Consider the following 439,706-nt stretch of genomic DNA (forward strand, 5'->3'; position numbering starts at 1 on the left):
GTTACGGCGGTTATGGCGGGAAGGAAACACCCGGTTACATTCCGAACCCGGAAGTTAAGCTTCTCTGCGCCGATGGTACTGCACTCGGGAGGGTGTGGGAGAGTAGGTCACCGCCGGACAATCTTTGAAGGAAAGGGCCCCCGACGCCAAGCGCGTCGGGGCCCTTTCCGTATGTGCGACTCAGGGCAGTTGCGGGCGGGCCACGAAAACACCCCAGCCTAGATACTGGCGTCCGTACTCAAGGTGCGAGCGGCGCGAGCGGGTGAGGAAGTCGCGCATGGCGGGAGCGTCGACATCGTCGGGGTTCTCGCGTAGCCAGTCGCTGATGGTCCACCATTGGCTGGCCACATACCTGTCCCAGCCGTCCTGGTCGGCGAGCGCCATTTCCAGAAGTTCGAAACCTGCATTCTCGAAACGGTCCGCCGTGCCGGCCAATGACGTGAACAGGCCGTCCGCTATGCCGAGTGCCTCGTATGCCTCCTGCGGCGGCGGCGTTGTCCAAAAACACTCACCGACCAGAGCGATGCCGTTCGGACGGAGATGCCGGCGCATCAATGACAGCGTGCCCTCAAGACCATCGCCGATCCAGGTCGCACCGATACAGGACACGATGTCGAACGACTCCGGCGTGTCTTCGTATGTGGCCGCGTCGGCCTCCACCAGATTGAGCTGACCGGCGACGCCGAGTTCGTCGGCGCGGGCTCTGGCCGCTTCCAGAAAGACCTTGCTGATGTCCACGCCGACGCCCTGAACTCCATAATCGGCCGCCCACCGAGCGAGCAGCTCGCCTTTTCCGCAGGCGAGGTCGAGTTGGCGGGATCCGGGAGCGATGCGGCAGATCCGGCCCAGAAGATCCAGCTTTTCATTGGTCAGAGGATTGAGCGTGCGGTGGTTGGACTCGGCTATTTCGTGGAAGCGAAGTGACATGCGGACCAGTCTTGCCGATTGGTCGATTTCCGGTCCAACGATTAAACCGGTTGCCGACAGGCTCATGGACGTGTCAGGGCTTGCTACCCTGGAAGGACCGGGCCACCCCACAGGTGGCCTTCGTCGCGTCAGGCCCGAGGGCGGGCGGCGACCAGCCCCGGCAGACCGTTGTTGTGAGTCCGCCGGGTGAGCCAACGAAATGGACCAGAAGTGAACAGAGATAACGGATCGGACGGCGGACAGCGCGGCCGCGGAGACAACGAGGACCGGCACTCCGGCGGAGGCGGCCGAAGCGGCGGCTACGGCTCGCGCGGGCGCGACTCTGGCGGCGACCGTCCGTTCCGTTCCGACGACAGGTCGCGCCGGGGCAACCGAGGAGACAGAGAACCGCGACGGGACGAGGGCCACTGGGAGCCGCGCGGTCCGCGGCGTGAGGGTGACGGTCGTCGGTCGTTCCGGGATCGCGATGATCGGGGTCCGCGTCGCGAGGGTGGTTACGGTTCTCGTCGTGAGGGCGAGCGTGGTTCGCGGCGTGAGGGTGGGTTCGACCGTGGTCCCCGTCGTGAGGGTGGCTATGGGGAGCGGCGTGAGGGCGGTTACGGTCCCCGTCGTGACAGTGATCGTGGCCCGCGGCGTGAGGGTGGATACGATCGCGGTCCCCGTCGTGATGATGACGGTCGTCGGTCATTCCGAGACAGGGATGACCGTGGTCCGCGTCGCGAGGGCGGTTACGGTTCTCGCCGTGAGGGTGGATACGACCGTGGTCCCCGTCGTGACGATGACGGTCGTCGGCCGTTCCGGGAGCGGGACGATCGCGGCCCCCGTCGCGGCGGTTATGGGGAACGGCGTGAGGGCGGCTACGGCGCTCGCGGCGACAGCAGCTCTCGCGGTGACCGGCCGTTCTCCCGCGACGACCGTGAGGAGCGCACCGGATCCCGAGCCAGGTACGGCAGGTCCGATCGCGAGGCCGAGGCGCCACAGCGCGAGCGGTTGCCCGAGGTCGCGCCCGACATCACCGCGGACGAACTCGACAAGGAAGTCCTGGAAGAGCTTCGTTCGCTGCCCGGTGACCTCGCCGACCTCGTCGGCCGGCACCTGGTGGCGGCCGAACGCGCGCTCGAGGACGACGACCCCGACCGGGCGCATGAGCACACGAAGGTCGCGCGCAGGTTCGCGGCGCGCATCGGTGTCGTACGCGAGGCCGCAGGCATCGTCGCCTATCGCGCGGGCCATTTCTCCGAGGCGCTGAGCGATCTGCGGGCGGCCAGGCGGATGACGGGCTCGGATGTGTACCTCGCGGTCATGGCCGACTGCGAGCGGGGCCTCGGCCGTCCGGAAAGGGCCATCGACCTCGTACGCTCGCCGGAAGCCGAACGTCTCGACAGGGCCGGACGCATCGAGCTGACCATCGTCGAATCCGGAGCCCGGCGCGACCTGGGCCAGCACGACGCCGCCGTGATCACCCTGCAGCGCCTGCCCGAACTGCGCGACCCGCAGCCCAAGCCGTGGTCGGCCCGGCTGGCCTTCGCCTATGCGGACGCACTGGCCGATGCCGGCCATCAGGAGGCGGCCACCGACTGGTTCGGGAGGGCGATGGCGTTCGACGAGGACGGGGAGACGGACGCGGCGGAGCGGTACGCGGAGCTGACCGGGTCCGTTATCGAGGACCTCGAGGAGGACTTCGACGAAGAAGTGTCCGACGACGGCGGGAGCGAGGCCGGCGACCTCGCTGCGGGGAGTCTCCTGAAGAGGGAGGCGGAGCAGGTCAGGGCCGTCGACGTGCCCGACGCGGAGCAGGCGGACGTACCTGATGAAAAGGGCGCGGCCGCTGAGGAGGAGCCCAGGACGGAGCGAGCTCCGGCAGGCGTTCAGGGCGTCGAGGCCCGGGAGGCGGAGGTCGAGGCTCCCGAGGCTCGTGACGCCGGCGTTCGGGACGTCGAGGTCCGGAAGGACGATGCGGATCCCGAGGTTCGTGACGTCGATGTGGCGGACGCGGCGGGTCGGGACGAGGACCGAGACGTTCGGGACGCGAAGCCGGCAGCTGAGGGCGAAGGGCCGGAGCAGGGCGAGAAGTCACCGGGTCGCGCTGCTGACCGGCAGCATGCTCCTGCGGCCAAGGACGAGGATGGCGAGACCCCGGCTATCACACCGGCGTTCATCGAGCCTGACTTCGGCGACGTACTTGATGAGCCCGCCTCGGACCGGCCCAAGACGGACGACTGACACCGGACACCCCGCCGCTACCCGATCCGGGGCGGCGGGGTGTCGCGTCCCCAAGGCTGCTGTCGGCCCTGCGTCACGCGCGATGATCACCCGTCACGGTGAGACGCGGTCGAGCCAGTGGAGAATCCCCGCCACGTTCGAGGGTGCTCCGCTCAGCAACTCGAAGTGCTCGGCCGTCGGGTCGTCGGCCTTGAGCGCGGTGTAGCGCTCCTTGGTGCGGTCTCTGACCATGGCGACGGCGTGGTCCAGGTCCATGCCTTCGGAATGGGCCTGCCGGGTGAGGTCGACCCAGACGCGGAGCTCTTCGGCGGACCGCTCGAGAGTCTCCTGAACGGCGTCGACCGGCCCGTAGTGGCTGAAAAGCAGACGTTGTGGCCCAAGCGCCTCGAACAGCGCGATCGAGTCGAGCGCCGTCCGCAGGTCGAAGTCCGGCGGGGGCGTCGCGGGGCGTAGGTCGCCCGTCTCGGGCAAGTAGACGCCTGCGGCGTCGCCGACGTACAGATCTCCGGTGGCGGAGTCGACCAGCCCCACGTGGTGTTTGGCGTGTCCGGGCGAGTAGTGGCTGCTCAGCGTGCGCCCGTTGCCCAGGTCGATGGCGCCGGTGTCCCCGAGGGCGACGATGCGCTCGGACTCGGTGGGGGACAGCTCGCCGAAGAGCGTGTCGAGACGGTCACCCCAGACCATGCGCGCACTGGCCATCAACCGGGCCGGATCCGCGAGGTGCCGGGCCCCTTTCTCGTGGACGACGACCTGGGCGGAAGGGAAGAATCTGGCGATGTCCCCCACGCCTCCGGCGTGATCCAGATGAATGTGGGTCACCACGACGGTGGCCAGGTCCTCCGGCCCGACGCCGAGTGACGCGAGCGCGTCACGGACTACGGGAGCGGACGTCGAGGTGCCCGTCTCCACCAGGCACGGTCGATCGCCCAGAATCAGATAGCCGGCCGTGATGCCCGAGTATCCCGCCATTTTGGTGTCGATCTCATAGACGTCGCCGCCCAGAGCGGTGATGTTGTCCACAGGCACTCCCGCGCGTTCAGCCGTTATCCCCAGAACAGCATTCCAGCCGGTCCGGCTTTCTCCTCATCGTAGAGAGTGATCTCCACCAGAGCACCGACAGGGAGGATGACAAGTGGACCGCAACGAGGTCTTGCTGGTGGGGAGGCTGTCAGCGGCGGCCGAGGGGCACGCGCTGCCGAGCGGCGACACCGTGACGAAGTGGCGCGTCATCGTGCGCCGCCGACGGCACAGGCGCGGCGCCGCCCTGACGGACAGCATTCCGTGTGTCACCTTCAACCCGGAGGTCGCCGCCATCGTGCGCACTCTCAAACCACGCGACTTCATCGAGGTGACAGGGGCATTCCGCTGCCGGGTCTTCGGCCCTTCTGCGGCCAAGATCTGGAGGTACGAGGTGGAGGTGAGCTCCGCCAAACCGTTCGAGGCCGAGCTCACCGAACCCGCCGACCCGGCCGCCGATCCGCCCTCCGGCTCCGAGGGGACCGTCACCGCTCTGATCCCCAGGCAGGTGGCCTACCTGGCGCGCGCCAGCTGACCTCGGCCACTCACCCTGGTCCGCCCTGCCTCGCGCCTGCACACCGCGCAGGGCCCGTACGACAGCGCGCACAACCCGCAGGGTCGCAGGGCTGCGCGTCCGCGCGATTCCGTACGGGGCTTCGAGGGAGGCGGGGCCTCAGTCGATCGCGAACGTGCGCAGGACCAGACCGGTCCTGGGTTTCGGGCCGAAGGAGGTGCTCTTGCGGGGCACCCGTTCGCCGCCGGCAGCGACGGCAAGCACCTCTTCGGCCTTGAGGGGGTTGAGGATCACGGCGGTGCCGCCAGAGCGGGCAGCCAGCCGCGCCGCTGCCCGCGCGTCGTGATGCACGATGCGCACGGTTCGCTCGTTGTCGCGCATTCCCCACACCTTGGGCATGACGAACTCGGAAAGGACGGAAGTGTTGAGGGAGTTCCAGCGGCCGGAGCGGTCGGGCGGCATCGCGTGGGCGAGTTGCACCGGGTCGGGATCGGTGAGCAGGTGCGCACCGATCTCCCCGGCGAGCAGGAACGCCGGCTCCGCCGCCTCCTCGAGCGCCGCCAGCCCCCGTGCAAGGTCGTCATAGTCGTGCACGCGCCACGATCCCTTCGCCCTGGCGGCCGCCTCGTCCAGCGGAAGCCCGGGGATCACGCGGTGGATGGCCTGCAAGTCGGGTGGGTACGCGGAGGTGTCGACGAGCAGGGCCAGCCCGAAGTCCCACGGCCCGGCCGTCGAGCGGCCAGCGTCCGCGGGGCCGTCCTCACCGGCCGGGGCGCCATCGACCTGGGCAGAAGGGTCGTGCCGCCGAGCCCCGGCGCTGTCGACCCGTTGCGACGCCTGATCGATCGGCTCCGGCACCGGACGGATCGGTCCGGCTGCGGGCCCGGTCCGTTCCGGCGCCGGGCCGGTCGGTGGCGGCGTGGGCTCGTCACCGTCGGGGGCCGGCTCGCCGGCCGGGTCGGCCTGAAGGTGGGATTCGTGCTCCTGGCGCTGGAGGACGCGGTACGTCGCATACCTGTGGTGTCCGTCGGCGATCAGCGCCTGCCGGTCATGGAGGTCGGCATTGATGGCGGCGATCTCTTCCGGGTCCGTGATGGCCCAGAGGCGGTGTGTGAGGCCGTCCTCTGTGCGGGCCGACACCTGGGGCTGCCGATCCGAGGCCACCGCGTCGACCAGGCGGGTGGCGGTGCCGTTGGCGCCGTCGTAGAGGAGGAAGATGGGCTCGAGGTTGGCCTGAGTGGTGCTCATGAGAGCGAGCCGGTCGGCGACGGGGCCCGGCATGACATCCTCGTGCGGGAGGATGATGCGCTGCTCGGGGTCGGTCAGGCCCACGTCGCCGATGAGGCCGCGCTGCAGCACGCCTGCCCCGCTCTGCTCGTAGACGTAGAGCGCCGGCACGTCGTCGGCCACCAGCACGCCGGAGTCCAGCCACGCCTTCAGCGTGTCCCTCGCCTCGATGTACCGCGATTCGAGCGGCGCCTGGGCCGGCAGGGGAGTCACGGTGTCGGGTTGCCCTCCGAGCGGCGCCTGGGCTTGCGGGGAAGGCCCGGCGCCGGGGCGCTTCTCGGGCGCCGTGCCCGTGCGCGAGCCCTCGGGTCCTGTGCCGGGGCGGGGGCTCGCGGGGCCTGTGCCCGGGTGGGAGTTCTCCCTTCCTGCCTCCGGGGAGGAAGGAGCGCCGTCGACGGGCCGGGGCTCGGTGTCTTGCCCGGGGACGGGAGCGGAGGACGAATCGCCGGCGGGCGAGCAGGGAAGGATGAGCCGGACGACGTTGTTGGGGTGGGAGCTGAGGAGGGCTTCCACGTTGGCGTCGGAGATCAGGTCGTACGGCGGGGAGGTCACCTTGGCTGGATCTTCGACAGCGAAACGCACACCACGGAAGGGCCGTAGCACCAGTCCATCAGGCACCGGCAGTTCAGGAGTCCCCATACCGGGCATGCTCCCATAAATGTCTACGCTGTCCGGAAGTCGCCCCGGGGTTGCAGTCGGTCCCGTTCCGCGCCAGGACGAACGGGGATCATCATTCAGAGATGAAGGAGTCCTCACGCATGGATCAGAGTGGCAACGTTCACGATGAGAGCTCGGGAGCTCCTGAGGGCGGTGTTTACGACTGGTACCAGCGTGGGGTGCGGTTGCTGAAAGACGGCAGCCCGGCGGCGGCCGCGGCGCTGCTGGAGAGGGCTGCCGCGGCTGAGCCTGAGTCACGCAGCATCTTGGAGGCGCTGGCCAGGGCGCAGTTCAACTCCCGGCAGTACGCCGAGGCGGCGGCCAGTTTCCGCCAGATCGTGGACGCCAATCCGGCAGAGGATTACGCCTATTTCGGGCTCGGATTGTCGTTGTGGCGGACCGGGGACGTGAAGGGCGCGCAGGAACCGCTGGCCATCGCGGTCGCGATGCGGCCGGACGAGCGGCATTACGTGTCCGCGTTGAAGAGCGTCCGCGCGACCCTGCGGGCACGCCGGGAGATGTAGGCGTCCGGCCTACCCAGGCTGTCGCGGGACGTACGCGGCGGCTGGCCGGATCGGTGACGTGCGTGAACGATGGCGATCCGGCCATGCGGGCGTCGATGCCGGCCGCCTCGGCCATGAAGCGTTTCCAGCCCTCCTTCGTGAACGACGCGGTGCGCCGTCGCGCGTCCGCGCCAAGACCCGGGTGTTCCGGAGCCGCTCGGCCTCGGCCGGCGTGCTCGTCCCGGGGGAAATCACCGAACAGTTCGGCGCGTTCCTCGGTAGTGAGGTCCGGTTCCGCGGACATGGTCGTCCCTTCTGCGGTTCGCGTACGGGGGCGACGCTAAAGTCTCACGCGACGTGGGAGTCGAAGAGGAAGAGGCGCTGTGCTGATCGACGGCTATGACACCCTGCTGCTCGACCTCGATGGCGTGGTCTACCTCGGCGGTTACGCGGTGCCCGGGGCTCCGGCGGCGCTGGAGGAGGCGCGGCGGAAGGGGGTGCGGCTGGCGTACGTGACCAACAACGCCTCCCGGACGCCGGCGGCCATCGCGGCGCACCTGCGTGAGCTCGGGGCGCCCGCCACGGCCTCCGACGTGGTCACGTCGGCTCAGGCCGCCGCCCGGCTGGTCGCGGAGCGGGTTCCGCCGGGGTCGAATGTGCTGGTGGTCGGCGGGTCCGGGCTGCGGCTGGCCGTACGGGATCGAGGGTTGCGGCCCGTCTCGGCCGCCGCCGAGTCTCCTGCCGCCGTGGTGCAGGGGATCGCGCCAGGCCTGTCGTACGAGCTGCTGGCGGAGGGGACGCTCGCGGTGCGGCAGGGGGCGCTTTTCGTGGCCTCCAACGGCGACAGCACGATGCCCACGCGCCGGGGCGAGTTGCCGGGCAACGGGTCGATGGTTCGGGTGATCGCCTCTGCCACGGGGGTCGAGCCGGTGTACGCGGGCAAGCCCGATCCGCCGCTGCACCGGGAGTCGATGCTGCGTACGGGGGCCCGGCGGCCGCTGGTGGTGGGCGACCGGCTCGACACCGACATCGAGGGGGCCTCCAACGCCGGGGTCGAGAGCCTGCTGGTCCTGACGGGGGTGGCCACGCCGGTCGAGGTGCTGACGGCGGCGCCCCGGCACCGGCCCACGTACGTGGGGGAGGACCTCGGGACGTTGCTGCGGCCCTATCCCGAGGTACGCGACGGCTCGTGCGGCGGCTGGCGGGCCAGGTGGCGCGACGGCGTGTTGTGCCTCGACGGTGATGGCAGGCGGATCGACGGGCTGCGCGCCGCCTGCGACGCCGCCTGGTCCGCGGCCGGCGACGGGCAGATCGACGAGGGCGCCGTCAAGCCCGTGCTGGATCGTGTGGGGTGATGCCGGGCGGGCGGTTCACGGTCATGCGATCCGTTCGCTGGTCTGGCGGGCGAACTGCCAGGCGCCGACGGCGAGGAGCAGGACGCAGGCTATGACCAGCAGCGCGAGGGACAGCGGCACACCGCCGCCCCAGCCCCGCAGCACCAGCAGCCGGATGGCCTCGATGGCGTAGGTGAGCGGGTTGGCCCTGGCCACGGCCTCCATCCACGCCGGCATGGCCGACAGGGGCACGAACGCGTTGCTCATGAACAGCAGCGGCAGCGAGACGAACCCCGTGACCGCGAAGAACGTGCCGTGCGAGGGCACCGCGCAGGCCAGGGCCATCGCCGCGGACGTGAGCGCCAGCGTCAGCAGGGCCGTGGCCACCAGGATCGCCGGCACCCCCAGCGGCCCGGACTCCAGACGAAGCCCAGGGCCAGCGCGACCACCAGGATCACCAGCGTCTGAGCCGCGTTCATGCCCGTCTGGAACAGGAACCGCGAAAGGATCAGCGAGCTGCGCCTGATCGGCATGCTGAGCAACTTGTCCAGATATCCCGTCTCCTTGTCGAACAGCAGCGGCATCGCCGCCGTCACCCCGTTGCCCACCACGGTGAAGGCGATGACACCCGGCACAGCGAACGCGATGTAGTCGCCCGTCCCCACCACCCGGGGATCGACCGCGCCCCCGAGCGCACCGGCGAAGAAGACCAGCCACACGGCCGGCTGCAGCACGCTGAACAGCAGGCTGAGCCGTTCGCGCAGCGCCACGAGCAGCCATCGCCTGGACAGCGCCAGCACCTCCTGCGTCACCATCATGCGACCTCCTCCCGCAGCGCGTGCCCGGTGTGCCGGAGGAAGACCTCGTCGAGTGACGGCGCTCCGATGGCCGCCTTGAGCTCGGCCGGTGTGCCACCGGCCACCTGTCGCCCGCTGTCGATGATCGACAGCCGGTCACAGAGCCGGTCCGCCTCGTCCATGTAGTTGGTGGCCAGCAGAACGCTCATGCCCTCGTCGCAGAGCGATCGGACGTGCTCCCACATGTGATGGCGCGACTGCACGTCGAGACCGAGCGTCGGCTCGTCGAGGATCAGCAGCTCGGGCCGGTGCAGCAGGCCGCAGGCCAGGTCGAGGCGTTTCTGCATGCCCCCCGAATATCCCGCCACGAGACGGTCGGCGCTGTCCGACAACCCCACCAGCTGCAGGACCTCGCGGGCCCTGGCCTTCACCTGCCGTCGCGGCACGTGGTAGAGGGACGCCTCGATCTCGGCCTTCTCCCTGCCGGTCAGCAGGTAGTGGCCCATGGGAGAGACCTGCTGCATCACGTAGCCGATGCGGCGGCGTACGGCTCCCGCCTCCGTCACCACGTCGAACCCGCACACCCGCGCGGCGCCCGCGCTCGGCGGGAGCAGCGTGGACAACATCCTGATCGTGGTGGTCTTGCCCGCGCCGTTGGGGCCGAGGAGGCCGAAGATCTCGCCGGGCGCGACCGCCAGGCTCAGCTCCTCGACGGCGTGGTGGTCGCCGAAGGCGCGGCAGAGGCCCTCGGTCTCGATGATCCAGCGCATTGCTGAACAGTATCGCCCAATAGTTAACTTGTCCATTAATTAATCAGGCGATGGTGCGGGTCAACGGCCCCTCAGATCAGCCTGCGCAGCCGCAGCAGGTCGCCGAAGCTGGCCTCGACCTTCACCCGCCCCCCAAGCAGCGCGCGGGCCAGATCGAGCTCCCCGTCGACCAGCGCGATCAGGTCGTCGCTCACGATCGTGAGCTTGACGTCGGCGGGCTTGCCGTCACCCGGCGGCGTCTCGGCGAACGGGTCGAGCCCTCCGTGGGTCAGGCGGACGTAGAAGGTCACGTCGAGGTCGGAGACTCGGCAGCTGACCGTGCGCTCGACGACGTGCTTGGCACGATCTGCCTCGTCGATCTCGTCGAACTGGTCGACGAGCCTGGCCAGTGCCGCCCGGCACTCCTCGACGCTTGCCATGATGCGCATCCCTTCTTTCTTTCGCGGACGGTAGCGTTCCACATCAGTAGCACCCCGTACGAGCTACAACGACCGACGGGCCTGCCAAGGTCCCGGACGCTCGCGGGAGGCGTTAACGTCAAGACATGAGTGAGCTGCCGGAAGGGACCGGCGACGAGCGGGTCGACGCCATCGTGACCGGCCTGGGCCGTCTGGGCGAGCAGCCGGTGAGCGAGCACGTGGCGATCTTCGACGAGGCGTTCTCCGGGCTGGAGAGCGCGCTGGCGGTCGTGGACGAGCCGGGCGGGCAGGCCGCGGGCGGGCAGGGCGCCGGCGAGCGGCCCGCGGGAGAGCGGTGAGCCGCAGGATCCGCCTCGACAGCGAGCTGGTGCGCCGAGGGCTGGCCAGGTCGCGCGAACAGGCCACCCAGCTCATCGAGGCCGGCCGGGTCAGCGTCGGAGGCCGGCGGGCCGGCAAACCGGCCACCCAGGTCGACACCGCCTCCGCCATCGTCGTGGCCGACTCGCAGGACGGGCCCGACTACGTCTCGCGCGGAGCGCACAAGCTGCTCGGCGCGCTGGAAGCGTTCGGGAGCCTGGCGGTCGAGGGCCGCCGCTGCCTCGACGCGGGCGCCTCCACCGGCGGGTTCACCGACGTGCTGCTGCGCCGCGGGGCCGCGCACGTGCTGGCCGTCGACGTCGGATACGGCCAGCTGGCCTGGTCCCTGCGCACCGACGAGCGGGTGACGGTGATGGAGCGCGTCAATGTGCGCGACCTCACCCCCGGCATGGTCGGCGAGCCGCCCACGCTGGTCGTGGGCGACCTGTCGTTCATCTCGCTCCGGCTCGTGCTGCCCGCCCTGGCCGAGGCGGCCGCGGCGCGAGCCGATTTCGTGATGCTGGTCAAACCGCAGTTCGAAGTGGGTAAGGACCGTGTCGGGGCGGGTGGCGTGGTGCGCGATCCCGGGTTACGGGCGAGTGCCGTGCGCGACGCCGCCGCCAAGGCTCAGGACCTGGGGCTGACCGTACGCGGCGTGACCGCGAGCCCGTTGCCGGGGCCGTCGGGAAACGTGGAATATCTCCTATGGCTGGGCAAAGGGGAAGGCGAGCCGCCGGTCGCCGACCTCGACGCAGAGATCCAGCGGGCCGTCGAGGAAGGGCCGCAATGAACCGGACCGTGCTGGTCGCCGTACACACCGGGCGTGACGCCGCGGTCGAGAGCGCGCGCCTCGTCGTCGACCGGCTGATCGACGCCGGCATCACCGTCAGGGTGCTCGATTCCGAGGCCGGCGAGATCGGCAGCGACCGGGTCGAGGCCGTGCCGGGAGATCCGGGCGCGGTCAAGGACACCGAGGTCATGATCGTGCTCGGCGGCGACGGGACGTTGCTGCGCGCGGCCGAACTGGCCAGGCCGGCCGGCACACCGCTGCTGGGGGTCAACCTCGGGCACGTCGGGTTCCTGGCGGAGGCAGAGGTCGCCGACCTGGCCACGGCCGTCGACAGCGTCGTGGCGGGGCGCTACGACGTCGAGGAGCGCATGACGGTCGACGTCGTCGCCAGGCTGAACGGGCAGGTACTGGCCGACACCTGGGCGCTCAACGAGGTCACCGTCGAAAAGCAGGAGCGCCTGCTCGAGGTCGTCGCGGAGATCGACGGCCGGCCGCTGTCCAGGTGGGGCTGCGACGGCGTGATCTGCGCCACCCCGACGGGCTCGACCGCCTACGCCTTCTCCGCCGGCGGCCCCGTCGTGTGGCCCGAGGTCGAGGCGCTGCTCATGGTGCCCATCAGCGCCCACGCGCTGTTCGCCAAACCGCTGGTCATCTCGCCGCGCTCCACGCTGGCCGTCGAGATCCTGCCCGACACGCCGTGCGGGGTCCTGTGGTGCGACGGGCGCCGCAGGTTCGAGTTGCCGCCCGGCACGCGCGTGGAGGTCCGCAGGGGCTCCGAGCCCGTACGCCTGGCGCGCCTGCACGGTGTGGAGAGCACCGGCGCACCCTTCACCGACAGGCTGGTGGCCAAGTTCGAGCTGCCCGTGCAGGGATGGCGCGGAAGGGTGCGACCCTGAATGAATGGAGGGCAGAGCGCGTAGGATCACGTGGGCGTACACGTGGGCATGGTGGGCCGCCCCCAGCGGTCCAGCGCCGGCAGCGGCGACCGCGGCTGCGGGCTTCCGGAGGCGATCCGGGTGACCATCAGACAGGGCAGTGAACGGGAGTGGGCAGTGCGACCAAGGGTCGAGGAGGTCCGCATCCAGGGGCTCGGCGTCATCGATGAGGCCGTTCTCGAGCTCTCGCCGGGCTTCAACGTGGTCACCGGCGAGACCGGCGCGGGCAAGACGATGGTCGTCACCGGGCTCGGCCTGCTGTTCGGCGGCCGGGCCGATCCCTCGCGCATCCGGCCGGGCGCCGACAAGGCGACCGTCGAGGGCACGCTCGTGGTCCAATCGGCCGGTCACGTCGCCCAGCAGGTCGAGGACATCGGTGGCGAGGTCGAGGACGGCACGCTGATCATCTCGCGCGTCGTCTCCGCTGAAGGCAGGTCCAGGGCCTGGCTCGGCGGGCGCACGGTGCCCGTCGGCACCCTGACCTACCTCGCCGACGACCTGGTGGCGGTGCACGGGCAGATGGACCAGCAGCGGCTGCTCCAGGCGACCCGGCAGCGCGCGGCGCTCGATCGCTACGCCGGCGACGAGCTGGTCAAGCCGCTGCGGGCCTACACGCAGGCGTACAAACGGCACAAGGATGTCACCGCGCTGCTCGAGGAGCTGACCACGAGGGCCAGGGAGCGGGCGCAGGAGGCCGACATGCTCCGCTTCGGGCTGGAGGAGATCGAGAAGGTCGACCCCAAACCTGGCGAGGACGCCGAGCTGCGCGGCGAGGAGGAGCGGCTCTCGCACGCCGACGCGCTGCGCAGCGCCGCCACCACGGCGCACACGGCGCTGCTCGGCGATCCGATGGAGGCCGCGGGCGGCCCGCACGACGTGGTCTCGCTGCTCGGCGAGGCGAAGTCGGCGGTGGAAGCGGTGCGCGACTTCGACGCCCAGCTCGCCGGGGTGGCCGACCGGCTGGCCGAGGCCGGCTACCTGATCTCCGACGTGGCCACCGACCTGGCGGCGTACGCGGAGTCGATCGAGGCGGATCCCGCTCGGCTGGCGGCGGTGCAGGAACGCCGGTCGGTGCTGTCCGGCCTGGTCCGCAAGTACGGCGAGGACAGCGCCGGGGTGCTGGCCTGGGCTCAGCGGGCCGCCGCCCGCCTGTCCGAGCTCGAAGGCGACGACGAGCGCATCGACGAGCTGACCCGCGAGTGCGACGAGCTGACCGACCGGCTCACCGAGCTGGCGGCCGAGCTCACCAAGGTGCGCCAGGCCGCCGCCGAGCGGTTCGGCCAGGCCGTGACCGATGAGCTGACGGCGCTGGCCATGCCGCACGCCAAGGTCGTCGTCCAGCTCGGCCAGAGCGAGGAGTTCGGCCCCGAGGGCCGCGACGAGGTGGAGTTGCGGATGGCCGCCCATCCGGCCGCGCCGCCGCTGCCGCTCAACAAGGGAGCGTCCGGCGGCGAGCTGAGCCGGGTGATGCTCGCGATCGAAGTGGTGTTCGCCGGTGCGGATCCGGTGCCGACGTTCGTGTTCGACGAGGTCGACGCGGGCGTCGGAGGCAAGGCCGCGGTCGAGATCGGGCGCCGCCTCGCCCGGCTGGCCCGCACCGCGCAGGTGATCGTGGTCACCCACCTGCCTCAGGTGGCGGCCTTCGCCGACCAGCATCTGGTGGTCGAGAAGGCGAGCGACGGCAGCGTCGTGCGCAGCGGGGTCGTGGCGCTCGACCACGAGGGGCGGGTGCGTGAGCTCTCCCGCATGCTGGCCGGTCTGGAGGACTCCGAACTGGGCCGCGCGCACGCTGAGGAACTGCTGGGGCTCGCCGCGGCCGACAGGTGATCCTGGGTGACATAGTGGACACGCCGCGTCATGCGTGGCCCCTGCACGGTTTCTCTCTGGCAGGATGGTCATGATGAAGGTTCCGGGGAGCAGGATGCCGGGCCTCCGCGGTTGGAAGGCCGAGAGCCTTCCCGGTGTAACGGCAGTGGCGAGAATCGACCGGCGAACCAAGAGGCTCACCAAACGCCTCCAGCCGGGGGAAATTGCGATCATCGACCATGTCGACGTAGACCGGGTCAGCGCGGAGGCTCTTGTAGCGTGCGAGGCTGCGGCCGTGGTCAACACCGCCGCCGGCATCAGCGGCCGCTATCCCAACCTGGGGCCGCAGATCCTGCTGGAAGCGGGCGTTCCGTTCATCGACAACGCCAACCAGGAGCTGTTCGAGCGGGTCAAGGACGGCGACGTCGTCCGGGTCTGCGACGGCGTCGTCTACCTCGACGACGACATCGTCGGCAAGGGCGACGAGCAGAGCGTCGAGACGGTCGAGGCCGCCATGGCCGAGGCGCGCGCGGGGCTGGCCGTCCAGATCGAGGCGTTCGCCGTCAACACCATGGAATACGTACGCGGTGAGGGCAGGCTCCTCATCGAAGGCGTCGGCGTGCCCGAGATCCGCACCTCCATGGAGGGCAGGCACGTCCTCATCGTGGTGCGCGGCTACCACTACAGAGAAGACATCGCCACGCTGCGGCCCTACATCCGCGAATACCGTCCGGTGCTCGTCGGCGTCGACGGCGGCGCCGACGCGCTGCTGGACGCCGGCTACCAGCCCGACGTGATCGTCGGCGACTTCGACTCGGTCTCCAGCAAGGCCCTGACCTGCGGCGCCGAGCTCGTCGTGCACGCCTACCGCGACGGCCGGGCCCCCGGGCTCGAGCGTGTCCACCAGCTCGGCCGCGAAGCCGTGATCTTCCCCGCCACCGGCACCAGCGAGGACATCGCGATGCTCCTGGCCGACGACAAGGGCGCCGAGCTGATCGTCGCGGTCGGCACCCACGGCACGCTGGAGGAGTTCCTCGACAAGGGCCGTCCCGGCATGGCCAGCACCTTCCTCACCCGCTTGATCATCGGCAGCAAGCTCATCGACGCCAAAGGCGTGAGCAGGCTCTACCGCAGCCGCATCACCACCCCGCAGCTCCTCCTGCTGGTGATCACCGCGCTGATCACCATGGGGGTCGCGCTCTTCCTCTCGCCGATCGGCCAGACCTGGCTGAACGGCCTGCAAGACGCCTGGAACGCGTTCATCTTCTGGCTGGTCGGACTCTTCTCGTGATCGATTTTCGTTACCACCTCGTCTCCATCGTCGCCGTCTTCCTGGCCCTGGCGGTGGGAATCGTGCTGGGCACCACGCTGTTGCAGGAGCCCGCGGTCAAGTCGGCGCAGGAGATGACGGCCGCGCTCACCAAGACGAAGGAGGAGCTGCGCGGGCAGATCGACACGCTGCAGGGCCGTGAGGCGGCCAACGACACGCTCATCACCTCCATGACGCCCGACATCGTGGCGGGCGACCTGGCCGGGCAGAGCGTGCTCCTCGTCGAGACGCCCGGCTCCAGCACCACGATCCGCGAGGCGGCGCAGCAGGTGCTCGGCCAGGCGGGCGCGGAGATCTCCGGGCGCGTCACGCTGTCGGAGAAGTTCCTCGATCCCAAGGGCACCGGCGTGCTCGACGGCCTGGTCAACCAGCTCAAACCGGCCAACATGATCTTCCCCGAGACCGCCACCGCCTGGGACCGCGCCGCCACGTTGCTCTCCGCCGCCCTGGTCACCTCCGACCCCGCCCAGGTCGGCACCCCCAACGCCGCCACCACCGAGGTGCTGAGCGCCTTCGAGACGGGAGGGCTGCTCAGCATCGACGGCGACCCCGGAAAGCGGGCCACGCTCGTCGTGGTGCTCGCGCCGGAGAAGCCGTTCGAAGGGGAGAACGCGGAGACCCAGGCGGGGGCGATCGCCTCGATGGCCGACGGGCTCGACGTGGGCGGCAACGGCACGGTGCTCGCCGGAGGCCCGGCCGCCGCCACCGCCGTACCCGGCGACCCGATCGGCCACGCCCGCGACGACAGCGACATCGCCAAGCGCGTCACCACCGTCGACGCGGGCGACATGCCGCTGGGCCGCGTCGTGATCGTCCAGGCTCTCCAGGAACAGCTGGCCGGGCGCTCCGGTCACTACGGCGTGGGCATCGGGGCGTCGGCCCCCATGCCGGCGGTGCCGTCCGCCACTCCATCCCCCACCAGCGAGTCAGGGAGCTGACATGCCTGCGAGCCGGGCCCGTGGCCTGCTCTACGCCCTAGCAGGAGCCGCGATCGGCGCCGTCGCCGCCCGCGCCGCCTACACCGCGTTCACCCGCAACCGGCCGGCCGAGCTGAGCGGTAGGTGGACGCGCAAGAACCATCGCGGTGAGCCCATCACCCTGCTGGAAGGCCCCGCGTTCGTCGCCGGCGCGAGCGCCGCCGCCGCGCTCGCGCCCGGCATCCCCGGCCGCGTACGCGCCGCCGCGCTGCTCGCGGGCGCCGGCAGCGGCGCGCTCGGCGCCTACGACGACCTCTACGGCACCACGGCCTCCAAGGGCTTCAAGGGGCACCTGACCGCGCTCGCCCGCGGCGAGGTCACCAGCGGAGCCGTCAAGATCCTCGGCATCGGCGCCACCGGCCTCGGCGCCGCCGCCCTCGTCTCCGACGGTCCCGCCGACACCCTGGTCAACGGCGCGGCCATCGCGGGAGCAGCCAACCTCGCCAACCTCTTCGACCTGCGCCCGGGCCGCGCCATCAAGGTCGGCCTGCTCGCCGGCGGGCCGCTGCTCGCCGCCTCGGTCCTGCGCGACTCGCCCGCCGCCGCGGCGCTCGCCGCCGTCCCGCTCGGGGCCGCGGCCGCGCTGCTGCCCGACGACCTCGGCGAGCGCGCCATGCTCGGCGACGCCGGCGCCAACTCCCTGGGCGCGCTGCTCGGGCTCGCCGCGGTGACCAAGCTCGGCAGGCCCGGCCGCTACGTCCTGCTCGGCACCGTCGTGGCCCTGACCGCAGCCGCGGAGAAGATCAGCTTCACCAAGGTCATCGCCGGCAACCCGGTACTCAATCGCCTCGACATGATGGGCCGCCGTCCCGTCGGCCCCGCGTGACCCGCCTTCTGTCGGTACGAACTGCCAGGATGTCTGCGTAAGCATGATCGTGCGCGGGGAGGCGGCGTGCGGGTGGTGACGGCGCGGGGCGTTGCCGGGGGTGCCCTGCTCATCGGGGCGCTCACGGTGCTGGCACGCGTCGCCGGCTTCGCCAAGCAATATGCCTTCGCACAGACGGTCGGCACCAACTGCCTGTCCACCGCCTACATGACGGCCAACCAGATTCCCAACATCGTGTTCGAGGTGGTCGTCGGCGGCGCCCTGGCGGGAATGGTCGTTCCCGTCCTCGCGGGGGCGTCCGGGCGCGGCGCGGACGCGGCTGACGACGGCGGGCCCGGCGAGCGGGCAGGCTGGATCAGCTCCGCTCTGCTGACGTGGGTGGTCGTCGTGCTCGTCCCGCTGGGCGTGCTCACCGCGCTGCTCGCAGAGCCGATCACCGGGCTGTTCTTCGGCGACGTCATCGACAACTGCCGCGACGCCGGCGCTGTGACGGCCGTCGCCACCCGGATGCTGGTCGTCTTCGCCCCCCAGATCCCCCTGTACGGCGTCGCCGTCGTGCTCTACGGCGTGCTGCAGTCGCACAAGCGCTTCGCCGGGCCCGCGGTCGCCCCCCTGGTGTCCAGCATCGTGGTCATCGTGGCCTACCTGCTGTTCGTGCCGTTCAGCACCGGGATCCGCGATCCCGCCGAGGTGCCGCGGGCGGCCGAGCTGGCGCTGTCGATCGGCACGAGCCTCGGCGTGCTGTCCCTGGTGCTGGCCGTGGCGGGCCCCGTGGCCCGCCTGGGCCTGCGGTGGCGGCCCACCTTACGTTTCCCCACCGGCGTGGCCGTGCAGGTGCGCAGGCTCGCCCTGGCCGGCATGGCGGCCCTCCTCGCCCAGCAGGCTGCCATGATCGTGGTGCTGCTGCTGTCGAACAACGCGATCGGCAACGGCGCCATCACCATCTACAACTACGCGTGGGCGATCTACCTGATGCCGTACGCCGTGCTGGCCGTGCCCATCGCCACCAGCGCGTTCCCCCGGCTGTCCGCGCAGGCCGGCGATCCGGAGGCGTTCTCGGCGCTCGCCGCGCGCACGACGCGGGCCGTGGTGCTGGTGTCAGGGCTGGCCGCCGGGGTGCTGGCCGCCGCCTCGGGACCGGGGGCCGTGGTGTTCCTCGGGGCCAGGAGCGAGGTGCCCGCGCCCGAGCTGGCCGCGGCGATCGCGCTGTTCGCGCCCGGTCTGGTGGGATACGGGCTCATCGCGCACGCGAGCCGGGTGCTGTACGCGGCCGGCCGTGGCCGGGCGGCCGCCACCGGCACCGTGGCGGGGTGGATGGTGGTGATGGCCGCGCAGGTCGTCTTCGTGCTGCTGCTTCCCGACGGGTGGAAGGTCGGCGGGATGGCGCTCGGCATGAGCGTGGGCATGAGCGTGGGCGGGGCGCTGCTGCTCGTTTCGGTCGTGCAGGCCCGGGGGCGCGGCGCCGTGGCGGGGCTCGCCAGGGCCGTCGGCGCCGCCGCTGCCGGGGGGGTTCTGGGTTACCTGGCGGGGGCGTCCGTGGCTGGGTGGCTGGGCTGGGGCGGCGGCTGGGCAGGCCTGATGGCCGCGGTGGTGGCGGCGGCCGTGGCGCTGGCCGTGGGCGTCGGTGTCGTGGCCCTGGCGGACCGGCCCGACGCCGCGGCCGTCGCCGAACTGCTGCGGCGCAGGCGGACGTGACCGGCGGGCATGGTGTGATAGTGCGCCGGTTGCCCGCGGCGCGGTGCTCTGCGGGACGGATGCCCGGCGGTCGTGAGCGGGCACCTAGGGCGCACGGGCGCGCGTGCCGCGAACGGGCGTGTGCGGTGAGTGGACGTGCGGTGGGCGGGCGTGTGCGGTGAGCGGCTGGTGCCGGCGGGTCCGGTGAGGAAGGAGAGGGTCGTGCGGGTGGCTTTCGTACTGGGCACCACGTCCGGAGGCACCGGGCGGCATGTCCTGATGTTGGTCGAGGGGCTGGTGCGGCGGGGGCACCGGGTGCTCGTGCTCGGGCCACGCAGCGTGGAGGAGCAGTTCTCGTACGCCGGGGCGGGTGCGCGTTTCGTGGAGGTCGCCGTCGCCGATCGGCCGCATCCGGTCAACGACCTGCGCGCGGTGCTGGCGATCAGGCGGCTGACGCGCGACGCGGACGTGGTGCACGCCCACGGGCTGCGGGCCGGGGCACTCGCCGCCCTGGCCAGACCGGGCACCCTGGTCAGGCGAGGCAGGGCGGCGGGCCCGGATGCGGTGGCGGCGCCGGGTGCGCCCACCGCTTCCGGCGGGAGCTCTGGACCGGATGCGGCCGCAGGTCTGGGCGGGAGCTCTGGGACGGGGGTGGAGCCGGGCGGGGCGGACCGTCCGGGCTCGCGGGGAGCGCGGCACGCGGGGAAGGCCGGTGGGCGGGGGAGGGGCGCGCCCAGGCTGGTGGTCACGCTGCACAACGCGCTGACCGCCGGAGGGCTCGTCGGGGCCGTCTACGGGGTGCTGGAGCGGCTCGTGGCCAGGGGCGCCGGGCAGGTGGTCGTGGTGTCGCCCGACCTCGGCACGCGGATGGCGCGGCTCGGTGCCAGGGAGGTGCGGGCCGCGGTGGTGCCCGCGCCCGTGCCGAGGCCGGCCAGGCGCACACCCCAGGAGGTCAGGGACGAACTGGACGCCGGCGAACGGCCGATCCTGCTGACCGTCGCCAGGCTCGCCCAGCAGAAGGGCCTCGAGACGCTGCTCGACGTCGCAGCCGGGCCGTGGGAGGATCGCGCGCCTGAGCCGCCGCCTACGTCCGCGGCTGGGCCTGCTTCCGAGCTTCGATCCGCCCGTGGGGCTGAGCCCTCTCACGAGCCTGCCTCCGCGTCCGAGCCTGCGCTCGGGGCCGGGCTTGGCGATGGAGTGGGGCCGGGGGCGGGTGGCGTACGCGCCGGCGCGAGGATGCCCCTGTTCGTGGTGGCGGGTGACGGGCCCCTGCGCGTGGAACTGCAGCGGAGGATCGACGCTGAACGCCTTCCCGTGAGGTTGCTGGGACACCGGGAGGATGTGCCCGACCTGTTGCGGGCCGCCGTCGCCCTGGTGATGCCGAGCCGCTGGGAAGGGCAGCCGCTGACCTTGCGGGAGTCGCTGATGACGGGCACACCGGCGATCGCGTCCGATGTCGGTGGAATTCCAGAGATCTTGGGTAATGCTGGAATCCTGGTCCCCTATGGGGACGTGGAGGGGTTGCGGAGGGCCGTAAGGAAGCTGCTCGCAGAACCGGGAACTGCGCAGACCCTCGCCGCGGAGGCCGGGCGGCGTGGGCGGGAGATGCCCGGCGAGGACGACGCCGTGCGGAGCGTGCTGACCGTCTATGCCGGGGAAGATCCCAAGGATGATTAGGCGGGCTCAGGGCGTTCTCGTATACTGCCTGGGTTAGGGAGGGGAGTATCCCTTCGCGACAGCCTCGTCATCACGGTGCAGCCCCGCTCCACGGGGCCCCCGGGGCTGCCGGTCCGCGGGTGGTGCGGGCGGGAGAGACCTCCGGCAATGGTTCGTGTATGCCGGAGGCGTTGAGTGAGCGTACCCGTGTGGGCTTGGATCGCCGTGATCGGCGGTCTTCTCGTCGTGCTGGCCGTTGATCTGTGGATCGTCGACCGCGGCGAAGCCCGTGAGTTCTCCATGCGGCAGGCCGGCTACTGGGTGACCTTCTACGTCGCTCTGGCCGCGGCGTTCGGTGTCGTGTTGTGGACCACGTACGGCGGTGACAAGGCGGGTGAGTTCTTCGCCGGCTACATCACCGAATACAGCCTCAGCGTCGACAACCTTTTCGTCTTCTTCATCATCATGGGCAGGTTCGCCGTGCCGCGGGCCTACCAGCACAAGGTTCTGCTCGTCGGCATCGTCCTCGCACTCGTCATGCGCGGCATCTTCATCGCGCTCGGCGCCGCCGCGCTCCAGCGGTTCAGCTGGCTCTTCTACGTGTTCGGCGCCTTCCTCATCTACACCGCGGTCAACATCGTCCGTGACCACCTCAAGGGCAAAGAGGAAGAGGTCAAGGAGAACGTCCTGCTCCGGTGGGTGCGCGGGGCGTTCCCCACGACCGAGGGGTACGTCGGGTCGAAGGTCACCGTCAAGATCGACGGTAAGCGCATGGTGACGCCGATGCTCATCGTGATGGTCGCGATCGGGAGCACCGACCTGTTGTTCGCCCTCGACTCGATCCCCGCCATCTTCGGGCTCACCAAGGATCCGTTCATCGTCTTCACGGCCAACGCGTTCGCCCTGATGGGGCTGCGTCAGCTGTACTTCCTCCTTGGTGGGCTTCTGCAGCGGCTCGTCTACATCAGCTATGGTTTGGCGTTCATCCTCGGGTTCATCGGGGTTAAGCTGGTTATGGAGGCCTTGCATGCCAGCCATGTCTCCTGGGCGCCCGAAATTCCTATCTGGGTGTCGCTCTCGGTCATTGGTGCCACCATGGTCATCACCACCGTGGCGAGCCTGGTCAAGGCCCGTATAGACACGCGCAAGGGCGAGGCGGCTCATTCAGAGCAGGTCTAGCTGCTGGGCTTCGTGGCGCTTTGCTTGTGTAGTTGCGCTGTGTCATAGTTGCTAGCTTTGTAACGTCACAGCAAAGCGCCCAGTCCAGTCCACCACCAAAGGTTGTACGTGTCCGATTCTGCCAAGTCGAGCCGCGCAAAATCTGTCAGGCTCGCACGCGGGGTCTCCCCGTGGCTCTTCCCCACAGCGGCCGCGGCGGCCGCCACCGCGTTGTTGACGCGCAGAGACCGGCGATGGGCGCTCGCGGCGGTGCCGCTGGGCGTGCTCACCGGGGGCATGCTCTGGTTCTTCCGCGATCCTGACCGCACGCCGGGCCAGGGACGCATCCTGTCGCCCGCCGACGGCGTGGTGCAGAGCATCGACCCGTGGCCGGACGGCCGCACCCGGATCGCGGTCTTCATGAGCCCGCTGAACGTTCACGTCAATCGAGCCCCCCTTGCGGGAAATGTCACATCCGTGCAGCATGTGCCAGGTGGGTTCTTGCCGGCGTTCAACAAGGACAGCGACCAGAACGAGCGCGTGGTGTGGCATTTCGCGACCGCGCTGGGCGACATCGAGATGGTGCAGATCGCGGGCGCGGTGGCGCGCAGGATCGTGCCGTACCTGAGCGCGGGCGCGAAGGTCACGCCGGGCGAGCGAATCGGGCTCATCCGGTTCGGTTCGCGGGTCGACATCTACCTTCCCGAAGGGATCACTCCTGCGGTGTCCGTGGGGGAGAAGACAGTTGCGGGGGTGACCAGAATTGACCGCGGCTGACGCCGGTAGCTGGCAGGCGGATGAGGAAGAGCCTCGTGGCCCCGTCGGCAAGGCGTTCCGCCTGTCCGCCGCCGACTCCCTCTCGCTGGGCAACGCGGTCTGCGGGTTCATGGCGGTGTGCGTCCTGGCCTACTCCGCGATCATGCAGCTCCAGATGGCCGGCGGCCCGTTCGTGCCCAATCCGAGCTATTTCGCCACCGCCATCGTGCTGCTCCTCATCGGGGCGACGTGTGACCTGTTCGACGGCCTCGTCGCGCGGCGCTTCCGCGCGTCGGCGATGGGCGCCGAGCTCGACAACCTGGCCGACGTGATCAGCTTCGGGTTCGCGCCCGCGTTCATGGTCGTGATCTGGGGCGGGTTCACCGATCAGGTGCCGTTCACCGCGGTGCTGGTCGCGGCGGCGTCCGTGCTGGTCGCCGGGGTCGTGCGGCTGGCCAGGTTCGCCTGTGTGAAGACCAAGAGCGGCGACTTCATGGGCCTGCCGATCCCGATGGGCGCCATGACGGTGATCTCGATCGTGCTGCTGTTCCAGCCGAGCATCTACGCGCTGCTGGGCGTGCTCGGCGTGGCATGGCTGATGGTCAGCCGGATCGAATATCCCAAGCCGAAGGGCCAGCTCGCGGCGGTCGTGCTCGGCTGGATCATGGTGAACGTGGCGTTCCTCACGTTCTGGGTCGCCTGGCCGGAAGGGGGCGACCTGCCCATCAAGATCGGCGCGAGCATGCAGATCGCGCTCGTGGCGGCGATCCCGCTGCGGATGCTCTTCTACAAGCGCGAACTCCGTAAAGAAGCCGAACGCATCGGCAACTGATGGGATTTTCCGCCCGCCGTCGGATGTGATGGAACCATGCCGGCCCAGCCGCGCGAGCACACGCGCACGTACTTCCTCGCCAAGCTGGCCGAGGAACTGGAGCAGCGCGGGCTGACCGCCACCCTTCGGTCCCATCCGCCGGCGTTGCGGATCAGCGATCCTGACACGATCCTGCTGGCCGAGACCGTCGACTGCGTACCCCTCTCGGAGGGATGGTTCTACCGGTGGTCGTGGGGCGAGCTCGTCGGCCTGGCCGACGATCCCGCCCTCGCGGCCGAGCGGATCGTGCACGTGCTCGCCGCCCGGCACTGACCCTGCCCGCGGGCGCGACTACCAGCCGCGAGCCTTCCACTCGGGCAGCGCGGGGCGCTCGGCCCTGAGCGTCGTGTCCTTGCCGTGGCCCGGATAGACCCAGGTCTCGTCGGGGAGGCGGTCGAAGACGCGCTCCACCACGTCGTTGTAGAGCTGGGTGAAACGCTCGGGATCCTTCCGCGTGTTGCCGACACCGCCGGGGAACAGGGAATCCCCGGTGAAAAGGTGATGGCCGGCCTCGCCGCCGTCGTAGAGCAGCGCGATCGACCCTGGCGTGTGCCCCCGCAGGTGGATGACCTCAAGGCTGAGCGCGCCGGCGGCGATCGTGTCGCCGTGCTCGACCGTGCGGTTGACCGGTACGGGCAGCTCGGGCGCGTCGAGCGGATGGGCGATCGCCTGAGCCCCGGTCACCCGGATCACCTGCTCCAGCGCCTGCCAGTGGTCGGGGTGCTGGTGCGTGGTGATGACCGCGCGGATCGGCTGGTCGGCGATCAGCGCCAGCAGACGGTCGGAGTCGGCGGCCGCGTCGATGAGCAGGCCCTCGCCCGTCTCCGTGCAGCGCAGCAGATAGGCGTTGTTGTCGTAAGGGCCGACGGCGAGCTTGGAGATCGTGAGCGCGGGCAGCTCTCGCACGTCGGCGGGGCCACCGACCTGGACGTCACCTGTATAGGTCATGGGTAGTCCTCCGGGGGCGTCGCGGGCAGATCAGCGGGGGCCGTAGCCGTCAGCCACGGCGGAGGCGCAGGAAGCGCCACCGGGTCTGGTGTCGGCAACCGCCCCACGGGCACCAGCGTAACGCCCTCGCCGCCCGACCTGCCGGTGAGCCAGGCCAGCACGGCCGCGGGGGCACCTTCGACGGTGGGGCCGGGGCCGAGCCGCGGCCACCTGGAGACGATCCCGCCCGCCTGGCTCCTGAGGACGATTTCGCCCACCGGTTCGCCCACCGGTTCGCCCACCGTTTCGCTCACCGTGCCGCCGTCGCGGGGCCAGCACGCCCGGCAGTCGTGGAGCTCCCGGGCGACGAACTGCTCCGGCCAGTCGGCCGGGCCGTATCCGGCGTCGAGGTCCACGTGGTGGAATCCGACCTCGCGCAGGCGGCGTACGAGGAGGTACCAGGCGGGATGCGGGGGCGGGCGCATGCCCTCCACGTGCGCCGACCAGTACTCGACCGGCATGTCGCGGATCGCGGCGGCCACGCGGGAGGCGCCCTCCTCGAGGTCGGCCAGGTGACGGGCGACCGAGTGGGTGGCCGCGGCCTCGATCGCCGTGGCCCTGGCCCGGAGCGAGGCGTACTGCGGGGTTCGTACGCCGGTCCTCGCCCAGGCCAGGAGGTTGAGGTGGGAGCCGGCGTTCTGGGCGACGTGGGCGAGCACGTGGCCCCTCGTCCAGCCCGGCAGGAGGGAAGGGGCGGCCAGGTCGGCGTCACTGAGCGACGCGGCCGTGGCCAGCAGCCGATCGGTCGCGGCGGAGAGTTCGGCTTGGAGCGCGGGTAGGACCACCATGTCTGGATTTTTCATCATTCCTGGGTGTCCCCACTGGATCGGGGATGAAAGCGGCAGGTCAGGAGGTTGAGCGGTGAAGGGCTCCTGCGAGGTGGGAGATGGCCGTAACCTGTGATGGACGCGTTTCGGGGGCCGGTCACTCGCACGTGAGTCCGCGCCGCCGAAATTGTCGGAGCCCCCGTCTACCATCCGCCGTGGACCTATCCGCCTTTCGACCTCCGGGATCGCCGTGGCAGACCGCCTGATCGTGCGTGGTGCACGAGAACACAACCTCAAAGACGTCTCGCTCGACCTGCCGCGAGACTCGCTGATCGTCTTCACCGGCCTGTCCGGCTCCGGGAAGTCGAGCCTGGCCTTCGACACGATCTTCGCTGAAGGCCAGCGGCGCTATGTCGAGTCGTTGTCGGCCTATGCCCGCCAGTTCCTCGGTCAGATGGACAAGCCCGACGTCGACTTCATCGAGGGCCTGTCGCCCGCGGTGTCGATCGACCAGAAGGCGACCAGCAAGAACCCCCGCTCGACGGTCGGCACGATCACCGAGGTCTACGACTACCTCAGGCTGCTGTGGGCGCGCATCGGCAAGCCCCACTGCCCCGTGTGCACCCGCCCGATCGCCAGGCAGACCCCGCAGCAGATCGTCGACCGGGTGATGGACCTCGAGGAGGGCACCCGTTTCCAGGTGCTCGCCCCGGTCATCAGGGGCCGCAAGGGCGAATACGCCGAGTTGTTCCGCGAGTTGCAGACCAAGGGCTTCGCCCGGGCCAGGGTCGACGGCACCGTCGTGCGCCTGGAGGAGCCGCCCACCCTGAAGAAGTACGAGAAGCACGACATCGAGGTCATCGTCGACCGCCTGTCGGTCAAGGAGTCGGCCCGGCGCAGGCTGACCGACTCGGTCGAGACGGCGTTGCAGTTGTCCGGCGGCACCATCACGCTCGAGTTCGTCGATCTTCCCGAAGACGACCCCAACCGCGAGCGCTTCTACTCCGAGCACCTCTACTGCCCCTACGACGACCTGTCGTTCGAGGAGTTGGAGCCGCGCTCGTTCTCGTTCAACTCTCCATTCGGCGCCTGCCCCGAGTGCACGGGCCTGGGCACCAAGATGGAGGTCGACCCCGACCTGGTCGTGCCCGACCCCGAGCGCACACTGCGCGACGGCGCGCTGCACCCGTGGTCAGGCGGCCACACCAGCGAATACTTCAGCAGGCTGGTCGAGGCGCTCGGCCACACGGTCGGATTCACCCTTGACACGTCGTGGGAGAAACTGCCCAAGAAGGCCCAGAAGTCACTGCTGTACGGCCACGACGAGCAGGTGCACGTCCGCTACAGCAACCGCTACGGCAGGCAGCGCTCCTACTACACGACCTACGACGGCGTCATCCCATGGGTGCAGCGCAGGCACGCGGAGGCGGAGAGCGACACGGCCCGCGAGCGGTTCGAGGGCTACATGCGGGAGATCCCGTGCCCCACCTGCAAGGGGGCCAGGCTCAAGCCGGTCACCCTCGCCGTGACGGTGGCAGGGAGGTCGATCGCCGAGGTGGCGGCGATGTCGATCGGCGAGTGCGCGAAGTTCCTGGCCGCGCTCAAGCTGTCCGACCGCGACATGCAGATCGCCGAGCGGGTGGTCAAGGAGATCAACGCCCGCATGGGCTTCCTGCTCGACGTCGGCCTCGACTATCTCACCATGGACCGCGCCGCCGCGACCCTCGCGGGCGGAGAGGCCCAGCGCATCAGGCTGGCCACCCAGATCGGCTCCGGCCTGGTCGGGGTCCTTTACGTGCTCGACGAGCCGTCCATCGGCCTGCACCAGCGTGACAACATGCGCCTGCTCGACACGCTGGTCAGGCTGCGCGACATGGGCAACACGCTGATCGTCGTCGAGCACGACGAGGACACGATCGCGGCGGCCGACTGGGTCGTCGACATCGGGCCGGGCGCCGGCGAGCACGGCGGCCAGGTGGTCGTCTCCGGCACGGTGCAGGACCTGCTCACCAGCGAGGAGTCGCTCACCGGGCAATACTTGTCGGGGCGCAGGAGCATCCCGATTCCCGCCAACCGCCGAAAGCGCGACAAGAAGCGGCAGATCACCGTCAAGGGCGCGCGCGAGCACAACCTCCAGGGCGTCGACATCGAGTTCCCTCTGGGCGTGTTCACGGCGGTGACCGGCGTGTCGGGCTCAGGCAAGTCGACGCTGGTCAACGACATCCTCTACAATGCGCTGGCCAAGGAGCTCAACGGCGCCCGCACGGTGCCGGGGCGGCACTCGCGGATCAACGGCATGGACCAGGTCGACAAGGTCGTTCACGTCGACCAGTCGCCCATCGGGCGCACGCCACGCTCCAACCCGGCCACCTACACCGGCGTGTTCGACCACGTGCGGAAACTGTTCGCGGCCACGTCCGAGGCCAAGGTGCGCGGCTACCAGCCGGGGCGCTTCAGCTTCAACGTCAAGGGCGGCCGCTGCGAGGCGTGCGCGGGCGACGGCACCATCAAGATCGAGATGAACTTCCTGCCCGACGTCTACGTCCCCTGCGAGGTCTGCCACGGCGCCCGCTACAACCGGGAGACGCTGGAGGTCCACTACAAGGGCAAGACGATCGCCGAGGTGCTCGACATGCCGATCGAGGAGGCCCTCGGCTTCTTCGACGCGATCCCCGCGATCAAGCGCCACCTGCAGACGCTCAACGACGTGGGCCTGGGCTACGTGCGTCTCGGACAGCCGGCCACGACCCTGTCCGGCGGCGAGGCGCAGCGTGTCAAGCTCGCCTCCGAGCTGCAGCGACGGCAGACCGGCCGGACGATCTACGTGCTCGACGAGCCCACCACCGGCCTGCACTTCGAGGACATCCGGCGGCTGCTCGGCGTGCTCGGGCGGCTGGTCGACGGCGGCAACACGGTGATCGTCATCGAGCACAACCTCGACGTCATCAAGACCGCCGACTGGATCGTCGACATGGGGCCCGAGGGCGGGTCGCGCGGCGGCACGCTCGTCGCCAGCGGCACACCGGAGCAGGTCGCCCTCGTGGACGAGAGCCACACGGGGCGCTTCCTGCGCAAGATCCTGACGCACTGACCTCCGTACGCGCGGCGCAGCGCCGGGCTCGGGTTCCGGGGCTCGGGCGGATCAGCCCTGCGGCGTGCGAAGGTCCGCGGCCACCGGCGTCGTCGCCGCGTGTCCGCGGGCGAGGCGGCGGCGCTTGGCGGCGTCGCCTCGCTCCAGCCACCACTCAGCCAGCAGGAGCGGCAGCACCCAGCCCAGCCAGGCGGTCATCGCCGCCACCGTGTTCCCCATGACGGCCTCGTCGCCGCCGAACGTCGTTTCGAGCTGCGGTATGAACAGGATGGTCAGCGCCACGCCATAGAGGCGGTTCGTGATGATGGACATGGTCAGGGCGAAACTGCGCACCATCCACCTGCGGTGATCGACGAACCTGCGCTGCCTGGCCATCCGCCATCCGGCGAACGTGCAGCCCAGCCAGAGCAGCGCCAGCAGCACGTTGCTGACCATGGTCACCGGGCCCCACGGGGTGGCCACCCCGACCACCAGGCCCATGGTTGCGCTGGGAAGACAGCCGCCGAAGACGTACACGCGGCCGATCCATCGGTGCGCCCGCGGATGGCGCGCGCGGAACCAGGGCCAGACCTGCAGGCAGCACGTGATCATCGCCACCGAGCCGAACACGACGTGCGCTGAGAGGACCGCGAAGTGCGGCGGGAAGAAGTCCGGTGCGGGAACGCGCGACTGGCTCGGGTCCAGGGACAGGTACGGCGGGAGCGAGAACGCCAGGAACGCCGCCGCCACCACCATCAGCGGCGCCACCCAGGGACGCCGCCACCATCGGGGCCTGGCGGGCGCGGCGGGCGGCTGTGTCGAGGAAAGGGTCATGACCGCAGGTTCGGCGCCGCCGCTGACCGGACGCCTACCACCCGCTGACCGGACCGAGGGGGCAGGCCCATAAAGTTGACATTGACAGCGGCCTGACCTGCAGGGGGTCAGTGGCGACGCGAAGGGTCGGCAGAACAATGACAGTTACGGAGACGGGCGGAGCCATGCCCGGAAACGGGCACGAGCCGGCGGCCGGGCAGGGGTACGCTCCGCCGGCGGGGCGCGGGTGCGCGCCGGGGACCAGCGGGCCCGGGCGGCGTGCGGTGCTGGGAGCGGCAGGGGTGGCGGCGTGCGGGGCGGCGCTCGCCGGATGCGGGGCGGGCGGCGCCGAGGCCAAGCCGAGCCTCAAGGGCAGGGTTCTCGCCAAGACGGCCGACGTGCCCGTGGGCGGGGGCACGCTGGTCGAAGATCTGAAGATCGTGGTCACGCAGCCGACGCAGGGCGTCTACAAGGCGTTCAGCGCGCTGTGCCCCCACAAGGGCTGCGTCGTCAGCACGCCTGAGGACAACGTCATCGCGTGCGCCTGCCACGGCAGCGAGTTCGCCGCCGACAGCGGGAAAGCCACCAAGGGCCCCGCCACCGGCGCGCTGGCCTCGTACCAGGTCAAAGTTGAGGGCGACGGCATCGTGGTCGCCTGACCTGGCGCGCGAAGCGGTGGGCCGAACAGGTAAATGTGCGTGGTTACCAGGGATTGGGCTCAGGCACGCTGAACCGGCGCGGGAGCGCTGCCGTACCTGAAGTGGAACCGATCTGGGAGGACGCACCATGACGGAAACGACACGCCGGAATGTGGTGCTCGGCGCCGGAGGCGCCGGGCTCGCGGCGATTCTGACGGCCTGCGCGAGCTACGGTTCGCCGACGACGGAAGCGGTCGCGGAGCCACCGGCGGAGGAGCCGTCGTCTGACGCGCCGGAGAAGAAGCCGGAGAAGAAGCCGGAGAAGAACAAGGCGGCGGCCGGCGGAGGAAAGGCCCTGGCCGACACCAGCGACATCCCCGAGGGTGGCGGGAAGGTCTTCGAGAGCGAGAAGGTCGTCGTCACGCAGCCGACCGCGGGCGATTTCAAGGCGTTCAGCGCGGTGTGCACCCACGCGGGGTGCACCGTCGCCACGGTCTCGAACAACACGATCAACTGCCCCTGCCACGGCAGCAAGTTCAGCATCGAGGACGGCTCGGTGGCGGACGGCCCGGCCGGCGGGCCGCTCGAGGAGAAGAAGATCAGCGTGGACGGCGATAAGATCAGACTCGCCTAAACCTCGTCTCATGATTTTCTCACCTGGGTGCGTTTGGGTGAGGCGCATGGGAAACGACCTTCAGAGCCGCCGGGCGATGATCGCGGGTGTCGGGGCCAGTGGCCTCGCGCTGGCGGTCACCGCGTGTGGCGGCGGCACGGACACCGCACAGGACGCCGGCACTGCCGCGGAGTCGAGCGCACCTCAGTCGAGCGCACCCGAGTCCGGCGCGCCGCAGGCCGGCGGGGCCCTGGCCAAGACCGCTGACATCCCCGTCGGCGGCGGCACGATCTTCAAAGACCAGAAGATCGTGGTCACCCAGCCCACCGAGGGCGACTTCAAGGCGTTCAGCGCGCTGTGCACGCACAAGGGTTGCCCGGTCGCCAGCGTCGAGGGCGGTTCGATCGTCTGCCCCTGCCACGGCAGCAAGTTCGCGATCGCCGACGGCGCGGTGACCGACGGCCCTGCCGAGAAGCCGCTGGCGGCGCAGGAGATCAAGGTCGACGGCGACCAGATCACCCTGGCGTAGCGGGCGCGGCCGGCCGGTCCCGCCGTGGCGCGGGCGCGGCGGGCCGGGCAACCTTGTCGGTCGGGGCTACTAGTCTTTGAAACGTGGCGAGATCAGCGGGCAGCCCTTTGAGTTTCCGGCCCAAACCAGGTGCGATCCCCGATTCCCCGGGGGTCTACCGGTTCAGGGACGCGCACGGCCGGGTGATCTACGTCGGCAAGGCCAAGAGCCTGCGCCAGCGGCTCAACTCCTACTTCGCCGACTTCTCCGCGCTCCACCCGCGCACCCAGTCGATGCTGACCACGGCGGCCGACGTCGACTGGACGGTGGTGGGCACCGAGGTCGAGGCGCTGCAGCTCGAATACTCCTGGATCAAGGAGTTCGACCCGCGCTTCAACGTGAAATACCGCGACGACAAGTCCTACCCCTACCTCGCGGTCACCATGGCCGACGACTTTCCGCGCGTGCAGGTCATGCGCGGGGCCAAGCGCAAGGGCACACGTTACTTCGGCCCCTACTCCCACGCGTGGGCCATTCGCGAGACGGTCGACCTGCTGCTGCGGGTCTTCCCTGTGCGCACGTGCAGCGCCGGCGTGTTCAAGCGGGCCGGGCAGATCGGCCGGCCGTGTCTGCTCGGCTACATCGACAAGTGCTCGGCGCCGTGCGTCGGCCGGGTCACCCCGGAGGAGCACCGCGAGCTCGCCGAAGACTTCTGCGACTTCATGGCGGGCAACACCAGCCGCTTCATCAAGCGGCTGGAGAAGGAGATGCGCGAGGCGGCCGCCGAGCAGGAGTACGAACGTGCCGCGCGGCTGCGCGACGACGTCCAGGCGCTCCAGCGCGCCCTCGAGAAGCAGGCGGTCGTGCTCGGCGAGGGCACCGACGCCGACGTGATCGCGCTTGCCGAGGACCCGCTCGAGGCCGCCGTGCAGGTCTTCTACGTGCGCGGCGGCCGCATCCGCGGCCAGCGCGGCTGGGTGATCGACAAGGTTGAGGAGATCACGCCGGGCGAGCTGGTCGAGCAGTTCCTGCTGCAGATGTACGCCGAGGCGAGCCCCGACGCGATGCCCCGCGAAGTGCTCGTGCCCGCGCTGCCGCCCGACCACGAGGCGGTCGCCGAGCTGCTGACCGAGCAGCGGCGCGCCCGCGTCGAGGTGCGCGTGCCGCAGCGCGGCGACAAGAGGTCGCTGATGGAGACGGTCGAGCGCAACGCCAAGGAGTCGCTCGCCCAGCACAAGGTCCGCCGGGCCGGCGATCTGACCACGCGCAGCAAGGCCCTGCAGGAGATCGCCGACGCGCTCGACCTTGACCAGGCGCCGCTGCGGATCGAGTGCTACGACGTCTCCCACCTTCAGGGGGAGAACGTCGTGGCGTCGATGGTGGTGTTCGAGGACGGCCTGGCGCGCAAGAGCGAATATCGCCGCTTCGCCGTCAAGACCAAGGAGGGCGACGTCGCCTCGATCCACGAGGTGATCATGAGACGCTTCCGCCGCTACCTCGAAGAACGCTCCGCCACCGGTGAGCTGGCCCCCGACACCGAGGACGGCCACGGCCCGATCGATCCCGAGACGGGCAAGCCCCGCAAGTTCGCCTATCCACCCAACCTGGTGGTGGTCGACGGCGCGGGGCCCCAGGCGGCCGCCGCGCAGCGGGCGCTCGACGAGCTCGGCATCGACGACGTGGCCGTGTGCGGCCTGGCCAAGCGGCTGGAGGAGGTCTGGTTGCCCGGCGACGACCAGCCTGTGATCATGCCTCGTTCAAGCGAGGGCCTTTATCTGTTGCAGCGTGTGCGTGACGAGGCGCATCGGTTCGCCATCACTTACCATCGTTCCAAGAGGTCCAAGACGGTGAAGGAGAGCGCGCTCGACGGCGTTCCAGGTCTCGGGCCGGCGCGCAGGCAAGCGCTTCTCAAGCACTTCGGCTCCGTGAAGAAGCTCCGCGCGGCCACGGCCGCCGAGATCTGCGAGGTTCCCGGCATCGGCCCGTCCATCGCCGAGGTGATCGTGTCGACGCTGAAGGGAGATTCGCCTTGATCTCGCGAGGATGTCAGGACGTTCACGCCGCCGGCCGCCCGCTTGCCCGCCTCCGCTATGGTGATGGGGCCGGGAGGGCCGCTGACATGGACATTCGTGAGGCCGAGCCGGCGGACGGAGTGAGACAATGAGCACCGAGCCGGCGTTCGTCATCGTCACCGGCATGTCGGGCGCGGGGCGCAGCACGGCGGCCAAAGCGCTTGAAGACCTGGGTTGGTTCGTCATCGACAACCTGCCGCCCGGGTTGCTGTTCGCGATGGCCGAGGAGGCGGGCAAGGTCAAGCTGGCCGCCGACAAGGTGGCGGCCGTCGTCGACGTGCGCAGCCTGGCCTTCACCACTGACCTCAACGCCGCCATCGAGGAGCTCGAAGGGCGCGGCGTACGCGTGCGGGTGGTGTTCCTGGAAGCCAGCGACGAAGAGCTGGTGCGCCGGTTCGAAAACGTCCGCAGGCCGCATCCGCTGCAGGGCGAGGGGCGCCTGGTCGACGGCATCGCCAGGGAGCGGGGCATCCTGCGTGAGGTCAGGGCCAACGCCGACCTCGTGATCGACACGTCGTCGCACAACGTGCACGAGCTGCGTCACAAGATCGTCTCCTTCTTCGGCGGGGAGGACCGTCCGGGACTGCGGGTCAACGTCGTGTCGTTCGGGTTCAAGTACGGGCTCCCGGTCGACGCCGACCTCGTGGTCGACTGCCGTTTCCTGCCCAACCCGCACTGGGTGCCCGACCTGCGGCCGTTGAACGGGCTCGACGCCCCGGTCCGCGACTACGTGCTCGGGCAGCCAGGGGCCAAGGAGTTCCTCGACGCCTACGAGGAGGTCCTGCAGGTGGTCGCTGCCGGCTACGCGCGCGAGGGCAAGAGCTACGCCACGCTCGCGGTCGGCTGCACGGGCGGCAAGCACCGCAGCGTCGCCATGACCGAGCAGGTCGCCGCCCGCCTGCGCGACCGCGGGATGGAGGTCCAGGTGAGCCATCGGGATGTGGGTCGGGAGTGACCGACGAGGGCGTCCAAGCCGCCTCGCCGCATCCGGTAGCCGGCGGGGCGCGAGCTCCCCGCAGTGGTGCGGGGGAGGCCACCGAGGGCCCGGCGGAGAGCGGCCCGGGTGAAGGTGTCGGGGGTTCCTCGGGGAGTGGCCCGGGTGAAGGTGTGGGGGGTTTCCCGGGGAGTGGTGCCGGCGGGCTGGCCGTGCGTCCGTCGGAAAGTGGCTCGGATGCCGTCGTTGCGGGCTCGCCGGCCAGCGGCGCGGGTGTTGGCGTAAGGGCGCCGAGCGGGGGTGCGGGCCTCCCGGGCGGTGGCGTGGCGCCCCTCGGTGATGGCGCGCGAGCGATGGGCGACGTCGCGGATGAGGGTGTGCGGTCCCTGAATGCGGACGCTGCCGACGGTGCGGACCCCTCGTGCCGTACCGCCGGGTCGCTGACTGCCGGCCCGGATGGGCGCGGGGCCCGGGGCGGGATCGCACCGAACGTGGTGGCGCTCGGAGGCGGGCACGGGCTCTACGCCTCCCTGTCAGCCTTACGGATGGTCACCGACCAGCTGACCGCCGTGGTGACCGTCGCCGACGACGGCGGATCGAGCGGCCGGTTGCGCCGCGAGCTCGGCGTGCTGCCGCCCGGCGACCTGCGGATGGCGCTGGCCGCTCTGTGCGGCGACGACGAGTGGGGCAGCACGTGGAGCGAGGTCGTGCAGCACCGCTTCCGCAGCGAGGGCGAGCTGCACGGGCACGCCGTGGGCAACCTGCTGATCGTCGCGCTGTGGGAACTGCTCGGCGACTCCGTGGCCGGGCTCGACTGGGTCGGCCGGCTGCTCGGCGCGCACGGCCGGGTGTTGCCGATGGCGTCGGTGCCACTCGACATCGTGGCCGAGGTGGAGCTGGACGGCGTCATCTCGACCGTACGCGGGCAGGTGGCGTGTGCGCTGACGCCCGGCAGGGTGCAGGCGATCTCGCTCGTGCCCGAAGACCCGCCGGCGCGGCCCGAGGCCGTCGCGGCCGTGCTCGACGCCGACTGGGTGGTGTTCGGGCCGGGGTCGTGGTTCACCAGCGTGTTGCCGCACCTCAAGGTGCCCGAGCTGGCCAGGGCCCTGCACGCGACCAAAGCCAGGCGGCTCGTCACGCTCAACCTGGCGCCCCAGCCGGGCGAGACCGACGACTTCTCCCCCCAGCAACATCTGGAGGTGCTCCGACAGCACGCTCCCGACCTGTCGATCGACGTCGTGCTCGCCGACACCGGGATCGTCGACGATCCCGGCGCGCTGGAGAAATCCGCCGCCGCCCTCGACGCCCGGCTGGTGATGGCCGACGTGGCGGCCGCCGACGGCTCTCCCCGGCATGACCCACGACGTCTTGCCTTCGTCCTGGACGAGATTTTCCTCCAGAAGCGTTGATCCTGGTCGGCGTGGCGCCAAGGTGCGAGAGACTGACGGGAGCCGGTCTGAATGGGGGAGGACTAACGCTTATGGCGATGACAGGTGTGGTGAAAGACGAGCTGAGCCGCCTGCCGGTGCTGAAGCCGTGCTGCCGCAAGGCGGAGGTTTCGACGCTGCTGCGGTTCGCCAGCGGCCTGCACCTGGTGGGCGGGCGGATCGTGATCGAGGCCGAGCTCGACACCAACGCCACGGCGCGGCGGCTGATCAAGGACATCGGCGAGGTGTTCGGGCACAAGGCGGAGGTCCTCGTGCTCGCGCCCGCCGGGCTGCGCAAGGGCTCGCGCTACGTGGTCCGCGTCTACCGCGACGGCGAGGCGCTCGCCCGCCAGACGGGCCTCATCGACAACCACGGCCGGCCGGTTCGCGGCCTGCCCCGCCAGGTGGTGGCGGGAGCGGCCTGCGACGCCGAGGCCGCCTGGCGCGGGGCCTTCCTCGCCCACGGCTCGCTGACCGAGCCGGGCCGCTCGATGTCGCTCGAGGTCACCTGCCCCGGCCCGGAGGCCGCCCTCGCGCTGGTGGGCTCGGCACGGCGGCTGAAGATCCACGCCAAGGCGCGCGAGGTGCGCGGCGTCGACCGCGTCGTGGTGCGCGACGGCGACGCGATCAGCGCCCTGCTCACCCGGCTCGGGGCGCACGACAGCGTGCTCGCCTGGGAGGAGCGGCGCATGCGCCGCGAGGTTCGGGCCACCGCCAACCGGCTGGCCAACTTCGACGACGCCAACCTGCGGCGCTCGGCACGGGCCGCGGTTGCGGCCGGAGCGCGGGTGCAGCGGGCGCTCGAGATCCTCGGCGACGAGGCGCCCGAACACCTGGTCGTGGCCGGACGGCTGCGGGTCGAGCACAAGCAGGCGTCCCTGGAGGAGCTGGGGCAGATCGCCGACCCGCCGCTGACGAAGGACGCGATCGCCGGCCGCATCCGGCGACTGCTCGCCATGGCCGACAAGCGCGCCTCCGACCTGGGCATCCCCAACACCGAGGCCAATCTCACCGTCGACATGCTCGCCCCCTGACCGTCGTTGCGGTGCTTCCCCCCGCACCGACCTCTCTGCCATCTCTTACGGCACAGCACAGTGCACCGCACGCGCCGACGTGCGTTGCCGTCCGTCCTGGCCGGTCGTGAAGGCTCACGGGGTGCTCGCCGTGACGAGCGCGCTGCCGGCCGGGTTCCGTGGTTCGGAGGGTGGCCGGGTGCGCCCGGCAGATGTGCCTGACGGGATCGGCGCGTTCGGTGCGGGCACTGGCTCGGTGGGGCTTCATGGGCTCTGCGCTGGGCGGTCACAGGTCGGCCCGTGCAACAGCGCGGGTTCGGTCTGCCCGCCTGGTCATGGGTGGAGTTGTGCTGAGTGGTCAAGGGGCCGCCTGGTCACGGGTTGAGCTGTGCTGGGCTTCCTGGCCGCGGCCGCACCGTGGTGGGGCGGTGGCGGTCAGTCGCGGGCCGGTTTGCGGGGGGTGAACAGGTCCGTGGTGGGCTTCGGCGCCGGGGCCTGGGCGGGCTCGAACGGCGCCCGGTACTCCGGCTCGCGAGGCTCCTCGATCTCCTCCGCCTGGGCTTCCTGGGCCCGCTGCGAGCGGCGTACGCGGGTGACCCGGAGGGTGACCAGGACGAGGGCGGCCAGAGCGGCGACGGCGATGTAGAGCCAGGCGGGCCAGGTCTCCGCCAGCGGGTCACGGTAGAGGGCCAGCGCCTCGGGCAGGCCTTCGGCGAAGGAGGGCAGGGTGATGTCGGACAGACCGGTGGGGGTCTGCCTGCCGGGTGCGCGCTGGGCGGAGCCGATCATGATGGCCAGCCCCGCGATCTGTCCCGTGGCCACGGCGCCGCCCGCGTACAGCGTGGCGATGGGCACCAGGACGAAGGTGCGCGGGCGCACCGAGCCCATGGCGAAGGAGACCACCAGAGCGATGACGAGAGACAGGGCCAAGGGGAGAGGAAGCCCGTTGCCGAACGTCGTGATGTCGCCGGGCAGGCTCTCCTGCAAGAGCACGGCCGCCCCCAGCCCTGCCGCGCAGAACAGCCCCGCCAGCAGGCCGACGATCAGTCCGGACAGCAGGCCGGACCGCTTGTGTGACATCTCAGCCCCCCGAGAATCACGAATTTACTCCGACGAGTCGGGCACTTTACTCGAACCTCGCAAAACGCGCCCACAGAACGACGATTCACAGCGGGGCACCTGAAGTGGTCTAAACCAATTTGAGTCCGATAAGGTTCGTGGTTGAGGTACCAGCCCGCCATCATTTGTTCGAGGAGATCGGTTCCCGTGAGCATCCGAGTAGGCGTCAACGGCTTCGGCCGCATCGGTCGCAACTTCTGGCGCGCTGTCGCCGCCAGCGGCAAGGACATCGAGATCGTCGCGGTCAATGACCTGACCGACAACGCGACGCTCGCTCACCTGCTGAAGTACGACAGCATCCTCGGCCGGCTGCCCTACGAGGTGAAGGCCACCAGCGACGAGATCACCGTCGACGGCAAGGCGATCAAGGTCTTCGAGGAGCGTGACCCGGCCAAGCTGCCCTGGGGTGACCTCGGCGTCGACGTCGTGCTCGAGTCCACGGGCCTGTTCACCGACGCCACCAAGGCCAAGGTGCACGCCGACAACGGCGCGAAGAAGGTCATCATCTCCGCGCCCGCGAAGAACGAGGACGTCACGATCGTCCTGGGCGTCAACGACGGCGCCTACGACCCGGCCAAGCACACCATCGTCTCCAACGCCTCCTGCACCACCAACTGCCTGGCGCCGATGGCCAAGGTCCTGCACGACACCTTCACCATCGAGAAGGGTCTGATGACCACCATCCACGCCTACACGCAGGACCAGAACCTGCAGGACGGCCCGCACAAGGACCTGCGCCGCGCCCGCGCCGCCGCGCTCAACGTGGTGCCGACCTCGACCGGCGCCGCCAAGGCCATCGGCCTGGTCCTGCCCGAGCTCAAGGGCAAGCTCGACGGTTTCGCCATGCGCGTGCCGATCCCCACCGGCTCGGCCACCGACCTCACCGTCGACGTCAGCCGCGAGGTCAGCGTCGACGAGGTCAACGCCGCCGTCAAGGCCGCCGCCGAGGGCCCGCTCAAGGGCATCATCAGCTACACCGAGGACGCGATCGTCTCCTCCGACATCGTCACCGACCCGGCCTCCTGCATCTTCGACGCCGGCCTCACCAAGGTCATCGGCAACCAGGTCAAGGTCGTCGGCTGGTACGACAACGAGTGGGGCTACTCCAACCGCCTCGCCGACCTGATCGAGCTGGTCGGCCGCGGCCTGTGATCCTGCGAGGGAGTGCCGTCGCCTGGAGGAGCGGCGGGAGTGAAGCGACCAGAGTGGGGGCCAGATTGGGGAAGGCGGCGGCATATGGCGACCGGGCCCGCCTCACGGAGTGAGGCCATGAGCATGCGCACGCTCGACGATCTCGACGTGAAGGGCCGGCGCGTGCTCGTGCGCGCCGACCTCAACGTCCCCCTCGACGGGGAGAAGATCACCGACGACGGCCGCATCCGGGCGTCCGTGCCGACGATCAGCGCGCTGGCCGGCGCGGGCGCCAAGGTCGTGGTCTGCGCCCACCTGGGCCGGCCCAAGGGCCAGGTCACGCCGAAATACTCGCTGCGGCCGGTGGCCGGGCGGCTCGGCGAGCTGCTCGGCCAGGACGTGGCCTTCGCCTCCGACGTGGTCGGCGACAGCGCCCGCGGTTGTGTCGAGTCGCTCCAGGACGGTCAGGTCGTCCTGCTGGAGAACCTGCGCTTCGAGCCCGGCGAGGAGTCGAAGGACGACGCCACACGGCGCGCCTTCGCTGAGCGGCTGGCCGGGCTGGCCGAGCTCTACGTCGGGGACGGCTTCGGCGCGGTGCACCGCAGGCACGCCAGCGTCTACGACGTCCCCCAGCTGCTGCCGCACGCGGCGGGCGGGCTGGTCGTGGCCGAGGTCGAGGTGCTCAAGAAGCTGACGCAGGAGCCCGAGCGGCCCTACGCGGTCGTGCTGGGCGGCGCCAAGGTCTCCGACAAGCTGGATGTCATCGCCAACCTGCTGACCAAAGTCGACCGGCTGCTCGTCGGCGGCGGCATGGCCTACACCTTCCTCAAGGCGCAGGGCCACGAGGTGGGCAGGTCGCTGCTCCAGGAAGACCAGCTCGACCAGGTCCGCGGCTTCCTCGACGAGGCCGCCGAGCGGGGCGTCGAGCTCGTCCTGCCGGTCGACGTCCTGGCCGCCGTCACCTTCGCCGCCGACGCAGAGCACGAAGTGGTCGACGCCACAGCGATTCCGGCCGATCGGGAGGGTCTCGACATCGGGCCCAGAACGCGCGAACTGTTCGCGAGCAAGCTGGCCGACGCCAAGACCGTGTTCTGGAACGGCCCGATGGGTGTGTTCGAGTTCGACGCGTTCGCGGGTGGCACGAGGGCCGTGGCCGAGGCCCTGATCGCCAGGACCGGCGAGGGCGCCTTCACCGTGGTGGGCGGCGGTGACTCGGCGGCGGCCGTGCGCAGGCTGGGGCTGCCGGAGGACGGGTTCTCGCACATCTCCACAGGTGGCGGTGCCAGTCTCGAATATCTTGAGGGCAAGACCCTTCCCGGACTCGCGGCTCTGGAGGCGTGACGTGACCACTCGCAAGCCGCTCATCGCCGGCAACTGGAAGATGAACCTCAACCACCTCGAGGCCATCGCGCTGGTCCAGAAGCTGGCCTTCGGGCTCAGCGACAAGGACTTCGACAAGGTCGAGGTCGCCGTCCTGCCGCCGTTCACCGACCTGCGCAGCGTCCAGACCCTGGTCGACGGCGACAAACTGCGCATCGTCTACGGCGCCCAAGATCTCTCCGAGCATGACGGCGGTGCCTACACCGGCGAGGTGTCGGGCGCCATGCTGGCCAAGCTGGGCTGCACGTACGTCACGATCGGACACTCCGAGCGGCGGCAGTACCACGACGAGGACGACGACCTCGTCAACGCCAAGGTGCAGGCCGCCTACCGGCACTCGCTCACGCCCATCCTGTGCGTGGGCGAAGGGCTGGAGGTGCGTCAAGAGGGCGGCCACATCGCGCACAGTCTTGGCCAACTCGACGGTGCGCTGCGCAAAATCACGGCCGAGCAGGCAAAATCGATAGTGGTGGCCTACGAACCGGTGTGGGCGATCGGCACCGGCGAGGTGGCCACCCCGGAGGACGCTCAGGAGGTCTGCGGAGCTTTGCGAGTGAGACTCGCTGAGCTCTACGACTCCGAAGTGGCCTCCGCGGTCCGTATCCTTTACGGTGGCTCGGTCAAGTCAGGCAATATCGCAGGGATCATGGCTCAGCCCGATGTCGATGGCGCGCTCGTTGGTGGCGCGAGCATCGACGCCGGGGAGTACACGAAGCTCTGCCGTTTCTCCGATATGCCCGGCTAACTGAGCCGTTCTGGGGGTGCGACTTGACATCAGGCCGTACCCTCAAGAGGCAAGTCTGAATCGTCACGCGTAACAGAGCATTGAAGGAACAGGCATACCGTGGAACTCGGAATCTCTATCGCCCTCATCCTGGCGAGCCTTCTCATGATCCTGCTCGTCCTGATGCACAAGGGTAAGGGCGGCGGCTTGTCCGACATGTTCGGCGGCGGGTTCTCGTCGAACTTCGGTGGTTCCTCGGTGGTGGAGCGCAACCTCGACCGGCTGACCGTCATCACCGGCATCATCTGGTTGGTCTGCATCATCGCTCTCGGCCTGCTTGTGCGGCCCTGAGCAAGCAAGTCAACGCGTGACAGTGATTCTCCCCCCCGTGTCTGCGCGCGGGGCGATCGAGCGAGGAGTTCATCCGTGGGTAGTGGCAACGCGATCCGTGGCAGCCGAGTCGGCGCCGGCCCTATGGGGGAGGCCGAGCGCGGCGAGGCAGCTCCGAGAGTGCGGGTCTCGTTCTGGTGCGCCAACATGCACGAGACGCGCCCCAGTTTCGCCAGTGACGCGGCGGTCCCCGAGCTGTGGGACTGCCCGCGGTGCGGCCTCCCAGCCGGACAGGACGAGGAGGCGCCGCCTGCCCCGCCCAAGAACGAGCCGTACAAGACGCACCTGGCCTACGTGAAGGAGCGCAGGAGCGACAAGGACGGCAAGGCGATCCTCGAGGAAGCACTGGAGCGCCTGCGCAGCAACAAGTCCCCCTGGTAGGCGTGTCAGCGGAAGGGCCCCGGGCGTCGTGCGGGGGCCCTTCCGCCGTTCACGGCCCCGGGCTCGTCAGCCCCGTTCGTGGACCGGCTCGCCGTCCACGAACGTCATGCGCACCCGCGTCGTCCAGAGGTCGCCGGGCGGCAGTTCGAACGGGTCCCGGTCCAGGACCACCAGGTCGGCGGGGCGCCCCGGTTCGACGACGCCCGCCGGGGAGCGGTTGATCCAGGCCGAGCCCGCCGTGTAGGCGGTCATGGCCGTCGCCAGGTCGAGGCGCTGGCCGGGCAGGAACGGGGTCTGCGCGGTGGGGTAGCCGGCGTGCACCGAGCCGCCCGGCTCCGTACGGTTCACCGCGACGTGCATGCCCTGGAGCGGGTCGGCGTCCGACACCGGCCAGTCGCTGCCCGCGCAGCACCGGGCGCCGTGCGCGACCAGGTCGGCGAAGGGATACTGCCACGACGCGCGCGGTTCGCCCAGGAACGGCAGTGTCAGCTCGTCCATCTGCGCGTGGTGGGTGGCCCAGAGCGGCTGCAGGTTGGCCGTGACGCCCAGGGCGGCGAAGCGCGGCACGTCGGAGGGCTCGATGATCTGCAGGTGGGCGATGTGGTGGCGGTTGGCGGGGTCGGTGCCCTCGAAGCCGTCGAGGGCCTCGCGTACCGCCCGCTCCCCGATGGCGTGGACGTGCACCTGGAAGCCGTGCCTGTCCAGCTCGGCCACGTAGCGCTTGAGCTCGACCGGGTCCACGTAGGACAGGCCCGTGCCGCCGCACAGGCAGTACGGCTCCAGCGTGGCCGCGGTGAAGTTCTCTGTGATCCCGTCCTGCATGATCTTGACTGAGGTGGCGCGGAACCGGTCGAGTCCGCCGGCTGCGGCCCGCCGCTCGATCAGGCCGGGGATCTGGTCCAGGCCGCGCGTCCTGTCCCACCACAGGGCACCCACCACGCGGGCCCGCAACAGGCCGGAGCCGGCCGCCGCCACATAGGTGGGCAGCTGGTCGTCGGAGCCCGCGTAGGAGCCCACGATGGCGTCCTGCCAGCCGGTGATGCCCAGCGAGAACAGGTGTTCCTGTGCCCGTGCCAGCGCGTCGAGCAGATCCTGGGCGGACGGGCGCGGGGTGAGCAGGCCGACGAGCTCCATCGCGCCCTCGTGCAGGACCCCGGTGGGCACGCCCCCGGCGTCGCGCTCGATCCGGCCGTCGGGCGGGTCGGGGGTGGCGGCGGTGATGCCGGCCAGTTCGAGTGCCCGGCCGTTGACCCAGGCGGCGTGGTGGTCGCGCTGGATGAGGTACGCGGGCCGGTCGAGGAAGTCGAGCTGGTCGCGGTGGGGGAGCCCGTTCGGAAATGCCGACATATCCCAGCCGCCGCCATCAATCCACGCTTTATCCGGATTTGTCGCAGCATAAGCGGCGATCATTTCGACATACGCATCAAGTCCGAATACCTCGGACAGATCGCACTTCGCGCGTTCGAGGCCCGCCTGCACCGGATGCATGTGCGCGTCGATGAACCCCGGCGTCAGCAGCCCGCCGTCCAGGTCCACGGTCTCGTGGGGCAGACGTGCCAGGTCGCGCTCGGGGCCCACCGCGGCGATCACGCCGTCGCGTACGAGCACCGCCTCCGCCACAACGCCGTGGGGCGTGAAGACGCGGCCCCCTCGGAAGAGGACGTTCATGGGGTCTTCCTCTCTCGGCAGGTCGTCCGCCGCCCGTCGTGCCGCCGGGCGGCGTACCCCGATGAGCGCAGGTGCCGCTAGATAACGTGATAAACCGACACATATCCCGATGAAACACTTCGTTAGCGGTGGTGTAACAGCCACCAGGCATGCTCGTCGCATGGGATTCTTGCGCATCCGGACCACGGTGGACGAGCGACCCGGACGGCTGGCGTCACTGGCGGCGGCCCTGGCTGACAGGGGCGGCAACATCCTCGGGCTGAGCGTCCAGCCCGACACCGACGGCACCGTCGACGAGTTCGTCGCCGACATCCCCGCCCACCCCGAGACCGTGCGCCAGGCTCTGGAGGCGGCCGGTGGCCGCCGGGTCCAGGTGGTCCCCGCCACGGCCCACGAGCTCACCGACGAGCCCACCAGGGCCCTGCTGCTGGCCTCCCGGCTACGCTCGATGCCGTGGCGGCTGCCCGAGCTGCTGGCCGACCTGCTGCGCGCGGACGACGCCCGGTGGATCTATGGTGAACCCGTGCCTGATCTTCCCGACCCCACCCTGCTCGTCGTGCCCGTGGCCGCCCGGCGCGCGGTCAGGTTGCGCCGCGGCGAGTTGCCCTTCACCTCGACCGAGGCGGCGAGGGCGGCCGCGTTCGCCCGGCTCGCCCAGCCGGCGGCCGAGCGGGAGGGCGCCGAGCGCGGGATCAAAGTCGCCGACGGGGTGGAGGTCACGGTCCGCCCGCTCACCTCGATCTACCGCGAGGCCGTACGCGACCTGCATGACCGGTGCTCGCCGGAGTCGCGCAGGTTCCGCTACTTCACCGCACTGCCGGTGCTGCCCGAGCGCGTGTTCGACCGGATGTGCGACAGGAATCGGGGGCATTCGCTGGTCGCCGGGCACGACGGGCAGGTCGTGGGGCTGGCGAACCTCATGTTCACCGCCGATCCCGGGAGCGCCGAGATGGCCGTCCTGGTCGAAGACCGCTGGCAGGGGCGCGGTCTGGGCGCGGTGATGGCCAGGATGCTGGTGCACGCGGCCCGCGACCTCGGATACGCCGAGGTCAGGGCCACCATGCTGGCCGACAACGCCAGGATGCGCAGGCTCCTGATCTCTCTGGGCGCCACGCTCGGCTACACCGAGGACCCGGGCGTCGTGGCCGCCCGGCTGCCCGTGGGCGCGATGGCCTCAGCCTAGGCCCTCTTCGTCCTGCGGCCTCGGGGCCGGCGGCTGGACGCCCTGGATGCCCAGGTGGCGTTCGATGCGCTCCAGGCTCTCCTGGATCTGCGCGAGCCGTTCGTTGAGGGCGGCGCCGCCGGAGTGGAACATCTCGCCGGGGCGTTCCCTGGAGCCGCGGCCCACCCGGTCCAGCAGGCGCTGGCGTACGTCGGCCAGGTCCGCGCCGGCGTCCACGAGCGCCTGGGCGGCCAGCCCTTCGCCCTCCCTGATCAGCCCGAGCAGGATGTGCTCGGTGCCGATGTAGTTGTGGCGCAGCTGCAGCGCCTCGCGCAGCGACAACTCCAGCACCTTCTTGGCGCGCGGCGTGAACGGGATGTGCCCGCCCGGCGACTTCGCGCCGCGGCCCCGCACGCGCTCGACGAAGGCGCGTACGGGGTCCAGCTCCACGCCGCAGCCGTCGAGCACCAGGGCGGCCAGCCCTTCGCCCTCGTGGATGAGCCCGAGCAGGATGTGCTCGGTGCCGATGCGGTCGTGGTCCAGCCTCCGCGCCTCCTCCTGAGCGAGGACGATGACCCTGCGCGCACGGTCGGTGAAGCGCTCGAACACCGGATGTCTCCGTTCGACTCGGGGCTGTTTCCACTATGCGCTAGAAACCCGCGGATGTGGGGTATTTGTCCTGTGTGGATCTTGACGAGGTGGCCGGCCGGCTCTACGCCCTGCCGCCGTCCGAGTTCACCGCCGCCCGCGCGGACGAGGCCCGCGCGGCCAAGGACGCGGGTGACGTGCGCCTGTCGCGCGAGATCGCCAAGCTGCGCAAGCCGACCGTGTCCGCCTCGGCGGTGAACAGGGTCGCCCGCGAGCACCCCGGCGAGCTGGGCGAACTGCTGGAGGTGGGGGAGCGGCTGCGGGCGGCCTGGGAGGAGCAGGACGCCGCCGCGCTGGCCGAGCTCACTCGCCGCCGCGGCGAGGTGACGCGTACGGTGGGCAGGCTCGTCAGGCAGGCCGGGGACCTGTCGGCGGCGGCGTCCGCCGAGGTGGACCAGACCCTGGACGCCGCGATGGTCGACGCCGGCGCGGCCGCGCAGGTGCGGCGCGGTACCCTGGCGAAGCCGCTCAGCTACAGCGGTTTCGCCCCCGCTCCGGTCCCGCGCGAGCGGCCGGCGGGCCGCAGGAAGCCGTCGCCCGACGAGCAGGCCGCCCGGGCGAGGGAGCGCGAGGAGGCCGAGGCGAAGAAGGCCAGGGAACGCCAGGAGGCCGAGGCCGCGCACCGCGAGTGGCGCGAGGCGCTCGATGCGGCCGCGAAGGAGCACGACGAGCGCGCGGAGAAGGTCGCGTCGCTGGAGCGCAAGCTGGCCAAGGCACGCGGAAGGCTGGCCGACAGCCGGCAGCGGCTCGAGGTCGCCCAGCGCGAGGAACGGCACGCGCGCCAGCGGCTGGAGCGCTGACCTGCCGGAAGGCTCCGCGGGCCGGCGGCTGAGGCGCTGAGCGGCGAGGAGGGCCCCGAGTGGAGCGCCGGCCTGCGGGGCGGACGTTCCTGGGCGGCTTGTAGCGTGGAGAAAACGCTGCGCACCACCCAGGAGTGGCGATGAGCTGGACTCCCGCCTCGATGCCCGCCCTCGCGGGCACGACGGCCATCGTGACCGGCGCCAACACCGGCATCGGCAAGCCCACCGCCCTTGAACTGGCCAGGCACGGCGCCCACGTGGTCGTGGCGGCGCGCGACCCGGACAGGGGGGCCGCGGCCGTCGCGGAGATCCGGCGGGCCGCCCCCGGCGCGCACGTCGGGTACGGGCGGCTCGACCTGGCCGACCTGGCCTCCGTCCGGGAGTTCGTCAAGGAGTTCGCCACCGGGGTCGAGCGGCTCGACCTGCTGGTGAACAACGCGGGTGTCGGCATGGTCCCCAGGCGGGAGACCAGGGACGGGTTCGAGCTGCAGCTCGGCACCAACCACCTGGGCCACTTCGCGCTCACCGGGTTGTTGCTGCCGCTCCTGCTAGCCGCCCCCGCCGCCCGCGTGGTGACCGTTGCCAGCGACGCGCACGTCGCGGGCAGGATCGACCTGGACGACCTGGGCATGCGGCACGATTACGGCAGGATGGCGGCCTATGCCCGCTCCAAGCTGGCCAACATGCTCTTCGCCCTCGAGCTCCAGCGCCGCGCCGAGCGGGCCGGCGCGGGTCTGATCAGCGTCGCCACCCATCCGGGCATGACCGCCACGGGCATCTTCGGCACCGGGCTGGTCAAGCCTGTCGTGAACCTGCTGATGAAGCGGCCCGAGCGCGGCGCCGTGTCCTCGCTCTACGCCGCGGCCTCGCCGGACGTCCGCGGCGGCGAGTACATCGGCCCCACGCTCAGGCGGCTCACGCCCTCCGCGACGGCCAGGTCGCGGGAGCTCGCCCGGCGGCTCTGGGAGGCTTCCACGGAGCTGACGGGCGTGCGTTTCGAGGAGCTCGCCCCCGGCTGACGTCAGCGGGCGGCTCGGGCCAGGTGGGCGCAGACGGGAAACCCCTCCAGCGCGTACGGGGCCGCGAGCCGGGCGTAGTGGGCCTTGACGCGCTCGACGGTCTCCCGCGGTTGCCGGGAGATCACCGCGAAGCGCGGGCCGCCCGCCTGGACGATGTCGTCCCACCAGGAGCCGGGGTCGGCGCGGTGCCGCCACCGCAGGGTGTCGACGGCCGTCTTCCTGAAGCCCGCCGCCCGCAGCAGCGCGGTGAAGCGCGGCGGCGTGTCGTGGGCCGTGAAGGGGCGTGGCGGAGGGTCGTACGGGACGCCGGCGGCGGCGATGGCGTCGGCGAGGACGCTCGTGGCGGTCATCTCGTCGGACTTCCACCAGGACAGGGCGATCGTGCCGCCCGGACGCAGCACGCGGTGCAGCTCGCCGAGCGCCGCCGCGGTGTCGGGCACATGATTGATGACGAAATTTCCCGCTATGGCGTCGAATGCTTCGTCCGCGAACGGCAGGTCGGGCAGCGCGGCCGCCCGTACCGTCGCGTGCGGGTGGCGGCGGGCGACCAGCTCCAGCATGCCGGGATCGGGGTCGACGGCGGTGACCTCGATGCCCAGCGCGAGCGCCGCCGCCGTCACCACGCCGGTGCCGCAGCCGACGTCCAGCAGCCGCGGCGCCCTGGTCTCTCGGGCCTGAGCGAGCAGGGGCGCGACGGTGTGCGCGCTGAGGCGGGCGAAGCCGCGCTCGTACGCTTCGGCGTTGCTCACGGATCTCACCCTAACGCGGAAAACTAACATTCTGATGTGAAATTTCGTGCCAAAGTCTGTTTTCCCCTGTGAAGCCGCTCGTACTGTCGTCGTCATGACCATCGACGCCTTCATCGACGCCCTGCCCAAGGTCGAACTCCACGTGCACCTGATCGGCTCGGCCTCCGTCGCGACCGTGCTGGAGCTCTCGCGCCGCCACCCCGGCGGCGAGGTCCCCGCTACGGAGGAGGAACTGCGCCGCTTCTACGCATTCCGCGACTTCCCCCACTTCGCCCAGGTGTACGGCGCCGTCAACTCGCTCGTACGCGAGCCGGAGGACGTGGCCACGCTCGTGCTCGGCCTGGCCCGCGACCTCGCAACCCAGGGAGCCCGCTACGTCGAGCTGCAGGTCACGCCCTACGCCCACCACGTCGTCGGCATGCCCAGGCGCGAGGTGACCGAGGCCCTGGACCTGGCCGCCCGCCGGTCGCCGGCCGAGTACGGCGTGGAGGTGGCCTACATCTTCGACATCCCCGGCGAGTACGGGGAGGAGGCCGCCAGGGTCACCGTCGAGCACGCCCTGCAAGAACCTCCCGCCGCGCTGGTAGGTTTCGGCATCGGCGGGATCGAGCAGGAGCGCCCGAAATATCGTGACGCCTACCGTTCGGCCTTCTCGGCGGCGCGCGCGGCCGGACTGCACAGCGTCCCGCACGGCGGCGAGATGAGCGGGCCGGAGACGATCTGGGAGGTCATCGAGGGCTACGGCGCCGAACGCATCGGCCACGGCATCACCTGCCTGGCCGACGACCGCCTGGTCGCCCACCTGCGCGACACGCAGATCCCCTTGGACGTCTGCCCCACCTCCAACCTCCGCACCGGCCAGGTCGCCCGCATAGAGGACCACCCGCTGCCACGGATGCTGGAGGAAGGCCTGTACGTCACGCTCAACAGCGACGACCCGCCCATGTTCGCCACCACCCTGGCCGAGGAGTACCGGCTCGCCGCCGACGTCTTCGGACTCGGCGCTCCCGAACTGGCCCACCTCGCCCGCAACGGCGTCCGGGCCTCCTACCTGGCCGAGGAGCGCAAGCAGGCCCTGGTGGCGGAGATCGACGCGCTCGTCGCGGCCGGCTGACCGGACGGCGACCGCCCGGCCCACGGCGAGCGCCGCCGGCTCACGGGAGGAGGCCGGTGGCAGGGCCCGCGGCTCACGGCGCGGTCGCCGGCGGAACTGCTGGGCTACGGCGAGGCCATACGGCCGAGCCCCGGCGGGATCTTGCCGGCCGCCGCCCGGTCCAGGAGGAACAGGGTGCGCCCCCGGCCCCTGGCGCCCGCCGCCGGCACCTGCACGTGCCCCGAGTCGGACAGGGCCAGGCGTACCGCCCCCGACTTCTCCTCTCCGGCGGCCACCACCCACACCTCGCGCGCGGCCTGGATGGCGGGCAGCGTCAGGGAGATGCGCGTGGGCGGCGGTTTCGGCGAGCCGTGCACGGCCACCACCGGGCGCGTGTCGTAGAGCGCGGGCATGCCGGGGAACAGGGAGGCCACATGGGAGTCGGGGCCCATGCCGAGCAGCATCACGTCGAAGCTCGGCACCGGCCCGTGATCCTCCGGCCTGGCGGCCTTGCGCAGTTCGGCGGCGTAGGACTCGGCGGACTCCTCGGCCGTCATGCCCGCGTCGGGGCCGCGCATGACGTGCACCCGCTCCGGGTCGACGTCGACGTGGTCGAGCAGCGCCTCGCGGGCGCCAGTCTCGTTGCGTTCCCTGTCGCCCGCGGGCACGAACCGCTCGTCGCCCCACCAGACGTCCAGGCGCCGCCAGTCGACCGCGTCGCGCGCGGGCGTCGCGGCGATGGCGGCCAGCGTGGCGATGCCGACCGTGCCACCGGTCAGCACGATGGACGCCGCCCCCTTGGCCGACTGCACGTCGACCAGCCGGCTGATGATCCGCGCCGCCACGGCCTTGGCCAGGACGTCGGCGTTGCGGTGTACGACAACATTGGGCACGCTCACGAGCACTACTCTCTCACCAGGATCAGCAGGAAACCCCGGACGGCCGGAGCCGCCCGGGGAGGCAGGGTCATCCCTTGTACGTGCGGGCGAAGTGCTTGACCGCGGCCTCGTAGACCTCGTCGCTGTCGAGCCTGCGCAGCTCCTCGGCCAGCAGCTCGGAGGTGTGGCGCCGGGCCAGCGCCACGTTCCTGTCGGGCTGCCCCGGGCGCGACAGCGTGGCCAGGCGGGCGTCGCTCCGGCAGATGGACAGCTCGCCGTCGTCCAGACGCAGCCGCACGGACGTCAGGCCGGGGCCGCCCGAGTCGGCCACCTCGATCGGCGCGCCGAGGCGCTCCGACAGCCAGGAGGCCAGCAGCGGCGCGCTCGGGTGACCCTTCGCGCTCTCCACGACCCCCTCGTGCACCCGGCCCACCGGCTGGTCGAACGCGGCGGCCAGCAGGCTGCGCCACGGCGTCACCCTGGCCCACGACAGGTCGGTGTCGCCGCGGGCGTACCCCTTGGCCCTGGTCACCAGCGACTGGATGCCGCCCTCGTCCAGGCCCTTGGCGTCGGTGATGCGCCGCTGCGCCAGAGCCCCGATGGAGTCCTTCGACGGCACCTCGGGCGCCGCGCCCGGCCACCACACCACGACCGGGGTGTCGGGCAGCAGCAGCGGGCTGACCACGGAGTCGGCGTGCTCGGTGAGCTCGCCGTACAGGCGCAGCACCACGACCTCGCCGGGCGTGGACTCGCCGATGCGCAGCTCGGCGTCGAGCCTGATCGGCTCGTCCTCCTCACGCTTGATCACGACGATGATGCGGGAGGGGTGTTCGCGGGCCGCCTCGGTGGCGGCGCGCAGGGCGTCGTACTGGTGGCGCTCCTCGCAGACGACCACGAGCGTCAGCACCATGCCGATGGCGGGCGCGCCCATCTGGTGGCGCAGGTGCATGAACTGCGCCGAGATCTTGCCCGCCGTGGTGTCGGACAACATGAAGGTCGTCACGGGCGCTCCTCCGTCGGTCTCGCGGCGACAGCCGTACCGGATGTGTCAACGCGTCCGCTCACTAGAGCCTCCTCCAGACGCGGCCGTCGCGGGCCATCATCGCATCGGCCGACTCCGGCCCCCACGAACCCGACTCGTAGCCCTCCGGCTGGCCCTGCGTGGCCCAGAACTCCTCGATCGGGTCGAGGATCTTCCACGACAGCTCGACCTCCCGCTGGTGCGGGAAGAGCGGGGGATCGCCGATCATCACGTCGAGCAGCAGCCGCTCGTACGCCTCGGGGGACGACTCGAGGAACGACTCGCCGTAGGCGAAGTCCATGGAGACGTCGCGCACCTCCATGGCCGTGCCCGGCACCTTGCTGCCGAACCTGACGGTGATGCCCTCGTCCGGCTGGACCCTGATGACGAGCGCGTTGTGGCCGAGTATTTCGGTGTCGTCGGCGCTGAAGGGCAGGTGCGGCGCCCGCTGGAACACCACCGCGACCTCCGTCACCCGGCGGCCCAGGCGCTTGCCGGTGCGCAGGTAGAACGGCACGCCCGCCCACCGCCGGTTGGCGATCTCCAGCTTGATGGCGGCGTACGTCTCCGTGGTGGACGCCGACGAGATGCCGTCCTCCTGGAGGTAGCCGACGACCTTCTCGCCGCCCTGCCAGCCCGCTTTGTACTGCCCGCGCGCGGTGTTGAGCCCGAGGTTGGCCGGCAGCCGCACGGCCTTGAGCACCTTCTCCTTCTCCCGGCGCAGCGCGGAGGCGTCGAACGAGGTCGGGTCCTCCATCGCGACCAGCGCGAGCAGCTGGAGCAGGTGGTTCTGGATCACGTCGCGGGCGGCGCCGATGCCGTCGTAGTAGCCGGCCCGCCCCCCGATGCCGATGTCCTCGGCCATCGTGATCTGCACGTGGTCGACGAAGCTGCGGTTCCAGATCGGCTCATAGAGGTTGTTGGCGAACCGCAGCGCCATGATGTTCTGGACGGTCTCCTTGCCCAGGTAGTGGTCGATCCTGAAGATCGAGCTCTCCGGGAAGGCGGAGGTGGTGATCTCGTTCAGCTCGTGCGCCGAGCGCAGGTCGTGACCGAACGGCTTCTCGATGACCACCCGCCGCCACGAATCCTCGGGCGCGTCGGCCAGCCCTGTCCGCTTGAGCTGCTCGACCACCACGGGGAAGAACTTCGGCGGCACCGAGAGGTAGAACGCGTAGTTTCCGCCGGTGCCCCGTGTCTCGTCGATCTCGTTCAAGGCCATGGCCAGCGCGTCGAACGCCCCGTCGTCGTTGAACTCGCCGGGCACGAAGTGGATGCCCTCACGCAGTTGCTTCCATACCTCTTCGCGGAAGGGCGTCCTGGCGTGTGCCTTGACGGCGTCGTGCGTCAGCTGGGCGAAATCCTGGTCCTTCCAGTCGCGCCTGGCGAACCCGACCAGCGAGAAGCCGGGCGGCAGCAGCCCTCGGTTCCCCAGGTCGTAGATCGCCGGCAGCAGCTTGCGCTTGGCCAGGTCGCCTGTCACGCCGAACAACACCATCACGCACGGTCCGGCCACCCGGGGCAGCCGCTTGTCACGCGGGTCGCGCAGCGGGTTGGCCGCCAGGACTTCCATGGTGGTGGAGGTGCCCGCGGCCGAGGTGGCCACCGTGGCGGCCTCCTCCGCGGGTGCTGCCGGGTCTGTCATCTCAAGCCTCCTGTGCGGCTGCGAGCAGGTGCGCGACTCCCGCCGCGCGGTCGGTCAGATGCAGGCGTACGGCGGGACGCCCGCGGGTCTCCACGGCGCCGAGGTCACCGAGAGCCTGCGCCAGCTGGAGCCGGCCCAGGGTGTACGGCCGCCCGGGGACCGGGACGTCCTCGGCCACCGCACCTGTGATCATCAGGAACACGCCGTTCGGGGGGCCGCCCTTGTGATACTGGCCGGTCGCGTGCAGACAGCGCGGGCCCCAGCCGAAGGTCACCGGCCGGTCGGTACGCAGCGCGAGCAGCGCCCGCAGCGTCGCCGCGTCGGCCATCATCCAGGCGTCGGTCATCTGCTCGAAGTCGGCCCCGTCGGGCACCGGAGCGTCGAACGCGGCCAGCCGGTCGAGGTAGGCCATGATCGACAGATATCCGCCGGCCGGAACGGTGTGCAGCAGCTCGGCGAACAGCCCGGGCAGGTCCTTGGCCGTGACCCCGCCGTACACCTCGACGGGGCCGTCGGTGAACGCGGGAGCGCCGGTCGGCAGGTCGGGCAGGGCCAGCAGCGCGAGGGTGCCGTCGCGCGCGCCGGCCTCGTCGGGCCGGTCGAACGGGTCGACGTCCAGCGCCAGGCCGGCGACGGCGGCGGCATATTCCCACACCGGGAACTGCGCGCCGAGGGGCCCGTCGACGCGCACGTCGCCGACGTCGGACTCGATGGCGACGACGAGTTCGTCGCCACTGCGCCGGGGGTCGGCGCCGACGACGGGGAGGATGCCCCTGCCCCGCTTGCCGGTGGACCCCGCGACGAGCTCCTCGATCCAGCCGGGCAGCCCGGCGATGGCCGAGAGCTGGTCTTCGAGCAGCAGCTTGTCGCGCCCGCCCAGCGCCGCGCCGCCGAGCGCCGCCCCCAGGTCGAGCCCGGGGTTGCCGGAGTCGAGGGACAGCAGCGGCAGCGCCTGCTCGGCGTCGTCGAGCAGCCGCTCCACGCGGGCGCCCGCCAGCGCGCAGGCCACCAGCGTGTACGCCGACAGCGCCGGAGCACGGCCGCCCGCGACCGGGGCGGCCGGCACCACCTGGTGGCCGCTCTCACGCGCGCGCCGCTCCAGCGGCGAGCCAGGGCCGGTGACCACCACGATGCGCCCGGCCGGCGCGATGCCCGCGTCGGTGAAGTGACGTTCGTAGATCCGCAGCAGGCAGTCGGTCTCCAGGGCCGAGCCGCCCGCGTCGGCGACGACCACGATCGTGGCGTCCGGCGGCTCGGCGAGCGCGCGGCGCACCTGCCCGGGGTCGGTCGTGTCGAGAACGGTGAGCGGCACGTCGTCGGTGTCGCAGATCACCTCGGCGGCGGCGGGCGAGCCGCCCGCCCCCGCCAGCACCACGTTCGTCAGTCCCTGCGCGCGTGCTCGCTCGGCGAGCCTGCCCAGCTCGGGCAGCAGCTCGCGCGAGGCGCGGGACGGCGTTCGCGGGCGCGCAGGGCGGCCCCGACCGGCCTGCGCGCCCGCATCGGCGTCCTCACCCCACAGCGTGGGGTCGCCGGCGGCGAGCCGCGCGGGCACGCCGCCGGCGACGAGGCGCCCCGCGAGGGAGGCGGCGGCGGACGCCACCTCCTCATCGCGGCAGGAGACCTTCATCACGGGACCAGGTTCTTGGTGACGCTCTCGAGCAGCTCGTTCCAGGACGCCTCGAACTTGTCGACGCCCTCGTCCTCCAGGACCTTCACCACGTCGTCGTAGTCGACGCCGGCCTCCTTGAGCGCGGCCATGGTGTTCCAGGCCTGCTCGTAGAAGGGGCGCACGGTGTCGCCCGAGACGTTGGCGTGGTCGGCCGTGGCGTCGAGCGTCTTCTCCGGCATCGTGTTGACGGTGCCGGGGACGACGAGCTGGTCGACGTAGAGGGTGTCGGAGTATTCGGGGTTCTTCACGCCGGTCGAGGCCCACAGCGGCCGCTGCGGGCGGGCGCCCGCGGCGCGCAGCCGCTGCCAGCGCTCGGAGTTCATCACGTCCTCGAACGCCGCGTACGCCAGGCGCGCGTTGGCCACGCCCGCCTTGCCTTTCAGCTCGGGCTTGCCGAGCTTGTCGAGCCGCTTGTCGATCTCGGTGTCGACCCGGCTGACGAAGAACGACGCCACCGAATCGATCTTGCCGAGGTCGAGGCCCTTGGCCTGCGCCGCCTCGAGACCGGCCAGCCAGGCGTCCATGACCGCGCGGTAACGCTCGAGGGAGAAGATCAGCGTGACGTTGACGCTGATGCCCTCCGCCAGCGCCTGCGTGATCGCCGGCAGCCCCTCGACCGTCGCCGGGATCTTGATGAACAGGTTGGGCCGGTCGACCAGCCACCACAGCGCCCGCGCCTCGGCCACGGTCTTCTCGCTCTCGCGGGCCAGGCGCGGGTCGACCTCGAGCGACACCCGGCCGTCCACGCCGCCGGTGGCGTCGTAGACGGGGCGCAGCACGTCCGCGGCCCAGCGGATGTCGTAGGTGGTGATGGCGCGTACGGCCTCGCCCACGTCGACGCCGCGTACGGCGAGGTCGTGCAGCTGGGCGTTGTACGCGTCGCCCTTGCTGAGCGCGTTGGCGAAGATCGTGGGGTTGGAGGTCACCCCGACGACGTTCTTCTCGCGGATCAGCTGCTCGAGGTTGCCGGTGCGCAGGCGCTCACGGCTGATGTCGTCGAGCCAGATGGCGACGCCCTGGCCGGACAGCTTGTTCAGGATCTCACTCATGTTCGTTCAGTTTCCCGTCGTCTCGCCCTTTTCCCGGCCAAGCTTGGCCAGGCTCGCATGCGCCGCCGCGGCCACGCGCTCCGCCGTCAGCCCGAACTGCTCGTACACGGTCCTGTACGGGGCCGACGCGCCGAAGTGTTCGAGGCCGACGACCTCGCCGCACTCGCCGACGAACTGGTGCCAGCCGAGAGCGACGCCCGCCTCGACCGCGACCCGAGCCCGGATCGACGCAGGCAGGACCGTCTGCCTGTATGCGATGTCCTGCCCGTTGAACCATTCGACACACGGCATCGACACCACGCGCGTCGGGATGCCCTGCGCCTCCAGCAGGTCGCGGGCGTTCACCGCGATCTCCACCTCGCTGCCCGTGGCGATGAGCAGGACCTGGGGCTGGCCGTCGGAGGCCTCGCGCAGGACGTAGCCGCCCTTGGCCACGCCCTCGGCGCTGGTGCCCTCGAAGACGGGCAGGTTCTGCCTGGTCAGAGCCAGGGCCGCGGGCCGGTCGGTGTGCTGGAGCACCGCCTTCCACGCGTACGCGGTCTCGTTGGCGTCGGCCGGGCGGACGACGTCGAGGCCGGGGATCGCGCGCAGCGCCCACAGGTGCTCGATCGGCTGGTGCGTGGGGCCGTCCTCGCCCAGGCCGATGGAGTCGTGCGTCCACACGTAGGTGACCGGCAGCTTCATCAGCGCGGCCAGGCGCACCGCCGGTCGCATGTAGTCGGAGAAGACCAGGAACGTGCCGCCGTAGGGGCGGGTGCCGCCGTGCAGGGCGATGCCGTTGAGAATGGCGCCCATGGCGTGCTCGCGGATGCCGAAGTGCAGCGTGCGGCCGTAGCGGTTTCCGGGGAATTCCTTGGTCTGGTATTCCTCGGGGACGAAGGACGGCTCGCCCTTCATGGTGGTGTTGTTCGACTCCGCCAGGTCGGCCGAGCCGCCCCAGAGCTCGGGCAGCACCGGCGCCAGCGCGTTGAGCACCTCGCCGGAGGCCTTGCGGGTGGCCATCGAGGCGCCCGCCTCGAACGACGGCAGCGCCCCTGCCCAGCCGTTGGGCAGTTGCCGCTGGGAGATGCGGTCGAGCTCCTCGGCCCGCTCGGTGTCGGCCGCGCGCCACTTCGCGTAGCCCTTCTCCCACTCCGCGTGCTCGGCGCGGCCTCGCTGGGCGACGGCGCGGGCGTGCTTGAGCACCTCGTCCGGCACGTCGAAGCTCTTGGAGGGGTCCATGCCGAGGACTTCCTTGGTGGCGGCGACCTCCGCCTCGCCCAGGGCCGAGCCGTGGATCTTGCCGGTGTTCCGCTTGTTGGGCGCGGGCCAGCCGATGATGGTGCGCAGCCGGATGAACGACGGCCGGCCGGTCTCGGACCTGGCCGCCTGCAGCGCGTCGTAGAGCGCCTGGACGTCCTCGGCGTAGTCGCCGTTCTCGGTCCAGTCGACGCTCTGGGTGTGCCAGCCGTAGGCGTCGTAGCGGGCGACGACGTCCTCCGACTTGGCGATGAGCGTGTCGTCCTCGATGGAGATCTGGTTGTCGTCCCAGATGACGATGAGGTTGCCCAGCTTCTGGTGGCCGGCGAGCGAGCTGGCCTCGTGGCTGATGCCCTCCTCGATGTCGCCGTCGCTGACGAGGCACCAGATGTGGTGGTCGAACGGCGAGGCGCCCGGCTCGGCGCCGGGGTCGAACAGGCCGCGCTCGCGGCGGGCCGCCATCGCCATGCCGACCGCGTTGCCCAGACCCTGGCCGAGCGGACCCGTCGTGGTCTCGACGCCGGCCGTGTGGCCGTGCTCGGGGTGACCGGGCGTGAGGCTGTCCCACTGGCGCAGCCGCCTGAGGTCGTCGAGCGACAGGCCGTAGCCGGAAAGGAAGAGCTGGATGTAGAGCGTCAGGCTGGTGTGGCCGCATGACAGCACGAAGCGGTCGCGTCCGATCCATCCGGGATCGGTCGGGTCGTGGCGCATCACGCGCTGGAAAAGCAGGTAGGCGGCGGGGGCGAGGCTCATGGCGGTGCCGGGATGACCCGAGCCCGCCTTCTCCACTGCGTCCATCGCCAGGGCTCGAACGACGTCGACCGCCTTCTTGTCGAGGTCGGTCCATTCGAGGGCTGGCACGAGTTCGGTGCTCAAGTGCTCGATCTCCGGAATCTAGTTGTCATTGGTCACGCCGGTTTGGCTATCCCGCCCACAGGGACCCTAACCGAGTGGAGGTGACGATCAATTCCCGTTCCACCCCGGCGTCCCACGTGGGGCGCAAGCCCCCCCATTGGCCGGACCGGCCGACCCTGCGACTACAGTTTGGTTGTTCGCAGAGGCGTCACGGCGCCCACCCATGGATCCGCTCTAATCAGAGGTTACGCGTTGACCCCGCACAGGCTGGAAGCGCCTTGACGGTGCTCACCAACAGGCAGGCGACGGCCCCGTCCCCGAAGGTGGGCGAGCCGCGTTCGATCGGCATGATCGTCAAGGCCTACATCGCGCTCACCAAGCCGCGGATCATCGAGCTGCTGCTGATCACGACGTTGCCCGTGATGTTCCTCGCGGCGGGCGGGTTGCCGCCGCTGTGGACGTCCGTCGCCGTCATGGTGTTCGGCACCCTGTCGGCCGGCAGCGCCAACGCGCTCAACTGCTACGTCGACCGTGACATCGACCAGAAGATGCGCCGCACCCGCCGCAGGCCGCTGGCCAGGCACCAGGTGTCGCCGCGCGCGGCGCTCGTCTTCGGCATCGTGCTCGGCGTGCTCTCCACCGTGGGCCTGTGGCTCACCACCAACGCGCTGGCCGCCCTGCTGGCCACCGGCGCGATCCTGTTCTACGTGCTGGTCTACTCGATGATCCTCAAGCGGCGCACCGCCCAGAACATCGTGTGGGGCGGCATCGCGGGCTGCATGCCGGTGATGATCGGCTGGGCGGGCATCACCGACCGGCTCGCCTGGGCGCCGCTGGTGCTGTTCGGGGTGGTGTTCTTCTGGACGCCGCCGCACACCTGGACGCTGGCCATGCGCTACAAGGAGGACTACGCGGCGGCCAAGGTGCCGATGCTGCCCGTGGTGGCCACCGAGCGGCGGGTCGTCCTGGAGTCCATCGCCTACACGTGGGCGACCGTGCTGTGCTCGCTGGCGCTGTGGCCGGTGGCCGGCACCACGTTGTTCTACCCCGTCGTGGCGGCCGTGCTCGGCGCCGTGTGCCTGTGGGAGGTGCACCGCCTGCTGGGCCGGCTCAACGCCGGCAAGAGCGGTGTCGCCCTGCGCCCGATGCGGTTCTTCCACTGGTCCAACGCCTACCTGGCGCTGCTTTTCCTCGCGGTCGCGATCGATCCGCTGCTCGCCTGAACGCTCCGCCCGGCCGTTGCGCCGGGCCCTTCCCGGTCTTTATAGTGCACATATGAATAGCTCTTCAGGTGTTATCACGGGTCTGGACGGCTGCACGGTGCAGGAGCCGGACGCCGCCAGGGTCGCGGCCACCCGCGACCGGCTCGTGACGCCGGAAGAGGCCACCCGGCTGGCCGAGCTGTTCCGCCTGCTCGGAGACCCGACCCGGGCCCGGTTGCTCTACGCCCTGCTGGAGGCGGGGGAGTTGTGCGTGTGCGACCTGGCCGACGCCGTCGAGGTGACCGACACGGCCGTCTCCCACGCGCTGCGCCTGCTGCGTACGGCGGGGATCGTGGCCAGCCGCAGAGCCGGACGGATGATCTACTACCGGCTGGCCGACGCCCATGTCCGCATGCTGCTCGACCTGAGCCGGGAGCATCTGAAGGAGACCGGATGAGCGGAGATCATCACGGTCGGGGGCCCGGTCATGGGCACGGGCCCGGACATGGGCACGGCCACGCGTTGAGCGCGAACGCCGACCGGCGTTATCTGGCCGGGGCGCTCGCGCTCATCGTCGGCTACATGGTCGTCGAGGTGATCGCCGGTGTGATCGCCAACTCGATCGCGCTGATCTCCGACGCCGCCCACATGCTGACCGACGCGACCGCCATCGCGCTGGCCCTGCTCGCCATGCGCATCGCCGCCAGGCCGGCCAGGGGCGCCTACACGTTCGGCTGGAAGCGGGCCGAGATCCTCTCCGCGCAGGTCAACGGCGTGACGCTGCTTCTGCTCGTGGCCTACTTCGTCTACGAGGGCGTGCGCCGGCTCATGGAGCCGCCCGAGGTGTCGGGGCCCGTCGTCGTGTTCACCGCGCTGGCGGGCATCGCCGTCAACGCGCTGGCCGTCTGGCTGCTGTCCAGGGCCGACCGGCGCAGCCTCAACGTCGAGGGCGCCTTCCAGCACGTGCTCAACGACATGTACGCCTTCATCGCCACGGCGGTGGCGGGTGTCGTGGTCTGGCTGACCGGCTTCCGCCAGGCCGACACGATCGCCGCCCTGGTGGTGGCCGCCCTCATGCTCAAGGCCGGCTGGGGGCTGCTGCGCGACTCCGGCCGGGTGCTGCTGCAGGCGGCGCCGAGCGGGCTGGACCCCGACGAGATCGGCGGTGTGCTGGCCGCCGACCCCGACGTCGAGGAGGTGCACGACCTGCATGTCTGGGCCGTGACGAGCGGCTATCCCACGCTGTCGGCCCACGTGATCGTGGCGGAGGGCTCCGACTGCCACGACGTACGCACGCGCCTCGCCCGCCTGCTGCACGAGCGCTTCGAGATCGGCCACACCACGCTCCAGGTCGACCACGGCACGCCCGGCCTTGACCCGCACTGCTCCGACCCGCACGGACCCCGGCACTCTGATCCGTTAAGGTCACCCTATGGCGACCCGTGATCCACGCTGGGTGTTCAAGGACCGCCCATCGTTCGCGTTGATCATCGGGCTGGTGCTCACCGGCATCTGCGCCCTCGTCTCGTTCTCGTTCGACGTGGTGTTCAACGGCGCGCCGGTGCAGTTCTTCATCGCCCTCATGCTGGCGCTGGCGCCGGTGCCGCTGCTGCTGGCCGCGGTGCTGGCGCTCGACCGGATGGAGCCGGAGCCGCGCAGCAACCTGATCTTCGCGTTCGCGTGGGGCGCGGGCATCGCGGTGCTGGTCGCCGGCGTGGTCAACTCGCTCAACCTGCACTACATCATCGACACCGCCCGCCTGTCGGAGGCCAGTGCCCGCAACATCGCGGCCACGTTCGGCGCGCCCGTGGTGGAGGAGACGATGAAGGGCCTGGTGCTGCTGGGCCTGCTCAGGTTCCGCAGGGCCGAGCTCGACGGGCCGACCGACGGCGTCATCTACGCGAGCATGGTCGGCCTCGGCTTCGCCATGAGCGAGAACGTCAGCTACTACATCGCCGCGCTGTCCGGTTCGGGCGTCAAAGGGCTGGCGGTCACGGTGGTGCTGCGAGGCATCCTGTCGCCGCTCGCGCACCCGCTGTTCAGCTCCATGATCGGCGTCGCGGTCGCCTACGCGGCCCAGCGCGGCGGCGGCGATCGGATCTTCCCCGTCCTGGCCGGCTGGTCGGCCGCGATGATCCTGCACGGCCTGTGGAACGGCCTGGCCTCCTACGGCGGCTTCCCCGGGCTCGTGGTGGCCTACCTGACGCTGCTGGTCGTGCTGGTCGTGCTCATCGGCGTGGTGTTCAGGGACCGGCGGCGCATCGTCGCCCTCATCCAGCGCTATCTCCCGCCGTACGAGCCGACCAAGCTGGTCACCCAGGCCGACATCTACATGTTGTCGGCGTTCACCCGGCGGCGGCAGGCCAGGCAGTGGGCCAAGGCCCACGGCGGCAGGCGGGGGCTGCGCGCGATGCGCGACTACCAGCTGGCCGCCACCGAGCTGGGCCTGCTGCATGAGCGGGCGGCCCGCCACGTGGTCGACGAGCAGACCTTCCACGAGGAGCAGCGGGCGCTGCTGGAGTGCATGAGCACCGCCAGGGCGGACTTCCCGGCGCGGTCGATGCCCGCCGGCTCGGTCGCCAGGGGCTCACCGCCGCCGGGCTACGCTCCCGGCGCTCCCGGCTGAGGCGACGTCGCGGAGCGGTGGTGTGCGGAGCGCGGCGGACGTTTCCGTGCAAATCACGCGCGCGTCGGGGCGGGGGAGTGGCGGACCTAACGCCCCAAACCCGGGCTCATCCCCTCAGACGGCGGCGTGCGCCGCGGTGGGGGAGGGGCCCGCGGAGGCGGCCTCATGGGAACGGGTGCGCAGCGCGGTGACCACCCTCAGCGCGGCGATCCAGACCAGGGTCGAGCCGAGGACGTGCAGCAGGACCAGCATGGCGGGCACGGCGAGGAAATACTGGGTGTAGCCGATCACGCCCTGGGCCAGCTCCACCGCGAAGAGCACCAGCGCCGCCCGGCGCGCGGGGCGCGGGGCGTTGTTCACGTGCAGCGCGAACGCCAGCGCGAACGTCAGCCCCACCACGACGTAGGCGATGTCGGCGTGGATGCGCGCCACGGCCTCGATGTCCAGGTCGAAGCGGGAGGCCATGGCGTCGCCCGAGTGCGGCCCCGTGCCGCTCACCACCACACCGGCCACCAGCAGCACGAACACCGCCGTGAGCAGCACGTGCCCGAGCCGCCTGATGTCGCGGTGCGTCACCCGGCGCGCGGGGGCGTCGCCCTCGCCCGCGCGGGCGTACAACACCCAGCAGGCGGCGATCAGGCCGCTGGAGATGAGGAAGTGCATGCCGACCGTGAACGGGTTGAGCATGGTGTTGACCACCAGCCCGCCCCACAGCGCCTGGGCCACGATGCCGACCGGCTGGAGCCAGGCCAGCAGCACCAGCGAGCGCCTGCGCGGCTTCATCCGCAGCGCGGACAGCACGCACGCGACCCCCACGGCCAGCACCAGGAAGGTGAGCAGCCGGTTGCCGAACTCCACGGCCATGTTGAGCGGTGAGACCTCGGGGTGCGCGACCGGGATGAAGCTGTCTGGCGTGCACCTGGGCCAGGTCGGGCAGCCCAGCCCGGAGCCGGTGACCCGCACTCCCGCGCCCGTCACCGTGATGCCCGCGTTGACCACCACGGAGGCCATGGCCCAGCCGCGCATCGACCTCTCGGTGGGCGCCCAGAAGGAGAACAGGCGGCGCACAAGGGGGTGGGGATGGTCCGTGGGTAGCTTCACGTATCGATGGTAAGGGCCCGGAGGGCCGGTCCCTGAACGGGGCGGAAGGGGCTTCTCAAGGTTATTGGCTATGTGACATATTACTGAGGGGAGGTGGTGGCGTTTGTCCGACGTGATCGTCGTGGGCGCCGGCGTGGTGGGAGCGGCCTGCGCCTACTACGCCGCACGGGCGGGACTCGACGTGACCGTGATCGACCGCGGCCCCGTGGCGGGCGGCACGACCGGCTCGGGCGAGGGCAACGTCCTGGTGTCCGACAAGGAACCAGGGCCCGAGCTGGAGCTGGCCGTCCTGTCGAACCGGCTGTGGCGCTCGCTGGCGGAGCGGCACGGCGGGGACGGCGGGTTCGAGTTCGAGGCCAAGGGCGGGCTCGTCGTCGCCGAGACCCCCGAGGTCCAGGAGCGGCTCGCTCACCTCGCCGCCGGACAGGCCGCCGCTCATGACGTCGAGCACACCCTGGTGCCCGCCGGGTCGCTGCGCGACTACGAGCCGCACCTCGCCGGCGACCTGGCAGGCGGGGTGCACTACCCGCAGGACGCCCAGGTGCAGCCCATGCTGGCCGCCGCCGCCCTGCTCAGGCACGGGGCGCGCGGCTTCGGCCGCGGCACGTTGCGCCTGCGGCTGGGCGCCGCGGTGACCGGGGTCGCGCGTTCCGGCGGCCGGGTGACGGGCGTGCGCACCTCGCGGGGCGACGTCCGCGGCGGCGCGGTGATCAACGCGGCGGGCACCTGGGGCGGCGAGGTGGCCGCGCTGGCGGGCGTCGACCTGCCGATCCTGCCCAGGCGCGGGTTCGTCCTCGTCACAGAACCCCTGCGCGAGCCGCTGATCAGGCACAAGGTCTACACCGCCGCCTACGTCACGAACGTCGCCAGCGACTCGGCGGGGCTGGAGACGTCCGCCGTCGTCGAGGGCACCCCCGCGGGGACAGTGCTCGTCGGGGCCAGCAGGGAACGGGTCGGCTTCGACCGTACGACGTCGGTGCCGGTGCTCGCGCGGCTGGCCGGGCAGGCGGTCGCGCTCTTCCCCGCGCTGCGCGAGGTGCGGGCCATCAGGTCCTACTGCGGGTTCCGGCCGTACTGCCCCGACCACCTGCCCGTCATCGGCGCCGACCCGCGCGTGGCCGGGCTGTACCACGCGTGCGGGCACGAAGGGGCGGGGATCGGGCTCGCCCCCGCGACCGGGCACCTGCTCGCCCAGCTCATCACCGGTCAGAAGCCCGACCTCGACCTGAGCCCCTTCCGGCCCGGACGTTTCTCCGAGGAGGACCAGTGACGTTCCACATCACGGTCGACGGCCGGCCCGTGCCGGTCGTCCCCGGGCAGACGATCGGCGCGGCCCTGCACGCGGCCGGCGTGCGGTCGTGGCGCAGCACCCGCTTCGGCGGCCGGCCCAGAGGGCTGTTCTGCGGGATCGGCGTCTGCTTCGACTGCCTCATCTCCGTCAACGGGCGGGCGCCCGAGCGGGCCTGCCTCCTGGAGGCCGCGCCCGGGGACGAGGTGGCGACGTCGTGACGTACGACCTCGTGGTGATCGGAGGCGGGCCCGCGGGGGTCGCGGGCGCGCTCACGGCGGCGCGGGCGGGCCTGCGGGTGGCGCTCGTGGACTCCGGGGCGAGGCTCGGCGGCCAGTACTTCCGCCACTCCGCCGTCCCGGGCGCGGAGCCCGGGCTCGGCCGGTTCCTGCGCCAGGGCCGGGCCCTCGGCGAGCGTGCCGACGTGCTGCTGCGGCACCAGGCGTGGAGCGCCGCCCGCGAACCGGACGGGACCCTGGTCGTGCACTGCGTCACACGGTCATCGCCGGCTCAGGACGGAAGGGAGGCCGAGCTCCCGGTCGCTCTCCGGGCGCGGCGGCTGCTCATCGCCACCGGCGCGCACGACCGGCCGCTGCCCTTTCCCGGATGGGACCTGCCCGGCGTGCTCACCGCGGGCGGCGCGCAGGCGCTGCTCAAGGGCAGCGGCGTCGTGGCCGGCCGGCGGATCGTCGTCTCCGGCACCGGGCCGTTCCTGCTCCCCGTGGCCGTCGGGCTGGCCGGGGCGGGGGCGCGCGTGCTGGGCGTGTTCGAGGCCGGCAGCGGGCTCGGGCTGGCCAGGCGGCCGCTCCTCGCCCTGGACAAGGCGGGCGAAGCGGCACGGTACGCGGTGGGCCTGGCCCGGCACCGGGTGCCGTACCGCACGCGCCAGGCGGTGGTCGCGGCGCACGGCGAGCGCGAGGTGGAGGCCGTCACCGTGGCCCGCCTCGACGAGGGGTGGAACATCCTCGCCACCCGCGTCGTCGAGTGCGACACCGTGGCCGCCGGATACGGCTTCGTGCCGCAGATCGAGCTGGGCACGCAACTCGGCTGCCGGACCCGGCACGACGTGGACGGCAGCCCGGTGCTCACCGTGGACGCCGCCCAGCGCACCACCGTCCCGGGTGTCTGGGCGGCGGGCGAGCCCACGGGGGTCGGCGGGTGGCGGCTGTCCGAACTGGAGGGCCGCATCGCCGGCCTGGCCGTCGTGGCCGATTCCCGGACGCGGCCCGGGGTGCCCGGGGTGCTCGCCCGGTGGCGGGCCCGCCGGCTAGCGCGGTGGCGGGCGTTCGGGGAGGCGCTGCAGCGGGCCTACCCCGTCAGGCCGGGCTGGCAGGGGTGGCTGCGCGACGACACGCTGGTGTGCCGGTGCGAGGAGGTCCCGCTGGCCCGCGTACGCGAGGCGCAGGACCTCGGCGCGACCGACGCGCGCTCCATCAAGTTGCTGGCCAGGCCGGGCATGGGATGGTGCCAGGGCCGCATCTGCGGATACGCCGTCTCGTGCCTGGCGGGGGAGCCGCCGCAGCCGCCCCGCCGCCCCATCGCCCAGCCGGTCACCCTCGGCGCGCTCAGCGAGGGCGGAGAGGCGACCGATCCGGCCCTCGCGGACGATCCACCCCCTCACCCGAAACCCCGGAGGACCCCGTGACGGAAGGACTGCGATGAGGACCAAGCGCGTTTTCCACGCCGTCGACTCCCACACCGAGGGCATGCCCACGCGCGTGATCACCGGCGGCGTGGGCGTGATCCCCGGCGCGAGCATGGCCGAGCGGCGCGTCTACTTCCGCGACCACCTCGACCACGTCCGCACGCTGCTGATGACCGAGCCGCGCGGCCACTCGGCGATGAGCGGCGCCATCCTGCAGCCGCCCACCCGGCCGGACGCCGACTGGGGCGTGCTGTTCATCGAGGTGTCAGGGCTGTTGCCGATGTGCGGGCACGGCACCATCGGCGTGGCCACCGTGCTCGTCGAGACCGGCATGGTGGAGGTCACCGAACCGGTCACCACCGTGCGGCTGGAGGTCCCCGCCGGGCTGGTGGCCGTGGACGTGGCCGTCGAGGACGGCATGGCCACGTCGGTGACGCTGCGCAACGTGCCCTCCTACTGCGACCGGCTGGACGCCGCCGTGACCGTGCCGGGGTTCGGGACGATCCCGTACGACCTGGCCTACGGCGGCAACTTCTACGCGATCGTCGACCTCGGCTCCTACGGCCTGCCGTTCGACCGCAAGGCCAAGAACGAGATCATCGCGGCCGGTCTGGCCACCATGGAGGCCGTCAACGCCGCCGACGAGCCCGTGCACCGGGAGGACGACCGCATCCGCGGCTGCCACCACGTCTATTTCGCCGCGCCCGGCTCCGACGCCCAGCATTCGCGGCACGCCATGGCCATCCACCCCGGTTGGTTCGACCGCTCGCCGTGCGGCACCGGCACCAGCGCCCGCATGGCCCAGCTGCACGCCCGCGGCGAGCTGCCGCTCGGGCGGGACTTCGTGAACGAGTCGTTCATCGGCACCCGGTTCATCGGCCGGCTGGTGGAGGAGACCGTCGTGGGCGGCGGCGCCGCGGTGGTGCCGTCGATCACCGGCCGCGCCTGGATCACCGGCACCGCCCAGTACTTCCTCGACCCCCGCGACCCCTTCCCCGCCGGATTCGAGCTGTGAGCGGAGAGCGCGTGATCACGACGGTCGACTACCACACGGGTGGCGAGCCGTTCAGGATCGTGACCGGCGGCGTGCCCGGGATCCCCGGCTCCAGCGTCCTCGACCGCCGCTCCACGGCGATGGCGGACTTCGACCACGTGCGGCGGCTGCTGTGCCACGAGCCGCGGGGCCACGCCGACATGTACGGGTGCTTCCTGGTCCCGCCCGACGACTCCGGCGCGCGGTTCGGCGCGCTGTTCTGGCACAAGGACGGCTTCTCCACCGCCTGCGGCCACGGCACGATCGCGCTGGGCGTGCACGCGGTGCGCGAGGGCCTGGCCGACGCGGCTCCCGACGGCGAGACGGACGTGGTCGTGGACGTGCCGTCGGGGCGGGTCACGGCGCGGGTGCGCTGCTCCGGGGGCCAGGTGAGGGGGGTGACGTTCGTCAGCGTGCCGTCGTTCGTGATCGCCCGCGGCGTGCCGGCCGGAGGGGTGACGGTCGACGTCTCCTACGGCGGCGCCATCTACGCCTCCCTGCCCGCCGCGGCGGTGGGGCTGTCGGTGGAGCCGCGGCACCTGCCCGCGCTCATCGAGCGCGCCCGGCGCGTCAAGGCCGGCCTGGCCGGCCATCCCGCCTCCCGGCATCCCTCCGACGAGCGGCTCTCCGGCGTCTACGGCGTGATCTTCTACGACGAGCTGCCCGACGTGGACGGCGTGGCGCACCAGCGCAACGTGGCGGTGTTCGCCGACGGGGAGGTGGACCGCTCGCCCTGCGGGTCGGGCACCGCCGCCCGGCTGGCGCTGCTGCACGACTCGGGGCTGCGCGGCCCGCTGATCCACACGAGCGTCGTCGGCAGCACCTTCCGCGCCCGGGTGGCCGGCGTCGCCGAGGGCGCGGTGGTCCCGGAGATCGAGGGCATGGCGTACCGGACCGGGCGGCACTCCTTCGAGCTCGATCCCGACGATCCGATGGGAACGGGGTTCACCCTGCGATGAGCACACTGCCGTATCTCGACGCCGCCACGCTGGAGCGGCTGGTGCCGCCCGCGCGGGCCGTACAGGTTCTCGAGGACGCGCTCAGGGCCGGGCTCGACCCTGAGGACACGCCGCAACGGTCGGTCGTGGACGTGCCCGCCGGGCAACTGCTGCTGATGCCCGCCGCGGCCGGGCGGTACGCGGGGGTGAAGGCCGCCACCGTCGCGCCGGCCAACCCCGGGCGGGGGCTGCCCCGGATCCAGGGGACGTACCTGCTGCTGGACGGCGAGACGCTGGCCCCGCTCGCGGCCATGGACGGGATCGCGCTCACCTCGCTGCGCACGCCCGCCGTCTCGGCGCTGGCCGTCCGCCATCTGGCCGAGCCGGGAGCGCGGCGGCTGGTGGTGTACGGCAGCGGGCCGCAGGCGTGGGGGCACGTGGCGGCGTTGCGCGAGGTGGCGCCCGTCGCGGAGGTGACGGTCGTCGGGCGCGATCCCGGACGCGCGGAGGCGCTCGCCGTGCACTGCCGCACGCTCGGGCTGGACGCGCGGGCGCTGACCTCGGCCGAGGACGGCGGGAGCCATGAGGCGCTGGCGGGGGCCGACCTCGTGGCCTGCTGCACCACCGCCAGGGAACCCCTGTTCCCCGGTAAGCTCGCCCGCGACGGCGCCACCGTCGTCGCCGTAGGGTCGCACGAGCCCGGCGCCCGCGAGCTCGACGGCGATCTCGTCGCGCGTGCCACCGTGGTCGTCGAGGCCAGGGCGGCCGCCATGGAAGAGGCGGGTGACCTGATCGTCCCGATCCGCCAAGGTACGATCACCACTGGTCATCTCGCCGGCAACCTCGCGGACCTGATCGCCGGAAGAGTGCTCGTGGGGCCGGGGCCGCGCGTGTTCAAAGGCACGGGCATGGCGTGGGAGGACCTCGTGGTGGCGGCTGCCGCTTACGAGGCCTGGACGTAGGAGGGGGGTGGCGGGATGGTCGCCGACGACCGGCTCGACCTGCCGATGGTGGGGGAGCGGCAGAGCCTGCGGGAGCAGGTCGCTCATGCGCTGCGCGCCGCGCTGATCACCGGTGAGATGCGGCCGGGAGTGGTCTACTCCGCGCCGGTGCTGGCCGCCCAGTTCGGCGTGTCGGCCACGCCCGTCCGCGAGGCCATGCTCGACCTGGCGAAAGAGGGCCTGGTCGAGGCGGTGCGCAACAAGGGTTTCCGGGTGACCGAGCTCTCCGACCGCGATCTCGACGAGCTCACCGAGATCCGCCAGCTCATCGAGGTGCCCACGGTGGCCAGGCTGGCCGACAGCACGCGGGCCGAGGAGTTCGAGCGGCTCAGGCCCACCGCGGAGGAGATCGTCTCGGCCAGCGAGCGGGGCGACCTGCTGGCGTACGTCGACGCCGACCTGCGTTTCCACGTCGAGCTGCTGGCCCTGTGCGGCAACGCCCACCTGGTCTCCGTGGTGCGCGACCTGCGCACCCGGGCCAGGCTCTACGGGCTGTCCCAGCTCTCCGAGCGGGGCTCCCTGGCCGATTCTGCCAGGGAGCACCTGGCGCTGCTCGACGCGCTCAAGAGCGGCGACGCCGCCGCCGTCACCCAGATCATGGAAGAGCACATCGGTCATGTACGCGGCATCTGGGCCGAGCACTGAGCCCGACAATCCGGGTTAACCCGTGATCCGAGCGGTAAGTTCCGACATTTAGGGATCGTGTGCTCCCCGATCGGGGTAACCTCGATGCGGGCCGGCTGAGCGGCGCCTAAGCGCGGGCGCCCGGCTGTCCCGTCGTCCCGGTCCATCGGACCGCCGGACCACGCCATCCCCGCTGCCGGGCGGTGGCGTCAGCCTGGTCACGCGGACTCCCGCACTCCGCTGACCTTCACCGGGCTCGGCACACCCGCCCACCGAGGCCGAGCCCCCCGCCGCGCGCCCGAGACCCCATCCCACGGGCGCGCGGCGGCCCGTCTTGCGATCCCGCCGTGTGAGGGCCGCCGCTATTTCGCGCGGCCGGCCATCCGCGTCGAGCCGAGGCTCGCGGCCACGATGCAGATGATCGCCGCCCACTGCTGCACGTGCAGGAACTCGCTCAGCAGCAGCACCCCGATCAGCGCCGCCGCGGCCGGCTCCATGCTCATCAGGATGCCGAACACCTGCTTGGGCATGCGCCGCAGCGCCCGCAGCTCCAGCGAGTAGGGGATCACCGACGACAGCAGCCCCACGCCGAGCCCGATCAGCAGCAGCTCGGGCTGGAGCAGGTCCGCCCCGCCGGTCGTGATCCCGACGGGCGCGATCACCACGGCCGACACGATCATCGCGAACGACAGCCCGCTCGTGCCGGGAAAACGTTGCCCGGCCGCCGCCGACAGCAGGATGTACCCGGCCCAGCAGGCCCCCGCCAGCATCGCGAAGGCGATCCCCGCCCAGCTCGCCGAGGCCGACTCTCCCCACGGCGCGAGCAGCACCACGCCCGCGCCGGCCAGGCCCACCCACAGCAGGTCGATCCTGCGCCGGGAGGCCGCCACCGCCACGCCCAGCGGCCCGAGGAACTCGATGGCCACGGCGATCCCCATCGGCAGCCGCGACAGGGCCTCGTAGAAGGTCAGGTTCATCACCGCGAGCGTCACGCCGAAGCCGATGCCCAGCGCCCAGTCACGTCCGGCCAGCCCTTTGAGCCGCGGCCTGACGAACGCGCCCAGGATGAGCGCCCCCGCCGCGATGCGCAGGAACACCACCGCGCTCGGCGGCAGCGCCGCGAACAGCTCCTTGGCGAATCCGGCGCCGAGCTGCACGCTGAAGATCCCCAGCAGGACGAGGCTGGAGGGCGGTATTGAGTCGGCGGCGGCGCGCAGCACGCTGCCCGCCCGCGACAGGCCGGGGCGGCGATCGAACGGTTCGTCGAGGGCGAAGGCGGACACGGGATTCCTCACCTGTGAAAAGGGCAACCCCAAGAGCCTACTGACGCCCTTCGACATTTGCCCACTTAGAGTGGTACTCGATCATTTAGTTAGACAAACGAACTATGGACGTATGAGACCCCCAGACCTCCCCGTGAGCATCGAGCGGCCGCCGGCGGCCCTGTCCGTGTCGTCGTTCGTCAGCAGCTTCGACCGCTTCGCCGTCACCCCCATGCTCGTGCTGATCGCCAAGGACCTGGACGTGTCCCTGTCGGCGTCCGTCACCGCCGCCAGCGGCTACTACCTGGCCTACGGGTTGTCCCAGCCGCTGTGGGGGCTGCTGTCCGACCGGTTCGGCAGGGTGCGGGTGATGCGCGGAGCGCTGCTCGGCGCGGCGCTGGCAGGGCTGGTCTCCGCGCTCATGCCCGTGCTCGGGGCGCTGGTGGCGGCCAGGATCGTCGCAGGGGCCTGCTTCGGCGCGGTGATCCCCACCAGCCTGACGTACGTGGGCGACACGGTCCGGGCGCCGGTCCGGCAGCGCGCGCTCACGGACCTGATGGCCGCCGCCTCCCTCGGCACCGCCCTGGCCACCGGCCTCGGCGGAGTGCTCGCCGGCCTGCTGAACTGGCGGGTGGCCTTCGTGGTGCCCGCCGCCTGCGCGCTGGCCTGCGCGTACGCGCTCCGCTCGCTGCCCGAGCCGCCCCGAGCCGGGCCCGCGGGCGCCGCGCGGGGCGTGGGCCGCTACCTGGGTGCGGTGCTCGGGCACGGATGGGCGCTGCTGGTGTTCGGGCTGGCGTTCGTCGAAGGGGCGATCCTGCTCGGCGTCATGCCCTTCCTGGCCACCGCGCTGGAGCACGCCGGGTTCGCCGCCGCCGTGGCCGGGCTCGCCATCACCGCGTACGGGCTGGGTCTGTGGGCGTTGTCCAAGCTCGTCAAGCGGCTGGTGGGACGCTGGCCCGCGCCGGTGCTCATGACGGTGGGCGGCGCGCAGCTGTGCGCCGGCTTCGCGATCGTGACCGTGCACGTGAGTCTGCCGACCGTGACCGTGACGGCGCTGCTGCTGGGCGGCGGCTGGTCGTTCCTGCACTCGTCGCTGCAGACGTGGGCCACCTCGGTGGTGCCGGAGGCCAGGGGGACGACGATCGCGTTCTTCGCCTCGGCGCTGTTCGTGGGCAGCGCCGCCGCCTCCTGGGCGGCCGGGCCGCTGGCCGACCAGGGGAGGTACGCGCTGCTGTTCGGCCTGGCGGCGGTCGCGGCGGCCCCGCTGACCGTGGTGGCCGCGCTGGCCAGGCGCCGCTACGGAGCCCTCGGCGCCGAAGCGCCCCAGCCGTAACCCGAATGAGGCCCGGGTGGGTGCCTCGCGGTCACCGCCGCCCGGGGCTCCCCTTCACTCCCAGCGGAAGGTGCGCGAGACCAGCCCCAGCGACAGCACCGCCCACGCCGCCAGCACGGCCAGCGGGACGATCGGCAGCGCCGCGCCCTGCGCGAGCACCGAGCGCAGCCCGCCGGTCAGCGCAGAGATCGGCAGGATCTCCAGCACCGGCCTCATCCCCTCGGGGAACTTCGACAGCGGGAAGACCACCCCGCCAGCGCCCAGCAGCACCAGGTAGACGAGGTTGGCGGCGGCCAGCGTCGCCTCGGCGCGCAGCGTGCCCGCCATGAGCAGCCCCAGGCCGCTGAACGCCGCCGTGCCGACGACGATGAGTAGCGCGGCGCTCAGGAACGACCCGTGCGGCCGCCACCCCAGCGCCAGTCCCACGGCCACGATCACGACGGCCTGGATGACCTCCACGGCCACGACGGCGGCCGTCTTGGCGAGCATGAGACCGGCTCGGGACAGCGGGGTCGCGCCCAGCCGCTTCAGCACGCCGTAGCGGCGCTCGAACCCGGTCGCGATGGCCTGGCCGGTGAACGCCGTGGACATGACGGCCAGGGCCAGCACGCCGGGCGTCAGGAAGTCGACCCGGCTGCCGCCGACGTCGATCAGCGGCATCATCGAGAACCCCGCCAGCAGCAACACCGGGAGGACCAGGGTGAGCGCCAGCTGCTCGCCGTTGCGGAGGGTCGCGCGGACCTCGGCGCGCGCCTGCGCGAACACCATGCGCGGGAACGGCCCCGCGCCGGGCGCGGGGGTGAAGTCCAGTGTGGTCATCGCGCCTCCAGCGGGTGCGGGCCGAGCGGTCATCGCAGTTCCCTGCCGGTGAGCTCCAGGAACACGTCTTCGAGGGTGCGGCGCTCGATGCGCAGGTCGTCGGCCGTGACGCCCTCGGAGGCGCACCAGGCCGTCACCGTGCCCAGCAGCTCGGGCCCGACCAGGCCCTCGATGATGTAGTGCCCGGCGGGCGACTCCTTGGCCGCGCTGCCCGTGGGCAGCGCGTTGAGCAGCTCTTCCAGCGCCAGCCCCGGCCGCGCCCTGAACCGCAGCTGGCGCTCGGCGCCCGTGAGCGAGGCGGGGCTGCCCTCGGCCACGACCCGCCCCCTGTCGATGATCGCCACGTGGTCGGCCAGCCGCTCGGCCTCGTCCATGTGGTGGGTGGTCAGCACCACGGACACGCCCGCGCCGCGCAGCTCGCCCACCAGATCCCAGCAGGCGTGCCTGGCCTGCGGGTCGAGCCCGGCCGTCGGCTCGTCGAGGAAGACCAGCTCCGGCCGCCCGACGACGGCCGCGGCCAGTGACAGTCGCTGCTGTTGCCCGCCCGACAGCCGCCGGTAGGGGGTGCGTACGTGCTCCGTCAGCCCCAGCCGGGCGAGCAGCGCGCCGGTGTCGAGGGGACGGGCGTAGAAGCGGGAGACCAGGCGCAGCCACTCGGCGCAGCGCATCGCCGGCGGCACGCCGCCCGCCTGCAGCATGACTCCCACGCGCGGCCGCAGCTCGGGCAGCGCGGGCGCCAGGCCGAGCACTCTGACGGTGCCCGCGTCGGCCTCGCGGAAGCCCTCGCAGATCTCCACCGTGGACGTCTTGCCCGCACCGTTGGGGCCGAGGACCGCGGTGACCGCCCCGCGTTCGGCGCGGAGCGTGAGGCCGTCGACGGCGGTGGTGCCGCCGTAACGTTTGACCAGGTCGATGATCTCGACGGCTGGGGAGTCCATGCCACGAGTTTAGGGACTGCGGCGGGCGGTCCCGGCCGCAGGTGAGCCCGGCCGGATCGCGTGTTCCTCGTCCGGGTCATGGAATCCCCAAGAAATATCTGATGACCGGGAATTAGGAGAAGCCGGTACTGGTTTGATCCTTCGGCCCTCGTGGGCCACCGGTCCGCGAGGGAGAGGGGCATCCATGTCCGTGGCAGAGGCCACGTCCGCCGCCGTCGTTCATGAGCGAAGGAGCCGCCGCGGGCTGCTGCTGCTGATTCTCGGGGCGCTGTCGGCGATCGGGCCGCTCTCCATCGACATGTATCTTCCCGCGCTGCCCGCCATCACCTCCGAGATGCTCAGCGCCCCCGCGCAGGTGCAGCTCACCCTCACCGCCTGCCTCATCGGCGTCTCCGTCGGCCAGGTGATCGCCGGGCCGGTCAGCGACGTGCGCGGCAGGAGGGTGCCGCTGATGGTGGGCGTGGCCGGATTCATGGCGGCCTCGCTGTTGTGCGCGTTCGCGCCGTCGGTGCCCATGCTCATCGCGTTCCGGCTGCTGCAGGGCATGCTGGGCGGCGCGGCGCTGGTCATCGTGCGGGCTGTCGTGCGCGACCTGTACGACGGCGCCGCCATCGCCCGCATCTTCGCCACGCTCATGCTGGTGAGCGGTCTGGCTCCCATCCTGGCGCCGATCGCGGGCGCCCAGTTGCTGGCGTTCACGTCGTGGCGGGGCGTGTTCGTGGTGCTCAGCCTCATCGGCCTGGTGCTGCTGCTGGCCATGCTGGCGGGCGTGCGCGAGACGCTGCCCGCGGCCGAGCGCGAGAGCGGCGGCCTCAAACACACCGTGCGCACGTTCTGGCGGCTGCTGCGTGACCGCCCGTTCATGGGCTCCGCCCTGACGGCCGGGCTCGCGTTCGGGGCGATGTTCAGCTACATCTCCGGCTCGCCGTTCGTGCTCCAGGAGGTGTACGGCGCCACGCCCCAGCAGTACTCCCTCATCTTCGGGCTCAACGCGCTGGCCCTCACCGCCACGGCCCAGCTGGGCGGCCGGCTGTCGGGGCGGGTGCCGCCGGCCCGGCTGGTGCTCATCGGGCTGGCCATCGGCCTGACCGGAGCCGCGCTGCTGTTGTCGGCCGCGCTGGCCGGGCTCGGCCTGTGGTACATCGTCGGCGGGTTGTTCGTCATCATGCTCGGCCAGGGCCTGGTGCTGCCGGGCACCGGCGCGCTGGCGCTGGCCTCGCAGCCCGCCCAGGTGGCGGGCAGCGCCTCCGCGCTGCTCGGCGTGCTGCAGTTCGCGCTCGGCGCGGTCGCGGCCCCGCTGGTCGGGCTGGTCGGATCCGCCAGTGCCGTGCCCATGGCCTGTGTCATGCTGGCGCTCATCCTCGGCTCGGCCCTGACCTTCGCCGCCCTGGGCCGCCCGCAAGTTAGGTAAGCCTACCCTGCGTGAGAAATTGCATTCGCCCCGTTTCCGGATCCGTTTGTGAAGCGGGAAGGAATTACGGCACACTGATGTTGTGAAAAACATGCACCTGAGCGAGCCCGGTAACGAGCGCGGCACCCGCGCCCGTGTGGCCAGGCTGATTCTGGAGCATGGTCCCGTCACGGCCGGAGCGCTCGGCGAGCGGCTCGGGCTCACGCCCGCCGCCGTCCGCAGGCACCTGGACGCGCTGCTGGCCGACGGGATGATCGAGCCTCGCATGGCGCGCCCGCGCGGCCAGCGCGGTCGCGGGCGGCCGGCCAAGCTGTTCGCCATCACCGACGCGGGGCGCAGTGCTTTCGAGCACGCCTATGACGACCTGGCCGGGAGCGCGCTGCGTTTCCTGGCCGAGCGCATGGGAGAGGAAGCGGTGGCCGACTTCGCCCGCTCGCAGGTCTCGAGCCTGCTGAGGCGGCTGGAGCCGGCCATGCGGACGGTGCCGGCGGACCAGCGCGTGCAGGTGCTGGCGCAGGCGCTGTCGGCGGAGGGGTACGCCGCCTCGGCCAGCAAGGCCAAGTCGGGGGGCGACCAGCTCTGCCAGCATCACTGCCCGGTGGCACACGCGGCGGCGGAGTTCCCGCAGCTGTGTGAGGCCGAGACGGAGGCGTTCGCGCAGCTGCTCGGCGTCCCGGTGCAGCGCCTGGCCACGATCGCTCACGGCGACGGGGTCTGCACGACACACGTGAGCCCGCAGACGCTGGGCGAATCCGCACATAGAGACAAGAGCAAGGAGACCGGAAGGTGACTGTCACCGACCGCCCGGAGCTGGAAGGCCTCGGGAATTACAAGTTCGGCTGGTCCGACTCGGATGCCGCCGGTTCGACGGCCAGGCGTGGCCTGTCCGAGGAGGTCGTCCGCAACATCTCCGCGCTCAAGAACGAGCCGGAGTGGATGCTCGACCTTCGCCTGAAGGGCCTCCGCCTGTTCGACAAGAAGCCGCTGCCGACCTGGGGCTCCGACCTCACGGACATCGACTTCGACAACATCAAATACTTCGTACGCTCGACCGAGAAGCAGGCCACGTCCTGGGATGAGCTGCCCGCCGACATCAAGAACACCTACGACAAGCTCGGCATCCCCGAGGCGGAGAAGCAGCGCCTCATCGCCGGCGTCGCCGCCCAGTACGAGTCCGAGGTCGTCTACCACAAGATCCGTGAGGACCTCGAGGAGAAGGGCGTCGTCTTCGTCGACACCGACACGGGCCTGAAGGAGCACGAAGAGCTCTTCAAGGAATACTTCGGCTCGGTCATCCCGGTGGGCGACAACAAGTTCGCCGCGCTCAACACGGCCGTGTGGTCGGGTGGCTCGTTCATCTACGTGCCGCCGAACGTCGAGGTCGAGATCCCGCTGCAGGCCTATTTCCGGATCAACACCGAGAACATGGGCCAGTTCGAGCGGACCCTGATCATCGTCGACGAGAACAGCTACGTCCACTACGTCGAGGGCTGCACCGCGCCGATCTACTCCTCCGACTCGCTGCACAGCGCGGTCGTCGAGATCATCGTCAAGAAGAACGCCCGCTGCCGTTACACGACCATCCAGAACTGGTCCAACAACGTCTACAACCTGGTCACCAAGCGCGCCGTGGCGTACGAGGGCGCGACCATGGAGTGGATCGACGGCAACATCGGCTCCAAGGTCACGATGAAATACCCGGCCGTCTACCTCATGGGCGAGCACGCCAAGGGCGAGACGCTGAGCGTCGCGTTCGCCGGCGAGGGCCAGCACCAGGACGCCGGCTCCAAGATGGTGCACCTGGCGCCCCACACGAGCTCCAGCGTCATCTCCAAGTCGGTGGCGCGCGGCGGCGGCCGCACCTCCTACCGCGGTCTCGTGCAGATCGAGGAGGGCGCCCACGGCAGCGCCAGCACCGTCAAGTGCGACGCGCTGCTGGTCGACCAGATCAGCCGCTCCGACACCTACCCGTACGTCGACGTCCGCGAGGACGACGTGTCGATGGGGCACGAGGCCACGGTCTCCAAGGTCAGCGAGGACCAGCTCTTCTACCTCATGAGCCGCGGGCTCGACGAGGACGAGGCGATGGCCATGATCGTGCGCGGCTTCGTGGAGCCGATCGCGCGCGAGCTGCCCATGGAATACGCCCTCGAGCTCAACCGGCTGATCGAGCTGCAGATGGAAGGAGCCGTCGGCTGATGGGCCTGAACGAGAAGCCCCTGTCGACCCTGCACGAGAAGGCGTCCTACGACCTGGCCGACTTCGCCGTCCCGACCGGGCGCGAGGAGGCGTGGCGGTTCACGCCGCTCTCGCGCCTGAAGGGGTTGCACAACGGCAAGGCAGAGATCACGGGTCAGGCGCTCACCCAGGTCTCCACCCCGGCCGGCGTCACCGCCGAGTGGGTGGGACGCGGCGACCCCCGCATCGGCCAGGCCTACGTGCCGGCCGACCGGGTCAGCGCGCAGGCCTACTCCGCCTTCGAGAAGGCGCTGGTCGTGACCGTGCCCAAGGAGGCCACGCCGGACGAGCCGATCCGCGTCGAGGTGCGCGGCGGCGGCCTCGACGGCGCCACGTTCGGCCACATCGTGGTCAAGGTGGAGCCGCTCGCCGAGGCCGTGGTGGTCATCGAGCACCAGGGGCACGCGATCTACGCCGACAACGTCGAGTTCGTCGTCGGCGACGGCGCCACGCTCAAGGTCGTCAGCCTGCAGGACTGGGAGGACGACGCCGTCCACGTCTCCCACCACCACGCCCAGCTCGCCAAGGACGCGACCTTCCGCAGCTTCGTGGCGACGCTCGGCGGCGACCTCGTACGCCTGTCGCCCAGCGTGTCCTACACCGCTCCCGGCGGCGACGCCGACCTGTCGGGCGTCTACTTCGTCGACGCCGGCCAGCACCTGGAGCACCGCCTGCTCGTCGACCACTCGCAGCCCAACTGCAAGAGCAACGTCGACTACCGCGGCGCCCTGCAGGGCGAGGAGGCGCACGCCGTCTGGATCGGCGACGTGATCATCAGGGTGGAGGCCGAGGGCACCGACACCTACGAGCTCAACCGCAACCTCATCCTCACCGACGGCGCCCGCGCCGACTCGGTGCCCAACCTGGAGATCCTCACCGGCGAGGTCGCGGGAGCGGGGCACGCCTCCGCGTCCGGCCGCCTCGACGACGAGCACATCTTCTACCTCCAGGCCCGCGGCATCCCCTACGACGAGGCCCGCCGCCTGGTCATCAGGGGCTTCCTCGGTCAGCTCATCGAGAAGATCCAGGTCGAGGAGATCCGCGAGCGCGTGCTCGGCGCGGTGGAGGCGGAGCTGGCCCGATGACCGCATTCGAGAAGGTGTGCGCGCTCGACGACATCCCCGACGGCGGGGTGCTCGGCGTCGAGGTGGGGGAGACCCCCGTCGCGCTCGTGCGCAGGGGCGGCGAGGTCTTCGCCCTGCACGACGTCTGCTCCCACGCCGAGGTGAAGCTCAGCGAGGGCGAGGTCTACGACGGCACGCTGGAGTGCTGGCTGCACGGCTCGTGCTTCGACGTCCGTACGGGCAAGCCCACGGGCCCGCCCGCGACCCGGCCGGTGAACGTATACACAGTCAAGATCGACGGCGATGACGTCCTCGTCTCGCTCTCGAAGGAGTCATAGAAGACATGTCCACCCTAGAGATCCGTGACCTGAAGGTCGCCGTCGAGGACAAGGAAATCCTGCGCGGCGTCAACCTGACCGTGAAGTCCGGCCAGACCCACGCCATCATGGGCCCCAACGGCTCGGGCAAGTCGACGCTCGCCTACGCGATCGCCGGTCACCCGAAATACACCATCACCGGCGGTGAGGTGCTGCTCGACGGCGTCGACCTGCTGGAGCTGTCGGTCGACGAGCGGGCCCGCGCCGGCCTGTTCCTGGCCATGCAGTACCCCGTCGAGGTCCCCGGCGTGTCGGTCTCCAACTTCCTGCGCTCGGCGGTCACCGCCGTCCAGGGCGAGGCCCCCAAGCTGCGCCAGTTCGCCAAGGACCTGAAGAACGGCATGGACGCGCTGGCCATCGACGCCGCCTTCGCCCAGCGCAACCTCAACGAGGGCTTCTCCGGCGGCGAGAAGAAGCGCCACGAGATCCTCCAGCTCGAGCTGCTCAAGCCGAAGATCGCGGTGCTCGACGAGACCGACTCCGGTCTCGACGTCGACGCGCTGCGCGTGGTGTCGGAGGGCATCAACCGCTTCCGCGCCACCGGCGAGACCGGCGTGCTGTTGATCACCCACTACACGCGCATCCTGCGGTACGTGAAGCCCGACTTCGTGCACGTCTTCGCGGGCGGCAGGATCGTCGAGGAGGGTGGCCCCGAGCTGGCCGACAAGCTCGAGTCGGAGGGCTACGAGCAGTACACGAAGGCGTCTGCATGACATACGACGGCTTGGACGTGGAGAAGATCAGGAAGGACTTCCCGGTCTTCTCCCGCGAGCTGCCCGACGGGCGACCGCTCGTCTACCTCGACTCGGGCAACTCCTCGCAGAAGCCCAACCAGGTCATCGAGACCATGCGCGACCACCTGGCGCTCCACTACAGCAACGTCGGCCGGGCGATGCACGTGCTGGGCGCGGAGTCGACCGACGCCTACGAGAGCGCCCGTGACAAGGTCGCGGGCTTCATCGGGGCGCCCTCGCGCGACGAGGTGGTCTTCACCAAGAACGCCTCAGAGGCGCTCAACCTCGTCGCCTACTCCTTCGGCAACCCCGCCGCCACCGATCCGCGGTTCACGCTCGGCCCCGGCGACGAGATCGTCATCTCCGAGATGGAACACCACTCCAACATCGTGCCGTGGCAGCTGCTCGTGCAGCGCACCGGCGCGACGCTGAAGTGGTTCGGGGTCACCGGCGACGGGCGGCTCGACTACGACCCCGGCCTCATCACCGAGCGGACGAAGATCGTCTCGATCGCCCACCAGTCCAACGTGCTCGGCACCGTCAACCCGGTCGCCGCCGTGGCCGCGCGGGCCCACGAGGTGGGTGCGCTCGTCCTGCTCGACGCCTCCCAGTCCGTGCCGCACCACCCGGTGGACGTGGCCGGGCTCGGCGCCGACCTCGTGGCCTTCACCGGTCACAAGATGGTCGGCCCCTCGGGCATCGGCGTGTTGTGGGGCAGGGCCGAGGTGCTCGACGCGATGCCGCCGTTCCTGGGCGGCGGCGAGATGATCGAGGCGGTCTGGATGGACCGCTCGACGTACGCGCCCATCCCGCACAAGTTCGAGGCGGGCACGCCGCCGATCGTCGAGGCCATCGGGCTTGGCGCGGCCGTCGACTACCTCACCGGCGTCGGCATGGAGGCCGTGGAGGCCCACGAGCGCGCGCTGACGGCCCACGCGCTCGACGCCCTGCGCGAGGTGCCCGGCCTGCGTCTCATCGGTCCTGACACGCTTGAGGAGCGCGGCGGCACGCTGGCGTTCACGCTGGAGGGCATCCACCCGCACGACGTGGGTCAGATTCTCGACGACCAGTTCGGCGTCGCCGTCCGCGTGGGGCACCACTGCGCGCGCCCCCTGCATCTACGCTTCGGAATACCGGCGACCACGCGGGCGTCGTTCTATCTGTACAACACCACGGGCGAGATCGACGCCCTGGTGCGTGGCCTCCATCACGTTCAGAAGGTGTTCGCATAGCCATGATCGGCGAGTCGATGTACCAGGAGCTGATCCTGGAACACTACAAGCATCCGCAGGGGCGGGGGCTGCGCGAGCCGTACGACGCCGAGGTTCACCACGTGAACCCGACGTGCGGCGACGAGATCACGCTCAGGGTCAAGGTGGGCGACGCCGGTAAGATTCTCGATGTCTCCTACGACGGCCAGGGCTGTTCGATCAGCCAGGCGGCCGCGTCCGTGCTGCACGAGCTGGCCACCGGCTCGACGGTCGAGGAGACGCTCTCCGTGGTCGACGAGTTCACCCGGCTCATGCAGGGCAGGGGCAAGGTGGAGGCCGACGAGGAGGTGCTCGGCGACGCGGTCGCGTTCGCGGGCGTCGCCAAATTCCCGGCACGGGTGAAATGTGCGTTGCTTTCCTGGATGGCCTACAAAGACGCTGTAGTGAGGAGCGCTGCCACGTGAGTGAGCGCGACGAAGGCATGATGCGACCCGGCGGTTCACTCACGACGGCGAAGGAGATGTCATGAGCAAGCCAGTGGAGACCCCGACCGGCTTCGACGGTGACACGAGCGTCGACGAGGTCATGGAGGCGCTGAAGGACGTCGTCGACCCCGAGCTCGGCATCAACGTGGTCGATCTGGGCCTCATCTACGGGCTCAACCTCGACCCGTCCGACGGCGGGCAGCCGGTGGCGACCATCGACATGACGCTGACCAGCGCGGCCTGCCCCCTGACCGACGTCATCGAGGACCAGGCCCACTCCGCGCTGGACGGCATGGTCTCCGATGTCAAGATCAACTGGGTCTGGTTGCCGCCATGGGGGCCTGACAAGATCACCGACGAGGGTCGCGAGCAACTGCGTATGCTAGGCTTTAACGTCTGATCTTTGCTGCTGTCACGGCTGGCGTAAAGCGTCGGCCGTTTCAGTGTGTGCCAGAGCGGGTTCTGGAAGGTCCGGACCCATCCGGGGAATATCCGATAACATCCCGGCGTTGGCACCAGACGCACCCGACGTCTCATTGCGCGTCTAGCGCCGCCTGCGGCCGGTGCCCCGGTGTGTCCCCCTCATTCTCGACCCGCCCCGACGGCGGGTGCCCTTGAACATGTACGGCCAGCGCCGTACGTCCCGGCTCGTCCTTTCGCAGAAGTGACGCGCCACTTCGACGGAAAGGCACGACTTTCGTGACCATGCTTGACGCTGTCATGCCCGAGCTCGGCGAGACCACTCCCGAGCCTGGCCCTTCCGAGTTCGAGCTGCTCGGCCTGCCGAAGCCGCTCGTCACCGGGCTGGCCAAGCTGGGCTTCGACAGCCCCTTCCCCATCCAGAGCGCGACCATCCCCGACGTGCTCGCCGGCCACGACGTGCTCGGCCGGGGCCAGACCGGCTCCGGCAAGACGCTCGCCTTCGGCCTGCCCACCATGGCCCGCATCGCGGGCGTGCGGCCCGCCCCCGGCCGCCCCAAGGCCATGATCCTCGTGCCGACCCGAGAGCTCGCGCTCCAGGTGCACGACGCTCTCGAGCCTCTCGGCCGCGGCCTCGGGCTGCGCATGAAGGTCGTCGTCGGCGGCATGTCCATGGGCAAGCAGATCGAGGCGCTGCGGCGCGGCGTCGACGTCGTCATCGCCACCCCCGGCCGCCTCGGCGACCTGATCAGGCAGGGCGAGTGCTCCCTGTCCGACGTCGAGGTCAGCGTCCTCGACGAGGCCGACCACATGTGCGACCTCGGCTTCTTCCCCGTCGTCACCGAGCTGCTCGCGCAGACGCCGGCCGACGGGCAGCGGCTGCTGTTCTCCGCCACGCTCGACGGCGACGTCGACAAGCTCGTACGGCGCTTCCTGAAGGACCCGATCACCCACTCCGTGGCCCCCGCGACCTCTCCGGTCGACACCATGGAGCACCACGTGCTGCAGGTCACGCGCGACGACAAGTTCGACGTCACGGCCGCGATCGCCAACCGCGAGGGCCGTACGATCATCTTCGTCCGCACCCAGCACGGCGTCGACCGGCTCTGCAAGCAGCTGGCCAGGGTCGGCGTCAAGGCGGGCGGCCTGCACGGCGGCAAGCGCCAGAACCAGCGCACCCGCATCCTCGCCGAGTTCCGCGAGGGCTCCATCGGCGTGCTCGTCTGCACCGACGTCGCGGCGCGCGGCATCCACGTCGACAACATCAGCCTCGTGCTGCACGTCGACCCGCCGCAGGACCACAAGAGCTACCTGCACCGGGGCGGCCGCACGGCCCGCGCCGGCGAGAAGGGCACCGTGGTCACGCTGGTGCTGCCCAACGAGCGGCGCTCGACCGACGCCCTCACCCGGCGCGCCGGCATCCACCCGTTCCGCCTGAAGGTCACGCCGGGCCACCCCAGGCTCGCCGAGGTCACCGGGGCCCGCACGCCGAGCGGTGAGGCCGTCCCCGTCTGGGAGCCCGACGTGCGCAAGCCGCTGCGGCCCCGCCGCGACGGCGGCCACAACGGCTCCGAGCGCCGCGGTCGCCGCCCGCGCCGCGACTTCGACGGCGACCGGCGTCCGCGCCGCCACGACGAGGGCGGCGAGCGGCCGTTCGCGTCGGCTGACGACCGCCGTCCGCGCAGGGAGTTCGACGGTGACCGGCGTCCGCGCAGGCACGCCGAGGGCGAGCGTCCCTTCAGCCGGGGCCAGGAGCCTCGTGACGGCAGGCCGCGCGGCGGCTACCGTTCCGACGACCGCCCCTACCGCCAGGACGACCGCGGCCAGCGGGGCGGGTTCCGCTCCGACGACCGTGCCGGCACGGGGCCGCGCTACTCCTCCGACCGCGGCCGCCCGTTCTCGGCCGACCGCGAGCGCGGCTACCGCACCGACGAGCGCGGGCCGCGCGACGGCTACCGCTCCGGCGGCGGGCGCCCGGACGACCGGGGGCCGCGTGACGGCTACCGCCCGGGGGAGCGCGGCAAGGGCGGCTACCGCCGCAACTCCGGTCGCTACGAGCGCTGACGCCTGTGACCACGCGCTGCCCGCCGCACCTCACCAGGTGCGGCGGGCAGCGCCGTTTCAGCCCTTGGGAGCGCTGAGGGCGATGCCGCGGGTGAAGCACCGCTGGAGACGACGTCGACGGCCTCGAACGCCTGGAAGGCGCCCGTGGGGGAGCGCGCCGAGCCCGGCGACGTACAGCACCGTGCCGTGCCCGCATCGGCATCGGCACCCGGATGTTCACTGCTTGCCTGTCCGCGGCCGGGCCGGGGCCTTCGCGGGCCGATATCGAGGTTGAGGTACAGTGCGATGAATCGTCCGATGTGTCCTTCTCGTCGGCGCAGGCGTCCCGCGTGGCGGACACCGGGCCGCGCCAGTGCCTGGCGCAGACTAGGCTTGACAGGCACGTCAGCCAATCGACGAGAGAGACCATGAAGACCTTCGAAGAGCTGTTCGCCGAGCTGTCAGAGAAAGCCGCCACCCGGCCCGCGGGCTCGGGCACCGTGGCCGCGCTCGACGCCGGCGTCCATGCCATCGGCAAGAAGGTCGTCGAGGAGGCCGCCGAGAGCTGGATGGCCGCCGAGCACGAGTCGGACGACAGAGCCGCCGAGGAGATCTCACAACTGCTCTACCACGTGCAGGTGCTCATGATCGCCAAGGGCATCGGGCTCGACCAGGTCTACAAGCATCTCTAGGGCGCGACGCGCCCGTCACCGGCAAGCCCTGGAGAAGCGACAGAGACGACTAAGGACCTGACATGCTGCGTCTGGCAGTACCCAACAAGGGCGCCCTCAGCGAGGCCGCCCAAGCCATGCTCAAAGAGGCCGGCTACCGGCCGCGCAGGGACAACAAGGAGCTCGTCGTGGTCGACGAGGCCAGCGGCTGCGAGCTGTTCTTCCTGCGCCCCCGTGACATCGCCGTCTACGTCGGCGAGGGCACTCTCGACGCCGGCATCACCGGCCGCGACATGCTGATCGACTCGGGCGCGCCGGTCGAGGAGATCATGCCGCTCGGTTTCGGCGGCTCCACCTTCCGGCTGGCCGCCATGGCGGGCACGATGGCGTCGGTCCAAGACCTCGACGGCCGGCGCATCGCCACCTCCTATGCGGGGCTGCTCGACAAATACCTCTCCGACCAGGGCGTCGACGCACGCGTGATCAAGCTCGACGGCGCCGTCGAGACCGCGATCCGCCTGGGCGTGGCCGACGCCGTCGCCGACGTCGTGGAGACCGGCACCACGCTGCGCAACGTCGGCCTCGAGGTGTTCGGGGAGCCGATCATGCGCTCGGAGGGCGTGCTGATCAAGCGGCAGAGCGCGCCGGAGGCGCAGGGCCTCGACCAGCTCGTACGCCGCCTCCAGGGCGTCGTGCACGCCCGCGACTTCGTCATGATGGACTACGACATCCGCGCCGAGCGCATCGAGGAGGCCATCGCCCTCACCCCCGGCATGGAAGGGCCGACGGTCTCCCCGCTGCACCGCGAGGGGTGGGTGGCCGTGCGGGCGATGGTCCGGCGCAAGGGCCACCAGCAGGTGATGGACCAGCTCTGGGACATCGGCGCGCGGGCCATCCTGGTCACCGACATCTACGCCTGCCGCCTCTGACGCTCGCCGGGGAGACCCTGACGCCGCGGGGCCGCGTCGTCAGCTTCTGGTCGACGTGACCTGCCTGATCAGGTCGGGGACGCGGACGATGCCCGGGCGGCGATTGAGTTCCTCCCGCCCGTGGGCGCGCCGCCCGGCCATGATGGTGTCGGCTAACCTTCGGATCATGAGCGCGCGTCCGGCCAGCGGCGGCGGCCGGTGGGTGACCGTGCCGCCGGAGCGCCTGCATCCATGGATCGACGGGTTCGCCGGCCGCCACGGACCCTTCTCCCCTTCGGGGGACGACCGGGTGGTCCGGCTGCTCGCCGACGACGGCGCGCTGGCCGAGCTGCACGTGCCCTTCCCGCCCATGTCGCCCCCTGGGCCGCCGCACGTCACCCGGCTGGTCGCCCACGCGTCGGCGGAGCGGCGGGTGGGGGTGTTCCTGGTGCGGCTCGGCGGGTACGCCGCCGGCGTCTTCCACGGCTCCGCGCTGGTCGCGTCGAAGGTGGGGTCACGGCTGGTGCAGGGACGCACGGCGGCCGGGGGATGGTCCCAGCAGCGCTACGCCCGGAGGCGGCGTAAGCAGGCGGCCGAGGCGTTTGACGACGCCGTGTCGACGGCGGTGCGGGTGCTCTCGCCGCACCTGGCGGAACTGGACGCGGTGGTGCTCGGCGGGGACCGGCGGGCGGTCGGCGCCCTGCGGCACGACCGGCGGCTCGCGCCCCTGCTGGCCCTGGAGACCGAGCCGTTCCTGGTGGTGCCCGACCCGAAACTGGCGGTGCTGAAGGACACTCCGGCCACGTTCCGCGCTGTCCGCGTCCGCGTGGTCGACCCGCCCTGATCGTCGTGCTTGCATCGTGCAGGTCCGTCCGTTTCGCGCGGTGGGTATCCGGGTGGTTGCCCGCTTCGGTCTGTCGTGTTCGCAGCGTGCGGGACCGCCGTTCCGCGCGGCCGGCGTCTGCGGATTCTGCTCGCCCCGACCCACGGCGCGTCAAGCGTACGGGTACGCGCTCGGTGCGAGGGCGTCGGGGTGACGGTTCGTCACACCATCGTCGAGGGAGGTGCCGAGCGCCACGATGCGGGCCCCGGCGCTGACCCGGCGGTGGGAAGGGGAGGGGGTCAGGCCATGTCGAAGGCGTGGGCGTGCTCGGAGAGGAAGGTGGACAGGGCGCGGGGCGGGCGGCCGGAGAGGTCCTCGACCCTCGTCGTTGTCGTCGCCCAGCGGCCGTCGCCCGTCTCGGCCATCAGCGCGGCCAGGTCGCCGGCCAGCGGCTGGGCCAGGCCCTGACGCTCCAGATGCGCGGTCATCTCCGGGACCGGCAGGTCCACATAGCGGACCGGGCGCCCGAGGACGGCGCTGATCAGATCGGCGATCCGGTCGTGCGACAGCGACTCCGGGCCGGTGAGGACGTGGTCGCCGTCCGCCCCCACCGGGCGGGTCAGCAGGGCGGCCGCCACCTCGGCGATGTCCCTCGTGTCGATGTAGTTGACCGGACCGGGTCCGTACGAGCCGTAGAAGCGGCCGTCGCGGACCTCGCGCGGCAGGTTCTGCATGAAGCCGGTCGGCTGGAGGATGGACCAGGGCACGCCCGATGCCCTCAGGTGGGCGTCGACCTCCCCGTGCATGCCGCCGCCCAGCTTCGCGCCGGGTGCGGCGCCCCGTACGGACACGGTCACCACCTGCGCCACGCCCGCGCGGGCGGCCAGGTCGATCACCGCTCGGTGGGCGCCGGTGAAGCCCGGCCAGAGCGAGCTGTTGAGGAACAGGCGGTCGCCCGGTGCGAGCAGCCGGCCGATCGTCCCCGGCTCGTCGAAGTCGCCGAGCGCATGGTCGCAGCCCAGGTGGGGGGAGGGCCGCCGGACCACGGCGCGCACGTCGTGCCCGCCTGAGCTCGTCAGCCGCTCGATGAGCGCCCGTCCGATGGAACCGGTGGCCCCGGTCACCACGATCACCATGACCTCCGCTAAGTGGAATAGAGAATTCCGGTTAAGGGACGGTACACTATCCGGAATCGCATCGTCCACTTAAGGGAGTGCGTGTGCGCGCGGACGCCAGGCGGAATCTGGACAAGATCGTCGTTGCCGCGGCCGAGGTCATGGCCGAGCACGGCGTCGGTGTCCCCATGGAGGCCGTGGCCAGGCGCGCCGGGGTCGGTGTCGGCACGCTCTACCGCCGTTTCCCCGATCGCAACGCCCTGATCGTGGCCGTGGGCGATCACTACGTGCACACGATGGCGCAGGCGCTGGACGAGGCCGCGCGGCGTACACGGGACGCGTGGAGCGCGGTCCGCGAGTTCGTCTCCTGGGCGTCGGAGCCCGGCCGGGCCGCGCTGGCCACGGCGCTGGCCGAGCTGCCGCAGGAGGCGATCGCAGACCGTGCGGAGTTCGCGCGGGCGCGCGAGCAGTGGGTACGGCAACTCGGTGACCTCGTGGGCAGGGCGCAGGCCGAGGGCTCGATGCGTACGGACGTCGGCGTCGGCGACCTGATCCACCTGCTCAACGTCTTCACCTGCCATCCCGGCACGCTGCCGGAGCCGGTCGCCGCCGACCCCGGGAGATACCTGCGCCTGATGCTCGACGGGATGACGGCCGCCGCGGCCACGTATGCCCTGCCCGGTTGAGACGATTCAATTCAATCTTGATTGCCGCTATGATGGCCGGGTTCACGGTGGGCGGTGTCCGGCCGCCCCCGCCGGCAGGCAGCGGTTTCTGCAGGTGGCCGCGTCCGCGGACCCCGTCCGGGTTGCGGCTCATGCACTTACAGCGGCACGGCCTCGTGAGGATCGATGGCGACCAGGAACATCAAGGAGGTCGCGCAGCTGGCGCGCGTCTCGGTGGGCACGGTGAGCAATGTGCTCAACCGTCCGGAGATCGTGTCGCCCGCCACCCGCGAACGCGTCTTCGAAGCGATCAAGAAGCTGGGGTTCGTCCGCAACGAGGTGGCCCGCCACCTGCGGGTGGGCCGCAGCCGCACGGTCGGGCTCGTCGTGCTCGACGTGGCCAACCCGTTCTTCGTGGACGTGGCCCAGGGCGCCGAGTCGGTGGCCGACGACCACGACACGATGGTGGTGTTGTGCAACAGCGCCGGTGACGCCGGTCGCGAGCGCCGCCACCTCGACCAGCTCGAACAGCAGCGGGTGATGGGCATCCTGATCACCCCCGTCGAGGCGGAGACGCCCTGGCTGGAGGAGCTGGCCGACCGGGGCACTCCCGTGGTGCTGGTCGACAGCCCGGCCACCGGGCTGCAGTGCTCGGTGGCGGTCGACGACCGGCTGGGCGGGCAGATCGCCGGCGCGCACCTCGTCGAGCGCGGGCACCGGCGCATCATGTTCGTCGGCGGGCCGATGTCGGTCAAACAGGTGGCCGACCGGCACGCGGGCGTGGCCGGGGCGGTGGCCGCGGCCGGAGGCGACGTCGAGCTGCTCACCGCCACCGCCCCCACGCTGACCGTCTCAGAGGGCCGGGCGATCGGCGAGCGCCTGGCGGAGCTGCCGGCCGCCGAGCGGCCCACGGCGGCCTTCTGCGCCAACGACATGATGGCGCTCGGCCTGCTCCAGGCGATGGCCACGCACGGCCTGCGCGTGCCCGACGACCTGGCCATCATCGGCTATGACGACATCGACTTCGCCGCGGCGGCCGCGGTGCCGCTGTCGTCGGTGCGGCAGCCGCGCGAGCTGCTGGGGCGCACGGCCATCGACTTGCTGCTCGAAGAGGTGGCCGAGCCCGAGCAGCACCGGCACCGGCAGGTCATCTTCCAGCCCGACCTGGTGATCCGCGAGTCCAGCGCGCCCTATCGCCTCCATCCCTGAACCGTTTCATCCGGCGGGGCCCCACGACCGAGGGCTCCGCACGCGCCCTGGGGCGCCGCGACTCTGAGAGGAGCCCTCTTGACCGAGCTCTACCGCAACGCCCTGGCCTGCCCGGAAGACCTGGCGGGCTTCCGCATGGAGGGTGACGGGGTCACGTCCTTCCCCCAGGGCCGCATGCGCCTGGAGAGCCGCAGGCCGCGGTCCGACGGCCAGGCGGCCAACGTCGTGCTGTGGTGTCCCGCGGACCTTCCCGCCGACGTGCGGATCGAGTGGGACTTCCTGCCGATCAGGGAGCCGGGCCTGGCCATCATGTTCTTCCACGCCAGGGGCAGGAACGGCGCCGACCTCTTCGACCCCGGCCTGGCCGCCCGCACCGGCCCTTACGAGCAGTACCACCACGGCGACATCGACGCCTATCACGTCTCCTACTTCCGCCGCATGTGGGCGTCGGAGCGCGCCCTGCACACCTGCAACCTGCGCAAGAGCCACGGGTTCCACCTGGTCGCGCAGGGGGCCGACCCGCTGCCCTCGGTGCTCGACGCCGACGGCCCGTACACGATGCGCATCGACGTACGCGGTGGTGAGGTCACGTTCTCGGTCAACGATTTGGTCTCGTTCCGGTGGACGGACGACGGTTCTGTGGGCGGGCCTGCCCTGGCTGGAGGCCAGATCGGGTTCCGGCAGATGGCCCCGCTCATCGGCGAGTACGGAAATCTCCGGATTTCGCGTCATTGACTTTGAGTCGATTCAACACTAATTTCGCAACACCACCGGGGTTCACCCTCCTGTAACGGCGGGGGAACCCCGGAGCAACACTCCGCCCCCGTGTCCGCGCACACGCCGTCAGAAGGTGCTGCGGGATGAGCCATCCAGCCATGTCAATGAAGGTGCAAGCGGTCTGCTCAGAGCTCTTCTGGGCGGCCAGGCTGAACCTGATGTGGATCGCCTTCACGCTGCTCGGCGGCGTGGTCCTCGGAATCGGGCCCGCCACCATGGCCGCGTACACCGTCGCACGTCGCCACGCGCGCGGTGAATCGATTCATTGGGCGGACTTCTGGAGTGTCTACCGGCGTGAGTTCGTCCGCGCCTCGTTGCTGATCCTTCCCGTCGCGGTGCTCGCCACCGTGCTGATCGGCAACTACCTGTACCTGTCCGCCGCCGGGCCGAGCATGGGGGCGTTGCGGATCGCGACCTTCGTGGCGCTCATCGCGCTGGCCGGTGTGGGGGCTTACGTCGGGCCGCTCTACGTGCACTACGACCTTCCGCTGTGGGCCTACTGGCCCAAAGCGACACAGCTAGCGCTCATGCGTCCGGCTTCGTCCGTGCTGTTGCTGCTAGTGCTCTCGTCCATCGCCTACGCGACCGCGGTGCTGCCCGTCCTGGCGCCGGTGGTCGGCTTCGGCGCGTGGATCTACCTCAACACGTGGCTCTGCCAGCGCTTCTTCGAGGAGAACGAGGCGCGACTGCATTCGAAAGGGAACTCATGAGCGCATCCCGTCGCCGGCGCCTCCTTGCCGGTGTGTTAACGCTAACGGTCGCCCTCACCGCCTCCGCCTGCTCCGGCGGGGACGCGCCCCAGGCGGACCCCGGCACGATCACCTTCATGTCGAAGCTGTTCGGCACCGCGCCGGACCCCAAGGGCGAGATGCATCAGGCGGTCGAGAAGTTCCTCGGCAAGAAGCTCAAGATCACCTGGGTGCCCAACGCCGAGTACACCGAGAAGCTGAACGTCACGCTCGCCTCGGACGACATCCCGCAGGTCATGGTCGTGGACCCGCACCTGCCGGCGTTCGTCAAGGCCGCCCAGGCCGGAGCGTTCTGGGATCTGACCGACAAGCTGGACAAGTACCCGAACCTCAAGCCCGCCGACGCGCAGACGGCGCTCAACGCCTCCATCAACGGCAAGACCTACGGCCTCTACCGGATGCGGCCGCTGCTGCGCTCGGCGGTCGTCATCCGCAAGGACTGGCTGGAGAAGGTCGGCCTCGACGAGCCCGAGACGGTCGACGACCTCTACGAGATCGCCAAGGCGTTCACGGAGAAGGACCCGGACGGCAACGGCAAAAAGGACACCTACGGCCTCGTCATCCCGAAATGGCCGGGCAACTACGCCAGCTCCAGCCCGTACGACGTGATCGAGACCTGGTTCGGCGCCCCGAACGGCTGGGGCGAGCGCGACGGCAAGATCGTGCCGGGCTTCGACACCCCCGAGTTCCTCGAGGCGAACCGGTGGCTGAAGAAGATGGTCGACGGCGGCATGGTCAACCCCGACTTCGCCACCCTCGACGCCGCCAAGTGGAACGACCCCGTCCAGCAGAACAGGGGCGGCATCATCATCGACGTCAACATCCGCTCCAGGCAGTGGCTCGACCTGTTCTACGAGCAGGACAAGGAGACCTACGGCGACAAGGTCACCATGGTCGGCAACCTCAAGCGCTCCGACGGGAAGAAGTTCTCCTACCCGTTCACCGGCTACCTCGACACCCTGGCCATCTCCAAGCAGAGCGTGCGGACCGAGGCGGAGCTCGACAACGTGCTGAAGACCCTCGACAAGCTGGCGACCAAGGAGGGCCAGGTCCTGCTCACCAACGGCATCGAGGGCCGCAACTTCGAGGTCGAGAACGGCGACACCGCCGCGCTGATCAACGAGGACGACCCCGCGGTCAAGACCGTCCAGAACGACGTGGACGACGCCTTCATCCAGCTCAGCACCAAGGGTGACGTGTCCATCGGCGGGATCGCCTACCAGCGTGTGCCGTCAGGGGAGCCGTACCAGGAGATGCTCAAGCTCCAGCAGGAACTGGTGGAGGAGGACCTCAAGACGGCCGTGCACAACGTGGCACTGCCCGTGATCTCGCCCACCGCCGTCGCTAAGGGCGCGCAGATCGACACGATCGTCTCGGACGCCCGGATCAAGTACTTGTCGGGCACCTTCACCGAGGAGCAGCTCAAGGCCGAGATCAAGCGCTGGTACGACAGCGGCGGCACGCAGGTGGCCGCCGAGATCAACGACCTGGTGTCCAAGCTCGGGCAGTAGCCGTCGCGCTGAGAGGCCCGGGGCCGCGCGTCCCGGGCCACTCACATGAAAGGAGGCCGCTGTGGCCACCGACCTGGCGCCGCCTCCCCCGAAGGCGGCCACCAAGGCGAAGAGGCGGAGGGCCGGCAAGGTGCCGCTCCGCGCGGCGCTGGCGCGCTATCGCTGGCTCTACCTGATGCTCATCCCGGGTGTCGCCTATTTTGTGATCTTCAAGTATCTGCCGATGTACGGCGTGACGATCGCGTTCCAGGATTTCCTGCCCTTCCTCGGCTACTCGGGCAGCCCTTGGGTCGGCTTCAAGCACTTCGAGGATCTCTTCTCCGGTCCCGACTTCGGCCGGCTGCTGTTCAACACGCTGTTCCTGGCGTTGCTGCACATCGTCATCGTCTTCCCGGCGCCGATCATCGTCGCGCTGATGCTCAACGAGCTGCGGGTCAGCCTCGTCAAGCGGTCGGTGCAGTCGCTGATCTACATCCCGCACTTCCTGTCCTGGACGATCGTCGCGTCGCTGACGTACCTGCTGTTCGCGGCGGACTTCGGCGTGATCTCCGGGTGGATCCGCGACGTGCTGGGCGACACCGCGAAGGTCGACTACATGGCGCAGGAGGAGTGGTTCCGGCCGCTGATCATCCTGCAGCAGCTGTGGAAGCAGACCGGCTGGGGCACGATCATCTACCTCGCCGCGCTGGCGGGCGTGGACCCCAACCTGTACGAAGCCGCCCGCATGGACGGCGCGGGACGTTTCCGGCAGCTCTGGCACGTCACCCTGCCCGCGATCCGCCCCACGGTCGTCGTGATGGCGATCCTCGCGTCCGGCAACCTGCTCGACTCCGGTTTCGAGCAGATCTGGCTCATGACCACCTCGCTGAACCGCTCGGTGGCCGACGTGTTCGACACCTACGTCTACTACGCCGGCATCCAGCAGGGCGCCATCAGCTACTCCACCGCCGTCGGCCTGTTCAAGGGCGTGGCGGGCGTCATCCTGATCTTCGGCTCGAACTGGCTGGCCAAGCGCCTCGGCCAGCGTGGACTGTTCTAAGGAGCCCCGGCATGCCGACCATGACCGAGACCAAGGCCACGCAGCCGGTCGACAACCACGGCTCGCTCGCCAGCCGCACGTTCGACACCCTCAACGTCGTCGTGCTCGTCGGGCTGGCGCTCATCACGGTGCTGCCGCTGCTCTACGTGCTGGCCGGATCGTTCGCGGGCGAGGCGGAGATCTCCTCGCGCCCGTTCTTCCTGTGGCCGGAGAAGTTTGTCACCGAGTCCTACGCCTACATCTTCGCCACCGACACGTTCGTCCGCGCCCTGCTCACGACCGTCGTCGTGACGGCGGTCGGCACGGTGGTCCAGCTGCTGCTGACCTTCACCATGGCCTACCCGCTGGCCAAGCGGTACCTCCCGGGCAGGACGCTGGTCCTGAACCTGGTCATCTTCACGATGGTCTTCTCCGGCGGGATGATCCCCACCTACCTGGTGGTGCGCGACCTGGGTTTGCTCGACAGCTACTGGGCGCTGATCCTGCCGCTGGCGATCAACCCGTTCTACCTGATCATCGTCAAGAGCTTCTTCCAGGAGCTGCCCCAGGCGCTGGAGGAGGCCGCGCGCATCGACGGCTGCAACGAGATGGGCGTGTTCTTCAAGATCGTCCTGCCGCTGTCCAAGCCGGTCATCGCGACCTTCTCGCTGTTCTACGCGGTGGCCATCTGGAACGACTACATGTCGCCGCTGCTGTACATCAGCGACCCTGACAAGTGGACGCTGCAGGTCCTGGTGCGGCAGCTGACCAGCACCGACGCCGCCACCGCCCTGTCGCAGATGGACCGGACCTGGGTGCCGCCGGAGCAGGGCCTGAAGTTCGCCGTCGTCGTCATCGCGACCCTGCCCATTCTGTTCTTCTACCCGTTCCTGCAGAAGCACTTCGCCAAGGGCGTGCTGATCGGGTCGGTCAAGGAATGAGGCAGGGCCCGCAGCCCCCCGACTGAAGGAGATCACATGACCGAGCTTCGCTGGCTGGACCGACCGGGTGAGGAGGGGACGACCTGGGGGGTCCCGTGGCCGCGCGGCACGGTGGCGCGGGACGCGCCGTTCGCCCTGGCCGACGACGCGGGCCGCGAGGTGCCCGTGCAGAGCTGGGTGACCGCCACCTGGCCGGACGGCTCGGTCAAGTGGTCGGCCCACGCCATCGGGGCGCAGCGGGACGTCGCGCGGGCGTACCGGCTCGAACCGGGCCGCGAGCCCGCCGCGCCCGGGACGGCCGTCACGGTCGCCCGCGAGCGCGGCGGGCTGGTCGTCAGCACGGGCGTGGTCACCTGGGAGTTCGGTGGCGGGACGGTCGCCCGCTCGATCTCGCGCGGGAGCCGCGAGATCGCCAGGAACGTCCGCCTGGTCAGCCTCCGACAGGGTGAGCCCACCCCCGACGAGGGCGGCGCCGTGGTCCGCGAGCAGGGCGAGGGCGTCGTGGAGAGCGTCACCGTCGAGCAGGACGGCCCCCTGCGCGCCGTCGTGCGGCTGGAGGGCCGGCACGGCGACTGGCTGCCGTTCACCGTGCGCCTCTACTTCCACGCCGGCGCCGAGCAGGTGCGGATCATGCACACGTTCGTCTACGACGGCGATCCGGAGCGGGACTTCCTGGCCGGGCTCGGCCTGCGCGCCGACGTGGTCATGCACGATCAGCTCCACGACAGGCACGTACGGCTGGCCGGTGCGGAAGGCTTCCTCACCGAGGCGGTACGCGGCCTGACCGGCCTGCGCCGAGACCCCGGCGAGCACGTACGCAGGGCGCAGGTCGAGGGCAGGCCCGCCGGGGAGATCGCCCCCGACGTCGCGAGCCGGCTGCACCTCATCCCCGCCTGGAACGACTACACCCTCGACCAGAGCTCGGCCGACGGCTACACGCTGCGCAAGCGCACCGCGGAGGGCCACGCGTGGGTGACGATCCCCTCGGGGACGCGCTCGGGCGGCTACGGCTACGTCGGCGGCGTCAGCGGCGGCCTCGGGTTCGGGCTGCGCGACTTCTGGCGCCTGCACCCCACCCGCCTCGACGTCAGGAACGCCGCCACCGGCCTGGCCACCGCCACCGTCTGGTTGTGGTCGCCGTCCGCGCTGGCCATGGACCTGCGCTTCTACCACGACGGGATGGGCCAGGACACGTTCGCCGAGCAGCTCGAGGGCCTGGAGATCACGTACGAGGACTACGAGCCGGGCTTCGGCGACGCCCACGGCGTGGCGCGTACGCACGAGCTGACCCTGCGCGCCTGCGACGCCACGCCCTCGGCCGCGGACCTCGCCGCGCACGCCGCCGCCATGAACGAGCCCGGCCTGCTGCGCGTCTCCCCGGAGCGGATCAGGCAGGCCGGCGTGTTCGGCGTGTGGGGACTGCCCGACCGTTCCACGCCGGCGCGCGCCCTGATCGAGGACCGCCTGGACTTCCTGTTCGACCTGTACGTGCGCGAGCGCGAGCAGCGCAGGTGGTACGGCTTCTGGGACTACGGCGACGTCATGCACACCTACGACCCCGACCGGCACACCTGGCGTTACGACGTGGGCGGCTACGCGTGGGACAACTCGGAGCTGTCGCCCGACCTGTGGCTCTGGCTGCAGTACCTGCGCACGGGACGCGCGGACGTCTTCCGGTTCGCCGAGGCCATGACCCGCCACACGGGCGAGGTCGACGTCTACCATCTCGGCAGGTGGAAGGGCCTGGGCAGCCGGCACAACGTGCAGCACTGGGGTTGCAGCTGCAAGCAGTTGCGCATCTCCAACGCCGCCTACCGCCGCTTCCACCACTACCTGACCGCCGACGAGCGCACCGGCGACCTCATGGACGAGCTGAGCACGCCGGAGGAGACGTTCCTGGCGATCGACCCCACGCGCAAGGTGCGCGAGGACGTCTACACCCCCGACCCGGCCGGGCTGTCGGTCGGCCTGGGCACGGACTGGGGATCGCTGGCGGCGGCGTGGCTGACCCGGTGGGAGCGGCACGGCGACGAGCGGGCCAGGGACCGGCTGCTGGGCACGATGGCCGACATCGGGGCGATGCCGCGCCGGTTCCTGACGGGTGAGGGCCGGCTGAACCTGGAGACGGGCCGTTTCGACACCTCGCGGGACCAGATCTCCGTCTCGCACCTGTCGTCGTTGTTCGGGTTGCCGGAGATGTGCGCGGAGCTCATCGCGCTCGATCTCGGCGTGCCGGGCTTCGAGGAGGCGTGGCTGGAGTACTGCCGCCTCTATCTCGCCACCCCCGAGCAGCAGGAGGCCGAGGTGGGCCGGCGGCTGAGCGGGATCTCGCTGATCCAGGCGCACAGCAGGCTCACCGCGTACGCGGCGGCGCGCACCGGCGACGCCGGGCTGGCCGCGTGGGCGTGGCGCAAGTTCCGCCTCGGCGAGGGCGACCAGCTCAACCGCAACCCGCTGCAGCACCAGGAGAAGTGGGAGCTGACGCTGGTCGACGGCCCCGAGGTGCCGTCGCCGGTGCGCGAGGCGCCGTTCGTGTCGACCAACAGCGCGGCGCAGTACGGCCTGGCAGCGATCTGCAACCTGGCACTGATCGCGGAGCACCTGGCGGAGGATTAACCAGGGGTGGGGCCCCTCCGGGGGCCCTACACTGATCGGTATGCATACTCCCGATTGATCGGCGTCGCACGCCCCAACCCTCGTTTCCTAGCTCGGGAGTGTTCCGCCATCATGATCATCGCCAGTGATATCGAGCTGCGCGCGGGCGCGCGCCTGCTCATCGAGAAAGCCACGTTCCGGGTCAATCCCGGCGACAAGATCGGGCTCGTCGGCCGCAACGGCGCGGGCAAGACGACCCTGACCAAGGTGCTTGCGGGCGAGGGGTTGCCCGCGTCCGGCGCCGTCACCAGGTCCGGCAGCGTCGGCTACCTCCCTCAGGACCCGCGCACCGGCGACCTGCAGGTGCTGGCCCGCGACCGCATCCTGTCGGCGCGCGGGCTCGACGAGGTGCTCCGCAAGCTGCGCGAGGCCGAGCTCGGCATGTCCTCCGCCGACGACCGCACGCGCGAGCGGGCGGTGAAGCAGTACGGCCGCCTCGAGGACCAGATGCACGTGCTGGGCGGCTACGCGGCCGAGTCGGAGGCCGCCTCCATCGCCTCCAGTCTCGGCCTGCCCGACAGGGTGCTCACGCAGCCGCTGCAAACGCTTTCCGGCGGCCAGCGCCGGCGCGTGGAATTGGCGAGAATTCTTTTCAGCGGAGCGGAAACTCTCCTTCTCGACGAGCCGACAAACCACCTAGATGCCGACTCAATCGGGTGGCTTCGTGATTTTTTGCGATCCCATCAAGGCGGCTTGGTGATCATCAGCCACGACGTCGGCCTTCTTGAAGCCACGGTCAACAAGGTCCTGCACCTCGACGCCAACCGCTCGGTGATCGACCACTACAACGTGGGCTGGAAGGCCTACCTCGCCCAGCGCGAGACCGACGAGAAGCGCAGGAAGCGGGAGCGGGCCAACGCGGAGAAGCAGGCGGGCGCGCTGCTGGCGCAGGCCGACAAGATGCGCGCCAAGGCCACCAAGGCCAAGGCCGCCCAGGACATGATGCGGCGCGCGCACCGGCTGCTGGCGGGCACGGAGGAGGAGCGCCAGAGCGACAAGGTGGCCAAACTGCGCTTTCCCGAGCCCCAGCCGTGCGGGCGCACCCCGCTCACGGCGGAAGGGCTGTCGAAGTCGTACGGCTCGCTCGAGGTGTTCACCGACGTCGACGTGGCCATCGACCGCGGCCACAGGGTCGTCATCCTGGGCCTCAACGGCGCCGGCAAGACCACGCTGCTCCGCCTGCTCGGCGGCATGGAGAAGCCCGACACCGGCGAGGTCAGGCCCGGTCACGGCCTCAAGATCGGCTATTACGCCCAGGAGCACGAGACCCTCGACAACGATCGCACGCTCCTGGAGAACATGCGCTCGGCCGGTGGCCAGTTCACCGACACCGAGTTGCGCAAGGTGCTCGGCTCGTTCCTGTTCACGGGAGAGGACGCCGACAAGCCGGCCGGAGTGCTCTCCGGCGGCGAGAAGACCCGGCTCGCCCTGGCCATCCTGGTGCTTTCGAGCGCCAATGTGCTCCTTCTCGACGAGCCGACGAACAACCTCGACCCCGTCAGCCGCGAGCAGGTTCTCAATGCTCTACGGTCCTATTCAGGGGCAATCGTCCTAGTGACACATGACGAGGGTGCCGTTGACGCCCTGTCACCGGATAGGGTGATCTTGCTACCTGACGGAACTGAAGACGCATGGAGCGACGAATTTTCCGATCTTGTGGCACTTGCCTGATCTTAATTTGAGTGGGTACGGATCTTTTCCCGTGGAGTAGGTAGCCGATCCCGCTGAAATGACTGATCATGGCGGAGTAACGCTGCGGAAGTCCGGCACTACAGGAGGTACTCGTGGCCGAGACACTGAAGAAGGGCACCCGGGTCACCGGGGCCGACCGGGAAAAACTGGCCGGCGATCTCAAGAAGCGCTACGCGCAGGGCGAGAGCATCCGCGCCCTGGCCGCTTCTACCGGCCGGTCCTACGGGTTCATCCACCGCATCCTTAGCGAGTCCGGCGTGACTCTGCGCGGGCGCGGCGGGGCGACCCGGGGCAAGTCCAAGCGCTGACGGCCGCCTCGGAACGTGCGACCGCAGCCGCTCGTCCCTTGACAGCCGACGTCGCGCCCGGGCCAGAACGACATTCTGTAGGCTCGGGCGCGACGGTCAGCACTCCGCGGCGCACCCTGTGCGCGGCCGGGACACGAGGAGCGGGCGATGGCGGAAGCGCGGGCGCAACAGCGCGGGGGGTATGCGGAGGACGCCTCAGCCGGGAATCCGGCGGACGGCGGGCTCCGATTCGAGGTGGACGGTGAGATAGCGACGATCACGCTGGCCTGGCCGGAAAAGCGCAACGCCATGACGTTCGCGACATGGTCGGCACTGGCTCGCATCGGCGAGAACCTGCCCGAGCAGGTGCGCGTCGTCGTCGTGAAAGGTGAGGGACCGTCCTTCTCGGCAGGAATCGACCTGCGAATGTTCACACCAGAGGGGGTGCCCGGACAGGGCTCGTTCAGCTCGGCGGCCGCTGCTGACGCCGCCACCTTCGAGCAGCGCTTGCAGCAGGCTCAGGCGGGATACCTGTGGCTGCGCCGCCCGGAGATCGTTTCCATCGCCGCCGTGCGGGGGCACGCGATCGGCGCTGGATTCCAACTGGCGCTCGCCTGCGACCTGCGGATCGTCGCCGACGACGTCGCGTTCTGCATGAAGGAGGCCGCGCTGGGCCTCGTGCCCGACCTGACCGGCACCAAGCCCCTGGTCGAGCTGGTGGGCCTGGCCAAGGCGAAGGACCTGTGCCTGACGGCCAGGGTGGTGCACGCGGACGAGGCCGTGCGGATCGGCCTCGCGGAGAACGTGGTCGCAGGGAGCGACCTCGACCAGGCCGTACATGACAAGATCGCGGAGCTGCTCGCCGTCAACCGGGACGCGGCCGCCGCGACCAAGCGACTTCTCCAGGGGGCGCAGGGCCGTTCCCTGGAGGAGCAGTGCGCAGCCGAGGGGGCCGAGCAGGCCGCCCGGCTCAAAGCCCTCTTCGGCTGAGGCGGGTGCACAGGGGCAGGAGGGCGGGGCGGATACTGGAAGGCCCCGGGATTTCGCGGTGAGCTGACTCGGGAATCCTCGTACGTCATTGCGGCGCTGTGCCGGGAGGAGGATCCCGAATGGCGATGATGGGCGGGGGCTTCGGCCCCGGTGTGATGGCGTCCCTGCGGCGCGACGACTCGGTGACCAGGCAGCGGCTGCGTCCCGGCATCGTGCGGCGCATCGCGCGCTACGCCAGGCCCTACACCAGGCAGATCGTGGCGTTCCTCGTGCTCGTCGTGCTGGGCGCGGTGATCGTGGTCGCCAACCCGCTGCTGATGAAGGCGATCATCGACGACGGCATCCTGCCCAAGCGGACCGGCGTCGTGGTCGGGCTGGCCGTGGCGATCGCCGTGCTGGCGGTGGTCGACGCCGGTCTGACGCTGGTGCAGCGGTGGTTCTCGGCGCGCATCGGCGAGGGCCTGATCTTCGACCTGCGCACCGAGGTGTTCGACCACGTGCAGCGCATGCCGGTGGCGTTCTTCATGCGGGCCCAGACCGGCGCGCTGGTCAGCAGGCTCAACACCGACGTGATCGGCGCCCAGCGGGCGCTGACGAGCACGCTGTCGTCCGTGGTCTCCAACGTGGTCAGCCTGGTCCTGGTGCTGGGCGCGATGCTGGCCCTGTCGTGGCAGGTCACCCTGGTCGCGCTGGTGCTGCTGCCGATCTTCATCGTCCCCGCCAAGTTCGTGGGCCGCCGCATGTCCGCGCTGACCCGGGAGCAGATGCAGCTCGACGCCGAGATGAGCTCGGTCACCACCGAGCGGTTCAACGTGGCGGGCGCGACGGTCGCCAAGCTCTACGGCCGGCCGGAGGACGACGCCGAGATGTTCGGCAGCCGGGCCGCCAGGGTCCGCGACGTGGGCGTGACCGTCGGCATGTACGGCACCGTGTTCAGGGTCGCCCTCGGGCTCGTGGCCGCGCTGGCCACCGCCCTCGTGTACGGCATCGGCGGCGTGCTGTCCGTCTCCGACGTCTTCGAGCTGGGCACGCTGGTGGCCCTGGCCGCCCTGCTGATGCGCCTGTACGGCCCGCTCACGTCGCTGTCCAACGTGCACGTGGACGTGATGACGGCCCTCGTGAGCTTCGACCGGGTCTTCGAGATCCTCGACCTCGAGCCCATGGTGGCGCAGCGCCCCGGCGCCGTTCCGGTGCCCGAGGGGCCGGTGACGATCGAGTTCGACGACGTTCGCTTCCGCTATCCCGCCGCCGAGGAGGTCTCGCTGGCCTCGCTGGAGTCGGTGGCCCGGCAGGACACCGGCCCGTCCCATCCGGTGCTGAAGGGCGTCTCGTTCCGGGCCGAGCCGGGGCAGCTGATCGCCCTCGTCGGCCACTCGGGCGCCGGCAAGACGACGATGACGTCGCTGGTCTCCCGCCTCTACGACGTCAACGAGGGCGCGGTCAGGATCAACGGGCTCGACGTGCGCGACGCCACGCTCGACTCCCTGCGCGACACCGTGGGGGTGGTCATGCAGGACGCTCATCTCTTCCATGACACGATCGCGGCCAACCTCCGCTATGCCAGGCCAGGCGCGGGCGACGAGGAGATCTGGGACGCTCTCAGGGCCGCGCAGATAGGTGACCTCGTGGAGGGCCTGCCCGACGGGCTGGAGACGGTCGTGGGCGATCGCGGCTACCGGCTGTCCGGCGGCGAGAAGCAGCGCCTCGCGCTGGCCAGGCTGCTGCTCAAGGCGCCGCGGGTGGTGGTGCTCGACGAGGCCACCGCCCACCTCGACTCCGAGTCGGAGGCGGCGGTGCAGGTGGCGCTGAAGACCGCGCTGGCAGGCCGCACGTCGCTGGTCATCGCGCACCGGCTGTCGACGATCAGGGAGGCCGACGAGATCCTCGTCGTCCACGACGGCCGCATCGCCGAACGCGGCCGGCACGACGAGCTGCTGGCGCGCGACGGGCTCTACGCCGAGCTCTACCGCACCCAGTTCACCTCTTCTTCAGGTAGCCCAGCCGCTTGAGCTCCTCGCGGGCGACCTTCTCCACCAGCTTGACGTCGTCGCGCCCGAGCCGGGAGGTGTGGGCGCCCGGCTTGGGGACGCCGGGGTCGTACAGGACGACCTTGGACACCCGCGTCTCCAGGAACTCCGCGAGCGTGGCCACCGTCTGCTGCGGCCTGAGCACGAGGTCCTCGTAGCGCAGCGTCAGCAGCTGCTCCTCGGGCAGTGTCCTGCGCAGCTCGGCGCTGACCCGTACGGCGCTGCGCCAGCGCAGCGCGCTCTTGCCCGCGTCCGGCATGTCGCGCCACCGGTCGAGGTGCTCGTCCTTGCTGACGCCGAAGAACGCGTTGGGGAACTCGGTCTGGCCTGTCAGCATCGCCGGCTTGAACCAGGCCAGGCACGCCGGATCGGCCAGCATGCCGGCCACGGCGTCCCTGCCGTCGCGGATGAGCTGCACGAACCGGGCGTCGGGGAAGGCCTGGAGCAGCACGGGAACGCTGTAGAGCAGGTCGGGGCTGCCGTCGCCGAACCGGGTGACGTCGCCGGTGCTCACGCAGGGGCCGGTGCCGGTGACACCGCCGGCCTCCCTGCACGGTTCGGCGCACTGGCCGCACGACCGGGGCAGCACCTGCCACGACTCGGCGAGGGCGTCACGCATGACGCGTACGGCGCCGGACGTGGCGGCGAGCGACGGTTTGCGGGCGAAGGCGTACACCACGTGCGCCACGCTCGCGCGGCCCATCGTCACGTGGAAGCCAGGGGATCGTTTCAGGGCGCGGGCGAGCAGATCCGTACCGGAATGCGGGGCTCCGAGCAGGAAGACCGGCCGGCGGACCTTGACGCCGTTGACCACGAGGATGTGGGGCGGAAGTCGCATACGACAGGTAAGTGTGGCACCGTTTGGCACGTGGAAAAGCCAGTGCCGCATCGGTGCTCACCGGAGCAGGCATGGAAGGAGTTGGTCGATGCAGCCGGGTGACACCGTCGCGATCGTCTCGCCGTCAGGCCCGCCCAACGCCGTGATGCTCAGGCGCGGCGTCGAGCGTCTGGAGAGCCTGGGGCTGAAGGTGGTGCTCGGCGCGCACGCGCTCGACCGCCAGGAGCTCGACTACCTCGCGGGCAGCGACGCGGCCAGGGCCGCCGACCTGCAGGCGGCCTGGTGCGACCCGGCCGTCTCCGCGGTGTTCTGCTGCAGGGGCGGCTACGGCGCCGCGCGGCTGCTCGACCGGCTCGACTGGAACGCCATGCGGGCGGCGGGCCGCAAGGTCCTCGTCGGGTCCAGCGACATCACGGCGCTGCACAACGCGTTCGCCGTCGAGCTGGGCGTGCCGACCTTGCACGGGCCGATGCCCGCCTCCCGGATCATGGCCGACGAGAAGCAGCCGGAGCCGCAGAGCTGGGAGAGCCTGCGGGCGGCGCTGTTCGGCGCGGACGGCCCCGCCCACGACTACCGGGTGCACGGTGACCGGGTGCTGGCGCCGGGGCGGGCCGAGGGCGTGCTGTCCGGCGGTAACCTGTCGCTGCTGGCCTCCATGTGCGGCACCCGGTGGCAACCGTCGTTCCAGGGCAAGATCGCTTTTCTGGAGGACGTGACCGAGGAGCCCTACCGGATCGACCGCATGCTGACGCAGCTGTTGCAGGCGGGGGTGTTCGAGGGCGTGCGGGGCGTCGCGCTCGGCTCGTGGGTCGACTGCGGCGATCCCTATCCGGTGCTGCGCGACCGCCTGGCGCCGCTGGGGGTGCCGGTGGTGGCGGGGTTGCCGGTGGGTCACGGGTCGCCTCAGATGAGCGTGTGGCTGGGAGCGCTTGGTGTTATCGATACCGAATCGTGCTCCCTGGCTGGTCGGATCGGCGATGAGGAGCAGGCAAGGTAGGAGGGACGAAACCGACAGAAGGGACACGGCGCGTGAATTTGTTCGGGCGCGACCGCGAACCCTCACGCCGGCCGGTCGAGGACGTCGACCTCGATTCCCTGCTCGCGCTCGTCGCGGAGTCCCTCGGATACACCTTCGCGTTCGCCCGCGACGGAGGCTCCGTGAGGTTGACGAGCGCCACGGAAGCGGGCGAGCCGCTGGTCGTCCGGCTCACCGGGCTGCGGCGCGAGGCCGCGCGCAGAGCCAGGGAAGACTGGCCGATGCTGGTCTCCGAGCACCTCGCGCACGCCGTCGCCACCGCCGGTGACCGGCTCGACGTCTGCGACCTGGAGCAGGCCAAGCCGCTGATGCGCACCCGGGTGGAGTCCGTCGACGAGGTGAGCGACCTGACCCGCGTGGTGGGCCGCCACCTCAACGCCGACCTCGTGGAGCTGCTCACCATCGGCACGCGGGCCGTGCGCCCCGAGGAGGCGGGCTGCTGGCCCGTCCCGCCGGCGCGGGCCCTCGACCTGGCCGTGGCCAACGTGCGGCGCGAGGAGCGGCTGCTGGCCGAGAGGATCGAACTGTCGGGCACGCCGGTGACCCGCCTGACCGCGGCCACCCCCGCCGCGGCCACGCATCTACGGTGGCTGGGCTCCTACCTGCCCGTGCCCGCCGACGGGGCGCTCGTGGTGCTGCCCGACCCGTACACCCTGCTCGTCCATCCGGTCGACGGGATCGGGGTGGTGCGGGCCATCGAGCGGCTGCGGGTGCACGCGGCCCGCACCGACGGGCTCAGCGCGCAGGTCTACTGGTGGCACCGGGGAGTGCTGACGCTCATCAAGGCCGACATCGTGCTGCAGAGCGGCCACGCCCGCCTCGTCGTGGCGCCGCCGCCGGAGTTCGCCGAGGTCCTGGCCCGCCTGGCCGTCTGACACCCCCTCCTGGCCCTCCGTCGCGATCGGAGCGGCCGCCCGCCGTTCAGAGCCCGAACGCCGCCGACACCCGGTCGGTCAGGTCGTCCTCGGTCATCGTGCCGTCGACCTCGATGACGGGCAGCCCGAGACCGAGCGCCTCCCCGGCGAGGCGCTCGGTGAACATCCGGTCGCGTTCGAGCAGGTTGCGCAGCGCCCTGTCCGGATCGCCCGTCCTCCCGGCGATCTGCCAGAGCGAACCCCGGCTGCGGAAGGCCTCCCGGCGGAACCCGGGCGACGGAATCAGCCAGACGGCCCGGTCCGGCGTGGCCAGCAGGGGCTTCACCAGGTGCGGCAGCAGCCGGAAGCCCTCGGCGACCACGGGAGGTCCGGCGGGAAGCCGCAGGAGGTCCTCGACGATCAGGCCGAAGCCCTCGCCCCGGAACCAGTGGAACGTCTCCAGCATGGTCTCGGGAGACCGGTTCACCCACCGCTCGTCCATGTCCATGGCCATGAACGCGTGCAGGTGCGGGCACTTGCCGGGCGTGCTCCTGGCGGCGTGATCCGGCATCACGTCGTCGGTGGCGTACAGGCGCAGGCCGTGCCGGTCCGCGAGGCGGCGGGCGACGGTCGACTTGCCCGCGCCGCTTCCGCCGCCGATCCAGTAGACGTGCCGGAGCCGGGCACGCAGGTCCGCCGCGCGGGCTTCGCCCGGCCGGTCAGGCCGCATGCTTCCCCCTTACGGGCGCTATGGACGGCTCACGTAGTCGCGCAGATGCAGCGCGGTGAGCGAGGATCCGGTGGCGACCAGCTCGTCAGGGGTGCCGGAGAACACGACCTGGCCGCCGTCGTGACCGGCTCCCGGGCCCAGGTCGACGATCCAGTCGGCGTGGGCCATGACGGCCTGGTGGTGCTCGATCACGATGACCGTGTTGCCGTCGTCCACCAGGCGGTCGAGCAGGGCGAGAAGCTGGTCGACGTCCGCCAGGTGCAGCCCCGTGGTGGGCTCGTCCAGCACGTACGTGGTGCCGTTCTTCGCCATGTTGATGGCCAGCTTGAGCCGCTGCCGCTCGCCGCCCGACAGCGTGGTCAGCGGCTGCCCGAGCCCGATGTAGCCGAGGCCGACCGAGGCCAGCCGGTCGAGGATCGTGCGGGCCTGGCCGGTGGTGAAGAAGTCGCGGGCCTCGGCCACCGGCATGGCGAGCACCTCGCTGATGTTCTTGCCCCGCAGCGTGTACGTCAGCACCTCCGGCGTGAACCGCTTGCCCTCGCACTCCTCGCACACCGACGCCACCTCGGCCATCATCGCGAGGTCGGTGTAGATGAGCCCGATGCCCTTGCACTTCGGGCAGGCGCCCGCCGAGTTGGCGCTGAACAGGCCCGGCTTGACGCCGTTGGCCTTGGCGAAGGCCGCGCGGATCGGGTCGAGCACCCCGGTGTAGGTGGCCGGGTTGCTCCTGCGCGAGCCGCGGATCGGCGACTGGTCGGCCACCACGACGCCGTCGCGGCCCGCGACGTAGCCGTGGATCAGCGAGCTCTTGCCCGACCCGGCCACGCCGGTGACCACGGTCAGCACGCCCAGCGGGATGTCGACGCTCACGCCGCGCAGGTTGTGCAGGGTGGCGTTCCTGACCGGCAGCTGCCCGGACGGGCTGCGGACCTCCTCGCGCAGGCGTACCCGGTGGTCGAGGTAGCGGCCGGTCAGCGTGCCGGAGGCGCGCAGCCCGTCGAGGTCGCCGTCGTAGCAGAGCTGACCGCCGGCCGCGCCGGCGCCGGGGCCGAGGTCGACGACGTGGTCGGCGATGGCGATGGTCTCCGGCTTGTGCTCGACGACGAGCACCGTGTTGCCCTTGTCGCGCAGCTGGAGCAGCAGGGTGTTCATCCGCTGGATGTCGTGCGGGTGCAGGCCGGCCGTCGGCTCGTCGAAGACGTAGGTGACGTCGGTCAGGCTGGAGTTGAGGTGGCGCACCATCTTGACCCGCTGCGCCTCGCCGCCGGACAGCGTGGACGACTCGCGGTCGAGGCTGAGATAGCCGAGACCGATCTCGACCAGCGAGTCGAGGGTGGAGAGCAGGCCGTCCAGCACCGGGCCGACGGCCTGGCTGCCGATGCCGCGGACGAAGGCGGCCAGGTCGTTGACCTGCATGGCCGAGCAGTCGGCGATGTTCCTGCCGTCGATCCGGCAGGCGAGCGCGGCCTCGTTGAGCCGGGAGCCCGCGCAGGACGGGCAGCGGGTCAGCTTGACCGCCCGGTCGGCGAACGCCCGCGCCGACGGCTGCATCGACTCGCGGTCCTTGGCGAGGTAGGCGCGCCTGACCCGGGTGACGAGCCCTTCGTAGGTGAAGTTGTTGGAGCCGTACTTGAGCTTGGTGGGCGGCTTGTGGAGGAGGTCGTCCCACTGCTCGGGGGTGAAGTCCTTGAGCTTGACGGCGGGGTCGAACAGGCCTGACCCGGCCACGACCTGCCACGGCCAGCTGTCGACCGGGTAGCCGGGGATCTTGATGGCGCCGTCGTTCAGCGACAGCTCCCTGTCGACCAGCTCGTCCACGTCGATGTCGGACGCCTTGCCCAGCCCCTCGCACTCGGGGCACATGCCCTCGGCCATGTTGAAGCTGAACGCGCCGGCCGAGCCGGCGTGCGGCTCACCGAGCCGGCTGAAGAGGATGCGCAGCATGGTGTGCGCGTCGGTGGCCGTGCCCACGGTCGAGCGGGCGTTGGCGCCCATGCGCTCCTGGTCGACGATGATCGCCGCGCTCAGGTTGTGCAGCGCGTCGACGTCGGGGCGGGCCAGGCTCGGCATGAAGGCCTGGATGAACGCGGTGTACGTCTCGTCGATCATCCGGCGGGACTCGGCGGCGATCGTGTCGAAGACGAGCGAGGACTTGCCGGAGCCGGACACTCCGGTGAAGACGGTGAGACGTCGCTTGGGGATGTCGAGGGAGACGCCCTTGAGGTTGTTCTCCCTGGCGCCACGGACCTGGATGCGGTCGTGGCTGTCAGCGGCAGTGTGATCGTGAGGCTGGACGGCGCTTGCCTGCTGGCTGGAGAGCACGGAACCCTTCCGTCGTCGGCCGACTGTTTATGCCGTAAGGCGATAGCTGGGACAGCTTACAACGGCGGCCGGCCGCTCGCGCCCGCCGTAGGAGGCGGGCGCTCGCGGGTCAGGCGGACAGCGGGTTGACGTGCCGGTGGTGGAGCCCGATGACCGGGATCTCGTGCAGGCTTCCCGAGTACAGGAACTGCGTCATGCCGATCAGCAGCCGCCGCACGTCCTCCTGCGGCCGCACGACCAGGCGCAGGAACTGGCTGGTGGTGCCGAGCTTGTTGCCGCACTCCCTGACGTACACGCCGTGCTCGGTGAGCAGGTGGTCGCGCAGCGGCACCCCGTCGTGGCCCGGCGGCAGCTTCACCAGCAGGAAGTTGCCCTGCGACGCGAACACCGACAGCCCCGGCATCGTGCTGAGCTGCTGGAACATCGCCCGCCTGTCGTTGCCGAGCCGCCTGAGGCTGTCCTGGTACTCCGGCCAGAACTGCCGCATCATGAACACCACGACCTCGGCGAACGAGTTGAGGTTCCACTTGGGCAGCGCGTCGCGCACCCGCCCGGCCAGCGCCGGATTGGCGACCATGTAGCCGAAGCGGATGCCGTGCAGGCCGAAGTTCTTGCCCAGGCTGCGCAGCACGATCACGTTCGGCCGGACCGCGGCCTCGGCGGCCACCCCCGGGTACGGCTCGGCGTCCACGAACTCGCCGAACGACTCGTCCACGATCACCAGGTCCAGGTCGATCAGCTCGTCGAGGAGCCGCAGCACCTCGTGTTTGGGCAGGTAGCCGCCGTCGGGATTGTTGGGGTTGCAGATCACCGCCACCCGGGAGCCGCGCGTACGGATGAACGAGACGTAGTCGCTCACGTCGAGCGCGAAGTTGCGGCTCTCCAGCAGCGGATACATGTCCACCCGCTTGCCCGTCTCCAGCGGCTGGTCCGTCCAGCGGCCGAACGTGGGGATCGGCACGGCCAGGCTCTCGCGCACCAGGAGGTGGTCGATCCAGGTGATCAGCTCCGTCGACCCGTTGCCCATGGCGACCGTCTTGGGGTGGAGGCCGAGGGTGGAGCAGAGCTCCTCGGCGATGGTGTTCGCGTCACTCGGATAGAACTTGAGAATCGTCTCCAGGTTCCTCCCGAGATGCTCGAAGATCTCGGGCGTCGGGAAATACGGGTTGCACGGGATGCAGAAGTCCACCGGCGCGCGCTCCCCGGCCGAGCCGCGCATGAGGGAGAAGTACGACGGGCTGTGCGCCTGTGCCCGCAAGAGGCTGAGCTCCACGACACCTCCATGGAACACGTGTCCGATGTGTGGAGGTACGCGCCGATCGCCGGGCCGGTTCACCCGCCGGCGGGCGCCGTTGCCCGCGCCGCTACCCGGGCCGTCCTGCGCAGGGTGAGGATGGCGACGTCGTCGCGCGGCGTCCCGCCGGTGAACTTCCGCAGGTCCGCGCCCACCGCCTGCGCGAGCCTGGCGGGCGGGTCGGCGGCCCACGCGCGCAGGCGCCGCCCGAGCGGGTAGAACGTGCCGCCGGAGTCGCGCGCCTCGGTGACGCCGTCCGTGCACAGCAGCAGCGTCGCACCCGGCGGGAACGCGAAGCGCGCCACCGCCCGCGGCTCGGCCGTCAGCGCGGCCAGGCCCAGGGGCACGGCGGGCTCGCCGAGAGGCACCTGGCCGGCGTCGCCGTCGCGGATGACGTACGGGGCCAGGTGCCCGCAGTTGATCGCCTCGACCTCCGTGTCGCGGCCGATGTCGAGCACCAGCGCGGTGACGAACCGCTCGCGTTCCCCGGTCTGGGTGGCGAACGTGTTCTGCCTGACCACGGACTTCTCCAGCGCGTCCACGACGCCGGCGAGCGTGGCCTCGCGGTAGGCGGCCTCCCTGAACGAGCCGAGCACGACCAGCGCCGTCCCGATCGCCGGCAGGCCCTTGCCCTGCACGTCGGCGATCAGCACCCGCATGCCGTCACGGGTCGCGGCCACTTCGTACATGTCGCCGCCGACCAGCGTGTCCTCCGTCGCCGGCTGGTAGAGGCCGTCGACCTCCACGTCGGCGGTGCGCAGCGGCAGCGGGCGCACGATCAGGCGTTGCAGGGCGGAGGCGGACGAACGCAGCCGGTCGACCTCCTCCTCGCGCCGCACCCGATAACGGCACCCGACCACGCTCAGCACCCCGAACAGCGCCGTGAACCCGGCCGCGATCAGGTTGTCGTCCAGCTCCGCGCCCAGGAAGTAGGTGGTGCCCGCCACCACCAGCAGCACCCACGCCGAGGCGGCGGCCGTCTGGCGCACCGTGCCGAGACCCGAGACGATCGCCGGCAGGAAGATCAGCAACGGGAACAGCCGGACCGCCGTGCCGGTGACGAGGTCCAGCCCGATGACCACGGCCGTGACGAGCAGCACGCCCGCCGCGAACGCCGGCGTCGGGATCCTGGGCCGGCCCGGCCGCCGCCGTTCACGCGCCACGACCGTCCCTCATGGGCCTCCGACGTCGTGCGTCGCGGGGCGGGAACGCGGAACGGCGTCGTGCATCGCGGGGAGGGAACAAGGAACGGCCAGGCACTGTCGTCTCCCGAGGTCGTCGATGGCGATCGGTAGCATACCGTGCATCTAACGTTACCGTCTGATATCGCCGCCGGTTGGGGTGCGAGCGTGAGCGGACCGGACCCGGCAGGTGGAACAGCGGTCCCGCCGGAAGCCAGGGCGGGTGAGGCACGGTGCGGGGTCGGGCACCATGGATGGTGTGACGACGACGACCGCGGAGCTCGCGGAGCTGGCCGGGCTGGTCGCCCGGGGCGGGGTGGCGGTGCTCAGCGGCGCCGGCCTGTCCACGGAGTCGGGCATCCCCGACTACCGGGGGCCGACGGGGCGCTCGCGCCGCGCCGAGCCGATGACGTACCAGAAGTTCGTCGGCAGCGCGGAGGCGCGGCGGCGCTACTGGGCGCGCAGCCACGTCGGCTGGCGGCAGATCGGCGACGCGCGGCCCAACGCCGGGCATCGGGCCGTGGCCGAGCTGGAGCGGCGCGGACTGCTCGCCGGCATCGTCACCCAGAACGTCGACGGGCTGCACCAGGCGGCGGGCGCGCTGCGGGTGATCGAGTTGCACGGCGGGCTCGACCGGGTCGCCTGCTTGTCGTGCCGGGAGCGCACCTCCCGGGCCGAGCTGGAACGCCGGCTGCGCGAGGCCAACACCGGGTGGGCCGCCTCGGGCTCGATCAACCCCGACGGCGACGCCGTGCTCACCGACGCGCAGGTGGCCGGGTTCCGGGTCGTCGACTGCGCGGGGTGCGGCGGGCTGCTCAAGCCCGACGTCGTGTTCTTCGGCGAGAACGTGCCCAGGCCCCGCGTCGACGAATGCTTCGCCATGGTGGCGGGGGCGCGGGCGCTGCTCGTGCTCGGCTCCTCGCTCAAGGTCAGGTCGGGGCTGCGGTTCGTCACCAGGGCCGCCGAGCTCGGCATCCCGATCGCCATCGTCAACCAGGGCCCGACCGGCGGCGACGCGGACGCGATCCTCACCGTGGACGCCCCGCTGGGCCTCACGCTGTCCGGCCTCACCGCACAACTCGGTGAGATCACTCGGGCGGGGTAGCGGCGCGGTTCGACGGCGGCGGCGGGGCGGCTCGGCGAGGGCACGCGGGCGGCACAATGGAGCGCATGGCTCCTCGTTCCTGCCCCTGCGGCCTGCCCACCCCCTACCAGGACTGCTGCGGCAGGTTCCACCGGGGCGAGGCGGCCGCCGCCACCGCCGAGCAGCTCATGCGGTCGAGGTTCAGCGCGTTCGCGACGGGCGACGAGGCCTACCTGCTGCGCACCTGGCATCCCTCCACCCGCCCGGCCCGCCTCGGGCTCGACAGGAAGATGCGCTGGGTGCGGCTGGAGGTGCTGGAGAGCACCGGCGGCAGCGTCGTGCACACCGAGGGCACCGTACGCTTCCGCGCCCACTACGTCGAACGCGGGCGGGCGGGGGAGCAGGAGGAGCACAGCAGGTTCGTCCGCCTGGACGGACGCTGGGTCTACGCGGGCGCTTCGTGAACCGTCACGAACGATTCAATGGAGTCCTGAAGTGATCGAAGAAATGCGAACGTCACCGGAGAACGTCGAGTCGTGTGGTCCATGGGCGAGAGCCGGGCATCCTCGGGGCGCGCCAAGCCTTGACGGAAGGCGGTCAGAGGCCGGGGTGGTTGCCGCTGGGTGTCCTTTTCTGCGGGAAAAGCGGCCTTTGAGTGTGGGGGTGGGCTGCGCTCGCGCCGGTAGAGTCGCGAGAGGCGATCTCGTCCTGGGCTCGGGTGCCCGGGCACGCCTCACGCCAGTCGACGCGAAGGATGCTCCCCGTATGACCGGACTCGCCGTCAGAGTCACCGCCGGCGTCGTGCTGCGCGATGCCGATGGTCGCATCCTGCTCATGCGGCGCGCGGAGGACGCCACGTGGGGCATCCCGGGCGGCGGTCTGGAGCCGGGGGAGTCGTGGAGCGAGGCCGCGCTCCGCGAGTGCAGGGAGGAGACCGGGTGGGAGGCGCGCATCGACGGCCTGCTCGGCATCTACAGCGACCCGGCGACGCAGGTCCACCGCTATCCCGGCGGTTCGCTGCGGCACTTCGTCGGAGCCGTCTTCCTGGGCACGGCCCTGGCCCGGACGGGAAGCGGTGACGGGGAAGCCGCCGAGCTGCGCTGGTGCGCCCCCGGCGCCCTGCCCGAGCCGCTGTTCGCCCCTGACGTGCCGGTGCTCCGGGACGCGCTGGCCGCCGGCCTGCGCCTTCCCGTGATCGGGTGAGCCGTCAGGGTTTGCGGGCCACCGCTCCGACGAAGGTGTGGTACGTGATGCCGGGCTCCGCCTGGTCGCCGGGGCCCGGCCGCCATTCCGGCACGGGCACGAGGCCGGGTTCCAGGAGGTCCAGCCCGTCGAAGAAGGCGAGGATCTCCTCCCGGGTGCGCCACCGCCCGGAGCCCAGGCGCTCGTGGAAGAGCCGCTCCGCGGTGTACGCCTGCCTGGACACCTCAGGGCGCGCCTGGCCGGGGTTGCAGAAGTGGGAGACGGCCAGGTGGCTGCCGGGCGCCAGGCGGGAGACGATCCTCGAGACGATCCCCGCGGGGTTCGCCGCGTCCGGCAGGTGGTGGAGGATCGCGAACATCAGCAGCCCCACGGGCTCGCCGAAGTCGATGAGCTTGCCGACCTCGGGGTGGCCGAGGATCTCCTCGGGCTCGCGGAGGTCGGCCTCGACGACCGTGGTGGTGTCGTCCACGGCGAGCAGCGCGCGGCCGTGCACGAGGACGATCGGGTCGTGGTCGACGTACACCACGCGCGTGCCGGGGGCGCAGGCCTGGGCGATCTCGTGCACGTTGCCCTGGGCCGGCAGGCCGGAGCCGAGGTCCAGGAACTGGCGGATGCCGGCTTCGGCGGCCAGACAGCGGACCACGCGCTTGAGGAACTCCCTGTTGGCCCGCGCCGCCTCGGGCGCGTCGGGGGCGACATCGAGGGCCAGCCGGGCGAGCTCGCGGTCGGACGCGTAGTTGTCCTTGCCGCCGAGCATGACGTCGTAGACGCGGGAGACGCTGGGTCTCGTGGTGTCCACCTTTCGCGGCGGGCGCTCCGGCTCGCTTTCGGCCAATCGTCGGCTCCTTCGGGAACGTCGCGAAGACGACTGGCGCGATCATACTGCTGAATTGGCGGTATTTACGGATTTTCGAGGATTCGGGTAAAGGTTTGTCAGCAATGGTGTCAGGAGGGGTCAGACCGACTCGCGGATGACGAGTTCGGTGGGCAGGATCACCGGCTCGAGCTGCCCGGCCCCGTCGATGAGCGCCAGCAGCAGGCGGATGGTCTCCTGCGCCATTTCGGTCAGCGGCTGGCGGATCGTGGTCAGCGGCGGATGCGTGGAGACGGCCACCGAGGAGTCGTCGAACCCGCCCACCGCCACGTCGTCCGGCACGCCGCGCCCGGCCGCCCGCAGCGCCGCCAGCGCGCCCGCCGCCATCAGGTCGGAGGCGACGAACACGGCGTCGATGTCGGGGGCGCGCTCCAGCAGCCCGGCCATCGCCCGCTCGCCGCTGGCCTGGGTCCAGTCGCCGTGGGCGATCAGCTTCGAGGTGGCCTTGCGGCCCAGCACCTCGGCGAACCCCTCGAGCCGCTGGATGCCGCCCGGCGTGTCCATCGGCCCGGTGATCATGGCGATGCGCCTGCGGCCCTGGGCGACGAAGTATTCGGTCATCTGCCGGGCGCCGAGCCGCTCGTCCGCGGCGGCGTACGGGATGACGTTCTCGTGGCCGATGACCGCGCCGCAGGAGACGGCGGGCGGCCCGGAGCCGAGCGCCTCCACGAGGGGGTCGCCCGCGTGCGTCGAGACCAGCAACACGCCGTCCGCGTGGCCGCCGCGCACGAAGCGCACCACCCGCTCGCGCTCGGCCGCGTCGCCGGCCAGCATCATGACCAGCGACAGGTCCCGCTCGGCCAGCATCTTGATGGCGACCCGGATGAGCGTGCTGTAGTTGGGGTCCTCGAACAACTTCTCGTACGGCTCCGAGAGCACCATCACGACGGATCCGGTGCGCTGGGTGACCAGGCTGCGGGCGGCCCGGTTGACGACGTAGCCCGTCTCGGAGATGGCCCTCTCGATGGCCACGCGTGCCGCCGGGCTCACGTACTTGTCGCCGTTGAGCAGGCGGGACACCGTGCCGCGGGACACGCCCGCGGCGGCGGCGACATCGTGGATCGTGGGGCGTTTCACTTGACGGCTCCGGAGGACAGGTCGGTCTTCCAGTATCGCTGCATCGTGAGGAACAGCGCGATCAAGGGCACGATCGACAGCAGCGCGCCGGTGAGGATCAGGTTGTAGAGGGCCGGCTGGTTGGCCCCGGCCGCCAGCAGCGTGTAGAGGCCGACGGTGAGCGGGAACTTGCCGTCGTCACCGAGCATGATGAACGGCAGCAGGAAGTTGTTCCAGATCGCCACGAACTGGAACAGGAAGATCGTCACCATGCCCGGCACCATCAGCGGCAGCGCCACCCGCGTCATCAGGTGTCCCTCGCCGGCCCCGTCGATCCGCCCGGCCTCCAGCAGAGAGTCGGGGATCGCCGCGGCCGCGTAGACGCGGGCCAGGTAGATGCCGTACGGGTGCAGGATCTGCGGCAGCAGCACGGCCCAGTGGCTGTCGGCCAGGCCGATCTCGGAGAACAGCAGGTACTGCGGGATGGCCAGCACCACCGCGGGCACGAGGATGCCGCCGATGAGCAGGTTGAAGATCGCGTTCCTGCCGGGGAAGCGGTATTTCGCCAGCGCGTACCCCGAGACGGCCGAGACGGCGGTCGACAGCAGCGCGCCGCCGCCCGCGTAGATCAGCGTGTTGGCCGCCCAGAGCCAGAACACGCCCTCGCGGTAGGCGAACAGCTCCGCGACGTTGTCGAAGAAGCCGGTGCCGAAGGAGAGCGTCGAGGTGCTGAACAGCTCGCCGGGCGACTTGGTGGCCGCGATCAGCACCCAGAACACCGGGAACAGGCAGTAGATCGCGCCGAGGAGGAGCAGCGCGGTGGGCGCCACCCCCCACGGCCCGCGCGCGGACGCGCCGCGCGCGCGGCGGCGGTGTGCGGTGGCGGCGGTGACCCCGGCCATCAACCCTCCCTGAAGGCGCGGTCGCGGACCACGCGCAGGAACCCGAACGACAGGACGAGAGAGATCGCCGCGATGACGATCGAGGTGGCGGCGGCCGAGTACAGGTCGCCGGTGACGAACGCGTCGCGGTAGACCTTCATGAGCGGGCTCCACGTGGAGCTGATCGTGTTCGTCAGCGGCCGGAGCGCGGTGGGCTCGGTGAACACCTGGATGGTCGCGATGATCGAGAACACCGTGGTGAGGACGATCGCGGGCGCCAGCATCGGGATCTTGACCCGGAGGGCGATCTGCACCTCGGAGGCGCCGTCGAGGCGCGCGGCCTCGTACAGGTCGCGGGGGATCGCCCGGAGCGCGGTGTAGAGCACGAGCATGTTGAAGCCGGTCCCGCCCCACACCGCCACGTTCGCCATGGAGTACGTGACCGTGGTCGCGCCCAGGTAGTCGACGTCGAGGACGGTCCTGAGCGGGCTGAGCGAGGGCAGGTAGAGGAAGCCCCACAGCAGGGTGGCCGCCACCCCCGGCACCGCGTACGGCAGGAAGATCGCGATCCGGGAGAAGCGGGCCAGCCGCACCCGCGCCGAGTCCAGCAGCAGGGCGAACAGCAGCGCCAGGCCGAGCATCACGACCAGCACCAGCGCGCCGTAGCCGAGCACCCGCAGCCAGCCCTGCCACAACTCGGCGTCGGCCAGGGCGGCGGCGAAGTTGTCGAACCCGACGAAGACCTCGCGCCGCGCGCCCTTGCCGAGCCCCAGCCCCGACACCTTGGTCCGGCGCATCGCGAGGTGGACGGTGTAGGCGATGGGCACCGCGAGGAAGAGCGTGAACAGCACGATCGCGGGGGTCAGGAACAGGTACGGCCACGCTCCCCTGCCCGGCCGCTTCATGACGCGATCTGGAAGCCGGACTTGCGCATGTCGGCGACCGTGGCGTCCTGCATGGCCTGCACGGCCGCGGAGAACGGCGTGCCGTCCTGCAGCGCCTTGTCGAAGCCGTCCTTGAAGGCGTTGTACGTCACGCCGACGTTCGGCCCGAAGGTGAAGCCGCGCGCCCCCGCGGACACGGCGGCGGCCTGCTGCCAGAAGTCGGGCTGGTTGGAGAAGTAGCCGGGCGCCTCACCGAGGGCCGACTGCGCCTTGGTCGCCGCCGGGTAGATCGCGGCCTCCTTGACGAGCAGGTCGATGGCCTTCTGGTCGGTGTTGAGCCACGTGGCGAACTTCGCGGCGGCGGCCTGGTGCGGCGTCCTGGCCGACACGGCGGTGGACGAGCCACCCCAGAAGCCGCTGAAGCTCTCGCCGGCGTTCCACTGGGGGAGCGGCGCGACGGCCCACTTGCCCTTGGCCTTGGGCGCGTTGCTCGACAACACGCCCGGCGCCCACACGGCCGACGGCCAGGTCAGCAGCTTGCCGTCGTTGAGCGCCTTGTTCCATTCGGGGGTGAAGTACGGCATGTCGTCGATGGCGCCCTCCTCGACCAGACCGCCCCAGTAGTCGGCGACCTTCCTGGTGGGCTCGTCGGCGACGTCGACCTTCCACGACTCGCCACTGATCGACCACCACTGGGCGCCGGCCTGCTGGGCGAGCCCTGTGAACGCTCCCGGGTCCTTGCTGGAGAACGTGGCGAGGTACGCGTCGGGGTCCTTCTTGCGCACCGTGCGGGCCGCCTCGGCGTACTCCTGCCAGGTCTTCGGGACCTCGATGCCGTGCTCGTCGAAGAGGTCCTCGCGGTAGAAGAGCATCATCGGGCCGCTGTCCTGCGGGATGCCGTAGACCGCGTCGGTGCCGAGGGTGACGAGGTTCCACAGGCCCTCGGAGAACTCGCCCTTGATGAGGGCGGCCGCGGCCTTGAGATCGGCCACGGCGTCGGCGGCGATGAACGACGGCAGGTGCTGGTATTCGGCCTGCACCAGGTCGGGCGGGTTGCCGGCCTTGGCGGCCGTGAGGTATTTGGCGGCCGCGTCGTCGCCGCCGGCCTGCTTGCTGACCGTCACCTGGATGTCGGGGTTGGCGTCGTTCCAGACCTTGACGATCTTGTCCATGTTCGGGGCCCAGGTCCAGTACGTGAGCTTGACGGGCCCCCGGGGAGCGGCCGTGGCAGGCGCCGCCTCGGGGCTCTCGGCGGGCTCGCCGGACCCGCAGCTCGCGAGGGCAGCCGTGAGGGCGACGGCCAGGGCTGCTCCAAGGCGGTTGGCGCGCATGCGTACCTCCAGAATGTCTGTGAACGTGCACAGAGTGGAGGAGCGCAGAAATCGCCGTCAAGAGGTTGTTACGCTCTCGTTAATCTCCCGCGTTTGCAGGAATTTGCAAGGGGGCCGTTTCCCTCTTTCGGGATCTGCCTTACTGTGCACGTTCACAGAGACTTTCGAGGGGGATGGATGTATCCGGAGCGTCCTGCCGGTATCGCCTTTGGCGGGGACTACAACCCAGAGCAGTGGCCGCGCGAGACTCTCGACGAGGACGTGGCCCTGATGCGCGAGGCCGGGGTCAACCTGGTCAGCCTGGGCATGTTCTCGTGGGCGTTGACGGAGCCCGAGGAGGGGCGCTACACGTTCGGCTGGCTGGACGAGGTCATCGACCGGCTGCACGAGGCCGGCGTCGCGGTCGACCTGGCCACGCCGACCGCCGCGCCGCCCGCCTGGTTCGTCGCCCGCCATCCCGACGTGCTGCCGGTGACCAGGGAGGGGACGCGGATCGGGTTCGGCGGCAGGCAGAGCGCCTGCTCCAGCGCTCCGGCCTTCCGCGCGGCGACCGCGCGCCTGGTGCGCGCGCTGGGGGAGCACTACCGCGGCCATCCCGCCGTGGTGATGTGGCACGTGCACAACGAGTACGGCGCTCCGCTGGGCGAGTGTTACTGCGAGCACAGCGTGGCGGCCTGGCGCGGCTGGCTCCGCCAGACGTACCGCGACATATCCGCACTGAACGATGCCTGGGGCGCCACGTTCTGGGGGCAGACCTACACCGACTGGTCCGAGATCGATGCCCCGCGCGCCAACCACACGGTGCTCAACCCGGCCCAGCGGCTCGACTACGCCCGCTTCAGCGACGGCCAGCACCGCGAGCACTACGTGCTCCAGCGCGACATCCTGCGCGAGCTCACCCCGGGCGTCCCGGTGACGACGAACTTCGCCGGCACCGTCAACTGCAAGTCCACCGACCTGTGGCGGTGGGCCCGCGAGGTCGACGTGATCGCCAACGACCACTACCTGAAGGCCGAGCTGCCCGACAACCACATCGACCTGGCGATGTCCGCCGACCTGGCCCGCTCGGTGGCCGGCGGCGAGCCGTGGATGCTCATGGAGCACTCGGCGGGCGCGGTCAACTGGCAGCCGCGCAACCTCGCCAAGCGGCCGGGGGAGCTGCGCCGCAACAGCCTCGCGCACGTCGCCCGGGGCTCGGACAGCGTGCTGTTCTTCCAGTGGAGGGCCTCGCGGTTCGGGGCGGAGAAGTTCCACTCCGGCCTGGTCCCGCACGCCGGGACCGATTCCGCGCAGTGGCGCGACGTGGTGCGGCTGGGCGCCGACCTGCGCGCGCTCGCCGGGGTCAGGGGCGGCCGGGTGCGGGCCGAGGTGGCGATCGTCTGGGACTGGGAGTCGTACTGGGCGCTGGAGCTGGACTGGCGGCCGTCGGTGGACCTGGCGTTCCGGGAGCGCATGGACGCCTTCTACGAGGCGTTGTGGCGGGAGCATGTCACGGTGGACTTCGTCCACCCTTCTGCTGATATTTCGGGATATCGGGTGGTGGTCGCGCCCAGCTCGTACCTCCTCACCGAGGCCTCCGCCAAGAACCTGCACCGGTACGTCGAAGCGGGCGGCAACCTGCTCGTGTCGTACTTCTCCGGCATCGTCGACGAGCATGACACCCTCCACCCGGGCGCCTACCCCGGCGCGCTGCGCGAGCTGCTCGGCCTGTCGATCGAGGAGTTCCACCCGCTGCGCGAGGACGAGACCGTCGAGCTGGCCGGCCGGGAAGGCATCACCGCCCGCGTCTGGTCGGAGCGGGTCCGTCCGGCCGGCGCGGTCACCGTACGCGCCTTCGCCGGCGGGCCCGACGCGGGACACCCCGCCCTCACCCGCCACGACCTCGGCGGCGGAACGGCCTGGTACCTCGCCACCGCTCCCGTCACCGGCCTGCGCCGGCTGCTCGCGCACGTGCTCGACCACGCGGACGTGTCCCGGCCGCGCGGCCTCCCCGACACCCTGGAGCTGGTGCGCAGGGGCGGCCACGTCTTCCTGATCAACCACGGCGACGAGCCCGTGACGGTCGAGGGGGTGAGCGGCGTCAGCGTGTTCGACGGCGTGCGGCACGACGGCGCGGTCACCGTCGCGCCCGGCGCGGTCACCGTCGTCGTGGAAACCCCCCACCCCTGAGGAGACCCGATGAAACGGATACTCGCCGCACTGCTGTTACTCGCCGCCCCCATCGTCCAGCTCGCCGTCGTCCAGCCCGCGCATGCCGGCACCTCCAGGGCGGCGCTGCAGATCAGGGGCGCCGACGTCTCCAGCCTGGCCAAGTCGGAGGCGCTCGGCGGCGTCTACCGCGACGCCCGCGGCCGCAGGGGCGACGCGCTGGGCATCCTGTCGCGGGCCGGGCTCAACCACGTCAGGCTCAAGGTCTGGGTGAACCCGGCCGACGGCTACAACACCAAGACCCAGGTGCTCGACCTCGCCAGGCGGGTCAAGGCCCAGGGCATGAAACTCCTGGTCGACTTCCACTACTCCGACACGTGGGCCGACCCGGGCAAGCAGTTCAAGCCCGCCGCCTGGGAGTCGCTGCCGTTCGACCGGCTCAGGCAGGCCGTCCACGACCACACGTACGACGTGCTCGACGCGCTGCGCCGCCAGGGCACCACGGCGGACATGGTGCAGATCGGCAACGAGATCAACGGGGGCCTGCTCTGGCCCGACGGCTCCACCTCCACCTGGCCGAACACGGCGGCGCTGCTGAACGCCGGGTACGACGCGGTCAAGCGGGTGTCGGGCTCGACCAAGGTCGTGCTGCACCTGGCCGACGGCGGCGACAACGGCCTCTACCGGTGGTGGTTCGACAACGCGAACGCGAACGGCGTGCGCTACGACGTGATCGGCATGTCGTACTACGCCTACTGGCACGGCACGCTGGAGACGTTCAGGGCCAACATCAACGACGTGGCCGTCAGGTACGGCAAGCCGGTCGTCGTGGTCGAGACCGCGTACCCGTTCACGACGGCCGACGACGACGGCTGGGCCAACATCATCACCGCCGGCGAGCCCTACCCGGGTTACCGGGCGACCCCGGAGGGGCAGGCGGCGATGCTGGCCGCCGTGGCCGACATCGTCCGCCGGGTGCCGGGCGGCCTGGGTCTCGGGCTGTTCACCTGGGAGGCCACGTGGACCGGCGTGCGCGGCAACGGCTGGGACCCGGCCGACCCGTCGTCGGGCAACGCCTGGGAGAACCAGGCCCTGTTCGGCTATGACGACCGGGCGCTGCCCGCGATGGAGACGCTCGGCCGCCTGTGAAGGGCAGATCCGGGTCCAAGGGGTCCTCCGGATCACGCGGCCAGGTTGACATGATGGCCGTATGACGATCACACCGCTGAGCCCGGACGCGCTGCTCACCACCACCCGCAGCGTGCGCAAGCGCCTCGACCTGACCCGTCCCGTGCCGCCGGACCTGGTGCGCGAGTGCCTGGAGATCGCGCTCCAGGCGCCCAGCGGCAGCAACCGGCAGGGCTGGCACTGGCTGGTGGTGACGGATCCGGAGCTCCGCGCGGCGATCGGCGGCTACTACCGGCGCTCGTTCGGCGCGTACCGGACCTCGGACGGCTCGGCCGGGTCGTTGTTCAAGGACGACCCGGCGCGGGCCGCCACCCAGCGGCGGGTCTCCGAGAGCGCCGACTACCTGAGCGAGCGCATGGGCGACGTGCCGGTGCTGGTGCTCGGGTGCATCCACACGCCCGGCGGGCTGCCCGAGGGCAACCAGGCGGGGTTGTGGGGTTCGCTGCTGCCCGCCGCGTGGAGCTACATGCTGGCCGCCCGCGCCCGCGGCCTCGGCACCGCCTGGACCTCGCTGCACCTGGCGTACGAGAGCGAGATCGCCGAGCTGCTCGGCATCCCCGCCGACGTACGCCAGGGCGTGCTCATCCCCACCGCCTACTACACGGGCGAGACGTTCAGGCCCGCGCAGCGGCAGCCGCTGGACGAGGTGCTTCACCTCGATCGCTGGTAGGAGCACAGCCGGGAGGAGCACAGTGGAAGGCATCACCTACGTGAAGGAGGGCCCGTGACCCCCCTGCCCACGCTGCCGACGTCGCTGGTCGGAAGCTACGCCCAGCCCGAATGGCTGATCGACCGCGCCAGGCTGGCCGAGCGGTTCCCGCCGCGGGTGCGGGCCAAGGAGTTGTGGCGCGTCCCGCCCGACCTGCTCGCCCAGGCCCAGGACGACGCGACCGAGCTGGCGATCAGGGCCCAGGAGCGCGCCGGGCTGGACATCCTCACCGACGGCGAGATCCGGCGCGAGAGCTACTCCAACCACTTCGCCACCGCCCTCGACGGCATCGACCTCGACAACCCCGGCACGGCGCTCGACCGCAGCGGCCACCCCAACCCGGTGCCGCGCATCGTCGGCCCGATCCGCCGCGCCCGCCCGATCGAGGTGGACGACCTGCGTTTCCTGCGCGCCCACACCGGCCGCACGATCAAGATGACGGTGCCGGGGCCGTTCACGATGAGCCAGCAGGCCCAGAACGACCACTATCCCGACGCCGAGGCGGCCGCGATGGACTACGCGGCGGCGGTCAACGCCGAGATCCGCGACCTGTTCGCGGCGGGCGCGGACATCGTCCAGATCGACGAGCCGTACATGCAGGCCCGGCCCGAGCAGGCGCGCTCCTACGGGCTGGCCGCGCTGAACGCCGCCCTCGACGGCGTCACCGGCACGACGGCGGTGCACATCTGCTTCGGCTACGCGGCGATCATCCACGAGCGGCCCGAGGCGTACTCGTTCCTGCCCGAGCTGGCCGGCTGCCCCGTCGAGCAGGTGTCGATCGAGACCGCCCAGTCGGGTCTCGACCTGGGGGTGCTGTCCGACCTGAAGGACAAGACGGTCATCCTCGGGGTGATCGACCTGTCCACGCCGGACGTCGAGCCGGTCGAGGTGGTGGCGGATCGGGTGCGCAGGGCGTTCGACCGGGTGCCGCCCGAGCGCGTCGTCATCGCCACGGACTGCGGGATGAAATATCTGCCCAGGGAATCGGCGGCGGGCAAGATGCGCGCCATGGCCGGCGCGGCGCGCCTGCTGCGCGGCGAGCTCGGGCTCTCATGACCGCCGCCGGCGCGGCTCCTGCATCATGATCGTATGAACCGCACCGCTCACCCGGGCAACCAGGGCGTCCAGGTGGACCACGCCTACCCCTTCGACCCGACCCACGGCTACGACCTGGACGCCCTGCTCGCCGTCCCCGTCCCCGAGGAGCCGGACGATTTCGCCGCGTTCTGGCAGGGACTGCGCGCCCGTGCGGCGGCGGTGGACGTGGACGCCTGGGCGGGCCCTCCGGAGGCGGAGGCGGACGGCGTGGTCGTGCGTCCCGTGCGCTACGCCTCGCTCGGCGGGGTCCGCCTGGGCGGCTGGCTCACCGTTCCCGCGGACGGCCGGGTCACGCGGGGCTGCGTGGTCGGCCACGGCTACGGCGGGCGCGACCGTGTCGGCCCGCTGCCGCTCACCCGGGGCACGGCGGCGATCTGGCCGTGCGCGCGTGGCCTCGGCGCCCGCGGCACGCAGCCCGGCATCCCCTCCGACGCCGCGCGGCACGTCCTGCACGGCATCGAGGCCAGGGAGTCCTACGTGCACGGCGGCTGCGCGGCCGACCTGTGGTGCGCGGCGACCGCCCTGCTGGATCTCGTGCCCGAGGCCGCGGGCAGGCTCGACTACCTCGGCGCCAGTTTCGGGGGCGGCATCGGCGCGCTGGCGCTGCCCTGGGACGACCGTTTCACCGCCGCCGCCCTCGTCGTCCCCAGCTTCGGCGCCCATCCCCTGCGCCTCACCCTGCCCTGCACCGGCAGCGGGGAGGCCGTCCGCGCCAGGCACGCGAGCCACCCGGAGACGGCCGAGGTGCTGAGGTACTTCGACGCGGCCACGGCCGCCGCCCGGATCACGATCCCGGTGCACGTGGCGGCCGCGCTCTTCGACCCCGCGGTGCCGCCGCCCGGCCAGTTCGCCGTCCACAACGCGCTGGCCGGACCCAGGGAGCTGCACGTGCTGGAGACCGGCCACCACGACCACCCCGGTGTGCCGGCGGCGGAGAGGAGCCTGGCGGCGTCCCAGCGGGCTTTCCTTTGCTCATGAAATGTCTGCACATAGCGGGGTGCCGATTTAGGATCATGGGCCTGACCCCCCCATGACCATCCGAGGAGCCGGCAGTGTCCGAGAGCGAGCAGGAAAGCGCCCCGCCCGGTATCGACACCAGCAAGCCCAGCGTCTCCCGCGTCTACGACCACATGCTCGGCGGCAAGGACAACTACGAGGTAGACCGCCAGATGACCGCCCTGGTGCTCAAGGTCGCGCCCGACGCGCCCGAGGCGGCCAGGGCCAACAGGGAGTTCCTCCGCCGCACCGTACGCCACCTGACCGCGCAGGCCGGCATCCGCCAGTTCATCGACCTCGGCTCGGGCCTGCCGACGCAGGGCAACGTGCACGAGATCGCCCAGGCCGTCGCCCCGCGAACCCGCGTCGTCTACGTCGACCACGACCCGATCGTGCTCGTGCACGGCCGCGCGCTGTTGGCCGTCGACCAGACCACCACGATCATCGAGGCCGACGCCCGCGACCCGGAGGCCATCCTCGCCGACCGGAAGGCGCGCGGCCTCATCGACTTCTCCGAGCCGGTCGGGCTGCTCATGTTCGGGATCCTGCACCACCTCGGTGACGACGAGGACCCGGCCGGCATCGTGGACCGGCTGGTCCGGCCGCTCGCCCCGGGCAGCCACCTGGTGATCTCGCACTTCTGCAACCCGGGGGAGGCCATGCCCGAGGTGTCGCGGCAGGCGTACGCGGCGGAGAAGATCTTCAACGAGCACCTGGGCACCGGGCGCTGGCGCGCCCGCGAGGAGATCCTCGCCTTTTTCGACGGGCTGGAGCTGCTGGAGCCCGGCCTGGTGCCGCTGCCCGAGTGGCGGCCCGGCGCCGACGACCACGCGACGCCGGGCATCACGTACCACACCTTCGTCGGAGGCGTGGCCCGCAAACCCTAGGAGGGCAGCTTGCCGGTGGCGACCACCTCGCGATACCAGTGGGCGCTGTCCTTCCAGGTGCGCTCCATGGTGTCGCGGTCAACCCGCACGATGCCGAACCGCTTGGCGTACCCGTGCGCCCACTCGAAGTTGTCCATCAGCGACCACACGAAGTAGCCGCGCACGTCCGCGCCGGCCGCGATCGCCTCGGTCACGGCCGTCAGGTGGCGGTGCAGGTAGTCGACGCGGCGCTCGTCACGGACGCGCCCGTCGGCGTCCACGACATCGGCGAACGCGGCCCCGTTCTCGGTGATCATCAGCGGCAGGCCGGGGTGGTCGCGGTGCAGCCGCAGCAGCAGCTCGGTCAGGCCGGTCTCGTCGATGTTCCAGCCCATCTCGGTGTACGGCCCCGGCTGGCGGACGAACTCGACGTCCTCGCACGCGATCCACGGCGAGGCCGCTCCGTCCTGGTGCCCGTCGGCGGTCTCCCGCTGCGTGGAGCCGTCCCACTGGCGTACCAGGGTGGGGTTGTAGTAGTTGACCCCGAGCACGTCCAGCGGCTGGCACGCGGCCGCCTCGTCGCCGTCACGCACGAACGACCAGTCGGTCACCGAGGCGGTGTCGGCGATGAGGTCGCGCGGGTAGGCGCCCTCCAGCATGGGGCCGAGGAACGCCCGGTTGGCCAGCGCGTCCGCGCGCCGTACGGCGTCGGCGTCGCGCTCGGACACGCCGCGCACGTGGTGCAGGTTGAGCGTGACCGACATCTGCGCCGACGCGGCGGCGGTCGTGCGCAGCGCCTGGACGGCCAGGCCGTGGCCGAGGTTCAGGTGGTGCAGGGCGGCCAGCGCGGCGGCGGGCTCGGTCCTGGCCGGGGCGTGCACGCCGGAGGCGTAGCCGAGGTAGGCCGAGCACCACGGCTCGTTCAGCGTGATCCAGGTGCGCACGCGGTCGCCGAGCGCGTCGCCCATGAGCCGGGCGTACTCGGCGAAGCGCATGGCCGTGTCGCGGTGCGGCCAGCCGCCGGCGTCCTCCAGTTCCTGCGGCAGGTCCCAGTGGTAGAGCGTGGCCACGGGCGCGATGTTCCTGGCGAGCAGGCCGTCGACCAGCCGGGAGTAGAAGTCCATGCCGGGCGCGTTGACCGGGCCGCTGCCGCCGGGCTGTACGCGCGGCCAGGAGATGGAGAACCGGTACGCGCCGACGCCGAGCGCGCCCAGGAGGTCGAGGTCCTCCTCGAGCCGGTGGTAGTGGTCGCAGGCCACGTCGCCGGTGTCGCCGCCCGCGACGAGCCCGGGCGTGTGGGAGAAGGTGTCCCAGATCGACGGGCCTCTGCCGTCCTCGTTCCAGGCGCCCTCCACCTGGTAGGCGGCGGTGGCGGTGCCCCACAGGAAGTTCTCGGGAAAGGTGGTCATTCTGCTCCTCGGAGGATGATCTCGATGTCGTCGGTGTCTGGCCCGGCGGCCACCCGCACGCCGCCGGGCGTGGTCTCGAGGTCGGGGTGCCGGGCCTCGCGCACCCCGGCGAGCAGCAGGTTCCAGGGCATGGGCGCGCCCTGGACGCGGCGGGCGCGGATCCGCTCGCCCGCGCGCGCGACCTCGAACACCGCCGCGTCGCCGCCGTCCGCCGCGGGCACGGTGACCGTACGGCTCCGGCCGTCGGCGAGCTGGTGGACCTGCAGGGTGACTCCGTCGGCGTAGTCGTAGTCGGGCCGGTCGTCGCGGGCTCCGATCGGCAGCACCGCGCCGGGCCGCACGAGCAGCGGCAGGCTGTCGAACCCGTGCCGCTCGGTACGCCAGCCGGGCCCGGTGACGGTCTCGCCGTCGAGCAGGCGGGTCCACACCCCGTCAGGGACGTAATACGAAATGTCGCCGTCAACGGACATCACCGGCGCCACCAGCAGATCCGGCCCCAGCATGTACTGGGCGTCCAGGTGGTCGCAGGCCCGGTCACCGGGGAACTCCAGCTGCATCGCCCGCATCACCGGCACGCCCTCGCGAGTGGCCTGGACGGCGGCGCCGTACAGGTAGGGCATCAGCCGGGCCTTGAGCCGGGTGAACGCGCGCAGCACGTCGACCGACTCCTCGTCGAACAACCACGGCACCCGGTAGGACCCGCTGCCGTGCAGCCGGCTGTGCGACGACAGCAGCCCGAAGGCCACCCACCGCTTGAACACCGCCGGATCGGGCCGCCCCTCGAACCCGCCGATGTCGTGGCTCCAGAACCCGAACCCGGCCAGGCCGAGCGACAGGCCGCCCCGCAGCGACTCGGCCATCGCCTCGAACGTCGACTCGCAGTCGCCGCCCCAGTGCACCGGCATCCGCTGCCCGCCCACGGTGGCCGACCTGGCGAACACCACGGGCGCGCCCCGCTCGGCCAGCACCCGGTGCACGGTCTCGTTGTAGACGAGGCTGTAGTAGTTGTGCATCCGCTCGGGGTCGGAGCCGTCGGCGTAGACGACGTCGGTCGGGACGCGCTCGCCGAAGTCGGTCTTGAACGCGTCCACCCCCATGTCGAGCAGCCCGCGCAGCCTGCCCGCATACCATTCCCTGGCGGCGGGCGAGGTGAAGTCCACCAGCGCCCGGCCGGCCTGCCAGTGGTCATCCTGCCAGACGGTCCCGTCAGGGCGGCGCAGCAGGTGCCCGGCGGCCGCGCCCTCGTCGAACAGCGCCGACGCCTGCCCGATGTACGGGTTGATCCACACGCACACGCGCAGCCCGCGCTCCTTGAGCCGGCGCAGCATGCCCTCCGGGTCGGGGAACACCTCCGGGTCCCACTCGAAGTCGCACCACCGGTAGCGCCGCATCCAGAAACAGTCGAAGTGGAAGACGCTCAGCGGCAGGTCCCGCTCCGCCATCCCGTCCACGAACGACGTCACCGTGGCCTCGTCGTAGTCGGTGGTGAAGGACGTCGACAACCAGAGCCCGAACGACCACGCGGGCGGCAGCGCGGGGCGGCCGGTCAGCGCCGTGTAGCGGCGCAGGATGTCGGCCGGCTCCGGCCCGTGGATGACCAGGTATTCCAGGTCGTGGCCCTCGGCGCTGAACTGCACCCGCGACACCGACTCCGAGCCCACCTCGAACGACACCCGGCCGGGATGGTTGACGAACACGCCGTAGCCGCGGTTGGTGAGGTAGAAGGGCACGTTCTTGTAGGCCATCTCGCTGCTGGTGCCGCCGTCGTCGTTCCAGACGTCCACGGACTGCCCGTTGCGCACCAGAGGGCCGAAGCGCTCGCCGAGCCCGTACACGAGTTCTCCCGCGCTCAGGCGCAGCTGCTCGACCATGAAGTGCCGGTCATCGGCGTCGTGCATCACGCCCAGGCTCTTCCCGGCGCTGCGGGTCAGCTCGCGGCCGCCGGCGCTGAACGTCATCTCCCACGGCGCGTCCCTGCGCACCCGCACGGTGAGGGCGCCGCTGGTCAGGCTCGCGCTCTCGCCGTCCACGGCGACCCGCACGTCCGGGCGCTCGTCACGCACGTCGAAGGCCGGCGCGTCCGGCACCGATCCGGCGAAGTGCACCGTACGGACCCTGATCACGTCCGGCATGGGGGACGACAGGTCCAGCCGCAGCACCGGGCCGTCGAGGGTGTGGCCGCGGCGGGTGATCTCCCTCGTCGGGGCGAGCACCCGCAGCGAGCCGGCGTCCTCGGTCACGTCGTGGGCCGAGGCGGCGTAGTCGCCGCGCACCCCGGGGCGCATCCGCCAGTAGCCGTCTTTGAACTTCATCGGGATCGTGGCGCGGCGTCCACCGCCGGCAGGACCGGCGGTAGGCGCCGCCCCTCCTTTCGCAGAACAGTGGGCCGCAACGGTGAGCAGGGGTCATTCCGCGTGGGGGCGCAGCGCGACGACGTCGCGGGGAGCCAGCGTGACCTCGCCGCCCGCGACGGCTCCGGTCAGCAGGTCCTCCGCCTGCCAGGGGATGGGCACGACGGCCGTCTCGGCGCCGTGGTTGAGCAGGAACAGCACGTCGCCGCGGCGTACCGCCTCGACACCGGGCGGCAGCCGTGGCAGCGCGCCGGCCACGCCGGCGTCGGCCAGCGCCCGCTCGATGATCTCGCCGAGCGCGGCGGCCTCGGGCATGGTCGCCACGTACCAGGCGACGCCGTCGCCGGCGCGATGCCGCAGCACGGCGGGGCTGCCCGCGAGGTCGCCGCCGGCGAACTCCGCCACCGCCTGCGCGCCCTCGGCCGCCACCAGCTCCGTCCAGGTGTGCGCGGTGAAGGCGGCGCCGCCGGCCCACCGGCAGCGCACCGGCACGTCGTCGGGCGCCGGCCGCCACTCCTCGCCGGACGCGCCCAGCACCTCACGCAGCGGCGCGGGGAACCTGCCCGTACGCACGTGCGAGCGTTCGTCCACCACCCCGGAGAACGGCCCGACCACCAGCACGCCGCCGCCGCGCGCGTAGGCGGTCAGCGCCGCCGCGTCCCGGTCGCCGACGAGGAACAGGTTCGGGACCACCACCAGCGCGTAGCCGGACAGGCCGGCGGAGGGCGGCACCACGTCCACGCTCACGCCGCGCTCCCACAGCGGCAGGTAGTAGCTGAGCAGCTGGTCGGTCGCGTCGAGCCGGTCGCTGGGCCGGCCGCGCTCCTCCAGCGCCCACCAGCTCGCCCAGTCGAACACCATCGCCACCCGCGCGGGAACCGGCGTGCCCGCCACGGAGGCGAGCCCGCGCAGCTCCCGGCCGTGGGCGCGGACCGCCGCGTGCAGCCGCGTGTCCGGCCCTGCGTGCGGCACCATCGCGGCGTGGAAACGCTCGGCGCCGAACCTGGAGGCCCGCCACTGGAAGTAGCAGAGCCCGTCCGCGCCGCGGGCCAGCGCCTGCAGTGACTCCAGCCGGAACTGGCCGGGCGGTTTGGGCAGGTTGTGCGGGCGCCAGTTGACGGCGCTCGTGGCCTGCTCCATCAGCAGCCACGGCCGGCCCCCCGCGAGCCCGCGCATCAGGTCGTGGGTGAGCGCCGTGCGCGCCGGGGCCAGCGGGTCGCCCGGCTCCGGATACCAGTCGTTGGAGACGACGTCCTCCTCGCCCGCCCACGACCAGTAGTCGACCGGCTTGAACAGCCCCATGAAGTTCGTGGTCACCGGCGTGCCGGGGGTGTGCTCCCGCAGGAGGTCACGTTCGGCCCGGTAGTGCTCCAGCAGCGCGTCGGAGCAGAAGCGCCGCCAGTCGAGGCGCTGCGACGGGTTGATGATGTACGGGGCCAGCCGCGGGGGGACGATCTCGGCCCAGTCGCCGTAGCGCTGGCTCCAGAACGTGGTGCCCCACGCCTCGTTGAGCGTCTCCAGGTCGCCGTAGCGCTCGCGCAGCCAGGCGCGGAACGCGGCCGCCGACTCGTCGCAGTGGCAGACCTGGCCGTACTCGTTGCCGACGTGCCACAGGGCCAGCGCCGGGTGGCCGGCGTACCGGGAGGCCAGGGCGGAGACGATCGACAGGGCGCGCTCGCGGTAGACGGGCGAGGAGGGGCAGAACTGGTTGCGCGCGCCGTACCAGAGCCGGTGCCCCGACTCGTCGACCGGCAGCGTCTGCGGCCAGCGGTGCCCCAGCCACGGCGGCGGCGAGGCGGTGGGGGTGGCCAGGTCCACCGCGACGCCGTTCTCGCCCATGAGGTCGAGCACCCGGTCCAGCCAGCCGAAGTCACGCACGTCCGGCTCGGGTTCGAGCCTGGCCCAGCTGAACACGCCGACGGTGACCAGGTTGACCCCGGCCGCGCGCATCAGCTCGGCGTCCTGCGCCCACACCTCCTCCGGCCACTGCTCGGGGTTGTAGTCGCCGCCGAACAGCAGCCCGCGGCCCGCGGTGAGCGTGTGCATCCCCAGCCGTGCGGTCATGCCCGCCTCCTCCCTTCCCGCCCGGTCGTCCGTGGGGGCGCGGAGCTGTCGCCGGCCACCAGCCGGCAGGGCACCAGCCGCTGCTGGGGCGGCCCGTCGCCGCGCAGCCGGTCGACGAGCATGCGCGCGCCGAGCCTGCCGAGCTCCGTGCCGGGCGGCTCCAGCGTCGTCAGCCTGGGGTGGAACATCTCCGCGACCCGGGCCGACGACAACACCAGCATCAGGGTCAGGTCCTCGGGGATCCGCCATCCGCGCGCCGCCACGGCCGCGATCACCCCGACCGCTGCGTGGTCGTCCATCACGGCCAGCGCGGTCACGCCGGGGTGCGCGTCCACGAGCCGCTCGAACGCCTCGCGGCCCTCCTCCGCAGACCCCGGGCGGTAGCCGTCCACATAGCCGATCCCGGCCGCCCGCGCGGCGGCCGCGAACTCCTCGCCGGCGCGGACCGCGGGGCCGTATCCGGCGGCGTGCGCGTCGGCGGAGAGGTTGAAGAAGGCGAGCGCGCGATGGCCGAGCGCGGCCACGTGCGCCACGGCGGACCTGGCCGTGGCCGCGAAGTCGATGTCGGCGTAGTCGATCGAGCCGGGGTCCCTGGTGCGCCCGATCATGCTGAACGGCACGCCCGCCGCCGACAGGAAGGACGCCCGCTCGTCGTCGAGGCCGACCTCCATGAGCAGCACCCCCTCGACCAGCCCGACGCCGGTGAGGTGGCGCAGCTCCTCGATCGGGTCGGCGTGCTCGGGGGAGAGCAGCAGGTGGTGGTCCAGCTCGCGGGCCGCCTCGGCGGCGCCGGTGGCGAACTCCATCTCCGTCAGGCCGAAGCCGCTGCGCGGGGCGGGGTACAGCAGCGCGAGGATGCGGGTGCGCTTGCTCTGCAGGCCCCTGGCCAGCAGGTTGGGGCGGTAGCCGAGCTCGGCCGCGGCCTGCTCGATGCGCCGCCTGGTGTCGGCCGCGACCGGCCGGGTCCCGTTGAGCGCGGCCGACACGGTGCTGATCGCGACCTGCGCGCGCTCGGCCACGTCTCGTAATGAGGACATCCTGCTCCCGACCCTGGGCACGCTCGGCCGGAGGGGCCGATACGGTTGTCGAAACGTTTCGCACAACGTAGGGTCCGTTTTGTGTGGATGTCAATGGTCCTGATTCGGATGTCCAGAAAGGCGGCCCCGGCCGCGCCGGCGTGACCGGGGCGCGCCCGCGGGCTCTAATGCACGTACGGCCAGCCGCCGGAATCCCAGCCGAGGAGGTTGATCCCGAGCTTGGGCGTGCCGTTTTCCGCGCCGTCGTAATAGTGGTAGACGAGCAGGTCGCCGTCGACGTCCCGCATGATGCTCTGCCCGCCGGGGCCGACGAACCGGCCGTGCGTCTCCAGGACCGGCGTGCCGCCGCCGCCCAGCATGGGCCGCCCCGAGCGGTCGACGTACGGGCCGGTCGGCCTGGTGGAGCGGCCGACCTTGACCTTGTACGTGCTGCTCGTGCCGGCGCAGCACCGGTCGTAGGAGGCGAACAGGTAGTAGTGGTCGCCGTGCCTGACGATGTGGGGCGCCTCGACGGCGCGGGGCGCGTCGGGGCGGGTGGCGAGGTGGTGGAGCGTGCCGTCGCCGGGAAGCCGCTTGCCCGTCGAGGGGTCCAGCCGGATCATCCGGATGCCGCTCCAGTGGGAGCCGAAGCTCAGCCACCACCGGCCGGAGGCGTCCACGAGCAGGTTCGGGTCGATGGCGTTGTGGTCGGAGCTGGTCGTGGTCGCATAGACGACGCCCTGGTCGGTCCACGAGCCGGGCTGCCCGGTCGAGCTGGTGGCCAGGCCGATCGCGGAGTGGTTGGAGCCGAAGCCGGACACCGCGTAATAGAGCAGATAGCGCCCGCCGTGCTGGGAGATGTCGGGCGCCCACGGATCGTTGCCCGAGGAGTAGGCGCGCCACCACGACGGCGGCGTGCGGAAGGCGGATCCGGCGCGGGAGAAGGCGATGCGGTCGGTGGAGGTGCGCGCCTCCAGGTAGCCGTGGGTGGAATAGAGCACATATCCGGTCGAGGTGCGGATCATCGTGGGGTCGTGGACGACGACGTCCCCGGTGACGTGGCCGGGGTCGGGGTAGGCGAAGGCCGTGCTCGCGAGGAGCGCGAGCGCGGCCGACGAGGTGCCGATCAGACGTGCGAGGCGACGCACAGGGGTCCTCCTTCGGGGGCGGCCGTGCCGCCGTTCGTGGTCCGCCTGCCTGACGCTGCGCCGCACGACATGTAAACCCCGCCTCTGACGGACGTCAACCGCCGCGTGAAACTTTCACGGCCGTCCGGGCGCGCTCCGCGGGGACCGGCCCCGGGCCTTGACAGGGACGCCGGCCAAGCCTACGTTCGAGCTGCTTCGCCCCTTCTGTTAGCGCTAACAGTGCCTGCCGCGCTGCGCCACAGCGACAACCCGGCACCCGCGCGTCACCCGGGCGGCGGCGCGGTGGACCGGCGCTGGATGAGCTCCACGGGCCCGGCCAGCACCTCGGCCACCTTGTCGTCGGGCCTGAGCCCGGCGAGCAGGGTGACGCCGCGGCGGCCCAGCTCCGCCAGCGGCATCCGCACCGTGGTCAGGGCGGGGAACAGGTAACTGGCCAGCTCCAGGTCGTGCACGGCCACGATCGACACGTCCCGCGGGATCTCCAAACCGGCCGAGCGCGCCCCCTCCATCGCGCCGATCGCCGAGGCCACGTTCGCCACGAACACCGCCGTCGGCCGCTCGGGGCCGCCGAGCAGCCGGGCCATCGCCGCCGCGCCGCCGGCCGGCGTGTACCCCGCCGCCACGATCGGGCCCTCCGGCAGCCGCGCCTCGCGCATCGCCGCCGAGTAGCCCGCCGACCTGCGGCCGGCCGTGTCGGCGGCGGCCGGTCCCGCCAGGTGGGCGATGCGGCGGTGACCGAGGCGTACGAGATGCTCCACCGCGAGCGCGGCGGCCCGCTCGTCGTCGAGGATGACGTACCGCTCGACGCTCCTGCTGCGGTTGTTGAGCATGATCCACGGGATGGCGGCCCGGTCGAGGTGCTCCACGAGCCCGGCCTCGTCGCCCGCCCCGGCCAGCAGCAGGCCGTCGATGCGGCCCTGCCCGATCCGGTCCATGTACTCGCCGAGCCCGGCGCCGATGGCGCTGCCGGTGACCAGGACGTACCCCTGGGAGGCCGCCTCGGACTCCGCGCCCTTGATGATCTCCGCGTAGACGGGGTTGGCGAAGTCGGGGATGAACAGCCCGAACATGTGCGCACGCGCGGTGCGCAGGCTCCGCGCGGCCACGTTGGGCCGGTAGCCGAGCCTGTCGATCGCGGTCAGCACCCGCTCCCGCGTCTCCTGGCGGATGTTGAGCGTGGGGTCCTTGTTGATCACGCGGGAGACAACGGCCCTGTCGACCCTCGCCATCGCGGCGACGTCGGCGAGCGTGACCCGTGAACGCTTCATGCCGACGATCCTGGACGCACGCTCTCGCCCTTGTCCATCGAGCGGTAGAGGGCGTGGATCAGGCGCAGCGTGCCGAGGTTGTCGGCCCCGGACGTCTCCGGCTCGCCGCCCTCGGCGATCGCCCGCAGCAGCGAGCCCATCGGCCCGGCCACCGCGTCCGGCAGCCACCGCGTGGTCACCGGGTACGGCAGCCAGCCGTCGGTCGGCAACGAGCGGCTGTTGACGGCCAGGGTGTCGGGGCGGCCGTGCGGATAGTCGTAGAGCAGGCCGAGCGTGCCCTTGATCGCGCCTTCCGTCCCGTCGATGCGGAACGACGCCTCCTGGTCGCCGGTGCGGTTCTCGTGCGTGGCGTGGACGAGCGCCCGCACGTCGCCCGGGTAGACCAGCGTGCTCATCGTCCTGGTCTCGCCCTTGGCGACCTGGCCCGGCGTGCGGCTGCCGGTGCAGAAGACGAGCTCGGGGTCCCCGAGGACCGAGCGGATCGCGTCGAGATAGTGGATGGAGTGGTAGACGATCTCCAGCCGCTCGGAGCTGACGAGCCAGTCCCAGGCGCTCCAGTCGGTGTGGATGTTCACCGTGAACGTCATGGCCGTCGGCTCGCCGATCCAGCCCGCGCGGACCATGGCGCGGGCGGCGGCGACGCCCTCGTCGAAGCGGAGCTGCTGGTTGACCGCGACCTTCAGCCCGCGGGCCGCCGCCAGCTCGACGATCTCCTGCCCGGTCGCGACGTCGGGCGCGAACGGCTTCTGGCACAGCAGGTGCTTGCCGGCCGCCAGCGCCGCTCGCGCGATGGCGGGCTGCGCCCCCGGCGCGACCGCGATGTCGACCACGGCGGCCCGCTCGTCGGCCAGCAGCTCCTCCAGCGACCCGTACGTCCTGGGCACCCCGTGCCGGCCGGCCACCTCGGCGGCCCGCCCGGCGTCGAGGTCGAACAGCCCGGCCACCTCCAGCCCGGCCTGCCGGTAGGCGGGCAGGTGCGCGACGTCGACGATCGCCCCCGCGCCGACCACCGCGATCGGCAGCCGGTGTCCGGCGGGGACGGCCAGGCCGGCCGCGGCGGCGATGGGCGCGAAAACGTCGATCATGCCGGCTCCTCCATGCCGTAGAAGCGGGTCGCGGTGCCGCCCAGCACGGCCGCGCGATCGGCCGGCGACAGCCCGGACAGCGCCGCGCCCGTCTCCCGCCACACCTTCGCGTAGTCGCCGGCCAGCAGCGCCACCGGCCAGTCGCTGCCGAACATGAGCCGCTCGGGCCCGAACGACTCCAGCGCGTGCTCCACGTACGGCCGCAGGTCGGCGGCCGTCCAGGCCGCGGCGTCGGCCGCGGTGTTCAGCCCGGACACCTTGGCGTACACCTGCGGGCACTCGGCCGCGCGGGCGAGCAGCGACGCCCACGGCTCCCAGCCCTTCTCCCTGATCGGCGGCTTGGCGAGGTGGTCGATGACCATCCGCAGGCCCGGCACCCGCTCGGCCAGCACCGGCACGTGCTCCAGGTGCCGGGGCAGCACGGCCACCACGTCGAACGGCAGCCCGGCCGCCGCCAGCAGCCGCAGCCCCTCGATCACGGAGTCCTGCAGCACCCAGTCGGGGTCGGGCTCGTCGTGGATGAGGTGGCGCACCCCGGCGAACTTCGGATGGCGCCGGTAGCGCTCCAGCGCCCCGGCCGCCTCGTCCGGCCGCCGCAGCGGCACCCAGCCCACCACCGCGCCGATCACGTCGTGGGCGTCGGCCTGCGCGAGCATGGCGTCGGTGTCGGCGTAGGAGTCCATCGCCTGCACCAGGACCGTGCGCTCGACTCCGGCGGCGGCGAGCTGGGGGAGAAGCTCGTCCGGCTCGAACGTGCGGAAGATCGGCCCCGACTCCGGAGTCAGCCACGGGTAGGAGCCGGTCTCGAGGTTCCAGAAGTGCTGGTGGGCGTCTACGACGGTCATCCGGCCTCCTCGCCAGATCGTCCGAGCGGGTTCGCGGGGGGTTGGACCAGCTCCAGTGTGATCGCGTCGGGGTCGAGGAAGTAGCAGGCGTAGCCGCCCTTGTTGACGCCCGCGGTGATCTCTGCGGGCGGGTTGACGAAGCTCACGCCGGCCGCCGACAGCCGGGCGTGCTCCGCGCGGGCGTCCTCGACCGTGAGCGCCAGGTGGGCGGCGCCGGGCAGGTGGCGGGCGGGGTCGCGCGGCCGGCCCCTGGGCCGTACGTACTCGACCAGTTCCAGGTCGTGGGTGGAGACGCCGCGGGGCTGGCCGGGCACGGCGAGCTGGGCGACGCGCAGCACCGCGTCGGGGTAGCCGACGAGCCCGCGGGTGTAGGCGTTGTCCTGCTCCTGCCGGTGCACGAGGGCGAATCCGAGCAGGTCGCGGTAGAAGGCCACGGACCTGTCGAGGTCGGCGACCGTGAACGAGAAGTGCCAGACGCCTCTCATCGCGGAGCCTCCCGCCGGGCCAGGGCGCGGAGCTCGTCCGCGACGCGATCGGCGCCGGGCACCAGGGCCCGCGCCAGCGCCGGCGCGGCCGGCATCCGCACGTCCGGCGTCCCGATCCTGACGGGCGGCGCGAGCAGCGGCACCCCGGCGCCGGCCACGCGGGCGACGACCTCAGCGCCGAAGCCGCCGGTGACGTTCGCCTCGTGCACGACCGCCAGCCTGCGGGTGCGGCGGGTGCTCGCCAGCACCGCCCCGGTGTCGAACGGGTTGAGCCACGGCGTCTCCAGCACCTCGGCGTCGATCCCCTCGCCGGCCAGCGCCTCGGCCGCCTCCAGCACCCGGTGCGTCATGGCGCCCCAGGTGACGACCGTGACGTCGGAGCCGGGACGGCGGGTGCGCGCCCCGCCCATCGGCTCGACCGGGCCGCCGACCCGGACCTGCTCCTTCGCGCCGAAGTACAGCGTGCGGTTCTCGATCACCAGCACCGGGTCGTCGCAGTGCACGGCCGTCACCAGCAGGTCGTAGGCGTCCTGCGGCGTGCTCGGCATGCACACCCGCAGCCCCGGCACGTGCAGGAACAGCGCCTCCAGGCACTGGGAGTGCTGGGCGCACGCGCCCGGCGCGTTGCCCTGCTGGGTGCGGATCGTCAGCGGGGCGCTCAGCCGCCCGCCCGAGACGTAGCGCACGTTGGCCGCCTGGTTGACGATCTGGTCGAGCGCCACCAGGGAGAAGTCGGCCCACATGATCTCGACGATCGGGCGGCGGCCCATCATCGCCGCGCCCACCGCGCTGCCGAGGATGGCCGACTCGCTGATCGGCGTGTCGAACGCCCGGTCGCCGTGCTGCTTGCGCAGGCCCCTGGTGACGCCGAACACGCCGCCCGGCACGGCGACGTCCTCGCCGTAGACGAGTGTCTCCGGCAGTTCCTCCATGAGCCGGTGCAGGGCCGCGTTCACGGCCTCGCCGTAGGTGAGATCGCGCTCATGCATACAGGTGCTCCCTCGCGGTCGCGGGGTCGGCGAGCGGCGCGTCGAGCGCCGCCGCGGCGGCGGACTCCATCTCCGCCCGCGCCCGGCGCTCCACCGCGTCGACGTCGTCGGCGGGGACCCCGTCGGCGAGCAGGCCCTCGCGCAGCCTCGCGATCGGCTCCCTGCGCCTGATCCGCTCCAGCTCGCCGGGCTGACGGTACGCCTCGGCGTCGCCGATGTAGTGGCCCACCAGCCGTTCGGTCATGCACTCGAGCAGGGTCGGCCCGCCACCCTCGCGGGCGATTTCCAGGGCGTCGCGCATGTGGAAGCGCACGGCCTCGGCGTCGTTGCCGTCGATCCGGTGCCCGGGCATCCCGTACGCGGCCGCCCGGTCGGCCAGGCGCGGCGCGCGCACCATGTCGGCGATCGGCGTCAGCTCCGAGTAACGGTTGTTCTCGCAGACGAAGACGACCGGCAGGGAGAAGGCGGCGGCGAAGTTCATCGCCTCGTGCACCGCGCCCTGGTTCATCGCGCCGTCCCCGAAGACGCTCACGGCGGCCCGGCCCGAGCCGTCGAACCTGCCCGCAAGCGCGGCCCCGCACGCGATCGGCGCGCCGGCGCCCACGATCGAGTTCTCGCCGTGGAAGCCGTGCTCGGCGGCCGTGAAGTAGGCCGAGCCGCCCCGGCCGCCGTTCACCCCCGTCGCCCGGCCCATCAGCTCGGCGAACAGCGGCTCCGCCGGCACGCCCCTGGCCAGCGCCCAGCCGTGACCGCGGTAGGTGGCGAACAGCGCGTCCCGCGGCTCCAGCACGTCGCACGCGCCGGCCGGGATGGCCTCCTGGCCGACGCACAGGTGCACAGACCCCACGATCGGGCCCTCGGCGCGCAGGTCGCGCACCTTCTCCTCGAACGCGCGGATCCGCCACATGGCCAGCAGGTCCGCGAGCCGTCTCTCACTCATCGCTCTTTCTCCAGGCGTCCAGGGCCGCGGCGCAGATCGCCCCGGCGTCGCCGATGTAGGACTCGGGCGGGATGGGCAGCGTGCCCAGGCTCGCCAGGTCGTCGGGGCCGGCGACGTCGCGCAGGGCGTCGGCCAGCGCGCGCCCGCGCTCGCGCGCCTCGTGGGCAGCCTGGTAGACCAGGTCGTGCGCCTTCTCCCGGCCCAGCACGGGCGCCAGGCGCATCATGTACGCCTCCGCCATGATCAGGCCGCCCTCCGCACCCAGGTTGGCCCGCATGGCGGCGGGATAGACGCGCAGCCCGGCGGCGACGTCGGCGGCCGTGGCCAGCGCGCCCGCGGCCAGCTCGGCCAGCAGCGGCACGACGTACCACTCGACCTGCCACTCGCCGGCCGCCCGCTCGTGGCCGGCCTCCATCGCGCGGAACAGGCCGGAGCTGAGCGCCCCCGCCGTGCCGGACATGCCGATGACGGCTTCGCAGCCGATGGGGTTGGCCTTCTGCGGCATCGTGGAGGACGCCCCCCGGTGGTGGCCGCCGGCCTCGCGCACCTCGCCGACCTCGGTCCTGGACAGGTCCACGACCTCGCGGGCGAAGCGGGCGGCCGTGGCCGCCAGGCTCGCGCAGGTCACGCCGAACTCGGCGACGCCGTCCCTGGCCACGTGCCACGGCACGTCCGTGGTGCGCAGGCCGAGCCGCCCGGCCACGCCCTCGCGCACCTGGCGGGCGCGCTCGCCCATCGCCGCGGACGTGCCGCCGGCGCCGAACAGCGACACGACCCGCACCTGGCGTGCGGCGGCGGCGACCCGCTCGCGCTGCCGCGCCGCCTCCGCCAGCAGCACCGCCATCTTCGCGCCGAACGTCGTGGGCACCGCCTGCTGGGCGTGCGTGCGCGCGGCGATGACGGTGCCCGCGTGCCCGGCCACGAGACGGGCGAGCGCGTCGCCGAAGGAGCCGAGCAGCGTGGCCAGGTGGTCGAGCGCCTCGCCCATCTGCAGGGCGAGGCCGGTGTCCATGATGTCCTGCGTGGTGGCGCCGTAGTGGACCCGGCCGTCGGGCCCGTCCGGGAGGGCCGCCGCGATCATCCGGACGAGGGGGAGGATCGGGTAGCCCACGTTCGCCGCCTCGTCCCAGAGGCGGTCGAGGTCGATGGTGCCCGGGACGCAGGCCGCGGCGATGGCCTCCGCGTCGGCCTCGGTGATGATCCCCGCCTCGGCCTGGGCCCGGGAGAGCGCGGCCTCGGTGCGCAGCCAGGCGAGCACGGTGCGCTCGGCGGAGAAGATCCCGGCCATCGCGCGGTCGGCGAACAGCTCGGGCAGCAGCTTGAACGTCTGCGCGGAGGAGGCGGCCACGGTCAGTTCATCTCCAGTCCGCCGTCGACGTTCAGCGCCTGGCCCGTGACGAACGAGGCCAGATCGCTGGCCAGGAACAACACCGCGGAGGCGACCTCCTCGGGCCGGCCGGGACGGCCCAGCGGCGTACGCTCGCCGACCTCCTTGAGGTGGGCGGCGCCCGCGCCGGGGCCGAAGCGGCGGTCGCGGTCGGCGATGATCTCGTCCCACATGGGGGTGAGGAAGACACCGGGGCAGACCGCGTTGACCCGTACGGGGGCGAGCGCCTCGGCCGCCGACTTCGTCAGGGAGAGCAGCGCCGTCTTGGTGGCCGAGTAGTGGGCCGCGTTCGGGCGGCCCGAGCGGGCGGCGACGGAGGCGAGGGTGATGATCGAGCCGCCGCCCTGCTCGGCCATCCGCCGGCCGACGGCCTGGGTGAGCCAGAAGGCGGCGTTGAGGTTGGTGTCCACGATCCGCAGCCATTCGTCCGGCTCGATGTCCAGCAGCGGCGTGGTGCGCATGACGCCGGCGCAGTTCACCAGCACGTCGAGCCGGCCGGGATGGGCGGCCAGGGCCTGGGCCTGGGACCGGTCGGTGAGGTCGGCCGGCCGTGCGGTGACGCCCAGCGCGGCCGCCGCCTCGGCGAGCCTCGGGCTCTCCAGGTCGGAGAGCACGACGTCCGCTCCTGCCTCGGCCAGCGCGCGGGCGCACGCCGGCCCGAGGCCGCCCGCACCGCCCGTGACGAGCGCTGTGCGCCCGCTCAGGTCGATCGTGACAGCCATCCCCGATGGTCTCCCTCTCGTCAGTCAAACGATTGACCTGACCCTAACAGCGGCCTCGCGAACCGAACAAGAGGGAGATCAATTGTTCTATCGGGAAATGTCCTGCCAGCCGAGTTCCGCGCAGAACGCCGCGCTCGCCCGCGCGAACGCGGCGCGGTCGAGCACCGCGCCCTTGTGGCGGCCCTCCGTGATCGGCTCGTCGTGCATCCGGGCGGGCAGCCCGCCGGGAGCGCCGCCCTCCCTGGCCGCGTACGCGCGCATCTCGTCGAGCCGGAGCTGCCCGGCCGCCAGCAGGTCCTCCAGCGTGAACGCGTCGCCGAGCACGGCGGTGACCAGCGCCGTCAGGCGGTCGACGGTCAGCGGGCGCGTGGGGGAGGAGGCGAAGACGCACAGGTTGAGCGCGTCGAGACCGCTCCAGAGCCGCAGCAGCCGGGCGGTGCGCCGCCCGCGCTCCTCGTCCAGCACCCCGGCGGGGGCGGGCTCGGCGCCGATCCGCCGCGCCTCGGGGAAGCTGTAGCCCAGCCCCGAGACGGGATCGAAGTCGAGGTCGTGCTCCAGGGCGTCGTAGCGCGGGCCGCCCGGCGCGAGCGCGTACCCGAGCCCGACACCGGGCTGGATCCGGGGATCGAAACACGGCAGCTCCGCACCCCGGGCGGTCATCGCGTACGCCGCCGCCCCCGGCCCCACCCGCGCCGCCGCCCTGGCCGACCCCTCCGCCAGCAGGTCGCCCAGCGCGCCGGCACGGGCGGCCACGTCCCTGATCAGCCCCGGCAGCGCCGCCACGTCGCCGAACGCCGGCCCGCCGGGCAGCAGGCCGCGCGCCGCGCACTCCATCGCGAAGGCGAGCGTCCCGCCGAGCGAGACGGGATCGAGGCCGAGGTCGTTGCAGAGGGCGTTCGCGGCGAGCACGGCGTCGAGGTCGTCGATCCCCAGGTTCCACCCGAGCGACAGGAACGCCTCCTGCCCCAGCCCGCCGGAGCGCCGCTCGCTCAGTCCGGGCGGGGCGTACACCTTGAGGCAGTCGTTCGGGCACCCCGGGCACGCGCCCGTGGTCGCCACCGCCCGCCCGTCGTAGTCGCGGACGGCCGGAACGCGCAGCCCGCCCGCCCCCGGCACCGAGAAGTTCCGCACGGACGCGTAGCCGGGGTCGAGAGGGTCGCCCGCCCACCCGGCGAACCCCGGCTCGCCCGCCTGCAGCGCCGCCAGCGGGTTCGTGGCCAGCGACTCCCGGTAGAAGGCCGTCAGCGCGGCGATGGTGCCCGGGTCGGCGACCGGCGCGGGAGCGTCGCCCGCGCACACGACCGCCTTGAGGTTCTTGGCGCCGAAGACCGCGCCCAGGCCGTACCGCCCGGCGGGGTGGGCGTGGCCGGTGACCACGCTCGCGTACCTGACGAGGTTCTCCCCGGCGGGCCCGATGGCCGCCACCTGGGCCGCCGCGCCGTGCCTGGCCCGCAGGGCGTCCGTGGTCGCGGCGACGCCGAGCCCCCACAGGTCGCCGGCGTCGCGGCACACGACCTCGCCGCCCTCGACCAGCAGGTACGACGGCCGCTCCGCCCGCCCGAGCACGGCCAGCGCCTTCGCCCCCGCCCCGCGCATCCCGGCCGCGAACGGCCCCAACGCGTGCGTCTCCCCGGCCACCCCCGTCAGCGGCGACTTGGCCAGGAAGACGGCCTTGGCCAGGCCGGGCGCCGCCGTCCCGCCCAGCATGCCCGCGGCCACGTACAGCAGGGCGCGGGGGTCGTACGGATCCAGCCCGGCGGGCGTGCGCTCGGCCATCAGCCGCAGCCCGAGGATGGACCCGCCGTAGTGTCCCCTCTCGGCCGAGCGGTCTTCGCGTTCGACGCTCCCGCTGGTCAGATCGACAATGAACGGCAACAAAGCCTCCTTGAGTCGAAGGAGGCGGCCGGCCCCGGGCAGGCCCGTCGCCGTCCGCCAGACCTCAGGAGCGGCACACCATCACATATCACGCGTACGGCGCAACCCGGCCTGCTTCCATCCTTGATGGGCGAAAAGAGCGCGGACGGCGGCCGACACGGATTTTCCTCCGCCGCCCGGGCAGGAGATCTCGTCCTCGCCCTGGGCGGTGGCGCCGCGCTGCTGGCCGCCTTCCTGCCCCAGGTGATCTCCGCAGACCCCTGTCCTTACCCCTCGTCTACCTGCTGGGCGGCATGGCGCTCTTCGCCCTGCCGATCGGCCTGCCGGAGCCCGACCCGGTCGCCCACCGCGTGGCGCTCGAGCACATCACCGAACTGTGCGTCGTCGTCTCCCTCATGGGGGCGGGTCTCGCGATCAACCGGCGGGCCGGAATGCGCGCCTGGTCGACGACGTGGCGGCTGCTCGGCCTGGCGATGCCGCTCACCGTGGCGGGCGTGGCCGTCGCCGCCGCCCTCCTGCTCGGCTGGCCCGCCGGGGCGGCGCTGCTGCTCGGGGCGGTGCTGGCGCCCACGGACCCGGTGCTCGCCTCCGACGTGCACGTCGGCGAGCCCGTAGACGCCGAGAACGCCGACGACGAGGTGCGCTTCGCCCTCACCTCGGAGGCCGGGCTCAACGACGGGCTGGCCTTCCCCATCGTGTACGCCGCCGCCGTCGCGGTCGCCGGCGGGACCGGCTGGCTGGGGGAGTGGGCGCTGATGGACGTGCTCTACCGCACCGCCGCCGGCATCGTCTCGGGCCTGCTGATCGGCTGGCTGCTCGGCCGCCTGTTCTTCCGCGCACCGTCCAGCGGGCTGCGCCTGTCGGAGCGCCGCGACGGCTTCGTCGCCCTGGCCGCCACGTTCCTGTCGTACGGGGTGACGGAGCTCGTGCACGGGTACGGCTTCATCGCGGTGTTCGTCACCGCGTGCGCCATCAGGCGGGCCGAGCACGGGCACGGCTACAACAACGTCCTGCACGGCTTCGTGGAGCAGATCGAGCGGCTGTTCACGGCCTGGCTGCTGCTCCTGCTCGGCGGTTTCGTCGCCGTCGGCGGCCTGTCAGGGCTCACGTGGCGCGGCGCGGCCGTCGCGCTTCTCCTCCTGCTCGTCATCCGGCCGCTGACGGGCTGGCTCGCGCAGCTGCGCGGCCCGGCCGGGCCCAGGGAACGCCTGGTGATCTCGTTCTTCGGCATCCGGGGGATCGGGTCGCTGTTCTACCTGACGTACGCGCTGGGCCAGGCCGGCTTCGGCGTACCCGCCGAGGAGCTGTGGGCGGTGACGGGATTCACCGTGGTGGCCTCGGTCGTCCTGCACGGCCTCACGGCCACCCCGGTCATGAGGCGCGTCGACGCACTCCGCGACCGCGCCGAGACCAGCTCACCGGCCGCCCAGCCCGCCCCCTGACCACCCACCGTCCTCATGCCGGTCGTGACCGGGGCGGGTCAGGCCGGGCCGAGACTCCAGACCTGCGCCTTCCCGTACTCGCCCGCGCCCGCGATCACCGGCCTGCCGTCGAGCTCGGCCAGGGTGAGGGCGTGGACGGCGCCGCCGTCCGCGGGACGCAGCGCGCCGATGACCCGGGCCTCGTCGAGGTCCCAGATCCGGACGATGACCTCACCGCCCACGGGAGCGTGGGTCACGGCCGCGATGGGGAGGCCGCCGAGCCGCCCGGCCACGAGCGCGGTGGTGCCCCGGTCATCGGGGCTTCTGCCGCTGAAGTTCCACATCTTCCTGCGCTTGCCCGTCACCAGGTCGTGCACGCGGAGGGTGGCGTTCTGGTGCGTCGAGACGACCACGGGCCGGCCCTCGATCTCGCCGCAGGCCAGCAACTCGATCCCGCTGTACCTCCCCATGCCGAACGAGTGCCGCGGCTTTCCCGTCGACAGGCGCCACACCCGGACGCGCCCGCGGCCGTCCCCCGTGACGAGCACGTCGTCGGTGCCGAGCCGGCCGAACGCCAGGCCGTGGACGCCCTGGTAGTGGTCGCGGATCGCCGGGCCGATCTGCTTGCCGGTGGCGATGTCCCACAGCCGTACGACGCTGCGCAGGTCTTGGACGAGGTCGTACTTCTGCGACACGGCGATCGCCCTGCCCCCGTCAGTGTCCTCGTCCGTGCCCCCGCGTGTGCCCCCGCGTGTGCCCCCGCGTGTGCCCCCGCGTGTGCCCCCGCGTGTGATCGTGACTGCGATGACCGGGTCGCCGGCCCGGTGGTCGGCCAGGCTCTCGCCCGTCAGGGTCCACAGCCGCATCCTGCCGTCGGCGTGCCCGGAAGCCACCACCGGGCGGCCGTCCACCCGGCCGGCGGCCACCGAGGTGGCCGTGCCTCCGCCGTCGCCGAGCGCGGTGACAGCCGCCGCGCCGTCGCCCGCCGCGTTCACGTCCCAGGCGAGCACGAGTCCCGTTGTGGTTGCGCACACGACCGCCGTCTCCGAGGCGGCCATGGACACCGGATCGCCGGACTTCGAGGGCAGCGGCACGGGCCCCCTGACCGGCGTGCCGAACGGCTCGGCCGAAGCGGCCGGTGTGGGTGCCGGTGTGGGTGCCCGTGTGGTCGCCGGGGTGCCGGTGCCGGTTGTTCGGGGGGAGGCCGACGAGGAGACCTCCTGGCCGGCACGGTTCGTGTGATCGACGCCTGGCGGGAGCGGTGTGCGGCCGGGATCGAGGAAGGCGCGGTCGGGCCGTAACACGGCGAGGGCGGACACCCCTGCCGCGGCCGCCGCGGCCACTCCGCCGATCACCAGCCGGCGGCTGAGCGACCTGGCCGGGTGCGGCGACCGTCCTTCCCGTGGGCCCGGCGTCGTGGGGTGCGGCCCGCCCGCGGGGTTCGTCCGCCGGATGATGTCCTGCAGCAGGTCGGTGGGGGTGGGCCGGGAGGCGGGGTCTTTGGACAGGCACGTCTCGATCAGCGGCAGCAGGTGTCCCGGCACTCCAGAAAGATCCGGTACGCCGTTGATAACGCTGTTCACGACGGCGGCCACCGTCGTGCCCGCGAAGGGAGCGCGTCCCGTGGCCGCGAAGACGATCGTGCCCGCCCAGCTGAACACGTCCGACGCAGGCCCCACCCGCTCGGACCCGAACTGCTCGGGCGACATGTACGCAGGAGTCCCGACCAGCCCGGATGTGTGCGTCGACGCGTCGAGTGCCTTGGCGATCCCGAAGTCGATGACGATCGGCCCGTCGGGGCCCATCAGGACGTTGCCCGGCTTGAAGTCCCGGTGCACGATCCCGGCCTGGTGGATGGCTGTCAGCGCGGTCAGCGTGGAGATCGCGAGCCGGTCGAGCGCCCCGCCGGCGCGCGGCCCCTGGGAGCGGACGACCGCCTGCAGCGTGTCGCCGGGGACGTACTCGCTCACGATGTACGGCCGATCGCCCAGCATGCCGACGTCCAGCACCGCCGCCGTGCAGAACGCGGCCACCCGCCGCGCCGCCTCCACCTCCCGCATGAAGTCGGCGGTGGCGCCGCCGTCGTGGCTCAGGTGGCTGTGCAGCACCTTGATGGCGACGTCAGGCCCCGGGTCACCGGCGCCCTGGTAGACCACTCCCTGCCCGCCGGTGCCGAGCACGCCGAGCAGCCGGTGGCCGCCGATGTGCTGCGGATCGTCCGGCCGGAGCGGGCGTATCTCCGGCATCCCGCCCCTTTGCTCGATCTCTTTGAACGATCCACACAATATGGCCATAACCGCGCCTGGACGAAGACCCGGTGCTCGACTACGACGTGTCCCGCGCCGCCGGTCGCGACCGCCCCGGATGCCCGTCCCGCCGCAGGCGTGGGGAGCAGGGCGATCGGGACGGCGCGGGGCGCCCCTCGATACCGGCGCCCTTGGAAGTACGGCGATGGCGTAGGTTCCGGCACATGGAGTCGATCGAATTACTGCCGACCCTGCACCTTCTCCGGTTCGGCGTCGGCCAGGCATACCTGTGGCGCGATGCTGACGGGCTCACCCTCATCGACACCGGCGAGCCCGGCTCGGGCCCCGACCTGCTCGCCGCCGTCGAAAGCCTCGGGCACGCGCCCGGCGACCTGCGCGCCGTCGTCGTCACCCACGGCCACGACGACCACTGGGGAGCCCTCTCCGAGCTCGGCACGGACGCCACCGTCATGGCGCACGCCGCCGACGCCCCCGTCCTGCGCGGCGAGCGCGGCCAGCAGCTTCCCGACCTCACCGCCGGCTCGTTCCGCCGCCTGGCGGAGCTCGACGTGTCGCTCGTCTGCGTCGGCCACGGCGACCCGCTGACCGGCGACACCTCCGCCCGCCTGCGCGCCGTACCGCTCTGAACGCCACCTCCGCCCGCGGGGCCGCACAGGTCTGGGCGGCGTGTCGCCCCGCGCGCCGCACTGGCCCGGAGCGAGAAGGTCGGATCGCGCGTGGTGCGGGTCCGGACGGCGGGCCGGGGGCGCGTGACGCGGGACGTATGCCGGATCGCCCGTGGGGCCGGTGCGCGCGGGCCGGAACCGGGTAGGTTGGCGGCCCATGGAGGAACGCCAGAAGCACCCACGACTCACCGGCCGGGGTCGCGCGCTCGCCGCGCTGGCGGCCGCGGCCCTCACGGGGACGGCGGCCTGCGGAACCCCGGCGCCCGTGCAGAACGCCCCCGCGCGCCAGCCGCTGGCGGCCCCCACCGGCACCGCGACACCCGCGCCGAGCCGGACGCTCCCCGACCCCGACGAGAAGATCCCCGCGAACGCCGCGAAGCTCGCCTCAGCCCTGAAGGAAACCACCTCCGCGCTCAACGACGCCATCGACGCCTGGAAGGGCAAGAAGGGCAAGCCGCCGGAGGACGTCGAGCTCCTGGCCCTCCACCACCAGCGCATCTACCGTTACGCGGCCCGCCATCCCAAGCTCGCCTCCCGGGCCTTCGCCCGCCTGCCGAAGGGCCTTGCCGCCCAGGCCAAGGACAACACGCGCGCCATCCGCGAGCTCCTGGCCCTGGCCCACCCGATCAAGCCGTCGACGCCGTTCAAGGTCCAGTCGGCCCGCCCGGCCGCCGAACTGCTCGGGTTCTTCAAGAAGGCCGAGCGCCGGTTCGGGGTGGAGTGGGAGGTGCTGGCGGCGGTGATGCTCTCGGAGACGAAGTTCGGCCGGGTGAAGTCGGCCAGCCACGTGGGCGCCCAGGGGCCGATGCAGTTCATGCCGGCGACCTGGAAGGCGTACGGGATGGGCGGCGACGTGCACGACCCGCGCGACGCCGTGATGGCCGCGGCCAACTACCTCAAGGCCAGCGGCGCGCCGCGCGACTATCAGCGGGCGCTGCACGCCTACAACCCGTCGCAGGCGTACGTGAACGCCATCCTCCTGCACGCCCGCCAGATCAAGCGCGATCCGCGGAACTACTACGTGTACTACAACTGGCAGGTGTACGTCATCACCACCGCCGGCGAGCGCCGCCTGACCGGCCCTTAACCGTCGCGAACGCCGGTCGGGCGGCGCGCCTCCGTGCGGCCGGCGCAGCACGGGGCGGACCCCGGGCGCCTATGCCAGGGCGCGGGCGGCGTGGACCAGGGGCACGTGGCTGAACGCCTGCGGGAAGTTGCCCACCAGGCGGTGGTAGCGGGGGTCGTACTCCTCCGCGAGCAGGCCCACGTCGTTGCGGAGCGACAGCAGGCGCTCGAACAGGTTCTTCGCCTCGTCCTTCCTGCCCTGCATCGCCATCACCTCCACCAGCCAGAAACTGCAGGCCAGGAACGCGCCCTCGCCGCCGGGCAGGCCGTCGACGTCGTTGTCGTCGGCCAGCGGATAACGCAGCACGAAGCCCTCGGACATGAGCTCCTTCTCGATCGCCGCCACCGTGCCCGCCATGCGCGGATCGTCGATCGGCAGGAACCCGACCATCGGCAGCATCAGCAGGGCCGCGTCCAGCTCCACCGACCCGTACGACTGGGTGAAGGTGTTGCGCGTCTCGTCGAAGCCCTTCTCGCAGATCTCGGCGTGAATGTTGTCGCGCAGGGCCCGCCACTTCTCCACGGGACCCGTACGGCCGAACCGCTCGACGTATTTGACGGCCCGGTCGAGCGCCACCCAGCACATCACCTTGGAGTGCACGAAGTGCCGGCGCGGCCCGCGCACCTCCCACAACCCCTCGTCGGGCTCGTCCCAGTGCTCGGTCACGTAGTCGAGCAGCTGCCGCTGGATGGCCCACGCCCGCTCGTCGGGGGACAGGCCGCGCTCGCGGGCGACGAACAGGGAGTTCATCACCTCGCCGTACACGTCGAGCTGCAGCTGCTTGACCGCCTCGTTGCCGATGCGCACAGGGCGGGAGTCCTCGTAGCCGTCGAGCCAGTCGAGGCGCAGCTCGGGCAGCCGCCGCTCGCCCGCGACGCCGTACATGATCTGCAGGTCCTGCGGTCGCCCGGCGATGGCGCGCAGCAGCCAGGCACGCCAGTCGGCGGCCTCTTCCAGGAAGCCGGACGAGATGAGCGCGTCGAGCGTCAGCGTCGCGTCGCGCAGCCAGCAGAACCGGTAGTCCCAGTTGCGCACCCCGCCCAGGTCCTCGGGCAGCGACGTGGTGGGCGCGGCGACGATGCCGCCCGTCGGCGCGTAGGTGAGCGCCTTCAATGTGATCAGCGACCGCGTCACGGCCTCGCGGTAGGGGCCGTCGTAGGTGCAGCGCGCCACCCACTCCGCCCAGAACGTCTCACTTTCGGCGAGTTGTTCCTCGCAGGCGATCTGCGGCGGCATCGGCTCGTGCGAGGGGTGCCAGGTGAACACGAACGGCAGCCGCTGGCCCTCCTCGACGGTGAACGTCGCCCGGTGGGCGTAGTCGCCGCCCTTCAGCGGCACGGGGGCGTGCAGCCACACGGAGTCGGGACCGCCGACGGCCTGCAGGTGACCGTCGGTCCTGCGCACCCACGGCACGATCCTGCCGTAGTCGAAACGCACCCTGACCACCGTGGACATCTCCACGGTGCCGGAGACGCCCTCGACGATGCGCACGACGTCGGGGTTCCTGTCGCGGGGAGGCATGAAGTCGATCACCCGGACGGTGCCCGTCGGAGTGTCCCACTCGCTCTCCAGGATGAGCGTGTCGGGACGGTAACGGCGCCTGGTCGCCGGTTTCCTGCCGGTGGGCCCGAGCCACCAGTGGCCGTGGCGCTCGCTGCCCAGCAGCGCAGCGAAACACGCCGGCGAGTCGAACCTGGGCAGGCACAACCAGTCGATGGAGCCGTCCCTGGCCACCAGCGCGGCCGACTGCATGTCTCCGATCAGGGCATAATCCTCGATCCGCATGCCTAGACGCTACCGGAACCGTCCGTGGTGGTCCGGCTTCCTGCCGTGCGGGTGATTCCGTGACCGGGCCGGGTCATGTCGCGTCATGCCCGGACCGGTCACGGGATCACGTCAGCGGGAACCAGCGGGTGAACAGCTGCGTCATCGGCCCGATGGCCAGCGCGAACACCAGCGTTCCCACGCCCACGGTGCCGCCGAGCAGCCACCCGGCGGTCAGCACGGTGACCTCGATGAGGAAACGGCCGAGCCGTACGGACAGGCCGAGCCGCATCAGCCCGGTCATGATGCCGTCACGCGGGCCGGGGCCCATTTGCGCCCCGATGTACAGGACCGTGGCCAGGGCGATGGAGACGACCCCGAGCGCGAGGTACGACGCCTGGGCCGCGACGTGCTCCGGCGAGGGCAGCAGGAAGATCGCGGCATCGGCGAACAGCCCCAGGAACACCACGTTGCTGATGGTCCCGAAGCCCGGCTTCTGCTTCAGCGGGATCCACAGCAGCATGACCAGGGCGCCGACGATGATGATCATGGTGCCGATGGTAGTCCCCGTCCTGATCGCCAGGCCCTGGTGGAAGACGTCCCACGGGTCGTTGCCCAGGCTGGACTCCACCTGGAGCCCGATGCCCAGCCCGTACAGGGCCAGCCCGCCGTAGAGGCGGAGCACTCGTGCGGGAAGGGAAGCCACGCGAGGGGCGGTCGTGTCACTCATAGTGGACCCAGAGTGGCAGGCCACTGGCTTGCCAAAACAGAACCAATCACGAAAAGTGGCCTTATGCGTTATGTATCGGCCACCCAGGCGGCCAGGCTCCTCATGATCGACCCCGCCACGCGGCCGTACTACCGGGCCCTGGCCGCCGGCGTGCGGGCTCTGATCATGGACGGCCGGCTTGCCGTGCGGGTCCGCATGCCCGCCGAGCGCCACCTCGCCGAGACCCTCAAGGTCAGCCGCACCACCGTGACCGCCGCCTACGACCTGCTGCGCGAACAAGGTTACCTGGAGAGCCGCCAGGGCTCGGGCAGCTGGACGGCCCTGCCCGATCCGGCCACCACCGCGGACAACCCGTGGCTCGGAACCGACGGCGACGGCCTGATCCAGCTCCAGACCGCCGCCCCGGCCGCGCCCACGGCGCTGCGCGAGGCCATGGCGGAGGCGCTGGAAGACCTGCCGAGGTACGGCATGGGCATCGGCTACGACCCCATGGGCCTGCCGGTGCTCAGGGAGCGCATCGCCGTCGCCTACACCGCCAGAGGCCTGGCGACCAGGCCCGAGCAGATCGTCGTCACCACCGGCTCCCAGCACGCCATCCAGCTCGTGATGGGGCTCCTCGTCGGCCCGGGCGACCCGGTGCTCGTGGAGTCGCCGACGTACCCGCACGCCATCGACGCGGCCCGCCGCGGCGGCGCCAGGATCGTGCCGGTCGGGATCTCGCACGAAGGCTGGCAGGACGACCTGCTGACCTGCGCCATGCGCCAGTCGGCGAGCCGTCTCGCCTACCTCATGCCCGACTTCCAGAACCCGACGGGTGCCCTCATGGACGACGCCACCCGCGCCGCCGTCGTGGCCGCCGCCCGGCGCGTGGACACGCTGCTGCTGGTGGACGAGACCTGGTCGGAGCTGGCGCTCGACGAGGTGCCGCGCACGTCGCCGATGGGCTCGTTCGACACCGACAGCCGCGTGATCAGCATCGGCTCCGCGTCGAAGTTGTGGTGGGGCGGGCTGCGCATCGGCTGGATCCGCGCCACGGCCGCGATGGCCCGGCGGCTGGCCACGTACCGCTCGGCTGCGGACATCGCCAGCCCGGTGATGGAGCAGCTCGCGGTGGCGCGGCTGTTCGACCGGCTGGAGGAGACGCGGGCCGAGCGCCGCCGCGCGTTGCGCGCCTCCCGCGACGCGCTGGTGTCCGGGCTGCGCGAGCACCTGCCGGAGTGGACGTTCACCGTGCCGCGCGGCGGGGGCACGCTCTGGGTGCGCCTCGACCGGGGCGGCTCCACCCCGCTCGCCGAGGCGGCGGCCTGCCACGGCGTACGCCTCGCGCCCGGCCCCTGGTTCGGCCTGGAAGGGACGCTTGAGAGTCACCTGCGGCTGCCGTACACCCAGCCGCCCTCGATCCTGCAGGACGCGCTCGTCCGGATCCGCGCCGCCCGCGACCACGGCGCCGCCGGCGGTTCCCGCCCGCTCGAGTCCCTCATCGCGATGGTGTGAGGGGCGCTCACTCGCCGGCCCCGCGGGCCAGCGGCGCCTGCCACTTGCGGCGCATCGCCACGATGCGCAGGCCGAACGCCAGCACGGCCGCCGCCAGCGTCACGGGCCAGCCGTGCAGGCCGTAGGAGGACAGCGCGGCCATCGTCGCCGCCCCCACCAGGGCGGGCACGGCGTAGAGCTGCCGGTCGTGGAGCAGCGTCGGGATCTGCCCGGCCAGCACGTCGCGCAGCATGCCGCCGCCCACGGCCGTGGTGATCCCCAGCACGGTGGCGTGCAGAGGGCTGAGGCCGTACTCCATGGCCTTGGCCGTGCCGACCGAGCAGAACAGGCCGAGCCCCGCCGCGTCCAGCACGAGGATGACCGGCATCACCTTCGCGACGTGCGGATGCCAGTAGAAGACGATCACCGTCGCCGCCAGCGGCACCAGCACGTAGCCGACGCTCTGGAAGGCGGCGGGCCGGACGTTGAGGATCAGGTCGCGTACGACGCCCCCACCCAGGGCGGTGATCTCGGCGAGCATCGTCATCCCGACCACGTCGAGCCGCTTGCGCACCCCCATCAACGCCCCCGTCAACGCGAAGACGAAGATGCCTGCCAGGTCGAGAATCTCGGACACGTTGACAGTGTCCACCGCATGGCGGGTCTACCGCACGGCGGGCTCATGGTGCTCGGCCATCATCACCCGCAGTCGCCGGGTGAACATGAACAGCGCGAGTCCCGCCACGATCGCCACCAGCGCCAGCACCAGGTAGTACATCGGGTCGGACAGCACGGCGGTGAGCCGGCCCGTCTGCCCGCCGACCGCGTCGCCCACCGACACCGCGATGAACCAGACGCCGAGCATCTGCCCCTTGAACGCCTCCGGCGCCAGCTTGGCCGTCACCGACAGCCCGACCGGGCTCAGCGACAGCTCGCCGAACACCTGGATCAGGTAGACCAGCACCAGCCACCACACCGACACCCTGCCCGGCCCGGCCAGCGCCGCCGCGACCGCCATGACGACGAAGCTCGCCCCCACCATGACCAGCGCGAAGCCGAACTTCTGCGGGGTGCTCACCCGCGTGCCCAGCCGCAGCCACAACGCCGCGAACACCGGTGCGAAGATCATGATGAAGAGGGGGTTGAACGACTGCGTCGTGGCCGGCTGGATCGGGATCCCGAACAGCGACAGCTCGGTGTGGTCCTGGGCGAAGAAGAGCAGCTTGCTGGGCGCCAGATCGAAGATCATCCAGAAGATGGCCGCGGCCACGAACAGCCAGATGTACGCCTTCATCCTGATCCGCTCGTCCTGCGTGAGATTGTGGCTGCCCAGGAGGATGTAGCCGAAGTACGCGACGGGCACGAGCAGGATGATGACCGTGACCACCACGGTGAACCGGTCGACCGTGAACGTGCCGGTCGCCGCCCACCCGGCCAGCAGGGCCGCCGTCGCACCCACCGCCAGGACGAACAGGCGGCCGAACCTCCGGCGTTCCCGCGGCGACAGGCGAAGGCCCGGCTGCTCGCCCACGCCTCTGAGGGCCTTGCCGCCCCAGACGTACTGGATCAGGCCGAGCGCCATGCCGACCGCGGCGGCGCTGAAACCGAGGTGCCAGCGGTCGCCCGCGGCCAGCCAGCCGACGACGAGGGGCGCGAAGAAGGCGCCCAGGTTGATGCCGAAGTAGAACAAGGAGAACGCCGCGTCGCGTCGTGCGTCGTCGCTGTCGGCGTAGAGGCGGCCGACCATGACGGAGATGTTCGGCTTGAGCAGGCCGGTGCCGGAGATGATGAGCAGCAGGCCGAGCCAGACGAAGAACGCCGACGTCGCCGGGATCGCCATGCTGATGTGCCCCAGCATGATGACGAACCCGCCCCAGAACACCGACCTGCGCGCCCCGAGGATGCGGTCGGCGATCCACCCGCCGGGCAGTGCCACCAGGTAGATGAGCGCCGCGTAGACGCCCACGACCGCCTGGGCGGTCACGGGCGACATGCCGAGGCCCTGGTGAGCGGGCGATGCGGCCAGGAACGTGGCCAGGATCGCGCGCAGGCCGTACCAGCTGAAGCGCTCCCACATCTCGGTGCCGAACAGCGTGGCCAGGCCCCATGGGTGCCCGAAGAACGTCCTGCCGCCGCCGGTCATGCCCAGCCCTCTCCCACGGCACCGAACGTAACTGAAATATCGCTCCAGGTGAGGGACGCGGGTGTTTCCCCGCGAGCTCTTGCCGCTACCCCCGTGGTGTGGTGCGATGCATGCCATTCATGCAAGTGAATACTGACGGGAGGCGCGCGCCATGGCCGAAGTCCTCGACGTGCGGGCGGAGATCCAGCGGCAGATCGCCGGCATGACCGTCTGCCGGCAGCTCGCTCAGGCCGCCGAGCAGCACCCCGACGCACCCGCCTACTCCGATCCCGACGGCGACGGCTGGCGCACGCTGACCTACGCGCAGGCCAGGGAGCGGGTCCTGGAGATCGCCGCCGCATTCGCCGCGCTCGGGCTCCAGACCGGTGACACCGTGGCGTTCATGATGGTCAACCGCAGCGAGCACGTGCTCGCCGACCTGGGCGCCGTGCACGCGGGCGGCGCCGGCTGCACGATCTACTCGACGTTCGCGCCCGACCAGATCGCGTTCGTGGCCGGCGACGTCGGGGCGAAATACGCGGTGCTCGGCGGACCGGCCGACCTGGCCCGCTGGCAGCCCGTGCTCGACCGGCTCGACGGCCTGCGCACGATCATCATGCTGGAGGGGGCGCCCGACGGCGAGCGTTTCCTGGCGTGGACGGACTTCCTCCGGCTCGGCCGCGAACGCCTGGCCGCCGACCCCGGCCACATCGAGACGCGCTGGCGCGCGGTCACCCCCGACGACGTGGCCACCGTGTTATACACCTCCGGCACCACCGGCATGCCCAAGGGCGTGCCCCTGACGCACACGAACATCTTCTACGAGGTCGCCTCCACCGACCGGATGGCCTCGCTGCCCACCGAGGGCACCCAGATCTCCTACCTGACCTACGCGCACATCGCCGAGCGGGTGCTCAGCCTCTACCTGCCGCTGGTCAAGGCCTCCCACGTCTACTTCTGCACCGACCTGGCCAACCTGGGCGGCACGCTGGGGCAGGTCAGGCCGATGATGTTCTTCGGGGTGCCCCGGGTGTGGGAGAAGATGATGGCCCGCCTGTCAGCCGTGCTCGCCACCCAGCCGGAGGAGCAGCAGGCGGCCGTGCGCGCGGCCATGAAGGCCGGCGTCGCCTACATCGAGGCCGGCCAGCACGGCCACACCGTCACCCGCGAGATCCAGTCCGCCTACGACCAGGCCGACGCCTCCCTCCTGTCGGTCATCCGCGGCATGATCGGGTTCGACCGCGCCGTGTGGACCGCCACCGGTGCCGCGCCCCTGCCCGCCGAGGTGCAGCGCTTCTACGCCGGGCTCGGCCTCAAGGTCATCGACGTGTACGGCATGACGGAGACGACCGGCGCGTTCACCGGCAACAGCCCCACCTGCTACCGCCTGGGCAGCGTCGGCAGGGCCGAGCCCGGCGTCGAGATCCGCATCGCCGAGGACGGCGAGATCCTCACCCGCAGCCCGCTCAACACCCGCGGCTACCTCAACCGCGCGGAGGCCACCTCCGAACTCGTCGACGACGGCGGCTGGCTGCACACCGGCGACATCGGCACGGTCGACGACGACGGCTTCTACCGGGTCGTCGACCGCAAGAAGGAGCTGATCATCACCGCGGGCGGCGAGAACATCTCCCCGGCGGCGATCGAGAACCATCTCAAGGAGCACGCCCTGATCGGCCAGGCGCTCGCCTACGGCGACAACCGCCCGCACCCGGTGGCCGTGCTGACCCTCGACGGCGAGGTCGCGCCGGGCTGGGCGCGGGCGCGCGGCATCACGTTCTCCTCGCTCGCCGAGCTGGCCGGGCATCCCGAGGTGCTCAAGGAGGTGGAGGCCGCGGTCGAGGCCGCCAACGCCAAGCTCGCGCAGGTGCAGCAGGTGAAGAAGTGGGCCCTGCTCGGGGTCGAGTGGACCGCCGAGACCGAGGAGCTCACCCCGAGCCTCAAGCTCAAGCGGCGCGTCGTGCACCAGAAGTACGCCGACGTCATCGAAGGGCTCTACACCGGTCCCCGCTGAGCGGGCGGCGGCACGCACCCGGCGGACGGGCCGCTCCGAGCGGTTTTGCCAATCGGGGCGTGTGTTGTGGTCCTGGTCATGACCGGCGGGTTCCTACCGTCTCGCTCATGACCAGAAGCCTTCTTCTCGTCTCGCTAGCGGCGGGATCGCTCACAGCGGGGTCGCTCATGGCGCCCGCGCCCGCGACCTCCGCCGCGACCGAGCTCGCCATCCGATCCATCACCGTACGTCCAGCGGAGCCCGTGGTCGGCCCGAAGGGCTCCGTCCGCCTGGTGATCGAGGTGATCGCCCGGGGGACACGGGGTAAGCACGGCGTCTCCGTCAAGGTCGAACCCGGCTCCCCGCCGGCCCCGGTGCTCAGCTCGAAGACCCCGGCCGAGGACACGCCGGCGGCCACGCCGTCGCCGAGGGTCTCCGGGGCCCCGCGGCTCGCCTCCGGCGGCGAGCCCGCCGCGGAGCTCCCGGCGATGATGGCGTGGCGGGTGGGCTCGCCCGCCAGGTCCGCCACGCCGGCCTCGGCGGCGGAGGGCTGGGAGACGTGGCGTTTCCTGCCCGACAAGAGGCTGAACCGCTACTACCCCACGGGCACCTGGACGATCGCCGCCACCGCGACGGGCCGGGGGGGCACGACGGTCACCGAGTACGAGTCGTTCCAGTTCAGGCGTAACACGAAGCTCGCCTCCGTGCGGGTGGACGGGACGGCGGGCGGAAAGGTGCGGCTGCGGGGTTCGCTGACCAGGGTCGATCCGCGCGGTCTCACCGACTACGGGCCGTTCTCCAGGCAGAAGCTGGACATCCTCTGGCGTGCCGACGAATCCTCGGACTGGGAGCGCATCGGGGAGGTGCGTACCGACGCCGCCGGTTCGTTCGCCACGACGGTCTCGGGCCGTACCGGCGGATTCTGGCGCGTCCGCTATCCCGGAACGGGACATTACGCCGCAGATATCTCCAAAGTTCAACAAATCACGCAATAGCGCAGCAAACATAATTAAATCCGCGCATGGCCTAAACCGCTGTTGCCGAATCGTGATCAACTGCGTCGCAACTTTTCTTTACCCTTACGCGTCATTGGCCAATGACGTGCCCCGTCCCGGGGTGCGTTCTCAGACGGGGAAGGAATTTTGATTGTGAAGATGCGACGTCTCGCCGCCGGCCTGGCGGCGGCCGCCCTGGGCGCGACGATGGTGGCCACCGCCGCCTCGCCCGCGCTCGCCGACCCGGGCATCGACCCGGTCGCGGGCGGGCACACGAGCCTGAAGTTCGACGCGAACCCTGAGCCCGCCTGGCGGGGCCGCCCCATCACCCTTGAGGGCAAGCTCTCCGTCGAGTGCGACAAGGACTACATCAGCGGTCTGGTCTCGGTGCACCACGCCGACCACTGCAAGAGCACCGAGCGCTGGCACCGCCTGGCCTGGAAGCGGATCACGATCCTCTTCCAGCCGGCCGGCAGCGGCAAGTGGGAATACGTCGAGACGGTCAGGACCAGCCGCAGCGGCTACTTCCACACGAAGGTGCCGGCTCGCACGTCGGGCACCTGGCGCGCGGTCTTCAAGGGCGCCAGGTGGCTGGACGGCTCCGAGGGCACGGACTGGGTCCGGGTCATCGGCCACCGCCACCACCACCGCCACTAGTCACACCTCGGACGCCCGGCCTCACCAGGCCGGGCGTCCGGCATGTGCAACCGGCGATCGCCGGCCGGGCTCAGTACGACACGGCCACCTGGACGCGGTGGTGGCGGGGCGTCTCGGCCTCGTCCACCAGGGCGGCCGCGAGGTCGGCGTACGCGAACGCCGGATCGCCCTCGGCGGACGCCGGCACCTGCCCGCCCCCGATCCGGTAACGGCCCGTCCTCGCCGCGTGCTCGTCCAGGAAGACCGGCGGCGGCGCCAGCACCACCCAGTCCAGTGCCGACTCCTCGAACACCGCCAGCTCCGCCGCGTGCCCCAGCGAGAACGCGCGGGCGTCGGCGGGGAAGCCGGGCGTGTCCACGAGCCGGACCCCGGGTGAGACCTCCAGCAGGCTGCCGATGCCCAGCGCGACCAGGCGCGACACCCCGGCCCGCGCCAGCCCGTCCACCAGGGCGTGCGAGGCCGCCGTGTAGAACTCCTCCGACGGCATGTCCAGCCTGGCTGTGACCTGGATCGCCACGTCGTGATCCGCCGCCACCGCCGCCACCCGGTCGGCGTCGGTGACGTCCCCGGCGACCACCCGTACGTTCTCACCCGACAGATTCGGATATTTGGCGGGATCCCGTACTACGGCCGTCACGTCATGCCCGCGCCCGGCCGCCTCCGCCGCCACCCGCGTCCCGGCCCGTCCGCCGGCTCCGAACAGCACGAACCTGCTCATCGTCCACGCTCCGTTCTCCCGGCGACCGGACTCCCCGGCCGCCGGGAGAACGGTAGAGGGCGGGACCTCGCTTTCCGCAACGATAGTTACCTACGATGACGGGCATGGCCGAGCCTCTCGATCCGGACATGTTCTACGGATGCCCTCCTACCGCCGCGCCCATCCGCGTCGGCGACAAGTGGACCGCCAAGATCATCCGCTGTCTCGAACTGGGCCCGCGGCGTTTCACGGAGCTCCAGCGGCCGCTGCGCGGCATCACCCCCAAGGTGCTCACCGAGTCCCTGCGCGCGATGGAACGCGACGGCCTGCTCACCAGGACCGCCTACGACGAGATCCCGCCGCGCGTCGAATACGAGCTGACCGCCCTCGGCCGCAGCCTCCTCGAGCCGATGAACGCCGGCTGCGAGTGGTCCAGGAAACACCTGGCCGAGCTGATGCGCGCCCGCGAGACCTGGCACGCGGGAACGCCCTAGCCCGCCCGGGCGGGGGACAGATCGGGCAGGGTGGGAGCATGAGAGTCCTGATGCTGGGCGGTACGTGGTTCCTGGGGCGGCGCGTAGCCGAACGTCTCGCGGCCCGCGGCGACCAGATCCTCCTCGTCCACCGAGGTTCCGGCCGCTCCGCACCCGGCGTGCCGGGCGTCCACCTGCACACCGACCGTCACGACCTGGCGCGTCACGCCTCCCAGATCAAGGACTTCGCGCCGCAGGCCGTGGTCGACACCCACGCGCTCACCGGCGCAGACGTGGACACCGTCCTGCCGCTGCTGCCGCACGTGCCCACGGTGGTGCTGTCCAGCCAGGACGTGTACGAAGCGTTCACCGGCCTGCAGACGGGACGCTGCCTGGCGCCCGTGCCGATCACCGAGGACTCGGAGTTGCGCCGCGAACGCCATCCCCACCGGGGCAAAGGCTTTCCCGGCGTGCCGGACGACTACGAGAAGCTCGACGTGGAGGAGCGGTGGCTCGCCCGCGGCGCCGTCGTCCTGCGGCTGCCGCTGATCTACGGCCCGCACGACTGGCAGCGCAGGGAGGAGCCGATCCTGCGCCGCGTCCGCGCCGGCCGCGACCGCATTCCGGTCGGCGCCGCCAACCTGCTCTGGACGAAGGGCTACGCCGACGACCTGGCGACCGGCGTCCTGTCCGCCCTCGACCACCGCTCCGCCGACGGCCTGGCCGTCAACCTGGGGGAGACGGCCACGGTGACGATGGGCGCCTGGTTCGAGCAGATCCTCGGCGCCGCCGGTTCGCGGGCCCGGCTGGAACGGGTGCCGGACGACCGCATCCCGTCCGACCTGGCGCTGTCAGGTGCGCCCGCCCAGCATCTGGTGGTGTCCGTGGCCCGTGCCCGGGCACTGCTCGGGTGGGAGCCGGGCGACCCCGCCGCGCACGTCGCCGAGTCGGTGCGCTGGCATCTGGCCCACCCGCCGCAGGACGCCTGGACGGACGAGGACACCGCAGCGGATGACGCCGCCCTCGCCGGCTGAGACGGGGCCCGGTTCGCGTACCAAGGAGGAATCGATCAAGATGGGAATGTGTTGTCGTGGCAGAGAGGGGCGATGGGAAGCGCCTCCCGGCATGCGTCATAGTCTGGTCCCCTGGCGAACGAACAGGAGGTGACGCCCCATGTTGCGAGACTCGTTCGGACGGGTGGCGACTGATCTGCGGGTGTCCCTCACGGACAAGTGCAATCTGCGCTGCACCTACTGCATGCCGCCGGAAGGGCTCGACTGGCTCCCCAACCCGCAACTGCTCACCGCCGACGAGATCGTCCGCCTGGTGACGATCGGCGTCGAGCGGCTGGGCATCACCGAGGTGCGCTACACCGGCGGCGAGCCCCTTCTCAGGCGCGAGCTGGCCGACGTCGTCGCCCGCACCACCGCGCTCACCCCCAGGCCGCAGGTGTCGCTCACCACCAACGGCATCGGCCTGGCCCGCCTGGCCGGCGCGCTGGCCGGCGCGGGGCTCGACCGGGTCAACGTCTCGCTCGACACGCTCGACCCGGGCACGTTCAAGCGGCTCGCGCACCGTGACCGGCACGCCGACGTGATCGCCGGGCTGGCCGCGGCCGACGGGGCGGGCCTGCGGCCCGTGAAGGTCAACGCGGTCCTCATGCGCGGCGTCAACGACCACGAGGCGGTGCCGCTGCTGCGCTGGTGTCTCGACCAGGGCTACGAGCTGCGCTTCATCGAGCAGATGCCGCTCGACGCGCAGCACGGCTGGAGCCGCGAGGGCATGGTCACCGCCGACGAGATCCTCGACCTGCTGTCCGCGTCGTTCGACCTGAAGGCCGACGACCTGGAGGAGCGCGGCAGCGCGCCCGCCGAACGGTTCCTCGTGGACGGCGGGCCGGCGCGGGTGGGCGTGATCGGCTCGGTGACGCGCCCGTTCTGCGGCTCCTGCGACCGGGTCAGGCTCACCGCCGACGGCCAGGTGCGCAACTGCCTGTTCGCCACCGAGGAGTCCGACCTCAAGACCGCCATGCGCGCGGGCGCGTCCGACGACGAACTGGCCGAGAGGTGGGTGGCGGCGGTCGCGCGCAAGCGCGCCGGGCACGGCATCGACGACCCGTCCTTCCTCCAGCCCGCCCGCCCCATGTCCGCCATCGGCGGCTAGCCCCCGGCGACGCGACCGGTGGCGGTTGTCCATGGACACCGGAACGCGAGCCGCCGCGACACGGCATCCGGCCCTCGGGACGTGAGCCGCCGCGACACGGCATCCGCCCGTCCCGGCCGCGGCACGTGCTTGAGGGGCTCCTGGGCCGCCTCTTCGAGGCGGGTGGTGCCCGTACCCCCGGTGGGGTGCGGGCGGAGGAAGTGGTGACGTGCGGGACGGTTTCGAGCTGGGGGTGAGGGCGTGGACTTCGACGCGGTGATCCTGGCCGGGGGAGCGGCGCGCAGGCTGGGCGGAGCGGACAAACCCGGCCTGACCGTGGGCGGACGTACCCTGGTCGAGCACGTGGTCGCGGCCGCCGCGGGCGCGAGGAAGACGATCGTGGCCGGCCCCGAGCGTCCGATCCCGGGCGTCGTGTTCGTCAGGGAGGATCCCCCGCGCGGCGGCCCCGTGCCCGCGCTCGCCGCCGGCCTGAACGAGGTCACCGCGCCGCGGGTGGTGCTGCTCGCCGGTGACCTGCCCTTCATGACGGCGGCCCACGTGGCGGCCATGCTCAGGGCCGCCGGGCCGACGGGCGGGGCCGTGCTGGTGGACGCGGGAGGGCGCGAGCAGTGGCTGGCCGGCGCGTGGCCGGCCGCCGAGCTGAAGGCGGCTCTCGCGGACTATCGGGGACGCTCGCTCAAGGGCCTGCTGGCCCCGCTCGTGACGGTGCGCCTGGCGCTGCGCGGGCGGCCGTGGTTCGACTGCGACACAATGGACGACCTGGAGGAGGCTCGTATGAACGTGCTCAACGAATGGACCGCCCTGGCCTGCAAGGAACTCGGCATCGACCCGGCCACCGTGGACCGTGACCTGATTCTCGACCTGACCAAGGAGGTCGCCCACGGGGTCGCCAGGCCGGCCGCGCCCCTGACCGCCTATCTGCTCGGGCTCGCCCAGGGCGCCGGCACCGCACCCGAGGACGCGGTCACCAAACTGATCACATTGGCGAAAAACTGGTCGCAGGCGACCACCGAGACGTTGACCGACGACTGACACTCGAACGAACTGTTGAAGTCAATCCCCCTGCCCCCCTGAAAGTTTCCTGTGAAATGTGGGGCAGGAGGGGTGTAAACGATTTCGGGAAAGCAGTCCTATCCGACTCGCCCGACGGCGTCGCGCTGATCAAAAACTTCCGGAAAGGGGCGACGCCGGGTGGTTACGGGGGCAAACCACCCGGCGTCGCTTCATCGGCGTTCCGACGGGGGCCCGGAACGCCGGCACCAGCACTCCGACGGGGGACCGGAGCGCTTGGCTAAAGCGTACACCTACAACCCATGGGATGCGTCAAGACTTAGTCACGACCCGATCTCGCGTCGATGCAGCGGTATCTCGGTTTGGTTAGCCTCCGGCGACTGAAAGGTAGGAGGCGGGACGGCCTGGCCCCTCTCATTGGCCCCGATTACGGCTATGTATGGCAAAAAGACCGCGCCGGCGATGAACAGCAGCCGGTACGGCCACGGAAGCGGGACCACGACCGCCAGGATCAGGCAGATCGTCCGGAGGCCCATCTTGATGAGGTAGCTGACCTCACGTTTGCGGATGTCCGCGGTCAGCGACGGCCTGGCGTCGGTGACGGCGTGGACGTCCGGCTTCTTGCGCCACCCCTTCATACCTTCCACGGTAGACCTCGGATGAGCAGGGCGCGACGGCGCCCCCGGACACGGACGCGGGTCATGCGACCATGGCCTTCGAGTAAGGAGGATGGGGAGATGACGGACCGTACGTACCGGGTCACCGAGATCGTCGGCACCTCCGGGGAGAGCGTCGACGAGGCGATCCGCAACGGCCTCAGGAGGGCCGCACAGACGCTGCGCCATCTCGACTGGTTCGAGGTGACGGAGATCCGCGGCCACCTCGACGCCGGCGAGGTCGCGCACTTCCAGGTCGGCATGAAGGTGGGCTTCCGCCTGGAAGACGCCTGAGCGCCGGGCGCCACCGGCTAGATTGGCCCACGTGAACGGTGAGTTCCGCATCCTGCTCGTGTGCACGGCGAACATCTGCCGTTCCGCCATGGCGGAGGTGATCACCAGGGCGATGCTCGCCGGCACGGGCCTGCCCGCCGCCACGGGGAGCGCGGGGGTGCACGCCCTGACCGGCCATCCGATGGCGCCGCACGCGCTCGCCACGCTCGCCCGGCTGGGCCTCGACGGCCGGGCGCACCGGGCCAGGCAGCTCGACCCCGAGCTCGTCAGGTCGGCCGACCTGCTGCTGACGATGGAGGCCGGGCACGCCGCCGTCGCGGTCGGGCTCGACCCGGCCGCCACGCCGAAGACGTTCACGCTGCCCGAGTTCGCCGCGCTCGCGGCGGGCACGGAGCAGCGCCACCACCGATCCGACACCGCGCAGCGCGCGCGGGCGATCGTCGAGTCGGCCGCCGGACGGCGCCGCCGGCGGCCCGCGCCCGACGTGCGCGACCCCTACGGAGGCCCGCCCGAGGGCTACGACACGTGCGCGAAGGCGCTCGGCGAGTCGCTCAGCCACACCCTGGGCGCCCTCCTGGGCCCCCGCTGAGCCCGCCCGTCCCCGGCAGGCGGCGGGCGGGCGGCGCGGGTCAGCTCGCCTGGCTCACCGTGGACATGTTGAAGTCGGGCACCCACACCGGCGGCATGACCGTGTTCTGGAAGTAGTCGCCCCACTCCCTCGGCAGCGTGCGCTCGCTCGCGCCCACCTCAGCAAGCCTTCCCAGCAGGTCGACGGGGCTCTCGTTGAAGCGGAAGTTGTTCACCTCGCCCACGATCTCGCCGTGCTCGACCAGGTAGACGCCGTCACGGGTCAGCCCGGTCAGCAGGAGCGTCTGGGGGTCGACCTCGCGGATGTACCACAGGCACGTGACCAGGAGCCCGCGCCTGGTGGAGGCGATCATCTCGTCCAGCGACCTGCCGTCACCGGGACCCGACAAGATCAGGTTGTCGATCCCCGGCGTCGCCGGGAGCCCGCTCAGCCCTGCCGAGTAGCGGGTCTGCAGCAGCGCGTCGAGGCGGCCGTCGGTGATCCAGCCGGTCGGCCCCAGCGGCAGCCCGTTGTCGAAGACCGAGCTGTCCCTGTCGGAGGCGTGGGCCGCCACGAACGGCGCACACCCGATGCCCGGCGCCCCCGGGTCGCTCGACAGAGAGACGGGCAGCGTGGCCAGTTGCTCGCCCACCCGGGTGCCCCCGCCGCGCCTGGCGAACACCGAACGCCCGTCCAGCGCGTCGCGCGCGCCCGACGACCAGTACATGTAGATCATCAGGTCGGCCACCGCGCTCGGCGGCAGCAGCGTCTCGTAGCGGCCCGCGGGCAGGTCGACCCGTGTCCTGGCCCACTCCAGCCGCTGCGCCAGCGTGGACCCGAGCGCCGCCACGTCGACGTCGGTGAAGTCGGGTGTGGACACGCCGGTCCACGCGGAACGCTTCATGTCGGCGGACTTGGCGTTGAGCTCGACCTTGCCGGCCGGCTGGTCGTGGCGCAGCCGCAGGCCCGTGGACGAGCCGAGGAAGGTCGTGGTCACCTTGTGCTGGGCGAACCCGTACAGCTTGCCTCCGGCCGCCTCCGCGTCGGCGAACGCGTCGCCGAGCGCGGGGGCGAACGCCCCGAACACCCCGATGTCGGTCGGTCGTACCGGCTCGCTCCAGTCAGGCGAGGCGGGGACGCCCGCCACGAGGTCGCGGGCGTCCTCGGCGGGCTGGGCCTCGCGAGCCGCCGCGTCGGCCGCCGCCACCACACCGGCGAGCTGGTCCTCGCGTACGGCGGACCGCGACACCACTCCCACGCCCTGCCCCGCGATCGAGATCACGGTGAGCCGCGACGAGCGGGCGACGCCGTTCGTGGTCAGCGTGTTGCCCGCGAAGCGCAGGTTGGCCGTGGAGCCCTCGTCCACCAGCACCACGCAGCCGTCATTGCGGGAGAGCTCCAGCGCCCTCTCCACCATCTCCTGAGGGGATATGAGGCTCTCCACCGGCCCGCGCCCGCCGGTCAGCTCGCCGTGCTCGTTCACTTGCCGCCCTCCTGCACCGTGTTGAGGATCCGCACGGCCCTGAAGAGCGCCGCCGGGCAGCCGTGGCTGACCGGCGCGACCTGCCCCGGCTGGCCCTTGCCGCAGTTGAACGCACCGCCGAGCACGTACGTCTGCGGCCCGCCCACGGCCTCCATCGACTGCCAGAAGTCGGTTGTCGTCGCCTGGTAGGCGAAGTCTCTGACCTGACCGGCCAGCTTCCCGTGCGAGATCTTGTACGCCCGCTGCCCCGTGAACTGGAAGTTGTAGCGCTGCATGTCGATCGACCAGCTCTTGTCGCCGACGATGTAGAGGCCCCGTTCGACGCCCGCGATGAGCTCGTCGGTGGAGGGCCCGCCGGGCGCCGGCACCAGCGACACGTTGGCCATGCGCTGGATCGGCATGTGACCGGGGGAGTCGGCGAACGCGCAGCCGTTGGACCGCCCGAACCCCTTCATCAGCGCCATCCGCCGGTCGAGCTGGTAGCCGACCAGGATGCCGTCCCTGACGATGTCGAAACTCTGCCCCTGCACGCCCTCGTCGTCGTAGCCGATCGTGGCCAGGCCGTGCGTGACCGTGCGGTCGCCGGTCACGTTCATCAGCGGTGAACCGTAGACCAGCTCGCCCAGCTGGTCGAACGTGGCGAAGCTGGTGCCGGCGTAGGCCGCCTCGTAGCCGAGCGCCCGGTCGAGCTCGGTCGCGTGGCCGATCGACTCGTGGATCGTCAGCCACAGGTTGGACGCGTCGATCACCAGGTCGTAGTCCTCGGCCTCGACCGAGGGCGCGGCCAGCTTCTCCGCCAGCAGCTCGGGCAGCCTGGCCAGCTCGCCCCGCCAGTCCCAGCCCGTGCCCGTCAGATATTCGTAGCCCCTGCCGACCGGCGGCGCGAGGGTCGACATGTCGTCGAACCCGCCCTCGGCCGCCTTCATCGCGTTGAGCCTGGGATGCACCCGCACCCGCTGCTGCGTGGTCACCGTGCCGGCCGTGTCGGCGTAGAACTTCTGCTCCTTGACCTGCAGCAGCCGCGCCGAGACGTGGTCGGCCCCCTTCAGCAGCCCGGCCGACCAGTCGGCCAGCAGGCCCACCTTGTCGGCCGGCGCCACCTCGAACGGGTCGACGTCGTACGCCGACACCCACACGGTGTCGGCGTGCACCGGCTCCGGGGCCAGCTCGATGGGCTCCCTGTTGATCGGGGCGCTCACCTCCGCCACCCGCACCGCCTGCTCGGCCACCGCCGCGGCGGCCTCGGGGGTCAGGTGGATGCCGGCGGCGAACCCCCACGTGCCGCCCTTGACGACGCGCACGGCGTAGCCCAGGTCGTCGGCGTCCATGGAGCCTTCGAGCCGGGCGTCATAGAGGCTCAGCGTCTCGGCCCTGACGCGTTCGAGCCGGAAGTCGGCGTGCTCGGCGCCGAGGTCGCGGGCACGTTGCAGGGCGGCGTCCGCGAGCTGCCGCAGCGGCAGCTCCAGGAAGTCGGGATCGATCTGGCGCATGTCCACGATCCTAACCCTGCGATCTTGTACCACCCGGACAAGCGCATACCCGCCGGTAGGAGATAGCGTCAGGTGTCATGGCACGCTCTGTACTCGTCACCGGAGGCAATCGCGGCATAGGCCTCGCGATCGCCCGTGAACTCTCCGCGGCAGGCGACGCCGTCGCGGTCACCTACCGCTCAGGGGAGCCGCCCGAGGGCCTGTTCGGCGTGCGCTGCGACGTCACCAGCATGGCCGACGTCGAGGCCGCCTTCGACAAGGTGGAGGCCGAGCACGGCCCGGTCGAGGTCGTGGTCTCCAACGCCGGCATCACCAAGGACACCTTGCTGGCGATGATGCAGGAGGAGACCTTCACCGACGTCATCGACGCCAACCTCACCGGGGCCTACCGCGTCGCCAAGCGGGCCATCAGGCCCATGATGCGGCTCAAGCGCGGCCGGATCGTCCTCATCTCCTCGGTCATCGGCATGAGCGGCCAGGCCGGGCAGGCCAACTACGCCGCCTCCAAGGCCGGCCTCATCGGCTTCGCCCGCTCCATGGCCCGCGAATACGGCTCGCGCAACATCACGGTCAACGTCGTCTCGCCCGGCTTCGTCGCCACCGACATGACGGCAGACCTCGACCAGGAGCAGATCGTGGCGCGCATCCCGCTCGGGCGCCAGGCCAGCCCCGAGGAGGTCGCGCGCGTCGTGCGCTTCGTGGCCAGCGACGACGCCTCCTACATCACCGGGGCCGTGATCCCCGTCGACGGCGGACTCGGGATGGGGCACTGACATGGGCATTCTCGAAGGCAAGCGGATTCTCGTGACGGGCGTGCTCACCGACGCCTCGATCGCGTTCAACGTCGCCAAGCTGGCGCAGGAGGAAGGCGCCACGGTGGTGCTCACCGGGTTCGGCCGGCTGAGCCTGGTCGAGCGCATCGCCAGGCGCCTGCCGTCGCCGGCCCCCGTGCTGGAGCTCGACGTCCAGGACACCGAGCACCTCGACACGCTCGCGGCCCGGGTCGGGGAGCACGTCGACGGTCTCGACGGCGTGGTCCACTCGATCGCCTTCGCCCCGCAGAGCGCTCTGGGCGGCAACTTCCTCAACACCTCGTGGGACGACGTCGCGACCGCCGTGCAGGTGTCGACCTACTCGTACAAATCGCTGGCGGTCGCCTGCCTGCCGCTCATGAAGGAGGGCGGCTCCCTCGTCGGCCTCGACTTCGACGCCTCCAAGGCGTGGCCGGTCTACGACTGGATGGGCGTGGCCAAGGCGGGCCTGGAGTCCTGCAACCGCTACCTCGCCCGCGACCTGGGCAAGCACAACATCCGCGTCAACCTGGTGGCGGCCGGTCCGCTGCGCACGATGGCCGCCAGGTCGATCCCGGGCTTCAAGGAGTTCGAGGACAGCTGGCCGGAGAAGGCCCCGCTGGGCTGGGACCTGTCCGACACGGTCCCGGCGGCCAGGGCGTGCGTGGCGCTCATGTCCGACTGGTTCCCGGCGACGACGGGCGAGATCGTCCACGTGGACGGCGGCGTCCACGCCATCGGCGGCTGAACCACCCGCCGGCGCTCAGGCGCGACGGCGGCGCTCACGGAGACGGCCGCCATCGCCGCGGGTCGGTCGAGGCCGACGCCGGCGGTGGGGCCTGGGGGTGCTGCTCAGGCCGTGCGGTGGCGGCCGTTGCCGGCGCGGGCCGGCTCGAAGGGGATCGACTCGGCGGGTTCGTTGCGGCTGCGGCGCTGCTGGACGATGCGGGCGGCGAGCACCGCCGACCCCAGCAGCGCGATGGTCAGCGCCGTGCCCAGCACGTCGGAGGCTGGCGGGCTGGGCCGCACGACCCGCTGTTGCTGCATCGGCACGGTCAGCTCGTGCGCGAACGGGTTGGGCCACAACAGGTCGACCCGCGGCTCCTCCGGGTCGGCCCGCTTCTTGTCGGCCAGCGGCCGGCGCGTGTCCATGAGCTGCGGCCGGCTCTCGGGCCTGCGCGTCCTCGACGTGCTGGGCACGGACGAGGAGTCCTTCTGTCCCGCGCGCGGCCGCGCCGGGCGCCTGGCCGAGGACGTGCGCGGTGGCGACAGAGTGCTGTGGACCTCGCCGTCCGCGCAGGCCGGCTCCGGCAGGCATCCGTCATCGGAGGGCTCCCGCTCCTGCTCACTCGCCCTGGGCGACGGCGACGGGGGCGGCTCGATCGTCCTGGTGGTCTTCGGCCTGGCGGTCGGCACGACCGTGCCCACCCTGCCGAGCACCTCGTCGGTGGTCTTGTCGAGGCCGTCGGTCACCTTGCCGGTGACCCCGCCTGTCAGGGTGTCGACCGTGCCGGTCACCGCACCCACGACGTCGCACAGCGTGTTGGTCACCCCTGAAAGCAGGCCGCCGCCCCGCGTGCAGTCCTGGGTGGCGGCCGCCGCGGCCGGTGCCGCCACCGGAACGGCCCCCAACGCCACCGCGAGAACTCCAGCCGAGATCGCGGTCCTGCTCCCCATCCGTCCCCTCCTGCGTTGCCTCAGGGAGAAATCCTGATGGACATCCCCGGTCGGACGCAGGCGTTTGACGGGTAAAGTTGCGATTCGGTATCGACTAGTGATACACGAGAGAGTCTCTCGTTCCCGGTCAGTCGAGTGACGACACGTCATCGAGGGCCTCTCGGATCTCTATGGGCAGCACCACGTCTTCGGCGGGCAGGATGCCCTTGAGCTGCGCGTGTGTACGCGCTCCGACGATGGCGGAGGCGACGCCGGGCTGGTCGCGCACCCACGACAGCGCCACCGCCAGGGGCGAGACGCCGAGCCCATCGGCGGCGGTCATGACCGATTCGACCACGCGCCGGCTGCGCTCGTCGAGATAAGGGCGGACGAAGTCGGCGAAGTGCGGGGTGGCGGCGCGCGAGTCGCCGGGGACACCGGCGCGGTATTTGCCCGTCAGCACCCCCCTGCCCAGCGGCGACCAGGCCAGCATGCCCACGCCGAGGTGTCTTGCGGCGGGCAGCAACTCGCGCTCGGGCTCGCGGGCCAGCAGCGAGTATTCGGCCTGCGCCGAGGTGATCGGGATGCGGCCGGGGATCATCTTCTGGGTGACCGCGGCTGCGGCCAGTTGCCAGCCGGCGTAGTCGCAGACGCCGGCGTAGACGGCGCGGCCGGAGGAGACGATCGCGTCGAGCGCGGCCAGCGTCTCCTCCAGCGGCACCTCGGCGTCGTAGGTGTGCAGCTGCCAGAGGTCGACGTAGTCGAGCCCGAGCCGGTTGAGCGAGTCGTCGACGGCGGCGATCAGGTGGCGCCGTGAGGCGTCGCGGGGCCGCCGGCCCGTGGGGGTGACCACGGCCTTGGTGGAGATCACCAGCTCGGAGCGCGGCACCGAGTCGCGCAACATGCGCCCCAGCAGCCGCTCGGAGTCGCCGCCGGTATAGACGTCGGCCGTGTCGACGAGGTTGCCGCCCGCGTCGAGGAACGTGCGGAGCTGGGCGGCCGCCTCGTCCGCGTCGGTGTCACGCCCCCAGGTCATCGTGCCGAGCCCCAGCCTGGACACCGACAGTCCGCTGTGGCCGACATAGCGCTGCTCCATGATCCCGCCAGATTACCAACAAGAAACCTGCTCAGCAGGCTGCCGCTCCGCTGTTGTCGGTGGTCAGGGCTGTAGCGGCGGCCCGCCATGCCGTTTTCTCATCGGCCGGCCGGAGATCTGCTGGGCGGGTTGTGGTCCGCGGCCCGTAGGGGGAGGGGCGGCCCCGCGTGCGGCCGGGCGGCGGCGCCGCGGGCGCCGGCCCGGGGCGGGGGCCCGGGGCGGGGGCCCGGGGCGGAGGCGCAGCCGTTGTGATCGACTGTGGACGGCGCCTGCGACACTGGCAGGGTGACCACGTTGCTTCTCGCCCGGCACGGGCTGACGGATCTCACAGGGCCGGTGCTGGCCGGCCGTACTCCGGGGGTGCACCTGAGCGAGGCGGGCAGAGCGCAGGCCGCGGCGCTCGCCGGGCGCATCGCGGGCGTCGGTCTCGACGCCATCGTCTCCAGCCCGCTCGAACGGTGCCGGGAGACTGCCCAGGCGGTCGCCGACGGGCGCGCGGCGGAGGTGGTGATCGACGAGCGGTTCATCGAGTGCGGTTATGGCGAGTGGACCGGGCGGCCGCTGAAAGAGCTCGCCCGCGAGCCGCTGTGGCAGGTCGTCCAGGCGCATCCGAGCGCGGTGGCCTTCCCCGGCGGGGAGGCGCTGACGGCGATGCAGCATCGGGCGGTCGCGGCGGTCAGGGAGTGGAACGAGCGGGTCGGGGAGAAGGGTGTCTACCTGGTCTGCAGCCACGGCGACGTGATCAAGGCGATCGTCGCGGACGCTCTGGGCCTCCACCTCGATCACTTTCAGCGGATAACAGCCGATCCTGGAGCGCTCACCGTCATTCGCTATGCGCCGCTACGTCCCTTTGTGCTCAGGCTTAACGATATGGGGGAATTGAGGCTTCCCGAGGATTCGGAGGAGAAAGACGGGGGAGAAAACATCACCGGGAGCGATGCTGCCGTCGGCGGCGGACCCGGAACCACGTAAGGTCAGGCTATGCCGGTCTTCGACTACGACCCACCAGAGAGGTTCGTCGCCGGTGCCTTGGGGCAGCCGGGCGCGCGGGTCTTTTTTCTGCAGGCCAGGGCCGAGGGCAGACTGACCACGGTGGCGCTGGAGAAGTTGCAGGTCGCCGCGCTGGCGGGCAGGCTCGACGAGCTGCTCGACGAGGTGTTGCGCCTCAGCGGGGGCGCCGCGCACGTGCCCGCGCTGGCGCCCGCCGACCTGGCCGACGACGCGCCCCTGGACGTGCCGGTCGCGGAGGATTTCCGGGTGGGGACCATGGCGCTCGCCTGGGACTCGGACAGGTCGCAGGTGGTGATCGAGGCGCAGGAGGCCGTCGACGAGGACGACCTCGACGGCCCCGACCCCGCGGTGCTGCGCGTGCGCATCAGCGCCGGGGCCGCCCGGGCCTTCACCCAGCGAGCGCTGCAGATCGTCGCGGCGGGCCGCCCGCCGTGTCCCCTGTGCAGCCAGCCGCTCGACGCGGCCGGTCACGTGTGCGTCCGTCTGAACGGCTACCGCGGGGGTGAGGCGGCTTCATGACCGCTCCTGAGAGCGAACCGGCCGTCAAGTCGTCCCAGCCGCCGCCCCTGCACGAGGACGAGGCGCACGCGCTCCTGCGTGACGGCCGCCTGGAGGTGGCCGGCCGTCTGGTCGAGGCGACCAACATGACGCTCTACTGCTCGGTCAAACTGGGCTCCCGCACGGCGGCCTGCGTCTACAAGCCCGTACGCGGTGAGCGCCCGCTGTGGGACTTCCCCGACGGCACCCTGGCCGCCCGAGAGGTGGCCGCCTACGAGGTGTCCCAGGCGACCGGCTGGCGCGTCGTGCCGCCCACGGTCTACCGCGACGGCCCTTTCGGGCCGGGCATGTGCCAGCTCTGGATCGACACCGAGCGGGAGATCGACCTCATGCGGCTGGTCAAGAGCCGCAACCCGGTCGTGCGCCGGATGGCGGTGTTCGACGCCGTGGTCAACAACGCCGACCGCAAGGGCGGTCACCTGCTGCCGCTGCCCACCGGCCACGTCTACGGCGTCGACCACGGGGTCTGCTTCTCCGTCGAGGACAAACTGCGTACGGTGCTGTGGCAGTGGCGCGGCAAGCCGCTGGCCCGCGAGGCGGTGGCGGTGCTGGCCAAGCTGGAGCGCGACCTCGAGTCGGGATCCCTCGGGCGCAGGCTGCGCGAGCTGCTCACACCGGCGGAGGTGGAGGCCACCTGGCAGCGCGTCAGGCGGCTGCTCGACACCGGCGTGCACCCCTACCCGCCGGAGGGCTGGCCAGCCATCCCCTGGCCGCCGATCTGACCCGACCCCGGGCGTCACGCGACTTGGGGCGTTGATTACCCTTTGCCCATGTGCACGCTGATCGTGAGAACCGGGCGGCCGCTGACGCTCATGGGCGTGAGAGACGAGTTCACCGACCGTCCGTGGGAGGGCCCGGGCGAGCACTGGCCCGAATACCCTGGCGTGATCGGCGGGCGCGACCTCAAGGCCGGCGGCACCTGGCTGGCCGTCAGCCCGGCGGCCCGCCGCGCCGCCGCCCTGCTCAACGGCCGCGGCCGGGCCGCGCGGGAGACCACGAAGATCTCCCGGGGCGACCTGGCGCTTCGGGCCGCGTACGGCGGCGACTTCCCCGATGCCGACCTGACCCGCTACGACCCCTTCCATCTGGTGCTGGCCGACCTGTCGCGGGTGCGGCTGGTCAGCTGGGACGGCGAGCGGCGCACTGAAGGCGAGCTGCCCGAGGGCACCAGCATGGTGGTCAACGCGGGCCTGGATCCGGAAGACGAGCGGGTGCTGGCCTACCTACCCAGATTCGCGGAGACGAGCGCCTGGCGCGAGCTGGCCGCGGCGGAGCCGTCCTCCGACCCGGGCGCGCTCATCGTCCGGCACGAGCTGGCCGACGGCCGCGTCCTCGCCTCCCTTTCGGTGATGGAGGTCAAGATCGATGCCGGCGGCGTGACGTACGACTTCACCGACCTGACCGCAGATCGGGACGGATAGGCTCGAAGACATGCGATCGTGGTCTGCCCCGAACATACCCAAGCTCCCTGGTGAGAGCATCCCGCTGCGTCTCCACGACACCTCCGCGAAGCAGGTCAGGCAGACCGATCCGGGGCCGACCGCCAGGATGTACGTCTGCGGCATCACCCCCTACGACGCCACCCATCTCGGCCACGCCAACACCTACCTCGCCTTCGACCTCGTCGGCCGGTTGTGGCGCGACGCGGGCCACGAGGTGCACTACACGCAGAACGCGACCGACGTGGACGATCCGCTGCTGGAACGGGCCACGCAGACCGGCGTCTCCTGGCGCGAGCTGGCGGAGCGGGAGATCGAGCTGTTCCGCGGCGACATGGAGGCGCTGCGGATCGTGCCGCCCCGCGAGTACGTCGGCGTGACCGAGGTCGTCGACCAGGTGGCGGGTCTGATCGCCAGGCTCTCCGCCAAGGGCGTCACCTACGACCTCGACGGCGACGTCTACTTCAGCGTGGCCGACGCGCCCAAGTTCGGACAGGTGTCCGGCTACGACGAGGACGAGATGCTGGCGCTGTTCGCCGAGCGCGGCGGCGACCCCGACCGGCAGGGCAAGCGGCACCCGCTCGACTGGCTGTTGTGGCGCGCCGAGCGGCCCGGCGAGCCCGCCTGGGACTCGCCTCTCGGCAGGGGCCGGCCCGGCTGGCACATCGAGTGCACCGCGATCGCCCTCGACAGCCTGGGCGCGGGCTACGACGTGGCCGGCGGCGGCTCCGACCTGATCTTCCCGCACCACGAGTGCGGCGCCTCGGAGGGCCACGCGGCCACGGGGGAGTGGCCCTTCGCCAAGTTCTACACGCACGCGGGCATGGTGGCGCTCGACGGCGAGAAGATGTCGAAGTCGAAGGGCAACCTGGTCTTCGTCTCCAAGCTGCGCGAGCAGCACGACCCGATGGCGGTCCGGCTCGTGCTGCTGGCCCACCACTACCGCGCTGACTGGGAATACGTGCCCGAGCTGATGGCCGAGGCCGAGCGCAGGCTGGAGCTGTGGCGCCGGGCCACGGCGCTGCCGTCGGGACCGCGCGCCGAGGAGCTTTTGGCCACGGTGCGCGAGCGGCTGGCCGACGACCTCGACGCGCCGGGCGCGCTGGCCGCCGTCGACGCCTGGGCATCCGGGGCGCTGGCCGGCGAAGGCCCGGACACCGGCGCGCCGGGCCTGGTCAGGGACCTGGTGGACGCCCTGCTCGGGGTGCAGCTCTAGCAGGCGCCTCGCGGGTGCCTCGCTAGGTGAGGCAGCCCCTGGCGGGGGTGACCTCGGCCGACATGTTGCGCTCCATCATGCGCAGCGCCGCCAGCCCGAGGTCGCGGTGGATGGCCGCCACGCAGTCCGGCGGCACCATGATCGAGTAGTGCCTGATGTACGCGTCCAGCGCGCTGTACAGGATGCACTGCTCGGTCACCTGGCCCGCCAGCAGGACCGTGTCCGTCCCCAGCTGCCCGAGCAGGTACTCCAGCGGTGTCCCGAAGAACGCGCTGTGCCGCACCTTCGGCAGGAAGGAGCAGTCCGCCGGGGGCACGATCGGCTCGACCAGGTCCGGCCGGTGACCGCCGAGCGCCCGCGCCACCAGGTCCTCCCGGGTCGCGGTGAAGTCGCCGTAGTTGTCGTTGACGTAGATCAGGTCCACGTCGTCGCGCGATCGTGCCCGGCCGACGAGCTCGACCAGCGGGGGCAGGATCGGCTGGACGGCGCGCTCCAGCTGCTCGGCGTCCGCGTGCTCGTACGGGTTGAGCATGTCGACGACGACCATCGCGGTCCTGGCCATGATCAGACCTGGAGCTGTTCGAGCTGGTCCATCGAGGCCAGCTCGGCGGTGAACCACTCGATCGTGCGCCTGAGCCCTTCGGCCGCCGGCACCCGCGCCCGCCAGCCGAGCTGCTCGGCAGCCAGCGACGTGTCGGGCCGCCTGACCCGGGGATCGTCGGCGGGACGGTCGATGAAGACGATCTCCGACGACGACCCGGCCAGCTCCTTGATCATCGTGGCCAGCTCCAGCATGGTCAGCTCGTCCGGGTTGCCGATGTTGACCGGGCCGCCGAAGTGGCTGCGGGCCATCGCGAGGATGCCCGACACGGTGTCGTCCACGTAGCAGACCGAGCGCGTCTGGGAGCCGTCCCCGGTGATCGTGATCGGCTCGCCCTTCAGCGCCTGCCTAATGAACGTCGGGATGGCCCGGCCGTCGAACGGGCGCATGCGGGGCCCGTAGGTGTTGAAGATGCGCACGATCCCGGTGTCGGTGCCGCGCGAGTGGCGGTAGGCGGTGGTCAGCGACTCGGCGAAGCGCTTGGCCTCGTCGTAGACGCTGCGCGGGCCGACCGGGTTCACGTTGCCCCAGTACGTCTCGCGCTGCGGATGCTCCAGCGGGTCGCCGTACACCTCGCTGGTGGAGGCCAGCACGAACCTGGCGCCCTTCTCCCTGGCAAGCCCCAGCGCGTGCAGCGTGCCGGCGCTGCCCACCCGCAGGGTCTCGATCGGGTAGCGCAGGTAGTCGGCCGGCGAGGCGGCCGAGGCGAAGTGCAGCACGAGGTCCAGCCGGTCGGGCACGTGCACGTATCCGGTCAGGTCGCACTCGATCAGCCGGAACTCCGGCCGGTCCATCAGATGCTCGACATTGCGCGGCCCGCCGGTGAGGAAGCTGTCCATGCAGACCACCTCCGCACCCTCGTCCAGCAGCCGCTCGCACAGGTACGAACCGAGGAAGCCTGCGCCCCCCGTGACCAGAGCCCTCATGACGTGACCTCCAAGGCAGCGTCGACGACTTCGGAAACTTCGATCTTCAACAGGCCGGGATCCGGCCGCTCGCCGTGCGGGTCCCCGTTCCGCCCGGCCCACAGGGCCACGTGGCGCCAGCCGGGCGGCGGCCCCCACAGGGCGGGGGAGACCGGCCCGAACAGCACCACCGACGGGACGCAGAACGCCGTCGCCAGGTGCGCGACCCCGGTGTCGCCGCACACCACCAGCCGCGACCGGCTGACCAGGTCGACCAGGTCGGCCATGGTGGTCCGCCCGGCCAGCACCCGCTCAGGCGGCAGCCCCGCCAGCTCGGCGACCCGCCTGGCCAGCGGCGTCTCCTCGGCGTTCCCCGTGACGACCACGTCGTCCAGCGCGGCGGCGACCTCCGCGAAACGTTCCGGCGGCCAGCGCCGGGCGGGGTAGGCGGCGCCCGGGTGCACGATCGCGGGCCCCGTACGGTCGGAGACGCCGAGCGTCAGGTCGGCGGGGTCGGTGGCGATGCCGTGCCATTCCAGCAGCCCGCACCAGCGCCGCACCTCGTGCACGCCGTCCGGGTACGCCGGACCCGTGCCGAAGCTGATCAGCCGGCCGGGACCGGTCCGCCGCAGCGCCTCGATGCTCTGCGGGCCCTTGCCGTGGAGGTTCACCGCGATGTCGGGGCGCTCGAACGGCACCCTGTCCATGGGGATCGGCCCCGGCCCCGACACGTCCACCTGCCCGTCCACCGCCCCGGTCAGCGGCGGCAGGGCGTCCAGCGCCCGCGGCGCCGCCAGCGTGATCCGGTGCCGGGGGAACGCCTGCCGCAGCGCCCGCAGCGCGGGCACGGCCGTGAGCAGGTCGCCCAGGCCGAGCCCGCGGAGCACCAGGAGATCTAGGGCCATGACGTCTCCGTGGACGGGCAGACGACGAGCTCTCTCACCTCGCATCCGGCCGGCTGCCGCAGCGCGAAGACGATGGACTGGGCGACGTGGGCCGGATCGTTCAGCCCGGCCTCGGGTCCCGGCTTGTACTGCTCGGGACGGCCGTCGAAGAAGCTCGTACGCATGCCGCCGGGGATCAGCAGGGTCACCCCGACCTCCCCGCGCAGCTCGGTCGCCAGCGCCCTGGTGAAGCCGACCACGCCGAACTTCGACGCCGAGTACGCCGACGCGTCGCTCAGCGGCCGAAGACCCAGCGTCGACGCGCAGGTCACGACCGTGCCGCGGGTGTGCTTGAGATACGGCAGCGCAGCCCGTACGACGGAGGCCGTGCCGAGCAGGTTCACCCGGACGACCCGCTCCCAGTCGTCGGCGGGAACGTCCTCCAGGCGCCCGCACGCGTCGATGCCCGCGGCCGTCACCACGCCGTCCAGGCCGCCGGCCCGCTCGGCCAGCTCGCGTACGGCGCGCTCGGCCTCGCCCCGGTCGGCCAGGTCGGCCGTGACGTGCTGGAACCGCTGGTCGGGCGCTCGGACGTCGACGACCAGCGCCTGCCAGCCCTCCTTCTCCACGGCCTCGGCGGTGGCCAGCCCGAGCCCGGATGCTCCCCCGGTGATGAGAATGTTCACTGGATCTCCTTGATCAGATTGGTGGTCGAACGCCCCGGCAGCGTGCTCAGCACGACGGTCTCCGCGCCGAGCCTGCCGAGGACCTCGGTTTCGGGCAGGATCTCCCCCGTGTAGTCGCCGCCCTTGACCCACACGTCGGGCCGCAGCCGCTCGATGGCGGCCGCCGGGGTGTCCTCGTCGAACACCAGCACGGCGTCCACGCAACTGAGCGCCCTGAGCACCTCGACCCGGTCGCGCGCGTCCACGATCGGCCTCGGCGGGCCCTTCAGCCGGCGTACCGAGTCGTCAGAGTTGACGCAGACGACGAGCGCGTCGCCGAGGGCCCTGGCCCGCCGCAGCAGGCTCACATGCCCCGCGTGCAGCAGGTCGAAGCAGCCGCCCGTCGCGATCAGCCGGCCGCCCTGGGCGCGGGTGAGCTCGGCCACCTCCAGCGCCGTGCGGGGCCGGTCGCCGAGCCGCTGCTCGCGGACCTTGACGGTGGCCGCGCCGCCGCGCTCGACGAACCGCGAGGCCTCGCCGACGCCGATCGTCACCGCGTCCTGCACGTCGGTGCCGTCGCGCAGCGCGAGCGCCGCGGTGGCGGCGAACCGGTCGCCCGCCCCGCACGCGTCCTGCCCGGCGGCGCGCACCGGCGGCGGCACCGCCGTCAGCGGGCCGCCCTCCACGGCCAGCGCGGCGCCCCGCTCGCCGGTCGTGACGGCCACCGCCCTGGCCTGGATGGCCCTCACCAGGCAGCGGGCCGCCTGGTCCGGTCCGTGATAGCCGTCGGGGCACAGCAGCCGCGCCTCCGCCTCGCTCGGGGTCACCAGCGCGCAGCCGGGCATGGGCCGTTCGCCCCGGGGATGCGGGTCCCACACCACCGGAACGGCGACGTCGCGCAGCAGCCCGCGGGCCATCCTGGCCACACCCCTGCCGTAGTCGGACACCAGCACCGCGCCCGCCTGGAGGATCGCCTGCGCCGCCTCCTCGCTGGGGGCGTACCTGGCGGCGCCGTCGCCGGTGTCCAGCCTGACCAGCGTCTGGCCCTTCGACCTGACCCTGGTCTTGCGCACGGTGCCGCCGCGCAGCGGGAGGCGTACCAGATCGAGCTCCTCGGACAGCAGCCCGCACAGGCGGTGGCCGTCGGGGTCGTCGCCCATCGCGGTGATCAGCACGACGTCGGCGCCGTCGCGGGCGGCCAGCAGCGCCGCCAGGCCCGCCCCGCCCGGGCGGGCCTGTTCGGCGGCCACGTCGACCACGGGGACCGGCGCGTCAGGGCAGAGCCGCTCTGCGTCGCCTTCGACGTCCACGTCCAGCAGCGAGTCGCCGATGACGACGAGCGGCCCCCTCACAGCGCCTCCTCCACCGCGTCGCACAGCAGGTGGATCAGCGCGAGGTGCACCTCCTGTACGGTCGCCGTCTCCTCCGCCGGCACCGCGACCGCCTCGTCGCACAGGATGGCCAGCGGGTTGGGGGCGGGGCCGGTCATGGCCCAGGCGACGATCCCGCTGTCCTGCGCCGCCGCAGCCGCGGCCAGCACGTTGGGGCTGCGGCCGCTGGTGGACAGGCAGATCAGCACGTCGCCCGCGCGGCCGTGGGCCAGCACCTGGCGGGCGTAGACCTCCTCGTGGCCGAAGTCGTTCGCGATCGCCGTCAGCGCCGAGCCGTCGGCGTGCAGCGGGATCGCCGCGTACGGGCGCCGGTCGTGCCGGAACCTGCCGACCAGCTCGGCCGTCAGATGCTGGGCCTCCGCGGCCGAGCCGCCGTTGCCGCAGGCCAGCAGCCTGCCCCCCGCGGACAGCACGCCGGCCAGCTTCCCACCCCAGGCCCGGACGGCGACCGCGTGGTCGTCGACCTTCTCCAGCGTGTTCCACAACTTCTCCAGATGAGCATCCATGATCAACCCCCCAGGGCCGCCAGATGGCCGACCTTGCCGTCGATGACCTGCGCGTACACGGCCTCCGTGCGCTCGGCCACGCGGGCCCAGCCGTACCTCTCGCGGGCCCGGCGCGCCCCCGCCGCGCCCAGCTCCGCCCGCCTGCCCGGGTCGCCGAGCACCTCGCGCAGCACCCGCGCCAGGGCGCGCGGGCGGCGCGGCGGCACCAGCACGCCCGCGCCCGCGACCGTGTCCAGGTGGCCGCCGACCGCCGAGGCCACGACGGGAACGCCGCACGCCATCGCCTCCACCGGCACCATGCCGAACGGCTCGTACCACGGCACCGTGACCACGACGTCGGCCGAGCGCATCAGCGCCGGCACGTGCGAGCGCGGCACGCTGCCGATCACGTGGACGCGGTGCTCCAGCCCGTACGCCCCGGCCAGCTCGCGCAGCCGTCGCGCCTCCGCGTCGTCCCGGCCCCCGCCGGCGATCACCAGGTCGGCGCCGGGCACCCCGCGCATCGCCCTGACGATGGTGTCGACACCCTTGCGCGGCACCATCCTGCCGATGCTCAGCACCAGGCTGCCCTCGGCGCGTGGCGCGGCCGGGCCTTCCGGGCAGAACGCGGTCAGGTCCACCCCGCAGGGCACGACCGCGACCCGCTGCTCGGGCACGCCCATCGCGCGCAGCTCGTGCACCTCGTCGGTGCAGGTCGCGAGCACGGCGTCGGCCCGCTTGGCGATCTCGCGCTCGGTGGCGATCCGGTGCGCGGGGCTGGTGTCCGCCCCGCCCTGCCAGCGGCGCTTGACGGTGCCGAGCGCGTGGAACGTCTGCACCACCGGCACGCCGGCGGCCGCCTGAAGGGCCGCCTGCCCGCTCATCCAGAAGTGGGCGTGCACGATGTCCGGCGGGCGCGTGGCCCACCGGACGGCCAGCCGCTCGGTGAATTCCGGCATGTACGGAGGAAGCTCGTCCTTGGGGACCTGGGCCGCGGGGCCGGCGGGGACGTACTCGACGGTGACGCCCGGCGCCATGGTCAGCGAGGCGGGCTGCGAGCCGCGGGTGCGCCGGGTGTGGACGACCACCGTGTGCCCGCGCTCCGCCAGCGCCACGGCCAGCGCGGCGACGTGCACGTTCTGGCCGCCGGAATCCACGCCGCCCACCGCGGCCAGCGGGTCCGCGTGCTCGGAGATGAGATCCACCTTCACTGCGTCAGCTCCCTCACTGCCTTGACCACCTGCTCGCTGGTCACCTGGGACAGGCATGGGTGCCCGGGCACCGGGCAGGTGCGCGCCCTGCTGTCCCGGCAGGGCGCCTGCTGGTCGCCGAGCATCACCGTGGGCACGCCGTACGGGGCCCACCTGGCCACGGGGACGACGGGGGCGAACAGGCTCACGACCGGGGTGCCGACGGCCGCGGCCAGGTGGGCGGGGCCGGTGTTGCCGGCCACCAGCACGCCCCCGTGCTCGATCACGGCGGCCAGTTCGGCGAGCGTGGTCATCCCGCCCAGGTCGACGGCGACGTCTCCGGCCACGTGGGCGGTGAGATCACGTTCTGTTCCGGTCACGACGACCTGGTGCCCGTCCCCGGCCAGCTCCCGTACCGCCTGCCGGTGCAGGCCGGCGGGCCAGGTGCGGGCGGGGGCCGAGGTTCCGGGGTGGACCACGACGTACGTGCGCTTGCCAGCGCCGGACGCGTTCCCCAGAAGTCCCGAAATATCCGGCAATGGCCGCCGAACAGCGAGTTTTCCGTCATCGTCCGGCGGGAGCAGGAACCCGGCCGCCGCGGCGACGGCCAGCATCCGCTCCGCCTCCGGCACGTCGACGCTCTCGTCCACGACGTGCCTGACGTCCAGCAGCGAGCCGGGATAGTCGTTGCTGATGGCGGTGATCCTGCGCACGCCCGCCAGTCTCAGCAGCAGGGCCAGCGGCAGCGCCGACTGGTGGAACGACGTCAGCACCACCGCCTCGTCCACGCCGCGCAACCGGCCGACGAGGCCGGCGACGTCGTTCCTGCTGACCGGCGGCGGGGTGTGGTCGATCCACGGGGCGTGCCACTCGATCACCTGGTCCACGCCCGGCAGGAGCTCGGCGGCCGCTCTGCCGTTCGGACCCGCCAGGAAGACCACCTCGGCGGCCAGCGTTCGCACGGCCCTGACGGCGGGTCCCGCGAGCAGCACGTCACCCGCGTCGTCCAGGCGTGCCACGAGCACCCGTCCCCGGCCCGCGCCGCTTCGCACCGGCTCTCCCTGCTCGGCCGGGACCTGCCCGGATCTGTCGTGGACAGCCCGGTTGCGCCCGATCCCGCCCCGCTCCGCGCGCCGGCCCGTGCCCGCGCGCCGCCCGGTGCCCCCGCGCCGGCCGCCACCGGGCCTGCCGGTGTGGGCGGGCGCGCGCGGGGGCGCGCCCTCCGGCACGCCTGCTGTCCGGCACGGGTTCGAGCCGCACGACACGGTTTCCGCCCAGCGAGCGCTCATCGCCGTGCCCTCCATTCCCCTCGCAGCCGGTGCACGCAGGCGACCGGCGGGATCACCACGCTGGTGACGGCCATCCGCACCACCTCGGCCGGGGTACGCGGCCCCGGCGCGATCCGGCGCCACGCGAACTCCGCGGCCAGGGCTCCCCAGACGAGCGCCGCCGCCCCCGCTGCCCGCCACCGACCGGAACGGTCCCGAGCCCGTCCCGCGCCGATCGCCGGCACGCCGGGAAAGCCTCTGCGGCCGGCCCTGCGGTCGGCCGTACCCCTGCCGCGCAGGGCGGCCGCCCCGAGGGCCGCCGCCGCGAGCGCGGCCGCCGTGGTGGCGGCGTGCAGGCGCAGACGGCCGGGACCGCCGCCGACGGCGGCCCGCCACCCCGGCCCGTGCAGGCGCCGCATGAGCGCGTCGTCGGCGTTGCCCCGCTGGAAGCGCACGCTCGCCCAGAACCCGTCGTCGCGCACCGGATGGGTCGTCACCCGCTGCCCGCGCACCAGCCGGTGCCCCGCCCGCGTCACCCGCAGCGCGAGGTCGGCGTCCTCCCGGTACGCCCGGGGGAAACGTTCGTCGAACCCCCCGGCGGACTCCAGCACCGGGCGCCGGTAGGCCATGTCGGCGGTCACCCACAGCGCGCCGGAGAGCCCGGCGGTGTGCCGCTCGCCGTCGGAGGGCCGCCGCCCGCCGGGCAGCGGCACCACGATCCGCCCCTGGCTGCCGGCCACGTCCTCGGGCAGATCCACGAGGTCCTTCCAGACCGCCTCCGCCCACCCGGGCCCGGGGATCACGTCGTCGTCGAGGAACACCACCCACGGCGTCTCCGCCGCCCGCCACCCCGCGTTGCGCGCCGCGGCGGGCCCCCTCCCGGAGGAGCGGACGACCCGCACCCGGCCGGGAAGCGACTCCACGACCCCGGCGGCGCCCCCCGGCGCCGCCCTGTCGTCGACCACGATCACCGGCATGCCGGGGCCCACAGCGGCCAGCGTGTCCAGGAGCGTGGCGCGCCCGATGGTGGGGATCACCACGGTGATCACGAGGCGAACACCTCCCCGCGCCGCACCAGGTACGGCCCGAGCGCGAGCACGTCCACCGGCGACGACCCGAAGCACTCCAGCGCGTCCCTGGGATCGTCGACCATGGGCCGCCCCGCGGTGTTCAGGCTCGTGTTGACCACCACGGGCAGCCCCGTCCGCGCCTCGAACTCGCTCAGCACCCGCGCCAACAGCGGGTCGGCGCCCGGCGAGACCGTCTGGATGCGCGCCGTCCCGTCCACGTGCACGACCGCGGGGATGCGCGGCGCCCAGCCGGGGTCCACGTCGTGCACGAACAACATGTACGGCGAGGGCACCGGCCCCCGTCCGAAGATCTGCGCCGCCCGCGACTCCAGCACCATCGGCGCGACCGGCCGGAACTGCTCGCGCCCCTTGACGTCGTTCAGCCGCTCCGTGTTGCGCGCGTGACCCGGGTGGGCCAGCAGCGACCGGTGGCCGAGCGCGCGCGGCCCGTACTCCGACCGCCCCTGGAACCAGGCCACGATCCGGTCGGCGGCCAGCTCGGCCGCCACCGCGGCGGCCAGGTCGGCGGGCCGGGTGTGCGGCACGCGCGCCACGTCCAGCCAGGCGCCCAGTTCCTCGTCGGTGAAGCCGCGCCCGAGCGCCGTGCCGGGCATGGGCGCGGCCGGCTCGCCGTACGCGTGCGCCAGGTGCAGCGCGCCGCCCAGCGCGGTGCCGGAGTCGCCCGCCGCCGGCTGGACCCAGACCTCCTCGAACGGTCCCTCGTCCAGCAGCCGGGTGTTGGCCACGCAGTTCAGCGCCACCCCGCCGGCCAGCGCCAGCCGCCGCTCGCCGGTCCGCTCGTGCAGCCAGCGCACCAGCTCCAGCAGCACCTCCTCCAGCCGCGCCTGCACGCTGGCGGCCAGGTCGGCGTGGTCGGAGGTCCAGGCCGCGCCCCTGCGCAGCGCCTTGGCGTAGCCGCCCCAGTCGACCGGCTCGACGCGGAAGCCGCCGTCCCCGGTCGTGTAGATCACCTCGCGCAGCGCGGCCAGGTGGCGGGGCCGGCCGTAGGAGGCCATCGCCATGACCTTGTACTCGTCGCTGGAGCGCAGGAACCCGAGGTGTTCCGTGACGTCCTCGTACATGAGGCCGAGCGAGTGCGGCAGCTCCTGCGCGGCCAGCACCTCCAGCTCGCCGTCGCGGTAGCGGCCGGCCAGGTGGGAGACGTTCTCGCCGCGCCCGTCGCACACCAGCACCGCGCAGTCCCGCCCCGGCGTCGACCACCGTGAGGCGAGCCCCGCGGACGCGGCGTGCGCCACGTGGTGCGGCACATAGGTGACCTGGCCGGGGTCCAGGCCCGGCAGCGCGGTGGACAGGAACGCGGGCGCGCGCACGGCGTACCGCGTGCGCAGGTCCTCCCAGTCGCCTTCCGGCTTCCGGACCACCAGCGAGGGGTCGTAGGAGTAGGCGACGGCGTCGATCTCCTCGGGGGAGAGTCCCGCCTCCCGCAGGCACCAGGCGGCAGCCAGCTCGGGCAGCTCCCAAGCCGAGAACGCCAGCGGCCGCTTGCCGTGCTTGCGGCGGCTGAAGCGCTCCTCCTCCGCGGCGGCGACGATCTTCCCGTCGACCACGAGCGCGGCGGCCGGGTCGTGGAAGATCGCGTTGATGCCGAGAAACTTCATGTCCCCTCCCCACAGATGTCGAGAACCGCTACCGACAGGAGCGGCTCTCAAACATTCGGCGACCTGAAGACCTGCGAAAACGGGCCTCTGCGCCGGGAGACTGTCACGCTAAGTAGTTGTTTGTCCGTTGAGGGCCCGGGTAGCTGCGGGACAGCGCGACGGAGGTGAATGGTGTTCGAAAAGCGACGTCCCGGCGCCGTGCTGTTCGACCGGGACGGGACCTTGATCAGGGACGTTCCGTACAACGGCGATCCCCGTCTCGTCGAGCCCATGCCGGGTGCGACCGAGGCGCTGGGCCGGTTGCGGCGCGCCGACGTCCCGGTGGCCGTGGTCACCAACCAGTCCGGGGTGGCCAAGGGACTGGTCACGCCCGACGAGATGGACCAGGTGAACGCCAGGGTGGAGGAGCTGCTCGGCCCGTTCGACGCCTGGGCGATCTGCGTGCACGACGACACCGACGGCTGCACCTGCCGCAAGCCCGCGCCCGGACTCGTGATCAGGGCCGCCGCCGTGCTCGACGTCAGCCCGCGCGACTGCGTGGTGGTGGGGGACATCGGCAGGGACATGGAGGCGGCCAGGGCCGCCGGGGCCAGGGGCATCCTCGTCCCCACCATGGAGACGCTGCCGGAGGAGATCGAGGAGGCCCCCGAGGTCGCCGACGATCTGGCCGACGTCGTGGAGCGCGTGCTCAACGACGTCGGCGAGGCGCCAGTGCCCGCCGCCGCCGCGCCCTGGGCCAGGGCGATGGGCTGGAGCCGCTGGTGAGGATCCTCATCTGGCACGTGCACGGCTCGTGGACCAGCGCCTTCATCAGGGGCGGCCACGACTACCTCCTCCCGCTCGTCCCCGGCCGCGGCCCCGACGGCAGAGGCCGCGCCGCCACCTTCGACTGGCCGGCCGCGGCCCGCGAGGTGCCGTACGACCGGCTGCGCCACGAGCCCGTGGACGTGGTCGTCTACCAGCGCCCGCACGAGATCGGCCTGGCCCGCGAGTGGCTCGGCCGCGACGTGCCCGGCGTCTACGTCGAGCACAACACCCCGGCCGGCGACGTGCCCCGCACCCGCCACCACCTCGCCGGCCAGAACGACGTCACGCTCGTGCACGTCACCCACTTCAACGAGCTGTACTGGGACAACGGCCGGGCACGCACGCGCGTCATCGAGCACGGAGTCCCCGACCCCGGCCACCTGTACACGGGCGAGCTCCCCCGAGCGGGCGTCGTGGTCAACGAACCGGTACGCCGCACCAGGGTCGCCGGCACCGACCTGCTGCCCCGCTTCGCCGAGCGGGTGCCCCTCGACGTGTTCGGCATGAAGGTGGACGGGCTGCCGTACGGCACCCACGAGGACCTGCCGCAGCACGTCATGCACGCCGAGCTGGCCAGGCGGCGCGTCTACCTGCACCCCTACCGGTGGACCTCGCTGGGGCTCGCCCTCGTCGAGGCTATGACGCTGGGCATGCCCGTGGTCGCGCTGGCCGCCACCGAGGCGATCGAGGCCGTGCCGCAGGAGGCCGGCGTCCTGTCGACGAAGGTGCACGTGCTCGCCGGCGCGCTGCACGATTTCGTGGCCGATCCGGAGCGCGCGAGCCAGGCGGGAAAGGCCGCCAGGGCCGCGGCTTTGGCACGGTACGGGCTCGACCGCTTCCTCGCCGACTGGGATCGGCTGCTCCATGAGGTATGACGGCCAGACGTCTGGGTAGGCGCGCCCCATGATGATGCTCGACTGGACACGCAGGGCGGCCTGCCTCGACCTGGACCCGGAGCTGTTCTTCCCGATCTCCCAGGAAGGTCCCAGCCAGTCACAGGTCCAGCGGGCCAAACACGTCTGCGGCGGCTGCCCCGTACAGGAGGCGTGCCTCGACTACGCGCTCAGCACCAGGCAGGCGTACGGCGTCTGGGGCGGCACCGATCCGGAACAACGGCGCGAGCTCAGGGCGGACGCCGCCGCCCGCCTCAGCCCGCCGGCAGCGCCTCGGCGAGAAACCGTGCCCGCTCGCCCTCTTCGAGATGGTCGCTGAACAGCACGCCGTCGAGATGGTCGACCTCGTGCTGCAACACCCTCGCCAGGATACCCAGCGCCCGTACCGTCACCGGCTTGCCGAACATGTCACGGCCACGCGCGGTGACCATGTAGGAACGTTCCAGCGGCCACCACACGCCGGGCGCCGACAGGCACGCCTCGTCAGCGGTGACGCGCCGCTCTGACAACTCGAGGCGCGGGTTGACCAGATGGCCCGCCTTGCCGTCGTACGCGTAGACCACCACCCGCACCGCCTCACCCACCTGCGGCGCCGCCAGGCCGGCCCGGCCGGCTCCCGCCCGCATCGTGGCCGTCAGCGTCTTCACCAGCCGCCTGAGCTCCCGGTCGAAGTCGTGCACCGGCGCCGCCACCGCGCGGAGCAGCGGGTCGTCGAACATGCGAATAGGCAGGACCGTCACCAGCACTCCCCGATAGCCGTCGTCATGACGGACGTTTCCCTCCGCGGCGCCGCCCCAACCGCGAAGGTTCCTGCCTTGTAGCACAGCGGTAACAGAGGAGACCCAGTGGCGAAACCACCCGAAAGCAGGATCGGAGCGTGATCTCACTTGCGTCGTACGCGCCTGTGATGCCTGGCCGGGTGCTCGGGGCCCGGCCGGGCACAGGGGCAGAAATCCCTGTCCGCCCGGAGCGGTCCGCATGAACGGGCGCTCGTCCCCGGAGACGGAGCCGGACGCGCTGGCCGGCTTCACCATCGGCGTGACCGCGACCAGGCGGCGGGAGGAGTTCGGGGCGCTGCTGGAACGGCGCGGCGCGCGCGTGGTCAGCGCCCCCGCCATCAGGCTGGTCCCTCTCGCCGAGGACGCCGACCTGCTCGCCGCGACCCGGCACAGCCTGCGGGGACCGCTCCACGACGTGGTGGTCACCACCGGCGTCGGCTTCCGCGGCTGGATGGCCGCCGCGGAAGGCTGGGGGCTCTCCACCGACCTGGGCGAGCACCTGTCCAGGGCGCGCCTGCTGACGCGCGGGCCCAAGGCCAGGGGAGCGGTGCGGGCGGCCGGGCTGAACGACCACTGGACACCCGCCACCGAATCGTGCGACGAGATCAAGGAGTACCTGCTGGCCCAGGACCTGAGAGGGCGGCGCATCGCGGTGCAGCAGCACGGGGAGCCGCTCACCGAGTTCGTGGCCGGCCTGCGCGCGGCGGGGGCCGAGGTGATCGAGATCCCGGTCTACCGGTGGCTGCCGTACCGCGACGCCTCGCCGCTGCGCCGGCTCATCAGCCAGACGGTCTCCGGCTCGGTGGACGCCGTCGCCTTCACCAGCGCCCCCGCCGTGCACGCCATGCTCGGCATGGCCCGCTCCGAGGGGCTGGAGGACGCGCTGCTGTCCGCCTTCAGCGGGCCCGTGGTGGCCGCCTGCGTGGGGCCCGTGACCGCGGGCCCGCTGGACTCGCGCGGCGTGCCCACGCTGCAGCCGGATCGATCGCGGCTCGGCGCCCTGGCCCGCGCCCTGGCCAGGCACCTGCCGGAACACGGCGTCGCCAAGCTCGTGGCCGGCGATCACCAGCTGGAGATCCGCGGCCACGCCGTGGTCGTCGACGGCGAATTGCGGCCCCTGCCGCCGGCCCCGATGGCGGTGCTCAAGCGCCTGGCCGACAAGCCGGGGCACGTGGTGTCGCGCGCCGACCTGCGTACCGTGCTGCCGGGCGGCGTCGCGCGCGAATCGGCCGAGCACGCGGTGGAGATGGCCATCACCCGGCTGCGCCGCGCCCTCGGGCCGAGCGGGATCGTGGAGACGGTGGTCAAGCGCGGCTACCGGCTCGCCTGCCGCTACGAGGCGGGGCCGTGACCCCCGCGCTCGTGCTGGCCGCGCACGGCACGCGCAGCCCTGCGGGGCAGCGAACCCTCGCGGCCCTGGCGGAGACGGTCAGAAGAGCGCGTCCAGGCCGGCGGGTCGAGCTGAGCCATCTCGAGATCAGCGCGCCGCTGCTGGCCGAGGTGCTCCCCGCCGTCGCAGGCCCCGTCGTCGTCGTGCCGCTCCTGCTGGCCGGCGGCTACCACGTCCACATCGACCTGCCCGCGGTGATCGCGCGGAGCCGCCCGGACGCGATGGTGGCCGGCCGGCTGGGGCCGCACCGGCTGCTCACGTCGGCGCTCGTCCGCAAGCTGGCGCGGGCCGGGCTGCGCGCGGACGACGCCGTCGTGCTCGGCGCGGCGGGCTCCTCCGACCCGGCCGCCCTCGCCGACGTGCGCGCCGCCGCCCACCGGCTCGGCGTGCGCCTGGCGCGCCCGGTCACCGCCGCCTTCGCCTCCGCCGGCGCCCCCTCGCTGGAGGAGGCGGTGGAACGGCTCGGCTCCGCCGCCCGGGTGGTGATCGCGTCGTACGTCCTCGCGCCCGGCTTCTTCCACGACCGGCTGACCGCGGCGGGGGCGGGAGCGGTGAGCGAGCCGCTGGGGGCCGACCCGGACGTGGCGTCGCTGATCTGGCACCGCTACGAGGAGGCGCTCCACGACCGCCGCGCGACGGCACGGCACCCCCGTCAGCGGCACGCCCGGCCGACCCTCCGCCCCGCGACCCCCTGACCCCGCCCAGGGGAGGCGGCGGGGGCAGGGCGTCAGGCGTGGACGGGTTCGAGGCGCAGCTCGCGGACGATCTCCCTGGCGCTGTCGTCGAGGCTCGGCCCGGCGTCCCGCCCGACGAACATCTCGATGTAGGCCCGGTGGAAGCAGCCCGCGACCAGCAGCCGCGCGCTGGCCTCGGGGTCGGCGTCGGGCCGCACCCGGCCCAGCCGCTGCTCGGCGGCCAGGTACGCGGCGAGTGGCGTCGTCTCCGTGCGCGGTCCGAGCCCGGCGCCGCGCAGGGCCTCGCGGAAACGAACCGTCACGTCGGGCGAGGTGAAGGCGGGCAGCGCCGCGCCCTGCACCTCCATGTAGTAGTCGATGCCCGCTCGCGCTACCGGCAGAAGATTGTCGGAGATGCACCCTTTCCCTATGCGATGGGTTAGATCGTGGAGGATGCTGAGCCAGAGCGGGAGCCGATCCTGCAGCAGCGCGAGGAAGTAGTCGACGTGGCCGCCGCTGCGGTCCTCCCTGACGGAGACGGCCATCTCAAGGATGCGCCGCCTGGTGTCCTGACTTCTTTGGTGCGGATCCACGTGGGAAGTCGCCATGGCATGCCTAACGGTGCGCGGTCGGTTGATCAGGCATTACGGTGCGTCGATGCTGATGGAAGGGGCGACAGCTGGTGTCCAGCCTTGTGCGACGTGCGAGGCCCCGATTATCACCCGAAACCGCGAAAAATGTGGAGATTTGACCGCTGAAGGTCAGCTGTCGGTGTCGCGGTCCCTGCGCCGCAGGTAACGCTCGAACTCCGCGGCGATCGCGTCGCCGCTGGCCTCGGGCAACTCGGCGGCGTCCTTACGCTCCTCGAGCTCCTTGACGTACTCGGCGACCTCGCTGTCCTGCGAGGCCAGCTCGTCGACGCCACGCTCCCACGCGCGGGCCTCCTCGTCGAGATCGCCCAGCGGCATGGGGATCTCCAGCACGTCCTCGAGACGGCGCAACAGCGCGACCGTGGCCTTGGGGTTGGGCGGCTGCGCGACGTAGTGGGGCACCGACGCCCACAACGACACCGCGTCCATGCCGGCCCGGCCGAACTCGTGCTGCAGCACCCCCACGATGCCCGTCGGGCCCTCGTAGCGGCTCAGCTCCAGGTTGGTCGAACGCGCCAGCGTCTCGTCCGTGGCGCCGCCGAGGATGGGCACGGGCCGGGTGTGCGGCGAGTCGTTGAGCAGCGCCCCCAGCATCACGGCCAGCTCGACGCCGAGCTCGCGGCAGACCTCGATGATGTCGGCGCAGAACGAGCGCCAGCGCATGTTGGGCTCGATGCCGCGCAACAGCACGACGTCGCGCTCGACGCCCGGCGGGCGGGCGCGCAGCAACCGCGTCGTCGGCCACACGATCGACTGGGCCAGCCCGTCGTTCATCTCGACCACGGGCCGGGTCACCTGGAAGTCGTAGTAGTCGTCGGGGTCGAGCGCGACCAGCGTCTCGGCCTTCCAGGCGGACTCGAGATGGGCGACCACACCGCTGGAGGCCTCGCCCGCGTCGTTCCACCCTTCGAACGCGGCTATGAGCACCGGGTCGACGAGCTCGGGGAGCCCTTCGAGGTCTATCACGTGTCGCCTCCTCTCTCCATCATCCCGCTAAGCCTATGCGGTTCGGGGCCGTCAGCGTCACCGATCTCCCCCCGCAACGCCCGCGAACGCCCCCCCGCGGCGAGCGCGGTCCACGTCCCCGGGCCCGGCGGCACGTTCACGCACGCGGCACGGGCGTGGCGCCGGTCGCGCGGGCCGGGGACGCCTGACGCCACGCTCTGACGGGCGCGTCTACCGGCGCTCGAGGCGGCCTCGAACGATGGTTCAGGCACAGCCGATAAGCTTCACCTCATGAGCATCTCCCCGTCCTTCCGAGAAGTGTTGTCCCAGCGCGTCGTCGTCGCCGACGGGGCGATGGGCACGATGCTGCAGGCCCAGGACCCGACGCTCGACGATTTCCACGGCCACGAGGGCTGCAACGAGGTGCTCAATGTCACCCGGCCCGACATCGTCCGTGGCGTGCACGACGCCTATTTCGCCGTGGGCGTCGACTGCGTGGAGACCAACACCTTCGGCGCCAACCTGGCCGCGCTCGGCGAATACGACATCCCTGAGCGGGTCTTCGAATACTCCGAGGCCGGCGCCCGCATCGCGCGTGAGTCCGCCGACCACTGGTCCACGCCCGACCAGCCGAGGTTCGTGCTCGGCTCGATGGGCCCCGGCACCAAGCTGCCGACGCTGGGCCATCTGCCCTATGCCAGCCTGCGCGACGCCTACCGCGACAACGCCGCGGGCCTGATCGCCGGCGGCGCCGACGCCCTGATCGTCGAGACCTGCCAGGACCTGCTGCAGGTGAAGGCCGCCGTCATCGGCGCCAGGCGGGCCGTCGAAGACTCCGGCCGCGACGTGCCGATCATCGCCCAGGTGACGATCGAGACCAACGGCGCGATGCTGCTCGGCTCCGAGATCGGCGCCGCGCTGACCGCGATCGAGCCGCTCGGCGTCGACGTCGTCGGCCTCAACTGCGCGACCGGCCCCGCGGAGATGAGCGAGCACCTGCGCTACCTCGCCCGCCACTCGCGGCTCAAGCTCTCCTGCATGCCCAACGCCGGCCTGCCGGTGCTCACCTCCGACGGCGCCTACTACCCGCTCAGCGCGGAGGAGCTGGCCGGCGCGCACGACACCTTCACCGGCGACTACGGCCTGTCCCTGGTCGGCGGCTGCTGCGGCACCACGCCCGAGCACCTTCGCCAGGTCGTCGAGCGGGTCAGGGGCAAGCAGGCCGTCCAGCGCCGCCCCCACCCCGAGCCCGGCGCGTCCTCCCTCTACCAGACCGTGCCGTTCCGGCAGGACACCTCCTACCTCGCCATCGGGGAGCGGTGCAACACCAACGGCTCCAAGGTCTTCCGCGAGGCCATGCTGGAGGGCCGCTGGGACGACTGCGTCGAGATGGCCCGCAACCAGGCCCGCGACGGCGCCCACATGCTCGACCTGTGCGTCGACTACGTCGGGCGCGACGGCGCGGCCGACATGAAGGAGCTGGCCTTCCGCTTCGCCACCGCCTCCACGCTGCCGATCATGCTCGACTCGACCGAGCCCGCGGTGCTGCAGGCCGGTCTGGAGATGCTCGGCGGGCGCGCCGCCGTCAACTCCGTCAACTACGAGGACGGCGCGGGCCCCGACTCCCGCTTCCAGAAGATCATGCGCCTGGTGCGTGAGCACGGTTCGGCCGTGGTGGCGCTGACCATCGACGAGGAGGGCCAGGCCCGCACCGCCGACCGGAAGGTGGGCGTCGCCTGCCGCCTCATCGACGACCTGACCGCCAACTGGGGCATGCGGGTCGAGGACATCATCGTCGACTGCCTGACCTTCCCCATCGCCACGGGCCAGGAGGAGACCAGGCGCGACGGCCTGGAGACCATCGAGGCCATCCGCGAGCTCAAGCGCCGCCATCCGGGCGTGCAGACCACGCTGGGGCTGTCCAACATCAGCTTCGGCCTCAACCCCGCCGCCCGCATGGTGCTCAACTCGGTGTTCCTCAACGAGTGCGTCAACGCCGGGCTCGACTCCGCCATCGTGCACGCCTCCAAGATCCTGCCGATGGCCCGCATCCCCGACGAGCAGCGCCAGGTCGCGCTCGACATGGTCTACGACCGCCGGCGCGAAGGCTACGACCCGCTGCAGCGCTTCATGGACCTGTTCGAGGGCGTCGACGCCGCCGCCATGCGCGCGGGCAAGGCCGAGGAGCTGGCCGCGCTTCCGCTGTGGGAGCGGCTCAAGCGGCGCATCATCGACGGCGAGAAGAAGGGCCTCGAGGCCGACCTCGACGCCGCGCTGGAGCAGCGCCCCGCCCTGGAGATCATCAACGACGTGCTGCTCGACGGCATGAAGACCGTGGGCGAGCTGTTCGGGTCGGGGCAGATGCAGTTGCCGTTCGTGCTGCAGTCGGCCGAGGTGATGAAGTCGGCCGTCGCCTACCTCGAGCCCCACATGGAGCGGGTCGACGGTGAGACGAAGGGCCGCATCGTGCTGGCCACCGTCAAGGGCGACGTGCACGACATCGGAAAGAACCTCGTCGACATCATCCTGTCCAACAACGGCTACCAGGTGGTCAACCTCGGCATCAAGCAGCCGGTCTCGGCCATCCTGGAGGCCGCGGACGAGCACAAGGCCGACGTGGTGGGCATGTCGGGCCTGCTGGTCAAGTCGACGGTCATCATGAAGGAAAACCTGGAGGAGATGAACTCCAGGGGCCTGTCGGAGCGCTATCCCGTGCTGCTCGGCGGGGCCGCGCTCACCCGCGCCTACGTCGAGCAGGATCTGGCCGAGCTGTTCGCGGGCGAGGTGCGCTACGCCCGCGACGCGTTCGAGGGGCTGCGGCTCATGGACGCGTTCATGGCCGTCAAGCGCGGCGTCGCCGGAGCCACGCTGCCGCCGCTGCGCGAGCGGCGCGTCAAGACCGGCGCCGTGCTCACCCGCACGCCCGTCGAGGAGCTGCCGGCCCGCTCCGACGTGGCGGCGGACAACCCCGTGCCGTCGCCGCCGTTCCACGGCGACCGCGTCGTCAAGGGCGTCTCACTGGGCGACTACAGCGCCTTCCTCGACGAGCGGGCGCTGTTCCTCGGCCAGTGGGGGCTCAAGCCCGCCAGGGGCGGCCAGGGGCCCGGCTACGACGATCTGGTGGAGAGCGAGGGGCGGCCGCGGCTGCGCATGTGGCTCGATCGCATCCAGACCGAGGGCCTGCTGGAGGCGGCCGTCGTCTACGGCTATTTCCCGTGCGTCTCCGACGGCGACTCGCTGATCATCCTGGATGACGGCGGCGGCGAGCGCACCCGCTTCACGTTCCCGCGCCAGCGCCGCGACCGCTACCTGTGCCTGTCCGACTTCTTCCGCGGCAAGAGCTCCGGCGAGGTCGACGTGGTCGGCTTCCAGGTGGTCACCATGGGGCCGAAGATCGCCGAGGCCACCGCCGAGCTGTTCGCGAAGGACGCCTACCGCGACTACCTCGAGCTGCACGGCCTGTCGGTGCAGCTCACCGAGGCGCTGGCCGAATACTGGCACGCCAGGGTGCGCCAGGAGTGGGGGATCGGCGGGGACGAGTCGCTCGACGACATGCTCAAGGTCAACGTCCAGGGGTGCCGCTACTCGTTCGGCTACCCCGCCTGTCCCAACCTGGAGGACCAGCAGCAGCTGTTCCAGCTGCTCGATCCCGAGCGCATCGGGGTGACGCTGTCGGAGGAGTTCCAGCTCCACCCCGAGCAGGCCACCTCCGCGCTGGTCGCCCACCATCCCGAGGCGAAATACTTCAACGTCTGACCCGGTCCGGCGCCCACCGGTGGGAGCGGACTCACCGAGGGGCCCGGGCGCCGGCGAGGCGTGCCCGGAGACGGGAGCGGGGGAGGACGACGGCACATGGCGACCGAGCGCGCCGAACGGAGTGAGACGATGGACTTGCAGGCGGTCTTCTTCGACATGGACGGCCTGCTGGTCGACACCGAGAAGATCTGGCTCGAGATCGAGTCCGAGGTGATGGGCAGGCTCGGCGGCACGTGGACGCCCGACCACCAGGTGCACCTCCTGGGCGGGTCCATGGAGCGCGCGGTCGGCTACATGTTGTCCGCGTCCGGCTCCGGCGAGAGCGCCGCGACGGTGGGGCAGTGGATGGTCTCCGGCATGGTCGAGCGCCTCTCCGGAGGGGTGCGCGTGATGCCGGGCGCGTCCGAGCTGCTCGACGCGCTGCGCGACGAGGGCGTCCCGGTCGGGCTGGTCACCTCCTCGCTGGGGGAGATCGCCGACGCGGTGCTCAAGGGCGTCGGCCGCGACCGGTTCGACCTCGTGGTGACCGCCGACGACGTCGAGCGGACCAAACCCGACCCCGAGCCCTACCTGACGGCCGCGCGGCTGCTCGGCGTGCCGCCGGTCCGCTGCGTCGTCCTGGAGGACTCACCGAACGGCGTGGCGGCGGCCACCGCCGCCGGCTGCGCGGTGGTGGCGGTGCCCAGCCTGCTGCCGGTCGAGGCGGCGGCCGGCCGCCTGGTGGTCTCCTCCCTGGAGGAGGTCACGGTCGACCGCCTGAGGGGCCTCCTGCCCGGTGCCTGAGGGCTCAGGGCTCCGTCCCCTAGGGGAAATGTGGTTCTCGCGGAGGATGCCGTCCCGCGTTCGCGTGCCAGGATGGAGGCAGAGCCACAACGAGGGAGCGGGCAGGATGTCGTTTGATCAGATCGCTTGGCTGCCGCTGTGCGCCGGGGCGACCATCGCCGGGCTGGTGTTGAGTTTCCTGGCATTCCGGCGCAGGGGGGCCGCCTCCGGGCTGCGGCTGGCGGCGTGGGCGCTGCTGCCGGTGGCGGCCTATCTGACCGACGCGCTACGGTCGCTGTGGACCATCGGCGTCACCATCGTGGGCTTCGTGACCGGTCTGGTGTTCAACCCGCTCGTGTGGGCGGGAGTGGCCGTCGCGGGGCTGTCGGCGGTGCTCTTCGTCGTGTCCGGGGTGATGCGGGGCAGGAAGCTGAGGATCGTGGGGCGGCGGAAGAAGCCGTCCGCGGACGGCCAGCAGGAGCAATCCGTTCAGCCCGCAGCGAACAAGCCGGCCGTTTCCAGCAAACCGCAGCCCGCCGCGGCCGCCCCCAAGGCGGGCAAGCGCGACGACGACTTCTCCGACATCGAAGAGCTGCTGAAGCGCCGGGGCATCAGCTGATCCGGACGCTCTGTCACAGTTCCGAGACTCAACCGGGACGCAGGCTAGACATTGTCGTAAAGATCAATACGAATGAGTTTCGCATCAATCACAGATTAGCCACATAGCGGCCTGAGGGACTGGTCAGTGCAGCTCAGGCCATAGATCCTGCCTCCTGAGGTCGCGCGACTCGCGGTCTGAAGTCAATACTCCATAGACGCGTCGTCTGCTATCAGGGGGCAATCCGGCATGACCGCACCGCTTGACGTTTCCGGTTCCGCCGCAGAAGCGCAGCCGGAGTCGGTGCTCGCGGGAGCGGGCAAGGCCATCCAGGGCAGATCCCTCACGCGGATCGCCTGGACGCGGCTCAGGCGCGACAAGATCGCGCTTACCGGCGGCATCGTCGTCGTGCTGCTGATTCTCGTCGCGGTCTTCGCCTCGCCCATCATCGCCGTGTTCGGCCACCCGCCCCTGGAGTTCCACCAGGACCAGATCGACCAGAGCACGCTCCTGCCCAAGGGCGCGTTCGGCGGCATGAGCAGCGAATACCTGCTCGGCGTCGAGCCGATCAACGGCCGCGACATCTTCAGCCGCATCGTCGCCGGCGCGTGGATCTCGCTGCTGATCGGTTTCCTCGCCACGATGTTGTCGGTGCTCATCGGCACCACGCTGGGCGTCATCGCCGGCTACTTCGGCGGCTGGGTCGACCTGGTGATCGGCCGGCTGATGGACGTCTTCCTGGCCTTCCCCCTGCTGGTCTTCGCGATCGCGCTGGCGGGCGTCGTCCCCGACAAGGGCTTCGGCCTCGAGGGCAACGGCCTGCGGATCGCCATGATGATCTTCATCATCGGCTTCTTCAGCTGGCCCAGCATCGGCCGCATCGTCCGCGGGCAGACGCTCTCGCTGCGCGAGCGGGAGTTCGTCGACGCTTCGCGAAGCCTGGGGGCGCGCAACGGCTACATCCTGTTCCGCGAGATCCTGCCCAACCTGATGGCGCCGATCCTGGTCTACGCGACCCTGCTCATCCCGACCAACATCCTCTTCGAGGCGGCGCTCTCCTTCCTGGGGGTCGGCGTCAACCCGCCCACCCCGACCTGGGGAGGCATGCTCTCCGAGGCGGTCAGGTTCTACACGCTGCCGCACTTCGTGCTCTTCCCGGGGCTGGCGATCTTCGTTACCGTCCTTGCGTTCAACCTGTTCGGAGACGGGCTGCGGGACGCCTTCGACCCGCGGGCGCACTGATCTTCGCCAACGCTCCATCCCCATCTCACTCATCAAGGGGTTACGTCAATGAGAAGGAAAACCGCACTGGCAGGGGCCGCGACAGCGGCGCTCGCCCTGGTGCTCTCCGCATGCGGCGGAGGCGGCGGCACACAACAGCCCGCCGATTCGTCCTCCGGCGGCGCCGCGCAACCCGCGTTCAACGCCGGCCTCACCGAGGTGTTCAACCCCTCGACGAAGAAGGGCGGCACCCTCAAGGCCGCCCACTCCGCCGACTGGGACAGCCTCGACCCGGGTGACACCTACTACGGCTACTCGTTCAACTTCGGCCGCCTCTACTGGCGGACGCTGACGACGTACAAGCCGGGTCCCGGCCCCGACGGCAACACCGTCGTCCCCGACCTCGCCGAAGGGCTGGGCGAGCCGAGCGACGGCGGCAAGACCTGGACGTACAAGCTCAAGAGCGGCCTGAAGTTCGAGGACGGCACCCCGATCACGGCCAAGGACGTGGCCTACGCCGTGGCGCGCTCGTGGGACAAGAAGACCTTCCCGCACGGCCCCTCCTACCTCAACGAGCTGCTCGACTGGCCGAAGGACTTCAAGGGCGTCTACGACGACCCCGACGCCGACTACTCCTCGGCCGTAGAGGCGACCGACGACTCGACGGTGGTCTTCCACCTGAAGGAGCCGTTCGCGTCCATGGACTACGTCGTGCAGATGCCGATGACCGCCCCGGTTCCCAAGGACAAGGACACCGGCGCGAAATACAAGGAGAAGGTCGTCTCCTCGGGCCCGTACAAGTTCGAGACCAACGAGATCGGCAAGGGCTTCACGCTGGTGCGCAACGACCAGTGGGACCCGGCGACCGACCCCATCCGTCCCGCGCTGCCCGACCGGATCGAGGTCCAGGTCAACGTCAACGCCGACGACCTGGACAACCAGCTCATCGCCGGTGACGTCCACCTCGACATCCCCGGCACCGGCCTGCAGCCGGCCGCGCTGGGCAAGGTGCTGCCCGACCCCGCGCTGAAGGCGCGTACGGACAACCCCACCATCCCCAGGCTCTGGTACGTCTCGGTCATCCCCGACACGCCGCCGCTGGACAACATCGAGTGCCGCAAGGCGGTCATGTGGGCCGCCGACCGCGTCGCCAACCAGACCGCCTACGGAGGCGAGCTGGCCGGCGGCGAGATCGCCACGAACGTCCTGCCGCCGCCCATCGTCGGCCAGGAGAAGTTCGACCTGTACGCGACCCCGGGCAACAAGGGCGACGTCAACAAGGCCAAGCAGGCCCTCGCCGCCTGCGGCCAGCCGAACGGCTTCTCCACCACCATGACCTACCGCTCCGACCGTCCTCGCGAGAAGGCCCTGGCCGAGGCCATGGAGCAGGCGCTGGCCAAGGTCGGCATCAAGCTGACGCTCAAGGGCTTCCCCGGCTCCAGCTACTTCTCCGACTACGCCGGCAACGTCAACTACGTGAAGAAGAACGGCATCGGCCTGGCCGCCCACGGCTGGGGCTCCGACTGGCCTGACGGCTACGGCTTCCTGCAGGCCATCGTCGACAGCCGTACGATCCGCGACGCCGGCAACTACAACCTCAGCGTCAAGAACGACGAGGTCGACAAGCTGATCGACCAGGCCTCCGCCGAGCTCGACGACGCGGCCCGCGCCAAGCTCTGGGTCGAGGTCGACAAGAAGGTCATGGAAGACGCCTCCATCCTTCCGGTGGTCTGGGCCAAGTCGCTGCTCATGCGCGGCAAGGGCGTGACGAACGTCGCCTACAACGAGGGCCAGAGCATGTTCGACTACATCTTGCTCGGCGTCGAGTGACCGTGCGAGGTACGGGGATCTAGCGAAGGCAGGTGAAGGCAGAAGTGGCCTGCTCGGCGACGGGCAGGCCACTCGGCCGTAGCGGTGTTCACATACATCATCAAACGTGTCATCGGCGCGTTCGCCATGCTCATCGTCATCAGCATGGTCACCTTCGGCATCTTCTACGTCGTCCCCCAGTGGGCCGGCGCCTCGCCGGAGGCCATGGCGTCGCGTTACGTCGGGCGCGCCGCGACGCCGGAGACGGTGCACCTGGTGGCCGAGCGGCTGGGCTTCAACGATCCGGTGATCGTGCAGTACGGCAGGTTCGTCAAGGGCCTGGTGGCAGGAGCCGAGTACGACTACGGCGCCGGCGTCGAGCAGTGCCCCGCGCCCTGCTTCGGCTACTCCTTCATCAGCGGGCAGCCCGTCTGGCCCGACCTGCTGGACCGCATGCCGGTGACCTTCTCGCTGGCCATCGGAGCCGCCGTCCTCTGGGTGGTGGGCGGCGTCTGCGTGGGCGTGATCTCCGCGCTGCGCCGGGGCAGCTTCTTCGACCGCCTCTCCATGGGTGCCGCGCTGGCCGGCGTCTCGCTGCCGATCTTCTTCACCGGCATGGTCTCCCTGGTCGTCTTCAGCTACGGCCTGGGCTGGACCCCACCCGGCGGCGCCTGGACGGACATCTCCGTCAATCCAGCCCAATGGGCCTACAACCTGCTGCTGCCGTGGATCACGCTGGCGTTCCTGTTCGCCGCGACCTACGCCCGGCTCACCCGCGCCGGGATGCTGGAGACGATGGGCGAGGACTACATCCGCACCGCCAGGGCCAAGGGCCTGCACGAGCGCGAGGTCGTGGTCAAACACGGCCTGCGGGCCGCGCTGACGCCCATCCTGACCCTCTTCGGCATCGACTTCGGTCTGCTCATCGGCGGCGCCATCCTCACCGAGACCACCTATACTCTGCCCGGGCTCGGCCAGTTCGCCATCCTGGCGATCAGAAATCAGGACATGCCGCAGGTCATGGGCGTGGTGCTGGTCGCCGCGATGTTCGTGGTCGTGGCCAGCCTGATCGTCGACCTGCTCTATGCCGTGGTCGACCCGAGGGTGAGGTTGTCGTGAGCTTCCTTGACGTCAAGGACCTGAAGATCCATTTCCCGACCGACGACGGCCTGGTCAAGTCCGTCGACGGGCTGTCGTTCAGCGTCGATCGCGGCAAGACCCTGGGCATCGTGGGGGAGTCGGGCTCGGGCAAGAGCGTGACCAGCCTCGGCGTGCTCGGCCTGAACAGGGGCGGGCGGGCGCGGATCTCCGGAGAGATCTGGCTCGACGGCGAGGAGCTCAACAGCGCCTCGGCCGAGCACGTACGCGGGCTGCGCGGCAAGAAGATGGCGATGATCTTCCAGGATCCGCTGTCGTCCATGCACCCCTACTACACGGTCGGCCACCAGATCATCGAGGCCTACCGCATCCACAACGACGTCTCCAAGCAGGTGGCCCGCAAGCACGCCGTCGACATGCTCGGCCGGGTCGGCATCCCCGAGCCGGGAAGGCGCGTCGACAGCTACCCGCACGAGTTCTCCGGCGGCATGCGACAGCGCGCCATGATCGCCATGGCGCTCTCGTGCGACCCCGAGCTGCTCATCGCCGACGAGCCGACGACCGCTCTCGACGTGACCGTGCAGGCGCAGATCCTCGACCTGATGCGCGACCTGCAGCGCGAGTTCAACTCCGCGCTCATCATCATCACGCACGACCTCGGCGTGGTGGCGGAGCTGTCCAACGACATCCTCGTCATGTACGCGGGTAGATGCGTCGAATACGGCTCCACCGACGACATCTTCTACCGTCCCGAACACCCCTACACCTGGGGGCTGCTGGGCTCCATGCCCCGCCTCGACCGTGAACCCACCGAACGGCTGCTGCCGATCAAGGGCTCCCCGCCGTCGCTGATCAACGTGCCGGACGGCTGCGCCTTCCACCCCCGCTGCCCGTTCTCCGAGCGCACCGGGGGCAAGGCCGAGACCGAGGCGCCGGTGCTCGCCGAGACCGAGGGCGGCCACTTGGTGCGCTGCCACATGAGCCGGGACGAGCGGCGCACACTGTGGGAGGACGAGATCAAGCCCGCGCTGGAGACCTCGTGACATCCGCTCCGGCCCGCGAGGCCGAAGCATCCCCGACGAAGCCGGGCGGCGCGCGGGTCGCCACCCCGGCCCGCGCCTGGAAGGCTTCTCGCGCCGCCACACACCCCGAGGCGGTCGCGCTCGCCGGCGTCACCACTGACGCCGGTCACTCCGGGCCGCCGCGCCGACACGATCAGGAGAACGTCATGCCCTGGAGCCCTCTATTCGTTCGCCGCGCCAGGGGACGCGGTCGTCACGCGGGAGGTGCGCGATGACCGAGGCGAGCGACAACGAGCTGCTGCTTTCCGTCCAGAACGTCGAAAAGCACTTTCCCGTGACGAAGGGCCTGCTCAAAAGGCAGGTCGGCGCCGTCAAGGCGGTCGACGGGATCAGCTTCGACGTGGTCAAGGGCGAGACGCTCGGCCTGGTGGGCGAGTCGGGCTGCGGCAAGTCCACGACCGGGAGGTTGATCACCCGGCTGCTCGAGCCCACGGCCGGCAAGATCATCTTTGAGGGGGAGGACATCTCGCACATGTCGCAGGGCCGGCTCAGGCCGCTCCGCCGCGACATGCAGATGATCTTCCAGGACCCCTACTCGTCACTCAACCCCCGGCACACCGTCGGCGCCATCGTCGGCGCCCCCTTCCGCATCCAGGGCGTGCAGACCGAGAACGGCGTCAAGAAGGCCGTCCAGGACATCCTGGAGCTCGTCGGGCTCAGCCCCGAGCACTACAACCGCTACCCTCACGAGTTCTCCGGCGGGCAGCGGCAGCGCATCGGCATCGCCCGTACGCTCGCGCTCAGGCCCAAGCTGATCATCGCCGACGAGCCGGTCTCCGCGCTCGACGTCTCCATCCAGGCCCAGGTCGTCAACCTGCTCGAAGACCTGCAGAACGAGCTCGACCTGACCTACGTCGTGATCGCCCACGACCTGTCGGTGGTGCGCCACATCAGCGACCGGGTCGCCGTCATGTACCTGGGCAAGATCGTCGAGATCGCCGACCGCAAGCGCCTGTACAGCTCGCCGATGCACCCGTACACCAACGCCCTGCTGTCGGCGGTGCCGGTGCCCGACCCGAGAGGGAGGGCCGGCCGCGAGCGCATCCGGCTGACCGGCGACGTGCCGAGCCCGCTCAACCCGCCGCCCGCCTGCCGCTTCCACACCCGCTGCTGGAAGGCACAGGACATCTGCAAGCAGGTCGAGCCGCCGCTGGAGGAGCTGGCCAGCGGCCATCAGGTCGCCTGCCACTTCCCGGAGAACGCCCCGGAGGTCTCCGCGGCCCCCGCCGCGACCGAGGACGCCTGACACCGACCGGGCGCCGCGGCCCGGGTTCGGCGGCGATGCGTGCGCGGCCGCGACCGGGATCCCGCGCTCCTGACCCGGCGGCGCGGCACCCGGCGGGTTGCGGCGGCCGGGTTTCGTGGCGCCCGTGTCGGCGCGCGACGCCCGGCGGGGTCGATGCGGCCGCGGTGCGTGGCGTCCGTCCCGGTGCGGCGCTGAGATGCCGGACGCGGAGCGGCGCGTGAACCGGTCTCAGGGCAGGGGAGCGGGTGTCAGGGCATGGCGCCCGGTGTGATCAATCCCGTCTCGTACGCCAGGACCACGGCCTGCACCCGGTCGCGCAGCCCCAGCTTGGTCAGCACGTTGCCGACGTGCGTCTTCACCGTGGTCTCGCTCACCACGAGCTTGGCCGCGATCTCCGCGTTGGACATGCCCTTCGCGATCAGCCGCAGCACCTCCAGCTCCCGCTCGGTCAGCCGGTCGAGCCGTGCGGGGGTGGCCTGCTCGTGAGCGGGGGGCAGCCGCGTGGCGAACCGGTCGAGCAGCCGCCGCGTCACGCTGGGCGCCACGATCGCGTCGCCGGCCGCCACCACCCGGATGGCCTGCACCAGCTCGTCGGGCGGCACGTCCTTCAGCAGGAACCCGGAGGCGCCCGAGCGCAGCGCCTCCACGATGTACTCGTCCAGGTCGAACGTCGTCAGCACCAGCACTTTCGGCACGTGCGCCGACGGCGTCGCCTCCCGCACGATCCTGCGGGTGGCCTCGATGCCGTCGACCCCGGGCATCCGGATGTCCATGAGCACCACGTCGGGCAGCAGCGCCCGCGTCTGCTCCTGGGCGCCCTTGCCGTCGCCGGCCTGGCCCACCACCGTGATGTCGGGCTCGGCCTCGAGAATCAGGCGGAATCCCGTACGCAGCAGCGGCTGGTCGTCCACCAGCAGCACTCTGATCGTCATTGGCCGTCCTTCAACGGGAATCTCGCCCGCACTTCGAAACCGCCCCCGGGTAGCGGACCGACGCTGAGGATTCCACCATAGAGGGCAACCCTTTCACGAATGCCCACCAAACCATGACCGGGCCGAGCCGGCGCCCCGGCCGTGCCCCGGCCGTCGTCGGCCACGCGTACGTCCAGCTCGTGCGGCGCGTGCCGGACCGTCACCACCGCCTGCGTCCCGGCGCCCGCGTGCCGCATGCTGTTCGTCAGCCCTTCCTGGACCAGCCGATAGGCGGCCAGGTCGACCCCCGCGGGCAGCGGCGGCGGCTCGCCCTCGACGATCAGCCGCGTGGGCAGCCCCGCCTCACGCATCTGCTCGACCAGCGCGGGCAGGTCGTCCACGCCCGGCTGTGGCCCCAGCTCGGCGCGGGCGTCGGTGCGCAGCACGCCGACGATGTTGCGCATCTCGGACATGGCCATCCGGCCGGTGTGCTCGATCGCCGTCAGCGCCTCGCGAGCCAGGCCGGGGTCGGAGGACAGCACCTTGCGCGCCGCGGCGGCCTGCACGGTCATCACGCTGACGTGGTGGGCGACGACGTCGTGGAGCTCGCGGGCGATCCTCGACCGCTCCTCGGCCCGCGCGGCCCGCGTGTCGGCCGCGCGCGCCCGCTCCAGCCGCGCCGCACGGCCTCTCAGTTCCTCCCTGTAGGCCCGGCGCAACCGCAGGCTCCGGCCCGCGCCCCACACCGAGACCAGCACCATGGCCACCACGACGTGGTCGCTCAGGCTCGTGGCCATGGGCGGGCCCGCCGCGGCGCCCAGGGTGTAGGCCAGCACCGAGATCAGCAGCCCGCCCAGCGCCATCGCCAGGCCCCGGTTGGAGGCCACGGAATAGAGCAGCACCAGCCCGGACAGGCCCGGCACGCCGGTGCTGTAGCCGAACGCGGTCAGCAGCGTCTCCGGCACCAGCCCAACGGACAACGCCGCCAGCGGCCACCGCCTGCGCACGGTCACGGGGGCGCACGCCAGCAGCACCAGCAGCACACCGAACGGATCGGGCTCGCGCATGCCGTCGACCGCCAGGCCCCCGGACGGCAGCCGTCCAGGGTCGTAGAGAACGAACAGCGCCACCGAGGCCGCGGCCACCACCCCGGCGAGCACCGTGTCGTGGAACCTGGTTCGGTCTATCCGCACCGCTTCACTGTAGGCCCAGGCCAGAGCACGCAACCTCCTCCCTCGGGAGGATTAGCGCGCACACCCCGGCCACGCCGCGCCCCCAGGACGCGCGCTCAGAGCTCGCCGGTGGCCGATCGGCGGTGTCGTGGGCCCGCGCGCTCAGAGCTCGTCGGTGGCCGATCGGCGGCTGCTGCGGACCGTGTCGCCGGGCTTGCGGTCGGGAACCGGCGGCGGGGTGCCGCCGAACTCCGGGCACAGCGCCTGGTGGTCGCACCAGTCGCACAACCGGCTCCTGCGCGCCCGCCACTCGCCGGACCGCAGGGACCGCTCGATGGCCGCCCACAACGCCATGACCTTGCGCTCGGTGGCCAGCAGGTCGGCCTCGTCGGGCGCGTAGCGCAGCACCTCGCCCTTGCCCCCCAGGTAGACCAGCTGCAGCAGCCGCGGCACCTGCCCGCGCAGCCGCCACAGCACCAGGGCGTAGAACTTCATCTGAAATAACGCCTTGGCCTCGAAATCGGGCCCCGGCGCGCTGCCCGTCTTGTAGTCGACCACCCTGACCTCGCCGGTGGGCGCCACGTCGAGCCGGTCGACGTAGCCCCGCAGCATCAGCCCGCCGTCGAGCACCGCCTCGACGTAGAGCTCCCGCTCGGCGGGCTCCAGCCGCGTCGGATCCTCCAGCGTGAAATAGCGCTCCAGCATGCCGCGCGCCTGCGCCAGCCACTCGCCCTGCTCGGCCTCGTCGGCGAACATCTCGCCGTATTGCGGGTCGTCGTCGAGCAGCCGCCGCCACTGCGGCTCCAGCAGCTCAAGCGCCGCGCTCACCGAACGCCGCGGCGCCGGCAGGTCGTAGAGGCGCTCGAGGACGGCGTGCACCACCGTGCCCCGCACCGCCGCCTGCGACGGCTTCTCGGGCAACTGGTCGATCACCCGGAAACGGTAGAGCAGCGGACATGTCATGAAATCGCCCGCCCGGGACGGGGAGAGAGCTCCGATGATCGCCGGCTCGGTCAAGGTCATGCACCGCACTCTAGGTCAAGAGCCCGACAGAATAACGCCCGCGGAACGAGGATCACCTGATCCGGCGCGTAGCATCAAGGCAGCAACAGCACGTGCCGACGGGAAATCCGCGACACGGACCGTCGCCCGGCCCTCCGGCCGGGCGCGGCGACGGATGCCCCGGCGGCGAGGATGTCAAGGAGTGCGGTGAGCGAGCAGAGCCCGCGACAGGAGTTCTCCGGCCTTCGGATGGGAAAGCCGTTCGGCATTCCGGTTTACGTCTCGTGGACATGGTTCATCGTGGCGGCCTTCATCACCATGCTCGTCGGGCCGAGAATGCAGATCATGCTGCCCGAGCTGAACAGCACGGCCGCGTACGCCGTCGCGTTCGTGTTCGCGGTGCTGCTGTACGTCTCGGTGCTGCTGCACGAGCTCGCGCACAGCGTGCTGGCCAAGGCCTACGGCCTGCCGGTGCGGCGGATCACCCTCTACTTCCTCGGCGGCGTGTCGGAGATCGAGAAGGAGCCGCCGACGCCGGGCAAGGAGTTCCTGGTGGCCGCCGCGGGCCCCGCGCTCTCGCTCGGCCTGGGCGGGCTCGGGCTGGCCGCTGACATCTACGTGATCAACGACGGCGGCATCCCCGAGGCGCTCGTCTGGCAGCTGTGGGTGGCCAACCTCATCGTCGGCGTGTTCAACCTGCTGCCCGGGCTGCCCCTCGACGGCGGCAGGATGTTGCGCGCCGGCGTCTGGAAGCTCACCAAGAACCCCGGCTCAGGCACCATCGTGGCCGCGTGGGGCGGCCGGGTGCTGGCCGTGCTCCTCGTCGTCGTGCCGGTCGCGACGACGCTGTCCGACGGGCGCGAGCTCGATCTCACCGACCTGCTGTGGCCGATCGTGCTGGCCATGTTCATCTGGCTCGGCGCCAGCCAGTCGCTGCGCGTGGCCAAGATCCGGGCCAGGATCCCGCAGGTCAACGCCCGCACCCTCGCCCGAAGGGCCGTTCCCGTGGTCGCCGAGACGCCGCTGGCCGAGGCGCTGCGGCAGGCGGGCGAACGCCGGGCGGGGGCCATCGTCGTGGTCGACCACGACGGCAAACCCGTCGCCATCGTCAGCGAGGCCGCCGTCCAGGCCACGCCCGAGCACCGCCGCCCCTGGGTGAACGTCGCCTCCCTCGCCAAGTCGCTCGAGCCCGACATGGTGCTGGCCGCCGACCTCGAGGGTGAGCCTCTCATCGACGCCATGCGCGAGGCGCCGGGCAGCGAATATCTGCTCGTGGAGCACGGCGGCGAGATCTACGGCGTGCTGGCCACGGCCGACGTGAACCGGGTCTTCTCCGGCGTCTGATTTGTCCCACTCGTTTAAGCGGCAGCCCCCGGCTAGGGTCGTGTCCAGCAGTTTCGGGGTGGGCCGGAGCCGACTCTGGCGATTTCTGCGATCTGACGACTGGCCGATAGTGTGCTGGTTGGCCAGACTTGCACAGTTGAGGGGTTTGCCGCGGTCGACCGGTTCACCGAATCGAGACGAGGTGGCCGCGACGTGGCCTCGTCGTCGGGGTACGTATGGCTGGTGACCAGCACGGCAGTGCGGGTGCCGTAACACCGCCGGCTTCCGGGGAGGAGAGTTGAGTGACCGAGCGCAGCGAGGGCACCAATGAGCGCAGCACGGTCGGCATGAGGGAGGACTCATGACCGGCCAAGGCTTCGGAGTGGTGCGTCCGCTTCCTGGAAATGGGCTGGTCGCCTACGAGGGCGGGCTGCTGCTCGTGTGCGACGCCGGCGAGTCCGCGGCCGACGACCTGCTCGAGGCGCTGCGCGCGACGGCGTCGTCCGGCGGGGACGGCCGGGCGCTGGCCCGGCGCGCCGCCCAGGTGCTCGCGGCCAACATGGCCGGCGACCCGGCCACCTGCGCGGTGGCGGGCTCCGTCGGCGACGGCGTGGCGGTCCTGGTCAGCGGCTCCGCGGCGGCCACCATCGTCACCCCGGCAGGCGAGACGCGGCTGGCCGGGAGCGACTCCCTGACGTGGGCCGACCGGCTCGTCACCGGCACCGTCGAGCGCGTCGAGCTGAGCCTGCCCGGCGCCGGCAGCCCGCACCCCGCGGTCCGGTTCGACGGCGGCGTCGTGCACGGCGGCGGTCTGGTGGGCGACTTCTCCGAGCAGCCCTCGGCACCCGCCGTGTCCAGGCCGCTCACCAGCGAGATGCCCGCCACCGGCCTCCACGTCGAGCCCGACCTCATCCAGCCGCCCCCGCAGCAGCCCGTCGAGCGCCCTCCCTACCCGCTGGCCGACCAGCCGCCGGCCGCCTCCGGCCCGCAGCCGGGCCCCCACTCGGGTCCGCAGCCGGTCGAGCAGCCGTCCTACCTGACGCCCCCTGACCAGCCCTCCTACGGCCCGCCGCAGGACCAGCCCCCTTACGGGCCGCCCCCGGAGCAACATCCCCCTTACGGCGCGCCGCAGGACCAGCCCCCCTACGGCCCGCCCCACGAGCAGCAGTCGCCCTACGGCCCGCCGCAGGAGCAGCCGCCGCCCCTGCCCGAGCCGCAGCAGCAGTTCCCCTCCTTCGACGAGCCCGCGCACTCGGGCAACGGCGAGCAGCAGGCCCAGCAGCACATGGGGCCGCCCGACCACTATGACCAGCCCGGTCCGGCCGGGCCCGGCCCGCAGGAGCACTACGACCAGCCCGGCCCGCCCCAGCAGCAGGATCAGCAGGCCGACCACGGCGACCGGCCGCTGGTCTACGGGGTCGACTGCAAGAACGACCACTTCAACGACCCCCGCGTGCCCTACTGCGCCGTCTGCGGCATCGCCCTGGTCCAGCGCACCCTCGTCCCCTACAAAGGGCCGCGTCCCCCGCTCGGGGTCCTCGTCCTCGACGACGGCACGGCGCTGCCCCTGGAGGCCGACTACCTCCTCGGCCGTGACCCGGAGCGCGCGCCCGAGGTGGCCGGCGGCAGCGCGAGGCCGGCCAAGGTGACCAGCCCCGACGGCTCGGTCTCGCGCCGCCACCTGCGCGTGGCGCTGGACGGCTGGGACGTCAACCTGGTGGATCTGGGTTCGGTCAACGGCACGCAGATCCAGCCGCCCGGCGACCCCAACTTCTACGACATCCCGCCCAACGAGCCGGTCACCATCGCCCCGGGCACGACCGTCCGGGTGGGCGTGTCCCGCACGCTCCGCTTCGAGGCCCACAGGGGCTGACACCGCGCCGCCTGACGCTCGCGCCCTCGCCGGGGGCGCGAGCGTTCTCGCACAAGGGCCGTACGCCATCCGGAGGGCGGCCTTCGGCGCGAAACGACACCACGTGTGGCTTGCCTCGAACGGGCGGATTCCGGGGTGCGGACGACGGGATCGGCGGCCACGCCGGGGATCCCGGCCGCGGAGCACACAATTCAGAGAGCCATATCACGAGAAATCGTCAGTCTGGATAAGAGCCGCGAAATAGGCGAAGGATCTTCATGAGTGACGGGCCGGAGAACCCGCCGGGGCAGGTTTTCCCGCCTCATTCGGGCCCGCTACAGGTCGTCCGCAACCCCGGATTCCGACCGCGCGAAAGAGGGCCCACCCCTCGCTAGACGGGACGGAAGGACCGCACTCCGCGCAACATGCGCACCGCGGCCTCCAGGCCCCCGGCGGCCTCCAGCGCCCGCCCCGCCGCCGCGGCGAACCGGCTCACCAGGTGCTCGTCACCGTCGCTGAACCCGCGCCCCGCCACCCACAGGTGCGTGGAGTCCCGCGTCGCCATCGGCACGGGCATGGACAGGAACCCCGGCTCGCCCACCGACACGTCGCGCGCCAGCCGTACCGTCGCCTGCGACGCCACGAGCTCCTTCATCACCCCCGACTCCGCCAGCCACCGCCGCACGCTCAGCGGATCGCCTGGCGGCGTGTGCACGTGGATCGAGCACGCGTGCCGGCGCAGCACGTCCACCCGGACGAATCCCGCGTTCCCGGTGCCCGCGACGGCCGCGGCGGTACGTGCGAGCCGGTCGATCAGGTTCACCGCCTCCAGGCAGGAGAACACGGCGATGAGCTCGCGCATGGCGACGTCGGCACGGTCGTATGGCATCGCGGCGCCCCTCGGGGGAGAGGGTGAGATCGCGTACCCCGATCGCGCGACCTTACGTGCGGGTGCCCCGACTATCGTCCTGGACGGCGCCCTTGACCAGACCTCAACAGGAAATCAGGATTTCCGGCCCGCGGGCTCGTCCTGCCGCAGGCGCGCCCACGCCACGTCGTCGGCCCAGGTGCCGTCCGGCTGCGGGAACAGCTCACGGTGCACGCCCTCCCGGCTGAACCCCGCCCGCTCCAGCACCGCCTGCGAGGCCGTGTTGCCCGCCTCGGTGCCCGCCACGATCCGGTGCAGGGGCGTGCCGGCGAACGCCCAGTCGACCAGCAGCCGCACCGCCCGCGTCATGAGCCCCTTGCCCCGGTGCGGCGGCACCAGCGAGTAGCCGATCATCGCCTGCCCGAGCGCCGGGACCACCTGCGTCAGCTGCAGGTGCCCCGCGAACGCCCGCGAGGCCGCGTCCCTGACCGCCAGCTCGACGCGCTGCCCTGACGCCCACCAGTAGCCGGTGTAGCGGCAGCGCCGCTCGTTGTCCTCCAGCGTGGCCGGCGGCCCCACGGAGTAGACCGCCACGCTCGGCTCGGCCATCATCCGGTGGAAGTCCTTGGCGTCCTCGGCGGCCAGCGGCTCCAACACCACGACTCCGTCGGTCAGCTCCCCGCCCTCGAAGAACGGAAGGTACGGCTCCGCCACAGCCACGGCGTCGCCAGCCAGCCGGCCGAACGTGACGACATCGGCGTACCGGCCGTCGCGCACCTGCTTGGCGTCCCGCCTGCGCCCCTCCTCGCGGAAACCCGCTTTGTACGCCACGCGCAGGCTCGCCACGTTCTCCACCTCGGCCTGCAGCTCGACCCGGCGCACCCCGTGGTCGAAGAGCCAGTCGGTGACCGCCCTGGCCGCCGTGGCCGCGACGTTCTTGCCCCGGGCCCACGGGGCCACCAGGTAGCCGATCTCGGTCACGCCCCAGCGGTCCGGCGGCCCGACGCCGATGGAGCCGGCGTAGCGGCCGTTCTCGGTGATCGAGAACTCCGCCCCGCCGTCCCGCCACCTGGCCGCGGACCTGCCGAGGTAGTCGAGCGCGTCGCCGGCCCCGTACGGCGACGGCAGGAGCGGCAGGAATCTGGCTGACACCGGGTCGTCGCAGGTCGTGACGATCGCTTCGGCGTCGGACTCCACGGGTGGCCGCAGGATGAGGGAGCCGGTGGAGATCACGTCGTGCGGGAGCATCATCCATACTTATCGTGCGTCCTGACCCGCTCGAAAGCCCTATAACCTTGCCGCCATGGGTTTCCGCAGGCATGGGCCTTTCCAGGCGGGGGATCAGGTGCAGCTCACCGACCCCAAGAACAAGCGCCACACGATCACGCTCAAGGAGGACGGCGTCTTCCACACCCACAAGGGCGCCATCCCGCACAGTGATCTGATCGGGCAGCCTGAAGGCTCCGTCGTGCGTTCCTCGGGCGGCACCGCCTACCTCGCCTTCCGCCACCTGCTGCAGGACTACACGCTGGCCATGCCGCGCGGCGCGGCCGTCATCTACCCGAAAGACGCCTCCATGATCGTCGGCATGGCCGACATCTTCCCCGGCGCCCGGGTCATCGAGGCGGGTGTCGGCTCCGGCGCGCTGACCTGCTTCCTGCTGCGCGCGGTCGGCCCGGAGGGGCACGTCACGTCCTACGAGCGGCGCCAGGAGTTCGCCGACGTGGCGCGCAAGAACGTGGAGAAGTTCTACGGCGGTCCCATGGAGGGCAACTGGCGCCTGGTCACCGGCGACCTGGTGTCGTCGATCGACGAGGTCGACGTCGACCGCGTCATCCTCGACATGCTCGCTCCCTGGGAGTGCGTCGACGCGGTCGCCAAGGCGCTGACGCCTGGGGGTGTGATCTGCTGTTACGTGGCCACGACGACCCAGCTGTCCAAGACGGTCGAGGTCATTCGCGATCATGGGTGTTTCACCGAGCCGCATGCGTGGGAGACCCTGGTTCGCGACTGGCACGTCGAAGGACTCGCGGTGAGACCGGATCATCGGATGATCGGCCACACCGGGTTCCTCGTCACCGCCCGCCGCATGGCCGACGGCGTGACTCCGCCGCCGCGCCGTCGACGACCGAAGGGGACGACCGAAGAACTATGACAATTTGGCCACGAGGGTGCGTTGGTGCGTGACACGGGAACAGATGACCGTGTTCATATGCTGGGAGTATTAAACGCACTATTGGGGATTAATCGCCGAATACTGATTGTCACACGACGAACACTGCCCGGCCAGGTTACGGAGGGGCCCGAGATAGGTAAGGTCCTTAGTAGTCGCCCTCGACTGGGAAGGAGGTGACGGGGCGTGGCAGCTCGCGATGATGCTGAGGCTCGAGCCGCGCAGCGCGAACGGGAGGTCGCTGATCTTTCAACACAGGTCTCCTTCCTCCAGGAGGAGATCACCGCGCTGAGGCGGAAGCTGGCCGAGTCACCCCGTCAGGCCAGGGTCCTCGAAGAGCGTCTCCATGAGGCACAGGCCAATCTGGCGGCCGTGACCGGCCAGAACGAACGCCTGGTGGCCACACTCAAGGAGGCCAGGGACCAGATCGTCGCCCTCAAGGAGGAGGTCGACCGGCTGGCGCAGCCGCCATCCGGCTTCGGCACCTTCCTGGAGGCCCGAGAAGACGGCACGATCGAGGTGTTCACCGGAGGTCGCAAGCTCCGGGTGAACGTCAGCCCCGCCGTCGACGTCGCTTCGCTGCGGCGTGGCCAGGAGGTCATGCTCAACGAGGCGCTCAACGTGGTCGAAGCCCTCGGCTACGAAGAGGTCGGCGAGATCGTGATGCTCAAAGAACTGCTCGACGAGGGAAAGCGGGCCCTGGTCATCTCGCACGCCGACGAAGAGCGCGTCGTGCGACTGGCCGAGTCGCTGGTCGGCCAGCCCATCAGGGCGGGCGACTCGCTCCTGCTCGAACCTCGCTCCGGCTACGTCTACGAGCGCATACCCAAGTCCGAAGTCGAAGAGCTCGTGCTCGAAGAGGTCCCCGACATCTCCTACGAGGAGATCGGCGGTCTCATGCGGCAGATCGAGCAGATCAGGGACGCGATCGAGCTGCCCTACCTGCACGCCGACCTGTTCCGCGAGCACAAACTCCGTCCCCCGAAGGGCGTGCTGCTGTACGGCCCGCCCGGTTGCGGCAAGACGCTCATCGCCAAGGCCGTCGCCAACTCCCTGGCCAAGCAGGTCGCGGAGAAGACCGGCCAGTCCGGCAAGAGCTTCTTCCTCAACATCAAGGGCCCGGAGCTGCTCAACAAGTACGTCGGTGAGACCGAGCGGCACATCCGCCTCGTCTTCCAGCGAGCCCGCGAGAAGGCCTCAGAGGGCACCCCGGTGATCGTGTTCTTCGACGAGATGGACTCGATCTTCCGCACCCGAGGCTCGGGCGTGTCCTCCGACGTCGAGAACACCATCGTCCCTCAGCTGCTGTCGGAGATCGACGGCGTCGAGGGGCTCGAGAACGTCATCGTCATCGGCGCCTCCAACCGCGAGGACATGATCGACCCGGCGATCCTGCGGCCCGGCCGCCTGGACGTCAAGATCAAGATCGAGCGGCCGGACGCCGAGGCGGCCAAGGACATCTTCTCGAAATACCTCATCTCTGACCTGCCTCTGCATCCCGACGACCTGACGGAGCACTCCGGCTCCCGTGAGGCCACCATCCAGGGCATGATCCAGAGCGTCGTCGAGCGCATGTACACCGAGAGCGAGGAGAATCGCTTCCTCGAGGTGACCTACGCCAACGGCGACAAGGAGGTCCTCTACTTCAAGGACTTCAACTCCGGCGCGATGATCCAGAACATCGTCGACCGGGGCAAGAAGATGGCCATCAAGCAGTTCCTCGAATCCGGCCAGAAGGGCCTGCGGGTGCAGCACCTGCTCACGGCCTGCGTGGACGAGTTCTCCGAGAACGAAGACCTGCCCAACACCACCAACCCCGACGACTGGGCCCGCATCTCCGGCAAGAAGGGCGAGCGGATCGTCTACATCCGCACGCTCGTCTCCGGCAAGCAGGGCACCGAAGCCGGCCGGTCCATCGACACCGTCGCCAACACCGGCCAGTACCTGTAACACCCCTTGATCGGGAGGGCCGCGCGGGAGACCGCGCGGCCCTCCCGCGTCTGCGGACCCGGTCGCCGGCCGCATCGGTGGCGGGTCGCCCGCCGGGGAAGGCGCCGGCCGCGCCTAGCATGGCGATCATGGAGTACCTCAACCCCGGTCGCGGCCCGTACCCCGCGCAGGACCGCGAGCTCATCGGAGTCGAGCACGCCCGCCAGGCCCGCACCCGCTTCGCCGGGCACCGCGGCTACCGGCCCACGCCCGTCCACACCCTGCGCGGGTTCGCGGGTACGTACGCCGTGCACATCAAGGACGAGAGCCTGCGCATGGGTCTGGGCAGCTTCAAGGCGCTCGGCGGCGCCTACGCCGTGCGCCTGATGGCCGAACGCGAGCCAGGAGGCCCGCCCTTCGTGTGCGCCAGCGCCGGCAACCACGGCATCTCCGTCGCCGCAGGAGCCGCGGAGGCAGGCGTGCCGTGCGTGGTCTACCTGAGCGAGGACGTGCCCCAGGCGTTCGAGCGGCGGCTGCGCGCCCTCGGCGCGGAGGTGCGGCGCAGCGGCCGGCATTACGACGACAGCATGGCCGCGGCGCTCCGCACGGCCGAGGAGCAGGGGTGGCGGCTGGTCTCCGACAGTTCGTGGGAGGGCTACACCGCCGTCCCGCTCGACGTCATGCGCGGCTACGCGGTCCTGTTCGACGAACTGTCCGGCCTCGGCGAGCTCTCTTCCGCGGCTGAGCCCGCCGGAGACGGCCCGGACGAGAGCCCCGGCGCGCCCACGCACGTGTTCGTGCAGGCCGGGGTAGGCGGGCTGGCCGCGGCGGCGGCCGGATACGTACGCGACCGCTGGGGCGAGCAGCCCAAAGTGATCGTCGTCGAGCCCGAGGGCGCGCCCTGCCTGCTCGAAAGCGCCCGGGCCGGCACGTCCGTCCGGATCAGAGGCGGACATACCACGCTCGGCCGGCTCGACTGCCTCGAACCCTCGCTCATCGCCCATCGTCTCCTGTCCCACCTCGCCGACCTCTACATGACGATCACCGACGAGGAGGCGGACGCCGCGGTCCGGCTCCTGTCCGGGCACGGCGTGGCCCTGTCGCCGTGCGGAGCCGCCGGAGCCGCCGGGCTGCTCGAACTGAGCGACGACTCCCGGCGTGCGCTCGGTGTCGACGAGCGCTCACGCGTGTTGCTCGTGGGAACAGAGGGACCGGTGGAACCAAAATGATCGACATCTACGTCAAAGGGGCGTGCATTCACCCAACCGGCCGAAGCATGTCCGGGGGGACGGCCGGTTGGCCGAGCTCGACCTCCTGCGATTCATCGCCGCCCTCGCCGTCGTCGCCTTCCACTATCTGGTCGCGTACGCCTCCGTCTGGGGGGACAGGCCCGCCGAGCTGTTCCCGGCGCTGGCGCCCATCGCGGGGTTAGGCATCCTCGGCGTGGAGCTGTTCTTCATCATCAGCGGGTTCGTCATCCTGATGACCGTCTGGGGCCGAGGGCTCGGCGGCTTCGCCCGGTCCCGGTTCGTGCGTCTCTATCCCGCGTACTGGCTCAGCCTCGGCGCGGTCGCCGCCCTCTACGCGATCACCGGCGCCAAGGCGCTCAACCCAAAACTTTCGCCAGGCGAATACCTGGTGAACGCCACCATGCTCCAGCGGCTGTTCAAGGTCACCGACGCCAGCGGCGTCTACTGGTCGCTCTGGGCGGAGCTCCGCTTCTACCTGCTGATGGCCGTCCTCGTGATCATCGGCGTGACGTACCGGCGCGTGCTGGTCTTCGCGGGCGTCTGGCTGGTCGCCGCGCTCGGCGCGGAACTGCTCGGCAACGACCTGCTCGACGAGATCGTCATGCCGCGGTACGCCCCCTATTTCGTGGCCGGCATGTCCCTGTACCTCATCCACAAGCACGGCAGCGCCTGGCTGCCCTGGTTGTACGTGGCCGGCGGGTACGGCCTGTCGATCAACGCCGCGCTCGGCCGTGTGCACAGCCGGGTCGAGGCCGCGGGCTTCAAGAACATGCCCGTCACCGATGTCAGCGTCATCATCACCATCACCCTGATCTTCACCGTGATGGCCCTGGTCGCCCTCGGCCTGCTCAGGCTGAAGTCGTCGAGGACGCTCACCGCGCTCGGCGGGGTCACGTACCCGCTTTACCTGTTCCATGGCGTGGTCGCGGTGGCCCTTATCCCCGTGCTCGTCGAGGACCTGCCCCCTTGGGCGGTCGCCGTCACCGCGACGCTGGTCGCGATTCTGCTGTCCTATCTTGTCCATGCCTTTGCGGAACGTCCTATCCAGCGACTTCTCAAGCCGCGCAGGGCACCGCAAAGCACGTCAGCTCCTGCCGTACAGGTTGAAAAGACGTCGGTGCCATAACCTTGTGGCCTTGGGGCACTGTGAAGGGCATAGGCTCGGGCATATAAACGGCGGATAGACAGACCCGGACGAACAGAGGGTGTTGCATGACGGTGCGTCGGGTGATGGGCATTGAGACCGAGTACGGCATCTCCGTACCTGGTCAGCCAGGCGCCAACGCGATGGTGACCTCCTCGCAGGTCGTGAACGCCTACCTGGCCGCCTCGGCGGCCCGCGCGCGCAGGGCACGGTGGGATTTCGAGGAGGAGAACCCGCTGCGCGACGCGCGCGGGTTCGACCTTGCCCGGGAGGTGGCCGACCCCACCCAGCTCACCGACGAGGACCTCGGCCTCGCCAACGTCATCCTCACCAACGGCGCCCGGCTCTACGTCGACCACGCCCACCCCGAGTACAGCGCGCCCGAGTGCACCAACCCTCGGGCCGCCGTCATCTGGGACAAAGCGGGCGAGCGAGTGATGTACGACGCGGCAACCCGAGCCTCTGCCATCCCCTCCAACGCCCCCATCCAGCTCTACAAGAACAACACCGACGCCAAAGGCGCCTCCTACGGTTGCCACGAGAACTACCTGATGCGGCGCGCCACCCCCTTCGCCGACATCGTCCGGCACCTCACTCCTTTCTTCGTCTCCCGTCAGGTCGTCGTCGGCGCCGGCAAGGTCGGCATCGGCCAGGACTCCCGCGGCGAAGGGTTCCAGATCAGCCAGCGGGCCGACTTCTTCGAGGTCGAGGTCGGGCTCGAGACCACGCTCAAGCGGCCCATCATCAACACCCGTGACGAACCGCACGCCGACCCCGAGAAATACCGCAGGCTGCACGTCATCATCGGCGACGCCAACATGTCGGAGATCTCGACCTATCTCAAGCTCGGGTCCACCGCACTCGTCCTCGCCATGATCGAGGACGGCTTCCTCACCCGTGACCTCGCCGTCGACAACCCCGTGCAGGCGCTGCGGGCCGTCTCCCACGACCCCGCCTGCCGCTACGAGATCCCCATGCGCGACGGGCGCAAGCTCACCGCCATCCAGCTCCAGATGGAATATCTCGAGCAGGCCCGCAAATACGTCGAGGAACGCGGCACCGCCCACGACGAGATGAACAAGGACATCCTCGACCGCTGGGAGTCCGTGCTCACCCGCCTCGCGGAAGATCCGATGCAGCTCGCCCGCGAGCTCGACTGGGTCGCCAAGCTCGAACTCCTCGAGGGCTATCGCAGCCGTGACGGCCTGGCCTGGTCGCACCCCCGGCTCCAGCTCGTCGACCTGCAATATTCCGACATCCGCCCCGACCGGGGCCTCTACAACCGCCTCGTCGCCCGCGGACGCATGCAGCGCCTGGTCAGCGAGGAAGAGGTCCAGCGTGCCGTCGAACACCCGCCCACCGACACCCGCGCCTACTTCCGCGGCCGTTGCCTGAGCCAGTACAGCGAGGCCGTCGCCGCGGCCTCCTGGGACTCCGTCATCTTCGACATCCCCGGCAGGGAGTCACTGCAGCGCGTGCCGACCCTTGAGCCGCTGCGCGGCACCAAGGCCCATGTCGGAGAGCTCTTCGATCGCTGCCGCACCGCCGCCGACCTGGTGGCCGCGCTCACCGGCGGCGACTGACCACCCGCTGGTGGCCGCGTCCACGGCGGCGGCCGACCACACGCCGCGCGCGGACCCGCCTCACAGCAGGCTCACGCCGAGCGTCAGCGTGCCCGCCGCCAGGCTCACGCCGCCCGCCACGGTGAGCCAGATCAGCCTGCTCGGCTTGGTGTCGCTCGGGCGCACCACCGACAGGAAGAACCCCAGCGGCATCAGGATCGGCGCGGCCACGATCAGCGTGCGCACCACGGCCTTGGCGCCTTCCGGCAGGCTCGCCTGATCCACGTACACCATCGCCACCAGGGCGAAGAGCACCAGCACGCCCGCGTGGGCGTGACCCGCCCGCCACAGGCCGCGGCGCACCGGATTGTCGAGGTAGCCTGGAACGTTACGCATCAGGAACGACAACAACGAGACACCGCCGAAGGCGACCAGGGGAACTGTGATGAGGAGCACACCGGCAGTGCTCAGGGACGAAGGGGACATCGCAACCTCCTGTGCGTACAGGGGTTCCATTATTGGATAGCTTTACTATCTGGTCAACCCCGCAAGATCACTGGGTGATGGGCGCGAAATGTCGCCCGGTTCGGGGAAGATATGCAGGAGAGGCAGTCCCCCAGACGGAGGTAGGACATGGCAACCAAGGACACCGGCGGCCAGAAGCAGACCGGTCGGCGCGAGTCCGAAGTCGAGGAGACCGAGGCCTCGGCGGCGCCGGACGTTCAGGAGCGGCAGGAGAAGCTCACGGACGATGTCGACTCGATTCTGGATGAGATAGACGAAGTTCTCGAAGAGAACGCAGAGGAGTTCGTGCGCAGCTATGTCCAAAAGGGCGGAGAGTAGGGCAAACATCAACTAAAGGGATGATTCGGGTGGGAACGCCGGGCCGACTGACCTGCCCGGACCGCGGTGAGGCCACGGCCGTGACCCGGTCCGGGCCCATCTGGGGCAGGCCCGATGGGCAAGCGTGCGTCGGCGGGATCCTCCTCCGGAACCATCCGTTCGCCTGCCGTTACGGCACCACCAGGACGACGTCGCGCGCATGCTCGCCCACGAGGGCGGGCTCAGCGCGCTTTTTTCTGCGGGGCATGGGGAACCGGCGAAGGGCCGGGCTCCAGGCTGTTCTCTAGTCCAGGTGGTCGAGAGTGGGTTGGTCGTCGGGCACGGCATGGTCGGGCGTGTGGTCGGGCATGGCATAGTCGACCGCGACGCCGAGGAGGCGGACGGGGCGGTCGAGATCGAAGCGGCCGAGGACGGTGAGGGCCGTCCGGGTGATGGCCCCCGGGTCGGCCGTGGCGGCGGGGAGCTTGGCCTGGCGGGTGCGGGTGAGGAAGGGCGTGTAGCGCACCTTGACGGTGACGCGGGTCGCCTGGCGTCCGGCGTCGATGGTGTCCTGAGCCACGCGCCCGGCGAGTGCCGTGATGTGGTGGGCGATGCCGCCCCTGTCGGTGAGATCGTGTTCGAAGGTCGTTTCGCGGCTGTGGCCTTGGGCGATCCAGGGTGTGGTGACGACCTCCGCCTCGCCCTTGCCGAGGGCGAGATAGCGATACCACGGGCCGTTGGTCGGCCCGAAACGGCGGGCGAGATCGGCGGGGTCGGCAGCGGCGAGCTGGGCGACGGTGCGCAGGCCGTGGGCGGCGAGCTTTCTGGCGGTCTTGGCGCCGATGCCCCAGAGCGCGTCGGTGGAGCGGTGGTTCATGGTCTCGGCCCAGTTGTCGCCGGTGAGCTGGTGCACGCCCGCCGGCTTGGCGAAGGCCGAGGCGAGCTTGGCCTGGTGTTTGTTGTCGCCGATGCCGACGGAGCAGGTCAACCGGGTGCGGGCGCGTACGGCCTGCTGGAGGCCGGCGGCGAGGGCTTCGGGGTCGTCGGTGGTGGCGCCGACGAAGGCCTCGTCCCAGCCCCAGATCTCCACGCGCACGGGGAACTCCCGGAGGACGGCCATGACCTCTCGCGAGGCGGCCTCGTAGGCGGGCGGGTCGCTGGGCAGGAAGATCGCTTCCGGGCATCGTTTGTACGCCGTGCGCAGCGGCATGCCGGAATGGATGCCGTGGGCGCGGGCTTCGTAGGTCGCGGTGGCGGCCACGGTGCGGGGGCGCGTGGGATCGCCTGTGCCGCCCACGACCACGGGCCTGCCGCGGAGCTCGGGATGGCGGAGCAGCTCGACCGCGGCGATGAACTGATCGAGGTCGACGTGCAGGATCCAGTCCCGGGTGGACCTGGTGGCCATGGTGTCCAGTATGGCCGGTGGGTCCGTGACGGGCCCAGCACGGGGGAGCGCTGTCCACGGGCGTGGTGTCTGGTTCGGGGTTTCAAGGGGTGCGCCGGTGAAGCCCGCGCACAATGGTTCGCCGTGAGCTGATCGTGGGAAGTGCAGACAGCAACCCAACATGAGTAGGGTCGCCCTAGGAACACTGACGTTTGGAGGGAGTCGCGTGGCATCGCACAGGGATCTGCCCGTCGGCTTGGTGAACCATCTTTTCCGGAACACGGGAAATTCGTCGTTCTCGGAGTTTGTCAGTTCATATGCGCCCGAGTTGCTGCCACAGCGGGATGAGGTTCTGGCCACCCCGATCGGCGATCAGGTCCCGCACGCGACCACGATCGTGGCCGCCACCTTCGCCGGCGGTGTGATCATGGCCGGCGACCGGCGGGCGACGTCGGGCAACATCATCTCCCAGCGCGACGTGGAGAAGGTGTTCCGCGCCGACGACTACTCGTGCATGGGCATCGCCGGCACGGCCAGCACGGGCCTCGAGTTCGCCCGCCTCTACCGCGTCGAGCTGGAGCACTACGAGAAGCTCGAGGGCCGCACGATGTCGGTGGCCGGCAAGGCCAACCGGCTGGCGACCATGATCAGGGGCAACCTCGCCATGGCGATGCAGGGGCTGGTGGTGGTGCCGCTGTTCGCCGCCTACGACCCCGACAAGGACGAAGGTCGCATCTTCAGCTACGACGTCGCGGGCGGCCCCTACGAGCGGGAGCGGTTCGACGCGATCGGGTCCGGTTCGATCTTCGCCCGCGGGTCGCTGAAGAAGCTCTACCGCGACGGCGCCTCCTCCGACGACATGGTGATGACCCTCATCCAGGCCCTCTACGACGCGGCCGACGACGACTCGGCCACCGGCGGGCCCGACGTGAGCAGGAAGATCTGGCCGGTCGTCGCGATGATCGACGCCGACGGTTTCCGCCGGCTGACCGACGAGCAGGTCTCCTCCTACGTGGAGCAGATGCTCGAAGCCCGCCTGATCTCGCCCGACGGCCCCATCGCCCCGCTGCGCTAGAAAGGACCACCGCACGTGTCCATGCCTTTTGGATATGCGTCCCCTGAGCAGATCATGCGGGACAAGGCCGACTACGCGCGCAAGGGCATCGCGCGGGGCCGGTCCGTCGTCGTGCTCCAGTACGTCGACGGCATCCTGTTCGTGGCGCCCAACCCGTCGCGGGCGCTGCACAAGATCAGCGAGATCTACGACCGCATCGGGTTCGCCGCCGTCGGGCGCTACAACGAGTTCGAGGAGCTGCGCCTCGGCGGCATCCGCTACGCCGACATCAACGGCTACACCTACGACCGCTCCGACGTGACCGGACGCGGCCTGGCCAACCTCTACGCCTCCAACCTGGGCCGCATCTTCACCGAGTCGATCAAATCGCTCGAGGTGGAGGTCGTCGTCGCCGAGGTGGGCGAGACCAAAGACGGCGACGCGATCTACCGGCTGACGTTCGACGGGTCCGTCTTCGACGAGCACGGCTTCGCGGCGATGGGCGGCCAGGCCGAGGCGGTGGCGACCCGGCTGAAGGAGCGCTACCGCGAGTCGATGTCGCTGGCCGACGCGCTGGAGGTGGCGCTGACGGCGCTCACCGAGCCGGGCGGCGAGCGGCCGCCGGTGGCGCAGCTGGAGGTGGCGGTGCTCGACCGCAACCGCGAGCACCGCAAGTTCCTCCGGCTGACGGGGGCGCGGCTGGAGCGGCTGCTCGCCCAGACGACCACCCCACCGGCCTCCCAGCCCACGCCTCCCGCCGGTGAGGGCAAGGACACGCCCCCGCCCACGGGCCCGGACGGCGACGTGGACGACGGCTCCTCGCCGCTGTAGACACACTTTTCTGCGGGGGCCTGCCATGGGCGGTCCCCGCAGCCACAGCCGGGCATCCGGTGGTTTCCTGCGGTCGTGCCGGGCGCCCCGTGGCGGTCCCGGCCGCCGCCCGGCGGTCGCCGCCGCGTCGTGGCTCGGGGACCCTCGCCGTCGTACCGGGTGCCCCGTGGTGGTTCCGCCGCTGGTGTCGCATGCCCGGTGGTGGCGACGTCGCCGTGGCGCCGACGGTCTCACACGTCGTGCGGGGCGATCCCTCCACCCGCACGCGGCGGGGCGGCGTTCGTGGCTTCCTGGGGTTCTCCAAGAGTGTGATCTGTTTCACATTGGTTGGGGTGAACTTCGGAGGGCCGTCGAAGATCTCAGGTTCCATGAACGCTTCCCTGCGCGGCATCCTCGCGGCCGGGGCGGCCGGGGCCTTGGTGCTGGTATCCGGCGGCGCCGCCGACGCGGCCGCCTACCCGAAGTACAAAGCGCCCAAGACCTTCGGCACGACCTTCCAGGCCGACCCGGGGCACGATTTCACCAAGGGGATCCACTCCCGCCACAACGGCATTCTGCGCGGCCGGATCACCCACGTGCGCGGCGGAGTAGCCGAGTACGAGCCCATCAAGTGGAAGAAGGGCACCCACACCGAAGGGCTGTTCGTCGGCCCGCGCGAGGGGAGCGTCGGCGCGTATGCCTCGCCGATCGCGAAGAACGTGGTGTTCCTGTCGGCGTATGGGTGCAAGTCCACGATGTCGGACATGACGGTCAGCAGGAAGACCGGGCTCGGCGCGAAGCGCTGCTCCAGGGCCACGCTCATCAAGCGGCACGGCGCTCGTCCGCACCCCGCGTTGATCACTGTCCACAAGGGGCACATCGTCAAGGTGCAGGAGATCTACACCCCTTGACCCGCGCCGCGTGACCCGCGCCCCGAGGGGGCGGGTGCGGGACGAACGCCCGTAAACGCCCGGTCAACGGGACACCCGATGGGGCGGGTGCGGGAAAACACCTGCGAAGATCTCTCCCGCATGCCGATCCGTGGGCATAGTGTGAGGTGATGGATCGTCGCATCTTCGGGCTGGAGAACGAGTACGGCGTGACCTGCACGTTCAGGGGGCAGCGCAGGCTGTCGCCCGACGAGGTCGCGCGCTACTTGTTCCGGCGGGTCGTGTCCTGGGGCCGATCGAGCAACGTCTTCCTCCGCAACGGCGCACGTCTCTACCTCGACGTGGGCAGCCACCCTGAATACGCAACACCTGAGTGTGACAACGTCATCGAGCTCGTCACCCATGACAAGGCGGGCGAGCGCATTCTCGAGGGCCTGCTCGTGGACGCCGAGAAGCGGCTGCGCGAAGAGGGCATCGCCGGTGACATCTATCTGTTCAAGAACAACACCGACTCGGCCGGCAACTCCTACGGCTGCCACGAGAACTATCTCGTGGGCAGGCACGGGGAGTTCGGGCGGCTGGCCGACGTGCTGATCCCGTTCCTGGTGACGCGGCAGATCGTGTGCGGGGCCGGCAAGGTGCTGCAGACGCCACGCGGCGCCGTCTACTGCGTCTCGCAGCGGGCCGAGCACATCTGGGAGGGCGTCTCCAGCGCCACCACCCGGTCGAGGCCCATCATCAACACCCGCGACGAGCCGCATGCCGACGCCGAGCGGTTCCGCCGCCTGCACGTCATCGTGGGCGACTCCAACATGAGCGAGACCACGATGTTGCTCAAGGTCGGCGCCACCGACCTGGTGCTGCGCATGATCGAGTCGGGCACGGTGATGCGTGATCTGTCGCTGGAAAACCCGATCAGGGCGATCCGCGAGGTCTCCCACGACATGACGGGCCGGCGCCGGGTGCGCCTGGCCAACGGGCGCGAGGCCTCCAGCCTGGAGATCCAGCAGGAATACCTGTCGAAGGCGAAGGACTTCGTCGACCGCCGCGGCGGCGACGCCATCGCCCACCGGGTGCTGGAGCTGTGGGAGCGCACGCTGCACGCGGTCGACACCGGCAACCTCGACCTGGTCTCGCGGGAGATCGACTGGGTGACGAAATACCAGCTGATCGAGCGCTACAGGAAGAAGTACGACCTGCCGCTGTCCTCGCCGCGGGTGGCGCAGCTCGATCTGGCCTATCACGACGTGCACCGCAAGCGCGGCCTGTTCTACCTGCTGCAGAAGCGCGGGTCGGTGGAGCGGGTGGCGTCCGACCTGAAGATCTTCGAGGCCAAGTCGGTGCCGCCGCAGACGACGCGGGCGCGGTTGCGCGGCGAGTTCATCCGCAAGGCGCAGGAGAAGCGGCGCGACTTCACCGTCGACTGGGTGCATCTCAAGCTCAACGATCAGGCGCAGCGCACGGTGTTGTGCAAGGACCCGTTCCGCAGCGTGGACGAGCGGGTCGACAAGCTCATCGCCGGCATGTGACCCGTGCCAGAGCGTGGTGTCGCGTTTACCCCGGCCCTACCTGAATGTCGGGTAGTGTGACGCGAATCTGACGTCTTTTCCGAGGGACATTCATGCGCCGCGCTCTGGCCGTTTCGGCCGCCGTGCCTTTGCTCTTGTTCGCCGCCGCGTGCGGCTCCGATGACGGCGCGAACTCCGGCGCCACGTCCAGCGCCGGCGCCACGTCCAGCGCCGCGTCGGCCGACGGCGCCAAGGTGGGGGTCGCGGGCAACGTGGGGGCCAAGCCCACGGTGACCTTCCCGTCCGGCTCGCCCGCCACCACGTCGTCGTACAAGGTGATCCATCCCGGCGACGGCGACGCCATCAAGGCGGGCGACCGGGTTGTCGTCAACCTGACCGTCTACAACTGGGACGGCCAGGGCAACGCCGTGCAGGGCTCCTCCTACGACACCAAGGCGCCCGAGGCCATCCCGGTCAACGAGCAGCTGCCGAAGGTCCTGCAGGAGGGCTTCACCAAGGTCAAGAAGGGCGGCCGGCTGCTGGCCGTGCTGGCCAACGACGCCGCTCCCCAGCAGCAGGCCGCGCCCGCCCAGCCGACCAAGGTGTTCGTGTTCGACGTGGTCGGCACCCAGCCGCCGCCGCTCAAGGCGGCCGAGGGCAAGGAGATCGGCGACAGCATCAAGGGTGTCAAGGTCGACAATCCCGGCGGTGAGAAGGCTCCCGGGCTGACCACGAAGACCGATGCGAAGCCGCCGGCGAAGCTCGAGGTCAAGACGGTCATCAAGGGCACCGGCGAGAAGGTGAAGGCCAACCAGACGCTCGCCGTCCACTACACGGGCAAGATCTGGGGCACCGACAAGAAGTTCGACTCCAGCTGGGATCGCGGCCAGCCGGCCGAGTTCCCGCTCGGCCAGGTGATCAAGGGCTGGCAGCAGGGACTGGTCGGGGTGCCGGTCGGCAGCCGGGTCGTGATGAGCATCCCGCCGGACCTCGGCTACGGCGACCAGGAGCAGCAGGGCATCCCCGCGAAGAGCACCCTGGTGTTCGTGGTGGACGTCCTGGGCGCCTACTGATCAGCACCACGGTGCCGGACGGACTCGCGTGATCGCCGGTCGTCCGGCACCGTGGGAGCACGGCCGGGTGCATGCCGCCCGGCCTCGCGTTCGCGTGATCGACGTCCTCCCCGGCGGACGCGCCAGGACGTGAGCCCGGCTACGCCTGGCTCCAGTTGTGTGGTGGACGTTTGAGCGTGTAGACCGCCTGGGGCAGGTCGTCCCTGACGCGGATCATCCAGCGGGCGAGGTCGGTGGTGAGGTCGGCGCGGACCCCGGCGAGCGCGGGGTCGTCGTAGCGGTTGTCCAGCTCGGCGGGGTCGGCGTCCAGGTCGTAGAGCTCGCCGGTCCCGCGCTCGTCCAGCAGCAGCTTCCACCGCGCGCGCCGGAGCATCACCGTCGTCCCGGACTGGGTGACGGTGTTGAGCTCGTCGAAGGTGCGCCCTTCGTAGGGGAAGTGCAGCGGGGGGCGCTCGTCGACGGTGTACGACAGCCCGCCGAACCCGCGTTCCCCGTAGCCGCTCGCGAACTCCTCGGCCGGGTAGGGCTCCCCGGTGAGCATGGGCCACAGGCTGCGGCCCTGGACACCGGGCGGGATGCCGGCGCCGAGGGCGTCGCAGACCGTCGGGAACAGGTCGGCGAGCGAGACGAAGTCGGTGCCGTTGGCCATCGGCCGCACGCCCGGTCCGGCCACGGCGAACGGGATGCGCATCAGGCACTCCGGCATGCCCGCGCCCTTGCGCTGCAGGCCGTAGTCGCCGGTGTAGTCGCCGTGGTCGGCGACGAAGAACACCAGCGTGTCCGCGTCCCGCCCGGTCTCGCGCAGGTGCGTGAAGAACCGGCGCAGCTGGTCGTCGATGAGGCGGAGCATGCCGCAGTAGTTGGCGCGGTAGCGCCGCCATTCGGCGTCGTAGCCGGGCCGTTTCTCCTCGGTCAGCCGGCGCAGCCACGTGTACATGCCGCCCTTGCGTTCGGCGCCCTCGGGTCCGGACTGCCGGTCGGGCACCTCGTCCTCCGCGAACAGGCTGAAGTACGGCTCGGGGACCTGGTAGGGGTTGTGCGGCTCCGGGAACGACAGCCAGGTGAAGAACGGCCGCCCGGCGGGCGTCTCGTCGATCGCGCTGATCGCGTCGGTGACGATCCGGTGCGGGAACTGGCACTCCAGCGGGAACGGCGCCGGCTCATGGCTGACCGAGTGGTCGAGCGAGACGAGCCATTCCTCGAACGCCTCCTGCTCGGGCGTCGCCGCGTCGGCCGGGCCGCGCTCGTGCCAGTAGGGCGCGGCGAACGTGTCGAAATCGGTGGGCTTGCGGTGGAAGTGCGTCTTGCCCGCCAGGTGCAGCGCGTAGCCGGACTCGCGCAGCACGTCCACCAGGTCGTCGCCGCGGAGCACGTGATGGGCGGCGCTGTTCTGCCTGACCCGGTGCGCGGACGGATACCGCCCGGTGAGCAGGCTGATCCGGGCAGGGACGCACAGCGGGGAGGTCGTGTACGCCCGGCTGAACCGCACGCCGGCGTCCATCAGCCCGTCGAGGAACGGCATGGTGTCCAGGGGGAATCCGCCCGCCGCCGTCCAGCCGGCACGCTGCTGGTCGGTCATGATCAGCACGATGTTCGGTCGTTGCACGGGAACGTTCTCCATCGTCAGCGCTCGTCGTACATCGGCCTGGTGTAGTCCTTGCCCGGTTTCCAGTTGGGGAAGGCGTAGTCGTCCAGGCTGACCTTCGCGCCCTTCTTCCTGGCCTCCGCGATCGCGCGGTCCCGGTCCTTGGCGGTGTCGCTGGACAGCCTGGTCAGCGCCGCGCGGACGTCGGTGACGTCGCCGGTGAGCGCGCCCTGCACGATGTCGCCGAGGGTGGGGCGCACCGGCTTGGACGCGATCTGCACCTGCTGGATGTCCGCGTTGCCGGCGATCGGGTCGGGGCCGAGGTGGACGCTCTCCCGGAACCAGCCGATGAGCTTCTTGTAGGCGGGGTGCGCTTGGGACTGCTCGACGACGTCGATGTCGCGCGGGGGTTGCGACATGGTCTCGGCGACCCGGCGGGAGTAGTCGGGAGTGGTGAAGTAGTCGCTCAACAGGGTGTTGGCCGCCTGGGCGTGCCGGGTCGTCGGTGACAACCAGTAGTCGCCCGGCTGTGGCACGTGGTAGCTCGCGACGGCGGTGCCCGCGTCGGGCACGAGCATCGGCCCGACGCCCAGCTTCTCCCCGAACTCCGGCATCTCCTGCAGCGCCACGCCGGGGCACCAAGGGCCGTCGAAATAGTACGCCGCCAGCCCCGCGGTCCACCGGGCCCGCGCCACGTCGTCGACCCAGGAGTTGGACCCCGGCACCAGCACCTTGTCCTGGCGCAGCGAGACCAGGAACTCGATCACGTCGAGATATTCGCCGGCGTGGAAGGCGTACTCGCCGCTCTCGTACAACCGTCCTTGCCCGCCGGCGAACCCGGCCGCCTGCGCCAGGTCGTGGACCTGCTCGCCGAGCCGGTCCGGCATGCCGATGTTCCACACCCAGCCGTAGGTGCCCTCGCCGGCCGACTGCTGCACCGCGCGGGCCGCCGCGCGGAACTCGTCGTAGGTCTTCGGCGGCGCCTGCGGGTCCAGCCCGGCGCGCCCGACCAGCTCGGTGTTGAACCAGTTGACGGCGACGTAGACCTGGTGGCTGAAGATCGGGAACGCGTAGATCTTGCCGTCGAAGACGTGCACGCCCTCGACGAGCGAGTCCTTGACCCGGGCCGTCGCCTCCTCGCTGAGGTCCAGCGGCTGCGCCCATCCGGCGGCGACGAGCGCGGCGGGGGGCAGGTTGAGACCGGCGTTGGAGCGGACGTCCGGCAGCTGGTCGCTCTGCTTGGCCAGCTGCAGCGCCTGGCCCATCTTCGCCGGGTTGTAGTACGTGTACTGGACGGGGACGCCGCCGGGGCTCTTGGCATACGTGGCGAAGATCTCCGCCTTCGCCTTCTGCAGCTGGTTCTGGTGGTCCCACCAGGTCAGCGAGGCGCCGCCGCCGCTGCCTCCGCCCCCGCCGCACGCACTGGTCGCCGCCGCGGCGGCCAGGGTGCCCGCCGCGGCGAGGAACCCTCGCCGAGTCATCGCGCTCATCGGTCCTGCCTTCCACCCCGCGGCGGTCAAAGGTCTTGTGAAGCAGTGTTGCCGCGTGGCAAAGTCATTCTTGCCACGCGGCATGCCGCGCGGCAAGACTCTCTTGGAAGTCGGCTCCCGATCTGGAGGTTGGACGGTCGTGGTGACACAACGTGACGTGGCGCGGCTGGCGGGAGTCTCCGTACGGACCGTCTCCAACGTCGTGAACAACTTCGCCTACGTGTCCGAGGAGACCCGCGCCCAGGTGCAACGGGCCCTGGAGGAGCTCGACTACCGGCCCAACCTCGCGGCCCGCAGCCTGAACCGGGGGCGCTCCAACCTGCTGGCCCTCGTGCTGCCGCTGGACGTGCCCTACTTCACCGAGCTGGCCGCCCACGTGGTGGACCAGGCCGAGGAGCGCGGATACACGGTGCTTCTCGACCGGACCGAGGGCGTGGCGGAACGCGAGCGGCAGATCACCATGCGGCGGGACCGGTCGGCGCTGTTCGACGGGATCATCTTCAGCCCGCTCGGACTGACGGAGGACGAGCTGCGCAGCTGGGCGGGCAACTGCCCGGCGGTCATCCTGGGTGAGGTCCGGGTGGAGGGCCTCGACCACGTCGCCATCGACGACACGGCCGCCGCGCGGGCCGCCACGGCTCACCTGGTCTCGCTGGGCCGGACCCGGATCGCCGCCATCGGGCCGGTGGAACGGCCGGTGGGCAACACGGCGGCGCACCGGACGGCCGGATACCGGCAGGCGCTGGAGGAGGCCGGGCTGCCCGAGATCCCCGCGACGGTGCGCCGCTACCAGCGCCAGGACGGGCGGGAGGCGATGGAGCGCCTGCTCGACCTGGACGAGCCGCCGGACGCGGTGTTCTGCTACAACGACCTGCTCGCGATCGGGGCGGTGCGAGCCGTGCTGGCCCGAGGGCTGCGGGTGCCGCAGGACGTCGCCGTCGCCGGGTTCGACGGCATCGAGGAGGGCCGGTTCGTCACCCCGCCCCTGACCACCATCGTGCCCGACAAGAAGAAGATCGCCGAGCTCGCCGTGACCCGCCTGCTGCAGCGCGTCGAGGGTGACCGGGAGCCGGCGGCCGAGCTGGAGGCGCCCTGGCGGCTGATGGTCGACCAGAGCACCACGGGCGTCGCCGGAGCGGGCGCATGACGTTCGCCGTCCCGTCCGCCGGTTCGCGGAAACCGCGCGGCGCCCGCACCACCACGTACGTGTGGTTGTTCCTGGCCCCGACCGTGCTGCTGTACGGCGCGTTCACCGTCTACCCGATCGTCGGCAGCTACGTCTACTCGCTCACCGACTGGAACGGGTTCGACGCCAGCCCGTCGTTCATCGGCGTGACCAACTACCGCGAGGTCCTCGCCGACCCGATGTTCTGGAGCTCGTTCCGGCTGACCCTGACGTTCATGCTCGTCGCCGTACCGCTCCAGGTGCTGACCACCCTGCTGGTCGCGATCGTCCTCAACTCGCCCCGCATGCCGCTGCGCACGTTGTTCCGCACCGCGCTGTTCCTGCCGGTGGTCACCACGACGGCGATCGTCGGCGTGGTCATGCAGTTCGTCTTCGACCCGGCGAGCGGCCCGGTGAACCTCGCGTTGCGCGAGGCCGGCCTGGTGACGGACGGGGTCGACTTCCTCGGCCAGTCGTCCACGGCGCTGGGCACGACGATCGCCGTCTACGTGTGGAAGTGGTTCGGGATCACCCTGGTCTACTGGCTGGCCGCGTTGCAGACCGTGCCCGACGAGGTGTACGAGGCGGCGCGCCTCGACGGGGCCGGCGCGCTGGCCACCCTGCGGCACATCACCACGCCCCTGCTCAAACCGTTCCTGGTCATCATCACCCTGCTGTCGATCGAGGCCTCGTTGCAGGTCTTCGACCTCGTCCTGACCATGACCGGGGGAGGCCCGTTCTACTCGACCGAGGTGATCGAGGTCTACATCTACCGGTGGGCCTTCGCCGCGACGGTGCCCCGGCTCGGATACGCCTCCGCGGCCGCCGTCCTGTTCGGCCTGTTCGTCTGCGTCGTCGGGCTGCTGCAGCTCCTCGCGGTCCGCGCCACCCGCAAGGCCAGGGGGGCGGCATGACCCTGTCCAAGGCGCTGCGCCGGCTGCCCTGGTGGCTGGCCGCCGCCGCGCTCGCCATCGGCTGCCTGATCTGGATCTACCCGTTCCTGTGGATGGTCGCCGCGTCGCTGAAGACGTCGGCCGAGGTGTTCACCCAGGGGCTCGACCTGCTGCCGGGCAACCCGCAGTGGGAGAACTACGAGCGCGCCTGGGGGGACGCCCAGTTCGGGAAATACCTGCTCAACACCGTGATCGTCACGGTGGCCACGGTGGTGGTCGTGGTCGTCAGGTGCGCCATGGCGGGTTATGTCCTCGCCCGCCACGAGTTCCGCGGGCGCAAGATCGTCATGGGCACCCTGATCGCCACCCTGTTCGTGCCGGCCGGCTACACCATCATCCCGCTGGTCGACCTCGCCCAGCGGCTGGGCATGCTGAACTCGCTGACCGGCATGATCCTGGCGATGTCGGGCGCCGCGCACGTGGCGGCGATCCTGCTCTACATCGGCTACTTCCGCGGCATCCCCAAGGAGCTCACCGAAGCCGCGCTCATGGACGGCGCCGGGTTCGGGACCGTCTTCTTCCGCATCATGCTGCCGCTGGCCAAGCCGGTGACCGCCACGGTGACCGTGCTCACCTTCCTGAACACCTGGAACGCGTTCTTCCTGCCGCTGGTCTTCACCTTCTCCCGGCCCGACCTGCGCACCGTGAGCGTCGGCATGCTCGCGTTCGTGGGCGAGAACGCCACCGACTGGTCGGGCATGGCCGCCGCGGCGACGATCTCGCTGCTGCCGGTCGTCGCGCTGTTCATCGCCCTGCAGCGCTACTTCGTCGAAGGCATCGCCGGCGCCGTCAAGTCCTGAGCACATCCCCATCGAGAAAGTGAGCATCGTGCCTGAGAACCCCGTGGTTCCCCGCCCGGAGTATCCCCGCCCTCAGTTCGTCCGCGCCGCATGGCAGTGCCTGAACGGAACCTGGCAGTTCGAGAGGGACCCCGGCGATTCCGGGCTGGAGCGCGGGCTGCTCGACCGCGACCTGGCCGGCGAGATCGTCGTGCCGTTCTGCCCGGAGGCGTCGCTGTCCGGCGTCGGCGACCCCGACTTCCACCCGGCCGTCTGGTACCGCCGCACCGTCGAGGTGCCGGAGGAGTGGGCGGGGCAGCGGGTGCTGCTGCACTTCCAGGCGGTGGACCACGACGCCACGGTGTGGGTCGACGGCGTCGAAGCCGGCCGGCACCGGGGCGGGTTCACCCCGTTCACCTGCGACCTGGCCGCCGCGGCCGATCCGGCGCACACGTACACCGTGGTCGTGCGCGCCCGCGATCCCCGCACCGGGCCGCAGGCACGCGGCAAGCAGGCGACCACCTACGAGGGGCGCGGAGCGCGCTACGGACGCACCACCGGCATCTGGCAGACGGTGTGGTGCGAGCCCGTGCCCGGCCCGCACCTCGGCCGGCCGCGGATCACGCCCAACGTCGCCGCGTCCGCGTTCCGGGTCACGGTGCCGCTGTCGGCGAACCGCGCCGGGCACGAGGTGCGGGTGACGGTGTCGGACCAGGCGGGCGAGCTCGCGCAGGCGCGGGCGCGCGCCGACCTCGACCTGTCCGCCGAGGTGTGGCTGGCGCTGCCGGACGACCGGGTACGCCTGTGGCGCCCCGAGGACCCGCACCTGTACGACCTGCGCATCGACCTGCTCGACGGCGACGGCGCCGTGGTCGACACCGCGGCGAGTTACGCCGGGCTGCGCTCGGTCGCCATCGACGGGCACGCCGTCCTGCTCAACGGCCAGGCGTGCTTCCAGCGACTCGTGCTCGACCAGGGCTACTATCCCGACGGCCTCATGACCGCGCCGACGGACGAGGCCCTGCGCCGCGACATCGAGCTGGCCGTGGCCGCGGGATTCAACGGCGCCCGGCTGCACCAGAAGGTGTTCGAGGAGCGCTACCTGTACCACGCCGACCGGGCGGGCTTCCTGGTCTGGGGCGAGTTCGGCGACTGGGGAGCGAACACCGGCGGGCCGGCCGGCGACAACCAGCAGCCCACCGCGACGTTCGTGACGCAGTGGCTGGAGGCGGTCGAGCGCGACTACTCCCACCCGAGCATCGTCGGGTGGTGCCCGCTCAACGAGACCTGGCAGCGGCTGCACGACCGGATCACCGTCCTCGACGACGTCACCCTGGGCATGTACCTCGCCACCAAGGCGGCCGACCCCACCCGCCCGGTGCTCGACGCGTCCGGCTACGCGCACCGGGTTCCCGGCGCCGACGTCTACGACTCGCACTGCTACGAGCAGGATCCCGAGGTGTTCGGCAAGCTCATGGCCGGCCTGGCCGAGGGGGAGCCGTACGTCAACGCCGGCCGCGACGGCACGGCCTGGTCGGTGCCGTACCGCGGGCAGCCGTACTTCTGCAGCGAGTTCGGGGGCATCTGGTGGAACCCGGACGTGCGTCCCGGGGAGAGCTCCTGGGGGTACGGCGAACGGCCCACGAGCGAGGAGGAGCTCCAGCGGCGCTTCGCCGGCCTGGTCGGGGTCCTGCTGGACGACCCCCTGATGTTCGGCTACTGCTACACCCAGCTCACGGACGTCTTCCAGGAACAGAACGGCGTCTACCGCTTCGACCGCACGAGCAAGCTGGACGTCTCGCGGATCCGTGCGGCGCAGCGACGCCCGGCCGCCATCGAGCGGGCCTCCACGTCCTCCTCTTCACCCACCATGTAGATCGGTGACCTCGATGTCTGGAGCCACAGGCGGGCGGGGCGTGCGGGCCCCGGCCGCGACGACACGCCGGAACCTGGCCGTCGCCCTGATCAGCGTTCTGGCGCTGCTGTGCCCGGGGATCCCGGCCCTCGCCGAGCCGGACCCGGGCCCTGGGGGCGGCCCGGCCGCCGGAGCCCCGGCGGGGAGGACGATCGACGTGCGCGGCCGGGTGGTGGAGGCCCGCGGCGGCGCGCCGGTCGAAGGCGCCACCGTGCACGCCTCCAGGTCGGAGGCGTTCGCCACGACCGCGAGGGACGGCGCCTTCACCCTGACCGGCGTGCCGGACGGCAGCGCCCTCGTGGTCGCGGCCAAGGAGGGGTACGCCTTCGCCTCCACGACCACGGCCCGTACGGTCACGCTCGAGCTTGAGCGCGACACCGCGCCGGCCAGGGCGGAATATCCGCGTCCCGACGCCGACCGGCGCCCGTTCACCGGCGGCGCATGGATGTCGCTGAACGGCACCTGGTCGTTCGACTTCGACCCCGGCGACGCCGGGGAGCGGGAGCGCTGGTTCGACCCCGGGCACGCGTTCGGCAAGGCGATCCGGGTGCCGTTCGGCTACCAGTCGATGGCGGCCTGGGGTGAGGAGACGCTGGCGACCAAGGAGATCTTCCGCAGCGCCTTCTCCTCCTACCGCGGAACGGTGTGGTACCGGCGCTCCTTCACCGTCCCCGAGGACTTCTCCGGCCGGGAGACCAGGCTCCGCATCGGGGCCGCCGACTGGGGCGCGGCGGTCTGGCTCGACGGCGAGCCGGTGCTGCCCTACTCCGGCGACGGCTACACCGAGATCAGCGCGAGGCTGGGCGCGCTGGCTCCCGGCTCGACCCACACACTGACGATCCGGGTGGTCGCGCCCCCGACGACACCCGGCTCGCCCTACCCGATGGGCAAGCAGACGGGCGTCCCCGACGGCGAGAACACCGGCTGGTTCACCGACGTCGGCGGCATCTGGCAGTCGGTGTGGATCGAACCCTACGACGGCGCCCGGCTCACCGGGACCAGGATCACCCCCGAGCTGACCTTCGAAGGGGAGTCGCGCACGCCGTCCGCGGCCGCCGCGAAGATCGACCTCGCGGCCGACGGCGCGGCGGACAGCGCGACCGTACGGGTGAAGGACCCGCGCGGCAAGGTCGTCGGCACCGCCACCGTGCCGCTGGACGGCGGCCGGGGCACGGCGCGGATCCCGATCGAGCGCCCGCGCCTGTGGGAGCCGGACGACCCGGCGCTGTACACCGCCGACGTCCGGCTGGGAGACGACGACGGCGTCAGGACGGCCTTCGGGCTGCGGACGATCGACCGCAAATGGGCCCCCGGCCACACCGGCGAGTACCAGTACATCCACCTCAACAACCGGCCGATCTACGTGCGCGGCGTCCTCGACCAGGGCTACAACCCGTGGGGCCTGTACACCTACACCGGGGTCACCGCCGGCCCCGACCTGCGCACCGGCAGCGAGGCCGAGCCGGGCCGCGGATCGATCCTGCTCGACCTGAAGAACGCCAAGAAACTCGGCTTCAACGTCATCAGGAACCACCTCAAGGTCAACGAACCTGCCTACTACCACTGGGCGGACAGGCTCGGGCTGATGATCTGGTACGACCTGCCCAACGCGGGCTGGCACTCCCTGGGAGAGGAGGCGGAACGGCTCTTCGAAGGGCTGCTGCGCACCACGTTCCAGCGCGATCACAACCACCCGTCGATCGTGATCTGGACGATCTTCAACGAGTCGTGGGGGATCAACAAGGATCCGTGGCAGCAGCCGATCCCGGCGGAGGCGTTCCCGTACGTCCGCAGGATGGTGCGGATCGCGCACGACCTCGACCCGTCCCGGCTGGTCGTCGACAACTCCGCCTGCTGCCAGAACGGCCACCTCGACACCGACCTCAACGACTGGCACTACTACCTGGCCACGTACGACGAGTGGAAGAAGCTCCTCGACGGGTTCGACGCCCAGGTCAAGCCGGGTTCCACCTGGAATTTCGACGACGGGGCACAGGGCGGGCAACCCTGGCTCAACTCCGAGTTCGCCATCAGGGGCGGGCAGTTCCCCCACACGGCGAGCCTCTTCCGCGCCTACCCCAAGCTCAACGGCTACGTCGGCGTGCAGCTGGCCGAGACCGAGCAGGAGGTCCACAGCCCGGTCACCTTCGACCGGCAGCCGAACCAGCCGGAGTTCACCGACCACCGGGGCAGGGCCCGCGGCATCGAGATGTTCCAGGCCGACGACGCGATCTCCTTGATGGGCAGGTCGGCGCGGACCGTCGAACGCGGCGGCACGATCGACGTCCCGGTCAGGATCAGCCACTTCAGCGACCACGACCTCTCCCGGGCGAAGCTGCGCTGGAAGATCGGCGGGTACGACGACGAGGGCCGCTGGATCGCCGACGCCGGAGGCGGCTCGCGCGAGGTCGCACCCGCGCGGTACACCGTCACCGACGCCGGAACCGTGTCGGTCACCGCACCCGCCGGGCTGCGGGCCGGGCATCTGTGGATCTGGCTCGAGGCCGGCGGCAGGACCCTCGCCGAGAACTACCTCACCTTTGACGCCCCCGGCGGCGAGACCGGCTTCCCCGCCGGCGAGGTGACGGCGCAGGAGTGGACCGGCGGGGCTCAGGCCCACACCACCGGCGGATCGGACCGGGTCACCGGTCACGGCCGCGGCTACTTCGAGTACGAGGTCAAGGTGCCCGAGAAGCTGCGCGGGGCGCGCGGCGCGACCCTGGTCGCGGAGGTCGCCTCCGCACAGGCACGCGGCTGGTACGACCCCAACAACAAGACCAGCGCGCGCCGCCACCCCACCCGCCTCACCGTTTCCGTCAACGGCAGCCCGCTGCCGCCGGTCGAGCTGCCCGACGATCCCCACGGCCCGGCGGCGCTGGCCGGTCGATCGCGTGGTTCCCTCGCGGGGGACTTCGGCAACCGCTACGGCTACCGCGTCGCCGTCCCGATCACCGGGAGGCAACTCGGCGACGCGGGCACCGTCACGCTGCGCTTCGCCTCCGACGGCGGCGGGTTGTCGATCTTCGGCGCCCGCGCGGGCCGCCACGGCACGCCGCCCGCGCTGGCCGGCGGAAGGGTCTCCGTGCCCGACGAACGCCCGCGGTTCAAGGCCGTCGACTCGCGGCTCTCGGTGTACCAGGCCCCGGCCGCGATCGCGCCCGGATCCGGCACCGGGACGGCGATCGTCTCCGTGGTCAACGACACCGGCAGGACGGTCCGGAACGTGCGGGTGCGGATGTCGGCCCCCGGCGGCTGGAGCGCGACCGCCGCCGAGCCGGACACCATCGGCTCGCTGAAGCCCGGCCAGGCCCGGCACATCGCGTACACCGTGCGGGCGGAGTCGGACGTGCTGACCGGCCAGACCGCGGACTTCACCGCCACCGCGAGCTGGGGCGAGCACGCGATCCAGGTGATCAGCAGATCGACGGTGGCGTTCGACCCCGGCGCCTACTCCGAGGCCGGCGTGGACGACACCTTCGACACCGACTCCAGCGCCGGCTACACGGTGCACCAGCCGTCGGCGGGCGAGGCGCTGCCGCGGTTGACCTTCGGCGCGGGCAGCCTGCGGGCGCAGGGGTCCGGCGCCTACTACGGGCTGGTCGCCCATGGCTCGGGGCCGCGGAGCTCCCGGGCCGTGGTGATCGTCGACCACGGCAGGTGGGCGGGAACGGGGAAGGGGCAGGACGCCCTGTTCAACGGGCTGGTCAAGGACGAGCGCAACTACGTCATGGCCTGGACCGGGATCAAGGGCCAGCACGGCGTCGACATCAGGATCGACGGCAGGCTCACCAGCGCCTGCTGCTCCACGGCGCCGCTCGAACCCGGCGACCGCTGGGCGTACGTCCTGGACGGCAACACGATCAGCACCTGGGTCGACCGGGGGCGGGGCTGGGGCTGGTCCCAGATCATGACGGCCACGACCCAGGGCCGGGTCGACTTCACCCTGCCGGGCGCGCTGAACGGCTGGCACTACGCCGCGGGCCTGCGCGGCAACGCCGGCACCCAGGCGATCGACCGCCTGGAGGCGCGCAGCGCCCCCGGCTGAGCGCGCCGGCCCGGTCATCCGGCCCGGTCATCCGGCCCGGTCAGCCGGCCCGGTCAGCCGGCCCGCGCACCCATGAGCGCTCGCCGCTCAAGCGCGCAGCCGTGCGTTGAGCCGTGCGGCCTGCCGCGTGAGGTGGTCGCGTTCGGGGACGCTGAGCGCCGATCGGGCGGCCTCGGCGTAGAGCCGGGCCGCGGTGACCGGGTCACCGTCACGCTCGTGCAGGTACGCCGCGACGGCGGCGTGGCGGGGCAGGGCAGGGTCGAGCTCCGCCAGGGCGGCCAGGCCGGCCCGCGGGCCGTCGGCCTCGCCGACCGCGACGGCCCGGTTGAGGCTGGCCACCGGGCTGCCGGTGAGGCGCAGCAGTTCGTCGTACCACTCGACGATCTGCACCCAGTCGGTCTCCTCGGCCGTGCCGGCGTCGGCGTGCAGCGCGGCGATGGCGGCCTGGGCCTGGTACTCGCCCAGGCGGTCGCGGGCGAGGGCCGCCTGGAGCACGTCGACGCCCTCGGCGATCAGGCGGTTGTTCCACAGGCCGCGGTCCTGCTCGGCCATGGGCACGAGCCTGCCGTCGGGGCCGGTCCGCGCCGGGCGCCGTGCGTGGTGGAGCAGCATGAGCGCGAGCAGGCCCGCGACCTCCTCGTGGCGGGTCCTGGCCGCCAGCTGGCGGGTGAGCCGGATCGCCTCTGCGGCCAGGTCGACGTCGCCGGAGTAGCCCTCGTTGAAGACGAGGTAGAGCACGCGCAGCACCGTGGCGACGTCACCGGGCTGGTCGAACCGGACGGACGAGACGGTCCGCTTGGCCCTGCTGATCCGCTGGGCCATGGTCGCCTCGGGCACGAGGTAGGCCTGCGCGATCTGCCGCGTGGTCAGGCCGCCGACCGCGCGCAGGGTCAGCGCGACGGCCGACGCCGGGGTCAGGGACGGGTGCGCGCACAGGAAGTACAGCCGGAGCGTGTCGTCCACCGCCTCGGCCTGGCCGGGCAGGGGCTCGCCCTCGGCGCGCACCTCGCGGTTCCTCCGGGAGGTGTCGGCGCGGGCGGCGTCGAGGAACTTGTGCCAGGCCGCGGTGACCAGCCAGCCCTTGGGCTCCCGCGGCGGGTCGTCCGGCCACACGCGCACGGCCTCGACGAGGGCGTCCTGCACGGCGTCCTCGGCCGCCGCGAAGTCCGCTCCGCGACGGACGAGGACACCGATCACCGCGGGCACCAGCTCCCGCAGCAGCGACTCGTTCACTCGGTCACCGTGGGGGCCTCGTGCATGAAGGGGCGCACCTCCAGCCACTCGTGGATCGGCTTGCCACCCGCACCCGGTGCCGCGGACAACTCGCCGGCCAGCTCCAGCGCCCGCTCGTAGGTGTCGACGTCGATCACCATCCAGCCGGCGATCAGATCCTTGGTCTCCGCGAACGGGCCGTCGGTGACCGGCGGCCGGCCCTCGCCGTCGTAGCGGACGAACGTGCCCTCCGGGGAGAGCGCCTGGCCGTCGACGTACTCGCCGGTGCTCTCCAGCCGGGTGGCGAAGTCCTGCATGTACTGCACGTGGGCCGTGAGTTCCTCCGGCGTCCACTGCTCCATCGGCACGTCGTTGACCGCTGCCGGCGCGCCACGGTAGTGCTTGAGCAGCAGGTATTTGGCCATCATGTTCTCCTTCGTGCGATACGGCCCATTGTGGCCGGTGTTCGCTGCGGGGACGGAGCCGCGCGCGGGTTCTCGACATCCCCTCGGAACTTTTTTCCGGTGGATGTCAGCAGCCGCGGCGTACGGCCCTCCCAGCCGGCCCGTTGCCCCGGGCGTCCCGGGCGGTGCTGTCAGTTCGGCTGTCGCCGGTCCTGGCGCTCGGCTTCACCGACCGGGCAGGTCGAATGCTCCGTGGCACACGCGCCCCGGTCGCAGAGCCGGCAGATGTACTGGGCGTTCCCGTTGTCCTCGTACAGCCGCGTGAGGATCTTGACGAGCAGGCACGACAGGGTCTGCCGCTCTCCTTCGTCGAGGCATTCGAGCACGCCGCTGAGCGGGGTCGCCCGGGCTCCCAGGATGTGCTGGGTCGTGGCCCAGCCCGTTTCCGTGAGCGAGACGGTGACCCAGTGACTGTTGAAGGGGTGCGGTGAGCGCTTGAGCAGGCCGTCGGCTTCGAGCGTGTCGACCATCCTGGCGGCGGCCGACTGCGTGAGTCCCACGCGCCGGCCCAGCTCCGACACGCTGAGGCCGGGACTGGCGGACAGCGTGACCAGCGCCGTAGCCGCCCGGGCGGTCACTCCGGCGGCGCGGGTCACGTTGCCGAGCGTCACGTCCGTCAGGGCCAGCGCGGTGGCGCCCAACAGGTTCGCTGTCGTGTTGGAATCATGCATTCCTCATTTTAACATGCACTACTCATGATTGCCGGTCCGCGGCGTGGCTGCGCGGTAGCATCGCGTGGCCCCGGCAGCCCTCCGCCTGGGCCACGCGGGAGGTCTCCTATGCGTCGCCGTACCGTCGCGCTGCTGCTTGCGGCGCTGCTTGCGCCGGCCGGTTGCACGGGCGAGGCCGCGGACGGCCCGGAGCTGAAGGTGGACGGCGCGTTCGGCGCCCGGCCCACGATCGTCTTTCCCGCCGGCAAGCCGGTGGACGAGCTGCAGGTCGACGAGCCGGCCGCAGGCAAGGGCGAGCGGCTGCGCCCCGGCGACGTGGCGATCGTCCAGTACACCGCGCGCGTCTGGAACGGCAGGGACAACCGCCTGGTCGACTCCAGCTTCACCCGGGGCACCCCCGCCGCGTTCCCGGTGGGGCGGCTGCTGCCGGGGCTGGAGCGGGCTCTCCAGGGCCGCAGGGTGGGCAGCAGGGTGATCGCCGCCATCCCGCCGGGCGACGGCTTCGGCGCCAACCCGCCGCGGGGGATCGCGCCGGACGAGGAACTGCTCTACGTCGTCGACATCCTCGGCGCCCACCCCAAGGGCGTGTCGATCGAGGCGCGCGGCGGCTCGCTGGCCGGCGTGCGCGTCTCCGGCGGCGCCAGGAACGGCAGCCCGCCGGCGCTGTCGGTGCCGGCGACCGCGCCGCCCGCCCGGTTCGCGGCCAAGGTGCTGCACCGCGGCAAGGGGCGCAGGACCCAGGCGGGGCAGCTCGTGGTCGCCCAGTACGAAGGCGCGATCTGGGGCCGGCGCCGCGTCTTCGACACGACCTGGACGACCGGCGGGCCCAGAGCGTTCAAGCTCGGCGACGGAAGCTTGATCAAGGCGTGGGACAGGGCGCTCGTCGGCGTCCCCACCGGCAGCCGGGTCGTGATGATCGTGCCGCCCTCCGACGGGTACGGACGCTCCGGCAACCCCGCGTACGGCGTCAAGGGCTCCGACACGCTCGTCTTCGTCGTGGACGTCGTCGCGGCCTACTGACGCCGCCGGGGCCCGCCGGGGCCCGCTCCGGCCGGCCGGAGGCTTTCGTAGACTCCCGCTGTGAGTAGCGACGACCTCGACGCGCTGGCCCTGCTGCACGACCCCGTACGCCGCAGCCTGTACGACGTGGTGGCGGGCAGCGGCGGCGACGTCGGGAGGGGAGAGGCGGCCGAGGCCGCGGGCGTGTCCAGGACCCTCGCCGGCCACCACCTCGACCGGCTGGTCGAGGCCGGGCTGCTGGAGAGCGGCCTGCGGCGGCCGGAGAAGAAGGGGCCGGGCAGCGGCCGGCCCGCCAAGGTCTACCGCAGGGCCGGGGGCGAGCGGTCGGTGAGCCTGCCGCCGCGCGACTACACGACCCTCGCCTCCGTCCTGGCCGGCGTGGTCGACCTGCTCGGCGCCGAGGAGCAGGCCGAGCTGGCGGCGCGCGACGCGGGCGCGAGGATGGCGGGGCGGCACCGGGGAGAGCCGGTGGAGCGGGTGCTGGGCGAGCGCGGCTACGAGCCCTACGAGGAGGACGGCCTGCTGCGGCTGCGCAACTGCCCGTTCCACGTGCTGGCGAAGGAGCAGCCGCTGCTGGTGTGCTCGGTCAACCTGGCCCTGTGCCAGGGGCTGCTTGAAGGGCTGGGCGACGACCCGGGCAGGGCGCGGCTCGACCCCCGGCCGGGGGAGTGCTGCGTGGCCTTCGCCGCTTCTAAAACAAATGAAGATTGACATAGAAGGCGGAGGGGTGATGTGCTGAGCGGCATGCATCTGGCCCAGCTCAACGTCGCGCACTTGCGCGCGCCCGTCGACAGCCCCGAACTCGCCGAGTTCATCGCCCTGTTCGAACCCGTCAACGCGATCGCCGACGCGGCGCCGGGGTTCGTGTGGCGGCTGAAGGAGAGCGAGACCGACCCCACCGCCACCGTCGTGCACGACTACGGCGACCACCTGCTGGTCAACTTCTCGGTGTGGGAGTCGCGCGACGCGCTGTGGAACTACGTCTACCGCAGCCCTCACCTGGGCGTGCTGCGCCGGCGCAGGGAGTGGTTCCTGCGCGTGGCGGAGCCGTACACCGTCATGTGGTGGATCCCTGAAGGGCACATCCCGCCGCTGGCTGAGGGCATGCGGCGGCTGGAACGCCTCAAGGCCGAGGGGCCGAGCCCCGAGGCGTTCACCTTCAAGGACTCCTACGCCAGCAGCGAGGCCGCCAGCCTGCCGGCCGCCGCCGAGGCCAGGAAATAGGGCAGATCCTCCTCGAGGCCCCTGCCCATCGTCGACAACCGCACCGGAGACCCGCGCAGCGCCTCGTGCAGGCCGTCCACCGGCACCGGGACGAGGCGGTGGCGCACCGCCAGCAGCTCCGCCTGGTCCCTGACCCGCTCGCCGAACGCGCCCGGCAACTCGGGCACCGGCACGTCGGCGGGCGACAGGGCGACCCGGCCGTAGGCGGTCAGCGAGTGGTGCGAGACGCCGTAGTGGCGCTCGCGCTTGTCGCCCTCGCTGACCCGCAGCGCGGCCACCGGCCGCCCCAGCAGCACGCCCGCCGCGTTCACCGCCTCACCCGCCGACACCCCCGAGAAGCCCCACCGGGTCCCCGTGCCCAGGTTGCCCGGCCCCTGCGTGACGATCGCCAGGTCGGCCTCCAGCACGTGCCTGGCCGCCAGCAGCCCGGTGTGGACGGTGACCGCCTCCACGTCACCGCCGAACGACTGCCCGACCGTCACCACGCCCGCCAGCCAGCCGGTCTCACGCAGCCGGGCCGCCGCCATCGAGAACCACGCCGGCAGCGCGCCGCCGTCCAGCATCACGTACGCCACGCGGATCCCGGATCGCGCGGCCGAGGCGTACAGGCCGCACAGGATCGGCGGCAGCGCCGAGTGCAGATCCGCCACGATCACCGGCATGCCGTCCAGCGAGTCGGCCTCCCGCAACCGGTCGTGATGAGGGGAGTCCTGCTCGTCGGCGCCCAGCACCGTGGCCTGCAGCGGTGTGTACCGGGCCTTCACCAGGTGCCCGGGACCGTCAGGATCTTGCGGCAAACGGTTCGGGACGGCCACCACCATGGCGTAACCTCCCGTACCGAGACCCATCGCGAGCGCGGTCGTGTTGAGCAGCACCTCGTCGCCGGGTTCCGGGCGCCCGACCAACGGCGGATACGCCAGCGCCCGGCACTCCCCCTCGGGGACGGCGACATCCAGCTCCACCGCTCCCGGCCACTCGCGTCGGATCCGGACAACCTCGCCCTTGCGCCATCTGATCACGGGGGCAGGGTAGCGTCGATTGAAGGAGGAGTGAGGCAGATGTCGCGCCGGAAGACAGAACGGTTGCTCAATCTGGTGATCTGCCTGCTCGCCACCCGGCGCCCGCTGTCGGCCGAGCAGATCCGCCACGCCGTCCCCGGCTACGACCGCGACGGCGACGAGGCGTTCCAGCGCATGTTCGAGCGCGACAAGAACGAGCTGCGCGAGCTCGGCATCCCCATCGACGTGGTGCGCGACCCGTGGGAGGACGAGCCCGGCTACCGGATCGAGCGGCAGTCGTACGAGCTGCCCGAGATCACCCTGGAACCCGACGAGGCCGCCGTGCTGGGGCTGGCCGCCCAGGTGTGGCAGCGCGCCAGCCTGGCCGAGGCCGCCTCGGGGGCGCTGCTGAAGCTGCGCGCCGGCGGCGTCGCCACCGACCAGCCCGTCGGCGCGGCGATGGGCGGGGGAGCGCTGGAACTGCGCGTCGACACCCGCGACCCCGCCTTCCCCGCGTTGTGGAACGCCGTACGCGACCGGCGGGTGGTGCGCTTCGACTACCGCGGCGCCGGCAGCGAGGAGGTCCGCACCCGCACCGTGGAGCCGTGGGGCGTGGTCAGCAGGCGCGGCCGCTGGTATCTCGCCGGGTTCGACCGCGGCAGGGACGCCCCGCGCGCCTTCCGCCTCAGCCGCATCACCGGGCAGGTCGCGGCGGTCGGCAAGCCGGGCGCGGTCGAGGTGCCGGAAGGCGTCGACGTGCGGTCCATGGTCGGCTACCCCGACGAGGCGACGGACGAGCGGGTCGCGGTGGTCCGCGTGCGCCAGGGGACGTGCGAGGGGGTTCGCCAGCTGGCCAGGGCCGTGCACACCGGCGCGGACGGGTGGGACGACGCCGAGCTGACCTTCTCCGACCCCGAGCGGCTGGCCGGGTGGATGGCCAGCCTCGGCGGCGACGTCGAGGTCGTCGAGCCCCCCGACGCCCGCGAGGCCGTCATCCGCCGACTGAAAGGGGCGCTCGCATGAGCGGGTCCGCCGACCGGCTGCCGCGACTGCTGTCGCTGGTGCCGTACTTGATGTCCCACCCCGGGGCGCAGGTCGGCGAGGTGGCCGCGATGTTCGGGCTGAGCGAGAAGCAGCTCATCGACGACCTGCAGCTCGTGTGGATGTGCGGGCTGCCCGGTCACACCCCCGGCGACCTCATCGACGTGTCCTGGGACGGCGGCGAGATCCTCATCGACAACGCCGACACCATCGCCAGGCCGCTGCGGCTGGGCATCGACGAGGCCAGCGCGCTGCTGGTCGCGCTGCGCATGCTGGCCGCGACTCCGCAACTGGCCGACGTGCAGGGCGCGGGAGACGCGCTGCCCCGCGTGATGGCCAAGCTGGAGCAGGCGGCCGGCGAGGGCGCGGCCACCGTCAGCAGCCAGGTCGCCGTCGACGTCGAGGCCGCCCCCGACGCCCTGCCGCGCGTGCGCGAGGGCCTCACCAAGGGACGCAGGCTGTCGCTGCGCTACTACGTGCCGGGCCGCGACGAGGTGACGCCGCGCGAGGTCGACCCGATGCGGATCGTGGTCGTCGACGGCCGCGCCTACCTGGAGTGCTGGTGCTACCGCGCCGAGGCGATGCGGCTGTTCCGGCTCGACCGGATGCTCGGCGTCGACCTCCTCGACGTGCCCGCCGACCCGCCCGCCGAGGCCGAGCCCATCGACCTCGCCCAGGGGGTCTTCCGGCCCTCGCCCACCGACGAGCTGGTCGAGCTGGAGGTCAGCGCCGCCGGCCGGTGGATCGCCGAGTACTACCCGTGCGAGCAGGTCACCGAGCTGGGCGAGGGGCGGCTGCGGGTGGCGCTGCGCGCCCGCGACCAGGACTGGATCCTCAAGCTGGCGCTGCGCCTCGGCGACACCGGCAGGGTCGTCGCGCCGCCCGCGATGGCCGAGGCCGTGCGCCAGGAGGCCGAGCGGGCCCTGGCGTTGTACGCTCACCGGTCATGACGTGGATTCTCCTGGCCGCCGGGCTGTGCCTGGCCGGGCTGGCCGTGCTCGGGGTCGCGGGCGCCCGGGTCGTGGCCGCCGCACGTGACCTGAACAGGGAGATCGCTCAGGTTCATGAGCAATTCAGGGATAAACAGGACGCCAAGGGATGAGGCAGCGGCCCCGGCAGCGTACGATCGGTCGTGAAGGACAGCACTCGTTAACCATGAAGGACGTCACATGAACTTGGGAGCTCCGGAGATCATCCTGATCCTGGTGGCCTTGGTCCTGCTCTTCGGCGCCAAGAAGCTGCCGGACCTCGCCCGTGGCGTCGGACGGTCCCTGCGCATCTTCAAGGCCGAGACCAGCAAGATGAACGATGACGACGACGACAAGCCGACCGTCGTGCAGGCACAGCCCGAGGCCCAGCAGCAGCCGGCCGCGCCGCAGCAGCTTCAGGCCGCGGCCCCCGCGCCGGAGCCGTCGGCCGAGGAGCAGGCCCGCCGGCTCGAGGAGCAGGCCGCCAAGCTGCGTGCGAGCGCCCAGGCCGACAAGCGCCCCTGACCTCTCTCCTCCTCACTCCCTGGACTGGTGATGGCGCTGCTGAAACGGTCGGGGCCCAAGCCCAAGCCTGAGGCCGATCCCGAAGGCCGGATGCCGCTCATGGAGCACCTGCGCGAGCTGCGCAACCGGCTGCTCATCGCGCTCGCCGCCGTCGTGGTGGGCCTGATCATCGGGTGGATCGTCTTCGACCCGGTGTGGGCGGTGCTCAAGGAGCCCTACTGCTCGACCGCCCAGTCGCGTCAGCTCACGGGCGAGTGCAGCCTGACCTACAACGGCATCTTCTCGTCGTTCTTCCTGACGTTGAAGGTCTCGCTGATGGTCGGCCTGGTGCTGTCGTCGCCGGCCTGGCTCTACCAGATCTGGGCGTTCGTCACCCCGGCCCTCTACCGCACCGAGAAGCGTTACACGGTGCTGTTCCTGGCGCTGGCCATCCCGCTGTTCGCGCTGGGCGCGGGGCTCTCCTACTTCATCATGGACACCGCGCTCGGCTTCCTGCTGGGCTTCTCGGTCGACGGCTCGGTCGCCACCATCGCGATCGACGAATACCTCGACTACGTCCTGATCATGTTGCTGATCTTCGGGGTGTCGTTCGAGCTGCCGCTGCTGCTGGTGTTCCTCAACATCATCGGGGTGCTGTCCCACGAGGCGGTGGCCAAGCACCGGCGGCTGGTCATCTTCCTGATGTTCGTGTTCGGCGCCGTCGTCACGCCCGGCGGCGACCCCATCACCATGATGGCGCTGGCCGCGCCGATGATCGTGCTGTTCGCGGCGGCCGAGCTGTTCATGTACCTGCGGGAGAAGCGCAACCCGGCGAGCGAGTTCGGGCACCTGTCCGACGACGAGGCCTCACCGCTGGAGGCGGACGACACGCCGCTCGACGACGGTCCCGACACCCCCCGCGCCGAAGAGGATTCCGGTTCCGGGCGATAGGCGATAAGTTCCGGGCGTGTCCCCTCAACTCGCCCTGCTCGTCAACCCCGCCGCGCGCGGTGGCCGCACCCTGCGCCTGCTGGAGCCGGTGGCGCGCCGCCTGCGCGCCGGCGGGGCCGAGCTGTCGGTGATCGTCGGCGACGACGCCGGCGACGCCCTCGACCGTGCCTGCACCGCCGTCGCCGAGCGCCCGGACGCGCTCGTGGCCTTCGGCGGCGACGGCCTGGTGCACCTCGCCGTGCAGGCCGTGGCCGGCACGGACGTGCCGCTCGGCATCATCCCCGCCGGCACCGGCAACGACATCGCGGCGGCGCTCGGAGTGCCGTGCGGCAACCCCGTCGCCGCCGCCAGGACCGTGCTGCGGATGAGAGCGCGGCGCGTCGACGCCGCCCGCGTCGTGGCAGGGCCGGCGGACGAGCTGTTCGCCGGGGTGATGTGCTGCGGGTTCGACTCGCGGGTCAACGAGCGCGCCAACCGGCTCACCTGGCCGCCGGGGATGCTGCGATACGTCGTGGCGATGGTGGACGAGCTGCGGTCTTTCCGGCCCATCCCGTTCCGCGTCACGCTCGACGAGGACGAGGTGATCGAGCGGGAGGCCATGCTGGTGGCCGTCGCCAACACGCGTTCGTACGGCGCGGGGATGCGGGTGTCGCCGGACGCCAGCCCCGACGACGGGCTGCTGGACGTGGTGATGCTGGAAGCCGTGCCGAAGGCCGAGTTCCTGCGGGTCTTCCCCAGCGTCTACCGGGGCACGCACGTGGCTCATCGTGCCGTGTCGATCCGGCGGGTGCGCAGCGTGCGGCTGGAGGCGCCGGACGTCGTCGCCTACGCCGACGGCGAACGGGTGGGGCCGGTGCCGGTGCACTGCGAGGTCCGGCCTGGGGCGTTACGCGTTCTCGTATGAAATCTACAAAGTAAAGGCGCCTGGTCCGGGCGCCCGCGCGCCCGCCCCGCAAGCCCGGCGGGACGGACCGGAATGGCGATTTCGGTAGGCTGGCCGGTATGACAACGCCAGCGGAACGCTATGCGGCCTTCCGTCAGAAGCACGGAGACGACGGGGCCGCTCTCAGATCGTTCCGAGGCCTCTACGACTTCGCGCTGGACGACTTCCAGCTGGACGCCTGCCGGGCTCTGGAGGCCGGTGACGGCGTCCTGGTGGCGGCCCCCACGGGGTCGGGCAAGACGGTCGTCGGCGAGTTCGCCGTCCACCTGGCGCTGGAGCAGGGCCTCAAGTGCTTCTACACCACCCCCATCAAGGCGCTGTCCAACCAGAAGTACAACGACCTGGTCAAGCGCTACGGCACCGCCAAGGTGGGCCTGCTGACCGGCGACAACAGCGTCAACGGCGAGGCGCCCATCGTGGTCATGACCACCGAGGTGCTGCGCAACATGCTCTACGCTGGCTCGGCGACGCTGGCCGGGCTCGGGTTCGCCGTGATGGACGAGGTCCACTACCTCGCCGACCGCTTCCGCGGCGCGGTGTGGGAAGAGGTCATCATCCACCTGCCCGAGTCGGTCCGGCTGGTGGCGCTGTCGGCGACCGTCAGCAACGCCGAGGAGTTCGGCGAGTGGCTGGGAGAGGTGCGCGGCGACACCACGGTGATCGTCGACGAGCACCGCCCGGTGCCGCTGTGGCAGCACATGATGGTCGGCAACCGCGTCTACGACATGTTCGTCAGCGACGACCTGACGCCCCGCATCAACCCCACGCTGATGCGGGTGACGCGCGACGCCGAGCGGCTGACCGCGGGCCGGGGCAGGCGCGGCTACGGCAGGCCGCAGCGCTCCCGCCCGCCCGACCGGGTGCAGGTGATCGAGAAGCTCGACGCCGAGGGGCTGCTGCCGGCGATCACGTTCATCTTCTCCCGCGCCGGCTGCGACGCGGCCGTGCAGCAGTGCCTGCACGCCGGCATCCGGCTCACCACCGAGCGCGAGCGGCACGAGATCAGGCAGCTCGTCGACGAGCGCACCGCCCACCTGCCCGACGAGGATCTCGCGGTGCTCGGCTACCTCGAGTGGCGCGACTGCCTGGAGCGGGGCCTGGCCGCGCACCACGCGGGCATGCTGCCGGCCTTCAAGGAGGTCGTGGAGGAGCTGTTCACGCGCGGGCTCGTCAAGGCCGTGTTCGCCACCGAGACGCTGGCCCTGGGCATCAACATGCCGGCCCGCAGCGTGGTGATCGAAAAGCTCGACAAGTGGAACGGCGAGACCCACGCCGACCTCACCCCCGGCGAATACACCCAGCTCACCGGTCGGGCCGGGCGTCGCGGCATCGACGTCGAGGGCCACGCCGTGGTGTTGTGGCAGCCCGGCATGGACCCGCTGTCGGTGGCGGGCCTGGCCGGCACCCGCACCTACCCCCTGCGCTCCAGCTTCCAGCCCTCCTACAACATGGCGGTCAACCTCGTCGGCCAGTTCGGCAGAGAGCGTGCCCGCGCGCTGCTGGAGGAGTCGTTCGCGCAGTTCCAGGCCGACCGGGCGGTCGTGGGGCTGGCCAAGCAGCTGCGCAAGCACGAGGAGGCGCTGGAGGGCTACCAGGAGGCCATGACGTGCCACCTGGGCGACTTCCCCGAATACGCCGCGCTGCGCCGCCGCCTGTCCGACCGCGAGGCCGAGCTGTCACGGCAGCGCGGCGCCGCCCGCCGCGCCGCCGCCGTGCGGTCGCTGGAGGCGCTGCAGCCGGGCGACGTGATCCGGGTGCCCGGCGGGCGCCGGGCGGGCCTGGCGATCGTGCTCGACCCCGGCCGCAACCCGCGCGGCCGCGCCGCCGGCACCGGGCCCAGCCCGCTGGTGCTGACCATCGGCAAGCAGGTCAAGAAGCTCGACCCGGCCGACTTCCCCGTGCCGGTCGAGCCGCTGGAGAAGCTGCGCATCCCGAAGAACTTCAACGGGCGCTCGCCCAAGGAGCGCGCCAACCTGGTCTCCACGCTGCTGGCCAAGATCGGCGACCGCGATCTGGGCAAGCCGCCCAGGGTCCGCGACCACGCGGTGGAGGACGACGAGGTCAACGAGCTGCGCCGGCGCATCCGGCAACACCCCTGCCACGGCTGCGACGAGCGCGAAGACCACGCGCGCTGGGCCGAGCGCTACCACAAGCTGCTGCGCGAGACCGAAGGCTTGCGCCGCCGGGTCGAAGGCCGCTCCCACGTCATCTCCCGCACGTTCGACCGCATCTGCACGGTGCTGGAACAGCTGGGCTACCTCGACGGCGAGGCCGTCACCGACGAGGGCCGCCGGCTGGGCCGCATCTACACCGAGCTCGACCTCCTCACCGCCGAATGCCTGCGGATGGGGTTGTGGGAGGAGCTCGACCCGAGCGAGCTGGCGGCGTGCGTGTCGGCCCTCGTGTTCGAGTCGCGGGCGGCCGACGACGCCCGCAGGCCCAAGATCCCCGCGGGACGGGCCCAGGACGCCCTGACCTCGATGACGCGGTTGTGGGGCGAGCTGGAGGCCATCGAGTCCGACCACGGGCTGTCCACGATCAGGGAGCCCGACATGGGCTTCGCGTGGGCGGCGTTCCGCTGGGCCAAGGGGCACAGCCTCGACGCGGTGCTCCTGGAGGGCGTCAACGGCAACGAACTGGCCGCCGGCGACTTCGTACGGTGGGTCAAGCAGCTGATGGACCTGCTCGGCCAGCTGGGGAGCGCCGCGCCGCAGGGCAGCAAGATCAAGCAGACGTCGGTCAAGGCCATGGACGCCATGCGGCGCGGCGTGGTGGCCTACTCCTCGCTCACCTGAGCACCCGCCCGCGCGCGAGCCCCGTACGAGCCGCGCGCGGGCGTTAGGGAGTACTCCGCAGCGCTGGATCCCCGGGCTGCCTCTTCGGGCTATTTCCCGGCGCGGCCGCCGAACACGGTCAGTGCCAGGCCGAGCAGGCCGGCGACGACGCTGGCGGCCGTCAGCGCGGCGCCGTCGAGCACCAGGTGCAGCAGGCCGAAGTGACGGTCGAAGACCAAGTCGGCGATGAGGCCGCCGAAGCCCTGGATCATGAGGAGCACACCGAGGATTGCCATGCCTCGACGATCGCAGGTCGAGGCGGCCGGATCATCGAACCAAAGTATCGGCGCCCCTGTTCCTTGGAACCAGTTCTCAGAAGCATCATTGACGTTCGCCTGACTTCTCCTAGGACATTATCCCGTTTACATGAGATTTAACGGCGATGCGAAGTGCCGTTCTCGCCGGGATTCTCCGGTCAAGTCTCTTTTAAATGGCGAATATGCCGTGCTATATCGCAATTCGGGTGCTAGTGTCCGTTTTGTGCAAGTTAGCCAACGGGGGAGGAATCATGGCTAGCACGCAGTTCACACAGGTCGGCCACCAGCTCGGATGGGGATGCCGTAGGCGGCGTCGTCGCCGCTGGTGCGGCGGATGCCGTCGTCGCCGCTGGTGGGGCTGGGGGTGGTAAACCGCCCCGCTGAGAGCCGGCGGCTGAGCCGCCGGCTCTCATTCTCTGTCTCCGGCCGAGAGCTCGCTCCGGCGATTTCCATTCGCCGGACATTCCGCCAGTTCTGGCCGGACACTCGCGGATTGCGCCGCCTATTCGCGGCCGGTGTCGTCCTCGCCATCGTCGCCGCGCTCTGCGAGGTCGCCGCGATCCGCCTGTTCGGTCACATCACCGATGAAGTGCTCACCACCAAAGAACTCGGGGCCTTCTGGACTCCGGCATTCACCTGGCTCGGCCTCGCCGCGATCGCGGGTGCGGCGTCCTTCGGCGGGACGTACATCACCGCGCTCGGCGCCGAACGGTTCCTGCTGAAGTTGCGCGACCGGGTCTACGCCCACCTGCAGACGCTCGCGCCGGAGTTCTCGGAGAAGCGGCGGCTGGGCGACCTGATGGCACGCCTGACCGACGACGTCGAGGCCATCGAGGAACTCGTCGGATCGGGTGTGGTCAAAGCCGTCACCACGGTCGCCAGTGTGATCTTCTTCGCGGGAGCCGCCTTCTTCATCCGGTGGGACCTCGCGCTGATCACGATGGCCCTGATCCCGGCGTTCCTGGTGGTCTCCAAGGTGTTCGCCGCCAAGTTCAGGATCGCCGCGGCGCGCGAGCGCCAGAGCAACGGCGTCATGAACAGCGTCCTGGAGGAGGGGCTGGCCAACCAGCCGCTCGTGCAGGCGTACAACCGGCAGGGCGCGGAGTCGCGGCGCCTGCACGGGGAGGGCCGCAACTGGCTGCGCGCCAACATGACGCAGGCCTGGCTGTCCGGCCTGTACGGCCCCGCCGTGCAGGTCATCGAGACCGTCTGCCTGATCGTCATCCTCGGGTTCGGCGCGTGGGAGATCGCCGCCGGCCGGCTGACCATCGGCGGCCTGCTCGCCTTCGCCGCCTACCTGGCCATGCTGTACCCGGCCGTGCAGGGGCTGGGAGAGCTGGCCCTGACGGTGTCCGAGGCGGCGGCCGGGTCCGACCGGGTCATCGAGATCCTGCGGACCGGGGCCACCGTCACCGACGCTCCCGACGCCGTGCCCGCGGGCAGGAGCAGCGGGCGGATCGCGTTCGAGCGGGTGGGCTTCGCCTACCCGGGACGAGGGCGGCCGGTCCTGCGGGACGTGTCGTTCACCGCCGAGCCGGGCGACGTCGTCGTCATCGCCGGGCCCAGCGGATCGGGCAAGTCGACGCTGGCCAAGCTGCTGCTGCGCTTCTACGACCCGGACGCCGGACGCATCCTGCTGGACGGCGCCGACATCCGGGGCCTGACGCGCCGGTCGCTGCGCGAGAACGTCACGATCCTGCACCAGGAGACGCTGATGTTCTCGGGGTCGGTCCGCGACAACATCGCCTACGGGCGGCCCGGCGCCTCGCTCGACGAGGTCATCAGGGCCGCCGAGGCAGCGGGCGTGCACGACTTCGTCAAGGTGCTGCCCCAGGGCTACGACACGCCGGTGGGGCAGCGGGGACGGCTCCTGTCCGGCGGGCAGCGGCAGCGGATCGCGATCGCCAGGGCCATCCTGCGCGACGCGCCCGTGCTGGTGCTGGACGAGCCCATGACCGGGCTGGACGCCGCGACGGCCGCGCAGATCATGCAGCCGCTGCGGCGGCTCATGGCAGGGCGTACGACGCTGATGATCACGCACGACCCGCGGCACGTGCCGGAAGGCGCGCGCAGGGTGGAGCTGGAGCCGGTGCGAGCGCCGGAGCGCATCCGGCTCAAGCGCGTCGGCGCCCGCGGCACCCGCTCCCCGGTGCGTTGCTGACCACCTCTCTGACCCGCCGGATGGTTGCCCCGGCCCGCGACACCCGCCCTACGGGGCGGGTGTCGTGGTTCCGGGCCCGGCTCGCCGCCGGAGCGGCCGCCCGCTAGAATCGCGAACTCTCTCCGCTCGCGCCCGACCGCGTGGAGAGACTCTCCCCGCGTCGAAGGCAGGTTCCCCTCGTGACTCCTCCAGTGCCTGGTGGGAGCGGCTTCTCGCGTCCCCATGCCGAGACCGGCGACACCCGGGCCCGGCCCGTCGCGAGCACAGGAACTCCGCCAGGGAGACGGCGTCCCCGCGGGGTCGCGCGGCAGTCCTCACGCCGGGTCTGATGGGCGACGACCACAGCTCGGCCCGGCCGCTGCGCGCCGACGCCCGGCGCCACCGGGAGCGGGTGCTGCAGATCGCGCGGGAGGCCCTGGCCGGAGACGGGCTGACGATCTCCTTCGACGAGATCGCCCGGCGGGCCGGATTCGGGGTCGGCACCGTCTACCGGCACTTCCCCACCGAGGAGGCGCTGTTCGAGGCGGTGCTGCTGGGGCGGATCGAGAGGTTCCTGGCCGACGCGCGCGGGCTGGCCACCTCCGAAGACCCGGGCAGGGCGTTCTTCGGCTGGTTCGCGAAGGTCGTCGATGAGGCCGCGGCCAACCAGGCGCTCTGCGACATGCTGGGAGGAGGCCACCGGCCGGCCTTACGGCCGGGTTCCACGCTGGAGGACGACTTCGCCGCCGCGATCGACCGTCTGCTGGCCAGGGCCCAGCGGGTCGGCGCGGTACGCCCGGGCCTGACCGGCCAGGACGTGGCCGACCTGCTGAGAGGATGCCTGGTCGCCGAGCGGAGGGCGCGGTCCAGGCACGGCACGGTGCGGATGGCGGAGGTGGTCTGCGACGGCATGCGGCCCCCCGGCTGACCTCTTGGCCGGGGCACGTCAAGGTGATGTGAGGTGCGCGTCCAGGCCGGTGATGCGCAGGAGCCGTCTCATGGGGGGCGGTGCGCCCGTGACGCGCAGCGGGGTGTCCTGGCTCATGGCCTGATTCCGGGCGGAGACGAGGGCGCCGAGCCCGGCCGCGTCGATGAAGGACAGGCCGCTCACCTCGACGACCAGGCTGAACGCGCCGTTGCGGGCACCGGCCTCCCGCAGCAGCCGGGCCAGCCGCCCGCGGAGCACCTCGGCGGTGGCGATGTCGAGCTCGCCGGAGACGCTGACGGTCACCGTGCCGTCGTGGCGGCTGGTGGTCAGGTGCAGTGGGTCCATCCGCGTTCTCTCCAGGGCTGGAATCGTCCCGTAGGTGGCGCGAACCCCGCCCTTGCCGTACACGCCGGATGCTGTATTCGTGTTACACGTAGTTTCGTGCGTGTTTCTGGTGGAGTGTACAGGTCCGGCGCCGCTTGTTCAGGGGACTTGCGGGGTTTCGGGGGAAAAGAGAAATCCCGAGGAAAACAATTCCGGTTACCAGATGCAAGATTCCCTGCCCTTCAGCGTCGTTTGGCCCCGAGAAGGATGACCGGCGAAGTCCCGCGGGTCGCCGGGCAGCTCAGCGCGCCGGGACGGTGGCAGGCGGCCCCCGCCACGGCCCGCCACGGCCCGCACGGCCCGACGACGTGCGGGCCGTGGCGGGGGCCGCGCGGGCGAGCTCGCCGGACCACGGGCGGGAGCGGGGCGAACGGTGTCGCGCGGAGGCCTGTCGCCGTGGAACGGCGCCGACCACCCGGGTGCTGTTCTCATGCCGGAGGCGACCAGACGAAATTTAGGGAAATTGTATGATTTGACAGGCAAGGTCACACTACGCTGCTCCTCGGTAAGATACGAGGGAAAGTACAGAACAGTGTGGATCGCAATCGCAGTGCCGGCCGCCATCGTCGTGGGCATGGTGATCTGGTGGCTCCGCAGGGACACCGTCGGTGGCGATGCCGCCGGTCAGTTCGAGGTGGAGCGGAAGCGGGGCTGGGAGCTCCGGCTCACGCCGGAGGCCCAGGCGGCGTTCATGGAAGGCCTGCGGGCCTACAACGACGCGGGCAACCGCCTGGCCGTCGCCGGCGAGCAGGGAGTGCTCACGACGTACGACCCGCCGCGGCTCATCTCGCTGCACCTGCTCGCCGACGTGTTCGCGGCCCGGGGGGACGCCGCACTGCACGACCCGCAGGAGACGGTGGCGGCGCTGATGGACCGGCTGGCGGGAGCCGAGCGGCCTGGAGTGCTGCACCTGCGCCCCGGCTGGCTGAGCGGTGAGGTCGACGGCATGGACCGGGCGCGCTTCACCGAGGCGGTGCGTGACATCGTGTGCGGCGAGCGGGCCGCGGGCGTCGTGAGCCGGTCGGCTGACGAGACGGTGGGGGCGCTCCAGGTGGCCGTGCTCGGCGAGCCGTCCGCCGCGCAGGCCGGGGAACCGGCGCCCGTCAACGGCAGGCCGGTGCCCGCGACGGCCGGGCCGGCCACGACGGCGGTCAAGGACCGCACGGACGCCGTCTCGGACGCACCGCTCGGGTCGGACGCTCCGCTCGGGCAGCATCCCCCGCCTGTGTCGGATCCTCCGCCTGTCTCGGACCCTCCGCCTGTGGCGGACGCTCCGCTCGGACAGCACGCTCCGGCCGTGCCGGACGCTCCACCGCTGGGCGCTTCGCCCGCGCCGGGAGGGCGCGTCAACACGATGATGCTGGATCTGGCCCGGGTGCTCGACCGCTACCGGGAGGCTCGCGGCAAGCAGCCGGACGCCACCCCCGAGGCGCTGCTGCGCGAGGTCCTGCCGCGCCTGATCGCCTCTGGCGGGCCCGGGCTGACCTGGACCCGGCCGCCCTCACCGGACGACCTGCGCATCGTGCTCGCCGGCACGGGCTCGCCCGGGCTGCGCTGATCCGGCCCGTACGGGCTTCGCCGACACCGGCGCCCTCCGCCGTGCGGGCCCGCGGCAGAGGGCGCGGGCCGGGCCTTCGCGGCGCGCGGCGCCGGGGCGCGTCGCACGAGGCGGGACGGTGTGCCGTCAGTTCTCGGCGCGGCCCTGGCGCCAGTAGCCCATGAAGGCCACCGCGCGCCGGTCCATGCCGCGTTCGGCGACCAGGTGCCGGCGCAGGGTCCTGATGACGGACGCCTCGCCGGCCAGCCAGGCGTACAGCGGCCCGTACGGCGGCGCCTCCTGCGGCACCTCCCACAGCTCCTCGGCGTCCACGTCGACGTCGTCGAAGGTGTCGGGCACGGGCAGCGGGGGCAGCAGGCGCCCGGCGGCGGCCCGTACGGCGGGGACGAGGTCCGCGCCGCGCTCACCTCCGTTCCTGGCCAGCCAGGTCACCTTGACGGAGGCGGCCGTCTCGACCGGCAGGAAGTCGTCCTCTCCCGGTACCTCCATCAGCACCTCGCCCGCCAGCTCGGCGGGCAGCCGCTCCAGCACGCCGCAGATCGCCGGCACCGCGGTCTCGTCCCCGGCCAGCAGCACGCAGCCGGTGCCGGTCGGCGGGCGGAACTCCAGGCCTCCGTGCGTGCCCTCGTAGCGCGCGTCGGGGCCGAAGAGCGCCGCGACGTCGCCGGGGCGCACCTTCTCCGCCCACCGCGCGACGGGGCCGCCGTCGGGGTGCATGACCACGTCCACGTCGACCTCGCCGGCCTCGGGGCGCACCAGCCTGGCGGTGTACGTGCGCATCGGGTTGCGCTTGTCGTCGTCGAGCTCCCGCCAGCGCATGTACCAGTCGGGGCCGGTCGGCAGGTGCGCCAGGCCGTGCCCCGGCAGCGGCAGGATGAGCTTGAGCCGCTGGTCGTAGCCGTTGTCGGCGAACACGCGCAGGTTCTCACCCTTGAAGGTGACCCGGAGGAAGGACGGGCTCAACCGCTCGAGCCGGTCCACCCGTACGTCGAACATGCGATACGGCTCGGTCATCCCCGCGCACTCTCCGATCTTAATTAGGTGAGCCTAACCTAACGGATCGGAAGCGGTATGGCCAGCCGGGGGAGGTGGATGCAAGGTCGCCGGATATTTCCGTATATGGCGAAAGACGTGCTACTCCCGCGCCAGGCGCCTCGGTCGCGGTGCGGCGAAAGGCCGTCCGGTAGCGTCATACCGCTGAAACCTCAAGGCGCCGGCCCGCGCCTGCCCCCGAGCCGAGGAGGCCGACGTGTCCCCCCACATCCTTTCCGCCGCGGGCGTCGCCCTGGTGCTCGACGGCTCCGGTCCAGGTCTGCCACGGGTGCTCCACTTCGGCGCCGGCCTGGGGCCGGTCGCCGGATCCGCGCTGGAGCCGGTGCTGGCGTCCCTGACTCCCGCGCCGCCGCTGCTGCCCGCCCAGGGAGACGGCTGGTACGGCAGGCCGGGCCTGTCGGGTGGCCGGGGCGGCGAGCACTGGCCGGTCCGCTGGAGCCTCGACCGGCTCGACGTGACGGCAACCCCCGGAGCGGGCGGCACGGTGACCGTCGCGGCCTCCGACGCCAGGGCCGGGCTCGCGCTGGAGAGCGAGCTGGCCATGGACGCCCACGGTCTGGTGACGATGCGGCACACGGTGACCAACACCGCCGCCTCCCCCTACCGGCTGGAGGGGCTGACCTGCTCGCTGCCGGTGCCGCCGCGGGCGGGGGAGCTGCTCGACTTCACCGGCCGTTGGGCGATGGAGAAGGCGCCGCAGCGCCGGGCGTTCGGGTTCGGCGTGTGGTCGAGGGAGAGCCGGCGGGGCCGCACCGGGCACGACGGCACCGGCCTGCTGATGGCCGGGACCGAAGGGTTCGGCTTCCGTTCCGGCGAGGTGTGGGGGGTGCACGCGGGCTGGAGCGGCAACCACCTGCACCACGCCGAGCGCCTGCCCGAGGGCCCGGCGCTGCTGGCCGCGGGCGAGCTGCTCGAGCCCGGCGAGGTCGTGCTGGCGCAGGGGGAGAGCTACCGCACGCCCCGGGTGTTCTTCACCTGGTCGGGCGGCGGGCTCGACGAGGCGAGCGGACGGCTGCACGACCACCTGCGCGCGCAGGGCCCGCTGCAGGTGCGGCCCGTCACCCTCAACAACTGGGAGGCCACCTACTTCGACCACGGCCTCGACCGGCTGCTCGAACTGGCCGAGCGGGCCGCGGCGGCCGGGATCGAGCGGTTCGTGCTCGACGACGGCTGGTTCCGCCACCGCCGCGACGACCGGGCCGGGCTCGGCGACTGGTACGTCGACGAGGGCGTGTGGCCGGACGGCCTGCACCCGCTGGCCGACCGGGTGCGCAAACTCGGCATGCAGTTCGGGCTCTGGTTCGAGCCCGAGATGGTCAACCCCGACTCCGACCTGGCCCGCGAGCATCCCGACTGGATCCTCGGCCAGGCCGAACGCCTGCCGCCGCCGCAGCGTAACCAGCAGGTCCTCGACGTCGCCAGGCCGCAGGCGTACGCGTACCTGCTGGAGCGGCTGGACACCCTGGTCGGCGAGTACGCGCTCGACTACATCAAGTGGGACCACAACCGCGACATCGCCGAGCCCGTGCACGACGGAGCGCCGGGCGTGCACGCGCAGACCGAGGCCGCCTACCGGCTGATCGACGAGCTGCGCCGCCGCCATCCGGGGCTGGAGATCGAGTCGTGCTCGTCCGGCGGCGCGCGCGTCGACTACGGCATCCTGGCCCGCACCGACCGGGTGTGGACCTCCGACAGCAACGACGCGCTCGACCGGCAGGCCATCCAGCGCTGGACCGGGCTGCTGGTGCCGCCGGAGCGGCTGGGCTGCCACGTCGGCGCGCCGAAGGACCACGGCTCCGGCCGCCGGCTGCCGCTGGCCTTCCGGGCCGCCACCGCGCTGTTCGGGCACATGGGCGTCGAGTGGGACCTGACCTCGGCGAGCGAGGCCGAGCTCCAGGAGCTGGCCACGTGGATCGCCCTGCACAAGCGGCTGCGCCCGGTGCTGCACGCGGGCCGGGTGGTGCGGGCCGACCACCCCGACCCGTCGGCGCTGCTGCACGGCGTGGTGACGCCCGGGCGCGGGGTGTTCGCGTTCGTGCAGCTCACCACCCGGCTCACCACCGGGCCCGGCCCGCTGCGGCTGCCCGGCCTCGACTCCGCGGCCACCTACGACGTGCGGGTGGCCGGGCCGCTTCCCGAGGGGGCAGGGCTGCCCGGGTGGACCGCCGCCCCGGTGCGGCTGCCGGGCTCGGTGCTCGGCGAGCTGGGGCTGCCGGCGCCGACGCTGCGGCCGGCGTCGGCGCTGCTCATCGAGGTGGAGCGGGCCTAGAGGCGCTGGCGAAGGCCTAGCGGTAGCCCTTCGCCAGCACCTGCCGCGTGTCGTGGGTGATCCGGGCAGCCAGCTCGGAGGGGAGCGCGGTGCGCGGCGGGCGGCAGACGCCGCCCTTGCGCCCCGCCAGGTCCATCGACAGCTTGATGGACTGCACGAACTCCGTCTTGGAGTCCCAGCGCAGCAGCGGGTGCAGGTCGCGGTAGATGGGCAGCGCCTTGTCCAGGTCGCCGGAGGTGGCCAGACGATAGAGCTCGACCGTGGAGCGCGGGATCATGTTGGGGTAGCCGGCGATCCAGCCGACCGCCCCGGCGATGCCCAGCTCCAGCAGCACGTCGTCCGACCCGATGAGCAGGTCGAGCCCGGGCGCCAGTTCGGCCAGCTCGTACGCCCTGCGCACGTCGCCGGTGAACTCCTTGACGGCGACGATCAGCCCTTCCTGGTGCAGCTCGGCCAGCAGGTCGGGAGTGAGGTCCACCTTCGTGTCCAGCGGGTTGTTGTAGGCCACGACCGGCAGCCCCGCCTTGGCGACCTCCCGGTAGTGGCCGACCACGGCCTGCCGGTCGGCGCGGTAGGCGTTCGGCGGCAGCAGCAGCACGGACCCGGCGCCCGCCTCGGCCGCCTGCTCGGCCCAGCGCCGCGCCTCGGCCGCGCCGTAGGCGGCCACGCCGGGCATGACGTGGAAGCCGTCGGGGGCGGCCTCGATGGCGGTGCGCACCACGCGGGCACGCTCCTCGGCCGTGAGCGTCTGGTACTCGCCGAGCGAGCCGTTGGGGCAGACGCCGTCGCAGCCGCCCTCGGCCAGGAACCGCACGTGCTCGGCGTAACCGTCGTAGTCGACGGACAGGTCGTCGTTGAAGGGCAGCGCGGTCGCGACGTGCACGCCGTGCCAGACGGGGGCGTTCATGATCTCTCCTTGCTCCAGTTCTCCAGCCCGCTCGCGTCGATGGGCAGGGCGGCGGAGAGGTTCTCCGCGCCGCCCGCCGTGACCAGCAGGTCGTCCTCGATCCGCACGCCGATCCCGCGCAGCTCCGGGGGGAGCGTGCGGTCGTGGGCGTGGAAGTACAGTCCGGGCTCGACGGTGAGCACCATCCCCGGCGCCATCTCCGCGCCGTGGTACGCCTCGGGGCGGGATCGTGCGCAGTCGTGCACGTCGAGGCCCAGGTGGTGGCCGATGCCGCAGACCAGGTAGCGGCGGTGGTGCTGGCCGCGCTCGGACAGCGCCTCGTCCACCGAGACCGGCAGCAGCCCCCAGTCGTGCAGCCCGCGCGCGATGACCTCCATGGCCGCGTGGTGGAAGTCGGTGAAGCGGCGGCCCGGCGCCACCTGCGCCAGCCCCGCCCGGTGCGCCCGCTCGACCAGGTCGTGCACCTGCCGCTGGGCGGCGGAGAAGGCGCCGGAGACGGGGAAGGTGCGGGTGACGTCGGCGGTGTAGTGGCCGCGCACCTCCACGCCCATGTCGAGCAGCAGCAGCTCGCCGGGCACGACGGGGCCGTCGCAGCGCACCCAGTGCAGCGTGGGGGCGTGCGCGCCGCCGCCGACGATGGTGGCGTAGCCGGGGCCGTTGCCGTGCGTCCTGGCGTAGCGGTCGAAGGTGCCCTGCAACCAGCGCTCGCCGCCGCCCGCGACCGCGGCCGGGATCTCGGCGAGCACCGCGGCGAAGCCCTCCACGGTACGGTCGACCGCCTCGCGGAGCCGGGCGGTCTCCCACCCGTCCTTGATCATGCGCAGCTCGGCCAGCACCCGCCCGAGCTCCTCGGACGGTTCCGCCCAGCCGGGTCCCGCGAGCAGCGCGCCGCCCGGCGGCCCGGCGAACTCCGGCAGCGGCCGCACCCCCACCCCGAGCGCCCCGGCCCACTCGGCCAGGGACGGCGAGGGGCCGACCCACAGCTCGCCGTGGGCGGCGTCGGCGTAGAAGCCCTGGTCGCCGGGGCGGGCGGGTGCGGGCAGGTAGAGCGTGGCCTCCCCGCCCGCGACGACGGCCACGGCGTTCTCCACCGCGCAGCCGGTGAGCCAGTAGAAGTCGCTGTCCACCCGGAAGTCGTAGGCGGTGTCGTTGCTGCGCACCGGAGCCCGGCCGGCCGCCACGACGGCGGTCGTGCCGGGCAGCGCGGCGGCGAGCCTGGTCCGGTGGGCCGCGGCGGCCTCGGCCGCGCCGGGCTCCACCGGAGGTGTGCACGCGGGGGAGTCCCAGCCCTCGGCGATGTACGCGGCGAACGCGGGGATCTCCGCCAGCTTGGGCAACCGGTCGTCGGTCACGGGGTGATTCCTCCTCCTAGGTCGCGGACGAGCCCGGTCAGCCGGGTGAAGACCCGGTCGTCGCCGATGCCGTCGTGCTCGTACTCGTTGGTGACCCACGCCTGGGTGTTGCCGACCCGGGCGGCGGTGTCCAGTTGCAGGCCGGCGTCGACGTACATGTCGTCGAAGTAGACGGCGGCGGCCACCGGCACCTCGTTGGCGGCCAGCCGGTCGAGGTCGTACAGCGGCGGCCACGCGGCGCGCTCGGCGAGCAGTTCGACGGCCGGGCCGAAGGGGCGCAGCGCGCGGATCTCCCCGAACATCCAGGGGTAGATCATCTCGCCGGTGAACAGCAGCGGCCTGGCGTCCTCGGCGAAGGCGGGATGCCGGGCGCGCTCCCGCTCGGCCGCCCACGCGGTCGCGCCGGGCCCCGAGCCGTAGATGCTCTCCTGCAACGCCGCGAACAGCGGGTTGTCGGCGTAGGAGGAGCGGGCCAGCACCTGGTGCAGGAACGTCTCCGGCAGGTCGCCGCGCCCACCGGGCAGGGCCTTGTCGGGCAGCTCGTCGGGCACCTCGTCGAGCACCTCGTCGAGCAGCCAGTGCATGCGCTCGTAGCCCGGCTTCATGCCGAAGTCGATGCCGAGCGACTGCAGCCGCCGCACGGTGAGGGTGTCGCCGTCGGGCAGGAGCACGTCGCCGGCGGCCAGCCGGTCGGCCAGCCGGCCGGTGGTCTCCACGTGGTGCGGGTAACGGCGGTAGAAGGCGTCGTTCTTGGCCGCCACCCGGGGATAGGTGCGCCGGTAGACCTCCGCGGCGTCGGGGTCGAGCGAGGGCAGCCCGCCCGCCACGTAGCAGGCGCTCAGCCCGCCGGGCGCGCGCGAGAGGTAGGTGAGGGTGAGGAAGCCGCCGTAGCTCTGCCCCAGCGTCGACCAGCGCCGCCCGCCGAACACGGTCGTGCGCAGGTGCTCGGCGTCGGCCACGATCGAGTCCGCGCGGAAGCGGGCCAGGTGGTCGGCTCCCTCCCGCGGGCTGAGCGCGCTCATCACGCGCCCGTCGACGCGCGAGCTGCGGCCCGTGCCCCGCTGGTCGAGCAGGATCACGCGGTACGTCTCCAGCGCCTGCCCGAGCCAGCCCGACGTGCCGGTGGGGCGCGGCCCCTTGCCTCCGGGGCCGCCCTGCAGGTAGAGCAGGCACGGCAGGTCCTCGCCGTCGCGCGCCGGGTCCACCACCTCGCGGGCGAACACGGTGATCGTGGCATCCGGGGCCGACCAGTCGAGCGGCACCTCCACGACGTGGTCGCGCATCCGCATCCCGGGGATCGTGTAAGTCGCGCTGATCAAGCTTTCTCCCTCCTGCGGCGCTCCCACTCCGGGTCGATGCGCGGGATGGCCGCCAGCAGCGTGCGCGTGTACTCGTCCTGGGGGTCGTCGAACACCGTGCCGGTCGTCCCCAGCTCGACGATCCTGCCCTCGCTCATCACGGCGACGCGCTGCGCGATCTGCCGCACCACGGCCAGGTCGTGGGTGATGAACACGTAGCTGAAGCCGCTCTCGCGCTGGAGCCGCCGCAGCAGCTCGATCACCTGTGCCTGCACGGACACGTCCAGCGCCGACACGGCCTCGTCGCAGATCACCAGCTTGGGGTTGACGGCCAGCGCGCGGGCGATGCCGATGCGCTGCGCCTGCCCGCCGGAGAACTGCGCCGGGTAGCGCAGCGAGTGGTCCGGGTTGAGACCGACGCGTTCCATCAGCTCCTTGGCGTGCGCCCGGCGGCTGCCGTTGGGCGCGATGCCCTGGTAGACCAGCGGCGCCATGAGGATGCGCTCCACCGTGTGCCGCGGGTTCAGCGAGGAGAACGGGTCCTGGAAGACGACCTGGACGTTGCCGCGGAAGCGGGCCAGCGCCGCCCCCTTGGCGTGGGTGACGTCCTCGCCCTCGAACTCCAGCGTGCCCTCGCTCGGCTCCAGCAGCTTGGCGATCATCCTGGCGGTCGTCGACTTGCCGCTGCCCGACTCGCCCACCACGGCCAGCGTCTCGCCCAGCCGTACGTCGAAGCTCACCCGGTCGACGGCCGTGAACCCGGCCTTCGCGCCGAGCGGGCCGCGGGCGACGAAGCGTTTGGTCAGGTCCTTCGCGCGCAGCAGCGTCATGCGCTCACCTCGTCGAGGGGGTCGTCGATACGGGGGATGCTGTCCAGCAACATCCGGGTGTAGTCGTGGCGGGGCTCGGCGAAGACCTGTTCCGCGGTGCCGTACTCGACCTGCTCGCCGCGCCGCATCACCAGCACGCGGGTGGCGATCGAGCTGATCACGGCCAGGTCGTGCGTGATGAACACCACGCCCATGCCGCTCTGCCCGCGCAGCTCGGTCAGCAGGCGCAGGATCTGCGCCTGCACGGTCACGTCCAGGGCCGTGGTCGGCTCGTCGGCGATCAGCAGCGAGGGCGAGCACACCAGCGCCATCGCGATCATGATGCGCTGCCGCTGCCCGCCGGAGAACTGGTGCGGGTAGTGGCGCGCCCGCCGCTCGGGGTCGGGCAGCCCCACCTGGCGCAGCGCGGCGGTGACGACCTCGCGTGCCGCCGCGCGCGAGCCGCCGCGGTGCGCGCGGTAGAGCTCCTCGATCTGCAGGCCGACCGTGTAGTACGGGTTCAGCGACGACAGCGGATCCTGGAAGATCATCGACATCCGGTCGCCGCGCAGCCGCCGCAGCTCCCTGGCGGAGGCGCCGAGCACCTCGGCGCCGTCCAGCCGGATGCTGCCGCGGGTCGTGGCGCCCTTGGGCAGCAGGCCCATGATCGCCAGGCTGGTCATCGACTTGCCGGAGCCCGACTCGCCGACGATGCCGACGGTCTCGTCCCTGCCGACGGTGAAGGAGACGTCCTTCACCACGTCGACGGGGCCGCGCGTGGTGGGGAAGGTGACGGTGAGGTCCTCTACGACCAGCAGCTCGCTCATCTCGCCGTGATCCTCACTCTCGGGTCCAGCCTCGTGTAGACGACGTCCACCACCACGTTGCCGATCACCACGAAGAACGCCGCCAGCAGCGTCACCGCCATGATCACCGGCTGGTCGTTCTTGGCGATGGAGTCGGCGGCCATCTTGCCGACGCCGTTCAGCCCGAACACCGTCTCGGTGATCAGCGCGCCGCCCAGCAGCGCCGCGAAGTCCATGCCGAAGATCGTGGCGATCGGCGTCAGCGCCGGCCGCAGCGCGTGCCTGCGCATGGTCAGCGCCGGGCTGAGCCCTTTCGACCTGGCCGTGCGCATGAAGTTCTCGGCCAGGGTGTCGATCACGTTCGCGCGGGTGAGCCGCGCGTACAGGCAGGCGTAGCCGGTGGCCAGCACGAGCCACGGCATCAGGTACGACTGGAACCAGAGCGCCGGGTCGTCGGCGAACGGCACCGCCTGCGGGAACGGCAGCACCTGCAGCTGCACCACCAGCACGTACTGCAGGGCCAGCGCCAGCACGTAGTTGGGGATGCTGGAGCCGCCCAGTGCCAGGCCCATCGCGGCGCGGTCCCACCAGGTGCCCTCCTTGACCGCGCTGAGCAGGCCCGCGACGACGCCGAGGAGCAACCACAACACCGCCGCGCCGATCGCCACGGTCGCGCTGACCGGCAGGCGCTCGACGACCATGTCCCACACGGACTGGTTGGTCTGGAAGCTGTAGCCCAGGCAGGGCGCGGCGCAGTGCACGAGGTTCGCGCCCTCGCCGTAGTCGCGCCCGGCGAGGATCCCGATGAGGAAGCCGAAGAACTGCGCCAGGAAGGGCTCGTCGAGGCCCAGGACGTCGCGGATCTGGTCGATGCGCTCCGGCGTGCACGTCTTCCCGCAGATCATCACCGCCGGGTCGGGGGAGAGCGTGAAGAAGATGACGAACGTGAACAGGCACACCAGGAAGAGGATCAGCACCACCCCGGCGGCCCGCCCGGCCAGGTAACGCGCCATCACGCGGCCTCCCCGGAGTCGAACGCGGCCCGCAGCCGGTCGCCGAGCACGGTCAGCGACAGCACGGTGAGGAACAGGAACGTGCCGGGGATGGCGAAGTACATCGGGTCGACGGCGTACCAGCCGACGGAGCTCGCGATCATCTGCCCCCACGACGGCGTGGGCGGCGTGACACCGACGCCCAGGAACGACAGGCCCGCCTCGGTGCCGACGTAGCCGGGCACCGCCAGCGTGGTCATGACGATCAGCGAGCTGCGCAGGTTGGGCAGGATCTCCTTGAACACCAGCGACCCCGTGGAGGCGCCCGAGGCCCGCGCGGCCTCCACGAACTCCCGGTTCACCAGCGTCATCGTCTGCCCGCGCACCACCCGCGCCAGGTACGGCCAGCCGAACACGCTGATCACCACGACCAGCAGCACCGGCCGGTTGCCCTGCGGCAGCGACGACAGGATCGCGATCATGAAGATGAGCGCGGGGAAGGCCATCAGGAAGTCCATGACCCGGCAGATCACCTGGTCCGCCCAGCCCTGGTAGAACCCGGCCAGCAGGCCCAGCACCACGCCGAGCAGGGTCGTGAGCGCGGTGGCGGCGAGCGCGATCAGCAGGGACACGCGGGCGCCGTACGCGATGCGGGCGAGGATGTCGCGGCCGTTCTGCGGCTCGACGCCGAGCGGGTGTTCGGCGCTGATCCCGCCCAGCGGCCCGTGCGGGACGCCGCCCAGGTCGGTGTCGACCGCGGCGGTGTCGAAGTCGTTCGGGCCGTGCCCGATGATCAGGCTGATCAGCGGCGCGCAGATCGCCATCAGCACGATCAGCGCCAGGAACGCGCTGCTGAGCACGGCCGCCCTGTCGTGCAGCAGCGCGCCCGCGACCCGCCGTCCCGAGGTGGTGGGCGGGGTGGCGGGCGCGCCCGCCACCTGCTGTGAGTGAGCTGCGACGGTCATCTACGTGGTCGGCTTGGTCAGGCCGACGGAGATGAGGTCGATGCCGCCGGAGAACGAGCTGGACTGGTAGGCGCCCGCGATGTTCGAGCCGACGACGAGGATGAGCTTCTCGTAGGCCAGCGGCACGATCGGCGCCTGCTTCATGATCTCCTTGTCCAGCTCGCCGTAGGCGGCGTTGGCCTCATCGACGGCGGTCATCGCGGCGATCTCGTCGATCCGCTCGTTGATCGCCTTGTCGTCGATCTGGGCCAGGTTCGCGTTGCCCTTGGTGGTGATGTTGCGGCCGTCGAACAGCGGCGGCAGGAACGTCGCGCCGGAGGCCCAGTCGGGGCACCAGCCGGTGACGGCGGCGTCGTGCTGCTGCGCCGGCGTGCCGATGACCTCGTAGAACGTCGAGGTGTCGATGTTGTTGATCTTGACGTTGATCTTCACCTGCTTGAGGGCGTCCTGGATCGCCACCGCCACCGCCGCCATCTTCGGGTCCGGGCGGGTGTCGAGCGTCAGGGAGAACCCGTCCGCCAGGCCCGCCTCGGCCAGCAGCTTCGTGGCCTGCGCGACGTTGTACGGGTACGGGTCGTAGTCCACCCGGCCCGCGACCGTGGGCGGCTGGATCGAGGTGCCCTTGGCGGCCAGGGCGCTGCCGCCCATCCCAGCGACGACGGTGTCCTTGTTGATCGCGTGGTTGATCGCCTGCCGCACCCGCACGTCGTCCAGGGGCTTCTTGGTGGTGTTCAGGCTCATGTACGTGGTGCAGCCGTTGAGCCCGGACAGGGTGCGCTGCTTGATCTGCGGCTGCTGCACCCGCGCCACGGTCGCCGCCTGGATCGACTCGCCGATGGCGTCGGCGTCGGCGCCCTGCCCGGCCAGCATGCGCTCGTCGATCGTGGCCGGGTCCAGGCCGAACGTCCACTCGAAGGCGTCCGGCTTGGCCGCCCGCACGCTGTCCGTCTCGGGCTTCCACTGCGGGTTGCGCACCAGCTTCAGTGAGGAGCCGCGCTGGTAGCTCGCCACCTTGTACGGACCGCTCGCGATCGGCTTGGTGTCGAACGCCGCGCCCGCCCCCGTGCCCTTGGGGAAGGGCGTGAAGTTGGCGAGCGCCAGCGCGCTCGGGAAGTCGGCGAAGGGCTTCTTCAGATGGAAGACGACCGTCTTGTCGTCGGGCGTCTCGATGGTGTCCAGGTCGCCGTCGAGGTACGGGCCCTGGTAGTCCTTCGGCGCGTCGAGCAGCAGTTTCCCGTACGGTGAGCCGATCCCGGCCTCCGGGTCGAACGTTCGTGAGAAGCCGAACTTCACTGCCTCGCTCGTGATCGGCGTGCCGTCCTCGAAGAACAGGTTGTCCTTGAGCGTGAACGTCCAGGTCTTGGCGCCGTCGGACGGCGTGCCCGTGTCCGTGGCCAGGTCGGGCACGATCTTCGTGCCCTCGGCGCCCGGACCCGCGCCGAACATCGTCAGCCCCCGGTAGATGAGCCGGTAAAAGTTGTTGACGCCGCCGTCGAAGCCGCGCACCGGGTCAAGGTGGGAGAAGTCCGCCTTGGCCAGGACGTGCACCGTGCCGCCCGTCGCGGGTTCCGCGGCCGGCCCGGCCGCCGCCGTGCCGGGGCCGGGAGCCGCGCCGCTACCCCCTCCGCACGCGGTCAGCGCCAGCACGACGGTCATGGTCACGCTCGCGAGCGCCGCCGATCTCCTCATGTCGCCTTCTTTCCGTTGGTCGCGGGGGTCCTGACCCAGACCCGCATGGCTTGGGGGCCGCGGTTGCCCCACAGGAAGTAGGGGGTGAAGGTCGCGGTGACCTTCACTCGCGGGGACGTCTCCTCCAGCGGCAGCTCGGGGTAGAGCTCGGCGGAGGGCAGGGGAGCGGCGCCGGCCGCCACGCGGAGGACGACGGTCCCGTCCCGCCGCTCGATGTTCGCGTTAACAATGTCGGCGACGCCGAGCACCAGGTCATCGACGGGCACGGGGCTGTCCTGCTGCTCCACGCAGTAGACGAGCGGGCCGCGGGCCAGGGCGACCGCGCCCCTGGTGGCGTCGAGGTAGGGGTGGGAGCCGTGCACCCTGACCGGCATGGGCAGGCTCAGCCGTACCTCGTCGCCCGCTGACCACGCGCGCCGCAGGGTGATCCATCCGTCGCGGGCGGCGGCCTCCGGCGGCTCGCCGTTGACGGTGACGGTCACGTCCCTGGCCCAGCCGGGAACGCGCAGCACCAGCTCGTACGGCTCGCGCGGCGCCCGCTCGACGGTGAGGCGCACGTCGCCGTCCCACGGGTAGCCGGTCTCCATGGCCAGGCCCAGCTCCGAGGCCTCGATCCTGGCGGTGGTGTAGGCGGCGACCAGCACGGCGCCGTCCCGCTCGGCCGCCACGTAGTCGGCCAGCTGGGCCATCCACCGCACGATGTTGGGCGGGCAGCAGGGGCAGCCGAACCAGGCCCGCCGCAGCGGCTCGCCGCCGGATTCCGCGCCGCTGCGCTGCTCGTGGTCGGGGCGGCGCTGGAGCGGGTTGTCGTAGAAGAAGGCCGTGCCCTCCGCCGACAGCCCCACGGCGTAGGCGTTGTGGAGCACGCGCTCGAACACGTCCACGTACTTCGCGCCGCCCGTGGCCAGGAACATCCGCCAGGCCCACTGCATGACGGCGATGGCCGCGCAGGTCTCGCTGTAGGCCCGTTCCGAGGGCAGCTCGTAGCGGTCGCCGATCGCCTCGTCGGAGTGCCGGCTGCCCAGCCCGCCCGTGATGTACAGCTTGGTCGCGACCATGTCGTCCCACAGCCGCTCCAGCGCCCAGGCCAGCGACGGGTCGCCCGTCTCCAGGAAAACGTCGGCCGCGCCGGCCGCCAGGTAGCCCATGCGCACCGCGTGCCCGGTCACCGACGGCAGCTCGCGGAAGGGCAGGTGGTCCTGGAAGTAGTCGCCGGGGAAGATGGTGTGCCTGAGCGCGCCCGTGCCGCGGCGGTCGACGAACCGCGCCGCCTGGGTGAGATAGCCCCGCTCGCCCGTCTCCCTGTACAGCTCGACCAGTGCCATCTCGACCTCGGGGTGCCCACAGACGCCCGCCTCGCCGAACCGGGAGACCACCAGGTCGGCGAAGCGCACCGCCACCCGCAGCAGCCGGTCGTCGCCCATCCGGCGGTGCGCGGCGACGGCGGCCTGGATCAGGTGGCCCAGGTTGTACAGCTCGTGTCCCCAGCCCGGGTCCTCCCACGGCTTCTTGGCCGCCGCCGGGTCCTGGAAGAAGGAGTTGAGGTAGCCGTCGGGGGCCTGGACACGTTCCAGGAGGCCGACGACCTCCTCGTAGAACTCCCGCACCGGCTCCGCGGCGACGCCGTCGCCCAGGTCGTACGCGAGCCCTTCGAGGGTCTTGTACAGATCGGTGTCGAGGAACGGGTAGCGGCCGCGGTAGGGGGCGGGGTCCGGCTCCAGAAGGCGGCTCAGGTTGGCGACGTTGCCGACCGCCCTGAGCTGCTCGATGGTGTGCGGGATCGTGGCCGTGCTGTTCCGGCGCCGCCAGTCGTGGAGCAGACCGCCGGTCATGCGCACCCCGGAGACGGGCCGTACCGCTCCGGCGGCCGTACGCACGGCGCCCGCCGGGGGCTTGACCTGCTTAGACGTCATGAACCATCCCAGTAATGTGTGGCATTGCACTGAACGATAAATGTCGGGATGGTCTGTTGCCAAGGGCCGGGAGTGCACTGGTGACAAGAAGATGACCCGTCCGGAAATTTCCGGACGGGTCGGGATTCGTGGCTGCCAGGCCGGCGCCGGCGCGCGCGGCCGGCGTGTCTCAGCAGGTCCTGAGCCCGTCGAAACGCTGCGGCCATTCCCAGGTGAACTTGCTGTAACGGCTGCCGGGCTCCTTGTACGTGCAGACGCCGTCCGGTCCGTTGGCCAGCCGGACCCGGAACTCCACGCCCTTGGAGCAGTTGTTCCAGACCCACAGCTCGTCCTGGGCGCCGTCGTCGTCGAGCTTGTACGCCAGGCAGGAGGGCGCCCGCCCCGAGGCCGCGGCGGCGGCGTGAGCGGGGGCGGCGACCGTCGTGGCCGCGAACCCGGCCAGGGCGAGCATGGCGATGGTGGTTGCGCGCATGGTGGGGTGCTCCCTGTTCGTTTGTGAGGGTTCGTCGGTGTGAAGGAGGTACGGTCAGCAGCTCACGAGCCCGTCGAAGCGGCGTGGCCAGTTCCACCACCACTTGTCGTAGCCGCTGCCGGGCTTCTTGTACGTGCAGGGCATGTCCTGGCCGTTGGCGAGCCTGACCTTGTAGCTCTTCGCCCCCTTGCAGGTGTTCCAGACCCACAGCTCGTCCTTGCCGCCGTCGTCGTCGAGCTTGTAGGTGAGGCAGGACGGCGCCGCCGCCTGCGCGGGGGCGGGGGAGACGGCTATGGCGGCGGCCGCGAAGACGCCCGCGGCGACGATCGTTCTGGTGCGCATCTTTCCTCTTCCGTCGGTGTCGGTCCCCGTGACCGGGCTGATGACAGGACGGTAGGCGGCGCCGTGTTGAGAACCTGTTGAGTCCGTGTGAGCCCGCTGTCGGAGTACATGTGCTCGGTGCGGCGCATATCCGTCCGGCTGGACACGCGAGGAGTCTGGGCCTCAGCGCTCGATGAGGGTGACCTCCAGGGAGTAGTGCGAGGCGCGGTAGACGTGCGAGCCGTGTTCGACGGCCCGGCCCTGGTCGTCGTACGTCGTCCGGATCATGGTGAGCAGGGGGGCGCCGCGGCGCTCGTCCAGCAGCTTCGCCTCGGACTGGCTGGCGGCGCGGGCGCCGATGCGCTGGTTGGCCACCCTCATCCGCACGCCCGCGCCGCGCAGCAGCTCGTACAGGCCGCGGCCCTCGAGGTCGGCGGCGGTGAGCGGGGCCAGCCCGAGCGGCAGCCAGTTGTGCAGCACGGCCAGCGGCTCGCCGGCCGCGAAGCGCAGGCGTTCGAGATAGAGGATCTCCGTGCCGGCCTCCACGCCCAGGATGGCGGCGATGTCGTCGTCGACCGGGCGCGGCTCCAGGGCCAGCACCTGCGTGGCCGGCTCCTGGCCGGCCCTGCGCAGGTCGTCGTAGAGGCTCGTCAGCTCCACCGAGCGTTTGACCTGCCCGTGCACCACCTGCGTGCCGACGCCGCGCTTGCGGACGAGCAGGCCCTTGTCCACGAGATACTGGATCGCCTGGCGGATCGTGGGCCGCGACAGGCCGAGCTTGTCGGCCAGCAGGATCTCGTTGTCCAGCCGCGAGCCCGGAGCCAGGTCACCCCGCCGGATCGCCTCGGCGATCTGCTCGGCCACCTGGAAATAGAGCGGCACAGGGCTGGATCGATCCAGGTCGATGGCGAGATCGCGGCTCATACTGATCAGCTTAACCGAGGTCATAATGTCCTGACAAACAGGTCATGAAAGGGCGTGCGCGGCGCTCGGGATTGGGCATGACCGTTGCGATGACCTCGATCGGCTGAAGCTGGAGCACCACATGGACGTGACCCCTCTGCTGGACACCGCCACCGAAGCGGCCAGGGCCGTCGGGCCCAGGCTGCGCAAGGCCTTCAGATCCCGGCCCGGTGTGACCACCAAACGGGACTTCCACGATCCCGTGACCGAGCACGACAGGGCGGCCGAGGAGACCATCCGCGCGGTCATCGGCGCCCGTTTCCCCGTCAGCGTGATCGTGGGGGAGGAGGGCGGCACGACCGGCTCCGGCGACCTCGTCTGGTATGTCGATCCCATCGACGGCACCGCCAACTTCGCCGCCGGGCTGCCGTTCTTCTGCGTGTCCATCGCCGCCGCCGTCGGGGGCGAGCTGGTGGCGGGGGTGGTGTACGACCCGGTGCGCGAGGACGAGTTCACCGCCTCCGCCGACGGCGCCTGGTGTAACGGCATCCCGCTGCGCAGCGCCGGCGCCGCCGCCGACCGCGAGGCGATGCTGCTGACGAGCTACCCCTCACCCCACGACCTGGACGCGGAGGGCGACGAGGCGCTGCGGCGCTACCGGCGCTTCCTCGAGTCCTTCGCCGCCGTGCGCAGGCCGGGCAGCGCGGCGCTGAACCTGGCGCACGTGGCCGCCGGATGGTCCGACGCCGCGTACGGCACCCGGGCCAACCCGTGGGACGTGGCGGCGGGAGCCCTGCTGGTGCGCCGGGCGGGCGGCGTCTACCTGGGAGATCCTCTGGCCCCCGGCGACTACCTGGCGCACGTGGGCGGCTTCGCCTTAGAGCACTCCGTGCTGGCCGAGGTCGCCGACGAGCCGCGCCAGGCCGGTCAGTGAGGTGATGCGGGGGAACCCGGCGGGCGGCCGCTGCACGCCGAGCCGGTCGAGCCAGACCGAGCGCATCCCGGCCGCCGCCGGCCCCGTCACGTCGTTCACCACGTCGTCGCCCACCAGCACGACCTCCTCCGGCGCCAGGCCGAGCGCCGCGGCGGCCCTCGTGTACGACGCGGGTGACGGCTTGAAGTGCCCGCCCAGCACCTCGCCCGTCAGCACCGGGCCGACCAGCCCGCCCAGTCCGATCGCCCGGACCTTCTCCTCCTGCACCGGTTGGGCGCCGTTCGTCAGCACGCCGAGCGCGAACCCGCCCAGTTCCTTCACCGCCTCCGCCGCGTCGGGGAAGGCCGCCCAGCCGCGCCGGTAGCGGCCGGTGAAGTCGGCGTAGGCCGCGTCGAGGTCGCCGGGCTCGGGCACGGCCAGCTCCGCGCAGAGCGCGCTCAGCCGCAGCCGCCGCTGCTCCTGCACCGAGCACTCGCCGCGCTGCCACATCGCGAGGTACGGCCCCTCCAGCTCCGCCCAGAGCGCGGCCACCTCGCCCAGCCGGGGATGGCCGGGCGCGCGGGCGGACACCCAGGAGACGATGGCGCCGTCGGCGGCGCCCCGGTGGTCGAGCAGCGTGCCGTCCAGGTCGAACAGGACCCCCTTGACGCCGGTCATGCCAGGCCGCCCGTCAGCGGGCCGGGGGTCTCCTTGCGGAACTCGCCGGCGCGGTTGACGTGGTCGACCATGATGCGTTCCGCGGCCGCCCCGTCGCCGGCCGCGAGCGCCGCGAGGATGCCCTCGTGCGCCGCCATCTGGGCCTTGACCTGGGCCTCGTCCAGCCAGAGTGACGCCTCGGCGGGCACGGGGAAGCTGTTGCGCACCGATCGGGCGTGCCCGCCCAGGAAGGCGGGGCCGCCGATGTCGACGATGCTCAGGTGGAAGCGCCTGCTCTGCTCGCCGAGCAGGTCGTACCGGCCGTGTTCGGCGTCCTCGGCCATCGCGGCGTGCAGCTCGCGCAGCGAGGCCAGCTGCTCCGGAGTGATCCTGGCCGCCGCCAGCCGCGCGCCCAGGCCCTCGACGACCGCGCGCAGGCCGTAGTATTCCGCGAGCGCCTCGTCGCCCAGGTCGACCACGGTCGCGCCGTGGTGTGCCTCATAGCTGATCAGCCGGTCCTTCTCCAGCCTGCGCAGGGCCTCGCGCACGGGCGTGACCGACACCCCGAGCCGTTTGGCCACCTCTCCGGCCCGCAACGCCGTGCCGCCGGGGATCCGCGCGCTGCGGATCTCGTCGAGGAGCACGCTGTAGACGTACTCGGCCTTGCTCATGGGCGGTCGTGGGGTCGGCATGCGTCAAGTGTCTCCCAGATTCAGGACCAATCAGGCGAACGTCTTGACCTATGACATATTTCTTATAAGTTACATTCCCATGACTAGCCTCGCTGACCTGCGGGTCATCGACGCGGCGACGTTGTTCGCCGGTCCCTCCGCCGCGATGATGCTGGGCGACTTCGGCGCCGATGTGATCAAGATCGAGCATCCCCGCCGCGGCGACCCCTCACGCGGGCACGGTGCCTCCGTGGACGGTGTGGGGCTGTGGTGGAAGACGCTGTCGCGCAACAAACGCACCGCGGCCGTCGACCTGTCGCAGGCCGAGGGGCAGGAGATCCTGCGCCGCCTGGCCGAGCGGTCCGACGTGCTGATCGAGAACTTCCGCCCCGGCACCCTGGAGCGCTGGAACCTGGCCCCCGAGGACCTCCTGCGCGTCAACCCGCGGCTGATCGTCGCACGGATGACCGGCTTCGGGCAGTTCGGGCCGATGTCCGCGCGGCCCGGGTTCGGGACGCTGGCCGAGGCCATGAGCGGGTTCGCGGCCATGACCGGCCAGCCCGACGGCCCGCCGACGCTGCCGCCGCTGGCCCTCGCCGACGGCATCGCCGGCCTGGCCATGTCGTACGCGATCATGGTGGCGCTGCGCGCCCGAGAGAGCACCGGGCGCGGGCAGGTCATCGACCTGGCCATCATCGAGCCCATCCTAGGCCTGCTGGGGCCGCAGGTGAGCGCGTACAAGGCGCTCGGGATCGTGCCCGAGCGCACCGGCAACCGCTCCACCAGCAACGCCCCCCGCAACACCTACCGCACCCGCGACGGCCGCTGGCTGGCCATCTCCACCAGCGCCCAGCCGATCGCCGAGCGGGTGGTGACCCTCGTGGGGCGGCCCGACCTCGTCGAGCAGCCGTGGTTCGCCAGCGGGCACGGGCGGGTGCAGCACGTCGACGAGCTGGACGAGGCGGTCGCCTCCTGGATCGCCGAGCGGGACGCCGACGAGGTCATCGCCCGCTTCGAGGAGGTGCAGGCCGCGGTCGCGCCCATCTACGACGTCTCCGACGTCGCGGGCGACCCGCAGTACGCGGCGCTGAACACGTTCGTGGACGTGCCCGACGAGGAACTCGGCTCGGTCACCATGCAGAACGTGCTGTTCCGCATGTCGGACACGCCGGGCGAGATCCGCTGGCCGGGCCGGCCCCTGGGCAGGGACACCGACGAGGTGCTCGCCGAGCTGGACTACCCGGACGAGCGGATCGCGGCGCTGCGCGAAGCCGGAGTGATCGCGTGAACCCGCCCGTGACCTGGTTGTACGTGCCCGGCGACCGGCCCGAGCGGTTCGGCAAGGCGGTCGCGTCCGGAGCCGACGTCGTGATCCTCGACCTCGAGGACGCGGTCGCCCCCGCCCGCAAGGACGAGGCCCGCGCCAACGCCGTCGCCTACCTGCGTTCCCGCCGGGACGGCCCGTCCGGCGACGCGGCGGTCCAGGTGCACGTCCGGGTCAACGACCTGGCGACCGGGCGCGGCCGGGCCGATCTGGAGGCGGTCGCCGGCCTCGCCGACGGTGTACGGCTGCCGAAGGTCGAATCGCCCGCCTCGTTGGACACGATCGCCGGGGTGCCCGCGTACGCGTTGCTGGAGTCGGCGGCGGGGATCGTCGCCGCCCGCGAGATCGCCGCCCACCCGAGCGTCGCCGGGGTGGCGCTCGGCGAGCAGGACCTGGCCGCCGAGCTGGCCGTCACCGACGAGCACGCCATGAACCACCTCAGGCTCCAGGTCGTGCTGGCCGCCGCCGCGGCGGGCCTGCCGCCGGTGCCCATGTCCGTCTATCCGGACGTCAAGGACGAGGCCGGCCTGCTGGCCTCGTGCCGGGCCGGCCGCGCGCTCGGCCTGTTCGGCAGGACCGCGATCCACCCCCGCCAGATCCCCGTGATCCGGCAGGCCTTCCGCCCGGACCGCGAGGAGGTGGCCAGAGCCGCCGAGATCGTCGAGGCCGCCGAACGGGCCGAGCGGACCGACACGGGCGCGCTCGCGCTGCCCGACGGCCGTTTCGTGGACGCCCCCATCGTCGCCAGGGCCCGCCGCACCGTGGAGCTGGCCCGCAGGCTCGCCGACCCGCCGTCCTCGGACGGCTGACCCCGGACCCCCGGACCCCCGTCCGCCGTCCGCCGTCCGGAACGCGTGGAATCGTCCCCCACTGGAGGAATTTCGCCATGGGAATCGCCGTATGGGCGCTCGTCGCCTACATCGCCATCATCGTCGTCTGGAACGGCGTGCTGAAACGCGGCATCGGTGAGGCGATGCTCCTCGGGTTCGTCGCCATCTGCCTGTTCGGCGGCACCGAGTTCTTCGCCCTGGCCTGGGCGGGCATCACCGAGGCGCTGGCCGAGGAGGTCGTCTTCGCCGCGCTGGCGTTCGTGTTCATGGGTTACCTGCTCACCAAACTGGGGCTCATCCAGGAGCAGGTCACCGTGCTGAACTCCGTCTTCGGCCGGCTGCGCGGCGGCGCGGGATACGTCTCCACCTCGGCGGCCGCCCTGCTCGGCGGGCCGTCGGGCTCGGGGTCCGGCATCGCCGCGTCCGTGGGGTCGGTGACCATCCCGTGGATGACCAGGTCGGGCTGGCGGCCCGACCTGGCCGCCTCGCTGGTGGCGGGCAACGCCGGGCTCGGCATCTCGATCCCGCCGAGCTCGTCGATCTTCCTGCTGCTCGGTTCCGCCGCCGTGGCGCCCGTGCTGACCGCCGACCAGCTGTTCGTGCCCGCGCTCGTGGGCGGGTTGTGGACGGTGGCGTACCGGTTCGTCCTGGTGTTCCTCTGGGTGCGGCGGCACAAGATCGCCGCCACCGACGCGGCCGACATCGTCCCGCTGCGGGCCGCTCTGCGGGCCGGGTGGACGTCGCTGCTGGTGTACGCGGGCATCGTCATCCCGGTGCTGATGACCCTGGACTTCGGCGTCAAGCTCATGGAGTCGCGGGTGGGGGAGGCGGCGGCCGACGACGTCAGCATCGTCGTGTGGATCCCCGTGCTGACCGTGCTGGTCACCCTCGCGGTGGCGTGGAAGCGGCTGCCGCGCACCGGCCGCGCCTGGAGCGAGCTGCTCGCCGACATGGGCCCCAGGTACGCGGTCATCGGCGCGACGTTGTTCTTCGCCTTCGCGGCCGCCGCCACCCTGGGCGAGCTGGGCCTGGTCGAGCAGCTGACCACGATCATGCAGGCGCTCGACGCCCCCGCCGTGGTCATCGCCACCGTGGTCGGCCTGCTGATCGTGGTCGTCGCCGCGCCGCTGACCTCCACCGCGACGATCGCCGCGGTCGGCGGGGTGGCCTTCAGCGCGCTGACCGCGGCCGGGATGGACCCCGCGGCCGCGGCCACCGCCGTCATGATCTTCGCCTCGACGGAGGGGGCGTCCCCGCCTGGCGCGGCCCCCATCTACATCGCCTGCGGCATCGCCCAGGTGGACCCTGCCAGGACGTTCGTCCGGCTGATCGTCTGGTTCGTCATCCCGACCCTGGTCATCGGCGTGCTGGTGGCGACCGGCGCGCTGCCGATCTGAGAGGAAGTCACATCGTGAACGCCGTCAAGACCGTGACCATGGTCCTGTTCAAGATCGGCCTGGTGCTGTTCCTCGCCCTCGGGGTCGTCGTCGTGCTCGCCCAGGCTGTCGGCCTCGTCGCCGGAAGCCCGGGCCTGGTCTCCGGCGTGGTGTCCGCGCTGGGCCTGCCGATGACCGTGGCGGCGGGCGCGACCGGTCTGCTCGCCTTCGTGATGGCCTACGTGTTCGGCTGGAAGCCCGGCGAGGACTAGCCGGCAGGGTTCCAGCGGGCCTTGAGCTCGTCGTCCTCAGGTGGCGGGCCGGGCAGCTCGCGGTGGCCGGGCGGCACCCTCAGCGCGTCCGTCGCCAGCGCCAGGAAGCGGTGGCGCAGCTGCGCGGTGCGCTTCTCGTCGCCCAGCTTGATCGAGGCGATCTGCTCCAGCAGCAGCGCGATGTCGGCGACCGTTACGTCGGGCCGCAGCGCGCCCGCCTCGACCGTGCGGCGATGGATCTCCGTGGCCAGGCCGTCGGCCCTGACGGCGTCGCGATAGAGCTCCTCCGTCGGGCGGAAGGTGCCCGCCAGCCTGATCGTCAGCGAGTTGGTGTCGGCGTCGACGATGCCGCGCAGGTAGCCGGCGAACGCCTCCCACGCGTCGCCCTCCTCGGCCAGCGCCCGCTCGGTCACCTCGATGTAGAGCTTCAGCCCGTCGCCGCAGAGCTTCTGCAGCAGGGCCTCCTTGCTGGGATAACGGCGGTAGAGCGCGCTGATCCCGACCCCCGCCCTCTCGGCCACGGCCGCTATGGGGGCGCCGGGGTCGGCAGTGAACACCGCCCTGGCCGCCTGGAGGATCAGCTCGTCGTTACGTGCGGCCTGGGCCTTGCGGCCGCTCATGGGTGCGCTGGTCATGCCGCCATCATATGGGAACGTACGGTTCCGTTCTACTTTCTGTGCTATGCGTATACGATACGCACCAGGCCGCGAAGAGAAGAAGATCGCCGCATTAGTCCGCATGTCTATACATGGTGTTGACATTGAGGTAGAACCGTGGCTAGCCCGTTGGTCTTGGAGGTGTCCTGTGAGACGTACCCCGATCGTGCTGGCCCTGGTGGGCGCGCTGGTCATGACAGGTTGTTCCTCGGGAGGAGAGAGCGCGCAGAGTGCCCCTCCCGCCTCCTCGCCCGTCGCGGGCGGGGGCGGTGACGCGAGTTTCTCGGTCATCACCCACGGCGCGCCCGGCGACTCCTTCTGGGACGTGGTCAAGAACGGCGCCGAGGCCGCGGGCGAGCAGTACGGCGTGCAGGTGACCTACCAGGGCGACGGCGACCCCGCCAAACAGTCGCAGCTCATCGACCAGGCCGTCTCCGGGAAGGTGGACGGCATCGTGGTCTCCATGGCCAACCCCGACGCGCTGAAGGAGGCCATCGGCAAGGCGGTCGCGGCGAAGATCCCGGTGGTGACGATCAACTCGGGCGCCGAGTCGTCCAAGGCGTTCGGCGCGCTCACGCACGTCGGCCAGTCGGAGGACGTCGCCGGGCGCGGCGCGGGCGAGCAACTCAAGGCGGCCGGCGTCACCAAGCTGGTCTGCGTCGTCCACGAGGCCGGCAACGTCGGCCTCGACCAGCGCTGCAAGGGCGCGGAGGAGACGCTGGGCGGCACGGTCGAGCGGCTGCAGGTGGACATCAGCAACCTGGCCGACGTGACGTCCAAGGTCACCGCGAAACTCCAGTCGGACCAGCAGGTCAACGGCGTGCTGGCGCTCAACCCGGCCATCGCGGTCGCCGCCAGGGACGCGATCAGCGACTCGGGCTCGCAGGCCAAGCTGGCCACGTTCGACCTGTCGGCCGACGTGGTCGACGCGATCAAGGCGGACGAGATCCTGTTCGCCGTGGACCAGCAGCAGTACCTGCAGGGCTACCTGCCGATCACGTTCCTGAACCTGTACAGGACCAACCTCAACACCGTCGGCGGCGGCCTGCCGGTCAACACCGGGCCGGGCTTCGTCACCAAGGACAACGCCGAGCAGGTGTCCAAGCTGGCCGAGGCGGGCACCCGATGACGCCGTCCGCCGGGGAGGCCGCGTGACGGGCGCGCAGGCCCGGGCAGACGACCGCATGGCCGACGTCGGCATGGTCCGGCGGCTGCTGATCAGGCCCGAACTGGGCGCGGTGGTCGGCCTGGTCGTGGTGTTCGTGTTCTTCGCCACCCAGTCACCGGTGTTCCGGTCGCCGGCCGGCATCGCCAACTGGCTCGACCCGGCCGCCACGCTCGGCATCATGGCGGTCGCGGTGGCGCTGCTGATGATCGGCGGCGAGTTCGACCTGTCGGCCGGCGTGCTGACCGGCACCAGCGGGCTGATCCTGGTCACGCTGGCCACCCGGTTCGGACTCAACGTGTGGCTGGCCATGCTCGCCGGCCTCGTGGTGGCGCTGGCCGTCGGGTACGCCAACGGCCTGATCGTCACCAGGACGCGGCTGCCCAGCTTCATCGTCACCCTGGGCACGTTCCTCATGCTGCAAGGGATCAACCTCGGCGTCACCAAGGCCATCACCGGAACCGTCCAGGTCAGCGGGCTGCGCCGGGCGGAGGGGTTCGAGGGCGCGAGCGCGATCTTCGCGGGCACGGTCGAGATCGGCGGCACCTCGTTCCGCGTGGCGATCCTGTGGTGGATCCTCGTGACCGCGCTGGCCACCTGGGTGCTCATGCGCTCCAGGGCCGGCAACTGGATCTTCGCGGTGGGGGGCAACGAGCAGGCCGCCCGCGCCGTGGGCGTGCCGGCCGCGCGGACGAAGATCGCGTTGTTCATGACCACGGCGTTCGCGGCCTGGCTGGTGGGCTCGATCATGGCGCTGCGTTACACGTCCGTGCAGGCCAACATCGGCATCGGTCAGGAGTTCATCTACATCATCGCGGCCGTGATCGGCGGCTGCCTGCTCACGGGCGGCTACGGCTCGGCCGTCGGGGCCGCCATCGGCGCGGTCATCTTCGGCATGGCCGACAAGGGCATCGTCTTCCTGGGCTGGGACGCCGACTGGTTCAAGTTCTTCCTCGGCGCGATGCTGCTGCTGGCGACGCTGGCCAACCGCCTGGTCCGGCGGTACGCCGAGGAGGTGCGGCATTGATTCTCGAGACCCGTGGCATCGGGAAGACGTTCGGCTCCGTGCTGGCGCTGCGCGACGTGTCGATGAGCGTGACGGCCGGACAGGTCACCTGCGTGCTCGGCGACAACGGCGCGGGCAAGTCGACGCTCATCAAGATCCTTGCCGGGGTGCACCGGCATGACGCGGGCACGCTGCTCGTCGACGGCGCGGAGGTGAGCTTCGCCAGCCCGCGCGAGGCGCTCGACCGCGGCATCGCCACCGTCTACCAGGATCTGGCCATGATCCCGCTCATGTCGGTGTGGCGGAACTTCTTCCTCGGCTCCGAACCGCGCAAGGGCCTTGCCTTCGACGTGGCCAAGGCCCGGCGGGTGGCCCGCGACGAGCTCCGCGCGATGGGGATCGACATCCGCGACGTGGACCAGCCGGTCGGCACGCTGTCCGGGGGCGAGCGGCAGTCGGTGGCCATCGCCAGGGCCGTGTACTTCGGCGCCCGCGTCCTCATCCTGGACGAGCCCACCTCGGCGCTGGGGGTCAAGCAGGCGGGTGTGGTGCTGCGCTACATCGCCAGGGCCCGCGACCGAGGGCTCGGCGTGGTCTTCATCACCCACAACCCGCACCACGCCTACCCGGTGGGCGACCGGTTCCTGCTGCTCAACCGGGGCACGAGCCTCGGCGAGTACGGCAAGGGCGAGATCACCACGCAGGAGCTGACCGCGCTCATGTCCGGCGGGGCGGAACTGGAGGAGCTGGCGCACGAGCTGGAACGGGAGTGAATTTGGGCGACACTTGACCGATTCCGGCGTTCACCTGGGCGGATGCACCGGGCAAAGACCCCATAGGTACGCCTAGTGCCATCGGGGGATCTGTTGATCTACAACGTAAAGGCGCCGGGCGTCGTACGGTGGCGCTCGCTCCTGTACGGCCCCTTATTACCCGGCGCGACGGCCGCCCGAGCCCCAGGCCGGGCGGCCGTCGCATGTCATGCCCGAGCGTGGTGCGAGGCGGGAAGGCAATACCCTGGGGGATGTGCCTGCGTCGTACCTGACCATCACCACCACCGTCGAGCACGAGACCGAGGCGCGGCGTTCGCGGTTCATCTGCGCGCTGGCGCCGGCGCGCACGGTCGAGCAGGCGGCGGTCTTCATCGGCGAGCGCAGGCAGCGGCATCCGTCCGCCACCCACAACTGCACGGCCTACGTCATCGGCGAGCGCATCCAGAAGGGCGACGACGACGGCGAGCCGGGCGGCACCGCGGGCACGCCCATGGTGCAGGCGCTGGTGGGCAGGGGGTTCAGCGACGTGGTGGCGGTGGTGACCCGCTATTTCGGCGGCACCCTGCTGGGCGCGGGCGGGCTGGTGCGGGCCTACGGTTCGGCGGTGACCGAGACCCTGGACCGGGTCGAGCCGGTGCGGATGGTGCCGGCCAGGCTGGTGCGCGTGGCGGTCGCCCACGACCAGGCCGGCCGGGTGGAGAACGACCTGCGCGCCTCCCGCCACACGGTGCGGGACGTGACGTACGCGGGCGAGGTCTGCTTCGGCGTGGCGGTGGGCGCCGACGAGGTGGCGGCGTTCACCGACTGGGTGGCCGGGCTGACGGCCGGCCGGGCCCGCGTCTCGCTGGGCGAAGACCTCCACGTCCCGGAGTGATCAGCCCTCCAGGGCGTACTGCATGACACGGAACTTCGCCTGGGCCTCGGCCAGCTCGGCGGCCGGGTCGGAGTCGCCCATGATGCCGCCGCCGGCGAACAACCGTGCCCGCCGCCCCTGCACCAGCCCCGAGCGCAGCGCGATGCCCCACTCGCCGTCGCCGTTGGCGTCGATCCACCCGACGGGGCCGGCGTAGCCCGCGCGGTCCATGCCCTCCAGCTCGCGGATGACCTTGATGGCGGTGCCGGTGGGGGTGCCGCCGACGGCCGCCGTCGGGTGCATCGCGGCGACCACGTCGAGCACCGACGCCCCGTCGGCCAGCCGGCCGGTGACGTGGCTGGCCAGGTGCTGGACGTTGGGCAACATCAGCAGCTCGGGCTCGTCGGGCGTCATCAGCGCGGAGCACAGCGGCGCCAGCGTGTCGCGTACGGAGGCGATCGCGCACTCGTGCTCGTGGCGGTCCTTCGCCGACGCGAACAGCGCGGCGCCCCTGGCGAGGTCGTCGGCGGGGCCGGTGCCGCGCGGGGTCGTGCCGGCCAGCACCAGCGACTCGATCTCCTGGCCCGTGCGCCGGATCAGCAGCTCGGGCGTGGCCCCCACCAGCCCCGCCACCGAGAACGTGTAGCACTCGGGGTAGCGCCGCGCCAGCCGGGTGAGCAGCAGGCGCACGTCGATGGGCCGTTCGGCGGTGGCGAGCAGGTCGCGGGCCAGCACCACCTTCTCCAGCTCGCCGTCGCGGATGCGCCGCGCGGCGCGGGCGACGACGTGCTCCCACTCGGGAGCGCTCAGGCTGCCGTCGCCGTAGCTGATGCGGCCCGGCGCGCGTACGGGGGAGAACGTCTCCAGCGGCGCCTCGCCGATCGTGGTGAGCCAGGCGCGCCCGTCGCGCCGGGCGAGCACGGCCCGGGGCACGACCAGGACGGAGCCGCGGGCGTCCTCGTCGAAGGTGAAGCTGCCGAAGGCGACGGGGCCCGAGGCGGGGGTGCGCACGGCGTCGTCGACGTGGGCGTCGCCGAGGACGGTGGCCAGCCACTGGCGGGCCCAGGCGAACCGGCCGGGGCCCGGGGGGACGGTGACCCGAGCGGCCTCGCCCCAGCCGACCAGGCCCTCGCCGTTTCTGACCCAGGCGTAAGGTGTCGTCCTGGGCAGGGAAGCCAGCAGGTCACCGGGGTCGCCGACAGGGGTGGTGCGAACCGGTAGCGGGCGGGTTGTTCCGAGCGCGACACTCACCCGAGACACTCTATGCGGGAACTGAACATGTTCGACTCGGACCCCCGCGAATGTGAGGTTGTGGACATCGAACCCGGATATGACCGCACGGGCAGGAGTATCGGCCACACTTTCACCACCTGCGGCCCTGTCAAGCGGCGATATGAAGTCGGTCCTGAAATGACAGACCTTGCCCTGACGTCATAGGACCCTCGTGATCGGCTCCCTACCTTAGGGCCATGATCGCTCGTCTGGGCTCCGCCTCCCTCGCCGCCGTGGTCGTCCTCTCCGGCTCAGGTGTCGCGCGCGCCGCCGCCGTCCAGCCCGTTCCCGAGATCATGGCCGCGCTCGGCGACTCGATCTCCACCGGGTTCAACGCCTGCGGCTGGTACGTCTCCTGCCCCTCACGCTCCTGGTCGTCGGGCGACCACGGCGAGGTGTCCAGCCACTACCTGCGCCTGTCGCAGCTCTCTGGAACGCTCCACAAGCACAACCTCAACTTCGCCGCGCCCGGCTCGACCAGCGCCGACCTGCTCGGCCAGGTGAAGAAGGCGGTCGCGGCCAAGGCCGACTACGTGACGATCCTCATCGGCGCCCAGGACGCCTGCGTGCGCACCGAGCAGGCGATGACCCCCGTGTCGACCTACCGGGCCCGGCTGGACCGGGCGCTGCACGAGCTGCGGGCGGGGATGCCCGGCGCCAGGGTGTTCATCGCCAGCATTCCCGACCTGCGGCGGTTGTGGCGCGTGGGCAAGGACCAGGCGCTCGCCCGGTCGTTCTGGACGCTGGGCCGCATCTGCCAGACGATGCTGGCCAGGCCCAAGTCGGCCAAGCGGGCCGACAAGGAGCGCAGGTCCAGGGTGCGGGAGCGGGTGATGGCCTACAACCGCGAGGCGGCCAGGGCCTGCGCCGCGTACGGGCCGGCCTGCCGCACCGACGGCGGCGCGGTGTTCTCCTTCCCCTTCACCCTCGAGCACGTCAGCAGGTGGGACTACTTCCATCCGAGCACGGCCGGGCAGCGGGTGCTGGCGGAACAGACGTTCGAGCGCGGTTTCGACTGGCTCGACCCGCGGTAGCCGTCACCGGCACTGGGCGAGCATGGCCTTCTTGTCGGCGCGGGTGACCGGCACGCCGTACTTGAGCGCGACCTGCGCGAAGCGGGTGACGTAGGCGCAGCGGATGACCCGGCGCGGCGGCAGCCAGCGTGACGGGCCGGAGGCGTCCTTGTCCTCGTTGGTGTCGCCGTCCACGGGCAGCAGGTTGAGCGGGTCGTTGGCGAAGTCGAGCCGCTTGGACATCGGCCAGCGCGGCGCGCCCATGCGCCAGCCGTAGTTGAGCGGCACCACGTGGTCGACCTGCACCTCGTCGGCGCGGGACTTGCGCCAGTGGATGATCCGGCCGGTGTAGGGGTCGGCCAGCCTCATCGAGACGACCTCGCAGCTGGAGCCCGCCCGGTAGGTCACGTCGCGGCCGTCGCGGGCCAGGAGGTCGTCACGGGTACGGCAGCCGTTGCGCGCGTACGGCACCCCCACGGCGTCGTCGGCCCAGTTCGCTCCGTACCTCGTGCGCCGGTATCCGGTGTTGGGGCCGAGCCGTTCGACCCGCAGCCGCTTGATGAGGGCGCGCGCGTCGGCCTTCTCCGCGTCGGAGATGATAGGTGCCAGGCCGGGCAGCGTCCCGCTGACGTTGCCCAGAGGGCCGGCCGCGGTGGCCGGTCCGGTCTTGGCGCTGTTGATGAGAGAAACGACGATGACGGCTCCTGCGAGGAAGGCGATCGCGTCCTTCGTGCTCAACCGGTCCTCCGTGCGGCTCCCCAGGTTGTCTAGAGAGGTGCCCGGCATCCGGGGTGCCGACACGGGGAGGGTTTCGTGACTGATCGCCCGATCGATCCGGCATCCGATCTCCACGTGCCCGCGCGGCGCGCCGAGGTGAGCGGTCAGGTGCTCGCGGTGATCGCGGCCGGCGGCGCGCTGGGAGCGCTGGCGCGGCACGGCCTGCAGACCGCCGTGCCCGCCGGTCCCGCGGACTTCCCGTGGGCGACGTTCTGGGTCAACGTGTCGGGCTGCCTGCTGATCGGGGTGCTCATGGTGGTGATCACCGAGGTCCGGCGGGCCCACCGGCTCGTGCGGCCGTTCCTTGGAGTGGGGGTGCTGGGCGGCTACACGACGTTCTCGACGTACGCGGACGGCGTGCGGCAGGCGGTGGAGGCGGGCGCGCCGGTGACGGGGCTGGTCTACCTGGTGGGCACCCTGCTGGCGGCGCTCGCGGCGGTGGTCGCGGGCATGTGGCTGACCAGGCGGATCCCCGTTGTCGCGCGGGCGAGGGCGAAATGAGGGCGGCGCCCGCCAGGCGGGCCGATGACGGCGCACGCGCGGTGAGCGGCCGGTGCGCGCCATGACGGTGCTGCTGATCGTGCTGGGCGCGGCCGTAGGGGCGCCGCTGCGGTATCTGGCGGACCGGGCGGTGCAGGCACGCCACGACACGGTCTTCCCGTGGGGGACGCTGACGGTCAACGTGGCCGGGTCGGCGCTGCTCGGGTTCCTGGCTGTGCTGCCCGCCGGCGACGGGGTGACGGCGCTGGCGGGCACGGGGTTCTGCGGGGCGCTGACGACGTACTCCACCTTCGGGTACGAGACGGTCCGGCTGGTGGAGGAGGGCGCCCGCTTCCACGCGGTGGCCAACGCGGTGGCCAGTGTGCTGGCCGGGCTGGGCGCGGCCTACTGCGGAGTGGCGCTGGCTCAGGCCGTGGCCTGAGCGGCGGCGGCCTGAGCGGTGGTGGCGGGCGTCGGTGTGGGGCGGGTCGTGCCGATGAACGCAACGACCCGCTCCGTCATCGCCGCGCTGATCAGGGACGGCCGGGTCAGGAAGGTGTTCCCGGGACCGGCCACCTCTCCCGCGCCGCTGCCCGAGCACCTGCGTGGGTGGTGTTCGTGTCGTGCTGGGGGTCCGGCGGCGCATCCTGGGCGGCGTCCGCGGCCGCTCTGCGCCGGCGGGCGCGCGTGCCGTCGCGGCGGGCCAGCAGGTCGGCCAGCAGGTCGGCCAGCAGCTTGTCCCACTTCAGGCCGATCACGTCGGGGTCGTAGCCGCGGGCCGTCTCCAGCGCACGCGCGGCCAGGTCCCTGCGCAGCCCCTCGTCCTCGATGACGCGGATGATCGAAGACGCCAGGTTGGCGTTGGTACGCGGCTTGACCAGCAGCCCGTCCACCTCGTGCGTGATCATCTCCTTGGGGCCGTGCGGGCTGTTGAAGCTCACGATGGACAGCCCCTTGGCCATCGCCTCCAGGATGGTCATCGGGAATCCTTCGTGGCGTGAGCTGAGCACGTAGATCGACGCCTTCTCCAGCGCCGCCCCCACGTCGGAGGTGGGCCCCGGCAGTTCCACCGTCTCCTGCAGGCCCAGCTCCACGACCTGCTGTGCGAGGCTCTCCTCCTGCGGCCCGGCACCGTAGATGCGCAGCTTCCAGTCGGGGTGGGCCGCCGAGACGGTCTGCCAGGCGGTGATGAGCCTGTGGAAGCCCTTGATGCGGGTCATCCTGCCGACCGCCACGGCCACCTTGGCGTCGAGCTTGGCCTGTTCGCCCGTCATCGGGGGTACGGCGTTGGGGATGCGGACCAGCTTGCGCGGCTGCTTCGGCAACATTTCCCGGTAGTCGCGCAGGTCGGCCTTGGTCAGGGTGACCAGAGCGTCGAGGCGGCGGTACCGCCACTTGATCAGCTCCTGGATCGGCTCGGCCTGGGTGCGCAGAGCCACGTGCTCCTGCCCGATGGTGATGACGCCGGGCCTGGCTAACTGGGCCATCGCGAGGTTGAGCCCTGGGCGGGTGCCCATCAGCACGCCGGTGTCGAGCGAGCGGAGGTAGCGGGTGAGCGCGAGGTCCGTCCACAGGGAGAACCGGTGGTAGGCCGTCTCTCCCTTCGGGATGAGCTTGCTCGGCAGCTTGGACAACATCGCGCGCAACGGGTTGGCGCCGGGCTTGAGCCGGTCGTCCAGATAGCGGAACCTCACGCGCGGATCGATGGGAAAGAACGGGTGCTCGCTCTCCTTCAGGATGCTCACGATCTCGACGTCGTGCTCCTTGACGAGGTGGCTCGCCAGGTTGAACACCGTCCTGATGGTTCCGCCCATCCCGTTGGCGTGCAGCAACAGGATGCGAACCTGCCGCGTTGTGGGTGGCGGGGCCTTCCTGCCCCTGCGCCGGTCGTACCCCCGATACAGCCTGACCACGGCCGACTTACCCTTACGAGCCAGTGCGCGCACCTGACGTAATCCCCTCTGGGCCGGAAGAACTGTGAACACACGTAGCCGGTGGCGCGGGTTTCCACCCTGCCACCGGCCTTTTCATCGCGTCGGCGGAGTGCACGTTGTTCATCCCCTGTGCGCTTTCCCCACCTATGATCTTTAGACGCCATATATATGGCTAAGGTTGCACGCGCGGCTTATGCCGGATGATCTCCCAGGTCTGACGCTGACCACGCTTCGGGATGCGCTCGCCCGCGGTGCCGTCGCGGCCCTGCGGCTTCCGGTCGACGGGACAGCCGAGGCGCGGCTCCCTCGGCTGTCCGGTCATGGTGTCCGGCTCGGCGGGCGGGTGCCCCGGACCGCCCGCCGTCCGGCCAGGGTCACCCCTCGTCCGGAGCCTTTCTGGTCTCCTTCTTCGTCTCCTTGGCCTGCCTGCTCGTCTTGATGGCCTGCTTCTTCGACTTGCCGGTCTTGGCCGCGGGTTTCTTCTTCGTGTCAGCCATGGGAATCCCCCCGTGTACGGACGTGGTGCACCCCTATTAGTGCACCACGGGCGTTAATACCCAACTAATGAAGAAATCCGACATACCGCCTATCGGGTGGGACGGTCGCCCGACGGCTCCGACCACCACACGCCCTCGCCGTGCGTCAGGCCCGGCAACCGCTGCTCGGCCTCGTGCACCGCGGCCGCCGGGATCTGCCCCGCCAGCAGCCACGTGTCGTCCTGCCTTCGGGTGTCGCGCAGCACGCCGCCCAGCACCGCCAGCTTCCCGGTGACCGCGCCGAACGACTCCAGCGGCACCTCCGCCTCGAAGCGGTGGCACGGCTCGTACACCGTGGTGCCCGCCAGGCGCAGCGCCTTCGACAACACGATCGGGGTGCGGCCGCGGAAGTCGGCCGCGACCGTCGTCGGCGCCGCGTAGCCGGTCCTCGTGAGCGTGACCGTGACATCGGTGACCGGCCAGCCGTGCGGGCCCGCGCGCAACGCCGAGCCCACACTCTCCTCGATGGCCCGATGGAACGCGGCGGGCAGCGACCCCGGATCGACCCCCATGATGTAGGTGAGGCCCGAGCCGGGAGCGGCCGGCTCGACGCGGAGGCCCACCGTGGCCATGAACGTGTTCGGGCCGTGACGCTGGATCTCCTCGACCGCTTCGGCGGTGCCCGCGGGACGTTCGAAGTAGACGGGGCGGCTGGGCTCGAAATCGGCCTCCACCCCGAAGTCCCTGGCCAGGGTCTCGCCGATGACCTCCTTCTGCACCTCCCCGTACAGCAGGACGGAGGTGTCGCCGCCGGCCAGCGTACGGGTGGCGATCAGCGGGTCCTGCTCGGCCAGCGCGAGGAGGGCGGCGTGCAGGCGCGACTCCTGGCCGGGCACGCGGGCGCGTACGACGGTCTCCAGGCCGGGCGGCGTGAAGTGTGCCTGCCCGGCGGGGCCCGGCGCGCCCAGGTGGTCGCCGACGCGGATCTCCGGCACGCCCCGCACCTTGACGATGTCGCCCGCCGCCGCCTGCCGCTGTCTCGGGGAGCCGATGACGGTGAGCGCGGTCAGGCGGCCGGCGTACTCGTGCCTGCCGCGGTGGAAGGACAGCTGCTCGCGGGCGCGCAGGACACCCGCGCGCATCCGCAGGTAGGCCACCTTCTCGCCGGAGCGGGTGCGCTCGATCGCGAACACGCTCGCCCGCACACCCTGCCGCCTGCCGCGCTCGGGGGAGCGGGGGGTGGCGGGCAGCAGGCCGATGCCGTCGAGCAGGTCACCGATGCCCTGCCCGGTCAGCGCGGAGCCGAACAGCACCGGATGGGCCACGCCGCCGGCGCACTGCCGCGCCAGCGCCGCGCGTACCTGCCGGTCGCCGGGCGTTCCGCCGTCCACGAGAAGCTGGAGCAGCCCGTCGTCCCGCTCGGCCAGCACCTCGGCCGCCTCCTCCATGGAGGCGAGGGGCCGCGTCGTGGCGGCCGGGCCGCCGACGTCGCGCACCGTGTTGAGCGCGACGCAGTACGGCGAGAGCCGCCGCCGGATGTCGGCCAGCAGTTCCCGTTCTCTCGCGCCGGACCGGTCGATCTTGTTGACGAAGATCAACGTGGGCAGGCGCACCTTGCGCAGGGACCTCATCAGGACCCGGGTGTGCGGCTGGACGCCCTCGACGGCCGACAACACCAGAACGGCGCCGTCGAGCACGCCGAGAGCTCGTTCGACCTCGGCCACGAAGTCGGCGTGGCCCGGCGTGTCCACCACATTGACCTGCAGGTCGTCCAGGGTGAAGGAGGCGACGGCCGTGCGGATGGTGATGCCGCGACGGCGTTCGATCGCGCCGGTGTCGGTCTGGGTGCTGCCGTCGTCGACGCTGCCGAGCCGGTCGATCACGCCGGTCTCGAACAGCAGCCGCTCAGTGAGGCTGGTCTTGCCCGCGTCTACGTGCGCGAGTATGCCGATGTTCAGGATGTGCATGTGTGGTGGAGCCCTCGAGAACTCTCGTGCCGATGGGGCGCTGGGAGATTCCGAGGCGGCGCCGCATCTTGTGCTCCTGATCGTCGGCGGGTACGTGCCCGCCCATGTTGCCACCGGGCACGGCGCCCGAGCCAGCCGTTTTCCGGCCGGGCCGCGCACCGGCCGGCAGGTCAGCGGCCGGTGGATCCGTCGATCTGCTCGCGCAGGATGTCGGCGTGGCCGGCGTGCCTGCCGGTCTCCTCGATCATGTGTACCAGGACCCATCGCATCGAGGGCGCCGGCCCGGGGCGGGTGGGCCGCGGGGCGGGAAGGTCCAGATCAGGGCAGGCGTCGATGGCCTGGTTCGCTCGCTCGACGGCCTTCCGGTAGCCGGCGAGCAGGCCCTCCACGGTCTCCTCGGGCGACGGCCGCATGGTCGCGCGCCAGTCGCGGACGTCCTCGCCGAGGAAGTAGAACCGTTCGACGAACGTCAGATGCTTGAGCAGCCCGAGAAGATTGGTGCCCGAGGGCACTCCGGGGGTCCGTACCCGCGGTTCCGGCACCCCCGCGACCTTGTCCGCGATCGCGTTGCGCAGGTGGTCGAGAAAACCCCGGAGGGTGGCCTTCTCGCCGGAGCCGGTCCGCGGCGGCGTGGTGTCCTTCGCCCGTGTGCTGGAGCCTCTTGCCGGCATGGGTCACTCCGTTCCGCCGGCTCGCTGGACGAGCAGGATGTGGTCGATGACGGTGCCGCTCTCACCGGCCGGTCCGGTCGCCCGGCGGCTGGGCATGTCGGCGCGCAGGACGGGCCAGCGCGCGGGGTCGAGGGCGAGTTCCGCGGAGATCTCGGCGGGCGTGGGGTGGTGGGTGCCGGGATCCTGGTTCCACGACCAGGGCGCCGTGGAGCCGTGGTCGACGATCAGCAGCAGACCGCCGGGACGCAGGGCCTCCGCGGCGGTGCGCAGGACCCGGTTGCGCAGCAAGGGGAACGGGGTGTGGAAGTACTGGGCGGAGACGAGGTCGAACGCGCCGGCGGGGAAGCTCCTGCCCAGATCGTGCTGTTCGGTGACGACCCGGTCCGCGACGCCGAGATCGCGGGCGCGTTCCCGCACCCGTCCGACGGCGGTGGCCGAGATGTCCACGGCGGTGACGTGCCAGCCCTGCCGGGCGAGCCAGATGGCGTCGCCACCGGCGCCGCAGCCCAGGTCCAGGGCGGCGCCGGGGCGCAGCGGTGCGACGGTCTCGGCGAGCAGCGGGTTGACGCGCGCGTCCCAGGAGCGCCGGGCGCGGTAGTGGCGCTCCCAGAACAGCTCGGCGTCCTGCCCTGCGTCCTGCTCTGCCGTGCCCCGGCCGTCCCTGGCGCCGGTGGCGGGCGGTCGTTGTCGGGTGGAATCCATCAGAGATGCCCCTTCGCCGGCCGGCGTGCCAGGCGTGATCCGATACGCGCCCGCGACGCCGGCGATGTACCGGCAGCATCGCCGCCGCCGTTTCCTGCTTGCAAGAAAAGTTGCGGATCCGCATTATCGAACGATGGACAACCCTGTGGGAGACGTACTGGCGGGAGTCGGGCCACGTCTGCGTGCCCTGCGCCGGAAGCGCGGCACCACGCTGGCGGAGCTGGCCGGCGAGACCGGCCTCACGGCGAGCACCCTGTCCCGTCTCGAGAACGGCAGGCTCCGCCCCACCCTGGAACAGCTGCTGCCGCTGGCCCGGGCGCACGGCGTGCCGCTCGACGACCTGGTCGCGGCCCCGCCCACCGGCGATCCGCGCATCCACCTGCGGCCGGTGCGGCGATCAGGGTTGGTGCTGGTGCCGCTGACCAGGCGGCCGGGCGGGATCCAGGCCTACAAGGTCATCTATCCCCCCGCCGGCCCGACGCCCACGATGAAGCTGCAGACCCACGAGGGATACGAGTGGTTCTACGTCCTCGACGGGCAGGTCAGGTTTGTGCTGGGCGAGCAGGAGTTCCTGCTCGGGGTCGGGGAGGCCGCGGAGTTCGACACCCGCATACCGCACTGCATCGGCAGCGCCGGCAGCCGGCCCGCGGAGCTGCTCACCCTGTTCGGGGCGCAGGGGGAGCGCGCCCATCTGGGACCGTCCAGGCACTGACCACCCCATGGGGCGGCGGCGGTCAGGGTGGTGCGGTGGTCACAGGAGGCGGAGCTGCTCGGGCTCGGCCGGCGCGGGTGGGCGGCGGGGTGGGACGCGGCGTGCCATGGCAGGGGTGGCGCGGCCGACGCCGTGGCGCTCGGCCAGCTCCTTGACCAGCCCGGTCACGCGCGCCTGGTAGGTCTTGGGCGCGTACGCACCTCTGCCGTAGAGCTCCAGGTAGCGCGGCACCAGCTGTGGGTGCTCGCGCGAGAGCCACCCCAGCCACCACTCGCGCGCCCCCGGCCGCAGGTGCAGCACGATGGGCGCGAGGTGGGTGGCGCCCGCCTCGGCGATCTCCTTGACCGTGCGCTCCAGCTGGGCGGGGGAGTCGGTGAGGTAGGGCAGGATCGGCGCCATCAGCACGCCGCAGGCGATGCCGTTGTCGTTGAGGGTGGCGCACGTCTCCAGCCGTCGCCGCGGGTGGGGCGTGCCCGCCTCGACCGCCCGCCACATGCCGGCGTCGACGAAGCCGACCGAGACGTCGGCGCTCACGTCGGTCACGCCGGCGGCCTCGGTCAGCAGGTCGAGGTCGCGCAGAATGAGCGTGCCCTTGGTGAGGACGGAGAACGGGTTGGCGGCGTCGCGCAGCGCGGCCAGGATGCCGCGCATCAACCGGTAGCGGCCCTCGGCGCGCTGGTAGCAGTCGACGTTGGTGCCCATCGCGATGTGGTGACCGCCCCAGCGGGGCGCGGCCAGCTCCTTGCGGGCCAGCTCGGCGGCGTTGACCTTGACCACGATCCTCGAGTCGAAGTCCGCTCCGGCATCCATGTCCAGATATTCGTGTGTCTTTCGGGCGAAGCAGTAGACGCAGCGATGGCTGCAGCCACGGTAGGGGTTGATCGTGTACTCGAACGGCACCCGGCTGGCTCCCGGCACCTTGTTGATGATCGACCGAGCCTGGATCTCGTAGAAGGTCATCCCCTTGAACTCGGGCGTGTAGAACGTGCGGGTGACCGCGCCGCGGGCGAACAGCGGCACGGCCGGATCGTCCTGGCCGGGCGCGGCCAGGCGCAGGTTGTCCCAGCGCATCCCATGATTAGAACAAGGATTCGAGCGTGATCGCAAATGAAAAGAGGCGGCAATTACCTGGTCGGGCGGGGGCTAATGATCTTCATGGTTGGGCAGAAACACGCCTGAAGAGCTTGCGTTCTGGAGGTGCGCCCATGGCCTGGTCGCAGGACGAGGAGCGGATGCTGGCGGAGATCGAGCAGCACCTCGTCGACGACGACCCGCGACTCGTGGCTCGGCTCGAGTCGTTCAACGAGCGGGTCCGTCGCAGCGAGGCGACGGCCCGGCGGCCACCGGGCGCCTCGCGCAGGCCGCGCCGCTCGACCGTGATCATCCTGATCAGCTGGCTGCTCATCGCGACCCTCATCGCCACCCTCCTGATCATGGTGCTCCGCCTCGACGCCGCCGCCGCGCTGGCTCTGACCACGGCCTTCTAACCCCCAGCCTGCACCCCGGCCTTCCGTTCGCCTCCCGGCCGCGCGTAGCCGGATCTGCGACGCGTCGAAGGGCGGCCCCGCCCGGACATGTGACACGCGCGCATCGCCGCGCACGGCTCGCCGTCCCGTCGCAGGTGATCGCGGAGCGTGGTGCTGCCGCCACCGGTGTGACGTCGGTCGTTCTCCTTGAGGCACTAAGCTTCCTTACTCCGATGAGGAAGTCACCGTTCGTGTCCCCGGAGGAGGGCGGACTATGGCCGCGCAGGGCCCAAGCAGGCGTGACAGGGTCAGGCAGGCGACGCTGGCGGAGATCCGCGCGGTCGCGCGCAAGCTGCTGATCGAGCAGGGTCCGGCCGCTGTGACGATCAACGCCGTGGCCAGGGAGATGGGGATGAGCGGGCCGGCGCTCTACCACTACTTCACCGGGCACGACGAGCTGGTCGGCGCGGTGACCGCCGACTTCTTCCGCGAGCTCACGGCGGTGGTGGAGGCGGCGCGCGACTCCTGCCCGCCCGGCGAGCACGGCCGCCGGCTGCTTTCTGCGTGCCGGGCGATGCGCGGCTGGGCGGTCACGCATCAGGCGGAGTTCGGCTGGGTGTTCGCCAGCCCGATCACCGCCGGGAGGCGGCCCGACTCGCCGCGCGAGCTGGCCGGGCGCGACTTCGAGCAGGTCTTCCTCGAGGAGGTCGCCGAGCTGTGGAAGGCGCGCCCGTTCCCGGTGCCCGCGCCGGGGGAGCTGCATCCCTCCATCGCGGAGCAGTTGCGCGCGTACGCCGACTCCTCCGGGGTGGACATGCCGGTGGAGGCCGTGCACGTCTTCCTGACGTGCTGGATCAGGCTGTACGGCCTGCTCTGCATGGAGGCGCTCAACCAGCTGAGCTTCGCCTACTCCGACCTGGAACCGGTCTTCGAGGAATGCCTGCGGGAGATGGCCCCCAGGCTCGGCCTCGACTACGACGAGGCGACCGCGTCCCGGTGACGGTCTTTACGCCTGCTTCTCGTACGCGTATATTCGTAGACGAGTAGGAGGTGGGCGGGATGGCGAAGCGGCGACGGGTCGGAAACCTGATGGCGCTCGCCGTGCTGACCGCGGTCGTCCAGCGGCCGATGCACCCCTACGAGATGGCCTCGGTCCTGCGGGCGCGCGGCAAGGACCAGGACATGCCGATCAAGTGGGGTTCGCTCTACACCGTGGTCCGCAACCTGGAGAAACACGGCCTGCTGGAGGTCGTGGAGAGCGGGCGGCAGGGCGCCAGGCCGGAGCGCACGGTCTATCGCGTCACCGACGCGGGCCGCCAGGAGGCCGACGACTGGACCCGCGAGCTGCTGTCGGTTCCCGAGCGGGAGCCGACGGCGTTCGAGGCCGGGCTGTCGGTGATGGGCGGTCTCGGTCCCGACGAGGTCGCGGCGCTGTTGCGGCAGCGGCTCGACGAGCTGCGACGCCAGATCGGCGACGACCGCGGCGCTCTGGAACATCAGAGCGGCGAGTTGCCCCGGCTCTTCCTCCTGGAGTCGGAGTACGCGCTGGCGATGCGGGAGGCCGAGGCCCGCTGGGTGAGCTCGCTGCTGGCGGAGTTCGGCGAAGGCGCGTTCCCCGGCCTGGAGGAGTGGCGCGCCTATCACCGTACGGGCCGGATGCCTCCTGACGTGGCGGACCTCGCCGAGAGGGGCCGCACCGACTGACCAACCCAGGCCCCGGAAAGGTCCGGCCGCACCAGCTGGCCCGGGCCGCCCTGCGAACCTCAGGTCCGCAGGGGAACCCGGCCGCGCCGAGCGATCCCCGGGCCTTTCCGGGAAATCCCGGGCCGCGCTGAGCGGGCGTCCGGCCCTACCACGAAAAACCGGCGGCGGTGTTGCAGCACCGCCGCCGGGAGACCTCGCACCGCAGACCCGCGAAGCGGACCCCGGCCACGAGATGGCACTCGCAACAATAGCCGGGCTCCCTTCACGGGCGGAAACCACCATGGGAGCCAAGCATGACGACCACCACCACCTCGGGCGACGTGACGTCGAAGGACGGCACCACGATCGGCTACCACCGGCTGGGCCGGGGCCCCGGCCTCGTCTTCCTGCACGGAACCATGCAGGTCGGCAGGAGCCAGATCGAGCTGGCCCAGGCGCTGTCGGACGACTTCACCTGCTACCTGCCCGACCGCCGGGGCCGCGGCGTGAGCGGTCCGTACGGCCCCGCCTACGGCGTCGAGCGGGAGGCGGAGGACCTCCACGCCCTGCTCGCGGCGACCGGCGCCCGCTACGCCGTCGGCATCAGCTCGGGAGCCATCATCGCGCTGCGCACCGCCCTCACCTCTGCGGCCCTCGACAAGATCGTGCTTTTCGAACCCCCGCTGGACATCGCCGGCTCCAACCCGACGGACTGGCTGCCCCGCTTCGATCGCGAGATCGCCGCGGGTGACACCACGGCGGCGCTGGTCACCGGCATGCGGGCCACCCGCATGGGCCCGCCGATCTTCACGATGATGCCGCGCTTCCTGTTGGAATGGCTCACCGTCCTGGCGCAGAAGGGGCAGGAGAAGGCCGCGGCGAACGGGGAGCCGACATTCGACGAGCTCGCCCCGACGCTGCACTACGACGTCCAGGTGGTGGCCGAGACGGCCACGGCCGGCGATCCGGTGGCCTACCGGTCGGTGGACGCCGACGTGCTGCTGCTCGGCGGCTCCAGAAGCCCGGCCTACCTGCGTACGGCGCTCGACGCGCTGGAACGCGTGCTGCCGCGCGCCCGCCGGGTGGAGATGGCGGGTCTCGGTCACAGCGCCACCTGCAACGCCGACCGGCGCGGGCGGCCGGAACGGGTGGCCGCCGAGATCCGGGAGTTCCTCGCCTGAGCCCCGGCTCAGAGGCCCTTGAGGAAGGTGGCCGCCACCGGGGCGGCCACCGACCCGCCGCCGCCACCGCCCTCCACGACCACCGCGAACGCCACGTCGTCCTTGAACCCGATGAACCAGGCGTGGCTGTCGAGCTTCTCCCCGGTGCCGTACTCGGCGGTGCCGGTCTTGCCGTAGGTGCCGGCGGGCAGCCCGGCCGCCTTGGCGGTGCCCTTGGTCACCACGGCGGACATCATCGCGTGCAGGCCGTCCTTGACCCCTTCGGGCAGCTTCTGTTCCGAGGCCTTCTGCTCGAGCTCGGGCACCAGCGTCGGCGGCCGCCACGTGCCGTCGGCGATGGCGGCGGCCACCGAGGCCATCGACAGCGGGCTCGCGGTGATCCTGGCCTGCCCGAACGACTCCGCGGCCAGCTCGGCGTCGGACTCGGCCTTGGGGAAGCCGGCCTCCGTGGCCGGCACGCCGATGTTGAGCGGCTGGTTGAAGCCGACGGACTCGGCCGCCTCCAGCAGCTTGTCGGCGCCCAGCTCCCGCTGGGCCAGCGGCGCGAACGTCGTGTTGCACGAGTGGGCGAACGCGTCGAGGAACGACACCGACCCGAACTCCGCCTTGTCGGAGTTACGGATCTTCAGCCCGCCGACGGTGGCGTACTGCGGGCACGTCACCGTGTCCTCCTGTGACACCCCGGCCGCCAGCAGCCCGATCGCGGTGACCGCCTTGAAGGTCGAGCCGGGCGGGTAGCGGCCGTCCAGCGCCCGGTTGAAGCCGCCCTTGTTGTTGACCACGGACAGGATCTCGCCGGTCGACGCCTTGATCGCCACCATCGACGCGGGCTTCTCGATGTCCTTGACCGCGTCGACCGCGGCGGCCTGCACCTTCGGGTCGAGCGTCGTGCGCAGGGGCTCGCCGTCCTTGCCCTCGATGGTCTCCAGGGTCTTGCCACCCAGCATGATCTCCGTGGAGGGCGTGCCGGCCAGCTGCTTCTGGAACGTCCTCTGCAGTCCGTGGTGCCCGATGGTCTGCCCGGGTCTGTAGGCGGAGCCGAGCTTGGCGGCGTCTTTCTTGGAGGCCTTGTCGAGATAGCCGACGAGCTGCTGCACCGAACCGCCGACCGTGCCGGTGTCGATGCGCCCGCCCTCGGCGTCGGTGATCTCGGCGCGCTCGGGCCAGCGGGTCTTCACCTCGAACGACGCCCCTTCGGTCATCGACGGGTGCAGCGTCGTGGGCTTCCAGTCGACCTTCCAGGTGCGGTCGGCCACCTTGAGGTCGATCTCGCCCTCGTAGACCCAGGTGCCGATGTCCTTCAGCGTCAGGGTCGCGGTGTAGGGGGCGCTGGCCCGGTCGTCGCCCTCGGTGACCTGGCCCAGCCGGATCACGGTCGACTCCACCGCGAGCGCCTCGCGTTGCTGGTCGTACGCGCTGAACTGCTGCGGTGTGGCCAGTTCGGCCGCCATGGCGGCCTTGTCGCCCGCCTGCCACGCGGCGGCGAAGCGCTGCGCCGTCTCGGCGGGCGTGCCCCTGGTGTGCAGCACGTAGTAGGCGCCGCCGCCCGCGGCCCCCACCGCGAGCACGGCGGCGACGGACACGATCGCGATCGTACGACCCCGCGCCACTGATCAGCCCCCTCGTCATCGACGCCGGACGGCCCGGCTCATGGTGTGCCGTTGGCGGCGGCCTTGAGGCTCGACGCGTAGGCCGGCACGTATTCCTGCCCCGACAGCTGCTGGATGGCCGCCATGATCTCGTCGGTCACCCGGCGGCGGTCACGGGCCTTGGTGTGGTCGCCGTCGAAACGCATGGGCGCCCCGATGGCGATGCCGATCCGCGCGGGCCTCGGCACCGACGTCCCGGGCGGCAGCACCTTCTCGGTGCCGCTGAGCGCCACGGGCAGCACGGGGGCGCCCGTCTTGAGCGTCAGCCAGGCCACGCCGACCTTGCCGCGGTAGAGGCGGCCGTCGGGGGAGCGGGTGCCCTCGGGATGGATGCCGAACAGCTCGCCACGTCCCAGCAGCGCGGCGGCCTCGTCGAGCATGACCTGGGCGGCGTGCGCGCTCTCGCGGTCGATCGGCAGGCTCCCGCCCAGCCGCATGAAGAACCCGGAGACCGGGTTGCCGTCGAAGTACTCGTTCTTGGCGGTGAACGTCACGTGGCGCGGCAGCAGCGCGGGCAGCAGGAACGAGTCGAGCACCGACAGGTGGTTGGCGGCCAGGATCGCGGGCCCGCTCCTCGGCACGTGGGCCGCGCCGGTGACATGCGGCCGGCACATGGCGTGTGCCAGTGGCGCGGCGGCGAACTTGACCACTTCGTACAGCAACGAGCACTCCTGCGATCATCGGGCGGTCGGCCAACCCACCATAAAGCAGGCGCCCCGCCGGTGGGCGGGACGCCTGGAAAAGCTGTTAAGGCCGATGTGGCGGTCGCCTCCTCGGCGAGATGCACAACACGGCTCCAGCCGAACGGTATTCCGTGAAGGCGGTAATTTGCGGCCCGGGGGACACAGACCACATCGGCCTTTCGATGCTAACGGACATCCGGCGACACGAATTCCATACGCCCCCAAGAATCGGTCACGTTCTCGTCCAATGTGGTTGCGCTACGTCGAAGACCCGCTGCTCACGGCCACGCAGCGCCACCTCCGCGAACTGCCACAAAATTGCCCCGGTCGGCGCGTGGATCACGATCGAGGGGCCGAGCGGCATCTGCAGCAGCTTCCCCTCCCAGCGCGGAACCCCCGGCGCGAGGAACCGCTCCAGCGGCACCGCGTGCACCGAGGCCACCTCGCGCGGGTCGGCCACCGGCTCCTGCCGGCCGCCGAACGCCACCACCGGCGTGATCACGAATCCGGAGTCGGTGACGAAGTCGTCGAGCAGCCCGGCCACCTCGACCCCGGTGACGCCGGTCTCCTCGGCCAGCTCGCGCAGCGCCGCGTCCACCGGCCGCTCGCCGTCGTCGAGCCGCCCGCCGGGCAGCGCCCACTGCCCTGGGTTGCGGCCGTGCGGCGCCCGCCTGATCAGGATCGTGTACGGGCGGCGCTCGGCGTCCTCCAGCACGCACACGGTGACGGCGGCCCTGCGCACCCCGCCGACCGGCGGCACCTGCCTGCGGTCGAAGGCGGCCAGGTGGGCGATGATCTGCTCGCGCAGCACGTCGATGGGCGACAGCACGCCACCAGGATCTCACGGCGCGTGTGACGCGCGCGGGACCATGACGACCTGGGCGCCGGCGGCGCGCGGCGTCAGGCGTACATGCTGCTCATGACCACGATGCCGAGCACGAAGCCCAGGATCATCCCCACCCCTGCGGCGACGGCGGCCCACTTGCCCAGCGGCTCGCCGCGCGTGTGGCCGACGATGCCGAGCACGATGCCGGCCAGGCCGAACAGGATCGGGACGAACAGCACGGCCACCGCGGCGCAGACGAACCCGATGATCGACAGCACCTGGGTGGCCGGCCGCGGCTGATGGGGCGGTTGAGAGTAGGGCGGTGGCTGCGACCACGGGGCCGGAGGCTCGTCGCCGTGGGGCGGTTCGGAGGACGTCGTCACTGCGCTGGCTCCTCTCGGAGGCGTGAAACACATCACACCTCGCTACGGCGGCCCTGTCGAGCCGGTGAGCCGGATCGGCATTCCCGCGGCTTCAGCGGGTGGGGTGAGCTGGGGAGGCAGCGGACGCGCGTGCACGACGTCGAGCCGGGAGACGGCCCGGGTGAGGGCGACGTACAGGCGGTTCAGCCCGCGCGGCTCCGCCTCGGCGATGGCGGCGGGCTCGGCCACGATCACGTGGTCGTACTCCAGTCCCTTGGCCATGGCGGCGGGCAGCACGGTCAGCCGCTCGCCCGCGTCGAGGCCCTCGTCCCGCAGCGCCGACGCGAGCTCCTCCACGTCCGAGCCGGCCGCGATCACCCCGATCGAGCCCTCGAACGCCAGCGCCTCGCGCACCGCCGCCACCACGCCCCTGGCCGGCGTCGCCACCCGGGTCACCCGCAGCCGCCCGTCGGCGCGGTACGAGCGCGTCGCGGGCACCTCTGCGTCGAGCGCCGCGAGCAGCGTGTTGGCCAGGTCGACCACCGCCGCGGGCACCCTGAAGCCGGTGGTCAGGGCGACGATCTGGGCGTCCGGCTTGCCGAACAGCTCCATGCGCTCCCGCCACGAGGTGGCGGCCCACGGGGTGGTGCCCTGGGCGAGGTCGCCGAGCACGGTCAGCGAGCCGTGCTCGCTGCGCCTGGCCACCGCCCGGCACTCCATGGGCGACAGGTCCTGGGCCTCGTCCACGATGACGTGCCCGTAGCCGCGCGGGCGCTCGATGAGCGCGGCGAGCTCGTCGAGCAGCACCAGGTCGGCGGCCGACCACGTGGCGCTCCTGACGCTTCGGGGCGGCCTGTTCCAGGTGATGGCGGCGCGCTCGGCGTCCGACAGCACGCCGGCGGCAGGGTCCGGGCCGGCGGCGGGGCCGCGCAACAGCTCGTACAGGACCTCCACGGGCTTGGCGGCGGGCCAGAGCACGTCGAGCGATGAGGTGACGGCGCGGCCGATCCTGCGGAGCCAGGCCGCGTTCGGCGTCCGCCCGCGGGTCTCGGCCTGCCGCCGGATCGACTCGACCACCCTCGCGCGCACGCGTTCCCGCCCCACGGCGTACGGGAGCGACTCGCGCCGGGTGTCGTCGACGAAGCGGCGCAGTTCGTCCTCGTACACCCGCCACCGGTAGGAGCCGTCGGGCACCACGACCGGCTCGACCGGCCTGCTGATCCGGCCGTACAGGGCCTTGCGCAGGACCTTCGCCATCCGGGCGTCATGCTTGACGGCGGCGGCCTCCTCGCTGTCGGTCGCGGTGACGGGCAGCGCGCCGAGCAGCCGCCCCAGCGTGGTCTGCTCGACGTCCACCTCGCCGAGCGCGGGCAGGACGGCGGAGATGTAGCCGAGGAAGGCCTGGTTGGGGCCGAGCACCAGCACGCCCGAGCGTTCGAGGCGCCGGCGGTGCGCGTACAGCAGGAAGGCGGCCCGGTGCAGCCCGACCGCGGTCTTGCCGGTGCCGGGGGCGCCCTGGACGCAGATCGAGGTGTCCAGGGCGGCGCGTACGAGGTCGTCCTGCTCGGGCTGGATGGTGGCGACGATGTCGCGCATGGGGCCCACGCGGGGGCGTTCGATCTCGGCGGCGAGGATCCTGCTCCCGCCTTCCTCGCCCTGTTCGAGGCGCTCGTCCTCGAAGCTCGTCAGGGTGGTGCCCGACCAGCCGAAGCGGCGGCGCACCGCGACGCCCTGGGGGTCGCGGGCGCCGGCCCGGTAGAAGGCCCTGGCGACGGGCGCGCGCCAGTCGATCACCACGGGCGGGCCGCCGTGCTCGCCGGTGATGTGGCGCCTGCCGATGTGGTAGGCGCGGCCGCGGTGCTCGGCCGAGCCCGCCCCGAAGTCGAGCCGGCCGAAGAAGGGCGGCCCGTCGGGCTCCTCGTCGAGCTCCTTGACCAGGCTCTTGAGGCGGCGTCCCAGCCGTTCCGCGCTGTAGCTGTTTCCGGTCACGGCCTCGCCGACGATCACGTTGTCGCGCGCGCCCTGCACCATCCTGCGCAGTCCGGCCCTGCACTCTTCGACGTACCGTCTCTCGTCGTCGAGCGTGCCCATCGCACCCCCAAAGTGTTAACTCGGTTAAGAGATTAACCAGGTTAACACTTTGGTAGGGTGTGCTCATGACGGGACTGCGAGAGCTTCAGCGGCAGCGGGTGCACGACGCCATCTCGACGGCGGCCATCGCGCTCTTCCTGGAGCGCGGCTTCGACGAGGTGCCCGTGACGGAGATCGCGGCGGCGGCCGGGGTGTCGAAGCCGACGCTGTTCAAATACTTCCCGACCAAGGAGGACCTCGCCCTCCACCGCATCGCCGACCACCGGGGGGAGTCGGCGCGCGTGGTGCGGCGGCGCGCGGAGGGCGAGGGGGCGGTGCGGGCGCTGCGCCGCCACTTCCTCGACGGGCTCGCCCGGCACGACCCCGTCACCGGGCTCAACGACGACCCCGAGGTGGTGGCCTACCACCGGATGGTGTTCTTCACGCCCAGCCTGGCGGCGCGGTTGTTGCAGCACATGGCGCAGGAAGAGCGGGCGCTCGCCGAGGCGCTGGCCGAGACGGCCGACGACCTCACCGCGGGCCTGCTCGCGGGGCAGGTGCTGGCCACGCAGCGGGTGCTGGCCCGGCGCACCTGGGAGCAGCTGGCCGGCGGCCGGCCGCTCGGGGAGGTCGAGCCCGAGGCGGTTCGCGCGGCCGAGCGGGCGTTCTCGCTGCTTCCCGCGCTGTGACCCGCGCGCGGGCTCACCCGGTCACGGCCGGCGGCGGGGCCGCCAGCCAGGTCTCGTGCAGGTGCAGCCAGTCCAGGCCCGCGCCGCGCCGGAACACCACCGTCGCCCGGCGCCCCTGCGCGTCCGGTGGCGGCGCGGGCCCGCCGGGAGCCGTCCCGTGCCATTCCTCGTAGGTCGCCACCACGAGATCGCCCGACCCGGCCACCACGCGGACGTCGCGGATGGTGATCCTGAGATCCGGCGCGCTGCCGTGGGAGCCCTCCACCCAGGCCACGACCTCCTTCCGCGCCATCGCCACCCCGTCGGGGCCGACCAGGGTGAAGTCCGGTGCGAGCGCCCCGGCGAAGGGCGCGAAGTCCGCCCGGTCGGCCGCTCCGGTCAGCCACGCCTCGATCACCCGGTGCAGGCGGATCACCTCGCGCTCGGCGTCCGTCATGACAGACCCCTGACGGCGATCCACTCGCGCAGCGGCGTGAGGGACATGCCCAGCCGCTCACCGGCGTCGTGGGCGGTGGCGAAGAAGCCGTCCGTGTCGCGGATCCACCGGTAGGTGCCGGCGACCCCGGCGGCCGTCGGCGCGCCCGCCATCCGCGCCAGGTCCGCCTCGAACGCGTCCACGTCCTGCTCCTCGTAGCGCACCTGAGCTCCGAACGCCGCCGCCAGCTCGTGCCCCGTCAGCGCCTGCGGCCCGCCCACGTCCAGCGTGAGCCCGTCCAGCCCGTCCCGCGTGAGCGCCGCGGCCGTCACCGCGCCCAGGTCGTCGTGCGTCAGCCACGGTACGGCGACCCGCGCGGGGACGGGGTAACGCAGCACGCCCGAGCTCGCCAGCGGGCCGGACACCCAGGGCGCCAGCAGGTTGTCGGCGTACAGGGGCGGGCGCAGCACCACCACCGGAAGCCCGCTGCCCAGCAGGGTCGCGGCCGCGCTCGCGCGCGTGTCGAACGCGGCCACGCCCGTGTCGCGGCCGGGCAGCCGGTTGCCCGTGTTGAACACCAGCCGCCGCACCCCGCCGGCCCGGGCGCCGCCGATCACGTGGCGCACGTAGGCGGAGACCGTGGCGGGGTCGAACTCCATGGGCAGCGACACCGACGCGTGCGTCACCCCGTCGAACGCCTCCTTCACCCGCCCCGCGTCCCCGAGGTCGCCGGGGAAGGGTCGCACCCCTTCAGGGACGTTCGCGGTGCGGGAGAAGCCGCGGACCTCGTGCCCCGCCGCGACCAGCCGGCGGGCGACCGCGCCGCCTTGGGCGCCCGAGGCGCCGATCACCAGGAATCTCATGGGCTCCATCCTTCCGGCGTGCGGCAGTACGCTCTATAAAAGGACATCTCACGATATTTAAGGATCGTCCGGTGGATGGTGACCTGTTGAGCGAGCTGCTGGGACCGCTCCGCCTGCGCGGGGTGTTCCGCAGCCGCTGGACGGCCCGCGCGCCGTGGGGCGTGACGGGCGAGCGGGAAGACTGCGCCCTGCTGCACTACATCAGCGAAGGCACGTGCACGGTGGAGCTGCCGGGGGCCGAGCCGGTGCTGCTGGGCGCGGGGGAGCTGGCGGTCTTCCCGCACGGCGCGGGCCACCGGCTCGGCGACGCCAGCGGCGGCCCCGCCGTGCCGCTGGACAGCCTGCTCCCCGGGCGGGAGCCGGGCCTGGCGCGCAGGGTGTCGATCGACGGCCCTGGACCGCTGACCGCCGTGCTCTGCGGCGGGCTGCACTACGACGCCGCCGCCGCGGCCCCGCTCTACCGGGCGCTGCCGCAGATGCTCGTACTGGACCGCGCGGCGATCGACGGCGAGCCGCTGCTCGGCGACATGCTGGACCGGCTGTCCGGCGGCTGGGACGGCGGGGAGCCAGGGCTGGAGATCGTCGCGTTGCGCGCCTTCGAGCTGGCCTTCGTGCTCGCCCTGCGCGCGGCCCTCGCGAATTTGTCCGAGGGCGAGCCGATCCTGCGCGCCCTGCGGCATCCGGCCGTCGGGGCGGCGCTGCTGGCCGTGCAGACCAGGTTCGCCGAGCCCTGGACGGTGGAGTCGCTGGCCGAGGAGTCGGGACTGTCGCGCTCGGCGTTCGCCGCGGCCTTCCGCGAGCTCGTCGGCGAGGCGCCGATGCGGCACCTGACCGCCCGCAGGATGCAGGAGGCCGCGCGGCTCCTCGCCGAGAGCACCCTCCCGCACAGCCGGATCGCGCGGCGCGTCGGTTATCGGTCGGCGGTCGGCTTTCACCTGGCCTTCAAGCAATGGCATGGTTCGACGCCCGGCGAATATCGCAAGAACGCCGACGCCCGCGCAGGCGGGAAAAGGTGACCGGCTCGGTCAGGCGAGAGGGCGGGGGGCGGGCAGGCGGAGGCGGTCGACGGCGTCGCGGCGGGTCTTCTCCGGGCGGCGGTCGTAGCGGGCCGTCGTGGCGGGGGAGGAGTGGCCCACCAGAGCCTGGGCCGTCGCCAGGTCCACCCCGGCGTCCAGGAGCTCGCCGATGAACGTACGGCGGAAATCGTGCGCCGTACGCCGCGACGCGCCCGCCTCCCCGAACCGGCGGGCCAGGATGTCGGCGATGCCCTGCCCGGTCAGCCGCACCGGCCTGCCGTCGCGCCGCCGCAGGGTGCCGTACTTGCTGATCGGGCTGAACAGCGCCCCCGAGCTGGTCCCGCGGATCGCCAGCCACCGCTCGACGAGCCCGATCGCCTCCGCCGTCAGATAGACGAGGCGCTCCTTGTCGCGCTTGCCGCGCACCCGCAGGGACCGGGCGCCGGGGTCGTAGTCGGCCAGCGCCAGGCCCGAGAGCTCGGCCCGGCGGCAGCCGGTGGAGTAGAGGACGGCGATCAGCGCCGCGTCGCGCACCCCGGCCGGGGAGTCGTCGCAGGCCGACAGGGCCGCCCCGACCACTTCGGGCGGAACGTGGTGCCCGGTGGGCAGCCGGCTCTGGCGTACGGGAGCGAGGTCCGAGGCGCGGGCGAAGTCCTCGGCGCTGGTCTGGCCGAGCCGCCACGCCTCCTTCAGCACCCGCCGCAGCGCCACCAGGTGCTTGTTGACGTACGCCGCCGACCAGCCCTGGTCGGTGAGCATCGTGCGGATGCGGACGGTGTGCTCGTAGCGCAGCAGGTGCCACGGCTGGCCCGCGCCCGTGGCGCTCTCGTCGCCGGTGAGCAGCCGAGCCAGCCGGTCGAGGCAGCCGCGCATGGTGCGGCGCGACTCGGGGCTGGTGAGCGAGTCGAGATAGACGTGGTAGGGGTCGCGCGCCGGCTCGACCGGCAGCGCCGCGGCATCGGGCACGGCAGGCAGGCTCACCGGGCCGATCTTACGGCCCCTCCGTCCACGAGCCCATCCAGGCGCGACCCGTCTCCGCGCCGGCGCCGGGCCGCCGTCCTGTCAGAAGGGGCCGGTGAGCTCGCCCAGCTTGTCGGTCAGCTGCAGGTTGGCCGCGTAGTCGACCGGGACCGCGATCACGGACACGACGTCGTCGGCCAGCGCCTTGCGCAGCGTGGGCAGCAGCTCGCCGGCGCTGGTCACGCGGTGGCCGCGGGCTCCGAAGCTCTCGGCGTACGTGACGAAGTCGGGGTTGCCGAACGCGACGTGGGAGTCGCGCCCCAGCTCCAGGTCCATCTTCCACTCGATCAGGCCGTAGGCGTCGTCCACCCACACCAGCACCACGAACGGGATCCGCTCGCGCACGGCGGTTTCCAGCTCCTGGGAGTTCATCAGGAACGCCCCGTCCCCGGTCGCGGCCAGCACCTTGCGCTCAGGGTGGGCCAGCTTGGCCGCCAGCGCGCCCGGCACCGCGAAGCCCATGGACGACAGCCCGTTGGAGACCAGCATCGTGTTCGGCTCGTAGGTCGGGTACATGCGGGCCATCCACATCTTCACCGCGCCGGTGTCGGCCAGCACGATGTCGTCGCGGCCCATGGCCTCGCGGATGTCGGCGACGATCCTGCGCGGCGACAGCGGGAACGCGCCCTCGGCACGCCCCTGCGCCAGCTCCTCGCCGATCATGCGGCGGATCTTCTGGCCGGTGCCGTTCATCTCGAACCGCCGGTGCACGGCGTCGCCGAGCGCGTCCAGCGAGCGCGAGACGTCGCCGTGCACCCCTACCGCCACGGGGTAGTGGTCGTCCACCTCGGCGGGGAACCGGTGAATATGGATGATCTTCTTGTCGCGCAGCGGGTTGATCTTGACGGGGTCGAACTCCTGCAGCTCGTACCCGACGCTGATCAGCACGTCGGCCTCGTCGAAGCCGAAGTTCACGTAGTCGTGGCGCATGAACCCCACCGCCCCCAGCGCGTGCCGGTGGTCGTCGGGGAAGACGCCCTTGCCGTTGAACGTGGTGGCCACCGGCAGCTCGAGCCGTTCGGAGAAGCGCACCAGAGCCTGCGAGGCGCCCGCCCTGGTCGCGCCGTGGCCGGCCAGCACGATGGGCCGGCGGGCGCCGTCGAGCACCTCGGCGGCGCGGGCGATCTGCGCGGCCGAGGGATCCTGCGGGCGTACGACGTTCACCGGGAGCGGGGCCAGGCCGTCGGGGATCGGCGCCGACTCGACGTCCTCGGGGATCGCCAGGTAGACGGCGCCGGGCCGCTCGGTCTGCGCGGTCTTGAACGCCTTGCGGATCATCTCGGGCAGCGCCTGCGGCGACGGCACCAGCTCCGCCCACTTGGTGATCGGCCTGAACAGCGAGACCAGGTCGACCACCTGGTGCGACTCCTTGTAGATGCGGTCGAGCCCCACCTGGGCGGTGATCGCCACCACCGGCGTGCTGTTGGTGGTCGCGTCGGCCACGCCGAGTTGCAGGTTGATCGCGCCAGGGCCGAGCGTGGCCGACGCCACGCCGGGCCTGCCGGTCAGCCTGCCGTAGATCTCCGCCATGAACGCCGCGCCCTGCTCGTGACGTACGAGGACGTAACGGATGGAGGAGTCGTGGAGCGCGTCGACGAAGTGGATGTTCTCCTCACCGGGGATGCCGAAGACGTATTCGACGCCCTCCGCCTCCAGTGCCTGCACGATCAGCTGGGCGGCGACGGCCTGCCGGGACATGGGAAACGCCTCTTTTCATGAAGACTGCGTTCCTCGACAGCACCGGGAGACCCCGGTTCATTCCAGCCTGGCCACCCCTTCGAGCAGCCGGTCGACGTCGGAGCGGTCGTTGTAGTGCACCAGGCCCGCGCGCACCGCGCCGCCCGACTCGCGGATGCCGAGAGCGCCGGTCAGCTCCCAGGCGTAGTTGTGGCCGTTCCACACGTTCACGCCGAGCCTGGCCAGGTGCTCGGCCACCTGGCGCGGGGTGTGGCCGGCCACGTTGAAGTAGGCGGTGGCGGTGCGCCTGGCGGGCTTGCCGTACACGGTGACGTGCGGCATCGTCTCCAGCCCTTCGACCAGCACCTGGAACAGGGCCAGCTCGTGCTCCTCCGCCGCGGCCATCGAGGCGAGCAGGCGCTCGCGGCGGTTCCCCGTGCCGGGGACCATGGAGGCCAGGTGGTCCACGGCCGCCGTGACGCCGTCCAGGTCGGCGAACGCGGCCGTGCCCGTCTCGAACCGCTCCGGCACGGTGTCGGCCGAGGAGGCCAGCTTGTCCGGCCTGATGGTCTCCAGCAGCGCCGGGTCCGCCACCACCGCGCCGATGTGCGGTCCCGACCACTTGTACGCGCTCGTGGCGTAGAAGTCGGCGCCCAGCGCCCGCATGTCCACCGGGCCGTGCGGGGTGGCGTGCACGCCGTCCACGTACGTCAGCGCGCCCGCCCGGTGCGCCAGCTCGGCGATCGCGGGCACGTCGGGGCGGGTGCCGAGGATGTTGCTCGCCGCCGTCACCGCCACGACCCTGGTGCGCTCGCCGATCAGGCTCTCGTACTGCTCGACCGGCAGTTCCCCGGTGACCGGGTCCACCTCGGCCCAGCGCACGGTGGCGCCGGTCTGGGTCCAGGGGCGCACGTTGGCGTCGTGGTCGAGCCTGGAGACCACGACCTCGTCGCCGGGACCGGCGACGGCCCTGGCCAGGCGGTAGGTGAGCGTGGTCATGTTCGGGCCGAGGATGACGCCGTCCGGATGGCCGCCGACCAGGTCGGCCACGGCGGCGCGGCAGGCGGCGACGATGGCGTCGGAGCGGTGGCTGGCGGGGAAGGCGCCGCCGACGTTGCCGATCCCGGTCCGGTATGCGGTGGAGATGGCGTCGATCACCGATTGCGGCGTCTGCGTGCCGGCGGCTCCGTCAAGATAGGCGTAGCCGTCGGAGAGTGCGGGATAGGTGGCGCGTACCGTTTTGATAGGGAAAGGCATGGTATGTAGATGCTCAGCCTCGGAGACCTCAATCGTGCCGCGCCGACGCGTCAGCACCTTCTTGTGCTGTCATGCGAAGAACGCGGCGCCGTACGGGCCTGGCCGCCGGGCAGGGAGCTGAAGAGGTCTGCGGATCTCGCGGGAAGGGGGCTGGACGACGTGCCGAACGCGCCCTTGACGTGGGTGGCCGGCCTGTCCGGGCGGAGGTTCGACGGATGCCCCAGCTGACCGCCCTGGACGCGCAGTTCCTGCACTTCGAGACGGCCACGAACATCGCCAACATCGCGGGCCTGGCCATCCTCGACGGCGACCTCCACCGCGCCGACCTGCAGGCCCTCCTCGAACAACGGCTCCCGTACGTGCCCGCGCTGCGCCGCAAGCTGGCCCCGGTGCCGCTGGGGCTCGACCACCCGTACTGGATGCAGGAGGACGATCTCGACCTCGACTACCACGTGCGCGAGATCGGCCTGCCGCCGCCCGGCGACGAGCGGCAACTCGCCGAGCAGGTCTCGCGGCTGCACGCCCGCCGGCTCGACCGGCGCCGGCCGCTGTGGGAGATCTATCTCATTCACGGGCTGGCCGGCGGCCGCATGGGCCTCTACACGAAGATCCATCACGCGGCCGTGGACGGGGTGGGCGGCGCCGACGTGCTGGCCGCGCTGCTCGACACCGGCCCCCGGCCCGCGCCGCCGCCCGAGGCCGAGCCCGAACGCGACGCCCCGCCTCCCGGGCAGGCGGAGATGCTGGCGCGCGGCGTGGCCAGGCTGGCCGGCAACCCCGCGCACGCCGTGCGGTTCGCGTCCATGGCCGTCCCCCACCTGGACGAGATCCCCGTCGTGTCCGCGCTCCCCGGCGCCCGGTTCGTCTCCGGGCTGGCCCGCAGGCTGGCCGGCGCCCGGCAGGTTCCCGACCTGCCGACGCTGCCCGTGCCCAGGACGCCCTTCAGCGGTCCCGTGTCGGAGCACCGGCGCTTCGCGTACGTGTCGCTGCCGCTGGACGAGCTCAAGCAGGTGCGCAAGGCGTTCGGCGTCACCGTCAACGACGTGGTCATGGCCGTGTGCGCGGGAGCGCTGCGCGGGTGGCTGGCCGCGCACGGGGGCGTCCCGAGCCAGCCGCTGGTGGCGGGGGTGCCGTTCTCGCTGCGGGACGCCGGGGCCGAGGGGCCCGGCAACCAGGTGACGATCATGACGGCTCCGCTGGCCGTGCACGTCGCCGACCCCGCCGACCGGCTGCAGCACGTGCGGCAGGCCATGCGGCGGCTCAAGGACCGGTTCTCGCCGGCGTCCGCGCGGTGGTTGCGCGAGTTCAGCGAGTCGATGCCCGCCGCTCTCATGGGCCTGGCCTCCCGCTCGGCGTTCGCCCTGCTCGGGCAGGCCGCCCCGCCGATCAACCTGATCGTCTCGAACGTGCCGGGACCCCAGTTCCCCCTGTACGTGTGCGGGGCCCGGCTGCTGCACCACTATCCGGTCTCCGTGATCTCGGACGTGAGCGGCGGCGTCAACATCACGGCCTTCTCCTACGACGGCTCGCTCGACATCGGCGTCATCACCGACCGCGCGATGGTGCCCGACGCCTGGGAACTGGCCGGATACCTGCGGGACGCCCTGGCCGACTTGCGCAACGCGGAAGCCGACGTGTCGCGATGACGCCTACGCTTCCCGGATGATCCTCGATCGCCCCGCTCGCGGTGGCCTGATCGCGCGACAATTCAGATGACCGGAATGTTCGGCAAGCACCGGGCCGGGTCGCCGCTATCCCGCCCGTGACGGTGCGGCGGCGGTGAAGGAGATCCACACGTCAGGGCGAACGTCGGGCCGGTTCGGGACGGGCCGGCGTTCCTCGGTCCACGCGTCGCCGGCGACGTCGGTGGCGACGCGCCGCCAGAACGCGACGGCCGCCGTGTTGGCGTCCTGGAAGGCGATCTCCCAGGGGCCGGGGTGCCGGGAGATCACCTCTCGTACGACGGTCATCCCGATCCCGGACCGCCGTGCGCCGCGTACCACGAAGAAGGCGTTCAGCACGCGGGCGGGGCCGGACAGCGCCCGCACGAAGGAGAAGCCGAGCGGCCGGTCGCCGCTGGTGAACAGGTAGGCCGCCCAGTCGTCGTCCTCGAGCGCCGAGCGCAGCCGTTCGCCGTGGTAGGTGGCGTCGGGGCTGGGCAGCCCGCCCTGGAACTCCGCCATGTCGTGGCGGAACATGAGCCAGAGGCGTTCGACGGCGGGGTGGTCGGCGGCGCTCACGGGCCGCACGGTTGCCTGAAGAATCGTCATACAAGCATTTTCCGGCCGGGAGCAACCTCCGGCCGGAAAGGTAAAATCTAGCAGATCCCATCTCGGTCGGCGGCGGCATGAGAGGTGTGGCCGGAGCCGTGAGCGGCCGTCAGGCGCGCCCGTGCCGCGGCAGCAGCAGGCTGACCAGCGCGATGGCCAGGCCGAGCCCGGCCGCCATGAGGAAGACCAGGTCGTAGCCGGCGGCGAGGGCGTCCGGGGTGCCTTCGGAGCCCTCTGCCGCGGCTGTGGCGCCCGCGGCCGTCGCCAGCACGGCCAGGCCCGCCGACCCGCCTACCTGGCCGGCGGTCTGGGCCAGGCCGCCGACGACCCCCGCGGCGCCCTCGGGAGCGTCGGCGGTCGCCGCGGCCATGAGGGTGGGGAAGGTCAGCCCGATGCCGACCGCGACGAGCAGCGTGGGACCGAGCACGCCGGTGACGTAGCCGGTGCCGGCGTGAGCCTGGGCGAGCCAGCCGAAACCGGCGAGGAGACAGGCGGAGCCCGCCGGCACCAGAGTGCGTACCCCGAGGCGCGGCAGCAACGCGGCGGCCCATCGCGCCGTCATCATGAACGTCACCGCCGCGGGCGTCTGCCCCAGCCCGGCTTCGAGCGCGGTGAAGCCGAGGACGTTCTGCAGGAACAGCGACGAGAAGTACCACATCGCGATGGCGATCCCGCCGAAGAGCAGCAACATGCCGCTGCCGACGGCGACCCCCCGGATTCCGAGCAGCCGCATGGGCATGATCGGCTGGGTGGCGAAGCGCGCCTCCACCACCGTGAAAAGGACGAGCAGGAGCACGCCCGCCACGGCCGGCCCGAGGACCTGCGCGGACGTCCAGCCATGATCGACGCTCCGCATGACCCCGTAGATCAGGGCGGCCAGCCCCGCCGTCCCCGTGACCGCGCCCGCCAGGTCGAGGGGCCCCCGCCGCCTGGTTCGCGCGCCGGCCAGCGACACCATGGCGAGGCCGATCAGCACGGCGCCGATCGGCACGTTGATGAGGAAGACCCACCGCCACGACACGCCGGTCGTGATGGCGCCGCCGGCGAGCGCACCGGCCATCCCGCCCACGCCGCCCGAGGCCGACCACGCGCCGAACGCCCTGGCGCGCGCGGCCGGCCCGGTGAAGGACGTGTTGATCACGGCCAGCGTCGCCGGCGCCATCATGGCGGCCCCGACGCCCTGCGCCACGCGGGCCGCCACCAGGACCTCCGGAGCGGCGGCCAGGCCCCCGGCCAGGCTCGCGACGGAGAACGCCAGCAGCCCGCCGACCAGCATCCCGCGCGGCCCGAACAGGTCGGCGGCGCGGCCGCCCAGCAGCATGAAGCCGCCGAACGTCAGCAGGTAGCCGTTGACCACCCAGGCCAGGCCGGTGGGAGTGAAGCCGAGCTCCCCGCCGATGGAGGGCAGGGCGAGGTTCACGATGGAGGAGTCCAGGATCACCATGAACTGGCACGCGCACGCCAGCGCCAGGATCATCCGGGCGGGGCCGGTGCGCTGCCCGGCCGGCGGGAAAGTGGTGCCGGTCATGACGTCCCCCTTCACGAGGTCCGGGTGGTCGTCGCGGCGATGGTCTCGGAGGCGTCGCCGCCGTCGGTGGCGCGGCCGTCCGTCAGCAGCCGCATCGTGATGCGGGCCAGCCTCCGTCCCTGATATCTGGCCGCGTCCAGCGCCGCGGCGTCGGAGCCGTCGCCGTTCACCAGCGACGTGCCGTACGGGTTGCCGCCGGCGGCGTGGACGACGGGATCGGTGAACCCGGGCGGGACGATCAGCGCTCCCCAGTGGTAGAAGACGTTGCCCAGCGACAGGATCGTGGCCTCGTTGCCGCCGTGCCGGTTGAACGCCGAGGTGAAGGCCGTCACCGGCTTGTCGGCCAGCCTGCCTTCCCGCCACAGACCGCCGGCCTGGTCGATGAACTGCTTGAGCTGCGCGGCCGGCGTGCCGAAGCGGGTCGGCGTGCCGAAGGCGTCGGCCCACGCCAGGTCCTCGATCCGGGCCTGGGAGATGGAGGCCGTGGCGTCGGTGTGCCGCCGCCACAGGGGGTTCTGGGCGATCGCGCTGTCGGGCGCCAGCTCGGCGACCCGCCGCAGCCGTACCTCGGCTCCGGCGGAGGCGGCGCCTTCGGCGACGGCCTGCGCGAGCGCGTGCACCTTGCCTGTGGCGCTGTAGTAGATGACGGCGACCTTCACGCTCATGTGCGGCTCCTCGATGTCGTGTAGGATTAGTTATCCGGATAACTATTATGCGCATAACTAATTTGTCACGGAGAGCCGATGGACTTCGAGCAAGCCGACGCCCTCAACCAGGCCATCCGCCTGCTGAGCCTGCGCCACCGGGCCAGGGCCGCCACACTGCTGTCCCCGCTCGGCCTGCACCCCGGGCAGGAGGCGCTCCTGCTCGAACTCGCCAGGACCGGCCCGATGATCCAGGCGGAGCTCAGCGAGGCGCTCGGTTGCGAGCCGCCCAGCGTCACGCTCATGTCCCGCAAGCTCGAAGCGGCCGGACACGTACGCCGCGCACCCGCCCCCTCGGACCGGCGCGCCAGCGTCGTCGAACTCACCGACAGCGGCAAGGAACTGGTCGGCCGGATCAAGCAGCTGTGGTGCGCCCTGGCGGACGAAACCGTGGCCGGCCTGCCCGCCGCGACCGTGGCGGAGCTCCCCGGCATCCTCAGGGCTCTGGTCGGCAACGTGGACGCGAAAGCCCGCCGCCCGCACGGCTCTGGCGCGCTCTGACGGCGCGCCTCCGACGGGCCGCCGCATGGTGGGGGCGTGATCCGGCGGATGCGGGGGCGCCGGTGGCGCAGGCGCCTGCTTCTGAAGGTGGCCGGCTACGCCGGCCGGCGGACGGCGTAGCCGCCGATGGCGGGTTCGAGGAGGTCGAAGACGCGCCGCGCGGCCTCGGCCAGCGCCCCGGCGATCTCGTCGTCGTCCTGTCCGGCCAGGGTGCGGCGCTGCAGCTCGCGGAAGAGCAGCCGGTCGGCCGCCGCGAGCTGTGCCGCCACGGCCCGCGCGACGACCGTGTCTCCTTCGATGTCTCCTTCGACGTCCGCTTCGACGCCGGCGGCGGGCGTCCCGCCCTGGGATTCCCCGGCGGCCTCCTCGCCACCGTGGACGGCCGCCCTGCCCGCGGTGTCGTACGACGTCCTGGCGGCTTCCGGGGTGCCGGCCGTGGCGGGCTCGTCGGGGGCCGCCGCGTGCGTCTCCGCGGCGAGCGCGCCGGCGAGGGCCTCTTCACGCTGGTCGTGCAGGTCGCGCAGCCGGGTCACCAGAGTCGGGCTGCCGGCGACCATCCGGGCGAAGTCGCGTCCGGTGAAGCCGATGACCGGGTCACGCTGTTCCAGCGCGTGCGCATATGCTCGACGTACCGCGCCCAGCGCCGACTCCCCAGGTGGGCGCCGGGCGACCGCCTCCGCCAGGCCCGCCACGAACGCCTCGTGGTGGTCCAGGGCCAGATCCTCTTTACGGGGGAAGTAATTGGTGACGGTCATCTTGGCCACTCTGGCGGCGCCGGCGATGTCGGCGATCGTCGTGCGGTCGAAGCCACGTTGCAGGAACAGTTGGGTAGCGTGGTCGGAGATGGCCCGCCTGGTCTCGCGCTTCTTCTGTTCCCTCAATCCCAAGGTGTCGATGCTCATAGCCGCAGTCTCTCACAGATTTTTAGGTGCGACCTATATTTAGGCTTGCTTCAAGAGAAGTATGTACCTAATGTTAGGCGTGACCTAAGTTTAGGTTGCCGTCCATCCTACCCAACGCGAGCGAGGAGAGTGTTTTGTCCCAAGCAGCAGAGGTTCTCGAGCTGGACGAAAGCGTCGCCGACAGTGGCAGCGCCATCGGCGCCGACTCGGTCAAGACCTACCTGAAAGAGATCGGGCGGGTGCCGCTGCTCACCGCCGAGCAGGAGATCGAGCTGGCCAAACGCATCGAGGCCGGGCTGTTCGCCAGAGAGCGGCTCGACACCGAGCCCGACCTTCCCGGCGAGCTCCGCGCCGACCTGGAGTGGATCGCCGCGGACGGCACGCGGGCCAAGCAGCGCATGCTGGAGGCCAACCTCCGGCTGGTCGTCTCCATCGCCAAGCGCTACACCGGTCGCGGCATGCTCTTCCTCGACCTGATCCAGGAGGGAAACCTCGGCCTGATCCGGACGATCGAGAAGTTCGACTACCGGCTCGGCTACAAGTTCTCCACCTACGCCACGTGGTGGATCAAGCAGGCGATCACCCGCGCCATGGCCGACCAGGCCCGCACGATCCGCATTCCCGTCCACATGGTGGAGCTGATCAACAAGGTGGCGCGGGTGCAGCGGCGCCTGCAGAGCGACCTCGGCCGCGAACCCACGCCAGAGGAGATCGCCAAGGAGAGCGAGCTCGAGGTGAGCCGCGTCATCGAGGTGCAGGGCTACGGCCGCGAGCCCATCTCGCTGCACACGCCGCTCGGCGAGGAGGGCGACAGCGAGTTCGGCGACCTCATCGAGGACACCGAGGCGGTCTCCCCGGCCGACGCGGTGTCGTTCACGCTGCTCCAGCAGCAGCTGCACGCCCTGCTCGACCAGCTCTCCGAGCGCGAGGCGGGCGTGATCAGCATGCGCTACGGCCTGGCCGACGGCAAGCCGCGCACGCTCGACGAGATCGGGCGCGTCTACGGCGTCACCAGGGAGCGGATCCGGCAGATCGAGGCCAAGACGATGTCCAAGCTCCGCCATCCGTCCCGCTCGCTGGCGCTGCGCGACTACCTGAGCTGACCGTTCACCTGGCGCACGAGGTTCCGGAGAGAAAGGCTGCGCAAACGGGAACTCAAGACTGTCGCCACAGCCCCTTGGATGTTGCTGTGAGTGACCTAGATTCCCAGGCGTGAAACGCTCCCGTTCGAGCCTCGTCCACCAAGTGACGTACGCGTTCAAGAACCCGCGCAAGATCCTGCCCCACCTGAGGCGGCTCGCCCGCGACACCTGGTTCAGGCTGCGTACCCGCGACCACGTCGCCTACTACCGTGCCGTCATGAAGTCCGACACCGCGCGAGACCCCGAGGGCGCGGTCGGCTCACACACGCACCGCCGGTGGCTGGCGCTGGGCCGTATGCAGTTCGACTACCTCGTCGAGCACGGGCTGAAGCCGGAATGCCGGATGCTGGAGATCGGCTGCGGCAACCTGCGGGCCGGTCACCTGTTCATCGACTACCTGCACACCGGCAACTACTACGGCATCGACATCTCGCCCGACATCCTCATGGCGGCCCAGGACACCCTCGCCGAACACGGGCTGGGCGACAAGCTCCCGCACCTCACCCCCGTACGCGACCTGCGCTTCGCCTTCCTGCCCGACGAGCACTTCGACGTCGTCCACGCGCACAGCGTCTTCTCCCACTCGCCGCTCGACGTGATCGAGGAGTGCTTCGCCCACGTCGGCCGCGTCATGAAACCCGGCGGATGGTTCGACTTCACCTTCGACCGCACCGAAGGCAAGGAGCACCAGGTGCTGCGGGAGGACTTCTACTACCGCACCGAGACCCTGATCGCGCTGGCCTCCAAGCACGGGCTGCAGGCGAGGTTCATGGACGACTGGGAACGCCTGCCGCACAAGCAGTCGAAGATCCGCGTCACCCGGCGGGCCGCCGCCTCCTAGCCGCACGGCGGAAAACGACCTGCGTGCGCGCGGTGGTCTGGCCTAGCCTGTGGCGCGTGAAAGACGTCCGGTCGCTGCCCAAAGCCCATCTGCACGTTCACCTGGAGAGCACCGTACGCCCTGAGACCGTGCGCGACCTGGGCGGCACACCCGGACACGGCGGCGTGTTCCGCGACTTCAGGGAGTTCGCCGACCAGCGGGCGCGGGTGCGCGCGCTGCTGCGCACGGCCGAGCACTTCCGGCGCGTCGCGGTGGAGTTCTGCGCGGACGAAGCCGCGCAGGGCACTCGCTACGCCGAGGTGACCTTCACCGCCGCCTCCCACGGGGAGCGGGTGGGCAAGCCGGAGATGCCGCTGGAGGCGGTGCTCGACGGGCTGGACGAGGGCAGGGCCCGCTACGGCATCGAGTGCCGGGTGCTGCTCGACCACTCCAGGCGACGGCCGGTGGAGCGGCTGTGGAGCACGTACAAGCTGGCCACCCGCTACGACAACGTGATCGGCATGGGGCTGGCGGGCGACGAGAGCCATCCGCTGGCGCCGTTCGCCGAGGTGCTCGACGCGGCCAGGGACGCGGGGCTCCATCTCGTCCACCACGCGGGCGAGGCGGCCGGCCCGGCCAGCATCCGCGAGGCCCTCGACCTGGGGCACGCCGAGCGCCTCGGGCACGGCATCCGGATCCTCGACGACGAGAGCCTGGTGGCGGAGGCGCGCGAGCGCGGGATCCCGCTGGAGGTCTGCCCCACGTCCAACGTCCTGCTCGGGCTCGTCCCGTCGCTGGCCGAGCACCCGCTGCCGCGGCTGCGGGCGGCTGGGCTCACCGTCACGATCAACACCGACGGGGAGACGGCGCTGGCGGACGAGTACACCCGGCTGCGCGACGTCTTCGGCTGCACCGACGACGATCTGGCCGGGCTGGCACGCGCGTCGATCGACGCGGCGTTCGCCCCCGACGAGGTGAAGGCCGAGCTCAGGGCCGCCGTGCACGCCTGGGCCACGGCGCCGTGAGCGGCCCCGTTGCGGGCGGGGTGACGCCGGACGGCCCTCCTGACGAGGTGCTCGACGCGTACGGGGCCGAGGGGCGGCCGGTCTGGATGGGCGGGGCCTGGCGGGTCGGCGATGCGGTCGTGAAGCAGGTGGACTTCCTGCCGGAGACCGTGTGGCGGGCCGAAGCGCTGTTTGCGTTGCCTGACTCGCCCGAGTTCCGCGTGGCCCGTCCCGTACGAGCGCGGGACGGTGCATGGGTGGCGCACGGATGGGAAGCGGCCCGGCTCGTCCCGGGCGAGCCCGACGTCGGCAGGCAGGACGACGTGCTCAGGGCCGGGGCCGCCTTCCACGAGGCGATCGCCCACCTGCCCCGGCCCGCGTTCCTGGACGTCCGTGACGACCCCTGGTCCCACGGGGACCGCGTGGCGTGGGAGGAACTCCCCGGCCCGCCCGGCGCGGCCCGGCTGCTGGAACCGCTCGTACGGGCTCGGCGGCCGGTGGATCTCCCGTCGCAGGCGGTCCACGGGGATCTGCCCGGCAACGTGCTGTTCGCCCCCGGCCTGCCACCGGCGATCATCGACTGGCCGGTGTACTGGCGTCCGCCGTCCTGGGCCGCGGCGGTCGCGGTCGCGGACGCGCTGTGCTGGCACGGCGCCTCGCCCGCGCTGGCCGAACGGTGGGCACACCTGCCCGAATGGGGGCAGATGCTGGTACGCGCGCTCATCTACCGGATCGTCACCCACGAGGCCCTGAACGGGCCTGAGGCATGGACTCCGGACCAGGTGGCCGCCTACCGGCCGGTGGTGGACCTCGCCGTCACCCACGCCCGCCCGGCCGCCGGATGACGCCCCCGCCCGGGTCCCGCCCACGGTCGCCGGTGGGTGACGGCCGGGCGGAACTCGGTGACCGGTTGCCCGGCACGGTGCTGGCGGCCGTCCTGGCGCGGCCGGGCGGCAGGGTGCTCGGCTGCCACGCCGAGCCGATCGGCAGCGGCACCGGTGCGGCGACCGGCGCGGCGGGGGCGGGCGGGCGCTTCGACCGGGCGGACGTCGAGGTGGGTTATCACGCGACGCTGGCGCTGACCGGTGCCGGGCGCGTGCACTGATGGTGTCCGGTGGCATGCGGGTGCCCGAAGGTTATGAGGACTTCGTCCTGCCGCAGGCACCGTGACCGCGGCCGTGTCCGCCTCGCGGCGTGGACATGCCTGCGAGCCGGGTGAGATCGTCCAGCACAAGACAGCGACTTTCGGCCTTGCCCTTGGTGGGTGCGTCAGGCCACCCAGACGCCCTCTCGCATCAGGACGCGGCCGGGGAATTCGTGTTCCCCGTGCCATGCCTGTATCGTGCGCGGCCGGACCTTGAAGAACGCGTAGGGCGGGTCCTGCTTGCGGGGATCCCAGCCGTACTTCTTCTCGAACGTCCCCGCTGCCGCCTCCGCCACCTCGTGCGAGGCGTACGTCTCCACATCGCCGTCGAGGAGCACGACGTCCTGGGTGTCGGCGAAGGCCAGCCGTGTCCGGCCGCCGTTGCGCAGGTTGCGCCCGGTCGGGTTCGTGGCTCTGGTCGACAGCCAGACGGCCCGCTCGTGCCAGGCGAACCACAACGGCACGAGGTACGGCACACCGTCCGCGTCGGCGGACGCCACCCAGATGTCCGTCTCCCGTTCCAGCCTGCCGAGCACGTCGTGCGTGCGCTGTTCGAGGGTGCGGGACGGCCTTGTGAGCTTCATGACGGCAAGGCTACGGTGCGGGCGGCGAGGAGATCAGGAATCGAGAAGCGTGCAGCCGCCGACAGTGCCTAGCCTGACGTGCATGAACGTATCCATTCACGCGAGTTTCCTGCCGCACGACGACCCGGACGCGTCCCTGGCCTTCTACCGCGACGTCCTCGGTTTCGAGGTGCGCGACGACGTCGGCTACGACGGGATGCGCTGGATCACGGTCGGCCCCGCAGGCCAGCCCGGCACGTCCATCGTCCTGCAGCCACCGGCCGCCGACCCCGGGATCACCGACGCCGAGCGCGTCACCATCGCCGAGATGATGGCCAAGGGCACCTATACCGGCATCCTGCTGGCCACCGACGACCTCGACGGCTTCTTCGCGCGGGTGCAGGCCGGTGGCGCGGAGGTCATGCAGGAGCCGGTCGAGCAGCCGTTCGGGGTCCGCGACTGCGCCTTCCGCGACCCCGCCGGCAACATGATCCGCGTCCAGGAGCTGCGCTGAGCGCCTGAGATCAGGGGACGCTCGCCCGGCCGTCGGGCGGTCGTGTGCGGTGGAGGGCGAGGCCGGCGTCCACGACCTACCCAGGCATGTCGGTGTGCACCATGACCGAGACGACCGCCGGCAGGGCCCCGATGGGTGTTCTGCGGGAAATCGCCACGGTGCTGCGGCCGGGTGGAGTCCTCGTCCATGTGGGAGTGCATCCGTGTTTCGTAGGCGGGTTCGCCGACTGGAGCGACCCGGAGGCGGTGGTGATCCATCCCGGCTACCTCGACCGGCACCGTACCAAGGCGTCGTGGACGAACCAGGGGCTGCGCGACAAGGTCGGAGCGAGCCACTGGCCGCTGCCCGGGTTGCTGCACGGATTCCTGGACGCGGGCTTCGCGCTCGAACGGTTCGCCGAGGGCTGCGTACCCGTGCCCATGACACTCTCGGTAAGGGCTCGCCGGGTGACGGGCACCGGGTGACGAGCGAGGGGCGGGGATGGTGACGGTGACCGGCGACGGGCGAACCGATCGGGCCCGCGCCACGTTTCGGTAGGCGTGATGTCACGCGTACTCGCCACACTGTTCCTGATCATGGCCCTGGTGCCGGTCTCCGGCGCTCCGGCGGACGCGACGGCCTGCTCGTGCGCGTCGCGCACGCCGCGGCAGAGCGTCGACGCCGCGGCGGCCGTCTTCTCCGGCACGGCCACCCACGTCGACGAACCGCTGCCGAACAACGGAGAGGTCGCCGTCACGCTCCGCCCCGACCACGTCTACAAGGGCGAGCCCGGGGCCGAGCTGCGCGTGTCCACCAGGGCGGAGTCGTCGGCGTGCGGATACACGTTCGAGCAGGGCGGGCGCTACCTGATCCTCGCGGGCTCCGGCCGCTCCGGGCTGACCACGACGTTGTGCTCGGGCAACCTGCGGCTCCCGGCCGGAGACCGGCCGCTGCGGCTCTCCGACCGGACCCAGGGCATGCGGCCGCTCACCCCCGAGCTGATCGACGCCCTGGGCACGCCTGTCCGGGTGCGCGCCGAGCCGGCCCCCGACCGTACGAACCTGATGGTGATCGTCGCGGTGGTGGCGGGAGCGCTCGTGCTGGGCGCGGTGATCTGGCGCCGAGGAAGGGGCGCGCCACGCGGGTGACGCGGCCGCTACCGGAGCGCCCGCTGGATCACCGCCGCGCCCAGCGGCCCCAGCTCCACCTGCCCCGCCACCGGCGACCCCGTGAGCAGGTCCGTCCCTGGCCCTTCGAGGGGGACGGACGCGCCGAGCTCCGCGCTGTGGTTGAGCAGGAACACGTACTCGTACGTGTCGTCCCCCCGCACCGAGCACTCCACGTGCGCGGGCACGCCCGCGAACCGTGACCGCACGCCCGCCGACGCCACGGCCTCCAGCACCACCGCGTCGAGGGCGGCCTGCTCCAGCAGCGTCGCCACGTACACGACCCGCCCCGAGCCGTAGCGGTTCTCGACCACGGCGGCCCGCCCTTCGAGCAGCCCGTCGGCGTAGGTGGCCAGCGCCGTGCCGCTCTCCAGGTGGAGGTCGTCGCGCCACCAGGTCGACGTCGCCCGCCGCCCGTCGGCGAACTCCACGGCGAATGTCTCGTGCGGGCGCGCCGGCCAGTACTCGTCGATCTTCGCGCCGATGAGGTCGCGGAACGCGCCGGGATACCCGTCGGGCCGTACCCGGTTGCAGTCGTCGACCACGCCCGAGAAGAAGGACATGACGACCGTGCCGCCGTCGCGGGCGAAGGCCCGGATGCGCTCCGCGCCCTCGTCGCCGATCAGGTACGCGTTGGGCACCACCAGCACCTTGTACCCGTCCAGCGACGACCCCGCCGGCACCACGTCGACCGCGTGGTGCCGCTCCCACAGCGGCGCGTAGTGCCGCATGACCGTGTCGGTGTAGCTGAAGTCGCTGCGGGGCAGGCCGTGCGTCTCCTCCAGCCCCCACCACCCGTCCCAGTCGAACAGCACGGCGATCTCCGCGCGCGAGGTCGTCCCGGCCACGGGCGCCAGCAGCTTCATCTCCCGGCCGAGCTCGACGATCTCCTTGAACGTGCGCGAGCCGGGGCCGGAGTGCGGCAACATCGCCGAGTGGAAACGCTCGTGCCCGCCCCGGCCGGCCCGCCACTGGAAGAACATCACCGAGTCGGCCGCCCGCGACACCGCCTGCAGCGAGCCCAGCCGCATCCGCCCCGGCTCCTTGACGACGTTGAGCTTCCACTGGCACACCGCGCTGCTCGACTGCTCCATCAGCATCCACGGCTGCCCGCCCTTGAGCGAGCGGAACAGGTCGTAGTTGAAGGCCGCCGACACGTGCGAGTCGGCTTCGGCCGGATTGGGATAGATGTCGAGCGCGACCGCGTCCTCCTCCGGCGCCCACCGCCAGTAGTCGGCGTGCCGGAAGAAACGCATGAAGTTGGTCATCACCGGCACGTCATCGCGGAACGAGCGCACGATGTCCCGCTCGGCCAGATAACACTCCAGCAGCGCGTCGGAGGTGAAGCGTTTGAAGTCGAGCTTGCGGGCCGGGTTCGTCCAGGTGCGCGGGATGTTCGGCACCTCGATCTGCTCCCAGTCGGTGTAGAGCTGGCCCCAGAATCGGGTGGTCCATGCCTCGTTCAGGGTCTCGAGGTCGCCGTACCTGCGCCGCAGCCATCTGCGGAAGTTGACCGACGCGGCCTCGTTGTACGCCGTCGGACCGTACTCGTTGCTGATGTGCCACATCGCCAGCGCGGGATGGAACGAGTACCGCTCCGCGAGCCTGGTCGTGATGCGGGCGGCGTACTCGCGGTAGATCGGCGACGACGGGTCGTAGTGCAGGCGGTTGCCGAAGCCGAACGGCTCCCCGTCGGCCATGATGGGGAACACCTCGGGGTGCAGGTGCGTGAGCCAGACGGGCGGCGCCGCCGTCGGGGTGGCCAGGTTGACGCTGATGCCGTGCTCGTGGAGCAGGTCCATGACGTCGTCCAGCCAGCCGAACTCGTACGTCCCCGGCTCGGGCTCCAGCGACGCCCACGCGAAGACGCCCAAGCTGACGGTGTTGACGCCGGCCTCGCGCATGAGGCGGACGTCCTCGTGCCACACGGCGGGCTCCCACTGCTCAGGGTTGTAGTCGCCGCCGTAGGCGAATCCGCCGACGCGGGTACGGAACGTGTCCATGCGGGTCATAGGGGAACTCCGATCACAGGAGGCGCGAGGTGACGCCGGCCGTGTCCGCGGCGATGCGGGCCGCGCCGTCCGGTCCGGGGTCGCCGTCGGCGATGGTGACCGCGTAGCGGAAGGCCAGCGACGCGCCCGGCTCCACCGGCCGCACGACGTCGAAGAACGGCGCGGGGCAGACGCACGCGAAGATCCCCGTCCGCACGAACCACTGGACCGGCTCATCATCGGGCTCATCATCGGGCCCGTCGTCGACGAACACGAGCGTCGAGCTCGCGTCCACCTCGTCGTGGTCGCCGGAGTAGGCCAGCCACGTGCCGCGCTCGCCCATCATCTCGTCGCCGCCGGTGCGCCCGTCCAGGTAGACGCGGCCGTTGCTGAACGAGCGCGGCCCGCGCCAGAACAGCCCGCCGTACCCGGCGTTGGGCCGTCCCTCGGTGGTGGGGCTGCCGATCGGCACGGTGGCGCCGGAGACGTTGGTGAACTCGGTCGCGTACGCCAGCGTCCACCCGTGCTCGCCGAGCAGCGCCCCGAAGGAACGGCGTTCGGTGAACCAGGGCTCGCCGGTGCTCGCCACCCAGGTCAGCGACTCCTTGACGGCCATCCGGTCCGCGCCGCTGCTGATCGAGTCGAAACCGTCGTGCACGATGGCGCCGTTGTTGTCGGCCTGCACGTAGCCGCGGTCGCGGTAGTACGTGACGCCGCCCCAGAAGTTCTGGGTGCCCACGTTCGGCAGCGACCAGGCGATGCCCTTGTGCCAGACGTGGTCCCAGGGCCGGTAGAGCGACACCAGCCGGCCGGACCGGGTGCGCAGCGGGTGAAAGTAGGGGCGGGGCGACTCCAGCCGCCGGTCCCACGGGCCGTACACGTAGCGGAACAGGTCGACGCCGTCGCTGGTGAGCGTCAGCGCCCGCCCGCGCTCGTCGGTGAGCCGCAGCCCGTCCACGGGTTCTGTCATCAGGCGGTCCCTTCGGCTGGCCACGGCGCCCGGTGGCCGCCCATGGAGGAGTAGAACGGGGAGCCCTCCGCCAGCTCGCCGCTCGCCACCTCCCGGCCGGTGAAGGCGGAGGCGTAGACGGCGGCGATGAGCTCGAGGGTCGGGCGGGCCTGCGCCGTCGTGACCGGCATGGGCGCGCCGGTGCGCAGGGCCTCGGCGGCGGCCGCGAACTGGGCCGAGTGGCCGGAGGGCCCGCCGGGAGGCAGCGCGTTCCAGCGGGACGCGGCGTCCGGGTCGCCGGGGGCGGGGGTGAAGCGCCAGGAGTCGTCGCCGTAGCCGTACAGGTGCTCCAGCTCGGCCGTGCCGCCGGCGAGGTCGAAGCGCAGGTAGCTGGTCTCGCGGGCGGACAGCAGGCTGTTGACGATCACCAGGGTGGCTCCCGAGGCGAGGGTCACCACCGCGGTCGAGAAGTCCTCCGTCTGAGTCGGCCGCGCCTTGCGGCCCGCCGTGGCGCGCACCGACTCCCACGGGCCGGCCAGGGACAGCATGAGGTCCATCTGGTGGATGCCGTGGCCCATGGTGGGCCCGCCGCCCTCCGACTCCCACGTGCCGCGCCACGGCACCGCGAAGTAGGAGTCGGGACGGAACCACAGCGTGTTGCAGAGCGCCAGGTGCAGCGGCCCGAAGTCGTCTCGGGCGATCGCCTCGCGCAGCGCGACCGCGCGGGCGCCGAACCGGTGCTGCGAGACGGTGCCGAACGAGCCGGCGCTGCGCGCCTCGGCCGCGGCGATCTCGTCGAACTCCCGCAGCGACAACGCCGGCGGCTTCTCGCACATCACCGACCAGCCCCGCTCCAGCACCGCCACGGCCTGGTCGCGGTGCAGGCCGGGAGGGGAGCACAGGTGCACGACGTCGCACTCCGAGCGTTCGAGCAGGTCCTCGACGCGCGTGTAGCGCTCGGGCACGTCCCACGTGGCGGCGAACGCGTCCAGCCGGCCGGCGTCGATGTCCACGGCGGCGACGATCCGCGCCGACCCGCCGAGCGCCGACAGGGCGGCGGCGTGGACGCCGGCGATGCCGCCGGCGCCGACGATCGCGATCCTCATGACGGCTGCCCCTTCTCGACCGACACGGTGGTCAGCCGCCGCTCCTCCCCGGTGACCTCGTGCACGGGCCCGGTCAGCAGCACGCTCGCCTCGGCCACCACGTCGGCGGCCGAGCGGCGCACCGACACGCCCACCTCGCCGGGCTCGACGACGCGCCGCCCGTCCCTGCCGGTGAACGCCAGCAGCCGGGCGGGCACGTCGAAGCTCACCGTCGCGCACTGGCCGGGGTCCAGCTCGACCCTGGCGTAGCCGACGAGCTGGGCGAGCGGCCGGGTGACGGAGGCGATCCGGTCGGAGGCGTACAGCTGGACCACCTCGGCGCCCGCCCGCTCGCCCGCGTTGCGCACGACGACCGAGCACCGGATCGGCTCGCCGGCCCGGACCTGCCCGCCGGCCGTCAGGCCCTCGCAGGCGAAGCGGGTGTAGCTCAGCCCGTGGCCGAAGGGCAGCTCGGGGGCCGGGTCGATGTTGCTGACCGAGCCGGCCGCGCCCAGCTTGGGGTGCAGGTAGCTGTAGGGCTGGCCGGCGACCGAGCGCGGCATGCTCATTGGCAGCCGGCCCGAGGGGTTCACGGCGCCGCTGAGCACCCGGGCGATGGCGCCGGCACCTTCCTCGCCGGGGAAGTACGCCTGCACGACGGCGGCGGCGTTCCTGAGGATCCCCGGCACCGCGTACGCGCGGCCGGTCATCAGCACCGCCACGACCGGCGTGCCCGTGGCGATGACCGCGTCGGCGAGCTCCTGCTGCGCGCCGGGCAGGTCGAGCGTCTCCACGTCGCAGCCCTCGCCGGAGGTGCCCCTGCCGAACAGCCCCGACCGGTCCCCGAGCACGAGGATCGCGACGTCGGACTCGCCGGCCAGGCGGGCGGCGGCGGCGATCCCCGAGCGATCGCCGTCGTCCACCCCCGTTCCCCGCTCGGTCCTGATCACGGCCTCCGGCAGCTCCTCCCGCAGCGCGTCGAGCACCGTGGGCGCCGCGATGCCGGTCTCCACGCCGGGGGAGTGCGGCAGCACGTGGTTGACGAAGGAGTAGCAGCCGAACAGCGCCGCGACGCTGCCGGCGTTCGGGCCGACGACCGCGACGCGCCTGCCCGCGGCCTGGCCGAGCGGCAGCACACCGTCGTTGGCCAGCAGCACGATCGACTCCTCGGCCAGGCGCCGCGCCAGGGCCCGCGACTCCGGGTCGTCGAGGTCGATCGGGCCGGACCCGCGCGGTTCGTACCCGTCGTCGAGCAGGCCGAGCGCGGCCTTCTGCGTCAGCACCCTGCGCAGCGCCCGGTCGACGAGCGACTCCGGGATCCGCCCCGCGGCCACGGCCCGCTTCAGCGGCTCCAGGTAGGCCACCCCGGTGGGCAGCTCGACGTCGATGCCCGCGCTGAGCGCCTGCACGGCCGCGTCCTCGGCGTCGGAGGCCACGGCGTGCAGGGTGTGCAGGAAGGCCACCGCGAAGTAGTCGGCCACCACCGTGCCGTCGAAGCCCCACTCGTCGCGCAGGATCCGGGTGAGGTAGTGGGCGTCGGCGGCGATCGGGATGCCGTCGATCTCGGCGTAGGAGTTCATGACCGAGCCCGCCCGCGCGTCCCGCACGGCGACCTCGAAGGGGAACAGCAGCGTGTCGGCCACCTCGCGGGGGCCCGCGTGCACGGGGGCGAGGTTGCGGCCGGCGCGGGAGTTGGAGTAGCCGACGAAGTGCTTGAGCGTGGCGATCACGCCCGCGCACTGCAGGCCGCGCACGTACGCCGCGCCGATGGTCGCGACCTCGTACGGGTCTTCGGAGATGCACTCCTCGACCCGGCCCCACCGCTGGTCGCGGATCACGTCGAGCACGGGGGCCAGGCCCTGGTGCACGCCGAGCGCCCGCATGGAGGCCCCGATCCTGCGGCCCATCTCCTCCACGAGGGCGGGGTCGAATGTCGCGCCCCACGCGGGCGGCACGGGATAGGTCGTCGCCCGCCAGGCAGCCAGCCCTGTCAGGCACTCCTCGTGGGCGATGGCGGGGATGCCGAGCCGGGTGTGGTCGCGCAGCCAGCGCTGCCGTCCGGCCAGCTCGGCGCTCGCCTGCGCGGGGTCGACGGGCGTGGTGCCGAAATGGCGGGTGACGTGGCCGAGCCCGTGGCGGGCGAACGCCTCGAACTCCTCCTCGTCGCCCTGCATCGCGTCCTGCAACGGCGCGACGACGCCTTCTTCCCGGTTGACGTTCAGCCACAGGCCGACGAGCTGGGCGAGTTTCTCGTCGAGCGACATCTCCGCGAGCAGGTCGTCGACCCTGAGCGCCGCGGTCTCCGGCTGCTCACCTCGTGCAGGCATACACCCTCGTTCGTGGCATGGAGATCTCCATCTGTTGATAGCGCTAACAGGGGGCCTGCTAGATCGCGGCGCGCCGGCCGGACGTGTCTTACGGATCAGAAAGTTTCCGGATGACTTTCCGAAAGATTACGGTGACATTGCCGATCCGTTACGGTAGGCTCCGAGCTGCATCCATGTCAACAGCCTCATGAGGCAACCACAGCTCCCTGATATCACCAGGTCAGCTGGCGGCATGTCGGGTGTGCGCATTTTCCGAAAACGACCTCGCAGGTGCCGGTGGGACACCGGCACCCACGGCAACGGGAGGTTCTGTGCCCCGAGCGCCGCGAGCCACGCTGGCCGACGTCGCGGCGGCCGCCGGAGTGTCGGTGCCGACGGTCTCCAAGGTCCTGAGCGGCAAGAAACATGTCTCCGCCGCCACCAGGGACAAGGTCCTCGAAGCGGTCAGGGTCTTCGGCTACGAAACCCCGCGCCCGCCGAGCTCGCCCAGGGTCGGCCTGGTCGACCTGCTCATCGACGGGCTCGGCTCGCCGTGGGCCGAGGTGCTCATCAGGGGCGCGGAGCGGGCGGCGGCACGCTGGGGGTTCTCGCTAGTCGTGACCTCCTCCGCGCGCCACGACTTCGACCTGCGGCGCTGGATCGGCACGGTCCGCAAGCGCGGCACCGACGGCATCGTGCTGGTGCTCACCCGGGCCGACCAGCGGGAGATCGAGGCGATCGAGGAGCTGCTGCACGTGCCCCTGGTGCTGCTCGACCCCGCGGGTCAGCGCGACCCGCGCATCTCCACCGTCGGCGCCACCAACTGGCTGGGCGGCGTCATGGCCACCACCCACCTCCTGGAGCTCGGGCACACCCGGATCGGCTTCATCGGCGGCCCGCTCGACGCGCAGTGCACCCTCGACCGCTACGAGGGCTACCTGGCCGCGCACCGCACGTTCGGCATCCACCCCGACCCCGGGCTCACCCACTACGGCGACTTCATGGTCAACGGCGGCAAGGAATACGGCGCCCGGCTGCTCGGCCGCGACGACCCGCCCAGCGCCATCTTCGCGGCCAACGACCTGCAGGCCGCGGGCGTCTACCAGGCGGCCACCGAGCGCGGCGTCCGCGTGCCCGACGAGCTGTCCGTCGTCGGGTTCGACGACTCGATGGTGTGCGAGATGCTCTCGCCGCCGCTCACCACCGTCCGCCAGCCGCTCGACGAGATGGCCAACGAGGCGGTGCGGCTCGTCTCCGAGGAGCTGACCCACCCCCGGGGCCCCTCCGGCACCCGCATCGAGCTCGCCACCACGCTCGTCGTCCGGCGCAGCACCACGTCGTTCGAGCGGAGCGCGTGATGCCCGCGGCGTTCCCCGGCGGCACGTCCGTCACCCGGCTGTCGGTCTACACCGGCGCGTGCGCCGACGGCCTGGAAGGCGGCACCCCGCACCTGCACACCGCCTCCACTGAGGGCTACGTCGTGATCGGCGGGCGCGGAGCGCTGCAGACCCTCGACACGCACGGCTTCAGGGAGACGGAGCTCGCGGCGGGATCGACCGTGTGGTTCACCCCCGGCACCGTCCACCGGGCGGTCAACCGCGGAGGCCTGCAGGTCGTGGTCGTGATGGCGAACGCGGGCCTGCCCGAGGCGGGCGACGCGGTCATGACCTTCCCACCCGAGATCATGGCCGACCCCGAACGTTACCGCGCCGCCGCCGCCCTGCCCGCCGCCCTGCCCGGTGAGCAGGAGGAGTCGATGGAGGCGGCCGCGATGCGCCGGCGCGAGCTGGCCGTGCAGGGCTTCCGCGCTCTGGCGGGCGCCGCCGCCGGCGGCGACCCCGGCCCGCTGGAGCGGTTCTACGACCACGCGGTGGCGCTGGTGCGGCCCAAGGTCGCGGCCTGGCGCGAGACCTGGGAGCGCACGGTCGCCGAGGAGACCCGCCACACCGCCGCCGTGCTCGACGCCCTGGCCCGAGGCGACGGCGCGCACCTGCGCGCGTCGGCGCTCCTGGAGTCGCCGCAGAGCCCGGAGGCCAGGTGGGGCATGTGCGGGCGGCTGCGCACCCACGACGTGCTCCACCCCGTCGAGCCCCCGGCCGGCACAGGACGGCAGAGCCAGGGTCAGTAGGGCACCGTGCGGACCAGCAGGATCGAGAAGACCTCCGGCCGGTAGAAGCAGCGGGTCGACAGCACCACCGTGCCGGTGTCGGCGTGGCTGGTCTGCCGCGTGGCGAGGATCGGCGACCCCGCGTCGACGCCGAGCAGCTTCGCCACGCCCTCGTCGGCCAGCGCCGCCTCCAGCCGGGCTTCGTCCCTGACGATGCGGGTGCCGGTGGCGTGCACGAGCGTGGGGAAGTCGCCTCCCATCCCCGTCACCGGCCCCGGGTCGAACGGGACGCCGTTGACCCGGAGCGGGACATGGTCGTAAAGCACGATCGCGGGCGTCCCGTCGATCGCCAGGCAGCGCTCCACCCGCCAGATCGGCTCGCCGGCCTCCAGGCCCAGCGCGGCGGCGGCCTCGGGCGGAGCGGGAACCTGCTCGACCCGGGCGTGCGGAAGCGACGGCGTGCGGCCCGTGGCGGCGATCCGGTGCGGCAGCGAGCCGATGTCGTGCAGGTCGACGAAGACGTTGGTGAACGGCCCCGCGGCCGGCCCAGGACGCTGTCGGACGAACGTGCCCACACCCCAGCGGCGGGAGATGAGGCCTTCGAGCCAGAGCTGTCCGAGGGCCTCGCGGATGGTGACCCGGCTCACGGCCAGCCGCCGGGCCAGCTCGGCCTCGGAGGGCAGCTGGTCGCCCAGCTCGAACTCCGCCGCGATGAGCTCACGGATCGCCTGGGCGGCCATGGCGGCTCGCTTGGGCGGTTTCATCACGGGACTACTGTAGAGCCGCGCTACCACGTTCCGATGCCGTAAAGCCCGCGCGGGCTGTTGGGATATCCGTCGAGCACGACGAGCTCCAGCAGCTCGTCGTGGAGCCGCCGGCGGATCGGCTCGGCGGCGGGGTCGGCGGCGAGGTCGTGCTGCTCGTCCGGGTCCGCCTCCAGGTCGAAGAGCTGCTCGCCGCCCCCGCCGAAATACCGGGTGTAGCGGTGGCGGGCGGTGCGGACCGTACGGGACCAGCTCCGGGGCGAGGCCTCCCAGTGGTTGTTGTTGCTCTGCACGTAGACCGCGGTGCGCCAGTCGAGGTCCAGGCCCTGGCACAGGGGCAGCAGCGAGCTGCCCGGCAGGGCGGGCAGCTGCCGTGGGACGTGCGGGTTGCCGAGCTGGGGGCGGGCCAGCGGGTCGGGTTCGAGGCCGGCCACGTCGAGGATGGTGGGCGCGAGGTCGGTCAGCTCGGCGAGCTCGGAGCGCACGCCGGGGCTCAGCCCGGGTCCCGAGACGATGAGCGGCACGCGGATGCAGGTGTCGTAGTGGCGCTCCCACTTGCCGACCAGCCCGTGGTCGTGCAGCAGCTCGCCGTGGTCCGACGTGAAGATCACGTACGTGCCGGCCAGCCGTCCCGTCTCGCGCAGGCAGTCCACCAGCCGCCCGAGCTGCTCGTCCAGGTGCGCCAGGTCGGCGAAGTAGTGCAGCCGGTGGCTCTTCCAGTCGTCGACGTCGTAGGAGGCCTGCCGGTACTGCTCCCGGTCGAAGTAGGCGGGCCCGCCCGAGCGCCACTCCGCGGGCAGCGGGCCGGGGATGCGCTCGGCCCGCACGCGCGGAAGGTACCCGGCGGGCGGAGCGAAGGGGTTGTGCGGCTGCACGTAGCTGACGTGCGCGAACAGCGGCCGCCCGGCCTCGGTATCGCGGATGAAGTCACACGCGCGCTCGGTGATCCAGTTGGTCTGGGAGATCTCGGCGGGGAACGGCAACGTGTACGCCTCGCCGGTGGAGGCGGGGAACTCCCGCCGGGCGGCCTCGATCTCGGCCACCAGGTCGCGCCGCTCGGGCCCGTACGCGCGCAGCTCGGGGATCATCGTCATCCAGACGGTGGACAGCGCCGCCCGGTAGTGCTCGAGGTGGTGCTCGCGCACCCAGTCCAGCCACTCGCCCGCGCGGGAGTCCTCCGTGATGTGGGTGACGTCGAACCCGTAGGGGCGGTAGTCGGGGCGCACGCCGCCGATCTGCGTGCGCAGGTGCAGCTTGCCGAACGCGCCCGTACGCCACCCGCCCCGCTGGAGCGTGCGCATGAACGTGGGCAGGGCGGGGTCGAGGTCGTAGCCGCACTCGGTGACGCCGTGCCCCTGGCTGGTCAGCCCGGTGGCGACGGTGGCGCGGGCCGGGGCGCAGACGGGGTTGGGCGTGAACGCGTTGGGGAACCGCACGCCGCCCTCGGCCAGCACCCGCAGGTTCGGCAGGTCGACCACGCCCTGCCAGGCCTGCTCCAGCCAGCGCGCGGCCAGCTGGTCGACCATGACCAGCACGATGTTCGGCCGGTTCGTCATCCGTTGATGCCTTTCGTCGTCTCCGGGTACGGCCGTACGGCCAGCGTGCAGAGGACCATGATCACGGCGAGGCCCGCGATGTAGGCCGAGATGGCCCAGCTGTGCTCCGCCGCCGCGAACAGCAGCGAGGCCACGGTCGGCGCGAGCGCCCCGCCCAGCACGGTCGCGACCTGGAAGCCGAGCGAGATCCCGCTGTAGCGGAGCCTGGCGGGGAACAGCTCGCAGAACAGCGAGGCCTGCACGCCGTACGGCAGGCCGCTGACCAGGCCGACGAACACGCTGCCCGCGAGGATGAGCGGGATCGACCGGGTGTCGAGCAGCGCGAAGTAGAGGAACGGGGCCGGGATCAGCAGCAGCCCGCACAGCAGATAAGTCCTGCGCTTGCCGATCCGGTCGGACAGCGCCCCCGCCGCCAGGATGCCGATCACGTAGAAGACCCCGTTGACGAGGTTGGCGGTGACCGCCAGCTCCCGCGACAGGCCCAGCTCCTGGACGGTGTACGAGATCACGAACACGCCGATGACGAAGCCGAAGGCGGCGATGGCGACGTACATGCCGATCGCGAGCGCGATCGTGCGCGGGTGCTCCCGCACGGTCTGCCACACCGGCGCCCGCTCGACCTGCTTCCCGGCCTTGACCTCGTGGAACTCGGGTGACTCCTGGATCTGCATGCGCACCACGACGCCGACGCCGACCAGGACCACGCTGACCAGGAACGGGATGCGCCAGCCCCAGGCCAGCAGCTCGCCGGTGCCGAGCGTGGCCAGCAGCGTGGTGAGGGTGAGGCTGGACAGGATGATGCCGAAGCCGCTGCCGGTCTGGACGAGGCTGCCGTACCACCCGCGCCTGGACGGGGGCGCGCTTTCGACCATGAGACTGACCGCGCCACCCCATTCGCCGCCGATGCCCAGCCCTTGGCAGAATCGCAGGAAGGTGAGCATGATGGGCGCCCAGACGCCGATGTCCGCGTACGTCGGCAACAATCCCATGAGGAACGTGGCCGTGCCCATCACGGCGAGGCTCCACGTGAGCGTCGGTTTGCGGCCGAGCCGGTCGCCGAGGTGCCCGAAGAGCACGCCGCCGAGGGGGCGTGACACGAAGCCGACGGCGAAGGTGCCGAACGCGAGCAGCGTTCCCGCGAGGGGGTCGGACGTGGGGAAGAAGAGCCGGCCGAAGACCAGCGCGGTGAGGGTGCCGTAGATGGTGAAGTCGTAGAACTCGATGGTGTTGCCGACGATCGTGGCCGCGGTGAGCTTCCACGGCACGGCGCGGGCCCTCTCGGTTGAGGGGGTGGTGGTGGACGCGGTGGGCGGGACGTCTGTCACGGCGTGCTCCCGTTGGAGGGTAGACGTCTAGACCTCGTGGGTCAGATAGGACATGGTGGGATGGTGTCCGCGCACCTGTCAAGGTGCATCGAGGAAGGAATGGGATGAAGGACCTGATTCTCGACGTGGACACCGGCGTGGACGACGCGCTGGCCCTCCTCTTCGCCGTGCGCCACCCGGAGCTGCGGCTGCGCGCGGTGACGTGCGTGGCCGGCAACGCGGGCCTCGGCCAGGTGGTCGCCAACACGCTCAAGGTCCTTGACGCGGCCGGCGCGCCGGACGTGCCGGTGAGCGCGGGCGCGGAACGGCCGCTCATCGGGCCGGCCCGCGACGCCGGCCACATCCACGGCGCCGACGGTCTCGCCGACCTCGGGCTGCCCGCCTCGGCCCGCGAAACGGCGGGCGTGCCCGCCGTCGACCTGCTGCGCGACACGATCCTCGGCGCCCCAGAGCCCGTCGTCGTGGTGGGCCTGGCCCCGCTCACCAACCTGGCGCTGCTGCTGCGGGCCTACCCGGAGGTCGCCGGCAACATCGAGCGGCTGGTCCTCATGGGAGGCAGCGCCTCGACCGGCAACGCCACCCCAGTCGCCGAGTTCAACGTGTGGCACGACCCGGAAGCGGCCGCGATCGTGGTGGACGCCGGGGTGCCGGTGACGATGTACGGGCTGGACGTCTTCTACCACGTCTCCGTGGACGCGCCCACGTGCGCGGAGCTGATCGGGCACGAGGAGCCGGGCAGCCGCCTGGCGGGCCTGCTGCTGCGGCACCAGATCGCCCTGTGCGGGGCCGACCCCCGCGTCAACGGCGACGGGCTGCTCGGCGACGCGGGAGCGGTGTGCGCGGTGGCCGACCCCGAGGGCCTGACCACCGAGCGGCTGCCGGTGAGCGTGGAGCTCGCCCCCGGATACAGCAGGGGCCAGACGCTGGTGGACCGGCGGGCGCTGCCGGGCGAGGACGCCGCCCACGGGCTGGCCGGGACGGCGCACGGCGTCGACGTGGCGCTCGGCGTCGACGCCCTCCGCTACCGCGAGCTCTTCCTCGACACGCTGCTGAGCGGCCCTCCCGTCGTAGGGCTGTCGTAGGGCCGTCGTAGGGCCGTCGTAGGGCCGGCGCGTCAGCGGCCGCGCATGCCGGCGTACGCCTCCTCGAGCCCTTCCTCGTTGCCCGCCGCGCTGCTGACGCCCCTGAGCAGGCCGCGCTCGATGCGGTCGGAGAAGTAGATCGCGTGGGCCATCCAGCGCAGCCGCACGAACGTGCCCAGATGGGGCAGCTCGTCGTCGATGGCCGGGGCGACGGCCCGGTAGCCGGCCACGATGTGCCGGATCGCGTGGGGGGTGTCGCGGGTCAGCACGGCGGCGGACGCGAGGTCGTACAGGATGGGGGCCTGCAGGACCGCGCCCCAGTCGACCAGGCCGTCCTCCTCGGGCGAGCGCGCGCTGAGGCGGAAGCCGTCGAGGCCGGGGTCGCCGTTGACCACGCCGGCGCGCAGGTGCGGGGCGGCCTCGCGCGCCTCTTCCAGCACGCGCGCCGCCGCCGTGCGGACGTGCGGCGGCATCGGCAGCTCCCGCAGGCAGTCGCTCGCCCACGGCCACGGCCACCGGTGTTGCCTGCCGACGTCGGCGATGTCGTTGCCGAGCGCGCGGTGCGCGCGGGCCAGCACGGCCCCCATCCGGTGCAGGTCGCCCGCCGAGGAGGCGTCCGGCGGGCGGCCGGGGACGTAGCGCAGCAGGGCCAGCAGCCCTTCGTCCAGGTCCGCGGCCAGGCGGCCGCCGGGCAGGGGAACGGGAGCGCCGCTGGCCAGCCCGCCCCGCTCCGCGCGGGCCGCCACCCGCAGACCGCCGAGGAAGGCGGTGGCGGACCCCACGTCGGACAGTTTGGCGACGTAGCGCGTGCCGGGAGGGGTGCGGACCAGCCAGGTGACGGAGTTCCAGCCACCGGGCAGCGGCTCGGCGGAGGCCACCGGCAGGTTCCACGCGGTCAGCGCGGCGAGCAGCCGGTCGGTGTCCAGCGGCATTCAGATCAGTCCCGCGTCGCGCACCTTCATGGCCACGTGAACCCGGTTGTCGGTGCCGAGCTTGGCGAAGATGCGGGTGATGTTGGCCTTGACCGTGGCCACGCTCACGCAGAGGCCGGCCGCGATCTCGGTGTTGGAGCCGCCCTTGGCGATCTCGACGGCGACCTCACGCTCCCGTTCGGTCAGCCGGGACAGCTCCTCCAGCGCCTGCGGTCGCCGCGGGTCGTGCCTGCCGGTGGCGGCCGCGATGACCTGCTGGGCGACGCTCGGGGACAGCACCGGCTCGCCCCGCGCGCACGCGCGCACGGCCTCGATCATCTTGGGCGGCGGCGTGTCCTTCAGCAGGAAGCCGTGCGCCCCGAGCTGCAGGGCGCGCAGCACCATGTCGTCGGCGTCGAACGTGGTCAGCACCAGGATCTTGGGCGGGGAAGGACTCTTGAGCACCAGCTCGGTGGTGGCGAGGCCGTCCTGGTGCGGCATGCGGATGTCCATCAGCACGACGTCGGGGCGCAGGTCGCGGATCACGGCCATGGCCTGCCTGCCGTCGGCCGCCTCCCCGGCCAGCCCGAGGTCGGGCTCGCCGCCCAGGATGAGGCGCAGCCCCGTGCGCACCATCGGGTCGTCGTCCACGATCACTATGCGAAGGCGGGTCATGGGCTCAAGCCTCCCACGGCAGGCGGGCGTCGAGGATGAACCGTCCGTGACGGACGGTGTGGCTGATGGTGCCGCCGGCCATCCGGGTGCGCTCGGCCAGGCCGACCAGGCCCAGCCGGCTGCCGGGCCCCGCCGACTGGCCGGGCGGCGCCGGGTTGCTCACCCTGATGCGCAGCCCTTCGCCCGGCCGGCCGCCCAGCTCCGCCGTCACCCGGCTGCCCGGCGCGTGCTTGCGCGCGTTGGTGAGCGCCTCCTGCACGATCCGGTACGCGTGGCGTCCCGTCTGGGTGGGCAACCGCTCGCGGCAGTCGATGGCGTCGTCCACCTCGACCCGCTGCCCGGCCGCCCGCACCTCCTCGAACAGGGTGTCCAGATGGTCCAGCGTCGGCTGCGGGCCCTCGGGACCCTCATTCGCACCGCCGGTGGGACCGCCGTCCCGCCTGAGCGTGCCGAGCACGGCACGCAGCTCGTTGAGCGACTGGTGGGCGTTCTCCTGGATGGCCAGCGCCGCCTCCCTGGTCTGCTCGGGCGTGAGGTCCTTCCGGTACGCCAGCCCGCCGGCCAGCATCGCCAGCAGCGAGATCCGGTGCGCCAGCACGTCGTGCATCTCCTGGGCGATCTGCAGCCGCTCCGCGAGCTGGGCCTGCTCGACCCGCTGCCGCTGGGCCGCCGCCTCCGCCTCCCGCTGGGAGGCGGCCAGGTCACGGCGGCTGCGGGCGTACAGGCCGAGGACGGTGGCGCCGGCGAGCGTGACGGCGCCGGCCGCCGCGTTGAGCAGGCCCGTGGTGGGGGTGCCCTGCCACCGGCCCGCCAGGAACATGCTCAGGATCGCCACGGCGGCCACCGGCACGATCTGGCGCCAGCGCCGGTGCGTGACCAGCGAGGTGTAGGCGACGAGCGCGGGCCCGCTCGCGGTGAAGGACGCGATGGTCGGGACCGTGGTGGCCAGCGCGATCTGCCACGGCCACCTGCGCCGCCAGCGCATGAGGACCAGCCCGGCCGCGCCCAGCCCCATGTCGGCCAGCACCCAGCCGAGCGAGCTGTACGGCATCGGCACGCGGCCCGACAGGAGCACCACCATGACGACGTAGAGCAGCAGGGGCAGCGCCGCGAACAGGTGGCGCAGCGTGCTGCCCAGCCGGTCGATGGGCGGCTGGTGCTCGTCGGCGTCGTGCACGCCCACCAGCCTAGGGACCCGCCGCCGCGCCGGTTAGCGACCGGGGTCCATCGTGCTGCAGACCCTGGTCTACACCGCGGGCGCCGGGTGGCGGCCGGGCCGCCACCCGGCGTGGACCCAGGTCCGATGCACGCGGGGCGCGCGTTCGATGGACTCTGAGGGTGATCGAATTTCAACGCCTCGGCAAGAGGTACAGCGACGTGAAGGCGCTCGACGACGTGTCCTTCACCGTGCCGGCCGGCTCCGTCACCGGGTTTCTCGGGCCCAACGGGGCGGGGAAGTCGACGGCCATGCGCATCCTGGCGGGGCTGTCCCGTCCCACCTCCGGCTCCGCCACCGTGCTCGGGCGGCCGTACGCCGAGCTGGAGCGCCCCGGCTACGAGGTGGGCACGCTGCTCGACGCCTCCGCCCAGCACCCCGGCCGCAGCGGCCGGGAGGTCCTGACGCTCGGCGCGATGATGCTGGGCCTGCCGCGTTCGCGCGTGGACGAGGTCCTGGAGCTGGTCGGCCTGACCGGCAAGGAGGGACGGCGGGCGGTCGGCGGCTACTCGCCGGGCATGCGGCAGCGGCTCGGCATCGGGCACGCCCTGCTCGGCCGGCCCCAGGCGCTCATCCTGGACGAGCCCGCCAACGGCCTCGACCCCCAGGGCATCCACTGGATGCGCGGGCTGCTGCGCGACCTGGCCGACTCGGGATGCGCGGTGCTGCTCAGCTCGCACCTGCTGCACGAGGTGGAGCAGGTCGCCGATCGCATCGTGATGATCGGACGCGGCCGCCTGCTCGCCCAGGGCACTCCGGCCGAGCTCGGCCAGGGCCGTGGCCTGGAGCAGACGTTCCTCGAACTGACCGCCGCCGCCGACAGGAGCCTGGCATGAACACCCGACGCGTCCCCTTCCCGACGTTGCTGCGCGTGGAGACGCGCAAGCTCGTCGACACCCGCGGCAGCAGGATCATCGCCGGGGTGCTGGTCGCCCTGGCGGTCGGCTCGGTCGTCGGCCGCGGCGCCGTCTCGGGGCCCGAGTTCCAGACCGTCGCGGGGACGGCCGGCATCGTGTTCGGCATCCTGCTTCCCGTGCTCGCCATCCTCACCGTCACCGGCGAGTGGAGTCACCGCACCGCGCTGACCACGTTCACGCTCGAACCCCGCAGGGGGCGGGTGATGGCCGCCAAGTGCCTGCCGCCCCTGGTCGCCTCCGTGGTGGCCTGCGCGTTCGCGCTGGTGGTCGCGGTGCCGGTGACGGCGGCCGTCGCGGCGGCGCAGGGCGTGCCGGCCGACTGGCAGGTCGCGCCGCCGGCCCTGGCGGGATGGACGGCGACGACGGTCCTGCTCACCGCCCAGGGGCTGGCCCTGGGGACGGTGCTGATGAACGCGCCCGCGGCGATCGTGATCTGCCTGTCCAGCACGGTCGTCTGGAGCGTTGTGGGCCGGCTGGGTGCCGCGGGGGAGGCCGCGATGGAGTGGCTGGACCTCAACACCGCCACCGTCCCGCTGGTGAACGGCGACATGACGGGCGGCGACGCCGCCCGGCTGGCCGTGTCGGCGCTGGCGTGGATCGTGCTGCCGATGGCAGCGGGCATGGTGCGGACGATGCGCAGAGAGATCGGTTGAGGTAGATCTATATCCGTTTCATGGCGATATGTTTGCCTTTGTCCGGTTTAGGGGCTAAATTGGTGACTGTCCGGCGATGACCCGTGCCCGCGCAGTCGCGGCGAGGGCGCCGGAACCCGGATCCCTCCGCTGGATTCCCCCGTGCTCCGCGTAGCGTCCCGTATGGCGTGCCGTCCGGCTACGTCCGTCCAAGCGAGCGCGAACTGCCATAGTCCCCTAACAAAGGACCTGACACCATCATGACAGCTCGCCTGCGTACCTTTGCCATGCTGGCCACGACCGCCGCGACCGCCCTGGCCATGGGCGCCGCTCCGGCACACGCCGACAACGGCACCGTGCAGCAGGTCATGCTCAAGGGCTCGACGACCGCGTCGTACTTCTGGGACGACGCCTCCGGACGGGCCGGCGACACCGGCCTGCCCGCCTCGGGCAAGCCCATGCAGAAGGGCCTGGCCGCCAGCCCCAGCTGGCCCCTCATGACCGAGGGGTACGCCATCTACCAGGGCAAGAAGGTGCCGTTCTTCGTCGGTGACCGCGGCCCGGGCGACCCCTCCGGCCGCGGGGTCATGCTCGACCTGGACGCGAAGACCTTCGCCGAGCTGACCGGCGGCACCTTCAACTCCGAGACGCTCGGCGTCGAGGACAACGGGGGCAAGGGCCACATCAAGATCGACTACGTCGTCACCAAGTGGGGCGACGGGGCCGGCAAGAAGAACCACCCGGTCGCCTTCTCGACCGGCGCGTGGGCCGAGAAGGACACCCGGCCCGCGACCACGCCGGTTCTGGTGAAGCTTCCCGCCTGACCCGGCACGTACGCCGAGGGCGCTCCCGCACCAGGGGGCGCCCTCGGCGCGTCCGGCCGGTATCGCGGCGGCGATCACCCACAGGAAGGCGCCAGCGTGAGGCGGGCAGGGCCCCGTGCCTATGTCCTGATGCGGGGCACGGGGACCCGCGACCAGTCGATGTCGGAGCCGAAGTAGAAGCCCGGGTACGCCGGCTGGTTGTAGGCCGTCTGCTGCCGGGCCACGTCGGCGCGGTACTGCGGGTCGTGCATCAGCGTGTACATCTTCCTGCCGGTCACCTCGGTGCTCAGATAGATCCGCACCGCCTCGCCGTCCGCCGTACGGACCAGCAGTTCCTCGCGCCAGTCGCCGAAGACGTCGGCGACCAGCCCCGGGTTGCCCTTCGTCCAGTTGTTCGCCAGCGTGCCCTCGGCGGCGAGGACCGTGCCGCGCCTCCAGTCGTCGATCGTCGGCGTCTGCAGCTCGGTGGTCGCGGTGCCGTTGACGAGCTGCGTGGTCATGTCGGCGGCCCAGCGGATGCTCATGTTCGTGCCGGGGGTGCCGCGCCCCAGGTGCTCGCCGCGGGCCGACCACAGGCCCGCCTGGATCTCCTGGTCGGGGGGCATCGACGACCACGCCTCCACCCCGCGGACGGCCGGGTCGATGTCGCCGACCATGCCACGACCGGTGTCCCGGCCGCTGTAGCCGCCGTGGATCACCTCGCCGGTGGCCGCGTCGCGCAACGCCCATCCGTACGGCGCCCAGGCGCCGCCCTCGTGCACCGTCCAGATCTCCAGGCCCGGCCGGTCGGGGTCGAAGTCGCCCACGTGCAGGGCGTCGCCGTGGCCGAGCCGGACGTTCTGCCCGGGCACGCTGCTCTTCGGCGGGCCCTCGGCGAACGACGAGTACAGCAGGTCGCCGTCGTCGTCGATGGTCGCGGCGCCGTAGACGATTTCCTGCCTGCTGTCGCCGTCCACGTCGGCCGCGCTCATCGAGTGGAAGCCCTGCGTGGTCAGGTCGGCATATTCCGGGTTGCTGCCGGGGACGCCGTGAGGTGAGGCGTCGAACGGGTTCGCCATCGGGGCGTGGCCGCTGTCGACGTACCAGACCTCCTCCAGCCGCCGGCCGTTCCAGGTGTAGGCGACGAGCGTGGTGCGGGTGTAGTACCCGTGGGCGAACACCGCCGACGGGCGCCTGCCGTCGAGGTAGGCCACCGCGGACAGGAATCGGTCGACCCGGTTGCCCGGCTCGATCCTGGACATCGCGTAGTCGCCCCACATGAGCCCGTCGTCGCCGCGGCCGGGCTTGTAGGGGATCGTCTGCAGTTCTCTGCCGGTGGCGCCGTCGAGCACCGACAGGTATTCGGGGCCGGTGAGGACGAAGCCCTCGAACTCGCGCAGCCGGTTGTTGCCGCTGCGCCCCGGGGCGTAGACGTCGACGAAATAGGTGGCGAGCTCTACGGCGTCCTCATGGGAGAGCGGATATTCGTGGGCCGGCTCGATGCCGAAGGCCTCTTCCAGCGTGGCCGGCCAGCGTTTCGCGACCACCTCCGGGTGCTTGTGCCATTTCGCGAACATGTCCACAACATGGTCGAAATAGTCTGCTGCGCTTTTGCGATAGTCGTCCTGGTGCGAATAGCCCGCTCTGACGTCCCGGCGCGGCATGGTGACGAAACGCTCGGAGACGACCTGGCCCCTGCTCCCGTACCGGATGATCTTCGTGCCGGGTGCCGTCTTGAGCATCATCTCCGATCGGCCGTCGCCGTCGAGGTCGTAGACCGTGAACTGGGTGTAGTGGGCGCCGGAACGGATGTTGACGCCCAGGTCGAGCCGCCAGCGCAGGGTGCCGTCGAGCTCGTAGGTGTCGACGTAGGTGTTGCCGGTGTAGCCGCGCTGGGAGACGTCCTTGGAGTTGGACGGGTCCCACTTGACGACGTACTCGTAGCGGCCGTCGCCGTCCACGTCGCCGACGCTCATGTCGTTGGCGGTGTACGTGTAGGCCTCGCCCGTGGGCGTCACGCCGTCGGCCGGTTTTCGCAGCTTGAGGTCATAAAACGATTTAGCCCATGGCTGGACTGAGGCGCTGGGCCGGCCCTCCCGGCCACTGGTCACCGGGGTCACGTGGTAGCGCGAGGAGCGGGTGCCGCCGGCGTCGAGGTGGTTGGTGCTGTCGGTGACCGTGGCGATGGGGCGGCCGTCGCGGTGGACGCGGAAGGCCGGGCCCTTCATGCCGGTCTCGCCGTACCCCGACACCTCGTCGCCGAGCAGCCGCCAGCTCAGGAAGACGCCGGCGCTGGTCGTGGCCGCCACCAGGCCGCGGTCGAGGTGTTCGAGCCGGAGGCTCGCGCCCGGCCGTCCGTGACCGGCTCCGCCCGCCGCGGCCGGGGCCGCGACGTGGCGGTATTTCACGGAACATTTGGTGGATAATGCGCGGTTCTTTGGGTTCGCTCCGGCCGGCCCGTACTCCGGCGAACGCCCCGCGCGCGTCCCGTGCGGGGCGTCAGAAGTGGAACAGGCCGGCGCAGGCGGAGGCGGCGGCCTGCTCGTCACCTACCACGACGGCACGGGCCAGAGCCACCAGGCGGTCGGCCGCGATCCGGGACTCGTCCACCGGCGCCACCTCCGCGAGCAGGTCGTCGAGCTCGGCCAGCAGGCTCGGCCCGGACAGCCGGCGCACGCAGGGCCAGGTGTCGGAGAAGCGGACCTGAGAGCCGTCCGCGTCGAGCAGGGCGAGCCGGAGGCTCCTGTCGGGGTGGGCCGCCGCGCTGCGCGCCAGCCCCGACATGACGGCCTCCCGCGCCCGGGCGAGATCGGCGGGATCGCGCTCGGCCCACAACGACGACAGGGCCGGCTTCTCGTCCTGGAGGGTCGGCGCGAGCACCACGGCGCCGTTGCCGTGCTGCACCTCGACCTTGCCCTGAACCTCCAGCGCCACCAGGGCGCGGCTGAGCGACGCGCGGCTGACCCCCAGCTCCGCGGCCAGGAGCCGCTCGGGCGGCAGGCGATCGCCGGGGGAGAGCCCCTGGGCCTCGATGAAGCGCGCGATGTGATCGGCCAGCTGCACATACAGGCGCGGCCGTTCCAGGCGTCCTGGAACGGCGGAGGTCTGCGGGCGCTTCTTGGTCACGGAGGACAGTCTATTGACAGCCCGCCTCAGTGGAGCAGAGGCTAGGCCAATCTGGAAATGGCGCACGTAACCGGGTCAGGCGCCCGACCCCCTGAGGAGCTGCCGATGTCAGCGGAGATCATCGCGCTGGTCGTGCTCGTACTGGTGTTCCTGGTGGCTACCATCCGATCCATCAACATGGGCGCGCTCGCACTCGTGGCCGCCTTCGTCGTGGGGACCTCTGTGTTCGGCGTGGAGGTGGACGACGTGCTCGGCGGCTTCCCGGCGAACCTGTTCGTCATCCTGGTGGGCGTCACGTACCTGTTCGCGCTGGCCAAGACCAACGGCACCGTGGACTGGATCGTGCACCGGGCGGTGGTCGCCGTGCGCGGTCGCGTCGCCCTGATGCCGTGGGTGATGTTCGCGGTCTGCGCCGCGATCACCGCGATCGGCGCCGCCAGCCCGGCCGCGGTGGCCATCGTGGCGCCGGTGGCGATGGGTTTCGCGGCCCGCTACCGGATCCACCCCGTGATGATGGGCCTGATGGTGGTGCAGGGCTCGACCGGTGGGAGCTTCTCGCCGATCGGCATCTTCGGCGCGATCACCAACGGCGTCGTCGACCAGAGCGACCTGCCGGGCAACGCGGCCGTCCTGTTCGGTGGGGCGCTGGGCGCGTGCGCTCTCATCAGCCTCGTCGGCTTCCTCGCCTTCGGAGGCACCAAGCTGCTGCAGCGTGACCGGCAGTCGTCCAGGACGGCGGTCATGAGCCGCGCCGGCGGCGGCCCCGGCCCCGGTGACGGCCCCGACGGCGATACTGACGGCGGCGACCACCCCGTGGACGACGCCCTGCCCCGCCTCGACGCGCAGCGCTCGCTCACGCTGATCGGCCTGCTCGTGCTGGCGGTGGGCGCGCTCGTCTTCGACCTCGACATCGGTTTCCTCGCGCTCGCGGTGGCGGTCGTGCTGACCCTGATCTTCCCCTCCGCCGCCCGCGGAGCCGTCGACAAGATCAGCTGGGGTACGGTGCTCCTGGTCGGCGGCATCGTCACGTACGTCGCCCTGCTGCAGGACCAGGGCACGGTGAAGTGGCTCGGCGACGGCGTGGCCGAGGTCGGCGCTCCGCTCCTGGCGGCCCTGCTGATCTGCCTGATCGGCGCCGTGGTGTCCGCCTTCGCCTCCACGACCGGCATCCTGGGCGCGCTGATCCCGCTCGCCGTACCCTTCCTGCAGACCGGGCAGGTCGGCGCCGTCGGCATGGTCACGGCGCTGGCGATCTCCTCCTCGGTGGTGGACTGCAGCCCCTTCTCCACCAACGGCGCGCTGATCGTCGCGAACGCCGACGTGGCGATCCGGGACGACGTGTTCAAGCGCCTGATGACATGGGGTATGACCATCGTGGTCGCCGCGCCGCTTCTGTGCTGGCTTGTCCTGATCGTGCCGGGGCTGTCCTGACCCGCGCGGGCGCGGGCCTCCCGTGCTGAACGCCGACGAAGAGGAGATCCGCGCGTGTCTGGCAGGCTGACCGCACTCGACCTGATCGAACTCGTGCTCGACGACGGCTCCTACCGCACCTGGGACGACCCCCTCGGCCCGGCCGGCGACGCCGACCCGCCGCCGAACGCCTCGTGACCGCGGTGGAACGGGCCACCGCCCAGCGGCTGCCGCTGCTCGCCGCTCCCGCCTCGGCCGGCACCAGGATGCAGGAGGGCACGACGGCGTTCCTGCAGATGGTGAAGATGACGGCCGCCATCACCCGGCACAAGGCCGCCGGCCTGCCCTACCTCGTCTACCTGCGCGACCCGACCTTCGGCGGCGTCCTGGCCTCGTGGGCCTCACTCGGTCACATCACGGCCGCGGAACCCGGCGCGATGATCGGCTTCCTCGGCCCGCGCGTCTACCGTGCCCTGCACGGGCAGCCGTTCCCTGAGGGCGTCCAGGTGGCGGAGAGCCTGCACCGTCACGGCCTGATCGACGCCGTGCTGCCCGTCCAGGACCTGGCGGAGGCCGCCGACCGGGCGCTGCGCGTCATGCTGGCGCCGCCGCCCCCGCCCGAGGCCGCGTATCCGTCCCAGGAACCGTTCCCCGACGTTCCCGCCTGGGAGTCGATCAGCGCTCTCCAGGCGAGGCGACAGGCCCGGCGTCAGGCAGGTGCTCCGCCACGCCGCCTCCGACGTCCTGCTGCTGAACGGCACCGGGGCGGGGGAGACGGACCCGGCGCTCCTGCTGGCGCTGGCCCGTTTCGGCGGCGTCTCGTGCGTACTGCTCGGCCAGGACCGCCGCCACCAGGAGGACGTGTGCCCGCTGGGGCCAGCCGCCCTGCGCGTGGCCCGGCGTGGCATGCGGCTGGCGAGCGCTTCGGCTGCCGCTCGTCACCGTCGTCGACACTCCCGGCGCGGCCCTGTCGCCCGAGGCGGAACGAGGCGGGCTCGCCGGGGAGATCGCCCGGTGCCTGGCCGACCTGGTCGACCTCGACACGCCGACGCTCTCCCTCCTCCTCGGCCAGGGCGGCGGCGGCGCCGCGCTCGCGCTCATCCCGTGCGACCGGGTGCTCGTCGCCCAGCACGGCTGGCTGTCCCCGCTGCCTCCCGAGGGGGCCAGCGCCATCGTGCACCGGGACGTCGAGCACGCTCCGCAGGTAGCGGCCGTACAACGCGTCCGCTCCGCCGACCTGCTCGCCGGCGGCATCGCCGACCGGATCGTCACCGAGCATCCGGACGCCGCCGAGGAACCGCAGGCGTTCTGCCGCCGCGTCGGGCGCGAACTGGAGCGCGAGCTCGCCGTCCTGCTGCACCTCCGCCGCCCGGAACTGCTCGCCGAACGGCTCCGCCGGTACCGGATCCTCGGCAGCGCCACCGACACGCGCCACTCCGCCACCGCGCCCGGAACCGCCGTCGACGACGCGGTCGCGTGACGCCGGCCGAGGTGGTGAGGGCCCTCAGGAGGGGGCCTGTGACGCGAACTCGACGCCGACGTCCTCGAACCAGGGCGGCACGCCGTCGGTCACCAGGAGTTCGGCCGCGTCCCAGCCGCACACCCGGATCGGGGCGCTCAACGCGAACTTGCGCGCGTCGCCCACCACGATCGTCCTGCGCGCGATGGCGATGAGCCGGCGCTTGGTCTCGGCCTCGTACGGTGTGGCCCCGTAGACGCCGTTCCCGTCGAGCGCGGTGGCCGCCAGGAACAGGGTGCGCACGCTCATGTGCTCCAGCCACGCCAGGGTCTCCGGCCCGCCGAACGAGCGGGTGTCCCTGCCGTACTGGCCGCCGACCCCGATGAGCGTGATGTCGGGTCTCGGCGCGAGCACGGCGATGGCGGGCAGCGAGTGGGTGATCACGGTGAGGTTCGCCCCGGAGGGGAGCAGTTTGGCGATCTCCAGCGTGGTGGTGCCCGAGTCGAGGGCGATGGCCGTGCCCGGCTCCACGTGGCGTACGGCGGCGGCGGCGATCGCCCGCTTGGCGGCGGACGCCTGAACGGAGCGGTCGGTGAACGGCGTGGCACCCATGTCGGCTGCTGCGGCGCCTCCGCGTACCGCCCTGACCAGGCCGTCACCGGCCAGCCTGCGCAGGTCGCGCCTGACGGTGTTGGGTGAGACGCCCAGCTCGGTGACCAGGTCGGCGGCGGCGACGTACCCGTCGAGCTCGATCCTGCGCAGGATCGCCTCGCGCCTGTGCGGGGCCGACGAGTAGCGCAGGCTCGCCTCCATGTCGCTCATATGACCATGATGCCCCATAAGTTGGCGTTTTTCAGCCAACTTATGGACTTATAGTGACAACATGGCGTTGTTGTGCGGGATCGACGTGGGCACCACCCACGTCAAGGTGGGCTTCTTCGACGACGGGGGCGGCTGCGTCGCTTCCGTACGCCACCCGACCCCGCGCGACCTGCCCGCCCTCGTGGCCGCCGTCGTGGAGGCCCTGGCGGAGTGCGCCGCCCGCGCGGGGCGCGGCCCCGACGCGATCGGGATCGCGGGCATGGCCGAGACCGGCGTGCCCCTCGACGCCTCGGGACGCCCGCTCACGCCGCTGCTGTGGTGGAACGACCCCCGCGGCCACGAGGAAGCCGCCGCGCTCCGCGGCACCGGCCCACCCGGCGCGGGCGGGGACGCGGTGGCGGTTTACGCGCGGACCGGGCGGTGGGTGGACGGGAAGGCGCCGCTGGCGAAGTGGCTCTGGTTGCGTGCGCACGAGCCGGGCGTGCCGGCGGCGATGCGGTGGTGGGCGAGCGTGCCCGACGCGGTGGCGTACGCGCTCACCGGCGTGCTGCGCACCCATGAGACGCTGGCCGCGCGCACCCTCGCCTACGACGTCGTACGCGGCCGCTACGACGAGGACCTCCTCGCCCTGGCCGGGCTGGGTCCCGAGCAGCTGGCGCCCACGGCCGGGGCGGTGGAGCCCGTCGGCGGGCTGACGGCGAGGGCGAGCGGGGTGGCGGCCGGGACCCCCGTGGTGATCGCCGGTCACGACCACGCGGTGGGCGCGTGGGCGTCGGGCGTACGCCGTCCCGGTCACGTGGCCGACTCCATGGGCACGGCGGAGGCGGTCCTGGCGCCGGCGGCGCACCGGCCCGACCCGCGCACCGGCCTGGCCCTGGGAGTCACGGCCGACCCCTCGCTCGACGGCGCCGGCACCGTCCTGGTCGGAGGTCTGCCGATGAGCGGCGGCATGCTCGACTGGCTCCTCGGCCTGGCTCCTCCCCTTGACGACCCCCGGGCGCGGGCCACGGCGGAGCGCGCGGGCGAGCGGGAAGCGGGACGGGACAGGTACGCCGCCCTGCCCGGACTGCTGGACGGGGTGCGGTTGCCGACGGGCATCATCGCCGAGCCGTACCTGCGCGGCAGGGTGGCGCCCGCGCCCGAGCGCGAACGCCGGGTCACGATGTCCGGGATCGGGCCCGAGCACACGTTCGGCGACCTGCTGGCGGCCGCCATGGAGGGCACGTGCCTGCACACCCGCTGGACCGTGGCCGAGCTCGCCGCCGTGACCGGCGCCCCTCCCGAACGGCTCGTGGTCTTCGGCGGGCAGGTCCGGGTCCCGCTCTGGATGCGCGTGAAGGCGGCGGTCTCGCCCGTGCCGGTGGAGGTCGTACGGGCCGACGACGCGGTCTGCGCGGGCGCCGCTCTCATCGCCGGCCAGGCGGGAGGTTCGCTCGGTGACGTCCCCGTGCTGCCCCGCGAGCCGCAACGGCACGACCCCGGCCTCGCCGCCGCCTACCTCCCCCTGTACGAACGCTTCCTGACCTCCGCCGGCCGGCGGGAGCACGGATGACCAGGCAGAACCATCAGATCGGAGCACCCATGACCAGCCAGGAGACCACCACGCCCGCCCCGACGCTCGACCTGCTGGCCCGCCCGTCCGGTGGGTTCGCCATGGTCGCCATGGACCAGCGGGAGAGCCTGAGGCAGATGTTCGCCGCCGCCACGGGGGAGCGGGTGGACGACGACACCCTGGCCGGGTTCAAGCTGGCGGTGGCGCGGGAGGTGGGGCCGCACGCCTCCGGGTTCCTGATCGACAGGGACTACGGCTTCGACCGGGTGGCCGCCGAGGGCATGGTCCCCGGCGGGCTGATCATCGCCGTGGACAGCCTCCGGCAGGCGCCCGACGGCCCCGTCGAGGACACCTCGATCGACGAGACGATCGACCTGGCCGCCGCGCGGCGGGCCGGCGCGGTCGCGGCCAAGCTGCTGCTCATCTGGCGCGACGACGAGCACCGGCGGCGCCGCCTGGAGACCGCCGCCGCGTTCGTCCGTGTATGCGCCGATGCGGGCCTGCTCTCCGTGCTCGAAGGGGTGGCCAAACCCGTCCAGGGCCAGGAGGCGGGCTTCGACGGGCCCGCCGCGATCCGGGAGGCCGCCAGGGAGCTGGCCGGGCTGCGGCCCAGCCTGTACAAGGCCCAGGTGCCGCTCGGCGGCGCCGCCCCCGAGGAACGGCTGGCCGAGGAGTGCGCCCGGCTCGACGAGGTGATCCCCGTCCCGTGGGTCGTGCTCTCCCAGGGCGTGGAACGGGACGACTTCCCCGCCGCCGTCCGGGCCGCCTGCCGGGCGGGCGCGTCGGGGATGCTGGCCGGCCGCGCGATCTGGAGCGACGTGGTGGGGTCCGCCGGCCTGGCCGCGGAGCTGCGTACGCGCTCGGTGCCCCGGCTGCGGCGGCTGGCGTCCATCGTCGACTCCTTCGCCCGCCCGTGGAACGCCCGATGACGGCGCGGACGGCCGGACCGGCTGCTGGTCGTCCTGCGGGAGGGCCGGCGATCGCGATGTTGCACACCGTGCCCGCGCTTGCCGCGCCGCTGGCCGAACTGGCCGCCGAGGTGCGGCCCGGCACGCGGATCCTGCACTTCGCCGACGAGAGCCTGCTCCAGGACACCATCGCCGGCGACGGTCCGCCCCCGCACGTCCTGCGCAGGCTGGTCTCGTACGCGATGTACGCCAAGGAGTCGGGAGCCGGGACGCTGCTCGTCACCTGCTCCTCCATCGGTGAGGCCGCCGAACAGGCGCGCCCGTTCGCCGAGCTGCCGATCCTGCGCATCGACGAGCCGATGGCCGGGGAGGCGGTGCGGGCCGGGCGGCGGATCGGGGTGCTGGCGACGCTCGCCACCACGCTCGGCCCGACCACCCGGCTGGTCCGGCGGGCGGCGTCCCGTGAGGGGGTGGCGCGGGAGGTCGTTCCGCACCTGTGCGACGGCGCCTTCGACGCGCTGCGCGGCGGCGATCCGGCCCGCCACGACGCCCTGGTCCTGGACGGGTTCGGCCGGCTCGCGGGGCAGGTGGACGTCGTGGTGCTGGCCCAGGCGTCGATGGCCAGGATCGTCGCGGAGGCGGACGGGGGAGTGCCGGTGCTCTCCTCCCCGCGCTCCGGCGTCGCCCAGCTGGCCTGAGCCGCCCCGGCCGGTCAGGTGGTGCTCAGGACGACGCGGCCCGTGGCCTCGCCGGCCGCCTGGCGTCGCCAGGCTTCGGTGGCCCGCTCCAGCGGTACGACCTCGTGCGCCACCGACAGCCGCCCTTCGGTCACCCGCTCGGCGATCAGGGTGATGGCCGCGGCGCGCTGCTCCCTGGTCAGCTCGTTGTTGGTGTAGCCGAGCACCCGCAACGACCGGCTGCGCAGCGTGGCGGAGTCGAGCGGGGACGTCTCCGACGCCGAGCTGCCGAGGTTGACGAGCCGGCCCCCGGGACGCAGGGTGCGGGCCGCCGCGGCGGCCGGGACGCCGAAGAGCGGGTCGAGCACCAGGTCCAGCGGCCCCTCGCAGGCGGCGGTGAAGCGGGCGGCCAGCGCGGCCACGTCGTCGGTGTCCAGGGTGACGACGGCGTCCGCCCCCGCCTGCCGGGCCTGCTCGCGGGCCTGCGGTGAACGGGCGGCGGCGACGACCCGGCGGGCGCCCGCGAGACGGGCGAGCTGGATGGCCGCCTGCCCCACCACGCCACCGCCGCCGAGCACCAGCACCTGCTCGCCGGCTGCCAGCTCGCCCCGCCAGGTCAGCGCCATGTGCGCGGCCACGGCCGACAATCCGAGCGCGGCCACGGCGAACGGGTCGGCGCCGCCGGGCAACTCGACGAGGTCCTCGGCGGGCACCGCCGCCAGCTCCGCCATGCTGCCGTCGCCCGGCGCCATCCCCGCCGGCGTGGGGAACCACACCAGCCGCCCGCCGACGGCCCCGACCCCCTGCACGCCGGGCACGTAGGGGACGGACGGCGTCCCGAAGTAGGAGGCGCCGCCCGCGCACAGCAGGTCGAGCGGGGTGATCGGGGCGGCGATGACCCCGACCGTCTCGGCACCGGACGCCACGGGTGCCGGCCGCTCGGCGACCACGGGCGGCAGGCCGCACGTCTCGATCGTGACGGCCCGCATCACGCGATCACGTCCAGGTCCGTCATGTGGCGATGTCCGGGTACGGCAGGCTCATGTGGGACAGCCGCCGCGCGTACTCCTTCTGGAAGCCCAGCGGCGGGTGGTCGCGCTCGAACATCGCGATGAACAACGTCAGCGTGAGGAACGGATGCGCCCCCAGCTCGAACAACTTCGGGTAGTCGTGAGCGGCCAGGGCCTCGCGTTCGACGTCGTCGAAGCGGAGCCACGTCGACGACTCGCCGGTGTGGCAGCCGAGGATGCGGTTGGCGTACTCGGCCTCCCACATCTCGACGGTGGCCCGCGGCTCCTCGCGGTAGCGCTCGACCAGCTCGGGGTCGCGGTCGACGGTGAAGAGGAACTTGTTCAGCAGGTATTTGCTCATGACCCGTCGCCTCCGTTCGGATACCACGTGAAGTACGCCTCCATGGTGTGGAACAGGTCGTACGTATCCACATAGTCGGCTTTCTTCCCCTCGCCGGCCACTCCCATCATCAGCATGAAGTCCATGAAGCCGTGGGTGGCGTTGCCGGGCTCCCACAGGCTGTCCAGGGTGACCTCCGACAGGCAGCCCTCGAGGTCGCCGGTGGAGATCCACTCGACGGCCCTGCGGTCGAACTCGGGGTCGGGGCCGTGCGGCCCGAACTGGCGCGGCCCGCCGAGCTCGAGCGACAGGTGCCCGGTGCCGATGACCGCGACCCGCTGGTCGGAGGGCCACGACTCGACGAGTTCCCTGATGGTCTGGCCGAGCTGCACGAACCGTTTCGGCCGCGGCAGGGGAGGGGCGAAGATGTTGGTGTAGACGGGCACGATCGGCAGGTCGTTCTGCGGGCGCAGGGTGATGATCGGGCACGTGATCGAGTGGTCGATCCGCAACTCGTTGGAGAAGGCCAGGTCGAAGCCCGCGTCCAGGCCCTCGCGCAGGATGTACGCCGACAGGTCCTCCTGCCCGGTGAACACCATCCTGGGCAGCCCGAACTCGCGTTCCTCGTTGTAGAAGTTCGCGTCGTAGAAGGGCGCCTTGCCGACGAGGAACTGCGGCATGTTGTCCAGCCACAGCTGGTGGAAGTGGTCGGAGCCGACCATGACCAGCACGTCGGGCCTGGCTCTGGTCAGGGTCTGCCGGAACGCCTCCACCTTGCGCACCCACTCGTCGGCGAACGGCGGGCGGTCCTCGCCCGTGGAGGTGCTGGCGCGGTGGTAGAAGGGGTGGTGGGTGGATGCGATGACCGCGACGAGTTCAGCCATGCGTCTCTCCGTAGGGGTCGGGGGGCACGGACCGGTTGTTCAGGTCCACGGACAGGAAGATCTCGTTGGCCACGGGGTGGCGCAGCTCTTCGGCGAGCTGGCCGATCAGCCCGGCGGTCCTGGCGAGGAGGGCGAATCCGCGCAGCAGTTCCATCGGCAGCCCCAGGTCGGCCAGCGCCGCGCCGCAGACGCCCGCGCCGTTGAGCGGCAGGGTCCTGCCCAGCACGCGGGGGTGCACCCGGCCGACCGCGGCGAACAGCGACAGGTGCGGCCCGAACAGCCCTTCCTCGGCCGCGATCTCGAACAGGCGCGGCGTGCGCGGGTCGCCGTCCTTGTGCACGTGGTGGCCGAGCCCGGGCACGCGCCGGCCGGATTCGCGCCAGGTCGTCACGGTGTCCAGCGCGAGCGCGTCCCAGCCGGCGTCGTCGGAGGGGAGGGGGTCACGCTCCTTCAGCACGCCGGCGAGGAAACGCCCGCAGTCCTCGGTGACGCCGAGGAACCGGGAGCCGCCGCCGAGCAGCCCGGCGGCCAGCGCGCCCTGCACGGAGTCGGGCGCCGACAGGTACGTCAACCGCGTCACGATCGCCGTCGGCGTGAACCCGTGGTCGGCCAGCGCGGCCAGCACCGCCTCGAACACGCGCACCTCCCCCCGGGACGGGCGGCGCTGCGTGGCCAGCCAGAAGGCCAGCTCGCCGAAGCCCACCTCGCCCATCACGTCGGCGGCCAGGTCGTGGCCGAGCAGGGTGATCGACGTGGGCGACGACGCCCCGAGCGCGGTGGGGTAGTCCCCGGGCGTCACGACGGCCGCCCCTCGGACAGCCACGTGCGCAGCTCGGCGCCGTGCTCGTCCAGCTCGGGCGGCGGCAGCGCGTAGCCGGCGGGTGTCTCGGAGAACCGGATCGGGTGCCGCGTCGTCGGCACCGCCCGCTCGCCCTCGCCCACCTCCACGACCGGGTCGAGCCCGAACCGCTCCGCCGCGGCGAACCCGCCGTCGATCGTGTTGATGGGCCCGCTCGGCACCCCGGCCTCCAGGAGCAGGTCGAACCACTCGTCGGCGGGGCGCCGGGCGAGCCGCTCGACCAGGATCGGCCGCAGCTCCTCGCGGTTGGCCGTGCGGCTCGCGTTGCGGGCGAAGCGTGGGTCGTCGGCCACCTCCGGGATGCCGAGCACCTCGCACAGCTTGCGGAACTGGGCGTCGTTGGCGGCGGCGACGATGAGGTCCTGGTCGGCCGTGGGCAGCGGTTCGTACGGGAACACGCTCGGATGCGCGTTGCCCATCCGGTAGGGGACCACGCCCCCGGCGACGTACGCCGAGCTCTGGTTGACCAGCCCGGTCAGCGCCGACGACATCAGGTTGACCTCGACGTGCTGGCCCCGCCCCGTGGCCTCGCGGTGGCGCAGCGCGGCCAGGATGCCGATGACGGCGTGGTTGCCGGCCATCACGTCGAACACGCTGATCCCGGCCCGGTAGGGCGGCCCGCCGGGGTCGCCGGTGAGGCTCATCAGCCCCGACATGGCCTGCACCATCAGGTCGTAGCCGGGCACCCGCGCCCCGGCCCCGGAGCCGAAGCCGCTGATGGACGCGTACACGATGCCGGGGTTGGCGGCCAGCACGGCGTCGTAGCCGAGGCCGTACTTGTCCAGCCCGCCGGGCCGGAAGTTCTCCACCAGCACGTCGGCCCGGCGGGCCAGCTCCCTGGCGGCGTCGGCGTCGGCTTCGTCGCGCAGGTCGAGGGCGATCGAGCGTTTGCCGCGGTTGACCCCGAGATAGTAGGTGGACGCCTCGCCCCTGGCGGGCGGCGTCCACGTCCGGGTGTCGTCGCCGCCCGGCCCTTCCACCTTGACGACGTCGGCTCCCATGTCCGCCAGCAACATCGTGGCGTAGGGTCCGGCCAGGACCCTGGAGAAGTCGGCGACCAGCACGCCGGACAGCGGCCCCCGCGGCTCGGTGTCAGTCATCGAGTCCCATCCTCGCGTCCGTTGAACGGACATATGTCCGCCCAGTCGATCCCAGCATCTGAAGGCCAGGACGTCAAGCGTCTTGACAGCCGGACGCGCGCTCATCACAGTAGCGGTGACCGTATAGCGGACAGCTGTTCGCCAACGAGGAGCGTGCCATGAACGACTTCGACTCCGGGCGCCCCGTGGTGCTGCGCGGCGGCACGGTGCTGCCCATGGACGGGCGCCGGGTGCTGCCCCGCACGGACGTCCTCGTCACCGGGGACAGGATCGCCGCCGTCGGCCAGGACCTGCAGGCCCCGCAGGACGCCATCGAGATCGACGCCTCCGACGGCATCGTCATGCCCGGCATGATCGACACCCACCGCCACATGTGGCAGACCGCGATGCGCGGCTACGGCGCCGACTGGACGCTCACCCAGTACTTCGTCTGGTTCTACCTGGAACACGGCAAGCTCTTCAGGCCCGAGGACGTGCACGCGGGCAACACGCTGGCCGCGATCGAGGCCCTGGACGCCGGCGTCACCACCGTCGTCGACTGGTCGCACGGCCTGCAGACCGTCGACCACGCCGACGCCGCCGCCGACGCGCTGCGGTCCGTGCCGGGCCGGTACGTGCTCGCGTACGGCAACATCCAGGCGCCGCCCGCCGAATGGACGGCCACGCCCGAGTTCCGCGATTTCGTCGCCCGGCGCGTCACCGGCGACGACCTGCTCGGCTTCCAGCTCGCCTTCGACGTGCTCGGCGACCCGTCGTTCCCGGAGAAGCCCGCCTTCGAGGTCGCCCGCGAGCTCGGCCTGCCCGTCACCACGCACGCCGGCGTGTGGGGCGCCACCAGCGACGACGGCATCAAGCTCATGTACGAGCACGGCTTCATGACCCCCGAGACCGTGTACGTGCACGCCGCCTCGCTGTCGGCCGACTCCTACCACCGCATCGCGGCCACCGGCGGCTCCATCTCGGTCTCCACCGAGAGCGAGCAGAGCGCCGGGCAGGGCTACCCGCCCACGTGGGCCGTCCGCGCCCACGGCATCCCGGTGTCGCTGTCCATGGACACGAGCGTCTGGTGGAGCGGCGACCTGTTCTCCGCCATGCGCACCACCCTCGGCGCGGACCGCTCCCGCGAGCACCTGGAGGCGCACGCCAGGGGCGAGACCGTCACGCACTGCGGCCTGCGCGCCGACGAGGTCGTCACCTGGGCCACCCGGGGCGGCGCCCGCGCGCTCGGCCGCGACGACCTCGGCGCCGTCGAGCCCGGCAAGAAGGCCGACCTGGTGCTCATCAAGAACGACGCGTCGCCCGTGTCGTTCCCGCTGCTCAACCCGTTCGGCCACGTGGCGTTCCAGGCGCAGCGCGGCGACGTGCACACCGTCCTGGTCGACGGCCGCGTGGTCAAGCACGAGCACCGCCTCGTCGGTGTCGACCTGGCCGCGGCCCGCCGCCAGGTCGAGCGGACGGTCGAGCACCTCCGCTCCGAGATGGGCGACGAGGCGTGGGAGAAGGGCATGAACCCGGACATCCCCGCGACGAAGATCCTCGACAACCCGTACACGTACACCGACTACCGCAGCGACTCCACGCACCGCCTGTGACCGGCCGCTGTGCGGACGGCCGACCGTGCCGCCCGTGCCGACCGTCTAAAGTCGGAGCAGGCGGATCCGAACGAGAGGGCATCGATGGCACGCGGTGACACGGGACCTGACTTCATCGAGGCGCTGGCCCGCGGCCTCGATGTCATCAGGGCCTTCCAGCCCGGGCGCCCGGTCATGTCCCTGACAGAGGTGGCGACCGCCGCCGGCCTGGCCAGGCCGACGGCCCGCCGCATCCTGCTCACCCTCCAGGAGCTCGGCTACGCCCGGCAGGAGGCGGGCGGATTCGCCCTCACGCCGCGCGTGCTCGAGCTGGGCGTCACCTACATCCGCTCCACGGGGCTCTGGGAGGTGGCCAGGCCGCACCTGGAGCGGCTGGTCAGGCAGACGCACGAGTCCTCCTCGATCGCCCAGCTCGACGGCTCCGACATCGTCTACGTCGCCAGGGTCGCCGTGCCGAAGATCGTCGCCCTGTCGGTGCAGATCGGCACCCGCTTCCCGGCGCTGCAGACGTCCCTGGGCAAGGTGCTGCTGGCCGCGCTCTCCCCCGCCGAGGTGGAGCGGGTCCTGGCCGAGCCGAGCCGCTCCGGCATCGAGCCGCGCTGGCGGCCGGACGCCGGCGAGCGCGAGGCGGTGCTGCGCGAGGTGCGCGCCAAGGGGTGGGCGATGACGGACGAGCAGCTCGCCCTCGGGATCCGGTCGGTCGCCGCGCCGCTCAGGGACGGGCTCGGCAACGTCGTCGCGGCCGTCAACGTCAACGCCCACGCCGCCGAGACCTCCCTCCACCAGCTGACCGAGGAGCACCTGCCGCTGCTGCTGAAGACGGCCGGCGCGATCAGCGCCGACTGGGCCCTCTACCAGGAGGTGCCGCACGTCACGGCCTCCTGAGCCGGGTCGCGCGCGGCCTGGGTCTTGCCGGGCGGGGCAAGTCGTCCTTCAATGAGCCCCATACGGCGATCCTGGAGGGGCCGATGCGCGGTTTACGGGCGTCCGCAGTCGTTCTGATAATGGTGCTCACGACGTTCGCAGCCGCGGAGCCGGCCGCTCCGGTCATCGCCGGGCCGGCCGATCCCGAGCCGGCCTCGCTGGTCACCCTCTCCGTTCCCGGCCAGGCCGCGTTCGACCGCCGCGTACGGCCCCGCCCCCGCGACGGGGCCGTACGCGCGCCGGTTTTTGCGTGGCGCCGGTCTCTACGGCGCCGGTCTCTACGGTGCCGGGGCGTAGCCGGCCGGGCGGGTGGTGAAGGTGCCGCGGCCCTGGGTACGGCTGCGCAGCCGGGTCGCGTAGCCGAACACCTCGGCCAGCGGCACGATCGCGGTGATCACGACCGTGCCCGACCGCGTCGCGGAGCCGGAGATCCGGCCGCGCCGGGCCGCGAGGTCGCCCAGCACCCCGCCGGCCGCGTCGTCCGGCACCGTGACCGTCACCTCGGCCACCGGCTCCAGCAGCGCCATCGTGCCCGCCCGCAACGCCTCGCGCAGCGCCAGCCGGCCGGCTGTGCGGAAGGCGAGCTCCGAGGAGTCCTTCGTGTGGGTGGCGCCGTCGGTCAGCGTCACCCGCACGCCCGTCACCGGGTGCCCGGCCAGCGGCCCGCCGGCCAGGGCGTCGCGGCAGCCGGCCTCGACCGCGCGCACGTACTCGCGCGGCACCCGCCCGCCGGTGACGGTCGAGGAGAAGGCGAAGTCGCCGTCGGCCAGCGGCTCCACGTCGATCATGACGTGGGCGTACTGGCCGGCGCCGCCGTCCTGCTTGACGTGCCGGTACAGCAGGCCCGACACGCCGCGGACGAGGGTCTCCCTGAACGCCACCTGAGGCCGGCCGACGCCGACGGCCAGCCCGTGGTCGCGGCGGATCTTCTCCACCGCCACCTCCAGATGCAGCTCGCCCATCCCCGACAGCAGCGTCTGCCCGGTCTCGGCGTCGGTGCGGACCGCCAGCGACGGGTCCTCCTCGGCCAGGCGCGTCAGCGCCGCGGCCAGCCGGTCGGCGTCGGTGCTCCTGCGCGCCTCGACCGCCACCGACACCACGGGGTCGGCCGCCCCCGGAGGCTCCAGCACGAGGGGCGAGCCCGGCGCGCACAGCGTCGTCCCGGGCCGGGCCACCTTCGGCCCGACGACGGCGACGATGTCCCCGGCCACCGCCCGGTCCACCTCGGTGTGGCGGTCGGCCTGCACGCGCAGGATGCGGCTGATCCGCTCGGTACGGCCCGCGCCGGCGTCCAGCACCGTGTCCCCCTTCCGCATCGTGCCCGAGTACACCCGTACGTAGGTCAGCCGCCCGGTGGCGGTCGAGTTCACCTTGAAGGCCAGCGCGGCCAGCGGCGCGGCCGGGTCCGCCGGGCGTTCCGCGCCGTCCTCGCCGCGCACCGCCGGCACCTCCGGCGGCGAGGGCAGGTACGCCACCACCGCGTCGAGCAGCGGCTCGACCCCGCGGTCCCGGTACGCCGAGCCGCACAGCACCACCACGCCCGCACCGGTGCGGGTAAGGTCGCGCAGCGCCGCGGCCAGCGTGCCCGCGGAGATCGACGGGCCGGCGCAGAACTCCTCCAGCGCGTCCGCGTTCAGCTCGGCCACCGCCTCCTCCAGCACGCGGCGCCGCCGCAGCGCCTCCTCGCGCAGTTCCCGCGGCACCTCGCCCTCCTCGCAGGCGCCGCCGGTCCACACCAGCGACCGCATCCGCACCAGGTCGACCACGCCTGCGAAGCCGTCCTCGCGCCCGATCGGCAGCTGCACGACCAGCGGCACGGGATGCAGCCGGCGGCGGATCGACTCGACCGCGGCGTCCAGGTCGGCGCCGGCCCGGTCGAGCTTGTTGACGAACGCGATCCGCGGCACGCCGTACCGGTCGGCCAGCCGCCACACGGACTCGCTCTGCGGTTCCACGCCCGCGACGCCGTCGAACACCGCGATCGCGCCGTCGAGCACCCGCAGCGAGCGCTCGACCTCGTCGGAGAAGTCGACGTGGCCGGGGGTGTCGATGAGGTTGATCCGGTGCCCGTCCCAGGCGCAGCTCACCGCGGCGGCGAAGATCGTGATGCCGCGGTCGCGCTCCTGTGAGTCGAAGTCGGTGACGGTCGTGCCGTCGTGCACCTCACCCCGCTTGTACGTCGCGCCGGCGAGGAAGAGCATCCGTTCGGTGACGGTGGTCTTGCCGGCGTCGACGTGGGCCAGGATGCCGAGATTGCGGACGGTCGTCAGGGAGGTGGAGAGATGGGCGCGCACAGCCGATGACCCTTTCCGGGTGTCGTCGAACAGGACAGCGCGATTCCCCGGACGAAGGACGGCCGGAACTCGAGGCCGTGCGAGGACCCCGGCGCGGGATCAGGCCCGCGGAGGGTCGGGAAGGTCGCTTCGTCAGGGCGTCCGATGGCGGCCGCGCAGCCGGCATCGGGGCGACGAAGACACCAGGATCACCTCGTGCCGCGACGGGGGGACGATGGCAGCGGTGCTGTGGCGCACGGCCGGCTCCTCTCCCTCATCGATGCGGTACGGCGTTCGGTGGGGAGTGTAGTCACACGGGGATGACGGAGGGAACCGATTTTTCCGGCACGTCCGCCAGAACTTCCGCCGCGCGGACGGACGCGGCGACCCTGACGATCGCTCCGGCCATCCGGGCCGGCGCGGGCGCCGGCCCGGATGGCCGGGTTCCGCACGCGAGCGGGCCGCCGCGGCCGCACCTGACGGGAGAAGGCGTTTGAGGCGGGCGTGACGATGGTAGAGGCCACCTAGCAGGGCAAATGGAGATCGCCCCGCTATCGGTAGCCTTCCGGGGGAAGGCGTGATAGGCGGTCTCCGCGGTTGTGAGACCGCCGGATCGGGGGAAACCCAATGCGTAAGACGCTCACCGGGCTGGGCCTGGCGTTCTTCTTGACGCTAGTCCCGGCCGCCGCAGCGACGGCCGACACACCGGTCGAGCCCGTCGCGCAGAGCCAGGTCACACCCGCGCCACAGCAACAGACGGACGGAGGCGGTAACGCCGGCCTGTGGGGCCTGCTCGGCCTGCTGGGCCTGCTGGGCCTGGCCGGCATGCGTAAGCAGCGCCACGTCGGCACCTCGGAACACGTCTCCGACCGCGGGATGCGCCCATAGGCCGTCCCCGCCCGGCGACGCAGCCGGGATGAGATCGCAGCGGCACGGCCGCCGCACCGCGGCCGTGCCGACGCGGCTCCTTCAGAGCAGGGCGCCCGCACGGCGCAGGCGCCGCTCGCGGAGGGCGAGCAGCGGCGGCAGGCCGAGCTGCGCGGCGATGTAGACCGCCACGGCCAGCGCCTCCCAGAAGCCCGCCGAGCCGACCGCGCCGCCGGCGAACTGGGCCAGTCCCCAGCCGCCCAGCGAGATCATGAGCGGTAGCACCACCGTGACGAGCATCCAGGCCATGACGGCGATCCCGGCGACGTACGGCACCACGAACCAGCGGGCGATCTGCCGGTCCCGCTCCCCGGCCCCAGCCAGCTCCGCGCTCTCGGCCTCGGTGAGCCGAAACAGCCGGCTCTTCGCGGTGAGCCACGTCGTCCGGTAGAGGTTGTGGCAGCGCAACGCGTTCGCGAGCAGCGCGTACGAGTCGCTGCGCAGCGGCAGGGCGGCCCACTGCCAGACGATGCCGAAGACCAGGAAGAGCGCCACGGCGGCGAGGAAGCCGTCCACGCCGGCGGGCGGGCCGAGGAGCCGCAGCGCGAGCGTCACGGCCAGGACCACGGTGTCGACGGCCATCCCCGCCAGATAGACGCCGTAGCGGCGGTTGCGCGGAACCGTGACGATCTGGGTGAGGTCGGTCTCGAAGACGACGTACACACCGCGGTAGCTGACGCGGAAGATCGCCGGCACGCCGACCGCGCGCCCAGCGAGCCAGTGCCAGGCCTCGTGCACGGCGCCGAACGCCACACCCATCAGCAGCCACGTGAACGCCGACAGCCCCGGGCTGGGCAGGAACACGGCGTCCTCCCACGAGGGCCGGAGACCGGGCCGGAACACCAGCACGCCGGCCGCGAACAGCGCGGCCGCCACGTAGAACGACCAGGCGGCGCGGCCGAACAGCCGGGCCGCGGCCTGAGGGCTGACCCCTTCGAACCACCTGATGTGCCCGCGGACCGGCGCCGTCTCAGCGGGCGGGTCGAGCAGCCCGGCGGCGGTGAGCCCTTCGACGAAGTCCGTACCGTCCACCGGCTCGCCCGCGACCTCGCCGGCCCGCGCGGTGGCCTCGGCCAGCGAGCCCGTCTCCTGCAGCGTGGTCACGAACACGGCGCCAGGTTCGGGCACCGCGACGAAGACGCCCAGCTCGGGGCGGCCGAGAATCCAGGCCTCTCCGTCGAAGGAGACCGTCAGCCGCGCGGCTCGCTCGCGCAGCCCCGCATCCACGGACGTGGTCATTCTCTCTCCAGGATCAGGTACGGCATGGGCAGGGCCGCACCCCGGTGTGGCCGGGATGCGGCCCTGCGCCCCGGTATCAGGAGTCCGGGTGGATGAGCTGCGTCAGACGGGTGTTCTCGACCCGCTTGATCTCGATCTTCACAAGGATCACCTCCCTCCGCATGCCGGGCAGGCTGGGTTGCGAGGCCACTCGTCCTGACTCGTCGCACACCCGTGCGCGAAGTCGATGCTGAGCGGCCGGCCGGCGTACGCCGGTGGCTCGAAACCGGTCAGGTAACGCAGCACCTCGAAGGCGCCGAATGCCCCCAGCAGGCCGGCGACCGGGCCGATCCCGCGGTTGGGCTGGGGTTTGCTGACGAAGAGGCGGGTGGCGGCGATGGCGCCCGCGATCGCCGGGTCCTCGGGGTCGTCGAAGTCGGCCGGGTTCGACGGGTCCGCGGGCACGCACGCGCGGCACGCGCTCACGCCGGGCTGGACCGACCAGACGGTCCCCGTGGTGACCGAGATGCCGCCGCGGACGAACGGCACGCCGTTGCGCACGCACGCCTCGTTCACCCAGAGGTCGATCCGGTTCGGCCGGTCGATGCCCGAGGCCACCACGTCGGGCCGGGTACGGGCGACGAGCTCGTGAAGCTGCTCGGGACCCTCGACGTCGGCGTCGATCGCCTCGACCTCGACACCCGGGTCGAAGGCCCTGACCCACTCCGCGGCCCGCTCCACCTTGCGGGCGCCGATGTCGTCCCATCGGTAGAGGTACTGGCGGGCGAAGTTGCGCGGATCCACCGTGTCACGGTCGAGCAGCGTCAGCCTGCCCACGCCGAGCCCGGCCAGGTGCGGGATCGTGTTGGAGTTGAGCCCGCCGGTGCCGAGCACCAGGACGTGCGACTCGCGCAGGCGCCGCTGCAGGTCCTCGCGGCTGCGGCCGAGCGTGCTGAACGACTCGAAGAAGGCCAGGTTGCTGAAGTAGCGCTCCGCGGCCGCGGGTTCCAGGCGGCCGAGCCGGTCGCCGTCCTCCAGCAGGCTCACGTCGTCGAACGCCGCGACGGCCCCCTCCACGTCCGCCACGTCCAGTGACAGCTCGTCCGCGAGCTCGGCGACGGTCCTGCCGCCCTCGCCGAGCAGCCCGAGGAGCTTCTCCACCGTGCCGTCGGGATCGGACAGGACCAGCTGGTCGCGGGGGTCGTACACCAGCCGCAGCTCATCCCCGACCCGCTCCCACGCGATGTCCTTGAGTTGTGGCCTCATCGGTGCATCAGCCAATCTCTGAGATGATGTGGCAGGACTGTGGCATCCGGCCGCATGGATCCCGCATGGATCGTGCCTGGAGGACAATTGATCTTCGGGAGAGCCACGGCCGGCGCCGGCCCCGTGCCGGAGGTCCGCTTCCTCCTCCTCGGCCCGCTGGAGGCCGCGGTCGGCGGCCGGGCCGTCCATCTGACCGGCAGGCAGCGCGCGCTGCTCGCGGCGCTGCTGCTCGACGCCGGTCATGTGGTGTCCGTCGAACGGCTGGCCGACCGCCTCTGGGGCGACGAGATCCCGCCCTCCGCCCCGGCCAGGGTGCGCGCCCTGATCGCCGAGCTGCGCAGGGCGATCGGCGACCAGGGCCAGGACGTGATCGTCACCAGGAACCCCGGATACCTGGTCCGCGCCGCCGCGACGGACACCGCCGAGCTGGCCTCCCTGGTGGCGCAGGGGCACCGGGCGGCAGAGGACGGCCGGCATGCGGAGGCGGCCGCCCGGCACGACGAGGCGCTGGCACTGTGGCGCGGCGACCCGTACCAGGATCTGGCCGGCCCCGTCGCCCACGCCGAGCGGCACCGGCTGGAGGAGCTCAAGCACGAGGCGGCCGAGGGCCGCGCCGCGGCCCTCGTGGAGACGGGCAGGGGACAGGCGGCCATCGCCGGCCTGACGCGGCTGCTGGCCGAGGTGCCGCTGCGGGAGCGGCCGCACGGCCTGCTCATGCGGGCGCTCGCCGGCGGCGGGCGCTTACCCGACGCGCTGGAGGTCTACCGCGACTTCCGCGCCCGGCTCGTCCGCGAGCTCGGCGTGGAGCCCGGCGGCGAGCTGCAGCGCCTCCACCAGCGCCTGCTGGCTGGCGAGCCCGGCACAGAGCCGCCCGCCGGACCACCCGCCGGACCACCCGCGGGGTCGCCCGGGAGGCCGTCCGCGGGGCCGCCTGGAGAGCCGCCAGGAAAGGCGCCCGCGGCGCCCGTGCCGCGCCAGCTGCCGCCCCTGCTCGGAGGCTTCGTCGGCCGGGCGGAGGAGCTGCGGCGCATGGACACCGGCCCGGTGACGCTGGTCGTGGGACCGGCCGGCGTCGGGAAGACCGCGCTCGCCGTCCACTGGGCGCACCGGGCGGCCGCCGCGTTTCCCGACGGGCAGCTGTTCGTCGACATGCGCGGCTTCGACCAGCGCGAGCCGATGACGCTCCCGGAGGCGCTGCGCCTGCTGGTGCAGGGGCTCGGCCAGGACGCCAAGGACATCCCCGTCGAGCTCGACGCCCAGATCGCCCTGTACCGCTCGCTCCTGGCGGGCCGGCGCGTCCTGGTGGTCCTTGACGACGTCGCCGCACCCGAGCACGTCCGTGCGCTGCTGCCCGGCGACCCCGGCTGCCGTGCCGTCATCACCAGCAGGAACCGCCTCGGCGGCCTTGTCGCGCTGGACGGCGTCGAACGCCTCACGCTCGACGTGCTGGACCAGCGGGAGGCCCTGCGGCTGATCGCGCACGGCATCGGCGAGGACCGCCTGCGCCGCGAGCGGGAGGCCGCGGCGGAGCTGGTGGCGCTCTGCGGCCGGCTGCCGCTCGCGCTCTCCATCGCCATGTCCTGGATCGGCGACCAGGAGCACCGGATGATCGGCCACTACGTTCGCGAGCTGGCGGACCGGGGACGGCTGGCGCGCCTGCGCGTCGACGGCGACGAGAGCGTCGCCGTGCAGGCGGCCCTCGACCTGTCGCACCAGGCGCTGCCGGCTCCCGCGCGGCGCATGTTCCGGCTCCTCGGCGTGGCCCGGGGCGCCGCCATCTCCGCCGACGCGGCCGCCGCCCTGGCCGGCACGGGCCGGGAGCACGCGGAGGACCTCCTGGGCGCGGCGGTGCGCGTCCACCTGCTCAAGGAGACAGGCCCGCGCCGCTTCGCCGCCCACGACCTGGTGGTCGAGTACGCGGTCCGGCTCAGCCTCGCCGAAGATCCGCCGCGGGAGCGGCACGCCGCGGCCCACCGGCTCCTCGACTACTACCTGCGCACCGTCGTTCGCGCCACCTCGGCGGCGGGTTTCGAGGCCCCGCGGCTGCCCGGCGGCCCGGCCGGGGCCGGTGTCACGCCGACGGAGTTCGGCGGCCCGGCGGAGGCCGTCGGCTGGTTCGACGACGAATGGGACAACCTCGCCGCCGCCGTGTCGCACGCGGCCGAGCACGGTCCGCGTCCCTACGCCTGGTTCCTGGTCGAGGCCATGACGGGCCTGCTGCAACACCGGCGCACGCACGCGGAGTGGCTGCGCCTGGCGGGCATCGCGCTGGACGCCGCCGAGTGGGAGGAGGACCCCATCGGGCAGGCCGCGATGCGCAACTCCCTCGGGCTCGTCCGGTGGCTCATGGCCGACCTCGAAGGCGCGATGCGGGAGTACGAGCGCGCGCTGGCGCTGGCACGCAGGGCCGGCTGGGCGCACGGCGAGGCCACGGCGCTGCAGGGCGGCGGCGTGGCGAGCAAACAGCTGGGAAAGCCGCAGCGAGCCCTTCCGCGCTACCGGCGGGCCATGGCCATCCACCGTGCGCTCGGCAACGAACGCGGCGAACTGCGCGCGCAGAACAACCTCGCCTCCGCCTACCTGATGCTCGCCCGGCTCGACCGCGCCGAGGAATGCCTGGTGGCCAACCTTCCCCTGGCCGAGGGGACGGGCGACCGGCTGCTCCAGGCGCTCACCCTCGTCAACCTCGCCCTCGTCCGCCAGAAACAGGCCCGGTTCGGCGAGGCGCTCGCATGTCTGGACGAGGCCCTGTCCGTGGCCCGCTCCGCCGGACTGCGGTACGCCGTGGCGGTCACGTACGAGACCTACGGCTGGGTGCACCGCGACGCCGGCCGCCACGAGCAGGCCGTGGACGCGTTCGCCCAAGGGCTGGCCGTCGCCAGGGAGGTCGAGAACAGGCGCTGCCAGATCGCCTCGCTGAGCGGCATGGCCGAGGCCGAGCTGGAGCTCGGCAGGATGGACTCCGCGCTCGCCCGCCTCGAGGCCGCGCTGCGGCTGGCCGAGCGGACGGGCACGGACCTGGACCAGGTGCTGCTGGGCCTGGCGGAGGCCCACCACCGCGGCGGCCGGCACGCCGACGCGCGCGACGAGGCCGAACGCGCGCTGAAGCTGGCGCAGGACGCCAACCCGCTGAACCTGCCCCGGCTGTACGGGCTGCTCGCCGCCGTGCACCTGGCGGACGGCGACGCGGCACAGTCGGTACGCGCGTGCGAGCAGGCGCTGAGGCTCGCCCACCGGTCGGGCCAGCGGCTGGAGCACGCCCGTGCCCTGCTCACGCTCGGCCACGCCCGGGAAGCGCACGCCCCCGAGCAGGCCCGCCGCCACTGGCGCCGCGCTCACGAGCTGTTCACGGCCATCGGAGCACCCGAGCGCCTGAAGACAGCGGCGCTGCTCGACCGACGGTGACCGTCGGCGGGCGTTTCCCCGTACGCGCCCACGTGAGCGGGTCCAGGCCGCGGCTCAGCCGGTGGCGGGGAGCGCGGCGTGGTCAGGCGGGGACGACGTGGCCGACGCGGAAGAAGCCGTCGGGGTCGTACGCGCGCTTGACCTCGCCCAGCCGCCGGCGGTCCGCCGTCGTGTACGCGGCCGCCGTCCGCGACGGGTCGGCCAGGAAGTTCAGGAACGTCCCGCCGTTCGCGTACGGTCGCAGCGCCTCGGCCAGCCCGGGGACCCGCGTGTCCACGATGGCCGAGAGCCTCGTCGTGCGGTGGCTCACCGGCCCGGCGTCCGGCCCGGGCCGGCTCATCGCCCCGCCCCAGTGCCGGATCTCCACCGTCGGCGCCTGCTCCGCCGCCCGCACCAGCGTGTCGATCACCTGGTCGGGGACGGTGTCGAACATGTCCATGTGCCGGTTCGGGGTGCCGCCCATCGCGGTGGCCGCGTACGTGGTCGTCCGGGTGTCGTCCAGCAGCGCCGGGCCCGCCGCCCGGTACAGCGGCGCCAGCAGCCGCCGTGCCTCCTCCGCCGTCCCGGCGTGCACGACCTTCAGCATCACGACGTGCCGCCCGCGCACCGGGGCGGGCACCTCCTCGCCGTCCGGCATGTGCCTGAACACGAGTGCCGTGCTGAGCTCGTCGGGAGCGCCGTCCATCCAGTCGCGGTACGCGCCGAGCGTCTCGCCCGCCGCCTCGATCGGGAAGTAGGTGAAACCGGCGTACACCCGCTCGACCGGGTGGAGCCGGAACTCCAGCGAGGTGACGACGCCGAACCCGCCGCCGCCCCCGCGCAGCGCCCAGAACAGCTCGGGGTGGCTGCCCGCGCTCGCCGTCACGTGCCTGCCGTCCGCCAGAAGGACCTCGGCCCGCACCACGCTGTCGGCCGCGAACCCGTACCTGCGCGCCAGCCAGCCGAGCCCGCCGCCGAGCGTGTAGCCGGTGACGCCGACGGAGGGCGACGACCCGGACAGCGGCGCGAGCCCGAACGGCGCGGCGGCGGCGACCATCTCGCCCCAGCGGGCGCCGGGACCGACCCGCGCGATCCGGCGGGCCGGGTCGACCAGCACCGAGCGCATCGGCGACGTCCTGACCAGGATGCCGCCGTCGCACGGGACGTGCGTGCCGTGACCCGTCGCCTGCACCGCGAACGGCAGCCCGTGCCCGCGCGCCGCCAGCAGCGCCGCCCGCACGTCGGCGGCGCTCCGCGCCTCGGCCACGAGCGCCGGCCTGGGGTCCACCGCGGGGTTCAGCGAGCGGCGCGCCGCGTCGTAACCGGCCTCGCCCGGCAGGTGCGCCGCCCCGGAGAAGCCGGGAAGCGTGATCTCGTCCTGGATGGTGTGCGGCTGGCTCATCTTCCGGCCCTTCTCTCCCGCGATCCACGATCACTGTGCTGGAGGGCGCTCACGGCTTCTTCCCGTTCGTCTTGCCGTCGCCCTACTGCCAAGGGTCGTGCGGGCGTCCCCCGCGGGCATCGGACGGCCGTCGCCACGTCCGCTACACCACCGGTCGTACGGCGCGTGCTTCCCGCTACGCCCGTTCCGGCGGCCCGCGATTATCGGTTAGGTAAGGCTAATCTAATATGGCGTCCATCAGGGCGTAGATCGCTGCGAAGAGGAGCACCCATGGCCACTGTCCCGCGCCGCATCCTGGCCGCCATCGGCGCCGCCGCGCTGCTCGGCGCCGGCGCCTGCGGCGGCACGGCCCCGCCACCCGCCGCCGCGCCGCCGGCGTCCGGCCAGGGGGCATGGACCTGGACCGACGACCGCGGCAAGCGGGTCTCCCTCCCGGAGCGCCCCCAGCGCGTCGTCGCCCAGTCGGGCGCGGCGGCGGCGCTGTGGGACTTCGGCGTGCGGCCCGTCGCGGTCTTCGGCCCGCACCGGCTGAAGGACGGCGGCCGCGACCCCGAGGTGGGCGAGGTCGACATCTCCAAGGTCGAGTCGATCGGGAACGTGTGGGGCGAGTTCAACGTCGAGAAGTACGCCTCGCTCCAGCCCGATCTGCTGGTGGCCGGCATGTACCAGAAGAACACCCTCTGGTACGTCCCCGAGGAGTCGGTCAAGGTGGTCGACCAGATCGCCCCCACGGTCGGCGTGCAGCTCAGCGGCAAGCCCCTGGTGGAGATCATCGAGACGTACGGCCGGCTGGCCGCCGCGCTCGGCGCGGACCCCGATGCCGCGCCCGTGGCCGATGCCAGGAGACGTTTCGACGCGGCCGGTGACGCCCTCAAGACGCTCGCCGCCGACAGGCCGGACCTGAAGGTGATGATCGTCACAGGCACCCCGGACAACCTGTACGTCGCCTACCTGCCCGACCACCCCGACATCAAGTACTGGGGCGAGCTGGGCCTGAACATCGTCTCACCGGACCGGCCCACGAAGAGCGAGGGCGGCTTCTGGGAGGTGCTGAGCTGGGAGAACGCCGACAAGTACGACGCCGACGTGATCCTGGTGGACGCCCGCGCCCAGTCGATGAAGATCGACGAGATGGCCGCGAAGCCCACCTGGGCCAAGCTGCCCGCGGTCAAGGCCGGCCAGCTCTATCCGTGGCACGCGGCCGAACGCTACAGCTACCTCGGGTACGCCAAGGTCATGGAGGAGCTCAAGGCCAACCTCGACAAGTCGCGCGACGACGTCGTCACGTGACGGGCACGATCTCGGCCCGGGTGAGCGCCCCGTGCTCGATGGTGAGCAGGCCGAGCGTGCCGTGCGGCTGGCGGCGGCGGTCGGTGGGGGAGCCGGGGTTGAAGATGCGCAGGCCGCCGTCCGACTCGTCGAGCGGGATGTGTGAGTGGCCGAACACGACCAGGCCCGCCCGCGGGAAACGGCGCCGCATGCGGGGAAGGCGGCCCTTGGCCGGGCCGCTGTCGTGGATCATGGCGATCCGCAGCCCGTCCAGGGTCAGCTCCAGCGTCTCCGGCGCGTCGAGGTCGGGGCCGTCGTTGTTGCCCTTGACCACGTGCACGGGGGCGTAGGCGGCCAGTTCCTCGATCACCGAGGGGACGCAGACGTCGCCCGCGTGCAGGATCAGGTCCGCGCCGCGCACGTGCTCGGCGACGCGGGGCGGGCAGGAGCGCCAGCGCCTGGGGGCGTGCGTGTCGGACAGCGCGACGACTCTCATGCCCGCCTTCCTGCCCCGGTCGCGGTGGTCGTCACGTCCCGTCCGCGTACAGCTCGTCCAGCCACGCCCGCCAGCGCCCGCCCTCGCGCTCATCCCCGCGCTCATCCTCGAAGAGCAGGTGTGCGGCGATCATGGGGCCGTGGAAGCCCTGGAGGAAGCGGTAGATCGCGTGATCGGCTCGGATGCCGAGGGTCTGGGAGTTGCGGAAGTACACCGCTCCTTCGACCTGCCCGGGGCCGAACCGCACGCGGTCGCCGGGGGAGGGAGGGCCGCCGAGGGCGGCGTACAGGAGCTCCCAGGCGCGCGGCCAGTCGCCGACGGGCGGCCCGAACTCCGTGACGGGCGTCGCCGCCCGTCCCGCGAAGTGGCCGAGATATTCGACCAGCGTCGCGAAGTACATCTCCATGCCCCTGGACATGGCATCGAATTCGTCCTCCCAGTCGTCGCCGGGCAGGAACCCGCTGGTCACCAGGCGGACGAGCGCGCTGCCCCGGTCGCGCCCCTCGATGAGGAACTCGTAGGCGACGAAGCGCCCGTCCTCGCCGGTGGCGCTGCTGTGGGCGAAGCGCCTGCCGGGCTCGGCGGCCGTCACCGTGGACTCCGGCATCGCGAAGCCGCCGAAGGCCGTGCGGACCACCCCGTCGGCGACCTCGTTGCGGCCCATGAACCACGAATCGATGCCCGGCCCTGTCGAGATGGCCTCCCAGACCTCCTCCGGGGTCGCCTCGACCAGGGTTTCATGGGGGAGCTCGAACGCGTGCCCCACGTCAGCGCTCCTTCGGGTGCACGGAAGGGTGCATGGCCACGATCAGCCGGTGATCACGCCCGCCTTCAGCAGACTCATCATGATATTTGCTGACCAGCGAGGTCACGCACTGCGTCAGCTCCTCCGCGAACGCCGCCCGGTCGGCCGCCGACGCGAAACGCACCTGGCCGTCGATGGCGAACGTCGCCAGCCGCTTCCGCGCCCTGGCCGCCCCGTTGACCAGAGCGCCCACATCGCGTACGAGCCGCGCCGCCAGCGCCAGCAGCCACCGCGCCGATAGCCGGTCCGGTGACCGGCCGGGGTCGGGCTGCACGGAGGCCAGCGCGGCCGGCGAGATGACGAACGACGCGGCGGTGGCCCGCATCACGCGCTCGGTGACGTTGCCCTTCCTCCGCTCCTCGACGAGCTCCACCAGGCCGTGTTTCTCCAGCGTCCGCAGATGGTAGTTGACCTTCTGCCTGGCCAGGCCCACCCTGGCGGCCAGCGACGTGGCAGAGCCGGGCTCGACCAGCTCGGCCAGCAGTTTCGAGCGCATGGGGTCGAGGGACGCCTCGGCCGCCGCGGGGTCTTCGATCACCGCCACTTCGTCCATGCGTGAACGATGTCACCGACAAAAAAATCTGTCAAACGGCCCGGGGCGGCCCGCTAGGATCGGCCCGTGCGACAACCGGATCTCCACCCCATCGCCGCCCGGCTGGCCGGCGTGCCCGGGGTCGTCGCCGTCGTCCTCGGCGGCAGCCGCGCGCGCGGCACCCACCGTCCCGACTCCGACATCGACCTCGGCCTCTACTACCGCGGCCCGCTCGCCGTGGACGACCTGCGGGCGCTCGCCACGGAGCTGACCGGCGCGCCCGCCGAGGTGACCGAGCCGGGCGGCTGGGGCCCGTGGGTGGACGGCGGCGGCTGGCTCACCATGGACGGGTGGCGGGTCGACTGGATCTACCGTGACCTTGACCGCGTGCACAGCGTCTGGCGAGACTGCCGCGCGGGCCGCTACGAGATCGGCTTCCAGGTCGGCCACCCCCTGGGCTTCTACTCCCACGCGTACGCGGGCGAGGTGGCCCTGTGCCGGGTCCTCGCCGACGCGGGCGGCGAGCTCACCGCCCTGCGCGACGAGGTCGCCGTCGCCTACCCGCCGGCGCTGCGCGACGCCCTGGTCGGAGGGCTGTGGGAGGGCGACTTCGCCCTGTCGGCCGCCCGGTACGGCGCGGCGGGCCGCGACCCGGCGTACACCGCGGCGGCCCTGTTCCGCGCGCTCGGCGTCGCCTGCCACGCGCTGCACGCCCACGACGGCGCCTGGCTCGTCAACGAGAAGGCCATGATCGCCTCGGCGGACCGGCTGCCATCTGCGCCCGGCGGGTTCGGAGAGCGGGCCCAGGCCTTGCTCGCCTCGGTGGGGCACACGCCGGAGGAGATCGGGCGCACCATCGACGCGGCGGCGCGGCTGGTCGCGGACGTACGGGCCGCCTGCGGCGCGTGACCCACGCCATGGCCCTCCGCCGATCGAGCCAGATAACGTCGCTGGCTCACGATCGGCGCGCCGTAGCACCATAATGGGGCGGTTATTGCGGTCTCATGCCCTCACGCCCAGCGCCCTGATCGCCGAGGTGGACCCGTTTCCCACGGGCAGCGGTGCCGCCGTCCGGCCGCGCTCGCCCGGGACGGACGGCCCGAGCTGCGGGTCGTGCTGGACGAGCTGCGGGCCCGGCGCGACCCTTATGAACGGCTCGTCGGGGTGCGGCTGGCCGTGATGGCGCGCGAGGTCGCGTACGTCACGCGCGCGATGACCGACCCCGATCACGGGCGCGGCGGCCGGCCGGGCGCTGAACGGCGGGCAGGCGGGGAACCTTGCCCGTGTTGCTCGTGGACGGCGTCGTGGGCGGGGTCTGGCACCAGCGGCGTTCGGGGCGGAGAATCGATGTCACGGTGGAGCCGCTGGGCGACCTGTCGCGGGCGCACCTGCGCGAGCTGGACGAGCAGGTGGAACGGGTGGGTGCGGTGATGGAGGGCCGGCCGAGACTGACCGTCGGCACGGTCACGGCGGGCCCGCACGCGTGACGGTGGCGTCCTCCTGACTCGCCCGCGGTGCGGCGCACGGGCGTGTCGGTGACGCGGCGGTGAATACTTATTTTCCTACCAAATGTGTGGGAAGATGGGGTGGTGAGCATGGACAGGACCCGCCCGTCGAGCGCGCGCGCCGACTCCCCGGTGACCGCCGCCATCCGCGCGGGGCGGTGGATCAGGTCCGCCGCCGCCGACGACGAGCACGGCAGGCGCTGGCTGGCCAATCCCGACCTGCGCGGCGGGTCGGCGGTCACCCCCGAGCCCTGGTCGCTCTACTCGGGCGGCGCCGGCATCGTGCTGTTCTTCCTCGAACTGGCCGCCGCCACGGGCCACGAGGCCTACCTCGACGACGCCAGGGCCGGCGCACGGTGGCTCGCCGCCACTTGGCGCGAGCGCGACGACGTCTCGCTCTACCACGGGCTCACCGGCACGATGGTGGCGCTCATGGAGGCCGGCTGGGCGCTCGGCGAGGAGCGCTTCGAGGCGGAGGCCAGGGCGATCGCCGAGCACGTCGTCCACCTCGGAAGGTCCTCGGGCGACGGCGTCGCCTGGTCGCGCGACCCTGCCCAGCGCGGCGACGGCGGAGTCGTGCTCGGCCTCCTGTCCGCGGCCGCCCGCTTCGGCCTGCCGGCCTGCGAGGAGGCGGCGGTGGAGGCCGGCCTGCGCATCGCCCGGTTGCCGGTGCCGGGGCACCTCTTCGGAGACGGTCCCGGCCTGCCGTCCGATGCCGTCACACCCGGCTTCCTGGCCGGTACGGCGGGCACCGCGTTCCTGCTGGCCCGCCTGTACGGCGTGACGGGCGACGACCGGTTCCTGGCGGCGGCGCGCAGCGGTGCCGGCTTCGTCCGCGAGATCAGCGTGGTGACCGGTGCGTGCGCGGTCGTCCCCCACCACGTGCCGCAGGCGCGCGGGCTGCACTACCTGGGCTTCTGCTCCGGCTCGGCGGGCGTGGCCCGGATGTTCTACGAGCTTCACCGGGTGGCGGGCGACCCGGGCGACCTCGACTGGGTGGAACGGCTCGCGCGCGGCATCGTGCAGAGCGGCGTGCCGCGCCGCAGCACCGAGGGCTACTGGAACGTGGCCTGCCAGTGTTGCGGCGCGGCCGGCCTGATCGAGTTGTTCACCGGTTTATGGGCGGCGACGGGCAACCCCTCACACCTGGAGTACGCCAGGACGCTCGCCGCCGACCTGATCGGCCGGGCCAGCGACCACGACGGGCGGGGCTACCGCTGGTACCAGGCCTACCGGCGGCTGCGGCCGGAGGAGGTGACGGCCGACACCGGATACATGGTGGGCGCGGCCGGCATCGGCGCGGCGCTGCTCCACCTCGACGCCGCCGGGCAGCCGAACAGGGCACGCCGGGTGATCCTGCTGCCTGACAACCCGTTCCCCGCCATACCCGTGCCGCCGGCGGCGCTGCGCGGGGCGTGACGGGCTGCCCGGTTGAGCTTCGGCACGCCCTGCCGCGTGTACGGGCTCGTACCGGCGCTCATGAGCCGCTCGCGGCGTCCGGTCAGGCCGGTGGCAAACACGCGCCGATGTCCGGCCCAGAATCACCCTGGTCAATGCCAAATCCGGATCGATGCGCGGTATGACGGTTTCCGATCGGGCAGGCGTGGGTCTCCCGAAGCGCTTTCAGCCGTTCGACGGGAGGCGGATCTGGGATGGCTCCAACCGCAACAGGCATCGCCGATCAGAACCGGGCGGGCGCCGCCCCGTCCGCGCCGGGGCGCGGACGGGGCGCGGCGGCCGCACTCTGGGGAGCCGTGCTGGCGCCGTTCGCGGCGCTGGCGGCCGCCGTGCCGCTGGCCTGGGGGAGAGGGCTGTGCTGGGTGGACGTGGTGGTCGCGGCCGGCGCCTACGCGATCGCCGGGCTCGGCGTCACTTCGTCGGCGGCTTGTACGGCTCGCCGCAGAAGTAGCGGTTGAGCGCGTCGACGCCCGCCAGCAACATCGGCGCGACCTTCGGATCGCTGCGGTGCACGTTGACCGAGAGCGTCATCCGGTGCCTGCCCGCCGCGTCGGCGAAGGCGAACGTCTGGTAGCCCGGGATGGCCCCGGTCGCGCCCCACGTCTCGCCGCAGGTGAGCCCCGCCGACTCGAGTCCGAGCCCGTACCGCGGGAACACCGGCGCCTGCGGTGTGCCGACCCCGGTACGCATCTGGGCGAGAAGGTCGCGCGTGACCAGCCGGCCACCGAACAGTGCCTGGTAGAAGCGGTTCACATCGCGGGCGTCCGACACCACCCCGTACGCCGCCCACGCGAACGACGGGTTCAGCCGCGTGATGGGCTTGAGCGAGCCCGGCACCTCGGGGTCGGCGCCCTTGGGCAGGTAGTAGCCGGTGGCGTGCGGGCCGCGGATGTCCGGCCGGGTCAGCGGCAGGTACGTGCGCGTCATGCCCGCCGGGCGGAAGATCCGCCGCTTCAGCTCGGCGCCCAGGTCGTGGCCCGTGACCTTCTCCACCAGCACCCCGAGCAGGATGTAGCCGGTGTTGGAGTAGGAGAAGCGGCCCCGCTCCGGTCGCGGCAGCCGCTCGGCCTCGGCGACGAGCTGCCGCGGGGTGTAGGTCTTGTGCAAGCGGGCGGGGTCGGCGAACCCGGGCGCCTGCGCGTAGTCGGCCAGGCCGCCCGTGTGGTTGAGCAGTTGCCGTACGGTGATCCGGTCGCCGCCCTCGACCAGGCCGGGCAGCCGGGTGGCGATCTTCTCCTCCAGGCTCACCCTGCCCTCCCGCACCAGCTGCAGGACCACCGCGGACACCATGCTCTTGGTCAGGCTGGCGATCCGGAACCGCGCCTCGCGCGGCACCGGCGCGCGGGTCTCCAGGTCGGCGACGCCGCTGGTGGCGATCCAGGTGCCGCGATCGTCGTCGATCCTGGCCAGGACGCCGGGAGCGCCGGCGGCCACCATCGCGTCGAGCGCCTGGCGCACGCCGGCATGCTCCTGCGCCTGCGCGCTCGCCGGCAGCGGGGACAGCAGTCCCGCGGCGATGAGGACGGTGGGCGCCACGCGGCGGCCGGTCAGGAGGGACATGTAGAGGTTCCTTCGATGGGACGGCGGTGAACGATCTCCATCCTCGAAGGGCCCGCGGCCGTCCTCGTCCTCATTCCTGACGAACCTCGCCTACCACGCTGGTCGCACCCGGGCTGCGACCACAGGCTGACGCGCGTGACCCCCTCGACGCGTCGGCGTCGCGCGGAACCGCCGCCGGCCGGCGGGCCGTGGTGCCGTCAGGGCAGGTTGGCCAGCGCCTGGCGGGCGGCCCGGAGCGCGCCGTCGCGGACGTCGTCGCTCACCTTCGGCTGCTCGCGCGCGGTGTGGGTGACCGTGAGGAGGGTGCGGCCGGATCTCAGCCACACGGTGGTCGCGGCGCTGTCACCGAAGTCGGAGACGGTCCCCTCGTCCTGCGCGAACGCCTCATCGCCCAGGCCCGGCACCCTCCGCACGGCGGAAACGGTCACGGTGGTGAGCTCCCCCTTGCCGACGCCGGCCTCCGACACCGCGGCGGCGCGGTGCAGGGCGAGGGTCTCCTCGGCGGTCTTCTCCTCCGGATAGCCGTTGATCTTGATGTCGAGTTGTGTACGTCCCCGCCAGGAGCAGGTGGTGGTGCCCTCGGGGGAGGGGGCGCCGCCCGTGAGAGCGGCCGCCTGCGCCTCGGTCAGCAGGGTGCACGGATCGGGGACGGCCGCGGCGGTGGGCGACGGGGGCGGCGTGGAGACGGAGGTTGCGGTCACCGGCCCGGTGGTCGGCCCGGTGGTCGGCCCGCTGGTCGTGGTGCCGGGTGGGCCGGTCGTCGTCGTGGCGTTCGTCATCAGCAGCGCGGCCGCCGTCACCGCCGACGCCGCCACCGCGCCCGCCACGGCGGCCGCCACCAGCGGTCGCCTCCGCCGGGCTGCCGGGAAGGCCGGCTGGAACGGGTGGTCCACGGTGTCGACCCCGTCCCGCCCGGTGCGCGGGCCCGGCGCCGTCCCGCCGGGGAGCGACGGGGAGGCCTGCCCGGGCGGGTACGCGGCGCCGCCCCGTCCGTGCTCCCCACCGGGTCCCCGAGCATGTTTCCTGGCACGTTTCCGGGCCGTGTCACTCCCGGTGCCGTCCGGAGTGACACCGGGGGTGACGCCGGCCTGGTCGGGGTGCGCCACCGCGTGCAGAGCCTGCCGGAACGCCTCGGTGTCAGGGCGTCGACCGGGATCCTTGGCCAGCACGGCCAGCAGCACCGGCCCCAGCGGGCCCGCGTGCGCCGGGGGAGGGGCCGGGTGGGTCAGGACGGCTCCGAGGGTCGCCAGCCGGTTGTCCCGGTGGAACGGCCCCCGGCCCTCGACGGCTGCGTACAGCGTCGCAGCCAGCGACCACAGGTCGGACGGCGGCCCGGCCGCGCGGTCGTTGCGCACCCGCTCGGGAGCCATGTACCCGGGCGAGCCCACCACCGCGTCCGCCGAGGTGAGCGCCGCCTCCCCGGAGCGCACGGCGATGCCGAAGTCGGTGAGGATCGCCCGGTCGCCCTCCGCCAGCAGCACGTTGGCGGGTTTGACGTCCCGGTGCAGCACGCCCCGCTCATGCGCCAGCGCCAGCGCCTCGAGCAGCTGCAGCCCGATCACCGCGGCCCGGCGTGGCGACAGCCGTTCGCCGCCGGCCAGCAACCGCTCCAGCGAGGGCCCGGACACCAGGTCCATGACGATCCACGGGCGGCCGTCGGCGACGAGCACGTCGTGCACGGTGATGATGGACGGGTGCGCCAGCCCGCCCGCCGCCCTGGCCTCCCGCATGGTGCGCTCGCACAGCTCCTGCCGGGCGTCGGCGGGCATGTGGGCGGGCAGGCGCACCTCCTTCACGGCCACCTCGCGGCCGAGCAGCTCGTCCCAGGCCCGCCAGACGATGCCCATGCCGCCCTCGCCCAGCGAGCTCCCCAGCCGGTAGCGCCCGGCGAGCAGACCGTCAGTACTCACGGGCGAGCGCTTCCCCGACCCATCGGGCCGCCTGCACCGCCAGTTCGCGCATGCGCTGGTCCTCCTCCACGTCCCGTCCGTACTCGACCGTCACCGCCGCGTTGCTGAACCGGAAGTGCACGGAGGCCCTGAAGCTCGGCTCCGAGTTCGTCGAGGCCACGTGGGTCAAGTCGGCCATGAATGCTTCGTTGCCGAGCCCTTCCAGCTTCTGGGGCTCGCGGTAGACGATGCTGCCGTCCGTCGTGGCATGCACCATGCGATAGGCGGAGTCGCGAGCGTAACCGAATGTTCGCCGCGCCTCGGCGGGGTCTCCGCTCCGTTCGACGTCCACCTTCAGCCCGTAGACCAGCCGACCCGGTATGTCCGAGAGATCGGACTTCCAGTCGCAACTCCGCTGCTCGAACGCGAACGGCTTATCCCTGTCGGGCACCAGCTGGGCGAGCTGCTCATCCGTGAGGAGACGGCAGATGTCCGGCTGGGTGGTCACCTCGCCCGTCCCCGAGTCCGCGCCCGGAGGGACGACCGGGGTCGCGGGCAGGTTCGCGGGCGGAGGAGTGCGGCCGGTCGCCGCAGGGGACGGGGTGCCGCCGCGCCCGCCTCCCGAGGACGGCCCGGCGGTGGAGGCGGCGACGGCCGCCGTACGGTCCGGGCCGAACGCCGCGGTGACACCCGCCGACGTTCCGGCCACCACGACGGCCAGGCACGCCGCGACCGCCGCCAGCGCCCACGGCCGCGCCTGCAGCGCGGGACGCCGGCCCAGCCGCAGCTCCACCGTGGTCTTACCGGTGACGCGGTCCGCCCGCCCCGCTGTGGCGATGTCCCGCATCGTCCGCTGCGCCGTCCACGCGTCGGGGCGCCGTGCCGGGTCCTCGGCGAGCAGCTCGTGCAGCAGCCGCCGCAACCGGGCCGCCGCGTCCTCCGTCTCCGCACCTGCGCCGGGGCGGTCGAGGCGCAGCGTGCCGGCGGGGCGATCACCACCTCCGCGCCGATCCTGCCCTCCGGTACCGGGACGGACCCGTACGGTCGGCGCCCGATCCTCCGGTGTCCCCACCCCGGCCGTCCGGCCAGACAGGCCTCCGGGGGCCGGAACGCCGGTGCCGTCTGCCCGGCTCGTCAGGCCTTCGCCGGCCGCTTGGCCCGGCACGCTTCCGCCGGCCGCGTCCTGGCCGGTCTCCGGTTGCTCGGGCGTGTCTCGTGCGGCTGCCTTCAAGTCGGGTGTGGTCCGGGTGGTGTCCGGTCCGTCGTGCCGTTCTGCCGCCGTCTGGTGAGGGCTGGTCTGGTCGGTGTCCGGCCGGTCGGGGACGTCCCGTTCGAGGGCCGGGCGGCCGTACGCCACCTTCCCGGGAACGGGACGGCCGGGGGCGGGTGGCGGAAGCGGGGCGCCGGTCGCGGTGAGGAGGGTGGCGGCCAGGGACCACAGGTCCGAGGCGGGAACCGGCACCGCGTTGGCGGCCCGGCACTCCGGCGCCGTGAAGGCGGGATCCGCGTCCCCCGTACCGAACCCGGTGAGCACCCACCGTCCCGAGCTCGGCTCCACCACGTGGTCCGGCTGGACCGCTCCGTGCAACGCGCCCAGCGTGTGACCGGCGACCAGGGCCTCGAGCAGGTCCGCGCCCAGCGCCGCGACCTGCCCGGCGGGCAGCGGGCCGCGCTCCGCCACGAGCCGGCCCAGCGTGCGGCTTTCCGGCAGCTCGGCGACGAGCCACGAGCGGCCGTCAACGGTGAACACGTCGTGCACGGCGGCCACCGCCGGATGCCGCAGGCGTGCCGCCGCGAGGGCGCCGGGCAGGTCCCGCTCGTCGAGGGCGCGTACGGTCACGTCCCGGTGCAGCACCTCGTCCCTGGCCCGCCACACGGTGGTCTTCTCGCCGGCGTCGAGGGGGACGGTCAGCCGGTAGCGCTCGTTGAGCAGCGTGGTCATGTCAGCCCTTCCGCGACGTGGCGTGCCGCCGTCTCCGCGCACTTGCGCACGGAGCCGTCGGTGTCGGCGGTGACCGTGCTCGGCACGTCTCGCTCGCAGCGCAGCAGGATCGCCAGGTTGCGCACGTGGAACCAGACCTCCGTGTTCAGCCTGTTGTCGCCGGCCCATGACGAGACCTTGTCGCGTCCTGCGGCCAGGTCGCCCACGCCCGGCAGGTCGCGCGGCGGCAGCTCCCTGCCGCCCACGGCGGACGGGCCGGCCATGCTGGCAGCCTCCTGCCGCATGCCGATGACGTACTCGCGGGCCACGGCCGTCCCGTCGCCCAGCGGCCCCGGCTTCATGAGGAACGCCTTCAGGATGATCGAGTTCTTTCCGTCGTCCAGGGTCGACCACGAGCACTCGTTCGCTTCCAGCGGGGACTTCGTGTAGCCGGGGACCAGCTCCCGCGCCTGCTCCTCGGTGAGCCGGCTGCACGGTCGCGGGATGGAGGCGAAGGCGGCTCCTCCCGGCGTGGCCGTGGCGCTGGGGGAGGTGCCGACCGGTGCCGTGGCGGCAGGGGAGGCGCTACCCGCGGTGGAGGCGGCGGAGGACGCCGAGACGGGCGCGTACGTGGTGCGCGGCGCGGGCCCGGGGGAGCCGCTCAGCGACAGCGTCACGGCGACGGCCGGCGCCGCCACCACCAGGCTCAGTCCCGCCGCGGACAGCGCCACCATGCCGCCACCCAGCCGGAGCGCCGGGCGCTGCCCGCCTCCGCGGAGCGTGTCGAGCGCGGCCGGCACGGCGGGCCGCCTGGCGGGGTCGCGGGCGAGCAGGGCGAGCAGCAGCGGCGCCAGCGCCCTCGCGCGCACCGGCGGGCGCGGCTCGCCCGCGAGCACCGCGCTCACCGTCGCCAGCCCGCCCTCGGGGAACGCGGGCACGCCCTCGACCGCCAGGTACAGGGTGGCGCCCAGCGACCACAGGTCGGACGCCGGGGCGGGCCCCGTTCCTGACAGGCATTCCGGGGCGGTGAAGCCCGGCGTGCCCCCGGAGCCGCCCCCGAAGAGCTCGGGCACCGCGCAGCCGTACCCGGTGAGCACGCCCCTGCCGGACGCGGTGAGCCAGACCGTGTCCGGCCGCACGCCCAGATGCGCCAGGCCGAGCGCATGGCCGGCCGCGAGCGCGCCGAGCACGTCCGTGGCGATGGCGGTCACCTGCCCGGCAGGGAGCGGCCCTCGCTCGCGCACGGCCTGCGCCAGCGGCATGCCGTCGATCGGCTCGGAGACGAGCCAGGCCGCGCCGTCCGCCACGTACGCGTCGAGGAGGGGGTTGAGCGCCGGATGCGAGATCCGCGACGCGGCGCGGGCCCGCTGCACCGCCTTCAGCGCGAGCACGTCGCGCTCGCTCCCGGGCAGTTCCGGCGGCGAGGGCACCTCCCTGATCAGCACCTCCCTGAGCAACTGCCGGTCCGATGCGATGAAGGCCCGCTCGCCCGCGGGCCGCGACATCCGGTAGCGGTCTCCCGGCGGGTTCATGCCGCCCTCTCCTCGAGTGCGGCGGCCGTCCAGCGCGCCGCCCGCAGCGCGCGTTCGCGGGTCCGCTCCGACGAGCCGTCCTTCATGTCGGTGTAGGTCACTTCCAGCAGCACGTTGCTGAGCCGGTAGGCGACGGTGGTGCTGATGACGTCCTCCTGGTGACGTACGAGCAGGTCGTAGGTGAGCGCTTCCGCCCCCAGCCCGGGGACGTCCGTGGAGCCTGTCTGGTCGGACTGCGTGCGCTGGGTGACGCCGATGGAGGGGCGGGTCCAGACGATCAGCCGCTTGTCGCCGCCGTGCAGATGGTTGCGCAGGTTGACGTAGGCGTCGTGGGCGTCGACGGGCTGGCTGTCCCACATCTCCGGATAGACCGTGCCGAACGGCTCCTCGCTGACGAACAGGCCCCTGCCCTCGACCGTCCACCGGCATCCGGTGCTGTCGCCGTTCTTGAACAGCGTGCCGCCGCGCGGTGAGGCGCCGGGCACGATCTCGGCGGCCTGCTCGGCGGTGACGAGCGTGCACAGGTCGATCGGGGCGGGGAACCTGGCCTGCTCCTCCTCCACCGGCTGGGCCACGGCGGACGGGGACGTGGCGGTGACGGAGACGGCGGGCGGCGGTGAGGCCACGGGAGGGGGATCCTCACCCCGCAGATTCGTGACGGCGAGCGTGCCGGCCGAGACGAGCAGCGCGGCCGTGCCCGCGGCCAGGATCAGCCGCCGGCGGCGCCCGCCCCCGCCGGCGAGCGGCAGGGTGCGCCGCCCGGAGGAGAACGGCAGGGCGCGCCGCCCGGAGGGAAGGGCGGCGGGCGCGGGCAGCGGCGGCGGTTCCGCGTCCTGAGCGATGCTCGCCAGCGTGCGGCGTACCAGCTCGGCGGCCGGGCGCTGGGCGGGCTCGCGCGCCAGCATGCGGGTCAGCAGCGGCCCGAGCGATCCCGACCGCCGGGGCGGTCGGGCCTCCTCCGTGAGGACCCTCGCCAGCACCGCCATCGCGTCGCCGCCCGGGTGGGCGGGCTCGCCCTCGGCCGCCTCGTACAGCGTCGCGGCCAGCGACCACAGGTCCGACTGCCGGCCGGGGCGCTCCCCGCGCAGCCGTTCGGGGGCGATGTAGCCGGGGGAGCCGACCAGCATCCCCGACTCGGTGATCGTCGCCTGGCCCTCCACCGTCGCGATGCCGAAGTCGGTCAGGATCGGCGCGCCGTCCTCCCCGACGAAGATGTTGGCCGGCTTGATGTCGCGGTGCAGCACGCCGGCGGCGTGGGCGGTGGCGAGCGCGTCCAGCACGCCGAGGCCGAGCCGTGCCACCTGGCGCACGGGCAGCACCCCCGAGTCGCGGATCACCCGGTCGAGCGGCCGGCCGCGCAGCAGCCGCATGACGATCCACGGGCGGTCGTCCCTGGTGAGCACGTCGTGGACGGTGACGATGCCCGGGTGCTTGAGCCGGCTGGCCGCCTGCGCCTCCCGCACCATGCGGGCGCAAAGCTCGGCGCGCTCGCCGGGGCCGAGCTCGGGAGGGAGCCGTACTTCCTTGATCGCGACCTCCCGGTCCAGCCGCTCGTCGTGCGCGTGCCAGACCGTGCCCATGCCGCCGGTGCCTATCGGCGAAACGAGGCGGTAGCGACCCGCCAGTAAGCGGTCCTCAACACTCGACATCCCGCCAGCGTAGAAAGGAGCGATATAAATCCGCTTTAGATGCCATGCGTGCGGTCTCCCGCGGCGCGGCCTCGCCGTGCGACGATCGATCAAGCACCCCCTTCGCACAGCCCAGGCAGGAGGGACGGATGTCCGGTCTGTCGTTCGAGCCGCTGACTCCGACGAGCTTCCTCGAACGGTCGGCGACCGTGTTCGCGCGGCGCCCGGCGGTGCTCGACGGCGCGCTGACGCTCACCTACGCCGAACTGTGGCAGCGGGTACGGCAGGTCGCCGGCGGCCTGGCCGGGGCGGGGGTGCGCCCCGGCGACCGGGTGGCCGTGCTCGCCGCCAACGGCCACATGCCGCTGGAGGCGACCTTCGCGGTGCCGGCGGCCGGCGCCGTCCTGGTGCCGATGAACATCCGCCTGTCGCCCGGCGAGCTGGCCTACATCCTCGACCACGCCGAGGTGTCGGTGCTCCTGCACGACGACGGCCTCGCCTCCACGGCGCGGGCGGCGGCCGGCGCGAGCGCGGCGCGACCGCTGCTCCTGCCGCCCGCCGCGTACGACGCGTTGCGGGCCGGCGCCGAGCCGCTCCTGATCCCGGTGGAGGACGAGCTGGCACCGCTGTCGATCAACTACACGAGCGGGACCACGGGCCGGCCGAAAGGGGTCGTCTACCACCACAGGGGCGCCTACCTCCAGGCGATGGCGATGGCGCTGCACGCCAGGCTCGACGCGGCCAGCGGCTACCTGTGGACGCTGCCCATGTTCCACTGCCACGGGTGGTGCTTCCCCTGGGCGGTCACCCTGGCCGGCGGCCGGCACGTCTGCCTGCCCAAGGTGGAGCCGGGCCAGGCCTGGCGCCTGATCCGCGAGCACCGCGTCACCCACCTGTGCGGCGCCCCGACCGTGCTCACGTCGCTGCTGGCCCACCAGGACGCGCCTGCCGGCCCCCTCGACCCGCGCCTGCTCGCCTGCGTGGGCGGCGCGCCACCGAGCCCCGCGCTGCTCGGGCGCGCCCTGGAAGCGGGCATCGACGTCATCCACCTGTACGGGCTCACCGAGACGTACGGGCCCGCGGCCATCTGCCAGCCGCAGCCGGAATGGGCGGACCTGGACGCCGCCGAGCGGGCGGCGCTGACCGCTCGGCAGGGCGTGGGCAACGTGGTCGCCCAGCGCGTCCGGGTCGTCGACGCGCACGGCGACGACGTGCCAGCCGACGCCGCCACCGTCGGCGAGATCGCGATGCGCGGCAACGACGTCATGGTGGGCTACCACCGGGACCCTGCCGCCACCGGCAGGGCCGCGCCCGACGGCTGGTTCCGTACGGGCGACCTGGCGGTGAGCCACCCCGACGGCTACGTGCAGGTCGTCGACCGCGCCAAGGACGTGATCATCTCAGGCGGCGAGAACATCGCCTCCGTCGAGGTGGAGAACGCCCTGGTGAGCCATCCGGCCGTGCAGGAGGCCGCGGTCGTCGCGCGGCCCGACCCGCACTGGGGCGAGGTGCCGGTCGCGTACGTCAGCCTGGCCGCCGGCGCGAGCGTCACCGAGGGCGAGCTGGTCGAGCACGTCAGGGGGCGCCTCGCCCACTTCAAGGCGCCCCGGGAGGTGGCCTTCTGCGACCTGCCCAAGACCTCGACCGGCAAGATCCAGAAGGCCGTGCTCAGGGAACGCGCGGCCGGCGGGCCCGGTCAGGCGAGCTCGACGTAATCGAGCTCCGCCCACCGCGTCAGATATTGCAGGCGCAACGTGTTCCACCCCGCGACCAGGGTGACCGTCGCCCTGACCTGCGTCCAGTTGTCCCAGCCGCGGTCGGGATAGTTCACGGTCGCCCGCGCCGACCCGTTCACGGTCAGGGCGTGCTGGGCGTCGCCGTATCCGGCGGCGTACGCCACGTTCGCGGTGTAGTCGCCGCCCACCGGCGCGAACACCCTGATGTCGACCCAGCTGTCGGCGTGGTCCAGCTTCGCCACCACGGCGCCCTGCGACGCGCCGGCCGCGCCGGTGCGGACCTCCGCGTGGTTGACCGTGCCGCGCTCGGCCTCGTAGCGGACACGGCTGCCGCGCACGACGGGAAGGTCGCCGGCCCAGCCCAGGTCCGCGGTGTACATCCAGCGCGCGTTGCCGACCCAGCCGTGGAAGAAGACGCGATCGCCCAGCACGTCGGTGCCTCCCGGGCCCTGCACCGCGCCGTCGAAGGTGCCGGTCGTCATGAGCGGCCGGTACGCCTTGGTGTAGGGGCCGGTGAGCGAGGGGGCGGTGGCGTAGCTCGTGAAGTAGGAGTTGCCCGTGTAGGAGCCGCCCGAGTAGAACAGCACGTACCGGGACGGGCGTTTGACGAGCACCGGCGCCTCGATCACGCCGGCCTCCTCCGGGCGGTCGTTGCGGATGAGCTCCCTCCTGGCCCCGATGAAGGTGACGCCGTCGGCCGCCACCTGCTGCAGCCAGATGACGGCGGGCTTGCCCACGGCGTTGCCGTCGTTCTTGTACAGCAGGTAGCGCGTGCCGTCGGTGTCGACGAAGCTCGACGGGTCGATGTCGCCGCCCTCGGCGGGGTCGCAGACGAGCGGGCCGTCGCCGACGGGGCGGAACGGGCCGAGCGGGGTGGGCGACAGCGCGGCGCCGATGCACATGCGATTGGTCGCGGTGCTCGGGCCGGTGAAGTACATGAGGTACTGCCCGTCCGCGCGCCGGGTCACGTCGGGCGCCCAGAAACCGCCGTCGCCCGCCCAGGACGGCTTGTCGGGCAGCGCGTCACCGCGCACGGTCCACGGCCCGGTCGGCGACGGCGCGCCGGCCACCTGGATGCGGCCGGCCCGGCTGCTGGTCGAGTAGGCGTAGAAGGTGTATCCGGCCTGGATGACATCGGGGTCGGGGAAGTCGGCCTCGATGATCGACGGCGGCGGGATGGCGGCGGACGCCGCGCCGGCCGCACCCCCGCCTGCCGCGAACGTCGCCATGAGGGGTAACACCAGCAGGAGCCGGCCGGGCAAGGACATGGGATCCTCCCATCCACCGCGCGCCGGCGGGCGTCCGCGTCGAGACGGCCGGCGAGCGATCATCACGCGTTCCTGACCGATGCTCTCACAGGAGTCAAGGGTCACGGTCCGGGGTGACTGGCCGGCCGCACCTCAGGTCAAGCGCCATCGTCCGGTGCGATGAGCCGCCACGCTCCGGGGCGTACCGTCCAGGACCGGACGGGCGCGGCCGGCAGCAGTTCCCCGTCGGCGTTGGCCGGCACGGGCACGCCCTCGATGACGACCGAGCTCGCTTTCACGGTGACGACGTCGCCGCGCTCGAGGTGCTCGCCGCGCCGCATCCGCAGCCCGTACGCGAGCCGTGCCCAGGGGGAGACGGCGAAGGAGACGACGACGTCGGCCAGCCCGTCGTCCGGGCACGCGTCCGGCGCCAGCGGGGTGCCGCCGCCGATCGTGGCGCCGTTGCCGACGCCCACCATGAGCACGCGCCGGCGGCCGGACGCGACGACGACACCGTCGGCGCGCACCCGCAGGCGCCAGCCCCGGCTGCGGATCCCCGCGAGCAGCGCGCCCGCGGAGTAGGCGGCCCGGCGCAGCACCGGCTTGAGCGGGGCCGCCTGCTGCGAGGCCAGCGCGCCCACGCCGACGTGCACGGCGTTCATCACGATCCCGCCCTCGTCGTCGACCAGCAGGTCGAGCGGCCGCTCGGTGCCGCGCAGCACCAGCAGCGCGGCCTTCTCCGGGTCCAGCGGGACGCCCAGCGAGCGCGCCAGGTCGTTGCCGGTGCCCATCGGGACCAGCCCCACCGGCCGGTCGGCGAGCTCGCCGCGGGCGAAGAGGGCCGCCAGCACCGCGTGCAGGGTCCCGTCGCCGCCCAGCACCACGGGGTCGCGGCCGGGGTGCCGGGCCAGGACGCGGTCGACGTCTCCGGGCGCCGCCACGACGGGAGCCACGACGTCGGCCTCGCTCTCCAGCGTGCGCAGCACCGCCTGCCGCGTCTCGTCGTCGTCGCCGCCCGCCGCCGGATTGCCGATCGCCATCAGCCTGCGCGCCATCTCGCCCGCCTCTCCGTCGCCCTGGTCCGCCCCGGTTCCCCCGGCAGGCCCGGCGAAACCCGGCGCGCCGCGCGTGCTTTCGCGGGCCGGGCCCGTCCGCCGCGCGCGCACCGCCCGCTTGATAATGACTGACCAGTCAGTCATTATTGTGGCATGACCCCCAAGAGAGTCGACAAGGCCGAGCGGCGGGAGCAGATCCTGGCCGCCGCGGTCCGGATGTTCGCCCGCAAGGGCTTCGCGGCCACCCGCATCGACGACGTCGCCGCTGAGGCGGGCATCGCGAAGGGCAGCGTCTACCTGTACTTCGACAGTCGCGACGAGCTGCTGAAGGCCGCGTTCGAAGCGCACGCCGCCCGGGTCGCCGCGCTGCTGGCCCATGCCGACGCCGGCGCCGACCCGCTCGACCGGCTGGAGGAGCTGATCGGCGCCACGCTGACGATGCTGGTCGCCGATGCCGACCTGGCCCGCGTCCAGCTCGACGTGTGGAACGCCCCCTTGGACATGGCGGGCCTGGACATGGCGGGCCTCTACCGCGACTACCGCACGACGGTCGCCGGCCTGCTGCGCCGGGCCGCGATCCGCCCCGGTCTCGACCCCGATCACGCCGCCGCCGTCATCGTCGGCGCGGTCGAGGGCTGCCTGGTGCAGTGCCTCGCCGACCCCGAGCTCGACCTGGGCGAGCTGGCCGGGCCGATCGTCCAGATCTGCGTGCGGAGCCTGCGATGAGCCGGATCGACGACGTCCTGATAGCGACCGGCGTCGACCGGCTCCTCTGCTACGGCGCAGCCGTGGCCGGCGCGGCGCTCGCGCTCCACCGGGCCTTGGACGCGCACTGGTCCTGGCCGGCGGTCGTGGTCGTCACGATCATCGCTCTCGACCTGTACGGCGGAGCCGTCGTCAACGCCACGGCGGCGGCCAAGCGCAAATACCACGCCCCCGGCCGGACGGCCAGGCATCACCTGATCTTCGTCGGCATCCATGTCCAACCCTTCCTCATGGCGTGGCTCGTCCCGGGGTTCACCTGGGGCGCCGCCCTGGCGATCTATCTGATCGCATGGGGAGGGGCCGCCGTCCTGCAGTTCGCGCCGCCGGGCGTGCGCCACCCGGCGGCCTTCGCGATCGCCGTGCTGGGCCTCACGCTCGTCACCGTCCCGCAGGCCGTCGCCTGGTTCACGCCGGTGCTCCTGATCAAGCTCCTGCTCTCCTACCTGCAGCCCGGCGCCATGGAGAGCTCCCGGAAGCCGGCGTGACGCCCGCCGCGGCGCGCCAGCCCGTCGTCACACCGGATGGACAGAATATGTAGATCGGTCTACTCTTCCTTCATGGCTGTCAAAGGAGAGCAGACGCGGGCGCGGCTGATCGACGCCGCGCGCACGCTGGTCGAGGAGCGGGGCTACTACGGCACGGGCCTCAACGAGGTGATCGACGCAGGCCGGGCGCCCAGGGGCTCGCTCTACCACCACTTCCCCGGCGGCAAGGAGCAGCTGGCGGCCGAGGCCGTCGCCGCGTCCGGCCGGGAGGTCGACGCCCTCATCAGGAGCCTGGCGGACGAGGCCGCCGGCACCGGTGCGCTCATCGACGCCGTGCTGGACGCGCTGGCCGGCCGGATGGAGGCGGCCGGCTATGCGAAGGGCTGCCCGATCGCCACGGTCGCCCTGGAGGTGGCGGCCACCCACGACGCGCTCCAGCAGGTCTGCGCCGACGCCTACGACGGCTGGGAGCGGGCGCTGGCCGACCGCCTGGTCGCCGACGGACGCCCTCCTGCGGAGGCCGAGGACCTGGCCGGTTCCCTGCTCGCCCTGATCGAGGGGGCACTCGTCCTGGCCCGCGCCCGGCGCAGCCTGGTGCCCGTCGAGCGGGCGCGACGGGTGGTGGCGGTCCTGCTCGGCGCCTGAGCGCGGCGCTCACGGCCTCGGTCACCGGCTCGGTCACCGCCTTGGACCGACTCATTTGATCATTGATGGTCAGTTCGTTCGCGGCTGCCGCCGTTCACACCGGCGCTACGAGCGCCGGGCTGATCACTGCGCGTCCTTCGTGGCGATCGCTGCAGCCCTCATGTGTTACCGCCGACTGGCCGAATGAGTCGGGGTCTCATCAGTCGGTTCCCACATCGGCCAGAAGCCTCGCCGTGCCCTCGGGCGCCTCCACCGGGAAGTGGTGGCTGCCCAGCTCGATGAGAACGATGTCGAGCCGGTCCCCGTAGCGGTCGATCGCTTCCTGCGTCACCAGGTCACGGATCGCGAACACGGTGATCGGCTGCTTCGTCTCGCGCAGCGCCGCGTCCATGTCCCAGCGCATGAGCCCTTCGAGGGAACGCAGCCCCGCGGGCTGCCGTACGGCGACCATCTTCTCGAAGTACGTTTCCTTGAGAGCCGGATCGGTCCCCGCCGGCGAGCCTCCCTCGACGAGGCCCCGCACCCCGGCGGCGAAGTCCTCCTGGAACAGGCGCAGCATCGCTTCGACCTGCTCTTCGCTCATCGCCGGGAACAGGGACAGATAGTGCAGCGCGTCGAGCGCCACCACCCGCGAGACCGTATCGGGAAGCAGCCGGCCGACCTCGACAGCGACCGCCCCACCGAGGGAGTGCCCGGCCACGACCGCCTTGTCCACCGACTCGGCCTCCAGCACGGCCGCCACGTCGCGGGCGAACTCCTCCATCGTCCATAGCTTCCGCGTCGACCGCGACTCGCCGTGCTCGGCGAGGTCGATCGCGAGGACACGGTGGTTCTTGGGCAGATGGTCGGTCACCGCGTCGAAGTCGCCGCGGTCGCACGCCCAGCCGTGGATGAGAGCCAGGGTCGGTCCTCCGACCGGACCGCTGGCCGTGTACCGGATGGTCGTGTGGTCCGCTCGCCGGACCCCCAGGTGCTTCTTGCTCCTGCTTGTCTCCGTCACGATGTCTCCTTGTCACTTGTTACGCATGTGCTGGTGGAGCAGGGCGGGCGCGGGCTCTCAGCCGCACGCGGCCATGACGGTGCGGCGCTCGGCCCGTAGCTGGTTCAGTCGCAGGGCGAAGGCGGAGAACGTGATCACCGCGATGGCCAACGCGTAGATCATGGTGGCGGTCCTCAGTCCCAGGGCGGTGACGGCGATTCCGCCGAGTACGGCGGGCACGCTGTTGCCCAGGTAGTTGATGGTGTTCGCCAGGGCGAAGACCGCGCTGCGCTCGTGCGGCCTGGCGATCCGGGCGAAAGTGCCGAACGTCGCCAGCACCGACGCGCCGAAGCCGAGACCCGCGACGACGGTGCCGGCGGCGGCGAGCCAGGCGAGGCCCTGCGCGACCCCACCGAGCGAGATCAGGGTGCCCAGCCCGAGCATCGCGGACGAGGGAGCCAGCAGCCAGGAGGCGGGCCGGGAGCGGAGCAGGAAGACCGCGAGTGCTCCGGTTCCGGCCAGGAGCGTCACGACGACGCCGCCGATCAGGTGGTTGTGCAGCCCCAGCGACTCGGCCGCGACGGACGGGCCGAGCGAGAGGTACATCCCGGCCAGGGCCCAGGTGGCGATCATCGCCGGCACCACTGGGACGATGTCGGCGCGTAGGTGCGCGGGCATCGCGACCCGGGGTCGCAGGGAGGCGACGGCTCCCGGCCGGCGCGGCGACGTCTCCGGGACGAGGGCGACGACCACCGCCGCCAGCAGCATCCCGCCGAGCAGCAGCGCGTAGACCAGCCGGGTCGGGGCGGGGCCGAACTCCACCAGCGCGCCACTGCCGAGAGCACCGGCAGCGAGCCCGGTCAGGGGAGCCACCGAGGTGACGACGCCCGCCCGCCCTCGGGACGGCTCGAGATCGACCAGCGTGGCGCTCAGCGTCGTCGTCGCCGCCCCGGTCGCGATGCCCTGCAACACCCGAGCGGCCGACAGGACGAGTACGTTCCCTGCGACCAGGAACAGGACGAGCGCGATCACCTCCAGTGCGATCGCCGCGGCGAGCACCGGCCGGCGGCCGAGATGGTCGGACAGCGCTCCGACGACGAGCAACGAGCCGAGCAGGCCGAACACGTACAGGGCGAAGACGACCGTCAGAACCCACGCCGTGAACTGCCACTGCTGCTGGTAGATGACATAGATCGGGGACGGGGCGCTGGACGCGGCCAGAAAGAGGACGAGGACGGCGGCCACGGAAGAGAAGGCCCCCTTCCGCGGCACGCGGCAGTGCGGACCGCCGACGAGCGGTGCGGGGAGGTCAGAAGGCTCAACAGACATATACATCTCGCAGTGATCGTTGCGTTAGTGGCTTCAAGGTAACACAAACGCAGTGATCATTGCGATTAAAAAGCAGTGATCAGTGCGATACTGGTTACATGCGTCCTGCGCCTTCCTCATCTCGCGCCGAGAGCCGGCCCGGCGGCCGCTCTGCCCGGGTCCGCGCCGCCGTCCACCAGGCCGTCCGCGAAGTGCTCGGCGACGAGGCCGGCGAACTCACGATCCCGGTGATAGCCGCCCGCGCAGGCGTGCACGCCACCACGGTCTACCGCCGCTGGGGCTCCGTCGGAGACCTGCTCGCCGACGTCGCGACCAGCAGCTTCTCCGGAGATATCGTGGTGCCGGACACCGGAAGCCTGCGCGAGGACCTCGAACGCTTCGCCTCCGACCTCGCCAAGGACCTCAGCGACCCGGACACCCTCACCCTGGTACGAGCCATCGTCGGCACGGGCGGTGAGAACGCCAGCGCGTGCCGCGCGGAACGCCAGCGGCAGCTCGAAGCCATGCTCGAACGGGAACAGGCCCGGGGTAACGAGACCCCGCCCATCGAACGCGCCACGGACGCCCTGCTCGCCCCCCTCTACTACCGCGCCGTCTTCACCGACCAGGCCCCTACTCCCGAATGGGCACGCACCCTGGTGTCACACCTGCTGCCGGACTGACGACACCCACACCGCGTTCCCCCGACCGGGCGAACATGCGCACACCTGGTTCGTCGCCCCGACCTGGTGGCGCGCGAACCCCGGTGCGCCCTTGGCCGCCGCCCGGTTCCTGTGTCATCGATGCGTGCTGAGTGAGGGTCTGGTGTCAGCGACGGCACCACCCCCCATGGCTGACCTGGTGACAGCGGTGCGTCCCGCGTCAACGTCGCGGCCTCTCAGAATATGTAGATCGGTCTAGAGAAGGGCTTCACCATGGACCAACCGGACACTCTGGTCACCGGGGCGACGGGCTTCGTGGGCCGGTGGCTGGCGGCGGAACTGCTCTCGGCGGGGCGGCCCGTCGCCGTGACCGTCCGCGGCGGCCCCGCCCGCGCCGCCGATCTGCGGGCCTGGTTGCGCGCCCACGACGTGAGCGACCAGCGGCTCACCGTCGTCGCGGCCGACGTCACCCGGCCGGGTCTCGCGCTCGCGCCGCAGGACGAGGCCCGGCTGGACTCCGTACGGGACGTCTTCAACACCGCCGGCGTGTACCGCTTCGGCCTAGGCCGCGACGAGGCCCGGCGGGTCAACGTCGACGGCGCCGTGAACGTCCTGCGCTGGGCCGCCGCCCGCCCGCGCCTGCGGCGCCTGGTCCACATCTCCGGATACCGAGTGGGGGCGGGCGAGCCGCCCTCCGAGCACGACCTGGCCGGGCTCTACCGGCGCCTGGGCGCGTACGAGGCCTCGAAGCGCGAGGGCGACGCCGCGGTGCGGAGGGCGGCGGCGGAACGGGGCATCCCCCTGACGGTGGTCAATCCCGCCACCGTGATCGGCCACTCGGCCACCGGCGAGTCCGACCAGTACCTCGGCCTGGCCGGACTGGTGGAGCGCCTGTGGTCGGGACGGCTCCTGGCGCTGCCCGGCTCGCGGCACACGTACGTGCCCGTGGTCACCGCCGACCACCTGGCCCGCTTCCTGGCCGCCGTCCCCGAGCACGATCGGGGGCCCTTCCGCGCGCACTGGGTCCTCGACGACGACACCCCCGAGCTGCCCGAGCTGATGGCGCCGCTGGCACGGCACCTCGGGCTGCGCGGACCGCGCGTGCTCCTGCCGGCCGGACTCGCCCGCCGCCTGCCCCGCGCGCTGACCGGAGCCGAGCCCGAGACGCTGGACTTCCTGTCGGAGGACCGCTACGACACCTCGTCGGCCGGCGCGCTGGCCGCGGCCGCCGCCGGTCCGGCCGCCTGGCTCGCCGCGCTCCTGGCTCCCGTACGGACCCGGCCGGTCCTCGTGGCACATTCGGCGGGCGCCGCGCCCGCGCGGCGCTACGCGCACGCCCATCCCGAACGGCTCGCCGGTCTCGTGCTCGTCTCGCCCTACTTCCTCCAGCGCCGCCCGCCATGGCACCTGCGCACCGGGGTGCTCGCCGGCCCCTTCCTGCGCGCGGCCTCAGCCGCGCGGCTCGCCAGGGCGCTGCTCGGCCCCGGCGCCACCGCCGGGCCGGCGCTGGAGAGCGCGGCCGCGCAGGTGCGGCGTCCTGGCGTCGCGCGGCGCACCGCGCGCCGGCTGGCAGGAGCGCAGCGGCCGGCCGAGCGGGCCGAACTGCGCGCTCTGGCGGCCACCTGCCCGGTGCCCGTACGCGTCGTCGCCGGCGAACACGACCCGCTCGTGGGCGACGCCCTCGACGTCCCGGTCACCATCGTCAAGGGGGCGGGGCACCACCCGCAGCTCACCCACCCCGCCCAGGGGGCCGCCGCCGCCAACGCGGGCCTGTCCATGACCGGCCGGTCACGGGTGACCCCGAAGAACGTCGACCGGACCGAGCGGCGTTCACCTGGCGCGCCACCCTGACGATCTACCTGGTCGCGGGGCAACCCGCCGTCGTGGAGATCTCCCAGTACCCGGCGTAGCGCCCGCCGCGGCGCAGCAGCTCGTCGTGACCTCCTTCCTCGACGATCCGGCCGCCGTCCACGAAGACGACACGATCGGCACGCCGGACGGTCCGCATGCGGTGCGCCACCATCACCACCGTCCGGCCCGCCATGAGGCGCTCGATCCCCTCGTGGACGGCCGCCTCGTTCTCCGGGTCCAGCGCGGAGGTCACCTCGTCCAGCAGCACGATGGGCGCGTCCTTCAGCAGCGCCCGCGCGATCGAGACCCGCTGGCGCTCGCCGCCCGACAGCAGCGCGCCGCCCTCGCCGACGTTGGCCGCCCATCCGCCGGGCAGCCGCTCGATCACCTCGTCCAGCCGCGCCGCGGCCGCCGCCGCCCGCACCTCCGCCTCGCCGGCGCCGGGACGGCCGAGACGTACGTTCTCCTCGATCGTGCCGTCGAAGAGGTAGACGTCCTGGAAGACGATGGCGATCCGCGCCATCAGCACCTCCGTGTCGATCGAGCGCACGTCCACCCCTCCCACGCGCACCGCGCCCGCGTCCACGTCGTCGAAGCGCGCGAGCAACTGCAGCAGGGTGCTCTTGCCCGCGCCCGACGGTCCGACGACGGCGAGCCGCTGTCCCTGCGGCACGGACAACGACACGTCGTCGAACACCGTACGAGCGCCGTGCCGGAAGGTGACGGACGCGAGCTCCAGGCCATGGCCCGCCGGTTCGACCGGGTCGGCGGGCTCCGGCAGCGGCTCGGCGCTCAACACCCTGTCGAGCCTGTCCAGCTCGGACCGGGCGCCGCGCAGCCGGCCGCCGATGTCCGACAGCGACAGCAGCGGGTCGGCGCAGCGGGCGGCCAGCACCAGGATCGTCAGCACCTCCGCCGCGCCGATGGACCCGCCGAGCACGAGGTAGGCGCCCAGGACCAGCAGCACGGTGAAGATCGCCTGCACGACGAGCGTCAACCCCACCATGCCGGGCAGCGTGGCCAGCACGCTACGCCGGGACGCGCGCTGGACTCCCCGCAGCGAGTCGTCGAGCAGCGCGAAGCGCTCCACGGTCCGGCCGCCGGCCCGCAGCACCGGCTGGGCCTGGACATACTCGATGACCCGCCCGGCCGCCTCGTGGTCGCGCTCGTGGCGCTCGTCGTCGGTGGCGGCCATCGAGCGGGCCGTCCAGACCTGGATGGCCGCCACGACGGGCACGGAGGCCAGCGCGGCCACCCCCATGCGCCAGTCGAGGACGAGCATCACGGCGACGATGGCCAGCGGAGTCACCACGGCGGAGATGAACGGCGCCAGCAGATGCGCCGCCACGCTCATCGCCGCCAGCAGCCCGCGACCCGCCATGAGGGACACCTCGCCGACCCGGCCGGCGGTGTACCAGCCGATGGGCAGGCGGGCCAGATGCTCGCCGAGGCGGTGGTACAGGCCGCGCAACATCGTGGTCCCGACCCGCATGCCGGACAGGTCGCTGGTGTAGCGCAGCACGGCGTAGCCGGCGACCGCGGCCCCGAACGCGGCCAGCCACGGCCAGGCGTCTGCGGGCGTGTCCCCGAGCAGCGCCCGCAGCACGGGAACCAGCAGCGCGTAGGACAGGCCCTCGGCCGTCGCGGTGATCGTCATGAGGGCCATGGTGCGGCGCATCGGCCCGGCGAACTCGTGTCCGAGCACGCGCAGCAGCATGCGGATCATCAGGGCTCATCTCCTTGTCGTACGTCGCCGGGGGTGCCGCTCGTGCCGGCGACCGCCGACCGGTGGGATCGCCAGAACGCGGCGAACCTTCCGTTCCGTGCCAGGAGTTCGGCGGGGCTGCCGCGTTCGACGATCGAGCCGTTCTCCAGCATCACGACGGTGTCGGCGTCGGCGACCGTCTCCAGGCGGTGGGCGATGACCAGGATCGTCCGATCGCCCTCCAGCGTCGCCAGGGCCCGGCGTACCGCCTGCTCGGTCTGCGGGTCGGCGAACGCGGTCGCCTCGTCGAGCACCAGAACGGGCGCGTCGGCCAGCAGCGCGCGGGCGATCGAGATGCGCTGCGCCTCGCCGCCCGACAGCCGCGCGTCGTCCCCGAGCACGGTGTCGTACCCCCGCGGCAGCTCCAGGACGCGATCGTGGATGCCGGCCAGCCGGGCGACGCGGACCACGTCGTCGCGGTCGGCGTGCGGCACCGCGAGGGCGATGTTGTCGGCGACCGAGGCGCGCAGCAGGCGCACGTCCTGGAAGACGAAGGAGACCCTCCGGTAGAGCTCCCGGCTGCCGAGCTCGCGCAGATCGACGCCGCCGAGGAGGACCGAGCCGTGGTCCGGGTCGAAGAACCGCGGCAGCAGCTGGACGAGCGTGGACTTCCCGCTTCCCGACGGCCCGACGACCGCGGTGACCGTCCCCGGTTCGAGCACCAGGTCGATCCCGCGCAGCACCTCGTGACCCTCGTCGTAACCGAACCGGACGTCACGCAACTCCACCCGGTGCCCCTGCGGCGCGACCGGGTCGTCAGGCTCCGGCAGCGAGGGCACCTCGAGCACGTCCTTGATCCGGCCGACCGCCCGCCGGGCGGCCTGCAGGTCGTCGAAGCCGTGACCGAGGGCCGCCACGGGCGCGGTCAGGCCCAGTCCGAGCAGCAGGAAGGGCAGCAGGTCGGCCGGGGCCATGCCGCCGGACGTGATCAGGGCCGCCCCGCCGATCAGCACGACCAGCAGCACGAACGGCGGCGACAGCGCCAGCTGCATGCCCGCCGCGATCAGGGACATGCTGCGCACCCACCGGAAGAAGACGCTGACGAAATCGTCGGCGGCCTCGAGGAACGTGCGGTGGGCGCGTCCGGATCCGCCGAACGTCTTGACCACCGCGATCCCCTGGACCAGCTCGACGGCGGAACTCGCGATCCGCCCCATGGCCGCGTCGAACTCCTCCTGCTCGCGCAGCCGGGCGGGCAGCATCATCAGCGGGACCAGCGACACCGCCATGGCCACCGGGATCAGCGTGATCAGCGTCAGCCGCCAGTCGACGGAGGCCAGGTAGACCAGCGACACCAGCGGCACCACGAAGGCGGAGACCAGCTCGCCGGGGGAGTGGGCGATGAACGGGTGCACGGCGCTCACGTCCTCGCCCACCACCTTGGCCAGCTCTCCGGTCCCGCGCCTCGAGAACCAGCCCATCGGTACGCGCCCCAGCCGCTCCGCCAGCTGCCGGCGGAACGTCAGCTGCACCTGGCCGTCGATGACGTGCCCGATCCCCGACGAAGCGGCCGTGAACAGCAGCCGGACGAGCAGGCCGGCCGCGCCCGCGATCATCACGAACCAGACATGGCCGTGGTCGGCGGGGCCCGGCGACAGCAGGGCACGGCCCAGCTCGACGACCGCGAGCAGCGGCGCCAGGCCCGCGAGGGAGCCGATCGCCTGCGACAGGACGACAGCTGCGAGCCCCCATCCGTAGGGGCGCAGCAGCCGTGCCATGGGCGGCGGCGTCACCCGGCCAGTCCGCGGCGGAGTGCGGCGCCGAGTTCGGCGATCTGGCGCTGGGAGACCTCGGCGGACAGGATGGCCTGTGAGCCGTGGAAGGTGCCGGGCCACTGGTGGAGTTCGACCGATACGCCTGCCTGGAGCAGGCGGGCGGCGTAGGCGATGTCCTCGTCGCGGTTGGGGCACAGTTCGGCGGTGGCGATGTAGGCGGGGGGCAGGCCGGTCAGGTCGCCGGCGCGGGCAGGGGCGGCGTAGGGGGTGGCGGGGGCGTCGCCGAGGTAGTGGCGCCAGGCGGCGGTGACCTTGTCGCGGGTCATCCAGGGGGTGTCGGTGAAGGCGCGGGCGGACCAGGTTTCCTGGCGGTCGTCGAGGCCGGGCTGGTTGAGCAGCTGGAAGCGGATGGACGGGCCGTGCTCGTCGCGGGCCCGCAGGGTCAGGCCGGCGGCCAGTCCGGCGCCGGCGCTGTGGCCGCCGACGGCGATGCGGGCAGGGTCCAGTCCGAGGCTGGTGGCGTGCTCGGCCGTCCAGCGGAGCACGGCGTAGGCGTCGTCCAGGGCGGCGGGGAAGGGGTGTTCGGGGGCCAGGCGGTAGCCGACCGAGATCACCACCGTGCCGGAGACGTTGGCGAGCCGGGCCGCCCAGGGATGCTCGGTCTCCAGGTCGCCCATGACCCAGCCGCCGCCGTGCAGCCACACGACGGCGCCCTGCGCCGCCTGCCGGGGACGGTAGACGCGCACCGGCACGTCGGGCTCGGCGGGGACCATGTGGTCCTCGATCTCCAGGTCCGAGGTGTCCGGCGGCGCCACCGCGGCGGCCAGGGCGGCGAAGTCCTTCCGCTCGGCGGTCGGATCACGAAGATCCGACTGGGGGAACAGCGGGATGAAGGCTTCCAGTTCGGGATCCATCAGATCCTCCCGAGGGGACCGTCGCCTTGAGGCGACGGGGGAATCGGGAGCGGGAGGGCCGTCAAGCCCCGAGCATGCCCTGACCTGTCACATCTGCGCATCGCGGATGTCCTTTCTGGTTTTGTCGGCGCCAGCCGATATCGTGGCGTTGTCGTTACCGAACGTGACGGGAGGTGGGGTGTGCGCAGGTCGTTCAAATTCCTGCTGCGCCCCACCGCCCGGCAGGCGGCAGCGCTGGCAGCGTGCCTGGAAGACCACCGCACGCTCTACAACGCCGCCTTGGAGCACCGCCGCACCGCCTACGCCAAGGCGGGCGTGAGCGTCCGCTACGGCGAGCAGTCGGCCGAGCTGAAACACATCCGCGCCGATGATGCAGACGGGCAGGCGTGCTGGTCGTTCTCCTCCCAGCAGGCCACCCTCCGACGGCTCGACAAGGCGTTCGCCGCGTTCTTCAAGCGGGTCCGCGAGGGTCGCACGCCGGGCTTCCCGCGTTTCAAAGGGCGCGGCCGGTTCGACACCGTCGAATGGCCGAAGGACGGCGACGGCTGCCGGTGGGACTCCCAGCCCGGCCACCCCACCACGACCTACGTGCGGCTGCAGGGTGTCGGGCATGTGCGCGTCCACCGGCACCGGCCCGTGCGCGGCCAGGTGAAGACGGTCAGCGTCAAGCGCGAGGGCTCGCGCTGGTTCGTGGTGCTGTCGTGCGACGACGTGCCCGCCGGACCGCTGCCCGCCACCGGCGCGGTCGCCGGGATCGACATGGGCGTGGCGTCCCTCGTCACCACCTCCGACGGACAGCATCTGAGCAACCCCCGCCCCCTGGCCGCCTCCGCTGACCGGCTGGCCGCCGCGCAGCGGGTTCTGGCCCGCAAGAAGCGGGGCTCCAAGCGGCGGCGTAAGGTGGTGGCCCGCGTGGCCACGTTGCACGCCAAGGTGCGCAGGCAACGTCTGGACGGCGCGCACAAGGCCGCGCTCGCCCTGGTCCGCACCTATGACGTGATCGTGCACGAGGAGCTGCGGATCGCGAACATGACCCGCTCGGCGTCCGGCACGAGCGAAGCTCCCGGCCGGAATGTCGCGGCCAAGTCCGGCCTCAACCGGTCGATCCTGGACGCTGGCTGGGGGGTGTTCCTGACGATCCTCGCGCACAAGGCTGAAAGCGCCGGTCGCAAGCTGATCGCGGTGAACCCCGCCGCCACCTCCCGCACCTGCGCCCGCTGCGGGCACAGCGCGAAGGAAAACCGCGTCACCCAGGCCGCGTTCGCCTGCACGGCGTGCGGGCATGCCGCGCACGCCGACGTGAACGCGGCGGTCAACATCGTGAGGGCAGGGCTTGCCCTTCGCCAGGCTGCGCAAGCGGCTTAGCGAGAAGCCGCTCCCTTCAGGAAGCGGAGGAGTCACACAGCTCATCCTGGCCGCGGCCGCCCCGCGCCATCATCCGCCAACCGTCGCCGATCGCCACTGGGTCGCGCGCCGATCGTCGCGTACCCTTCCGGGCATGGAGGCACTGGCCGTACGGTTGTCGCACCTCGACACGGAAGCCGGTGGCGCGATCCGGGTCGTCATGTTCTACGACACGCTGATGCGCCGCCGGGTGGATCTCCCCGCGCTCGCCCGGGCGTCGGCCAACCTGGCCGGGTGCGTGACCGGGATACGGCTCCACGGCCCGGGACGCGTCATCCGCTACTCGCCCGACGGCGGGCAGGCGGCGGACCCGCCGTCCCCCGCGTCCACCACGGCGCCGATCACCCTCGATGACGAGGAGATCGGCACGGTCTGGCTGGAACGCGCCGCCCCTCCCGTCCTGCTCGACGAACTCCTGCTCGACCGGCTCGCCATCGCCGCCGCGGCCGTCGTCGAGAGGTACGGCCCCGCCAGCACCACCATGGCCGACCCCGCCCTCGTCGAACTCGCGATCAGCCCCGGCAGCGAGGAGGCCGCCAGAGCGCGGGCGCTGCGCCTGCTGGGATTCGCCGCCGACCTGCCCGTCCGCGTCGCCGCCGTACGCTCGCAGCTCCCGCTCGACCAGGTCGGCGGCCTGATCTGCCCGTCGCGCCCGGTCAAGGCGGCGCCGCTCGGCGGCGTGGGCGTCATCCTGGCCACCACCGTCGACCAGAGCCGGTTCCCCGCGGACGTGCAGGCGGGCATCGGCGCCGCGGCGAGCCCCTGCACGTCCTGGCAGCAGGCCCGCACCGCGCTGCGCTACTCCACCCCGCGTCGGCCGGTCATCCACTACGACGACCTGGGCGCGCTGGCCCTCCTGGCCGAGATCCCCCCGGACGTCGCGCGCGGCAACGCCGACGTGGCCGCGATCGCCCGCATGGCCGGCACCCCGGAGGATCTGGAGACCCTGGACGCCTACTGCGCCACCGGCTCCCTGCGCCAGGCCGCCGACCTCCTCCACCTGCACCACAGCAGCATCGCCCGCCGGCTCGAACAGATCGGCAAGGCCCTGGCCATCGACCTCACGGAACCGGCCGGGCTGACCCGCGCCAGAATCGCCCTCACCGCATGGCGGCTCCTCGACGCGTGAGCGACGCCCGCCGTGCGGCCCTCGCACGGGCGGCGGGCAGCCACCCCTGGGACGTGCCGCCGAATGCCAGGATCCGCCAGCCTTCCGGCGCCGGCGGACCCGGGCCTTCCCCTTACCCGAACTGGCCGGGCTGGTAGTCGCCGGCAGGCTGCTGGGTGATGACGTTCAGGCGGTTGAAGGCGTTGATGGTGGCGATGAGCGTCACCAGGGCGGTGAGCTGCTCCTCGTCATAGTGCTTGGCGGCGTTCGCCCAGACCTCGTCGGAGACGCCGCCAGCCGCGTCCGCGAGGCGGGTGCCCTCCTCCGCCAGCTCCAGGGCGGCTCGCTCGGCCTCGGTGTACACCGTCGCCTCCCGCCAGGCCGCGACCAGGTTGAGCCGCACCGAGCTCTCCCCGGCGTGCGCGGCGTCCTTGGTGTGCATGTCGATGCAGAAGGCGCAGCCGTTGATCTGGCTGGCGCGCAGCTGCACCAGTTCCCGCGTCGCCGCCGGCAGGCTCGAGTCCGCGACCACCTTGCTCACCGCGACGAAGTGCTTCATCGCCTTGGCCGCGAGCTGGCTGCCGAAAACGTTCAGACGAGCATCCATGGTGGCTCCTTGTCGTCGTTGCTGGTCGTCTTACTGACGGGCCTGCCCGGCGATGTGTGACAGGAACGGATGTGACATGGGCCACACGGCTCGCGCGGATCCGGGCTCACTGCTCCGGTGCGCCGCGTACATGCTCGGACACGGTGGCAGGCGCGGGCCCGCGGAGGCAGCACCGCGCCACCTGATCCACCGGCCCACCGCGAAACGCCGATCTCCCTGAAGTCCGGACGGCCGGAAACCCGCTGCGGGGCGTCCGGAAATTCGCCACGATATTTCGATGAGTGATGTGTTCGACCTTGGTGAAGATCGGTCGGCGGCGCGGACGCGTGAGCGGTGGCTCGGCCGGATCCTGCGCGAGGGAGCCGTTCCCGAGGCGCTGGAGGTGCTGGCCGAGCGGTTGTCACCCACCGATCTGCAGACGCTGCTGCTCGAGGTCTCCCGCCGGCGTGCCGCCGCGGTGACGCCCGCGCGCCTGCTGAAGGCCTATGAGGACAACCGGTTCACCCGGCCGTCGGCGCTGGACGCCGGTGAGCTGGCACGCCTGGAGGCTCTGGTGCTCGAACGACTTGGCAAGCATGCCTTCACCGCGGTGGCGTTGTCGCCGCTGTGCCCGCTGGGCACCGTCTCGTCGGTGGCTACCGCGGACCAGAACAAGGTCGTCACCACGGTCCGTACCACGGAGGTCGTCGCGGACGTCACCAACGTGCTGGCTCTGGAGTGCGCGGTACGTCGCCGGGATCTGCTCGGGGCCGATCCGCGCTCACGCCGGCGGGTCCGGCTGGGGGCCGTTCACCGCGTGGTGCGCGCCCAGGCCTTCGACGGGCCGGGCATGGCGGCGCACTTCTCGCTGCTGGGCCTGTGCACCGCCGGTCGCGACGAGGGCTCGTTCGCCTTCGAGACAGCCGCCCTGGCCGAGCAGATCGGCGTCCACCTGGACATCCTGCACCAGGCCCGCGCCCTCGGTTACGAGGCCACGAAGGTGCGCGTGTCCGTCACCGACCTGACCGGCGGGCGCCACCGCCGGGCGCTGTGCGAGAACGTCCTGGACCGGCTCGCGCAGGCGCATCCCGGCGCCGCGTTCGGCTTCGACGACGACCGCGCTGCGGGCCGCGGCTACTACAGCGGCGTCTGCTTCGGGATCCGCGCCACCACTCCGGCCGGCGACGACGTCGGCCTCAGCGACGGCGGATCGGTCACCTGGACCGCCGGCCTGCTCGGCAACGCCAAGGAACGCCTGCTGATCAGCGGCATCGGCCTCGAAGGCCTCTGTGCGGGCTTCCGCCTGCCCGGCTCCGAGGAGGAGGTCAGCGGCGATCGTCGTGGGCGGCGATGAGGCCTTCCGTGGTGTATCCCGCTGGCGGGGCGGAACCGCGTCAGCAGCGCAGACCCTCGAACGTCCGTGCGCCCGAGCCCAGCGTGGGCGGGTGGTCGACCAGCGCGTAGCGGTCGGTCAGGCCGGCCGCACCGGATGCGCCGGGCCGAGCCGGTCGAGGACCCGTTCGACCATGGCCACGATCGTGCCGTCGTCGATCTCGCCGAGCAGCCGCTGGGTGCGCAGGCCCTCGATGAGGCAGAGCAGTTCCCGGGCGTCGGCGTCGGCGTCGGCGTCCGGCACGCCGGCCCGGCCGAACTGGTCGGCCACCAGGGTGTGCAGCAGCGCGTACTGCCGGCGGAAGACCTGCGCGAGCTCCGGGTCGGCCGCGGCGCGGAGCGTGAAGGCGGCGGCGATCCTCGCCTCGACGGCACGCTCCTCGTCCAGCGGAAGCAGCTCGATCGCGATCGCGCGCAGCACGCGGCGGGGCGCGGAGGGCTGCGGCGCACCGGCGGCGCGCGCCGAGAGCCTCTCGACCAGGCGACGGCCGTGGTGCTCCAGCGTGAACAGCAGCATGTCGTCCTTGAAGTGGAGGATCGACGTGCGGCCTTGACCGGATCGGAGCGGCTCGCCAGGTGATCGACCCGCGATTTTTGGACACGCCGCTGTACGAGCGCGACGCGCTGGGGCGCCGGTTCGGCTGCACGGTGAGCGTCAAGCTGGAAACGGCGAACCCCGTCCGCAGCACGCGGGGCTCGTCGTCGAGCCCTCGGCGTCGCCGGCGCCGGCGGCCCAAACCGTCAACCGAGGGTTGACGGCAAGCGATCGTCAACCTATGGTTGACGGCATGGACAGTACGGTACGTCTCCACGACCTGATCACCGCGATCAAGACCCGCCACCCCGACGGCGACCCCCTGGGCGAGCTGTCGGACGCGGTGGCCCTGGGCGAGTACATCGGCGAAGTGGCCGACCATCTGATCGGCCACTTCGTCGACCAGGCCAGGCACTCCGGCGCCTCCTGGACCGACATCGGGCGCAGCATGGGCGTCACCAAGCAGGCCGCGCAGAAGCGGTTCGTGCCCAAGGACGGCGGCCCCGACCTGGCGGCCGACATACGCGCCTACGCCCGCTTCACCGATCGGGCCCGCAGCGTCGTCGTGAAGGCGCAGGAGGAGGCGCGGGCGGCGGGCCACGGCCACATCGAGCCCGGCCACCTGGTGCTCGGGCTGCTGCGCGAGCCGGAGGCGCTTGCGGTCGCGACCATGGTGGCGCTCGGCGCGTCACCCGGCTCCGTCGAGGACGCCGTCACGGCCGCGCTCGGGCCGGGCGAGGGCGGCCCCCGGCAGATGATCACGCCGTTCTCCGCGCAGGGCAGGAAGGCTCTGGACCTGACGTTGCGTGAGGGGCTGCGGCTGGGCCACGACTATGTGGGCACCGAGCACATCCTGCTCGGCATCCTGTCGCTGGAGGACGGGCCCGTGGTGCGGGCGCTGGCGGACATGGGCGTGACCAAGGAACCGGCCGAGCGCGAGATCATGCGGGCGATCAGGGAGATCAGGCAGGCCAGGGACTGAGCTCCCGCCGGGGCGGAACGGGGCCCGCGTAACTGTCGGTGGCCATCGATAGAAACGAGACCACCGCCAGATCCCCGGCATGAGGAGCGTGCAGTCATGGAGCAGGAACCCGGGCCGGCCGCCCGGCCGCGCGTCGTGGTCTCCGTGTCGACGTCGGTCGACGGGCGAGTGACGCTCGGCAGCGATCGCCTGCTGATGGAGGCCGATGCCGCCCGGATGTGGCAGTCCATGCAGCCGGAGGGGGCGCAGGCGGCCGAGGACGCGCGTTCGGCGCTGCTGGCCGGTCTGCACCAGCCCCAGGCGGTCCTGGAAGGGAGCGGGTCGCTCGTCACCGGCTCCACCGGGCCGCTGACCGGATTGCCCGAAGAGTTCGATGAGCCGGTGGACACGCTGTTCACGGACTTCCTGCCCGAGGAGGTCGTCGAGCGGCCAGGGCACGAGAAGTGGTTCACGGTCGTCGACAGCCGGGGCCGGGTGGGGTGGTCGATGAAGCGAAACGGCGGATACGACCTGCTGGTGCTGGTGGCCCGCGCCACGCCCGCGGCCTATCTGGCCCATCTGCGCCGGGAGCGGATCCCCTACCTGGTCGCCGGCGGGGAACGCGTCGACCTCGCCGCGGCCCTGCGGCGCATGCGCGACAAGCTGGCGGTCACCTGCGTCGTCTCGACGGCCGGGGGCGGGCTCAACGGCGCGCTGCTCCGGGCCGGTCTCATCGACGAGATCCAGCTGCTCGTCATCCCCGCCGCCATCGGCGGTCACGGCACACCGGCGCTCTTCGACGGCCCCCAACTCGCGGACGGAGAGCTTCCCACCCGGCTGCGGTTGCTCTTCGCCCAGGTCGGAGGCGACGGGATGCTCTGGCTGCGCTACGAGGTCGTCCGCGAGACCGGCGCCACCCCCTGAGCACGAGTTTCCGCGCGTCCCGCCCGAGCGCGTTCCCGTCCGGGCGGGAACGCGCCCGTCCCTCGCTTACGTCAGCGCACGGCGACCTGCGAGACGGCCGTCCCGCCGCCGGTGGCCTCCCACCCGGCCACGACCTTCGGACCGGCGCCCAGCGCCCGGTCCAGCGTGACCGTCACCGTCGATGTCCCCTTGCGGGGCACGGTGACGACGCGGCTGCCCGCCGTGCCCTGGCCGTCGCGGACGAACAGGTGCGCCTCGCCCCCCGCGCCGGCCCGCAGCCGCACCTTCACCGCACCCTCACCGCGCTTCGCGGCGACGGCCGCGCCGCTCTGCGACGGCCTGGCCGCGGGGCCGCCGGCCGGCGGCACGTCCACGCGGACCGCCTGCTCCAGCGACTGCGGCGAGTCCAGGCTGGACAGGGCCGTGTCGGGGATCACCGGGTCGGCCGGGGTGGTCGGCCGGTCCGCCGGCGGCTCGTACCCGGGCAGCGTCGCGACGCCCCACCGGTACGGGTCGCCCTGCACCCCGCCCCACGTCGACCAGCCGATCCGGGTCTGGCCGGTCTTGTCCTGGGTGTCGGAGTCGTACACCAGGACGTTGAGCCCGAGGTGCTCCGGATCGACGGCGGCGGGCAGCACCTCCATCGGGATGGACATCTCCACCGTGTACTCCCCTTCGGACACGGCCGAGGCCACCCGCATGCCCGGAGCGGCCTCCTCGCCCGGCCCCTGGTGGTGGTCGGCGTCCCGCAGGAAACACGGCGGGCCCTCCGTGGTCACCGGCAGCACCGCGGCCTTGAACGTCGTGGAGGTGTTCTCGGACGCGCCGCGCGGATCCAGCGTGACCTCCACGGAGTCGGTGCGCCAGTGCCGCTTGCAGTCGGACACGGGGAGCCGCGTGCCGAGCACGTCGTCCTTCACGTGGACCAGCAGGTACAGCGTGTCGTCGTGCCAGGCGACCTTGGCCGTGCCCGAGCAGTCGGCGGCCGACGAGCAGGCGTCGCCCTCCCAGCGGCGGGAGACGTCGAGGGCGGCGCCGGAGTACTCGCCGTCGCCCTCGGCGCCGTCGACGGCGGGCGCGGAACCGGCCTGCGGGACGGTGGCCGCGGGCACGAGTTCGAGCGCCGGCCTGCTCGTGCTTGAGCCGTCCTCGCCGGTGCTGGTGGTGATGGTGTAGGCGTAGTCGCCGCCCTCGTTGGAGGTCTTCAGCGACGGGTCGGCGTTGGTGACGGTGAACGGCACGGTCGCCGACCTGCCCGCCGCCAGGTCGTCGAAGGCGGCCTCGGCCCGATCGGCGGTGAAGCCGTCGGGGAGGTCCAGGCGTACGGTGCCCGACCGGGTGGCCTGGCTCAGGTTCGTGACCACGACGCCGACCTGCCGGGAGCCGCCCGACGGCAGCGTGAGCACCGGGGTGACGAGGCCGCGCAGCTGCGGCACGCCCACCTCGGCCACCCACGTGCGGAACTGGGCGACCTGGGGGAGGGGCTGCTGCTCGCCGCGGACGGCGGGGCTGAGCTCGACCTGGCGGTCGGTGTAGCCGCGGCCCCGCTCGGTGGTCAGCGCGGCCGCGAGGCGGGCCCGCTCTCCCGCGCCGCCCTCGGGAGGCGTCACCGTGAACGTCGCCTCGCCACTGCGGCCGGGACCGAGCCTGCCGAGGTCGCCGGACCCGCTGACCCGCCAGCCGTCCGGCACGCGCAGCGCCACCGACGAGCGGCCCAGCGGCGTGCGCGGGGGAGCGGTCGCGGTGACCTCGACCGTGAACGCGGTCCCGGGGCGCACGTCGAACGTGCCGGTCCGCAGGGCGAACAGCGTGCCGAGCGGCACGGCGCCCTTCGCCCTGGTCAGCGCGCCGTCGAGGATGGCCGTGGGCGCCGCCGCCGCGTCCGTGCCCGGCTCGGGGAACGGCACCCGCGCGTCCACCTGGGTGAAGAAGTCGCACCCGAGCTGGGCGGGGTCGGCCGGGACGTCGGGGAAGCCGGCCCAGCCCTGGGAGGCGTACGTACGCTGGGCGTCGCGCTCGACGGCGGCCCACGTCGCGCCCTGCGCCGCGGAGGCGCGCCCGCTCCACACGCCGTACACGTTCTGCGCAGGATTGTCCGGCCGGAACGTCGAGGCGCACTCGGGGCCGTTCCTGGAGGTGCCACGCCCGCCGCCGGTCAGCAGCCGGGCGGGAGCGAACGGACGCAGCCCTTCGCGGCTGATCTGCTCGGGGAACGCCTCGGGGTCGGCCGCCGCGTAGAACGCCTCGACGGCCAGCCGCGCGGCCAGCTGGTGGTTGCCGTGGTTGCCGGGCGTGGGGGCCGGGTCCATGGTCAGCAGGATCTCGGGCCTGGTCGTGCGGACGACCCTGACGACCTTCTCCAGCGTGTCGCCGCCCCACACCTGGTACGTCAGCGGGGCGCTCACCGTGTAGTAGAAGTCGACGTCGTCGAGGTTGAACACCTCGCGCACGCCCGCCTTGCCCACGGCCGTGCGCTCCTCGGCCTCGCGCAGCAGGCCGAGCGCCGGGCCCTCCTCGGGCCCGACCGCGTTGCCGCCGCCCTCGCCCCTGGTCACGGTGACGACGCCGGTGCGTACGCCGTGCTCCTCGTTCCACTGCCCGAGCGTCGACAGGCTGAAGGCCTCGTCGTCGGGGTGGGCGCCGACGAACAGCGCGTCGAGGTCGACAGCGGAGGCGGGGGACGCGGGGGAGTCGGGGGAGTCGGGCGGGGCGGCGACGGCCGGTGCGGCCGGCAGGACGGCGAGCAGGACGGCCGCCGCCACGGCCAGCCGGCCCACGGCTGTTGGACGCATGGAACCTCCGGATGACTACTCGCGGACCGCCCCTTGGAGCAGCCCGCGGACGAAATGGCGCTGGAGGAACAGGTAGAAGATCACGACCGGCGTCGCCACGATCACCGAGCCGGCCGCGAGGAGGGTGAAGCCGGAGGTGTACTGGCCCTGGAAGAAGGCCAGACCCAGCGGGGCCGTCCGCAACGACTCGCTGGTCACCATGATCAGCGGGATGAGGAACTCGTTCCAGGTCCACATGAAGACCAGGAGGGTCAGGGTGACGACGGCGGGCCGGGCCGGCGGCAGCAGCACCCGCCACAGGATGCGCCAGCTCGACGCGCCGTCGATGCGCGCCGCCTCGACGATCGCCCGGTTGGACGCACGGAAGTACGCCCGCATCCAGAACGTGCCGAACGCCACCGACAGCGCGACCTGCGGCAACGTCACCGACCAGAACGTGTCGATCAGGCCGAGCGTGCGCAGGTCGAAGTAGAGCGGGACCGCGATGGCCTCGCTCGGCATCATGATCCCGACGAGGAACAGGTAGAACAGCGCCGACTGGCCGCGAAAGCGCATGGTGCCGAACGCGTACCCGCTCATGATTGACAGAACCACGCTCACGACCACGACGAACGCCGACACCAGCAGGCTGCTGCGCAGGTAGGTGTCGAAGTGCCCGATCTCCCAGGCGGCGGCGAAGTTGCCGAGCCCGGCCGTGTCCCCGCTGTCGGCGGGGCCGAGCGCGGCCGCCAGGATTGTCACGATGGGGAAGAGCGCGAACGCGGCGAACGCCGACAGGATGACGTAGTTGGCCACCCGCTCAGCGCGCGAGATCACGTGGTGCTCCTGTCCGCGAACCGGTTGATGCCGAACGAGATGGCGAAGATCACGACGGTGAGCGTCACGCCGATCGCCGCCGCCGAGCCGACCTGGCTGAGCCCGAAGGCCCGGTGGTAGACCTCGTACGACGGCACCGACGTGGAGTCGCCCGGCCCGCCGCGCGTGGTGACGTACACCAGGTCGAACGTGCGCAGCGCGGCGATCACGGTCAGCGTCAGCGCCACCGCGATCTCCCCGCGCACCGACGGCAGCGTGACGGCGAAGAACTCCTTGACGGCCCCAGCCCCGTCGAGCCGCGCCGCCTCGTACAGCTCGCCGGGGATGCGGCTCATCCCGGCCAGCAGCAGCACGGTCACCAGCCCCGTCTCGAACCACGTGCCGACCACCCCGACCGCGGGCAGCGCGAACGTGTGGTCGCCCAGCCAGCCCCGCGTCAGCGAGTCGAGCCCGAGCGCGCCGAGCAGGCTGTTGAGCGTGCCGTCGGGGGCGTAGATGCGCCGCCAGGCGACGGCCACCACGACCATGGCGATCACCTGCGGCAGGAACACCACCGTGCGGAAGAACCCGAGCCCGCGGACCTTGGCGTGGTGGAGGATCGCCGCCAGCGCCAGCCCGATGGCCAGCGGCACGACCGCGTAGAACACGATGAGCACCAGGGCGTGGCCGAAGGCGGCCCGCAGCCCTTCGTCGGCGACGATCGCCACGTAGTTGTCCAGGCCGGCCCAGCGGCCGAGCGACAACCCGTCCCAGTCGAAGAACGACAGGTGGACCGCGCGGCCGATCGGGTAGAGCAGGAACGCCGCGTAGATCACGAACGCCGGGAGCAGGTAGAGGTAGGCGACGCGGCGCGGCTCCCCCGGGGGCCGGGCCGCGCCCGTCCGCTGGGTCACCCGTTGCTCTCAGCGAACGTCTTGTAGTCCTTCTCCAGCGTGGCCAGGAACTCCTGCGGGCTCGCCTTCTCCGCCAGCAGGTCCTGCAGCGCCGCGCCCAGCGTGTCGGCGAACGTCGGGGTGGCGTAGTCGAGGTAGGGGACCAGCCCGTTCTCCGCGGTCACCGTGCCGAACGCGGTGAAGACGTCCTGCTGCGGGCCCTCGGACACCTTCTGCGCGGCCGTGTCGGCGACGGGCAGGTTGCCGGTGTCGGCGAGCGTCTTCATCGCGTCGGCGCTGGTGATGAAGTCGATGTACGCCGCCGCCGCCTCGGGGTGCGGGCTCTTCGCCGTGATCGCGAACGGCAGGCCGGTGCCGCCGGTCGCGACGGGCGCGCCGCCGGCCGTGGCGCCCGGCGGCAGGATGAAGCCGAGGTCGTCGCCCAGGTTCTTCTGCAGGTCGGCGAGGAGCCACGTGCCCGCGATCATGAAGACGCCCTCGCCCTTGCCGAACGCCTGCCACGCCGGGTCGTAACCCTGCCCGTTGAAGCCCTTGTTGAAGTAGCCCTTGCCGACCCAGTCGACGAGCTGCTGGGCGGCCCTGGTGTTCTCGGGCGTGTTCCACGAGGCGCCCTTGCGGCCGAAGGCCAGCGTGCGGATCTGGTCGGCGGGCACCTCGCGGCTCTGCACGGTGCCGAACACGTGCACGGCCGGCCACTTGTCGAGGTTGCCCAGCTGCATCGGCACCTCGCCGGCGGCCTTGGCCTCGGCCAGCGCCGCCTGGAACTCCGCCCAGGTCTTCGGCGGCTCCAGGCCCAGCTCGGTGAGTTTGGCGGCGTTGTAGAAGATGCCGACGACCTCGCCGACCTGCGGCAGGCCGTACAGGTTGCCCTCGCCGAACAGCTTGCCGTCGGCGCTGTAGCGCGAGTAGCGCAGCACCGACTCCGGATAGCGCTCCTTCCACCCGTACGCCTCGGCGTAGGCGTCCAGCGGCAGCAGCTGGCCGGCCTTGACGAACGCGCCCATCGAGGAACGGCCGTTGTTGGCCTCCACCACGTCGGGCGGCTCGTTGCCGCTGAGCGCCAGGCGCAGGGTGGTGTTGAGGTCGTCGAAGGAGCGGGACACCCGGTTGAGCTTGATGTTGGGGTATTTCGCCTCGAACGCGGCGTTGAGCTGTTTCATCTGGGCCGCCTGCCCGCCGCGTACCTCCTGGTCCCAGACCGTGAGTGTGACGTCGCCGAGGGTGGCGGCGTCGGTGCGGACCGCCGACGCGCTCGGCTGCGAGGGGGTGGCCGCCGGCGGGGCCGAGGAGCCGGGCGCGCACGCCGTGAGGGCCAGGGCCGCCGCGGCGAGCGCGGCGAGCGTCCTGGAACCCGGCGATCTCGTGCTCCGGCCTTCTCGCGTCGGGGCGATCATGGTGTTACTCCTTCTGCGCAGGCACGCGAGACGTGGCCGGGCCCTCGTCGCCGGGGCCGTCGGACGCCTCGTGGGGGGTCTGGTGCGGCTGCGTGCCCGTGGCTCCGGGCGGCATGCCCACGTCGGCGTAGCGGGCGATGGTGGCCGCGGCGCGGCGGACCGCGCCCACCGGGACGGTGGGCACCAGCCGGTCGAGGAAGGCGTAGCGGCGGGCCAGCGAGCTGCCGTAGGCGCCGCTGTGGTCGGCCGCCGCGCGCACCTCGTGCCACCAGTCGGCGATGTCGCCCCAGCCGGGCGCGGCCAGCGAGCCGCCGAACTGCTGCACCGCGAGCCCCGCGCAGACCTGCGCGAAGGCCAGCCGGTCGGCGAGCGGCCAGCGGCACAGCGTGCCGAGCACGAGTCCGGCGCCGAAGACGTCGCCCGCGCCTGTGGGGTCGAGCGCCGTCACCCGTGGCGCGGGGACGAACGCCTCCTCGCCCGTCGTGGAGTCGATGGCCATGGCGCCGTTGGCCCCGTCGGTCACCACCGCGAGGGGGACCTTGTCGGCGATCGCGTAGAGCGCGTCGCGCGGGGTGTCGGCGCCGGTGTAGGCCATCGCCTCGATCGCGTTGGGCATGAACGCGTGGCAGAAGGAGAGCTGATCGAGCATCGACGCGGGCCAGGAGCCCGACGGGTCCCAGCCGACGTCCGCGAAGATGAGGGCGCCGTTCCGGTGGGCCGGCTCGGCCCAGTTGCTCGAGCCGCCGGGCGAGCCGAGCGGCTCGTCGGGGGAGATCGTCACGATGACCGCCCGGGAGCGGGGCGGGGAGCCGATCATCTCGGCGCTCGCCATGGGGGCGGGGTGGCCGTGCGTCACCATGCTGCGGTCGCGGTCGACCGCCATGGAGACCGTCACCGGCGAGTGCCAGTGCTCGAAGCGCCGCGACCTGGACAGGTCGACCGCCTCCTGCTCCTCGAGCGTGCGCCAGCAGAAGTCGCCGTAGTCGTCGTCGCCGAACGCGGCGGCCAGCGCGGTGCGCAGGCCCAGCCGGCTGGTCGCGATGGCCAGATTGGCGATGCCGCCGGGGCACGAGCCCATCCCCTCGGCCCAGATCTCGGTGCCCGCGGCGGGCATGGCGGGCAGGCCGGTGAAGATGATGTCGAGGAAGACGGTGCCCGCCAGGAACACGTCGAACTGCGGACCCTCGGGGGTGCGCTCTTCGGCGAGAGGGTCGTACGCCTGGACAGACACGGGGATGGGGCCTCCTCGACACTCCGATTGTGCGCAATCTTGCATGTTTGCTCGCGTACTTCAAGTGCTTTGCCGGTGTTTTTGCTCAGTGATGCTCACTCTTGCGCGAATTTGACTGATAGACTCGCGCCGTGCTTCAGCGCCTCCGGCATGCCGAGATCATGCGAAGGGTCCGGCTCTCCGGCGCGACCAGCGTCCGCGATCTCGCCAGCCAGCTCGGCGTGAGCCCGTCCACCATCCGCAGGGACCTCGAGGTGCTCGACCGCGACGGCACGCTCAGGCGCGTCCGCGGGGGCGCCCTGGCCGACGCCGACGACGACCGGCCCTTCGCCGAGGTGGCCGGGGTCGACGAGCAGGACAAGGAGGCCGTGGCCGCACGGGCCGCGCAGCTCGTCGCCGACGGCGAGGTGCTGCTGCTCGACATCGGCACCACGACGATGCGGCTGGCCCGGCGGCTGCGCGGCCGGCGGGTCACGGTGGTCACCTCCAGCCTGGCCGTGCTCGACGCGCTCCGCGCCGATTCCGCGGTCGAGCTGCTGCTGCTCGGCGGCATGGTGCGCAGGACGTACCACTCGCTGGTCGGGGTGCTCACCGAGGCGGCGCTGAGCCAGGTCGTCGCCGACCGGGTGTTCCTGGGAGCCAGCGGCGTGCGGCCCGACGGGCAGCTCGTCGACACCACGCTGGCCGAGGTCCCGCTGAAGCGCGCCATGATCGCGGCGGCCGAGCAGGTGGTGCTGCTCGTCGACCGGCACAAGTTCCCCGGCACCGGCGCCCTGCGGGTGTGCGGGCCCGAGGACATCGACGTGATCGTCACCAATGACGGCGCCGACGAGACGACGCTGGGCGCCTGCGTCGCCGCGGGCGCCCAGGTGCTTCTCGCATGACAGGTGCTTCTCACATGAAGGGGTGCGGATGAGACTGGCCGTCCTCGGAGGCGGAGGCTTCAGGGTCCCGCTCGTCTACGGCGCGCTCCTGCGCGACGCCGCCAAGCCACGCGTGGACGAGGTGGTGCTCCACGACGTGTCCGCCGAGCGGCTCGAGGCCGTCCGGTACGTGCTGCGCTCCCAGGCCGCCGGGCACGACGACCCGCCCGAGGTGCGCGTCACCACCGACCTGGACACCGCGCTGCGCGACGCGGACTTCGTCTTCTCCGCCATCCGCGTCGGCGGGCTGGCGGGCCGCGTCGCCGACGAACGGGTCGCTCTGGAACTGGGCCTGCTCGGCCAGGAGACGACCGGCCCTGGTGGCATCGCCTACGGCCTGCGCACCGTCCCTGTCGCGGTGCGGGTGGCCGAGCGGGTGGCCGCCCTCGCCCCCCAGGCCTGGGTCATCAACTTCACCAACCCCGCCGGCATGATCACCGAGGCCATGCGCCAGGTGCTCGGCGACCGCGTGATCGGCATCTGCGACTCGCCGATCGGGCTGGTGCGCCGGGCCGCCGCCGCGCTCGGGCTCGACCCGGCACGCGTGTCGCCCGCGTACGTGGGGCTCAACCACCTCGGCTGGTTGTGCGGCCTGACCCACCAGGGCGAGGACGTCCTGCCCCGCCTGCTCGCCGACGACGCGGCACTGCGGCAGGTGGAGGAGGCCCGCGTCTTCGGCGCCGACTGGGTGCGCACGCTGGGCGCGATCCCCAACGAATACCTGTACTACTACTACTTCACCCGCGAGTCGGTCGCCGCGATCTCCGGCCGCACCCGTGGCGAGACCCTGCTGCGGCAGCAGGACGACTTCTACGCGGCCGTGCGGGCCCGGCCGGGCGACGCCCTGACCGCATGGGAGAGGGCACGCAGGGAGCGTGACGAGTCGTACATGGCCGAGGCCCGCGACGTGACCGCGGCCGGCGAGCGCGACGACGCCGACCTGGAGGCGGGCGGCTACGAAGGCATCGCGCTCGCGCTCATGGCCGCCATCGCGCGCGGGGAGCCGTCCACCATGATCCTCAACGTGCGCAACGGCGGCGCGGTGCCCGGGCTGCCCGCCGACGCGGTCGTGGAGATCCCGTGCGCGGTGGGCGGCGGAGGAGCGCGGCCGCTGGCCGCCGGGCCGCTCCCCGGCCGCTTCCTCGGCCTGGTCCAGCAGGTGAAGGCGGTGGAGCAGACGGCCATCGAGGCGGCGCTGTCGGGGTCGCCGCGGCTGGCGGCTGCGGCGTTCGCGCTGCATCCGCTGGTCGACTCGGCAGGGGTGGCCCGCGAGCTGCTCGACGGCTACCGGGCCCGCATCCCGGAGCTGGACGCGGTCTTCTCCCGGCCCTGATCCGCGCGGGTCTCCGGCGCGCGCGGCGACTCGCCCACCATGGACATCGCCCACCATGGACACCGCCGAGCGGTGCCAGGGGCTGTCACCAGCTGAGCACCCGCAACGGGGCCCTGTCCCCGGCGGGCTCGGCTCGCGTGCGCAGCTCCGGCACGGCATCGCGCAGCACCTTGATCCCGAGCGGCACGAGCACCAGGCACAGTGCGGCGCCTGACAGAACCCCGTCGATCAGCTCGCTCCTCTTCAGCACACCGGTCCACAGCCAGCCCGAGAACAGGAACAACACCAGCCGCCCGGTGCCGAACGTGCCCGAGCGGAAGGCGGCCAGACCGAGGAGCAGCGTCCCGATGTAGAGGCCGAAGGCCGCGGATACCGGCACGCGCCAGGGCCCATAGGAGACGTCCGCGTACAGGTCCATCACGATCTCGGTCGTCCGCTCCAGCCCGAGCGTCCCGATGAGCTGCAGGGCCGTCTCGTCCACGCCCGCCCAGTACAGGCGCGAGAACAGCCCCACGACGACCATCGCGCCGCCCACGCGGGCCGGCCAGGGTGAGCGGCCGGCGGCCACCCTGGCCAGGACGACGATGGCCAGGCACAACACGATGGCCCCCGCCGTGTAACAGGCGTACCCGGCGGTGGCCAGCCCCGGGTTCACGGTGTAGGCGGCCAGTTGCTCGGGTGCGGCGAACGGCTGCGTGGCGAAGTGCGCCCGCTGCTGCGGCGTGAAATCCGCCGTGCTCTGCGCCAGGTGGCGCAGCGTCAAGCCGGCGAACCACAGGAGCGGCCCGAGCACCAGGGCGCCGCCTCCGAGGAAGCGCCCGGGAAACCAGGCGTTGTGGTGAACCGACGCGGGAGCGATGGTGATCAGTGACATGCCGGCAGCCTGGCGTGCGAGGGGAGGCCGCCACATCTGCCGTTCGGCGCGTAGGACGGTTCACTTTCGTCAGGGGTGCCGCGGAGAACTGATCGATGAGACGGCGCATAGGGGCAGGCGTAATTCCCTATCACTCCCTTACCTGCCCCATAATGGGGAGTGTTATGGAGCATTACACCGTGGAGCAGGTGGCGGCCCAGCTGGGGCTGCACGTCAAGACCGTGCGCAACTACGTGCGTGACGGGCGGCTGCCCGCCGTCCGGATCGGCAAGCGGTACCGCGTCGCCAAGGAGGACCTGGCGGCGTTCACCGGCCTGCCGGTCGCCGACCCCGCTCCCGCGCGCCGCGCCGAGGTGTCGAGCATCGTGCAGATCGACGGCATCGCCAGGGCCGACATGGACCGCGTCAGCACGATGGTTCTGGGCGCCCTGGCCGGCGAGCCGCGCGGGCTGCGCGTGGAGTTCGTCCACGACGAGGAGCGCTCCCACCTGAAGATCATCGTTCTGGGCGGGCTCGAGGAGACCGCCCAGGTGTTGCGGATCGTCGACGCCCTCGTGCGCGCATGACCTCGCCGCCGAACCCGATCGCTGACTGGATCACCGACTGGATCACTGGCCGGATCACTGACTGGAGACCACCATGCCCGACCTGTACGTCTGCGACCCGCACGGCGAGCCCCTGCGCGAGACCCGCGACGCGCTCGACCTGATCGGCGAGGCCTGGGGGCGGCAGGCCACCTGGGTGGCCGTCCCCATGGAGCGCCTGCACGACGACTTCTTCGTCCTGCGCAGCGGTGTCGCAGGCGAGTTCGCGCAGAAGTTCGTCAACTACCGGATCGGCCTGGCGGTGGTCGGCGACGTCTCCCGTCTCGCCCCTCCCGGCTCCGCGCTGGAGGCGTGGGTGACCGAGTCGAACCGGGGCGAGCACATCTGGTTCGTACGCGACCTCGACGAGCTGGCGGAACGGCGGTCGGGCCGGGACGGCCCCGCCGGTCGGCGCTGAGGCGAGCGGACCGGCCCGGAGGCTCAGCCGGACTTCACGGCCACCTCGATGCCGTCGAGGAGCACGGCCAGGCCGCCGGCGAACGTCTCGCCGACCCGGTGTTCGAGGTAGGGCTCGTCCGTCGCGGGCCCGTCGTCCTCCGACTCCACCCACGTCACCATGGGGAACCGGGCGGCGAACCCGGGCGCCACCTCCTCCAGCAGCGACGAGCGGGCCCGCCACCACTCCTCGTCGGACACCCCGGTCGCCGACGGCGCCTGCCGCGACTCGGAGACGGTCCGCGCCGCGCCTCGGACGAAGTCGGACAGCAGAGCCACGACCCCCCGCATCCGGTGCGGCCGCAGGCCGGTCTCGCGCAGGATCCGGACCAGGCCATCCAGCATCGCGAACTCGTTGGGCCCCAGCACCGGCCGCGCCTGCGACACCTGCAGCACCCACGGATGCCGCAGGTAGAACGCCAGCACGTCCTCGGCCCACGACGTGACGGCCGCCCGCCACCCGCCGCTCAGGTCGTGCCCGGTGGGCAACTCCGCGAGGGCCCGGTCGTACATCAGGTCGACCAGCTCGCCCTTGCTCGGCACGTAGGTGTAGAGCGCCATCCCGGTGCGGCCGAGCCGCTCGCCGACCCTGCGCATGGACAGCGCCGCCATGCCCTCGCTGTCGGCCACGGCGATGGCGGCGTCGACGATCGCGTCGACGCTCAGCCCTGGTTTGGGGCCGGGCCGCACCTCTCCCGACTCTCCCGTGCGCCACAGCAGTGCCATGGAACGGCGCGCGTCACCCTGCCCGGCGAAGACGACCAACGCGGAACTCCCCACGCGGAACAAACTCTTTACGCCATAAAGGCTATCAGCGGGCGCCTCTGCGGGCGGCCACCGCGGCGATCATCTCCCAGGCCGCCTCCGGGTGGAGAGTCTCGTCGGGGTCGCCGGAGAAGGGGTCGAGGACGACGGTCTCCGCCCCGAGCAGGCGCAGTTGCTCGAGGTCGTCGACGATCTGCTCGATCGTGCCCTCGCCCGCGAGCCGCTCGGGGCCGGTGACGGGCGACGCGGTGACCCGCAGCAGAATCCTGGGCGCCAGGCCGGGCACCGGCCGTCCCTGCTCGGCGGCGAGGTCTTTCAACCGCGGCCAGGTCTCCCGCAGGTAGGGCATGGTGTTCTTGAGCGGGTGCCAGGCCTCGCCGAACCGTGCCGCCCTGCGCAGGGCCGCGTCGCTGTTGCCGCCCACCCAGATCGGTATGGAGCCGGAGCGGTAGTCGTGCTCGGCGGCCCAGGCGGCGCGGATCGCCGCGAGATGCTCGTCGGTCAGCCGGCCGCGCCGCTCGTGCGCCACGCCGAGCGCCTCGAACTCCTGCCGCGCCCACCCGACGCCGACGCCCAGCACCAGCCGCCCGCCGCTGAGGTCGTTGAGGTTGGCCGCCATGCGGGCCACGAGCAGCGGGTGCCGGTAGGGGACGATCAGCACGGTCGTGCCGAGGGCGATGCGGCTGGTGCACCCGGCGAGCCAGGCGAGGGTGGTGAAGGGCTCGTAGAAGGGCGCCGGATATTTCTGCGCCACGTCGGGGGTGATCACCACGTGGTCGGACACCATCAGCAGGTCGAACCCCAGCCCTTCGGCGGTCTGCGCCCACCGCCGAAGGATGCCGGGGTCGGTGCCGGGGCCGAAGTTGGGAACGTTCACGCCGAGTCGCACCGGGACAGGCTACCGAATGCGCACGGCCGGGAGACGCGGCGGAGAGGCCGTGGTCCCGGCACCCCTGCGCCGGGGGCCGGGACCGGGCAGGTCGCGGGATGTCAGCGGCTGAGCCAGTCGAACACCCAGCTGCGGCCGCCCCGGTGCGGGTTGCCGCGCCCGTGGTCGTGGCCCGGGACGCAGGCGTCGATGTCGCGGGTGCCGGCGAACCTTCCGTGATGCGTCACGTGGTGGTAGGTCGAGTCTTCGTTCACCGCGAGGTCACAGTGGTGCGGGTGCCGACCGGATTCGGCGGCGGCCGCGCCGGCCCCGAACACCACGGCCGCCGCGGCCAGTGCACCGCCGGTGGCGATGAGGGTACTTCTCATGATCTCCCCCTGTAATCACGAAGTGACATCGGTCATCACTATACGTAGCGATCTTGTGGGGGTAGGGAGCGCCACGCCCTCTTTTGATCAACAGGGCGGCCGCGCCGGACTCCGCGCTGAACTCTGGGGCGGGACTACGGCCTGACCGCCCGCAGGTAGCACAGCAGCGGCCACAGGTCGCCTTCGGCCCGCACGCGGAACCCGGCGGCCCGCGCCAGTGCGGCCGGCGTCTCCCCGGGGTCGGGCCAGGCGTGCCCGCTCACCAGGCCGGTCAACCGGCGCGCGAGCGGCCGGCGCGGCGGCCGGAACTCCGCGATCAGCAGCCTGCCGCCCGGACGCAGCACGCGGAACATCTCCCGGACGGCGGTCTCCCGCGCCCCGGCCGGGATGTGGTGCACGGCCAGGCTGGAGACCACCACGTCGAACGGCCCGCCGGGCAGGTCCAGCGACTGCCCCTCGCCCACCAGGTAGACGCAGCTCGCCGGGGCGCGGTGGCGGGCGTAGGCGATCATCCGCGGCGACGGATCCACGCCGACGACCTGGCCGCCCGGCGCCACCAGCGGCGCCAGGCGGCGGGTGAGGTAGCCGGTGCCGCAGCCCACGTCCAGCACCCGGTCGCCGGGTCCGGCGCCGGCCAGTGCGGCCAGCTGCGTGAACACCAGCCGCCTGCGCCCCGCGTAGCCCAGCCGGGAGAACAGCTCGTAGGCGCGCGGATGGTCGATGGTGCCGGAATGCTCGTGGTGGTGGCGCAGGAGTTTTCCGCGGCCCATGCCGGTCACCTCCTGTTCGGTCGGCACCTCATCAGCCTGCCCCGAGGGCGGTCAGGCAAGCAGGACCTCCGCCCCTACGGGCCGGTATCCCGCCGCGAGGAACGCCCGTACGGCTGCCGCGTTCCCCGGGGCGACCTGCGTCCACACCGGCTCGGGGACGAGGTGCCTGGCGCACGTGGCCAGCGTCCGGCCCGCTCCGCGGCCGCGGTGTCCCGGCTCGACCTCCACGGCGATCTCCCACCGTCCGGCCACTCCGCGCCCCAGGGCGAGCAGGCCGCCCTGGCCGGTCCACACGCGTACGGCGTCGCGGAACCTGCGGGCCCGCGCCACCCGAGGATGTCCGCTGTCCGTGACCTCCCCCAGGGGGACGGGCGGAGGGCCGTCGAGGGGCGTGGCCAGGCCCAGCAGGTCGACGTTGCCGATCCGCCGGCCGGTCCTGTCCGCCATGGCCTGCAGGAACGGCGGGCAGAGCGGCGCGGACAGGTCGTCGGCCGGGAGCCGGTCACGGACCCAGCCCGGGTCGAGATCGGTGAAGACCACCGTGTGCGCGGTGAAGGCGATCACGCCGGCGTCGCGGGGTGACGGCTGGGGCACGATCGTCACGCCGCCGTCCGCCGCGGGCGGCCGGCCGCGCTGCACCTCCGCGAGCAGTTCGGTCAGCGAATCCATGATCTACATAGTAAAGGAGGGCGGCGGGATCAGCTCCGCAGATCGCGTACGGCGGCCAGGTAGGCCCGGATGGCGTCGCGGTTGCGGGCGAGGCAGTCGATACGCTGCTGGATGCGCTCCGCCTCGGCCTCCAGGAGGCCGGCGAGCTCGGGCGTGAGGCATTCCGGGTGCAGGTGGATCCCGCCGGGCCCGTCGAGGAACGGGAGGATGCGGCGGATGATCTCCGTCGTGAGCCCCGAGTCGAGCAGGCCGCGGATCTGCTGGACCCGGTGCACGGCCGAGGGCGGGTAGACGCGGTAGCCGTTGTCCGCGCGTTCCGGGTGGAGGAGGTCCTGCTCCTCGTAGTAGCGCAGCATGCGCGTGTGGACGCCGGTGCGCCGGGAGAGTTCCCCGATTCTCATGGCAGGCCTCGGTCCGCTGGGATTTGCCTTCACACTGATGTGAAGGTTTCAGCCTAGTCCCATGGCTGATGGGGTGCGTGGCGGGAGAATGCCGTGGCCGGGACTGCTGGCGTTGTTCGCGGCGGCGTTCACGGCGGTGATGACGGAGTTGCTGCCCGCCGGGCTGCTGCCGCAGATCGGAGCGGCGCTGGAGGTGCCGGAAGGGCGGGCCGGGTTCCTGGTGACGGCGTACGCGGTGGCGTCGTTCCTGGCGGCGATCCCGCTGACGGCGCTGCTGCGGCGCTTCCCCCGGCGGCCGGTGCTGGTGGGGACGCTGGTGGGGTTCGCCGCGTGCAACGCGGCGACCGCGCTGTCCTCGTCGTACGCGGTGACGTTCGGGGTCCGGGTGCTGGCCGGTGCGATGGGCGGGATCCTGTGGGCGATGCTGGTCGGTTACGCGGCGCGGATGGTGCCGCCCGAGCGGCGGGGGCGGGCGATCGCGATCGTCTCCGCCGGGATCACGGTGGCGTTGTGCGCGGGCATCCCGGCGGGTGCGGCGCTGGCCGGGATGTTCGGATGGCGGGCCGCGTTCGGCGCGCTGGCCGTCGCGGCGGTCGTCCTGGTGGGGTGGGTGCTGGCCACGGTCCCCGGCTTCCCCGGTGAGGCCGCGGCCGGACGCGTGCCGTTGCGGCGGGTCGCCGCCGTTCCCGGGGTCGCGACGGTGCTGGGGGTGACGGTGCTGGTGCTGGTGGCGCACCAGGCGGTGTACACGTACCTGGCGCCGCTCGCCGCGCTGACCGGGGCCGGGCGGACGAGCGCGGTGCTGCTGGTGTTCGGCGTGGGGACGGTCGCGGGGATCTGGGTGGTGGGCGCGGTCATCGACCGGGCCCTGCGCGCGACGCTCGTGGCGGTGCTGGCCGTGGTGGCGGGGGCGATGGTCGTGCTGGGCGCGCTCGGGGGACCGGCCTCCCTGGCGGCGGTGGCGTTGTGGGGCGCGGCCTTCGGAGGCGTGCCGACGTTGCTGCAGACGGCGCTGGTGAACGCGTCGGGGCCGGAGAACGCCGACGTGGCCACCTCCATGCAGACCACGGTGTACAACGCCGGCATCGCGGGCGGGTCGCTGGCCGGCGGGCTGGTGCTGGAGGGCGCCGGCGCGGGCGCGCTGCCGTGGACGGCCCTGCCGCTGGTGGCGGTCGCCCTGGCGATCGTGCTCGCGGCGCGCAGGCACGCCTTCCCCGGCCGCCGGGCCGCTAGAGACCGTGCCTGGCCAGGGGCTCGACCAGTTCGCGCTCCTCGTACGACAGGTGGGACAGCAGGTTGTCGGTGAGCAGGTCGACGGCGGCGCGCAGGTTGCCGAGGGCGCCCGGTTCGGCGACGAAGGCCACGAGGGCGCGGTCGACCCGCTCGATGATCTCGTGGATGGCGTGGTGCTCCTCCTCCAGCCGGTCGAGCACGGGGACGAGGCCGGGCTCCGCGCTGCGCAGGCGCGGGAAGAGCGCGGTGTCCTCGGCCGAGTGGTGCAGGGTGAGGAGCCGGCAGTAGGACTCGCAGTACGCGCCCAGGGTCCAGTTGTTCTGCCGCATGGTGAGCGTGTTGATCTTCGAGCGGGCGGAGGCGGCGTCGAGCGTTCCCGCGGCGACCTGGTCGACCAGATCGCGCAGCTGGGCCAGCTCGGCGCGCAGGTGGTCGTGGACGTCGACGAGGTGCCGCCCGTCCGACTGCCGGTGCGGGGTGTGGCTCCTGGAGCGGTCGGGGCGGGGCGCGGTGGGGCGGGTGCTCTCGTCCCACACGCGGCCGTCGGTCAGCCGTACGCCGTCGTCGGGAGCGCCGTCCGGGCCGGCGGACACCTGGGTGCCGTCCGTTTCGAGGGATGCCCGGGCGCCCTCCGGTCCGGCGGAGAGGTGGGCGCCGGCGGCTCGTTCCGCGGCGACGAGCTCGCGGACGGCGGGAGCGGTCTCGGCGGCGAAGCGCTCAATCCGGCGGGGGTCGCCGGCGAGGAGGGTGAAGACGCTGATGCCGTGGGTGAGGGCGAGCTCGGCGAGCTGGGCGGGCGGGAGCTCGTCGCCGAGGTTGAGCAGGCGGCGGATGTCGCGGGGCGAGCGGCCGGCCTCCTCGGCGGCCTCGTCGATGACGGCGTTGCCCTCGCCGAGCTTGCCGGTGGTCTGGAGGTGGGGGAGCGAGGGGAGCCAGCCGTCGGCCAGCCGGCCGGTGAGGCGGAGCATGCGGGGCTTGTACGCGCCGAGCCAGATGCCGATGTCGTGGGCCGGGCGCGGCCCCCGCCGCAGCCCCTCGACCTGGTGATACCGGCCGTCGAAGCGGATGCGGCCCGGGGCGTCGGTGTCCCAGGCCGCGCGGACGATCCGGATGCCCTCCTCCAGCGCGTCGACGGCCTGGCCGGGGGCCAGGCGGGGCGTGCCCATGGAGGCGATGGCGTCCCAGTAGCCGCCGGTGCCGAGGGCGAGCTCGAAGCGCCCGTGACTGAGCAGGTCGAGGCTGGCGGCTGCCTGGGCGAGCATGGCCGGCGGGCGCAGCGGCAGCGGGTGCACGTTGCCGGCCAGGCGGATGGTGCCGGTGGCGGCGGCCACGTAGGAGAGCAGTGTCCAGGTGTCGAGGAGGGCGGGCTGGTAGGGGTGGTCCTGGAAGGTGACCAGGTCGAGCCCGGCGCGTTCGGCCAGCTGGGCGGTGGCCACGACGGTGTCCGCGTGCTGGGCGTGCGGCACGATGTTGGCGCTGAAGAGCAGGTCGTGACCGTAGTCGGGCATGAGGCGGTCCCCCGGGACAAATGGTTGGCATTGCGAACAGTTGAAAGTAAATTAGTTCGGATGGCAAACCACTGTCAATTAGACTCGTGCCGTGGTCATGACGAGACAGCCCGTGCTGGGGTTCACCGACGCGCTCGTGCGCCTGGCGCACCTGGTGCAGCAGGTGTTCGTCGAGGTCGGCAAGGAGCACGACCTGACGCCGCAGCAGGCCCAGCTGCTGTGCCTGCTGGTGGACGGGCCGGTGGGGATGACGGACCTGGCCCGCAGCCTCCACCTGGAGAAGTCGAGCCTGACCGGGCTCGTGGACCGTGCGGCCGGGCGCGGCCTGGTCGTGCGTACGCGCGACGCCCGCGACCGGCGCGCCTGCCGCATCGGGCTGAGCGGCGACGGCCGCCGGGTCGCGGTGCTGGCGCACGACGAGGTCGCCCGGCGCCTGGAGGCACTGGCGGCGGACCTTCCGGAGCAGGACAAGGAACTGCTGGTCTCGGCCATCGCCGGCATGCTGTCCGCGCGCGGCTCCCAGGGTGGCGGCTCCGGCGGGTGAACGCGCGGCCCTCAGGAAGGCGGCTCCGTCAGGCGAACGGGCCGCCCTCGGCTCCGGCGGGTGAACGGGCGCGTCAGGTGAAGACCTCGGAGAGGAACGCCGTCAGGGCCGCGGTCACCTCCGCGGGCCGTTCCAGCGGAGCCAGATGACCCGTGTCCGGCAGGTCGAGGCGGCGGGCCCCGGGGATGCCTTCCGCGAGCAGGCGGGAGACCTCCTGGATGCCGGGCACGTCCGACAGGCCGTTGATCACCAGGGCAGGCACGGCGATCTCGGGCAGGCGGGTGGCCGCGGGCGGGTCGAGGTGGCGTTCGGCTGACCTGGGGCCGGACCACGACCGTAGGAAAACCAGCCCGCACATCTCCACCGCCGCCGCCCACACCTCCTCGGAGAGGGCATCACGACCGCGGTCAGGGCCGGCGACCTGCCACAACGTGTGAGCCTCGGCCATCGCGCGCACGTCGGCGGGGTCGACGTGGCCTGCGGCGCCGGCGCGGTAGCGGGCCAGCCGGTCGGGCGGCACCGAGGTGTGCACGCGGTCGCGGGCCTGATCGAGCATCGCCCGCGGCCACCGGTGACCGGCCAGGCCCGAGCTGATCAGGGCGAGCGCGGCGACCCGGCCGGGGGCGGCGAGCGCGGCCTCCACGGCGTACGCGCCGCCCATCGAGCAGCCGATCAGGGCCGCCCGCTCGATCTTCATGGCGTCCATGACGGCGAGCAGGTCCTCGTGGTGGCAGACCTCGCCCTGGGCGTCGCCGGACCGGCCGTGGCCGCGCCAGTCGTAGCGGATCACGCGGTGGCGCCGCGACAGCGCCGCGAACTGGTGGTCCCACATGCGCATGTCGGCCACCCCCGCGTGCGCCAGGACCACGGTGCCCGCCGGCTCCCCGGGGCGCGCTTCTTCGCAGGCGATCTCGACGCCGCCGATCGTCACCATGCCGGGGACGCTACCGCGGGACGGTTGCGCGAGCGCGGCCGTTCGCCGTGGGCACAGCTGTGGGCACAGCCGCGGGAACGGCTCTTCGGGGGGAAACCCATCCCCCTCGCGGGGGAGCCCCGGCGGCGGCCCCGTCGGCAGAGTCGGTGCCATGAGAATCGTGATGGCGGGTGTCGCATGGACGGGTCTGTACGTGGCGTCGAAGGTCGTCTACGCCCTGGAGGGCAAGCTGGGCGTCACCGGCGGGCCACAGGTGTCGCCGGACAGCTACCTCGCCTACGGGCGCGGCGAGGTGGCGCTGGCGCAGTGGGGCAACGTGGCGTCCGGGGTGGTGATCATGGCGATCCTGCTGGCGGGACGGATCCGGTTCACGGGGCGCCTGCCGTACCTGGTGGTGCTCTGGGCGCACTGGGTCTGCACGGCGGTCGCCGCGGTGGGCGCGGTGGGGATGACGGGGGGCGCGCTGGTGACCGATCGCGGGGGCGCGGTCTTCGGCGCCTACTGCGCCGTGTGGGCGGTGCTGCTGTTCCTGGCCACGCGTGACGTACGCCGCGGGCACCACGCCCGGCGGCCGCTCGGGGAGCACCGGGCGAAAAGCGGTGGCCGCGCCCCGGCCCGATATCAGAAGATCGGAGACGTCCAGGACCGGTGACACCGACGGAGAGGGGTCCGTATGCGCACCTGCATGGCCAACGCCGCCGCTTCGAGGCGAGGGCCCGAGACGCCTCACTGACGGGGACCTGCTCGTCGGACCGCCGCGACGGCGGTGCGATGCGGCAGATCCCCCGCGGGCACGGTGCCGCCGGACCCATTCCGGCGCATGAGGCTCCTCGCCTGGAGCGGTCGCACGCGCACACGACCGTTTCCCTTCCTTCCGAGGAGCTCTTTTGCGTGCCCTCACCTCCGCGCGGCTCGGCGCGGACTTCACCAGACTCTGGGCCGCCTCCGCGGTCTCCAACCTCGGCGACGGCATCACCATGGCCGCCGGGCCACTGCTCGTCGCCTCCCTCACGAACGACCCGGCGCTCGTCGCCGGCGCCGCCTTCGCCCAGCAACTGCCGTGGCTGCTCTTCGCGTTGATCAGCGGCGCGTACGCGGACCGGCTCGACCGGCGCAGGCTCATCGTCGCCGTCAACCTGCTGCGCGCCCTGGTGCTCGGCGCGCTGACCGTCTCCGTGGCCACGGGCACGACCGGCATCCCCGTCATCTACCTGGCGTTCTTCCTGCTCGGCACGGGTGAGACGCTCGCCGACACGGCCACCGCGGCGATGGTGCCCGCCGTCGTGGCGCCCGAGCGGCTCGCCGCCGCCAACGCGCGGCTGATGGCCACCTTCACCCTCGCCAACCAGTTCCTGGCCAAGCCGATCGGCGCGGGGTTGTTCGCCGCCGCGGCGGCCCTGCCGTTCGGGGTGGACGCGGTGTCGTTCGCGGTCGCGGCCGCGCTGGTGGCCACCGTACGGCCGGTGCCCGCGCAGCCGCGGGACGGCACCGGCGGGCTGCGCGCCGAGATCGCGGCCGGGCTGCGGTGGTTGTGGCGCCACCGCCTGATGCGCACGCTCGCGCTCAGCATGGGACTGGCCAACATCGTGTTCTGCGCGGCGTTCGCGGTCTTCGTGCTGTACGCGCGCGACCGGCTGCGGCTGGACGAGGTGGGTTACGGGCTGCTGCTCACCACGTTCGGCGTCGGCGGGCTGACCGGCACGGCGCTGGCGGTGCGGCTGCGGGCCAGGTTCGGGGCGACGGCCCTGTTGCGGGCGGGGCTGATCATCGAGGCCGGCACCCACGCCGCGCTGGCCGCCACGACTGCCCCGCTGGTCGCGGCGGCGGTGCTGGTCGTGTTCGGGATCCACACCATGGTGTGGGGCGTGGTCGCGACGACGTTGCGCCAGCAGGTCGTGCCCGCCCACTTGATGGGCCGGGTGAGCGGGGCCGGCGCGCTGATCGACGTCGGGGGCGCGGCGCTCGGATCGCTCCTGGGCGGGCTGCTGGCCCGGACCACGACGATCACGGCGCCCTACTGGCTGGCCGCCGCCGTCACGGCCGCCATCGCCGCAGCCGCGTGGCGGCCGCTCGCCGGGGCGAGGGCGCTGTGAACGCGTACGCGCTTCCCGGCGAGCTCAGAGCCGCGCTCGACCGGGAGCTCGCCCGCCACCCGGCGCACGACCTGGCTGACGCGGCGGCGCGGCTCACCGAGCGTTACCGCGCGGGCGCCGCCACCGGCGGCGTGCACCTGCGCGGCGAGGCCGACGTCGCCGCCTACGCCGCGGTCCGCATGCCCGCCACGTACGCCGCCACCGCCGCCGCCCTGCGCCGGGCGGCGGTGCCGGGATTCCTGCCCCGCAGCCACCTCGACGCCGGCGGCGGCACCGGGGCGGCCGTCTGGGCGGCGGCCACGACCTGGCCGTCCATCGAGGAGGTCACCGTCGTCGAACGCGACCCGCACGCCATCGGCCTGGGCCGCCGCCTGGCCCGCGCCTCGCCGGCGCTGAGCGGTGCCACGTGGCGGCGGGCGTCCGTCCGGCCGGGCCTCGACCGGCCCGCGGCCGACCTGGTCACCATGGCGTACGCCCTGGGCGAGCTCCCCCCGGAGGACCGCCCGGGGGCGGTGCGCTGGCTGGCCGCGGACGCCGCCATGGTGGTCGTCGTCGAGCCCGGCACCCCGTCCGGGTACGCCACCATCGCCGCCGCCCGGGAGATCCTGGCCGGACGCGGCATGACCATCGTCGCCCCCTGCCCCCACGACGGCCCCTGCCCGATCCGGCAGGGCGAGGACTGGTGCCACTTCTCCGTACGGCTGTCGAGGAGCGCGCTGCACCGCAGGGTCAAGGCGGGCACCCTCGGCTTCGAGGACGAGAGGTTCTCCTACGTGGCCGCCACGACGTCGCGGTGGCCCCGGGCCGGCGGCAGGGTCGTACGTCATCCGCGCAGTCGCAAGGGCATGGTGTCGCTGCGGGTGTGCACGGACGAGGAGGCGGTCCGCGACGTGACCGTGTCCAGACGCCAGGGCGGGCTCTACCGGCTGGCCAGGGACACCGGCTGGGGAGACTCCTGGCCGCGTGCCGGTGACGGAGGTGACGTGAGCTAGGAGGCGGGGTAGCGGCGGGGTACGGGAACCGCCGCCACCCCGTCGCCGCCCGTGCGCAGGAAGAGACGCCGGTCACATTCGCGGCGCCGATGTCACACTCACGGGGCGTACGGGCTCTGGGTCCGTGACAGCCGCAAGCCGCGCAGGGAGGAACGCCGCGATGTCCGACGAGCAGGCCACGCAGGTCTTCATCGACCACCGTGAGCTGCTGTTCTCCATCGTCTACAACATGCTCGGCAGCGTCGCCGACACGGAGGACGTGCTGCAGGAGACGTGGTTGTCCTGGGCCAGGCGGAGCGTGCCGTCGGCCGGTGAGCCGGTCGCCAGCCCGCGCGCCTACCTGGTGCGGATCGCGGTCAACGCGGCGCTGGCCCGCCAGGCCAGCGTCAGCAGGCGGCGCGAGGAGTACGTCGGCCCGTGGCTGCCCGAGCCGTTCGTCACCGAGCGCGAGGACGCGGCCGACCCCGCGGTGCGGGCCGAGTCGGTGTCGATGGCCCTGTTCGTGGTGCTCCAGTCGCTCACCCCGCTCGAACGCGTCGTGTTCCTGCTGCACGAGGTGTTCGGCTACGCCCACACCGAGATCGCCGGGATCCTCGACCGTACGCCGCCGGCCGTGCGCCAGCTCGCCCACCGCGCCCGCGAGCACGTCCACGCCCGCCGTCCCCGCTACGACGTCGATCCAGGGGTGCGGCGCAAGGCCACGGAGAAGTTCCTGGCGGCGGTGTTCGGCGGCGATCTGGCGGCGCTGCTGCGGCTGCTGGCCCCCGACGTGACGTTGTGGTCGGACGGCGGAGGCAAGGCTCCCGCGCCCGCCCGCCTGCGTCCCGTCCGCGGCCGTGACAAGGTGGCCAGGCTCCTGGCCGCGGGCGCCGGGCGCGCACCGCAAGGGCTCGAGGTGCGTCACCGGGAGCTCAACGGTGACCCGTCGGCCGTGCTGTTCGACGGCGACGCGCCGTTCGGCATGATGGTGCTGGACCTGACCCCCGACGGCGAGCAGGTGGCCGGCATCTACGCCGTCACCAACCCCGACAAGCTGGTACGGATCACCGACGGAAATCCGGAAAGATCCGATACCGACCGTCCGGGCACGCCATCCTGTGAGGGTGCAGACGACTGACCTCCTTCACGCCTTTTACGCCCGGCGCCTGCGCCGGCAGGTCATGGCGGGCCCGCTCCCCGGCCACGTCGGCCTGATCATCGACGGCAACCGGCGCTGGGCCAAGCAGAAGGGCCTGGCGCATCCGGGCCTCGGCCACAAAGCCGGTGCCGAGCACATCGCCGACGTCATGGCGTGGTGCGAGGGGCTGGGCATCAAGCATCTGACCGTGTTCCTCTGCTCGACGGAGAACCTCCAGCGCCGCGGCGACGAGGAGGTGGCCTCCCTGCTGGGCGTGATCGAGCGCATGGTCGCCGAGCAGCTCGACCGGCCGGACGCCCGCTGGCAGGTCCACGTCGCCGGCATGCTCGACATGTTGCCCGACACCACGGCCCGCGCCCTCAAGAGCGCCGTCGAGGCGACCCGCACGTGCGCCACCGGCTTCCACCTCACCCTCGCCATCGGGTACGGCGGCCGCCAGGAGGTCGTCGACGCCCTGCGCGAGCTGCTGTACGAGCGGGCCGAGTCGGGACAGTCCATGGTGGACCTGGCCGCCACGCTGACCGTCGACGACATCGCCCCGCACCTGTACACCGCCGGGCAGCCCGACCCCGACCTGGTGATCCGTACCAGCGGGGAGCAGCGCATGTCGAACTTTCTGCTCTGGCAGTCGGCCTACTCCGAGCTGTACTTCTGTGAGGCGTACTGGCCCGCCTTCCGCGAGATCGACTTCCTGCGCGCGCTGCGGAGTTTCGCGGCGCGGCAACGCCGCTACGGAGGGTGAAAAACCTGTTGCCCGGCACGCGCGGCGATGCTGAGGTGTCCGGGTGAACAATGACGACGTGCTGGCCCTGTTCGACCGGCAACTGCGGCGGGAGGCCCGCCCCGACGGGCCGGGGATGCGGGTCGAGCGGGCGGGCGGCGTGGTGCGCCAGACCGGCCTCGCGCACGGCTGGAACGGCGTGTTGTGGTCCGGCCTCGACGAGCAGGACGCGGACGCGGAGATCGCCGGGCAGGTGCGGCACTTCGGGTCGCTGGGGCTGGCGTTCGAGTGGAAGCTGTACGCCCACGACCGCCCCGCCGACCTCGGCGACCGGTTGCTGGCGGCCGGGTTCACCGCCGAGCCCGAGGAGACGGTCATGGTGGCCGAGTCCGCCGCGATCGCAGCGGGCCCGCCCGCCGAGCCGGAGGGCGTACGCCTGGTCCCGGTGACCGGCGCCGACGGGGTGGAGCTGATGGCCGGCGTGCACGACCGGGCGTTCGGCCTCGTCGGGGAGCGCCACGGCGACCACCTCAGGAGGCAGCTCCTCGACCGGCTCGCGGCCGGCACGCTCAACGCCGTGCTCGCCCTGGCCGGCGACGAGCCGGTCAGCGCGGCCCGGCTGGATCCGTATCCCGGCACCGGCTTCGCCGGGCTGTGGGGCGGCGGCACCGTGCCCGGATGGCGCGGGCGGGGCGTCTACCGCGCGCTGGTCGCGTGGCGTGCCCGCGAGGCGGTCGCGCTCGGCCACCCCTACCTGCAGGTGGACGCGTCCAGCCAGAGCCGTCCCATACTCGAGCGGCTGGGATTCGCCGCGCTCACCACCACGACGCCGTACACGCATCCTTGACTAGGGTGGGTGGGCCACACCCCGTCACCCGCGAGGAGACCTGCACGTGCCCGGAACGAACCCGCGCGAGCTCGGCCTGCTGGCCGACTGCGAGAGCTGCTTCGGGCTGTGCTGCGTGGCGCTGCCGTTCTCGGCCTCGGCCGACTTCGCCGCCGACAAGGACGCCGGGCAGCCCTGCCGCAATCTGCGCGACGACTTCCGCTGCTCCATCCACGACCGGCTCAGGCAGAGCGGCTTCGCCGGCTGCACGGTCTTCGACTGTTTCGGGGCGGGGCAGAAGGTCTCGCAGGTCACGTTCGAGGGCACGAGCTGGCGGGAGGCGCCGGGCACGGCCCGGCTGATGTACTCCGTGTTCCCGATCATGCGGCAGCTGCACGAGCTGCTGTGGTATCTGGCGGAGGCGCTGGCGCTCGACGCCGCCCGGCCGGTGCACGCGGAGCTGGCCGAGGCCCTCGCCGCGACCGAGCGCCTCACCCTGCGCAGCGCCGGCGAGCTGGAGAAGGTCGACGTGGAGGCGGAGCGGGTGCGCGTCAACACGCTGCTGCTGCGGGTCAGCGAGCTGGTCAGGGCGGGCCGTGCCGGCAAGGATCACCGAGGAGCCGACCTGATCGGGGCCCGCCTGCGCGGCGCCGACCTGCGCGCGGCCAGCCTGCGAGGGGCGTACCTGATCGGGGCCGACCTGAGGGGAGCCGACCTGCGCGAGGCCGACCTCATCGGGGCCGATCTGCGCGGCGCCGACCTGTCGGGGGCCGACCTCGACGGCGCTCTCTTCCTCACCCAGCCCCAGCTCGACTCCGCCAGGGGCGACCGGGCGACCCGCCTGCCCGCCGCGCTCACCCGACCGGCGCACTGGTCCGCCCCGCAGGACCGGCCGTCCCGGCCGCGTGCAAGGGGCGGGGGAAGAGCGCGCGGCGCCGGCCGTCGCCGCTGATCACCACCGCTGACCGTCGCCCGGTACCTCGCCCGGCCGGGGTGCTGCCGGGGAGGACGGGAGCCCGCGCGGCGGGCGCCCGCGCCGGGCCGGGGGTGCCCGCGTTCAGGCGGGGCCGGTCGTGTCGCCGAGGGATTCCAGCAGGGCGCGCAGCGCGTCGGCGAGGTCGTCGCGCCGCTCCTCCGGCAGCGCGGCGAGCACACGCTGCTCCGTCGCGATGTGGTGCGGCAGCACTTCGTCGATCAACGTGCGCCCCTCGTCCGTGAGGGTCACGTGGACGCCGCGCCCGTCCAGGTCGCTCGGGGCGCGCGTCACCAGGCCGCGCGCCTCCAGGCGGTCGAGCCGCTGCGTGACGGCCCCCGAGGTGACCATGGACGCGCGCATCAGCACGGCGGGCGTCAGCCGGTGCGGGGGATCGCTGCGGCGCAGCGTGGCCAGCACGTCGAACGAGGCCGGGTCGAGCCCGTGGGCGTCGAAGGTGCGGCGCAGCTCGGCGGTGATCAGCCGCGACAGCCGCGACAGCCGGCCGATGACCGCCATCGGGGAGACGTCCAGGTCAGGGCGCTGGGCGGCCCACTGTTTGAGCACGAGGTCGACGTGATCTGCCACTCTTCCAGCCTAGCGATGTCTTAGCGGTGAGGTACATCACCTAGGCAAGTATCTTAGTGGTGAGCTACTTTGTCTTAGTGCTAAGAAATCAAACGGGAATCGTGTTGCTGACCGCGTTGACCCCCTCCATCTGGGGGACGACCTACCTGGTCACCACCGAGTTGCTGCCGCCCGGCCGGCCCTTGCTCGCGGCGCTGATCCGGGCCCTGCCCGCCGGGCTGCTCCTCCTGGCGATCACCCGGCGCCTGCCGAAGGGGATCTGGTGGTGGCGCTCGCTGGTGCTGGGGGCGCTGAACATCGGGGTGTTCTTCGCGCTGCTGTTCGTGGGCGCCTACCGCCTGCCCGGCGGGGTGGCCGCGACCGTCGGGGCCGTCCAGCCCTTGCTCGTCGCGCTGCTGTCGGCCGGGCTGCTCGCCGAGCGCCTGTCCCTGCGCACCGCGCTGGCCGCCGTGGCGGGCGTGGCGGGAGTCGGCCTGCTCGTGCTCCGCGCCGACGCGCGCCTCGACGCGCTCGGCGTCGCCGCTGCCCTCGGCGGCGCCGCCGTCATGGCCACCGGTGTCGTGCTGAGCAAGCGGTGGCGCTCGCCCGCGCCGCTGCTGGCCACCACCGGCTGGCAACTCGTCGCCGGCGGCCTGCTGCTGCTTCCCGTGGCCCTGCTCGTCGAAGGGCCGCCGCCCGCCGTCCTCACGACCGCCAACCTCGCCGGGTACGCCTATCTCGCCGTCATCGGCTCCGCCTTCGCCTACGCCCTGTGGTTCTGGGGACTGGGACGGCTGTCGGCGACCCAGGTGACGTTCCTCGGCCTGCTCAGCCCCGTGGTCGCCACCGCGCTCGGCTGGCTGGTGCTCGGCCAGGCTCTCACCGCCGCCCAGGCGTGCGGCGCGGTCGTCGTCCTGGCCGCGCTCGTCGCCGCCCAGCTCCGCCCCGCGCGGCCGCGGCCGGCGCAGGCCGTGCTCGCAGGTAAGGAATCCTGAGCGCCATGCGCATCACCCTCTTCGGCGCAGCCGGAGCCGTCGGCACCAGGACGCTGGCCGAGGCGCTGTCGCGCGGCCACGACGTCACCGCCGTCGTCCGCGACCCCGCCCGCCGTCCGCTGCCGCACTCCGGCGCGAAGATCCGCCGCGGCGACGCGTCGGACATCGGCGACGTCGCCGCACTCAGCGCCGGGCAGGATCTGGTCATCAGCGCCACCCGACCCGCGCCCGGCCGCGAGCACGAGCTGGTGACCGCCGCCGAGTCCCTGCTGGCCGGGGTCTCGGTGACCGGCGTGCGGCTGCTGCTCGTCGGCGGCGCGGCCGGGCTGACCGTGCCCGGCACGGGCGGGCTCACCGTCGTCGACGCCCCGGACTTCCCGCCCTCCTGGCGGCCCATCGCGCTGGCCTGCGAAGCCCAGCTCGCCGCCTGCCGCACGGCGCCGCGCGCCGACTGGACCTACCTGAGCCCGCCGGCGCTGCTGGAGCCGGGCGAGCGCACCGGCCGTTACCGGCTCGGCGCCGACGAGCTGCTGGTCGGCGCGGACGGCCGCTCGGTGATCTCCATGGAGGACCTCGCCGTGGCGCTCCTCGACGAGGCCGAGCGCCCCCGGCATCGCCGGCGCAGGTTCACGGTGGCGTACTGACGCCGCGACCCGGCGGCGGGCCGCCGTTAGAGTCGTGAACCACGCCCCCGTGATCCCGCTGAGGAGAGCCGCATGACCGTCGCCGCGTACACCGTGACCGATCCCGTCGCCGAGCACGGCGAGGGGCCCGTGTGGTCCAGCCGTTGGGGCGGGCTGCGCTGGGTCGACATGCTCGCCGGTGACGTGCTCGCGCTGGACGCCGGCGGAGGGGTGCGCCGCCGGCACGCGGGGGCGCTCGCCGCCGTCGTACGGCCCCGCGTCTCCGGCGGCTACGTGGTCGCGGCCGAGCGCGAGCTGCTCCTGGCCGACTCCGACGACCTCGACGCCCCGCTGCGTTCCCTGGGCGAGGCGTGGACCGACCCCTCCATCCGGATGAACGAGGGCGGCTGCGACCCCGACGGCCGCTTCTACATCGGCAGCATGGCCTACGACGCCACCCCGGGGCGCGGCTCGTTCTACGTGGCCGGGCCGGACGGGGAGCTGCGCGTGGTGCTGCCAGGAGTGACGATCTCCAACGGGTTCGACTTCAGCCCCGACGGGAGCCTGGCCTACTACGCCGACACCGAAACCGGCCGCGTGGACGTGCTCGACTACACCCCTGACGGCGGGCTGAGCGGGCGCCGGCCCTTCGTGGTCGTCGACCCGGACCAGGGGGCGCCCGACGGGCTGACCGTGGACGCCGAGGGCGGGGTGTGGGTGGCGCTCTGGCAGGGCGGGGCCGTGCACAGGTACGACGCGGGAGGCCGGCTCGACGCGGTCGTCACCCTGCCCGTACGCAAGGTCACGGCGGTGGCGTTCGGCGGCGACGGCCTCGACCGGCTGTTCATCACGACCTCCGCGCTCGACGTCGACAGGGGCGAGCAGCCCGCCGCGGGCGCGCTCTTCGCCGCCGACCCGGGTGTGCGCGGCCGCCCGGTCCTGCCCGCCGCCCTCTGATCCTCCGGCTTGCGTAACCATCCCTCTCTAGGCTAAAACCTAGGAGGGATAGGTTGACGGAGTGGAGGTGGCCCATGGCGCGTGCCGGACTGACCGCCGACCGGGTGACGGAGGCGGCGGCCGACCTGGCCGACGTGGTCGGGTTCGACAACATCACGCTGTCCGCGCTGGCGCGCGGCTTCGGCGTCGCCGACGCGAGCCTCTACTCCCACGTCAAGAACATGCGCGACCTGCGCACCCGCGTGGCGGTGCGCGCCGCGGGCGAGCTCGCCGACCGCCTCGCCACGGCGACGGCGGGCCGGGCGGGCAAGGAGTCGCTGGCGGGGTTCGCCAACGCGTGGCGCGACTTCGCGCGCGACTGTCCCGGCCGCTACCAGGCCACCCAGATGGTCCTGGCCCCCGAGGCCGTCGCCGGGTCCTCCGGCCACCAGCGGATCATGGCCATCACGTACGCCCACCTGGGCGCGTACGGGCTGCCGGAGCCCGACCTGACCGATGCCATCCGCCTGTTGCGCAGCACGTACCAGGGGTTCTTCGCCATCGAGGCGAGCAGCGGGTTCGGCCATCCGCGCGATCTGCAGGCATCGTGGGAGAAGATCCTCGACGCGCTCGACAACGCGCTCACCCACTGGCGCGTGTCCTCCTAGCGCCATTCCGTACGCAAGGAAAGAAGCATGAAACCGATCACCCGGGTCGCGCCTACCTGGTCGCCGAGCGCGGCGGCGACCTGGTCGGCGTCACCCTGCGCCTGGCGCCGTCGCCAACCTGGACGCCTTCCTCGCCAAGGTGCTGGACGGCAGCGTGTCGTGACGTTGGCGGGGGCGGCGTCCAGCTCTCGCCGGCGGACGGGAAGGGCCGCCCGCGGCCTCGGCCGGCTTCCCGTCGCGGCCACCGTCGCCACCTGAGCGGGCGGTGCGCGATGGGGCGCCGGCGTGAACGTCGCCCATGGCTTGGACCGCGCGTCCGTGCCTTCCGGTTCCCTCGGCGAACGACTTTCCGGGTTCGCATCCGAATGGTCCTCACGTTGCCGCACGCCCAGTATCAAGATACTCTCACCATCCCGATGTCGTCATCATGTGGATGGTTGAGGAGCGGCGATGACCGAGGTGCCCCGGATGGACCTGAGCGACCCCGCGGTGCTGAGAGACCCGCTCACCGCGTTCTCCCAGGTGCGTGAGCTGTCGCCCGTGGTGCGGCTGGCCGCGCCCGGGTTCGGCCCGTTCTGGGCCGTGACGCGGCACGCGGAGGCCAGGGCCATGCTCAGCGACCCGCGCCTGCAGACCAGCGTGGACAGCTACCTGCAGTTCGACGTGCCCGAGCACTGCCGGCGGTACATGCGCACCATGTCCGTGCTGAACGGCTCCGAGCACTCCCGGCTGCGCCGGCTGGTCGCTCCCGCGTTCACGCCGCGCAAGGCCGCCGCGTCCGGGCCCCGCATGGAGCGGATCGCCGGCCGCCTCCTCGACGAGCTGCCCGGGCACGCCGCCGCGGACGGCACCGTCGACCTGCTGGCCCACTTCGCGCGGCCCCTGCCGATCGAGGTGATCTGCGAGCTGGTCGGCATCCCCGCCGCCGACCGCCCCCGCTGGCGCGAGTACGGCGCCGCCGTCGCCGCCGGGCACGGCCAGGGCCTGCGGGAGGCCGTCCCGGCCATCATGGAGGGCGCCACGGCGGCCGTCGCCCGCGGCATCGCCGAGCCCGGCGACGACCTGGTCTCCGACCTCGCCCGCGTCATGGAGGAGGGCGGCGACCGGCTCAGCGAGGTCGAGCTGGTCACCATGGTCTGGCAGCTGGTCCTGGCCGGCCAGACGCCTGCCAACCTCATCGCCAACGCCGTGCTCACCCTGCTCGGCCACCCCGAGCAGCTCGCCGCCCTGCGCGCCGGCCCGGAGCTCATGCCGCGCGCCGTCGAGGAGCTGATGCGCTGGTGCGGCCCCCAACTGCTGACGATCCCGCGCTTCCCCGCCGAGGACGTCGAGATCGGCGGCGTGCTCATCCCGAGAGGAGAGCCCGTCACCGCCGCGATCGCCGCCGCCAACCGGGACCCCCGCGCGTTCGACGATCCCGGCACGTTCGACATCCGGCGGGAGGCGTCCGGTCACCTCGGGTTCGCGCACGGCCCCCACTTCTGCACCGGCGCCTCGCTGGCCCGGGTGCAGACGGGCGCCGCGCTCGGCGCGCTGCTGCGCCGCTTCCCCGACCTGGCGCTCGCCGGCGACGTCGCGTACACCCCCGACCCGGGCACGCTGCGCCTGGCCTCCCTGCCCGTGACGCTGCGCCCGAACGGCTGAGGCGCCCGATGACCCGCACAGGCAGGCGCGAGAACCAGCTGGGCTGCTCGTTCTGCGGCAAGCGGCAGGACGAGGTGCGCAAGCTCATCGCGGGCCCGCCGTCCGTGTACATCTGCGAGGCGTGCGTGGCCGTCTGCACCGAGCTGATCGCCGAGGAACGCGCGGACGGCGGCGAGACCGCCACGGACTTCCCCAAGCCCCGGGAGATCCACGCGTTCCTGGATCAGTACGTGATCGGCCAGGAACCGGCCAAGAAGACGCTCGCGGTCGCGGTGCACAACCACTACAAGCGCCTGAGCGCACCCGCCGGGGCGGAGCCCGTCGAACTCGGCAAGTCCAACGTGCTGCTGGCCGGCCCCACCGGCAGCGGAAAGACGCACCTGGTGCGCACGCTCGCGCGAATGCTCGACGTGCCCTTCGCGATCGTCGACGCCACCGCCCTCACCGAGGCCGGATACGTCGGAGAAGACGTCGAGAACGTGCTGCTCTCGCTCATCCGGGCGGCCGGCGACGACCTCGTCCGCGCCGAGACCGGCATCGTCTACATCGACGAGATCGACAAGATCGCCCGCAAGGGCGAGAACCCGTCGATCACGCGCGACGTCTCCGGCGAGGGCGTCCAGCAGGCCCTGCTGAAGATCATCGAGGGCGCGGTCGCGTCCGTCCCGCCGCAGGGCGGCAGGAAGCACCCGCACCAGGACGTCCTCCAGCTCGACACGGCCGGGGTGCTCTTCATCGCCGGCGGCGCGTTCCCCGGCCTGGAGGAGATCGTCGAGCGGCGCGTCGCCCGCCGGCGTTCGGGGTTCGGCGCCACGCCACCCGGCGCGGACGAGGACGTCCTGTCCCGGCTCATGCCGCAGGACCTGGTGGCGTACGGGCTGATCCCCGAGCTCGTCGGCCGGCTCCCCGTGGTGACGACGCTGCGGCCGCTCGACCGCGCGGCGCTGACGCGGATGCTCACCGAGCCGCGCAATGCGCTGATCAGGCAGTACCGCAGGCTGTTCGAACTCGACGGGGTCGAGCTCGAGTTCGAGGAGGATGCCGTGGCCGCCGTCGCCGAGCAGGCGCTGCTGCGCCGCACCGGTGCCAGGGCCGCCCGGGCGATCCTCGAGGAGGTGCTGCTCAACGTGATGTACGAGGTGCCGGGCCGGGACGACGTGGCCCGCGTCGTGGTCACCCGCGACACGGTCCTCGCCAACGTCAACCCGACCCTCGTGCCGCGCAGCCACCACGACGGCGAACCGCGCGAGAAGTCCGCCTGAGCCCCGCGCCGGGCGGCCACCAGGCGGTGCCTGACCCCCGTTCAGGCCTGCGCGGGCGGGTTGTCCGCGCCGTCGAAGATGCGGCAGATCATCACCGTCGGCGGCCCGGCGGTCTCCGCGTACGGCTCGCTGTCGTCGCGCGGCTCGTAGCCGAGTTTCCTGGCCGAGGCGAGATCCCAGTGCCGCCGGGTGTTGGCCGACATGCCGAAGTGCACGCTCCACCCCGGGCCGGCCGTCAGCGCCGCCAGCAGCAGCGCGCCCGCGTCCCGGCCGGACAGCCACATGCCCAGGTACCTCGCCTCGTCCAGCGCGTAGCCGGTCGAGCCGAGCCGCAGGCAGACCACGGAAGCGCCGGTCAGCTCCGCGTGCAGCCGGCCGAGGTTCTCCGTGACGACCTTGCTGAGCCCGTACGCGCAGCAGGGCCGGGGTTCCCACGCCGGGTCCACCGGACGGTGCTCCGGCCGGTTGTACTCGCCCATGGCGTGCACCGTGCTGGCCAGCACCACCCGCGGCACGCCCTGTCCGGCGGCGGCGTCGAGCACGCGGCGGGTGAGCGCCACGTTGGCGCGGTAGACCTCCTCCCACGTCGCGTGCGGCCTGGGGTCGCCCGCGAGGTGGACCAGCCCGGACGCCCCGGCCAGCGCCCGCTCGGCCACCCCCGGCTCGGCCAGGTCGGCCGCCATGGACTCCTCGCCGGGCAGGGTCGCCCCGGCCACCCGGTCGACGACGCGCAGCCGGTGCTCCGCCAGCAGCGCGGGCCGCACCAGGCTGCCCACCCGCCCGAAACCGCCAGTGATCACCACAGGACCCATGCCGTGCCCCCGTTCCGCTCTCCACCTCGACTGTAGGCCGGTGATCAGGGGACGGACAGGACCTTTGCGACAGGGATCTGCTAGCGTGACCATCCCCGAACGGACCGGCCAGGGAGGTGAGACCCATTACCGCTGTGACAGGCTGGGTGCTCCCCTTCCCGGCCAGGCGGACCACCGGGACCAGGTGACCGCGGGAGCGCCCATCGGCATCCCGGAAGGCTTCCATGTCTGCTTTCTCGTCACCCGTCCAGACCGCTGAGATCGTCACGAGGCTGCGCGCCGCAGGATGCGTGTTCGCCGAGGACGAGGCGGCATTGCTCCTCTCCACCGCGTCGACCCCCGAGGTCCTGGCCGACATGGTCGCCAGGCGGGTCGCCGGCGAGCCGCTCGAACACGTGCTGGGCTGGGCGGAGTTCTGCGGCCTGCGCGTCGTCGTCGAGCCGGGGGTGTTCGTGCCCCGGCCGCGTACGGAGTTCCTCGTCCGCCGGGCCGTCGCGCTGGCCCGCGCGGCCGCCGGCCCGCCCGTGATCCTCGACCTGTGCTGCGGCACGGGCGCGATGGGGGCAGCGGTGATCGCCGAGCTCGCCGGCGCCGGGGGAGGCGGGGCCGAGGTGCACGCCGCCGACCTCGACCCGGCCGCCGTGCGCTGTGCGCGGCGCAACCTCCCGGGCGCGCACGTCCACGAGGGCGACCTGTTCGAGCCGCTGCCCTCGTCGTTGCGCGGCCGGGTCGGCCTCCTCATCGCCAGCCCGCCGTACGTGCCGTCGGGGTCGATCGGCCTGCTGCCGTCCGAGGCCAGGCTGCACGAGCCGCTGACGGCGCTCGACGGAGGAGGCGACGGCCTCGACGTCGCCCGGCGGGTGATCGCCGGGGCGCCGCGGTGGCTGGCGCCGGGCGGCCACCTGCTGATCGAGACGAGCGAACGCCAGGCGGAGGCCACCGCCGTGGCCGTGGCGGGCGCCGGGCTGCGCGCCCGTGTCGAGCGTTCGGAGAAACTGGACGCCACCGCCGTCATCGGCACCCGCCCCTGACCCCGCACACCTGACGGCGACGCGTGCGGGAGGCGCGTGAGGCGGCGTCGACGGCATTGGGCGCCGGGGCCGGTCCACGGATAATCGGTGGGTCATCGTCGAAGGAGGACGCGCGTGCGGAAGTTATCGATGGTCGCCGTGATGCTGGCCGGCCTGGCCGTCCCCGCCGGGGGCGCCGCCGCGACGCCCGGCGACTACTGGGTCGCCGGAGGGGACCAGACGGGCAGGAGACTGCTGGCCTTCGATCCCGCCGTCACCGACTGGAACAGCTCGGCGGCCGTGAAGTGGTCGTGGGAGCCGAGCGTCACGCCCGGCCGGTTCTCCGGCGACGAGGTGTCGGCGTTCGGGCTCATCGCCGACTTCAAGCTGCGTACGAGGCCGTCCGGCGCGCAGAGCGTCGTCGTCGCGGCCGGAGGCAGCCGGGGCATCGCGGCCGTCGTGTCCTATCCGGAGGGGGTCCGCCAGTGGGCACGGATCCTGCCGGGCAACCTGCACGCCGCCGAGCTGTTGCCCGACGGCAACATCGCGGTCGCCGCCTCCACCGGCGGCTACGTCAGGGTGTACGCGTCCTCGCAGGGGCCGAACGCGGCCACGTACGCCGAGTTCAGGCTGACCGACGCGCACGCCGCCCTGTGGGACCCGGCGATCAGGCGGTTGTGGGTCATCGGCCAGGACCCCGCGTCCGGGCAGCACATCCTGGCGGCGCTCGCCGTGGAGGGCACCACCGCCCGGCCGACGCTGCGCGAGGACATCCAGCGCAGGGCGGTCCTGCCGACCGGCGGCGGGCACGACGTGTACGGCCACGCCACCGACCCCGGCAAGCTCTGGCTCACCACGGGCTCGGCCGCCTACCTGTACGACAAGGCCACCAGGACCTTCGACGGAGACCTGCCGGGCGGCGCCAACCGGGCCGCGGTGAAGTCCATCGGCAACCAGCCGTCCGGGCAGATCGTGCAGACCAGGCCCGACTCCTCCAAGACGCCGCCGGGCGCGTGCACCGACAGCACCTGGTGCACCGACACCGTCGACTTCTTCGCGCCCGCCATGACGCGCAGGCGCACGGGCGCGGCCTTCTACAAGGCGCGCGTGTGGAGCCCGTACTACGGCGTCGCCGACCAGAGCCTGCGCGGCACGGTGTGGGGGCGCACCCGCAGCCCCTCGGGCTCCTGGGCTTCCGACGCGACCGAGATCGACGCGAACGGCGGTATCTCCGACGTGGCCGTGGCGGCGTTGCCGGACGGCAGCCTGCATGTGCAGACGCTGGTGCCGGGGGCAGGGGTCTGGGACCGCACGCGGAGAGCCGGTGGCCGCTGGGCGGGCTCCGTCAAGATCGACGAGAACGGCGCCGTGCACGCGCTCTCGGCCGCCGGGCTGCCCGACGGCACGCTCCAGGTGCAGACCGCGGTGCCGGGCGCGGGAGTGTGGAACCGCTCGCGCAGTACGGCCGGGGCGTGGGCCAGTTCGGTGAAGATCGACGCCAACGGGTCGGTGACCGCCCTGTCGAGCGCCGCTCTGCCGGACGGCGGGCTGGAGGTGCAGACCGTGGTGCCCGGGTCCGGGGTGTGGAACCGGTCGCGCAGCGCGGCCGGGGCCTGGGCCGGCGCGGCGGTGAAGGCCGACGGCGACGCCGACGTCCTGCACGTCTCGGCCGCGGTGCTCGGCGACGGCACCCTGCACCTCCTCACGCTTCCTGACATTTCTTGATCCAAGGAAGATATGCGGCACGGGCGCCGGGAAAAGGGGAATTTCCCTGATTTCTGTGGTGACGTGCGAGTTTGGCGTCCGTGGACTTCCCTGGTGATCCGCGATTTCATGTCCTCCGTCGATTTCGCTCGACGGCCGGTGAAATTACGGGGGATCATATGGGTCGTTCGCGGAAAATAGTGGAAATAACCATCGCGTTCGCGATGGTGGTGAGCGCCGCACCGCCGGCGGCGGCAGGGAGCGCGCCGCCGGCGTCCGTCCGGATCACGCGCTTCCTGGGCGAGCAGCGGGTGCCGCACCTGGTGCAGTTCGCGGGGACCACCGTGGGCGGTCTGTCCGGAATCGACCGCGACCCCCGCACCGACACGTGGTATTTCATCTCCGACGACCGCTGGCGCTACAACCCCGCCCGCTTCTACACCGGGCGGCTCGACATCGACCGCCGGTCGGGGGCGTTCTCCGGAATACGCCTGACGGGAGTCACGACGATGCTCAGGGCCGACGGGACACCGTACCCGGCCTACGGCAAGCAGGGGTCGGCCGATCCGGAGTCCATCAGGTACGACCGGTGGAGCCGGCGGCTGTTCTGGGGCGACGAAGGAGATCGACCGGACACCCGAAATCCGGATATTCCGGTGTCGTCCCCGGCGGTGCGCTCGATGGACCACCGCGGCCGCCACACGAGCGCTCTGCCCCTACCGGAGAACCTGCGGCTCACGACCGCCGAGACCGGGCCGCGGCGCAATTTCGGGTTCGAAGGCCTGGCCGTGTCCAGGCGTACGATCAGCGCCGTGACCGAGGGCCCGCGCTACGAGGACGGGCAGCCGCCGACGGCCGAACGCGGCGCGCCCGCGCGGCTGACCGTGTGGAACCGCCAGGGCACCCTGGAAGGCCAGTACGTCTACCCGCTCGACCCGCTGCCCGCCGCGCCCGTCCCGTCCACGGGGCACTCGGACACCGGCGTGTCCGAGTTGCTGGCCATCGACGAGTCCCGCTACCTGGCGCTGGAGCGTTCCTGGGTCGAGGGCACCGGCTACCGCGCGAAGCTCTACGAGATCAACCTGCGCGACGCCACCAACGTGCTGGAGAGGGCCGCACTGGCGAGCGGGAGCCCGTACCGCGCGGTGACCAAGCGCCTGGTCTTCGACCTCGGCACCTTCCGGCCCCCGGTGCAGAACTGGGAGAGCCTGGCCTGGGGGCCACGCCTGGCCGGCGGCGAGTGCACGCTCGTGATCGGCTCCGACGACAACTTCGACGAGCGCGAGTCGACCAACTTCCTGGTGTTCGGCGCGACAGGCTGCCGCTGACCCCACGCGGTGCCGGCGCGTCCCGCCGGCCGCCCGGGTCCGCGCGGGTGGGCCGCCCTCTGCGGGGGGAGGGCGGCTCGAGCCGTCCGGGGCCCGCGGCCGTGCGCCAAGGCCGGTGGCGGGCCCGCCGCGGGAGGTTGCCGAGGTGGATGACTCCCTGCTCCGGGGTAGCTGTGCGGGACAGGGACAGGCCGGACGGGAGGGCGGCGATGAGCGGACCGATCGTGGTCGGGATCGACGGGACGGACCGGGCCTGGACCGCGCTGACGTGGGCCGCGGACGACGCCGCGCGGCGCGGGCGGCCGCTGCGGATCGTCCACGTACGCGAGCCGTGGCAGCCGGAGCGGCCGCTGGCGGGCACGCGCCTGACACTGAGCGAGCGCTGCGAGGCGCTGCTGTCGGACGCCGTCGAGAGGGTACGCGCCATGGCGCCCGAGGTGGAGACGACGGCCGTGCTGATCACCGGCGCGGTGGTCGAGCGGCTGCGGACCGAGGGCGCCGACGCCGACAGCCTGGTGCTGGGCAGCAGGGGACGGGGCGCGATCGCCGGCCTGATGCTGGGCTCCACCGGGTTCGCGCTGGCCGGGCACGTACGCTGCCCCGCGGTCATCGTGCACGAGCCGCCCGGGCCGGAACGCGGCGAGGTCGTGGTGGGGTACGACGGGTCCGCCGACGCCGACGCGGCCCTGGCGTACGCGCTGGAGCAGGCGAACGCGCGCAGAGCGCGGGTCCGGGTCGTGTACGGCCGCCAGGTGTCCGTGCTGGCGCCCCACCCCGTGGGGTACGGGCCGCTGCCGGGGGCCGGGTTCGGCCAGGAACTGGAGGCGGCGATGGAGCCGTGGCGGGAGATGTACCCGGACGTGCCGATCGAGGACTCCTTCGTCGACCGGCACCCGGTTCCCGCGCTGGTACGCGCGTCCAGCGCCGCCGACCTGGCGGTGGTCGGGTCGCGCGGGCTGAGCAGGCTCACCGCGACGGTGCTCGGCACGGTGAGCCACGGCGTGCTCCAGCGGGCCCACTGCCCGGTCGCCGTGGTACGCGCCCCCTTTCGGCCGTCACCATGACCTGAGCGTCTTGACATCCTCCCGGCCCTGAAGGACTCTGTTGGCCGATTGGGTTGGGTTCATGCCGCCAGGCCAAGGCTGGCTCCGAGTCGCTCCAGGTGAGAGTTGCGGGTGCCGCGGATAGGAGTGCCGGTCCACCAGGCATCCAGGCGG

Annotated in this window: 413 protein-coding genes, 1 rRNA gene and 3 pseudogenes; 232 read left to right on the top strand and 185 right to left on the bottom strand. The window is 72.1% G+C overall.

Annotation, left to right across the window (positions count from 1 at the left end; translation table 11 throughout):
- Positions 1-2: 2 nt before the first annotated feature.
- A 5S ribosomal RNA gene (rrf, locus tag ACTWPV_RS21555) occupies positions 3-119 on the top strand.
- 61 nt (positions 120-180) lie between these two features.
- On the opposite strand, the gene ACTWPV_RS21560 is transcribed toward rrf, so the two are convergent.
- Positions 181-927, bottom strand: a complete 747-nt coding sequence (locus ACTWPV_RS21560) for an SAM-dependent methyltransferase (protein ID WP_443153152.1) — start codon at positions 925-927, stop codon at positions 181-183.
- A 684-nt stretch (positions 928-1,611) separates the two neighbouring features.
- The gene (locus ACTWPV_RS21565; protein WP_443153153.1) at positions 1,612-2,160 is read right to left on the bottom strand and encodes a hypothetical protein; all 549 of its coding nucleotides are present in this window, start codon (positions 2,158-2,160) and stop codon (positions 1,612-1,614) included.
- A gap of 69 nt (positions 2,161-2,229) precedes the next feature.
- Between ACTWPV_RS21565 and ACTWPV_RS21570 the strand changes: the two genes are divergently transcribed.
- Complete coding sequence (locus tag ACTWPV_RS21570) at positions 2,230-3,150, top strand: hypothetical protein (RefSeq protein WP_443153154.1); 921 nt, start codon at positions 2,230-2,232, stop codon at positions 3,148-3,150.
- Positions 3,151-3,243: 93 nt separating this feature from the next.
- On the opposite strand, the gene ACTWPV_RS21575 is transcribed toward ACTWPV_RS21570, so the two are convergent.
- A complete protein-coding gene (locus ACTWPV_RS21575) occupies positions 3,244-4,170 on the bottom strand; it encodes an MBL fold metallo-hydrolase (RefSeq protein WP_347644775.1) in 927 nt (308 codons plus the stop codon).
- Between the two features lie 112 nt (positions 4,171-4,282).
- Here ACTWPV_RS21575 and ACTWPV_RS21580 point away from each other — a divergent pair, with 112 nt between their 5' ends.
- Positions 4,283-4,702 carry a single-stranded DNA-binding protein gene (locus tag ACTWPV_RS21580; protein WP_443153155.1) on the top strand — a complete coding sequence of 140 codons (420 nt, stop codon included), beginning with the start codon at positions 4,283-4,285 and terminating at the stop codon, positions 4,700-4,702.
- Positions 4,703-4,840: 138 nt separating this feature from the next.
- On the opposite strand, the gene ACTWPV_RS21585 is transcribed toward ACTWPV_RS21580, so the two are convergent.
- Complete coding sequence (locus ACTWPV_RS21585) at positions 4,841-6,616, bottom strand: DUF1015 family protein (protein WP_443153156.1); 1,776 nt, start codon at positions 6,614-6,616, stop codon at positions 4,841-4,843.
- A 110-nt stretch (positions 6,617-6,726) separates the two neighbouring features.
- Between ACTWPV_RS21585 and ACTWPV_RS21590 the strand changes: the two genes are divergently transcribed.
- Together ACTWPV_RS21590 and ACTWPV_RS21595 are read left to right on the top strand one after the other, a co-directional pair.
- Positions 6,727-7,149 carry a tetratricopeptide repeat protein gene (locus ACTWPV_RS21590; protein ID WP_347644772.1) on the top strand — a complete coding sequence of 141 codons (423 nt, stop codon included), beginning with the start codon at positions 6,727-6,729 and terminating at the stop codon, positions 7,147-7,149.
- Between the two features lie 362 nt (positions 7,150-7,511).
- Positions 7,512-8,483, top strand: a complete 972-nt coding sequence (locus ACTWPV_RS21595; protein ID WP_443153157.1) for an HAD-IIA family hydrolase — start codon at positions 7,512-7,514, stop codon at positions 8,481-8,483.
- 21 nt (positions 8,484-8,504) lie between these two features.
- Here the strand turns inward: ACTWPV_RS21595 and ACTWPV_RS21600 are convergent, their stop codons facing one another.
- From ACTWPV_RS21600 to ACTWPV_RS21615, 4 genes are all read right to left on the bottom strand, one after another.
- Positions 8,505-8,849: an ABC transporter permease gene (locus ACTWPV_RS21600; RefSeq protein WP_443153158.1), complete on the bottom strand. Its 345-nt coding sequence runs from the start codon at positions 8,847-8,849 to the stop codon at positions 8,505-8,507.
- Positions 8,831-9,280, bottom strand: coding sequence for an ABC transporter permease (locus ACTWPV_RS21605; RefSeq protein ID WP_443153159.1), 450 nt, complete (start codon positions 9,278-9,280; stop codon positions 8,831-8,833). The genes ACTWPV_RS21600 and ACTWPV_RS21605 overlap by 19 nt, the downstream gene beginning before the upstream one ends.
- Positions 9,277-10,029: an ABC transporter ATP-binding protein gene (locus tag ACTWPV_RS21610; protein ID WP_443153160.1), complete on the bottom strand. Its 753-nt coding sequence runs from the start codon at positions 10,027-10,029 to the stop codon at positions 9,277-9,279. The genes ACTWPV_RS21605 and ACTWPV_RS21610 overlap by 4 nt, the downstream gene beginning before the upstream one ends.
- A 71-nt stretch (positions 10,030-10,100) precedes the next feature.
- Positions 10,101-10,448, bottom strand: coding sequence for an SCP2 sterol-binding domain-containing protein (locus tag ACTWPV_RS21615; RefSeq protein WP_443153161.1), 348 nt, complete (start codon positions 10,446-10,448; stop codon positions 10,101-10,103).
- 125 nt (positions 10,449-10,573) lie between these two features.
- Between ACTWPV_RS21615 and ACTWPV_RS21620 the strand changes: the two genes are divergently transcribed.
- The 13 genes from ACTWPV_RS21620 (at position 10,574) to ACTWPV_RS21680 (ending at position 23,857) form a co-directional block, all read left to right on the top strand.
- On the top strand, positions 10,574-10,786 hold the full coding sequence (locus tag ACTWPV_RS21620) for a hypothetical protein (RefSeq protein ID WP_347644767.1): 213 nt from the start codon (positions 10,574-10,576) through the stop codon (positions 10,784-10,786).
- Positions 10,783-11,595, top strand: a complete 813-nt coding sequence (locus ACTWPV_RS21625) for a TlyA family RNA methyltransferase (protein ID WP_443153162.1) — start codon at positions 10,783-10,785, stop codon at positions 11,593-11,595. The genes ACTWPV_RS21620 and ACTWPV_RS21625 overlap by 4 nt, the downstream gene beginning before the upstream one ends.
- Positions 11,592-12,491 carry an NAD kinase gene (locus ACTWPV_RS21630; protein ID WP_347644765.1) on the top strand — a complete coding sequence of 300 codons (900 nt, stop codon included), beginning with the start codon at positions 11,592-11,594 and terminating at the stop codon, positions 12,489-12,491. The genes ACTWPV_RS21625 and ACTWPV_RS21630 overlap by 4 nt, the downstream gene beginning before the upstream one ends.
- Before the next feature lie 156 nt (positions 12,492-12,647).
- A complete protein-coding gene (recN, locus tag ACTWPV_RS21635; RefSeq protein WP_443153436.1) occupies positions 12,648-14,357 on the top strand; it encodes a DNA repair protein RecN in 1,710 nt (569 codons plus the stop codon).
- Between the two features lie 73 nt (positions 14,358-14,430).
- The gene (gene steA / locus ACTWPV_RS21640; protein WP_347644797.1) at positions 14,431-15,627 is read left to right on the top strand and encodes a putative cytokinetic ring protein SteA; all 1,197 of its coding nucleotides are present in this window, start codon (positions 14,431-14,433) and stop codon (positions 15,625-15,627) included.
- Positions 15,624-16,604, top strand: a complete 981-nt coding sequence (locus tag ACTWPV_RS21645; protein WP_443153163.1) for a copper transporter — start codon at positions 15,624-15,626, stop codon at positions 16,602-16,604. Before steA ends, ACTWPV_RS21645 begins: the two co-directional genes overlap by 4 nt.
- A gap of 1 nt (position 16,605) precedes the next feature.
- A complete protein-coding gene (locus ACTWPV_RS21650; protein WP_443153164.1) occupies positions 16,606-17,469 on the top strand; it encodes a hypothetical protein in 864 nt (287 codons plus the stop codon).
- 66 nt (positions 17,470-17,535) lie between these two features.
- A complete protein-coding gene (murJ, locus tag ACTWPV_RS21655; RefSeq protein WP_443153165.1) occupies positions 17,536-19,164 on the top strand; it encodes a murein biosynthesis integral membrane protein MurJ in 1,629 nt (542 codons plus the stop codon).
- Positions 19,165-19,365: 201 nt separating this feature from the next.
- Complete coding sequence (locus tag ACTWPV_RS21660; protein WP_443153166.1) at positions 19,366-20,820, top strand: glycosyltransferase family 4 protein; 1,455 nt, start codon at positions 19,366-19,368, stop codon at positions 20,818-20,820.
- Between the two features lie 174 nt (positions 20,821-20,994).
- The gene (locus tag ACTWPV_RS21665; protein ID WP_347644759.1) at positions 20,995-21,978 is read left to right on the top strand and encodes a TerC family protein; all 984 of its coding nucleotides are present in this window, start codon (positions 20,995-20,997) and stop codon (positions 21,976-21,978) included.
- Between the two features lie 108 nt (positions 21,979-22,086).
- Positions 22,087-22,734: a phosphatidylserine decarboxylase gene (locus ACTWPV_RS21670; protein ID WP_443153167.1), complete on the top strand. Its 648-nt coding sequence runs from the start codon at positions 22,087-22,089 to the stop codon at positions 22,732-22,734.
- Positions 22,721-23,545, top strand: a complete 825-nt coding sequence (gene pssA, locus ACTWPV_RS21675) for a CDP-diacylglycerol--serine O-phosphatidyltransferase (RefSeq protein ID WP_347622288.1) — start codon at positions 22,721-22,723, stop codon at positions 23,543-23,545. The genes ACTWPV_RS21670 and pssA overlap by 14 nt, the downstream gene beginning before the upstream one ends.
- 36 nt (positions 23,546-23,581) lie before the next feature.
- Positions 23,582-23,857, top strand: coding sequence for a hypothetical protein (locus tag ACTWPV_RS21680; RefSeq protein WP_347622287.1), 276 nt, complete (start codon positions 23,582-23,584; stop codon positions 23,855-23,857).
- Between the two features lie 18 nt (positions 23,858-23,875).
- Here the strand turns inward: ACTWPV_RS21680 and ACTWPV_RS21685 are convergent, their stop codons facing one another.
- Both ACTWPV_RS21685 and ACTWPV_RS21690 read right to left on the bottom strand, forming a co-directional pair.
- Complete coding sequence (locus ACTWPV_RS21685) at positions 23,876-24,532, bottom strand: MBL fold metallo-hydrolase (RefSeq protein ID WP_443153168.1); 657 nt, start codon at positions 24,530-24,532, stop codon at positions 23,876-23,878.
- Positions 24,529-25,359 carry a maleylpyruvate isomerase family mycothiol-dependent enzyme gene (locus tag ACTWPV_RS21690; RefSeq protein WP_443153169.1) on the bottom strand — a complete coding sequence of 277 codons (831 nt, stop codon included), beginning with the start codon at positions 25,357-25,359 and terminating at the stop codon, positions 24,529-24,531. The genes ACTWPV_RS21685 and ACTWPV_RS21690 overlap by 4 nt, the downstream gene beginning before the upstream one ends.
- A 229-nt stretch (positions 25,360-25,588) precedes the next feature.
- On the opposite strand from ACTWPV_RS21690, the gene uvrA reads away from it, so the two are divergent.
- A complete protein-coding gene (gene uvrA, locus ACTWPV_RS21695; RefSeq protein WP_443153170.1) occupies positions 25,589-28,429 on the top strand; it encodes an excinuclease ABC subunit UvrA in 2,841 nt (946 codons plus the stop codon).
- Between the two features lie 51 nt (positions 28,430-28,480).
- Here the strand turns inward: uvrA and ACTWPV_RS21700 are convergent, their stop codons facing one another.
- Positions 28,481-29,242 (bottom strand): DUF2306 domain-containing protein, encoded by a 762-nt coding sequence (locus ACTWPV_RS21700; RefSeq protein ID WP_443153171.1) that lies wholly within the window; start codon positions 29,240-29,242, stop codon positions 28,481-28,483.
- A gap of 164 nt (positions 29,243-29,406) precedes the next feature.
- Here ACTWPV_RS21700 and ACTWPV_RS21705 point away from each other — a divergent pair, with 164 nt between their 5' ends.
- The 7 genes from ACTWPV_RS21705 to whiA all read left to right on the top strand — a co-directional run bounded on the left by ACTWPV_RS21705 (position 29,407) and on the right by whiA (position 36,447).
- Complete coding sequence (locus tag ACTWPV_RS21705) at positions 29,407-29,880, top strand: Rieske (2Fe-2S) protein (protein WP_443153172.1); 474 nt, start codon at positions 29,407-29,409, stop codon at positions 29,878-29,880.
- Between the two features lie 127 nt (positions 29,881-30,007).
- Positions 30,008-30,493, top strand: a complete 486-nt coding sequence (locus ACTWPV_RS21710) for a Rieske (2Fe-2S) protein (RefSeq protein WP_443153173.1) — start codon at positions 30,008-30,010, stop codon at positions 30,491-30,493.
- Between the two features lie 46 nt (positions 30,494-30,539).
- Complete coding sequence (locus tag ACTWPV_RS21715; RefSeq protein ID WP_347644751.1) at positions 30,540-31,001, top strand: Rieske (2Fe-2S) protein; 462 nt, start codon at positions 30,540-30,542, stop codon at positions 30,999-31,001.
- A 107-nt stretch (positions 31,002-31,108) separates the two neighbouring features.
- Entirely contained in the window at positions 31,109-33,013 is a 1,905-nt protein-coding gene (gene uvrC / locus ACTWPV_RS21720) for an excinuclease ABC subunit UvrC (RefSeq protein WP_443153437.1), read from the top strand.
- Positions 33,014-33,140: 127 nt separating this feature from the next.
- Positions 33,141-34,007 (top strand): RNase adapter RapZ, encoded by an 867-nt coding sequence (gene rapZ / locus ACTWPV_RS21725; protein WP_347644750.1) that lies wholly within the window; start codon positions 33,141-33,143, stop codon positions 34,005-34,007.
- Positions 34,008-34,477: 470 nt separating this feature from the next.
- On the top strand, positions 34,478-35,395 hold the full coding sequence (locus ACTWPV_RS21730; RefSeq protein ID WP_347644749.1) for a gluconeogenesis factor YvcK family protein: 918 nt from the start codon (positions 34,478-34,480) through the stop codon (positions 35,393-35,395).
- 71 nt (positions 35,396-35,466) lie between these two features.
- Positions 35,467-36,447 (top strand): DNA-binding protein WhiA, encoded by a 981-nt coding sequence (gene whiA / locus ACTWPV_RS21735; RefSeq protein ID WP_026214667.1) that lies wholly within the window; start codon positions 35,467-35,469, stop codon positions 36,445-36,447.
- Between the two features lie 414 nt (positions 36,448-36,861).
- Here whiA and ACTWPV_RS21740 read toward each other — a convergent pair whose 3' ends face one another.
- A complete protein-coding gene (locus ACTWPV_RS21740; protein WP_443153174.1) occupies positions 36,862-37,506 on the bottom strand; it encodes a hypothetical protein in 645 nt (214 codons plus the stop codon).
- A 186-nt stretch (positions 37,507-37,692) separates the two neighbouring features.
- On the opposite strand from ACTWPV_RS21740, the gene gap reads away from it, so the two are divergent.
- From gap to ACTWPV_RS21765, 5 genes are all read left to right on the top strand, one after another.
- The gene (gene gap, locus ACTWPV_RS21745) at positions 37,693-38,697 is read left to right on the top strand and encodes a type I glyceraldehyde-3-phosphate dehydrogenase (protein WP_443153175.1); all 1,005 of its coding nucleotides are present in this window, start codon (positions 37,693-37,695) and stop codon (positions 38,695-38,697) included.
- Positions 38,698-38,820: 123 nt separating this feature from the next.
- Entirely contained in the window at positions 38,821-40,017 is a 1,197-nt protein-coding gene (locus ACTWPV_RS21750) for a phosphoglycerate kinase (RefSeq protein WP_443153438.1), read from the top strand.
- Between the two features lies 1 nt (position 40,018).
- Positions 40,019-40,801: a triose-phosphate isomerase gene (gene tpiA, locus ACTWPV_RS21755; protein WP_443153176.1), complete on the top strand. Its 783-nt coding sequence runs from the start codon at positions 40,019-40,021 to the stop codon at positions 40,799-40,801.
- Between the two features lie 99 nt (positions 40,802-40,900).
- On the top strand, positions 40,901-41,131 hold the full coding sequence (gene secG, locus ACTWPV_RS21760; RefSeq protein ID WP_347622275.1) for a preprotein translocase subunit SecG: 231 nt from the start codon (positions 40,901-40,903) through the stop codon (positions 41,129-41,131).
- Between the two features lie 75 nt (positions 41,132-41,206).
- A complete protein-coding gene (locus ACTWPV_RS21765; protein ID WP_132632554.1) occupies positions 41,207-41,551 on the top strand; it encodes an RNA polymerase-binding protein RbpA in 345 nt (114 codons plus the stop codon).
- Between the two features lie 66 nt (positions 41,552-41,617).
- On the opposite strand, the gene ACTWPV_RS21770 is transcribed toward ACTWPV_RS21765, so the two are convergent.
- Positions 41,618-43,219, bottom strand: a complete 1,602-nt coding sequence (locus ACTWPV_RS21770; RefSeq protein WP_443153177.1) for an amidohydrolase — start codon at positions 43,217-43,219, stop codon at positions 41,618-41,620.
- Between the two features lie 160 nt (positions 43,220-43,379).
- Here ACTWPV_RS21770 and ACTWPV_RS21775 point away from each other — a divergent pair, with 160 nt between their 5' ends.
- Positions 43,380-44,402, top strand: a complete 1,023-nt coding sequence (locus ACTWPV_RS21775) for a GNAT family N-acetyltransferase (protein WP_443153178.1) — start codon at positions 43,380-43,382, stop codon at positions 44,400-44,402.
- A gap of 171 nt (positions 44,403-44,573) precedes the next feature.
- Here the strand turns inward: ACTWPV_RS21775 and ACTWPV_RS21780 are convergent.
- Positions 44,574-44,990: pseudogene (locus ACTWPV_RS21780) on the bottom strand (Clp protease N-terminal domain-containing protein); the annotation flags it as partial.
- Between the two features lie 74 nt (positions 44,991-45,064).
- Here ACTWPV_RS21780 and ACTWPV_RS21785 point away from each other — a divergent pair.
- A complete protein-coding gene (locus ACTWPV_RS21785) occupies positions 45,065-45,829 on the top strand; it encodes a hypothetical protein (RefSeq protein ID WP_347644742.1) in 765 nt (254 codons plus the stop codon).
- A gap of 140 nt (positions 45,830-45,969) precedes the next feature.
- Positions 45,970-46,848 (top strand): oxidoreductase, encoded by an 879-nt coding sequence (locus tag ACTWPV_RS21790; protein ID WP_347644741.1) that lies wholly within the window; start codon positions 45,970-45,972, stop codon positions 46,846-46,848.
- A gap of 2 nt (positions 46,849-46,850) precedes the next feature.
- Here the strand turns inward: ACTWPV_RS21790 and ACTWPV_RS21795 are convergent, their stop codons facing one another.
- Positions 46,851-47,597 (bottom strand): class I SAM-dependent methyltransferase, encoded by a 747-nt coding sequence (locus tag ACTWPV_RS21795; protein WP_443153179.1) that lies wholly within the window; start codon positions 47,595-47,597, stop codon positions 46,851-46,853.
- Positions 47,598-47,691: 94 nt separating this feature from the next.
- Between ACTWPV_RS21795 and add (ACTWPV_RS21800) the strand changes: the two genes are divergently transcribed.
- Positions 47,692-48,711, top strand: a complete 1,020-nt coding sequence (gene add / locus ACTWPV_RS21800) for an adenosine deaminase (RefSeq protein WP_347644738.1) — start codon at positions 47,692-47,694, stop codon at positions 48,709-48,711.
- Positions 48,712-48,815: 104 nt separating this feature from the next.
- Here the strand turns inward: add (ACTWPV_RS21800) and pgl are convergent, their stop codons facing one another.
- The 6 genes from pgl to tkt all read right to left on the bottom strand — a co-directional run bounded on the left by pgl (position 48,816) and on the right by tkt (position 57,067).
- The gene (pgl, locus tag ACTWPV_RS21805) at positions 48,816-49,589 is read right to left on the bottom strand and encodes a 6-phosphogluconolactonase (RefSeq protein ID WP_347644737.1); all 774 of its coding nucleotides are present in this window, start codon (positions 49,587-49,589) and stop codon (positions 48,816-48,818) included.
- A 67-nt stretch (positions 49,590-49,656) separates the two neighbouring features.
- Positions 49,657-50,571 carry a glucose-6-phosphate dehydrogenase assembly protein OpcA gene (locus ACTWPV_RS21810; protein WP_347644736.1) on the bottom strand — a complete coding sequence of 305 codons (915 nt, stop codon included), beginning with the start codon at positions 50,569-50,571 and terminating at the stop codon, positions 49,657-49,659.
- Positions 50,572-50,632: 61 nt separating this feature from the next.
- A complete protein-coding gene (gene zwf / locus ACTWPV_RS21815; RefSeq protein ID WP_347644794.1) occupies positions 50,633-52,162 on the bottom strand; it encodes a glucose-6-phosphate dehydrogenase in 1,530 nt (509 codons plus the stop codon).
- 73 nt (positions 52,163-52,235) lie between these two features.
- A complete protein-coding gene (locus ACTWPV_RS21820) occupies positions 52,236-53,861 on the bottom strand; it encodes a glucose-6-phosphate isomerase (RefSeq protein WP_443153439.1) in 1,626 nt (541 codons plus the stop codon).
- A complete protein-coding gene (tal, locus tag ACTWPV_RS21825) occupies positions 53,861-54,952 on the bottom strand; it encodes a transaldolase (RefSeq protein ID WP_347644735.1) in 1,092 nt (363 codons plus the stop codon). Before tal ends, ACTWPV_RS21820 begins: the two co-directional genes overlap by 1 nt.
- Positions 54,953-54,958: 6 nt before the next feature.
- A complete protein-coding gene (tkt, locus tag ACTWPV_RS21830) occupies positions 54,959-57,067 on the bottom strand; it encodes a transketolase (protein ID WP_443153180.1) in 2,109 nt (702 codons plus the stop codon).
- A gap of 257 nt (positions 57,068-57,324) precedes the next feature.
- Here tkt and ACTWPV_RS21835 point away from each other — a divergent pair, with 257 nt between their 5' ends.
- Genes ACTWPV_RS21835 through ACTWPV_RS21850 form a run of 4 tightly spaced genes read left to right on the top strand, consistent with a single transcriptional unit; the run spans position 57,325 to position 60,874 of the window.
- Positions 57,325-58,269 carry a heme o synthase gene (locus ACTWPV_RS21835; RefSeq protein WP_347644733.1) on the top strand — a complete coding sequence of 315 codons (945 nt, stop codon included), beginning with the start codon at positions 57,325-57,327 and terminating at the stop codon, positions 58,267-58,269.
- A gap of 52 nt (positions 58,270-58,321) precedes the next feature.
- Positions 58,322-58,705: an ArsR/SmtB family transcription factor gene (locus ACTWPV_RS21840; RefSeq protein WP_347644732.1), complete on the top strand. Its 384-nt coding sequence runs from the start codon at positions 58,322-58,324 to the stop codon at positions 58,703-58,705.
- Positions 58,702-59,694 (top strand): cation diffusion facilitator family transporter, encoded by a 993-nt coding sequence (locus ACTWPV_RS21845; RefSeq protein WP_347644731.1) that lies wholly within the window; start codon positions 58,702-58,704, stop codon positions 59,692-59,694. The genes ACTWPV_RS21840 and ACTWPV_RS21845 overlap by 4 nt, the downstream gene beginning before the upstream one ends.
- Positions 59,681-60,874, top strand: a complete 1,194-nt coding sequence (locus ACTWPV_RS21850; RefSeq protein ID WP_347644730.1) for a PrsW family intramembrane metalloprotease — start codon at positions 59,681-59,683, stop codon at positions 60,872-60,874. Before ACTWPV_RS21845 ends, ACTWPV_RS21850 begins: the two co-directional genes overlap by 14 nt.
- Before the next feature lie 114 nt (positions 60,875-60,988).
- Here ACTWPV_RS21850 and ACTWPV_RS21855 read toward each other — a convergent pair whose 3' ends face one another.
- Positions 60,989-61,975, bottom strand: a complete 987-nt coding sequence (locus tag ACTWPV_RS21855) for a COX15/CtaA family protein (protein ID WP_347644729.1) — start codon at positions 61,973-61,975, stop codon at positions 60,989-60,991.
- A 112-nt stretch (positions 61,976-62,087) separates the two neighbouring features.
- Between ACTWPV_RS21855 and ACTWPV_RS21860 the strand changes: the two genes are divergently transcribed.
- Genes ACTWPV_RS21860 through ACTWPV_RS21890 form a run of 7 tightly spaced genes read left to right on the top strand, consistent with a single transcriptional unit; the run spans position 62,088 to position 68,525 of the window.
- Entirely contained in the window at positions 62,088-63,245 is a 1,158-nt protein-coding gene (locus tag ACTWPV_RS21860; protein ID WP_347644792.1) for an NAD(P)/FAD-dependent oxidoreductase, read from the top strand.
- Positions 63,242-63,484: a (2Fe-2S)-binding protein gene (locus ACTWPV_RS21865; RefSeq protein WP_347644728.1), complete on the top strand. Its 243-nt coding sequence runs from the start codon at positions 63,242-63,244 to the stop codon at positions 63,482-63,484. The genes ACTWPV_RS21860 and ACTWPV_RS21865 overlap by 4 nt, the downstream gene beginning before the upstream one ends.
- Positions 63,481-64,908, top strand: coding sequence for an FAD-dependent oxidoreductase (locus tag ACTWPV_RS21870; RefSeq protein ID WP_443153181.1), 1,428 nt, complete (start codon positions 63,481-63,483; stop codon positions 64,906-64,908). Before ACTWPV_RS21865 ends, ACTWPV_RS21870 begins: the two co-directional genes overlap by 4 nt.
- Before the next feature lie 13 nt (positions 64,909-64,921).
- Complete coding sequence (locus ACTWPV_RS21875) at positions 64,922-65,923, top strand: proline racemase family protein (protein ID WP_443153182.1); 1,002 nt, start codon at positions 64,922-64,924, stop codon at positions 65,921-65,923.
- Between the two features lie 11 nt (positions 65,924-65,934).
- Positions 65,935-66,900: a proline racemase family protein gene (locus ACTWPV_RS21880; RefSeq protein ID WP_443153183.1), complete on the top strand. Its 966-nt coding sequence runs from the start codon at positions 65,935-65,937 to the stop codon at positions 66,898-66,900.
- Positions 66,897-67,841, top strand: coding sequence for an ornithine cyclodeaminase family protein (locus ACTWPV_RS21885; RefSeq protein ID WP_443153184.1), 945 nt, complete (start codon positions 66,897-66,899; stop codon positions 67,839-67,841). The genes ACTWPV_RS21880 and ACTWPV_RS21885 overlap by 4 nt, the downstream gene beginning before the upstream one ends.
- Positions 67,842-67,856: 15 nt before the next feature.
- Positions 67,857-68,525, top strand: coding sequence for a GntR family transcriptional regulator (locus tag ACTWPV_RS21890; RefSeq protein WP_443153185.1), 669 nt, complete (start codon positions 67,857-67,859; stop codon positions 68,523-68,525).
- A gap of 341 nt (positions 68,526-68,866) precedes the next feature.
- Here ACTWPV_RS21890 and ACTWPV_RS21895 read toward each other — a convergent pair whose 3' ends face one another.
- Positions 68,867-69,787: an EamA family transporter gene (locus ACTWPV_RS21895; protein ID WP_347644722.1), complete on the bottom strand. Its 921-nt coding sequence runs from the start codon at positions 69,785-69,787 to the stop codon at positions 68,867-68,869.
- Between the two features lie 112 nt (positions 69,788-69,899).
- Here ACTWPV_RS21895 and ACTWPV_RS21900 point away from each other — a divergent pair, with 112 nt between their 5' ends.
- Positions 69,900-71,099: an MFS transporter gene (locus tag ACTWPV_RS21900; RefSeq protein WP_443153186.1), complete on the top strand. Its 1,200-nt coding sequence runs from the start codon at positions 69,900-69,902 to the stop codon at positions 71,097-71,099.
- Between the two features lie 54 nt (positions 71,100-71,153).
- Here ACTWPV_RS21900 and ACTWPV_RS21905 read toward each other — a convergent pair whose 3' ends face one another.
- Both ACTWPV_RS21905 and ACTWPV_RS21910 read right to left on the bottom strand, forming a co-directional pair.
- Positions 71,154-71,918, bottom strand: a complete 765-nt coding sequence (locus ACTWPV_RS21905; protein WP_443153187.1) for an ABC transporter permease — start codon at positions 71,916-71,918, stop codon at positions 71,154-71,156.
- Between the two features lie 29 nt (positions 71,919-71,947).
- On the bottom strand, positions 71,948-72,856 hold the full coding sequence (locus ACTWPV_RS21910; RefSeq protein WP_347644719.1) for an ABC transporter ATP-binding protein: 909 nt from the start codon (positions 72,854-72,856) through the stop codon (positions 71,948-71,950).
- 184 nt (positions 72,857-73,040) lie between these two features.
- Between ACTWPV_RS21910 and ACTWPV_RS21915 the strand changes: the two genes are divergently transcribed.
- The 12 genes from ACTWPV_RS21915 to hisG all read left to right on the top strand — a co-directional run bounded on the left by ACTWPV_RS21915 (position 73,041) and on the right by hisG (position 84,439).
- Positions 73,041-74,267 carry a multidrug effflux MFS transporter gene (locus tag ACTWPV_RS21915; RefSeq protein ID WP_443153188.1) on the top strand — a complete coding sequence of 409 codons (1,227 nt, stop codon included), beginning with the start codon at positions 73,041-73,043 and terminating at the stop codon, positions 74,265-74,267.
- 91 nt (positions 74,268-74,358) lie between these two features.
- Positions 74,359-75,057: a helix-turn-helix transcriptional regulator gene (locus ACTWPV_RS21920; RefSeq protein ID WP_347644791.1), complete on the top strand. Its 699-nt coding sequence runs from the start codon at positions 74,359-74,361 to the stop codon at positions 75,055-75,057.
- The gene (sufB, locus tag ACTWPV_RS21925; protein WP_347644717.1) at positions 75,054-76,466 is read left to right on the top strand and encodes a Fe-S cluster assembly protein SufB; all 1,413 of its coding nucleotides are present in this window, start codon (positions 75,054-75,056) and stop codon (positions 76,464-76,466) included. The genes ACTWPV_RS21920 and sufB overlap by 4 nt, the downstream gene beginning before the upstream one ends.
- On the top strand, positions 76,466-77,590 hold the full coding sequence (gene sufD, locus ACTWPV_RS21930; RefSeq protein ID WP_347644716.1) for a Fe-S cluster assembly protein SufD: 1,125 nt from the start codon (positions 76,466-76,468) through the stop codon (positions 77,588-77,590). The genes sufB and sufD overlap by 1 nt, the downstream gene beginning before the upstream one ends.
- Positions 77,587-77,907: a non-heme iron oxygenase ferredoxin subunit gene (locus tag ACTWPV_RS21935; RefSeq protein WP_347644715.1), complete on the top strand. Its 321-nt coding sequence runs from the start codon at positions 77,587-77,589 to the stop codon at positions 77,905-77,907. Before sufD ends, ACTWPV_RS21935 begins: the two co-directional genes overlap by 4 nt.
- Before the next feature lie 5 nt (positions 77,908-77,912).
- Positions 77,913-78,659 (top strand): Fe-S cluster assembly ATPase SufC, encoded by a 747-nt coding sequence (sufC, locus tag ACTWPV_RS21940; RefSeq protein ID WP_347644714.1) that lies wholly within the window; start codon positions 77,913-77,915, stop codon positions 78,657-78,659.
- The gene (locus tag ACTWPV_RS21945) at positions 78,656-79,912 is read left to right on the top strand and encodes a cysteine desulfurase (RefSeq protein ID WP_347644713.1); all 1,257 of its coding nucleotides are present in this window, start codon (positions 78,656-78,658) and stop codon (positions 79,910-79,912) included. Before sufC ends, ACTWPV_RS21945 begins: the two co-directional genes overlap by 4 nt.
- Positions 79,913-79,914: 2 nt before the next feature.
- Entirely contained in the window at positions 79,915-80,355 is a 441-nt protein-coding gene (gene sufU / locus ACTWPV_RS21950; RefSeq protein WP_132333233.1) for a Fe-S cluster assembly sulfur transfer protein SufU, read from the top strand.
- 61 nt (positions 80,356-80,416) lie between these two features.
- Positions 80,417-80,776 (top strand): metal-sulfur cluster assembly factor, encoded by a 360-nt coding sequence (locus tag ACTWPV_RS21955; RefSeq protein ID WP_347622244.1) that lies wholly within the window; start codon positions 80,417-80,419, stop codon positions 80,774-80,776.
- A gap of 305 nt (positions 80,777-81,081) precedes the next feature.
- Positions 81,082-82,860 (top strand): DEAD/DEAH box helicase, encoded by a 1,779-nt coding sequence (locus tag ACTWPV_RS21960; RefSeq protein ID WP_443153189.1) that lies wholly within the window; start codon positions 81,082-81,084, stop codon positions 82,858-82,860.
- 407 nt (positions 82,861-83,267) lie between these two features.
- Positions 83,268-83,531, top strand: a complete 264-nt coding sequence (locus tag ACTWPV_RS21965; protein ID WP_132593280.1) for a phosphoribosyl-ATP diphosphatase — start codon at positions 83,268-83,270, stop codon at positions 83,529-83,531.
- A 62-nt stretch (positions 83,532-83,593) separates the two neighbouring features.
- Positions 83,594-84,439, top strand: coding sequence for an ATP phosphoribosyltransferase (gene hisG / locus ACTWPV_RS21970; RefSeq protein WP_443153190.1), 846 nt, complete (start codon positions 83,594-83,596; stop codon positions 84,437-84,439).
- Between the two features lie 39 nt (positions 84,440-84,478).
- On the opposite strand, the gene ACTWPV_RS21975 is transcribed toward hisG, so the two are convergent.
- Positions 84,479-84,607 carry a hypothetical protein gene (locus ACTWPV_RS21975; RefSeq protein ID WP_443153191.1) on the bottom strand — a complete coding sequence of 43 codons (129 nt, stop codon included), beginning with the start codon at positions 84,605-84,607 and terminating at the stop codon, positions 84,479-84,481.
- Between ACTWPV_RS21975 and ACTWPV_RS21980 the strand changes: the two genes are divergently transcribed.
- A complete protein-coding gene (locus ACTWPV_RS21980; protein WP_443153192.1) occupies positions 84,606-85,262 on the top strand; it encodes an acVLRF1 family peptidyl-tRNA hydrolase in 657 nt (218 codons plus the stop codon). The genes ACTWPV_RS21975 and ACTWPV_RS21980 overlap by 2 nt on opposite strands.
- Before the next feature lie 278 nt (positions 85,263-85,540).
- On the opposite strand, the gene ACTWPV_RS21985 is transcribed toward ACTWPV_RS21980, so the two are convergent.
- Positions 85,541-86,377 (bottom strand): NAD(P)H-binding protein, encoded by an 837-nt coding sequence (locus ACTWPV_RS21985; protein ID WP_443153193.1) that lies wholly within the window; start codon positions 86,375-86,377, stop codon positions 85,541-85,543.
- Between the two features lie 83 nt (positions 86,378-86,460).
- Here ACTWPV_RS21985 and ACTWPV_RS21990 point away from each other — a divergent pair, with 83 nt between their 5' ends.
- The 12 genes from ACTWPV_RS21990 to ACTWPV_RS22045 all read left to right on the top strand — a co-directional run bounded on the left by ACTWPV_RS21990 (position 86,461) and on the right by ACTWPV_RS22045 (position 100,859).
- The gene (locus tag ACTWPV_RS21990; protein WP_443153194.1) at positions 86,461-87,042 is read left to right on the top strand and encodes a TetR/AcrR family transcriptional regulator; all 582 of its coding nucleotides are present in this window, start codon (positions 86,461-86,463) and stop codon (positions 87,040-87,042) included.
- Between the two features lie 165 nt (positions 87,043-87,207).
- Positions 87,208-88,230: a LacI family DNA-binding transcriptional regulator gene (locus ACTWPV_RS21995; protein ID WP_443153195.1), complete on the top strand. Its 1,023-nt coding sequence runs from the start codon at positions 87,208-87,210 to the stop codon at positions 88,228-88,230.
- A 78-nt stretch (positions 88,231-88,308) separates the two neighbouring features.
- Complete coding sequence (locus ACTWPV_RS22000) at positions 88,309-88,965, top strand: DUF1961 family protein (protein ID WP_443153196.1); 657 nt, start codon at positions 88,309-88,311, stop codon at positions 88,963-88,965.
- Between the two features lie 125 nt (positions 88,966-89,090).
- On the top strand, positions 89,091-89,717 hold the full coding sequence (locus ACTWPV_RS22005; RefSeq protein WP_443153197.1) for a YesL family protein: 627 nt from the start codon (positions 89,091-89,093) through the stop codon (positions 89,715-89,717).
- A gap of 32 nt (positions 89,718-89,749) precedes the next feature.
- A complete protein-coding gene (locus ACTWPV_RS22010) occupies positions 89,750-91,267 on the top strand; it encodes an extracellular solute-binding protein (protein WP_443153198.1) in 1,518 nt (505 codons plus the stop codon).
- Positions 91,268-91,328: 61 nt separating this feature from the next.
- The gene (locus tag ACTWPV_RS22015) at positions 91,329-92,306 is read left to right on the top strand and encodes an ABC transporter permease (RefSeq protein WP_443153199.1); all 978 of its coding nucleotides are present in this window, start codon (positions 91,329-91,331) and stop codon (positions 92,304-92,306) included.
- An 11-nt stretch (positions 92,307-92,317) separates the two neighbouring features.
- Entirely contained in the window at positions 92,318-93,226 is a 909-nt protein-coding gene (locus ACTWPV_RS22020) for a carbohydrate ABC transporter permease (protein ID WP_347644702.1), read from the top strand.
- A 36-nt stretch (positions 93,227-93,262) separates the two neighbouring features.
- Positions 93,263-95,842 (top strand): exo-rhamnogalacturonan lyase family protein, encoded by a 2,580-nt coding sequence (locus ACTWPV_RS22025; RefSeq protein ID WP_443153200.1) that lies wholly within the window; start codon positions 93,263-93,265, stop codon positions 95,840-95,842.
- Between the two features lie 111 nt (positions 95,843-95,953).
- Complete coding sequence (locus ACTWPV_RS22030; protein WP_443153440.1) at positions 95,954-97,552, top strand: ABC-F family ATP-binding cassette domain-containing protein; 1,599 nt, start codon at positions 95,954-95,956, stop codon at positions 97,550-97,552.
- Positions 97,553-97,665: 113 nt separating this feature from the next.
- Positions 97,666-97,881, top strand: a complete 216-nt coding sequence (locus ACTWPV_RS22035; protein ID WP_125642298.1) for a helix-turn-helix domain-containing protein — start codon at positions 97,666-97,668, stop codon at positions 97,879-97,881.
- A gap of 147 nt (positions 97,882-98,028) precedes the next feature.
- The gene (locus ACTWPV_RS22040) at positions 98,029-98,850 is read left to right on the top strand and encodes an enoyl-CoA hydratase/isomerase family protein (protein WP_443153201.1); all 822 of its coding nucleotides are present in this window, start codon (positions 98,029-98,031) and stop codon (positions 98,848-98,850) included.
- Between the two features lie 119 nt (positions 98,851-98,969).
- On the top strand, positions 98,970-100,859 hold the full coding sequence (locus ACTWPV_RS22045; RefSeq protein WP_347644698.1) for an ABC transporter ATP-binding protein: 1,890 nt from the start codon (positions 98,970-98,972) through the stop codon (positions 100,857-100,859).
- On the opposite strand, the gene ACTWPV_RS22050 is transcribed toward ACTWPV_RS22045, so the two are convergent.
- Positions 100,828-101,715 carry a sulfotransferase family protein gene (locus tag ACTWPV_RS22050; RefSeq protein WP_347644697.1) on the bottom strand — a complete coding sequence of 296 codons (888 nt, stop codon included), beginning with the start codon at positions 101,713-101,715 and terminating at the stop codon, positions 100,828-100,830. The two genes, ACTWPV_RS22045 and ACTWPV_RS22050, sit on opposite strands and share 32 nt — an antisense overlap.
- A gap of 88 nt (positions 101,716-101,803) precedes the next feature.
- Here ACTWPV_RS22050 and ACTWPV_RS22055 point away from each other — a divergent pair, with 88 nt between their 5' ends.
- Both ACTWPV_RS22055 and ACTWPV_RS22060 read left to right on the top strand, forming a co-directional pair.
- Positions 101,804-102,712, top strand: coding sequence for a S66 peptidase family protein (locus ACTWPV_RS22055; RefSeq protein ID WP_443153202.1), 909 nt, complete (start codon positions 101,804-101,806; stop codon positions 102,710-102,712).
- Between the two features lie 32 nt (positions 102,713-102,744).
- The gene (locus tag ACTWPV_RS22060) at positions 102,745-103,626 is read left to right on the top strand and encodes a hypothetical protein (protein WP_347644695.1); all 882 of its coding nucleotides are present in this window, start codon (positions 102,745-102,747) and stop codon (positions 103,624-103,626) included.
- Between the two features lie 46 nt (positions 103,627-103,672).
- Here the strand turns inward: ACTWPV_RS22060 and ACTWPV_RS22065 are convergent, their stop codons facing one another.
- The 4 genes from ACTWPV_RS22065 to ACTWPV_RS22080 form a co-directional block, all read right to left on the bottom strand.
- Positions 103,673-104,335 (bottom strand): hypothetical protein, encoded by a 663-nt coding sequence (locus tag ACTWPV_RS22065; protein WP_443153203.1) that lies wholly within the window; start codon positions 104,333-104,335, stop codon positions 103,673-103,675.
- An 18-nt stretch (positions 104,336-104,353) separates the two neighbouring features.
- Entirely contained in the window at positions 104,354-106,657 is a 2,304-nt protein-coding gene (locus ACTWPV_RS22070) for an ATP-binding cassette domain-containing protein (RefSeq protein ID WP_443153204.1), read from the bottom strand.
- Positions 106,658-106,766: 109 nt separating this feature from the next.
- Positions 106,767-107,930 carry a pyridoxal phosphate-dependent aminotransferase gene (locus tag ACTWPV_RS22075; protein ID WP_443153205.1) on the bottom strand — a complete coding sequence of 388 codons (1,164 nt, stop codon included), beginning with the start codon at positions 107,928-107,930 and terminating at the stop codon, positions 106,767-106,769.
- 59 nt (positions 107,931-107,989) lie between these two features.
- The gene (locus ACTWPV_RS22080) at positions 107,990-109,114 is read right to left on the bottom strand and encodes a PP2C family protein-serine/threonine phosphatase (protein ID WP_443153206.1); all 1,125 of its coding nucleotides are present in this window, start codon (positions 109,112-109,114) and stop codon (positions 107,990-107,992) included.
- Between the two features lie 268 nt (positions 109,115-109,382).
- On the opposite strand from ACTWPV_RS22080, the gene ACTWPV_RS22085 reads away from it, so the two are divergent.
- The 3 genes from ACTWPV_RS22085 (at position 109,383) to ACTWPV_RS22095 (ending at position 111,419) form a co-directional block, all read left to right on the top strand.
- Positions 109,383-110,237: an NAD-dependent protein deacetylase gene (locus tag ACTWPV_RS22085; protein WP_443153207.1), complete on the top strand. Its 855-nt coding sequence runs from the start codon at positions 109,383-109,385 to the stop codon at positions 110,235-110,237.
- A 65-nt stretch (positions 110,238-110,302) separates the two neighbouring features.
- Positions 110,303-110,680 carry a YchJ family protein gene (locus tag ACTWPV_RS22090; RefSeq protein WP_443153208.1) on the top strand — a complete coding sequence of 126 codons (378 nt, stop codon included), beginning with the start codon at positions 110,303-110,305 and terminating at the stop codon, positions 110,678-110,680.
- A gap of 301 nt (positions 110,681-110,981) precedes the next feature.
- Positions 110,982-111,419, top strand: a complete 438-nt coding sequence (locus ACTWPV_RS22095; protein WP_443153209.1) for an NUDIX hydrolase — start codon at positions 110,982-110,984, stop codon at positions 111,417-111,419.
- 4 nt (positions 111,420-111,423) lie between these two features.
- On the opposite strand, the gene ACTWPV_RS22100 is transcribed toward ACTWPV_RS22095, so the two are convergent.
- From ACTWPV_RS22100 to ACTWPV_RS22120, 5 genes are all read right to left on the bottom strand, one after another.
- Positions 111,424-112,254: an SAM-dependent methyltransferase gene (locus ACTWPV_RS22100; RefSeq protein WP_443153210.1), complete on the bottom strand. Its 831-nt coding sequence runs from the start codon at positions 112,252-112,254 to the stop codon at positions 111,424-111,426.
- Positions 112,255-112,374: 120 nt separating this feature from the next.
- Positions 112,375-113,370 carry a LacI family DNA-binding transcriptional regulator gene (locus ACTWPV_RS22105; protein ID WP_443153211.1) on the bottom strand — a complete coding sequence of 332 codons (996 nt, stop codon included), beginning with the start codon at positions 113,368-113,370 and terminating at the stop codon, positions 112,375-112,377.
- Positions 113,367-114,251, bottom strand: a complete 885-nt coding sequence (locus tag ACTWPV_RS22110) for a carbohydrate ABC transporter permease (RefSeq protein ID WP_347644686.1) — start codon at positions 114,249-114,251, stop codon at positions 113,367-113,369. The genes ACTWPV_RS22105 and ACTWPV_RS22110 overlap by 4 nt, the downstream gene beginning before the upstream one ends.
- Positions 114,251-115,135, bottom strand: a complete 885-nt coding sequence (locus ACTWPV_RS22115) for a carbohydrate ABC transporter permease (protein WP_443153212.1) — start codon at positions 115,133-115,135, stop codon at positions 114,251-114,253. The genes ACTWPV_RS22110 and ACTWPV_RS22115 overlap by 1 nt, the downstream gene beginning before the upstream one ends.
- Positions 115,132-116,445 (bottom strand): ABC transporter substrate-binding protein, encoded by a 1,314-nt coding sequence (locus tag ACTWPV_RS22120; protein WP_443153213.1) that lies wholly within the window; start codon positions 116,443-116,445, stop codon positions 115,132-115,134. Before ACTWPV_RS22120 ends, ACTWPV_RS22115 begins: the two co-directional genes overlap by 4 nt.
- Positions 116,446-116,622: 177 nt before the next feature.
- Here ACTWPV_RS22120 and ACTWPV_RS22125 point away from each other — a divergent pair, with 177 nt between their 5' ends.
- The 6 genes from ACTWPV_RS22125 (at position 116,623) to ACTWPV_RS22150 (ending at position 123,471) form a co-directional block, all read left to right on the top strand.
- Entirely contained in the window at positions 116,623-118,614 is a 1,992-nt protein-coding gene (locus ACTWPV_RS22125) for a beta-galactosidase (RefSeq protein ID WP_443153214.1), read from the top strand.
- 9 nt (positions 118,615-118,623) lie between these two features.
- Positions 118,624-119,742, top strand: a complete 1,119-nt coding sequence (locus tag ACTWPV_RS22130; protein ID WP_347644683.1) for a glycoside hydrolase family 53 protein — start codon at positions 118,624-118,626, stop codon at positions 119,740-119,742.
- Positions 119,743-119,803: 61 nt separating this feature from the next.
- On the top strand, positions 119,804-120,451 hold the full coding sequence (locus ACTWPV_RS22135; protein ID WP_443153215.1) for a nitroreductase family protein: 648 nt from the start codon (positions 119,804-119,806) through the stop codon (positions 120,449-120,451).
- Positions 120,452-120,505: 54 nt separating this feature from the next.
- Positions 120,506-121,546, top strand: a complete 1,041-nt coding sequence (locus ACTWPV_RS22140) for a uroporphyrinogen decarboxylase family protein (RefSeq protein WP_347644681.1) — start codon at positions 120,506-120,508, stop codon at positions 121,544-121,546.
- Positions 121,547-121,579: 33 nt separating this feature from the next.
- The gene (locus tag ACTWPV_RS22145; protein ID WP_443153216.1) at positions 121,580-122,566 is read left to right on the top strand and encodes an acetylxylan esterase; all 987 of its coding nucleotides are present in this window, start codon (positions 121,580-121,582) and stop codon (positions 122,564-122,566) included.
- 74 nt (positions 122,567-122,640) lie between these two features.
- Entirely contained in the window at positions 122,641-123,471 is an 831-nt protein-coding gene (locus tag ACTWPV_RS22150; RefSeq protein ID WP_443153217.1) for an SAM-dependent methyltransferase, read from the top strand.
- On the opposite strand, the gene ACTWPV_RS22155 is transcribed toward ACTWPV_RS22150, so the two are convergent.
- From ACTWPV_RS22155 to ACTWPV_RS22220, 14 genes are all read right to left on the bottom strand, one after another.
- Positions 123,468-124,859 (bottom strand): GH1 family beta-glucosidase, encoded by a 1,392-nt coding sequence (locus ACTWPV_RS22155; RefSeq protein WP_443153218.1) that lies wholly within the window; start codon positions 124,857-124,859, stop codon positions 123,468-123,470. The two genes, ACTWPV_RS22150 and ACTWPV_RS22155, sit on opposite strands and share 4 nt — an antisense overlap.
- Complete coding sequence (gene yicI, locus ACTWPV_RS22160) at positions 124,856-127,171, bottom strand: alpha-xylosidase (RefSeq protein ID WP_443153219.1); 2,316 nt, start codon at positions 127,169-127,171, stop codon at positions 124,856-124,858. The genes ACTWPV_RS22155 and yicI overlap by 4 nt, the downstream gene beginning before the upstream one ends.
- Positions 127,172-127,264: 93 nt before the next feature.
- Positions 127,265-129,274, bottom strand: a complete 2,010-nt coding sequence (locus ACTWPV_RS22165; protein WP_443153220.1) for a beta-galactosidase — start codon at positions 129,272-129,274, stop codon at positions 127,265-127,267.
- On the bottom strand, positions 129,271-130,311 hold the full coding sequence (locus ACTWPV_RS22170) for a LacI family DNA-binding transcriptional regulator (RefSeq protein WP_443153221.1): 1,041 nt from the start codon (positions 130,309-130,311) through the stop codon (positions 129,271-129,273). The genes ACTWPV_RS22165 and ACTWPV_RS22170 overlap by 4 nt, the downstream gene beginning before the upstream one ends.
- 164 nt (positions 130,312-130,475) lie before the next feature.
- On the bottom strand, positions 130,476-131,438 hold the full coding sequence (locus tag ACTWPV_RS22175; RefSeq protein ID WP_443153222.1) for an arabinan endo-1,5-alpha-L-arabinosidase: 963 nt from the start codon (positions 131,436-131,438) through the stop codon (positions 130,476-130,478).
- Positions 131,439-131,701: 263 nt separating this feature from the next.
- Complete coding sequence (locus ACTWPV_RS22180; RefSeq protein ID WP_347644673.1) at positions 131,702-132,706, bottom strand: LacI family DNA-binding transcriptional regulator; 1,005 nt, start codon at positions 132,704-132,706, stop codon at positions 131,702-131,704.
- Positions 132,703-133,791, bottom strand: a complete 1,089-nt coding sequence (locus tag ACTWPV_RS22185) for a Gfo/Idh/MocA family protein (protein ID WP_443153223.1) — start codon at positions 133,789-133,791, stop codon at positions 132,703-132,705. The genes ACTWPV_RS22180 and ACTWPV_RS22185 overlap by 4 nt, the downstream gene beginning before the upstream one ends.
- Complete coding sequence (locus ACTWPV_RS22190; RefSeq protein ID WP_347644671.1) at positions 133,788-134,636, bottom strand: amidohydrolase family protein; 849 nt, start codon at positions 134,634-134,636, stop codon at positions 133,788-133,790. Before ACTWPV_RS22190 ends, ACTWPV_RS22185 begins: the two co-directional genes overlap by 4 nt.
- On the bottom strand, positions 134,633-135,121 hold the full coding sequence (locus ACTWPV_RS22195) for a VOC family protein (protein WP_443153224.1): 489 nt from the start codon (positions 135,119-135,121) through the stop codon (positions 134,633-134,635). Before ACTWPV_RS22195 ends, ACTWPV_RS22190 begins: the two co-directional genes overlap by 4 nt.
- Positions 135,118-136,110, bottom strand: coding sequence for an alpha-ketoacid dehydrogenase subunit beta (locus ACTWPV_RS22200; protein ID WP_443153225.1), 993 nt, complete (start codon positions 136,108-136,110; stop codon positions 135,118-135,120). Before ACTWPV_RS22200 ends, ACTWPV_RS22195 begins: the two co-directional genes overlap by 4 nt.
- The gene (locus ACTWPV_RS22205) at positions 136,103-137,050 is read right to left on the bottom strand and encodes a thiamine pyrophosphate-dependent dehydrogenase E1 component subunit alpha (protein ID WP_443153226.1); all 948 of its coding nucleotides are present in this window, start codon (positions 137,048-137,050) and stop codon (positions 136,103-136,105) included. Before ACTWPV_RS22205 ends, ACTWPV_RS22200 begins: the two co-directional genes overlap by 8 nt.
- Positions 137,043-138,398 (bottom strand): class-II fumarase/aspartase family protein, encoded by a 1,356-nt coding sequence (locus tag ACTWPV_RS22210; protein ID WP_347644667.1) that lies wholly within the window; start codon positions 138,396-138,398, stop codon positions 137,043-137,045. The genes ACTWPV_RS22205 and ACTWPV_RS22210 overlap by 8 nt, the downstream gene beginning before the upstream one ends.
- Before the next feature lie 2 nt (positions 138,399-138,400).
- On the bottom strand, positions 138,401-139,159 hold the full coding sequence (locus ACTWPV_RS22215) for an SDR family NAD(P)-dependent oxidoreductase (protein WP_443153227.1): 759 nt from the start codon (positions 139,157-139,159) through the stop codon (positions 138,401-138,403).
- Positions 139,160-139,246: 87 nt separating this feature from the next.
- The gene (locus ACTWPV_RS22220) at positions 139,247-141,034 is read right to left on the bottom strand and encodes an aldehyde ferredoxin oxidoreductase C-terminal domain-containing protein (RefSeq protein WP_443153228.1); all 1,788 of its coding nucleotides are present in this window, start codon (positions 141,032-141,034) and stop codon (positions 139,247-139,249) included.
- 293 nt (positions 141,035-141,327) lie between these two features.
- Here ACTWPV_RS22220 and ACTWPV_RS22225 point away from each other — a divergent pair, with 293 nt between their 5' ends.
- Entirely contained in the window at positions 141,328-142,476 is a 1,149-nt protein-coding gene (locus tag ACTWPV_RS22225) for a cation:proton antiporter (RefSeq protein ID WP_443153229.1), read from the top strand.
- Between the two features lie 38 nt (positions 142,477-142,514).
- On the opposite strand, the gene ACTWPV_RS22230 is transcribed toward ACTWPV_RS22225, so the two are convergent.
- A complete protein-coding gene (locus tag ACTWPV_RS22230; RefSeq protein ID WP_443153230.1) occupies positions 142,515-144,701 on the bottom strand; it encodes a WD40 repeat domain-containing serine/threonine protein kinase in 2,187 nt (728 codons plus the stop codon).
- A gap of 224 nt (positions 144,702-144,925) precedes the next feature.
- On the opposite strand from ACTWPV_RS22230, the gene ACTWPV_RS22235 reads away from it, so the two are divergent.
- Together ACTWPV_RS22235 and ACTWPV_RS22240 are read left to right on the top strand one after the other, a co-directional pair.
- Entirely contained in the window at positions 144,926-145,348 is a 423-nt protein-coding gene (locus ACTWPV_RS22235; RefSeq protein ID WP_443153231.1) for an MBL fold metallo-hydrolase, read from the top strand.
- Between the two features lie 196 nt (positions 145,349-145,544).
- Positions 145,545-146,474, top strand: a complete 930-nt coding sequence (locus tag ACTWPV_RS22240; protein ID WP_443153232.1) for a lytic murein transglycosylase — start codon at positions 145,545-145,547, stop codon at positions 146,472-146,474.
- Positions 146,475-146,543: 69 nt separating this feature from the next.
- Here ACTWPV_RS22240 and ACTWPV_RS22245 read toward each other — a convergent pair whose 3' ends face one another.
- The gene (locus ACTWPV_RS22245; RefSeq protein ID WP_347644659.1) at positions 146,544-148,298 is read right to left on the bottom strand and encodes a glycoside hydrolase family 15 protein; all 1,755 of its coding nucleotides are present in this window, start codon (positions 148,296-148,298) and stop codon (positions 146,544-146,546) included.
- A gap of 106 nt (positions 148,299-148,404) precedes the next feature.
- Positions 148,405-148,983, bottom strand: coding sequence for a membrane protein YczE (yczE, locus tag ACTWPV_RS22250; RefSeq protein ID WP_443153233.1), 579 nt, complete (start codon positions 148,981-148,983; stop codon positions 148,405-148,407).
- An 87-nt stretch (positions 148,984-149,070) separates the two neighbouring features.
- Here yczE and yczR point away from each other — a divergent pair, with 87 nt between their 5' ends.
- Positions 149,071-150,501 (top strand): MocR-like transcription factor YczR, encoded by a 1,431-nt coding sequence (gene yczR, locus ACTWPV_RS22255; RefSeq protein WP_443153234.1) that lies wholly within the window; start codon positions 149,071-149,073, stop codon positions 150,499-150,501.
- A gap of 7 nt (positions 150,502-150,508) precedes the next feature.
- Here the strand turns inward: yczR and ACTWPV_RS22260 are convergent, their stop codons facing one another.
- On the bottom strand, positions 150,509-151,117 hold the full coding sequence (locus tag ACTWPV_RS22260; RefSeq protein ID WP_443153235.1) for a trimeric intracellular cation channel family protein: 609 nt from the start codon (positions 151,115-151,117) through the stop codon (positions 150,509-150,511).
- Positions 151,118-151,144: 27 nt separating this feature from the next.
- Entirely contained in the window at positions 151,145-152,623 is a 1,479-nt protein-coding gene (locus ACTWPV_RS22265) for a peptide MFS transporter (protein WP_347644655.1), read from the bottom strand.
- A 151-nt stretch (positions 152,624-152,774) separates the two neighbouring features.
- Between ACTWPV_RS22265 and ACTWPV_RS22270 the strand changes: the two genes are divergently transcribed.
- From ACTWPV_RS22270 to ACTWPV_RS22280, 3 genes are all read left to right on the top strand, one after another.
- Positions 152,775-154,616, top strand: coding sequence for an AMP-dependent synthetase/ligase (locus tag ACTWPV_RS22270; RefSeq protein WP_443153236.1), 1,842 nt, complete (start codon positions 152,775-152,777; stop codon positions 154,614-154,616).
- Between the two features lie 107 nt (positions 154,617-154,723).
- Entirely contained in the window at positions 154,724-155,590 is an 867-nt protein-coding gene (locus tag ACTWPV_RS22275) for a hypothetical protein (protein WP_443153237.1), read from the top strand.
- 153 nt (positions 155,591-155,743) lie between these two features.
- Positions 155,744-156,247 (top strand): hypothetical protein, encoded by a 504-nt coding sequence (locus tag ACTWPV_RS22280; protein WP_347644652.1) that lies wholly within the window; start codon positions 155,744-155,746, stop codon positions 156,245-156,247.
- A 70-nt stretch (positions 156,248-156,317) separates the two neighbouring features.
- Here ACTWPV_RS22280 and ACTWPV_RS22285 read toward each other — a convergent pair whose 3' ends face one another.
- A complete protein-coding gene (locus tag ACTWPV_RS22285; RefSeq protein WP_443153238.1) occupies positions 156,318-156,965 on the bottom strand; it encodes an NAD(P)-dependent oxidoreductase in 648 nt (215 codons plus the stop codon).
- 104 nt (positions 156,966-157,069) lie between these two features.
- Between ACTWPV_RS22285 and ACTWPV_RS22290 the strand changes: the two genes are divergently transcribed.
- The 4 genes from ACTWPV_RS22290 to ACTWPV_RS22305 all read left to right on the top strand — a co-directional run bounded on the left by ACTWPV_RS22290 (position 157,070) and on the right by ACTWPV_RS22305 (position 160,612).
- Positions 157,070-157,438, top strand: a complete 369-nt coding sequence (locus ACTWPV_RS22290; protein WP_347644650.1) for a winged helix-turn-helix transcriptional regulator — start codon at positions 157,070-157,072, stop codon at positions 157,436-157,438.
- A gap of 38 nt (positions 157,439-157,476) precedes the next feature.
- A complete protein-coding gene (locus ACTWPV_RS22295) occupies positions 157,477-158,451 on the top strand; it encodes a hypothetical protein (RefSeq protein WP_443153239.1) in 975 nt (324 codons plus the stop codon).
- 139 nt (positions 158,452-158,590) lie between these two features.
- Positions 158,591-159,580 carry a GTP 3',8-cyclase MoaA gene (gene moaA, locus ACTWPV_RS22300; RefSeq protein WP_443153240.1) on the top strand — a complete coding sequence of 330 codons (990 nt, stop codon included), beginning with the start codon at positions 158,591-158,593 and terminating at the stop codon, positions 159,578-159,580.
- A gap of 240 nt (positions 159,581-159,820) precedes the next feature.
- Complete coding sequence (locus ACTWPV_RS22305; RefSeq protein WP_443153241.1) at positions 159,821-160,612, top strand: NTP transferase domain-containing protein; 792 nt, start codon at positions 159,821-159,823, stop codon at positions 160,610-160,612.
- A gap of 302 nt (positions 160,613-160,914) precedes the next feature.
- On the opposite strand, the gene ACTWPV_RS22310 is transcribed toward ACTWPV_RS22305, so the two are convergent.
- Positions 160,915-161,229, bottom strand: a complete 315-nt coding sequence (locus tag ACTWPV_RS22310; protein WP_443153242.1) for a DUF3099 domain-containing protein — start codon at positions 161,227-161,229, stop codon at positions 160,915-160,917.
- A 99-nt stretch (positions 161,230-161,328) separates the two neighbouring features.
- Between ACTWPV_RS22310 and ACTWPV_RS22315 the strand changes: the two genes are divergently transcribed.
- Together ACTWPV_RS22315 and ACTWPV_RS22320 are read left to right on the top strand one after the other, a co-directional pair.
- A complete protein-coding gene (locus ACTWPV_RS22315) occupies positions 161,329-161,541 on the top strand; it encodes a dodecin (protein WP_347644645.1) in 213 nt (70 codons plus the stop codon).
- Between the two features lie 31 nt (positions 161,542-161,572).
- Positions 161,573-162,130, top strand: a complete 558-nt coding sequence (locus ACTWPV_RS22320; RefSeq protein WP_347644644.1) for an arsenate reductase/protein-tyrosine-phosphatase family protein — start codon at positions 161,573-161,575, stop codon at positions 162,128-162,130.
- A gap of 40 nt (positions 162,131-162,170) precedes the next feature.
- On the opposite strand, the gene ACTWPV_RS22325 is transcribed toward ACTWPV_RS22320, so the two are convergent.
- Positions 162,171-163,526 (bottom strand): metallopeptidase TldD-related protein, encoded by a 1,356-nt coding sequence (locus tag ACTWPV_RS22325; RefSeq protein WP_443153441.1) that lies wholly within the window; start codon positions 163,524-163,526, stop codon positions 162,171-162,173.
- A 62-nt stretch (positions 163,527-163,588) separates the two neighbouring features.
- Positions 163,589-165,082: a TldD/PmbA family protein gene (locus ACTWPV_RS22330; RefSeq protein WP_443153243.1), complete on the bottom strand. Its 1,494-nt coding sequence runs from the start codon at positions 165,080-165,082 to the stop codon at positions 163,589-163,591.
- 77 nt (positions 165,083-165,159) lie between these two features.
- Between ACTWPV_RS22330 and fabG the strand changes: the two genes are divergently transcribed.
- A complete protein-coding gene (fabG, locus tag ACTWPV_RS22335) occupies positions 165,160-165,855 on the top strand; it encodes a 3-oxoacyl-ACP reductase FabG (RefSeq protein ID WP_347644642.1) in 696 nt (231 codons plus the stop codon).
- A 1-nt stretch (position 165,856) separates the two neighbouring features.
- Positions 165,857-166,621 (top strand): enoyl-ACP reductase FabI, encoded by a 765-nt coding sequence (gene fabI, locus ACTWPV_RS22340; RefSeq protein WP_347644641.1) that lies wholly within the window; start codon positions 165,857-165,859, stop codon positions 166,619-166,621.
- A 104-nt stretch (positions 166,622-166,725) separates the two neighbouring features.
- On the opposite strand, the gene ACTWPV_RS22345 is transcribed toward fabI, so the two are convergent.
- Together ACTWPV_RS22345 and ACTWPV_RS22350 are read right to left on the bottom strand one after the other, a co-directional pair.
- Positions 166,726-167,550, bottom strand: coding sequence for a hypothetical protein (locus ACTWPV_RS22345; RefSeq protein WP_443153244.1), 825 nt, complete (start codon positions 167,548-167,550; stop codon positions 166,726-166,728).
- A 127-nt stretch (positions 167,551-167,677) separates the two neighbouring features.
- Positions 167,678-168,625: an aldo/keto reductase gene (locus ACTWPV_RS22350; RefSeq protein ID WP_443153245.1), complete on the bottom strand. Its 948-nt coding sequence runs from the start codon at positions 168,623-168,625 to the stop codon at positions 167,678-167,680.
- A 285-nt stretch (positions 168,626-168,910) separates the two neighbouring features.
- Here ACTWPV_RS22350 and ACTWPV_RS22355 point away from each other — a divergent pair, with 285 nt between their 5' ends.
- Genes ACTWPV_RS22355 through mshC form a run of 5 tightly spaced genes read left to right on the top strand, consistent with a single transcriptional unit; the run spans position 168,911 to position 172,849 of the window.
- Complete coding sequence (locus tag ACTWPV_RS22355) at positions 168,911-169,597, top strand: MSMEG_4193 family putative phosphomutase (protein WP_347622317.1); 687 nt, start codon at positions 168,911-168,913, stop codon at positions 169,595-169,597.
- Positions 169,598-169,606: 9 nt separating this feature from the next.
- Positions 169,607-170,155 carry a DUF3090 domain-containing protein gene (locus ACTWPV_RS22360; RefSeq protein WP_347644638.1) on the top strand — a complete coding sequence of 183 codons (549 nt, stop codon included), beginning with the start codon at positions 169,607-169,609 and terminating at the stop codon, positions 170,153-170,155.
- Complete coding sequence (locus ACTWPV_RS22365; RefSeq protein ID WP_443153246.1) at positions 170,152-170,916, top strand: SCO1664 family protein; 765 nt, start codon at positions 170,152-170,154, stop codon at positions 170,914-170,916. Before ACTWPV_RS22360 ends, ACTWPV_RS22365 begins: the two co-directional genes overlap by 4 nt.
- Positions 170,917-170,964: 48 nt before the next feature.
- Positions 170,965-171,615 (top strand): NRDE family protein, encoded by a 651-nt coding sequence (locus ACTWPV_RS22370; protein ID WP_443153247.1) that lies wholly within the window; start codon positions 170,965-170,967, stop codon positions 171,613-171,615.
- Positions 171,616-171,625: 10 nt separating this feature from the next.
- Positions 171,626-172,849, top strand: coding sequence for a cysteine--1-D-myo-inosityl 2-amino-2-deoxy-alpha-D-glucopyranoside ligase (gene mshC, locus ACTWPV_RS22375; protein ID WP_443153248.1), 1,224 nt, complete (start codon positions 171,626-171,628; stop codon positions 172,847-172,849).
- 22 nt (positions 172,850-172,871) lie between these two features.
- On the opposite strand, the gene ACTWPV_RS22380 is transcribed toward mshC, so the two are convergent.
- The 10 genes from ACTWPV_RS22380 to ACTWPV_RS22425 are packed head-to-tail and all read right to left on the bottom strand — an operon-like array spanning position 172,872 to position 182,927.
- Positions 172,872-173,411, bottom strand: a complete 540-nt coding sequence (locus ACTWPV_RS22380) for a cysteine hydrolase family protein (protein WP_347644634.1) — start codon at positions 173,409-173,411, stop codon at positions 172,872-172,874.
- A gap of 2 nt (positions 173,412-173,413) precedes the next feature.
- A complete protein-coding gene (locus ACTWPV_RS22385) occupies positions 173,414-174,376 on the bottom strand; it encodes a UDP-glucuronic acid decarboxylase family protein (RefSeq protein WP_347622164.1) in 963 nt (320 codons plus the stop codon).
- Positions 174,373-175,260 (bottom strand): glycosyltransferase family 9 protein, encoded by an 888-nt coding sequence (locus ACTWPV_RS22390; RefSeq protein ID WP_443153249.1) that lies wholly within the window; start codon positions 175,258-175,260, stop codon positions 174,373-174,375. Before ACTWPV_RS22390 ends, ACTWPV_RS22385 begins: the two co-directional genes overlap by 4 nt.
- Positions 175,251-175,925, bottom strand: coding sequence for an SDR family oxidoreductase (locus ACTWPV_RS22395; RefSeq protein WP_347644631.1), 675 nt, complete (start codon positions 175,923-175,925; stop codon positions 175,251-175,253). The genes ACTWPV_RS22390 and ACTWPV_RS22395 overlap by 10 nt, the downstream gene beginning before the upstream one ends.
- Positions 175,922-177,256, bottom strand: coding sequence for a PfkB family carbohydrate kinase (locus tag ACTWPV_RS22400; RefSeq protein WP_443153250.1), 1,335 nt, complete (start codon positions 177,254-177,256; stop codon positions 175,922-175,924). Before ACTWPV_RS22400 ends, ACTWPV_RS22395 begins: the two co-directional genes overlap by 4 nt.
- Entirely contained in the window at positions 177,253-177,801 is a 549-nt protein-coding gene (locus ACTWPV_RS22405) for a D-sedoheptulose-7-phosphate isomerase (protein ID WP_347644629.1), read from the bottom strand. The genes ACTWPV_RS22400 and ACTWPV_RS22405 overlap by 4 nt, the downstream gene beginning before the upstream one ends.
- Positions 177,802-177,803: 2 nt before the next feature.
- Positions 177,804-178,991, bottom strand: a complete 1,188-nt coding sequence (locus ACTWPV_RS22410) for a glycosyltransferase (RefSeq protein WP_443153251.1) — start codon at positions 178,989-178,991, stop codon at positions 177,804-177,806.
- Positions 178,988-180,259, bottom strand: a complete 1,272-nt coding sequence (locus tag ACTWPV_RS22415) for a glycosyltransferase family 9 protein (protein ID WP_443153252.1) — start codon at positions 180,257-180,259, stop codon at positions 178,988-178,990. Before ACTWPV_RS22415 ends, ACTWPV_RS22410 begins: the two co-directional genes overlap by 4 nt.
- Positions 180,256-181,287 (bottom strand): glycosyltransferase family 2 protein, encoded by a 1,032-nt coding sequence (locus ACTWPV_RS22420; protein ID WP_443153253.1) that lies wholly within the window; start codon positions 181,285-181,287, stop codon positions 180,256-180,258. Before ACTWPV_RS22420 ends, ACTWPV_RS22415 begins: the two co-directional genes overlap by 4 nt.
- Positions 181,284-182,927, bottom strand: coding sequence for a carbamoyltransferase family protein (locus ACTWPV_RS22425; RefSeq protein WP_347644625.1), 1,644 nt, complete (start codon positions 182,925-182,927; stop codon positions 181,284-181,286). The genes ACTWPV_RS22420 and ACTWPV_RS22425 overlap by 4 nt, the downstream gene beginning before the upstream one ends.
- 168 nt (positions 182,928-183,095) lie before the next feature.
- Here ACTWPV_RS22425 and ACTWPV_RS22430 point away from each other — a divergent pair, with 168 nt between their 5' ends.
- The 3 genes from ACTWPV_RS22430 to ACTWPV_RS22440 are packed head-to-tail and all read left to right on the top strand — an operon-like array spanning position 183,096 to position 184,946.
- Positions 183,096-183,692, top strand: coding sequence for a D-glycero-alpha-D-manno-heptose-1,7-bisphosphate 7-phosphatase (locus tag ACTWPV_RS22430; protein ID WP_443153254.1), 597 nt, complete (start codon positions 183,096-183,098; stop codon positions 183,690-183,692).
- Positions 183,689-184,609 (top strand): glycosyltransferase, encoded by a 921-nt coding sequence (locus ACTWPV_RS22435; protein WP_443153255.1) that lies wholly within the window; start codon positions 183,689-183,691, stop codon positions 184,607-184,609. Before ACTWPV_RS22430 ends, ACTWPV_RS22435 begins: the two co-directional genes overlap by 4 nt.
- Positions 184,610-184,637: 28 nt before the next feature.
- Entirely contained in the window at positions 184,638-184,946 is a 309-nt protein-coding gene (locus tag ACTWPV_RS22440; protein WP_443153256.1) for a WhiB family transcriptional regulator, read from the top strand.
- Here ACTWPV_RS22440 and ACTWPV_RS22445 read toward each other — a convergent pair.
- Positions 184,882-185,367 (bottom strand): peptide deformylase, encoded by a 486-nt coding sequence (locus ACTWPV_RS22445; RefSeq protein ID WP_443153257.1) that lies wholly within the window; start codon positions 185,365-185,367, stop codon positions 184,882-184,884. The two genes, ACTWPV_RS22440 and ACTWPV_RS22445, sit on opposite strands and share 65 nt — an antisense overlap.
- Before the next feature lie 238 nt (positions 185,368-185,605).
- Between ACTWPV_RS22445 and ACTWPV_RS22450 the strand changes: the two genes are divergently transcribed.
- Both ACTWPV_RS22450 and ACTWPV_RS22455 read left to right on the top strand, forming a co-directional pair.
- The gene (locus ACTWPV_RS22450; protein WP_443153258.1) at positions 185,606-186,757 is read left to right on the top strand and encodes a uroporphyrinogen-III synthase; all 1,152 of its coding nucleotides are present in this window, start codon (positions 185,606-185,608) and stop codon (positions 186,755-186,757) included.
- The gene (locus ACTWPV_RS22455) at positions 186,754-187,491 is read left to right on the top strand and encodes a sirohydrochlorin chelatase (RefSeq protein WP_443153259.1); all 738 of its coding nucleotides are present in this window, start codon (positions 186,754-186,756) and stop codon (positions 187,489-187,491) included. Before ACTWPV_RS22450 ends, ACTWPV_RS22455 begins: the two co-directional genes overlap by 4 nt.
- 32 nt (positions 187,492-187,523) lie before the next feature.
- Here ACTWPV_RS22455 and ACTWPV_RS22460 read toward each other — a convergent pair whose 3' ends face one another.
- Positions 187,524-188,063: a hypothetical protein gene (locus ACTWPV_RS22460; RefSeq protein WP_443153260.1), complete on the bottom strand. Its 540-nt coding sequence runs from the start codon at positions 188,061-188,063 to the stop codon at positions 187,524-187,526.
- Between the two features lie 168 nt (positions 188,064-188,231).
- Positions 188,232-189,086 (bottom strand): PAC2 family protein, encoded by an 855-nt coding sequence (locus ACTWPV_RS22465; protein WP_132604671.1) that lies wholly within the window; start codon positions 189,084-189,086, stop codon positions 188,232-188,234.
- 270 nt (positions 189,087-189,356) lie between these two features.
- Here ACTWPV_RS22465 and metH point away from each other — a divergent pair, with 270 nt between their 5' ends.
- The 8 genes from metH (at position 189,357) to ACTWPV_RS22505 (ending at position 200,637) form a co-directional block, all read left to right on the top strand.
- Positions 189,357-192,821 carry a methionine synthase gene (metH, locus tag ACTWPV_RS22470; protein ID WP_443153261.1) on the top strand — a complete coding sequence of 1,155 codons (3,465 nt, stop codon included), beginning with the start codon at positions 189,357-189,359 and terminating at the stop codon, positions 192,819-192,821.
- Positions 192,822-192,950: 129 nt separating this feature from the next.
- Positions 192,951-193,604: an HAD family hydrolase gene (locus ACTWPV_RS22475; protein WP_443153262.1), complete on the top strand. Its 654-nt coding sequence runs from the start codon at positions 192,951-192,953 to the stop codon at positions 193,602-193,604.
- Positions 193,605-193,710: 106 nt separating this feature from the next.
- Entirely contained in the window at positions 193,711-194,202 is a 492-nt protein-coding gene (locus ACTWPV_RS22480; RefSeq protein ID WP_443153263.1) for a cellulose synthase, read from the top strand.
- 228 nt (positions 194,203-194,430) lie between these two features.
- Positions 194,431-195,423: an ABC transporter permease gene (locus ACTWPV_RS22485; RefSeq protein ID WP_443153264.1), complete on the top strand. Its 993-nt coding sequence runs from the start codon at positions 194,431-194,433 to the stop codon at positions 195,421-195,423.
- Between the two features lie 48 nt (positions 195,424-195,471).
- A complete protein-coding gene (locus ACTWPV_RS22490; protein ID WP_347644614.1) occupies positions 195,472-197,232 on the top strand; it encodes an ABC transporter substrate-binding protein in 1,761 nt (586 codons plus the stop codon).
- 84 nt (positions 197,233-197,316) lie between these two features.
- Positions 197,317-198,330: an ABC transporter permease gene (locus tag ACTWPV_RS22495; protein ID WP_347644613.1), complete on the top strand. Its 1,014-nt coding sequence runs from the start codon at positions 197,317-197,319 to the stop codon at positions 198,328-198,330.
- On the top strand, positions 198,327-199,352 hold the full coding sequence (locus ACTWPV_RS22500; RefSeq protein ID WP_347644612.1) for an ABC transporter ATP-binding protein: 1,026 nt from the start codon (positions 198,327-198,329) through the stop codon (positions 199,350-199,352). Before ACTWPV_RS22495 ends, ACTWPV_RS22500 begins: the two co-directional genes overlap by 4 nt.
- 250 nt (positions 199,353-199,602) lie before the next feature.
- The gene (locus ACTWPV_RS22505; RefSeq protein ID WP_443153265.1) at positions 199,603-200,637 is read left to right on the top strand and encodes an ABC transporter ATP-binding protein; all 1,035 of its coding nucleotides are present in this window, start codon (positions 199,603-199,605) and stop codon (positions 200,635-200,637) included.
- A 248-nt stretch (positions 200,638-200,885) separates the two neighbouring features.
- On the opposite strand, the gene ACTWPV_RS22510 is transcribed toward ACTWPV_RS22505, so the two are convergent.
- From ACTWPV_RS22510 to ACTWPV_RS22520, 3 genes are all read right to left on the bottom strand, one after another.
- Positions 200,886-201,569: a response regulator transcription factor gene (locus ACTWPV_RS22510; RefSeq protein WP_347644610.1), complete on the bottom strand. Its 684-nt coding sequence runs from the start codon at positions 201,567-201,569 to the stop codon at positions 200,886-200,888.
- A complete protein-coding gene (locus ACTWPV_RS22515) occupies positions 201,566-202,741 on the bottom strand; it encodes a sensor histidine kinase (protein ID WP_443153266.1) in 1,176 nt (391 codons plus the stop codon). Before ACTWPV_RS22515 ends, ACTWPV_RS22510 begins: the two co-directional genes overlap by 4 nt.
- Before the next feature lie 141 nt (positions 202,742-202,882).
- The gene (locus ACTWPV_RS22520) at positions 202,883-203,743 is read right to left on the bottom strand and encodes a RecB family exonuclease (protein ID WP_443153267.1); all 861 of its coding nucleotides are present in this window, start codon (positions 203,741-203,743) and stop codon (positions 202,883-202,885) included.
- Between the two features lie 186 nt (positions 203,744-203,929).
- On the opposite strand from ACTWPV_RS22520, the gene ACTWPV_RS22525 reads away from it, so the two are divergent.
- Positions 203,930-205,066 (top strand): site-2 protease family protein, encoded by a 1,137-nt coding sequence (locus tag ACTWPV_RS22525; protein WP_443153268.1) that lies wholly within the window; start codon positions 203,930-203,932, stop codon positions 205,064-205,066.
- 340 nt (positions 205,067-205,406) lie between these two features.
- Positions 205,407-206,918 carry an FHA domain-containing protein gene (locus tag ACTWPV_RS22530; protein ID WP_443153269.1) on the top strand — a complete coding sequence of 504 codons (1,512 nt, stop codon included), beginning with the start codon at positions 205,407-205,409 and terminating at the stop codon, positions 206,916-206,918.
- 370 nt (positions 206,919-207,288) lie between these two features.
- On the opposite strand, the gene ACTWPV_RS22535 is transcribed toward ACTWPV_RS22530, so the two are convergent.
- Positions 207,289-207,786, bottom strand: coding sequence for a hypothetical protein (locus ACTWPV_RS22535; RefSeq protein WP_443153270.1), 498 nt, complete (start codon positions 207,784-207,786; stop codon positions 207,289-207,291).
- 114 nt (positions 207,787-207,900) lie between these two features.
- Positions 207,901-209,016 (bottom strand): GNAT family N-acetyltransferase, encoded by a 1,116-nt coding sequence (locus tag ACTWPV_RS22540; protein ID WP_443153271.1) that lies wholly within the window; start codon positions 209,014-209,016, stop codon positions 207,901-207,903.
- A gap of 52 nt (positions 209,017-209,068) precedes the next feature.
- Between ACTWPV_RS22540 and ACTWPV_RS22545 the strand changes: the two genes are divergently transcribed.
- From ACTWPV_RS22545 to dop, 5 genes are all read left to right on the top strand, one after another.
- Positions 209,069-209,920, top strand: coding sequence for a tRNA (adenine-N1)-methyltransferase (locus ACTWPV_RS22545; protein WP_347644603.1), 852 nt, complete (start codon positions 209,069-209,071; stop codon positions 209,918-209,920).
- Between the two features lie 204 nt (positions 209,921-210,124).
- Complete coding sequence (gene arc, locus ACTWPV_RS22550) at positions 210,125-211,888, top strand: proteasome ATPase (protein ID WP_132514529.1); 1,764 nt, start codon at positions 210,125-210,127, stop codon at positions 211,886-211,888.
- 128 nt (positions 211,889-212,016) lie between these two features.
- A complete protein-coding gene (locus ACTWPV_RS22555; protein ID WP_443153272.1) occupies positions 212,017-213,096 on the top strand; it encodes a pyridoxal-phosphate dependent enzyme in 1,080 nt (359 codons plus the stop codon).
- Positions 213,097-213,163: 67 nt separating this feature from the next.
- Positions 213,164-214,243, top strand: a complete 1,080-nt coding sequence (locus ACTWPV_RS22560) for an acyltransferase family protein (RefSeq protein WP_443153273.1) — start codon at positions 213,164-213,166, stop codon at positions 214,241-214,243.
- 86 nt (positions 214,244-214,329) lie between these two features.
- Positions 214,330-215,844, top strand: a complete 1,515-nt coding sequence (gene dop, locus ACTWPV_RS22565) for a depupylase/deamidase Dop (RefSeq protein ID WP_347644600.1) — start codon at positions 214,330-214,332, stop codon at positions 215,842-215,844.
- A gap of 60 nt (positions 215,845-215,904) precedes the next feature.
- Here dop and ACTWPV_RS22570 read toward each other — a convergent pair whose 3' ends face one another.
- Positions 215,905-216,309, bottom strand: a complete 405-nt coding sequence (locus tag ACTWPV_RS22570; protein ID WP_347622131.1) for a hypothetical protein — start codon at positions 216,307-216,309, stop codon at positions 215,905-215,907.
- 147 nt (positions 216,310-216,456) lie between these two features.
- On the opposite strand from ACTWPV_RS22570, the gene ACTWPV_RS22575 reads away from it, so the two are divergent.
- Positions 216,457-216,666 (top strand): ubiquitin-like protein Pup, encoded by a 210-nt coding sequence (locus ACTWPV_RS22575; RefSeq protein WP_347622130.1) that lies wholly within the window; start codon positions 216,457-216,459, stop codon positions 216,664-216,666.
- Between the two features lie 283 nt (positions 216,667-216,949).
- On the opposite strand, the gene ACTWPV_RS22580 is transcribed toward ACTWPV_RS22575, so the two are convergent.
- Positions 216,950-218,050 (bottom strand): DNA polymerase IV, encoded by a 1,101-nt coding sequence (locus tag ACTWPV_RS22580; RefSeq protein WP_443153274.1) that lies wholly within the window; start codon positions 218,048-218,050, stop codon positions 216,950-216,952.
- 205 nt (positions 218,051-218,255) lie between these two features.
- Between ACTWPV_RS22580 and prcB the strand changes: the two genes are divergently transcribed.
- From prcB to ACTWPV_RS22605, 5 genes are all read left to right on the top strand, one after another.
- Positions 218,256-219,104 carry a proteasome subunit beta gene (prcB, locus tag ACTWPV_RS22585; protein ID WP_443153275.1) on the top strand — a complete coding sequence of 283 codons (849 nt, stop codon included), beginning with the start codon at positions 218,256-218,258 and terminating at the stop codon, positions 219,102-219,104.
- A gap of 21 nt (positions 219,105-219,125) precedes the next feature.
- Entirely contained in the window at positions 219,126-219,914 is a 789-nt protein-coding gene (prcA, locus tag ACTWPV_RS22590) for a proteasome subunit alpha (protein WP_347644787.1), read from the top strand.
- A gap of 368 nt (positions 219,915-220,282) precedes the next feature.
- The gene (locus ACTWPV_RS22595; protein WP_443153276.1) at positions 220,283-220,804 is read left to right on the top strand and encodes a hypothetical protein; all 522 of its coding nucleotides are present in this window, start codon (positions 220,283-220,285) and stop codon (positions 220,802-220,804) included.
- Between the two features lie 149 nt (positions 220,805-220,953).
- A complete protein-coding gene (gene pafA / locus ACTWPV_RS22600) occupies positions 220,954-222,312 on the top strand; it encodes a Pup--protein ligase (RefSeq protein WP_103962987.1) in 1,359 nt (452 codons plus the stop codon).
- 92 nt (positions 222,313-222,404) lie between these two features.
- Entirely contained in the window at positions 222,405-223,364 is a 960-nt protein-coding gene (locus ACTWPV_RS22605) for an FKBP-type peptidyl-prolyl cis-trans isomerase (protein WP_443153277.1), read from the top strand.
- A 139-nt stretch (positions 223,365-223,503) separates the two neighbouring features.
- On the opposite strand, the gene ACTWPV_RS22610 is transcribed toward ACTWPV_RS22605, so the two are convergent.
- Positions 223,504-224,970 (bottom strand): sulfatase-like hydrolase/transferase, encoded by a 1,467-nt coding sequence (locus tag ACTWPV_RS22610; RefSeq protein WP_443153278.1) that lies wholly within the window; start codon positions 224,968-224,970, stop codon positions 223,504-223,506.
- 17 nt (positions 224,971-224,987) lie between these two features.
- Entirely contained in the window at positions 224,988-226,439 is a 1,452-nt protein-coding gene (locus ACTWPV_RS22615) for an ABC transporter substrate-binding protein (protein WP_443153279.1), read from the bottom strand.
- Positions 226,440-226,578: 139 nt separating this feature from the next.
- Between ACTWPV_RS22615 and ACTWPV_RS22620 the strand changes: the two genes are divergently transcribed.
- Genes ACTWPV_RS22620 through ACTWPV_RS22640 form a run of 5 tightly spaced genes read left to right on the top strand, consistent with a single transcriptional unit; the run spans position 226,579 to position 235,296 of the window.
- Positions 226,579-227,586, top strand: coding sequence for a LacI family DNA-binding transcriptional regulator (locus tag ACTWPV_RS22620; protein ID WP_347644593.1), 1,008 nt, complete (start codon positions 226,579-226,581; stop codon positions 227,584-227,586).
- Complete coding sequence (locus ACTWPV_RS22625; RefSeq protein ID WP_347644592.1) at positions 227,583-228,518, top strand: carbohydrate ABC transporter permease; 936 nt, start codon at positions 227,583-227,585, stop codon at positions 228,516-228,518. The genes ACTWPV_RS22620 and ACTWPV_RS22625 overlap by 4 nt, the downstream gene beginning before the upstream one ends.
- A complete protein-coding gene (locus ACTWPV_RS22630) occupies positions 228,515-229,357 on the top strand; it encodes a carbohydrate ABC transporter permease (protein ID WP_443153280.1) in 843 nt (280 codons plus the stop codon). Before ACTWPV_RS22625 ends, ACTWPV_RS22630 begins: the two co-directional genes overlap by 4 nt.
- 28 nt (positions 229,358-229,385) lie before the next feature.
- Entirely contained in the window at positions 229,386-231,212 is a 1,827-nt protein-coding gene (locus ACTWPV_RS22635; RefSeq protein ID WP_443153281.1) for a glycoside hydrolase family 2 protein, read from the top strand.
- Positions 231,213-231,225: 13 nt separating this feature from the next.
- Positions 231,226-235,296 (top strand): glycoside hydrolase family 2 TIM barrel-domain containing protein, encoded by a 4,071-nt coding sequence (locus ACTWPV_RS22640; RefSeq protein WP_443153282.1) that lies wholly within the window; start codon positions 231,226-231,228, stop codon positions 235,294-235,296.
- Between the two features lie 87 nt (positions 235,297-235,383).
- On the opposite strand, the gene ACTWPV_RS22645 is transcribed toward ACTWPV_RS22640, so the two are convergent.
- From ACTWPV_RS22645 to ACTWPV_RS22655, 3 genes are all read right to left on the bottom strand, one after another.
- Complete coding sequence (locus ACTWPV_RS22645) at positions 235,384-236,529, bottom strand: RNA polymerase sigma factor (RefSeq protein ID WP_443153283.1); 1,146 nt, start codon at positions 236,527-236,529, stop codon at positions 235,384-235,386.
- Positions 236,526-236,933: a YciI family protein gene (locus ACTWPV_RS22650; protein ID WP_347644786.1), complete on the bottom strand. Its 408-nt coding sequence runs from the start codon at positions 236,931-236,933 to the stop codon at positions 236,526-236,528. The genes ACTWPV_RS22645 and ACTWPV_RS22650 overlap by 4 nt, the downstream gene beginning before the upstream one ends.
- A 170-nt stretch (positions 236,934-237,103) precedes the next feature.
- The gene (locus ACTWPV_RS22655) at positions 237,104-237,643 is read right to left on the bottom strand and encodes a MarR family winged helix-turn-helix transcriptional regulator (protein ID WP_347644587.1); all 540 of its coding nucleotides are present in this window, start codon (positions 237,641-237,643) and stop codon (positions 237,104-237,106) included.
- A gap of 108 nt (positions 237,644-237,751) precedes the next feature.
- Here ACTWPV_RS22655 and ACTWPV_RS22660 point away from each other — a divergent pair, with 108 nt between their 5' ends.
- Genes ACTWPV_RS22660 through ACTWPV_RS22670 form a run of 3 tightly spaced genes read left to right on the top strand, consistent with a single transcriptional unit; the run spans position 237,752 to position 239,887 of the window.
- Entirely contained in the window at positions 237,752-238,663 is a 912-nt protein-coding gene (locus ACTWPV_RS22660) for an FKBP-type peptidyl-prolyl cis-trans isomerase (protein ID WP_443153284.1), read from the top strand.
- A gap of 60 nt (positions 238,664-238,723) precedes the next feature.
- On the top strand, positions 238,724-239,374 hold the full coding sequence (locus ACTWPV_RS22665) for a helix-turn-helix transcriptional regulator (RefSeq protein ID WP_347644585.1): 651 nt from the start codon (positions 238,724-238,726) through the stop codon (positions 239,372-239,374).
- Between the two features lie 33 nt (positions 239,375-239,407).
- Positions 239,408-239,887 (top strand): DUF3291 domain-containing protein, encoded by a 480-nt coding sequence (locus tag ACTWPV_RS22670; RefSeq protein WP_443153285.1) that lies wholly within the window; start codon positions 239,408-239,410, stop codon positions 239,885-239,887.
- Here ACTWPV_RS22670 and ACTWPV_RS22675 read toward each other — a convergent pair.
- Complete coding sequence (locus ACTWPV_RS22675; RefSeq protein WP_347644584.1) at positions 239,833-240,906, bottom strand: DUF3866 family protein; 1,074 nt, start codon at positions 240,904-240,906, stop codon at positions 239,833-239,835. The two genes, ACTWPV_RS22670 and ACTWPV_RS22675, sit on opposite strands and share 55 nt — an antisense overlap.
- 39 nt (positions 240,907-240,945) lie before the next feature.
- On the opposite strand from ACTWPV_RS22675, the gene ACTWPV_RS22680 reads away from it, so the two are divergent.
- The 7 genes from ACTWPV_RS22680 (at position 240,946) to ACTWPV_RS22710 (ending at position 248,087) form a co-directional block, all read left to right on the top strand.
- Positions 240,946-241,908, top strand: coding sequence for a helix-turn-helix transcriptional regulator (locus ACTWPV_RS22680; protein ID WP_347644583.1), 963 nt, complete (start codon positions 240,946-240,948; stop codon positions 241,906-241,908).
- Complete coding sequence (locus ACTWPV_RS22685; RefSeq protein WP_443153286.1) at positions 241,905-242,876, top strand: helix-turn-helix transcriptional regulator; 972 nt, start codon at positions 241,905-241,907, stop codon at positions 242,874-242,876. The genes ACTWPV_RS22680 and ACTWPV_RS22685 overlap by 4 nt, the downstream gene beginning before the upstream one ends.
- On the top strand, positions 242,873-243,028 hold the full coding sequence (locus ACTWPV_RS22690; protein WP_347622110.1) for a hypothetical protein: 156 nt from the start codon (positions 242,873-242,875) through the stop codon (positions 243,026-243,028). Before ACTWPV_RS22685 ends, ACTWPV_RS22690 begins: the two co-directional genes overlap by 4 nt.
- A 67-nt stretch (positions 243,029-243,095) precedes the next feature.
- Positions 243,096-243,419 (top strand): Sec-independent protein translocase subunit TatA, encoded by a 324-nt coding sequence (gene tatA / locus ACTWPV_RS22695; protein ID WP_347622109.1) that lies wholly within the window; start codon positions 243,096-243,098, stop codon positions 243,417-243,419.
- A 30-nt stretch (positions 243,420-243,449) separates the two neighbouring features.
- Positions 243,450-244,349 (top strand): twin-arginine translocase subunit TatC, encoded by a 900-nt coding sequence (gene tatC, locus ACTWPV_RS22700; RefSeq protein WP_443153287.1) that lies wholly within the window; start codon positions 243,450-243,452, stop codon positions 244,347-244,349.
- Between the two features lie 16 nt (positions 244,350-244,365).
- Positions 244,366-245,253, top strand: coding sequence for a diacylglycerol/lipid kinase family protein (locus tag ACTWPV_RS22705; RefSeq protein ID WP_347644579.1), 888 nt, complete (start codon positions 244,366-244,368; stop codon positions 245,251-245,253).
- Positions 245,254-245,351: 98 nt separating this feature from the next.
- Positions 245,352-248,087 (top strand): DEAD/DEAH box helicase, encoded by a 2,736-nt coding sequence (locus tag ACTWPV_RS22710; RefSeq protein ID WP_443153288.1) that lies wholly within the window; start codon positions 245,352-245,354, stop codon positions 248,085-248,087.
- A gap of 89 nt (positions 248,088-248,176) precedes the next feature.
- Here the strand turns inward: ACTWPV_RS22710 and ACTWPV_RS22715 are convergent, their stop codons facing one another.
- Entirely contained in the window at positions 248,177-248,362 is a 186-nt protein-coding gene (locus ACTWPV_RS22715) for a hypothetical protein (RefSeq protein WP_443153289.1), read from the bottom strand.
- Positions 248,363-248,876: 514 nt separating this feature from the next.
- Here ACTWPV_RS22715 and ACTWPV_RS22720 point away from each other — a divergent pair.
- The gene (locus tag ACTWPV_RS22720) at positions 248,877-250,544 is read left to right on the top strand and encodes an ABC transporter ATP-binding protein (protein ID WP_347644576.1); all 1,668 of its coding nucleotides are present in this window, start codon (positions 248,877-248,879) and stop codon (positions 250,542-250,544) included.
- A gap of 328 nt (positions 250,545-250,872) precedes the next feature.
- Positions 250,873-251,451 (top strand): TetR/AcrR family transcriptional regulator, encoded by a 579-nt coding sequence (locus ACTWPV_RS22725; RefSeq protein ID WP_443153290.1) that lies wholly within the window; start codon positions 250,873-250,875, stop codon positions 251,449-251,451.
- Between the two features lie 18 nt (positions 251,452-251,469).
- Here the strand turns inward: ACTWPV_RS22725 and ACTWPV_RS22730 are convergent, their stop codons facing one another.
- Positions 251,470-251,796 (bottom strand): STAS domain-containing protein, encoded by a 327-nt coding sequence (locus ACTWPV_RS22730; RefSeq protein WP_443153291.1) that lies wholly within the window; start codon positions 251,794-251,796, stop codon positions 251,470-251,472.
- Positions 251,797-252,409: 613 nt separating this feature from the next.
- Between ACTWPV_RS22730 and ACTWPV_RS22735 the strand changes: the two genes are divergently transcribed.
- Entirely contained in the window at positions 252,410-253,393 is a 984-nt protein-coding gene (locus ACTWPV_RS22735; protein ID WP_443153292.1) for a hypothetical protein, read from the top strand.
- A gap of 126 nt (positions 253,394-253,519) precedes the next feature.
- On the opposite strand, the gene ACTWPV_RS22740 is transcribed toward ACTWPV_RS22735, so the two are convergent.
- Positions 253,520-254,407 carry a siderophore-interacting protein gene (locus ACTWPV_RS22740; RefSeq protein ID WP_443153293.1) on the bottom strand — a complete coding sequence of 296 codons (888 nt, stop codon included), beginning with the start codon at positions 254,405-254,407 and terminating at the stop codon, positions 253,520-253,522.
- 235 nt (positions 254,408-254,642) lie between these two features.
- Here ACTWPV_RS22740 and ACTWPV_RS22745 point away from each other — a divergent pair, with 235 nt between their 5' ends.
- Positions 254,643-256,715 carry an alpha-galactosidase gene (locus tag ACTWPV_RS22745; protein WP_443153294.1) on the top strand — a complete coding sequence of 691 codons (2,073 nt, stop codon included), beginning with the start codon at positions 254,643-254,645 and terminating at the stop codon, positions 256,713-256,715.
- 16 nt (positions 256,716-256,731) lie between these two features.
- Here the strand turns inward: ACTWPV_RS22745 and ACTWPV_RS22750 are convergent, their stop codons facing one another.
- The 12 genes from ACTWPV_RS22750 to ACTWPV_RS22805 form a co-directional block, all read right to left on the bottom strand.
- Positions 256,732-257,622, bottom strand: coding sequence for a dihydrodipicolinate synthase family protein (locus tag ACTWPV_RS22750; RefSeq protein ID WP_443153295.1), 891 nt, complete (start codon positions 257,620-257,622; stop codon positions 256,732-256,734).
- Positions 257,619-258,974 carry an aminopeptidase P family protein gene (locus ACTWPV_RS22755; protein WP_443153296.1) on the bottom strand — a complete coding sequence of 452 codons (1,356 nt, stop codon included), beginning with the start codon at positions 258,972-258,974 and terminating at the stop codon, positions 257,619-257,621. Before ACTWPV_RS22755 ends, ACTWPV_RS22750 begins: the two co-directional genes overlap by 4 nt.
- On the bottom strand, positions 258,971-260,293 hold the full coding sequence (locus ACTWPV_RS22760; protein WP_443153297.1) for an alpha/beta fold hydrolase: 1,323 nt from the start codon (positions 260,291-260,293) through the stop codon (positions 258,971-258,973). Before ACTWPV_RS22760 ends, ACTWPV_RS22755 begins: the two co-directional genes overlap by 4 nt.
- Positions 260,290-261,102 carry an ATP-binding cassette domain-containing protein gene (locus tag ACTWPV_RS22765; RefSeq protein WP_443153298.1) on the bottom strand — a complete coding sequence of 271 codons (813 nt, stop codon included), beginning with the start codon at positions 261,100-261,102 and terminating at the stop codon, positions 260,290-260,292. Before ACTWPV_RS22765 ends, ACTWPV_RS22760 begins: the two co-directional genes overlap by 4 nt.
- The gene (locus ACTWPV_RS22770; RefSeq protein ID WP_443153299.1) at positions 261,099-261,908 is read right to left on the bottom strand and encodes an ABC transporter ATP-binding protein; all 810 of its coding nucleotides are present in this window, start codon (positions 261,906-261,908) and stop codon (positions 261,099-261,101) included. The genes ACTWPV_RS22765 and ACTWPV_RS22770 overlap by 4 nt, the downstream gene beginning before the upstream one ends.
- Positions 261,905-262,900: an ABC transporter permease gene (locus ACTWPV_RS22775; RefSeq protein ID WP_443153442.1), complete on the bottom strand. Its 996-nt coding sequence runs from the start codon at positions 262,898-262,900 to the stop codon at positions 261,905-261,907. Before ACTWPV_RS22775 ends, ACTWPV_RS22770 begins: the two co-directional genes overlap by 4 nt.
- Entirely contained in the window at positions 262,900-263,844 is a 945-nt protein-coding gene (locus tag ACTWPV_RS22780) for an ABC transporter permease (RefSeq protein WP_443153300.1), read from the bottom strand. Before ACTWPV_RS22780 ends, ACTWPV_RS22775 begins: the two co-directional genes overlap by 1 nt.
- A complete protein-coding gene (locus tag ACTWPV_RS22785) occupies positions 263,845-265,533 on the bottom strand; it encodes an ABC transporter substrate-binding protein (protein WP_443153301.1) in 1,689 nt (562 codons plus the stop codon).
- Positions 265,530-267,446: a glycoside hydrolase family 127 protein gene (locus ACTWPV_RS22790; RefSeq protein ID WP_443153302.1), complete on the bottom strand. Its 1,917-nt coding sequence runs from the start codon at positions 267,444-267,446 to the stop codon at positions 265,530-265,532. The genes ACTWPV_RS22785 and ACTWPV_RS22790 overlap by 4 nt, the downstream gene beginning before the upstream one ends.
- 169 nt (positions 267,447-267,615) lie before the next feature.
- Positions 267,616-267,918 carry a hypothetical protein gene (locus tag ACTWPV_RS22795; protein WP_347644562.1) on the bottom strand — a complete coding sequence of 101 codons (303 nt, stop codon included), beginning with the start codon at positions 267,916-267,918 and terminating at the stop codon, positions 267,616-267,618.
- 54 nt (positions 267,919-267,972) lie between these two features.
- Complete coding sequence (locus tag ACTWPV_RS22800; protein WP_443153303.1) at positions 267,973-268,260, bottom strand: hypothetical protein; 288 nt, start codon at positions 268,258-268,260, stop codon at positions 267,973-267,975.
- A 162-nt stretch (positions 268,261-268,422) separates the two neighbouring features.
- Complete coding sequence (locus ACTWPV_RS22805; RefSeq protein ID WP_443153304.1) at positions 268,423-269,163, bottom strand: GntR family transcriptional regulator; 741 nt, start codon at positions 269,161-269,163, stop codon at positions 268,423-268,425.
- A 121-nt stretch (positions 269,164-269,284) separates the two neighbouring features.
- Between ACTWPV_RS22805 and ACTWPV_RS22810 the strand changes: the two genes are divergently transcribed.
- Positions 269,285-270,076, top strand: coding sequence for an inositol monophosphatase family protein (locus ACTWPV_RS22810; RefSeq protein ID WP_443153305.1), 792 nt, complete (start codon positions 269,285-269,287; stop codon positions 270,074-270,076).
- On the opposite strand, the gene ACTWPV_RS22815 is transcribed toward ACTWPV_RS22810, so the two are convergent.
- Positions 270,020-270,733 carry an HAD family hydrolase gene (locus ACTWPV_RS22815; protein ID WP_443153306.1) on the bottom strand — a complete coding sequence of 238 codons (714 nt, stop codon included), beginning with the start codon at positions 270,731-270,733 and terminating at the stop codon, positions 270,020-270,022. The genes ACTWPV_RS22810 and ACTWPV_RS22815 overlap by 57 nt on opposite strands.
- Positions 270,730-271,404 (bottom strand): GntR family transcriptional regulator, encoded by a 675-nt coding sequence (locus tag ACTWPV_RS22820; RefSeq protein WP_347644557.1) that lies wholly within the window; start codon positions 271,402-271,404, stop codon positions 270,730-270,732. Before ACTWPV_RS22820 ends, ACTWPV_RS22815 begins: the two co-directional genes overlap by 4 nt.
- Positions 271,405-271,483: 79 nt before the next feature.
- Here ACTWPV_RS22820 and ACTWPV_RS22825 point away from each other — a divergent pair, with 79 nt between their 5' ends.
- The 4 genes from ACTWPV_RS22825 to ACTWPV_RS22840 all read left to right on the top strand — a co-directional run bounded on the left by ACTWPV_RS22825 (position 271,484) and on the right by ACTWPV_RS22840 (position 275,185).
- Positions 271,484-272,671 carry a CaiB/BaiF CoA transferase family protein gene (locus ACTWPV_RS22825; protein ID WP_443153307.1) on the top strand — a complete coding sequence of 396 codons (1,188 nt, stop codon included), beginning with the start codon at positions 271,484-271,486 and terminating at the stop codon, positions 272,669-272,671.
- Positions 272,668-273,516, top strand: coding sequence for an HpcH/HpaI aldolase/citrate lyase family protein (locus ACTWPV_RS22830; RefSeq protein ID WP_443153308.1), 849 nt, complete (start codon positions 272,668-272,670; stop codon positions 273,514-273,516). Before ACTWPV_RS22825 ends, ACTWPV_RS22830 begins: the two co-directional genes overlap by 4 nt.
- Positions 273,517-273,593: 77 nt before the next feature.
- Positions 273,594-274,934: a TRAP transporter large permease subunit gene (locus tag ACTWPV_RS22835; RefSeq protein WP_443153309.1), complete on the top strand. Its 1,341-nt coding sequence runs from the start codon at positions 273,594-273,596 to the stop codon at positions 274,932-274,934.
- A gap of 14 nt (positions 274,935-274,948) precedes the next feature.
- On the top strand, positions 274,949-275,185 hold the full coding sequence (locus tag ACTWPV_RS22840; RefSeq protein WP_347644553.1) for a hypothetical protein: 237 nt from the start codon (positions 274,949-274,951) through the stop codon (positions 275,183-275,185).
- On the opposite strand, the gene ACTWPV_RS22845 is transcribed toward ACTWPV_RS22840, so the two are convergent.
- Positions 275,182-275,820 (bottom strand): TetR/AcrR family transcriptional regulator, encoded by a 639-nt coding sequence (locus ACTWPV_RS22845; protein ID WP_443153310.1) that lies wholly within the window; start codon positions 275,818-275,820, stop codon positions 275,182-275,184. The two genes, ACTWPV_RS22840 and ACTWPV_RS22845, sit on opposite strands and share 4 nt — an antisense overlap.
- A 169-nt stretch (positions 275,821-275,989) precedes the next feature.
- Between ACTWPV_RS22845 and ACTWPV_RS22850 the strand changes: the two genes are divergently transcribed.
- The 4 genes from ACTWPV_RS22850 to ACTWPV_RS22865 all read left to right on the top strand — a co-directional run bounded on the left by ACTWPV_RS22850 (position 275,990) and on the right by ACTWPV_RS22865 (position 279,659).
- Positions 275,990-276,970 carry a sugar ABC transporter substrate-binding protein gene (locus ACTWPV_RS22850; protein ID WP_443153311.1) on the top strand — a complete coding sequence of 327 codons (981 nt, stop codon included), beginning with the start codon at positions 275,990-275,992 and terminating at the stop codon, positions 276,968-276,970.
- A 55-nt stretch (positions 276,971-277,025) separates the two neighbouring features.
- Positions 277,026-278,033 (top strand): ABC transporter permease, encoded by a 1,008-nt coding sequence (locus ACTWPV_RS22855; RefSeq protein WP_347644783.1) that lies wholly within the window; start codon positions 277,026-277,028, stop codon positions 278,031-278,033.
- The gene (locus ACTWPV_RS22860; RefSeq protein ID WP_347771688.1) at positions 278,030-278,785 is read left to right on the top strand and encodes an ATP-binding cassette domain-containing protein; all 756 of its coding nucleotides are present in this window, start codon (positions 278,030-278,032) and stop codon (positions 278,783-278,785) included. Before ACTWPV_RS22855 ends, ACTWPV_RS22860 begins: the two co-directional genes overlap by 4 nt.
- Before the next feature lie 253 nt (positions 278,786-279,038).
- A complete protein-coding gene (locus ACTWPV_RS22865) occupies positions 279,039-279,659 on the top strand; it encodes a YigZ family protein (RefSeq protein WP_443153312.1) in 621 nt (206 codons plus the stop codon).
- Here ACTWPV_RS22865 and ACTWPV_RS22870 read toward each other — a convergent pair whose 3' ends face one another.
- Entirely contained in the window at positions 279,660-280,889 is a 1,230-nt protein-coding gene (locus tag ACTWPV_RS22870; RefSeq protein WP_443153313.1) for an isochorismate synthase, read from the bottom strand.
- A gap of 218 nt (positions 280,890-281,107) precedes the next feature.
- Here ACTWPV_RS22870 and ACTWPV_RS22875 point away from each other — a divergent pair, with 218 nt between their 5' ends.
- Positions 281,108-281,944, top strand: a complete 837-nt coding sequence (locus ACTWPV_RS22875; protein WP_443153314.1) for an SGNH/GDSL hydrolase family protein — start codon at positions 281,108-281,110, stop codon at positions 281,942-281,944.
- 3 nt (positions 281,945-281,947) lie between these two features.
- On the opposite strand, the gene ACTWPV_RS22880 is transcribed toward ACTWPV_RS22875, so the two are convergent.
- Positions 281,948-282,661: an HNH endonuclease family protein gene (locus ACTWPV_RS22880; RefSeq protein ID WP_347644544.1), complete on the bottom strand. Its 714-nt coding sequence runs from the start codon at positions 282,659-282,661 to the stop codon at positions 281,948-281,950.
- Positions 282,662-282,736: 75 nt separating this feature from the next.
- On the opposite strand from ACTWPV_RS22880, the gene ACTWPV_RS22885 reads away from it, so the two are divergent.
- Together ACTWPV_RS22885 and crcB are read left to right on the top strand one after the other, a co-directional pair.
- Positions 282,737-283,201 (top strand): fluoride efflux transporter FluC, encoded by a 465-nt coding sequence (locus tag ACTWPV_RS22885; RefSeq protein WP_347644543.1) that lies wholly within the window; start codon positions 282,737-282,739, stop codon positions 283,199-283,201.
- A gap of 61 nt (positions 283,202-283,262) precedes the next feature.
- Positions 283,263-283,622, top strand: coding sequence for a fluoride efflux transporter CrcB (crcB, locus tag ACTWPV_RS22890; RefSeq protein WP_443153315.1), 360 nt, complete (start codon positions 283,263-283,265; stop codon positions 283,620-283,622).
- 106 nt (positions 283,623-283,728) lie between these two features.
- On the opposite strand, the gene ACTWPV_RS22895 is transcribed toward crcB, so the two are convergent.
- From ACTWPV_RS22895 to ACTWPV_RS22915, 5 genes are all read right to left on the bottom strand, one after another.
- Positions 283,729-285,093: a glycosyltransferase family 4 protein gene (locus ACTWPV_RS22895; RefSeq protein ID WP_443153316.1), complete on the bottom strand. Its 1,365-nt coding sequence runs from the start codon at positions 285,091-285,093 to the stop codon at positions 283,729-283,731.
- A gap of 395 nt (positions 285,094-285,488) precedes the next feature.
- The gene (locus ACTWPV_RS22900; RefSeq protein WP_281284160.1) at positions 285,489-285,611 is read right to left on the bottom strand and encodes a hypothetical protein; all 123 of its coding nucleotides are present in this window, start codon (positions 285,609-285,611) and stop codon (positions 285,489-285,491) included.
- A gap of 89 nt (positions 285,612-285,700) precedes the next feature.
- Positions 285,701-287,557, bottom strand: coding sequence for a GTP-binding protein (locus ACTWPV_RS22905; protein WP_443153317.1), 1,857 nt, complete (start codon positions 287,555-287,557; stop codon positions 285,701-285,703).
- Positions 287,558-287,727: 170 nt separating this feature from the next.
- Positions 287,728-288,228, bottom strand: a complete 501-nt coding sequence (locus tag ACTWPV_RS22910) for a DinB family protein (protein WP_443153318.1) — start codon at positions 288,226-288,228, stop codon at positions 287,728-287,730.
- A 3-nt stretch (positions 288,229-288,231) separates the two neighbouring features.
- Entirely contained in the window at positions 288,232-288,930 is a 699-nt protein-coding gene (locus tag ACTWPV_RS22915) for a class I SAM-dependent methyltransferase (protein ID WP_443153319.1), read from the bottom strand.
- Positions 288,931-289,063: 133 nt separating this feature from the next.
- Between ACTWPV_RS22915 and ACTWPV_RS22920 the strand changes: the two genes are divergently transcribed.
- Positions 289,064-289,642, top strand: a complete 579-nt coding sequence (locus ACTWPV_RS22920; protein ID WP_443153320.1) for a helix-turn-helix domain-containing protein — start codon at positions 289,064-289,066, stop codon at positions 289,640-289,642.
- A gap of 39 nt (positions 289,643-289,681) precedes the next feature.
- Here the strand turns inward: ACTWPV_RS22920 and ACTWPV_RS22925 are convergent, their stop codons facing one another.
- A complete protein-coding gene (locus tag ACTWPV_RS22925; protein WP_443153321.1) occupies positions 289,682-290,713 on the bottom strand; it encodes an Rv2578c family radical SAM protein in 1,032 nt (343 codons plus the stop codon).
- A 134-nt stretch (positions 290,714-290,847) separates the two neighbouring features.
- Here ACTWPV_RS22925 and ACTWPV_RS22930 point away from each other — a divergent pair, with 134 nt between their 5' ends.
- The 4 genes from ACTWPV_RS22930 to ACTWPV_RS22945 all read left to right on the top strand — a co-directional run bounded on the left by ACTWPV_RS22930 (position 290,848) and on the right by ACTWPV_RS22945 (position 293,972).
- Complete coding sequence (locus ACTWPV_RS22930; protein WP_443153322.1) at positions 290,848-291,129, top strand: DUF3040 domain-containing protein; 282 nt, start codon at positions 290,848-290,850, stop codon at positions 291,127-291,129.
- Positions 291,130-291,382: 253 nt separating this feature from the next.
- Complete coding sequence (locus ACTWPV_RS22935; RefSeq protein WP_443153323.1) at positions 291,383-292,108, top strand: TetR/AcrR family transcriptional regulator; 726 nt, start codon at positions 291,383-291,385, stop codon at positions 292,106-292,108.
- Between the two features lie 59 nt (positions 292,109-292,167).
- Entirely contained in the window at positions 292,168-292,812 is a 645-nt protein-coding gene (locus ACTWPV_RS22940; protein WP_443153324.1) for a PadR family transcriptional regulator, read from the top strand.
- A gap of 293 nt (positions 292,813-293,105) precedes the next feature.
- Positions 293,106-293,972, top strand: coding sequence for an alpha/beta fold hydrolase (locus ACTWPV_RS22945; protein ID WP_443153325.1), 867 nt, complete (start codon positions 293,106-293,108; stop codon positions 293,970-293,972).
- A gap of 8 nt (positions 293,973-293,980) precedes the next feature.
- On the opposite strand, the gene ACTWPV_RS22950 is transcribed toward ACTWPV_RS22945, so the two are convergent.
- The 5 genes from ACTWPV_RS22950 to ACTWPV_RS22970 all read right to left on the bottom strand — a co-directional run bounded on the left by ACTWPV_RS22950 (position 293,981) and on the right by ACTWPV_RS22970 (position 299,583).
- The gene (locus ACTWPV_RS22950) at positions 293,981-295,555 is read right to left on the bottom strand and encodes a penicillin-binding transpeptidase domain-containing protein (RefSeq protein ID WP_443153326.1); all 1,575 of its coding nucleotides are present in this window, start codon (positions 295,553-295,555) and stop codon (positions 293,981-293,983) included.
- Between the two features lie 65 nt (positions 295,556-295,620).
- Positions 295,621-296,283 (bottom strand): lysophospholipid acyltransferase family protein, encoded by a 663-nt coding sequence (locus tag ACTWPV_RS22955; RefSeq protein ID WP_347644530.1) that lies wholly within the window; start codon positions 296,281-296,283, stop codon positions 295,621-295,623.
- A 253-nt stretch (positions 296,284-296,536) separates the two neighbouring features.
- Positions 296,537-297,133: an NUDIX hydrolase gene (locus tag ACTWPV_RS22960; protein WP_347644529.1), complete on the bottom strand. Its 597-nt coding sequence runs from the start codon at positions 297,131-297,133 to the stop codon at positions 296,537-296,539.
- 71 nt (positions 297,134-297,204) lie between these two features.
- The gene (locus ACTWPV_RS22965) at positions 297,205-297,513 is read right to left on the bottom strand and encodes a hypothetical protein (RefSeq protein ID WP_443153327.1); all 309 of its coding nucleotides are present in this window, start codon (positions 297,511-297,513) and stop codon (positions 297,205-297,207) included.
- Positions 297,514-297,555: 42 nt separating this feature from the next.
- A complete protein-coding gene (locus ACTWPV_RS22970) occupies positions 297,556-299,583 on the bottom strand; it encodes a HelD family protein (RefSeq protein ID WP_443153328.1) in 2,028 nt (675 codons plus the stop codon).
- Positions 299,584-299,648: 65 nt separating this feature from the next.
- Between ACTWPV_RS22970 and ACTWPV_RS22975 the strand changes: the two genes are divergently transcribed.
- Positions 299,649-300,251, top strand: a complete 603-nt coding sequence (locus ACTWPV_RS22975) for a TetR family transcriptional regulator (protein ID WP_347644524.1) — start codon at positions 299,649-299,651, stop codon at positions 300,249-300,251.
- Between the two features lie 13 nt (positions 300,252-300,264).
- On the opposite strand, the gene ACTWPV_RS22980 is transcribed toward ACTWPV_RS22975, so the two are convergent.
- Positions 300,265-300,687 carry a nuclear transport factor 2 family protein gene (locus tag ACTWPV_RS22980; protein WP_443153329.1) on the bottom strand — a complete coding sequence of 141 codons (423 nt, stop codon included), beginning with the start codon at positions 300,685-300,687 and terminating at the stop codon, positions 300,265-300,267.
- A complete protein-coding gene (locus tag ACTWPV_RS22985) occupies positions 300,684-301,529 on the bottom strand; it encodes an SDR family oxidoreductase (protein WP_443153330.1) in 846 nt (281 codons plus the stop codon). Before ACTWPV_RS22985 ends, ACTWPV_RS22980 begins: the two co-directional genes overlap by 4 nt.
- Positions 301,530-301,600: 71 nt before the next feature.
- Here ACTWPV_RS22985 and ACTWPV_RS22990 point away from each other — a divergent pair, with 71 nt between their 5' ends.
- Positions 301,601-302,545, top strand: a complete 945-nt coding sequence (locus ACTWPV_RS22990) for an AraC family transcriptional regulator (RefSeq protein ID WP_443153331.1) — start codon at positions 301,601-301,603, stop codon at positions 302,543-302,545.
- A 9-nt stretch (positions 302,546-302,554) separates the two neighbouring features.
- Here the strand turns inward: ACTWPV_RS22990 and ACTWPV_RS22995 are convergent, their stop codons facing one another.
- The 3 genes from ACTWPV_RS22995 to ACTWPV_RS23005 all read right to left on the bottom strand — a co-directional run bounded on the left by ACTWPV_RS22995 (position 302,555) and on the right by ACTWPV_RS23005 (position 306,499).
- The gene (locus tag ACTWPV_RS22995; RefSeq protein WP_347644520.1) at positions 302,555-303,526 is read right to left on the bottom strand and encodes a tyrosine-type recombinase/integrase; all 972 of its coding nucleotides are present in this window, start codon (positions 303,524-303,526) and stop codon (positions 302,555-302,557) included.
- A gap of 81 nt (positions 303,527-303,607) precedes the next feature.
- A complete protein-coding gene (locus ACTWPV_RS23000; RefSeq protein ID WP_443153332.1) occupies positions 303,608-305,263 on the bottom strand; it encodes an acetolactate synthase large subunit in 1,656 nt (551 codons plus the stop codon).
- Positions 305,264-305,320: 57 nt separating this feature from the next.
- On the bottom strand, positions 305,321-306,499 hold the full coding sequence (locus ACTWPV_RS23005; protein ID WP_443153333.1) for a cysteine desulfurase-like protein: 1,179 nt from the start codon (positions 306,497-306,499) through the stop codon (positions 305,321-305,323).
- A 215-nt stretch (positions 306,500-306,714) separates the two neighbouring features.
- Between ACTWPV_RS23005 and ACTWPV_RS23010 the strand changes: the two genes are divergently transcribed.
- Entirely contained in the window at positions 306,715-308,145 is a 1,431-nt protein-coding gene (locus tag ACTWPV_RS23010; protein ID WP_443153334.1) for a WS/DGAT/MGAT family O-acyltransferase, read from the top strand.
- Positions 308,146-308,250: 105 nt separating this feature from the next.
- Here the strand turns inward: ACTWPV_RS23010 and ACTWPV_RS23015 are convergent, their stop codons facing one another.
- The 3 genes from ACTWPV_RS23015 to wrbA form a co-directional block, all read right to left on the bottom strand.
- Positions 308,251-308,769: a GNAT family N-acetyltransferase gene (locus ACTWPV_RS23015; protein WP_443153335.1), complete on the bottom strand. Its 519-nt coding sequence runs from the start codon at positions 308,767-308,769 to the stop codon at positions 308,251-308,253.
- Between the two features lie 109 nt (positions 308,770-308,878).
- A complete protein-coding gene (locus tag ACTWPV_RS23020; protein WP_443153336.1) occupies positions 308,879-310,297 on the bottom strand; it encodes an MFS transporter in 1,419 nt (472 codons plus the stop codon).
- 11 nt (positions 310,298-310,308) lie between these two features.
- A complete protein-coding gene (gene wrbA, locus ACTWPV_RS23025; protein WP_443153337.1) occupies positions 310,309-310,962 on the bottom strand; it encodes an NAD(P)H:quinone oxidoreductase in 654 nt (217 codons plus the stop codon).
- 78 nt (positions 310,963-311,040) lie between these two features.
- Between wrbA and ACTWPV_RS23030 the strand changes: the two genes are divergently transcribed.
- Positions 311,041-311,502: a MarR family winged helix-turn-helix transcriptional regulator gene (locus ACTWPV_RS23030; RefSeq protein ID WP_443153338.1), complete on the top strand. Its 462-nt coding sequence runs from the start codon at positions 311,041-311,043 to the stop codon at positions 311,500-311,502.
- Between the two features lie 95 nt (positions 311,503-311,597).
- Here the strand turns inward: ACTWPV_RS23030 and ACTWPV_RS23035 are convergent, their stop codons facing one another.
- The gene (locus tag ACTWPV_RS23035; protein WP_443153339.1) at positions 311,598-312,404 is read right to left on the bottom strand and encodes a TetR/AcrR family transcriptional regulator; all 807 of its coding nucleotides are present in this window, start codon (positions 312,402-312,404) and stop codon (positions 311,598-311,600) included.
- Between the two features lie 200 nt (positions 312,405-312,604).
- Here ACTWPV_RS23035 and ACTWPV_RS23040 point away from each other — a divergent pair.
- The 5 genes and pseudogenes from ACTWPV_RS23040 to ACTWPV_RS23060 all read left to right on the top strand — a co-directional run.
- Positions 312,605-313,507, top strand: a pseudogene (locus ACTWPV_RS23040) (RNA polymerase sigma factor); the annotation flags it as partial.
- Between the two features lie 109 nt (positions 313,508-313,616).
- Positions 313,617-314,387, top strand: coding sequence for a class I SAM-dependent methyltransferase (locus ACTWPV_RS23045; RefSeq protein ID WP_443153340.1), 771 nt, complete (start codon positions 313,617-313,619; stop codon positions 314,385-314,387).
- Positions 314,388-314,443: 56 nt separating this feature from the next.
- On the top strand, positions 314,444-315,391 hold the full coding sequence (gene add, locus ACTWPV_RS23050) for an adenosine deaminase (RefSeq protein ID WP_443153341.1): 948 nt from the start codon (positions 314,444-314,446) through the stop codon (positions 315,389-315,391).
- Positions 315,388-316,215, top strand: a complete 828-nt coding sequence (locus ACTWPV_RS23055; protein ID WP_443153342.1) for a TIGR02569 family protein — start codon at positions 315,388-315,390, stop codon at positions 316,213-316,215. Before add (ACTWPV_RS23050) ends, ACTWPV_RS23055 begins: the two co-directional genes overlap by 4 nt.
- 32 nt (positions 316,216-316,247) lie before the next feature.
- Positions 316,248-316,475, top strand: coding sequence for a hypothetical protein (locus ACTWPV_RS23060; protein ID WP_443153343.1), 228 nt, complete (start codon positions 316,248-316,250; stop codon positions 316,473-316,475).
- Positions 316,476-316,639: 164 nt separating this feature from the next.
- Here ACTWPV_RS23060 and ACTWPV_RS23065 read toward each other — a convergent pair whose 3' ends face one another.
- Complete coding sequence (locus ACTWPV_RS23065; protein WP_443153344.1) at positions 316,640-317,098, bottom strand: pyridoxamine 5'-phosphate oxidase family protein; 459 nt, start codon at positions 317,096-317,098, stop codon at positions 316,640-316,642.
- A gap of 82 nt (positions 317,099-317,180) precedes the next feature.
- On the opposite strand from ACTWPV_RS23065, the gene ACTWPV_RS23070 reads away from it, so the two are divergent.
- From ACTWPV_RS23070 to ACTWPV_RS23080, 3 genes are all read left to right on the top strand, one after another.
- Positions 317,181-317,591, top strand: a complete 411-nt coding sequence (locus ACTWPV_RS23070; protein WP_347644509.1) for a VOC family protein — start codon at positions 317,181-317,183, stop codon at positions 317,589-317,591.
- A 101-nt stretch (positions 317,592-317,692) separates the two neighbouring features.
- Positions 317,693-318,055, top strand: a complete 363-nt coding sequence (locus tag ACTWPV_RS23075; RefSeq protein WP_443153345.1) for a hypothetical protein — start codon at positions 317,693-317,695, stop codon at positions 318,053-318,055.
- Positions 318,056-318,133: 78 nt separating this feature from the next.
- Positions 318,134-318,718, top strand: coding sequence for a hypothetical protein (locus tag ACTWPV_RS23080; protein WP_443153346.1), 585 nt, complete (start codon positions 318,134-318,136; stop codon positions 318,716-318,718).
- Between the two features lie 8 nt (positions 318,719-318,726).
- Here the strand turns inward: ACTWPV_RS23080 and ACTWPV_RS23085 are convergent, their stop codons facing one another.
- From ACTWPV_RS23085 to ACTWPV_RS23100, 4 genes are read right to left on the bottom strand one after another with little or no spacing between them, the layout of a single operon-like run.
- Positions 318,727-320,748 (bottom strand): beta-galactosidase, encoded by a 2,022-nt coding sequence (locus tag ACTWPV_RS23085; protein WP_443153347.1) that lies wholly within the window; start codon positions 320,746-320,748, stop codon positions 318,727-318,729.
- Positions 320,749-320,761: 13 nt separating this feature from the next.
- On the bottom strand, positions 320,762-321,697 hold the full coding sequence (locus ACTWPV_RS23090) for a PmoA family protein (RefSeq protein ID WP_443153348.1): 936 nt from the start codon (positions 321,695-321,697) through the stop codon (positions 320,762-320,764).
- Positions 321,697-322,782: a Gfo/Idh/MocA family protein gene (locus ACTWPV_RS23095; RefSeq protein WP_443153349.1), complete on the bottom strand. Its 1,086-nt coding sequence runs from the start codon at positions 322,780-322,782 to the stop codon at positions 321,697-321,699. The genes ACTWPV_RS23090 and ACTWPV_RS23095 overlap by 1 nt, the downstream gene beginning before the upstream one ends.
- On the bottom strand, positions 322,779-325,088 hold the full coding sequence (locus ACTWPV_RS23100; RefSeq protein WP_443153350.1) for a beta-xylosidase/alpha-l-arabinosidase: 2,310 nt from the start codon (positions 325,086-325,088) through the stop codon (positions 322,779-322,781). Before ACTWPV_RS23100 ends, ACTWPV_RS23095 begins: the two co-directional genes overlap by 4 nt.
- A gap of 311 nt (positions 325,089-325,399) precedes the next feature.
- Between ACTWPV_RS23100 and ACTWPV_RS23105 the strand changes: the two genes are divergently transcribed.
- Entirely contained in the window at positions 325,400-326,425 is a 1,026-nt protein-coding gene (locus tag ACTWPV_RS23105; protein WP_347644502.1) for a LacI family DNA-binding transcriptional regulator, read from the top strand.
- Positions 326,425-327,195 carry a cupin domain-containing protein gene (locus tag ACTWPV_RS23110; protein WP_443153351.1) on the top strand — a complete coding sequence of 257 codons (771 nt, stop codon included), beginning with the start codon at positions 326,425-326,427 and terminating at the stop codon, positions 327,193-327,195. Before ACTWPV_RS23105 ends, ACTWPV_RS23110 begins: the two co-directional genes overlap by 1 nt.
- Here ACTWPV_RS23110 and ACTWPV_RS23115 read toward each other — a convergent pair.
- Genes ACTWPV_RS23115 through ACTWPV_RS23125 form a run of 3 tightly spaced genes read right to left on the bottom strand, consistent with a single transcriptional unit; the run spans position 327,189 to position 330,819 of the window.
- Entirely contained in the window at positions 327,189-327,938 is a 750-nt protein-coding gene (locus ACTWPV_RS23115) for a GntR family transcriptional regulator (RefSeq protein WP_347644781.1), read from the bottom strand. The genes ACTWPV_RS23110 and ACTWPV_RS23115 overlap by 7 nt on opposite strands.
- 23 nt (positions 327,939-327,961) lie before the next feature.
- Positions 327,962-329,494 (bottom strand): sulfatase family protein, encoded by a 1,533-nt coding sequence (locus ACTWPV_RS23120; RefSeq protein ID WP_443153352.1) that lies wholly within the window; start codon positions 329,492-329,494, stop codon positions 327,962-327,964.
- Positions 329,491-330,819: an MFS transporter gene (locus ACTWPV_RS23125; protein WP_347644499.1), complete on the bottom strand. Its 1,329-nt coding sequence runs from the start codon at positions 330,817-330,819 to the stop codon at positions 329,491-329,493. Before ACTWPV_RS23125 ends, ACTWPV_RS23120 begins: the two co-directional genes overlap by 4 nt.
- Positions 330,820-330,923: 104 nt before the next feature.
- On the opposite strand from ACTWPV_RS23125, the gene ACTWPV_RS23130 reads away from it, so the two are divergent.
- Complete coding sequence (locus tag ACTWPV_RS23130; RefSeq protein WP_443153353.1) at positions 330,924-331,901, top strand: nucleoside hydrolase; 978 nt, start codon at positions 330,924-330,926, stop codon at positions 331,899-331,901.
- Between the two features lie 32 nt (positions 331,902-331,933).
- Here ACTWPV_RS23130 and ACTWPV_RS23135 read toward each other — a convergent pair whose 3' ends face one another.
- Genes ACTWPV_RS23135 through ACTWPV_RS23145 form a run of 3 tightly spaced genes read right to left on the bottom strand, consistent with a single transcriptional unit; the run spans position 331,934 to position 334,664 of the window.
- A complete protein-coding gene (locus ACTWPV_RS23135; RefSeq protein WP_443153354.1) occupies positions 331,934-332,833 on the bottom strand; it encodes a phosphotransferase enzyme family protein in 900 nt (299 codons plus the stop codon).
- Positions 332,834-333,487, bottom strand: a complete 654-nt coding sequence (locus ACTWPV_RS23140) for a response regulator (protein WP_443153355.1) — start codon at positions 333,485-333,487, stop codon at positions 332,834-332,836.
- 4 nt (positions 333,488-333,491) lie between these two features.
- Positions 333,492-334,664 carry a sensor histidine kinase gene (locus ACTWPV_RS23145; protein WP_443153356.1) on the bottom strand — a complete coding sequence of 391 codons (1,173 nt, stop codon included), beginning with the start codon at positions 334,662-334,664 and terminating at the stop codon, positions 333,492-333,494.
- Between the two features lie 161 nt (positions 334,665-334,825).
- On the opposite strand from ACTWPV_RS23145, the gene ACTWPV_RS23150 reads away from it, so the two are divergent.
- From ACTWPV_RS23150 to ACTWPV_RS23160, 3 genes are all read left to right on the top strand, one after another.
- Positions 334,826-335,539: an ABC transporter ATP-binding protein gene (locus tag ACTWPV_RS23150; protein ID WP_443153357.1), complete on the top strand. Its 714-nt coding sequence runs from the start codon at positions 334,826-334,828 to the stop codon at positions 335,537-335,539.
- Entirely contained in the window at positions 335,536-336,273 is a 738-nt protein-coding gene (locus ACTWPV_RS23155) for a hypothetical protein (RefSeq protein WP_443153358.1), read from the top strand. Before ACTWPV_RS23150 ends, ACTWPV_RS23155 begins: the two co-directional genes overlap by 4 nt.
- A 239-nt stretch (positions 336,274-336,512) precedes the next feature.
- Entirely contained in the window at positions 336,513-337,076 is a 564-nt protein-coding gene (locus ACTWPV_RS23160) for a hypothetical protein (protein WP_443153359.1), read from the top strand.
- Positions 337,077-337,195: 119 nt separating this feature from the next.
- Here ACTWPV_RS23160 and ACTWPV_RS23165 read toward each other — a convergent pair whose 3' ends face one another.
- Both ACTWPV_RS23165 and ACTWPV_RS23170 read right to left on the bottom strand, forming a co-directional pair.
- A complete protein-coding gene (locus tag ACTWPV_RS23165) occupies positions 337,196-339,463 on the bottom strand; it encodes a rhamnogalacturonan lyase (protein ID WP_443153360.1) in 2,268 nt (755 codons plus the stop codon).
- Between the two features lie 91 nt (positions 339,464-339,554).
- Complete coding sequence (locus ACTWPV_RS23170) at positions 339,555-340,181, bottom strand: FadR/GntR family transcriptional regulator (protein ID WP_347644489.1); 627 nt, start codon at positions 340,179-340,181, stop codon at positions 339,555-339,557.
- A gap of 105 nt (positions 340,182-340,286) precedes the next feature.
- Between ACTWPV_RS23170 and ACTWPV_RS23175 the strand changes: the two genes are divergently transcribed.
- From ACTWPV_RS23175 to ACTWPV_RS23185, 3 genes and pseudogenes are all read left to right on the top strand, one after another.
- Positions 340,287-341,612 (top strand): SLC13 family permease, encoded by a 1,326-nt coding sequence (locus ACTWPV_RS23175; RefSeq protein ID WP_443153361.1) that lies wholly within the window; start codon positions 340,287-340,289, stop codon positions 341,610-341,612.
- Between the two features lie 54 nt (positions 341,613-341,666).
- The gene (locus ACTWPV_RS23180; RefSeq protein ID WP_443153362.1) at positions 341,667-341,789 is read left to right on the top strand and encodes a hypothetical protein; all 123 of its coding nucleotides are present in this window, start codon (positions 341,667-341,669) and stop codon (positions 341,787-341,789) included.
- A pseudogene (locus ACTWPV_RS23185) lies at positions 341,771-343,071 on the top strand (carboxyl transferase domain-containing protein); the annotation flags it as partial. The gene ACTWPV_RS23180 and the pseudogene ACTWPV_RS23185, both read left to right, overlap by 19 nt.
- A 24-nt stretch (positions 343,072-343,095) precedes the next feature.
- Here ACTWPV_RS23185 and ACTWPV_RS23190 read toward each other — a convergent pair.
- Positions 343,096-343,872, bottom strand: a complete 777-nt coding sequence (locus ACTWPV_RS23190) for a DeoR/GlpR family DNA-binding transcription regulator (RefSeq protein ID WP_347644486.1) — start codon at positions 343,870-343,872, stop codon at positions 343,096-343,098.
- A 61-nt stretch (positions 343,873-343,933) separates the two neighbouring features.
- Between ACTWPV_RS23190 and ACTWPV_RS23195 the strand changes: the two genes are divergently transcribed.
- The 3 genes from ACTWPV_RS23195 to ACTWPV_RS23205 are packed head-to-tail and all read left to right on the top strand — an operon-like array spanning position 343,934 to position 347,030.
- Positions 343,934-345,424, top strand: coding sequence for an FGGY-family carbohydrate kinase (locus ACTWPV_RS23195; protein ID WP_443153363.1), 1,491 nt, complete (start codon positions 343,934-343,936; stop codon positions 345,422-345,424).
- Complete coding sequence (locus ACTWPV_RS23200; RefSeq protein WP_443153364.1) at positions 345,421-346,353, top strand: hypothetical protein; 933 nt, start codon at positions 345,421-345,423, stop codon at positions 346,351-346,353. The genes ACTWPV_RS23195 and ACTWPV_RS23200 overlap by 4 nt, the downstream gene beginning before the upstream one ends.
- On the top strand, positions 346,350-347,030 hold the full coding sequence (locus ACTWPV_RS23205; RefSeq protein WP_443153365.1) for an aspartate/glutamate racemase family protein: 681 nt from the start codon (positions 346,350-346,352) through the stop codon (positions 347,028-347,030). The genes ACTWPV_RS23200 and ACTWPV_RS23205 overlap by 4 nt, the downstream gene beginning before the upstream one ends.
- Positions 347,031-347,044: 14 nt before the next feature.
- On the opposite strand, the gene ACTWPV_RS23210 is transcribed toward ACTWPV_RS23205, so the two are convergent.
- The 5 genes from ACTWPV_RS23210 to ACTWPV_RS23230 are packed head-to-tail and all read right to left on the bottom strand — an operon-like array spanning position 347,045 to position 351,202.
- Positions 347,045-347,998, bottom strand: coding sequence for a zinc-binding dehydrogenase (locus ACTWPV_RS23210; protein WP_443153366.1), 954 nt, complete (start codon positions 347,996-347,998; stop codon positions 347,045-347,047).
- A gap of 22 nt (positions 347,999-348,020) precedes the next feature.
- Positions 348,021-348,380, bottom strand: coding sequence for a hypothetical protein (locus tag ACTWPV_RS23215; protein ID WP_132331584.1), 360 nt, complete (start codon positions 348,378-348,380; stop codon positions 348,021-348,023).
- Positions 348,377-349,243, bottom strand: coding sequence for an extradiol ring-cleavage dioxygenase (locus tag ACTWPV_RS23220; RefSeq protein WP_443153367.1), 867 nt, complete (start codon positions 349,241-349,243; stop codon positions 348,377-348,379). Before ACTWPV_RS23220 ends, ACTWPV_RS23215 begins: the two co-directional genes overlap by 4 nt.
- Entirely contained in the window at positions 349,236-350,042 is an 807-nt protein-coding gene (locus ACTWPV_RS23225; RefSeq protein ID WP_347644480.1) for a citryl-CoA lyase, read from the bottom strand. The genes ACTWPV_RS23220 and ACTWPV_RS23225 overlap by 8 nt, the downstream gene beginning before the upstream one ends.
- Positions 350,039-351,202, bottom strand: coding sequence for a CaiB/BaiF CoA transferase family protein (locus ACTWPV_RS23230; RefSeq protein WP_443153368.1), 1,164 nt, complete (start codon positions 351,200-351,202; stop codon positions 350,039-350,041). The genes ACTWPV_RS23225 and ACTWPV_RS23230 overlap by 4 nt, the downstream gene beginning before the upstream one ends.
- A 158-nt stretch (positions 351,203-351,360) precedes the next feature.
- Between ACTWPV_RS23230 and ACTWPV_RS23235 the strand changes: the two genes are divergently transcribed.
- Positions 351,361-352,794 (top strand): amidohydrolase family protein, encoded by a 1,434-nt coding sequence (locus ACTWPV_RS23235; RefSeq protein WP_443153369.1) that lies wholly within the window; start codon positions 351,361-351,363, stop codon positions 352,792-352,794.
- A gap of 84 nt (positions 352,795-352,878) precedes the next feature.
- Entirely contained in the window at positions 352,879-353,679 is an 801-nt protein-coding gene (locus tag ACTWPV_RS23240; protein ID WP_443153370.1) for an IclR family transcriptional regulator domain-containing protein, read from the top strand.
- Between the two features lie 317 nt (positions 353,680-353,996).
- On the opposite strand, the gene fusA is transcribed toward ACTWPV_RS23240, so the two are convergent.
- Positions 353,997-356,012: an elongation factor G gene (gene fusA / locus ACTWPV_RS23245; protein WP_443153371.1), complete on the bottom strand. Its 2,016-nt coding sequence runs from the start codon at positions 356,010-356,012 to the stop codon at positions 353,997-353,999.
- A 606-nt stretch (positions 356,013-356,618) separates the two neighbouring features.
- Between fusA and ACTWPV_RS23250 the strand changes: the two genes are divergently transcribed.
- Positions 356,619-356,879, top strand: a complete 261-nt coding sequence (locus tag ACTWPV_RS23250; protein WP_132636554.1) for a WGxxGxxG family protein — start codon at positions 356,619-356,621, stop codon at positions 356,877-356,879.
- Between the two features lie 81 nt (positions 356,880-356,960).
- Here ACTWPV_RS23250 and ACTWPV_RS23255 read toward each other — a convergent pair whose 3' ends face one another.
- Both ACTWPV_RS23255 and ACTWPV_RS23260 read right to left on the bottom strand, forming a co-directional pair.
- Positions 356,961-358,157, bottom strand: coding sequence for a hypothetical protein (locus ACTWPV_RS23255; RefSeq protein ID WP_443153372.1), 1,197 nt, complete (start codon positions 358,155-358,157; stop codon positions 356,961-356,963).
- 147 nt (positions 358,158-358,304) lie between these two features.
- Complete coding sequence (locus ACTWPV_RS23260; RefSeq protein WP_347644473.1) at positions 358,305-359,402, bottom strand: HesA/MoeB/ThiF family protein; 1,098 nt, start codon at positions 359,400-359,402, stop codon at positions 358,305-358,307.
- Between the two features lie 87 nt (positions 359,403-359,489).
- Between ACTWPV_RS23260 and ACTWPV_RS23265 the strand changes: the two genes are divergently transcribed.
- Entirely contained in the window at positions 359,490-362,807 is a 3,318-nt protein-coding gene (locus tag ACTWPV_RS23265; RefSeq protein WP_443153373.1) for a BTAD domain-containing putative transcriptional regulator, read from the top strand.
- A gap of 82 nt (positions 362,808-362,889) precedes the next feature.
- Here ACTWPV_RS23265 and ACTWPV_RS23270 read toward each other — a convergent pair whose 3' ends face one another.
- The gene (locus ACTWPV_RS23270; protein WP_443153374.1) at positions 362,890-364,188 is read right to left on the bottom strand and encodes an FAD-binding oxidoreductase; all 1,299 of its coding nucleotides are present in this window, start codon (positions 364,186-364,188) and stop codon (positions 362,890-362,892) included.
- Positions 364,189-364,458: 270 nt separating this feature from the next.
- On the opposite strand from ACTWPV_RS23270, the gene ACTWPV_RS23275 reads away from it, so the two are divergent.
- Positions 364,459-365,478: an ABC transporter substrate-binding protein gene (locus tag ACTWPV_RS23275; protein WP_443153375.1), complete on the top strand. Its 1,020-nt coding sequence runs from the start codon at positions 364,459-364,461 to the stop codon at positions 365,476-365,478.
- Here the strand turns inward: ACTWPV_RS23275 and ACTWPV_RS23280 are convergent.
- The 3 genes from ACTWPV_RS23280 to ACTWPV_RS23290 are packed head-to-tail and all read right to left on the bottom strand — an operon-like array spanning position 365,471 to position 367,311.
- A complete protein-coding gene (locus ACTWPV_RS23280; protein WP_443153376.1) occupies positions 365,471-365,953 on the bottom strand; it encodes a metallophosphoesterase family protein in 483 nt (160 codons plus the stop codon). The two genes, ACTWPV_RS23275 and ACTWPV_RS23280, sit on opposite strands and share 8 nt — an antisense overlap.
- A gap of 31 nt (positions 365,954-365,984) precedes the next feature.
- Positions 365,985-366,719 (bottom strand): SRPBCC family protein, encoded by a 735-nt coding sequence (locus ACTWPV_RS23285; protein WP_443153377.1) that lies wholly within the window; start codon positions 366,717-366,719, stop codon positions 365,985-365,987.
- A 1-nt stretch (position 366,720) separates the two neighbouring features.
- Positions 366,721-367,311 (bottom strand): ArsR/SmtB family transcription factor, encoded by a 591-nt coding sequence (locus ACTWPV_RS23290; protein WP_443153378.1) that lies wholly within the window; start codon positions 367,309-367,311, stop codon positions 366,721-366,723.
- Positions 367,312-367,377: 66 nt separating this feature from the next.
- On the opposite strand from ACTWPV_RS23290, the gene ACTWPV_RS23295 reads away from it, so the two are divergent.
- Positions 367,378-368,199 carry a nucleotidyltransferase domain-containing protein gene (locus ACTWPV_RS23295; RefSeq protein ID WP_443153379.1) on the top strand — a complete coding sequence of 274 codons (822 nt, stop codon included), beginning with the start codon at positions 367,378-367,380 and terminating at the stop codon, positions 368,197-368,199.
- Positions 368,200-368,292: 93 nt separating this feature from the next.
- Here ACTWPV_RS23295 and ACTWPV_RS23300 read toward each other — a convergent pair whose 3' ends face one another.
- Positions 368,293-368,520, bottom strand: coding sequence for a hypothetical protein (locus tag ACTWPV_RS23300; RefSeq protein ID WP_443153380.1), 228 nt, complete (start codon positions 368,518-368,520; stop codon positions 368,293-368,295).
- A 53-nt stretch (positions 368,521-368,573) separates the two neighbouring features.
- Here ACTWPV_RS23300 and ACTWPV_RS23305 point away from each other — a divergent pair, with 53 nt between their 5' ends.
- The 3 genes from ACTWPV_RS23305 to ACTWPV_RS23315 all read left to right on the top strand — a co-directional run bounded on the left by ACTWPV_RS23305 (position 368,574) and on the right by ACTWPV_RS23315 (position 370,711).
- On the top strand, positions 368,574-368,777 hold the full coding sequence (locus tag ACTWPV_RS23305) for a DNA glycosylase AlkZ-like family protein (RefSeq protein ID WP_443153381.1): 204 nt from the start codon (positions 368,574-368,576) through the stop codon (positions 368,775-368,777).
- 108 nt (positions 368,778-368,885) lie between these two features.
- Positions 368,886-370,214 (top strand): lanthionine synthetase LanC family protein, encoded by a 1,329-nt coding sequence (locus ACTWPV_RS23310; RefSeq protein WP_443153382.1) that lies wholly within the window; start codon positions 368,886-368,888, stop codon positions 370,212-370,214.
- A 233-nt stretch (positions 370,215-370,447) separates the two neighbouring features.
- Positions 370,448-370,711: a hypothetical protein gene (locus tag ACTWPV_RS23315; RefSeq protein ID WP_443153383.1), complete on the top strand. Its 264-nt coding sequence runs from the start codon at positions 370,448-370,450 to the stop codon at positions 370,709-370,711.
- Here the strand turns inward: ACTWPV_RS23315 and ACTWPV_RS23320 are convergent.
- The 5 genes from ACTWPV_RS23320 to ACTWPV_RS23340 all read right to left on the bottom strand — a co-directional run bounded on the left by ACTWPV_RS23320 (position 370,665) and on the right by ACTWPV_RS23340 (position 378,804).
- The gene (locus tag ACTWPV_RS23320) at positions 370,665-371,813 is read right to left on the bottom strand and encodes a serine hydrolase domain-containing protein (RefSeq protein ID WP_443153384.1); all 1,149 of its coding nucleotides are present in this window, start codon (positions 371,811-371,813) and stop codon (positions 370,665-370,667) included. The two genes, ACTWPV_RS23315 and ACTWPV_RS23320, sit on opposite strands and share 47 nt — an antisense overlap.
- A 197-nt stretch (positions 371,814-372,010) precedes the next feature.
- Positions 372,011-373,723 carry a serine/threonine-protein kinase gene (locus ACTWPV_RS23325; RefSeq protein WP_443153385.1) on the bottom strand — a complete coding sequence of 571 codons (1,713 nt, stop codon included), beginning with the start codon at positions 373,721-373,723 and terminating at the stop codon, positions 372,011-372,013.
- Positions 373,713-375,644 carry a serine/threonine-protein kinase gene (locus ACTWPV_RS23330; protein WP_443153386.1) on the bottom strand — a complete coding sequence of 644 codons (1,932 nt, stop codon included), beginning with the start codon at positions 375,642-375,644 and terminating at the stop codon, positions 373,713-373,715. The genes ACTWPV_RS23325 and ACTWPV_RS23330 overlap by 11 nt, the downstream gene beginning before the upstream one ends.
- Positions 375,641-377,155, bottom strand: coding sequence for a protein kinase domain-containing protein (locus ACTWPV_RS23335; protein ID WP_443153387.1), 1,515 nt, complete (start codon positions 377,153-377,155; stop codon positions 375,641-375,643). The genes ACTWPV_RS23330 and ACTWPV_RS23335 overlap by 4 nt, the downstream gene beginning before the upstream one ends.
- Positions 377,152-378,804, bottom strand: a complete 1,653-nt coding sequence (locus ACTWPV_RS23340; RefSeq protein WP_443153388.1) for a protein kinase domain-containing protein — start codon at positions 378,802-378,804, stop codon at positions 377,152-377,154. The genes ACTWPV_RS23335 and ACTWPV_RS23340 overlap by 4 nt, the downstream gene beginning before the upstream one ends.
- A 128-nt stretch (positions 378,805-378,932) precedes the next feature.
- Here ACTWPV_RS23340 and ACTWPV_RS23345 point away from each other — a divergent pair, with 128 nt between their 5' ends.
- The gene (locus tag ACTWPV_RS23345) at positions 378,933-380,498 is read left to right on the top strand and encodes an AMP-binding protein (RefSeq protein ID WP_347644456.1); all 1,566 of its coding nucleotides are present in this window, start codon (positions 378,933-378,935) and stop codon (positions 380,496-380,498) included.
- On the opposite strand, the gene ACTWPV_RS23350 is transcribed toward ACTWPV_RS23345, so the two are convergent.
- Positions 380,480-381,787: a family 43 glycosylhydrolase gene (locus tag ACTWPV_RS23350; RefSeq protein ID WP_443153389.1), complete on the bottom strand. Its 1,308-nt coding sequence runs from the start codon at positions 381,785-381,787 to the stop codon at positions 380,480-380,482. The genes ACTWPV_RS23345 and ACTWPV_RS23350 overlap by 19 nt on opposite strands.
- A 137-nt stretch (positions 381,788-381,924) precedes the next feature.
- Positions 381,925-382,965, bottom strand: a complete 1,041-nt coding sequence (locus ACTWPV_RS23355; protein WP_443153390.1) for a diacylglycerol/lipid kinase family protein — start codon at positions 382,963-382,965, stop codon at positions 381,925-381,927.
- A gap of 9 nt (positions 382,966-382,974) precedes the next feature.
- Here ACTWPV_RS23355 and ACTWPV_RS23360 point away from each other — a divergent pair, with 9 nt between their 5' ends.
- From ACTWPV_RS23360 to ACTWPV_RS23370, 3 genes are all read left to right on the top strand, one after another.
- Complete coding sequence (locus tag ACTWPV_RS23360; RefSeq protein WP_443153391.1) at positions 382,975-383,547, top strand: TetR/AcrR family transcriptional regulator; 573 nt, start codon at positions 382,975-382,977, stop codon at positions 383,545-383,547.
- A complete protein-coding gene (locus ACTWPV_RS23365; protein ID WP_443153392.1) occupies positions 383,544-384,071 on the top strand; it encodes a hypothetical protein in 528 nt (175 codons plus the stop codon). Before ACTWPV_RS23360 ends, ACTWPV_RS23365 begins: the two co-directional genes overlap by 4 nt.
- 72 nt (positions 384,072-384,143) lie before the next feature.
- Positions 384,144-384,716: a TetR/AcrR family transcriptional regulator gene (locus ACTWPV_RS23370; RefSeq protein WP_443153393.1), complete on the top strand. Its 573-nt coding sequence runs from the start codon at positions 384,144-384,146 to the stop codon at positions 384,714-384,716.
- A gap of 199 nt (positions 384,717-384,915) precedes the next feature.
- Here ACTWPV_RS23370 and ACTWPV_RS23375 read toward each other — a convergent pair whose 3' ends face one another.
- The gene (locus tag ACTWPV_RS23375) at positions 384,916-385,716 is read right to left on the bottom strand and encodes an alpha/beta fold hydrolase (RefSeq protein WP_443153394.1); all 801 of its coding nucleotides are present in this window, start codon (positions 385,714-385,716) and stop codon (positions 384,916-384,918) included.
- A 57-nt stretch (positions 385,717-385,773) separates the two neighbouring features.
- Positions 385,774-386,940: an MFS transporter gene (locus tag ACTWPV_RS23380; protein WP_443153395.1), complete on the bottom strand. Its 1,167-nt coding sequence runs from the start codon at positions 386,938-386,940 to the stop codon at positions 385,774-385,776.
- A 182-nt stretch (positions 386,941-387,122) separates the two neighbouring features.
- On the opposite strand from ACTWPV_RS23380, the gene ACTWPV_RS23385 reads away from it, so the two are divergent.
- Both ACTWPV_RS23385 and ACTWPV_RS23390 read left to right on the top strand, forming a co-directional pair.
- Positions 387,123-387,686: a TetR-like C-terminal domain-containing protein gene (locus ACTWPV_RS23385; protein ID WP_443153396.1), complete on the top strand. Its 564-nt coding sequence runs from the start codon at positions 387,123-387,125 to the stop codon at positions 387,684-387,686.
- Positions 387,687-387,938: 252 nt separating this feature from the next.
- A complete protein-coding gene (locus ACTWPV_RS23390; protein ID WP_443153397.1) occupies positions 387,939-389,516 on the top strand; it encodes an alpha/beta fold hydrolase in 1,578 nt (525 codons plus the stop codon).
- Positions 389,517-389,520: 4 nt separating this feature from the next.
- Here ACTWPV_RS23390 and ACTWPV_RS23395 read toward each other — a convergent pair whose 3' ends face one another.
- From ACTWPV_RS23395 to ACTWPV_RS23405, 3 genes are read right to left on the bottom strand one after another with little or no spacing between them, the layout of a single operon-like run.
- Complete coding sequence (locus ACTWPV_RS23395; protein WP_443153398.1) at positions 389,521-391,242, bottom strand: ABC transporter ATP-binding protein; 1,722 nt, start codon at positions 391,240-391,242, stop codon at positions 389,521-389,523.
- Entirely contained in the window at positions 391,242-392,999 is a 1,758-nt protein-coding gene (locus tag ACTWPV_RS23400) for an ABC transporter ATP-binding protein (protein WP_443153399.1), read from the bottom strand. The genes ACTWPV_RS23395 and ACTWPV_RS23400 overlap by 1 nt, the downstream gene beginning before the upstream one ends.
- 11 nt (positions 393,000-393,010) lie before the next feature.
- Positions 393,011-393,910: an alpha/beta hydrolase gene (locus ACTWPV_RS23405; protein WP_443153400.1), complete on the bottom strand. Its 900-nt coding sequence runs from the start codon at positions 393,908-393,910 to the stop codon at positions 393,011-393,013.
- A gap of 180 nt (positions 393,911-394,090) precedes the next feature.
- Between ACTWPV_RS23405 and ACTWPV_RS23410 the strand changes: the two genes are divergently transcribed.
- Together ACTWPV_RS23410 and ACTWPV_RS23415 are read left to right on the top strand one after the other, a co-directional pair.
- Positions 394,091-395,275: an RNA-guided endonuclease InsQ/TnpB family protein gene (locus tag ACTWPV_RS23410; protein ID WP_443153401.1), complete on the top strand. Its 1,185-nt coding sequence runs from the start codon at positions 394,091-394,093 to the stop codon at positions 395,273-395,275.
- 133 nt (positions 395,276-395,408) lie between these two features.
- Positions 395,409-396,443: a PucR family transcriptional regulator gene (locus tag ACTWPV_RS23415; RefSeq protein WP_443153402.1), complete on the top strand. Its 1,035-nt coding sequence runs from the start codon at positions 395,409-395,411 to the stop codon at positions 396,441-396,443.
- A 112-nt stretch (positions 396,444-396,555) separates the two neighbouring features.
- Here the strand turns inward: ACTWPV_RS23415 and ACTWPV_RS23420 are convergent, their stop codons facing one another.
- Positions 396,556-397,029: a carboxymuconolactone decarboxylase family protein gene (locus ACTWPV_RS23420; RefSeq protein ID WP_443153403.1), complete on the bottom strand. Its 474-nt coding sequence runs from the start codon at positions 397,027-397,029 to the stop codon at positions 396,556-396,558.
- 277 nt (positions 397,030-397,306) lie between these two features.
- Here ACTWPV_RS23420 and ACTWPV_RS23425 point away from each other — a divergent pair, with 277 nt between their 5' ends.
- Positions 397,307-398,362, top strand: coding sequence for a hypothetical protein (locus ACTWPV_RS23425; protein ID WP_443153404.1), 1,056 nt, complete (start codon positions 397,307-397,309; stop codon positions 398,360-398,362).
- A 117-nt stretch (positions 398,363-398,479) separates the two neighbouring features.
- Here the strand turns inward: ACTWPV_RS23425 and ACTWPV_RS23430 are convergent, their stop codons facing one another.
- Positions 398,480-398,917 (bottom strand): TetR family transcriptional regulator C-terminal domain-containing protein, encoded by a 438-nt coding sequence (locus tag ACTWPV_RS23430; protein WP_443153405.1) that lies wholly within the window; start codon positions 398,915-398,917, stop codon positions 398,480-398,482.
- Positions 398,918-399,188: 271 nt separating this feature from the next.
- On the opposite strand from ACTWPV_RS23430, the gene ACTWPV_RS23435 reads away from it, so the two are divergent.
- Both ACTWPV_RS23435 and ACTWPV_RS23440 read left to right on the top strand, forming a co-directional pair.
- Positions 399,189-399,917, top strand: coding sequence for a Clp protease N-terminal domain-containing protein (locus ACTWPV_RS23435; protein ID WP_443153406.1), 729 nt, complete (start codon positions 399,189-399,191; stop codon positions 399,915-399,917).
- 96 nt (positions 399,918-400,013) lie between these two features.
- Complete coding sequence (locus ACTWPV_RS23440) at positions 400,014-400,820, top strand: RibD family protein (RefSeq protein WP_347644430.1); 807 nt, start codon at positions 400,014-400,016, stop codon at positions 400,818-400,820.
- A 71-nt stretch (positions 400,821-400,891) separates the two neighbouring features.
- Here ACTWPV_RS23440 and ACTWPV_RS23445 read toward each other — a convergent pair whose 3' ends face one another.
- The 5 genes from ACTWPV_RS23445 to ACTWPV_RS23465 are packed head-to-tail and all read right to left on the bottom strand — an operon-like array spanning position 400,892 to position 407,946.
- Entirely contained in the window at positions 400,892-403,612 is a 2,721-nt protein-coding gene (locus ACTWPV_RS23445; RefSeq protein WP_443153407.1) for a sugar-binding protein, read from the bottom strand.
- Positions 403,613-403,627: 15 nt separating this feature from the next.
- Positions 403,628-404,428: a carbohydrate ABC transporter permease gene (locus ACTWPV_RS23450; protein ID WP_443153408.1), complete on the bottom strand. Its 801-nt coding sequence runs from the start codon at positions 404,426-404,428 to the stop codon at positions 403,628-403,630.
- Positions 404,425-405,321 carry a carbohydrate ABC transporter permease gene (locus ACTWPV_RS23455; RefSeq protein ID WP_443153409.1) on the bottom strand — a complete coding sequence of 299 codons (897 nt, stop codon included), beginning with the start codon at positions 405,319-405,321 and terminating at the stop codon, positions 404,425-404,427. The genes ACTWPV_RS23450 and ACTWPV_RS23455 overlap by 4 nt, the downstream gene beginning before the upstream one ends.
- Positions 405,318-406,715 carry an extracellular solute-binding protein gene (locus ACTWPV_RS23460; protein ID WP_443153410.1) on the bottom strand — a complete coding sequence of 466 codons (1,398 nt, stop codon included), beginning with the start codon at positions 406,713-406,715 and terminating at the stop codon, positions 405,318-405,320. Before ACTWPV_RS23460 ends, ACTWPV_RS23455 begins: the two co-directional genes overlap by 4 nt.
- A gap of 4 nt (positions 406,716-406,719) precedes the next feature.
- Positions 406,720-407,946 (bottom strand): carbohydrate kinase family protein, encoded by a 1,227-nt coding sequence (locus ACTWPV_RS23465; protein WP_443153411.1) that lies wholly within the window; start codon positions 407,944-407,946, stop codon positions 406,720-406,722.
- A 131-nt stretch (positions 407,947-408,077) separates the two neighbouring features.
- Between ACTWPV_RS23465 and ACTWPV_RS23470 the strand changes: the two genes are divergently transcribed.
- The gene (locus ACTWPV_RS23470; protein ID WP_347644424.1) at positions 408,078-408,830 is read left to right on the top strand and encodes a DeoR/GlpR family DNA-binding transcription regulator; all 753 of its coding nucleotides are present in this window, start codon (positions 408,078-408,080) and stop codon (positions 408,828-408,830) included.
- Positions 408,831-408,858: 28 nt separating this feature from the next.
- The gene (locus ACTWPV_RS23475) at positions 408,859-410,202 is read left to right on the top strand and encodes a 6-phospho-beta-glucosidase (RefSeq protein ID WP_443153412.1); all 1,344 of its coding nucleotides are present in this window, start codon (positions 408,859-408,861) and stop codon (positions 410,200-410,202) included.
- 85 nt (positions 410,203-410,287) lie between these two features.
- Here ACTWPV_RS23475 and ACTWPV_RS23480 read toward each other — a convergent pair whose 3' ends face one another.
- Complete coding sequence (locus tag ACTWPV_RS23480; protein WP_443153413.1) at positions 410,288-411,076, bottom strand: hypothetical protein; 789 nt, start codon at positions 411,074-411,076, stop codon at positions 410,288-410,290.
- A gap of 164 nt (positions 411,077-411,240) precedes the next feature.
- Between ACTWPV_RS23480 and ACTWPV_RS23485 the strand changes: the two genes are divergently transcribed.
- Positions 411,241-411,642, top strand: a complete 402-nt coding sequence (locus ACTWPV_RS23485) for a helix-turn-helix domain-containing protein (RefSeq protein WP_443153414.1) — start codon at positions 411,241-411,243, stop codon at positions 411,640-411,642.
- 73 nt (positions 411,643-411,715) lie between these two features.
- The gene (locus ACTWPV_RS23490) at positions 411,716-412,078 is read left to right on the top strand and encodes a DUF4180 domain-containing protein (RefSeq protein ID WP_443153415.1); all 363 of its coding nucleotides are present in this window, start codon (positions 411,716-411,718) and stop codon (positions 412,076-412,078) included.
- A gap of 23 nt (positions 412,079-412,101) precedes the next feature.
- Here the strand turns inward: ACTWPV_RS23490 and ACTWPV_RS23495 are convergent, their stop codons facing one another.
- The 6 genes from ACTWPV_RS23495 to ACTWPV_RS23520 form a co-directional block, all read right to left on the bottom strand.
- Complete coding sequence (locus ACTWPV_RS23495) at positions 412,102-412,881, bottom strand: TetR/AcrR family transcriptional regulator C-terminal domain-containing protein (RefSeq protein ID WP_443153443.1); 780 nt, start codon at positions 412,879-412,881, stop codon at positions 412,102-412,104.
- Positions 412,882-412,927: 46 nt separating this feature from the next.
- Positions 412,928-413,770, bottom strand: coding sequence for an LLM class flavin-dependent oxidoreductase (locus ACTWPV_RS23500; RefSeq protein WP_443153416.1), 843 nt, complete (start codon positions 413,768-413,770; stop codon positions 412,928-412,930).
- Between the two features lie 101 nt (positions 413,771-413,871).
- The gene (locus tag ACTWPV_RS23505; RefSeq protein ID WP_443153417.1) at positions 413,872-414,138 is read right to left on the bottom strand and encodes a hypothetical protein; all 267 of its coding nucleotides are present in this window, start codon (positions 414,136-414,138) and stop codon (positions 413,872-413,874) included.
- Positions 414,139-414,272: 134 nt separating this feature from the next.
- On the bottom strand, positions 414,273-414,935 hold the full coding sequence (locus ACTWPV_RS23510) for a class I SAM-dependent methyltransferase (protein WP_347644417.1): 663 nt from the start codon (positions 414,933-414,935) through the stop codon (positions 414,273-414,275).
- 24 nt (positions 414,936-414,959) lie between these two features.
- Complete coding sequence (locus ACTWPV_RS23515; RefSeq protein ID WP_443153418.1) at positions 414,960-415,577, bottom strand: GNAT family N-acetyltransferase; 618 nt, start codon at positions 415,575-415,577, stop codon at positions 414,960-414,962.
- Between the two features lie 29 nt (positions 415,578-415,606).
- Entirely contained in the window at positions 415,607-415,978 is a 372-nt protein-coding gene (locus ACTWPV_RS23520; protein WP_347644415.1) for a MerR family transcriptional regulator, read from the bottom strand.
- A gap of 61 nt (positions 415,979-416,039) precedes the next feature.
- Here ACTWPV_RS23520 and ACTWPV_RS23525 point away from each other — a divergent pair, with 61 nt between their 5' ends.
- Positions 416,040-417,284: an MFS transporter gene (locus ACTWPV_RS23525; RefSeq protein ID WP_443153419.1), complete on the top strand. Its 1,245-nt coding sequence runs from the start codon at positions 416,040-416,042 to the stop codon at positions 417,282-417,284.
- Here ACTWPV_RS23525 and ACTWPV_RS23530 read toward each other — a convergent pair.
- Positions 417,208-418,719 (bottom strand): LLM class flavin-dependent oxidoreductase, encoded by a 1,512-nt coding sequence (locus ACTWPV_RS23530; RefSeq protein WP_443153420.1) that lies wholly within the window; start codon positions 418,717-418,719, stop codon positions 417,208-417,210. The genes ACTWPV_RS23525 and ACTWPV_RS23530 overlap by 77 nt on opposite strands.
- 97 nt (positions 418,720-418,816) lie before the next feature.
- Here ACTWPV_RS23530 and ACTWPV_RS23535 point away from each other — a divergent pair, with 97 nt between their 5' ends.
- Positions 418,817-419,263: a MarR family winged helix-turn-helix transcriptional regulator gene (locus ACTWPV_RS23535; RefSeq protein WP_347644779.1), complete on the top strand. Its 447-nt coding sequence runs from the start codon at positions 418,817-418,819 to the stop codon at positions 419,261-419,263.
- Positions 419,264-419,336: 73 nt separating this feature from the next.
- Here ACTWPV_RS23535 and ACTWPV_RS23540 read toward each other — a convergent pair whose 3' ends face one another.
- Positions 419,337-420,197: an alpha/beta fold hydrolase gene (locus ACTWPV_RS23540; RefSeq protein ID WP_443153421.1), complete on the bottom strand. Its 861-nt coding sequence runs from the start codon at positions 420,195-420,197 to the stop codon at positions 419,337-419,339.
- 151 nt (positions 420,198-420,348) lie between these two features.
- Here ACTWPV_RS23540 and ACTWPV_RS23545 point away from each other — a divergent pair, with 151 nt between their 5' ends.
- The 7 genes from ACTWPV_RS23545 (at position 420,349) to ACTWPV_RS23575 (ending at position 426,919) form a co-directional block, all read left to right on the top strand.
- Positions 420,349-420,849, top strand: coding sequence for a hypothetical protein (locus ACTWPV_RS23545; RefSeq protein WP_443153422.1), 501 nt, complete (start codon positions 420,349-420,351; stop codon positions 420,847-420,849).
- Between the two features lie 235 nt (positions 420,850-421,084).
- Positions 421,085-422,290 (top strand): MFS transporter, encoded by a 1,206-nt coding sequence (locus ACTWPV_RS23550; protein ID WP_347644410.1) that lies wholly within the window; start codon positions 421,085-421,087, stop codon positions 422,288-422,290.
- The gene (locus tag ACTWPV_RS23555) at positions 422,287-423,282 is read left to right on the top strand and encodes a small ribosomal subunit Rsm22 family protein (RefSeq protein WP_443153423.1); all 996 of its coding nucleotides are present in this window, start codon (positions 422,287-422,289) and stop codon (positions 423,280-423,282) included. The genes ACTWPV_RS23550 and ACTWPV_RS23555 overlap by 4 nt, the downstream gene beginning before the upstream one ends.
- Positions 423,283-423,442: 160 nt before the next feature.
- Positions 423,443-424,399, top strand: coding sequence for an RNA polymerase sigma factor SigJ (gene sigJ / locus ACTWPV_RS23560; protein WP_443153424.1), 957 nt, complete (start codon positions 423,443-423,445; stop codon positions 424,397-424,399).
- The gene (gene uppS / locus ACTWPV_RS23565) at positions 424,386-425,162 is read left to right on the top strand and encodes a polyprenyl diphosphate synthase (protein WP_347644407.1); all 777 of its coding nucleotides are present in this window, start codon (positions 424,386-424,388) and stop codon (positions 425,160-425,162) included. Before sigJ ends, uppS begins: the two co-directional genes overlap by 14 nt.
- A 43-nt stretch (positions 425,163-425,205) precedes the next feature.
- Positions 425,206-425,988, top strand: a complete 783-nt coding sequence (locus tag ACTWPV_RS23570) for a GNAT family N-acetyltransferase (RefSeq protein WP_347644406.1) — start codon at positions 425,206-425,208, stop codon at positions 425,986-425,988.
- Between the two features lie 46 nt (positions 425,989-426,034).
- Entirely contained in the window at positions 426,035-426,919 is an 885-nt protein-coding gene (locus ACTWPV_RS23575) for a pentapeptide repeat-containing protein (RefSeq protein ID WP_347644405.1), read from the top strand.
- A 105-nt stretch (positions 426,920-427,024) separates the two neighbouring features.
- Here the strand turns inward: ACTWPV_RS23575 and ACTWPV_RS23580 are convergent, their stop codons facing one another.
- A complete protein-coding gene (locus ACTWPV_RS23580) occupies positions 427,025-427,528 on the bottom strand; it encodes a MarR family winged helix-turn-helix transcriptional regulator (protein WP_443153425.1) in 504 nt (167 codons plus the stop codon).
- Positions 427,529-427,605: 77 nt separating this feature from the next.
- Here ACTWPV_RS23580 and ACTWPV_RS23585 point away from each other — a divergent pair, with 77 nt between their 5' ends.
- The 6 genes from ACTWPV_RS23585 to clpX all read left to right on the top strand — a co-directional run bounded on the left by ACTWPV_RS23585 (position 427,606) and on the right by clpX (position 433,635).
- The gene (locus ACTWPV_RS23585) at positions 427,606-428,502 is read left to right on the top strand and encodes an EamA family transporter (protein WP_443153426.1); all 897 of its coding nucleotides are present in this window, start codon (positions 427,606-427,608) and stop codon (positions 428,500-428,502) included.
- A 5-nt stretch (positions 428,503-428,507) separates the two neighbouring features.
- Positions 428,508-429,146, top strand: coding sequence for an NAD(P)-dependent oxidoreductase (locus ACTWPV_RS23590; protein WP_443153427.1), 639 nt, complete (start codon positions 428,508-428,510; stop codon positions 429,144-429,146).
- A 72-nt stretch (positions 429,147-429,218) separates the two neighbouring features.
- Positions 429,219-430,082, top strand: a complete 864-nt coding sequence (locus tag ACTWPV_RS23595) for an SMP-30/gluconolactonase/LRE family protein (protein ID WP_443153428.1) — start codon at positions 429,219-429,221, stop codon at positions 430,080-430,082.
- 74 nt (positions 430,083-430,156) lie between these two features.
- On the top strand, positions 430,157-430,729 hold the full coding sequence (locus ACTWPV_RS23600; RefSeq protein WP_443153429.1) for a TetR/AcrR family transcriptional regulator: 573 nt from the start codon (positions 430,157-430,159) through the stop codon (positions 430,727-430,729).
- A 450-nt stretch (positions 430,730-431,179) separates the two neighbouring features.
- Positions 431,180-432,373, top strand: coding sequence for a cytochrome P450 family protein (locus ACTWPV_RS23605; RefSeq protein WP_443153430.1), 1,194 nt, complete (start codon positions 431,180-431,182; stop codon positions 432,371-432,373).
- A gap of 8 nt (positions 432,374-432,381) precedes the next feature.
- Positions 432,382-433,635 (top strand): ATP-dependent Clp protease ATP-binding subunit ClpX, encoded by a 1,254-nt coding sequence (gene clpX / locus ACTWPV_RS23610; protein ID WP_443153431.1) that lies wholly within the window; start codon positions 432,382-432,384, stop codon positions 433,633-433,635.
- A gap of 41 nt (positions 433,636-433,676) precedes the next feature.
- Here clpX and ACTWPV_RS23615 read toward each other — a convergent pair whose 3' ends face one another.
- Complete coding sequence (locus tag ACTWPV_RS23615; protein WP_443153432.1) at positions 433,677-434,447, bottom strand: NAD-dependent epimerase/dehydratase family protein; 771 nt, start codon at positions 434,445-434,447, stop codon at positions 433,677-433,679.
- Between the two features lie 224 nt (positions 434,448-434,671).
- Here ACTWPV_RS23615 and ACTWPV_RS23620 point away from each other — a divergent pair, with 224 nt between their 5' ends.
- From ACTWPV_RS23620 to ACTWPV_RS23635, 4 genes are all read left to right on the top strand, one after another.
- On the top strand, positions 434,672-435,478 hold the full coding sequence (locus ACTWPV_RS23620; RefSeq protein ID WP_443153433.1) for a putative protein N(5)-glutamine methyltransferase: 807 nt from the start codon (positions 434,672-434,674) through the stop codon (positions 435,476-435,478).
- 114 nt (positions 435,479-435,592) lie between these two features.
- Entirely contained in the window at positions 435,593-437,182 is a 1,590-nt protein-coding gene (locus ACTWPV_RS23625) for a DUF6528 family protein (RefSeq protein ID WP_443153434.1), read from the top strand.
- 179 nt (positions 437,183-437,361) lie between these two features.
- Positions 437,362-438,489 carry an esterase-like activity of phytase family protein gene (locus ACTWPV_RS23630; RefSeq protein ID WP_443153435.1) on the top strand — a complete coding sequence of 376 codons (1,128 nt, stop codon included), beginning with the start codon at positions 437,362-437,364 and terminating at the stop codon, positions 438,487-438,489.
- A 209-nt stretch (positions 438,490-438,698) separates the two neighbouring features.
- Positions 438,699-439,553 (top strand): universal stress protein, encoded by an 855-nt coding sequence (locus tag ACTWPV_RS23635; protein WP_347644394.1) that lies wholly within the window; start codon positions 438,699-438,701, stop codon positions 439,551-439,553.
- Positions 439,554-439,706 lie beyond the last annotated feature (153 nt).

Origin of the sequence: Nonomuraea sp. KM88 (assembly GCF_052245635.1) — a bacterium.
Taxonomy (GTDB): domain Bacteria; phylum Actinomycetota; class Actinomycetes; order Streptosporangiales; family Streptosporangiaceae; genus Nonomuraea.

Excerpts from the sequence above, each read along its gene's own strand:
- ACTWPV_RS21560 (WP_443153152.1), bottom strand. The coding sequence starts at position 927 with ATGTCACTTCGCTTCCACGAAATAGCCGAGTCCAACCACCGCACGCTC.
- ACTWPV_RS21565 (WP_443153153.1), bottom strand. The coding sequence starts at position 2,160 with ATGGCCCGCGCGATAGGCGACGATGCCTGCGGCCTCGCGTACGACACC.
- ACTWPV_RS21570 (WP_443153154.1), top strand. The coding sequence starts at position 2,230 with ATGGCCGACTGCGAGCGGGGCCTCGGCCGTCCGGAAAGGGCCATCGAC.
- ACTWPV_RS21585 (WP_443153156.1), bottom strand. The coding sequence starts at position 6,616 with ATGCCCGGTATGGGGACTCCTGAACTGCCGGTGCCTGATGGACTGGTG.
- ACTWPV_RS21590 (WP_347644772.1), top strand. The coding sequence starts at position 6,727 with ATGGATCAGAGTGGCAACGTTCACGATGAGAGCTCGGGAGCTCCTGAG.
- ACTWPV_RS21605 (WP_443153159.1), bottom strand. The coding sequence starts at position 9,280 with ATGATGGTGACGCAGGAGGTGCTGGCGCTGTCCAGGCGATGGCTGCTC.
- ACTWPV_RS21610 (WP_443153160.1), bottom strand. The coding sequence starts at position 10,029 with ATGCGCTGGATCATCGAGACCGAGGGCCTCTGCCGCGCCTTCGGCGAC.
- ACTWPV_RS21615 (WP_443153161.1), bottom strand. The coding sequence starts at position 10,448 with ATGGCAAGCGTCGAGGAGTGCCGGGCGGCACTGGCCAGGCTCGTCGAC.
- ACTWPV_RS21620 (WP_347644767.1), top strand. The coding sequence starts at position 10,574 with ATGAGTGAGCTGCCGGAAGGGACCGGCGACGAGCGGGTCGACGCCATC.
- ACTWPV_RS21630 (WP_347644765.1), top strand. The coding sequence starts at position 11,592 with ATGAACCGGACCGTGCTGGTCGCCGTACACACCGGGCGTGACGCCGCG.
- steA (WP_347644797.1), top strand. The coding sequence starts at position 14,431 with ATGAAGGTTCCGGGGAGCAGGATGCCGGGCCTCCGCGGTTGGAAGGCC.
- ACTWPV_RS21650 (WP_443153164.1), top strand. The coding sequence starts at position 16,606 with ATGCCTGCGAGCCGGGCCCGTGGCCTGCTCTACGCCCTAGCAGGAGCC.
- ACTWPV_RS21680 (WP_347622287.1), top strand. The coding sequence starts at position 23,582 with ATGCCGGCCCAGCCGCGCGAGCACACGCGCACGTACTTCCTCGCCAAG.
- ACTWPV_RS21685 (WP_443153168.1), bottom strand. The coding sequence starts at position 24,532 with ATGACCTATACAGGTGACGTCCAGGTCGGTGGCCCCGCCGACGTGCGA.
- ACTWPV_RS21690 (WP_443153169.1), bottom strand. The coding sequence starts at position 25,359 with ATGGTGGTCCTACCCGCGCTCCAAGCCGAACTCTCCGCCGCGACCGAT.
- ACTWPV_RS21700 (WP_443153171.1), bottom strand. The coding sequence starts at position 29,242 with ATGACCCTTTCCTCGACACAGCCGCCCGCCGCGCCCGCCAGGCCCCGA.
- ACTWPV_RS21705 (WP_443153172.1), top strand. The coding sequence starts at position 29,407 with ATGCCCGGAAACGGGCACGAGCCGGCGGCCGGGCAGGGGTACGCTCCG.
- ACTWPV_RS21710 (WP_443153173.1), top strand. The coding sequence starts at position 30,008 with ATGACGGAAACGACACGCCGGAATGTGGTGCTCGGCGCCGGAGGCGCC.
- ACTWPV_RS21715 (WP_347644751.1), top strand. The coding sequence starts at position 30,540 with ATGGGAAACGACCTTCAGAGCCGCCGGGCGATGATCGCGGGTGTCGGG.
- rapZ (WP_347644750.1), top strand. The coding sequence starts at position 33,141 with ATGAGCACCGAGCCGGCGTTCGTCATCGTCACCGGCATGTCGGGCGCG.
- whiA (WP_026214667.1), top strand. The coding sequence starts at position 35,467 with ATGGCGATGACAGGTGTGGTGAAAGACGAGCTGAGCCGCCTGCCGGTG.
- ACTWPV_RS21740 (WP_443153174.1), bottom strand. The coding sequence starts at position 37,506 with ATGTCACACAAGCGGTCCGGCCTGCTGTCCGGACTGATCGTCGGCCTG.
- ACTWPV_RS21750 (WP_443153438.1), top strand. The coding sequence starts at position 38,821 with ATGCGCACGCTCGACGATCTCGACGTGAAGGGCCGGCGCGTGCTCGTG.
- ACTWPV_RS21770 (WP_443153177.1), bottom strand. The coding sequence starts at position 43,219 with ATGAACGTCCTCTTCCGAGGGGGCCGCGTCTTCACGCCCCACGGCGTT.
- ACTWPV_RS21775 (WP_443153178.1), top strand. The coding sequence starts at position 43,380 with ATGGGATTCTTGCGCATCCGGACCACGGTGGACGAGCGACCCGGACGG.
- ACTWPV_RS21790 (WP_347644741.1), top strand. The coding sequence starts at position 45,970 with ATGAGCTGGACTCCCGCCTCGATGCCCGCCCTCGCGGGCACGACGGCC.
- add (WP_347644738.1), top strand. The coding sequence starts at position 47,692 with ATGACCATCGACGCCTTCATCGACGCCCTGCCCAAGGTCGAACTCCAC.
- zwf (WP_347644794.1), bottom strand. The coding sequence starts at position 52,162 with ATGGAAGTCCTGGCGGCCAACCCGCTGCGCGACCCGCGTGACAAGCGG.
- ACTWPV_RS21820 (WP_443153439.1), bottom strand. The coding sequence starts at position 53,861 with ATGAAGGTCTCCTGCCGCGATGAGGAGGTGGCGTCCGCCGCCGCCTCC.
- tal (WP_347644735.1), bottom strand. The coding sequence starts at position 54,952 with ATGAGTGAGATCCTGAACAAGCTGTCCGGCCAGGGCGTCGCCATCTGG.
- ACTWPV_RS21840 (WP_347644732.1), top strand. The coding sequence starts at position 58,322 with ATGAATAGCTCTTCAGGTGTTATCACGGGTCTGGACGGCTGCACGGTG.
- ACTWPV_RS21845 (WP_347644731.1), top strand. The coding sequence starts at position 58,702 with ATGAGCGGAGATCATCACGGTCGGGGGCCCGGTCATGGGCACGGGCCC.
- ACTWPV_RS21850 (WP_347644730.1), top strand. The coding sequence starts at position 59,681 with ATGGCGACCCGTGATCCACGCTGGGTGTTCAAGGACCGCCCATCGTTC.
- ACTWPV_RS21875 (WP_443153182.1), top strand. The coding sequence starts at position 64,922 with ATGAGGACCAAGCGCGTTTTCCACGCCGTCGACTCCCACACCGAGGGC.
- ACTWPV_RS21885 (WP_443153184.1), top strand. The coding sequence starts at position 66,897 with ATGAGCACACTGCCGTATCTCGACGCCGCCACGCTGGAGCGGCTGGTG.
- ACTWPV_RS21890 (WP_443153185.1), top strand. The coding sequence starts at position 67,857 with ATGGTCGCCGACGACCGGCTCGACCTGCCGATGGTGGGGGAGCGGCAG.
- ACTWPV_RS21900 (WP_443153186.1), top strand. The coding sequence starts at position 69,900 with ATGAGACCCCCAGACCTCCCCGTGAGCATCGAGCGGCCGCCGGCGGCC.
- ACTWPV_RS21905 (WP_443153187.1), bottom strand. The coding sequence starts at position 71,918 with ATGACCACACTGGACTTCACCCCCGCGCCCGGCGCGGGGCCGTTCCCG.
- ACTWPV_RS21910 (WP_347644719.1), bottom strand. The coding sequence starts at position 72,856 with ATGGACTCCCCAGCCGTCGAGATCATCGACCTGGTCAAACGTTACGGC.
- ACTWPV_RS21915 (WP_443153188.1), top strand. The coding sequence starts at position 73,041 with ATGTCCGTGGCAGAGGCCACGTCCGCCGCCGTCGTTCATGAGCGAAGG.
- ACTWPV_RS21920 (WP_347644791.1), top strand. The coding sequence starts at position 74,359 with ATGCACCTGAGCGAGCCCGGTAACGAGCGCGGCACCCGCGCCCGTGTG.
- sufD (WP_347644716.1), top strand. The coding sequence starts at position 76,466 with ATGGGCCTGAACGAGAAGCCCCTGTCGACCCTGCACGAGAAGGCGTCC.
- ACTWPV_RS21935 (WP_347644715.1), top strand. The coding sequence starts at position 77,587 with ATGACCGCATTCGAGAAGGTGTGCGCGCTCGACGACATCCCCGACGGC.
- sufC (WP_347644714.1), top strand. The coding sequence starts at position 77,913 with ATGTCCACCCTAGAGATCCGTGACCTGAAGGTCGCCGTCGAGGACAAG.
- ACTWPV_RS21945 (WP_347644713.1), top strand. The coding sequence starts at position 78,656 with ATGACATACGACGGCTTGGACGTGGAGAAGATCAGGAAGGACTTCCCG.
- sufU (WP_132333233.1), top strand. The coding sequence starts at position 79,915 with ATGATCGGCGAGTCGATGTACCAGGAGCTGATCCTGGAACACTACAAG.
- ACTWPV_RS21955 (WP_347622244.1), top strand. The coding sequence starts at position 80,417 with ATGAGCAAGCCAGTGGAGACCCCGACCGGCTTCGACGGTGACACGAGC.
- ACTWPV_RS21960 (WP_443153189.1), top strand. The coding sequence starts at position 81,082 with ATGCTTGACGCTGTCATGCCCGAGCTCGGCGAGACCACTCCCGAGCCT.
- ACTWPV_RS21965 (WP_132593280.1), top strand. The coding sequence starts at position 83,268 with ATGAAGACCTTCGAAGAGCTGTTCGCCGAGCTGTCAGAGAAAGCCGCC.
- hisG (WP_443153190.1), top strand. The coding sequence starts at position 83,594 with ATGCTGCGTCTGGCAGTACCCAACAAGGGCGCCCTCAGCGAGGCCGCC.
- ACTWPV_RS21980 (WP_443153192.1), top strand. The coding sequence starts at position 84,606 with ATGAGCGCGCGTCCGGCCAGCGGCGGCGGCCGGTGGGTGACCGTGCCG.
- ACTWPV_RS21975 (WP_443153191.1), bottom strand. The coding sequence starts at position 84,607 with ATGATCCGAAGGTTAGCCGACACCATCATGGCCGGGCGGCGCGCCCAC.
- ACTWPV_RS21985 (WP_443153193.1), bottom strand. The coding sequence starts at position 86,377 with ATGGTGATCGTGGTGACCGGGGCCACCGGTTCCATCGGACGGGCGCTC.
- ACTWPV_RS21995 (WP_443153195.1), top strand. The coding sequence starts at position 87,208 with ATGGCGACCAGGAACATCAAGGAGGTCGCGCAGCTGGCGCGCGTCTCG.
- ACTWPV_RS22005 (WP_443153197.1), top strand. The coding sequence starts at position 89,091 with ATGAGCCATCCAGCCATGTCAATGAAGGTGCAAGCGGTCTGCTCAGAG.
- ACTWPV_RS22020 (WP_347644702.1), top strand. The coding sequence starts at position 92,318 with ATGCCGACCATGACCGAGACCAAGGCCACGCAGCCGGTCGACAACCAC.
- ACTWPV_RS22025 (WP_443153200.1), top strand. The coding sequence starts at position 93,263 with ATGACCGAGCTTCGCTGGCTGGACCGACCGGGTGAGGAGGGGACGACC.
- ACTWPV_RS22030 (WP_443153440.1), top strand. The coding sequence starts at position 95,954 with ATGATCATCGCCAGTGATATCGAGCTGCGCGCGGGCGCGCGCCTGCTC.
- ACTWPV_RS22040 (WP_443153201.1), top strand. The coding sequence starts at position 98,029 with ATGGCGGAAGCGCGGGCGCAACAGCGCGGGGGGTATGCGGAGGACGCC.
- ACTWPV_RS22045 (WP_347644698.1), top strand. The coding sequence starts at position 98,970 with ATGGCGATGATGGGCGGGGGCTTCGGCCCCGGTGTGATGGCGTCCCTG.
- ACTWPV_RS22050 (WP_347644697.1), bottom strand. The coding sequence starts at position 101,715 with ATGCGACTTCCGCCCCACATCCTCGTGGTCAACGGCGTCAAGGTCCGC.
- ACTWPV_RS22055 (WP_443153202.1), top strand. The coding sequence starts at position 101,804 with ATGCAGCCGGGTGACACCGTCGCGATCGTCTCGCCGTCAGGCCCGCCC.
- ACTWPV_RS22065 (WP_443153203.1), bottom strand. The coding sequence starts at position 104,335 with ATGCGGCCTGACCGGCCGGGCGAAGCCCGCGCGGCGGACCTGCGTGCC.
- ACTWPV_RS22085 (WP_443153207.1), top strand. The coding sequence starts at position 109,383 with ATGGATGGTGTGACGACGACGACCGCGGAGCTCGCGGAGCTGGCCGGG.
- ACTWPV_RS22090 (WP_443153208.1), top strand. The coding sequence starts at position 110,303 with ATGGCTCCTCGTTCCTGCCCCTGCGGCCTGCCCACCCCCTACCAGGAC.
- ACTWPV_RS22095 (WP_443153209.1), top strand. The coding sequence starts at position 110,982 with ATGACCGGACTCGCCGTCAGAGTCACCGCCGGCGTCGTGCTGCGCGAT.
- ACTWPV_RS22110 (WP_347644686.1), bottom strand. The coding sequence starts at position 114,251 with ATGGCCGGGGTCACCGCCGCCACCGCACACCGCCGCCGCGCGCGCGGC.
- ACTWPV_RS22115 (WP_443153212.1), bottom strand. The coding sequence starts at position 115,135 with ATGAAGCGGCCGGGCAGGGGAGCGTGGCCGTACCTGTTCCTGACCCCC.
- ACTWPV_RS22120 (WP_443153213.1), bottom strand. The coding sequence starts at position 116,445 with ATGCGCGCCAACCGCCTTGGAGCAGCCCTGGCCGTCGCCCTCACGGCT.
- ACTWPV_RS22125 (WP_443153214.1), top strand. The coding sequence starts at position 116,623 with ATGTATCCGGAGCGTCCTGCCGGTATCGCCTTTGGCGGGGACTACAAC.
- ACTWPV_RS22130 (WP_347644683.1), top strand. The coding sequence starts at position 118,624 with ATGAAACGGATACTCGCCGCACTGCTGTTACTCGCCGCCCCCATCGTC.
- ACTWPV_RS22135 (WP_443153215.1), top strand. The coding sequence starts at position 119,804 with ATGACGATCACACCGCTGAGCCCGGACGCGCTGCTCACCACCACCCGC.
- ACTWPV_RS22145 (WP_443153216.1), top strand. The coding sequence starts at position 121,580 with ATGAACCGCACCGCTCACCCGGGCAACCAGGGCGTCCAGGTGGACCAC.
- ACTWPV_RS22155 (WP_443153218.1), bottom strand. The coding sequence starts at position 124,859 with ATGACCACCTTTCCCGAGAACTTCCTGTGGGGCACCGCCACCGCCGCC.
- yicI (WP_443153219.1), bottom strand. The coding sequence starts at position 127,171 with ATGAAGTTCAAAGACGGCTACTGGCGGATGCGCCCCGGGGTGCGCGGC.
- ACTWPV_RS22165 (WP_443153220.1), bottom strand. The coding sequence starts at position 129,274 with ATGACCGCACGGCTGGGGATGCACACGCTCACCGCGGGCCGCGGGCTG.
- ACTWPV_RS22170 (WP_443153221.1), bottom strand. The coding sequence starts at position 130,311 with ATGTCCTCATTACGAGACGTGGCCGAGCGCGCGCAGGTCGCGATCAGC.
- ACTWPV_RS22180 (WP_347644673.1), bottom strand. The coding sequence starts at position 132,706 with ATGAAGCGTTCACGGGTCACGCTCGCCGACGTCGCCGCGATGGCGAGG.
- ACTWPV_RS22185 (WP_443153223.1), bottom strand. The coding sequence starts at position 133,791 with ATGATCGACGTTTTCGCGCCCATCGCCGCCGCGGCCGGCCTGGCCGTC.
- ACTWPV_RS22190 (WP_347644671.1), bottom strand. The coding sequence starts at position 134,636 with ATGACCGTCGTAGACGCCCACCAGCACTTCTGGAACCTCGAGACCGGC.
- ACTWPV_RS22195 (WP_443153224.1), bottom strand. The coding sequence starts at position 135,121 with ATGAGAGGCGTCTGGCACTTCTCGTTCACGGTCGCCGACCTCGACAGG.
- ACTWPV_RS22200 (WP_443153225.1), bottom strand. The coding sequence starts at position 136,110 with ATGCATGAGCGCGATCTCACCTACGGCGAGGCCGTGAACGCGGCCCTG.
- ACTWPV_RS22205 (WP_443153226.1), bottom strand. The coding sequence starts at position 137,050 with ATGAGTGAGAGACGGCTCGCGGACCTGCTGGCCATGTGGCGGATCCGC.
- ACTWPV_RS22215 (WP_443153227.1), bottom strand. The coding sequence starts at position 139,159 with ATGGCTGTCACGATCGACCTGAGCGGGCGCACAGCGCTCGTCACGGGC.
- ACTWPV_RS22225 (WP_443153229.1), top strand. The coding sequence starts at position 141,328 with ATGGCGCTCTTCGCCCTGCCGATCGGCCTGCCGGAGCCCGACCCGGTC.
- ACTWPV_RS22230 (WP_443153230.1), bottom strand. The coding sequence starts at position 144,701 with ATGCCGGAGATACGCCCGCTCCGGCCGGACGATCCGCAGCACATCGGC.
- ACTWPV_RS22235 (WP_443153231.1), top strand. The coding sequence starts at position 144,926 with ATGGAGTCGATCGAATTACTGCCGACCCTGCACCTTCTCCGGTTCGGC.
- ACTWPV_RS22240 (WP_443153232.1), top strand. The coding sequence starts at position 145,545 with ATGGAGGAACGCCAGAAGCACCCACGACTCACCGGCCGGGGTCGCGCG.
- ACTWPV_RS22245 (WP_347644659.1), bottom strand. The coding sequence starts at position 148,298 with ATGCGGATCGAGGATTATGCCCTGATCGGAGACATGCAGTCGGCCGCG.
- yczR (WP_443153234.1), top strand. The coding sequence starts at position 149,071 with ATGCGTTATGTATCGGCCACCCAGGCGGCCAGGCTCCTCATGATCGAC.
- ACTWPV_RS22265 (WP_347644655.1), bottom strand. The coding sequence starts at position 152,623 with ATGACCGGCGGCGGCAGGACGTTCTTCGGGCACCCATGGGGCCTGGCC.
- ACTWPV_RS22270 (WP_443153236.1), top strand. The coding sequence starts at position 152,775 with ATGGCCGAAGTCCTCGACGTGCGGGCGGAGATCCAGCGGCAGATCGCC.
- ACTWPV_RS22275 (WP_443153237.1), top strand. The coding sequence starts at position 154,724 with ATGACCAGAAGCCTTCTTCTCGTCTCGCTAGCGGCGGGATCGCTCACA.
- ACTWPV_RS22285 (WP_443153238.1), bottom strand. The coding sequence starts at position 156,965 with ATGAGCAGGTTCGTGCTGTTCGGAGCCGGCGGACGGGCCGGGACGCGG.
- ACTWPV_RS22290 (WP_347644650.1), top strand. The coding sequence starts at position 157,070 with ATGGCCGAGCCTCTCGATCCGGACATGTTCTACGGATGCCCTCCTACC.
- ACTWPV_RS22295 (WP_443153239.1), top strand. The coding sequence starts at position 157,477 with ATGAGAGTCCTGATGCTGGGCGGTACGTGGTTCCTGGGGCGGCGCGTA.
- moaA (WP_443153240.1), top strand. The coding sequence starts at position 158,591 with ATGTTGCGAGACTCGTTCGGACGGGTGGCGACTGATCTGCGGGTGTCC.
- ACTWPV_RS22310 (WP_443153242.1), bottom strand. The coding sequence starts at position 161,229 with ATGAAGGGGTGGCGCAAGAAGCCGGACGTCCACGCCGTCACCGACGCC.
- ACTWPV_RS22315 (WP_347644645.1), top strand. The coding sequence starts at position 161,329 with ATGACGGACCGTACGTACCGGGTCACCGAGATCGTCGGCACCTCCGGG.
- ACTWPV_RS22325 (WP_443153441.1), bottom strand. The coding sequence starts at position 163,526 with ATGGTGGAGAGGGCGCTGGAGCTCTCCCGCAATGACGGCTGCGTGGTG.
- ACTWPV_RS22330 (WP_443153243.1), bottom strand. The coding sequence starts at position 165,082 with ATGCGCCAGATCGATCCCGACTTCCTGGAGCTGCCGCTGCGGCAGCTC.
- fabG (WP_347644642.1), top strand. The coding sequence starts at position 165,160 with ATGGCACGCTCTGTACTCGTCACCGGAGGCAATCGCGGCATAGGCCTC.
- fabI (WP_347644641.1), top strand. The coding sequence starts at position 165,857 with ATGGGCATTCTCGAAGGCAAGCGGATTCTCGTGACGGGCGTGCTCACC.
- ACTWPV_RS22345 (WP_443153244.1), bottom strand. The coding sequence starts at position 167,550 with ATGGGGAGCAGGACCGCGATCTCGGCTGGAGTTCTCGCGGTGGCGTTG.
- ACTWPV_RS22350 (WP_443153245.1), bottom strand. The coding sequence starts at position 168,625 with ATGGAGCAGCGCTATGTCGGCCACAGCGGACTGTCGGTGTCCAGGCTG.
- ACTWPV_RS22360 (WP_347644638.1), top strand. The coding sequence starts at position 169,607 with ATGCCGGTCTTCGACTACGACCCACCAGAGAGGTTCGTCGCCGGTGCC.
- ACTWPV_RS22365 (WP_443153246.1), top strand. The coding sequence starts at position 170,152 with ATGACCGCTCCTGAGAGCGAACCGGCCGTCAAGTCGTCCCAGCCGCCG.
- ACTWPV_RS22370 (WP_443153247.1), top strand. The coding sequence starts at position 170,965 with ATGTGCACGCTGATCGTGAGAACCGGGCGGCCGCTGACGCTCATGGGC.
- mshC (WP_443153248.1), top strand. The coding sequence starts at position 171,626 with ATGCGATCGTGGTCTGCCCCGAACATACCCAAGCTCCCTGGTGAGAGC.
- ACTWPV_RS22380 (WP_347644634.1), bottom strand. The coding sequence starts at position 173,411 with ATGGCCAGGACCGCGATGGTCGTCGTCGACATGCTCAACCCGTACGAG.
- ACTWPV_RS22385 (WP_347622164.1), bottom strand. The coding sequence starts at position 174,376 with ATGAGGGCTCTGGTCACGGGGGGCGCAGGCTTCCTCGGTTCGTACCTG.
- ACTWPV_RS22390 (WP_443153249.1), bottom strand. The coding sequence starts at position 175,260 with ATGGCCCTAGATCTCCTGGTGCTCCGCGGGCTCGGCCTGGGCGACCTG.
- ACTWPV_RS22405 (WP_347644629.1), bottom strand. The coding sequence starts at position 177,801 with ATGGATGCTCATCTGGAGAAGTTGTGGAACACGCTGGAGAAGGTCGAC.
- ACTWPV_RS22415 (WP_443153252.1), bottom strand. The coding sequence starts at position 180,259 with ATGAGCGCTCGCTGGGCGGAAACCGTGTCGTGCGGCTCGAACCCGTGC.
- ACTWPV_RS22425 (WP_347644625.1), bottom strand. The coding sequence starts at position 182,927 with ATGAAGTTTCTCGGCATCAACGCGATCTTCCACGACCCGGCCGCCGCG.
- ACTWPV_RS22430 (WP_443153254.1), top strand. The coding sequence starts at position 183,096 with ATGGTGTTCGAAAAGCGACGTCCCGGCGCCGTGCTGTTCGACCGGGAC.
- ACTWPV_RS22440 (WP_443153256.1), top strand. The coding sequence starts at position 184,638 with ATGATGATGCTCGACTGGACACGCAGGGCGGCCTGCCTCGACCTGGAC.
- ACTWPV_RS22450 (WP_443153258.1), top strand. The coding sequence starts at position 185,606 with ATGAACGGGCGCTCGTCCCCGGAGACGGAGCCGGACGCGCTGGCCGGC.
- metH (WP_443153261.1), top strand. The coding sequence starts at position 189,357 with ATGAGCATCTCCCCGTCCTTCCGAGAAGTGTTGTCCCAGCGCGTCGTC.
- ACTWPV_RS22475 (WP_443153262.1), top strand. The coding sequence starts at position 192,951 with ATGGACTTGCAGGCGGTCTTCTTCGACATGGACGGCCTGCTGGTCGAC.
- ACTWPV_RS22480 (WP_443153263.1), top strand. The coding sequence starts at position 193,711 with ATGTCGTTTGATCAGATCGCTTGGCTGCCGCTGTGCGCCGGGGCGACC.
- ACTWPV_RS22485 (WP_443153264.1), top strand. The coding sequence starts at position 194,431 with ATGACCGCACCGCTTGACGTTTCCGGTTCCGCCGCAGAAGCGCAGCCG.
- ACTWPV_RS22490 (WP_347644614.1), top strand. The coding sequence starts at position 195,472 with ATGAGAAGGAAAACCGCACTGGCAGGGGCCGCGACAGCGGCGCTCGCC.
- ACTWPV_RS22505 (WP_443153265.1), top strand. The coding sequence starts at position 199,603 with ATGACCGAGGCGAGCGACAACGAGCTGCTGCTTTCCGTCCAGAACGTC.
- ACTWPV_RS22510 (WP_347644610.1), bottom strand. The coding sequence starts at position 201,569 with ATGACGATCAGAGTGCTGCTGGTGGACGACCAGCCGCTGCTGCGTACG.
- ACTWPV_RS22520 (WP_443153267.1), bottom strand. The coding sequence starts at position 203,743 with ATGACCTTGACCGAGCCGGCGATCATCGGAGCTCTCTCCCCGTCCCGG.
- ACTWPV_RS22530 (WP_443153269.1), top strand. The coding sequence starts at position 205,407 with ATGACCGGCCAAGGCTTCGGAGTGGTGCGTCCGCTTCCTGGAAATGGG.
- ACTWPV_RS22535 (WP_443153270.1), bottom strand. The coding sequence starts at position 207,786 with ATGCCATACGACCGTGCCGACGTCGCCATGCGCGAGCTCATCGCCGTG.
- ACTWPV_RS22540 (WP_443153271.1), bottom strand. The coding sequence starts at position 209,016 with ATGATGCTCCCGCACGACGTGATCTCCACCGGCTCCCTCATCCTGCGG.
- ACTWPV_RS22545 (WP_347644603.1), top strand. The coding sequence starts at position 209,069 with ATGGGTTTCCGCAGGCATGGGCCTTTCCAGGCGGGGGATCAGGTGCAG.
- ACTWPV_RS22555 (WP_443153272.1), top strand. The coding sequence starts at position 212,017 with ATGGAGTACCTCAACCCCGGTCGCGGCCCGTACCCCGCGCAGGACCGC.
- dop (WP_347644600.1), top strand. The coding sequence starts at position 214,330 with ATGACGGTGCGTCGGGTGATGGGCATTGAGACCGAGTACGGCATCTCC.
- ACTWPV_RS22570 (WP_347622131.1), bottom strand. The coding sequence starts at position 216,309 with ATGTCCCCTTCGTCCCTGAGCACTGCCGGTGTGCTCCTCATCACAGTT.
- ACTWPV_RS22575 (WP_347622130.1), top strand. The coding sequence starts at position 216,457 with ATGGCAACCAAGGACACCGGCGGCCAGAAGCAGACCGGTCGGCGCGAG.
- ACTWPV_RS22580 (WP_443153274.1), bottom strand. The coding sequence starts at position 218,050 with ATGGCCACCAGGTCCACCCGGGACTGGATCCTGCACGTCGACCTCGAT.
- prcA (WP_347644787.1), top strand. The coding sequence starts at position 219,126 with ATGCCTTTTGGATATGCGTCCCCTGAGCAGATCATGCGGGACAAGGCC.
- ACTWPV_RS22595 (WP_443153276.1), top strand. The coding sequence starts at position 220,283 with ATGAACGCTTCCCTGCGCGGCATCCTCGCGGCCGGGGCGGCCGGGGCC.
- pafA (WP_103962987.1), top strand. The coding sequence starts at position 220,954 with ATGGATCGTCGCATCTTCGGGCTGGAGAACGAGTACGGCGTGACCTGC.
- ACTWPV_RS22605 (WP_443153277.1), top strand. The coding sequence starts at position 222,405 with ATGCGCCGCGCTCTGGCCGTTTCGGCCGCCGTGCCTTTGCTCTTGTTC.
- ACTWPV_RS22615 (WP_443153279.1), bottom strand. The coding sequence starts at position 226,439 with ATGAGCGCGATGACTCGGCGAGGGTTCCTCGCCGCGGCGGGCACCCTG.
- ACTWPV_RS22625 (WP_347644592.1), top strand. The coding sequence starts at position 227,583 with ATGACGTTCGCCGTCCCGTCCGCCGGTTCGCGGAAACCGCGCGGCGCC.
- ACTWPV_RS22630 (WP_443153280.1), top strand. The coding sequence starts at position 228,515 with ATGACCCTGTCCAAGGCGCTGCGCCGGCTGCCCTGGTGGCTGGCCGCC.
- ACTWPV_RS22640 (WP_443153282.1), top strand. The coding sequence starts at position 231,226 with ATGTCTGGAGCCACAGGCGGGCGGGGCGTGCGGGCCCCGGCCGCGACG.
- ACTWPV_RS22650 (WP_347644786.1), bottom strand. The coding sequence starts at position 236,933 with ATGGCCAAATACCTGCTGCTCAAGCACTACCGTGGCGCGCCGGCAGCG.
- ACTWPV_RS22655 (WP_347644587.1), bottom strand. The coding sequence starts at position 237,643 with ATGCATGATTCCAACACGACAGCGAACCTGTTGGGCGCCACCGCGCTG.
- ACTWPV_RS22660 (WP_443153284.1), top strand. The coding sequence starts at position 237,752 with ATGCGTCGCCGTACCGTCGCGCTGCTGCTTGCGGCGCTGCTTGCGCCG.
- ACTWPV_RS22670 (WP_443153285.1), top strand. The coding sequence starts at position 239,408 with ATGCATCTGGCCCAGCTCAACGTCGCGCACTTGCGCGCGCCCGTCGAC.
- ACTWPV_RS22680 (WP_347644583.1), top strand. The coding sequence starts at position 240,946 with ATGTCGCGCCGGAAGACAGAACGGTTGCTCAATCTGGTGATCTGCCTG.
- ACTWPV_RS22685 (WP_443153286.1), top strand. The coding sequence starts at position 241,905 with ATGAGCGGGTCCGCCGACCGGCTGCCGCGACTGCTGTCGCTGGTGCCG.
- ACTWPV_RS22690 (WP_347622110.1), top strand. The coding sequence starts at position 242,873 with ATGACGTGGATTCTCCTGGCCGCCGGGCTGTGCCTGGCCGGGCTGGCC.
- tatA (WP_347622109.1), top strand. The coding sequence starts at position 243,096 with ATGAACTTGGGAGCTCCGGAGATCATCCTGATCCTGGTGGCCTTGGTC.
- tatC (WP_443153287.1), top strand. The coding sequence starts at position 243,450 with ATGGCGCTGCTGAAACGGTCGGGGCCCAAGCCCAAGCCTGAGGCCGAT.
- ACTWPV_RS22710 (WP_443153288.1), top strand. The coding sequence starts at position 245,352 with ATGACAACGCCAGCGGAACGCTATGCGGCCTTCCGTCAGAAGCACGGA.
- ACTWPV_RS22715 (WP_443153289.1), bottom strand. The coding sequence starts at position 248,362 with ATGGCAATCCTCGGTGTGCTCCTCATGATCCAGGGCTTCGGCGGCCTC.
- ACTWPV_RS22725 (WP_443153290.1), top strand. The coding sequence starts at position 250,873 with ATGGGCGACGACCACAGCTCGGCCCGGCCGCTGCGCGCCGACGCCCGG.
- ACTWPV_RS22730 (WP_443153291.1), bottom strand. The coding sequence starts at position 251,796 with ATGGACCCACTGCACCTGACCACCAGCCGCCACGACGGCACGGTGACC.
- ACTWPV_RS22735 (WP_443153292.1), top strand. The coding sequence starts at position 252,410 with ATGGTGATCTGGTGGCTCCGCAGGGACACCGTCGGTGGCGATGCCGCC.
- ACTWPV_RS22740 (WP_443153293.1), bottom strand. The coding sequence starts at position 254,407 with ATGACCGAGCCGTATCGCATGTTCGACGTACGGGTGGACCGGCTCGAG.
- ACTWPV_RS22750 (WP_443153295.1), bottom strand. The coding sequence starts at position 257,622 with ATGAACGCCCCCGTCTGGCACGGCGTGCACGTCGCGACCGCGCTGCCC.
- ACTWPV_RS22765 (WP_443153298.1), bottom strand. The coding sequence starts at position 261,102 with ATGACGCTGCTGCGCGCGAAGGACCTGACCAAACGCTTCGTCGCCCGC.
- ACTWPV_RS22770 (WP_443153299.1), bottom strand. The coding sequence starts at position 261,908 with ATGAGCGAGCTGCTGGTCGTAGAGGACCTCACCGTCACCTTCCCCACC.
- ACTWPV_RS22775 (WP_443153442.1), bottom strand. The coding sequence starts at position 262,900 with ATGGCGCGTTACCTGGCCGGGCGGGCCGCCGGGGTGGTGCTGATCCTC.
- ACTWPV_RS22780 (WP_443153300.1), bottom strand. The coding sequence starts at position 263,844 with ATGACCGTCGCAGCTCACTCACAGCAGGTGGCGGGCGCGCCCGCCACC.
- ACTWPV_RS22785 (WP_443153301.1), bottom strand. The coding sequence starts at position 265,533 with ATGAGGAGATCGGCGGCGCTCGCGAGCGTGACCATGACCGTCGTGCTG.
- ACTWPV_RS22790 (WP_443153302.1), bottom strand. The coding sequence starts at position 267,446 with ATGACGTCTAAGCAGGTCAAGCCCCCGGCGGGCGCCGTGCGTACGGCC.
- ACTWPV_RS22795 (WP_347644562.1), bottom strand. The coding sequence starts at position 267,918 with ATGCGCGCAACCACCATCGCCATGCTCGCCCTGGCCGGGTTCGCGGCC.
- ACTWPV_RS22800 (WP_443153303.1), bottom strand. The coding sequence starts at position 268,260 with ATGCGCACCAGAACGATCGTCGCCGCGGGCGTCTTCGCGGCCGCCGCC.
- ACTWPV_RS22805 (WP_443153304.1), bottom strand. The coding sequence starts at position 269,163 with ATGAGCCGCGATCTCGCCATCGACCTGGATCGATCCAGCCCTGTGCCG.
- ACTWPV_RS22810 (WP_443153305.1), top strand. The coding sequence starts at position 269,285 with ATGGACGTGACCCCTCTGCTGGACACCGCCACCGAAGCGGCCAGGGCC.
- ACTWPV_RS22815 (WP_443153306.1), bottom strand. The coding sequence starts at position 270,733 with ATGACCGGCGTCAAGGGGGTCCTGTTCGACCTGGACGGCACGCTGCTC.
- ACTWPV_RS22820 (WP_347644557.1), bottom strand. The coding sequence starts at position 271,404 with ATGCCGACCCCACGACCGCCCATGAGCAAGGCCGAGTACGTCTACAGC.
- ACTWPV_RS22825 (WP_443153307.1), top strand. The coding sequence starts at position 271,484 with ATGACTAGCCTCGCTGACCTGCGGGTCATCGACGCGGCGACGTTGTTC.
- ACTWPV_RS22835 (WP_443153309.1), top strand. The coding sequence starts at position 273,594 with ATGGGAATCGCCGTATGGGCGCTCGTCGCCTACATCGCCATCATCGTC.
- ACTWPV_RS22845 (WP_443153310.1), bottom strand. The coding sequence starts at position 275,820 with ATGACCAGCGCACCCATGAGCGGCCGCAAGGCCCAGGCCGCACGTAAC.
- ACTWPV_RS22855 (WP_347644783.1), top strand. The coding sequence starts at position 277,026 with ATGGCCGACGTCGGCATGGTCCGGCGGCTGCTGATCAGGCCCGAACTG.
- ACTWPV_RS22875 (WP_443153314.1), top strand. The coding sequence starts at position 281,108 with ATGATCGCTCGTCTGGGCTCCGCCTCCCTCGCCGCCGTGGTCGTCCTC.
- crcB (WP_443153315.1), top strand. The coding sequence starts at position 283,263 with ATGACGGTGCTGCTGATCGTGCTGGGCGCGGCCGTAGGGGCGCCGCTG.
- ACTWPV_RS22900 (WP_281284160.1), bottom strand. The coding sequence starts at position 285,611 with ATGGCTGACACGAAGAAGAAACCCGCGGCCAAGACCGGCAAGTCGAAG.
- ACTWPV_RS22905 (WP_443153317.1), bottom strand. The coding sequence starts at position 287,557 with ATGCACATCCTGAACATCGGCATACTCGCGCACGTAGACGCGGGCAAG.
- ACTWPV_RS22910 (WP_443153318.1), bottom strand. The coding sequence starts at position 288,228 with ATGCCGGCAAGAGGCTCCAGCACACGGGCGAAGGACACCACGCCGCCG.
- ACTWPV_RS22915 (WP_443153319.1), bottom strand. The coding sequence starts at position 288,930 with ATGGATTCCACCCGACAACGACCGCCCGCCACCGGCGCCAGGGACGGC.
- ACTWPV_RS22920 (WP_443153320.1), top strand. The coding sequence starts at position 289,064 with ATGGACAACCCTGTGGGAGACGTACTGGCGGGAGTCGGGCCACGTCTG.
- ACTWPV_RS22925 (WP_443153321.1), bottom strand. The coding sequence starts at position 290,713 with ATGCGCTGGGACAACCTGCGCCTGGCCGCGCCCGGCCAGGACGATCCG.
- ACTWPV_RS22930 (WP_443153322.1), top strand. The coding sequence starts at position 290,848 with ATGGCCTGGTCGCAGGACGAGGAGCGGATGCTGGCGGAGATCGAGCAG.
- ACTWPV_RS22935 (WP_443153323.1), top strand. The coding sequence starts at position 291,383 with ATGGCCGCGCAGGGCCCAAGCAGGCGTGACAGGGTCAGGCAGGCGACG.
- ACTWPV_RS22940 (WP_443153324.1), top strand. The coding sequence starts at position 292,168 with ATGGCGAAGCGGCGACGGGTCGGAAACCTGATGGCGCTCGCCGTGCTG.
- ACTWPV_RS22945 (WP_443153325.1), top strand. The coding sequence starts at position 293,106 with ATGACGACCACCACCACCTCGGGCGACGTGACGTCGAAGGACGGCACC.
- ACTWPV_RS22970 (WP_443153328.1), bottom strand. The coding sequence starts at position 299,583 with ATGGGCACGCTCGACGACGAGAGACGGTACGTCGAAGAGTGCAGGGCC.
- ACTWPV_RS22975 (WP_347644524.1), top strand. The coding sequence starts at position 299,649 with ATGACGGGACTGCGAGAGCTTCAGCGGCAGCGGGTGCACGACGCCATC.
- ACTWPV_RS22980 (WP_443153329.1), bottom strand. The coding sequence starts at position 300,687 with ATGACGGACGCCGAGCGCGAGGTGATCCGCCTGCACCGGGTGATCGAG.
- ACTWPV_RS22985 (WP_443153330.1), bottom strand. The coding sequence starts at position 301,529 with ATGAGATTCCTGGTGATCGGCGCCTCGGGCGCCCAAGGCGGCGCGGTC.
- ACTWPV_RS23000 (WP_443153332.1), bottom strand. The coding sequence starts at position 305,263 with ATGTCCCGGCAGGCCGTCGCCGCCCAGCTGATCGTGCAGGCACTGGAG.
- ACTWPV_RS23005 (WP_443153333.1), bottom strand. The coding sequence starts at position 306,499 with ATGCCTTTCCCTATCAAAACGGTACGCGCCACCTATCCCGCACTCTCC.
- ACTWPV_RS23010 (WP_443153334.1), top strand. The coding sequence starts at position 306,715 with ATGCCCCAGCTGACCGCCCTGGACGCGCAGTTCCTGCACTTCGAGACG.
- ACTWPV_RS23015 (WP_443153335.1), bottom strand. The coding sequence starts at position 308,769 with ATGACGATTCTTCAGGCAACCGTGCGGCCCGTGAGCGCCGCCGACCAC.
- ACTWPV_RS23020 (WP_443153336.1), bottom strand. The coding sequence starts at position 310,297 with ATGACCGGCACCACTTTCCCGCCGGCCGGGCAGCGCACCGGCCCCGCC.
- wrbA (WP_443153337.1), bottom strand. The coding sequence starts at position 310,962 with ATGAGCGTGAAGGTCGCCGTCATCTACTACAGCGCCACAGGCAAGGTG.
- ACTWPV_RS23030 (WP_443153338.1), top strand. The coding sequence starts at position 311,041 with ATGGACTTCGAGCAAGCCGACGCCCTCAACCAGGCCATCCGCCTGCTG.
- ACTWPV_RS23035 (WP_443153339.1), bottom strand. The coding sequence starts at position 312,404 with ATGAGCATCGACACCTTGGGATTGAGGGAACAGAAGAAGCGCGAGACC.
- ACTWPV_RS23065 (WP_443153344.1), bottom strand. The coding sequence starts at position 317,098 with ATGAAGCTCACAAGGCCGTCCCGCACCCTCGAACAGCGCACGCACGAC.
- ACTWPV_RS23070 (WP_347644509.1), top strand. The coding sequence starts at position 317,181 with ATGAACGTATCCATTCACGCGAGTTTCCTGCCGCACGACGACCCGGAC.
- ACTWPV_RS23075 (WP_443153345.1), top strand. The coding sequence starts at position 317,693 with ATGACCGAGACGACCGCCGGCAGGGCCCCGATGGGTGTTCTGCGGGAA.
- ACTWPV_RS23080 (WP_443153346.1), top strand. The coding sequence starts at position 318,134 with ATGTCACGCGTACTCGCCACACTGTTCCTGATCATGGCCCTGGTGCCG.
- ACTWPV_RS23085 (WP_443153347.1), bottom strand. The coding sequence starts at position 320,748 with ATGACCCGCATGGACACGTTCCGTACCCGCGTCGGCGGATTCGCCTAC.
- ACTWPV_RS23090 (WP_443153348.1), bottom strand. The coding sequence starts at position 321,697 with ATGACAGAACCCGTGGACGGGCTGCGGCTCACCGACGAGCGCGGGCGG.
- ACTWPV_RS23095 (WP_443153349.1), bottom strand. The coding sequence starts at position 322,782 with ATGAGGATCGCGATCGTCGGCGCCGGCGGCATCGCCGGCGTCCACGCC.
- ACTWPV_RS23100 (WP_443153350.1), bottom strand. The coding sequence starts at position 325,088 with ATGCCTGCACGAGGTGAGCAGCCGGAGACCGCGGCGCTCAGGGTCGAC.
- ACTWPV_RS23110 (WP_443153351.1), top strand. The coding sequence starts at position 326,425 with ATGCCCGCGGCGTTCCCCGGCGGCACGTCCGTCACCCGGCTGTCGGTC.
- ACTWPV_RS23115 (WP_347644781.1), bottom strand. The coding sequence starts at position 327,938 with ATGAAACCGCCCAAGCGAGCCGCCATGGCCGCCCAGGCGATCCGTGAG.
- ACTWPV_RS23120 (WP_443153352.1), bottom strand. The coding sequence starts at position 329,494 with ATGACGAACCGGCCGAACATCGTGCTGGTCATGGTCGACCAGCTGGCC.
- ACTWPV_RS23130 (WP_443153353.1), top strand. The coding sequence starts at position 330,924 with ATGAAGGACCTGATTCTCGACGTGGACACCGGCGTGGACGACGCGCTG.
- ACTWPV_RS23135 (WP_443153354.1), bottom strand. The coding sequence starts at position 332,833 with ATGCCGCTGGACACCGACCGGCTGCTCGCCGCGCTGACCGCGTGGAAC.
- ACTWPV_RS23140 (WP_443153355.1), bottom strand. The coding sequence starts at position 333,487 with ATGACCCGCCTTCGCATAGTGATCGTGGACGACGACCCGATGGTGCGC.
- ACTWPV_RS23155 (WP_443153358.1), top strand. The coding sequence starts at position 335,536 with ATGAACACCCGACGCGTCCCCTTCCCGACGTTGCTGCGCGTGGAGACG.
- ACTWPV_RS23160 (WP_443153359.1), top strand. The coding sequence starts at position 336,513 with ATGACAGCTCGCCTGCGTACCTTTGCCATGCTGGCCACGACCGCCGCG.
- ACTWPV_RS23175 (WP_443153361.1), top strand. The coding sequence starts at position 340,287 with ATGTCAGCGGAGATCATCGCGCTGGTCGTGCTCGTACTGGTGTTCCTG.
- ACTWPV_RS23190 (WP_347644486.1), bottom strand. The coding sequence starts at position 343,872 with ATGAGCGACATGGAGGCGAGCCTGCGCTACTCGTCGGCCCCGCACAGG.
- ACTWPV_RS23195 (WP_443153363.1), top strand. The coding sequence starts at position 343,934 with ATGGCGTTGTTGTGCGGGATCGACGTGGGCACCACCCACGTCAAGGTG.
- ACTWPV_RS23200 (WP_443153364.1), top strand. The coding sequence starts at position 345,421 with ATGACCAGGCAGAACCATCAGATCGGAGCACCCATGACCAGCCAGGAG.
- ACTWPV_RS23205 (WP_443153365.1), top strand. The coding sequence starts at position 346,350 with ATGACGGCGCGGACGGCCGGACCGGCTGCTGGTCGTCCTGCGGGAGGG.
- ACTWPV_RS23210 (WP_443153366.1), bottom strand. The coding sequence starts at position 347,998 with ATGCGGGCCGTCACGATCGAGACGTGCGGCCTGCCGCCCGTGGTCGCC.
- ACTWPV_RS23215 (WP_132331584.1), bottom strand. The coding sequence starts at position 348,380 with ATGAGCAAATACCTGCTGAACAAGTTCCTCTTCACCGTCGACCGCGAC.
- ACTWPV_RS23220 (WP_443153367.1), bottom strand. The coding sequence starts at position 349,243 with ATGGCTGAACTCGTCGCGGTCATCGCATCCACCCACCACCCCTTCTAC.
- ACTWPV_RS23230 (WP_443153368.1), bottom strand. The coding sequence starts at position 351,202 with ATGACTGACACCGAGCCGCGGGGGCCGCTGTCCGGCGTGCTGGTCGCC.
- ACTWPV_RS23235 (WP_443153369.1), top strand. The coding sequence starts at position 351,361 with ATGAACGACTTCGACTCCGGGCGCCCCGTGGTGCTGCGCGGCGGCACG.
- ACTWPV_RS23240 (WP_443153370.1), top strand. The coding sequence starts at position 352,879 with ATGGCACGCGGTGACACGGGACCTGACTTCATCGAGGCGCTGGCCCGC.
- ACTWPV_RS23250 (WP_132636554.1), top strand. The coding sequence starts at position 356,619 with ATGCGTAAGACGCTCACCGGGCTGGGCCTGGCGTTCTTCTTGACGCTA.
- ACTWPV_RS23255 (WP_443153372.1), bottom strand. The coding sequence starts at position 358,157 with ATGACCACGTCCGTGGATGCGGGGCTGCGCGAGCGAGCCGCGCGGCTG.
- ACTWPV_RS23260 (WP_347644473.1), bottom strand. The coding sequence starts at position 359,402 with ATGAGGCCACAACTCAAGGACATCGCGTGGGAGCGGGTCGGGGATGAG.
- ACTWPV_RS23270 (WP_443153374.1), bottom strand. The coding sequence starts at position 364,188 with ATGAGCCAGCCGCACACCATCCAGGACGAGATCACGCTTCCCGGCTTC.
- ACTWPV_RS23275 (WP_443153375.1), top strand. The coding sequence starts at position 364,459 with ATGGCCACTGTCCCGCGCCGCATCCTGGCCGCCATCGGCGCCGCCGCG.
- ACTWPV_RS23280 (WP_443153376.1), bottom strand. The coding sequence starts at position 365,953 with ATGAGAGTCGTCGCGCTGTCCGACACGCACGCCCCCAGGCGCTGGCGC.
- ACTWPV_RS23290 (WP_443153378.1), bottom strand. The coding sequence starts at position 367,311 with ATGGACGAAGTGGCGGTGATCGAAGACCCCGCGGCGGCCGAGGCGTCC.
- ACTWPV_RS23310 (WP_443153382.1), top strand. The coding sequence starts at position 368,886 with ATGGACAGGACCCGCCCGTCGAGCGCGCGCGCCGACTCCCCGGTGACC.
- ACTWPV_RS23315 (WP_443153383.1), top strand. The coding sequence starts at position 370,448 with ATGGCTCCAACCGCAACAGGCATCGCCGATCAGAACCGGGCGGGCGCC.
- ACTWPV_RS23320 (WP_443153384.1), bottom strand. The coding sequence starts at position 371,813 with ATGTCCCTCCTGACCGGCCGCCGCGTGGCGCCCACCGTCCTCATCGCC.
- ACTWPV_RS23330 (WP_443153386.1), bottom strand. The coding sequence starts at position 375,644 with ATGACCACGCTGCTCAACGAGCGCTACCGGCTGACCGTCCCCCTCGAC.
- ACTWPV_RS23335 (WP_443153387.1), bottom strand. The coding sequence starts at position 377,155 with ATGAACCCGCCGGGAGACCGCTACCGGATGTCGCGGCCCGCGGGCGAG.
- ACTWPV_RS23340 (WP_443153388.1), bottom strand. The coding sequence starts at position 378,804 with ATGTCGAGTGTTGAGGACCGCTTACTGGCGGGTCGCTACCGCCTCGTT.
- ACTWPV_RS23345 (WP_347644456.1), top strand. The coding sequence starts at position 378,933 with ATGTCCGGTCTGTCGTTCGAGCCGCTGACTCCGACGAGCTTCCTCGAA.
- ACTWPV_RS23350 (WP_443153389.1), bottom strand. The coding sequence starts at position 381,787 with ATGTCCTTGCCCGGCCGGCTCCTGCTGGTGTTACCCCTCATGGCGACG.
- ACTWPV_RS23355 (WP_443153390.1), bottom strand. The coding sequence starts at position 382,965 with ATGACTGACTGGTCAGTCATTATCAAGCGGGCGGTGCGCGCGCGGCGG.
- ACTWPV_RS23360 (WP_443153391.1), top strand. The coding sequence starts at position 382,975 with ATGACCCCCAAGAGAGTCGACAAGGCCGAGCGGCGGGAGCAGATCCTG.
- ACTWPV_RS23365 (WP_443153392.1), top strand. The coding sequence starts at position 383,544 with ATGAGCCGGATCGACGACGTCCTGATAGCGACCGGCGTCGACCGGCTC.
- ACTWPV_RS23370 (WP_443153393.1), top strand. The coding sequence starts at position 384,144 with ATGGCTGTCAAAGGAGAGCAGACGCGGGCGCGGCTGATCGACGCCGCG.
- ACTWPV_RS23385 (WP_443153396.1), top strand. The coding sequence starts at position 387,123 with ATGCGTCCTGCGCCTTCCTCATCTCGCGCCGAGAGCCGGCCCGGCGGC.
- ACTWPV_RS23390 (WP_443153397.1), top strand. The coding sequence starts at position 387,939 with ATGGACCAACCGGACACTCTGGTCACCGGGGCGACGGGCTTCGTGGGC.
- ACTWPV_RS23395 (WP_443153398.1), bottom strand. The coding sequence starts at position 391,242 with ATGATCCGCATGCTGCTGCGCGTGCTCGGACACGAGTTCGCCGGGCCG.
- ACTWPV_RS23400 (WP_443153399.1), bottom strand. The coding sequence starts at position 392,999 with ATGGCACGGCTGCTGCGCCCCTACGGATGGGGGCTCGCAGCTGTCGTC.
- ACTWPV_RS23405 (WP_443153400.1), bottom strand. The coding sequence starts at position 393,910 with ATGGATCCCGAACTGGAAGCCTTCATCCCGCTGTTCCCCCAGTCGGAT.
- ACTWPV_RS23415 (WP_443153402.1), top strand. The coding sequence starts at position 395,409 with ATGGAGGCACTGGCCGTACGGTTGTCGCACCTCGACACGGAAGCCGGT.
- ACTWPV_RS23420 (WP_443153403.1), bottom strand. The coding sequence starts at position 397,029 with ATGGATGCTCGTCTGAACGTTTTCGGCAGCCAGCTCGCGGCCAAGGCG.
- ACTWPV_RS23425 (WP_443153404.1), top strand. The coding sequence starts at position 397,307 with ATGAGTGATGTGTTCGACCTTGGTGAAGATCGGTCGGCGGCGCGGACG.
- ACTWPV_RS23430 (WP_443153405.1), bottom strand. The coding sequence starts at position 398,917 with ATGCTGCTGTTCACGCTGGAGCACCACGGCCGTCGCCTGGTCGAGAGG.
- ACTWPV_RS23435 (WP_443153406.1), top strand. The coding sequence starts at position 399,189 with ATGGACAGTACGGTACGTCTCCACGACCTGATCACCGCGATCAAGACC.
- ACTWPV_RS23440 (WP_347644430.1), top strand. The coding sequence starts at position 400,014 with ATGGAGCAGGAACCCGGGCCGGCCGCCCGGCCGCGCGTCGTGGTCTCC.
- ACTWPV_RS23445 (WP_443153407.1), bottom strand. The coding sequence starts at position 403,612 with ATGCGTCCAACAGCCGTGGGCCGGCTGGCCGTGGCGGCGGCCGTCCTG.
- ACTWPV_RS23460 (WP_443153410.1), bottom strand. The coding sequence starts at position 406,715 with ATGATCGCCCCGACGCGAGAAGGCCGGAGCACGAGATCGCCGGGTTCC.
- ACTWPV_RS23475 (WP_443153412.1), top strand. The coding sequence starts at position 408,859 with ATGAGACTGGCCGTCCTCGGAGGCGGAGGCTTCAGGGTCCCGCTCGTC.
- ACTWPV_RS23480 (WP_443153413.1), bottom strand. The coding sequence starts at position 411,076 with ATGTCACTGATCACCATCGCTCCCGCGTCGGTTCACCACAACGCCTGG.
- ACTWPV_RS23485 (WP_443153414.1), top strand. The coding sequence starts at position 411,241 with ATGGAGCATTACACCGTGGAGCAGGTGGCGGCCCAGCTGGGGCTGCAC.
- ACTWPV_RS23490 (WP_443153415.1), top strand. The coding sequence starts at position 411,716 with ATGCCCGACCTGTACGTCTGCGACCCGCACGGCGAGCCCCTGCGCGAG.
- ACTWPV_RS23505 (WP_443153417.1), bottom strand. The coding sequence starts at position 414,138 with ATGAGAAGTACCCTCATCGCCACCGGCGGTGCACTGGCCGCGGCGGCC.
- ACTWPV_RS23515 (WP_443153418.1), bottom strand. The coding sequence starts at position 415,577 with ATGGATTCGCTGACCGAACTGCTCGCGGAGGTGCAGCGCGGCCGGCCG.
- ACTWPV_RS23520 (WP_347644415.1), bottom strand. The coding sequence starts at position 415,978 with ATGAGAATCGGGGAACTCTCCCGGCGCACCGGCGTCCACACGCGCATG.
- ACTWPV_RS23525 (WP_443153419.1), top strand. The coding sequence starts at position 416,040 with ATGGCTGATGGGGTGCGTGGCGGGAGAATGCCGTGGCCGGGACTGCTG.
- ACTWPV_RS23530 (WP_443153420.1), bottom strand. The coding sequence starts at position 418,719 with ATGCCCGACTACGGTCACGACCTGCTCTTCAGCGCCAACATCGTGCCG.
- ACTWPV_RS23535 (WP_347644779.1), top strand. The coding sequence starts at position 418,817 with ATGACGAGACAGCCCGTGCTGGGGTTCACCGACGCGCTCGTGCGCCTG.
- ACTWPV_RS23540 (WP_443153421.1), bottom strand. The coding sequence starts at position 420,197 with ATGGTGACGATCGGCGGCGTCGAGATCGCCTGCGAAGAAGCGCGCCCC.
- ACTWPV_RS23545 (WP_443153422.1), top strand. The coding sequence starts at position 420,349 with ATGAGAATCGTGATGGCGGGTGTCGCATGGACGGGTCTGTACGTGGCG.
- sigJ (WP_443153424.1), top strand. The coding sequence starts at position 423,443 with ATGTCCGACGAGCAGGCCACGCAGGTCTTCATCGACCACCGTGAGCTG.
- ACTWPV_RS23590 (WP_443153427.1), top strand. The coding sequence starts at position 428,508 with ATGCGCATCACCCTCTTCGGCGCAGCCGGAGCCGTCGGCACCAGGACG.
- ACTWPV_RS23595 (WP_443153428.1), top strand. The coding sequence starts at position 429,219 with ATGACCGTCGCCGCGTACACCGTGACCGATCCCGTCGCCGAGCACGGC.
- ACTWPV_RS23600 (WP_443153429.1), top strand. The coding sequence starts at position 430,157 with ATGGCGCGTGCCGGACTGACCGCCGACCGGGTGACGGAGGCGGCGGCC.
- ACTWPV_RS23605 (WP_443153430.1), top strand. The coding sequence starts at position 431,180 with ATGACCGAGGTGCCCCGGATGGACCTGAGCGACCCCGCGGTGCTGAGA.
- clpX (WP_443153431.1), top strand. The coding sequence starts at position 432,382 with ATGACCCGCACAGGCAGGCGCGAGAACCAGCTGGGCTGCTCGTTCTGC.
- ACTWPV_RS23615 (WP_443153432.1), bottom strand. The coding sequence starts at position 434,447 with ATGGGTCCTGTGGTGATCACTGGCGGTTTCGGGCGGGTGGGCAGCCTG.
- ACTWPV_RS23620 (WP_443153433.1), top strand. The coding sequence starts at position 434,672 with ATGTCTGCTTTCTCGTCACCCGTCCAGACCGCTGAGATCGTCACGAGG.
- ACTWPV_RS23635 (WP_347644394.1), top strand. The coding sequence starts at position 438,699 with ATGAGCGGACCGATCGTGGTCGGGATCGACGGGACGGACCGGGCCTGG.